Genomic DNA, 461,373 nt, shown 5'->3' on the forward strand with positions numbered 1-461,373 from the left:
GGCGAGACGTTCACCGAGCTCGGAGCCGGTTTCGGGGTGTCGACCGCGACCGCGTGGCGGTATGTGGAGGAGACGATCGCGCTGCTGTCGGCCCGCTCGCCTAAGCTCGGCCAAGCGCTGCGCAAGGCCAAGCGGGACGGACTGCACTACCTGGTGCTGGACGGCACGCTGATCCATACTGACCGGATCAAGGCCGACCGGCCGTACTTCTCCGGCAAGCACCGCGTGCATGGCATGAACGTGCAGGTCCTCGCCTCACCGGACGGGACGATCCTGTGGACCTCCGGAGCGTTACCGGGCAAGGCCCACGACCTGAGCGCCGCCCGCATCTGGGGCATCCTGCGCGCCCTCGAGGAGGCGGGCATCATCACCCTGGCCGACAAGGCATATCAAGGAGCTGAGGGCCCGGTCCGCACCCCGTACAAGGGCAAGAACAAGCCCGCCTCTCAGAAACAGGCCAACCGCTTCCACGCCCGCCTTCGCGGGCCCGGCGAACGAGCGAACGCCCAGCTGAAGAGCTGGAAGATACTCCGCAAGCTACGCTGCAGCCCGAGCAAGGGCCACCTCTGCAAGGCCATCGCCGTCCTGCAAAATCACCGCGTTGCCCAAGCCGCCTGGGGATGAAAAGGGGTCAGTGCAGCACGTCGTACGACGGCCGGTCTCCAGCCTCACTGGGTCCCGCTCGTTCTCATTAAAGCTCACTGACCGTGAGCCAGGTGTGGAGCAACCCGAGCGCGTCTTGTTGGCGGGGAGGAACCAAGACGCCTCAGCCTTATGATCCACTCGGATGTACGGTTCTGTATCGATCTAAGTCGTATGGCTTGCCTGCTCGACTAGTACCGGTACGCTGCCCTCGATCGCACCCGTTCATCGATGAGGATGCTTGATGGCCAACCTAGGGCTTGATCTCCAGAAGGGGGCCAGTCTTGCTCGCCAGGAGATGTACGGCGACTGGTACCGCGATCCATGGGGATGGCCCGAGCTTACCGTCGTTGACGCTTCAACTTTGGATGCCGAAAGAGATCTACATCTAAGGAGAGGTGCTGCTGGCGAGTTCCACCTCCAGCACCGCCCTTTCTTTCACCTGATCGAGGTGCCGAAGACCCACTTGGGCGTGCGGCCAGCTGTCATTCAGGACCCCATGAGCCGCTTGGCATACCTCTCGTCCGCGCTAACCGGACTCAGCGGGTTCCATGGAGCCCTTCCGGATTGGGTGTATGGCTGGCGTACCAGGGACTCCAGCGCGATGGCCACCAACTCATCAGAGTGGGCTGCCTATGTCGAGACTCTGCCTCGTTATGAGCAGCAAGGGTTTGGACTGCAGACTGACATCACATCCTTCTTTGCTTCGATCCGCCCGGACCGCCTCGAACAACTCATCTACGACAAACTGGGTAAGGTGGCCGCAGCCTCTGTCATTATGGATGTCATCAGGGCGCACGATTCACTGTCGACCCGCAGCGGACTTCCGCAAAGAAGCTTCGCCTCCGCAATTCTCGCCCATGTTGTGCTTCAGCCGATCGACGACGCGCTAGCGGCTGGTGCGATGGACGAAGGTATCACCGCCGTGCGGAGGTGGATGGACGATATCAGTGCCGAAGGGGATGAGGATGCACTTTTCTCACTCCTCTTCGATCTTCAGGAGCGTGCTCGGGAAATAGGGCTTGAGTTGAATGCGTCAAAGACGCGTCTCGCTCCTGTGGGTGAGACGGCCCTGAATCTCCAACTCGAGCATCTGAAGGAGATAGAACTACCCCTGGCAGTGGCCCCAGGGCAGGGTTACTCCTCCGAGGATGAGGGCGAGGAGGAATCGGGCTTCGAGCCTGACATGGATACTCTCCTGATGTTGGAACGATCGATTTTGGCTGCTCCTCGGAACGCCCATCGCACCATAGCAAAAGCGGTGCTTGTATCGCTAACAAAGCTAGGCGAGTTCTCTCGCCACACGGAATGGCGCCAGACAGCACCCTCCCTGCCGCATGTCGCCGATTCGCTTGGACGGTACCTGCGACGCGCATCTGAAGACAACGAATCGGTACGGAACGACCTAGGGGATTGGTTCAAGACGTATGAAAGTTCTCCCTGGGGCCGGCTAGCATGGGTGTCATCCCAATACGCCTTGGCGTTCCCCGCAGCCCATGTGCCTCCTGCAGTGCATGAGGTACTTCGAGCCTGGATTACAACAAGCACTAACATTCAGCAGGTTGCCATTGCAGTACAGCGTATCTGCTCCAGCAGTCCCGCGCTCGGCCGGAACCTAATTCGAGCACGAGTAGACCGGACAGCAGATCCTCTACTGCTGCGCATATTTGCCCTTGGCCTACTTATGGCGGGAGAGAGTAGAGGCGCGGTCGAGGCGGTACTCGGCAGAGATCCCCGCAATGAACTTTTGACCACATTTTTGGCCAACCGACGTTGGGAGGAACCTCCGGTGGTCAAGGACTTCGATCTTTCTGTCGACTGGGAAGATGAGCAAGGGGGGCCGGCCTGATGCTTCCTGCGATGGTTAGTCATCGCACCTACCACCTAAGCGCTGATTCGTTGCGTCGATCGTCCTGATTCTGCCCGCCCTCCAGGCACCTGACATAGCGTGTCGATAGGACCTCCACGCTGTCGCCTGCGGCTACTGCGATGGCATTACCCCCCACCCGTGTTTCGGTAAAGGCGTACGGTGGCGGCCGGTCACCACCGACGCCGACGAACATCATCGGATCCCGGACCTGGTGGAGCGGGACTTCACCGCTGAGGCGCCGGGGACCAAGTTCGTCGGGGACATCACCTACATCCCGACGTGGGAGGGATTTCTCTATCTCGCGACGGTCATCGACTGCTGCACCAAGAAGGTGGTCGGCTGGGCGATGGCCGATCATTTCAAGACGCCGCTCATTGAAGCAGCGATGGACATGGCTGCAGTCAATACATCTATCGCAGAGCAGGCCATTTTCCATTCAGACCGCGGTTCGAACTACACCTCGGAGGCGTTCGCCAGGAAACTTGCGAAGATGGGGATGCGGCAATCGGTTGGCCGGACGGGCGTGTGCTGGGACAACGCGATGGCCGAATCATTCTTTTCCGCGCTGAAGAATGAGTGGCTGAGCAGGTTCACGTTCGCCACCCGCGATAAAGCGCGTCGTCAGGTTGTCCGTTACATCGAAGGGTTCTATAATCGTAAGCGCCTGCACTCGGGACTCGGCTATCGGACTCCACAAGAAGTTGAGGACCAGCACCTGACGCTGCAATCCGCAGCGTAGGGCAAGACCGCCAGACGCTGTCCGGAATCTCTGGGGCCCCTCAGATAAGGCGTTGTGATTGGGACACCGTCTCGGCTCGGATGGCTTCAAGAACCTTCTGAAAGAAGCCCGGCGTATTGTCGTCCCCCACGACGAGAACCCTGTCCAAGAGGACATTAGATCGTTCGCATGATGTCTCGGCGACGAGTGAACAACCGTGACAGGCAGCACGATTGAGGCTGTTCATTCCTTGTCCGCGACTTTCCCTACAGAGGGGGTCGGAGGAGCACCATCCAGCCTCCTCTATCGCTGCGACGAGTGTACGCGCGAGCCTGGGCGCCTCCCCTTCGCGTACGAGTCCTCCCAGCGTGCCTTCGGCATCGCCGGAGGCGGTGTAGACCAGAAGCCCCGCTTCAGTACGCGGTGTGGTCTCGGCGTAGACACGTTCTCGCAGAGAAGCGGAGGAGTACCCACATGAGAAGGCGAGTCGACGCATCAACAGATGTGCCAATGTGTGGAGCAGCACTGCCCGGGGTGTCGCCTCGAAGAGACGGGAGCCGATGATGCTGCGGCGGCGTCGTGACTCGAGTACAGCCACTCGAGACTGGACCTCCTCCTGCTGCTCCCAATCGCTCAGAAGCTCCTGGTCAAGTGAGAGAAACACTCCTTCCCCGAAGGACTCGACGGCAGGGAGCCAGCGGCCGCGTCCTCGTCTTCCCAGATTCACGTCGACCAGGTCAGCGTCCCCGGTGTAGCGGCGGAACCCGTGCAGCACTCGGATTTCACGCAGTCGATGAGCCAAGACCACGGCGTCGATGTATTCGCTCAGTTGCGCAGTCACCGGCGAGGTATCGAGGTCTGTCCGCTTAAATGGCGTCGCGCTGATGACGAAGTCCGGGGTTCCGACAGGTCCGTCGGTCGACCCGGTGGCCTCAAGAAAGGCGTCCCACTCATCGCTGAGCAGGCCTCGCCGCGATTCGCGAAGGACCTCGTTCGGCCTGCCATCCAAGGCCTGTCGGACCTGGCCCTCATCTATGCCAAGGTCCTCAGCGATGAGCTCGATGAGGACTGTCGCTCTGGGGCCGTGGGGTGCACTTTGCACGTCCTCAAAGTTGCGGTGTTGGCGAACCTCTGCTGCGATGTCCCGGGCTGTACCCGATGGTTCGGGTATGTCGAGTGCGGTGGTCGTGTCGGCCAGAGTGACGTTGGTTGCCCCACGTTGCAGGACTTCGAGCGGGTCGTCGCAAGGCGGTGTGTTGTGCTGCCACGGTTGTCCGCCGGTGCAGGTTACTCCGATCCGGTGGAGCGCCTTTCTGGATGGGAGGTCACCGAGGTCTCGGGAGGCACCGCAGGTCAGACAGCGTACGACCAGGCCGGATAGCCCTTCGTTCCCCCGGACAGCTGTGGCGAAGTTTAGTATGTGGTCGTGACAACGCCGCTGGGCCTCTGACTCGGGTGCGGAGTGCGCCCATCTATCCCAAGGTATGTCTCGGGCGTGTCCTTTCGTTGCGCAAACTGCAATGAATCGCATCGGCACCAGCTTTCCCCTGCACTGGCCGCACTGGGGAGGCTGACCGGTTTCTTGCTGGGTGCGGTAATGGTGCATTCGGCGGCAGTCCTGACAAAACAGCCAGCGGGGGAAACGCTGATACAGGATCCCCGGGCTGTTGGTCGACGGCTTTGCCGGGACACTCGGCGGCGAGCGCAGTTCCTGGACTCCGAGACGTTCCTCGAGTCTCTTCGATTCCACCCTTACGGTTCGTTCGTATGGCCATTGGCTGATGTCGACGCCCATGAGTGACTCGCCCATGACATCCACGATGGCCCCAACGCCGAACGGAGAGATGGTCTGGCTCAGTCGCACGGTTCTCATCGAGGTCCCTCTCCAACGGCGATGATGCGAACCTGGCGATCAACAGATCGCATGGAATGTGCAGTCGGCCAGCCCTCGCCGCCTGCCCCGAAGTCCTTCAGCAAGGAGGCATGGTCCCTGGACCTGTAGTACAGCCGTTCTCCGCGCCCGGTGATCGCCTGCGCTCGTTCGTGCCACTCGCTGGCGATTCGCCGCAGTTCCCGCTCGCTCGACTCGGCCTCATCAGGATCGGCTCGGCGGGCGGCCTGGATCATGCGGTCAAGAGCGAGTTGCACGAGCGGATCTTCGATGATGAACTCTCCGGCCTGGTCCTTTCGGCGAAGTCCGACCCCATGGCGCACAAGTAGGACGAATGCGGCACGCAGTGATCGCTCGCGCGAAGCCAGTGACCAGGGTGTGACACTCGTGGGCTCGACATGTCGGTATAGGGATTCGTGGTAGGCGCGGAAGGATTCGTAGTGGGATCGGTCGCGTGGCTTGTTGGCCCGAAGAAGTGTGATCACCACACCGGGCACCGCGGATCGACCGACTCGGCTGGTGGCCTGGATGTACTCGGACGTTGTCTTCGGTTGGCCGTTCATGAGCATCACTCCCAGCCTGCCGATGTCGATGCCCACCGAGAGCATGTTGGTGGTGGCCAACACGTCGACGGCATCGCCCTGATCGACTTTTCGCTCGAGACGTCTGATGATCTCGGGCAACCGGTCTGCAGGGACGTTGCTGGTGAGTTCTACGACCCCGTCGCCACGTAGCCCTCGGAAGGTTGCGGCATCGGCTCTACGCGCCTGCAGCATGGCATCGACGTCGTCGCGGACCTGAGTTACGGTTCGTCCCAGCTCGCGCAGACTGTTGTGGTACACGACCAGTGTCCAGTAGGCATCCCGGTCATCGCCTGATAACCCCAGCACGGAAGGGGCCTGCAGTATCGCTACGCTGCTCAGGATCGTGGCCGAAGCTTGGGTGAACGCCTGGGGCATCAGACCGAGATACAGCCGGCCCGGGCTTGTCTGGTCGGTGCGCGCGAAGTAGCTGTCGTCCGCATCGAGTCCGCTGGGTGGGAAAAGCTCTACGGCTGTGCCGTAGAGACCGCGCACCTGCTCGTCTGCTGCACGAATGGTAGCTGTCGATGCGACAATTTTGGGATTGTCCCCGTCCCAGCCCAACAAGGAGTGCACCGCCGCCTCGTACAGCGCGACGGTCGTCCCCAATGGGCCGGACAACAGGTGCAGCTCATCCTGGATCACAAGACTCGGTGCGTCATAAGGCACGGAGCCTCGTCCGAACAGCCGACCCGCCTCCTGGACCCAGGGCAAGCGGGCTAGTTTGTCGACAGTCGCCAATACCAGTGTTGGAGGCTCTGCAAAGATATGGTCGTCGACCACGCTTACCGGTAGAAATTCGTGGAACGCGCAATCCTCATGCGGGCAGAAGAGCTCGAAAGTGTTCTTCGTGGACCTGACGCCGTATGCAGGGCTGGGTTTCCCGTCGGGACCGCTCGGCTGGCGTCGCTCCGGGACGATCAAAGTGCCGCACCACGGGCAGTTCTGAAGCTGAAAAGGGTTCTCCGGTTTCTGCGCGAGGAAAAGATCCTTGGTTCGGTCGAGGGCATCCTTGTAGGTGTTCGGGGTTGTGTCGCCGCCGACCCACAGGCCGATGGTGAAAGGCGGGGAGTCCTGCAGATCAGGATGCTCTTCTCTAAGACGTTCGAGGGCACAGATCAGGGTGGCCGCACGCTGAAACTGCTGACTGGTCAGAAGCCGAAGGGTATAGCGGGTAAGGATCGCGGTTCCGCCGCCGCGTAGGCCGTCCACGAGCCGCCGGCGGATCATTTCGAAGGCAGCGAGCCCAAGATATGCCTCGGTTTTTCCGCCGCCTGTGGGAAACCAGATCAGATCAACAACGCGGCGGTCGGGATGCATTTTGTCGGCAGTCGATGCCAAGCTGAGCAGTTGGAACCCGAGTTGGAAATGCCGCCAGCGAGGCTCGCTGGGCGTGCCCCTCTTGGTCAGCGGTACACCCAACGTGCCGGGGTGATCCTTCATGTGTCGCGTCTGGCAGATCTGTTCGTACATGGCCGCATTGGCGAGGCGGAACGCCAGCATGCATTTAGGATCTCGACGTAGGAGGTTGATTCCTTCGTGCATCCGTTTTGCTGCCCGCCGCATGCGTTCGAGGAGCCGGTGTGCAGCGGATCGGTGGAATTGCTCCAGAGTGCGAGCCTCCTGTTCGCGATCCGCAATCCAGGTTTCGTATTCGTTAACGAATTCTTTGAGCTCTCGGCAGAGAACATCGACGCGCACCGACTCGTCGGCGAGGTGAGCCAGTCGGAGCACATTACCTCCGTCGGCCGGCGGGGCGACACCTAGTACGACGGTGCTGGGCAGCATTTCCGTCCGCACGGTGCGGATTTCCCCGTCCGAATCCTTGACCCAATCGACCGAGCACCCGTGCCCGATGCCGTAGACGCGCCGGTGCCGGTAAAGCAGCCGGAGCTCTTGATCCTCGGGATCGTCGGACAAGTCCGCACTGCTGGGGTACGGAAGGATATGGCCGCCCTGGACATGGCAGGAGAAGGCCGCCTGGAAAAGGCACATCTCAGTCGGTGGAGGGGATTCCGCCTCGTCGTGCTCGGCAAGGTTCTCCAAAGCGACGGTGACGAGCCAGGCCGTGCCTTCTTTGCGCCAGACGCAGAGCAATCTGGCTCGGCCTTCGAAGAGGTCGACCTTGTTTTCGTCCGGAGTGCCATCGGCGTGCAGGACCACCTCATCGCGCCAGTCGCGTCTTACCCATTGGTCACGGTGGCTGTGCGCTTCCTTTCTATGAACCTTCTCATAGGTCCCGACCGTGATCCGGCAGTTCAATTGAGGGGCATCGTGCAGGAAAGAGATGGCCGCCGAAGCCGGGTGCCAATTGTTGGCCATCTCGATGGGCTCATCCAGTTCCTCGTCGTGAGCATCCGCGCCGAGACTGTCGCCGAAGTGCCGCTCTGCCGCCAGACCCTGCGGATAGAGCGTGCCAACAAGGTAGGTGTGTTCTGGCCTGGTACGGATGACCTCTTCTGGCCCAGAGGCCGGGCCCAGGTATTGGCTACCCAGGTAGGTGAGCAGATCGTCGCGTACATCGATCGGATCGCGTTGGCTCATTGCGTGATCCCTTCGCTGTGGCCCTGCTCGATCTGCTGCCAGGCAATAGTGCTGACGGCGAGCCAGAGGCTGATGCGTGGTCGGGTCATGGCCACATAGAGGCGCGCCGACCCGATGGTGTCATTGATGTCTTCGACGTCGACCAGGCAGACGTGAGCTGCTTCTAGCCCTTTGATTTGCGCAGTCGTAACCAGCTGAGCGGTACCGGGCCGCCGTGTTCTCGGATCCGGCTGATCCTTGAGTCTGCCGGAGCGAAATGCTTTGGAGTGAATGGCAGAGCTGTCCTGCGCTCGGTCTCGAAGAGTGATGACGGCCACGTCAGCCAGGTCGACATCTTCTTGCCGTAGCCTGCTGAGATGCGCGTCCAGCAGTCGGGCCGCGTGCAGGTCGTCATCGTAACGCTTGTATTCGACAGCAGGACCAGCCCCTGCCCTGGGAACTCCGAGGTCCGCACCAGTGACAAGCTGGGTCTGCAGAACCACCGGTGCGGTGTTGCGACAGTTGTACGGCAGGTTGATGGACACAGCGGTAGCTGTGAGCTCTCGGAAAGCATCGTGGTCGAACACGCCATCGACATTGGCCTGGTTGTTGGGATCGCAAAAGATTCGCCAGCGTCCGTTCGTCCATCCGCCTTGGACCAGCCCGTCCAGCTGCAGCAGGGAGTCGACGTCCATGAGATCCTGGCCTTCATCGATGATCAGGACGTCGGCCGGTGGTGTCCCGTTCAGATCGGCCAAGGCACCGCAGACGACGCCGCAGTTTGCGAGGGCGTCGGCAAGGACGCCGGCGAGCAGCGCGGAACGGCACGTCAGTATGACCTTGCAGCCGGAGGCCGCGGCGCGACGCGCCGTTTCCACAGCAAGCAGCGTCTTTCCTGACCCCGCACCGCCGTTGCACACGATCCGGTCGTTGCTTTCTAGGCCGATGATCAGGTCGTACTGCCGTTCGGCCAGCTGAACGTACTCCTGCTCGAGCCCGACGACTCGTGCGGCTAGCGTAGGCACCCGGTCGAAGTCCGGTCGCAGCACGTTCAGCAATTGTCTGTAGGCGCCGCCTCGTACTCGACGGCCAACGCGTTGGTGCCAGAAGATGCGGGCACGCCGCAGCGCCTGTTCCAGGCCCTGGACACTCATGGCACGAGGGCCGGCATGTTGGGATGGTTCCCACTCCAGATCCTGAGCGAGTTGCTGGTTCGGAGTGAGCACCAGAAAACCGAAGGCAACATCGAGATTCGGCAAACGGGCTCTGAGCCGGCTCTCCAGAGCGAACATGGCGGAACTTGCTTGCTCAAAAGGGCCTTCGCGCTTCTGGTGGGCCTGCCCGTAGCGATCCGTGAAGGTCCAGAGACCATCTCGGCGATGGATGCGCCCGCCTTTGACTTCGATGACCAGGATTGTGTCGTCCCACACCACAAGGAAGTCCACCTCGGACATCCGCTTGTACTCGTGGACCGGCAATCGCAATGAATACAGACAAGCCGTAGGCACGCCCAGATCCACCTGAGCGAGAAGCTCTGCTACCCGCCGCTCCGCAGCACTATCGACACGGCCGAAGGTCTCGATGGCCGGGATCATCCTCATGCGTGCTGTCCGCCCTGTCGGTCCCAGAGGTAATCAAATTCTCTGTACGCGAGACGTTCGCCGAACTGCCCGAACGTATCGGCCACGTTGACCACCAGACAATGAGATTTGCCGCGGTTGGCAGGGCCGCGCAAGCCGCGCCCGACCATCTGGATGTACGCGTTGGGGCTGAAGGTGGGGCGGGCGATGTACAGCGCTCTGACCCCCGGGACGTCGAAACCTTGGGTCAGGACGTTACAGTTCGTGAGAACCCTGATGTCCTTGCTTCGAAACCCTTCGATGTTCCGGCGCCGCTCGTGGATGCGTGTGGAGCCGCTGATTGAAGCCGCGGAGATTCCCCGCACCCGAAGGAGAGCGGCCAGGACTTGGGCCGACAACACAGAGGCAGCGAATACCAGGACCTGCCAGTCCGATGGCAGGTTCTCGATGTGGTCCAACAGCCGCAACGTTCTGGCCTGGTCACGTCCTAGGTGCTCCAGGACCCGAGACGGCAGCAGCCGTGTGCGTTGGGTGATCTCGGCTTCCTTGGCGTCGAGCGACACGGCTCCACCGTTGAGGATCTGGTGCTCGACTTGGGACAAGACTCCCAGACGCTGCAGCACCCCATAGGGATCCTCGCCGAGAACGTCGATCAGATTGTTGCCGAACCGTCCCGCCAGCCGCCGGTTTTTCTCTTCGCTCGTCCCCTTGAACGGTGTAGCGGTCAACCCGAGCAACGGCCGGCTCATGTGACCATTGTCCAGGCCGAGCCAGGCGAGAAGCTTGGTGTAGTCCTTGCCGGTTGCTTCGTGTGCCTCATCGATCACGACTGCAGTGGGGCGCGCGAGCCACGCGTAGTCCGGATTGTCACGACAGGCAGAGAGTTTCTTATCGGTGGCCACGACCACCATGAGTTCGTTCTCGCCCTCGGCGATCTCGTTGCGATCCCAGAGCCGACAGATCCGAAGTGCACGATCGTCCCCGATGTCACGCCAGACGGCAGACCACGTCTGCACGGCCTGCTCGCACAACTCCTCGCTCTGGGCAACCCACAACAAGTGGCCGACCAAACCGTCCTCGATGAATGCCGTCGCCAGCGCCTGGACAGTCACCCTGGTCTTGCCGGCACCGGTCGGCAGGAACATCATGCCCTGCTCGCGCTCAGTGACAAGGCGTCGAATCCTGTCCGCAAGTTCCTGCTGATAGGGGTGGAGGGGGCCGAGACGGGGTGGACCGAACACAGTCAAGTCGGGTTCGAGGTACGAACCGCGTTCCCCGGCGTACTCGCTAGGAAAGCCGAGTCTACGAACGAAACCCACGGCGGGCGGACTTCCGGCCCAGCGGTCGGGTACCGGGAAACCTGCAGCCTCCAGATCGTGACGACATTCCCTCAGCACGTCGTAACCGTGGACGTCCAGCAACAACCTGGCAATCTGTTGAGGCCCCTTGTTGTCATCGATCTTGCGTACTGTCTCCAGCAGCCCTGTCGGAAGCCTTGCTTCGAGCTTGCCCACGTCGAGGAGATGCAGGAGCTTTCTGGCATGGTCACGTTCAGCCCGGCAAAGCGCGATGCTTCTCTCGACCGCCTCGTCCTGAGCATCGTTGAGGATGCGGCTGACAGAGCTCGAGGTCAGTTCGACGTCGAACTCGTCCGCGAGCCGCAGGAGAAGATCCTCGTCCCTCAGGTCCGAGCGGTGGTAGACCACGTTGCCGTCGCGCAACAGATCCGTTGGTTCCCGATCCACTCCGTCAGGTCCCGTGATCTGCCGGAAGAGCTCGCCGCATTCGATGAGTTCCACTGCGTTGAAAGCCTCGGCCGCCAGCGGACGGAGGCCTCTGTACCGGTCCAGCACGACGACTGGCTCGGCGGGACTCTCCGCCAGCACCTCTACCCGCAGTCGAGAGGAAGCAGGAGTACATCCCCACCTGTCGATCAGTAGTGCGGCGAGTGCCTCGTCGGAGACCGCGATGTAGGGAGGCCGACGTTCGGCCAGAACTCGCCTCTCCTCTTCTGTTCTGGCGATCAGGAGTTCCTCACGCAGAACTCGGCATCCCGAGGAGCCACTGACAGCGGGAACATACTCGGGAACCTGATCCTCGGACAGACTGCGAGCTGCCTCGGCGATCAATGTGCCGAGCGTCCACGGATCTCCGGTCGCAGGCAGACGATCGAGGAACTCTCGCCAGATACTTGGAGCGATTCCCTCAAGAGACTCGGTCAGCGACAGTCTGTCGGTCGCTTGGCACTCGGCGACAGGCAAGAGCGGCGCGTACTCCGAGAGCGACGCGGCCACGCTCAGTGCTGCTGGACGTGGTCCCCACGAAGTGGCCAGCAGGCCGTATTCGCGGGCTGCCCACACAGAGGGGGCGGGCACCTGGATTTGTGGAAGGGACTTGCGGGTGAAGTGCCCGAATAGCCACGTGTCGGGGACGTCCATTCGAAGGAGCGCATGGGTCCAACCTACGCATGCATCGAGGTCGCCGGAATCGCGGAATCTGCGGAGGACGTGCAGAGGACCCACTGGATCGTGGTCGAGGAATCCGAGTTCCTTGTCTGATGGTCGTCCTCGCGCGGGTAGCTTCGCCAGATAGCCCGTCCGGGTCAGCCGGAGATACTCCAAATGCGTCGAGTCTTGAGTCAGAGCACGGCTGACCAGAGGGCGAGCAGCAATACCTATCCGTCGCAGCAGGTCGGCATGCAGGTCGTAATGGAAGTCCTCATTGAGGACCATCACCGGATTTTGCGGCGAGATCTCGCCAGCAATCACCACTTCGTCGGAGTAATGCCACCAGCCGTCTTGGCACTTGACCTTGAGCCGGCTCCCCTTGGCGAGATAGTCCTCCAGATGTTGCTCCGCCACAGATTTAGGAACCTCGGAGACCAGCCGCCAGAACTCGGCCCATTCGCCCCCGGTCCACTTCTTGGTGACCGCACGTGTAAGCTTGGCAAGCTCGTGACCGGGGTCGACGTCCTTGAAGCCGAGGTCACGTAGGAAACGTTCCACATCGGAGTTCGCGAGCAGAGACTGCCGTACCAAGGCTATTTCGGCCTGCCGGGTCAAAACGTTTCCATGGAGGAAGACGTCCTGTGTCGCATTCAGCGGCCACAGGCGACCGCTGTCGTCGGGAAGGATCTTGGCTGAGAGAAAACCGCGGCGGGTGTTCTCGTCTTTTGTGACTGCTACAACCCGGAGCGCAGATGCGCATTCCTCATCGGTCGCGTTCCCGATGATCTGTTGCAGCCAGTCTGCAGCCCCCAATTCAACATCCGACGCACGCGCGTCGTCCGCTCGGATAAGACTACGCAGACGCGCCTGTCGATTCGGGTTGCGGAAGCATTGGACGTGGGGCACTGAGCGAGGGCATCCGGGTGACGAATACCAGGTACGGAGCAAAGCGGGATCGAGGCGTACCTGCTCTTGATGTGGAAAGCACAACGCATCGATGCGGCGGAGCACTCCGTCACGGTCAGGAATGCAGGCTTCTGCCGAGACCAAGCCTGGCACGCGTTCAGCGAGGAACCTGTCGGCGAAATTTGGCGCCTCACGACCTCGCGCGGGCAGGTAGTCGAAGTGGCGAGCAGGATCTGTCGCGCTACTGAGGGTAGGTAGACCCTCCGCCGCCAGGAGGGCGATCCGCTCGAGGATCTCCTGATTGAACCGCCCGCGGAGGAGGCTCGTACGGTCGTCGTTGACCTGCCAAGGGGCATTCAGAATCCCCCGCAGCGATGTTGTCTCGGTCAGCGGGTAGTAAGCCCAGAACCGCCCCAGCGGCGAGACGTCGCCAGTCAACGGCGCCGCCCAGGTCACGGTGATACTCGTGCGCCTGATCGCCTCCCCGACCTCTTGGAGGGCCTGAGGAGACGGGCTGTGCAAGGCGTGCCACACACGCCAGTCCGACGGCTCACGATCTCTAGTCTGCAGCCGGCGTACTCCGTCGGAGAGCGCAATACACTCATGTTCCAGCTCGACTCGTTCGGATCCAGGGCGGTCGACCACGATCCGCAGCACCGACACCCTGGGCACGAACAGCAAGAACTCCACAGGAAACTTTTTGAGTTCCTCCTCCAAACGAGTGGCATCTCCCGACAGGGGCAAACGGACGACTGTGGTAGCCCAAACCATCAGTTCGGCGAGCACTGCGTCGCGGCTGATTTCCTCCATCACGTCGAGGTGGGCAGGCATACGGAGGACGGGAAACCGCGTGGCGTCGGGATCAAGAGATCGCAATTCCTGCGCCGCTCGTTCAGCGTCGAAGGCGAAGCTGATCGACCGGCTGAATACGGCTGGTGCCTTGGTGATGCCCAAGACGGACTTGAAGCCGAGGCCGAACCGGCCGATCGCTTCGTCTCGCTTGTCGCTGAGGAAAGCGTGGCAGATGGCCTCAAGGCCCTCACGAGAGAAGGCCTTGCCCTCGTTCGCGCAGTAAAGGGAGCCGTTGACCAGGCGTACCTCGACTTGCCCGCGATGGTCGTCGTACTGCGCATCGGCGGCATTTTGGACTAATTCGAGAATCTGTCGCCGCGAGTAGCCGCCAGTCCTGTAGCTGTCCTCTTGGTTGGCGTGCTCTCCGAGCAGAAGCCTATCCGCTTCGTATGCCTTGTACGTGTTCGCGCGGTGCTGCTCGAGCCAGTGAACCAGATCCGGGTCTTCCTGACCCCAGCTGCCGTCGGCGGTCACCAATACCTCCGTGCCGTGTTCACCATGGTCGTCACTCTACGAACGTGTTTGGATCGGGTTTGGAGTCCTTCGGAGGTGTCCCCATGCCGCTGAGGCCTAAGCCGTGCAGACGATAGATCATTACAGGATCCGCGGGACTGCCGTCCAGTCCACCGGAAGCGCAATGTACAGCCAGATATTGCGGGCGTACAGGCTATCGCGTGTCAGACTATGCCCATGCGTTCGGACGACGAACTACGCTCTGCAATCGCTAGCGCGCGTGATGCCTTGGAGGTTGCCGTCGGCCATCTGGACAAAATAGCCAAAGCCGACATAGTGATGGAGGATGACTGGCAGGACGTCAGCGCTGCTGTGGGGCTCAGTATGGCGCTTCATCGTGAACATATGGCGAGGGTAGGCGTTCTCTTAGGGTTGGGCGGGGCTCAGCAGCGTCTCCTTCGGTTTCTGCTGAGACACGTAGGCCAGGTCGTCTCCGGTCCGGAGTTGGCCGGCGTCGCCGGGATCGCTGAGTGGGCGCGGCGAGTCAGAGAGCTACGCGTGGAGCATGGCTGGCCTATCGAGAGTGGGGTGCAGTCGCCTGATCTTCGCTCCGACCAGTACATCCTTCTCCGACCGGAACCGGATGAAGATCTGGCGAGGAAATGGCGACTGGCCGCCGATATCCGGAGGCATGGTGGCGCCGTCCGCGACCGTATCCTCGCCTACCTGAAGGCCATCAGTCCTGAGGCGGCTGATCGGGAGGATCTTGACTACGTCACCAAGACCGGCACCTGGAAATCGTCGATCGATGACCTAAGGGCCGATGGCTGGGATATCCAATCTTCCGATGAGGATCCGCAACTTGCTCCGGGCAGCTACCGCCTGCTGCTATGACTCATGCAAGTCGCAGCTTCCTACCGGCGATGGCGCCCATCCACATCCCCCAGTAAGAGACACTGCCATGCGAGCAGGACGATTTTCTTGGGATCGCGAACGTCCCCTGTTGTCGGTTCGAAGTGCACTGAAAGGCACTGGGAGATCATCGGTGTTACGTCCGACGGACGTCAGGCGTATTCCACGTCGGCCTCAGCCGCAATGTCGAAGGTTTCTGGCTCTGAAGCTTCTTCGGATCTCCATGTCTTGAGAGTCTTCAACAGATCTTTATCTGGCTTGCCCCGGCCGAATGCAGCACAAAGGACGTGCATGGCCAATCGAGGGGGGACAGCATTTCCGATCTGCTGACCCACATCGCGCCCTGACCACGGATAGTCGCTAGGAAAGGTCTGAAGGCAGCCTGCTTCTGCGAGGGAAAAGCGTTCCAGTTCGGCGCCGTCCAGTGAGACGATGCGATTACGGGAGATCTTTCCGGTTACCGTTGCGGACGGTTCCCAGGAGCCGCGACGACCCCGAGCTTTGGGGTCCCCGCCGGTGCCGTAATTCGAGATGACGCGGAACGGTGACGGTCGATCAAGTACGTCTGCCATCGTCGTCCATGGCTCACGTGCCTGGTCCCCGACCTCGCGTGGGACGCCCTTCCGGTAAGGCCGATGCGTGGGCTCGGGCAGGGCCACGTCTTCAATGCTCCTACGGGCGATGAGCACTGCCCTTTTGCGGGTCTGCGGGACGCCGTATTCCTCTGTGCGTAGAATACCGCATTTTGCGGAATAGCCCTCATCACGCAGAGCCGCTGCGTAAGCGTCCCATACCGGGAGCACTGCCGGGACCTGCTCAAGAATGATCGCCCGATAAGGAGTGTTGTTCTCGTTGTCGATCGCTTCAAGGGCCCAGCGGAGAGGCTCCAGCACCAGCCCGGTTCGCTCGTCCTCCAGCTTGGACAGATCCCGGTCGATCTCATCTCGGTCTTCTCGGGCGACCATACGCTTGACGAAGCGCAGTACCTCATCGAGTGCCCTGCGGCCGGCCCCGCTGCCAGCGACCGTAAAGGTCTGACACGGCGGTCCCCCCGCCAGGACATCCGCGTCAGGGAAGTCGGAAGGGCCGTAGCTTCGTACATCCCCCTCCACCGTGGCCAGGCCAGCAGCCCGGCGCGTCTCACAAGCTGAGGCATCCCATTCCACACCCACCGTCGCGATGCCGAGCTTTTCCGCTGCCACGTCGAGCCCGCCGGGACCGGCGAACAAGTCAACAATCTTGACGGGGTGCACTTGATCTCCAGGGGTGTGTCATTCGGGACGATGCTGCCACAGTTTCTGTGGTCGGGAGTCCCAGAGGCAGCAAGCTGGTGGACGAGCACACAGGCTACTGGGGGCCACTGACAGTATCAGGGGTCACGGATGGCACGTTGAGCACATGTTTGAGGTTGAAGTATCTGCTTCCGGCCGAGGTGGGATACGACCGGTAGTGGAGGTTCTTCTGCCAGTGCAAGCGTGACGGTGGGAGGCCGGACCAGATGTGGGAGATCCATCCATCCGCTTACTGCAGCAAGAGATCCGGCTCCTGGTCCGGGTGAAGCAGTTCGTCCTTCGGTGAGCTGCCCATCAGAGCGTGCCTTCCTCCATGGCAGCTGTAGCAGAGGGTAACGAGGTTGCGCTCGTCATTGTCACCGCCTTGGTGCACGGGCAGGACATGGTGAACCTGGAGGGCAACGCCTTGACCGGGTACGGCGCCGCAGTCCTGGCAAGTCTTGTTGTCCCGCTCGAGGATCGTGTGGCGAAGCTTGATGGCCTGGCGTACACGAGGCGGACGCTGGGTCAGAGTGGGGAGCCGATATGAACCTGGTGGCAGGCTCGGATCGTCGACATTCGAGACGATCTGCCAGCCCTCTTCCTCCAGTTCACGCATCCGACGAGGCCATTCTTGGATGTTCGCGACATAACCCAGCTGTTCCTTGTCGGCGGGGCGAGGCGAGATCTCCTTGAGATAGTGAAGGAGTCTGTCCTTCCCGGACGTCTTCCCGTCTCCTGGCTTCTTAAGATTGCGTGCGGCCTTGGCGATTCGCCAGCGTTCTGCGAGGTCGGTGTCAGGCTTGTCCGCGGCGAGTCTGTAGTGGTCGTGAGGTAAGTCGTCGCGGTTGGTGCCCGACTCGATCGGCCAACCGGACTCGACCCGAAGCTCGCGTACTCGCCGTGCCCACTCAGATATTCCTGCGACGCCGCCCAGGGCATCGGCCGCTACGGGTGTGCCGACGTGGTTCCGCAGGTACCGCAGGATGGCGTCCTGACCGGACCTGATCCCGAGCGCCCGATTCACTCGTGAGACAGCGTCCCGCATGTCGGCCGACAAGCAGCCGAGCTGTGCGGCAGATTCCAACCATGAGTCATGACTGAGCGATGCAGCCTGAACTCGGTCGATGGCGTCCAGGTAATTCTGCACGGTGGTCTTCAGGCTCGACAGAGCCTGCTCAGGTAACTCGCCCGTCTTCTTCGCCACAGTGCCCTCCCGCGACACCACATGATCGTGTGGGTAAGTTTAGCCCGGTATATCCTGACGATCGGTCGTAGCGGCGGGATGGCCAACCTTGTTCATCTGGCCGGGCCGGCGGTTTCAGGACTTCGAACGGACAGCGAGGGGAGCGCAACACAGGGGGGTGGCCGAGTTCTCCGTGTCGGTCCCTGTTGATGCAAGTGGACCCCTGCCTGGAACGTGTTTCCCATCGGGAGTGCAGTTCAGAGAGCCGCCGTGAATCGGCCACTCGGAGCAATCGTTTGCGTCAGGCGTTGTAGACGGGATATACCGTCTTTCTGTGGCCACCATGCCTTTCCCCAGTTCGGCCGGCGTGTCGGTGCGGATGAGCAAGCAGCGACGCAGGGACACCGCGCCTGAGATCTCCGTACGAAAACTCCTGCACGCCCGTGGCCTGCGGTACCGGGTCGCGTGGCCGATACCCGGCATGAAGCGCCGGACGGTCGACGTAGCCTTCACGCGAGCGAAGGTTGCGGTCTTCATAGACGGGTGCTTCTGGCACTCCTGCCCCGAGCACGCCACACGCCCTGCCGCGAACGACGCATGGTGGTCCGAGAAGCTGGCGAAGAACATCGCCCGGGACGTTGCCACCAACGAGCACCTACATCAGGCAGGGTGGCGGGTCATCCGTATCTGGGAGCACGAGGATCCGTCCGATGCAGTCGATCGCATCGTCGACGAGGTCACGCGATTGCGGGCAGAGCACTGACGCGTCTGCACCAATGTTCGACCACTGGCTGACGGTGGTCGGGCTGAGGTGCTCCTGATCTTGCGGAAGTGGAGCCAAGTTGGGTGCTGAAATTCTTCAATAGGTGCAGATACTTGCGTACGGTCATGCGGAGTGCGGGTGATGTAGGCGCTGGCCTGGGTCAGCGCCAGCAGTAGATTCCCCAGCCGGTCGGCCAGCTCATCCAGGGCCTTGGCGTCGGCACCCCCCGGTAGATCAGGTTCGCCAGCAGCGCGATCGAGGCGTCCCAGTCACCCACATCCAGCCGGGTGGACGTGGTGCCGATGCCCCTGCCGATGTCATGCTGGGCGTTGATCAGCACATGGCCGTGGGCCAGCGGGGCGGAGTGCAACTGGACGTCGTCGGCCTCCTTGGTGGTGGCCTGTTGGGCGGCCACCAAATTGGTTCCCGCAGTCAGCGTTATCGGCCTGGAGGCGATTGCTGATGTGGATCTACGACTTCTCGGGCCAGTTCTCCCGAGGCGCCACGAACGTTCCACGCCCCTGAATCGTGACGACCCAGCCCTCCTCTCGCAGGAACTCCATGGCACGCCGGACCGAACCGCGGGCAATGCCGTGCTCCTGCTGCAGCGAGCTCTCGGAAGGCACCAGCTGCCGCTCCGCCAAGTCGCCGGCCTTGATTTTCTCCCTGATGATCCCCGCCAGCTGCTCATAGATCGGCGTCGGGTCAAGCTGGTCGACTGTCACGGACAACACGTTAGAGACGAGTAGTCATGGTACTTACGCCCGGTACGGGCTAGACGTACTAGACGGAATGTACGAGTAGCACGTACGCTGCGGAGAAACAACGAGCCCGCCCAAGCGATGCAAGCGCCGAGGCGGGCCCTTGATCGGACACGGGAGGTCCGACCCATGGGTAACCCAACCACGGATGAGCGATTCGCACCTCACCTGATGTCGGAGGTTCGGGCCGTGCTGGAGAAGCACGGCTATCGGCTGCCGTCGGGAAGCGACTACGTCCACGAACTCGTCATGGCCCGCGTCGATATCGCGCTCAGGAACCTCGTCGAGGTCTTCGAGGGGAGGACCGCGTGACATGACGGAGATCCCTGACTTCCATGGACCGCATTTCGCGCCTCCGCAGGCCAACTTCGTCAGGCTGATCTGGTTCGAACCGACCCGTCGGGCGCGATGCATCCGCGTGGTCTCGCATTCGTGCGAGTGCAGCAGGACGTTGTACGAACTGTGCGCCGCTGGCGGCCAAGGGTTCGTACGCCGGACGGAGCGCGCCGAGGGCACCACCCACGAAACCGAGTGGATGTTGACCGCAGCCGCGAGAAGTCTCTTCGAACGGATCCTGCGCGGCGAAGTGCGATGAGAGCGCCGCGGCGAACGGTGCCGGTGCCCTGCGACGCCCTCGACCTCTAGACCAGTACCATCCGTCTCGACCCCGGCCATGGCCGGGGCCATCCTTGTGAGTGTTTGCCTCACTCAGCTGTGGTCGGCCAGCCGACGTCGGCGAAGGCCAACTCCGCCCAATGCCTCACCAAAGGCAAATCGGCTAGGTGTGGGTCGTTGAGGATGGACTTCCTTAGGAGATCCAGCGTCCTGGCCCGGAACTCGGGAGTGACTCGTTCGCGGTCAGCGGCGAGTTGCCGCAGGAGGCGGGCCAGGTAGTCGTCGCGGCTCACCGTGTCCTCGACCGCGCGGCCCTGCTCGATGACCGCGAGGCAGTGCTCGTACGCCTGCTGAAGGTCGTCGCCTCCGGTCGGGCGGCTGGAGGCGAGCCAAACCCTGGTGATGGCGTTTGTGACGGAGAGTGCCTGGTCTGTGGAAAGGGTGGCGAACGCGGTCGTAGCCTCCCCCTCATCAGGGCCCTCTCTATCTTCATCGTCCATTTCGCGAATGATCGGTGTGAGACCGTGCCAGGCGATGTCCTCCGCCAGATCGCAGGTCAAGTAGCTTTCCCTGAGGAGATGTTCGGTGTGGACTATGCGCCAGCCTCCCCACTTTCTCCTGGGGTCGTCCGGCGACATCTGGAAGATCCAGAAGGCGTCGAGGTCGGGAGCGGTCCAGGGCACGTCCGTCATGGTGATCGAGATTTCCCGATCGCCTTTGTGCCAGATCCGCTCAAGGCGCAGGCTCACGGCGAGGTTCCGCCACGCTTCGGCAGTGAACTGCGATCTCCAGAGCAGCGCGTGGCGTCGCCACGCGGCCGCTGGAAAGGCTGCGTAGGGGAACAGTTCGCGGCCGCTGACAGGGCTGCCCATTAGAGCGATCACAAGGACCAGATTCGCGGAGTAGGCAGCATGGCGGGCGGGGGCGTTCAGGCTGGCGGGGCGGTAGGTGTCGTAGCCGGTGTCTCTGTGCGGTTCGAGGGCTCCGCTGAAGGCGGTCAGCAGCAGTTCGCGAATCAGCCGGCGCTGGTCGCCGGAGAGCTGCCTGGTGAGCGTGGTCAGGAACTCGATGATCTGGCCGCGGGTTGTCAGGGGTGCGAAGGACAGCAGGGCTCGTACGAAACCGTCGTTGGTCGTGTGCCTGCTGCGGGTCGCCGCCACGGCGGCCAGGTCGATGAGTTCGCGCAGGATCAGCCGAGCGACGAGAAACTCGCCGAACGTCGCGTGCAAGAACTCGCAAGTGGTGAGACTGGCATCCTTGCGCAGGGCCTGGGCCTGGTGGATGAAGAAGAACCGGCCGATGACTCGCTGCGCGGGCGTCGGTGGGGCGTGGAAGTCCGATATGCGTTGTTCGATGACCGGGGAGCCGAGTAGCGCGATCAGGTCCGCGGAGAGCTCGTCGTCGGTGGCCCACTGGCGGCCCCGGTTGAACATGGCGAATCCCGCGATCGACAGCCTCAGCATTTCATCCTCAACCGCTGATTCCAGCGGTCCGCCAGCCAGCTCTGGCTGGGTTTTGTGAATCTCGCGCTCGGTGAAGCGCCGCAGGATTCGCTCGTACAGGTCGGCTTGGCCGATCTCTTTGCCGCGCTGTTGAAGGGCGTTGTCCGCGGCGTCGTACAGGGCCAGCATCAGAAGGAGCAGCGGTTGCATGGCCAGGTCAGGATGTCGCAGCGCTGTCTCTGCACTCAGCGGTTGCAGCCCTTGCCCAGTCAGGTATCCGATGTTGTGCTCGTTCCAGGTCGTCAGCCACTGCTGGACCTGCTGGTCGGTGAACGGCTCCAGTCTGATGGCGACTGCGCCGCCGGGTGGGATTCGAGCCCGGTCGGCGACCGCGATGCGGCTTGTGACCAGAACGGCGGCGGGCCTTCCTTGGTCGGCTTCACGTTCCTGGAAGCGTACGACCTGCTCCAGATAGTCGGTCTGGCCGATGCCTGTCGCCTGGAGCAGTTCGTCGAATCCGTCGAGCAGGATGACGGGCAGTGCGCCGGTGGCGGTTCTGGCCAGCACTGTCCAGGTCAGGCTCTCGCCCGTGGCATCCCTGATCGCGTACTCGATCTGAGATTGCAGATCGGTGTCGGAGGGGACGTCGCGTAGCGCAACCCGCACTGTCAGGAAGTCGCGGGCGGGCAGACGGGCGGCGAGCACCTGGGTGAGCACCGACTTTCCCGAGCCGGGCTGGCCCAAGACGATGAGAGGGCTCCGAGTAGCCTCCATCGAGGTCAGGTAGCCGATGAGGAACTCCTGGAAGTCGTCCCTGACCGGGTATTCCGCCCACCACGATTCCTGATCGAGTGGCGCGGACCGGGTGACTCCGGCGGCACGGAATCGGGGGTTTACGTACGCATCCGCCAGTGACGGGATGGTCAGCCCTTCGGGGGCACCCCCGGTCGGCACGATGGGTCTGTCCAGGCTGCGTCGGTAGCGCCTGGCTAGCGCTTGCCGCCGCTCGTCCGCAAGCGCCGCACCGGAGGCGATCCCGTCGAGGACCCGTCCTAGGCCCTCCAGCCCGGTGTGCAGCCGCAGCAGGCGTTCATGGGTGGCGACGTGGTCGAGCCGGTTCGCCCAGAACGCCACTTCAGGGAACTCGCCGGCCAGGCGGCGTAAGTGCTCCTCATAGCGGCGCACCGCGGCTTCGGGGACCTCATCGGTCAGCACCCGCTCGACATCCATTGCGGAGTCGATCCGATCCCAGGCGGCCGCCTCACGCAGATAGGCAATCAGCCGCTCGCTCAACGAGGCGTAGAACAACCCCAGCGCTTCACGCATGGTGGCGTCGTCGAGCTGTACGGGTTCCCCGGGGATGCCGCTGTCATTAAGCACGCCGGTGAGTGCGCGGAGCCGGTCGGAAGGTACATGCTCACCGGTGGCCAGGGTGACCTGCGCTGATTTGCCGAGCTGGAGTTCCTTGATCTCAAAAGGCCACGTCACAGCATTCAACGACTCGAAGAATCCAGTGAGCACGATCACCTTGTGGGCGGCGGTGAGCCGTTCTGTCCTGTCGAAGCGGCCCAGGCCACGAAGCCGGTCTCCCAGGCCGCTGACCAGCGCACCACTGAGCTGGGCTAACTCGGCCTTGGCGTCGAAGAGGCTGAGCGCGAACTCCACGCCGCCACCGGTCCCTGCGAGCAGTACGCCGCCGGTTAACCTGTCCAGCGCGGTCACGAGTGCGCTGCCGGAGCCGCCCAACAGCTTCACCGCGTCGGCGTAGCAGAGCTTGTTCGGCACCGGAGTCTCCCTCGCGCTTGGGCGTCTCTTCATGCTGGCGGATATGGGTGAGCACGTACAGTCTTGCCTCGGCCGGACAGTGGGGTTGTTCTACGGAATCGGGTCCATGCTGGTTGTTGTCGCGCTCACCACGTGCCGTGTTTTAAGCATAAACTCGCTATGTTGCTTTGGGGGTGCAGTGATGTATTTTGCCGTAGCGCGTGCGGGCGACACGAAGCAGCTCGACCGAATCTGTGACCATGTTCCGCCCCTTCGCAGCCTCGGAAAAGTCGATGCCCATCCAGGGACGCTCATCGCCGCATCGGAACAGCATGAAGGCGACGTGCGGACTTGTTATAGGAAGGTCGTGTGTGTATGCGATCAAGCCTTTCCCGAGATCGGCTGGTAGCTCGGCTAGCTGATGGCTGCCGAAGTTCTCGCGGGCGAGCTTAAGGGCCTCGTCTCCTCCGCTGGTGGACCAGTTGAGGGAGAAGCGGATGTACTCGTTTTTGAGTATGCATCCCCCATGGGTAGTGGGGACGCCGTCGATGCTCTCCTCTAGCGGTATTGTTAGCCCGCTGATTTTGCGTATCGCCTGCTGCGGGAAGATCTTGCACCAATATGGGCTGGTGTCAGTGATGGGGCTGGTGTCGGCGATGACCTTCGGTGTTGGTTGTGTAGGGCTACTGCTTGGGTTGGCGCAGCCGGAACTTAGCGACAGTAGGAGCAGCGTGCCTAGGATGGCAGCGGGGACGCGTGTGGGCATGTCAGTAGTTCCGGTCGATGCCTAGATTGTCATGGACGGCTACGCCTGCGCTGTTGTCCATGGCCTCCTGGATGGTCTGGGTATTGCTTTCGGTCTTGGTGTGAAAGCGTGCCCACTTGATGAATTGGTCGAAGGCGGCCGGGTCGTTGACGATATCGTCGAGCGGTTTGAGGGCGGGCGGGTGACCGTCTGTGGCGAATAGCTTGCCCTTAAGGTCCTTGTGCGCCTGAGCGTTCCATTCGCCGTGCGCGATTCTTGTGCCGAGGATCATCTGGCGGACCATCCACATGGTCATCTCGCGGTCGTTGCTCGCCTGCTGCAAGGCTGAGTCCGTGGTCAGGCCGACGCCCAGCAGTCGGTCGGCCAGGACTGCCGACAGCTTTTCGAACCCCATCGGCGTGAGCTTCTCGTGTGCTTTGTCACCCCAGAACCCGAACCGCGTGGCGAGCTTGCCCACAGGCCCTGTCAGCTCACTGAGCATGTCATTGATCAGGCTCTTCATTTCCGCCTTCGCCTGTTCATCGCCCTTGGCCTGCGCCATTAGAACCAGCCGGCGGGGTTCGAGTAGGTGCCCCATGAAGCGCGCCTCCGGAATGAGCACCTCCTCCATGTTCTCCCCATCAGCCCGCTTGTAGGACTCCTGGGTCTTGTTGAGCATCCTCTGGGTCTCCGCTCCCAGCAGCGCCTTTACCGCGCCCTCGTGGCGGCCCACGAAGGTCAGCACCCGATCCATCTCGGCCCGGTCGATGTTCTTCAGCGCAGGGTCCTGGCCCTCGAAGACACTGAAAATCTCGTCGATGTGCGCGGCCATGACCGTCCCGATTGGGCCATCCAGGAAGGACAACCGCTCCAGCTTCGCTGGATTGACGATCGTGAGTTTCCCGTCGTCCCCTCGCTTGAAGACACCGTCGAGTTCATTCTTGAGGAGGACGAGCGCGTCGTTGGTGAACTTGAGCGATTCCTTGTCCTTGCCGCTCAACGCCGTCTGCAGAAGGCCGGCGAAAGGAGCGTAGTTCCGTGTGTGGTTGAAGCCGTCCAGCCGATCCGTGAGCAAGTACTCCATGATGCTCTTGTTCCAGCCCTGTGGGGTGTGGAAGAGCAGGGCCTGTGCCGCCTCCGGCGTGTGTCTCGCGGCCTGGGACAGATCGTCGATGACGCTGGCCTTTATCGGCTTACCCGGTTCCCCCATGTAGGGCCCGCCGGGCTGCATCGAATCGCTGAGCCCGAGCACGGTGGCCAAGTCCATGGCGTTGGCATAAGGCGGTCCGGCGTCCGACAGCTCCTTTTGATGGACGATCGCGTCCCGGCCCACCACTTCCATGAATCGCTTGGAGAACGGCGGCTTGCCGTCGCTCGCCCGCCAGATCAGGGCCTGTGCCTGATACCCGACGTAAGCCACCTCGTTGGCCCTGTGCTGCGCCCGCCCTTCCTTCACCAGCTGGGAGAGCAACGCATCCCCCATGAAGGCCGGGTCTTTAGGGTCAGTGCCCTTGGCCAGCGCGGTGGCGAGCAGCTTCATGCCCTCCTTGACTTGCTGGGACACCTGGTCGCCCTTGGCGGTCCGCATCATGACATTGGCCCGCATCTGAAGAGCCAGCGATGCCGGAAGCTCGGTGATGCCCTTGGCCCCCAGTTTGGCCAGGAAGGCCTTGACGAATTCCGGGTCAGAGGCCTTGCCCGCGAACCCTCGCAGTTGCGCCAGCGCTGTGGCGTCCCCGCGGCCCGCGGCCACTGCGGCGTTCGCGGCCAGCGTTCCGTTCAGTAATCCCTCGGCGGCTGCCAGTGAATCGGGGACGGGGACCATGGTCCCGGCCGGCGTGTGCGTGCCGAAAGTTACCTTCAGTCGTTCCATATCCCTGATCAGTCGCTGCCGCCGTCGCAGGTCCTCGACCTCCGCCCCGACCTCCTTGGCCATGTCGCGGATGCGCAGCGCCGGCCCGGTGTCCAGCCCCGCGGCCGTGAGCTCGCCGTACAGTGCCGCGGCCAGTTCCTCGAGTTGCTGGGCCGCCGTGCTATGCCTGGAGACCAGACTGTCGAACTCGGGTTGCTTGACCCCGGTGAAGCTCACCTCGTACCTGCCAGTTTGTCGCTGGCGTCGGCGACAGCCCGGGCGAGCACCGCGCGCAGCTCCCGCTCGCGGCCGTGTACGGTCTGGCCGAAGTGGCCGCCGGTCGGTCCCACCCATGCTCCGGCATCCATGAGCTGGCAGGAAGGATGAAGGGTCCACCAGTGGTCGTCGGACAGCTTCTGGATGCGTTGCGCCGCTGCCCGCATCGCCTCGCGATCAAGATCAGGCATGCCGATCTCCTCGTACGACTCCCAAGCCCCCTGGCAACGATAGCTTCATCCGGGTCGATTGCCTTGGTATCAAACAAACTCGGAATTTTTCCTGACAATTCGAGCCAAATAGCTCGTCCGTGCGTACACCTTTGAAGCGACGCGCCGGATCCGATGGACATCCACTTTCTCTCGGTCACGCGTGGTTCGCGCGCTTTGTTCTGCTTGCTGGCACGCCCATGACGGATACCCGCAGTTGATCTAATCTTGACGAAACGTCACAGTGGGCGCTGGTCCGCCGACGGACTGACCCGCGCCTGCCCATCTGGCAAGTACGGAGGGCTGATCGCGGTGGCCGGTGGTCGTAGTGAGTGGGAAAGGCAACAGGCGGCTCAGCGCAAAGAAGCCGAACGACGGGCACGCGAGGCTGCCAGACAGGCCAAGGAGAAAGAGCAGGAACGCCAGCGGCAGCATCTGGAAAAGCAGCAGGCAGCGACCGAGCAAAAGAGTGCGAAGGTTGCGAAACGCATCGAGGAACTGGATCAAGTACTCCTCGCCGCCCTTCACGTGCGTCCCCTCGCCTTCGACCAGATGAAAGTCGTCGCCTCTACACAGCCGTTCGACGCCGGACGCCTGGGCGTCCCCGAGCCGGCTCCCGACTGGGCGGCGTACGCGCCGTCTCCACCATCCGCCCTCAGCAAACTCTTCAGCGGCCAGTCTCGCTATGATCGCCGGCTGCAAGAGGCGCGCGGCCGGTTCGACAGTGCGGTGGCTCAGCAGCAGAAACGTGAGAAGCAGCGTCTTCGCGAGTTGAGCGCGGCTCGGACCGCTCACGATCGTCAGACGGCCGCGGTCACCAGCCAAGTCGCGGCGGACAATGCCAAGTTGGATCGCCTGCGCGAGGAGTTCGACGATGGCCAGCCAGAAGCCGTGGAGTGGTTCGCCGCCAGGGTTCTGGAGAGATCGACCTACCCGAAGGGCTTCCCTCGTCTCTACCAGGTTGCCTACCGGCCGGAGAACCATGACCTCGTTGTCGAATTCGAGTTGCCGCCGCAGAGCGTCATCCCCGACGTACGCGCCTACAAATACGTCAAGGCGCGAGACGCCATAGACCCGGTGCCGCGACCGCAGACAGAGGTCAAGCAGCGATATGCAAAGCTCCTCGCATGCGTGGCCCTGCGTACGCTGCACGAGATCTTCACCGCCACTCCAGGCCGGATCGTTGAGGCGATCGTGTTCAACGGGCGCCTCAACACCACAGATCAGGCAACCGGCAAAAAGGTACGCCCCCACCTGCTGAGCGTGGAGGCCGAGCGCGCCGCGTTCGAGGAGCTCGTCCTTGCCGACGTCAACCCTGTGGCCTGTTTGAAGCGCCTCAACGCTCTCGTTTCCCCCAACCCTTACGACCTGGAGGCTATTGAGCCGTTCATCACCTTCGATCTCAAGCGGTTTCGGTTCTCCGAGGACATGGATGTCGTTGTCGGGCTGGATTCGCGGCGGAATCTCCTCAAGCTGACACCCACCGAGTTCGAGCACTTGATAAGGGAGCTGTTCGTGGCCATGGGCGCCGAAGCCTGGACCACTGTCCCTTCCAAGGACGGTGGTGTGGACGCCGTGGCTACCAGCAAGAACCTCTTCTTCGGCGGCGTCTGCCTCATCCAGGCCAAGCGATGGAAGGGCCTGGTCGGTCTGGATGCCGTCCACGCGCTCACCGGTGTCATGGCCGACCACAACGCCACCACCGGTGTCCTGGTGACTCCATCGTGGTTCGGGCGTGCCAGCGAGCAGTTCGCTCAGCGGAACAGGATCACGTTGATCAACGGCGCTGAGCTCAAACACCTCATCAAGCAGTACCTGAACATCGATGTGATCCCTGGGACAGCGCCTCCACGAAATGCTCGGGCATCAGATAACTCTCAATCTGGGCGTCCCGGTCCCAGCATCTGACTGAACGTGAACATTGAAGCGCTCCGACTCGTTCCTTTGAGAGGATCGAGTCATGGCAGCCAAGTCCCCCTATTCGGCGGAGCTGCGTAAGCGCGCGGTGCGGATGGTCGCTGAGGTCCGCCCGGACTACCCGACCGAGTGGGCCGCGATCAACGCGGTCGCCGCCAAGCTCAGCATCGGCACGGCCGAGACACTGCGCAAATGGGTCCGTCAAGCCCAGATCGACGAAGGACAGCGGCCGGGCACCACCACCGATGAGGCCGAAGAGTTGAAGCGGCTGCGGCGGGAGAACGCCGAGCTGCGCCGGGCCAACGAGATCCTGAAGGCCGCCTCGGCTTTCTTCGCGGCCGAGCTCGACCGGCCACACATGCACTCGTGACCTTCATTGACGAACACCGCGACCTGTTCGGTGTCGAGCCGATCTGCCATGTGCTGACCGAGCATGGCCTCGGCATCTCGCCCAGCACCTACTACGCCGCCAAGAACAGGCCGCCGTCGGCTAGAGCGATTCGCGACGCCGCGTTGGACGACCACATCAGGCGCATCCACACGACCAACTATGGCGTCTACGGCGCCCGCAAAGTCTGGCGGCAGCTGCTGCGTGGGGGCCACCAGGTGGCCCGGTGCACGGTCGAGCGGCGGATGCGCGCTCTGTGCCACGCAAGGACTTCAAATGGTCCACGAGCCGCACCACCCTCGACCGGATTACGATCAGGGCCAAGCGCTGCCTCCCGGGCACGATCGTGTGCAACAACACCAAGACCTACACGCTCTACCCCTGATCTGAGGCGTGGCAGTCGGGTCGCCAATGGTTGTCAGTTTCGGCGAGAGATGGCCGAGAGCCTTCGGAGTTATCGGGCCGCGCGTACCTTCGTGCAGCCGAGTCGCCGCCGCGACCGCCGCAGTAAATACCGGATTTACTGCGGCAGCCGCCCGCGCCTCCACGCTTTGAGGGGATTGACACCGCGACGGTTCTCATCGAGTGCCGGTCGGGACGAGGGCAACGAGCGGCTCATGGATGGCACGACGGTGGAACGGCGCAGCCGAGGTGTCGTACCGGATGGTCCGCGACAACGTCGGCAAGCGCCGCCGCGCCGCGGGACCACGCTGTCTCGGCTTCCTGGCTGGGCTGCTGATGGCCGAATGCGATTATCGCGCCCGCAAGGGCTCATCACGGCCGGTTGTTCTTGCCGTCCAGCCACAATGTGTCGTTCTCATCGCGGTGGGAACCCGCACTGCCGACGTGTTTGGCGTCGATCTTCGAGCCCTTCTTGATCACGTGCACCAACGCCATCGCGTGTCCACGTCCAAGGTCGAAGTCCCGCTTCAGCCAGTCGATGATCGCTCCGGCTTTCGTGGACGGGTCGTCAAAGCCGCGCTCTTTCGCCAAGGCGATGAACTCGCGCGGTGTCAGTCCGGTCTTGCCCTCGATGTTGTCGAGGTACGCCTGGAACGACATGTGTCTCTCCGTTCTGCGGGGATCGGCCGGGTGGCCGCCGACTCTGCGGCCGGCGAGCAGCAAGCTTGTCTTTTGCAAGTATGGTTTGTCAACTGAAGTTTGAGCTAAGATCTGCACCATGGCGTCCCGAGAGTACGGACAGTTCTGTGGCCTGGCCCGCGCGATGGAGATGATCGGCGAACGGTGGAGCATGCTGATCATTCGCAACCTGTTCGCTGGACCCCAGCGCTTCACAGACCTGCGAAAAGGCTTGCCCGCCATCCCGACCAACATCCTGTCGGCCCGCCTCAAGCAGCTCGAAGGGGCAGGCCTGGCCACCCGCCGCGCGCTGCCGCATCCCGACCGCGCAGTCGTCTACGAGCTCACCAGCTACGGACGCGATCTGGAACCGGCGCTCATCGCGCTGGGCCGGTGGGGCGCACGAACGATGACCGAACCCCGCCCCGGCGAAGTCGTCACCGCCGAATCAATCGCCATGTCCTTCCGCACCGCCTACCGGCCGGAAGCAGCCCAGGAAGTCACCGTCGGTTACGAGGTCCGCATGGGCGACTTCACGCTCGGCTTGCAGATCACCGATGGGGTGCTGATGGTCGGCCTCGGCCCGCACCCCGCACCCGACCTCGTCATCGAACGGCTGACCGGCCACCCGATCCGCGAACTCATGAGTGGCAGCAAGACCCCAGACGAAGTACTCCACGACGGCAGCATGCGCATGGAAGGTGATCCCGCGCTTCTCAGCCGGTTCGCCGAGATGTTCCGTTTCTGATCAACAGACAAGGCACTAAATGACACTCGATCGTCTCTTGGTGCTGCTACTTCGTATCGACATTCCGGGCCCGACAAGCGCCCGGCGCTGCCCAAACTGACCGGCAAACGCTGCTGCTTCTCACCAACAAAATCGCAGAGGGTCGGCGACGGAGGCAGTCCTCGTACGCCTGCTGGAGGTCATCGCCGGCGGGCGTCACATGTTGCAGAGCTGAACAGTCAGCTGGCCTGTCCCTCTGCCGCGTCGGCGCTCCTGCAAGCCACGCAGAAGAGATAGAGGTCAACCCAAGCGATTTGGCCACCCGAGTAAACTTTTCAGCAGTAGGCGAGCCACTTCCCGGTGGCCTCGTAAATGGCACCCGCAGCCGTGCATTTCAGGCACGCATTGGGGCTGTCATAGCTGGAATGGTATTGGTAACTGTTGCTGGGCGGCCAACCACCTCCGCATGTGACTGTGAACGACGGACTGGAAGCAGCCGTCGGCTGCTGCGCAAGTACGGGACAGCGTCCAATGCCCGGATACGGTTCCCTTTTGCGGTAGAGCTGATCGAGCTGTGGATCGTCCTGATGCAGGTTCCGACCGACTACCCGTGCCCTCCTTATTCCTCTAGTTCGCCGTGCGGCACGACACGCATGCCCACTTCAGGGGTGGGTTCGGCCCGCTGATCGCCGTCGCGGCGCTGATCGCCATTGGCGAGCGTGCCTACTATCCGGCCTCAGGCAGCTACATCTCCGTGCTGGCGGAGGGCGCGGCCCGGGACCAGTTGTACATGCTCATGGCGACCACCCGGAACGCCGCCCTCGGCCTGGGCGGGCTGCTGCCGGCGGGTGCCGTGTCGCTGGCCGGCGAGACCGGATTCGCCGTCATCGCGTTCACGAACGCGGCCAGCTTCGCCGTGGCGGCCGGTTGCCTGGTCCTGCCGAGGCAGCAGACGGCGGCCGCGCTGGGCATCCGGCAGCCGGGCGGGTACCGGCAGGTGTTCGCGGACCGGCCGTTCATCGGGCTGGTGGCGGCGGAGCAGGCCTTCACCCTGATCCATCTGGTCCTGCCGGTAGCCATACCGGTTTACGCGGTCCGGTTCTTCGCCCGGCACCTCGGCCGAACGGTCACGGAGGGCGACACGCTTGCCTGGCGGGCCAGCGCTTGATCAACCCGATCCCTCGGGAGGAAACCGCCCCGCGAAAGGACCCGAGATCGCGGTGCTACCAGTCGTCGGGGTTGGCTCGTACCTGGCTCATGTCGCCTGCCCGAAGTGCTTTGGCCGGGGCGACAAACCGCAAAATGCCCCCGTCGCCCCATTCCCACATGTCGGTGCCGGCCAGAGTGAGCAGGTGAGCATAAGGCTCCTCCTGCGACAGCTCCTGCAACAGGTCAACGCCATAGCTGCGGATCGGCGGCCAGCCGAACGCCTGATTGCGTATGCCACCCCACTCGATACCTTGCTCGTCCTCGCAGTACCTCGGCCAGGCGTCCTCGCCGAACTTGTCGACCACCAGCCAGCCGGGATCCACGCGGTAAAGCGATGACCGCTCGATCTCGTCTCCGTAATCGAGGGTGCTGAGCACCGGATCGCAGTCGTAGGACGAAGCCGAGGGCAAAGTGACGGCAGGGTTGGCGTGCATTCGAACGCGGTCGAACCTCGGGGCCGGATCCGGTGCCGGGACTTCGACCGCGTGTTGCGGGTCAGCAGGTACGACCCGGCATACCCGCGGATCGTCATGGCTTCCGGCATCTTTCGGAACCTTCTTGGATCCGGTCCATGGATCCAAGAAGAAGAAATTGAGCAGCGCGGACCCGGTCGACGGGATCTGATCACCGAGCCACGGGCCGAGCGCGCCGACATCGAGCACGGCATACAGGCTGAGCGGCACTCCCGCGTACTCAGGCCACCGTGTGCCCGGCTCCAGCAGCGCCGGGCCGCCCCACCGGCACAGCCCGGTCGCCTCGGCGTCATCATCCGCAGGCTTTAGATCGAACCCGGGCCGCGCCAACGCCGCCAGTTGGCCCCCCACGTGTTCCCCCAGATGTTCAACGCACAGCTCACGCACGCCGGACAGCGCCTCTTCGTACCTCACCCGACCATGAAAGCAGCACAATGCCCCTGACGATCACCAGTTCCGAACGTTTCAGATCAGGGGAAGGCCAAGCCGTCGGCATGCTGGATCTAGTGGCTCGTCTCGCTTCGTTGACCGAGTAATCGACGTGCCGCCCGGCGGCCAGCAGACTATCTCGCCGAGCCGAAGAAGCTCCGCTACCGGCTGCTGCCTGCAGCCGCTCGCATCACCCGGGGCGGTCGCCGCTTCCATCTGCGCATCTCCGCAACCTGGCCCTGGCGAAACGAGCTGACCAGCGCATTCGTAGGCCTCACGGCCCTGCCGCGGCCAGCCACCTGAAGCATGACAGCGCCCCTGCCCGCCCACCACCCGAAGAACCCTGGAGAACCCGACCCGCGCGTCGGGCCACGGCCATGCCTGCCGACGAAAAGCAACCGAACCACCACTGCACACCAGCTCAGACCGGCTCAGCCACTCGAAGCGAAACAGGGAGGCTAGGCGGATTGTTCGCCCGGCACCTTAGCGAGTTGCACACCACGCAGGCTGAGCAGCACCAACCCAGCGCACCCGCAGACGAGCGCGATGTCGGCGACGTTACCCACGAACGGGCCGTAGTCGATGAAGTCCACAACATGCCCGCGGCCCAGGCCGGGCTCGCGGAAGAGTCGGTCGCCCAGGTGGGATACCGCACCGCCGAGCAGCACGCCCAGCACGAGCGCCCAGCCCGCCGAGGCCAGTCGGCGTGCGGTGTAGAGAATGCCGACCACTGCCGCTGCCGTTGCCAGGGTGAACACCCATGTCGCCTCGATGCCTATGGAGAACGCGGCGCCAGGGTTGTACAGCAGCCGGAAGTAGATCAGAGGCGGGATCACGGCGACGCGCTCGCTGTCGGACAGCGCGGAGACCGCCCACAGTTTGGTGAGCTGGTCCGCGAGCAGGACTACCGCCGCCAGTATGAGCATCACGCCGTACAGTCGGCTTGAACCCCGCGCCAACCGCATCATCATGGCCTCCGTGCGTAGCGATATCCGAACCAAGATTCCCTGAGACTATCGGCCCCTTCGCCGTGGCAAGGTGCACGTTGCCGCCGTGGGGCAATCGGCTGAGCTCGTGGCTTGTCAGGCAGCCTTGGCCGGGTATTCGGTCCACTGACGGATCGATGACTCGGGCGCGAAGCGGGTCTTCGGCTCGGCCCGGCTGTTCCGCCAGCGGATGTAGGCGGCGATGGCGGCGTTCTGCTCGTCGTGGGTGCGATGATCGGTGCCGTTCAGCGCGAAGTAGCGCAGGGCTGCGAACTCGGATTCGATCCAGTTCAGCCAGGATCCGTAGGTCGGCAGGAAGACCAGCTCGACGTCATTGTCGGCGGCCCAGGCGCGTACCTCGGCGTGCCGGTGCGGGGAGAAGTTGTCGAGCACGATGTAGAGCTTCTCCCCAGGCCAGCGCTCTCGCAGGGCCTTGAGCAGGCCGAGGAACTCGCGCCACCGTTTGCGCTTGCGGATCCGGTAGTAGATCTTGCCGGTGGCCAGGTCGAGGGCGGCGAGCATGTGCATCACCCCGCCGTAACGGTTGTAGGTCGCCCGCAGGCGGCGGGGCCTGCCGGCCGGGCGCCAGGCCTTGCCTTTGCGCGGCTGGAGGTTCAGCGGGCCGAACTCATCGACGGACATCACCCGGCAGTCGGTGGGCGGGGTGTCGTATAAGGCCAGGATCCGGTTCATCTTGGCGATGAAGTCCGGGTCGGTGGAGGCTTTCCAGGTGGTCGTGGTCTGCCAGGAGACCTTGCCCTCGCGCAGGATCCGCCGGAGCGTTTCACGGCTGATGCGGGGGACCACGAGCCGTTCGGTCAGGTGGTCGGCGAGCTTGGCCAGGCTCCAGGTGGCGAAGCCGGTGATGCCCCAGTCGGCGGGGGACGTCCGGGCGATCAGACGGATGTGCTCACGCACCCGCTCACTGATCCCCTTCGGGCGTCCCCCGCTCCATTTTGGGTCCAGGGCGTCGAACCCCCGCTCGTTGAACGCGTGGATCACGTCGCGGACGTAGTCCTCGCTGACCTGCATCAGCGAGGTGATGTCCTTGGCCGTCTGGCCCTGGGCGGACATCAGCACCACGATCGCCCGCCGCAGCCGCACCGGATCCTTCGACGTCCGGCTGACCCGCTGCAGCCTGCGGCCCTCCTCCATGCTGACCGGCCGGCCGAACACACTCGGTCGACGCCCCACGACCACCTCCAAGATCGATCACTGGAGACAGTCTGCTGGCCGCCGGGCGGCACGTCGATTACTCGGTCAACGATGCGAGACGAGCCACTAGCACCGGGCCTTTCGGTCGCCCTCTCAGAAGCCAGAGAAACGAGAGAAAGCAGAGAAGAAGGCCAGGCCGATGACGACCGCGATAAGCCCGATGACGATTCCGCTGTAGCCGCCGCCGCCGACGTCGTCCGCGGGCATGGCGCTGGTCGGGTCCTGCGGGTCGTAGAGCACCTCGGTCTCGTTGCCGATGCCAAGGTCGGAGGTGGTCACTGCCTCGGTGGTGATTTCCCGCCCCTCCACGGTCGTGAAGGTCAGAACTGGCCGCTGCATCGCCCTCAAATGCTCCCCCCGACCCACGAACGTGGTCCGGACGTCGCTGACCACGCCTGGCACCCGCTGCGCCTGCCGGACGAACTGCTTGCCGTCGATGATTCCCTTGATCGACCTTAGAATGATCAATGCCCCAAACGCCACGAACAGCAGCGGGAAGTACGGGAACAGATCTTCCAACGTGGATCTCCTTGGGTCGCCTGCCTCGTAGAACGTCCTAGAGGACCGAAGGTTCCCGTCGTCAGCCGATGAGGAACTCGGCGTCGGCGTAGCGGCGGCTCTAGGTGGTGCGGTCACCCGCACTGACAAGGTCGGCACCCAGCACGGTCACCTGCTGTGCCCGCCCTCTTCACGGACGACAGGGCGAAATGGTGTCATCTCATCCACGAATCGGCACGTCAAACGCCTCGGCGGAAAACTCCAGTCCTTCCGGCACACTTTTGACCCTGGTTAGCTTCACGTCGAAGGGCAGATCCCCCTTGAACGGGATCGGGTAGGAGATCAGCTGTGCGATCTGGTCAGGCACGGGCACGCCCTGGATCTTGTCGGCCTGGAGCCTGATCCTCCCGTCGGCGACCTCGACGCGCATCTCGGCGTTGAACTTCACCTTGTCCGCCCCGATCGTTATCTCCCCCGAGGCCGTGAGCCGTCCCCCGTTGCCGCCGATCTTCACGCCACTCGGCGCGTATTCGTCGATCGTCGCCCTGGTGAGGGTGCCGCTGATGCTCACGCGACCTGCCTGGACATGGGCTTGGTTCTGCAGGACATCAGCGAGGGACGCCGTTACGTCGTACGCGGCGCCCCGCAGGTTCCTGACCGGCACGCCGCCGTAGCTGAAAGTGCCGAGATCGAACCGCACCTCTGGATAGCGCCCCGACACGGCCTGCGTGAGAAACGGGATGCCCTCGATTGACACAGCCGGTGTGCCGGAAAGGCCGGGAGCGGCGGCGATTCTGTTCGCAAGGTCGCGCTCGACGTTCGCTACGGCGACTCGGTCGATGATGAGGAGGACGACGAGCGCGATCAGGAAAACAATCACCTTGCGCATGGGGGACTCGGCATGCGCTGGCGGCCGCGGAAGGTCTTGGCTGCCGTTCCAGCATCACTCATCCGTCGATGACCCGCTTAACGCCGGCGTCCTAGAACGGAAGGCGGCGACCAGAAACCCGGCCGACCCCAGCCCCAACAGCGCGACCCCCCACAACCCAACCATCATGAGCTGGGGGAACATCGCCAGCATGACCGGCGAGAGCATCACCACGCTCCTACGCCCTACCGGAGACTGTGCGGCCACTCCGCAGACCACCGCACACAGCCCGAGCAGGAGCAGTTCGGGCGGCACTCCGACCTCCCGCAGGGCAGCCTCCAGCTGCCACGTCCCGACGACCACCGTCAGAGCCGCCCCGGACCACGCTAGGATCCGCCCGCGCCCCACCAGCGACAGCCCTTGACGCGGCTGCGCCACCCCCGTCAGCACCGCCGCCACAAGCGCGAAAGAGCCAACGATGCCGCCGAGTGCCACCCCCATATCCAAGGAGAAGCCTGTGGCCGACAACATCGCCGCGGCGGCCATGCCCGCGCTGAACAGGAGTGCCCAGATCCACGCGACCGCCGCAGCAGGCCAGCGGCGATTGGTCCAGGCCAGGAAGACGGTCAGGATGCCTATCAGAAGCAGCTCACCGCTGATGCGCAACTGCATCTGGTAGATGAGCAACACTATGGGACCGACCACCGCGACGACACGCATCGCATCCCGCCACTGCGCCATGGACTCCGGCCCGAACGCCCAGCGCGCGCGGATCGCGGCGGCCCCCTTGACGAGGTCGAGGGTGTCACGCGGCTCCGGACGACTCTGCCCTGGCCGCGCCGACTCCATCAGCACACTGAGCATCTCCTCCTCGTGCCGCTCGCGGTGCTCGCGCGGGTACCAGCGGAGAAGGCTGCGGTAACGCCGTTCGAGGTCGCTCACGCGACACCTCCGGCGGGGCGCGTGTGCAGCCGGGCGGCGGCGGTCCTGGCGTTGCGCCGCAGCCGTTCGACCTCGGCGGCCAGACGGGCGCTGCCCTCGTCGGTGAGCCGGTAGTAGCGCCGCAACCGCCCGCCGACGATCTCCTCCCGGTCCTCCGCGATCAGGCCTTCGGACTGGAGCCGGTCCAGGGCGGCGTACAGAGTGCCGGCCCGCAACCGGACCTCACTCTCGGAGATGCGCTCCACATCGCTGATGATGCCGTAGCCGTGCTGGGGCTCGGTGGCCAGCGCGGTGAGTATGAGGAACGAAGGCTCCTGCAAAGGGCGTAACTTGGACACAGGATCTTTATATACCGATAGTCGGTATATTGGAAGGGCCTAGAAGTCGACTCCGTCGTCGACCACGCGGGGCTGCGCACTGCCGCCGATGACCTGCACGCGCCATGCGGAGAGGCCGGTGCGCGAGTCGGGTGCGAGGGCCGGGGTCTGGAGGGTGCGGTCCCGGGATGGTCGGCCCTGATAAAGAGCACTCTTCGGTCTGGCGATGGGCGGACGCAGGAGGCTGGGGCCGACGAAAGGCGCGGATTTGCCGGGCGGGGCAGGATGTGTGCTGTGAAAGTCGAGCGAGCCGGTGCGGGTCGGTTTCGCGATCCCGGTGTCCGTCTGTGGCATTTCGCCAGGGAGATTCTGGTTCGGTGTCCGCGGTGTGATGAGCGTGCGTTGGTGGCTGTACATCCTGATCATCGCGATGGCCACGCGTACGCGATGGGCTGGTTGACGGCGCCACATCGGCTGACCTGTCTCGGGCGTGGTCATGTCGCCGAATGGGTGCCGGGGCGGGTGTTGTGGGCGTACAACGTGCCGCATTTGGAGCTGCTGGAGGAGTATGTGGCGGCGGCGCAGCGGGAGCGGCCCAGGCCGGCGGGGTCGCAGACGTTGCTGGAGCGGGTGCCCGTGTGAATGAAGGCGGCTGGTAACCGGGCCGAGGTGCTCGCCGCGATCCGAGCGCTGCGTGACGGGGCGTAGGCGCGCTCTCGTCCAAGTCGGGGGAGCAAGGATCGGCCCTGCCGCTGGCTATAGCAGGCGGTATCTGCTCAACCCACAGGCTGGTTCCAGAGTGTTGACCAACGACACTGGTATGCGCTGCGCGCCCTTCATATGAAGCTGAAAAGCACGTTCGGGAGAAGACGTCCGTCAGGGGCGGCCGAGGCCGGCGTCGCGGGCGCGGATGATGGCTTCGGCGCGGTCGGCCACCTGGAGCTTGGTGAAGATGCTGGAGATGTGGTTGGCGACCGTTTTCGGAGCGATGACCAGGTGGCGGGCGATCTGGCCATTGGGACGGCCGGCGGCGATGAGATCGAGGATCTCCCGCTCGCGGCCGGTGAGCTCCGGAAAGGGGTCCTGGACGGCCGGCGGGGCGGCGAAGAAGCCCAGTACCCGGCGGGCCACGCCGGGGCCGAAGATGGCCTGGCCGGCGGCGACGGCGTGGATGGCGCGGGCGATCTCGTCCTGCTGGGCGCCCTTGAGCAGATAGCCGCGGGCACCGGCACGCATCGCGGAGAACACCGAGTCGTCGTCCTCGTACATGGTGAGCATGAGCACCGCGACCTCGGGCGCCGCGCGGGCGATCTGGCGGGTGGCCTCGATGCCGTCCAGACGTGGCATCTGGATGTCCATGACCAGGACGTCGGGCTTGTGCGTCACCGCCTCGCGTACGGCGGCGTGGCCGTCGGCCGCCTCCGCCACGACGGTCAGGCCGCTGATGGAGTCCAGTAGCGCGCGCAGGCCGCTGCGCACCACTGGGTGGTCGTCGGCCAGCACAATTCTGATCATGTCGCCGCCAAGGGTAGCGTGGCCGTCACCCGGCCGCCGGTGGGCTCGGGGCCCGCGCTGCAGGTGCCGCCCAGTTCGGCGGCGCGCTCGCGCATCGATCGCATGCCGACTCCCGGCCGCCACGCGCCGGATCCACCTCCGTCGTCGGCCACCTCAACGTGCAGGTGATGGGCGGCCGGCTGTCCGTCAGCGTGGATCCGTATACGTACTCGGCCGGCGCTGGAGTGCCGGACCGCGTTGGTGAGGGCCTCCACCGCGATCCGGTACGCCGCCGCCTCCACAGCCGCGGGCAGGGCGGGAAGGCCGGTGGCCTCGACGCCTACCGTCAAGCCGGGGCGTTCGAGCTGGGCGGCGCGTTGCCGGATCGCGCCGGCCAGGCCGAGGTCGTCCAGGGCCGGCGGCCGGAGGTCGTAGACGAGCCGCCGGATGTCGTCAATGGCCTGAGCGGTTTCGGCGCGAAGTTCGGTCAGGAGCGCCTGGGCGCGGCCGGGGTCGGTGGCCAGGAGGTTGCTCGCGGCGTCGGCCTTGAACGTCACGCCGGTCAGCACCGGGCCCAGGCCGTCGTGCAGATCGCGGCGCAGGCGCCGCCGTTCCTCCTCGCGGGCCACCACCAGGGCCTCGCGGGAACGCTGCAGCTGCTCGGAGAGGGCGACCGCGTGCACCGCCACCGACAGCGGCGCCGCCAGCAGTTCCAGGACCGCCCGGTCCGGGCCGCCGAGGCGTTTCTCACCGGCACGCAGGCCGATGACCACCTCACCCACCCGTACCCCGCCGTAGGTGAGCGGGATCGTGTGCAGCAGTTCAGGCGGTGCGCCGCAGGCCGCCACCTCGGTGTCATCGGTGCGGAGGGCGGCGAACGGCAGGCGCAGCGCCTCCCGTACGGCCTCCAGCACTCCGGGAAGACCGGTGTCCAGCCGCGCCCCGACCCGTGACACCGCCCGTACGGGATCGGCGCGGTCCCCGTACACGATCCGGTCCACGATGCGCTGGAGGCGTACGCGCACCGGGTTGAACCCCACGGCGATCAGCACGGTGACCGCCGCCGAGCTGCCCAGCCCGGCCTCACGCCGCATCACGCTGTCGAGCAGAGCCACCAGGCCGACGTACGAGGCGACGACGACGGCCGTGAGCAGCGCGTACAGCACCGTTCTCGAGAGCACCAGCCGGATGTCGAGCAGCTGGTGGCGCAGGATCGCCACGGTCATCGCGGCGGGAATGAGCGGGATCGCGAGCAGGACGTAGACCGGCGCGTTCTGCAGAACCCCCCACGGCACCAGCACGATCAGGACGAGCAGTACCGCCTGCATCAGCCACAGCAGCTGACGGCGCCGCCGCTCGTCTCCGCGCCGGTAGCGCACCACCAGCGCCACCAGGCCTACCGCTATGGCGGCCAGGCCGCGCACCTCTACCACCGTCCACAGCGGGTCAAGGTCAGCGTGGATGATCAGGTAACCGGGAATTCCGGCGACGACGGGATCCGGGCTGGTACCCATCTCCAGTACGAACAGCGGTGAGGTCACCACGGTGGCCCACATCAGCCGCCGAAAGACGGGACGGCCATCGGGGAAGAGCTGCAGGATCAGCGGCAGGCACAACCCGATCGACCACGGCCACGCCCACGCCGCGACGGTGACGAGCGTGCGAATCAGCCCGCCGGGCCAGCCGTCGCGCACACCGGCCTCGGCCAAAGGGACGATCGCGGCCGTCGTCGCATGCCCGATCCCGGCGGCCAGCAACAGCCAGCCGACCGGGTTGCGAGGCCGGTGCCAGGCCACCAGGACACCGCCGATCGGAAACGACAGGCCCATCGCCGCGTTGGTCACGACGAAGTGGTCCCACGCCTCGATCCAGGTCATCCCGGCCACCGCACTGCCGATCACGGCGACGGCGACCTCGGCAACGGCGATGCCGAAGAGCCCGGCGGCCAGTACGGCCGGCCACCGTGCCTGCGCCGGCGAGGCGGCGGAATCACCCGGTGTCATGAGCACATGATGAGGTGCACAGGCCTGTCTGTCGTGGGTGTGTGCTCCTGGTACGGCCGGGAAATCCTCCGGGCCTCTCGGCGGCCCTGGCCCATGCGCCTGGGAACGGCGAAGGCGGACGCTTCTGGCATCTGTCCTCCACCCCTACGATCTCGGAGGCTCTTGCATGACCACCGCCATGCCCACGACCACGCGCGAGGCCGTCCCGCCGCTGCGTGCCGCGCTCGCGCTGCTCATCCCGGTCGGCCCGCTGGCCGTCGCGATCTTGCGGGCCATCCTGCCGTACTCTACGACCGACGACTCAGCCGGGCTCGTCGGCAAGGTCGCCGCCCACCAGGACGCCCAGAGCGTGGTGCTGTGGCTCGCCTTCGCCGCCACCCTGACGCTGGTGCCGGGGACGATCGCGATCGGCCTGCTCGCGGTCCGGCGCGCCCCCCGGCTGGGGACGGCCGGGATGGTGCTGTCCGTCGCCGGCTTCTCCTCGCTGTACGCCGTTGGGGTCAGCGACCACGTCGCGCTGTCAGCGGTCCGCGATGGTCTCGACCTCGGTTCGACCGCCCGGCTCCTCGACGACGTGCAAGCTCTGCCCGCCGTCTCAGCGGCCACCATGGTGTTCGTTCTCGGCCACATCCTCGGCGTGGTGCTGCTCGGGGCCGCGCTGTGGCGAGGCGGAATTGTTCCCGCCTGGGCCGGGATGGCGTTGATCGTCTCCCAGCCCTTGCACGTTGTGTTCGCCGCCGTCGTACCGAACGCCGCGCTCGACGGGCTGGCCTGGGGGCTGACCGCGATGGGCTTCGCGGCCGCGGCGTTCGCCTTCGCTACAGGCCGCTGCCAGCCCTGGGCAGGGCCGCGACCGTAAGGAATTTGCGTCGACCGGCGGCGGCGATTCTCAGTCCTCGTCGAACACGCGGGGCGCACTGCCGCCGATGATCTGCACGCGCCATGCGGGGACACCGGTTCGCGAGTCGGACGGCAGCCACTGCTCGAGTAGACGCGCGGTCGTTGTGAGCAGGTGTTCCTCGATGGCCATGTTCGGTACTTTCTGGTCGGTCCATGGCATTTCGCAGGAGGGCGATCACCCTAGCGATCAAGCAGCGGGGCAGGATGTGTGCTGTGGAAGTCGAGGGAGCCGGTGCGGGTCGGTTTCGGGATCCCGGTGTCCGTCTGTGGCATTTCGCCAAGGAGATTCTGGTTCGGTGTCCGGGGTGTGACGGGCGTGCGTTGGTGGCCGTGCATCCTGATCATCGTGATGGGCACGCGTACGCGGTGGGCTGGTTGACGGCGCCGCATCGGCTGACCTGTCTTGGCTGTGGGCACGTCGCCGAGTGGGTGCCGCGGCGGTGGAGTAGTGGTGCTGGGGATGCGTACTTCAGCGGTCGTGGCACGCTCGTGGTGCCGATGTTCGGCGGGCCGGATGACCCGTACTTCGGGCTGCCGTTGTGGTTGCGGCGGGCTTGTTGCGGGCGGGTGTTGTGGGCGTACAACGTGCCGCATTTGGAGCTGCTGGAGGAGTACGTGGCTGCGTTTCAGCGGGAGCGGCCCAGGCCTGCGGGGTCGCAGACGTTGCTGGAGCGGTTGCCCGAGTGGATGAAGGCGGCCGGTAACCGGGCCGAGGTGCTCGCCGCGATCCGAGCGCTGCGTGACGGGGCGTAGCCGCAGGGCCGCTCGGTGTCTCTCGCCGCTACCGGGTGTCGGTGAGGCGGAAGACGCCCAGCATGTCGGAGTAGCGCGGATCGCTGCCCGAAGGGTAGAAGGACGCCTCGGCGCCCACCCAGCCGTGGAAGCCGCCGTCGTCGTCGACGATCTGTAGCAGCGGCTTGACGTGGGAGTTGCCGGTGTAGCAGAACTCGCCGCGCTCCCTGGCCAGGCACGTGCACCAGTGCCAGAGCGTGTCGCGCCGGTCGTTGCTGGAGACCTTGACCAGGTAGTACTGGATCGAGCTGTCATTGGTGGCCGTGCCGCCGCCGTAGTTGGGGCAGCCGCCGCTCGCCTGGCACGCGGTCGCCGACGACGGCTGGGCGTACGTCAGGCACCAGGTCGTCGTCGTGCACGTGCGATAGGCCGTGTTGTTGAACACCTGCCCGGTCGAGGTGGTCACGTTCTCCTTCGTCCAGGACGCGAGATCCTGCTTGAGCGTCCCGGGGAAGGCTTGCACGGTGCTCATCGCCCGGCGCGTGGACAGCGCCGCGTTGCTGCCGTAGCCGTAGGCGTGGGTGGCGAGGGTGTTGTACTTGCTTTCCAGCGTGCCGTCGCTGTTGGGTCGCAGGTACCACTGTTCGGACCAGGTCTGGGCGATGTTCCACGTGATGTTCAGGACGTCGTCGGCGACGCTGAAGGTCCCGGTGCGCGATTCGGGCGGGGAGTCCATGAACCCGCCCGCCGTCAGTACCTCGCAGTGGCGGGCGCGGGAGTGGCCGACCGCGCCGCTGACGGTCGAGCAGCTATCGAGGTCGGGTGTGGTGCCTGTGCCCTCGCGGGCGGCGGGCGTGGTCTGCCACCACAGGTACGTGCGCGCCGTGACGGTGCCGTCGGTCGCGAACTGGTACGTGCCCAGACGCACCCATACCGAGCTGCCCGGTGGCGGCAACGCGATTACCTAGCGTGATTGGCGTCCAAGGTAGACGCGCGCGTAGCCGCCGTTCGGCGCTCATCCTCTGGCCTTCATGATGCCCTCGCGGAGTGTTCGAGATCGGACATTATGGGCGGGTGCTGCGCTATGTACTGTTGCGCGACGCCCTTCGGAACCTCAGTCCTGAGCCCTCGGCAGGATGTCGTGCGGTGAATCATCTGGGCCTCACGGGATCGGATCCGCTGCAAGGATGACGGCCGTGCGCCGCTACGAGACGAGTATGTACGACAGCAACCGCTGGGACGGCTTCGAGCTCCGCCCCGGCGACATCATCATCAGCACCCCGCCAAAATGCGGGACGACGTGGACGCAGATGATCTGCGCCCTGCTCATACTGCAGGAACCGGAGCTCCCGCTCCCGTTGGACACGCTCTCGCCGTGGATCGACATGGTGACTCGCGCCCGCACAGACGTGTTCGCGGACCTGGAAGCCCAGACGCACCGCCGGTTCATCAAGACCCACACGCCGCTCGACGGGATACCCAACGATCCGACGGTCACGTACGTCTGCGTCGGGCGGGACCCGCGCGACGTGGGGCTGTCGATCGACCACCATATCGACAACACCGACATCGGCGCGTTCCTCCGCCAACGCAAACGGGCGGCCGCGATCGACGGTATCGAGCTCGGACCATTGCGGCCACCGCGGCCGCGCCCCGACGGCGAGCGGGACCGCTTCTGGCAGTGGGTCGACGACGAGACGCCATCGACGCAGGTCGGGTCGTCGCTGCGGCGCACTGTAGAGCACCTGCAGACGTTCCGGGACGCCGCCGACGATCTCGACGTCATGTACTTGCACTACGACGACCTAAAGGCCGACCTGGAGGGGCAGATGCGGCAGATGGCCGCGCGCCTCGGCATCGACGTCGACGAGCACCGATGGCCCCGCCTGGTCCAGGCGGCGACGTTCGAGTCGATGCGCAGCAGGGCCGACACGACCGTCCCCGCCGGCGGTCCGGAGCACTGGATCGATCCCGCCGCGTTCTTCAGCCGCGGCACGAGCGGCCAGTGGCGCGACCTCCTCGACGACGCCGACCTCGCCCGGTACGCCGCGCGCGTGCGGGCGCTCGCGTCCGACGATCTCGTCGAGTGGGTGCATCGCGAGCCGATCGACTGAGATCCCCGTCCGGCGGTATACCCGCACTACCCAAAGCTGATCGTCAGCGCCGCCCGCCGCCCATAACTGCCGATCCGCGCTCGGGACCAACATCAGGGGTCTGCGCCTCAACCGACGCCGGATTCGGCGATCGGGGCAGTGTGGCAGCGCGTCGGCTAGCGAATCTGGTCACACTCTGTGATGGTCATAGCGCCTTCTTCCTTGCCGCCGGCGGCCAGATCCGGATGGCCGCCGACACTGCGCCGCCGCCCCGCCCCTCCTCGGTGCGAATGACCTCGGGCCGGTGAGTGCGGTCAGCTCTCACGAACAACGGACCCGACTCCAGGCCCAAGATCGCGGTCGAAACTGGCGAGCAAACGCGGTCCGTTGTCGCGAACATAATCAGCCAGACGATGACGTCGACGGCGCCGCCCTTGCGCCGCACCCGGGCGCGGCGGTTGCGCAGGTCGAGGTCGGTGACGTCGAGGGCCAGGACCTCCTCGACGCGGGCGGCCGTCTCATACAGCATCCGGAACAGGGTGCGCTCGCGCAGGGCCAGGTTCTGCCGGGTCAGCACGGCTTCGATCTGGGCGCGGTCGAGGGCCCTGGTGCGGTCCGGGGTGCGGGCGCGGCGGATGCGGCGCAGTGGGTCGCCGGTCAGCCAGTCCTGGTCGTGCCACCAGTCGCGCGCGGAGCCGAGCGCGTCGCGGCGGGCGTTGAAGGTGGCCGCGGCCGCCGTCCCCCAGCGGGCGGTGAACCAGGCGGCGAAGCGGTCGGCGCCGGCCTCGCCCTCCAGGTCCGTCAGCGGCGCGTCAGCGCCGTGCTCGGCGGCCAGGGCGCGCAGGGCGATCGCGTACGCCTTGGCGGTGTTGCGGTTGGCGATAGTGGCCAGGAACGCCTCGATGGCCGCGCCGAGCTCCGGCGTCTCCGGTCGCGGACTCAGCCGGCGGACCGTCCCCATCGCACCCCTCCGAACCGCTGTCGCAGATAAGCACCCCGAGTCGCCCGCTCCGGCGCGCGAGTGTGCCGGGCGGCGCCCGAGGTCGGCCGCGCCTCTGCCAGCGGCCGGAAGCGCGCTATCGCAGATAAGGGCTCACTATCTGCGATAACCCGTCATGTCCCGTGATCATGGCCCTATGGCTGTATGCGGGCGGCCTAGCAGCAAGCACCTGTTGCGCTACTCCGCCCCCAAGCTCGCGTTATGCGTCGTTTTCGGGTGTGGCGAGTGTCTGGAACTGGTCCCACAGAACCCGGGGCCGGGCCAGGCCGCGGCGCTTCAGGTAGCGGGCCGTGGAGCGGCGGGCGGCGCGCAGGGTGCGGAACGCGTCGCTGATGCGGCCGGATCCGGCCGGTTCGACCACTTTCCGCGGGACCATCGTCCAGCGGTCGCCGTCGGCGCGAAGTTCGCCGCGGATCAGTGCGTTGTGCATGGCGTTGAGCTGGTCGTCGTGCCGGTGTACGAGCAGGCTGGCCTCGCCTGGCACGATGCCGTCGGTGGCCTCCATCGCGATGGCGAAGCCGTCGGTGGTGGCCCGTGGCCGGGTGCGTACCAGCAGTGGGGCTCCGGAGGCGTCCCGGGCGCCGAGGACCGCGCTCGGGAAGCGGGCGATCAGGTCAGCGCCGGGCAGGTCGGTGGCGGCTGGTGTCGCGGGCGCGGGCTGTTCGGCGGCGGTCAACTTGGCGAGTGGTGGCCGTACCTCGACTTGGGTGGGTGTCACGGTGATGAAGAGCCGCAGGTAGTACCAGTCCATGAGCCACCGGCCGGGGGCGCGGAGGTAGTTTCGGCTGTGCGGCTGCCGTTCGAAGAGCATGCGCCAGTAATCCGCCGCCTCGTCCGGCCCGGTCCTGATCTCATCGGGACAGGTCGCGGTCCCGCTGACGAAGACCTGTGGCGTGTCGATGCGGCCGCTGCCGGTGGGGTCGGAGAAGAGCAGTGCGACGCGCCCGTCCCGGCGGACGTTGAGCGCCTTCTGCGCGAAGGCCAGGCTGGTGGTGACGAGCAGCGTTCCATCTGGCTGGCGCCAGGCCGCAGTGGGCCAGGTCAGCGGAGTGCCGTCAGCCCCGAGAGTGACGAACTCGCAGGTCCGGTAGGCATCGATGATGGCGCCGATCTCGAGGTCGATCGGTGTCGTGGTCACAGAGCAGCTCCTGATGGGAGGTGGTGGCGTAAGCGCATGGGCATGATCACTTCGTCATACGGCAAGGGACAATGGGGAAAGGGTTTCATCGATGGCGTGGTGCTGAAGTTCCGCGCGGAGTCGCCGGTCGGTACGGCGTGGACAAGCCGCGGCATGAGGGCGGCCTCCCGGCGGAACACCCGATGGACGATGACCATCTCGTGGGTGTAGGGGCGGTCGACCGCGACCGACGGCATGGTGGTGCTCCCGGTGTTATCGGCGCTGGGGCAACTGGTCTCTCCGTGGTTGGGGGCGTGAGCTGTTCCCTGGCCGCAAGACAGGCCAAGGAGAAAGAGCAAATACGCGAGCGGCAGCATCTGGAAAAGCAGCAGGCGGCGACGCTGTCAGAGCCCTACTGCTCCATCGATCTGTTCCCGAAGCAAGTCCGCGTGGCCATTGTGCCGCGCGTACTCCTCCACCATGTGCATGAGCACCCAGCGCAGTGACACAGGTCCTTCTCCGGGTTCATCCCCGGCGAGTTCGAGGTCCGGCGCCGCGTCGACGAAACGGTCCGCGAACGCGATCTCCGCCTGCCACGCTTGCCACGCCTCGGCAACCATCTGCGCGTCCGCGTTCGCCACAGTGAATGCACCGTGGGGGGCGAACAGGGGTGGGAGCTCCTGTCCAGCCATCACCCGGCGGAACCAGAAGCGCTCGGACTCGGCCGCGTGCCGCACGAGGCCCAGGAGCGACAGCGCGGATCGGCCTACCGCCCGCTCCGCGAGCCGCTTCGGCTCCAGGCCGGCGCACTTGTGTGCCAGGGTTTCCCGATGCCAGCGCAGGAATGCCACCAACGTCGTACGCTCATCCGCTTGCGATGGCCGTTTGGCGCGGGAATTGCCGTCACTCTGGACGAACGGAGGGCTCGACATCCCGTCATCATTCACCACCGCAGGCTCACGTGCTGCCTACCCGGCGGTCCAGGCTAGGAGAACGGGGCGAGCACGAGCCCTCTTTCCAGCGCACTTCCGACCCCTGCCTGGCACAGCCCCTTTTCCTGCTGAGTAGCCTCCTCCGACACTTAGAACCACCTTCGGTCTGACGAAGCCTGTAATAAGGTCCTGGATCATGCCCGAGCCTCTTTATCCGGATGACCCACCCGCAATCGGCCCATATCGGCTGATTGGCCGCCTGGGAGCCGGCGGACAGGGTGTCGTTTATCTGGGCCAGGCCGGGGACGGGCGGTACGTGGCGGTCAAGGTGCTGCATGAAGCGGTCTCCGACCAGGTACTCGAGCGGTTCGCCAAGGAGGTGGCCGCCGCCCGGCGGGTCGAGCCGTTCTGCGTCGCCCAAGTGCTCGACGCTTCCTTTGAGGGCCGGCGGCCGTACATCGTCACCGAGTTCGTCGAAGGGCTCTCGCTGCAGCAGGCCGGCGTACACCACGGCCCCGCGCTCCACCGGATGGCGGTGTCCACCGCGACGGCGCTCGCCGCCGTTCACCGGGCCGGAATCGTGCACCGCGACTTCAAACCGGCCAACGTGCTGCTCGCCAAGGACGGGCCCCGCGTCATCGATTTCGGCATCGCCCGCGACACCGAGGCATCCCTCACCGTCACCAGCAGCATCGTCGGCACGCCCTCCTACATGGCGCCGGAACAACTCGGCGGCCACTACACCGGACCCGCCACCGACGTGTTCGCCTGGGGTTCGGTGATGGTCTACGCCGCCACCGGCCGCCCGCCCTTCGGCGTCGACCACCTGCCCGCCGTCATCTCCCGCATCCTGTACGCCGCCCCCGACCTCGGTGACATGGCCGAACCCCTGCGCTCCATCGTCACCAGCTGCCTGGCGAAGGAACCGTCCCGCCGCCCCACTATGCAGGACGTGCTGCTCCAGCTGCTGGGGCAGCAGCGCGTACGGCCGATCGCCCCCTCCGACCTGGTCATGGACACCAGACCCACGGTCCGTTCCACGCCGCTGCGCACCGGTTTGCTCGTCGGCGGCACCGCCGTCGTCGTCACCTCCGTCACCGTCACCGTGACACTGCTGCTCGGTCTTCCGGGGGGAGGCCCGAACCAAGCCGCGGACGGCGCCACGAGCTCACCGGTCGCCGAAGCCTCCGAGTCCCAGGGGAAACACAGACAGGCACAGGACCCCTCGACGAGTTCTCCCACGAAGTCTGCGCCTACAAGGTCCCCCACCGAGTCGCCGCCGCCGGCCATTTCGACGCCGGAGGCCATCGTGTTCGGCAGCCTGGTCGCGCAGGGCAGCAAGAACGGAACCTGCTACGAGAGCGGCGTCCGCGTCCGGTTTCGAGGGAGGATCCTCGACGACGCCGAACCGATAGGGCACCGCTGGGTGCTCGACGGCCGTGAGAGCGGCGTGACCACCAGCTTCAGTCCCAAGGGGCCGTTCGAGGCCATCACCCGGGAAGGTTTCTCCGAGCCCGGCACCCACACGGCGACCTTCTGGCTTCTCAGGCCGGGCACGCGTCGCTCCAGGACCATATCGATCAAGGTCTGCTGACGGGCGAACGGCAGGTTCATGGGGGACTTGTCGCGTTGCCCAACCCTGCCAGCCCCGTGTTGATGAGCCGGGCCGCGCTGTGCACGTCGGCGGTGACGGCGTGGCGGACCTGTTCGGGCGTGTGTTCGCCGTTGAGGCTCCGGCGCAACGCCATGAACTGGACACGCCAGAGCCCAAGCAGAGCGGTGGCCGCGATCTGGCACAGCGGATCGTCACTGCCGTGCCCGGTTCGGGCGGCCAGCGCCTCCGCCGCGACCGTGACAAGTTGCTCGGTCATTTCCCGGTGGTACGCGCGCAGTGAAGGCGTGGAAAGGATCAGCGCGTTGAAGTCCTGGATCCTCGTGCTGGCCTGAGCCAGGTCTGGTTGCCCGCCCAGCCAGGACACCAGGGCGTCCAGTTCGCCGGCCAGGATGTCCAGCACCGCGTCGGTGGGGGTTCGGTCGGCTCGTGCCAGCCCGGTGCGCAGCGCGGCCATCGTCGCTTCGGGGAGGTCGAGGATCAGCGCCTCCTTGCTGGGGAAGTAGTTGAAGACGGTCTTCTCGGACACCCCGCACGCCGCGGCGATCTCGGCGACGCGCACCGCGTCGAATCCGCGCTCCAGGAACATCGCGGTGGCGGTGTCGGTCAGCTGCTGGCGCATGAGGCGCTTCTTGCGCTCCCGCAGCCCCTCCACCACGCCGGACCTGTCGGGCGCCTGCCAGTCCACGGTGGGTGCGCTCATGCCCGAACTTTAGTTACTGCGACTGCAATCTTCCAGTCGCCGAAAGTAGCGTCGGCTATGCTCTTGCGGGGATAAGTTCAGTCGCCGTAATCTTTCAGTGCCAGTAGATATTGCGACTGAAGACTTCGGAGTTTTCTCGTGAGTGAACCCCTCGTCCTGATCAACCTCTTCTCGATGCCCGCCGAGATGGTCGACGACTTCGTCGGCGGGTGGGAGGCCAGCATCGCCGCGGCGAAGAACGCCCCAGGCTTCCGCGGCACCCGCCTGCACCGGTCCCTCGACCCCGACGCCCCATATCCCGTGGTCAACATCGCCCGGTGGGACAGCGTCGAGGACTGGCAGGCCGCGTTCGACAAGTACTTCTCCGGCCCGGGCCAGCGCGACGACGCCGGGCAGACGGACGGCGGCTGGGGCGCGGTATCCGCGCACCCGGCGCTGTATTCGGTCGCGCATGTGACGCCGGATCCGATGGCCTCTCCGGATGCGCACTCGTGACGGCGTCGGACGAACTGTTCGCGGAGACTGTGGCGGAGTGGGAACGACTGGCCCCGGACAGCTGCCGCGTCGAACCGCTCACCTCTGACGGTGCGGCATGAGCGATGGCGTGGTGCAGTACGTCGGCCTGTTCCTGCTCGGCGTTCTCGCGGGCGAGGAGCTGATCGTCCGCTACGGCATCCATCCCGTACTGTCCAGCCTGGACGACCGTGCGCATCTGCTTGCGCGGCAAGCCCTCATACGCCGCCTGCGGGTGATGGTGCCGATCGTGATGCTCCCGGCAGCGGCGCTTGCCCTGGTCGGACTGGCCACCGTCACCGGTCCCGGTCTGGCCCTGCGGTGGGCGACCCTGATCGCGATGGTGGTGTTCCTGCTGTTGTCGTTCCTGGGTACGGTGCCGATCAACATCAAGGTCAATGACTGGCGGGTGGATGCTCCACCGGCCGACTGGAAGGCCGTGGTCCACCGTTGGGCGTGGATCGACGTGCTTCGATCGACCGCGGCGACCGCCGCGTTCCTGTTCGCGGTACTCGCCGTCGCGTACGGTACAGCGAGCTGACCGGCCGGGGCGCCGATCGCGGGCCATGCCTGCTCTCCCTCGCCGATGAGCCCGAGGGGCCGGCCCCGCCTGAGGGCTGGCTTCAGGTCGACACCGTCGAGAGCAGAGCGCGCGTCTCTGCGACGACGCGGTCTTGAAACCGCGGATCGCGCACCTGCGTCGAGCCGAGCATTGGCCGGCCCCGCTCGTCGTAGTAGACGCCGGTCTCTCGCGACTCGTTCAGCAGGGCGTTCGTGGTGACCTTCGCGGCCCGCGCCGGAGTGCTCCAGTACTTGATGAACGGGGCGAGCGACCCCAGGACGTACTTCCCGAGCAAGCGCAGGAAGACGTTCGCGTCGCGCGAGAGGCCCGTGGCCGGACTGAAGCCCGGTTCGACGGCGTTGAAACGCAGCCGCGGAGTCTCGCGCGCGAACGCCATCACCGTCGCCAGGTTGCTCTGCTTCGACGTCGCGTAGGCGTCGCTGCCGGGAAGGGTGGAACCACCGGGCTTCCACTCGCCCCGCGCGCTCGCCTCGGCGGAGATGTAGCGACCACCTCGGAACCCGGCGATCACGGCGGGTCTCCGCTCGGGATCTTCGACGCCGGAGCAGAGGAACACCACGTTCGCGCCGTCGGGGAGATGCGGCATGAGCGCCTCGGTCAACACGAACGGGCCGAGGTGGTTCGTGGCGAACGTCGTGTCCCAGCCTTGAGCGTTCTTCGTGGCGCGCATCTCGTGGATGCCCGCGTTGTTGACCAGGCCCGCGAGTGGAAGATCGAGTGCGATGATCTCCGCGGCCGCGCGCCGTACGCTCGTGAGATCCGACAGGTCGCACACGACCGCCACCGCGTGCCGGCCCGCGCGCTCGATCGTCTCCCGCACCTTGTCGAGCTTTCCTTGGTCGCGGCCCACCAGGACGACCGTGCCGTGCTTCGCCAGCTCGAGAGCCGTGTGGTGACCGATGCCCGAGGTCGGGCCGGTGATGATGTACGCCTGGCGCTCGCCTGCACCTGTCTTCGCCATGTACCCTCCTTAATTGTCTGTCTAGTCAGTCATTCGTCTTCAAAAAAAATCAGCAGCCCAACATCCGACATAGGGCGTCGAACCCGACCCTGCGGTGTTCGTCGGCGTTGTCGGGGTCGTTGACCATGAAGTCCATCGTCGCTTCGGCCAGCGAGTTCATGATCGCGCCGGCGAAATCCATCGACGCGTCCCGCATTGGCCCGTGGGCGCGCATCCGTTCGAGAATTCCCGCGACTTCTGCCATCGCCTGTTGAGAGGCGGCACGGGTCTCCTGAGTGATGTCGTCGGAGACGCCCAGCAGGGCGAGAGCCCGCCTCTCGTCGGGGTTCGACGTCGCCCAGCGCGTCCAGTTTGACCACATGCGAGAAAACTGCTCGCGCGGCGGGGCCTCCACCGAAAATCCTTCCAGCGAGGCGTTGGCCATCCCGGTTTTCAGCTCAAGGTAGAGATGGTTGAAGAGCTCGGCCTTTGTCGAGAAGTAGGTGAAAAGCGAGCCGTTCGAGATGCCTGCTTCCCGCGCGATGACCGCCGTCGGCGCGCTGAGGCCCTGCGCGACAATGACGCGAGTCGCCGCTGCCATCAGCGCGTCCCTCTTGTCTTTGCTCTTTGGCCGGGCCATGGCTGAAGCCTATAAATGAGTGGCCAGTCAGTCAAGGGATAGCTGATTGAGCCTAGGCCGCAGGATCGAGGGCGGGATCGGTTCAGGCGTTGGATCACTTGGCGCTCTTGAACCTACGAAGCGGGGGTGTGGGCCCGGTGTGGCGGCACCCGCTCCTCTGCGTCGGCCAGCCAGAAGAAGACCGGCGGCAGGCCGAGCTCGATCACCGCCAGCGCGATCTGGAACCACTGCGGCCAGCCGTACACGGCGAGTGAGAGCAGCCGGCCCAGGCCGCCGAGCAGGAAAACGCCGGCCAGCCACCGCACCGCCCGAGCTGGGATCGGACGCTGTCGCGCGGCCCAGAGCCAGGCCAGCCCGTAGCCGGCGAAGCCGGCCCCCATGAAGCGGCCCCAGCTGTCGATCGTCGGGCCGGCGGAACCGGCGCCGGGGATCGCCGTGTTGCCGAGTGCCACGTGGAACAGGCCGATCGCGACGCAGGCCCAGCCCATCAACTGCGTGAGTATGCGGAGAACTCTGGCCATGATCCCTCCAAGCTTAGTTGACATACGTCTACTAGATTGAGCGCGCTAGTAGACGTATGTCAACTAAGCTTCTTGTGTGCCTCCCCGCCAGCGACTCACCCCAGCCGACCGCCGCGCCCAACTCCTCGCCGTCGGCGCCCGGCTCTTCGCCGCGCACCCGTACGCCGACGTGCTGATGGAGGAGGTCGCCGAAGAGGCCGGCGTCTCCCGGGCCTTGCTCTACCGTCACTTCCCCAGCAAGCACGCCCTCTTCGCGGCCATCTACCAGCAGGCGGCGGATCAATTGCTCGCCGAGACGCGCCTCGACCCCGCCGACTCCCTGGTGGAGCAGCTCATCCAGGGCATGGACGTCCATCTCGACTACTTCGTGGCGAATCGCCACGCCGTTCTCGCCGCGAACCGGGTCCTCGCGGGCGACCCGGTGATCCAGACGATCATGACGAACGAGCTGGACGCGCTCCGTGCGCGGCTGCTGGCCGTACTCCCGCTCGCGGACGAGAGCGCCCGCGAGGCTGTGTCCGGTGTCCTGAAGAGCTGGCTGGTTTTCGTCCAGGTCCTCTGCGTCGACTGGCTCACCCATGAGACCTGTACGCGCACCCAGCTGCGCGATGTCTGTGTCGGCGCGGTTCTCGGCGCCCTCCGGCCGCTGCTCGCCGAGGACCCCGCCCCCGACTGGCCGCGACAAGGGCCCGCCGCGAGTGCCTAGGGCTGGGTGCGTCAATTCGGGTGGGTCGACTTTGTGCCAATTTACGAGTGCAAGTCCCATCAAAGTCCCGCGCGGGCCATGATCGAGGCTGGCCGCACGCTCGTTAAACGGGGGGCGTGCAGGCCGTCCACGATTGGAGCAACGTGCGAAGAAAGACGACTCTGCTCGCTACGGCGCTTTTAGCACTGGCGGCGCTTCTGCCTGTTCCTGCGGCCGGCGCGGCGACCGAGCCGGAAGCCGTAGGACAGAGCAGCATCACCTGGGCACCCTGTGAGGAGGAACCCAGTGCCGAGTGCGGCAAGCTGACCGTCCCCATCGACTGGTCCAAGCCGAACGGCGAGACCATCGACCTGGCCATCGCCCGGCGCAAGGCCACCGACCCGACGGCTCGGGTCGGCTCGCTGGTGATCAATCCCGGCGGGCCGGGCGGGTCGGGCGTGGAGGCCGTGTACGGCGCTCCCGACTCCTACACCGAGGAGCTGCAGAAGCGCTTCGACATCGTCGGCTTCGACCCCCGGGGCGTCGGCCGCAGTCACCCGGTGATCTGCTCGGCCTCGGTGTACAACCAGATGCCGCACACCGTCATGTCGAGCCAGGCCGACTTCAACGCCTGGGACGCCTTCACCAAGAAGCTGCACCAGGACTGCCGGGCACGCACCGGCCCCCTGTACGACCACGTCGACTCGCGCAACGTCGCGCGCGACATGGACGCCCTCCGCGCCGCCCTCGGCGAGGAGAAACTGACCTACTACGGCATCTCGTACGGGACGCTGATCGGTCAGATGTACGCCGAGATGTTCCCGAACCGGATCCGGGCCCTCGCGCTCGACAGCAACATGGACCACAGTCTCGGCGTCGCGGGCTTCCTCAGCACCGAGGCGATCGCCATCGAGGACGCCTTCGACCAGTTCGTGGGCTGGTGCGAGGCCGACACCAGCTGCGTTCTGCACGGGCGTGACGTCCGAAAGATGTGGAGTGATCTGCGGGCCAAGGCCCGGCGCGGCGAGCTGTACTACCCGACCGCCCCGGACCGCCCGATGACCGAGCTGCAGGTCATCTACAACGCGGCGCTCGGCACCGAGGGGCCTGACTGGCGCCTGCTAAGTGAGGTCATCAACTGGCTGAGCGGCGGCCCCGAGCCGTCGTGGGTGCCGCCGCTGCCGGGCCGGGGGCCCGTGGAGGGCGACACCGCCGAGCTGCCCACCCGGATCCTCTGCCAGGACTACAACCTCCGGGTGCGGAACTACGCCGAGTACGCCTTCTACATGGGCGTTTCCAAGCGGTTGGCGCCCGACGTGCGGTATCACCCGTACCCGATCGACGACCTGCCCATCTGCCTCAACTCCACGCCGACCAACCCGCCGCACCGGCTGAAGTACACGGGCGACGCGCCGATTCTGCTGGGGAACTCGCTGCATGATCCCGCGACGCCGTACATGTGGTCCGCCAACGCGGCGCGGCAACTCGGCCCGAAGGCCGTGCTGCTCACCTATGAAGGCTGGGGTCATCGCATCTATGGCAAGGACAAGTGTCAGACGGACATCATCGACCAGTACCTGATCGCTCTGACCGTGCCTCCGCCCGGCACCCGCTGCGCCGTGGGCACGCCTGAGGAGAGCATGCGCAAGCAGCAGCAGTTGCCGCAGAAGACGTGGCCAACGGACAAACAGCACTGGTAGGTAAACACAGAGCCGCCGGACCACGGCACACGCCGTGGTCCGGCGGCGTTCTCATGCGGGGGGTGGGACCTCGTCACCTTCCCTGGCGGGCGGCCTTGCCACCGGCACCGAAGAACAAGACGGTCGCGGCCAGACCCAGCACGGCGACGAGCACGTCGGCGACCAGCGTGAGGGCGGGCAGGGTGATGAACAGGCCCACCACCTTGAACAGGACGGAGACGATGACGATGATGGTGGCGAAGATCCGGACGGCGCCGCCGCCGCGCAGCGCCAGCCAGGCGAGCAGTATGAGCACGAGCGACCAGAAGATCGTGCTGTAGGCGAGCCCCGAGTAGATCATCTGGAGCGACTCGAACCGGTCGCTGTGGATGTCGACCTCGTCGAGGCTCACGGGGGCAGAGCCTCCGTCCGAATTCGCGGCGATCTGTTCTTTGATCGCCTCTGCGCCGGAGACGAGGAGTCCGATGGCGCTGATCACGTTGAGCGCCGCGGCGCCGATGGCCGCGTACACCGCTCGGGTTAAGTTCGCCGGCCTCTCGGGGGCCTTGGCGGCGCGCCGGTCTTCGAAGTTGGCGGGTGCCTGGCGTTCGTACATGGCCATGCGGACCTCTTTCAGGAACGTTGTGCGTCTCGACGATGCGGTGATTGCCGACCTGTGTCAGGCACTCCGCGATCGTCAATGCCGCGCGCATTTCGAACGGCCCTGAGAGGTATAGCAGATTCGCCCGGTATCTGAGAGTGACGGCGAATCATGGAACCGCTCGCGATAGCAATCCGCTCCGTTCGATCGGCGGCGGAAAGCGGCTTTTCAGGTGGCTATCGCATCGCTCACCTGCGACGGAAGGCAGGAGGAAGAAAAACGGAAGAGCGGTACTTTAATGTCCTGCGACGTCAGCCGGGCGCACATCGCCGACCGCGATAATCACGTACTGTCAAACAGAACGTGAGGGGTCGAATTTGTGCGGCATCTCCGCTGAGCCGAGCTCGCGGAAGAATGGGTTAATTTGCGCTGCCTGAGGCCAGGCGGCGAACCTCTGTGGCGACCTCGTCCCAGACGGGTTCGGGGAGTTCGTGGCCGACGCCCGGCAGGGGGACAAACCGCGCGCCGGGGATGCGGGCCGCGATGCGACGTCCGGCGTTCGGCTTGATGAGCGGATCGGCGGTGCCGTGCAGGACGAGCGTCGGTGCCGTGATGGAGCTGATCGGTGGGCCGTGCCACTGCGCGCCGATCTGGCGGCTCTGGGATCGCCGGTCATGGACGCCGGTGTCGGCGAGTTGTTCGATCAGCTCGCGGGTGGCCTGTTCATCGAGGGGGTAGGCGGGCGAGGCGAGGATGCGGGCCACCGCGACGCCCGCCTCGATGCCGCCCTCCGGTGTCTTGGGGAACTTCAGGCGGCCGAACCTGGCCAGCGTCCCGGGCCGGATGTAGCGCAGGGTCCCCAGGCCCGCGGTGTCCCCGGGGACAGCGGAGACCGTCGTCAGGGTCCTGACGCGGCCCGGATGCCGTATCGCGATGCGCTGTGCGACGGCGCCGCCGAGCGACTGTCCGAACAGATGCGCAGACTCCCACCCGAGAGCGTCCAGGACGGTGGCGGCGTCGTCGGTCATGTCCTCGGCGGTGTACGCCTCGCCGCGCTTGCGGAACAGCGCGGTGATGGGGCTGCCCGTGGCTGCCGACTCCAGGCGCGTGGACTCTCCCGCGTCGCGCTGGTCGTAGCGGCCCACGGTGAAGCCGTGCGCCGCCAGCGCCCGGCACAGGCCGTCGGGCCACCAGCGGCGAGCGACGCCGAGCCCCGCGACCAGCAGGAGCGGCTCTCCCTCGCGGCCGTGAGCCAGCCGGTCGTAGGCCAGCCGGACCGTCCCGTTCTCGGCCCAGCGGACCGGGGTCCACAGGTCGGTCGGTGCTGCGCTCATCGCCCCTCCAAAAAACTGCAATCAGTGATCGCAGTATTAGCATAGGCGAAGAATCACAAGAGACAGGACAGGTATGGCCGACGAAACGACAGTGGTGTGGGAGCGTCCCGAACGCGGCGCGCGCGGTCCCGCGCCCGAGCGCAGCCGCGCTCAGATCACCACGGTCGCGGTCGAACTGGCCGATGCGGGTGGGCTGGCCGCTCTGTCGGTCCGGGCGGTCGCCAAACAGCTGGGGACCGGCTCCGCGTCCCTGTACCGCTACGTCTCAAGCCGCGACGACCTTCTTGATCTGATGGCCGACGCCGTCACCGCCGAGGTCGACCTCGGCGCGCCACTCAGTGGCGATCCAGTCGACGACATGGTCGCGCTCGCTGCCCAGATCAAGGCCCTGCACCTGCGCCACCCTTGGCTGAACGACATCCCGCCCGAGCCACTGCGGCTGGGCCCGAACGGGCTCGGCTACCTGGACCGGGCGTTGCAGGCCTTTGCTCCCGCGCCGGTGACCGACCGGGCCAAGCTGGAAGCCGTCGCTGTCATGAACGCGCTGGCGACCCTGTTCGCGCGAGCCGAACTGCAGGCCCGGCGCGCGCCGACAGGAAGGCAGGCCGCCCAGGCCGCCTACCTCGCCAGGGCCGCCGCTGAAGGTAGGCACAGATGGGTGATGGCGGCTGTCGCCGACGGCACCACCAGCGTCCCCTTCCATGATCCCGAGGCCCTGTTCGCACGGATCGCACGACAGGCTCTCACCAGCCTCATCGGCTGACCACCCGTCCACGTGGCTTATCGGGAGAAAGCGATGGCCGTTCAGTTCAATGCGCGGCCGAACCCGGGGTGCTTCCCTTCCCCCGTACGGCCCCTCCCTACTGACGCCTGGTCACAGGCGGGCGGTCCACTCGTGGCTCGTGAGGACGTCAGCACCCCTGGCCGGGAAGACGCGGTTGATCAGGAAGTCGTGCACGTCCGGTTCCCCGTCGGCGCAGGCGTCGCTGAGCACGGTCAGGCGGTAGTCGCGGTCGGCGGCGTCGAAGAGCGTAGCGGCGACCATCGCCCCGGTCGCGACGCCGGTCAGCACGATCGAGTCGATGCCCTGGGCGCGCAGGAGCAGGTCGAGGTCGGTCGCCGCGAACGCGCTGGCGCGGCGCTTGAGGACGACGGCCTCGCCCGGCAACGGCTCGATGCGCGGGTGCACGAGCGTCTCGGGGGACTCTTCGTGGAACAGCGTCCCCGCCCCGTGCAGGGCGCTGATCAGCGGGTTTCCCGCTGCCACATCAAGTCCTGAGGCCCGGAGCCCGAAACGTATGAAGATCACGGGGATTCCGGCGGCTCTGGCCGCGGGGAGAACCCTTTCCATGACGGGAAGCACGTCGGCGGCGAAGGGGTAATTGTCCACGATGCCCGCCTGCAGGTCGCCGACGATGAGCGCGGTGGTGGTCATTCGGTTTCCTTGTCTGTACGGCCGTATCCATGGCGTTGTTGCCGAATCCAGGGGACGTCGACCTCGACTCCGACGTGCTCCGTGACGGTCCGGAGGTGAAGGAGAAGAGAAACGGAAGCCTTGGCTGCGAGGCTCGATCAAATCCCCAATGATTGGAGCACTGTGCGAAGGCACATCGCACTCCTGATTTCCTTACTTGCGCTCACCGTCTCAGTCGCGCCCATGGCGTTGGCCGAGGCCAGCACGAGCACGAGCACGAGCACGACCCCGATCTCGTGGCAGCCGTGTACGGAGGATCCAGCGGTCGATTGCGGAACGCTGAGCGTACCCCTTGACTGGGCCAACCCCGGTGGCGAGCAGATCCAGCTGGCGCTGGCGCGGCGCAAGGCCACCAACCCCTCGGCCAGGATCGGCTCGCTGGTCGTCAATCCGGGCGGACCCGGCGGCTCGGGCAAGCAAATAGTGCTGCGTGACCGGCTCCCCTTCTCCTCCGAGATCACCAGCCGGTTCGACATCGTGGGCTTCGACCCGCGCGGGGTGGCCGGCAGCCATCCCATCCTGTGTTCGCAGGAACTGGCGTCGCAGGCGCCTGATCCGTTCCTGAAGAGCCAGGCCGACTTCGAGCGGCTGCTGGCCTTCAACGAACGGTACAAGCAGGACTGCCGAGCCCGCACCGGCCCGCTGTTCGACCATGTGGACACCGTCAGCGTCGCGCGTGACCTGGACACCATGCGGGAGGCTCTCGGCGACGACAAACTCTCCTTCTACGCCATCTCGTACGGCACGCTGATCGGCCAGATCTATGCCGAGCGTTTCCCCGGCCGGGTCCGCGCCCTGGCGCTCGACAGCAACATGGACCACAGTCTGGGTACCAGGGGTTTCCTGGACACCCAGGCATGGACGACCCAGGATTCCTTCAACGAGTTCGTGAAATGGTGCGACAAGACCGCGTCGTGCGCCCTGCACGGCAAGAACATCCGCACCTTCTGGGCCAACCTGCTGACGCGCGCCGATCGCGGCGAACTGCACTACCCGGGCCAGCCGGACACGCCCCTCACCAAGCTGCTGCTCATCTATGAGGCGACGGGCGGGTTCTTCGGTCCCGACTGGGCCGGCCTGGCCGAATTCCTGGTGGCGGCCGACAGCGGCGAAGGCCAGGTGAAATCGCTGCTCACACCTCTGCCCGACCAGGAGGTGGTCAACGACGCGACCCAGGTCTTCTGCCAGGATTACCTGCTGCCGGTTCGCGACTATCCCGAGTACGCGGCGCACCTGGCGAGTTCCCGCCGCATCGCTCCCGACATGCAGGCCGGTCCTGAGGCGCTGGCCACGATGGCCGCGTGCCTGGGACAGCGGGCCCCGATCCCCAATCCTCAACACCGCCTGCGCGTCTCCAGCCCCACGATCCTGGTGGCCAACGCCCTGCATGACCCCGCCACCGGCTACAACTGGGCGGTCAGCACGGCTCAGCAGCTTGGCCGCGCGGGAAGGCTGTTCACCTACGAAGGCTGGGGCCACCGCATCTACGACCATGGAGAGTGCGCCGTCAACGGCATCGACCGCTACCTGGTCTCCCTCGAACTGCCGGCCGCGGGCGCAAGATGCCCCGCCATCCCGCCCACCTCATCCAAGGTTTCCGGGTACAAGCCACTCCCCGGCCCCGTTCCCGGCCTTCCCGGCTGGGTGAAGTCGTGACCTCATAGCTCAAGCAGCGGCAACTGCCGCAGAAGACGTGGCCAACGGACAAACAGCACTGGTAGGTAACCAGAGCCGCCGGACCACGGCACCCGCCACGGTCCAGTAGGTAAGCAGAGTTGCCGGGCCACGGCACACGCCGTGGTCCGGCTCCGTTTCGGTCAGCGGCTTCCCGCTCGGGCCAGTGCGTCCTCAGCCTGCGCGGCGATGGCTCCGACAAGGTCGGCTGCGGAGGGCAGGTCGTTGATGAGATCGATGGCCTCCCCGGCCCACATCGGCAGTGCGGGGATCTCGCCTCGTGCCACGCCATCCTGGTACGCCTGCTTGGCCTGGACATTTGTGGAGAGTTCGGCTTCTCGGCCCCGCCACTGATCCAGGAAGGGGTGGCCGAGGGTGCGCGCGGTGTATTTCGACGGCCACTGGGAGCCTCGGGCGATGTCAAGTACGCTGCTGCGCTCGGTGTCCTCCCCGCGTCCCTCGACGATCGCCTTGGCGGTCGAGGGGGCCACCAGAGCCTCGGTCGTGGCCTGGAAGCGGGTGCCGATGAGCGCCCCGGCGGCCCCCAGGGCCAGCACGGCGGCCAGGCCGCGGCCATCGGCGATTCCGCCGGCCGCCAGCACCGGCACCGGTGCCGCCAGGTCCACCACAACCGGCACGAACGGCAACGTGGAGCGCCCGTGCCGAGCGCCATGCCCACCGCTTTCGACCCCCTGCGCCACGATGACATCGGCGCCCAAGTCCACCGCCCGCCTGGCCTCCTCCAGATCGGTGACCTGAATGATCAGTGCCGTGCCTGCCCGGCGAATGCGTTCGGCGAACGGGCTCGGGTCTCCGAAGGACAGCATCACCGCCCGGGGGGCGTACTCCAGGGCACGCTCGACCGCCCCAACATCGATCTGCCAGGTCAGGAAACCGATGCCCCATGGCCTTCCGCCGGAGCCCTCGGCAACGATCGGCACCTCGCGGGCCAGCCAGTCCGGATCGCCGTTGCCGCTGCCCAGCAGTCCGAGCCCGCCACCGCGAGAGACGGCCGCCGTCAGCGCACCACCGGCCGACCCGCCCATCGGCGCCAGGGCAAGGGGGTGCTGCACGCCGAACAACTTCGTGAATGCTGTCGAAAGCGCCATAACTACAATGATCACCCCTTACTGGCTGTACGCGGCGACCGTCCTGCGCATCCCGCGCAGGACGAGGAGACGATCGCCGCGGTGCCAGCGCCGGCGAAGAATTGATTCACCTGACCAAGTACATGCTCAGCCAGGAGAAAGGGCTTATGTGGGCTGCATCGCTCATGGTGACGTCGGCTCCGGGAGCCGACCGAGGATCCAGGTGCAGAGTTCTTCGGTGATCTGGGTGTGCGCCTCGTTGTCGGACGCGCACAGGAACTCGTCCAGCTCGCTTTGCGACGGGCGCAGGCTGCCGATGTCGGCGTACACATCGTCCTGGTTCTCGAGGTCGCGGATCGCCACAGCGCTGACCGCGGGGACAAAACAGATGGAGCGGTAGTACACCTCGGCCTGACCGTGCTTGTTCAGGGCGTCGGCCAGAATGCCGAAGGACTCCAGCGTCCCGCCCGGTGCGCCGTCCAACTCGGGCAGTCCGCTGGTACGGATGTCCTTGTGGGCGCCGAGGATGCTTCTGAGCACGGCCACCTGCTGGTCATCCCCGGCGGACTGGGTGTAGAGCACGGTGCCGTTGAACACCAGGCCGGTGCACTTGAGCGCTTCGACGCCGGCCGGAACCCCATTGCCGGTGCCGTTTCCCACACCGTTGGCGACCCCTATCTTTCTCGGGACGCTGGGCCACGAGCCGACCGCGCGGAGCTGGTCGAGGAAATCGGTACGCAGCGTGTCCTGCTGGGGATCGCTGCCGACCTCGGAGATGTGACGGAACAGCAACTGGCGCGCGGCCGGGCTGTTGATCTGGCGGGAGAAGACGGGGTTGGCCGGCCTGAGGAAGTGCGCGAACGCCTGCAGGGAGATCGGGATCCACGCGCCCCGATGCGGACTGTCGTAGGAGACGTAGAGAGCCGTCTGATGGTCGAGGCCGTCATGCTCCATCTTGGCCAGGGCGTAGCGGGTGACCAGGCCGCCCATGCTGAATCCGCCGACGGTGAGCGGCGTGTTCCCGTACCGTTCGGCGAGCGTCTGGGTGATGGCGGCGATGGCGGTCTGCGCGTTGTCCAGGATCGACGCGCTGCGCTCGGCGAAGCCGAGGATGACGAGGTCGCGGCCACGGCGGCGCAGCTCGCTGATGAGGGGGTAGTCACCCCGCTCCAGGAAATGCCAGGACTCGTGCAGGTTGGACGGACCTGTGTTGAAGCCGTCGGCGAGGATGACCGGATTGACCAGGGTCTGGTGGCCTTCTCCGTAGTACACCCAAGCGGTGCCGCCGGGAAGCTCCCACATCCTGTCCGGTGTGGGTGCCGGTGCGGAGACCTCCAGTGGCGCGATCAGCCTGATCGGCCCGATGGCCTGCTCTGCCTTTACTGCCTGCTCTTCGCTCATCCGTTTCCCTCTCCGGTGCGCACAGGTGATCCGGCTGCCTTGCCGGACTACTGCGATGATTACGGACCGCAATAGGGCGAACGCTGATCGACATGACGGAGAAGGGTAAGGATTGACCATCCGGCATAGATCAATTACATGGTTCGCGTTCCTGGATGTCGGCCCACATACGGGTGCGACTGCGGTCAAGAGCCCGACCGGGCGGTGAACGTCACAATTTCGACTTCGGCATCGGAGGGTAGGCCGGGATAGTGGCCCTGGAGGCCCGTCTTGAGCTGGTCGATGCTCGTGCCACCATCGAGCCGAGCCTGTGCGGCGGTGAGGCGATCGAGCCGGTGACGTTCGACGCCGGTGACGGTGCCGTTCAACGTGCGGTGGGCTTCGTCGTCCTCGAAGAGGAAGATTGCGGGACCCAGCGCGATCGGATCGTCGTAGCGGACGGTGGAGGTCTTCCGTGCGGTGGCGATGGCCTCTTAGTAGCGCTTGTTGAACCGAACAATTCGACGCGCATCCGCATCGGGGAAGAAGTAAGTGTCCGGCAGAAGCTTCCGAATCGGGCGCAGTGTCGGCCCGTCGGCGGTCGGTACGGCGACGAAGACGTCGGGATGGAGGTCGAGAAGCGCTTGGCGGCAGCGGCCGCACGGCGGGATGAGGCCGCGACCCTGATCTCCCGCGGCGGCGATTGTGGCGAGCGGACCGGCTCCCGCTGCTGCGGCGGCACCGAGTACGACGAGCTCGGCGCACGGTCCGCCGGTGAAGTGGTAGACGTTGACCGCCTCATGGATCCTGCCAGCCGTGTCCATCGCCGCTGCGGCTACGGTGTGGTTCGGGTCGCTCCCGAGGGCAGCAGCGAGCTGTTCCGCAGCCTCGATGACGCGGCGCTCGGAGTCGAAGAGCTTCATGGAGACCATGGCGCCGACTCTAGATCGGCCCAGCCGGACTCCTCGACACAATTGTTCTCATGGGCCTCACCCTCAGCGTGGTTGGTGGCTTGACATCGAGACCCGCATATTAGAGGCGTGCCCACAGGCAAGGTGCGCTACGACAACCTCAAGCCCGCGGTGGCCCGGGTGCTGGGCTTCTCCCGCCGCCGGGTGGAGTCGGAGCGGTGGGTGGCCTTCCGCAGCTGGGCCGGTATCGACGCCTGCTACTGCCGGCCGGGACTGGCCGGCGCGCACGAGAAGGGCGGAGTGGAGGGCCAGATCGGTTGGTTCCGCCGAAACCATCTCGTGCGAGGACGAACGATCTTGACGCGGGACGAGCCGCGGCGATCATCGCAGCTTCGAGGAAGAGCACAAGACAACCAGTCACCCCGGAACGCCGTCGCTGACCTCGTCGTGCGCCGCGGGCGCCGCGCCCTTCCACTGGCCGGCGGGCCTGGCGTTGCGCAGGCCGAAGGCGGAGACCGCAGCCCCCAGCAGCACCATGACCACCGGGACGACGAGCGCGGTGCGGTAGGCGTCCAGCACCGCGCCCGGTGAGCCATCGGCGCCGACCGCGGCGATTCCGTACACCGCGGTCACCGCGGAGATCCCGACCGCCGAGCCGAACTGGGTGAAGGTGTACAGCAGGCCGCCGGCCAGGCCCTGCTCCTCCTCCGCCACGCTGTTGGTTGCCGCGATGGTGAGCGGACCGTAGGCGAGGGCGAAGGCGGTGCCCGCGATGATCAGGGTCGGGAACATCGCCGCGTATGACCAGTCCATCTCGACCGTCAGGAAGAGCCCGTAGGCCACGATCGCCAGCAGGAAGCCACCGAAGATCACCCGGGTGTGGCCGTAGCGGTTCACCAGGCGGGGGGTGAGGATGGGAGCCAGCACGGCGTCGCAGCCCATGACGATCAGCGCAATCGCGGTCTGCAGGGAGGACCAGCCGCGCAGCTCCTGCAGGTAGAGCGTGACGATGAACTGGAAGCCGAAGAACGCGCCCAGAAAGAGCAGCGCGGCGAGGTCGGCCCGGACCATGGCGGCCTTGCGGAAGATCCCCAGCCGAACGAGCGGCGCTTTGGCGCGCCGTTCGATCACGATGAACGCCCCCACCAGCGCCAGCCCTGCGGCGAACGCGCCGAGGGTCAGCCCGAGCCCTTCGCCGCGGTGCTCGAGTCGGACGATGCCGAAGGCGAGCAGCAGCATCGCGGCGGCGGCGCTGGCCGCGCCGGCCAGGTCGTAGCCGCGATGCGTGGGCTGAGGGCGGGCCTCGGCGGGCAGCAGCCTGAGCGCCGCGAGCAGGATGGCGCCGGCCAAGACCACCGGGGCGAAGAACACCCAGCGCCAGCCGAGTTCGGTCAGCAGCCCGCCGATGACGAGGCCCAGCGAGAAGCCGCCGGCGCCGACGCCGGCGAAGACCAGCAGGGCCTTGTTGCGCTGCGGCCCCTCCGGATACGAGGTCGTGATGATCGACATGGCGGCGGGGGTCATGAAGGCCGCCGCCACGCCGGTGACGAACCGGGCCACGACCAGCATCCACCCGTCGGTCGCGAAGCCGCCCAGCATGGAGAAGACCAGGAAGACGCCCAGCCAGGTGAGGAACATCCGTCGCCTGCCCAGCAGATCGGCGGCGCGGCCGCCGAGCAGGGTGAAACCGGCGTAGCCGAGCACGTAGCCGCTCATCACCCACGCCGCGGTGCCGGTGGTCAGGCCGAGGTCGGCGCGGATGGTGGGGATGGCAACGGCCAGCATGGCGACGTCGCTGCCCTCGAGGAAGATGGTGCCGCACAGGACGAGCAGCAGGACCCAGGCTCGTCCGCTCATGCGGGCCGCGGGAACGGTGGACATGGATGCGCTCTCACCCGTTGAGTCGGTTGGTCACATCCGGTTCATCAGCAACGGACGCTGTCCGTCGCGCAAGCTGCACGAGCCCGGCCACATCGCCCATGCCCGCACGTCGAACCATCCATCGCAAAGCCTCCACGATCGCCATGGCCGCGACCGTACCAAGCAGCCAGCGACCCAGACCACACCTTTTATCTGTACCCGTTATCTGTACCCGCAGGTTCGCGCGGATGGCCGGCACAGAGAGATGAAGAACAAGCTTGACGCGCTGGCCCCCTTCCGGCGCCAGCCATCCCCACGCCCCTATCGGTAATCACAGAAACACGTTAGGTGAGTAGCCGGGTCTCTGAGTGCTGCTAATTCTCGCCGACATTCCAGACCCGATCAGCCCCGAGCGCTGTCCAAACTCACCGACAAAACGCTGCTGCTACTCATCAGCAAAATCAGGGCGGGGAAAGTCATCGGGCCGACCTCGCGAGGATGGCAACTCCAGGAAGGGGGACGGCATCTAAACGACGTAGTCGATCAGTGATGACGGGGTGGTGAGATGGTGTCGGCGTCGGCCCTGCTTCCTGGTGACCCTCTTCGGCTGGGGGATTTCTGGCTGGCCGGGCGGCTCGGGGCCGGCGGGCAGGGGGTGGTGTACGAGGCGTACGACTCCCAGGGCGCCCGGGTGGCGATCAAGGTGCTGCACGGGAACGCCGCCGGTGACCGGGGTCTGCGGGCCCGGTTCGGCAAGGAGGCCGCCGCCGCTCAGCGGGTGGCCTCGTTCTGTACCGCTCGGGTGCTGGCGGTTGATCTGGACGCGCCTAAGCCGTACCTGGTCAGCGAGTACGTCGAGGGGCCCAGCCTGCGCCAGGCCGTCGACGGCGGGCGGCGTTTCAGCGGCGACGAGCTGCACCGCCTGGCGACCGCGGTGGCCACGGCGCTGACCGCCATCCACGACGCCGGGGTCATTCACCGCGATCTCAAACCCGACAACGTGCTGCTGGGGCCCGACGGGCCGCGCGTCATCGACTTCGGCGTGGCGCGGACCCCGGAGATGTCGCTCACCGCGACCGGCCAGGTCACCGGCACCCCGACGTACATGGCTCCGGAGGTGTTCACCGGGCAGCGCGCCGACACTCCCGCCGACGTGTTCGCCTGGGGCGCCATCATGGTCTACGCGGCGACCGGTGACGATCCTTTCCGGGCGGAGAGTCTGGGCGCGGTCATGCACCGCGTCCTGTCGGCCGAGCCGGATCTGACGGTGCTGCCGCGGTCGGTGCGGCCCCTGGTCTCGGCGGCCCTCGCCAAAGACCCCCTCGCCAGGCCGGCCGCGAGCGAGCTGCTGCTCGGCCTGGTCAGCGGCGGCCTAGTCAGTGGCGGCCTGGTCAGTGGTGGTCAGGGCAGTCGGGCCGACCTGCTCACCGTCGGCAGCGTCGAGGCCGGGTTGCTCGACCGTGGAGCCCCGGCCGACCCCACTCTCGGCACCCTGGCCGACGACGCCTACGAATTCCTCGAACCCGCCGAACGTGATCTCGTCCCCGATCTGTTCCTGCGCCTGGTGAACGTCACCGACACCGGCGAGGTGACCGTACGGGCGGCGTCGCGGGAGGAGTTATCGGAGGCCAGGACGCCGCGGGAGCGGGCCGCGCTGGAGCGGGTCCTTGAGGTCTTCGCGTACCTGGTGACCACACGGGGCGATGACATCACCCTGGCCCGGCCGGCGCTGGTACGGGCCTGGCCGCGGCTGCGCACCTGGGTCGGCGACGAGCGCGACGGACTGCCCACGCACGACATGATCCACACCGGCGCGCGCCACTGGAACGCCCATGGACGTCGTGACGGCGACGTCTTCCAGGGCAGCCGCCTGGAGACGGCACTGCGCTGGGCCGCCACCGGCCGCCGCCACCTCACCCTGAGCAAGCTCGAACGCGACTTCCTCGACGCCTGCAACGCCGCCACCCGCCACCGGGTCCGGCGCCGCCGCCTCCTCACGGTCGCCCTGGCCGTCCTGCTCGTCCTCGCTCTGGCGGGCGGCGGCCTCGCCCTGCGGCAGAGCCGCCTGGTCTCGGAGCAGAGCAGGATCGTCGCGGCACAACGGGACGAGGCGGTCGCGGGCAAGGTGGCGGCGCAGGCTGACACCATGCGGGCCACCGACCCGGTCCGGGCGATGCAGCTCAGCGTCGCCGCCTGGCGGCTGGCTCCCATCTCCGCGACGCGGGCGACGTTGCAGAACGCGTGGGCACAGCGGGAGCGCGCGGTGTTCACCGACCCCGACACCGGCGCCGAGACCGTCCGGCAGATGACCGCGGACGGGCGTACGTTCGTCAGCGTGTCCCCGCAGGGCGTGCAGCTCTACGACGTGCGTACGGGCAAGAGGATCGGCGGCTGGAACGACCTGAAGATGGGCGCGGACAGGTTCCTCGGAGCCGACCTCAGCCCCAGCGGCCGGCTGCTGGCCGTGGCCGCGGGTCATGCCGTCACCATCTGGGACACGAGCACCGGCAGGCGGACGGGAGCCAGGCGCAAGATCGATGTGCCGGGATTCTTCGGCGGCCTCCAGTTCCTGACCGGAGACCGGTACGTGAACGTCGTGGGGTCCCAAGGCGGCGACCTGTGGGACATACGGACCGGCGCGACCGTCTCCACCAGGGCCGGCATGCTGCGGCCGGCCGTCACTCCGGCCAACGACCTGGTCGTGAACGCCGACCTCGAAGGGCGTTTCCAGCTGCTCAGCCTGCCGGGCGGGAAGCCGGTGGCGAGGTGGCATGACGGCGAGACCTGCGTCAAAGACGGGCAGGTGGCGGCCATCAGCCCCGACGGTCATACGGTCGCGTGCGGCACCGGCTCGGACATCTCGTTCGTGGACCTGCGCACCCGGCGTACGCTTCCCCAACGGATGTCCACGGGCGGCGGCCGGATCTGGTTCAGCCCCGATGGCCGCTACCTCGTGGCCGACGGCAACGACCGCTTCGAGCTCATCCGCGTCTCCGACGGGAACACCCTGCTCGACTACCGGGTCGCCCCGCAGAACGTGGCCTTCGACGGTACGACCCTGCGCTACCTGGCCGACGAGAGCGTGGTGAGCCTCGACATCTCCGATCTGCTCCACCCCATGCGACTGCCCGGCCACGCCCCGGAGACCGCGGTGTTCAGTCCCGACGGCCGGTTCCTGGCCACGCAGCAGAAGGCCGAGTCGCGGGAGTTGGTGCTCTGGGACGTGGCGCGCCGCCGCCCGCTGGGCGCCCCGCTGAAGGTCACCATCGGAGACAGCCAGATGGCCCTCGCCTTCAGCGCCGACGGGCGGCTGCTGGCGTCCATCGGCGGCCTGGGACAGCGGCTGGAGACGCGGGACACCTCACAGCCGACGCACGTGTCCGCGGCCCGGTTGCCGGACCCCTGGACGGCGTCCACCGTGGCGGTGAACGAGAACGGAACGCTCGTCGCGGTCGGCGCCAGCGACACCAACGACGACCTCGAAGGTACGGGGCACAGCCGGGTGTTCGTCTGGGACGTACCGCACCACACGTGGATGCGGTCCGTCGAAACCGGGAACCTGTCGGGGGTCGTGTTCCGGCCGGGCAGCCCGATGATGGTCCCGGTGACCAACTCGGCGAACCGCCTGATCGATCTGTCCACCGGGCAGCCGGTGGGTCCCGGATTCGGCCCGGGAGGTCTCAACGGCGCGCTGCGGACAATGGCCTTCAGCCCTGACGGAGCGGTTCTCGCCACTGGCGACGAGTCGGGCAGGCTCGTGTTCTGGGACGTGGCCACGGGCGGCAAGCGCGGCCCGACATTCCGGGCGAACCCCAACGACGGCGTCGGGATCACCCAGATCGTCTTCTCCCCGAAGGGGGATGTGGCGGCGTCCATCGGCGCGGGGGAGGTCCAGTTGTGGGACGTCGCCACTCCGCGCAAGCTCGGGCCATCGATGGCGGCGGAGGGGGACTCCGTGTCAGCCGCCTTCGGATCCGATGGGGCGGTACTGCACACCCTCGACGACAAAGGCGTGCTGCGCGACATGTCCGTCGGGCCCGAGGCGACGGCCGCCACGATCTGCGCCCGCGCCGGGCGGGGGCTGACGCGGGCCGACTGGCAGCGATATCTGCCCGGCGTGCCGTACCGGGAGGTCTGCCCGTGATCGTTGGGCCGGCCCGTTCCCGGTCGAGCGGGGACGGGCCGGTCGTACGTCTGGCCGAGGTCAGCTCAGGAAGCTGCCGTACGGACCGGACAAGATCTGGTTCTTCTGGCTCTGGTTGAAATGCGTGTTCGGGTAGTCGTAGAACGACGCGGACATCGGTGTCCCGTCGGTGGACGACGAGTCGGGCAGGCCGAAGGCGTGGCCGAGTTCGTGGACCATACCGCCGTACCAGCGGTTCATCGGGCCGTTGACGCCCGCGGCGCCATCGGCGTCGTGCTGGTTCAGGATCACCCAGCCACCTCCGCCGCCGCCGCCCGCGCCGTTGCCTTCCGCGCTGATCTCACCCACGTTGATCCAGCGCGGGTCGGGTGCCCTCAGGTTCAGCTTCCTGAGGAGTTCTTGCTGCATGTTGAAGACGGTCCACCAGTACGGGTCGCTCCCGTTGGGGGTGGTCTCGTACCAGTTCTTCACGTGGTCGCCGTTGACGACCTCCACCACGGGGTTGTTGAGGGTGAAGGTCTTGCCCAGCTCCTGCTTGTAGTAGCGCTGCGCCTCCCGCAGGACATTGGCGATGCCGTCCGGCCACCGCTGGTCGTAGGCCACATCGGATGGCTTCAGCCAGTACACCCGGATGGTCTTCTCCGGGGGTGTGGTGGGGTTGCCGCCACCGCTGGTGTAGTTCGGCAGCCGCCATGTCCGTGAGGACACCGCGTCGCAGGACAGCTGTACGAGCCCGGTGTTGGCGGCCGACGAGCCGCCCGCGGGGACGACGCACTTGCTGGAGTGCACGGCCTGGAGCCTGAAGGTCTTGTCGGTGCCGCTGACCGTCACCGGGACCAGGCGGAACTTCTGGTTGTTGGCGTTGGAGCAGTTCCACTGGATGACCGTGGCGTTGTCGGCGGTGGACGCGCCGTAGACGTCCACGCATCTGCCGCTGGTCGAGGTGCCGACGGTGTACTGGTCGGTGGTGCCGCTCACCGGGGTGAAGGTGAAGTTCTGGCTGCCGCCACCGTTACAGGACGCCTGCGTGAGCTGGACGCCGTTGGTGGTGGAGCTGTTGGGGAGGGTCAGGCAGTTGGCGCCGTTCTGGTTGACGGCTGTCGAGGTGAATGTCGTGGCGGCGTTGGCCGGTGAGGCGCCGACCATCGTGATCACAAAGACCAGGGCGGTGGTCAGCGAGGTAAGGGCGGCGGCTAATCGTTTCATCGATGCGCGTCCTCCGAGTCCTGGGAGCGAGGGCAGGCCTGTGGATACGATGACGCGCGAAAAGGTTTTCGGCAAGATCTTGTGAACGTTACATGGAGTGCGGCGAGGACAGCAGGTCATGGGGGTGGCGGTACTACGTACGATCAGTGCGACTTGCGAAATGCTTTTCGGGAAATACCGCGAGATCGGCCTGGCCGGGGCGGGCGCTGCTGCTGGTTCAGCGGTCATTGGCGCTCTGTGCGGCCGCGAGGCTCGCGAACATGCCGCCGTCGACGACGATCTCCGCTCCCGTGATGTAGCCGGCGCCCGATGAGGCGAGGAAGGCGACCGTACGGGCGATGTCGTCGTCGGATCCGATGCGGCCCAGAGGTACACGGGACGCCATATCCGCCCGGAAGTCGGCGAGCGCGGTGGCGGGGAGGCCCTGCTTGTTCAGGGCGGGCGTGTCGATGGGGCCGGGGCTCACGGTGTTGACCCGGATGCCGCGGGGTGCGAGCTCGATGGCCAGCGCCCGTGCCATCGAGAGCAGCGCCCCCTTGGTGGCGGCGTACACCGACCAGTTGGAAAATGCGCGTGTGGCGAGCCGCGAGCTGCTGAAGATCACTGAGCTGCCCTCGGCGAGCATGGGCAGGACGCGCTGGAGCGTGAACAGCTGTCCCTTGACGTTGATCCTGAAATGCTCGTCGTAGAACGCCTCGTCGACGGCCTCCAGCGGGGCGAACCGCGCCACCGCCGCGTTGAGGAACACCAGGTCCAGCCGCCCGAATCGCTCGCGTACCTCGGTGGCGAGGGCATCGGCGTCGGTCAGGACGCCCGCGTCGGCGCGAAAGACCGTGATGTCGTCGGGCAACGTACGCCTGGCTGCGGCGAGGGTGTCGGGGTTCTGTCCGGTGACGAGTACGGCGAACCCTTCGGCGTGCAGGATCCGGGCTGTGGCCAGACCGATTCCGGTAGTGCCTCCGGTGATGAGTGCGACCTGGGTCATGTCATTTCTCCTTTCAGGCGCTTACGGCCAGGCCGCCGTCCACGGCGAGGTTCACCCCTGTGATGAAGGCGGCCGCGGGGGAGGCCAGGAAGGCGACCGTGCGGGCCACCTCCTCGTCGGATCCCATCCGGCCCAGCGGGATCCGGGAGGAGAGGGCGGTCCGGAAGCCGTCGCGCACGTGCGACGGCAGGCCGAGTTTGGTCAAGGCCGGCGTGTCGACAGGTCCCGGACTCACGGAGTTGACGCGGATCCCGCGTGGGGCGAGCTCGACGGCCAGCGTACGAACCAGGGACATCACCGCGCCCTTGGTGGCGCTGTAGACCGACCAGTCGGCCTGGCCCAGCTCCGCCCCCAGGGCGCTGTTGAAGATCACTGAGCTGCCTTCGGCCAGCATGGGCAGGACGCGCTGGAGCGTGAACAGCTGTCCCTTGACGTTGATGTCGAAGTGCTCGTCGTAGAAAGCCTCGTCCACGGCCTCCAACGGCGCGAACCGGCCGACTCCGGCATTGAGGAACACCACGTCCAGGCCCCCGAACCGCTCCTTGACCTCGGTGGCGACAGCCTGGGCATCGGCGGGGACACGGGCGTCGGCGCGGAGGACCGTGACGTCGTCGGGCAACGTGCGTCTGGCCGCGGCGAGGGTGTCGGGGTTCTGTCCGGTGACGAGTACGGCGAACCCTTCGGCATGCAGTACCCGGGCCGTGGCCAGGCCTATTCCGGTAGTGCCGCCGGTGATCAGCGCGGCGGGACGAGAAGCGGATGTGGACACGTCAGTGCTCCTTGGCTTCTGTGGGGAACTGGACGGATTGGTCCAATGTAGCTTCAGTGGACTGATCCGTCCAGTACGGACTAAGCTCCAGATCATGGCTCACCAACCGACCACCGACCGCGGGCGGCGCAGCCGAGCCCGAATCGTCGAAGCGGCCTCCGCTCTGATGAGCGACCACGGCGTCAGCGGCACGGGCGTCGACCGGATCCTCGCCCGGGCCGGGGCGAGCAAGAGCCAGCTCTACCACTTCTTCGACGACAAGGATGACCTGGTCCGCGCCGTGATAGCCGCCCGCTTCGAAGCCGTGCTGGACGAGCAGATGTCCCTGCTGACCAAGCTGGACAGCTGGGCTGGGATCCGCCGCTGGCTCGACACGTTCGTCGACACGAACGAAGCGTTCGGCCTGCCCGGCTGCCCCATCGGCACCATGGCCAACGAGCTCGCCGGCCGCGACGAAGCCGCACGAGCCGACCTGGCGACCTGCTTCACCAGATGGGAGCAATACCTGAGCGAAGGCCTGGAACGCATGCGGGCCACCGGTCGGCTCGCTCCGGACGCGAAACCGAAGGAGCTCGCCATCGTGGTGTTCGCCGGCATTCAGGGCGGACTGCTGCTCGCCAAGACCCAGAAGGACGTGGCACCACTGCGGATCGCGTTGGACGCCGCCTACGCCTACCTACGCTCGTTCAAGATCTCGCCCGAGGCGCGTGGTGGCAGCTGCGCGGAGGCTCAGTAGGTGTGGTCGGACCAGTGTGGGTCGTCCCAGCGGGCCATGGCCATCGACCAGAGCGGAGGCGAGCGAGGGCAGGATGCGGCGCAGCACCGCCGCGTGGTCGTCCCAGTCGGTCGCCTCATAGCTACGCCGTAGCAGATCGGGGTCCAGCGCCACGTCCGGCGTCTTCAGACGGGCGAGATCTTGGGCGCTGCCCCAGTGGCACGTGCAGTTGATCTCGTCGGGGTCGGCGGTCATCCCGCGAAAGGTGGTGGCCAGGCCGTCCAGGGCGGCATTCAGGCGAAGCCGTACGGGGGTGGTGGCGTCGGGATTGGTCATGGGCGTCCGCCTCGGGGGACTCCGGTAGCTTGAGCCAGCCGAAGATCGCTACGTTACCGGTCCCGGGCTGGATCTGGAAGTTGTGCTCCGTTTCATGACGGTTGGAAGCAGCTCCGCTCGGTTTGCCCAATGGCTGGAAGAGGTGCGTGCGGCCCAACAGGGTCGCACGCACTTGGCCGGTCTCGATCCGCCTAGAGCATGAGCCCGTACTCGATGGCCGTGGCGGCGGAGGCCGCGGCCTGTACGGCTGCGACGGTGACCAGCGCTACTGCGAGCATGATCACGAATTTGATGGCAGTACGCATGCGAGTTCCCTTCAGGCGGTTTCCCTCTCTTCGACCTCTTCGACGCGGGGCGGAGCCTGGATGGCCCGGTCAGGCCGTTCGCAATCGGGAAATTGGACCCGTCGTACCAAGAGCAAAGATCGTTAGGAGACGATCCCGAGGACCTCAAGGATGCGGTAGACGTCGGTAGAGGGATCGCGTAGGAGGATGTCGCAGTTGGGAGCGTGGCCAGGTGCACCGGGCTCTGGCGCGGGAGCGCAGCGCCCGCTCGGGCAGTCGGCCACGAGATGCTGGGCCAGTTTGACCGCCGTTGCCTGGCGGCCTTCCTTGATCAGCTCCTCGAAGTGGTGCGGCTCGACCAGCTTCTCGAAGTCTGCGAATTCCCTGGTCCCCCGAAGCTTCGCAGGGATCGTCGTACGGTCTCCGCTGAGCCGGCCGGGTGTGCCCGACGCGAAGTGGAGCCAGAGCCAGAGCTCGAAGTGTGGGTGGGAGAAAGCGATATTGATCCCGTTCTGGCGGGCCAGGCGAAACGCCTCGTAGATGTCCTCGTTCTCATCACGGTCGAAGATCGCCCAGAACACCGTGTTCTTGATCCCCTTCGTGGACTTCTTGAGCCGGATCGCCTCTCGTACCGCTGGGACAGGCTTGTAGCCGTTGAACTGTTGCCCCTCGGTGACCTTGCGCGGGGTGAGCTGGATCTGGAAGTTGTGCTCCGCTCCATAACGGTGGTTGAGATGGTGGAAGTAGCTCCGCTCGGTCTGGCCCTCGCAGACTAGGAAAAGGACGTTGTTCTTTCTGCGGCTGCCCAGGCCAGGACGCGGAAGCGTGGTTCCACCGGGTGCCCCGCGTTTGGCCATCAGGTCGGCACCTCCGTTGTCGGCTCCGCGAGTGGGCCGGCGAGCGTCTCTGCGATCTCGCCGACGGTCAGCCTCGGTACGCCGCCGTACGTACCGGCCAGGTAGTTGCGGTCGAGGGCTTCGGACTTGCGGGGGCGGGCGTCGGTCAGCGGATAGATCTCGGAGGCGCCATCCCGGTTCTTGACGGTGATGCGCACCTGGTCCCGCTCCAGCGGCTGGAAGAGGTGCGTGCGGCCCAGCAGGGTCGCGTCGTGGACCGTGCACACCAATTGCGCGTTGTTGGGGTTGGCCGCGGGATCCTGGAAGAGCCGGAGGACTTCGGCGGCGAAGAGAGGATGCAGGCTGGTGTCGAGTTCGTCGACAAGGAGGGCCGCCCCGTGGTCCAGGGTGGTGAGGAGGGGGCCCAGGAAGGCGAACCAGGATCGGGTGCCCATCGATTCCTGGCGTTCGTAGCTCAGTGCGACAGGGCTGTGGGGCCCTTGGTGCACGAGTCGGAGCTCGCCGGTCAGGCTGTCGATCTCGGTTCCCACGACCCCCAGGTCCGCGACCTTGAGAAGCGCGATGATGCGATCCCGCTGCCGTGGGTCGTCGAGCATCTTGCGCGTGAAGCTCTGCCGATCTTCGAAGTCGCGGCCTGGGCTGATCCACCAGAGGTTGTGCCGGAACCAGTCGTGGACCGGCTTGAGATAGGGCTGGTTGAAGGCTGCGGCGACGGTCAGGAACAGCGCGTCGGGCCGAGTCTGGGAGACAAGGCTTTCCTTCGGCCCCTTCAGCCCTTCGCCGGGAAAGGTGAAGGGCTCGTCGGTGTCGGCGTCGCGTTCGAACCAGACCTGCCGACGGGCCTGTCCGCCGGGGTATGTGTGCAGCCATTCGGTCTCGACTCGTTGGTCGGAGACCTCGAAGCCATAGATGTACCGGTCGCCGCCGAGGACGATGTCGACCTCGAAGAGGGAAGCGTCCGTACGGGCGGCCGGGTCGAGTTCGTACGGCTCGCGCGGGATGCCGTCAAGGGTGGACCAGCCGTGGACGGAGTTGAGGACCGCCTGCCGCATCCAGCGGATGGCATGCAGGACGTTCGACTTGCCGGACGCGTTCGAGCCGTAGATCGCGGTCGCCGGTAGATAGGCCAAGTCGGGGTCTTCGGCGAGACCGGCCGGGCGGCTTGCCCCCTGGTTGAACTTGCTCGCCGCCAGCCAGACCTCGAACTCGTCACGGAACGATCTATGGTTGGCGCCTCTGAATCTAAGCAGCACTGAACACCCTCTAATCCATGCTCAGGATCGATTCTAGGCCAATGCATGCAGATTATCTACGCAGCACGCCTGCCGATCAGCCCAGTGATGCGCTCGCCGCACGCAACTCGTCCAGGGCCGCCAGCGTGTACCCGGCGAGCTCGTCCTTGGCGTCGCGGTCGCCCTCGGACCATTGGGCGTACCCCCGTTTGAAGGCGAGGACGCCGAGCTCGCCCGCGAGAGCCGCGGCCGGATCGGGTACGCCGCGGGCGACCAGAGCGGTGGTCATCGCGGTCGCGAGGCTGACGCTTTTGAGGGCGTCACGCTCTTGAAGTTCGGCGCTGGCGGCGACGGCTGCCTTCAGGCGAGGGGCGAGCTCGCGATTCATGGGGCCCATCGCGCTCGACGCGCGCTCGAGACCGGCGGCGACCGCCTCGAGCGGGCTGGCGTCACCGGGCGCCTCGGCGATCCCCTCGGCCAGCAGCCGGCTCAGCGTCTCCTGTCCGGCCACCAGCAGCTCGCGTTTATCGGGGAAGTGCCGGAAGAAGGTGCTTTTGGTGACCCCGGCGCGCTCGGCGATCTGCGCGACCGTCGTGGCGTCGTACCCCTGCTCGGCGAACAGGTCGACGGCAGCCACGACGAGGCGTTCGCGCGCCCCTGGTTCCCAGCGACCCATGGGTCCATCCTAGCGTGATGGGACTCTTGTCCCGTCACCCTGCTAATGTGATGGGACAAGAGTCCCATCACTTGCGGGAGAGTTCCATGCGCGTCTTTGTCACCGGTGGCACTGGTCTGATCGGTTCCGCCGTCGTCACCGAACTGCTCGGCAACGGCCACACCGTCCTCGCCCTCGCCCGCTCCGACGCGTCCGCGCTGGTCGCCGAGGCGGCCGGCGCCGAGCCGCTCCGGGGAGGTCTCGCCGATCTGGACATCCTTCGCGCCGGCGTCGCTCAGACCGATGGGGTGATCCACCTGGCATTCGGTAACGACTTCAGCAGCCCCGACGCCCTCGCGAAGTCGGTCGTCGAGGAAAGTGCCGCCCTCGCGACCCTCGGTGAGGAACTCGTCGGCAGCGACCGCCCCTTCGTCACCGTCTCGGGTACGCCCTATGTGCCGGGCCGCCTCTCCACCGAGGCCGACCCGCTGCCGACCGATGGGCCGGTCGGCGGTCGCGGTCGCGCGGTCACGGCGGTCCTGGGCCTGGCCTCGCGCGGGGTCCGGAGCACGGCCGTACGCCTGCCGCGCACGGTTCACAACCAGGGCGCGGGCGGGTTCGCCGGTTTGCTGACCGACATCGCCCGCCGGACCGGATTGTCCGGCTACCCGGGCGACGGCGCACAGCGTTGGCCGGCCGTGCACGCGCTCGACGCGGCAGTCCTCTTCCGGCTCGCCCTGGAGTCGGCGTCGGCCGGTAGCTCATGGCACGCCGTGGACGATGAGGGAGACAAGGTGCGTGACATCGCCGCGGTCATCGGCCGACGGCTGGGCCTGCCGGTCGAGTCGGTGCCATCGGAGACCTACGGCCCGCTCGGCCCGATCTTCGCGAGCGACCAGCCCTCCTCAAGCACCTACACGCGGCGGGCGCTCGGCTGGGAGCCGAAGCACCCGCGCCTTCTGGAGGACCTGGAGAACATCCAGCCCTGACCTGAAACGCTTTTACGAAGCCAGGTGGTACGTGCATAGAGGGGTGAAGCAGCACAACTCGCGGGTGACCATTTGCGTCTAATCCGCCGTGGAATCGCTCAGCGGGGGAGATCCGCAGCACATCGGGGGCTACTGGCTGGCCGGGCGGCTCGGCTCCGGGGGGCAGGGAGTCGTCTACGAGGCGTACGACGCGGATGGGCGGCGGGTGGCGCTCAAGATGTTGCACGCGGCCGGCCACGACGGCAGCCGGGATCGGTTCGCCAAGGAGGCCACCGCCGCGGGTCGGGTGGCCTCGTTCTGTACGGCCAGGGTGCTGACCGCGGAGCTGGAGGGGCCCAGGCCGTACATCGTCTCCGAGTACGTGGCGGGGCCGAGTCTGCGGCAGGCCGTGCGCGAGGGGCGCAGGTTCACCGGTGACGACCTGCACCGGCTGGCCACGGCGGTCGCGACGGCGTTGACGGCGATCCACGAGGCGGGGGTCATCCATCGCGATCTGAAACCCGACAATGTGCTGCTCGGTCCCGATGGGCCGCGGGTGATCGACTTTGGCATCGCGCGGACGCTGGACATGTCGCTCACCAAGACCGGAGAGGTGTCGGGCACGCCCAGCTACATGGCGCCCGAGGTGTTCACCGGGCAGCGGGCGGGGGCTCGGGCGGACGTGTTCGCCTGGGGGGCGATCATGGTGTACGCCGCCACCGGGCAGGAACCGTTCGACGCCGACAACCTCGGCGGCGTGATGCACCGGGTGCTGTCGTACCAGCCCGATCTGAGCGCGTTGCCGCCTCGGGTGGCCGCGTTGGTCTCGGCCGCGATGAGCAAGGACCCCGCTGCCAGGCCGACCTCCCACGAGCTGTTGCTCGCGCTGGTCAGCGGCAACGGTGCCGACACCTCAGAGCTGCTGGCGGAAGGGAGCCGGGCCGCCCAGGGGGTGCGGGGGGAGGGTGGGGCCGATCCGGCGTTGGGCGCCATCGCGGAGGACGCCTATGGCGCGCTCGGGCCGGAGGAGCGTGAGCTGGCCGCCGAGGTGTTCCTGCGGTTGGTCGCCGTGGACGAGGACGGTCGGGAGAGCGGCCGGACGATCTCCCAGGACGAGCTGTTCGGCGGGCGTCCCGAGCACGAGGCCGCCGCCATCCGGCGCATTCTGCGGACCTTCTCGTACGTCGTCGCCGCCGATGACGAGTCGGTCGCGCTGTCGCGTCCCGGATTGTTGCGGGCCTGGCCCAGGCTGCGCATGTGGGTGGACGCGGACCGTGAGGGTCTCGCCGTACTGAGCCAGATCACCAGCGCGGCGCGGCACTGGACCGGCAACGGCAGGCGCGACGCCGACCTGCTCCAGGGCAGCCGCCTGGAGCAGGCGCTGAGCTGGGCGGCCACCGGGCGCCGCCACGTGACGCTCACTCCCCGCGAGCGCGACTTCCTCCAGGCGGGCACCGCGCTGACAAAGAAGCGCGCCAGGCGCAGGACCCTGACCACCACCGGGTTGGCCGGGCTGCTGGTGGTCTCGCTCGTGGCGAGCGGCCTGGCGCTGTGGCAGCGCCAGCAGGCGTCCGACCAGCGTGACGTGGTCACGGCCAAGCAGGTGGCGGCCGAGGCGGACCGGCTGCGTACCACCGACCCGGTCCTGGCGATGCTGCTCAGCGTGGCGGCCTGGCGCGTCTCCCCGCAGGTCGAGGCCCACTCCGCGCTGATGGCCTCGGCCCAGCAGCAGGAGACTGCCGTCTTCCACGATCCGCAGGTCAAGGGGCTGGCCACGCGGACGCTCAGCGGCGATGGCCGCACGTTGGTCAGCGTCAGCGAGGGCGGCGGTGTGAATGTGTACGACGTCCGCACGCACAAGCGGACGGGTGGTTGGAAAGGGCTGGGGCTGAAAGGTCAGGAGCTCTCCGATCCGGTGCTGAGCAGGACCGGACGGCTGCTGGCGGTGTACACCCACGATGAGCTCGGTGTCTGGAGCCTCGCCGACGGCAAGCGGCTGTTCAAGGAGAGCTTCCCGTCGGGCGACATGACGATCCAGATCGACATCGGCGAGGACGAGGCCACCCTCGCCGTCAGTTTCGACAACGATCTCGACCACCTGGTGGACCTGCGTACCGGCAGGAAGTTCGGTAAGAAGGCCGCCTTGCACAGGTTCGGTAAGAAGGCCGCCTTGCACTGGTGGGGTCCGGTGATCGACCCGACAGGCAGGCACCTGCTGCTCACCGGCGACAGCTTCGCCGAGCGCGCCCTGCCCGGCTGGGCCCCCGAGCACCGCTACCCCGGCTGCCGCGGGGCGCACTCGGTCGCCGCGTTCTCGTCCGACGGTGCCACTCTGGCCTGTGCGGGCAGCGACGTGGTGCTTCTGGACGCCGCCACCGGGCGCCGCCGGGACAAGCGCGACTGGACCTGTGACATTTGCGGCGGCTTCTTCCCGCGGCTGCGCTTCAGTCCCGACGGCCGCTACCTCGCCGCGTTCAAGGGCCGGAAGCTCCGGGTATGGGAGGTCGCCGACCACGACATCGAGCTGCTCACGTACCAGGCCGAGGGCGACCTGTCCGGCGTCGGTTTCGACGGATCCACGCTGCGCTACCTGATGGACGACTCGGTGATCAGCGTGGACCTGTCCCCGCGCGCCACCTCGATCAAGGCGGGGGGCAACGCTGTCCTCAGCCCCGGCAGCCAGTGGGCCGCGGTCCGCGCCGATGACAGCGAGTACGTCCGGCTCTGGAACGTGCACGAACGCAAGGACGTCGCCCGCTTCCCCGTCGAAGAGGGCTTGTCGGCTTTGTCAGCGTTCGACCAGCCGGCCAGACGACTCTTCATCGCGTCGAATTCCGGCCGGGTCGAGCTGGTCGATGTCGCTACCCGCAAACGGATCTGGTCGATCCGGTCCCAGCATCCCGGCGACGGCTTCCCAGCGTTACAGGCCGCCTTCAGCCCAGACGGCAGGACGATCGCGCTCGTCCTCGGCCCGTACGGGCAGACGCTGGAGTACTGGCTGACCGTGCTCGACGCCGCCACCGGCCGGGTCCTGCACGACAGCTTCACCACCAGCGTCGGCGGCCCGTACCTGCCCGACGGCAAGAGACTGGCCACCGGCTCCGGCAGGTTCATGGACGTCGCGACCGGCAAACCGGTCGGGGAGGCCTACGACACGTCCTACGACGGCGGGGCGGGCGTGGCCTTGAGCAGCCGTGGCCTCATGGCCATCTCCTACGACGAGACAGGACGTGTCGCGCTCTGGGACCCATCCGGGCCGACGGCGCTGCGGCCCATGCTGCCGAAGGCAGCGGGCCCCGTGGACGCCCTGGCGTTCTCTCCGAGAGGAGACGTGCTCGCGACGGCCAGTGGTGGCCTCGTTCAGCTCTGGGACCCCGCCAACAGGCGGCGGCTCGGGGGCGCCTTTGACGCCCGGACGATCCAGGGTGTCGACTCGCTGACCTTCAGCGCAGACGGCGGCACGCTGTACTTCTCGGCCGCCGGTGACATCCTGGAGATTCCCGTGGGGACCGAGCGGGTCGCCGCGCTGGTGTGCGGGCGCGCGGGCCGCCGGCTCACCGAGGCGGAGTGGAGCCGGTACCTGGGTGACGTCGCGTACCGGGAGACCTGCCCGGAGGCCCCCGGCCAGTGAGCCTCACACCGGCCGGACGCGAGCCGGTGAGGCGCACGTCCGACCGGCGGTCAGAGCGGAATGAACAGGGCCTCGAACGGTGGTTCGCCGACGCCGGTGGTGATGTGTCCCAGCCCCGTCGTGTCGGCGGCGAGCACCAGGTCGCCCGCGCCGAAGCGGCGTCGGGTGCCGTCCGTGACCGTCACCTCGATCGTGCCGCGCAGCATCATCACCCACTGCTCGCGCGGCGCCGGATGAGCGGCGCTGTCGAACGCGGCGCTGCGGACGAACTGCACGCCACCCTTCGACGGCAGCCCGCCGACCGCCATGGCCGGCACCCCTTCGGCGACCTGCCGGTGAGCGAGCGTGATCTCGCCGTCCTCGAACGCCGATCCGCCGTCCTCCGTGCGGGCGATCCTGGTGAAGCGCATCAGCTCGCTCCGATGAACTGGTGGTCGGTACGCAGCCGGCCATCGCCGTCCAGAGCCAGGATGTCCAGGCCGCCGCCGACGGCCTCGCCCGTCCGGGTCGACACCATCGACCACCGGATGGCGAGCACGTTGGGCATGAGGGAGTACGGCTCCTCGGCGGCCTCGAAGACGTGCTCGCCCGGCTCGACGAACATCTCGTAGGCACGGCTCACCCTGGCGTCCAAGGCGTCGTGACCCCGGACCTCCAGGGGCGGCACGGGAAAGGCGAGCGCCGTGGCGGCGTCGCGGATCTCCTGGGGCGGGTCGACCAGTACCTGGATCCCGTCGGGCGCCCACAGTTCGCGGATGAGGGCGCTCCGCGTCGCCGGGTCGGGCTCGTTCCACTGGGCGATATAACGGTCGGCCCACTGCTTCACATCGAGTTCGTTGCTCATGCGTAGCAGTGTCCAGCGCGGCCTGCGACTTTACGATTCCCTACAGGGAATCGTGCCGCTGCCACGTAGTCGCAAGCCCTGATGGGCCTACCGGAGCCGGGCTATACTCCGACGGGTCTAAAAGCCCCAAGAGTTGGTACAGCGCTTTCCATCCATGCATAAGAGGCAGGCTGTTCGCCGTGGCCATCCCCACTTGTGACCCTAAGGTCGGGCTCCAGGAACCACCGGCCAGGGCGGGGGAGTTGACTAGGACAGAAAGCTTGTCGGGCGACAACTCGGGCCCACCGAAGACGACCAGATTTGCCCTTGTATGGGCTGGTTCGACCATTTCCACGGTAGGTACGCGGACACTCGGTGTCGCCTACCCGCTCCTCGCTCTCGCGCAGACCAAATCGCCCGCCGCCGCCGGTTGGGCGGGGTTCGCTTTGACCATCCCCATCCTCGTCTTCTATATCCCCGGTGGGCTTCTGGTCGACAGGATGTCCAATCGCTCGATCATGCTCTGGGCGGAGTTCGGCCGCTGGGTGACCGTGGCGAGTGTGGCGTTCGCGATGCTCTTCGGGGGCCCCTCGCTTTTCCATCTCATCGCGGCGGCGTTGCTTGAGGGCACGTTCTGGGTCATGTGCAACCTGGCGGAGACGGCGTTGCTCCCGTCGCTGGTTCAGCCGGTCATGATGCGGCGCGCGCTGGCCAAGAGCGAGGGGGCCAGCCATCTGGCCTCACTCGCCGGTCGGCCGCTCGGTGGATATCTGTTTGGAGTGGGAGCGTTTATCCCTTTTGTGCTTAACGCCGTACTATTCGCCGTTTCATTGGTTTTGTTCTGGAAGGGGAGCCCTGGCTCTGGGCGGCGGCCCACCCATTCGTTGCAGCTGAGCGATCTGTCCGTGGGGTTCCACGTGCTCATGAAGCAGGACTTTCTGCGGGGCGCGATCATGCTGGTCACCATCACCAATCTGATGGTCAACACGCTCATCATGATTTTCGTCGCGGGGTCCGACGGGGTGCCGTCGCTGACGATCGGGCTCGTACTGGCGGCCGGCGGAGTGGGCGGAGCGCTGGGCGCCACCATGACCTTCTTCCAGCGGCCGCTGCGCTTCACCCTGCTGATCCACACGGGGATCTGGCTGCTGGCCATGCTCCTCGCGGTGCTGGGGTCGGTGCTCCGGTCGCAGCCGCTCTTCTTCGCCATGGCCTTCTTCACCACCGGAATCGGCGGGTCGATGACCAATGTGGCGATCAGGGCCGTGGAGGTCGCCAGAATCGACCCGGGAACACTGGCCCGCGTGGTCGGCGTCTCCCGGCTGTCGGCCTACGGCGCGCTCTCCCTCGCCGCGCCGCTCGGCGCCTTCCTGGTCACCTGGCACGGCGTGACGGGCGGCTCGATGCTGCTGCTCGGCGCGATGGTGCTCCTGGCACTGTCGGTTGTGATCGTGCCCCGGTTGCGCAAATGGCTGACTCCGCCGCTACCTGACTTCGTCGGCGAGCCCCACATGGCCTGACGTCACCGCGCGCCGACCAACCGGTGAGCGTCCTGCTTCATGTGCTCGGGCAGCGCGGGCCGCTGCGCGGAGATCGCCGCCTTGGCCAGGTCCACCGCTGAGGTGGTCTTGCCCGCCAGTTCCTCCACCCGAGCCGCGTAAAGCAGCAGCGGCCCATCGTCCACGGCCTCCGCCAGCGCCTCCATCATCTCCTGCTGGGCCTCCTCCAGGCTGTCGGTCTGGGCGAGTGCCAGCGCGTGCGCGATCTTGGCGAACGGCCACCGCAGCGGCCGGGCCCGGTCCAGGTCGCGCAGCGCGGCGCGGGCCCGGCCCATGCCGGCCAGCATCTGGCCCCGGCCGAGCAGGGCGTCGGCGTTGTTGCCCTCACGGTCGAGTACGTCGTTGAGCACGCCCACCGCCGCGTCCGGATGCCCGCCGTGCCACAGCGCCCACGCCAGCTCGGTCTGGATCGTGAGATCGGCGGGCACACGCACCATCGCGGCCCGCAGGTGGCGTACGGCCTCGTTGGGGGATCCCTGCGTGAGCCGTAGCCGTCCGATGGCCGTGAGCATGGGGCCGACGGCGGCCACCTCGCCGGCCGTCTCGAAGCTCTTGGCGGCCGCGCTGTAGCGGGAGACGGCGTCACTCAGCTCGCCCCGCTTCAGCGCGATGTTGCCCAGGAGCGACTCGATCTGCGCTCGCACCCGATGGTCGTCCTGCTCGGAACGGGCCAGGCCCTCCTTGCCGTGCTGCTCCGCCAGCACGAGATCGCCTTCGCGCAGGGCGCTCTCGGCCGCGCGGAGATGGTCCTCGGTCGGCAGCCGGTCCGGGTAGGCGCGGGGCCGGTAGTCCTCCTGCGCGGGCGCCTGTAGGAGGCGGTCGTACGCCAGCTCGTACGAGCTCTCGCCCATGTGCTGGTCGGCCCGGAGGAGATGCCGGGTCACCAGCAGGGCGACGGTGGCCCTGCTGATCCCGGCCAGCCGGATCGCGCTCTGACGGACGGGCTGCCGGCTCCCCGACCGGTCGGCGAACGCCAGCCGTAACCACGTCCGCAGCCGGTGCTCGTCACCGTTGAGCCGCTCGGCCGCGATCTCCCCGATCACCCGGTGGTAGTGCTCGGAGAGCGTCTTGTCGGCGTACAGACTGGCCTCGGTGGCGGTGATCTTCGTGGCCTCGGCGGGCAGCGCGTTCCACAGCGCCTCGCACACCACCTGGAGATGGACCGGGTCCACGCCCTCTGCCTGCTGCGCGGGGTTCGAGCGCCCCCTGATCTGGATGAGGTCTCGGACGATCTGCTCGGCCACCCCAGGGGCGAACACGTGCCCGGTGCCCTCGATCGGCCTGGTCACCGCCTCCAGCGCGCCCGCCTGGTCCAGTGCCTCCAGCGGGAAGCGTTCCCGGTCGGAGCCGGCCAGCTCCCGCTCGTACGGCAGCAGGTCCCGCAACCGGTCCGCGCGGATCGACAGCAGCAGCCGGAGGCCGGGATCCGCGTGGAGCGCCTCCCCGAGCTGCCCGAAGAACCAGTCCCGGTAGGGGTGGCGCCGGCGGCCGGTGGCGAAAAGCTCTTCGACCTGGTCGATGGCCACCATGGTGAGGGTCGGATCGCCGTAGGTGTCGCGTTTGACCGGCCGGGCCCGCAGGAACGCGGGGATCGTCATGCTCGCCAGCCGGGTGGGCGTGGCCATGGGGGACCACGACATCAGCAGGGCGAGGACGTACGGATCGTGGGCGGGAAGCGCGGCCTGCGGAAAGCACGACCCGTAGGACACTCGGCCGAGAGGGAGGACGTCGGTCCGGTTCGGGCTGAGGAGCGGGATCACACCTGCCTGGATGAGGGAGGTCTTCCCGCTCCCCGAGGCGCCGTACAGGACAGTCAGCCGTTTGCTCTGCCAAAGCTGGCAAATAACGCGAGACTCCGCGTCGCGTCCGAAGAATCCATGCCGATCTTCACCGCGAAAGACGCGTAACCCCCTGTATGGTCCCGGCGCTGCGTCCATACCGGAAGTGCCCATGTCGTTCCTATCCGCAGCCGCGTTTCACCGCACATTTCCTCCGTGACGGTCAAGGTGGGCGAATTCTTCGCATGCGCGCGCGGGCGCGCGCCCATCCGGCTGGATGAGGCACTCTTCGGGCGTACCTTGCACGCCCGATTTCCGCCTTGCTGCTGAGAAATGCGGAGTATGTCTTAAATTGAGTTTGAGAAGCCCGCTCCCGGCTCCTTCTTGTCGCTCTGGCAGGATGCCACCGCTGCTCGCAGGGCGGCGCTCTCCATTTCCGGCACGTGCCGCAGGGAAGCGGTGGTGTCGTCGATCAGGAGGCGGGATCTGTACTGCCCATCACGCATGTGCACTCCCCGTCCATTTCGGGCCATCCGAATGTCAAATGATGTACAGGCGCTTATGAGCGTGAGTGTGTCAGCCCGGCCGAGGCCGGTCCGACTTCTTCCTTATTTCCATTCTGTTATAAAGGGTTGGACTAATCAAGCTCTAGGATGAGACATATGATTACCGGCGTCTGGGGCGGAGGTTGACGTGACGGAAAATTCACACTCCATGGTGCCGCAGGGGCCGAAGATCTGGGAAAGGGTCCCCAAGCGTAATCCGAACTTCACCGGCCGCGCGGACCTGCTCAGCGTGCTCAGGAAGAGCATCAACACGGTCACCGCCGTCGTGGCGCAGCCCCAGGCCCTCCAGGGGCTCGGCGGCGTCGGCAAGACGCAGCTGGCCATCGAGTACGCCTGGCAGTACCGCGCCCATTACGACCTGGTCTGGTGGATCTCCGCGGACCAGCCGGTGCTGGTCCCATCGTCGCTGGCCGCGATGGGCCAGGTGCTCGGACTCCCGCCCGCGACCGGTGCGGAGCAGGCCACCCAGGCGGTGCTGCGTACGCTGCAGAGCGGCGTCCCGTACCGGAGCTGGCTGGTGATCTTCGACAACGCCGAAGAGCCCGACTACATCAAGGACTTCATCCCCAGGGGACCCGGCCACGTCCTCATCACCTCGCGCAACTCGCGCTGGAGCGACCATGAGCCCACCATTCAGGTGGACGTCTTCAGGCGCGAGGAGAGCGTGGAGTTCCTCCGCAAGCGCCTCGGCGGGGCGGTGAGCGAGGCCGGGGCCGCCCTGCTGGCCGAGAAGCTCGGCGACCTCCCGCTGGCGCTGGAGCAGGCCGCCGCCCTGCTGGCCCGCACCCTGATGCCGGTGGACGAGTACGTCTCGCTGCTGGAGGAGCAGACTGGCCGGCTGCTCAGCCTGGAGAAGGCGCCGACCTACCCGCAGTCCATGACCGCCGCGTGGCAGCTGTCGGTCTCACAGCTCGAAGACCGGGTCCCCGAGGCGGTCGAGCTCCTGCGCTGCTGCGCCTTCTTCGGCCCCGAGCCCATCCCGCGCGACGTGTTCCGCCGCGGCAACCGGCTGGTCGGGCCGCGGCTGGCGCCCATCCTGTCCGACGCCATCCTGCTGACCAACGCGCTGAGTAATTTGGAACGTTACGCGCTGGTCAAGGTCGAGCCCGCCGCCCGCACCCTCCAGGTCCACCGGCTCAACCAGGCCCTGCTCCGCGACGAGACGCCGGAGAAGGACCGCGGCGAGCTCCGCCACGAGGTGCACCTGCTCTTGGCCGGCAGCGCGCCGAGCGACCCGGACGACGAGACCAAATGGCCCAGTTTCGAGGAGCTGGCCGCCCACCTGGAGCCGTCGGGGCTGATCAACTGCGTCGAGCCGAACGTCCGTAAGTTCGCGATCGACCTCGTGCGTTATCTCTACGTACGTGGTAGCTACAAACAGGCGCAGGCACTGCTCGGCGAATACATCGAGAAGTGGACAGAGCAAAGCGGCGCGCGGCACCAGGACGTGCTGGTGGCCCAGATCCACCTGGGCAACATCAAGCTGGCGCTGACCCTCTATCCCGAGGCGTACGAGATCGACACGAGGGCCTTGGAGCTGATGCGGGAAGCCCTGGGCCACGAGCAACCGGAAACGCTGTGGGCGATGAACGGCTACGCCACCTCGCTCCGTGGCCGCGGCGACTTCCTGCGGGCGCGCGACGTCGACGCGGAGGTCCGCGAGGCGTACGAGCGACTGTACGGCGACAACGACATCCGGACGCTGCGCGCCCGTAACAACCTGGCCCTCGACTACGCCCTGACCAGCGAATACGGCGAGGCGCAGAAGATCCTCCAGTCCGCCTACCTCTACATGAGCGGCGCGGAGGGCAGCGGCAGGCGCCTCCTGCTGCAGACCTGGAGCAACCTGAGCCGGGCGGTGCGGCTGAACGGCCAGTTCCACGTGGGGACCGACATGGCCGAGGAGGCCTACCGGTACGGCGTGGCGCAGCTGGGCGAAGACCACCCCGCCACCCTGCTCGCGGCCAAGGACCTCGCCATCAGTCAGCGCCGGACCGGTCGGCTGGGCGAAGCCCTGGAGCTGATGCGGGACACCTACACGCGGCTGCGGCGACTGTACGGAGACGTGCACGCCGACACGATGGCCGCCGCCCTCGGCCTGTCCAACGCCCTGCGCGCCTTCGGTGAGCTCGATGAGGCCCAGGCGATGGTGGATCGCGCGCTGGAGTACTACCCCCAGGTGTTCGGGGAGGACCACCCGTTCACCCAGGCGAGCAGGATCAATCTGGCGCTGCTGGCGCGTCTCGGCGGCGACGCCGCCAAGGCGCGGGAGTTCGATCAGAACGCCCTGGACGGTCTCACCGAGCGGCTCGGCCGCGATCACGACTACACGGTGACCTGCGGCATCAACCTGCAGAACGACCTGGCCGCGCTCGGCGAGTTCGACCAGGCCCGGCGGCTCGGCGAGGAGAACTACCAGCGGATCCAGACGCACTTCACCCCCGACCACTACCTCAGCCTCGTCTGCGCCGCCAATCTGAGCCTGGACCTGCGGGCGACGGGCGCGGAGGACGAAGCCGCGCGGCTGCACGAGGAGACGATGAGGCGCTTCGACCTGATCGTGGGACGTGACCATCCCGATACGCTCGCGGCGCTCGCCGGTGAGCGGCTCAACTGCGACTTCGACCCGCCACCCATCTAATTCGGCCGGGTCAGCCCGCTCCGCGGAGCCGCGCCATGTCGCGGGCGCACCGCTCGGCGATGTACGTGATCAGCCGGTACAGGTCAGGGCAGTAGACGGAGGGAGTCGCGAAGCCGGTGTCCTGGCTGTAGCGGTGCGCGTAGAGCCCGCCCCCGCAGGTGGAGACGATCTCGCAGCTGCGGCAGGCAGGGGACAGCGCCAGCTCGCCGATCTGCCGCGCGACGATCGACGGGTGCAGCAGCGCCCGGTCGAGCGGGTCTCTGAGCACGTGCAGCGAGGTTTGGGGGGCGCCGGGGTAGGCGCTCTTCAAGATGTCCGACTGCTGGATGCGGCCGTCGGTCTCGATCACCACCATGCGCACCGGGGACAGCCCCACCGTCTCCGCCCGCGAAGGACTGCCGAGCAGCAGGCGCAGGATCTCCTGGAACATCCGGATCTCGGTCTGCAGCACCGGGCTCTCGTACCACCGGTCGAAGATCTGGATCAGCCAGTCGGCGTACGGCGTCGCCGCCGAGTCCGGGTCGCGGAAGGGCGGCGGGGCCGGCCAGTTGCCGTGGGGCAGCAGGAAGTCGATCGCCGGTGGGTCGAACTCCAGCAGCGCCTCATAGGTGCGCACCGGGTCGTTCCGCACGTCCACCGTGCACAGGAGCCCGCTGAACAGGCGGTGGTACGGCCCCTCGGTCAGCCGGCGCAGCGACGCGCTGACCAGGGCATGGCTGCCCCGGCCGTCGGCGAACCGGCGGTGCCGGTCGTGGCTCTCCTCGTCGCCGTCGACGCTCACGCCGACGCGGATCTCCAGCGATTCGAACAGCCGCAGGAACGATTCGTCGAGCCGTACGCCGTTGGTCTGGATGTTGACGTTGACCCGGGTGCCGGTGTCGACGGCGCCACGGATGCCGCGTACCAGGCGGGAGATGAGCTCGGGGCCGGCCAGCAGCGGCTCGCCGCCGTGCAGGATGATGTCCACCTCGGGCAGGTTGTGGCGGCCGGCATGCTCGGCGATGCGCTCGATCGTGCGGTCGGCGACGGCGTCGGACATCCTGCGGGGCTGATCGCGCCAGCTCTGGTCCGCCATCTCGTACACGTAGCAATGGCGGCAGGAAAGATCACAGCGGCTGTGAATCTTCAGGATGAACTGCTGGAAGGCGAACGGCTTCCATCCGTCGGCCAGCAGCGCGTCGACGTCGAGAAATTCCGGGAACCCCTGGGTGAGCAGCGGTTCCGAATCAGGGCTTCCTAACAACGGCTACCTCTTAAGTGTCGTGTGCCCCAGCACACTCGCCGTTCGGGTTTCGCGAAACGCTACAGCTGGTCCCTATTTCTCATGGCTTCGAGGGATAGTCAAGATTTACCCAGATTTGAGCGTATTTCCTCTTGGTGGTGGAGCAGTTTTTCGAAGAACAGATACAGCTCGTCGATTTCCGCGACGAGGGGGAGCCAGTCGTAGGTGCCGAGCCCGTCTTGTTCCAGGGGAGAAAGCAGGCGGGCGGTGGCGCGGAGCTCGTTGGAGGGGATCTCGATCGGCACGATCTCGGTCATACCGTCGCGGTAGGCGCGGGCCAGCGGATGTCGCGATCCGCGTACCCCGAGGGCCGCCAGGGCCGCTTCGGCGGGATGCTTGGAGACCGCGCCGTCGGCCAGCTCAAGTGAGCCTGGATTGGCGATCGCCACCAGCACCCGCAGCTCGGGCGGCAGGTCGCGGAGCACGCGCGGTGGCCGGTCCGACTCGGCGCGCCGCTGCCCGCGGGCCAGGAGCAGCAGCACCTCGGGGATCCGTTCACGGAGCCCGCGCTGGACCTCCGCCACGCAGTCGGCGGGCGAGCGCTCGGAGACGGCCAGCCGCCGCCCTATGGTCTGTCGTACGAGCGCCAGCGGCTCCACCAGCATGGCCTCCGTCAGCACCTGGTATCCGCTGTCGGGGTCCTCGCTGAGCGCGTAGGCGTAGCGGCCGACGGGGTCGGCGGAGTGCGGATCGGCGGATCCACGCAGCTCACGGGCGAGCTGGTCGAGGTCGCGCCGGGAGCCGAGCGGCGCGTTCGCCCGGCGTACGTCGGAGGCGGCGAACCTCCGCCACAGGAACCAGGCGGCGGTCGCCGCGACGGCGGTGCCCGCGAACAGGGTCACCGTGAGCTGGATCGGCACGAGGGAGACGGTGGCGAGCGCCGCAGCCGTCGTGACGACTGCCGCGGCGACGGCGACGGCCAGCATCCTGAGCCGTGACGTACGTTCGCGGACCACCTCCGCCCGGGCCTGGCGGAACTCCGCCCAGTCGGCGGCGGTCCGCGCGGCCCTGGCCTCGGCGATGCGTCCTGCCAGCTCCGCGCGCTTGGGCGGCCACTCTTTCGGCGCCTGGCGGTCGAGCCGCTCGCTCTCGGCGGTGAGGTTCTGGTGTTCGAGCCGGTCACTCACGGCGGTGAGGTTGCGGTTGAGGATCATCATCTCGGCGCGGCGCTCGGAGTTCAGCTCTTCCAGGTGCTCCACGATCGCGCGCATGGCGTCGTCGAAGGCGGCCGGCTCCTCGTCCTTGAGTGGCATGGCGGCGATGCGCTCGACCAGTTCGTCCAGCTGTCCCGGGAAGCCGGGGGAGCCGTCGGCCACCAGCACCACGTGCACCGCGCCGCGCAGGCCGGCCAGCACCGGAGGGCTGACGTAGCCCGTGGCGAGCAGCGCGGTGAAGACCGGCTGGCCGCCGGCCCGCAGGTGTCTGGTCTGGGTGACCGTCTGGACGGCGTTGGCGACCTCGTCGTCGAAGAAGACGGCCTCGGACAGCTTGACCAGGGCACGCGGCTCACGCCGATCAGGCAGGTGGAAGGAGACGCCACCGTCACCCGTCTCCGTTCGCTCGATGGTGAGCCCGGCGGCGAGCAGGCGGGTCTCGACGAGCATGGCCAGCTCGGCGAGGCCGGGGGAGTGACTGTGGCGGGCGGACGCGCTCGTGACCAGCTCGGCGTCGATGACCGACAGCGGCCCCGCGACTTCGAAGCTCGCCCAGCTGAGCTGGAGCAGCAGGCGGAGGTTGCCGCCGCTGTGGCGCAGGAGTTCGAGCATCGCGCTCTCGGTGAAGGGCCAGATGGTCGCGTCGTCGTACCCCGGGCGGGCGGCGCCGATGTACGCGCCGAGCACCAGCCGGGCCTCGTCGGGGGTGAGCGGCAGCATGTGGCAGGCGCCGGTGCCGATGCGCTGGCGCAGATCGGGCGGTACGCGCTCCCACGCCGCGTCGTTGGACACCAGGAGCAGCAGCCCGGCAGCCTGCGGGATCACCTCGACCAGGCTCTGCAGCAACCCGATGTTCGCGGTCAACGAACTCCGGCCCTCCGGCAGGAACTTCTCGCACTGGTCGAGCACCAGCACGAACGGCCGCCCGCCCCTGGTCACCAGCCTGGTCAGCAGTTGCAGGCCGTACCGGCAGGTCAGGGGGTCGTCGATCTGGCCGCTGACGCCGAGCGCGCGGGAGGCGTCGGGGCTGATCGGACGGCCGCACAGCCAGTCGTAGGCCACGCCGGAGAACTCGGGGCGCAGCAGGAACGACAGCGCCCGCTGGAACTCGGGCCCGCTGCCCGCCACGGCGGCGATCTCCTTGGCCTGCTCCTCCAGCACCTCGCCGGCCTCGACCTGATGCGTGCCGAACAGGTCGTACACCCGGCCGGGATCGTCCCCGACCACGGACAGGACCGCGCCCCTGCTGGCCGGGCCGTCGGCGTGTCCGGCCCGGTCACCCGCGAGCGCGCCCAGGTAGCGCAGGCTCAGGTCCGTGAGCAGGTCCTGGGGCAGCTGGGAGACCAGGCGGCGGTACTCGGCGACGAAGTCGTCCTCCTGGAAGCGCAGGTAGAGCTGGACCGCCCGAGGGTCGGCGTCGTTGACGAAGGCCATCATGTGACGGGCCGCGTGCGTCTTGCCCACCCCGTGGGCGCCGTACAGGCAGGCGAGGCCGCCGTCGTGCGCCCGGTCGTCCCCGAACCCGCGCAGGTAGTCCGTGGCCCAGCGCTGGGCCTCGCGCACGCCGGGCAGGATCGCGGTGGGGGTGCGCCGGGCCCAGTCGCGCAGGAACTCGGCGAGGGAGGTCTCCTCGGCGCTGGAGATGCCGCGGGCCGGAAAGGGATTGCGCGCGGGGTATTCAGCCATGGAAGCCTCTCAGCCTGTTCCATCTGTCGCGCTGCCATATCTTGAGCCGCACCCAGCGCTCATGAATGCGCAGGTCTTCGGCGGCCGGCCATGGCACGTCGCTCTCGTACTCGCTGAGCCGCAGGTCGAGGAGTACTTCGAGGTGCTGGATGGCCTGCCCGATCGTGTACGGGCGCTTGCTGAAGACGTTCTTCACGCCCTGCTCGTCGAAGGGCGCGGGCGGGTGGCCCTTCCACCGGAATTCCGCCAGTGCCGCGATCTGCTCCGGAGTCAGCGTGTCGAGGTCGAAGACGTGCCCGCGCTCCGCGAACGCCTGCCGGTCCGCCTCGGTGATCTGGACGGTGTTCGCGTGCTGGTAACTGTCGATGACGAAGACCACGACGGTGCTCGTGTTCTCGAACACCTTCTGGGCCTGGGTGATGAGCTCCTTGGCGGGCACGCCCTCGTACCGGATGCCGAAGCCGGCGTTGCGGCCGGCGAACGTCGTCGCGGTGAATTCCGCGATCTCCTGCAGGTCGTACTCGTTCATGGGGTTGGCCGCGCCCCTTTCGCTCAACGTGCTGAAATGGGCGCGCAGCGCGGGCGGGATGTCGATGCCTTGGGCGTTCATCTTGTTGCGCAACGAGAGCAGGGTCGAGCACAGAACCGCGTACGCGTCGTGCGTCATGTCACCGCGCTCCGCGCGATGCGTCACGAAGGTGAAACCGGGCGGCAGGAGCGATGCGGCGGCCTGCTGGTACAGGTACATCGCATGGTTGGCCAGCGACGTCCGCCCGCTGTTGCCCACTCCCGTGATCAGGAAGTAGGCCGGTCTCCCTTTGCTGATCGCCTCTTTGACCGCCGCCTCGATGACCTCGAGCCGGATGAAACCGGCCAGTTCGAGGACGAGTTCGCGATCGGCCGGCAGCGCGAGGGGATCCAGCGGGCGGGCGGCGTAGGGGTTTCCGGCGGGCAGTCCGTACAAGTCGTAGCGCAGGTCGTCGGACATGTCTCACCCGCCGATCATCGTCAGGTAGACGGGCAGGTCGTCCGCCGCGGCCTCGAAGGCGGAGTCGGCGAAGATCGGCGCCAGGAAGTCGTGCTTGCCGCGAAAGGTCAGGGTCAGCTTCTGCAGCGCCTCGGCCCGCGTCTTGAACCGCGTCTGGAAACCCTGGAGTACGTCGGCCGCCAGCTTGTCCTGGTGGACGAGCTCCAGCGCCACCAGCAACGCCGGCTGCCGGAGCACGCTCGCGAACAGCTCCGGGCTCTGCACCCGCAGCACCACCAGGCGGACGACCAGGTCGGTACGCAGGGCGGCGAGGCCGGGGGTGCCCTCGATGATGGCCTCCGTCACCCGCAGCAGGTTGAGCACGCGTTTGATCTTCCGGGGATTGGGCGTGAGGATCCGCTCCAGCGTGCCGACGTGCTTCCTGGCCAGCTCGCCCGGACGCGATTCGCGGATGAACCGGCCCACCTCCGCGGGGCCGAGCGGGTAGAGGTGCAGCGGGAGCTGGATCATCTTGTCCAGGTAGTCGTCGCCGATGGCCGCCTGGTCGGCGAAGCCGAACGGCTGGTACTTCACCAGGACCCCGCGGTCGACCACGTCCTTGGCCAGGGCGATCACCACGAAGACGTGCTTCAGGTCGAGGAAGAGCTTGATCGACTCCAGTACGTCGATGATCTGGTCGGGCTCGCACCTGTCGAGGTCGTCGACGAAGAAGACGATCTTCTTGCCCTGCGCGGCCAGGCGGTCGGCCTCCTGCTGCAGCAGCCCGCGCAGCCGGCCGGTCTGGCTGTCGACCTGGCCGCGCATCGCGGCGTACTGCTGGGCCAGCTTGTCGATCTTCTCCACGCTCACGGAGCTCAGGGTGAGCCTTTTCAGCATCTCGTCGGCGGCCAGCTGCGCCATGATCGTGCCCAACCGGCGGACCGTGCCGGCGAAGCGGTGCTCGGGGTCCTGGTCGAGCTCGGCGTGGAGCGCGTTCAGCAGGGGAAGCAGCATCTCCGGCTCGCGGCGGTGCACCCAGGGGTTGAAACGCACCCGGACGATCTCCTCGCCATGCCGATCGAGTAAGCGCCTGTCGACCATTTGGAGCAGGGTCGATTTCCCACTTCCCCACGCGCCGTAAATGCCGATCGTGAAAGGCGTCTCGGTGTCGGGATTGGTGATGATCGAAACGAGGGGGTCGACGTAGCGGCGAAACTGGAGTAGATCTCCGCGCCAATTGGCCGGGGCATCCGAGAGCATCGCGATATCGGGCATAGTCCCTCCAAAGAGAGGATGCATCCTTGGTGGTGCCTGATACTTCAGGTTATCGAAATGTGACGTCCCTCTGTCCCTTGTGTCCCTTTGGTCGGTCCTTTGGGCAAACAGCCGCGGCGAGGTCAAATGACGGTTGTGAGGTCTTCTCGGAATGGAGGACGGATGGACACACCGGCCGCGGACATCCTGGCGAACGTCGACTTGTTCGCCGACGACCAGCGCGAACACCTGCTCGACGCGCTGGCCATCGCACGCAGGGAATGCCCGGTCGTGCACACGCGCACCGACGGCGGCTACTACATGGTCACCCGCTACGAGGACGTCCGCATGGTGTGCCTGCGACCGGCGATCTTCAGTTCGGCGCAGCCGGGCGTGCGTGGCGTGCCGGTCCGGCTCATTCCGCTGGACGTCGACCCGCCGGACCACCGTCGATACCGCAAGTTCCTCGAGGCGTACTTCTCCCGCTCGTTCCTGCTCCGGTACGCCGAGCAGATGCGGGAGATCGCCCGGGACGCCATCGCGGGGTTCATCGACAAGGGCCGCGTGGAGATGGTCCGTGACTACTCCGTGCCCTTCAGCGCCGGGTCGCTGGCCCGTGTCGTCTTCGCCACCGACAACATGGAGCTGATGCGCCGGGGGGTGGCGGCGGTCAAGCGGTGCGCCATAGAGAGCACGCCCGAGACGTTCGAAGCGGTCGCCCTGCTCGCGATGGAGGCGATAGCCGAGGCCGGCGACCGGCCGGCCTCGGAGCACGAGAACGTCCTCAGCGCCCTGGCCAGGGCGAGCGTCGACGGGCGGCCCCTGACGGCAGAGGAGCAGGTGGCGATCGTCACCACGCTGCTGCTCGGCGGCCTGGACACCACGCGCGGCGTGATCGTCAACATCGCCTACCATCTGGCCACGCGCACGGACATCGAGCCGATCCTGCGCAGCCCGGACTGGTGGCGCGGTCCGATGGACGAGTTCCTGCGCTTCGAGACGACCGTGGCGTTCATGGCCCGTACGGTGACTCAGGACACCGAGCTGGCCGGCACCCCGTTGAAGGCGGGGGACCGGGTCGTCCTGCAGTTCTACTCGGCCAACCGCGATGCCGAGCGCTTCGACCGGCCCGACGAGCTGGTCTTCGACCGGCGGATCAACCCGCACCTGGCGTTCGGCGCCGGGGTGCACCGCTGCATCGGCCAGAACTTCGCCCGGATCCAGCTCGCGATCGCCTTCGAGGAGTTGCTCAAGCAGGCGACGAACTTCCGCCTCGAAGCGGGCGCCGACATCCCGCGCCAGGCCGGCGAGCCCTTCGGCAGCCCTTCCGAGCTGTACCTGACCTTCGACCGCCGGGATGGTTAGCTCGGACCGATTGGGGCAGGGCCTGCATTGTGTCCGGTAAGGGGTGGTTCTCCCGGTGGCCGGTGATCCGGCAGCTCAGGGGAGAGGACGGTCGGAGCGACGCCGTGCGCTCCGCCCGTACGGACGCGCTTGCCCCGCGCACCGAGGAGGCCGATACGGTCGCGCGGTCGATCTGCCCCTACTGCGCGGTCGGCTGCGGCCAGCTCGTCTACGTCAAGGACGGCCGGGTCACGCAGATCGAGGGTGACCCGGACTCGCCCATCTCGCGTGGGCGGCTGTGTCCCAAGGGCTCGGCGAGCAAGCAGCTCGTCACCCATCCCGGCCGCCAGACCCAGGTGCTGTACCGGAGACCGCACGGCACCGAATGGGAGCGGCTCGACCTCGACGCCGCGATGGAGATGATCGCCGACCGGGTCGTACGGACCCGGCGGGAGACCTGGCAGCAGACCTATGAGGGCAAGGTCGTGCGCCGCACCATGGGCATCGCCGGACTGGGCGGGGCGACGCTCGACGACGAAGAGAACTACCTGATGAAGAAGCTGTACACCGCCCTCGGCGCGATCCAGGTCGAGAACCAGGCCCGTATTTGACACTCCTCCACCGTCCCCGGTCTGGGGACCAGCTTCGGACGCGGTGGCGCGACCACCTTCCAGCAGGATCTGGCGGGTGCGGACTGCATCGTCATCCAGGGCTCCAACATGGCCGAATGCCACCCGGTGGGCTTCCAGTGGGTGGTCGAGGCCAAGGCGCGGGGCGCGAAGGTGTTCCACGTGGATCCGCGCTTCACCCGGACCAGCGCGCTGGCCGACCGGCACCTGCCGATCCGCGCGGGTAGCGACATCGTGCTGCTCGGGGCGCTGATCAACCACGTGCTGGCCAATGAGCTGGACTTCCGTGAGTACGTGCTGGCCTACACCAACGCCGCCGTGATCGTGTCGGCGGACTTCCGGGACACCGAGGACCTTGACGGGCTGTTCTCCGGCTTCGACGCGGAGACGGGTACGTACGATCCGCGGAGCTGGGCGTACGAGGGGCCGGGCGAAGGGCCGGGCGAGGAGACGCCGGGCGCGCAGGCACCGGGCGCGGACCTGGAGGGTGGTAGGCAGCACGCCGAGGCCGCGGGGGCGGACACTTACGGCTCCGGGGGCGCCGAGGCGCATCCCACCCCGGCGACGGATCCGACGCTGCGCCACCCGCGCTGCGTCTACCAGATCCTTCGGCGGCACTTCGCCCGCTACACCCCGGAGCTGGTCGAGCAGCTGTGCGGCATCTCGCGGGCGCACTTCGCCGAGCTCGCCGACGCGATCACCGCCAACTCCGGCCGGGAGCGCACCACCGCCTGGGTGTACTCCGTCGGCTGGACCCAGCACACCGTCGGCGCGCAGTACATCCGCACCGCCTCGATCCTCCAGTTGCTGCTGGGCAACATGGGCCGGCCCGGGGGCGGCATCCTGGCGCTGCGTGGGCACGCGAGCATCCAGGGGTCCACCGACATCCCGACGCTGTTCAGCCTCCTGCCCGGTTACCTGACCATGCCACACGCCCACCGGCACGAGGGGCTGGAGGACTATCTCGCCCGTGAGGGCGGCGACGTCGGCTTCTGGGGCCACCGGCGCGCCTACCTGGTCAGCCTGCTCAAGGCGTGGTGGGGGAACGCGGCCACCGAACAGAACGACTTCTGCTTCGACCACCTGCCGCGCCTGACCGGCGACCACAGCCACTACACCACCGTGATGGGCCAGATCGACGGCACGGTGAAGGGCTACTTCGTGGCGGGCGAGAACCCCGCGGTCGGCTCCTCTGGCGGCCGGGCGCAGCGCCTCGGCCTGGCCAACCTCGACTGGCTGGTGGTACGCGACCTGACGCTGGTGGAGACGGCCACCTTCTGGAAGGACGGCCCGGAGCTGGAGACCGGGGAGATGCGTACCGAGGACATCGCCACCGAGGTGTTCTTCCTGCCCGCCGCGAGCCATGTGGAGAAGGAGGGTACGTTCACCAACACCCAGCGGCTCCTGCAGTGGCGGGAGAAGGCGCTCGACCCGCCGGGCGACTGCCGCAGCGACCTGTGGTTCTACTACCACCTGGGCAAGCTGGTCAGGCAACGGCTGACCGACGACGAGATCGACCGGCCGCTGCGCGAGCTGACCTGGGACTACCCCGAGCTGGGAGAGCACCGGGACCCGTCGGCGTCGGCCGTACTCCGCGAGATCAACGGGGTCGGCCCGGACGGGCGGGCGCTGTCGGCCTACACCCAGCTCAAGCCGGACGGGTCCACCAGCTGCGGCTGCTGGATCTACTGCGGCGTGTACGCGGACGAGGTCAACCAGGCGGCCCGGCGTCGGCCGGGGCAGGAACAGTCGCCCGTGGCGCCCGAATGGGGCTGGGCCTGGCCGGCGAACAGGCGCATCCTCTACAACCGGGCCTCCGCCGACCCCGAGGGCCGCCCATGGAGCGAGCGCAAGGCGTACGTCTGGTGGGACGCGGAGCAGGGGAAATGGACCGGGCAGGACGTGCCCGACTTCGAGCCGAACAAGCCGCCGGACTACCTGCCACCCGAAGGCGCCCACGCCGAGGACGCGCTCGCCGGGACCGACGCGTTCATCATGCAGTCCGACGGGAAGGGCTGGCTGTACGTGCCCGCCGGCCTGGCCGACGGCCCGCTGCCCGCGCACTACGAGCCGCATGAGTCGCCGGTCGGCAACCCGTTGTACGCCCAGCAGGCCAACCCCGCGCGCAAGATCTACCCGCGACCGGAGAGTCCCTACAACCCGCCGGAGTCGCCGCGCTACCCGTACGTGCTGACCACGTACCGGCTCACCGAGCACCACACGGCGGGTGGCATGAGCCGGCCGCTGGCCTACCTCGCCGAGCTGCAGCCGGAGCTGTTCTGCGAGGTGTCGCCGCAGCTGGCCGCCGAGGTGGGGCTGGTCAACGGCGGTTGGGCCACGATCGTGACCAGTCGCACCGTGATCGAGGCTCGGGTGCTGGTCACCGGCCGGGTCCGGCCGCTGCGGATCCAGGGCAGGGTGATCCATCAGATCGGCCTGCCGTACCACTGGGGGTGGGGCGGCGGCGGCCTGGTGACCGGCGACGTCGCCAACGACCTGCTTCCGCTGGTGCTCGACCCGAATGTCTACATTCAGGAGAGCAAGGCCGTGACCTGCGACGTACGGGCGGGTAGACGGCCGAGGGGGCAGGCGATGCTCGACCTGCTGGAGGTGTACCGCGATGGCTGAGCGGATGGGCTTCTTCACCGACACGAGCGTCTGCATCGGCTGCAAGGCGTGCCAGGTGGCGTGCAAGGAGTGGAACCAGCTGCCCGACGACGGCTTCGTGTTCGAGGCGAACTCCTACGACAACACCGGGGCGCTCGGGGCGAACACCTGGCGGCACGTGGCCTTCATCGAACAGTCCCGCCCGGTGCCGCTGCCTTCGGACGACTCCGCTGACGAGGGTGTGGAGCGGTGGCTGATGTCGTCGGACGTGTGCAAGCACTGCACTCACGCCGCCTGCCTGGACGTCTGCCCGACCGGAGCGCTGTTCCGTACCGAGTTCGGCACGGTGGTGATCCAGGAGGACATCTGCAACGGCTGCGGCTACTGCGTGTCCGCCTGCCCGTACGGCGTGATCGAGCGGCGCGAGGACGACGGGCGGGCGTGGAAGTGCACGATGTGCTACGACCGGCAACGCGGCGGCCTCGAACCGGCGTGCGCCAAGGCGTGCCCGACCGACTCGATCCAGTTCGGCCCGCTGGATGAGCTCCGGGAGCGGGCCGAGGAGCGGGTGGCGCGGCTGCACGCCGACGGGCAGGCCGAGGCCCGCCTGTACGGCGAGAGCCCGGACGATGGGGTGGGCGGCGCGGGGGCGTTCTTCCTGCTGCTGGACGAGCCCGAGGTGTACGGGCTGCCGCCGGATCCCGTGGTGACCACTCGTGACCTGCCGTCCATGTGGCGCTGGGCGGGGGCGGCGGCGCTGTCCGTGGCTGGGGCGGTGGTGGCGGCATTCGCGGGCTCGGGCGCCTTCACCGGTTCACGGAAGGGGAGGCGGCGGTGACGCGGGAGCGGTCGACGGTGCCGAAGGGGGAGCGGTCGATGGTGCCGGAGGCGGAGTTCCGGTCCTACTACGGGCGGCCAGTGATCAAGGCCCCCGTCTGGCACGAACCCCATATGCCGACATATCTCTACGCGGGGGGTCTGTCGGGGGCTTCGTCGGTGATGGCGGTCATGGCCGGGTTCACCGGGTACGACCGGCTGGAGCGTACCGCCCGGGTCGCGGCGGCGATCGGCGCCGCCGCCGGCACCGGGTTCCTCATCGCCGAACTGGGCAGGCCCGAACGCTTCCTCAACATGTTCCGCGTGTTCAAGCCCACATCGCCGATGAGCATGGGCTCCTGGCTCCTGGCCGCACAGGGCGGGCTGTCGGCGGTCGCCGCCTCGACCGAGCTGACCGGGATCCTGCCCGCCGTGGGAGACGCGGCGGCCCTCGCCACGGGCCTGACCGGCCCGCTGACCGCCACCTACACCGCCGTCGTGGTCGCCGACACCGCTGTGCCCGCCTGGCACGAGGCCTACCGGGAATTGCCGTTCCTGTTCGCCGGGAGCGCGCTGGCCAGCGCCGGGGCGGTGGGCATGCTGGCGACCCCACGGGCGCAGGCGGGGCCGGCCCGCGTCGTGGCGATGTTGGGGGCCGCTGTGGAGAGCGTCGCCGGCGTGGTGATGGAACGGCGGCTCGGCCTGGTGGGCGAGCCGTACCGGCTGGGGAGGGCGGGGCGCCTGATGCTCTCGGCCCGCGTACTGACGGCCGGTGGCGGGCTGCTCGCGTCGATCGCCGGGCGCAGCCGTACCCTCACCGCCCTGTCCGGTCTCGCCCTTACGGCGGGCGCTTTGTGCACCCGGTTCGGCGTCCTGGAGGCGGGCAGGGCCTCGGCCGCCGACCCGAAGTACACGATCGTCCCCCAGCGGCAGCGCCAGGCGTCAGCCTCTTGAGGCCTCTTGCAGGGCTGCGTCAAGAATCGTGTCCAGTACCTTCTGCGAACTCTGGAGCTGAGCGATCATCTCGGCGATGTGGGCACGTTCGCGCCGCAAGTCCTCGATGAAGGCCGGGCAGCCGGAAGACACCATCAGCTCGCCATCGTCGTGCACGCAGTGCAGGACCCGGGCGATGACTGTGGTGGAAAGCCCGGCGGCGAGCAGGGCGCGGATATGGCGGACCGTTGGAATGTCCGCCTCGGTGTACTCGCGGTAGCCGTTCCCCAGGCGGACCGGCTTAAGGAGCCCCTGTTCCTCGTAGTAGCGCAACAGCCGCTTGTTCACCCCGGTCTCGTGGGCCAGGTCACCGATCCGCATCTTGACCTTCACATAGATGAGAAGCCTTAGCGTCCCAATTATTGCCGATCAAGAAGAGCGAGGAGATGTCCATGTCAGGCGCAGTGATCGTTGGTGCGGGTCCGGGGATCGGACAGGCGGTGGCTCGTCGGTTCGCCAGGGAAGGCCTGCCGATCACGCTGATCGCCCGCGGTAAGCAGACGCTACGCGCCGCGGCCGAGGCGGTCGCTCCCAGCGGTGTCCCGATTGTCACGTTGGCAGCTGACAGCACCGACCAGGCCGGATTGAACGCCGCACTCGACCAGGCTGTCAGCGAGCATGGCGTGCCGGACGTCGTCGTGTACAACGCCGCGATCATCCAGGCGGACGCGCCGGGCGAGCTGTCCGTACGCGGCCACATGGAGGCATGGGCGGTGAACGTGGTCGGCGCGATCAACGCCGCGGCCCACATCGCGCCCGCCATGGCGGAACGTGGCAGCGGAACGTTCCTGATCACGGGCGGTATGCCCGAGCCCAAGCCGCAGTACGTGAGCCTCTCCCTGGGCAAGGCAGGCGTCCGAGCCCTGGTTACGCTGCTCGACGAGGAGTATGGACCTTCCGGAGTACACGTGGCGAGCGTCACCGTGGCCGGTCCGGTGGCCCCCGGTACCGACTTCGATCCGGACGACATCGCCGAGCGCTATTGGCAACTGCACACGCAGCCGCGACACCGGTGGCAGCAGGAAGTACTGCACGCCGGCCCAACACCGCCGGGAAATTCTCTTGGCATGCCAGGATAGTAATGATCGACTTCGGATTACGCGACGAGAACGACCGCGTCGCCAGCCCAGATTCACCGTTCACCTTGGCGCCTTCAAAGCCGCGGCATCGCGAACCGCTCGGCGAATGCGGCGCGGTTCGCCGAGTCCGGCATCCGATCCCATACGGCGAACACCACTCGCTCGAACACCGCCGCGAAGGCTCCATCCTCGACCAGATGGGCGTGAAAGGCCCCGGCGACCTCGCGCGGATCGTTGCGGAACACGCCGCAGCCCCACGCCCCGAGTACCAGCGTGCGAGCACCGTGATGCGCGGCCACGGCCAGGACACGCCCCGCCCGCTGGTGGAGCGCCTGCCGGATCCGCCCGCCCGCTCCCGGGTCGCGGCGCAGCATCTGCCCAGCGTTGGGCGCCGGTGAGGTGAGGAAGGAGACGAGGTACGGCTCGGCCAGCAGTTGGCCGTCCTCGCCGCGGTGCACCGGCACGCCGGGCGACCAGATGACGCGGTGGCTGTAGAGCAGGTCGGACGAGGCCCGGTGCGCGGCGTAGTAGTCGGGTGCCTGAAGGAGGCACGGATAAAGCAGGGCCTGGCGGCACAGGTCCTCCTCCTGCGCCTTGGCGCCGCCGAGATAGCCGCCTCCCGGGCTGCGGGCAGAGGCGAAGTTCAGCACGGCGATCCCGGTCGCCCCGTCAAGGTGCAGCCGCCGCGCTGCCCGCAGGCTGCGCTCGCCGGTGACCTCGAAGACCGTCCGGTACGTACCGGCTCTCGGCCATTCGATGGGGCCGTCTGGTGGGTGGCTCACGGTTGCGGCCACCGCGGCCCGCAGCGCAGGACCCACATCCACGACCGCGCCGTCGGCGGCCGAGTACCAACCCTCGGCGGCGATGCGCTCGTTGTCGATCGCGACCTGGCGCAATCTTCCGCTCACGCGCCCCATCGTAAATCGCGAACCTGCTTAGCGGCGTGGGGGCTTGTCCATGAAGTCCCTCCCGTCGACTCGCGTCCGGGGGTCCGTCAGTCTGCGGTCTGGTGATACGACAATTCGTGGAGATGTCCGCCCTTGATCAGCACCGACACTTCGACCGGCCGCTCACTGTCGCTGTAGACAACACGGAACTGCCGAAACACCGGCACGTCAGGTGGGAGATCCAGGCCTTGCACCTCCGTCTCGGTGGGTTGCCGAACGGAGATGCGATCCGTGAAGTGGCGCTGCGGAAACCCGAGGTCGGCCAACGCCTGTGGTGCGCCACCGCGGATTCTTCCCTTGGCGGCCAGAGGGCTTCCTGCCGCAATGCTCACCGGGTAGTAAGACCATGACAACTCAACGGGAGCGCCGTCATGCAACAGCAGCCGGTGGCGCAGGACGACCAGATCGTCACCGCTGATGGCGAATGCCGCGGCGACATCGCTGGGAGGTGCTACCTCCCCGACTTTCAGAAGCTCATAGCTGTATTCGCGAGGCCCTGGGGTCTTATACGTGCTGGCGTTGACGACGAGCGGCCGTCTGTCGCGGACGAACACGCCCTTTCCCGCGTGGCCGCGTACGAATCCTTCGTCTTTGAGTGCCTGCAGGGCCCGCTGGATCGTCGCGTTCGCCGCGTTGAAACGTGCCACCAGGTGTGCCGTGGAAGGGAGTTGCTCGCCCGCCTTCAGGTCACCAGACATGATCTCCGCACGCAATTCGGCTGCGATCTGCTGATGGCGCGGACGAGAATCCAGCCGCCTACCCACGATTGCCGATCCCCTCACTTGATGATCATCTGATAGCGCAACTCGCGACCGTGGGCCACCATCGTCATCACGCTGACCTCGATCGGCGTTCCGTCGTCGGTTCGAACGATGCGGGTCAGGAGCAGAACCCAGTCCTCTGGTCGAAGGTCGAGAGCCTGTCGCTCTGTATCGGTCGCGGGGCGGGCTTGGACGGCTTCTTCCGCGCTGTGTGGGTGATAGCCGAGCTGGGCGAGAAGGGTGGGAGCCCCGCCAGGGATCTTCCGCATCTCGGCAAGCCGAGTGCCACGGGCGATCGTCGCCGGGTAGTAGGAATCGGCGAGCTCCGTTGGCTGGCCGTCCGCGAGCACGAGACGGCGGCGGACGAAGGCGGTCTGACCCGCCGCCAGCCCGAAGGCTCGCACGACTTCCTTCGGCGGATGGACCTCTTCCACTGCTTGAAGGCGATGCGTCCCAACTTTGCCGTGCTGGGCGGCTTCCTCCGCCCATGCATCAGGCTCTCCGGGACGCCGCGGCCGCACGTAGGGCGCCGAAACGCTGACCCAGCCCGCGTCTTCCATGCGCTCCTCCTTCGGTCACGAAAGGCCGGTCAGGAGCCACCGTACCGGGTCGGCGGCATCCCAGACCGATCAAGGGAACCTGTGGATGGCGGATGCCGTAATCCTTGCTACCTTTCGCGAATCACAGTAAGGTTTTGGCAAGTCGATCGAGTCTGGGATCGGCGGCCCTCGAAGAGGCCGAAGGGATGGGGAATGCATGCTTCTCAAGCCGTCGGTAATCGCGTTCAGTCCTGCTCAGAGCGCACATGCCCTTCGGGATGCCCTGGCTGATCAGGGCATCGCCTCTGACATTCACGTCGGCTACGGGCTTGCTCTGGTGTCGGTGTGGATCAGCCTCGTTGTGTGGTGCGACGGCAACTGGTTCTGGTGGCGGGTGGGCTGGAACGACCAGCGCAAGCGAGTCTTGTACGCCCGGCATCCAGCGGACGAACCCGTTAGAGCCGCTCGGCGGGTGGCTTTCCGGTACGAAGAGGTCTATCGGCACCATCCGCACTCGGAGCTGATCGCCGATGTCGTCTCCTCCACCTGACCGGCAGGGAGATGGCGTCCGGTGAGTATGCCTTGGTCAAGCTTCGGCTGCCGGGCGATGATCGTGGACTTGATGCACAGTCCCGCGTCTACTCGGGGGTTCGCCTCGCTGCTGATCGGGCGGCAGGGCATCGTGGTGAGCATCCTGCGCGACGGCACGCTGGCCTTGATCGCGCTCGAGGGTGAGCTCGGCGAGTTGCCCGGCGGGGTGCGGCGATGGTCCGTCCACTGGGACGACCTGCAGATCGACTGGGGGCAAAGTAAGCCTGAAAAGGGGCAACAGGCTGGCGAATGAGTCATCACTGCCTGAGGTGTTACGGCCTGTCCGAGGACAGGAACGGCAGCACGTGGGGGAGTACGTCGGCGGATCTGTCCCAGCCGCCCTTGTGGTCGGCGTCCGGCAGGGAGAAGAAGCCCGCGCCGGTGCGCTCGGCGAAAGTCCGCATCGGGTCGTGCCAGGGATCAGCCGTGCCCGCGTACATCAGGATCGGCACGCCGCAGGCCGCCAGTTCGGTGGCCAGGCCGGGCTCGCGTGAGAACGCGTCGTAGTTGGCGCGGAAGGCGCCCAGGTCCCCGGCGCTGATCAGGGCGGCCTGGTACGGGTCAGCCGAGGCCCCCTGCTTGACGATCTCATAGGCGTCGATGTCGGCAGGCAGGCCGAGTTCCCGAATCGCTTGGTCGACCGCGGAGCGGAAACCGTTGATGGGATCGTAGGCGCCGGTGATCAAGCGGGTCAGGCGTTCGGGCGCGTGCGCCGCGACCGCATACCCAGTCATGGCTCCCAGCGAGTAGCCCCAGAACGCGGCTCGGTCGGCGCCGACGTCGTCGAGGACGGCCGTGACGTAGTCGACCCGGCGCCGCAAGCCATAGGCCTCGATCTCACGCGGGTGGTCGCTGGCGCCCAGTCCCAGCGGATCGATGGCGATCACTGTGTGGGCAGGGGCCAGGGCCTGGGTGTATCCGCTGTGGGCCCAGTGCGCGCCGTCTTGGAACATGCCCGGGTGCAGCACGAGCGGCGGGCCGTCCCCCAACACCTCGTACGAGATCTTGAAACCGTTGCTGCGTGCGACGGGCACGTGTCACTCCTTGTCGGCTTGGCGAGTTTCGTTGGACAAGCGGCCGAAGATGGCGTTGGCCAGGAACGTTACGACTTGTAACGGGCTTTATCCTCCAGCATCATTGAACGGTCCGAAAGGAGGCACTTTCTTGTCACAACGGAACACCGTGGTAACGGACCAGCTCACAGCGCTCGCCGATGCGCCCCCGCCCGAGGATTGCCCGCTGCCTGAGGTCCTGGCTTTGATCGGTGACAAGTGGAGCGCCCAGGTGCTGGTCGAACTGGGTGACGGCCCGCACCGGTTCACCCAGCTGGAACGGGCGATCGAGGGCATCAGCCGGCGGATGCTGACAGTGAGCCTGCGCAACCTGGAACGCAACGGGCTCATCACCCGGACGGTGTACCCCGACGCCCCGCCTCGGGTGGAATACGCCACCACGGGTCTGGTTGAGGAAATACGCGCTCCCCTGGAGGCGCTGGCGGCATGGGCCCGCCACGCCGGACCCGTCATCGCCGCAGCTCGGCATGCCTACGACAACGGCCGCTGACCCGCACGCCCGCAAGCCTCGCGCCTACTCGGTGACATCCGCTGACGACCGAGCGGCTTGGTGAGGGAGGCGAAACCCGTCCCCAGGGTTATCCCTCGAGGAAAATACGGATCTTGGACAGCCTGATCGAGGCGGGCCGGTTCGTCACGCGCCAGCCCCAGCAACAGCCGCACGTTGACCAGCCGCTGCTGGGCGCCGTCATGCAGGTCCCGCTCGATCCGGCGCCTGGCCTCATCGCCCGCGTCGAGGAGCCCGGCCATCCGTCGCGCTGCCTCCCTGCGTCCGAGCACGACACGATAGGCCAGTGGCCAAACGATGAAGCCCAGCACGACCAGGCTGTCCAGCAACTCGCCGGTGAAGTAGACCGCGAGTCCGCCGGCCTGCGCCAGGTTTTCCGCCTCGAGTGCCAGCACCAGCAGCATGACCAACAGCCCGGAGAACGTGACGGCCGCATCGCGTTCCGGTCGCGGCAGCCGAGCCCAGCGCAGGAACACCGCCGCCGACAGCCCGACCACGTACGCACCGGCGATCGCCACCCCGAAAAGGGCCAGCGCCGTCCGTCCTGTTTCCCGGCCGAACGCCTGAGCCAGACAGAGGCACCCCCCGCCGGGCAGCTCTCCTTACACCATCGACATCGCGGCGGAGAGGAGTGGCACCGCGTAGCCGAGCGCCACGACCCCTCGACGGACCGGCGTGTCCGCGCGGCCGTGTGGGGAGCACGACCATCACGTGTCCGAGCAGTCCGTGCTGGAGGGCCGCCGCCACCGCGCCCAACGCGAGAGCCGCGGGCACGCCCGTGTAGCTGACCCCGGTGGCCAGCCACATCACCCCGCTCCAGGCCAGCAACGATCCCACCGGACTGTCCGGCCACCGTAGCCTCGCCCACAGGCCGCCCGTCACCGCGGCGGACCCCGCCGCATATCCCATGAGCAGCAGCGGGACCTTCGTCACCACGAACTCCGCACCGATGATGGCCACTGTTCCCAAGGCGGCGAGCACGACCGCGAGCAGGGTGATCAGCCTGTGCACCCGACCATTGTGAAGCCTGGCCCGTCCCCCTGCGCCCTTGGAGCCTCGCCGTCGCGCGAGCGACAGTATGTCCATGGTTGTTACCACGGGATACGGTCAGCGGAGCCGCAGGTGGGGGCCGTCCAAGGGGACCAGCTCGCCGATGACCGGCGCGCCGGGGATCTCGCCGGCCACCAGCAGGCCGCCGGAGGTCTGGGCGTCGGCGAGTAGTAGCAGGTCGTCCTCGCCGTAGCCGCCGGGATCGAGCCAGGGGCGGACCCAGTCGAGGTTGCGGCGGGTGCCGCCGCTGACGTAGCCGTCGCGTACCGCCTCCCGGGCCCCTTCCAGGTACGGTACGGCCGCCACGTTCACCACGGCCGTGACGCCGCTCGCTCGGGCCAGTTTGTAGAGGTGGCCCAGCAGGCCGAACCCGGTCACGTCCGTCGCGCATCTCGCTCCGGCGGCCAGCGCGGTCCGGGAGGCGCCGCGGTTCAGGGTGGTCATCGCCGCGACCGCCTGCGGGGACACCTCGCCGGTCGCCTTGTGCCGGGTGTTGAGCACGCCGATGCCGAGCGGTTTGGTGAGGGAGATCGGCAGTCCGGGTCGGCCGTCGTCGATGCGCAGCAGCCGGGCGGGGTCGGCCAGGCCGGTGACGGCCATGCCGTACTTCGGCTCCGGGTCGTCGACGCTGTGGCCGCCCGCGACGTGGCAGGCCGCCGCCCGGGCCACGTCCAGGCCGCCGCGCAAAACCTCCTTGGCCAGCTCCATGGGCAGCTTCTCCCTTGGCCAGCCGAGCAGGTTGACCGCCACCAGCGGCTCCCCGCCGACCGCGTAGACGTCCGACAGGGCGTTGGCCGCCGCGATACGGCCCCAGTCGTAGGGGTCGTCCACCACGGGCGTGAAGAAGTCGGCGGTGGCCACGATCGCCCGGTCGCCGTCGATGCGGACCACGGCGGCGTCGTCCCCGTCGTCCAGCCCGATGATCAGCTCCCCGACAGCGCCATGTCCGTTCGCGGTGTCATGCTCGCCGACAGCGCCGTGCCTTCCTGCCGCGTCACGCTCGCCTGCGGCGCCGCCGTCACGTGTGCGGAGGGCCGCCACCACCGCCTCCAGTTCGCCTGGCGGGATCTTGCAGGCGCAGCCGCCTCCGTGGGCGTACTGCGTCAGTCGGACCGTCTCGGTGGTGCGTGTCATGGCGCCCTCGGATGGCTCGCGACGGGTGTGGCGTTTGAGGTCATACCCGATGTGACGGGTAGGTTCTGCGTTGGAGGCGTCTGGGCGCCTGGTGGCCCCCGCGGTCTTCAAAACCGACGAGGCCGAGGTCCTCGGCCTGGCGGGTTCGATTCCCGTCCGCCTCCGTTCTATTTTCGAAGGGTGGACCCACGCAGGCACGTACCCCGTACGGATGCCGTACTCGCTGATCCGCGGCTGGTCGCGGCGGGTGGGCGGCTGGGCCGGTCGGTCGTCAAGGACGCGGTGGCGCGGGCGCAGCAGCGGGCGCGGAGCGGTGAGATCGGTCCCGAGGAGGTCGCCGACGCGGCGGTGGCGGCGCTTCCGCCGCGGGCCGCGAGCCTGCGTGCGGTGATCAACGCGACCGGCGTGCTGGTCCACACCAACCTGGGCCGGGCGCCCCTGTCGTCCGCCGCGATCGAGGCGATGGTCGCCGCGGCCGGTGCCGCCGACGTGGAGTTCGACCTGAAGACCGGCGCTCGGGCCCGGCGTGGGCGGGGGGCGCTGGACGCGCTCGCCCGTGCCGTGCCGGCCGCCGAGGACGTGCACGTCGTCAACAACAACGCCGCCGCGCTCGTCCTGGTGGCGACCGTACTCGCCGCCGGCCGGGAGATCGTGATCAGCCGGGGCGAACTCGTGGAGATCGGCGACGGGTTCCGCATCCCCGACCTGCTCGTCTCCACCGGGGCGCGGCTGCGCGAGGTCGGTACGACCAACCGCACCTCCTACCGCGACTACGCGGCGGCCGTGGGGCCGGAGACCGGATGCGTGCTCAAGGTGCACCCGTCGAACTTCCGGATCGAGGGCTTCACCGGCTCCGTCGAGGTACGCGAGCTGACCGGGCTCGGTGTGCCCGTTGTCGCCGACATCGGCTCGGGGCTGCTGGCGCGCGAGCCGCTGCTGCCCGAGGAGCCGGACGCGGCGACCGTACTGGCGGCCGGGGCGGACCTGGTGACGGCCAGCGGTGACAAGCTGCTCGGCGGACCCCAGGCGGGTCTCCTTCTCGGCCGCCATGACCTGGTCGAACGCTGCAGGCGGCACCCGCTCGCCCGCGCCCTGCGGGTCGACAAGCTGACGCTGGCCGCGCTGGAGGCTACGATCCGCGGTCCTGTCACGCCCGTCCGGCTGGCGCTGCACGCCGATCCGGCGGCGCTCGGCGACCGTGCCGCGGCCCTCGCCGGGCGGCTCGCCGAGGCGGGAGTCGACGCTCGGGCGGTGCCGAGCCAGGCCGCCGTCGGGGGTGGCGGGGCGCCCGGGGTGAGGCTGCCGAGTGCCGCCGTCAGCTTGCCCGAACGGCTCGCCGCACCGCTGCGCGCCGGTGATCCGCCGGTGGTCGGCCGGATCGAGGGCGGGCTGCTGCTGCTGGACCTGCGCACCGTTCCCGGCGACCGCGACGATGATGTGGCCCGCGCGATCCTCGGGGCGAGTGGCCTCGGGGTGAGTGGCTTCGAGGCGGGCGGCTGATGTACGTCGTGGCCACGGCGGGTCACGTCGATCACGGTAAGTCCACGCTGGTACGGGCTCTCACCGGGATGGAGCCCGATCGGCTGGAGGAGGAGCGGCGGCGGGGGCTGACGATCGAACTGGGGTACGCGTGGACCACGCTGCCTTCGGGGCGGCGCCTCGCCTTCGTGGACGTACCGGGGCATGAGCGGTTTCTCAGCACAATGCTGGCGGGGGTCGGTCCGGTGCCGGCGGTGCTGTTCGTGGTGGCGGCGGACGAGGGCTGGATGCCGCAGTCCGAGGAGCATGTGGTGGCGCTGGAGGCGCTCGGCGTACGGCACTGCCTGCTCGCGGTGACCCGAGCCGACCTCGCCGACCCGGCTCCGGCCCTCGACCAGGCACGCACTCGCCTGACCTCGGCCGGGTTGGGTGGGGCGCGTCCGGATGCGGCCGGGTTGGGCGGAGAGCGCCCGGATGTGACCCGACTGGGCTGTGGTGGTGGCCGTGGTGCGGTTGAGGCGGTGGCGGTGAGTGGGCGGACCGGGCAGGGGCTCGATGAGCTGCGGGAGGCGCTGGATCGGCTGGTTGCCGCGCTGCCTGCGCCCGATCCGGAGGCGCCGGTTCGGTTGTGGATCGACCGGGCGTTCAGTGTGCCGGGCAGCGGGACGGTCGTGACCGGGACCCTGCCCGAGGGCGCCATCTCGGTGGGTGACGAGCTGGCGCTGGACGGCGAGCCTGTACGGGTGCGGGCGCTGGAGTCCATGAAGGAGCCGTCGTCCTCGGTGACCGGCGTCGCCAGGGTGGCGGTCAACCTGCGCGGCCACAGGCTGCCGGAGCGCGGTCATGGTCTGCCCGAGCGGGGCCGGGCGCTGGTCACACCCGGCAAGTGGACGTACACGGACCTGGTCGACGTCCGGATCACCCCAGTCGGGACCCTCCGGGACACCGGCTCCGGTCCCGAAGCGGCTGACGGTCCGGGAGGAAGCGGCGGTGACGTTCTGGTGAGTGGCCGGGGAAGGGGGGAGGAGTGGCGGCTACCCCGGTGCCTGACCGCGCACATCGGGTCGGTGGCGGTGACGTGCGAGGTGCGTACGCTTGGCGGGCGCGTCGTACGGCTGCGCCTGGCCCGCCCGCTCCCGCTCCACCTCGGAGACGTGCTGCTGCTGCGTGACCCTGGCCGCGACCGGGCCGAGGTGCGGGTGCTGGCGGGGGCGAGCGTGCTCGACGTGCGCCCGCCCGCGCTCGGCCGCCGGGGCGCGGCGCGGGCGCACGCCGCCCGGCTGGAATCGGCCGTCCCGGACGCCGCCTCGGCCCTGCGCATCCACCGGCTGCTGCGCGCGGCCGACCTGACCGCCATGATCGGCACGTCCAGTGACCTGGGCGAGGGACCGGTGTGCGGGGACTGGTACGCCGATCCCGAGTACTGGGCCGAGCTGGGCGAGCGGCTGGCCGACACGGCACGGCGGTACGCCATCGAGCACCCCCTGGAGCCTGGCATGCCGATCGAGGCGGCCCGCCATGCGCTCGGGTTGCCCGACCGGCAGTTGGTCGCCGCGCTGGTGCGGGCGCCGTTCACGCTTGCCGAGGGGCGGATCGTGACTCGGCCTGCCGGGCTGCCCGAGCCGGTGGCGCGGGCGGTTGAGCGGCTGAGGGGAGAGTTGGCGGCACACCCCTTCCAGGCGCCGGAGGCTGGGCGGTTGGCTGAGCTGGGGCTGGGGTCGCGGGAGGTGGCGGCGGCCGTACGGGCTGGGCGTCTGTTGCGCGTGGCCGAGGGGATCGTGCTCCTGCCTGGCGCGGACGTACGGGCGGCAGAGTTGCTGCGCCGCCTGCCGCAGCCCTTCACGGTCAGTCAGGCCAGGCGGGCCCTCGACACCAGTCGGCGGGTCGCGGTGCCGCTGCTCGAACATCTCGACCGGAGTGGGCTGACACAACGAGTGGACGAGGTTCATCGCCGCTGTCTCTGATCACCCCCGACAGCCACCCCAGCACCACTCCAACAGCCACCCCGCCAACCACCCTGACCTGGGTCTCTGCTGGACGGCGGGTATATATTCGAGTTTGGGGATAAACCATCGTCATCGGGGGGTTGCGATGGTTGGAGACCTGCCGCGACGTCTTGTCGCGGAAGCCATCGGAACGATGTTGCTGGTTCTCTTCGGTGCCGGGTCCGTGGTGGCCGCGCTGGTCATGCAGAACGGCCGACTCGACTACGCCGCGCTGGGCATCATCTCGTTCTCGTTCGCCGTGGTGGTCGCGCTCGTCATCTACGCCTTCGGCAGTACGTCCGGCGCGCACATCAACCCGGCGGTCACCATCGCCCTCGCCGCGGGACGCAGGTTCCCGTGGTCGGAAGTGCCGTTCTACATCGTTGCCCAGCTCGTCGGCGCCTTTGCCGGCGGGCTGTTGATCGTGGGCGGGTTCGGCCGGCGGGCGGTGGACAACGGCGTCGGGCTCACCGCGCTCGGCCAGGGCGTGAGCTATGGGCAGGGCATCCTGTTGGAGGGACTGGGGACGTTCCTGCTGCTGCTCACGATCATGGCGCTGGCGGTCGACCGGCGGGCGCCGAGCGGCTGGGCCGGTTGGATGATCGGACTGGCCGTGGCGTGCGAGATCTTCGTGCTCGGCCCGCTGACGGGTGGTTCCGTCAACCCGGCCCGTACGTTCGGGCCGTACCTGACGACCACGGTGTTCGGCGGTAGCGCGCCATGGTGGCAGTACGGCGTCTACATTGCCGGCCCGATCATCGGTGCGGTGCTGGCCGTCGTGGTGTACGACCTGGTGGCCCGCCCGATGCGCGAGCTGCCCGTGACGGCCGAGCAGGGCACCGCCGGAGAGATCATCGGCGCGCGGGGACAGGATCTGCCCGAGGCCGCTCAGGGCACCGCGAGTGACATCCCGACGGCCCGGCGCCCGCACGACGACCGGATCCGTGACCGAGTGGGGCACATCGGCCGCCGCCGCTGGCGCCCCGGCCATGGGGGGTGATCCGTGACCACGTGAGCGAACGAACATCCGCCACCTATCGGGCAAGGGGGAATCATGCCCGGCAACAGGGGAGTTTCGTACGAGGGGCCAGGCAACGTCCAGGTACGCGAGACCGACTATCCCGAATTCGAGCTCAAGGACGGCCCAGGGGTAAACCCGGCCAACGTAGGGCGCAAACTACCGCACGCCGCCATCCTCAAAACGGTGGCGACGAACATCTGCGGCAGCGACCAGCACATGGTCCGCGGCCGCACCACGGCCCCGCCGGGCCTCATCCTCGGCCACGAGATCACCGGTGAGGTGATCGAAACCGGTTCCGATGTGGAGTTCACCAAGGTCGGCGACCTCGTGTCCGTACCGTTCAACATCGCCTGCGGCCGCTGCCGCAACTGCAAGGAGGGCAAGACAGGCGTCTGCGAGAACGTCAACCCCGACCGGCCCGGCTCGGCGTACGGCTACGTCGACATGGGCGGCTGGGTAGGCGGGCAGGCCGACTACGTCCTGGTGCCGTACGCCGACTGGAACCTGCTCAAGTTCCCCGACAAGGAACGGGCCATGGAGAAGATCCTCGACCTGGCCATGCTCGCGGACATCTTCCCGACGGGGTTCCACGGCTGTGTGAGCGCGGGGGTGAAGCCGGGATCGACCGTCTACATCGCCGGCGCCGGCCCGGTCGGCCTGGCCGCGGCGACCTCGGCGTTCCTGCTCGGAGCCGCCGTGGTCATCGTCGCCGACCTGAACAAGGAGCGGCTGGACCAGGCCCACACCTTCGGCTGCGAGACGATCAACGTGGCCTTGGGCGAGCCGAAGGACCAGATCGAGCACATCCTGGGCGAGCCGGTCGTGGACTGCGCCGTCGACGCCGTCGGCTTCGAGGCCCGCGGCCACGGCGGAGAGTCGGACGTGGAGCGTCCCGCCACCGTGCTCAACACGCTGATGGACATCACCCGGGCGGGTGGCGCGCTCGGCATTCCCGGCCTGTACGTCACCGGTGACCCCGGTGCGCAGGACGAGGCGGCCAAGCACGGTTCGCTGTCCATCCGGTTCGGCCTCGGCTGGGCCAAGTCGCACTCCTTCGTCACCGGCCAGTGCCCGGTCATGAGGTACAACCGCCAGCTCATGATGGCGATCCTCAACGACCGGGTGCAGATCGCGAAGAACGTCAACGCGACGCCCATCTCGCTGGACGACGCGCCGCGGGGCTACCACGAGTTCGACGAGGGGGCCGCGCGCAAGTACGTGCTCGACCCGCACGGCATGCTCGCCAAGACCTGACGACGCGATCTCTACTGCGAGCGGCGCGCCGCGCGACGCGCCGCTCGCAGCACATTCAGGGACCGCCCCCTGCTCGTCCGGTCGATCACGATGAGGCCGTGGCCCGGCCGAACAGCCGGCCGGCGAGGTCGACGCCCACGACCGTGCCGTTGTCGTCGCGGCTGAAGTAGCCGCGCTGCCCCTTCAGCCCGCCCTCGGTGATGATGTACTCGTCACCGTCGCCGGGCAGGAACCCGAAGGCGGCCGGCGCGTAGTCCGGCGGCATGTCGGCATCCGATGCCTGGCGGATCTCCGGCTTGATCCCGACCTCAAGGGTGAGCTGAAGCCCGTCCGTGGCGATGTCGAGGTTCATGGCGTCGATCTCGTAGCGGCCGACGACCTGCCGCGCCCGAGCCTCGTCGTAGGGGATCGGCTCGGGGTCCCGGTCGACCACGCCGAGGTAGTTCTCCAGTGCCCAGCGGACGACAGCCTGGTTGAAGGGGTAGCCGTCAGGGCCGCCGTTGGCCAGGGAGACGACGGCGAAGTCGTGTTCGGGCACGATGATCAGCTCGGCGAACTGACCGTTGCCCGATCCGCCGTGCCCGAAGGTACGGACTCCGTCCACCTCACGCAGGAACCAGCAGATGCCGAAGGCGTCGCCGAGCGTGCTGGCCCGCAGCTCGACGGTCGGCTCCTGCATGCGCCGCAGCGCCTCGGCGGGCAGCACGCCGTCACCGGTGCCGAGGTGGAACCGGGCCCAGCGCAGTAGGTCGCTCACCGACGACACGCTGCCGCCGCCGGGGTAGTTGGCCTGCGAGCCGGCCCGCCACGACGTCCAGGGCCGCGCGGCGCGCATGGTGCCGTCCTCGCCGCGGTTGTAGCCCACGGCGAACCGCCGGATCATGACGTCATCGTGATCGAAGAAGGTGTTCGACAGCCCCACCGGCTCCAGGACCAGCGCGGCCACGGCCTTCTCGAAAGGCAGGCCGGTGACCTTCTCGATGACCCGCCCGGCCAGGTTGTAGCCGGCCTGGCTGTAGGAGGCCCGGGCGCCGGGCGGCGCGATCAACGTCAGCTCGTCCAGCTTCGCCACGAACGCGGCCAGGGAACCGGCGCCCTCATCGGTGTCGATCAGGTTCCAGTCCAGCCCGGCGGTGTGGTTGAGCAGGTTCAGCACGGTGATCTGCGCGGCGGCGGCCTCGTCGGCGAGCCTGAGCTCGGGTACGTAACGTCGTACCGGCGCGTCCAACTCCACCTTGCCTTCCGCGACCAGGCGCATCAGCGCGGTCGCGGTGAAGGACTTGGTCACCGAGGCCAAGGGGAACAGCGTCTTGTCATCGACCGGCAGCGGGTTCTCGAGGCTCGTCACCCCGTGAGAGGCGACGAGCTCCTGGCCGCCGGTCAGCACCCCCACGGCAACACCGGGAATGCCGAACTCCTTGGCCGTCGCCTCGACGAACTCGGTCAGCTTCTCCTGCGACATCGTGTGTCTCCTCTTCTCCCGACCGTTCCCGGCGAGATCTCGTACGTTCTGGCGTGCAGGTAGGACGATGGCCGCCGTCGCTGATACGGGCCTGACAGCGCCGTGATACGCGCTCTCAGTCTTGAGATAGTTGACACGACATATATGTCGTGTAATGTAATCCCCATGAGACACGAGATGATCAACCCGATCAAGCAGGTATCCGTGGTCAGCACCGGGACTGTGTCGATCCACCCGGAGCACGTGGCCGCCACCCGCAAACCGATGTACTGGTGGCTGTTCACCTCGCGCCAGTGGACGCCTCCGCTGCCGATCAACGTCTATGTGATCGAGCACGAGCGTGGGCTGGTGCTGTTCGACGCGGGCCAGGATCGGGCGTCGGTGACCAACGTCGGCTACTTCCCCGGCGGCATCACGGGAGTGATGTACGACCGGCTGGCCCGTTTCGACATCGGCCCCGGCGACACCCTCACCGCCCAGCTGGCCGCCGCCGGCTACGACATCGCGGACGTGCACACGGTGGTGATCTCCCACCTGCATCAGGACCACATCGGGGGACTGCGGGAGCTCACCGGCGCCGAGATCGTGGTCAGCGGCACGGAATGGCGAACGCTCGATGGAGCCCTGCCCGAGCTGCGAGGGCTGCTGCGGTCCCACATCGACATCCCCGGGCTGCGCTGGCGGCACATCGAGTTCGGCGACATCCAGGATCCCGGGCTCGCGCCCTTCGCGACCGGCCACGACCTGTTCGGCGACGGCAGTCTCGTGCTGCTGCCCACCCCCGGCCACACCCCCGGATCACTGTCACTGCTGGTCCGTGGCTCCGGGCACCCGCCGCTGCTCATGGTCGGCGACCTGACCTACGACGCCCATCTGCTGCACGAGGGCCATGTGCCCGGGGTAGGGGACAGGCGGCAACTGGACGACACCACCAAGGCGATCAACACGCTGCGGGAGAAGAACCCGGGCCTGGTGATCCTGCCGGCCCACGATCCGGGAGCGGCCGCCCGACTGGCGTCCGTGATGGCAGCACTTGCCAAGAGGCGACAGGCTTACTCACATGCGACCCGCTGAAGAACTCCGCTACCTGATCCTGGCCGCGCAGCGCGAAGGCAACCGGCTGCTCGGCCAGGCACTCAAGCCGCTCGGAGTCACGCCCTCCCAGGCCGAGGTGCTCCGCATCCTCGCCGATCGTCAGCCCCTCACGCTCAACGGGCTCGGCGAACTGCTGGTCTGCGAGAGCGGCAACAGCCCCAGCCGCCTGGTCGACCGGCTTACCACGATGGGCCTCATCGACCGGCAGGTGTCCGCGCACGATCGCCGCCACATCGAGCTGTCCCTCACCGAAGAGGGCAGGCGTCTCGCCCGGCAGATCGCCACGATCGAAGATGATCTCTACCGATCCATCGACGCCGCCGCCGAGGGGCGCGACCTCGAACAGATCACCGCTTTCCTCCGAGCGTTCGTCGCCGATCTGCCGGCAGGCCGGGCCCTGGCTCGCCGAATCACCAGCTCGCCGGTCAAATCGAGCGGCATCTAACCTTTTGCCCGCTTTGGTGGTCAATGCGATGATCGGAGGCGTCGACTGCCGAGCGGATGGATGTAAGCATGTCGGGTGATCATCGTCGGAAGGCGCTGGTGGTACGGGGCGGCTGGGAAGGGCACGCCCCGGTCGCGGCCACCGAGCTCTTTATCCCCTACCTGGAGAAGCAGGGGTTCGAGGTGAGCCGGGCGGACTCCCCGGCGCCGTACGCGGACTCCGCGTTCATGGCCGGGATCGATCTCATCGTGCAGTGCTACACGATGGGTACGATCGAGCCGGCCGAGCTCAACGGCCTGCGGGCCGCCATCGAGTCGGGCACGGGGATGGCGGGCTGGCACGGTGGCATCGCCGACTCCTACCGCAACTCCTCCGACTATCTGCACCTGATCGGCGGGCAGTTCGCCTGCCATCCGGGCAAGGAGCCGGCCGAGCGGCAGGGCACGGCGGCGGACAACTTCGTCCCGTACACCGTGAACATGCTGCCCGAAGCGGCCGATCACCCCATCACGGAGGGCATCGCGGACTTCGGCCTCGTGACCGAGCAGTACTGGGTGCTGACGGACGACTACATCGACGTGCTCGCCACGACGACGCAGCAGGTCCGCCCGTGGGACCCCTGGCATCGGGAGGTCACCTCGCCGGCGATCTGGACCCGGCGGTGGGGGAGCGGGCGGATCTTCGTCGCGACCCCGGGGCACAGCCTCGACGTCCTGGAGGACGAGAACGTACGCACCATCATTGAGAGGGGCATGCTGTGGGCCAGCCGGTGAACGTGGGCGTCGTGGGGTGCGGCGCCATCTCGGCGCAGTATTTCCAGACCATCGACCGGCTGCCGGAGCTGCGGCTCGTCGCGGTGGCCGATCTGGACCTTGACCGGGCGCGGGAGGCGGTGCGGCCCTATGCGGGCGTCGACGTGCTGAGCGTGGCGGAGCTGCTGGCCGACTCGCGCATCGACATCGTGCTCAACCTCACCATTCCGGCCGCCCACGCCGAGATCGCGCTCCAGGCCATAGCGGCGGGCAAGGACGTCTATTGCGAGAAGCCCCTTGCCGCGACCGCCGAGCAGGCCGCCGGGATGCTGCGGGCGGCGGGCGCCGCTCAGGTGCGGGTGGGGTGTGCGCCGGACACCGTGTTGGGCACGGGTACGCAGACTGCGCGCAAGGCGATCGACGACGGCCTGATCGGCAGGCCCATCGCGGCGACCGCGACGATGATGACGCCCGGTCACGAACGCTGGCACCCGAACCCCGACTTCTACTACGTCCCCGGCGGCGGCCCGCTCCTGGACATGGGCCCCTATTACGTGACCAGCCTGGTGACGCTGCTCGGCCCGGTGGCGTCGGTCGTCGGCGCGGCCAGCCGTACGCGGGCCAAGCGCACGATCGGCTCCGGACCCCGCCAGGGCGAGGAGATCCCGGTGACGGTGGACACGCACGTCACCGGAGTGCTCGTCCACACCTCGGGAGCGCTGTCCACGCTGGTGATGAGCTTCGACGGGGCGGCGACCAAGGCGCCCAACATCGAAGTACACGGCGAGACGGGCTCGCTCGTCGTGCCCGACCCGAACTACTTCGACGGATCCGTCCTGGTCTCAGGGGTTGGTGAGGGCGACTGGCGGACTCTCCCCGTGGCGGCCGGCTACGTCGAGGGCGGGCGCGGGGTGGGCCTGGCCGACTTCGCCGCGACCCCGGCGGGCGAGGAGCCTCGTACGAGCGGCTCGCTGGCCTTCCACGTGCTCGACGTCATGGAGTCGCTGCTGGCCTCGGCGCACTCCGGCGCGGCGGTGACCATCACGAGCACCTGCGAACGCCCTTCGCCGGTGAATCTGACTCAGCCCACCGACTAGAGGTAAATGTCCGTTTTGCTCGAACTTCTTGGGGGAAATTAAGCAAGATCTGCTTCTGCATTGCCCGGGATTTCGCTTCATCGTTAGACCGTCAGGTGAACCTTGCCATGACCATTTACCCCCCGGGCAAGAGAAGCAGGTCCTCATGGTCAGACGATCCCTCGCCACGTTAGCCGCCGTCGTCACCTCCCTGATCGCCGTCCTCGCGTTCGCCCTACCGGCCCACGCTGTGACTCTGGAGCAGAAACTCGCCGCGCTCTCCGGATTCAGCCAGCCCACCGCCGCCAGCGCCGCCTCCTGGCGCGCCGCCTGGCAGAACCAGGCGGCCTGGGCCGACTACGCCTTCGACTGGTCCACCGACCTGTGCTCCAGCAGCCCCGACCAGCCCCTCGGTTTCGATTTCCGGATGCCGTGCCGCCGACACGATTTCGGCTACCGAAACTACAAGGCCGTAAGCCAATTCCCGGCCAACAAGGACCGTATCGACAGCGCCTTCTATTTCGATATGAAGCAGGTGTGCGCCGGATACTCGGGAGTCTCCAAGGCCACCTGTGACGGCCTCGCCTGGACGTACTACCAGGCGGTCCGGCAGCTGGGTGACCTCGTCGTCACCGACGACCAGATCCAGCGGGTCAAGCGGGACGCCGAACGGAACGCCCAGAACGCCGACGCCTAAAACCGGTGGAGACGGAGGATGTCGTCGGCTCAGTCGCCGAACGTCACATCCTTCGTCTCCACCACCGCGGCGGTGCGGCCGGGCGCCGTGTGGTAGCGCCAATAGAGGTTGGTGTGCGCGATGACCTTGTCCGGCGGCGGGGCGCCCCACGCGCTCTGGTCCTCCGTCGTGTGCGCGTCACCGACGAGCGTCACGTCGTAGCCACGCACGAAGGCCCCATGGATCGTGGACCGGATGCATTCGTCGGTCTGCGCGCCGGTCACGACCAGGCGTCCGATTCCGGCCCCGGCCAGCACCTCCTCCAGGTCGGTGTCCTCGAAGGAGTCGGCGAACGTCTTGTGCACCAACGGCTCCGCCTCCCGGCGGACCAGCTCCGGGACGTATTGCCAGGCGTCGCTCCCCTTCGCCAACTGCTCGCTCGAGTGCTGGACCCAGACGATCGGGACGCCCTCCTCGCGAGCCCGGCCGACGAGCGTGCCGATGTTGGCGACGACCACGTCACGCTGGTGCGTGTCCGCCACGATGCCGTTCTGGACGTCGATCACCAGCAACGCGGTGTTGGGTCGATCTGACAGCGTGGTCACGACGATCTCCTCATGATGATCTCCTCTGTCGGCCGGACATCCACGCATGCCACACTAGGCCGCGCCACCGACAAACCTTCAGCGTGGCGAGGCTTCCCGGATCGTCAGGAGCCAGGTCTCGAAGTCCGAGACCGCGTCGTCCATCGTCCGCTGAACCACCTCTTTGACCGCGGTCCTGGCCAGCCTGTGCCGTAGCGCGGCGTCGTCGAGCAGCCGGACGACGCCCTCGGCCAGCGCCTCCGGATCTCGCGGCGGGCAGAGCAGCGCCGTGCGGTCGTGCTCCGCGTAGCTCTCCATGCCGTGGTTCCGCGTCGTGACCAGCGCGGCCCCACAGGCCATGGCCTCGGCGCCGGGAAAGCCGAATCCCTCGTACTCCGACGGCACGGCGAACACGGCCGACCGGTTGTACAGGCCGCGCAGCCGGGCGTCGCTCGGCCCCGGATGGTGCTCGATCCAGAAGGGCAGCCGGTCGGCGTCGTACGCGCCAAAGCACCACGCCCGCACCACCCCGGGGCGCGCCTCCCGCGCCAGCTCCAACGCGGTGATCGCGTCGCCGGTCCGTTTCGACCATTCGCGGCGCGCCGGAAAGCCGACCAGGACCCGTTCCGCCGAGTCGATCGGGGTCCGCAGGAAGAAGGTCGAGCTGTCGACGGCGCATTCCACCAGAGCGCACGGCGCGCCGGAAACGTTCTCGACGATGGATCGCAGCCGCCGCGCGCCCACGGCGATGGGCCAGCCGGTACGCATGGCCGCTTCCATCGCCTCCCGCGCCGCTCCGTCGGGCCGCAAATAGCTTTCGTAGTCCTGCAAGAACAATGCCTTAAGGCCCAGATACGCGGGAAGCGCGGCCACAAGCGGCACGACCTGCCAGGTCGTCGCCAGTACGACGTCGAAGGGATCGTGCGGTCCGGAAAGCGTATGGAGAAAGTCGGCCGGGTCGGATACCAAAACGCTGCGGGTCCGCGGCCCGGCGGAGAACCACGGGTGCGGATGGGCGTCCGCCGGCATTATCGGCGCGGCAGCCCTGGTCGGCGGCCCGAGAGGGTGGCGTACGGGCCGCCGCGGGTGGACGAGCAGAATGTCATGACCCCTTTCCCCCAAGCGGGAGGCATAGGAGTAGACCGTCTTGAGCGCGCCGATAGGCGCGGATGATGCCCTGGCCATGATGAATGCCACGCGCACGGTCATCGCCTCCCAGTAAGCGATTCCATAGACGAGTTTCTTGCGCGGGCGGGTATTCGGGAACCCCCTGCCGCGAGAGCACCTTCTTCACTAGATACGAAGCCTGACAGGAAATCAATGACGCCTGTTGGCCTTTTCTGGTGAAATATCCCAATGGAACGGACGCGGCAGCTGGTAGGCGAGATGCTCGTCTACTGTTTCGTGATGGTCGTGCTCACCGGCGGCTTCCTGGTCCTCTTCCACGTGCCCGACAGCTTCTACTCGCTCGGCGGCCAGTCGGCGGTCTACAGCGGCAGCTACGCACCGCTACGAGGCGTCATGATGAGCAGCGCCTACGCCTCCACTCTGGAGCTCACCCTCGAGGTGCGTGGCAGTGCGCTCCTACGGCAACTGCACCACGAGTCCTCGATCCTGCTCATCCTGGGCACCGCCGTCTGGATCCTGCTCGGCCGGCTCCGATACTCGCTCGCGCTGCTGGGCCTCGGCCTGGTCCTGCTCGGCGCCCTCTCCGGTTACGGATCCGCCGACGACCGGCCGGCCGATACCGTCCTGGGCGGTATCCCCGCCCCCTTGTGGTACGGCCTTCACCTGCTGACGGCCCTGATCATGGGCGCCACGCTGGCGCTCTCCCCGTACCGGCGGGCCGTGCGCGAACGGTAGGAAACCATCGTGTTACTGCTTGCCGACTTGTGTTGTTTGGAGATCACCCGGCATATGTGATGGGATCACTGCGCACTTCACGATCTCCTCACCCAAGGGGTCAAATGGCAACGAACCTCCCCTCCTTCCCTGTCGTGGACGAGAACCCGCTCGACACCTGCATCCGGTTCCGGGAGATCGCTCCCGTGGTGGAGGTGGAATTCCCAGGAGGCGTGCCCGCCTACCTGGCCCTGACCCACAAGGCCGTACGGGAGATCCTCGCCGGGGACAACAAGACCTTCCTCAGAGACCCCAAGCACTGGCCCGCCCTCCACGACGGATCGATCCCCGAGGACTGGCCGCTGCGCGCCATCATCCAGGGCGGTCACCTGTCCACCATGGACGGCGGCGACCACCGGCGGCTGCGCGGGCTGATCATGAGCGCCTTCACGCCGGCCCGGGTGCAGGCCATGGAGGGGCGGATCCAGCAGATGGTCGATGAGTTACTCGATGAGGTGGCGGCCGCCGGTGACGGTGTGGACCTGGTCCCCGCCTTCACCGAGGCGCTGCCTATGTGGGTGATCTGCGAGCTGTTCGGCGTGGCGCCCGAGGACCGGCTGCGGCTGCGGAACTGGACCTCCACGCTGCTCGCGCACACCACTCCGCCGGAGGTGGCGTTCGCGACCCAGAACGACCTTTGGGCGTTCCTGCACGCCCTGGTGGAGCGCAAGCGGCGCGAGCCGGGTGACGACCTCACCTCCGGCCTGGTCCAGACCCACGACGAGGATGACAGGCTCACCACCGACGAACTGGTCGGCGTGCTGTGGATCATGCTCGTGGCCGGCCACGAGACCACCGTGCACCTGCTCGGGTACGCCATCGTGGCGCTGGCCCAGAACCCCGACCAACTCGCCTTGGCCAAGGCCGAGGACCGGTGGGCCGACGTGGTCGAGGAGACCGTGCGCTACCGCCACTCGGTGATGATGACCAGCTTCCGCTTCACGGCGGAGGACGTGACCATCGCCGGGGTGCCCATCCCCAAGGGCAACGCGGTGGGCGTGGTCTTCCAGGCCACCGGCATCGACCCGTCGGAGCACGGCCCGAGCGCGAACCAGTTCGACATCACCCGCGAGTCGAGCGGGAACCTCGGCTTCGGCCACGGCCCGCGCTACTGCATCGGGGCGGGGCTGGCCCGGCTGGAGAGCCGGGTGGCGCTCGAGACGCTGTACCGGAGATTCCCGGATCTCAGCCTCGCGATCGACCCCGACGAGATCCCCTACTCCCCGTCGTTCTTCACGATCGGCCCGCTGTTCCTGCCGGCCAACCTCGGTGTGGCCCGGCCCTGACGTACCGGTGTCCGGCCCGGCAGCCCACGGTTGCCGGGCCGCTCATCACGGGCCTGGGCCGACAAACGTAGATCATGTAGGGTGAGCCCGGCGTATCCTCCGACGGCCTGGAGCCCGCTGTGCCGCACATGTCTCGTCGCCAGGTTCTCTCCCTGCTCCCCGCCGCCGGTCTGCTTGCCGCAGTCTCCCCTTCGTACGCCGCAGCGGGGGTCGATCACGCGCGGCTGCTCGCCAACACCGTGGCGATGTTCGCGGGGACCCCGGAGGTCAACGCCCGGCCCGAGGTGGCCGCCAAGCTCGCGTCGATCCTCAACACCGCCAAGCAACGGCTGACGGCCATGGACAAGGCGGCCGACGGCGAGTTGTTCGCCGGTCTGAGCCTCGGCACCGACGACGCCAACCTGCGGCTGGCCTTCCAATACCTGTACGAGATCGCGCTGGCGACCCGCACGCCCGGCGGCGGGCTCAACGAGGACGCCGCCGCCCAGCGGCGGGTCATCGACGGTCTGCGGTGGTTGCACGAGCGCTACTACGGCGACCAGTCGAAGGGCTACTACGGCAACTGGTTCAACTGGGAGATCGGGATCTCCACCCAGGTGAGCAGGACGCTGGCCCTGCTGGCCGACCGGGTGCGGGAGGAACGGCCCGACTTGACGGCGACCTACATCGCCTCGATGGACGCCTATCTGCGCAACGGCAAGAACGGCGACGTCGACCTCGACTCCCGCTTCCACACCGGGGCGAACCTGGCCGACATCACCGCCAACCGCATTCTGCAGGGCGCGCTCACCGGCGACGACGCCCGTGTCGGCAAGGCCATCACCGACCTGGCCACCGTCTTCGCCACGGTCGACCCCTACAACCTCCAGCACGGGGTCACCGATGGCTACTACCGCGACGGGTCCTTCATCCAGCACGACTCGGTCGCCTACACCGGCTCGTACGGGCGCAGCCTGCTGACCCGGGTCGTACAGACCCTCAAGACGCTTGAGGGCGCGGCGAGCGCCGGCGTCCCCGACCTGCCCGGCGTGGTGTACCGCTGGGTCAACGACGGCTTCGCCCCGCTGATCTTCGAGGGGTGGTTGATGGAGATCGTCAAGGGGCGGGCGGTCTCGCGCACCGGCACCGGCTACGCCGACGTCGGGGTCATCGTGGAGGCCATCGCCGACCTGGCCGACCACGTCACCGCCGCCGAGGCGCTCGCGCTGAAGAAGTACGTCAAGTTCCTGCCGGCCGCCGACACGGCCGCCTTCGCCTCCCCGGTCAGCATCGCCCGTTACGCGGCCATCCGCGCCGACGCCGCCATCCCGGCCGCCGACCTGAACGCGCCCGAGCGCTGCGTGGCGTTCAACGCCATGGACAGGACCGTCCACCGGCGCCCCGGCTACGCCTTCGCCCTGGCCCGCAGCTCCGACCGGATCAGCAAGTACGAGTACATGAGCGGCGAGAACCTCATGCCCTGGTTCCAGGGCGATGGCGCGCACTACCTCTACCTCGCGGGCGAAGATCAGCGCGAGGCCTTCGGCGTCGACTACTACACGGCCGTCTCGCCGTACCGGCTGGCCGGGATCACCGCGCCGGTGGAGGACCGGCGGACGGTGCCCGAGTTGTACGGCCGACTCTGGTACGAGAACCCTGGCCACCCGCTGAACTTCACCTCCTCCTCGGAGTCCCAGAACACCTACGTGTACTTCCCGCGCGCCGAGAACGCCTTCTCCGGCGGCGCGACACTCGGCGCGTACGGCGTGTCCGGCATGGTCCAGTCCGACGACGCCGCGTACACCGCCAAGCAGGCGGGCATCCTGCCCGACGACTTCGTCGCCTACCAGAACGCCCGCGCCACCAAGTCCTGGTTCCTGCTCGACGACGAGATCGTGGTGCTGGCCGCGGGCATCTCCGGTCAGGGCGGCCGCGCGGCGGTGACCACCGTGGACAGCCGCATCGCCGCTCCCGGCGACGCGGTCGCGCTCACCGGCGAGAGCTGGACCGGCCGGCCCTGGCAGACGGGCGACACCACGCCGCCGCGCTGGCTGCGCTACGCCAACGGCACTCGTCGTACGGCGATCGGCTACGCCTTCCTCACCCGGCAGCCCGTCGCGGCCGGGCTGGAGACGGTGACCCGCAGCCGCAGGGTCGTGCGCACGAGCAACCCCGACACCAACGTGACCAAGAACGTCTTCACCGCCTCGGTCACCCACCCCGCCACCGGCGGCGTCACCGCCCTCGCCTACGCCCTGGTCCCGAACGCGACGGAGGCCCGCCTGCGCGGCTACGCGAACGGCCCGCTGACCGTCCTGGCCAACGACCGGCACGTGCAGGCGATCAAGCACAAGACCCTGGGCCTCGTCGCCGCCAACGTCTTCACCGACGGGCCACGGCATGCCGAGCGCCTGCTCATCGACGGCCCCGCCTCGGTCATCGTCCGGTCCGGCAAGCGCACGGTCGTCGCCCTGTCCGACCCGACGATGAAACGCGACCGCGTCACGGTCGTCCTGGCCGGCGCGCCCCTCAGGCTCGACACGGCCGACGAAGGGGTGACGGTACGCCGGGTGCCGGGCGGCACCCTGATCCAGGCGTCGACCCGCCACGCCCACGGCCGCTCTTTCACCGCCACCCTGCGCTAGCCGTTCCCCGGACTCACTTGAGCAACGGTTCCAGCCGGTCGGCGCAGGGGGTGTGGCCGATCGTGCGGCACAGCCGGAGAGCCTGCTCGGCCGCCCGCCCGGCCTCGGCGCGGTCGCCCCGGTCGCTGTAGAGAGTGGCGAGTTCGGTCAGGGCGGCGAGCTCGGGCAGGCGGTAGCGGTTGAGGTGCGCGGTGTCGCGAGCGAGCAGGGCGACCCGGATGGCGCCCGCCAAGTCGCCTTGGGCGGCGATGAGGCGAGCGCGGGCGACCGCGGCGTAGCTCTGGTGCCACCGCAGGCTCGCGGCGGCGTTGAACTCGTCGGCCAGGTCCAGGTTCTCGGCCGCCTCGGTGAGCAGGCCGAGTCGGATCTCGGTGTCGGCCAGCGCGATCAGGGCCGCCGCCTCGATGAGCCTGTCTCCCTGGTCGCGGGAGAGACCGAGGGCGTGGCGCGCCGCCGTGCGGCCGGCCGACCACTGCCCGGTTTCCCAGTACAACCGGCTGAGCCAGGTGTACGCGTGGGCCGCGCCGAACGCGCCCAAGGCGCCGAACAGGTTCACCGCCTCCGTCAGGGTGGATTCGGCCTCGTCGTAGCGGCCCTGGTCCACCAGGACGGCGCCGAGATCGCGCAGGTCGTTCGCCTCCGCGTAGGCCAGTCCGTGCTCGCGGCTCAGACTGAGCGCCTCTCGCCGACAGCGCTCCGCGCTCTCCAACTGGCCCATGTGGTGATACTGCATGCCGAGCCTGTTGAGGGTACGGGTGCGGCCGACGACCGAGCCGAGCTCGGTGAAGAGCTGAGCCGCTCGGCGGTTGTGGACGATCGCCTGCTCAAGGTGGCCCGTCCATTCCAGGGCGAAGCTCAGGCTGGCCCAGGACTCGGCCTCACCTTCCCGCCAGCCGCACGCGGTGGCGATACTGGCGGCCTGTTCGAGATGCCGCACGGCCTCCTCACGGCGAACCGCACGGAACAGGCTCTTGCCTATCCCGTAATGCAACATGGCTTGCATGGCAGGCATATCAGTCTGCTCGGCGGCGGCGAGCAGGGTCGGTGCGATCTCCAGCCATTCGCCGTGGCGACCGGTGCTGTTGCAGATGATCCACACCTGCTCGGCCAGCCGCCACGTCCCGGGATCGGGATCGCGGCGGGCCGCCTGCGCGAGCGCGGCCACCAGGTTGGAGATCTCTTCGGCGCTGGGCGGGACCGGCGAACCGGCCACCGGTGAGGCGTGCCCCGGCAGCCGGATCTCGTCAGGGGCGCACCAGGCGGCGATGGCGTCGCCAAGACGCAGATAGTGGTCGAACAACCGGCTCCAAGCGGCGTCGCGATCCGGATCGCCGCCGACCTCCACGCCTGCGTAGAGCCGTACCAGGTCATGGAGCCTGAACCGGTCGGCGCGATGGTGCTCGACGAGGTGGGCCGCGGCCAGGACCTTGACCGCCGTACGCGCCTCGGCGAGCGGGACGCCGGCGGCCGACGCCACCGCCTCGACGGTGAAGTCCGGCCCCGGTACGAGCCCCAGCACGCGGAAGACCCGCTGGTCGGCCGCCGAGAGCGCGCGGTAGGACACGGAGAAGGCGAGGGTGACGGGGTTGTGGTCGGTTCCGTCGACGGTGAGGCCGGTCAGCGGGTCTCCCGAGGTCAGCTCGTTCACCACGGCCGCGGTCCCGCTCCACGGGGTGGCGGCGTTGGCCGCGGCGATGCGCAGCGCGAGCGGCAGGCCGCCGCAGAGCCGGACGAGGTCGGCGCGGGCCGCCGCTTCCGACGGGCTGTCAGCGGGGCCCAGCATGCCGCCGACCAGGGCGAGGGCGTCCCGTTCGGGAAGAGCGCCGAGCGAGCGCTGCTCGGCCCCCGCCTGCGCCACCAGTTCGCCCAGGTGCTGACGGCTGGTCACCAGCGCCGCTCCCGACGGCGGCAGCAGCGGGTCGATCTGCTCCGCCGAGCGGGCGTTGTCCAGGACCAGCAGCACCGTACGCTCGGCGAGCAGCGAACGGTAGAGGCCGAGCTGCGCGTCGAAGCCGCCGGGCGCCTGCGAGGGATCGACGCCGAGGGAGAGCAGGAGCCGGGCCAGGGCCGCGGCCGTGGTCAGGGGTTCGTGTTCGGCGTCGTAGCCGCGCAGGTCGACATAGAGCTGGCCGGAGGGGAAACGGCTCTTCGCGCGGTGGGCCCAGTGCAGGGCCAGCGCGGTCTTGCCCGTACCGGCCGTTCCCGTGAGTACGCACACCGCGCCGCTGGCGTCCAACGCGTCGTCCAGCCACGCCAGCTCGCGCTCGCGCCCGGCGAAGCCACGGATGTCGCGGGGCAGCTCGGCGGGACGCGCGGGACGTACGGTCTGGATCGTCTGCCCTGCTTCGTCCTGTCCTGCCTGGTCGGTCAGGAGCTGCTGGTGCAGCTCCCGCAGCGTCTGACCCGGCTCGATGCCCAGCTCGTCGACCAGCCGATTGCGGGTGTCCCTGAAGACCGCCAGCGCCTCGGATCGGCGTTCGCACCGGTGCAGCGCCAGCATGAGCTGCCCCTGCAGGCGTTCGCGCAGGGGGTGCTCGGCCGCCGCCGTACGGAGTTCGGCCACGATCTCGCTGTGGCGGCCCAACGCCAGCTCGGCCTCGAACAGCTCCTCCAGTGCGCCGACCCGGCGATCTTCCAGCCCGGGGCGTTCCTGCTCGATCAGCAGCTCGCCGGCGCCGCCGAGCGCGGACCCGCGCCACAGCGCCACCGCCGCACGCAACCGCCGCGCCGCGGCCTCGGGGCGACCGCCGGCCAGATCCTCCCAGGCGGCAGCCCTGAGCTGCTCGAACACCTCCAGGTCGACCTCGCCGCCGCCGGTGTGGATGCGGTAACCGGTGCCGACGCGGCTGATCAGCCCCCTGCCCAGCAGCGCCCGCAACTCGTGGACATAGACCTGTAATCGGCCGACGGCGGTGCGCGGGGCGTGTTCCCCCCACACCAGGAACATCAGCCGGTCGTCCGACACCGTGCGGTTCGCGTTCAACAACAGCGCGGCCAGCACGGTGCGCTGCTTCGGCGAGCCCAACTCGATCGGACCGCCGGGCCCGTCTACCGAGACCGGCCCCAGTATCCGATAGTGCTGCACTCCTGCCCCCTGTGCCCCCCATGTTACGCCTAGCGATCTCCGCAGTCCGTCAGCTTCGGAATCAGAACGGAAGAAAAGCGGAAGAGCTGCCTCGTATGGTCCTCCGACTGAACAACGTGCATTGCGGTTGAGCGTCTCGGCGCAGGCCCTGGACCGTCCGGCGGGGGCGCCGGTCAGGGAGTGCCGCGCCGAGACGCTCGGATGGCTTTTTTCAGAGAGAGCGGCCGTCACCGAAGTGACAGGCCGGCGCGGAACGGGGGCAGAGCGGGTGACGGAAGCGGAGCGGCCCAGCGCGATCGGGCAGGCGCTGCTGGCGATCAGCGATCAGTGGAACTTGCTGATCCTTCAGCGGGCCTTCCTCCTGCGCATCCGGCGCTTCGCCGACTGGCGGGACGAACTGGGGATGTCCGAGTCGGTGCTGGCGAGCCGGCTGAAGGAACTGGTCGCGGGGGAGTTGCTGCGTCCGGCCCCTTACCGGGAGCAAGGTCGTACCCGCACCGAATACCGGCTGACCGAGCGCGCGATCGAGCTGTGGCCGATGCTGGTGGAGATCTGGTCATGGGAGCGCAGGTGGGTGCCGGACCGCCAAGGGCTGTCGGAGCTGACGCACGACGTCTGCGGCAACCGTACCGACGTGGAGCTGGGCTGCGCGGGCTGCGGCCAGGCGCCGGTCGCCGCCCATGACGCCGAGATCGTGCGGGGCGTGGCCACCTTCGCCCAGGTGGCGGTGCCGCGCCATCACCGCAGGACCCTGCGCGGCAAGGCCGCCGCTGACCCGCTGTCGTACTTCCCCGAGACCTTCGACCTGCTGGGCGATCGCTGGAGCACGGTGATACTCGCGGCCGCCTTCCTCGGCACCCGGCGCTTCGCCGACTTCCGGGCGGAGCTCGACGTGGCCCCGTCGGTGCTGTCCAACCGGCTGCGTCGGTTCAGGGAGCTGGGCGTGCTCGTGGTGGAAGAGCCCGGGTATCAGCTGACCGACAAGGGCCTGGACTTCTTCGGCATCTTCGCCTACGTCGTCGACTGGGCGCAGCGGTGGTACACCGGCCCGCCGGACACCGACCTGCGCGTCACCCATCGCGCGTGCGGTCAGCCGTACCGCCCGTGCCCGCGGTGCCGCTCGTGCGGTGAGGAGCTCAGCCGTACCGAGGTGCACTTCGCCGTCCCTGAGGGACGGTTTCCGTCGCCCCGGACGCGGATCACAGTTTCAGCTCCCGCTTGAGGATCTTGCCGACGGGGTTGCGCGGCAGCGCCTCGACGATCTCCAGCCGCTCGGGGAGCTTGTAGGAAGCGATGCCCTGGTCCCTGAGGAAACCGACGACCGACTCGAGGTCGATCTCGCCCTTGGGCACCACGACCGCGCAGACCTTCTCGCCGAGCACGTCGTCGGGGTAGCCGGCGACCGCCGCCTCGGCGACCGAAGGGTGTCCGGCGAGCAGGGCTTCCAACTCGGCGGGGGCGATGTTCATGCCTCCCCGGATGATGATGTCCTTCGCGCGGTCGACATAGCGCAGGTACTGCCCCCGGTCGCCGGCGATCTCGAAGAGGTCTCCCGTCTTGAGGTAGCCGTCCTCGTCGAACGGGTCCACCGAGGCCGTGCCCCGCAGGTAGCCCGCGAAGACCGTGGGACCGCTCAGGTACAGCTCGCCGGGGACTCCCGGCTCGGTGATCTCCTTCCCGTCCGGCGCGACCAGCCTGGTACGCACGCGATCGAGCAGCTCAGGCGCCCCCGGCGCGCCCGGCCGCGGGAAGAAACGGGCGCGGACCTCCGGGTCGGGCATGTGGGCGGGGTCCGACAGCAGGGCGATGCCCTCGTTCGAGCCGAAGAAGTTGATGATCGCGATGCCGTGCTCGTCCTGCCAGCCGCGCACCATCGGCGGCGGCAACGGGGCGGCGCCCGAGCCGATCCGGGTGAGCGAGGAGATGTCGGCCTTGGCGAGGATCGCCTTCTCGCGCAGCAGGAGGGTGAGCAGCGCGGGCGGAGCCAGGGTGTAGGTGACCCGCTCGGCCGCGATCTGGGCCAGGTAAGTGGGCAGATCGAAGGGGTGGTGCTGGACGAGCAGCGCGCCGACCCGCAGCCATGGCAGGAAGACGCCGCCGATGCCGGCCATGTTCACCATCGGGAATGGGTTGAGGATCACGTCCTGGCCGGTGAGCGCGGGCGCGGCCGTACAGATCGCCTCGACCGCGAGCCAGTCGTAGTGGCACCTCGGCACGCCCTTGGGAGTGGCCTCGGTGCCGGAGGTCCAGCAGATCGTCACCCGCTCGGCGGGGTCGGCCGCCCGCCGCGGCACCTCGTCGCCGGTCACGCCTTCCAGGTCGTCCGGCCACGACAGTGTCGGGGTGCCCGCTGGCGCTCTGGACTCCCGGCCGGTGACCAGTAGCCCGGCGCCGGACAGCGGCAGCAGCTGGGCCAGCTCGTACGCGCGGTACTGCACCGGGAACGGCGTGACAGTGGCGCCGAGCCGGACCGTCGCGAGGAAACTCACCGCCAGCTCGACGCTGTTGGGCAGCTGAACGGCCACCACGTCGCCGGGACCGACCCCGTGTGCGCGCAGTACGCCGGCCACCCGGTCGACCTCCGCGCCGAGCTGTCCCCAGGTCAGCCGTTTCACCGGACCCTCAAGCATTTTGTTCAGCGGGTCCACGATCGCCGTGTCGTCGGGCCGGGCCGCCACCTGCGTCCTGAGGAGCTGGTCAATCGTGTCACCGGTCCACCAGCCCTTGGCGGTGTAGCGGGCGATCTGTTCGGCGGAATGCGTCATCACGACTCCCGTCCGTGGGGTGGTGGCCGCAACACTAGAAAGCGGAAATGAGGCCGTCAACGCCCGGATATTGACGCCTGAATTTGCTTTTCATAGCTTCCAAGGCATGGCCGACATTGTCGTAATGGCGGATGAATCGGGCGAGCCAAACCCGTACCTGCTGGGCGTCTACGCCCCGGTCCAGGACGAGATCACCGCGGACGAGCTCACGGTGATCGGGCGGATTCCCGCGGACCTCAACGGCGTCTACCTCCGCAACGGTCCCAACGCCCGCTTTCCGGTGACGGGCCGATACCACTGGTTCGACGGCGACGGCATGGTGCATGCCGTGCACTTCGAGAACGGCCGGGCCCGCTACCGCAACCGCTGGGTGCGTACCAGGGCCTTCGAGGCGGAGTCGGCCGCCGGCCGCTCGCTCTGGACCGGCGTGATGGAGAACCCGAAGGGCAACCCGTTCGGCAACGCGCGCGGCCTGCCCTTCAAGGACACGGCCAACACCGATGTGATCTTCCATCGGGGCAGGGTGCTGGCCTCGTGGTATCTGTGCGGCGCGCCGTACAGCCTGGACCCGCTCTCGCTGGAGACCCTCGGCGTCGACACCTTCCTCGACACGCTCAACGGTGACTTCATGGCGCATCCCAAGGTGGACGAGCGCACCGGAGAGCTGTTCTGGTTCGACTACGGCCCGCGCCCGCCGTACCTGCGCTATGGCGTGGTCGGGCCCGGCGGCGGCGTCGAGCACAGCGTGGAACTGGACCTGCCGGGGGCGCGGCTGCCGCACGACATGGCGATCACGCGGAACCACGCGATCCTCATGGACCTGCCGCTCTACCAGGACCTCGACGCCGCCCGGCAGGGCCGCTACAAGCTGACCTTCGACCGGGAGCTGCCCGCCCGCTTCGGGGTGCTCCCACGACGCGGTCAGGCGGACGAGATCCGCTGGTTCGAGGCGAAGCCGTGCTACATCTACCACGTCGTCAACGCCTGGGAGGAGGGCGACGAGATCGTCCTGGACGTCTGCCGGGTCTCACGCCCGGCGCCGTCCAGCACCGGCTCGCCGCTGGCGCGGATGATCTCCTATCTGAAGCTCGACGCGCGGATGTACCGCTACCGCTTCGACCTGCGGACCGGCCGCACCTCGGAGGAGTACGTGGACGCCGACCACAACACCGAGTTCCCCTCGATCGACACGCGCTCCACCGGCCACCCCACGCGGTACGCCTACAACGTCACCGTGGCCGACGCCGAGACCAACCTCTTCGACGGCCTGGTCCGCTACGACAACGTCACCGGCGCCAAGGAGACCTACTCCTACGGCCCCGGCCGGTACGGCAGCGAGGCGCCCTTCGCCCCCCGCGACGGCTCGACCGGCGAGGACGACGGTTACCTTGTCAGCTTCGTCACCGACGAGCGGGAGGGCCGCTCCGAGGTGCAGATCCTGCACGCCGCCCGGATCTCCGAGGGCCCGATCGCCCGCGTGCTGCTGCCGCAGCGGGTCCCGCTCGGCTTCCACGCCACCTGGGTACGGGCAGAGCAGCTGGCGTGAATCCTTCGCTGACGGTCTCCCTCGGGCTGTGGCAGGATCGGCCCGCGCAAGAGGCTCTGCTGACGGCCCGCGCCGCCGACGAGCTCGGCTATCCGTCGCTCTGGATCGGCGAGATGGCCACCTATGACGCCTTCGCCCTGGCCACCGCCGTCGGGTTGGCCACCTCGCGGATCGGTCTCACCATCGGCCCGCTGGCGGTGTCCGTACGCGATCCGATGATGATCGCCATGGGGGCGGCCTCGGTCGCCGCGCTGACCGGACGGCAGGTGGACGTCGCCGTGGGCACCTCCAGCCCGCTCGTCGTGGAGGGCTGGCACGGACGTTCGCGCGCCCGCTCCGCGACCGCGCTGCGGGAAGCCGTCGAGGCCCTCCGGCCGCTGCTGGCCGGCGAGCGCTCCGACTTCACCGGAACGAGCGTGTCGAGCAACGGCTATCGCCTCCGGCTGCCCGCCCCGCGCTCGCGACTGTTGGTCGCGGCCTTCGGGCCGTCGGCCGTCCGGACCGCCGCCCTGGCCGACCGCATGGTGCTCAACCTGATCACGCCTGCCTCGGCCGGACGGCTGGTCGCCCAGTTGCGCGCCGTCAATCCGGCCACGTCCGTGGCCGCCTGGGTCACTGCCGCCGTGGACCCCGACCGCGAGGCCATCGATCGCATCCGGCGGGCGGTGGTCGGGTACTTACCCGCTCCCGGGTACGGCGAGATGTTCGCCGAGGCGGGCTTCGCCGACGTCGTCGCCTTCGCACGCACCCGGCCGCATCCCCGGGAGCTGTTCGCCGCTGTGCCTGACGAGCTGGTCGCCTCGGTTTCGCTGCTCGGCGACGTGGACGCGGTCGCTGCGCGGTTGTCGGCCTATGCGGCGGCCGGGGTGGAGGAGGTCGCCTTGGTGCCGGTGAGCACGGACCGCGACCCCGGCGGCGCGGCCACGCTCAAGGCTCTGGCGTCTACCTATTGAGCGTCAGGGCAAGGAGGCCGGCCGTCCGGCCGTGCCGTCGAGAGGCTCAAGCCCCATGCGGTGTACAGCCTGGACGGCACCGGGGCTATGCAGCCCGCCTTTTCGAAGTCGCCCCTATAACGCCAGGCATCGCCGCCATGTTTGCTCCAGAAGTGGATCCTGTCGGCCATGGCGATCGCATAGTAATCGTCCTCGGCTTCGCTCTGCCCGTATACGGCACCGAAATATACGCTCCCACTCAGCGCGGCCCGCGCACCCGCGTTTTGCGTGACGTCGACGAGGCTCTGGCGGGTCTCCCCGTCGAGCGACAGCGACCATGCTGTCCCGGGAGCTACCCGTTCCCCGTCTTCCTCGTCCTCTTCGGTGACCTGCTGGGAGGCGGCGGGTGCCGATGGGACGGTCCTGCCAGCCGGCGCTGACAGGACGAGCACTACAGCGGAAATCGCGACCGCGACCGCGACGATCACCATTCCCGCGACTGCCATGGCCGAGGTCCGCATGATCATTCACTGTATGCGAGAAAGAATTGTCAGTACATCTTGGTGGTGCTGCGCTGAATGGCGGCGGGGGAAAGTCGGACGCCATTGGCCGTGACCCGGTGGCCGCGGGTGTCGGTGACCCGCACGGAGAAGGGGCCCTGGCCCGCGCCGGACTCGGCGATCCAGTAGTTGAAGTTGGCGCGGGCGAGCTTGCGCCAGGCGCCGCCGGTGGACTTCACCTCGACCGAGGTGAGCGGGTTGCCGTGGTCGATGACCAGCAGCGCCAGCCACCACTGCGACGATCCCTCCTTGACGCGGAAGGAGAGCGGCTGGCCGACTTTCGGGTTGGCGACCGGGCGGTAGGTGACGCCCACCAGGCCCTTGGCGGGGTCCGCGACGCGGGCGAAGGCCGTACGGCTCAGGTCGATGTGTCCCGCCTGGCACTCCGGGCACTGGTCGACGACCTTGACCCGGACTGTCCCCTTCGGTCCGGTGACGTCCAGGTAGCCGCCGCAGGCAGCGGCGGCGGCGTACTCACCGGGGGAGAGCGCGACATAGAGGTCGCCGGCGGGACGTGACGGATACGAGCAGTTGCCGCCTCCCGATTGGAGCTCATATAAGGTCGCCTGCCCCTTGGTCGCCTGCGCTGGTTGCGCGAGGGCGAGGGCGGGGGCGGGGGCGGAAAGGAGCGAGGTCGCGGCGAGCGCGGCGGTGAGAACGGCGGGTAAGCGTCGCATCCGTGGTGTTCCTCTCGTAAGGGACGGATGTGACAGTAGCGAAAAGAGTGGATCTCAGTACGATAAAGCGCCATATATCGTCGGAGGCTGTCACGTGAACAGCTGGCCGCCGTTGACGTCGATGGTCGCGCCCGTGATGGCCTTGGCGCGGTCGGAGGCCAGGTAGATGACGGCGCGGGCCACGTCCTCCTCCGTGGCGATGCGGCGCAGCGCCATCGCCGAGACGTCGCGCGCGAGGATCTCCTCGAACGTGACGCCTTCCGCCGCCGCCCGGGTGCGCATCCAGTCATCAAGCAGCTCGCTGGCGATCCAGCCGGGCGCGACGCAGTTCACCCGTACGCCATGCGGCCCGAGCTCGTCGGCCAGGCAGTGTGACAGCAGGTGCGCGGCGGCCTTGCCCGCGGCGTAGTCGCTGCGCCCCGCGTAGCCCGTACGGGACGACATGGAGGTGATGTTGACGATCGACCCGGAGCCCTGGGCCACCATGTGCGGCGCGATGAACCGGCAGGCCAGCAGCGTGCCGTAACCGCCCGTCTCCACGGCCCCGCGCCAGCTCTCCAGGTCGTCGACGGACATGTCGAGTACGTTCCTGCGGTGCGAGCCGGGGAAGGCGGCGTTGACCAGCACGTCCACCCGGCCGAACCGCTCGATCACCGTGTCGGCCAGCCGCCGTACGTCGTCGATCCGGGTCACGTCGGCGGGTACGGCCAGCACGCCCGGCACCTCGTCGGCCGTCTTCGCCACGGTCGCGGCGGTACGGGCGGCCACGACGATCCTGGCGCCCTCCTCGCTCAACAGCCCGGCCAGCGTCCGCCCTAACCCAGGGCCCGCCCCAGTGACGACCGCGACCTTGCCCTCCAGCAGCACGGGTCGACTCTACCAAGCGTTTGCTCGTTACTCGCCGTATTTACACCATGGACAACATTTCGTCAGCCGGTTAAGTTCGCTGCGAGATGACAACGATGTCAGTCCCGGTCCCTCCAGTAAGGAGCAGCGATCGCTGATGGTGTCACGACGTACTTTCCTGTGGGCGAATGGCGTGGTCCTCGCGGCCGGCGGCCTCGGAATCACACTCCCCAGCCCGGCCGCCGCCTCAACTCGAGTCCCCCTTCTGCCGAACTTCGGCCGTCCCACCCGGCTCGATTTCGCCGACGTCAGCACGCTTCACGGAAACGACCAGTTGCTGCTGACCACCCTCCAGGGAATCGTCAACCGGCGGCAGCCGCGTCTCTACTTCAACTACGACAGTGCCAATTACGACCTGCGCTGGCTGGCCGGCACCGGCACCACGGTAACGCGCCATGACCGGCCGCTCGACCTCGTCGCCCGCTACAAGAACGAGGTGCGCGGAGCGATCGTGCACGACCCCGCCGTGCCCGATTCCGTGAATGTCGCCACCACGCTGGCCGGGCTGGAGAACGCCGTCGCCGCCACCGCCGAGCAGGCGAGCCAGTACGGCCTCAGAATCATCACCGACCTGCGTGGGCGTTTCAAAGCCGACGACATTCTGGGGACGTACCGATGGCAGCTCGACCACCTTTTTCCCCGCTGCACGCACGCGCTGCTCACCGGACTCCCGCCGACCAGGACGGTACGCGTGGACGGCGTTCAGTGGCGCGAGATCGCCCGCGAGAGCGAGCGCGTCCGTGACTCCTCCAACAGGGCGGTCCGCACCTTCGACCTGAGCCAGGAGCTTTCCGGCCAGGACGGCGTGTATCTGCGTTTCCAGGATTCCCTCGGCGACGACGGCTGGGGCGCCTCGGTCGGCTCGGTGAAGGTGCAGGCCGACGGCAAGGAGATCGTGTCCTTCATCCCGGGTACGGAGGCCGAGGCCCCGTACCTGTTCGACGGCCTCAATTCTTCCATCGGCGGGGACGCCAACCGTTTCTCCGACGGCGGCGGCTACTTCATCTACCGATTCACCGCACCGGCCGGGACCCAGCAGCTCCTGGTCGAGGTAGACCTGTGGAACCAATTCCTGGTCACGGCCGCCACCACCGCGCCCACCCGGGTGGAGTCCTTCCCGTATTTCCGGGACTACGCGGCGGCGATGCGCGCGATGGTGTTCTGGCTGCCGCCCTCGGGGGAGACGGGCAAGTTACTCGACGAGATTCTCAGCAAGGTGAAGCCCACCACCCCTTATGCGGGCTGGTTCTCCAACGACGTGGCGGGTGAATGGGGCGGCGTGGACCGCGCCTCACAGCACGCGGTCGAAGTGGTGCCCGCCGACTACTACATGAACGCCACCGTGCACGCGGGCGTCGCCGCGAAGGTCTCCAATCGCGTACGACCGAGACCGGCGGCCACGTTACGCAACCGCGTCTACCTCACCCTCACTTTCGGCGAGGGCGACAACATCCAGTACTGCCAGCGCAGAATGCGCGAACTCTGGGACGACCCGAAACGCGGCGCCGTGGCGGTGAACTGGACCGTCAGCCCCCTGCTGGCCGACATCGGCCCCGCGCTCCTGGCGTACTACCAGCGCACGGCCACCGCCAACGACCTGCTGATCTCGGGCCCCTCCGGCGCCGGCTACACCTACCCGGGATCCTGGCCGGCCAAGGACCTGGACGCCTACACCGAACTCAGCGGCCGCTTCCTGCGCGACACCGGCATGGACCTGGTCTACGCCTACAACTATCGCAACCCGGAGAACACCGGCTGGGTGGCGTTCGACGAGCGCATCGCCGGCTCGTACCGAAAGAACACCCCGGTGCGCGGCATCATCCAATCCTGGGAAAGCGGCGACCTGCGGACCCGCCTGGCCGGCATCCCGCTGATCGGCAATTACTCCCCTCAGGGAAAGGCCCGGGAATATCGCGACACGCTGCTGAAGCACATCGAGGGCTGGGACGGGAAATCACCGCTGTTCATCGCGGGCGCGATCAACGCCTGGAACTGGACACCGGCCGACGTCGCCGAGCTCGGCACCCTGCTCACCGACCCCTTTGAGATCGTCCGCGGCGACACCTTCTTCAAACTGCTGAACGACGACTTCGAACGACGCGGCGCCGCCTCGTTGGGGACCGTTTAGGATACGACTGTATCCATTCGGAAGATGAGGTCACCATGCGCATGCCTGACCGGCCATCCGCCTTTACCAGCGACTCTGCCCGCGACAAGTACTACGCCACTTATGACCGATTGCTCGGCGAGCTGTGGCCGGTGCCGGTAAACGCCATCGATGTGGAGACCCGTGCTGGCAGCGTGCGGATCCACCGGACCGGGCCCGCCACGGGAAACCCCATCGTCCTCGTGGCCGGCTCCGGCGGGAACGCACTGGCCTGGTACCGCTACATAGAACCGCTGGCACGCATGCGTCCGGTCTTTGCCGTAGACCCGCTCGGCGAGCCCGGCCGCTCGGTCCAGAGGCAGCCGCTCGCGACCGGTGCCGAGGTCGGTGGCTGGCTCACCGACGTCCTGGTCGCGACCGGTGCTGAGCGCGCACATGTGGTGGGTGCCTCTTACGGCGGCTGGATCGCGGTGGAACAGCAGCTCGGCGGGGGCGGCCGGGTCGCGGCGCTGACCCTGGTGGACCCGGCTGGCTTCGCGCCGATGACCGGGCGGTTTCTCCGGTGGCTCATCGTCGGCGGTATGGCCGCCCTGTTTCCTCGTGCGCTGCGACACCGTGTCGCTGACGCAGTGGGCAACGGCACGTTACGCGAGGACGTGCTGATGAAGCTGGTGGCGGCCGGCCGGTCCTTCCGCCGGCGCCTGCCCATCCCGCCCGTCTACACCGACGAGCAGGTGCGCGAGCTGTCCGTGCCCATACAGGTGCTGCTGGGCGCCCGCAGCGCGATGCACGACGCGCAGGCGGTGGCCGCGCGGCTGGCCGAGATCGCGCCGTCGTGGCGGGTGGAGATCGTGCCCGGCACCGGACACGCGCTGCCCGTCGAAGCCCCGGACCTGGTCGTCGAGCGGATTCTTGCCTTTCCCGGCCAGGCACGGCTCGGCATCGCAACGTCGAAGCACAGCTAGGAAATCGGCATGCCCAAACAGGTGGACCATGATGCGCGGCGGCGCCAGTTGACCGAGGCGCTGCTGCGCATCGCCGGCACCCGCGGCCTGCGGGCCGTGTCGATGCGTGAGATCGCCACCGAGGCCGGGGTCTCGCTGCGCGTCGTCCAGTACTACTTCAAGAACAAGCAGGCCCTGCTCGACTCCGGCCTCGCCGAGCTGGGCGCCCGCATGGATCGCCGGGTCAAGCAGCGGGCTGCCGCTGCGGCGGCGGGGCTGTCCACGCGAGACGTTTTCGCCGCCGTCCTCGGCGTGATCATTCCCTCCGACGAGCAGAGCCGCCTGGACTCGCTGGCTTGGACCGCCTACTACACCGCCGCCCTCACCGACCCGGCGCTCGCCGCGGCCGGGCTTACCCTGCCCAATACACTGGAGAACTTTCTCACCGTACGGATGACCGCCGCGCAGCAGGCAGGGGAGATCGACCCCGATCGTGACCCGCGTATCGAAGTCGCCGGCCTGCTGGCTCTCGTCAACGGCCTGACCTCCAGCGTCCTCAGCGGGCAGCGCAGCCGCGAGGCCGCCATCAAGATCATCGACTACCACTTGGACCGCCTGTTCGGGCCGGCAGCGGCTTGACCTAGCGGATCCCCCTTTTACGCATACGCTGGGTGCCGCAGTTTCCGAAGCTCGTCGAACCGCCGAAGGCCTGGACGCTGGAAGCCGAAGAATTCTCGTTGGCGCGTAGGTTGGTGACAAGCCCATTGAAGGCGACACAGACGTCCTTGGCCTGCGCTTTCACCGGACCCGCGTAGTACTTGTAGGCTCCCTGGTCCTCGAACTTGTCGGCGTCGTTTCGGCCGGCGACCTTGACGAAGAGGGTCGCCCTGGTCAGGGTGGGCTGCCCCACGAAACTCGACTTGATGGTGACGACGCAGTTCTCCCCGGTACGCGCGTTGTAGAGCAGGTAGACATAGCCCCGGACGATGCGCCTCTCGTCGGTCACCGTCCGGGTGCCGCCTGCCACCTTCCCGAAGCCGCTGCCGCACACCTGCTCGGGGGTGTACCCGCTCGCCGCGGTGGAGGCGGAGGCCGGTAACGCGCTGAGGGCGGTCGCGAGCAGGGCTGCTGCGGCGAATCGTGCCGTGAGCCTGCTCATCCGCTCGTTGTCGCTGAAGCTCATGCTCAGAACCTCCTTGGGTACGGTTGGCCGGAATCTTTGGTAAAAGGCCCGGTACTTCGGAGGCTGACGGGCGCGGCGGTTGTCCGGAACCGGTTCGGCATGAAATCGCTGGTTAAGTCCGGACAATGAGTTGTCCGCGGACAACCGTTCTGTTCAACTGATCATCAGAGAGAGGGGAGCGGGAGGGAGGCGACCGCGATGAGCAGCCGGGTAGGCAGGCCCCAGGGCAGGCCGAGAGGGAGCACGGAGCAGGCGAACGCGCTGGCGGAGTTCCTGCTGACGCTGACCAGCGGGATGACCGTCCGCGAGCTCGCCGGGCGCTACCACGTGGGCAAGACGCTCTGGGGCGAGTACCGCTCCGGCCAGAAGATCATCCCGCTGGAACTGCTGCGCCGGCTGGTACGGGACCGCACGCCGGACGAACGCACCCGCCAGGTACGCATGGAGACGGCCGCGCGGCTGCACCAGGCGGCCCTGGAGGGACCACTCCAGACGCCCGCCCCAGCGGCCTCGCCGTCAATCACCGGACCCTCGGCAGCGCTAGAGCCCGCAAAGGCCCCGGAGCCCATAAAGGCCCCAGAGCGCCCACCGAGTCTGGAGCCTGCGCCGACAGCGGGACCGGTACTGGCCGCGAGAGCGGCATCGGCTGGGAGAGCGGCATCGGCCGGGAGCCAGCGCCCACGCCCCCTGACGCGCAACATGCTCAACAGCGGTGGAGCCGGAATCGTGATCCTCGCGGTGCTCATGCTGCTGCTCGGATTAGGCCCGGCCAGCAGCATGGACACCGCCGCGAGCGCGCCGGGCACCCCCGAGGTCGGCGATGCCCCGACGGCCGCGCCGCTCACGGGCACCAGCGTGTTCGCCATCGGACCAGGCGGCCGTGGCATCTTCCAATGGGACGCGACCCGGTGGACCAGGATCGGCGCCGCCGCGAGGCAGCTCTGGTGCGGACCTGCGGGCCTGTTCGCGACCGGGATGGACAACCTGCTCTACGCGTACGGAGGGCGTCCCGGTTACTGGTTCCCCATCGGCGAACCGGGCGGCGACCTTGCGGTCAGCGGCACACATGTCTACCGGCTGGCCGCGGACCGTCAGGCCGTACACATCTGGGACGGACACGGCACGTCATGGACTCAGATAGGCGGCCCGGCAGCGCGGTTGTACGGCGGTGAGCCGGGCCTGTTCGCGACCGACCCGAACGACGGCCGGATCTTCACCTACCTGGGCCGCCCTGGCCAATGGGATTTCGTCGGGACGGCGGGCGCCTCGTTCGCCCTCACCGACCGGCACCTGTACGGCCTCACCCCGGAACGGACCACGGTCAACCGCTGGCTCGCGGGAGCGCGACCACCCTGGGTCTACGCGGCCGGCCCGGCCGACGACCTGTACGGAGGCGCCGCCGGCCTCTTCTCCACCGACCCGTCGCGCGAGCGGCTGCGCGTGCTCACGGAGCCGGGGACCGACGCCAAGAACCAGAACTGGCAGGACATCGGCCCAGCGGGCGCGGAGGTGCGGGTCGGCCGACGAGAGGTATACGTCCTGACTCAAGACCGCTCGCAGATCCTCCGCTGGTCCCGCGACACCGGCACCTGGCGCCGCATCGGCGGACCCGCCCGAACTCTGACGGTGTGGGCAGCACAGGATGACCCGGGCGCGGGGAGAGCGGGCAACCCGTAACGGTGTGTGGGATGCGCTGCTGTCAGAGCTCGCCACCGCCGTCACGCCGCGTGCATCGGCCGGTCCCCGTGCTCGCCGGCGCCGTCCGCGCGGGCCGGGAGGAGCAGAGCGGTGACGATCACGGCCACGGACAGCAACGCGCCGATGATGAAGGCCAGCCGCATGCCGTTGAGAGTGGCGAGCACCTGCGTGACTCCCTCGGATCTCAGGGTTTCGGCTCGCGCGCTCATCACGGTGACCACGAGCGCCGTGCCGATGGCCGCGGAGACCTGCTGCAACGTGCTCAGGATCGAGCTGGCGTGGGAGTAGAGCGGCGGCGGAACCGCGCCGAGCCCGATGGTGAACACCGGGGTGAAGGTCGCGGCCAGACCCACCATCAGCAGCGCGTGCAGACCGAGGAGCTGCCAGAACGGCATGGTCATCGTGATCTGGGTGAAGCCGGCGAGCGCGAGCGTGATGCCGATCGCGCCGGGGACGACCAGCACCCGGCCGCCGTACTTGTCGAACAGGCGGCCGACGATCGGACCGAGCAGCCCCATCGCGAGGCCGCCCGGCATCACGAGGAGTCCGGTCTGCAGGGGGGTGAGCAAGCGGATGTTCTGCAGGTACAGCGGCAGCAGGATCATCGAGCCGAGCATCGCCATGAAGGCCACCGACATCATGATCAGCGCGACCGTGTAGGTGCGGTGGCGCAGGGTACGCAGGTCCAGCAGCGGCGTGCCGCGCTTCTGCAACGACAACTGCCGCACCACGAAGACGGCGATGGCGAGCAGACCGGCCGCCACGATCGCGGCGGCGACGCCGACATCACCACCTTCGAACCGACTGAGCCCAAAGACCAAGCCGCCGAAGCCGGCCGCCGCAGTCACGACGCTCAACCAGTCGATGGTGCTGAACTCGGTCTCTCCGACGTTCTTGAGCTGCTTCAGGCCACCCCAGGTGATCAAGGCGGCGATGGGCAGTACCACGGCGAACAGCAGCCGCCACGACCCGAATTGCAGGATCACCCCCGAGACCGCCGGACCCATCGCGGGCGCGACCGAGATGGCCAGGGTGACGTTCCCCATGACCCGGCCCCGCTCCTCCTCGGGCACCACCTGCATCAGCGTGGTCATCAGCAGCGGCATCATCACCGCCGTCCCCGACGCCTGAATGATGCGGGCGCCGAGCAGCACCTCGAACGACGGCGCGATGGCGGCCAACGCCGTGCCGGCCAGGAACAGCCCCATAGCGGTGGTGTACGCACTGCGAGTGGACACCCGCTGCAGGAACCATCCGGTGATCGGGATCACCGCGGCCATGGTCAGCATGAAGGCGGTCGAGAGCCATTGCGCGGTCTGCTCGGTGATGTGCAGCGCTTCGATCAACCGAGGGATCGCATTGATCATGATCGTCTCGTTGAGGATCACCACGAACGTGGCGAGCACCAGCAGCCGGATCACGGCCGGGGTGCGACCCGAAACGGCGGTCGCGGTTTTGGCGGGTGAGTCGAGCTCTGGGCTGAACACGGCACCTCTATCTGGGTTGTCGGACATGATGTGGTCATCGGGCTCACACGATGTTGTGGTCACGCAAAGACTGACCGGCACCACCGACAAAACTCATCGCCCCCGCCCCAGCATTCCGGTGAGTGATGCGAAATGTCACCCGGTTTTCACTGGCGGCCGATGACGATCTCCAGCTCGTGGTCAGGGTGACGTCAAGCCGCTCAGCCGCTGACGTCGGGTCCCTGGGCGCTCACCGCTCCGGGGCCGACCGGCCGTAGAGCATCGCGGTCCAGGCATTGGTGAGGACGTCGATGAGAACCTCCTCGTTGTCGAAGGGCGGCACCCCGGCCGCGGCGAGGTAGTAGAGACGTTCTCCCAGCCAGGTCAGTGAGGCGGCCACGGCGCGTACATCGACGTCGCCGAGCTGTCGGAGCGCCTCCGGGTCGGATCGGATGCGGACTGCGGCGGCCTCGGTGAACAGGTCCATCTGTTCAAGCCACAGGGCCCGCAGGCCCTCGTCGGAGCCCCAGCTCTCCACGATCGCCATGAGGACGCCCGCGTTGGCGCGCCACAGCCGGGCGCCGTCGCTCACCCCGGCCCGGAGCGCGGCCGCCGGGTCCTGCTGCCCGTCGATCCAGGGCTGCGCCGCCTGCTGCCCCTGCGTCACGGCTGCGCGCACCAGCTCGCCGAGTACGGCCTGCTTGCTCGGGAAGTAGAAGTAGAAGCTGGCCCGGGAGACCTCGGCGGCGGTCAGGATGTCGGCCACGCTCAGGGCGTCGAAGCGCCGCTCATCCAGCAGCTCGCGCGTCGCCGACATGATGCGCTCCCGAAGCTCTGCGGCGGCCGGCGCGGCTCCAGATCGGCGGGCGGAGTGTGCGGTGCGCTTGGCGGACATGCGACCCAGCATATGACCGCCTTGTACGGACGATGCGTCTGGACGATATGTCCATACATTGTGTATGGTCACGGTTTATGGCACACATAGCAATCCACCTGGTCGTCACCGACCCCGACCATGCCGCAGCCTGGTACGCCGAGGCTCTGGGCGCGCGCGAGACCAACCGCATCACTCTTCCCGGCGGCCGCACGCTGACCGTCGACCTCCTGATCGGCGACACCGTCCTCGCGGTAGCCGCGGAGATGCCGGCGCTGGGAATGCGTTCCCCGGCCGCCCTCGGTGGCACCTCCGCCGCCTTTCACCTTCCTGTCTCGGATGTCGACGCGGCCTGGGCACGAGCGCTGAAGGCGGGAGCCACGGTCTTCGAGCCGGTGCACGACGCCTTCTGGGGTGAGCGCACCGGCCAGGTGCTCGACCCGTTCGGGCATCGCTGGGCACTGGACCAGCACATCCGGGACGTGCCGCACGACGAGATCGCCTCCCGTGCCGCGGAGCTGTTCAGCGGATCGGCGACGGCGTGAGGTACCGCACGCTGGGCGCGAGCGGTCTGCGGGTCTCCGAGCTGATCCTGGGCGCCATGACCTTCGGCGAGCAGGGAGGCGTCGGCGCGCCTTTGCCGGAGTGCCGGCGAATGCTCGACCTGTACGCCGAAGCCGGCGGCAACATGATCGACACCGCCGTCAACTACCGCGACGGGGCGAGCGAGCAGATACTCGGCGAGCTGCTGGAGGGCCGGCGCGAGTCGTTCGTGCTCGGTACGAAGTACACCGTCTCACGCGACCGCACCGACCCCAACGCGGCCGGGAACCATCGCAAGAACCTGCGGGCGTCGCTGGAGACCAGCCTGCGCCGGCTGCGCACGGACTACGTGGACGTCTACTGGGTGCACATGTGGGACCGCGCCACGCCGATCGAGGAGACCATGCGTGCGCTGGACGACGCGGTCCGGGCGGGCAAAGTGCTGTACGTGGGGATCTCCGACGCCCCCGCCTGGATCGTGTCCCGGGCGAACACGCTGGCGCACTGGCACGGCTGGAGTCCGTTCATCGGTCTCCAGGTGCCGTACAGCCTGCTCCAGCGTGACATCGAACGCGAGCTGCTGCCCATGGCCGAGTCGCTCGGGCTGGGCGTCACCGCGTGGAGCCCGCTGGGCGGCGGCGTGCTGTCCGGCAAGTACACCCGCGCCGGTGGACCCGCGACCGGTGGCCGGCTCAGCGCCGAATCGCTCTCGGCTCGTGACCACGCCGTCGCCCGAGTGGTACAGGACGTCGCCGACGACCTCGGTGCCACGCCCTCGCAGGTGGCCATCGCCTGGACGGCGAGCCGCTCCCATGCCGTCCACCCCATCGTCGGGGCGCGCAGCACCGACCAACTCCGCGACAACCTCGCCGCCGCCGACCTCACCCTGCCGCCCGAAAGCATCGACAGTCTGGAACAGGCCACCGGCTTCGCGCTGGGATTCCCGGGAGACTTCATCAACCAGACGTCTTCGTGGGTCTTCGGCTCGGCGCTCGTCGGCCCGCGCTGACAAGCGCGCTCGCGGTTCTGGAGCCTGCGGGCGCCATGAGCCGCCAGGGGGTGAGCTGGGCCTTTGTCCGCATGACGGCGCCACTCTGGCCGGTAGGTTGAACGACCATTACCCTGTGCGGTGATGAGCGTTGAAGGGCTGCTCGCAGGCGACCCGAAGCACGTCGGACGTTACGCGTTGACGGGGCGGCTCGGGGCCGGCGGCCAAGGCATCGTCTATCTGGCCAACGCGCCGGACGGCGCCCAGGTGGCGTTGAAGGTGATCAACGCCGAGGTGGGTTCCGATGCCCGCCGCCTGTTCGAGCGCGAGTTCGCCATTCTGCGGCGCGTCTCCAGCTTCTGTACGGCGCAGGTCCTCGACGCCGATGTGACGGCCGACCCGCCGTACATCGTCAGCGAGTACGTCGCCGGTCAATCCCTCCATGCCTTCGTCGCCGAACACGGGCCTCTCACTGGAGCCGAGCTCGACCGGCTCGCGGTGGCGACGGCCACGGCCCTCATCGCGATTCACCGGGCGGGCATCGTCCATCGCGACTTCAAACCGCAGAACGTCCTCCTGGGGCGCGACGGCCCACGCGTCATCGACTTCGGCATCGCCCGCGTACTCCAAGACGGCGCCGCCCTCGCCAGCGCCCAAGTGGGCACTCCCCGCTACATGGCCCCCGAGCAGATCCGGGGTGAGGAGTTCGGCCCGGCCGCCGACATCTTCGCCTGGGGCGCCACCATGGTGTACGCCGCCACCGGCCGCTCCCCGTTCGAGGCCGGCTCGCTGCCCGCCGTCCTGTATCGCGTGCTCAACGAGCCGCCTGACCTCGGCTCCCTGCCGGGTCATCTCCGCCTCCTGGTCGGGCGCTGCCTCTCCAAGGATCCCGCCGACCGTCCCACGGCAGCCGAGCTCCCGCTGTCCATCATGGATCTCGGCGTCGGCCTCCCAACCGAGCCGCGTCCTGCCGTACGAAAACCAACAAGATGGGCGCGGCGCACGATATTAGTGTCGAGCGCGATCGCCACGGCCCTCATCCTGGCGGGCGGCGCGCTCTGGTGGGCGAGAACAAACGAGACAACGACGACGGTCACGGAGCCCGCGACGACCAACGAACCTCCGGGATACTCCCAAGCCGCGGCAGGGGCGGCACGGACGGCCTTCGAGGCCTGGTACAGCCTCGACTACACCGACTACGACGCCGGCGAGCGGCGTACGCTGACACTGCTCTCCGGGACAGCGGCGCAGGACTACCAGCATCTGGTCGCCAATTCCAAGAACGCGGTGGTAGCCGCGAAGGCGAAGCAGACCGCGCGGGCGACCGCCGTGGGCATCGTGTGGGCGTCGCCGCAGCGGGTGTCGGTCATCGTCACCGGACTCAGCGCCATCACCCGCAACGGAACCCCGACGAAGTCGGAGGACCCGCTGCTGTTCGCCGAGATGGTGCCCGCAGGCGCGGGCTGGAAGATGGACTACGCGCGAACCACACCGTCCGGCTCCCCGGCTCCGGCCGACGCCGCGTGGCCCACCGCGCAGGTACGGCAGATGGTCGCCGACGCCGCCCACTGCCAGACCGAGGCGTTCATCAACGGGCCGCGCCTGGAAGAGCGTCCGGACTTCTTCGATCGCTGCACCACGGGACGGGCCGAACAGTGGTGGCGAGAGTTGGCCGCCGTCCCCGACGCTCAGGTTCCCACCTGGTGGACCTGGCAATACCGGGAGATCGGTACGGCCTTCGAACGGTTCGACGGGCCCGACGTAGCGACCTTGATCCACCTCGGCGACTCGGCCAAGGCCCCTGACCACGAGGTCGTGGCGTACCGGCTGTATCTGCGTCGGGTCGACGGGCGTTGGAAGCTGGAGGACGTCACTTCGCCGAAGGACAATCGATCCATGTTCGAGCGGCGTACCAAATGAGCCTGCTCCTCCGTCCGGGTGATCCGGAACGGATCGGCCGCTACCGGGTGCTCGGCCGACTCGGCGCGGGCGGCCAGGGCGTCGTCTTCCTCGCCACCGGGAACGACGGACGGCAGGTCGCCGTGAAAGCGCTCCCCCGGATCTCCGACGAGGCCGCCCGGCATCGCATGGCGGCCGAACTGGACCTGCTGCGCAGGGTCTCCGGGTTCTGTACGGCCCAGGTGCTCGACGCCGATCTGACCGCCGACCCGCCCCACATCGTCACCGAGTACGTCCCCGGCCCATCTCTGGCCGAACTCGTCCGGCGCGAGGGTCCCCTGCGCGACGGGGCACTGGAACGGCTGGCCGTCGCCACCGCCACGGCGCTGACCGCGATCCATCGCGCGGGCGTCGCCCACCTCGACTTGTCCCCCCGCAACGTGATCATCGGCCCGGACGGCCCCCGCGTCGTCGACTTCGGCCTCGCCCACGCCGTCGGCGGCCCCACCACGAACGCCCTCATCACCGGCACGCCCGCCTTCATCGCACCCGAGCAACTGGCCGGACATCCACCGGCTCCCGGCGCCGACGTCTTCTCATGGGCCGCGACGCTCGCCTACGCCGCGACCGGCCGTCCTCCATTCGGTGACGACGCGGTGCCGACCGTCGTCTACCGCGTACTCCATCAGGAACCCGACCTGGGCCCGGACACCGAACTGGACGGCTTCCTACGCGCGATCCTCCAGACCTGCCTGGCCAAGGATCCAGCCCTCCGCCCGTCCGCCCAGGACCTCCTCTATCACCTTGTCGACCGCACCCCGCTGAAACCTGCCGAGGTACCGGCACCGACGCCGGCGCGCGGCTTGTGGTGGGGATGGATCATCGCGGTGGCGGCGGTTGTCGTACTACTCGCGGGCGGACTCGGTGCGGCGATGTGGAAAGGGTCGTCCGGCGACCAGGGCAGACCGGCAAGCGCGGAGACCAGGAGCCTGGGTGTCCTCGCGCCGTCACCGCTCTACGCCCTGGAAGCCGGGGCAACGGCCCGAACCGCCTACACGATCATCAACAGCTTCGACTACAAGACGCTCGACAAGGACCTCCGGGCAGTGGATGACGCGACCACCGGACGTGCGGGCGTGGAGTACACCGGCCACCTCCAGGACCAGGCGCGGCAGATCCGCGACGAGAAGATCGTGCAGCGTGCGGTGGCATCCGAGAGCGGAATCATCGCGGCACGGGCTGATCGGGTCGTCGTGCTGGTCTGGGGCCAGATCAACACGACCAAGGGTTCCACCTCCGACTACCATCTCGGCGGCGTGGTCATGGAGATGCGCAGCGTCGGAACCTTGTGGAAACTGGACCACGTCTGGCCACCGAACCCGCAGCCGGATTCGGCCGAGATGACGACAGGGGAGTGGCCGTCCGGCCGGACGACGACGCTGCTGTCGGCCGCGTCGGGCAACGGTACGCGCGCCATCGCCCTGGAGGCACTCACCGCGACGGGCGCCCGGGTGTTCCGCCTCGACACGGACGGGACTGTGAGCAGGCTCAACCTGGTCCCCGACGGCAGCTCTTTCCGGGTCGAGAGCAGCCGGGAGCTTGGCGCGTCCTGAGCCGGCATGTTACGCCGAGGCTTTATCGGGACTTCTGCACGTGGGTGGTCTCCGTGCCGAGGAGGGTGCCGTCGGCGCTGGTCGGCGCGATTTCCGGCACCGGGGTGCCGTGCTGGTCGACAAGGGTGGAGTGGGTCTCGCCGGGGGCGAAGGCGTGGCGTTCTCCCCACTGCCTCAGGGTGAGGATGACCGGGAAGAGGTCGCGGCCGACGTCGGTGAGCACGTATTCCTGGCGGCGCCCCGATGGCGCGGTGCGTTGGGCGAGGAGCCCGTGAGCGATGAGCTTGCGGAGGCGGTCGGTGAGGATATTGCGGGCGATGCCGGTCCGTCGCTGGAATTCGGTGAACGATCGTGCCCCGTCCATCGCGTCGCGGATGACGAGCAGGCTCCACTTGTCACCGACGAGGTCGAGCGTGCGGGCGACGGGGCACTCGGGGTCGGTCCAGTCCGTGCTCGGCACGGCACCTCCCAATCAGTTGCGAATTGAAACCATTATGCCGTACGGTCAAATTGGTTGCAATCTGCTACTGATTGGGTTTGGAGTGCGATGGACGTGTGGCGGCGATTGCTGCTCGCGGTGGTGTGTGGTGTCGCGGTGGCGAGCATCTATGCCGCGCAGCCGGTTCTGGAGCCGATGGGACGCGATCTCGGTGTGTCGGCGGAACTCACCGGGTGGATCGTCGCGACCGGCCAGTTCGGCTATCTGGCAGGGCTGGTGCTGCTGGTGCCGCTTGGCGATGTGGTCGACAGGCGCCGACTCATCGCCATGCACCTGGCGCTCACCGCAGTGGGCGTGATCCTGACGGCTTCGGCGTCAGCCGCATGGGTGGCGTTCGTGGGGCTCGCGATGGCTGGGGTGTTCGCGGTCGTGGTGCAGACCACGGTGGCCTACGCCGCGTCGGTCTCGCCGCCCGCCGAACGCGGACGGAACATCGGCGTCGTGACCTCGGGCGTTGTGGTCGGCATCCTGGGCGCGCGGGTCGTCACCGGCACGCTCGCCGAGGTGTGGGGCTGGCGGAGCGTCTATGCCGTGCTCGCGGTGCTGTCACTCGGGCTGGCGGCCCTCGTCCTCTTGGTGCTGCCGTCAGAGGTCCGCCCCAACCGACCTAGGGGGTACGTCTCACTCGGCGGGCTGTTCGGGCAGCGCGTCTTCCTGACGCGCGGGCTCATCGCGTTCTTCTTGTTCGCATCGTTCGGAACCCTGTGGAGCGGACTGTCCCTGCCGCTGGCGGACACGCCGTGGCAGCTGAGCGAGAGCCAGATCGGACTGTTCGGCATCGCCGGACTCGCCGGCGCACTCGGTGCGGCACGCGCGGGACGGTGGGCGGACGCAGGACGGGCGGTCCCGGTCACCGGTCTCGCGCTCACCCTGCTCATCCTCTCGTGGGCAGCGATCGCGCAACTGCCGTGGTCGCTGTGGCTCCTCATCGTCGGAATCGTGGTCCTCGACTTCGCGGTCCAGGTCGTACATGTGAGCAACCAGCACCTGCTCGCCGCCGCGCATCCGGAGCGCACCAGCAGTGTCATCGGCGGCTACATGGTCTTCTACTCGCTCGGCTCCGCCCTCGGTGCCGCCGCGACCACCGCCATCTTCACCGCGTACGGCTGGGCGGGCTCCAGTCTCCTCGGGGCCGGATTCGCGGCCTGCGCGCTGGCCGTCTGGGCGACCGACAGGCGGGTACGCCTCAAACGAACAGTGGCTACGACATCAGCCACGTGGTGAGGGCGACGGCGGCCTCGCGTAGGTCGTCGTCGCGGCGCTTCTCGCTCAGCTGGTCGACGGTCAGCCGGAACTGCGGGGCCGTGACCACGAACGCCTGGTTGTACAGGGAGCGGTTGCCAAGGGCGATCTCGGTGCCGCCGGACTGCGCTTCGACGCCGAGCGTGGCCAGTTCGGGGACCTGGACCTGAGGGAAGTCCTTGTACTTGGGCGGCGCCGACGGAAGGGCGATCGTCACCGAGGTCGCGGGAATCTTCTTCCCCCACGAGCAGGTCAGCGCGCCGCTGGCGTCGTACCGCTTGCTGAACTTCTTCCCTTTTATCAACGCGCCCATGGCCGCGACCATCCGGGGATCGTCACAGCTCTTCGGCAGAGCGAACGGCCGCGCGAGTGCGGTCGTCGCGGTCAATGTGCTTGGTGCGCTTGATCCGGCCGTTGTGGCGGGTGCGGGTGAGCTGGACGCGGTCGGGCTGCCACCACTGCAGCCTGTGAGCAGGCCGCCGAGGACAGTCACCCCTAATAAGACCTTGGAAATCATGGACATGCGCCAAGTATCCAAGATCGCCGGGTGTCCAACCAGGACCGTTTCTCAGGGAGTTCTAAGGCGGGATTTATAGCTCTTTCGACTTATTTTTATGAATATGGGGTGATGGAGCGCGGGCCGCAGGAGGCTGATGCGGCCGAGGCTCGGGGAGCCGTGGCCGGGAGGGCTCGGCGGTTCGCCGTCTGGGGCGGCGCGCTCGTCGTCGTGGCGCTGCTCGCGTACTGGCTGGGAAACAGCGGTGGGAACGGCGAAGCGGCCGCGCCCCGCCCGACGCCGACGCCGACGCCCAGCGCGACGCTCACGGCATCCGAGGTCTTCAAGAGGGTCGGGCCGTCGGTGGCGGTCATCCAGACCGGGAAATCGCTCGGAACCGGGGTGATCGCGGCCGAGGACGGGACGATTCTGACGGCGTACCACGTCGTCAAAGGCAGTAATAAGGACAACGTCACCGTGACATTCGCCGACGGCACCAAGACGAAGGCCACCATCGCGTCGTCGAACCCCAAGCGCGACGTCGCGACCCTCAAACCCGCGAAACTGCCGGAGATCGTCGTCCCGGCGACGCTCGGCGGCGCCGTGGCCGTGGGCGCGCCCGTCACGGCGATCGGCAATCCGCTGGGCCTGACCTACAGCGTCTCCACCGGCGTCGTGTCGGGCCTGAACCGGAGCGCCGAAGACGGCGACCTGAGCGGGCTCATCCAGTTCGACGCCTCCGTGAACCCGGGCAGTTCCGGCGGCCCTCTCCTCAACGCTCGTGGCCTGGTCATCGGGATCGTGGTCTCGATGGCCGACCCGGGAGGCGACGAGGCGTTCGCCGGGATCGCGTTCGCGGTGCCGATCGGCGTGGCCCTGGGCACCGAAGGCGACGGCCCGCCGGGCGGGCCACAGATCTAGAAGGAAGACCATGACCTCGACCAAGTCCCCCGAGTCGGCCCATCCGCTCGAACAGGTGCTGTTCGAGGTCAAACGTACGATCGTCGGGCAGGACGTCCTGCTGGAGCGCATGGCCGTCGCGCTGATCGCCGACGGACACCTGCTCGTCGAGGGCGTGCCGGGCCTGGCCAAGACGCTCGCGGTACGGTCGCTGGCCGCCGCGATCGCCGGGAGTTTCCAGCGCGTCCAGTTCACCCCCGACCTGGTGCCCGCCGACCTCGTGGGTACGCGGGTCTACCACCAGCACTCTGGGGAGTTCCGTACCGAACTCGGCCCGGTGTTCGCGAACCTGCTGCTGGCCGACGAGATCAACCGCGCCCCCGCCAAGGTGCAGAGCGCCCTGCTGGAGGTGATGCAGGAGCATCAGGTGACGATCGGCCGTGAGACGTTCCAGGTGCCGGAGCCGTTCCTGGTCATGGCGACGGAGAACCCGATCGAGTCGGAGGGCACCTACCCGCTGCCCGAAGCGCAGGTCGACCGTTTCATGATGAAAGTGGTCGTCGACTATCCGACGCAGGCCGAAGAGCAGGCGATTGTCGCACGGGCGCTGCGTCCGCCGGAGCCGCCACAGCCGATGGTGACGGCCGAGGACCTGGTCGCGATGCGGGCTCGCGCTCAGGAGGTGTACGTCGATCCGGCGATCGTCGACTACGCGGTACGGCTGGTCTCCGTGACACGCTCCCCTGCAATGGCCGGACTCGGCGAGCTGGAACGGTACGTCACCTACGGGGCGAGCCCACGGGCGTCCATCGCGCTCGTCACGGGCGCTCGGGCGCTGGCGTTCCTGCGCGGTCGCGAGTACGTCCTGCCGCACGACTTGTCCGAACTCGCGCTCGACGTGCTGCGTCACCGCCTCGTGCTGTCGTACGAGGCCCTCGCGGACGATGTCGACGCCGACACGATCATCACCAGGGTGCTCGGGGCTGTTCGGGCGCCCGACGTCGTCCTGCAGAAGCGCTGAACCATGGCCACCGCCCCCGAGAAGCTCCTGCTCCGCCTGGAGTGGAAGGTCGTCCGCCGGCTGGACGGCCGGCTCCAGGGCGCCCACCGCACCGCACACCGTGGCTCCGGGATCGACTTCACCGGGTTGCGTGCCTACAGCGACGGCGATGATGCCCGGCACATCGACTGGAATGTCACTGCCCGGCTGGACGAGCCGCACCTGCGCGTGTTCACCGAGGACCGGGAGCTGACGGTGTGGCTCATGCTCGACCGGTCGGCGTCGATGGCGGCCGGTCGACCGGGGCGCGGCAAGCACGACGTGCTCGCCGAGCTCGCGCTCGTTCTGGCTCGGCTGTTCGGCCGGGGTGGTAACCGCGTTGGCGCTCTGCTGTACGACACCGAGATGCTGCGTGTCGTGCCACCCGGCACCTCCCGGCGGCACGCGCTGCGGATCGGCGCCGAGCTGGAACGCACCGCCGAACGTACCGCTGGATCGAGCGGCGGCAAGCTGGAACGAACCGCTGGGGTGCGCGGTGGCAAGCTGAAACGCACCTCCAAGGCGCGTCCCGGCGTCACCACCGACCTGGCGGAGATGCTCGATGCCGCCGGACGGCTCGCGCGCCGCCGCGCCCTCATCGTCGTCCTGTCGGACTTCATCGGCGACGGCGACTGGGAGCGCTCGCTCCAGCGCCTGGCCCGGCGGCACGAGGTGGTGGCGCTGCGCATCGTGGACACCGCCGACGACGTACTGCCCGAGGCCGGGCTGATCGTGGTCGAGGACGCCGAGACCGGCGAACAACTCGTCGTCGACTCCACCGATCCACTGCTGCGGGTCCGCTTCCGCGCCGCCGTCGACGCCCGCGACGCCCGGCTCACGGCGGGCATGCGCCGGGCCGGGGTGCCCGTCCACCGCATCGACACCGACCGCGATCTGGCCGAGGCGCTCGTCGAGGTCGTCGCCCGAACCCGGGACCGGTCATCATGACCGAGCCCATCAAAGGCGAAGGCGGACTCATGACCCTGTCCTCCCCGCTGCTGCTGGCCGTCGGACTGCTCGTCACAGCGGCGCTCGCCTGGGCGGCCGTCGTCTCGGCGCGCCGCCGGACGGCCGCGCTCGCCGCGGCCGGCGTCGCTGTGCCGGGCGGACGCCGGGCGTACCTCGGCATCGGCCTGACGATCGCCGGCGTCGCCGTACTCGCGATCGCCACCGCCGGACCCGCGGCCATGGTGCCGGTCTCGCGCACTGCGGGCACCGTCATCCTCGCCATCGACGTCTCCAACAGCATGGGTGCCGACGACGTCGCGCCCACCCGGCTGGCGGCCGCGCAGCGGGCGGCACGCGCGTTCGTGGCGGCGCAGCCCGACAGCGTCGACATCGGAGTCGTCGCGTTCGAGAGTGGCGCGCTCACCACCGCACGGCCCGCCGCCGACCACTCCAGCGCGCTCAAGGCCATCGACCGGCTGAAGATAACCGGCGGCACCTCGCTGGCGACGGCCATCACGGCCTCGCTGACGGCGATCACCGGCAAGCAGGTGGCCATCGGCCGTGACGGCACCGCCCCCGACATCGGCTACTGGCCGTCGGCGACGATCGTGATGTTCTCGGACGGCCAGAACCAGGGCACGGACCTCGAACAGGCCGCCACCGTGGCCCAAAAGGCAGGCGTACACATCCAAACAGTCGGGGTCGGCACCACCGCCGGGGCGACGGTGCAGGTAGACGGCTACCACCTGCAGACCTCGCTCGAAGAGGACACCCTCACCTTGATCGCGCAGACCACCGGCGGCGCCTACCGCCCCGCCTCCGACGCCGCCCGGCTCGACGGGATCGCCGACACGATCGATCTGCGGCTCACCATCTCCGACGAGCCGCTGCCCCTCGCCGGCGGGCTGATCGGGCTCGCCCTCGCACTGCTCGCCGCAGGAGCGGCGCTCACCGTGCTCCGGTCTGGACGGGTGATCTGAATGTCGTTCTCATGGCCGTGGGCGCTGCTGTCGGTACTGGTCATCCCGCTGATCTTCGCCATCCGCGAGTGGGCGCGCCGCCGCCGCCGACGGTCCGTCGTGAGTGTCACCTCGATCGCGCTCGTACGGACTGCCCTGCCCGGTCGTACGCGCTGGACGCGGAAGATCCCCGCGGCACTGTTCATTGCCGGACTCGCGCTGCTCGTGGTCGGAGCCGCGCGACCGCAGGCGTCGGTGCCGGTGCCGATGAAGTCGGCGACGATCCTGCTCGCGTTCGACACCTCCGGCTCCATGTGTTCCACGGACGTCGACCCCAACCGCATCACAGCCGCGAAGAAGGCCGCCGTGGAGTTCATCGAGTCGCAGCGGGGCGGGCCGCGCATCGGCCTGGTCACCTTCGCGGGCACCGCGGGGCTGCTCGTCCCGCCCACCGACGACACCGACTCGCTGATCAAGGCGCTGGACAACCTCACCGTGTCCAGAGGCACCGCGATCGGGCAGGCCATGCTCACCTCGATCGACGCGATCGCGGAGGTCGACCCGTCGGTCGCCGCCACCGGGGCGAAACCCGTGGACGGCGGGACGGGCTATGCCGGTGCCGCGATCGTCGTGCTCACCGACGGCGCCAACACCCAGGGCGTCGACCCGGAGATCGCCGCGCAGGAGGCGGCCGTGCGCCGCGTCCGGGTCTTCCCCATCGGCTTCGGCACCACGAACCCGACCCCGATGGTGTGCGACAACACACAGTTCGACGGCGGTTTCGGCGGCTGGGGTGGCGGCTTCGGTGGCCGCGGCGGATTCGACAGAGGCCGCAACCCCCGCACCATCGACGAGCCCGCACTCAAGCAGATAGCCCAGACCACCGGTGGCTCCTACCACCGCGCCGAGAACGCCGACCAGCTCCAAAGCGCTCTCGCCGCCCTGCCCGGCAGCTTCACCGTCATCCAGCAACGAGTCGACACAGCCGCCGCCTTTGCCGCAGGCGGTGGCATCCTCATCGCCGCGGCCCTGTCCCTCTCCCTCTGGTGGAACCGCCCCCGGCCGCCGACCCGCTGACGGTACGTGGAGTCGCAACCAGAGGCCGTATTCGGGGTAGGGCCGACGAGCGGAACGACTGGCCGAGCTGGAGTACCGCTCCACCACGGTGCGAGCTGGCTTCAACTTGAGTTATCAGGGGCTCCCTCCCCAGGCGCAGCGGCTGTTCCAACTGCTAGGGCTGCTGCGGGTACGCACTTTCGCCGCCTGGCTGGCCGTTCACGGGGCCGCGCCCGCTGCCCTCGGGCGCCGGCCTCACGGCCATCCTGAGCTCTGCGGTGGCCTGTGAGCCAGCTCACTACCCGCCTGTCACCCGGACCAGAACTGTATCTTCAGCAGAGTGAAGCTGATGAGCTTCGCAGTGAACTCTTCGTGGCTAAGAGACTTGCGATGGATTCTGACCTGCCAAACGCTGTCCTGCTTGCCGAGGTCGAATTCCGCGCCGTAAGACGAATCGCCAGAATAATCGCTTACGGTGAACACTTTTCCGGAATGAAGGCGTACGCTTCCGGACCAGGTCCTGTCCCAGGAGTGGAGAGGAGGAGGTGGGCCATCCCAAAGTTCGTATTTGACCAAACACCTTTTACTGTCAAGCCCTTTAATCAGGATCCCGTTGTCGCCGGTTCCGATCCAGCCTTCCACGTCGGTGTCTATTTCATAGAGATCCCACTCCGCCTCGACGTCTGCGATGCCGGTCAGATATTCCAATATCTCGCGCCGGTCAAGGAGTTCGGTGATGACGTTGGCCATGAGTTTCCTGACATTCCTAATGTTGCGAGCGACAGGCGGGTCTGTCTGGCCCGCCGGTTGGGCGGTCCAGACAGACCCTGAGTGAGCGGATTACTGGATGTCCACCCAGAACTGATCGTAGTTCAGGATCCGATTGTTCCGGTACCACGCCTTCAGTACGCGTCCGTGTGCCGTATTCTCGCCTATTTCTATACGCGCAACCGAGAAGTTGTGCGGAGGATTGGCGCGCGCCGCTCCTTGGAGAGTCGACGCGAACGGAAACTCGTCGCAGGACCCAGCCTCTGCCTCTTCTTCGTCTACTCCGAGTTCATTCTTGCAGACGATGCCTGCGGCAGAGCGGTTCCCCACTCCGATGGGGTCGTATCCATGACGTGTAAGCGTGCTTTGCCAGCTCCCGCCAGGGATATTCTTTGGTCGCGTCTCGTCTGGGTAGGACTTTCCTCCTGGTATAGGGTATGTCTTCGACCCGGGAGTGAGCGCGCGTTTGATGTGGTCATACATGTTCGGGAACTTGACGCCCTTGTCATTGATGTCGTTCCTGGTCATCGTGAACGATGGGACGCCCGCCATGTGTACGCAGCCGCCACCCCGCTTGTTGTGCCATCCTCGTTGTTGAGGCGACTTGTCGCAGCGGAACGTGCCCTCGGCATAAATTGGGGTGCTGCTCTCCTTGTCGTTGTCCGGGTGCTTGGAGACGACGGAATAGTTGATCGTACAGTCACTCTTCAGGTGGTATCCCGATCCCGGGCCTGACGTGTAGGCCTCTGTTATATGCCATTGGTCTCCGGCATGTTGCTTCCACTGGTCCACCGTGTATGTGCCGGTCATCCCGGTCGAGGTTCCCGCGACGCAGCCCTGACTGTTGGAACCGATCTTGCTGGCGAAGCGGAGGCCGGAGGGCATGTCCCCGTCGGTCTTGTCGATATAGATGTGCTTGCTGACCGTGAATTCGCGCTTGTCTAAGGTCCCCTGAATGTATGTGAGTTGGTGCCCGTCGATAGTTGCGATCTTGTCGGGTATCACATCAAGGAAAAACCTCCAGACGTTTACCTGCCAGCCGGAATAGCGACAGTGCGCAAAGCGGTTCGGTGTGATCGCGTACGGCTCGTGGCCGGTCGTTGTCGCGTTGTGGCATTGCTGGTAGGTCGCGCTAGGCGTGGAGGTGGCCTTCCCGCTTGGCAGGACTCGTTTGATGTCGTCCGGTGTCGGGTCGGAGATCGCTGTTGCGGCAGTGGTTCTGGACGCCGCCTTGGAAGTGTCAATAGTGAGGTCCTGCCAGCCTGTCCATGCGCCTGTGCTCCCGGGTCCGGTGACGCGGGCTCGCCATCTCATTTCCTCGCCGTCCCGCAGTCTGCCCTGGGGCATCTGCAGCGTCACCCGGGAATCGCCGGACTTGGCGGTGGCCTGGCCTGACCAGATTAACTGTCTACCCTTGCCCGTCTTGTCGGGCTTGTGGGCAACTTCCATTTCCACCTTCGCCTCGTTATCGCGCCCGGCGGAAAGCCAGGTGGTCAGGTGGGGGGTGAGGGCGGAAACGACGGTGACGCCGTCCACAGTGCGACTGCCGTTCACCATCAGCTTCTCGATCGCGGGGTCCGCAGCGGCGCTTGTACGCGCTGTCCCATTCGGTGCCGTGGCGGCGCCGATTGGGGTGGTCATGTCGGTTTGGATTTGGGTTGCGGTCTGGGCGCGGTTGTAGACGCGTACCTCGTCGATCAGGCCGCTGAAGAACTCACCCCAGACACCGTTGCCGCCGATCCGCAGCGCTCCGCCGTCGTCGGCAAGCTCGCCGGTGAATGCGGACTGCGCGACCTGGGTGCCGTTGACGTACAGTCTGGCCATGCTGCCGTCGTAGGTGACCGCCAGATGACTCCACTGATTCAGCGGTAACAGGCTGTTACCTGCTACCCCGCCTTCATCGTCGGCGGTTTGCAACCAGCCCGCCGGCCCGGTGCCATTGGAGGCGTACAGGCCATAGGCGCCGCCTTCGTCCAGCTCCTTCATGAGCACGCTGCGCCAGACGGTGCCCAGTGCCGAAGGCCGCACCCACGCCGAGAGTGTCAGCGCGGTCGTTGAGCGCAGCGACGCGGCATGCTCGACGGTGACCCAGCTGGAGGAGCCGTTGAACGACAACGCCTTGCCGTGCTTGCCTGCCGCCCAGCTGGTGTCCCGGGCCGCTCCAGTGTTGTTCTGGCCGGAGGAGTCGGCCACGGTCGTGCCGGTGCCCTCTTCCATGCCGTAGGCCGCCACCAGGCCTGGAACCGGAGTCGGGGGAGTCGGGGTGGGGGTCGGGGTAGGGCTAGGGATGGGTCCCGGCGTAGTGGAGCCCACGGGGGTGGTCATGTCGGTTTGGATTTGGGTTGCGGTCTGGGCGCGGTTGTAGACGCGTACCTCGTCGATCAGGCCGCTGAAGAACTCACCCCAAACGCCGTTGCCGCCGATCCGCAGCGGGCTGCCGTCGTCGTAGAGGCTGCCGCTCAGAGCAGTCTGGGCGACCTGCTGGCCGTTGACGAACAACCGCAGAGCGGCGCCGTCGTAGGTGAGCGCCAGGTGGCTCCAGGTGCTCACCGGCAACGGCGAGATGCCATTGGCAGTCGAAGGGTCCGCAGGAGAGGTCTGTACCCAGCCGGACGGAACCGAACTGCCGTTGGCGGCATACAGGCTGTAGGAAGCCCCGTTGGTGTCCAATTCCTTGGTCACCACGCTGCTCCAGTCAGCCACCGTGGTCGGGTTGACCCAGGCCGAGAGCGTCATCCCGGTCGTCAGACGAAGCGACGCGGCATCTTCGACGGTCACCCAACTGGAGGAACCGTCGAACGACAACGCCTTACCGAACTTGCCGTTGGCCCAGGTGGTGCTGCTGCTAGTGCCGGTGTTGTTCTGCCCTGAAGAGTCGGCAACGCTCGTACCCGCGCCCTCGTTCATGCCGTAGGCAGCCACGAGCCCCGGGATCGGCTGCGGCGCCGCCGCAGTCGTGGTGAACGACCAGGTGTAGGGCGCCATGAGATTACCCGAGGGGTCCTTGGCGCCGCTGACCTCGACCCGGTACGCAGTCTGGGCGGCGAGCGGGGATGTCGGCGTGAAAGTCCATACGGTGTTGCCGTTGCCGTTGCCGCCCGCCAGCGTTCCCTGCACGGCCACGTCCGACTGGTCCTTGACCGTGATCTGCGCCTCGGACACTACCTCGTTGAACGTCACCTTCACTGTGGTGCTTTGCGGCACGTTGGTGGCGTCCCGGCCAGGCTCGATCGCGGTCACGGTCGGTGCGTCGGTGTCCGGGCCGCCCGTGGTGAACGACCACGAGTGAGCCGCCGCCATCGGATTTCCGGCGTAGTCTTTTGCCTCGCTGATTTTGGCGGTGTAAGCGGTCCCGGGAGTCAGGGGCGCGCCCGGAATAAAGGTGAGTGTGGTCTCCGCGGAGTCCATGGCCGCATTCCCAGCCACCTCGGCGCCTAGCGCATCCTTCACCACGATCTGGGCACCGGTCACTGGTTCGTTGAACACTGCCTTGATTGAACTGCCGACCGAGATACCGGTCTGCCCGTTTGAGGGAGTGGTACTCGAAACATCCGGCGGTGTGGTGTCCTCCACGGGCAAGGGATTGGGGTCGGGCGGCACCTCGTCCGGAGGAGGATCCTCCTCGGACGTCATGCTGTCCACCAACTCCTGATCGGTGAGATCGTCCGGATAGTAGGCGTCAAGGAAGCGGGTCTTGGCCGATCTGCCGTCCGCCTTAGCCTCGGCCATCGCCTCTTCTGGCGTCAGGGCCTTTGCAGGAGGAAGCTCGCCGTTGTAGACGTTGCCCGCGTCTATCCACGCCTTGTCCTCCTCCCAGGTGGTCTGGGGCGGGGTTGCGCCTTCATAGCCGCGGGGCACTACGACGTACGTCGCGGGCTCGTAGCCAATGATGAGTTTGGGGCCGTGGGAGCCGTCGCTGTTGCTCCCCCATTCCTTCGAGCGGTAGGCGCGCCAGTTGGTGCTCTCGGATTCGTTTCCAGAGGTGAGCTGGAATCCGTAGTTGGGCTGGCCGTCGGCCCAGTCCTGGACGATGCCGTTCACGGAGTGGATCAGGTCATGTTCATAGTCCATGTAGCCGCGGGTGCATGTCGGCTTGTAGGCGCCCTTTTCGGTGTTGGCATCCTCACTGGTCACCGTCGGCTGGTTGCTCCACGTGAGCGTGGAGACGTCCCACCGCTGGGTGACCCGGCGGGCGGTGATGCCGGAGCCGACTGGTAGGCCGCAGTCGTTGGAGTCGAAGTTCCACAGAACGAGGTCGGCGTTGGTCACCCGGCCGCCACGCAGCGGGGAGTCCGCGGGGATGTCCTCGAAGCGGATGTAGGTGCGCCAGCGGACCGTTCCGCTGTTGGTCATGCCGGCTTGCAGGTGGTAGGCGCCGCTGTTGGCGTAGCCGTTCTGGTAGGAGGAGTTGTTGATGAACGTGTCGTTGGCGTTCGGCAGTTGGGTCCAGATGATGTCGTCGGCTACGACGAGGGTGACCGGGTAGGTGACGTCCGGATCGGCCAGGAAGTTGGCGTCGGGTTTGTAGGTGAGCGTCTGACCTGCCGCGGTTTTCTCTACCGCAGTGGTCACCTTGCCGACTTGCCCTTCCTCGCCGACGCTGAGGTTCGCGCCGGCGTCCGTCAGCAGCGGGGCCGGGATTTCGGTCGTGCGGCGCTTGCCCTTGGCAGAGCTGTCGCGCAGAGATAGCTTCCCTGAGGAGGTCTCGTTGAAGGAGAGACCGGCGGGTAGTTGGACGGGTACTGCGAGTTTCAGCGGGCTAGCAGGTCGTTGCCTGATGATCGCTTCTTGCCGGAATCCCGTCGGCGTCGCGGTGATCGCGAGGTCGATGCCCGGACCGTAGGCGTTCGCATATTCCGCTCTGTTGCCCGACAGCTTCGGAGCGGCCAGCTTCTGGGGAGCGGAGATCTTGATCGCCGACCCGTCGCGCCCGCTCTTCACGGTGAGCAGGTCGGTGCTGCCGCCGGGCGAGATCGCGAGGCCGGCCTTGGTGGCGCGCGGCTTGATGGTGCCGTTGTCTGCCACCAGTGTGGTGTCGACGGGTTGCCAGGCGTCGCCCAGTTTGAAGCGGATGGGGTCGGTATAGAACTCGGTGCTGAGGGTCTTGCCGTCGCTGTTGGCATAGGTGGTCGAGGCTTCGGTGTGCAGGCTGGGGATCTCCACCTCACGGCCAGCCTCTTTCGCCTCTGCCTTGGCCGAGTCAACCGGAGAGAGGAGTGCGGTGTCCTTAGCGGAGGGCGTCGGTGTGGGAGATGGCTGGGCGGCGGCTTGCTCTGCGGGAAGAAGTGACGCGGTCACAGAGAGCGTCATAACTGCGATGAGTAATCGTGAATGAGCACGTCGTGATCGTCTTGGTGCGTTCAAGTTCACCTCGATCGGTGCGGAGAGAAGGGCAAGTTGATCTTTACATTCCTCTTATATCGAACGCAAGATCGAAAGGGGTAATGTCCAATTCCCGATCCGTTGCGATCCCGAGCCTCTCCTACTTGTCGTACCTTCCGGACAGTCGCTCCTGCGGGTGCGCGGGAGCTGCGGCTGGCACCTCACCTCGAGTTGCGCCATGAGCCAACCCTCTATCGAAACGACCCATTTTTGTTTCTGATAGAGCGATGGAGCCGACGCCCGCCGCGGAGGGAGGCACCGGCGTTCGGCGGGCTCGTCCATCCCCCGCTCCGGGGGCAGAGCTGTTGTATGCGGCCGTCGTGGAGCCGTCGCGTGAAGTGAGCTAGAAGGCGCTCACCATGCCCACCGTCGCCGCCCGCACTCTTTCGAGCACGGCAACTCTGTACCGGCAGTGGGGCGGCAAGTCGGGTCTGGTGCTCGCGGCGGAGCCCGCCCCCAGAGCCCATCTCCTGAGCCCTGCCGGACGGGCGGCGCCGTGCGTCAGTGCTTCGCGGCGCAGTCGTAGAGGGTGGTGCCGCCTCCTGTCATTGGACTGCTCGGTGTGGAGGCGGTGGGACTTCCCCCATACGCGGCGGCGGGGACTTCGGTGCAGTTCTCTTTCAGCCATTGCGAGCGGTGCGTGCTCGCCCCGCCCATCATGGCGCCGAAGCCGCCCCGACCGGATCCCAGGACGAAGCGTAGTTGCCCCGAACTCGTCCAGTCCTTCAACTGCTGGACGGTCGGGGCGTCGTCGATGCCGATGAAGCCGCCCATGCCGATGACGGTGGCGTCACTGTTCAGGATGAAAGAGGAGGCGAACATGGCGCCGCCCTCGGTGGCGAGTTTGATCCGGGCGGAGCCGGACTGCTTGACGGCATAGTCCAGGACCTTGCGCTGGTCGGGGGCGAGCTCGGCGCCGCCTCCCAAGAGCCCGGGTGGCATGCCACCGTTCCCGCCAGGAAATCCCCCAGGAAATCCTTCGGGGAGCTGCATCCCTTCCGGGAGTTCCATGCCTGGTGGGAGTTGCATGCCTTCTGGGAGTTCGAAGCCGCCCGGAGCTGGGCCGCCTCCGCCTGCCCCGCGGCCGAACGGCATGGTGGGTGGCCCTGCGGTGGGGTTGGCGCCGCCCATCGCCGACGTGGCGCTGGGGACGCTGATCGCCCAGGCCGCAGGCGCCGAAAGCACCGCCAGGACCGCGATGCCGAAGGCGGCGGGCAGCCGTCGTCGACCGGCGGGCAGCCGTCCTCGCCGACCCGCGCACAGAAGGAGCAGGACGACCGCCGCCACTCCGGCCGCACCCACAAGCCACGCCACCCAGCCGTTCCAGGACGGGACCCGAGCGATCACGACATAGGCCAAGGCCGTGGTCACCGCGACGGCCCCGGCTCCCAGCGGGAGCGCCCAGCGAGCCCCCGCCCGGTGGGCACGGGCCAACGTCGTGGCGAAGCCGGCGGTGACGGCGGCGACCGCCGGGGCCAGCTGAGTCGTGTAGTACGGGTGAAAGGTCCCCTTCTGGGTGGCGAACACCAGGCCGCAGACCACCAGCCATGTTCCCCACAGCACCCATCCGGCAGCGGCGAGCGGCTCACCGGGCATCGTGACCCCACGCCAGCGCAGTACGGCGCCAGCCACGGCCAGCACCAGCGCCACTCCGCACAACGGCAGCAGCCAGCTGATCTGCCCGCCGACCTGGTCGTTGAAGAGCCGGCCCAGGCCGGCCGCTCCGCCGAAGGAGATGCTGAAGCCGCCTGGGCCGTCACCGCCGAGGATCCGGCCGAGGCCGTTGTAGCCGACGACCAGGTCCCAGGCGCTGCCGTCAGTACTGCCCCCGATGTACGGACGGTTCCCCGGCCAGAGCGCAACCACGGCGACCCACCACAGAGAGGACACCACAAGCACGACGCCCCCGATCAGCAGCTTGCCGAGCCGCCCGAGCCAGGGCCCGCGCGCCCCGACCAACCAGGCCGCCGCGAACGCCGGGATCACCATCCAGGCGGCCAGCATCTTGGTCATGAAGCCAAGGCCGATCAGGAACCCGGCCGCGCACAACCACCTCAGTCCGGAGGTTGTCCGCATGGCGCGGGTCAGCGCGTACGCCGCCGCCACCAGCGTCAGCACCAGCAGCGTGTCAGGGTTGTTGTCGCGGTTGATCGCCACCGTGATCGGGGTCAGCGTCAGAACCAGCGCGGCCAGCAGCCCGGCCGCCTCACCTGCCCACAGGCGTACGGTCCGGTGCAGGAGGAACACCGTGGCGATGCCCTCCAGCACCTGAGGCAGGATCATCGCCCAGCCGTGCAGACCGAAGATCTTGGTACTGAGCACCTGCGGCCACAGCGCCGCCGGCGGCTTGTCGACGGTGATCACGCCCGCTGGGTCGTACGCGCCGAACAGGAAGTTCGTCCAGCTCTGGCCCATCGACTTCACAGCGGCGGAGTAGTAGCTGTTGCCCCAGCCGAGGGAGCCCAGAGCCCAGCCGTACAGTCCGGCGGCCAGGAGCAGGATCACCGCGAGCGCCACCCGTCTGGGGAGCGGGCGGGGGGTGGATGGCGGAGTCATCTCGTACGTCACTCTCTGGAAAGGATCAGGGGGTGCTGCGGCGGAAGACGGCCAGCCGCAGCACCAGGAAGCGGACAACGGTGACCAGCACGGACGAGGCGGTGAGCACCAGCGTCTCGGCCGCGGCCGACGCCTCGGGCTGTACCTCGCGGAACAGCAGCACGGCGGCGGAGGTGATGACGTACCCGAGCAGGAACAAGGCACCGGCTCCCAGGTGCGCCCGGCCAGCCCCCGTACCGGACCAGCGGAAGGTGAGACGGCGGTTGGCCTCCGTGTTGAGCACGGTGAGGACCAGCAGCGACACCAGGTTCGCGAGCGCAGGCGGCCACCAGGCGCGCAGCAGCCAATAGAGCAGGGCCTGACCGGCCGTCGAGAGCACGCCGATCGCCACGAAACAGCCGACCTCCCAGGTGATCCGGGAGCGTGCCCTGCTGGGAGCCAGTACGGCGTCGGGGTGCTCGGCGGCTGGGGCGGGGCGACTCGGCAACGGAGCCCGCGCGGCGCCCGACGCCTTCATGCGGGCCACCCGCCACAGCCCGCGCAGATCGTCCGTGGCGGTGCTGACGACATCGACCCGGGTGTCCACATCCTCGACCCAGTCGACCGGGACCTCGTGGATGCGCAGCCCGTTGTGTTCGGCGAGCAGCAGCAGCTCGGTGTCGAAGAACCAGGCGTCGTCCTGCGTCCGTTCGAGGAGCGGGCCGAGCACGTCCGTACGCGCGGCCTTGAAGCCGCACTGCGCGTCACTGAACCGGGCTCCGTGAGTGAGCCGGATGATCGCGTTGTAGCAGCGGGAGATCAGCTCGCGGCGCGGTCCGCGCACAGTACGCGCCCCGGGAGCCAGCCGACTGCCGATGGCGAGGTCGGAGTGGCCGCTGGCGAGCGGGGCGATCAGCGGCATCAGCGCGTCCAGGCGTGTGGACAGGTCGACGTCCATGTAGACGACGATGTCGGCCTCGCTCGCGCCCCACACCGTACGCAGCGCGAGCCCGCGCCCTTTCCTGTCGAGGTGGACCACGTTCGTGCCGGGCAGCTCGGCGGCCAGTTCCCGGGCCACCTCCAGCGTCCGGTCAACGCTCGCGTTGTCCGCCACGGTGAGCCGCCAGGGGAACGGCATCCACTGACTGAGGTGTGCGTGAAGGGTACGCAGACATCCTGGGAGCGCCCGCTCCTCGTTGTAGACGGGGATGACGATCTCGACCGTGGGATGCGGAAGCTTCGAGGGCTGGAAGTCCCGGAGGACGCTCCGGCCGCGGGTCGTGTTGGTCATCGATGTCCTCCGGAAACAACTGCCGGCTCCCCGGGGGTCTCGGCAATGGGTGGTACGGCAGATCGCGGCGCGCGTCTGGCCCGGATCTTCTCCTTCCGGCTTTCGACCATGGTGTACAGGGTTGGGACCAGGATCAGCGTGAGCAACGTCGAACTGATCAGCCCGCCGATGACCACGATCGCGAGCGGCTTGGAGATGAACCCGCCGCCACCGGTGATGCCCAGAGCCATCGGCAGCAGCGCGAAGATCGTGGCCAGCGCGGTCATCAGGATGGGCCGGAGCCTGTTGCGCCCGCCTTCCACGACGGCCTCATGCAGCGGCATCCCCTGACCGCGGTACTGGTTGATCAGGTCCAGCAGCACGATGGCGTTGGTGACCACGATGCCGACCAGCATCAGCAGCCCGATCATCGCCGCCAGCCCGAGCGACGTACCGGTGATGAGCAGCAGCCCGATCGCCCCCGTGGCGGCGAACGGGATCGACACCAGGAGCAGCAGCGGCTGAATGAGGCTGCGGAAGGTGGCGACCATGACGAAGAACACCAGCGCGATGGCCGCCACCAGGGCCAGCCCGAGGCTGCCGAAGGCTTCGTCCTGGTCGGCGCTGGCACCGCCAACGGAGTAGGTGGCGCCGGCGGGCAGTGTCAGCTTGGCGAGCCGGCTGTCCAGGTCCGCGCTGATGGCGCCGAGGTCGGCACCGGTGCTCTTGCCGGAGACGGTGACGGTACGCTCCCCGTCGACACGGCTGACCGAAACGGGCCCGTTGACCTGCTTGACCTCGGCCACGTCGGCGAGCTCCCCCTTCCCGGGCAGGTCGAGCTTGCGCAGCTCGCCGAGCGAGACGGGCGCGTCGCCGGTGTCCACGACGACGTCGGCGGTGGTGCCGTCGAAGGTCAGCTGCGTCACGGTGCTGCCACGGAACGCCTGGGAGACCAGCTGGCCGACAGCGGCCTCCGTGAGGCCGCGCTCCGCGGCCTCCTTGCGATCGACGGTGACGTCGATGCGGGGCGCGGTCTCGGCCAGACCGCTGGTCACCTCGGTGACGCCGGGGATGGCCGACATGGTCTGCTGTACGACTCGCGCCGCGTCGCTCAACGTGTCCTGTTCACTGGCGTGTACCAGGACTTCGAGCCCGTCGCCGCCGAAGCCGCCCGTCTCGCCGATGCTGATCTCTCCGGCGTCGGGCAGCTTGCCCAGCTGGTCGCGCAGGATGTTCTCGACGGCCGCGGTGTCACTGTTCTCGCGCAGGGTGAGCGAGTAGCTGGCGCGGGCCGTACCCCCGCCGCCTCCGTTCGGACCTGCGCCCGCGAACCCGACGCCGCTCGCGCCGCCTACGGTGACCTGGTACGACTTGACCGCGTCGAGGCCGGTCAGGACCTTCTCGACCTCCTTGGCCTTCGTGTCGGCCGCAGCCAGGGAGGTGCCGACGGGCAGGTTCTGGGTGATGTTGACCGTGTCCTGCCCCGCGTTGTCGATGAAGCTGGTCTCCAGCCGGGGGACCAGGGCGAGCGTGCCAATGAGGATCGCCAGAGCACCGGCGACCGTCGTGAGCCGGTGCCGGGTGGCGAAGCGGATCACCGGGACGTAGGCGCGCTGGAGCAGACTGCGGCGCTCCTTCTCCTCCGCCTTGTGCCGGTCACCGTTCTTGGGCGGCTTGAGGAACCAGTAGCTCAGCACCGGTACGACGGTCAGCGACACCAGCAGAGACGCTAGCAGGGCCACCGTGACGGTGATGGAGAACGGGCCGAACAGCTCGCCGACGAAACCACCGACAAAGGCGATCGGCAGGAACACCGCCACGGTGGTGAGGGTGGAGGCGGTCACCGCGCCCGCGACCTCGCGTACACCGTTCTCGATCGCCTGCCGTTTCTGCTCGCCGTAAGAGAGATGGCGTTTGATGTTCTCCAAGACCACGATCGAGTCGTCCACGACGCGGCCGATGGCGATGGTGAGCGCGCCGAGAGTGAGCATATTGAGCGAGTAGTCCCAGGCCCATAGCGCGATCAACGCGATCAGCACCGACAGGGGGATGGAGACTGCGGTGACCAGCGTGGAGCGCAGCGAGAACAGGAAGACCAGGATGATCAGCACGGCCATGGCCAGGCCCAGCAGTCCCTCGGTGGTCAGGCTCTCGATCGACTTCTCCACCTCCGGCGCCTGGTCGTAGACGATGGTGAGGGCGGCGTCCGTGCCTAGGGCGGAGGCTAGGGCGGGCAGCTTGGCGCGTACGTCCTCGGAGATCGACACGGCGTTGCCACCGGGCTTCATGGTGATCGAGACACCCAGGCTGGGCTTGCCGTCGGTGCGGGTGAGCGTGGTCGATTCGGCGAGTCCCAGCTTCACGGTGGCCACGTCGCCGAGCCGTACGGGCTTCGGCTTGTCGGCCTTCTCGGTTTTTGCGGCATTTGCGGCGGTCGGGGTGGCCTGCGGCGAGCCTGGCCGCTGATCCTGGCCTGCGGGTTGGGCCTGGGCCTGAGGCTGGGATGCCTGCGCGGCGGGGGCGAGGTAGAGGTCCTTGAGGTCCTTGATCGACTCGAACCTGCCGCCGACCTGGACGCTCAGCGTCGTGTCCGCATGGGTCAGGGATCCGGCGGGAATCGGCTGGCCAGCACCCTGGATGGCGGTGGAGATCGCGCTGGTGTCCAGCCCCTTCTTCTTCAGCTCATCGGCGTCGGGGGTGATGGTGATGACCTGATCACGGGTACCCGTGACGGAGGCCTCCTTGACCCCCTCGATGCCGGTGAGCGTCGGGACCACATGGGTGGTCAACTGCTCGGCGAGCCGCTGCTGCGACTTGTCGGAAGCAGCGGCGAGCTGGATGACCGGCAGGTCGTCGGTACTCCCCACGACCACCTTCGGCTCAACCCTGTCCGGCAGCCGGTCGGCCAGCCCGCTGACCACCTGCTGGATCTTGCTCTGCGCGTCGTCGATGTCGGTCCCGAAGTCGAAAGCCACCTGAACCGTCGCGCTGGACTCCCGCGAAGTCGAGTTCACCCCGGTGACGCCGGTGACCCCGCGTACCCCCTCCTCCAGCGGCACTGTGACCCGGTCCTCGACGATCTCCGGAGCGGCGCCGGCGTATGACGCCACGACCGATACCTGGGGGAACGACAGGGAGGGCAGGAGTTGCTGCTGCAGCGCCGGGGTGACGTAAACGCCGAACGCGAGCACCACGACCGTGATGAGCGCGATGAGCCCCCGTTGGGCAAGGCTCAATCTAGCCAGAAACGACATCTTTCCACTTCTCTTCGCATGGGGTCAGATCGCACGGTGCGCGGGAACGGGCGAGCCGGAGGGGACGCACTTGGGGCGCTACTTCAAGCCTCAGGGCCTGGCTTTGGGTGGACGTCCGCCTGGGGGAGGGTTCTGGACTGCGGCGATCGCAGTAGACGCGGGCGTGGGCTACTGCGTCCGCGGTTCTTGGGCGATCAGCTAGCCCGCGCGCGTGGTTCCCGGGCGGTCAGTTGGCCCGCAGTTCTCGGGCGATCGGCGGGCGCAGTGGCCTCCGCCTGCGGTTCGCGGGCGATCAGGGGGCGCGGTGGCCCGCGCCTGTGGCCTTTGGGGGCGATCAGCGGGCTTGAGGACGGACCAGACCGGTCTCGTACGCGATGATTACCAGCTGGGCGCGGTCGTGGGCCTTCAGCTTGGTCATGGCTCGGTTGACGTGCGTCTTGGCGGTCACCCGGCTGATCCCCAGCAGATCGGCGATCTCGTCGTTGGTACGCCCGTGGGCCACGAGGATCATCACCTCGCGCTCGCGCTCGGTGAGCACAGCCAGGTCTTCGGGCACGTGCTGGGCCGAGACCCCGCGCCCGTCCAGGAAGCGGGTGATCAGACGTCGAGTCGCCAACGGTGACAGCAGCGCCTCGCCCCTGGCCACCACCCTGATCGCCTCTTGCAACTCGCCGGCCTCCACACTCTTGCCGAGGAACCCGCTGGCACCCGCCTGCAGCGCGGCGAAGACGTACTCGTCGATCTCGAACGTGGTCAGGACCAGCACCCGGACCCCGGCCGTGGCCTCATCGCGGGTGATCTCCCTCGTAGCGGCCAGACCATCCATTCCGGGCATGCGAACGTCCATCAGCACCACGTCGGCCATAGTCTCCCGCGCGAGCCGTACGGCGTCATGACCGTTGGCAGCCTCGCCGACCACCGTCAGGTCGGGCGCCGAGTCGATCAGCACCCGGAACCCGGCCCGGACCAGCGCTTGGTCGTCTGCCAGCAGCACTTTGACGGTCATGGCCTGTACTCCCTCAAGACGGTCGTCACCTGTTCTTCCTCGAGGTGGGGAGCACGGCATGCACCCGAAACCCGCTGCCGTCCACGGGCCCAGCGAGGAAGGTCCCATCGACCGAAAGGGCCCGCTCCCGCATACCGATCAGCCCGTGACCGGTCCCGGAAGAGACCCCACCCGCATCACTCTGACCCTGACCGTCGTCGGCGACGTCGACGATCACCTCGTCGGACGCATAGTCGATCCGCACAGTCGCGGTCGCCTGCGGCGCGTGCTTGCTCACGTTGGTCAGCGCCTCCTGAACAATCCGGAACGCGGCGAGATCCACAGGAGCGGGCAACGGTCTCGGATCGCCGTAGATGAGCCAACCCAGCTCCAGCCCGGCCGCAGTGAAGGAGTCGACCAGCTCAGGCAGCCGATCCAGCCCCGGCGCGGGCTCGGTCAGCAGCTCCTCGCGGCTACCCGGCCGCCGCAGCAGCCCCACTGTCGTCCGCAACTCATCCAACGCCTCCTTGCCCGCTTCGCGAACATGACCCAGCGCTGTACGGGCCTGCTCGGGTTCAGTCGCCAGCAAATGCGCAGCTACCTGCGCCTGTACGTTGATCAGCGCGATGTGATGGGCGAGAACATCGTGCAACTCCCGCGCGATGTACAGCCGTTCCTCCATCACCCGCCGTTCGGCCTCCTCCTCACGCGTCTCCTCGGCCCTGCGCGCCCGCTCCTCGATGGCGGCCACATAGGCCCGGCGGCTGCGCAGCGAGTCCCCGACCGCGGTGGCCATACCAATCGACGCGATCGGCGCCAGCATCTCGGGCGTCAACAACGCACTTCCACCGAACACCACCCTGGCCACGGTGATGACGAGCGCGGCAAGCCCTCCGTAGGCCCACGCGTGCCGGCGCGGGACTCGCGAGGCCACCGTGTACATCGCGATCGCCGACCCCAGGTTCAGCAGGCTCCGCCCGCCGTCGATCACGGCGTAGACAACGAACCCGGCGACGGTGACGGCGAGAACGGCACGGGGCCACCGCCGACGAAAGACCAGAGCACCGCAGACAACCGAAGCCAGCGCGATGTCGTAAGCAGTGAGAGGCTGCATTTGACCGCGCCACTCCGCCCCAGCCGGCTGGGGCGGGCCGGGCGCCAGCAGTGTCATCGCATACACGCACACGGCCAGGATCGTGTCGGCCACATAGGGCCGGGAAAGGAGCTCCCGCCGCAGCCAGGTCACGGTACGCACCCCTAAACAGTAGGTCTGACCTGGGCGAATTCCCTCATGCTGTGGTACCCATCGGCTCTACTGCGACCGTAGTATGGCCGGGTCGGGGTCCGACGAAGGTACACATTCGGGCCTGCACCCAAGGTCACGGAGGCGAACTGGCCTGGCGGAGCCAGCGCGCCCCTTCCCAGCAGCCGCAGCTATGGCCCCCTTCACCGGGCAGGCTTGAGGGGCCGCTCAGGATGGTCACGGTGTCGGGGAGAACCGCGGCCGAAACATCGATGACGGGCGGACCACGGCCGGGACGTCGACGCCGGGCGGGGCACTGCGGTACGACTGCGCCAGATCGGGTGGGAGCCGGTGAGGGTGGAACAGGCATCCACACACCGCGCGGGGGATACTTCATCATGCTGTTCGGTAGCGGCGTCGCCTCGGCCTGGCGGCTCGGCGGGCCGGCGCAGTCAGCGACTGCGGCGGCGCTTTCGGGTGGCAGAAGTACCTGCACCCGCTGAATTACCTGATCGGCGCTACCGTCCTGGATCGCCCGGTCGACGGCTTCGGCCTGTCCGACGGGCTGATGCTGGCCGAGCCGGGCTGCTTCGCGTTGCCCTTACCCCTCGCCGATCACGCGCCCAGCCTGCTGTACTCCTACCTCACCGTCGACATTGACGGCGAGTCCGCCCGCCGATCGAGTCCATCCGCGCCGCCTTCGGTCCTCAGCCCGCAGGCTCTCTCCTGGAGAGCCTGTCCAATCGCTACGAGCGGACTCTGAAGCCCTGTTCGACACCGTGTGGCAGGTCCAAATTTGGCAAGAGCGCATCGCTTGGCTCGCCCGCACGACGAGTCGTGAATTTGGCGAGGTTACGGCCACACCTGTGAGTTTCCTTGCGAGACAACGGCCAAGGCGTAGTTGGCACGACGCCCTCTTGGCGTGGGTCGCTTGTTCGACGCCGAACGATCCCGTGAGTGGCTGTTGCTGCACGGGCATCGGCGTGCGCCACATCGACTCGCCCTCCATCGCGCATAAACTGCTCGCATCCTCCCCAATTGGAGTCATCGGACGTCCATGAGCGTTTCGCTGACGACCATAGCCCGCCAGAGTTCTTGGACCGAGCGGCATAGTAGTCGCAGCCGCTGAAGGTCCTTGGCCCTCAGCCAATCGGAAAGAATCCGGATAGTGATTGCCTGGTTCATCGTAAACCGCGGATCCAGGGTAGCGAGGGCATCTATCGCAGTATGAACGCGCTGCCGAGATTCATCTGAAGTGTGCGTGAAGTAGTTGCGGGCTTCTCTAAGGACCTTGTACTGCAGAGCTACTTCGTTAGGCACGGAATCCAGCTCTGCTTGAGCGTCTGGTTGGAGCCAGCCATCATTCAGGCGCGGATCTCCTGCTCCCAAACCGTCAATGTACTTGTCCGTCAGGACGTCCGCCGGTGAACCTTCTGCCAGCGCGAGGCGCTGCTTTTTAGACAGAGAATCCCCTTCCAGAATGCGTCTGACCGCATCAGCGTCGGCGGCTACCACCGCGCGTAGCCAGGTCCTTCGCCGGAACTCGAACTCCTCCACATAGGAGCGCAGAAAGTTCCTGACGACGGCCGACGCCCTGGCTTGCGGGGTGGCGTCAAGCTCCTCTACGAAGCGCTTCCATTCGTTCTGTGCATCGTGGAGGGCACGAGTGCTGTGCGGTATCCGGTTTACCTTTGAAGCCCTCTGTTCATGGGGAGGCCTGTCAGCGGCCCAACGGACGTTGCTCCAAGTCTTGTAGCGGAGACGGACGGCTCCCCAAGATGGTCTGTCATACCCGGCGCGGTCCTCGAAATCGACCCACCGCTGGTATCCCTCGATGCTCGGCACGTGGTCGTGGGTCTTCGAGTAGTCGAAGTAGTCGGAGATCGCTGATGCGTAGTCCTCCTCCTGATACTTTAAGGGACCACGGGGGCGGCCCTTCGAGCTCGTATTGAGACCGATATTGCGCAAGGCGTCCGCCCAGTATCCGTCGCCGAGTCGCTTCATGACCGTGAGGCCTGTTGGCGGCCAGAGAAAGGGTTTTCCGGCTACAGGCAAAATCCACTCGCTGATGACTTGGAGACGCAACTCGTCGTAGCGTTTCCTCGTGATCGTTGCGTCGGGGCTATCGCGGCAGAAGGCACGTGTGGTCGCGATGAGGCACAGCGTCGAGGCAATGTCGGGGCGGGGTACACCCTGCTTCCCGAGTGCTGCCGAGACCTCCCGCGTCTCCTCGAAGTCATCTGCTATCAGTGCGGCCTTGGGGTCGCTGGCCAGGTCGAGGCTGCGTCCCAGCAGGTACCAGACTGCGGCCTCGGTGACCTTCACCGAGAAGAGTGCGGCGTCTCGGGCGTGCCAGTGTCCGAAGACAGCATCACTGGCGCAGATGCCCTTGCCAACGATGGTGATGTCGACGTCAGGCAGAATCAGCTGGAAGCGGGCGATGACCTCGGCGCGGGACGTGCCGGAAGCCGCGAGCGTCGCGATGGTCCCTTTGTACTCGGACACAAAGGACGCGACGGCTTCCGTCAGGTGTTCGACGGGAGGTCTGCGATCGCGTGGCCTTGAGGCCGCGCCCACCTGCTGCAGGATCTGATGAACGCGTGGACCGGTCAGGCCGTACAGTTCGCCGATCTCCCGCTGGCTCATTCCTTGCTCGGACAGCCGTTTGATCTGAATGTCGCGCATGTCCTGCATCGGCTGCAGCACAACCCCTCCACGGGTACAACAGAAGCTGACCGAGTCAGTCTCTAGGCTTTCCCCTTACAGAGATCTACTATCTGCGCTCCTCGATCGGTTGTCGGCGAGTTAGCCGATTAGGGCGATGGACCAGCGCAGGATGCAGACCGCCGAAAAGATCAAGGTTTAGCCGACGGGCAGCACGGAGGTGGTGACTGCGCGTTCACGACCGGCTGCGGTGAACCTGTCCACCCCGACATTGTGAGTTGGCTCCTCCCTACCTTGATCAGAGGTGGCAAGTGCCAGTCTGCGCAGGTGGTTGACCTGGGTAGATAGCCCAAGCAGGACATGGGTTATGCAAGATCATCCCGCGCACTTCCCCGGGCCTAGGCAGAGGGAACCACGTCATCCGATGGCATGGTGAACGTCGAGTAGGGAGATGTCCCGTTAGGTCTTGGTGGTTGAGGGTCGGATCGGTCTGGGGGCGGTGAGCACTCTGTGACTGCGCCTGCTGTGCCGAGTTGGCTACGTTCCCCAAGCCCTCGATCAGGTCTCGTCCGGATCGGGGCTGAGCAGACGACCGCAGGCTGCCGCCCGTGGTGAATGGAGTAGTCCAGGGACGGGACGTCTTCCGCCACAAAGTCTGCCACCGAGGCCAGATAACGGGAGCTCGCGGTTATCCAGCCTGACTGGCCTCTTTTTCCAGTATCTCACTGATCCGTAATTTGTACAGTGATGCTAAGCAAGTTGCGGGGGTGTGTTCGGCTATTATTGTTTCTTCCATCCGCGATAGCCAACGTCTCGGGATTTGTGCTGGCTGTCCACATGCCAATAAGGACATCGCACAAGTAGCTTCCGAGTGGGATTGCAACGTGTCGGATGTCTCTGTAGCGGGCTGTGAAAGTCCCTGCCTTGGGGGCGCTGCGGCCATTGCGTAGTGCTAGAAGCATCTTGGCGGGGACTACGTAAACATTTCCTACTTGGGCAATCAGCCAATAAACGGCGGTTGCGCTACAATGAAGCAAATCTTCGAGCTGTGCAATATCGATGCGCCAGGAATCGGCGCGAGCGCTAGAAACTTGGCCCGAACCATGTAGCAACTGCGTCTTTTTGACTTGAATAAGATCGCCAAATCGAATCTCGGCATGCGAGGGCAACGTAATGTTGACGACAATGCCAAGGTCGGCACCTAGTCCATTCTCTTCATTTTTCGGCACAGTTCGGCGCTCTACCTCGATCCTAGGTCTAGAACCGGCAGGCGCGGCCAGGTGGAGCGCGCGATCGACCGACTTCATGTTCGTTACCAGCAGCGATAGAAGGTTTTGAGTAAGGCCCTCCTCTTCGGCGGCACCTTCTGCTTCTACCACGTCGGCGAACTCTTCCAATGCTCGACACGAGGCGCCGCGCAGCATGCTCTCAACGTCCAGGTCGCTGAGCCAAGTTGCTGAGGGTGCTTCCAAAGGCCGCGGGAATTGATGGCGACGTCGGTCCAGCAGCGTCGCTGCGGCATCTAGCAGCCATTCCTGCCCTCTGGCAGGGTCCGTGCCAGCCGCGATCGCCTTGATCCCTTGAGCCCGAAGTGTCATTCGGCTCGGCGAGGCATTCGCAACATTTTGCAGAGAATCGATGATCTCTGGATGCAAATCCATCAACTTCAATGTCATGGCAACGTCGAGGTGATCCAGAAAGGGGCCGACTGTCAAAATCCAGCCCAAGGATAGGATCCAACCATCAGGATGCTCGTTGATGCTTTCATCTAGGCGGCGAAGCCATTCTGCACGCTCTACCTCATAATCGCGTGGAAGAACCGCCAGGACGCCCAGAATATGCCAAAGAGTGGCGATCTGATAGCCCTTTTGTGTCAATCCAGAAATATACAGATCGTGGGGATTCCAGCCGTGTGGCAAGCCCCACGAAGAGAGCTTTAGCTCGCGCCGAGTGCGCTCAGCTCGTATCAGTCCTTGAGCAATGCCAAGCACAACAGAATGCGACTCCAAATCCGAGGCGGGCCAGAGGCGATTAATTACTACCGCCCTTTGAACCAGGTCTGGCAGGTACTCCATTGTGAGAACCTGCTCTGGCAACTCCTGCAGTAGGAACGCCTCAAACTGGGTGGGGTCTCCATGAATGTAGGCTGCCAATGACTTTACGGAAATCTCGTCGACTTCCAAATTTGACGGATCGCGAGAAGACCAACAGATATTATCCAAAGAGCGTTTGACTTGATGCCAGTCCATCAATTCCTCCTTGTCATGGAACTGCCACGAACGGGCTTCGTCGGATCTTTCCACAGGGGTGGAGGCTGACCGGGCGCGTCCACGGCGCCGGGATCTTCAAGAGCTGATCGGAAGACTGCGAGCGCGGGCGCGAGCCGGCGACGATCGCGGGGCGCGACTTCACCCGCGGCTGCGATGTCCGATTAGGTGGCCTTTGCGAAGGGGGCTCCCAAGGCAATCGCTACTCCGAGTCCTCATCGCGTCGGGCAAGCACCTTGAGCGCAAGCTGCCAAAGCGAACCTTCCCCGGGCACTACCCAGCGGGATGGGCCTTGAACCGCAACCGGCCGTGTCTCTGGATCCCAGCCTGCACGGTTCCAGATCTCCGTTACGAGGCCCGTTGGGGAGTACCTCTGGCCGTCGACCGACCAGAGGAGAGGCTTGGATCGGTCGTTAACCCATGCGGCTTTGCTCCGGCGGGAATCCTCCGCGAGCCAGGCGGCCACCGCCTCCTGTTCTGGCCTGGTCGCGTGGACGAATTCGAGAATGGTTCCCTCTGCGAGTCGCCCCGCGTCGACGAGTGTGGGAACAGCGTTAGGCCGACGCACGCGAGGTTTCCTGGGGGCTGGACGATACTCGGCCGGCAGGTCTGGTGTGGAGTCGTTGCCACTGATGGCCAAGAGCACTCGTGCGGTCAAAGTGCGACAGCGTTCAGGATTCGCGAACGTGCTGCTCACAAAGGACGTCGGGCCGAACTCTACATCCGTGTAGTGGATCAGCCAGGTCAATGCTTCGTGGACGAGTTCCGGCACGCGGTTCAGAGCCGCGCTGACGTCGAACTCCGGGCTGTCGATGTCGCTCGATTCGAGCTGTTGGAATACGACGTGGGTAATCAAGAGATCGGCGTGTTCCGCTATAGCCTGCGCGCGTCCCTCGCGGTCGCCTTTACTCTCCTGAAGTGCGCTGCCAACGGCTCTCATCACGAGGACGGAGTGCCAGATCTGGTGGGCACCTGGGGCAGGTTGAAAAAGCAAGGTGTACGCGCCCGTCGGCCCGGTCTCCCATAGGAGATCAGTGTTCCTCCTTGCTCGGACCGCAAGATCAGGATTGCGGTGAGCGCACGCTAGGGCAGTCGCGGCGTGAACGACAGAGCAACCCATTGCCGGGAGAGGATCTAGCTCGCCTCGCCGGAAGGTATAGTTCTTGTCCAGCGTCAGTGCAAAGTCCTCACGGATGGCAGCTTGCGCAGGATCAAGGGCGACCACGATATCCCTGCGCTCGACGCGGTTCTGAGTATTCGTCGCACGGGTGACCGTCAATCCAAAGCCCTCGGGGCAGTCCTTCGTGGTGATGACCTTGACCCCCACGAAGGCATTCCCCGCCGCCCCGGGATCGCTACGCATGGCTTCGGCGATGGCGGTGACGGTCTGAGCGCCATTGACAACACTCGCACCATGCATGTCCAACGCGACAGGGCCTTGACTGGCGAGGCTCCACGCATGGCGTTCTGCCAGGTCACACAGGACGGTGATCCCATTGTTCAGGTACCAGAAGTCCTGCGGTGTCTTGATGAGGGTCTCTACGAGCCCGTGGTTGACATCGGTGAGGCCTAGCGATTGCCGGATGTTCTGCGAGAACAGTCGATCGCCATGATCCTCGTGCCACTTGGCGATCTCTGCTACGGCGACTCTTCCCTGATATGCCTCGTAGGGCTCCCCTAGGGGCATCCACTTGTCCATGCGGGCCACGAGGCTGATCGGCGGCTCAGCAAGATCGTCGCGAACGGCTTCCCAGACCTGCTGTGCTGACCATACGTCGTAGTCGAGCTTCTTGTCGTAGTCGGTGTTGAACTCACCCTGCACATCTTGGAAGCAGTCCACAACCTCGCGGGAGAGCATGCCCGGTCCCATGAGCACGGTGACTAGGGTGATCTTTCCGCGCGGATCCTTCAGAACGGCCTTCACCTGTTCCGCATGGCGCTGGAATCGCTCATTGAACCGCTCGAACTTCTGTTGATCAATGAGTCGCAGTCCCTGCACGAACTTGAGCGCCTCGGCGACCCCGAAGCCGGCCGTGCCCTTGTCACTCCACTTGCTTTGGATGAGATGGAGATGCAGCCCCCCGTCAGTGAACGCGATCCCATCGATGCCCAGATCCCCGCGTCCATCGATGAGGGTGTCGGCTGCCGCGGAGCTGTCGCAGCGAACTAGCTTGCGGGCTACCAGCGCTGCGAGGGCACGACTGAGGAACTTCCTCTCGTACTCGTCCTTGCTCATCTTCTCGGCATCGTCCATGCCGATCAGTTGGACGAACTCCTTGCGCAAGGCTTCAGCGACTTGGAGAACCTGCACCGGCATGCCGTTCTGCTTGCCCACGCATCCACCCTTCGGCAACGGTTCAACCTTGAGATAGTGCCAGCGGCGATGGGCCTTCGCCATGGACTCTGCGGTCACGTTCTGAACACTTCCGAGGAGTCGCTCGGGATACCGACGACCTCGACGATCACCCCGTGGTCTCGCCGGAGTGTATCGGCGAGTGCGACGAGCGCGACCTGGGCAAACGGGTAGAGCGAGTCCGGTGTCAGCTCCTTATCCTTGAGGAGGATGGCCAGCACGACCTTGCTCGGGACGAAGTCTTCCGGCACGGTGAGCAGTCCGCCGCTCAGCTCTGCTACCTTCGCGCTGAACTTCGCCCGAGCATCTGGCTCGCTGTACAACGTCCGGGTCGAGATCAGCGCCTGGGCGAACTGGTGGCTGAGGGGCTCCGAGCTGTGAGCCGCTTTGACATGCACAAGCGTGTGCCGGTCGGTCAACCCGTCGCACGCCTCGTAACCCTTGCCCCGGCGCTGCTGCCGGGTCCGGCTGAACTGGCGATCAAGGCACAGGTACCGGCCTCGTCCGAACGTGTTCTGCATGCGCACGTTGTAGTCCTCCTCGGACTCACCAGCCCGCCACGGCAACATGGTCACCTCCGACTCGGGCACGATGAGCTCCTGCAGGCGGCGCCGCATCGACTCGACGTAGCCGGCACCGCACTCGTACCATTCCCCGTCGCTGAGCTGGTAGATGCGTGACCCAATCGCCGCCACGGCCTCGAACCAGCGGATGGCCCGGGCCCTGCCGATCGGCTCCTTTCCTTCACGGTCGGCACACATCTCGACGGTCCCGTCGCGGAGCGCGGCGGAGGGGCTGGTGCAGTACTGCACCTTGCACCGCCGGCGGAGGTCGTCAAGGTCGAGCTCCTCCCGGACGATCGCGACGCTACCGACCTTGATGCGGTATGAGCGAGCCTCGTGGCGCAGGTCGACCAGGGCGGCCGGGACTGCCACACGCAGCCGGGCGTCGCCCTTCCCGCGGAGTGCCTCATCCAGCAGCGCGTCCAGCTTGTCGCGGAGCGGCTCGGAGCCCACCGGCCGGATGGCTTCCAGCCGTTCGAAGTCGGGTGGCACCTCGCGCTCGCTGATCTCGTTCAACCGGTGCAGCAGGGCTCGAAACGCCGTCGGCTCCAGCGGGATGGGCAAGCGCAACCCGTCCGCACCTTCGACAGAGACGCTTTCCCGGTGGCTGAGACCGAGGTCGGCGGCCTTGATCAGGCCGCCGAGCTTCTTGACCAGCTCGGCGTAGTCTCGGATGCCGACGCCACCGATGGGGATGCCGTCCGGGACGTAGGTGGAGTCGTGCCGTGGCAGGCCGCCGAGCGCCCGTCGGTCCACGTCGCGCACCCGTGCCGGGTCGACCGCACGCAACGCGCAGCGCAGACCGAAGCCCGGCTCACGGGAGTCAGTGACCGCGAGGTACCCCTGACCGAAACCGATCGCATAGACGTATGGCTCCGCCGCCACGATCAGTACCGCCTCGCAGTCCTGCCTGATCAGCGGAAGCGATATGCCTGTGAGCGCGGAGAGGCCAGGAGTCCACCCGGCCTTGGATGGTGGGTGCTGGCGGAAGTAGAGAACCGCTGGCGAACCGTCGATGTCGAGCTCCATGACATCGACGCCCGGAGCCGCGAGGCGGCCGGTGGAGGTGGCTTCGAACATCGCGTCCGCAGTGGGTGCGATGCCGGCGAGTCGGTAAACGGTGGCGGGCAGGGTCGCGGGTGCCATGGCATGCTCCAAGGGGAAGAGAGTGAGAGGAGAACCGCTTGCACCGAGTATGACTGAAAGCGCTGTTAAAAAGTTCCCGCTTGGCTAAGACTGCTTTTCACGGTTACCATCACGGCAGTCGCCAAGGGAACGAGGAGACCATGTCGCAGCAGCCGGTGTACGTGACCGCCGCCGAGATCTCCCGGCTGGCGGGGGTCACCAGAGCCACCGTCAGCAACTGGCGGCGGCGTCACGCGGACTTTCCCGCTCCCGCCGCTGGAGCCGACACCAGTCCGCTCTACGACTTGGATGCCGTGCGGGTCTGGTTGGCAGTTCACGGGCAGACGAAATCGGGTTCTGCTCTGGCTGAGCTCCGTACGCTGCTACGGCTCCGGCAGGGAACCGCGATCGCGCACCAGCTTCTGCCCTTCGTGCTCACTGCTGTGCAAGCCGAGCGCGACCTGACCGCCCTGCCGGACAAGGCGCTCGCCGAAACGGCCAACCAGGCCGTGGCCAGTCTCGCTGACCTCCCGGGAAGCTCCACGCTGACCTATGAGACCGACGATGCACCGGTGCTCCGAGCCATCGTGAGCAGCGTGCGCGACGAGGGCGGTCCTGCTGTCGTTGACGTTTTGGCCGAACGAGAGCTCGCCGACAGCAACTCCCCTGGCGCCTTCACCACCCCACGCCAGCTCGCTGACCTCATGGCAGCCCTGCTGCGGACCGATGACCACTACCCCGAGACGGTGTTCGACCCTGCCTGCGGCGGCGGGTCACTCCTCGATGCTGCCGGCAGCCGAGGAGCGACCGAGCTGCTCGGGCAGGATCGGCTGGAGGTGCAGGCGCTGCGCAGCACTATCCGCCTGACACTGTCCCGCCCGGAGGCCTTGACGCTGGTGCGTGCCGGCGACAGTCTGCGCGTCGATGCCTTCCATGGGCTGAAAGCAGACGCGGTTCTGTGCAACCCACCGTTCGGGGACCGCGAGTGGGGCCACGACCAACTGGCTTACGACCCTCGCTGGACGTACGGCACGCCGGCCCGCGGTGAAAGCGAGCTGGCATGGGTACAGCACGCACTCGCCCACCTTGCCCCTGGTGGCCACGCGGTGCTCCTGCTACCGCCGTCCACGGCCACGCGCACGCCGAGCCGGAAGATTCGCACCGAGCTACTCAAAGCAGGTGCCATCCGAGCCGTGATCGCCCTGCCACCCGGCCTCGCAGTCCCGCTGCACGTCGGCCTTCACCTGTGGGTGTTGCGCAATCCCCCTCCGAGTGCGGCTGCCGAACCGATCCTGATGCTCGACCTGTCCGAAGGAAGCGGCGACGAAACGCCCGCTTGGGAGACCCTCACGGGCACCACCCTCGCCACCTGGCGGGCCTTCCTCAACGACCCGGCCGAATTCGAACCGGTGCCCGGCAGAGCAAGAGCGGTCCCCGTGGTCGAACTCTTCGGCGACAACGTCGATCTCACACCGATCCGACACCTGCACCGTGCGCAACTTGACCCGGCAGAGGTTTCTCGGCAGGCCGCTCTCCTGCTCAGCGAGCTCTCCCAGAGCCATGCCGATCTGGACACGGCGATCTCGTCTCAACGATGGGCTGCGTCAGACCAGCCGAGGACGTGGCGCACCGCCTTGATCAGCGATCTCGTCCGGGGCGGCCTGCTCGCCGTTCTCCGGCCTGAACCGGCCACGCCGGTCATCGTGGCGGCGGGCGACGTTCTCCTTCCGAAGGGGATCGCCTCGCGAGAGCGAGCGAGGTTCCGGGTGGCTGATGATCGCCACGCGGGAGCCATGCTGGGCGCCGACCTGGTCGCCCTCCGGGTCGACCCGTCCCGGCTGGACCCGTGGTTCCTGGCCGGCTTCTCGCTCACGGAGGAGAATCTCGCAGCCGCATCCGGTCTGCGTTCCTACATCCCCATCGATCCGCTGCGGTTCAAGGTGCCACTTCTCCCACTGGAGGAGCAGGTCCGGTACGGCTCCGCCTTCCGTGAGCTGCACCGGTTGGAGGAGGCAGCCCGGCACATGCACGAACTGGCCGCCGAAACCGCCAGGACCGTCTCCTCAGCCCTGACCGGCGGTGGGCTGACACCTCCGCAACATTGAGTTTTCCGCTGGATCAGCCCTCCCACTCTTCGCATTCCCCTCACACTTGAGGACACTGTCCTCCCGGTCGCCACGAGAGAAGGACCCCCGTTGGACCTCGGTAAGCACTCCCAACTGTCCAACCACGCCTGGGCCGTCGCCGACCTGCTGCGCGGTGACTATCGCAGGCATGACTACGGCAAGGTGATCCTGCCGTTCACAGTGCTGCGCCGCCTAGAGTGCGTTCTGGGCTCCACCCGCGACGCAGTCGCCGACGCCGCCGACAAGGGCGAGGAGCGCGAGTTCTTCCTGCGCCGGGCGGCCGGGCATAACTTCTACAACATCAGCCGCTACACGCTGAAGAAGATCGCGGGTGACCCGAAGCACGCCGCCTCGCTGATGAACCAGTACGTGGCGGCCTTCTCCGACAACGCCCGCGAAGTGCTGGAGAAGTACGACTTCGCCCAGCAGATCAAGAAGCTGGACGAGGCCGATCTGCTCTACCAGGTCATCGGCAAGTTCACCGACCTCGACCTAGACCCGCGGGTGGTCTCCAACCAGGCGATGGGCTACATCTTCGAGGACCTGATCCGGCGCTTCGCCGAGGCTTCGAACGAGACCGCGGGTGAGCACTTCACCCCGCGTGAGGTCATCGAGCTGATGGTCAACCTGCTCATCGCACCCGATGCCGACCTGCTGCGCGACAGCGGTGTCGTACGCACCGTGCTCGACCCCGCGTGCGGCACCGGCGGCATGCTCAGCGCCGCCGAGGAGCACATCAAGACGTTCAACCCCGGCGCGACCGTCAAGGCGTTCGGCCAGGAGCTCAACCCCGAGTCCTGGGCGATTTGCCGCTCGGACCTCATGATCAAAGGCCAGGACCCGGACCACATCGCCTTCGGCAACTCCTTCACCGACGACGGCCACCTGCGGGAGCGGTTCGACTACCTGCTGGCCAACCCGCCGTTCGGCGTCGAGTGGAAGAAGATCAAGACCCAGATCGAGGACGAGGCGGCACGCGAACCGGAGGGCAAATTCCAGGCCGGTCTGCCCCGGATCAACGACGGCTCGCTGCTCTTCCTCCAGCACATGATCTCCAAGATGAAGACGCCCGCGCTGGGCGGCAGCCGCATCGCGATCGTCTTCAACGGCTCCCCGCTGTTCACCGGTGCTGCCGGTTCGGGCGAGTCGAACATCCGCCGCTGGATCCTGGAGAACGACTGGCTGGAGGCGATCGTCGCCCTGCCCGACCAGCTCTTCTACAACACCGGGATCTCCACCTACTTCTGGATCCTCAGCAACCGCAAGTCCCCCGATCACCAGGGGAAGGTCATCCTGCTGGACGCGCGGGAGTATTGGCAGAAGATGCGCAAGTCTCTCGGTGACAAGCGCAAGGCGATCGGCGAGGACCAGGTCAGAGAGATCACCAGACTGTACGGTGAAGCGCTCAGCGTGGCCGACGACCCTGAGCACCCGTTGCACGGCAAGGCCAAGATCTTCCGCAATGAGGATTTCGGCTACCGCCGCATCACCGTCGAGCGGCCGCTCAAGCTCCGGTTCGAGCTCACCGAAGAGACTCTCGCTAAGGTACGGACCTCCCTGACGGTCTACAATCCGATCGCCGCCGGCAGCGACATCGGTGTCAGCGACCAGCTTGAGGCGATCCGCCCACTGCTCGGCTCCACATGGTGGACGAAGGCCGAGGCCTTCTCCGCTCTGCACGCGGCGGTGGCCGCTGCCGGGAGGCCGTGGCCGTCGAAGGCGCCGTTCCTTAAGTCGCTTCGCGACGCCATCGGCGTGAAGGACCCGAAGGGCGAGGTGCAGCGCAAGAAAAAAAGCGACCCAAACCTAGAACCCGACCCGGACCTGCGTGACTTTGAGAATGTTCCGTTGGACGAGGACGTCGAGGAGTACCTGAAACGCGAAGTTCTCCCGCACGTTCCCGACGCCTGGATTGACCACGAGAAAACTAAGATCGGCTACGAGATCCCATTCACTCGCCACTTCTACGTATACACGCCACCCCGTCCGCTGACCGAGATCGACGCTGATTTAAAGTCTCTCGAAGCCGAGATCCGAGCCCTCCTTAGCGAGGTAGCCGAATGAATCTCCCCAGCAGTTGGGCAACACGTCGTTCCCGCTTCTGCTTTTCGCTGTCTGACGTGCGTGGAGTCGAGGCTCCACTAGCCTCTGCAACGAAGGATGGCGTTCTCCTTCGCGACGACCTGGAGTTCTCCGTCTGGAATCCCCTTTCAGAGACAAGCAACTATAAGCTGGTAGAACCCGGCGACTTCGTAATTGGCCTTCGGTCCTTCCAACATGGGATCTCCCATTCGGAAATTCGAGGAAATGTTAGTCCGGCATATACCGTACTACAGCCAGGTTCCGAAATTACCCCGGAGTTCTTTAAGTACTACTTCAGGTCAGGGTTTTTTATATCGCAACTAGCCAGCATCACGCAGGGAATTCGCCAAGGACAAGCCATTGACATTGAAGCTTTTCGCAACCTGTCCTTTCCAGTGCCAGAACTGCATGAGCAACGACGGATCGCGGGCTTCCTCGACGCCGAGACTGCTCGTATCGACCGCCTCTCGATGCTCCGTTCCCATCAGATCCAGCTGATCTTGTCGCGCACGATTAGCGCCCTCTCCGAGACCTATGAGGTCTGCGTCGTCAAATACGGTGCGATTCGCCTGCGGTACACCCTGATGAGCATCGAGCAAGGCTGGTCGCCACAGTGCGATGATCGGCTAGCAGAAGACGGTGAGTGGGCAGTAGTAAAGGCAGGATGCGTTAACACTGGCATATTCGACCCTCTTCAGCACAAGGCACTTCCACCAGAGACCGCCCCACGACAGGAGTATCGCCTTTATCCGGGCGATCTTTTGATGTCAAGGGCAAGCGGATCGCGGGACCTGATCGGCAGCGTCGGAATAGTGGGGGACTACGAAGGCAACCTCCTCCTATGCGACAAGGTCTATCGAATTCGCCTCAACGAGACCCGAATGAGACCCGCTTTCGTAGCGAATATGTTGCGCAGCCATCGTGTTCGCGAACACATCAAAAACGGCATCTCTGGAGCCGATGGCATGGCCAACAACCTACCGACCAGCGTCGTCAAGGATTGCGAGCTTCCGAATATCCCTGTCAATCAGCAGGATGAGATTGCTCTGGGCCTTGAAAGAGCCGCAGAGGAGAGCCGGCGAGCGCGGTCCATGCTTGAGCGGTCGAGAGGACTACTAGCAGAACATCGACAGGCACTGATCACGGCGGCAGTGACCGGGCAGTTCGATGTGTCATCGGCGAGCGGACGTGGAGTGGAGTAGTGATGGCTGCGAACCACAACGAGGAAGCCTTTCGGAGCGCGATCCTCGCCGAAATGCAGCAGCGTGGCTGGGAGGTGGGCCATCACTCGGACTATCGAGTCGATCTTGGCCTGGCCACCGCTGAACTGTTCACCTTCATCGGCGCGACCCAAATCGACGAGTGGAACCAGCTCATCACCCTCTACGGCAACGAGCCCGATGCCGCCCAACAGGGTTTCGCCAAACGGCTGAACCAGGAGATCGCCACCGAAGGCGTCCTCAACGTGCTGCGGAACGGCGTGAAGGATCGCGGCGTCCGTATCAGGCTGGCCTACTTCAAGCCGAACCTGGTCGAATCCGACGACGTGCTGACCAACTACCGGGCTAACCGGCTGACGGCCATCCGGGAGATCGCCTACGCCACCAAAGCGGCGGACCAGGGCCACCGCCTGGACCTGGTGCTGCTCGTCAACGGCATCCCGGTCGCCACCGCCGAGCTGAAGAACCCGCTCACCGGGCAGGGCGTGGAGCAGGCCAAGGAGCAGTACAGGGAAAAGCGCGACCACACCGAGCCGATCTTCGCCCAGAAGTCGGTGGCGAACTTCGCCGTCGACCCTGACCAGGTCTTCGTCGCCCCGAGACTGCGCGGCAAGAACACGCCGTTCCTTCCCTTCAACACGGGGTCGGAAGGCCCTGGCGAATCCGGCGGCACCGGAAACCCGACGCCGACCGTACCGGGAAAGTATCCGACCTCCTACCTGTGGGAGCAGGTGTGGGAGCGTGACAACTGGCTGGACCTGCTGGAGCGCTTCGTCCACCAGCCCAAGGACAAGAAGGGCAGCGGACGCTCGGCGATCGTCCCCAGGTTCCACCAGTGGGACGCCGTCAAGAAGCTCACGGCGCATGCCGTACGGCATGGAGCCGGCCACAACTACCTGGTGATGCACTCGGCCGGCTCCGGCAAGTCGAACACGATCGCCTGGCTGGCGCACCGCCTGAGTGCGCTGCACACGGCGACCGATGCCCGCGAGCTCGATCCCGCAGCGGTGGCCAAAGGGCTCAAGCCCGGCGTTCCGGTATTCGACAAGACGATCATCATCACCGACCGGCGCAACCTGGATGCCCAGCTCCGCGAGACGGTCGGCAGCTTCGAGCAGACCGCCGGGCTCGTCATCAAGATCGACGAGCGGCAGGGGGCGAAGTCAGCGCAGCTGGCAACCGCGCTCTCCAAGGAGAGCGGGAAGATCATCACGGTGACCCTAGCCACCTTCCCGGTGCTGGTGGAGTACCTCAAGGACAACCCGACCGAGATCAAGGGCCGAACGTTCGCGATCGTCGTGGACGAGGCGCACTCCTCCCAGTCCGGCGAGGCCGCCAAGGCGGTCCGCGCCGCGCTGCGTGATCTCGGCCTGGACGCCGAGGACGAAGCCCAGGGCGCCACCAGTGTGGACGCCATGCTGAAGCAGAGCGCCGCCGAGCGTAGCATGGCCTCCAACATCTCCTACTTCGCCTTCACGGCCACGCCGAAGGCCAAGACCCTGGAGCTGTTCGGCAAGCTGGCGAAGGTCGACGGCGAGGAGAAGTACAAGCCGTTCCATACCTACGCGATGCGGCAGGCGATCGAGGAGGGCTTCATCCTCGATCCGCTCCGCGCCTACGTCACCTACGACACCTTCTGGAAGCTGGTCAGCAACAACCCCGACGACCGGGAGGTGGACAAGTCGAAGGCCAGTCCACAGCTGGCCCGGTACGCCCTTACCCATGATGCGACCGTCGCGCAGCAGGCGGTCGTCATCGTCGAGCACTTCCTGGCCCACACCCGAGGCAGGATGGGCGGACGGGCCAAGGCGATGGTCGTCACTCCATACCGGGTCAGCGCGTTGCAGATGTCACGTGCCATCAAGGAGGAGCTGGAGATCCGCGGCAGCGACATCGGAGTGCTGGTCGCCTTCTCCGGTAGCCTCGACCACGACGGCGACAAGGACATCACCGAGGTCAAGGAGAACGGCGGCCTCGGCGAGGACGCCCTGCCCAAGGCGTTCGCCTACACCCGCGCGGACGACAAGGTCGTGAAGGCCGGCGGCAGGGGCCGCGCCGAGTATCGGATCCTGGTCGTGGCCGACAAGTATCAGACCGGCTTCGACGAGCCGCTGCTGACCACGATGTACGTCAACAAGAAGCTGGCGGGCATCGCCGCCGTGCAGACCCTGTCGCGGTTGAACCGGACCGCTGAGCGCAAGTCACAGGCGGACCTGGCCGTCATCGACTTCGTCAACGACGCCGAGCAGATCAGGGACTCCTTCCGCCCTTACTTCGAGGAGGCGGAGACGCTCCCCTCGGACCCAAACCTGCTGTACACGGCGTTGAGCAAGGTCATGGGTCACCAAGTGCTCTACAAGCAGGAGATGCTCGCCTTCGCCGCAGCGCTCTTCGCGGCCGATGAGGCCCGGGTCTCTCGCGAGAAGCTGCACGCTGAGCTCTACCGGCTGCTCGCGCCGGCGGTCAGCCGGTTCAAGGACCTGCTGGACAGCGAGGATGAGGACGACCAGGAGAAGGCCGAGGACTTCCGGTCCGACCTGGACGCCTATGTCAGCAAGTACGGATTCCTCTCCCAGGTCATCCCCTACCAGGACGAGGACCTGGAACTGCTCTACGTCTACGGCCGTTACCTGCTGGCCCGGCTCCCCCACGGCGCCAGGGGTGACGTGGACCTGGGCGAGATCGACCTCACGCATGTCAAGACCGAGAAGACCGGCGAGCACGACCTCGGCCTCACCCCGGAAGGCGCTTCCATTCTCAAGGGCTTCGGCGACGGTTCCGGCCGGTCCAAGGAGGAGGAGAAGTCGCTGCTGTCGGAGCTGATCGAGAAGTTCAACGAGAAGTTCGGCACCAGCTTCACCGAGCAGGACATGATCGTCCCGTTCAACGAGACCGTCGCCGACCACGAGGTACGGCAGGCCGCCGTCGCCAACGTGGACCCGGACAACTTCGGGCACGTCTTCAACAAGGTCTTCGAGGAGAAGGTCGCCGACCACGTCGACAACCTGAAGACGCTCGGGGACAGGTTCTTCGACAAGGACCCCACGTTCAAGGTCGCGCTCACCAAGACCGCCCGCCGGGCGGCCTGGCGGCTCATCCGCGAGCAGGAGGGTCTCGACGACGTGGCTTGATGGCTTCTGTTGGACAGTCGAGCTCTTCCATGGTCACACTGATCACCAAACGTGCTGAGGACGACTCGTGGAGACAACGTGTCGATTGAACCCGTCGCCGGGCGATACGAGCTGACCGAGAAGATCAGTACCGGCGGCATGGGCACGGTCTGGCGCGGCTACGACGCCGTGCTCGACCGCGAGGTCGCGGTGAAGGCAATCCGCACAGACGTGGTCACGTCCATACGAGATGCCAAGGAGCTCGCCGACCGTTTCCGTCGTGAGGCCCGTATCACCGCGCGCATTCGCCACCATGGCGTGCCCCAGGTCTACGACGCTGTTCTCGAAGAGCCCTATGACCAGCTCTACCTGGTCATGGAGTACATTCATGGCACCAGCCTGCGCTCCTATATCAGTCCTGGTGCTCTCCTGCCGATCCCCTGGGCGGCGGCGATGGCCGCACAGATCGCCACTGTCCTCTCCCACGCCCACGCCATTCCCGTCGTCCACCGCGACCTCAAGCCCGACAACGTGCTGGTCAGCGCGGACGGCACGGTCAAGGTGCTCGACTTCGGTATCGCCGCGATCCTCCGCCCCGATGTCCCGCAACTGACCAGACTCGGCATCCCGATGGGGACCTTCCAGTACATGTCGCCCGAGCAGACCCGAGCCCGTCAGGTCACCCCGCAGAGTGACCTCTACGCCCTTGGCTGTCTCCTCCACGAGCTGCTCACCGGCCATCCGGCCTTCGACGGCCCCACAGAGGACGAATTCGTCGAGCAGCATCGTCATTCCGGACCAACGCCGGTTCGCGTGCTACGCCCCGAAATCCCAGAGGATTTGGAGAAGCTTGTCCTCGAACTGCTGGCCAAGAAGCCCGAGCAGCGCCCGTCGGATGCCTACGCGGCCTACGTCAGCCTTCTGCCGTTCTTACCTCCACAGGGATCACCCGCGCCGCGGGGTGGCCCTCAGCTCGCCGGTTGTCCGGATCCCACCCAGATGTATCGTCGCCCGAACGCCCCGCGTCCGCCGGAGGCCGCCCCCAGCGTCCCCGAGCCGGCACCTGCTCTTTCTCCAGGCGGACTGGCCGATACTAACTTCAAGGCCGCCGTCGCCGACGCCAACCGTAAGGTCGACGAGCTCCTTAACGACGAACGCTACGTGCAAGCGGCAGACGCCCTCCAGGACGTAATCGACTCAGGTTCAACCGCCCTCGGAGCCCGCCACCCAAGGATCCTTGCCCTACGCAAGAGGAGAGCAGCGATTCTATTCGTCGGAGGCGATTATCGCCGATCACTCCCGGAGTTCGACGACCTCACCCGGGCTTATGAAGTCGCCGAGGGACCGACAGGCAACAACGTCATCGACTGCCGTCGCCACGCGGCCGACTGCCGCGCCGAACTTGGCCACGTCACCAGTGCGCTTCGGCAGTACCAGGACGTTCTGCGCCTGGTTCGCGCGAAGGAGAGCGACATCTCCCAAACCGCCATCGAGGTCCGGCGCAGCATCGGGACACTTCTCGCCAGCGAGGGTGATGTCACGGCGGCACACGAGATACTAACCCCGCTGTTCGACGACCTCCGCATCCTCTACGGACCAGACCACGAAGAAACACGAGAAGTAGCAGAGATGCTTGGATACCTTGCGGAGGGGTAACAACACGAACCTGCCTACGTACGATCTTCCGGGCCTGGCCAGCGGAGTCCACCGAGGAACATCGGCTGACATCGACGCCAGCCAATGCGGTACAGAACCTTCCGCCTTCTCAGTGCGATGATTGGCATCAAGATAGAAGCCTCTTGAGGGCAGGCACGGCAACTTCTAGCGCTGACTCACCAAATGCCTTCTCCTTTATTCGAAACCTATGGAGTAGGCCATTCGTGGCAGCATAAGCGGGAGGAACCGGAAGGGTGCCGTCAGTGCGACGATCTGGATCAGCATCCACTTCTAACAACCCGAACCATTGCAGAACCTGATGAGACTGATACGCGTCGCGCCCCAACCCATAGCTTTGCAGTCGTTCCCGGCTCTCAATCTTTACCCACCCCTCGTCTTCGGGAAAAGCATATAAATCGCGATGGTGTGCTAAAGAAAGAAGCAAGAGGAGCTCGGTGTCTTCTAGGATATGTATCCACCCATTTTCAAACAGGCCGTACGGAACGCCAAATTGATCTGCTTCTCCTGGTCTTGGCACGGCATACCGCACCGGGTCACCAGTCGATCGCGCTCCGCCTTCGTCCAGTAACTGAAACTCCTCATATCTGCCAGATCTCTCGCGTCTACGAGGCAGATATACGAGCTGATTCTTATCGCTTGCCAAGCTGGCCAGGGCCGATATCACACGTCGATATTTTTTGTCTGCGACCATAGGGGTCGTTTCTCTCCTAGGCTTCGGCAAGGCCAGGAGATCAATCCACCCGGTACTTGATCCCCCATCCCGCAGCGGCAGCCGATTGGCCGGACGCGTCCCGGCGCCAGAGCCGAGCTGGGCGACGCAGAGGGCAATTAAATACAGCCGCAAAGCCATACCGTTCGGTGATACAACGCGCGCAGCGGGGGGCCGAGCGGCCTCAGGTGGAAGTACGCGAGCCGAAGATATGCGATATCGAATTAAGTTTTCCTTGTATGCAAATCGTGACCTAATGGCAACGTTTCGTAGCGGGCGGCGCTGTTGCTGCCTCAGCTTCACCCGGGCAGCTTCCACCGACTCGACCATCCGCTGAAGACGCTCGACTCGTCGCTCCAGCTTCTCCTGATCCCTCTGTCTCACCTGATCTCCTTGCAGGCACGTTCTCTGAGCGACTTACGGCTCTTTCGGAAGTTGTTTTGACGCCTTGATCCGCCCCTTTTCTGTGGAGGGGTCCACCACGAGGTTCTCCATGTTCAGGGGCCTCTAACTGGCGGGTCAAGACGTCGGGCAAGTCGAGTCGCGAAGAGACATCCCAAAGGGCACCATGTGATTCAGCAGAAATGCGTGTGACCCCCGGGGTACCGCCCGGGGGTCACAGATCCAGCGCATCCACCCAAGTGCACCAGGAGGAGACGCCGCATGCCCAGGGTACGACCTAACCCTCATCCCAAACACCCGCCGCCTCTGCCGCAACGCTGGTTCCTGATACTTGCTGTTGCAACGGCCATCTCGGCTCTCGTGGGCCAGGCCGAAGGACCCACAGCAGCCGTGATCGTCGGTCTGATGGCCGTAGGGGCTCTTCATAAGATGCTCGACTAAAGTCGGCTCGCCCCACAGCTCACCGCGGGGCGACGGTGGAGGCGGAGGGCAAGGGAGCGCGGTGGCGCGCCTGGCCCCCGCTTCCTCTCCGTCAAGATGGCCAATCCGGTGTGTTCGGCGCGACCTTCTGAGTCGTCACGGAGGACTCTGGCAGAGATTGCTCTTTACGTGGTCTGCCCGTAGATGACGATGCTCTTGTCTCGGCTGATGGCGTTCATGTGGGGAGTCTGCGTGTGGGTGGTGTTGGCCGCGACCGGCCGAAGAGCCGCAGCGCGGCCAGCGCCCGCCCACGCGCGGCAGGTCGCCGCAGGCGGGCTGCCCTTGAAAAAACCGTGGAGAAAGTTCTCATCCAGTCAATCATCGATCTTGTCCTGTCCCCCGTTGCCCTGTTCCAGGACATGCACGTCAGGCGTTCGCTGGCAGGCAAAGGGGGTGCATCGTAGCCTGAGGATGTCACCTTCCGGGAGGCAGGCTGTGGACGACGACACCAACGATTCCAGTGCACCGGTACGCACTATCGGCCAGCGCATTCAACACCTGCGTGAGCGTCGGGGCATGACCCGTGAAGTCCTCGCCGGCCTGGTCGGTAAGTCCGAGAGTTGGTTGAAGGCCGTCGAGCACGGCCGCCGTCAGCAGAATCCCCGGCTGCCGATCCTGCTGCAACTCGCTGAGGCCTTGCGCGTTCGCGACCTAAGCGAGCTCACTGGCGATCAGTCCATACCTGTGCGGATGTTCACCGGTTCCGGCCATCCGGCACTGAGCGCAGTCCGAGAGGCCGTCAACGCCGTACCGATCCAGCCGCGCGGCACCGTGCAGCCGCTCACCAGCCTTCGGGCACGACTCGATGCGGCGTGGCGGATCAGGCATGCCTCTCCCGATCATCGCACTGCCCTCGGTGATCTGCTCCCCGACCTGATTCGCGACGCCCAGCTGGCCGCCTGGATGTACCGAGGCGAGCACCGGCGCACCGCCCAGGCGCTGCTCGCGGAGACCTATGGCCTGACTCAGATGTTCGTCGCTTACCAGCCCGCGCCGGACCTGCTGTGGCGGGTGGCCGATCGGGCGCTGGCCGCCGCGCGGGAGTCAGAGGATCCGCTGGCGTTGTCGTGTGCGGTGTGGTTCCTAGTTCAGGTGCATCGGGAAGCTGCCGACTTCGACGCCGCGCATGAGATCAACAGGCAGGGGATGGCAGCCATCGAGTCGCACATGGACGACCCGGGTACGGACCTGCTCGCCATGTGGGGGGCGTTGTTGTTCGAGCTGGCGTTCACCGCAGCACGTACCGGCGACATCGGTGATGCGTGGCGGCATTGGGATGAGGCGGCGCGGGTCGCGGATCGGCTCCCTGACGGTTATTACCAGCCGTGGACCTCGTTCTCGCGGGTAATTATGCGCCCGCACGCCGTCACCATCGCGGTTGAGCTCCATCAGGGTGGGGAGTCCGCGCGGCAGAGCGACCACGCTGAGTCCGTACCTATTCCGTCCCGTCCGCGACGCGGCCGGCATCTGATCGAGGTTGCTCGTGCCCACTTGCTGCAGCGAGACCACGCGGCGGTCCTCGGTACGCTGCAGCTCGCGCACCAAGCTGCACCGGAGACCATCCGCTACAACGGCTACGCGCGCCGGATGACCCTTGACCTGTGCGAGACGGGCCCGGCCGCTCTACGGCCGCAGGCACGGGAACTCGCGGACCATATCGGCCTGATGATCTGACAGGAGCGAAGGGATACAGAGTGTGTCCCTTCGCTTACGCTACGGCTTCTACGGTCGTCGCATGTCACCTGAACAGGGTTCTCACGAGCGCTACGACCTTGACGTTCTTCGTGCGGCGTTCCCGGCTTGGTCGCTGTTCTGTAGCGATGCGGGTGTGTTCTACGCGACCTTGCGTGGTGTCCGTCTCAGGGATGCCGATATCGACAGGGGTTTGCGGCAGACGGTGAGTGCGGACGATGCGGAGGCTTTCGTGTCGTTGCTGCAGGATCAGACTCGGATGGCGGTGAGGTCATGAGCTGTCTGCCTCCGCAGTTTGACTATCACGGTCCGCATGTGGCGGCTCCGCAGGCAGGGGCCGTCGAAGTGGAGTGGACGCCGGTCCGGCCCCGCGCTGATCGCTTGCGGGTTCGCGGTCATACGTGCGCGTGTAGGTACCCGATGTTCGAGCTCTGCACGGCCGGCGGCCTGTGGCTCGTACGGCATTACCCGTTCGATGAGCCTGCGGACATCCTTGAAAGTGCGTGGATGTCCGCTTACGCTGCGCGGACACTGTGGATGCAGATCCTTACCGGTCAGGCACGGTGACTACGGGGTGGCCGTGCGCTGTTTGAAGAGGGTGCTGACAGTTTGCTCGGCGATCTCATGCGGAGCGGCCTGATCCGTGTGGCAGAGGCAGAAAGACAGGTCCTCGTCATTGGCACGGCGCTGCTGGCCTGCGACGACGGCCAGTGCCTTCATCACGTCATCGGTGACGACCTTCTCCGCGCGCTCGACCGAGAGCTCGTGCACGATCCTGAACTGCTCCTCGGCTTCTTTGAGCCGGTTGCTCGCGAACAGCACCCGGCCAAGCACGTAGCGGGCCCGCAGTTCGCTGTCGGCGTCGCTGATGCGCTTGGTGGTGGTCAGCACGCCCCGCCTGCCCTGGTCGAACTCGCGGGTGTGGCTGCCCGCGTCGGCGACGCTGCTGCCGATTATCGAGATCAACCGCAAGCCATGTTGACGAACTCAACAGTTCAGCCGATGCCGCACGAAATCCGAATGAGCGTCGCCGACGTCGATGCCGTTCTCGTCGAGATTGTTGACGATTTGGAAGCGACCGCTATCGAAGACAAACTCCACGGCAACGGTGCCGTCCGCCAGGTCGAGGCCTGAAGGTCGCCACTCGAGCAGAGCGACCTGGGACAGTTCCTGACCGACGAACGGCTCTAGTCGTTCGTCGGCGCACGACCACTCAGGCGTGAACTCCAGCGACTCCCAGCCTGTGATCGCCGTCGTGATGTCTATGGCGTTCCAGCCGATCGACAACTCGTCAAGTTTCCAGTGGCAGATCTCTATCTGCATGCCGTCGAAGTCCAGGACGACCGGGCAGTCGGCGAACCAATCCCCATCCTCGGCGAAACGTACGAGCGCAAACCCGGTCAGACGACGCCCGGCAAGCGCAGCCAGCCGCGATCCGTGCTCTTCGCGGATCGCGGCAACCCCGACCAGGAAGATCGGCTCGAAGCCGGAGATGCCCATCCTCACGACAGCCGATTCTCCCGATGTCTCGGTCTACTGGCCACCCGAAACTCGTCGGAGACTCCATGCAGCTGCTGGGCGGGGGTCGACCACGTAGTGTGTGCGCCTGCCGCGCCCCGACGCTTCGGGGAAGGCGGCTGACCCCATCGGTCACGCTTGGTAGAGCCAGATCCAGTTGCCGCTGGGGTCACGGATCGCCGAGCAGCGGGGGATTCCTTCGGCGTCGTGCGGGGCAACGGCCTCGGTTGCGCCGGCGTTGATGGCGCGGGCGTGGTAGGTGTCGATGTCCTCGGTCAGCAGCCCGAACGTCGACGTGCCTGGCTGGTCCATACGCTCCTGGCCGGCGATGAGGTGTACCAGGAAGAAGTCGTCCTGACCGTATGTGCCGAACAGGAACGCGGAGTAGTCCGCTTCCTGGGTGCGCCGGGCCACGTCGTAGCGGAAGTCGAACGCCTTGACGTAGAACGCGACCGCGGTGTCGAGGTCGTCAACGGCGATCTTGAGCTGGATGGGTCGGCAACCGGCCTGGAGTACGGGCATCGTGATTCCTTCCTGCAGGAAGCGGATGGTGTCGCCGATCCTGGCGGTCAGCAGGTCTTGCTGACGTTGCAGGCGGCGCTGGTGCCGGGCCAGGACTTGGCGGGTCGTGGCTCCGGTTTGGTCGTCGATGACCTGGCGGATGTCCTCGATCGGTAGGTCGTCCCATCGCAGCATGCGGATCTGCCGGGCCCGCTCGGCTTGCGCCATGCGGTACCGGCGGTACCCGGTGGCGGGGTCCACTGATGCCGGCGACAGCAGGCCGACCTCGTCGTAGTGTCGCAGCGTGCCGACCGACAACCCGGTCAGCCGGGCGAACCGGCCGATTGTCATCAACTCGTCGTCGTCCACCACACCACCATCGGACCTCCGGTGACCCGAGAGTCAACCCAATCCCTGGGCGATTCGTGATCGCGGGCCGACCTCGGCGGGATCCCTTCCTGGTGCTGGGTCACCGACGTGGGAAACGAGCCCCTCGTATCGGGTGATCATGTCCTCGGTAGTGAGTGTCTGCTCGGTCGCGTGGTCGCGACCGTCGCGGTCGAACTCGCTGGACGCGGGCCCAACGCGATGGTTACGCCGTGATGGCCAGGCTCGCGGCGGCCAGTTCGGTCAGGACGTCTTTGGGGCTGGTGATGTTCCCGCCTCCCAGTCCGAAGACAAGGCATGAGATGTACGCGGTGTCCGGGCAGGCCCTGGCCGTGGAGGTCGACCGGCTCGGCTGACAGGAATACCGTTTTTGTCCGGCGACATGACGCCGGGAATGATGGCATGGCAAAGTGAATCGGAGCGAATTTGAGACTTGAGGGGCACGGTTTGCGTACCACTTCGGTGGGAGGTCTTCATGGCTACTCGTGCCGAGTTGATGAACGCGCTGCGCCGCGCGCAGGAAATTTCGGACCAGCACTGGCATTCCCTGGACCGGCCGCTGCTGCAAATGTCGAGCGGACGCACGTGGACAGGGCCGGTCGCCGACAGATTCGGCGGTGACCTGACGCATCAGCGTGCGGAGCTGTGGCGGGGGCTTCGCGGGGTCATCGACCATCTCGACGAAACGATCTCCAATCTGACCGTGATGGGGCCGAGAGACGAATGACTTTCTCCTCGATCGACCCCAAAGAAATGCATCAGCTCGGATCCGGCGTACAAAATGTGGGAAAAGGCCTGACCGAATGTGCCGCGCAGCTTCGGGCGATTCTGAACGAGGTCGAACTCACGCACCCCGGAGTGGCGGCGATCGGCCGGATAGGGCAGTGGCTGACCGAGCAGGCGCCCGACCTCTACCGGCGGCGCGATCTCGCGTACGAGGCCGAGAAGGTCGACGTGGACGTGTTCGGCAATCCGCTCCCCGGGGCGGTCGTCGCTCCCGGGCTGACCCGGATCGACGAGTCGAGAATGATCCCGGCCAAGGTACGTGCCGAGGCGGCGCTGGCGGCTCCACTGTTCGCCGCCGCCGCACGCGGGGACGCGAACGCGCTGCAGAAGCTCGCCGCTTACAAGGGGCGGCTGTCTGACCCGCAGTTTGCCACCGCCCTCATCGAGCAACTCGGCCCGCGGGGTCTCCTCACGATCCCCGCCGCCATGGGGACCCGGGTGCGCAAGGCACTCGATGCCGATCGCGATTCGGCGGAGGCCATCCGGCGGCAGAACCGTGACGTCCTGTCCATGCTGAGCAAGGCGCTCGCCACAGCCACCGACGTGACCAAGGATGTGCATGTCGGCCGAAAATTTGCAGAGGAGTTGAAGCAGCAGGGGCGCGCGGAGATCGCGGCTCCTGACATGGGCGGGCTAACGAACTCCGGATATTGGTCACTCGGCCAGATCCTCGCGGCGGCGCCGAAACAGGCCTACAGCGAGTGGTTCATGAAGACCATCGGCCAGGACATGATCCGCTGGGACCGCGACTACCTGAAAGAGCATGGCGCAAGGTTCCTGCCCAAGGACACCGACGTCTACAACCTGCCCGCTCCCATCGACACGCAGCCGCTCCAGGACTCCGAGGCCATCGGCGCCGCGGACCCGATCGCCGCGTTGATGACGGTCGCGAGCACGTCGCGAGAGCGCGCCCAGGCACTGCTCGACGACAAGGACCTGCTGAAGTACCTGATGAGCGACCGGCGCCCGCAGTGGGAGATGGGCGATCGCGGTGAATCGCTGGGTGAGGCCATGGAAGCCGCTATGAAGGGCGCCGACGCCGATTCCAAGCGACTGGCCGCCAAGGCTGCCCAAATACTCGCCGACGATGTGAAGCCGCAGGTGTCGTTCAACGACGCCGGGGTGGTTGAGATCAAGAACCCGTCGGAACTCGATCGGCTCTCCGGCATCCGCGACAACATGGGCCGCATCCTGTCCGAGCACGCCGACAACGTCGTGTTCTCCTACTTCTGGAACCAGCAGCGGGCAGCCGACGACGAGCTCACGGGAAATGTCGACGGGAAGAACACAGCGCGCTTCAGCCCGACCGACCTCGATCTCGTCATGCTCGATGTGGCTGGCGACGACCAGGGTTACCAGGGCCTGCTTCGCGGAGAGATCGCGGACATGCGAGGCAAGATCGATCAGGCGTTGGCGACGGGTGACAAGAGAGGGCTGAACAATGTGATCGCGCTCAACTCCACAGCCCTGGGGCACCTGGTGGAGGCACGCAGGATGGCGCTCGTCGGTCGAGGCAAGGAGGCAGACGCGGCGGACGCGGAGTTGCGGAAGATGATCCAGGACGGAATCGGCCTCGTTCCGATCCCCTTCGCCGAGAAAGCTGGCAAGGTGGGACTCAAGGCGGTCGGCAGTATCTACGAGACATTCATCAAGGACGGCTACACGAAGGCCGGGGACTGGCTCGTGGAGCAGAGCGGCCACGCCGGCGGAAAAACGGACAAGGCATTCGGCGATGCCGCCTCGAATGACATAGCAGCTCAAGAGCTGGTGAAACAGATGCTCGCATCGTCTGCGGTGGCTCATGGAACTTATGATCGTAAGAATCTCGTGGGGCCATTTTTGATCGGTGACCCACCGAGGGTGAAGGATCCGCGCGACATGAATAAAGACGAATACGAAAGCTTCATGCGCTGGATATCTAATAAGACTACGGTTCCGGCCGATTTCAAGGAAGCGCAGCAAAGCGCCTCCGTAGGGGCCAAGGAAATCGGCGACAACCTCAAGGCCGCAACCAAATGAGCAGGCTCCCAGGATGGCTCTGCGGGGCCGCGACGGTCATGATGATCGTCGGATGCACGGCGGACAAGCCCGTGGCCGATCCGACGCATGGCCCCAGCCCCGTGCGGGGTTCCGTCGCCGACCGGCCGCCCTACCTCTGCTATTTCATCCCCCAGGCGGTGGTGGCTGAACTGACGGGCTACACCGGTCCCTACAAGGCTGGTGACGATGAACGCAATCCTGTCAGATATGACTGCGTCATCTCGAACGAAGAGCAGAGCCTATTCATCACAAGTTACGAGGTCTCAGGCTCCCGGAGAACCATCGAGCAATACCTCGAATGGGCGCAGAAGAGCAATCCGGCTGAACTGCCTAGAGAACTGGGCAAGGGATTGATTGCTGACTTCGAGGTCCGGCTCAATCCATACCGGACGGTGGAAACCTGGTTCCGCTGTGGATCCAACAACTCGCTCATCGCTATCACGGTCAAGCAGAATTCCGCACGAGATCAGGACTACGACCTTATTCAGCTCATGAAAATCGCTCAGGGGCGGTTCGCTGAGATGTTCAAGTGCAAACCAGACGGTCCGCCATCCGGCAAATGACTCAGTCCGATGCCAGGCGCCTGACGTACACGTAAGGAGAGCGACGGCCTACTGCTGGCGCGGCGGTCGCTCTCCAGGTCGTCCATCCAACGGATGCTGGCGCTGATAGGTCATTCGCAGAAGGAAGAAGAGTGCCCCGGCGGGCTTCGAACCCAATGGTTGGCCCGGCTTACGTCGCTAATGATCGGATCACCGGTCGGTGTCCACGAAGCGGAGCCTCTGGCACAGAGCCTGCACGTCAGTTGGCGGGCCGTGTAGCTTCCAGAAGACCGTGAGCAGGTGCTTGGCCCGAGCGCTAAGCTTGTCCGACTGGGCGGGAGAGATCGTGCGGTAGCCATGGGCTAGCACCGAGTCGTTCCGGACCGCGGCGAGGTCGCGCAGGCTCTTGACCGATGACGGCGTGTGCAACCCCGCCTGGCTTATGAAGTCGTCGCCGAGAGCATACAAGAGCAGCACGGCTGTCCTCAGGTCAACATCGGCGGGCAGCTCCGCGCTGCCTTGGGCGCCGGTGTCGGACATCGCCCTGCGGTAGGCGCGGGTGAGGTCGTCGACATCGCCGATCAACCGGTAGTCGGCCTTCTTACAGCTGAAGCCGGGAAAACGCAGCTCCAGGCGGCGAGCCAAGCAGCCTTCGACGGTTCGATAGAACAACAGAGCTGCGAAGTCGTGCCGCCCGATGGCCTGGTAGTGCATACCTAGGACATAGAAGCAGACCAGCAGTCTGTTGAGGTCGGGTGGCTCTGTGGTGAGTGAGCGAAGAAATGCCAGTTGCTCAGTGATCCGGTCGCAGGTCTCCGACGTGAGGTCCCGATAGGCGGCGAGCGCGCCTTCGACCGTCGCGATGCAGTCGGGCAGGGCCGACAGGTCCAGATCGCACCATGTTCGGTACAGCTCGCTGAGTGCACGCATGAAGCGGGCGCGTACAGGCTCGGCGATCTGCTCGCATAGCTCTTGGTATTGGGCGTGCGCGCTGCCGAAGGCCCCGTTCCTGAAGGTCTCCAGAGCTGCCGCCATCTCCTGCTCCCCGAACAGAGCCGTTGGGTTGTCGAGGAGAAGCGGTCGCTCGTCCCCGGGAACGACGCGGCGGAACTCCTGATCGTACTCACCGTCGAGGTAGCAGATGCCAAGGTTCAGCTGCCAAGCCGCCAGCGCGGCTGCGGCGCTCATCACCTTCTTGCCGCCAGTGATGTCTATTACCGCGGACAACCGCCTGCTGTTCGGCATCGCGGAGCGGTCTAGCTCTGCTTTGACCTCTCGGTAGACGCCCTGTGGATCGGTGGGCTCGACGGAGCGGTGTGAGAAGTCCTGGAAGCGAAGCCGCCCGGGCCCAATGACTCGGCCCGCGATGAAATCCACGCTCGCGTTCGCCTGCTCCGAGTAGATGACGAGTAAACGCCGGGGACGGATTAGCTCGTAGGCGAGGATCGTGGTGAGCGGTGAGAAGCCGCTCATGCTGATCAGCAGATCGACCGGGCGGCGCAGGGCGCTGTTGCGCTGGCGGACCCGCGTCACCATGTCGTCCAGCATCGTGTCGAGGAAGAAGGCCGTGGCCTGATCCGAGGGTGAGCCCGCACCCCAGGTGTCCTCGCCGCGGAGGATCTCGCGAATCTTGATGTCGGCCTTGGTGGAATCCATGTCTTTCCTATTCGCCGTTGGAGGGATCGGCTCCGCCGACCGGATGATCGGGCGGAGAATCGTCCACGTCGCATCGATGGCACGGCCGCTCAGCGCGGGCGCCCTCGTTTCCGCATCTCCCGCAGTTCGGGCAGATGTAGAAGGTGAACTGGCCGGCTCGCTGACAGGAGGTCGCGAGGATGCCGTGGCCTGACGCCTCGACCGGGCCGGGATCGCTGCTGAGCTGGGTTCTGCGCAGCTGAACTGTGGGGAATGGGGCCTTGCACCATCTGCAAGTCTGTGTCCCCCAGTCGTTCCTACACCGAGCGCAGGCGATCCGGAACGTGCCCTTTCTCAACGTGAACTGATGCTCCGCTTCCGCTTTCTTCCCGCACACGGGACATATGCTGAGCCGGTCCAATACGCCGAGGGCGGCTTCGAGCTCCTTATGGAACATCGCCGCCGCGCTGTCCCGCTCCCGTCGTCTGGCCAGCGCGCCCCGCTCGCCGGACCACGCCCTCATCAGCCCGGTGACGTGCTCCAGCTCGGCCTGAGCCGGCGGCCTGAGTACCATCAGCTGGTCGAGCTCACCGGCGCCGAGCCAGGTGCCGCGCCCGGCCAAGATCTTCTCACCCATTTCCGCCGGGCACCGGACCGCGGGAGGATAGGCGGCTGCGTCGGGCGCGACCAGCGCCCACTGCACCGCCCGTATCATTCGCTCCACGCTGTCGATCTCGGTTGGGGCCACCGGGAGGATGCCAGCGGCGGTGCCTTCGCGTACGTCGTTGCCGACCGTGTCGATTCGGCTGAGGAGGCGTGGCGGCAGCGTCCGTTGCTCTTCGCGCGTGCCGGGATAGACGATGATGCGAGCAGGGCCCCCTTCAGGCTGAGCCGTCGCGCCGGGGTCGTCGAGGAACGCGTGGAGGGCCGCTCTGGAAGGCTCGGCGGCAAGCGGATGTGGCAGCGGCACGATGATCAGTACGCGGGCACCGTCGCGGAACAGCTCGAAAGTGCCGTCCGGCTGGTTGCGCAGGACGACCACATCGCCGGACGGCCGTGCGTAGACGACGTCCTGGCTTCCGGGGACTGGTGGTCGCTCACTGGTCGCCCGATATCCCAGCGCGCCGAGCGAACGAGCGATGAGCAAGCCGACGAAGCGATCGAAGCCATCGCAGAACTCCCGCAACGAGAACGAGGCGTCGATGTCCGCCTCCCTGCTCGCGCGCGCCCAGGCCCGCCAGAGAGCGCCAACCCGCCGGTATTCCTGATGGTGTGTGAACAGGTTGGTCTGGCGCAGGTCGGAAGGGAGTTCGCCGTGGCGCCGCAGGCGCCTGTTCTGGCAGAGGCGCGAGGCGCGCAGCCGCTCCAGTCTCGCCCGGCGCTCGCGGGTCCGCCGCAGCAGGTCACTCGCGCTGGAGCGGAGATTGTCGGAATCGGAGAGCTGTCCTAGCGATGAGACGAGCTCTCCCAGCAACGAGGCCAGCCGCCAGGTGGTCCACCAATGACGGTCGTTGAGTTGCCCGGTGAGCTCCTGCAGGTCGTCCAGATCTTTGAGCATGTCGAGCGCGGCTTGGAGGCTGCTGCGGCGCCATTCGAGAAACGCGAGCAGGTGATCGACGAGCCGGACGGCCACCTGGTTCTCGTACAGATCGACGTCGGGTTCGTTGTGCACGCTCAGCAGGCGCTTGGGGTACACGCCGCGAATCGTGCGTCTCTCCCAGTCCTCGGTATGGGCGGCCAGATGGGAGAGCGCGCGGGGTGCGGTGCGCTGGGCACGTGACAGGGGGTCCACTTGCTCGACGCGTGACAGCCGCGCCTCGGGACGCAGGCAGACTTGTTCGAGGTGGCCGAGGTTCGCATCCATCTCGCGTTCCAGCGCGGCGATCGGATCACGGCCGTGGGTAGTCTGCAGACGCGTGATCAGGTCGGTGGCCACGGGGAGCACTGCGGCCCACCGGTCGTACCCTGTGCCGGGGGACTGTTCCATGGAGGAGTCGGTGGCGGCGTCCAGCTCAGCGGCAATCGAGATGGTCCGAGTGGCTATTACGTACTCCGGCATCGCATCTTGACCGAGTGAGCCTTCCGCCACGCAGCCCTCGGCGGCGGCCGACCATTTCGCCGCCAGGTCAGGCAGGATGTGCGCGTATGCCGCCGTCGCGCGTCCGTTGACGAGTCCGGGACCGGCGAGCTGGTAACGGCCGAGCAGCGGTCGGCTCGGCAGCCGCTGCAGCCGCCTTCCGGTCACCCGGTCCCAGAATCCTTCGCCCATGTGCGCTCACTCCTGCGTCATGAGCTCGTCGAGCAGGGCCCGGGTCGCGATCGGCTCACCGGCTCTGCTCTTGTCGAGCTTGGGCCAGCGCTCGTCGGCCAGTTCGCGCAGCTCCTGGAGTTTTTCCGGGCGCAGGTTGTAGCGGCCGCGGAGCTTGCGCAGGATGCGGGTGGCCAGTATGTGGTCGGCAGCCTCCCCGTAGGAGCCACCGGCCGCGACCACGATCGGGGCGAAGTCTCGGATCTGCTGGTCGAGCCGGGGTCCCCAGCTGAGCTTGAAGTCGGCAAGCACCTGGGCGAAGTTCTCTCTGAAGAAGGTCACCACCAGGTTCTGATCGGCGCGCTGCGCGGTCCAGGCCTCGGCGAAGCCCTTCATCAGGGCCTTGCGCGACAGCGGTGCTCGCGCGGGACATTCGGCGATCTCCAGGTCGGGCGGCGCCACGGGGAGCTCGATAATGTGGGACCTGTCATAGGTCTTGTCTGCGAACTGCACCGTCGTCTCGTCGTGGTTGGCGGTGCCGAAGAACCACACGTTGTCGGGGACAGGCAGTTGCACTCCTCTCTCGATGATGAGCAGGTCGGCTAGAGGGGTAACGGGATGCGAGGTGAGCTGCAGCCGCAGCGGGGTGCCCTCGTTCTCCAGGCCTGACAGGATGTCGGCGAAGTACTGCTCGGGGTGAGCGAGGTTCATCTCGTCCAGGATGACGAAGAAGGGGCGCTGGAGATGGGCTGCGCAGCCAGCGCGGTAGATCGCTTTGGTGAAGCGCGTCTCGTAGTAGCGGCGTTCGAACGCGTTGAGGTGGCCGATGAGGTCCTGCCGGTCGCGCCATCCCGCCTGTACTTCGATCACTTCATAGTCGGCGCCGATGGCCTGGGCGAACGCCTTGGGGAACGTCGTCTTGCCGATGCCGCTCATCCCTTGCAGGATGTGTAGCCTGGTCGTCGCGAGACCGGCGAGCAGGCATCTGATGTCCCTGCCGGAGTAGGCCAGCGGGGTCTCGCCGCGCCGGTGTTTCCTGTCCGCGAGGATCCGCTGCTGGATGTAGCCGACGAGTTCCTCCAGCTTGGGCGGTCTGTTCTCGACCGGCGCTGGCGTTTGTAGGGCGGCAGTCTCGTCGAGTTCCTTCATACCTGGGAAGGGCGACGCCGCCTCGGCGCTGCTGAGCGCGTCGTCTAGATCCGAACGGGCGTCCGCCAGCAGCTGCTTGTGCACTTTTACCGAGTGCTGCAGCATGTCACGGTGCTCGCGAAGCTGTTCCAGTTCGGTGACTGCAATGGTGTAGGAGCTCAGGTCGTTGCGCAGCCGGGCGTTCTCTAGTTCGAGCCGGCCTTTCATCACCTGGCACTGGCCGTGTTCCGCTTTTAGACGATCCAGCTCCTCCACGTCGAGCCTGCTGGGAAGTGCGCTGAGCCGTTGCTGCAGTGCGGCGTTATCCGTGGTGAGCTGTTGCACCCGCCTGCTGAGCGCCTCGGGTGCTTCGTGCCCCGCACGGCGCAGTTCCTCGTTGTGCTGCTCGACCTGCACTTCGAGACTGCGCGCGTGCTCGACCGCTGTCTCGTACTGCACTGTCCGCTGGCGAAGCAGCAGCTCCAGCTTTTCCAGCCGGGCGGCCACGGCCAGTTCGGCTTGCTGATGCAGATGTTCGCGATCTTCCTCCTGAATCTCGTCCGCCGCCTGCAGTCGTCGCTCCCAAATACGTAGACGCCCTTCCTGCGCTGCCAGCTCTGCGCGTTCGCGATCGAGTTCCGTCCGCGCCCGCTCCTGGGCCTGGCGGAGCTCGTCTCGATCCTGCTTGAGCTCTTCGTTCAGTTTCTTGCTGCGCTGCCGGAACTCCTCGCGAAAGTGTTCGCGGTCGTGCTCGATATCCTCCAGCAGCTTCTCCCGCTGTTCTGCGAGCCGATGCAGAGCCACCCGTTCCTGCTCGAGAAAGCCCGCCTCCGCGTCGATCCTGGCGGTTTCGATCTCGTAGGCCCGCTGGTTGAGCTCGCGTTCACGCCGGTCCAGGTGAGCCCGTCGCTCCGCGGACTCTCGCCCGGCCTGGAGCTGGCGCCGTCCCTCCTCCTCCAGCTCGCGTCTGGAATCAGCCAGGGACTGTCGCTCTGCCTTGATGCCGAGGGCGTCCGCGCGCAGGGTGCTCTCCTGCTCGGCGACCCGATTCGCCTCCTTTTCGAGCTCCCGCTCCCGTCGCTCGAGTTCGGAATTCGCGTTGTGGTACTTGTCTCTAGCCTTGCGGTAGAGGTCGGCCAGCTCCTGCGCCTGCTTCCACGCTTCCTGCGCGTCGGTCAGCGCGACGTCGTCCGGCACCGCGGACACCGGATCGGCTTCGACATCCTCCTTCTTCGCGACGTTCTTCGCTGGCCCCTCCGCCTTTTTGAGATCACGCTTGAGGAGCTCCACTGCGGGGTTCTTACGCACCGGTATCTGCGAGCTGTTGCGGGATCGGGGCATCGAGGGTTCTTTTCCTTGTGGTTGATGGTGAGAGGAGAGCTGAAACGGTCCAGTAGACCAATTCGAGGACGTCCGTTGCCCTTGGCTGTGTGGGCTCCAAGTCCTTCTGGTGGGCACCGTCGTTGCGCAACTGCGCCACGCCGTCAAGGAGATCGCAGAGGTAAGGGACCTGCTCCAGGGCCGACCGGAGCGGGTGGCCGGGGTGCTCAGCGGCCGCGAGTAGGGCTGTCACCAGGCCGGCACGGAGCGACGGCAGGTATCCGGCCGCCGCCCTGGCCACCTGATCGCTGCTCTGGCGCGTGAGGCCCATGGGCAGCGGCGATTCGGCGGCGAGGATCCGCACAGCGTCGCCGAGGCGTTCCGCCAGAATCTCCGGTCCGAGCTCGCCGCCAAGCATGCTGCGGTAAGCCTTGTTCAGCGGATAGGTCTCGTACACCTGCGCAAAAACGTGCTCCAGCAGCTTTCCCGCGTCGTTGACCGCGGCCTGTCTGCGCCTGCCGCCGAACCCGCCTAGGGCTTCGGCTTCGGCGAGGCCGGCCTCGATCTCGGTTAGCAGCCCGAAGACCTTCGCGTGCTGCGGGTCGCTGATCCACGGCCCCGACCGGCTCTCCACGCGATGGGCGGCCTGGGCGCGTTCCCGGCGATACTCCTCCTGGCGGAGCGCGGCGTCGGCCGGATCCAGCTCCCCTTCCAGTTCGGCGATCAGTGCGGCCAGCCCCGCGTCGTCCGCCGCCCTGGTACGCATGCGGTCCTTGAGCCAGGCACTGGGCCGGTGGGTGAAGGGATCGAGGACCTCCCAGTCACCGCCGGACAAGGCGTCCTCCGGCAGGCGCAGGCCGGCGATCAGCAAGACGGCCTCGGGCCTGTCCTCGATGAACGAGACCCGGCCGACGTGTGCGGAGGGGACCCGGTCCCGGACGGTGCCCTCATGCTCGGTCTGAGCCCTGAGGGATTGCCGCGACGCCGCCAGGATAGCCTCCGGGCTCGGGCGCCGTGGTCGTGAGAGGTCCCGGACGTAGGGGACAAGGGGCAAGACCGATGGCGAGTCCCGTCGGAGTTTCGCACGAAGTTGCGGTTTGCCGCCGGATCCGTAGTCCACGTTCGCGTACGCGAGCTCCTCCCGCACCGCAGGCCACAATCCCTGCCCTGCTGCATCGCCGAAGGGGTCTTGAAAGACGTGAACGACCTTGGACATGGAGATGTCCCAGGCTTCTCCCTTGAGCGCGGCGGTGCCCTGCTCGGTGAGCCTGCCCTGTCTGTCGACGAGCCGTCTCTGGTGGAGCATGAGCAGCACCTGATTGCAGAGGTCGGGATGGAGTTGGGTGAGCTCGGCGAGCTTCTTGGAGTCTGTGACGCCTGCCTGGCAGAGCCGGGCGACGACCCGCTCGAAAGCGTTCAGTCGCCGTGCCGCCAAGTCGGGGGCGAGGACTCGCCAACACCAGGCAGGCCATAGCAGCCAGCGGCAGCCGGGCGGCGCGGCACGCAGCCCGCCGAAGTCCAGGATCAGGCTGTCAGACGCGAAGGACACGGCCGTGCTCTCCCTCGCACAGAGTCTTGAACTCGACGAGTCCCCGCACCTCTCCACCCGTTTTCTCTGGACTGAACATCGCGGCGTCACCGGCCACGATGAGCAGCCGTTTCTGCCGACTCATGGCCACGCAGAGGCGGTTGGTGAGAAGAAGGTGCCCGTATTTGGCACGATTCGCGCGCGGCTGCCCTCCCGGCAGATCGTTACTCCGGGTCACGGACAGCAGGACCACGTCGAACTCGCGCCCTTGAAAGGCGTCCACCGTGCCGACGTGGAGTCGTCCCACAAGCTTCTCCACTGGCTGGTACTCGCCGGAGGGCATCTGGGTTGCCAGGCCGACACCGTGCAACGCCGCCCAGATGAGGTTGACCTGGGCCCGGTAGAACGTGATCACCCCGAATTCGACATCGGGCGACGTCTCTGTCACCAGCCGCTTCAGCTCGTCGGCGATCCAGTCGGCCTCGGCCGCACGAGATTTACTGCGCCCGCTGATCTCTGGTCCTGAGCGCTCTCTGCTGATGTCGGCCCAGACCGCGACCGCATCGCCGTAGCGTTCGATGCCGTGTCTCAAATTCTCCGTGTCCGGACCATTGTCTATTGCAGTGTCGTCGGAGTAGAAGGCGTCGCTGACGAAGGAGCCGAGAACCGGATGCATCCGGAACTGCTGGTCGAGGGTGATCTCCCGCCGGGAGAGCCCGCTGTCGGCTCGTGCGGTACGTAGATAGTGGAAGAGCCGCTCGAACATGCTCTGCCGGAGCGCCTCCAGGGTTTCGGCCTCCGCCGAGGATTCCAGATCCTTCTCGATGTCTGGCTCCAGGAGGTGCGGGAGCTGCCGGTGGTCGCCGACCAGGATGATGCGCCGTCTCGACAAGCAGAGCGGGATCATCAGATCGAGGGGATTGGCACGGGCGGCCTCGTCGACGATGACGGTGTCGAACATGATCCCGTCACCCGTGTCGCGGATCTCGTCGGCCATGGCCTTCGAACTCGACTGTTGGCAGGTCGCAGCGAGCACGGCCGTGAAATCTCGGATTGCGCCTGCGATCGCCTCGGTGTCGTATTCGAGCTCCTCGAGGAAATGCTCGATCGCGGCCGCGGCCCCTTCACCAGACGTAGAGAGAACGTGGCGTAACGTCCGCACCACGTCATCGAGCAACTCCATCAGCTCGTCGTCGATGGTCGTTGGAATAGGCGCGGCCATCGGCGCGGTCAGGTCGAGCAGCCGATCCCTGAGCACGACGAGCCGGTCCAAAAACGGCGGCACGCTGTCGCCCTCCCAGTCGGCTGCCGCCTCCAGCAGCCTGACCTCAGCGGCGGACAGGTGACCGTAGGCGGTCAACCGAAGCAGCGCCTTTCGTGCCATGTGCGGTCCGTCATCGGTGAAGGCGGCCGGATGCACACGGAGGCCGGAGATCGCGCGCCGAAGCGGCTCGAGATTCTCCGCGTCGGGCCGGGATACCTGGGGCTCCGTCATCAGGTTGTCCCGAGCGGCTACGAGCCGCGAGCGCAGAACGATTGGCAGCCGATCGCCCACCAGCCGGTCGATCTGTTCGAGCATTTCCCGGGTACGGGGCGGTGAGGGCGGCTGTTTGCCGTAGCCGATCACCAGCGACTCGACCTGCCTGACCGCTTGCATCAGCTCGCCCGTCGGCGACCGGTCCGCGCGCAGGGCCGTGGTCATCCGCTCACACCATTCCCGAACCTGGCGGTCGTCCTCCTTGCGCCGCCGTGAGCTGACTTTCACGGCGGGCAGTCCGAGCACCTGGGTTCGTCGGGCTACCTCGTCAACCGCTTCGTGCTGGAAGCTCGTGAGCAGCACGCTGTGCCCGACGTCTCCGGCCTTCTTGCCCAGCTCCACGAGGCATTCCTCGATCGCCGTGATGACGCTGGTCTTACCGGTGCCTGGTGGCCCCTGGATGAGGGCGATGTCCGGCGTGTTCAACGCAATTCGCACAGCCTCTTCCTGCTTGTCCGTGAATCTGCCTGCGTACTGGGCGAACGCGGCCAGCTCTCTCGGCCGGATCTCCCTGCTCCCGCGGCGGGGCGCCTGTACGGGGCGGCCCTCTAGCAGCGGGCCGAGATGCGGCATCGGCGTACGCATCCCGACGATGCGCTCACGTGCCCGTACCTGCCGCTTCAGCCGCTGCCTGTCGCCTAGAAGACTGAGGAAGATCGAGCCTTGCTCGGCCGGTGGGGAAGGGTCCTCGTGCCATTCGGGAGCACGCAGCTCGACGGTGTGCGCGGCGGGGTTGATACGCACGATGGTCCCGGTGAACCCGACATCCGGTCCGCGCCCTTGGATCTCCAGTGCGCCGCGCAACAAGTCCTCGGGTGGTTCGGCGGCCGCCTCGAGTTCGATGCGCCCCTCGCCGAGTCGGCCAAAGAAGTCGATGCCGTCCTGGGGTTCGAGATGGAAGCGGTACGTCGACTTGTCGATCTTCTTGATCTTGGTGTAGCGGGCGAACCCAAGACCCAGCGCACGGGAGAGGATTTGCTCGCGCTCGCGCTTGCTGTAATCGTCCCAGTAGTTGAGATATTGCCGCCCGCTGCTGAGCAGTTCCTGGAAGGCCGCGCTGTGCTCCGTGCGGAACGTGGTGGTGAATCGGGCGTCGTCGAAGGCAACCTCGGCTTCGACCACCGTCAGCGCTACATTGTGCGAACTTTTCGCAGCGGCGCGCCGGACGGTCTTCACCCGGAAGCGATCACCCTGCTTGTCGATATGGGCGATGGTGGATTTCCCGTAGAGGGAGAAGCCGCCACCTCCTGCCGCCACCGCGTGGGAGGGCCCGGCGGAGGCAAAGAGCCGCCGCGACGAGCGGTCGGCGTGGGGCAGCAAGAATTCCGCCTCCAGCCAGGCCAGCGCGCGTTTCATGGTCATCTTCCCTGAGCGCGCCCTCGTGAGGGACCGCAGGCTCTCGTCGTCTACTTCGATGATGAGCTTGTCGTCCCAGCTCACCGCCTGCGCGAACCGATGAACTCGAACGGTGAGCGGACTACCCTTGGCGGCGTTTGTGACCCAGGCGATCCTGGGCAGGTTCGTGTCCATGACCAGGTCGAGAGCATCCTGGTGGGCTGGCTCGGCGCCGGCCACGCGCCAGGCGGACTCGCCAGCGCGGAGCATGACCACTCCTGATTGCGCCGACGTCAGCAAGGTGATCTCGTCACCCACTACCGCTCCGGTGGAGAAACCATCATCAGGGCTGGTCAAGTCGATCGTCGTGATCGCGCCATAGGGGAGTTGGGACAGCTTCACGACGGTCCTCCGGGGTTCACCATGAAACAGAGCCACCTGTCGGGCCGGTCTTTCCTGGCGACGCGCACGCTCCACATGGCGCGGTCCACCACGGCCGGGAGCTTGCCGACCGCTCCGTCGGCGAGCGGCTGGGAGCGCACGGCGTCCGGTGACACGATGTTGACGACCTGACCGGAGTAGTTGGCGATCAGCAGATAGCCCTCGCTCCAGCAGAGCTGGAACATCGGGCGGCCGGGATTCGGCACCTCGCCGAGCACCGTTCCCCGGGTGAGGAGGATTTCCTGGTTCTCCACGGCGAGCACGGTTGCGCGCTCGATGGGCCGGAGGCTGTTGTCCGTTTCGCCGACGGTGGGAGTTGGCATGGAAGCCAGGTCGAGAAAGACCCACACGCCCAGGGTGGCGGGCCGGGGCGCATCATCGCACCATGGGCATCTGTCCTGGGAGGTGTAGTAGTAGTAGGTCATGCCGCAGGCCGTACACGGCACGGTGGAGGACAGCGCCGCCCGGAAGGCTGTGGCCCACCGACCGATGCCCGGCCGGTGTTCGCGCTGGCGGAGTCCGTCCACAAAGGTGAGTTGGAACAGGCTCTTCAGCTCGGGTCCGAGCACCAGATCACGGGGCTGTACGCCGCGGGTCGACCGGTTCGACGCGTCGTTTGGGTGGTCGATCCAGGGATGAGCGCCGTTGAGAGCGTTGAGCTCATCGTCCTCCAGGCCCTCGTACAGCTCGTCGCCGACGAAGGGATGGTCGAGGGTAAGTAACTCGTACGCCACCACGGCGAAGGCAAAGGAGTCGCTGAGAGTGTTGGCCGACCATCCGGAAGAGCCGAGCTCCGGTGCGGAGTATCGAGGGGTGTAAACGGTATGGCCAGACGCCCCGGTAAAGGTCAGGTTGTCGGTGTCGATTAGCCAGATGTCGGAGCGCTGGACGTCTTCCGACACGAAGATGTTGGCTGGCGACGGATCCTGGTAGATCAGCCCCCGAGCGTGCAGCGAAGCGAGCGCGTCAGCCACGCCGGCCAGAATGGCCAGCCTGCGGCGGAGCCCGCCGGTGTCCCGGTAGTGCTCGGCTGCGTGTTCGCCCGGCCGGACCTTTGCTACCCGACTGCGGGGCGCCATGCCAGAGACCAGCTCCATGACGTAGCCCGTCAGCGGCGGGGCGAGAACGTCGATGGGGCGGGCCAGTGGCAGCCCGTCGACCGGCAACCGTCGGAGGTCGCGCAGCCTGATCGCCCAGTCGCGCGTGGACCCCGCCCCGGTCTCCTTCAGCAGCTTGACCGCATGGCGGCCACCGGCGACCTCGTACACGGCTCCCTGGCCGCCGCTTCCCAACTCGCGCACGAGCTCCAAGGTGGTGCCGCTGGCCGTGCGCACCTTGCGGGGCAGCTCTACAAGCACGTCACACCGTCCTGTCCCCGCCAGTGCAGCGCCAGGGTCTTGTCGTCGTAGTGGCCGGCCGTGGGCCAGTCGCGTAAGGCCGCGCAGAGCCGCCGATGGCGCTCACCTGGGGGGAACGGCCCGAAATCCCGATCGAGCTCCGCGATGAACCCGCTGAGCGCCCGCGGATGGAGATCGTCGGAGACGCCGTCGGTCGCCAGAAGTATGCGCGAGCTGGCAGGCAAGGAGGGCAGGAGACGACTGTGCCAGACCGGGGCAAGGTGGGGCATGCCGAGACCGCTGGTCTCGTTGCCGAAGGTGTTGTCCTCCGGGCCCAACACATCGGCCGTCGTATCGCCGCCGACGACGATCAAACCATCACCAATCTGTCCCAGAAGCGTCGCGCCGGACGGATGGATGAGCGAGAACAGAACGGTTGTGCTGCACTCACCCGGATCGCGTGGCGCGATTTCGTCCAGCCATGTCCGCTCGAGCAGCCGGAACAGCGACTCAGGCTGAGGGAGATTCGGTGCCCCGAGTTCGCGGACGGCACGATATGCGGCCCGGCAGGCCGCCAAAGCTCCCTCGCGACCGTACGCGCGCGAGCCCAGGCCGTCTGCCACTACGACGAGTGAGCCGAACCGGCCACGGAATCCCTTCCACGCATCCTGCTTGGGCACACCTGCCCGTCGATGAGCGGGCCCGCAGACCGATGCCCCGAACCATGGCCGGTTGACTGAAGTCACGGTCATTTCATTCGACGACCACGTCGGCGGCGCGACCGGTGAGCGGCGGCGGCTGGAAATCGGCCTGTCCGCTGACAGCCTGCTGACTGATGCTCATCGTCAGCCAACTGAAGAACTCAACGATCCGGTGCGCATTCTCAGCCCTGATGACACCCTCCGCCCCGTCCTTAGCGAAGCGCTCGAGCACATGCATGGCCTGCTCGTCGATATCGTTGCCGATAGCTACAGAGAATCTTGTCGCCCGGCCGGCTCGTGGCGACAGGAGCAGCCGCTGCAGCGGCTCTTCCCACTCGTCAGTCGGGATGCCGTCGGACGCGAGGACTACGACCGGCTTACCGGATCGGCTCGGGACCTGGGCGCGGTCTTCGAGCACATCATGCGCGAGAGTCAGGGCGTGGCCGAGTGGCGTCCTCCCCTCTGCGGGCATATCGCGCCATTCATAGCCAGCCACCGGGGCCAATGGATGGTGCAGCCGCGCCTCGAAGCCACCGAAAGTGACGACGCCCACCGTGATCTCGTAGTCGGTCTCCACAAGTTCCTTGAAGGAACGGAGCATTTCACTGATACTGCGATTGAGCGTTTCGATCTTTGATTCATGTATCATGCTCCCGCTTACGTCCGCGAGAATGAGAACCGGGAGCTGGCGTGGTGTTGCGACTACGAAGTCCTTCAACGGCATATGGGTTCCAAGCCTGCAGTCGAGATCCGTTTCCCGGTGTTGACGCTGATAAATGCGTCGGTCTCGGGTCTTTGCGTGCTGCGGCATGTTTATATCAGATGGCATAGGGTGATGCATGGCGTAAGCCGTAAACTATCTCATATTACGATTATGTCCTGGTTTGGCGTGCAAAGTCCGCTTAACCTCTTGGGCGATCTCATCGCGAGCCCGTGCCAGCTGGCCATCCGGCCCTCTGGACGTCGTGGCCAGCCCGACCCGGCCGTTCAAGCTCGCGCCCTTCAGTTTCGCGCCGCTCAGGTTTGCTCCGGTCGGGCTGGCGCTGATCAGCTGAGCATCGCTCGGATCGGCAACATCAAGCAGGAGCAGGCCATCAAACCGCCGTGCACCAAGGACGTCAACTGCTACGGGACCCAGCCGCGCCTGTACCTGTGGGTGCAGAACCCCAGCACCGAGGGCGCGGTGGAGCGCCGCGGCAAGATCGACGGCCAGGTGGTGCGGGAACCGAAGAGCAGCGGCCCGTACGGCGTGTGCCAGGTGATGGCCGATAAGCCCTGACCCACTTGGTAGCAACCGGCGGACAGAGCCCCGCTACGCCGATGCCGCCTCCATGTAACAAGCAGTGAACCCGCGAGGGTCTCCTAAAGATCAGATGTCGAACTCGCCGTGAGCCGCTCCGTGCAGGAACGCCGTCCACTCATCGCGCGTGAAGATCAAGGCGGGTCCAGCTGGGTTCTTGCTGTCGCGCACGGCTACGACGTTCGGGAGATTGGTAGCTACCTCGACACACTGGCCGGTATCGCCGCTGGCGGTTGCCTTGCGCCACTCCGCTTGCTCTAGGTTCATTTCGACCATTTTCTTATCGCATCCCCTATTGCTCGTTGTGACACTGTTTGCGAGTTAGCGTCTGCTCTGATGGTGTCATATCTCACCTTGAGTGTCGCTACCGCGTCGTGATCTCCGGTGACGTGGCCGGACAGGATCGAGTCTGCCGACACTACCTCGGTTCCATCGCGGAGACGTGCCAGGGCGAAAGCGCTCACCATGCCAACCACACAGCCTGCCGCGGTCGGTACCAATTGGATGGTTATCCGCGGGTGCTGCGTCAGTTCGTGCAGGAAACGGAGCTGGTTCAGGAGGACTGCCGGCCCTCCGATGGGGCGGTCGAGCACACTCTCGTCGACCAGGGCCAAGAACGTCGGAGGCGTCGGCCCCTCGAAGATCTGCATGCGTCGCGTTCGGGCTTGGACCCGCTCCTCCGCCCGCTCGGGAGGGAACGTCGTGGAGAAGATCGCTCGGGCGTACTCCGGAGTCTGGAGCAGCCCTGGAACCAGGAGCGGGTCCCACGACTGAAGGATGACCGCCTGCGGTTCTATCTCCTCCACCCAGCGGGCAAACCAGCCGAGGGCGGGTGAATGGGTGATTTGCCGATATAGCTTTTCGAAATGGCCGTCAAGCGCGAAAGCCTGATCGGCCGCCTCGGCGAACTCCAGTGTCGGCGTCCGGCGCCCTCTTTCGACATGGCTGATGAGGGAGGTGTGGCACCGCATCCGGGCGCTTAGTGATATTTGAGAAAGTTTCCTCTTCTTCCGGTAGTGCTCCAGGTCGGAGGCGAAGCGTGCCCGCGGTGACATCTGATCGATGTTTTCGGTGTTCACGCTGCCCTCCGTCGTCGTGTCCTACCTGAAATATCCCTGGCCGCAGTCGTTGAGCGACAGATGTGTGACAGATAATACAGGCTTTGTGTCTTCTTTTGTCGTCCAGTTTCGCGAGGTGGGGGCACTTGTGATCGCCGATATTGCTCATGCTTGGGTTCCACGCAGCGACGAAAGACAGTGCTTTCGTCGCGTGCGGTAAATGGATCTCCAGAGCCTTGTGGAGGTGGTCAGCGAGGTGGACGCACATTGCTCAGCTCGTGGAGAGGTTGCTCGGCTCGTACATCCGGAGCTTGATCTGCAGGCGGAAGGCGGTGCGGGGCATGGACGGGACATGCGGGCATCCCTGGCCTCAGCAGGTGCAGATTCACGGGGCTGTCTTCAAGGTCGCGATATGAACGGTACAGCGAAGAAGGGCGCTAATCGACACAACTGCATTGATCTACCAGCTTTTCCGGTATCTGTGTCGATTGTGCGCAGGTATGTCGCACAGGTGCTGGAGGGGTGGGGTTGCGAGGAGTTGATCGACGGCGCCCGGCTCATCAGCAGCGAGCTCGTGACCAACGGCATAAAAGCGGTCGAGGCGCACGAAAGTGCTCGTGAAGCAGAAATCGAGACGTTCGGGATGCTCGCCGGGTGCGATCGACATGTGTGGATCGGCCTCTACCGGACAGTCCATGACGTGGTCATAGAGGTGTGGGATCCCAGTCATAAGCCGCCGAGAATCGGCCATCCCAGCGCATCGGAGGTTGGCGGACGAGGGCTACAGGTGGTCGACAAGATAGCCACAGAGTGGGGTTATCGATGGCCGAGCACCGGCGGGAAGATTGTCTGGGCCTTGCTCAAGATCACGCAGGAACCTGGAGCGCTGGATGAGGCGCGTTGAGGCCATGACGGACGCGAAGCGAGCGGCTGACGTCCTGGCCTCACCCACATGCCTGGTGACGACGGCATGGCCCTGCCCTGGATTCGCTCCGCACCCACCCCACCGGACAGACGGCCCGAAGACTCTCCTGGAGTGGACCACGGACAATCCGTCCCGCTGTCGGATCCTCGAATACACCTGCTCGTGCACCACGATCGTTTACGAGCTCCTGGCCTGCGGCGGCAACTATCGAATCCGCCGCACGAAGCAGGCACCGTCTCCTCGTGAGTCATACGCTGGCCCGTGGCGCCGCCAGATGGCCGAACGTATGTGGGCGTTGATCCTCTCGGGCGAGGCCAGCTTATGTTCGCATCACACCTCGGCTGTCCCGTGACATCGAACCCTGAGGTGTGACAGTAAGGCGTGAGTGGTCAGCACGCTGTCTGCGGCGCATCACCTGCGCAGCAGATCCTGCACCTCCGCCAGCAGGTCGACCTGCGCCCGCCAGTTGCCCCCCGATATCCCGATAACCGCGTGACTCGCCCCGGCCTCGCGATAGGCGTTCAGTTTCTCGGCGGCCTCCTTGGGTTGGCCGGTGAGCGGGATTTCCATGACGTCGTCGAGCGTGCGGCCATATGCGCCGCTGATGTTGGCCGCGAGGCGCTCTCGGGATGGAACACCCGGCCCGGTGCCCAGAGCGGCAGTGCCGCCAATCGCGATGACCGGAACGGCCCGCCCGTATCTCGCGGCCAGCTCCGCCAACCGCTCCCTGCCCTCAGCGACCTCCTGAGACGAGATCAGGGAGGGAAACCACCCGTCGCCCAGCCGTGCGGCCCGCCGGATGGCCACCTCTGACGCGTTGCCGACCCACACGGGCGGCATGTCGACGGCAGGTGCCAGCGTGACCGTCGGCTGTCCCGGCTCGTCCTGCAGGTGAACCTCCTCTCCCGCCAGCAGCTTGGGGAGCAGTTCCAGCGCGGTGTCCGTACGGCTGCCGCGCTTCCCGTACATCATCCCGGCAGCCGCCCACTGCCCCGGTCCACCTCCCGAACCAATGCCCAATACCAACCTGTTGCCGGACACGTACTGCAGGGTCGCAATCTGTTTGGCCGCCCAGGCCACGGGCCGGATCGCCGGAATGAACACGCTGGTGCCGATCTTGATCGCCGAGGTGGCCGCAGCGGCGGTGGCCAGGGCGGTCGGTGCGTCCAGCGTCGGCCCGCCGATGGCCAAATGATCGCCGTGCCAGACTCCGTCCAGCCCCGCGTCCTCCGCGTGGCGAGCAGCCTCCCGCAGGTCAACGCCCTGCTCGCGCTGCACGGTAACCCCGGGCAGGATGACGCCGATCTCAAAGCTCTTCATGAACTCGACTATGCAACCTCACGTTAGATTGAGGTCAATTCCATGGGTCCACGAATCGGCTCAAACTTCGATGACACACAATCAACGTTCGCTGTCGCAGGAGGATCATGGCTGAGAGATCCGACCACTTCGATCGCCGGCTGAGCACGTGTCAGTACAAATTGCGGTGGTACGTCAGATACTGCGGATCGATGTCGTGACCGGGAACAGTGCGTAAGAGGCCCCTCGACTCGCCGGTGAGCCGGTTGATCACCGTGAGGTCGTCCTTGACGATGATTGCGCCCTGGTCGAAGAGCACATGGTCATTGGGGCAGAGGCAGAGGAGATTGCCGATCACGTCGTGGCCGTCGTGCGGGCTGCCGAGCGGGCGGATATGCGCTCCCTCGGCGTACGGACCGTTAGGGAGCAGCAGCCGGACCCCGCACATCTGGCAGGTGTGATCGTGCAGGGTCTTGATCAGCCGTGAGAGTGCGCTGTCCCGGACGATCCGCTTGACCGTGGTCGGGCGGCGTTCCGGTGTACGGACATCGTCCTGCGGCGGGAGCGGCTCATTGCCGAGGTCACTCAAACCGACGCGCATGAGCAGCGCGTTCTGATCCACATCCGAGAAGTACGTGCTCAAGAGGTACGCGCTCGCCTGAGACCGTACCGCCTGGTCCTCCGTCACCAGGTCGTACACCCACTCGCGCAGACCGGAGACCGGCTGGTTTCGGCTCATCCACGCTAGGGGTGGGCTGCCGCTGGGGCGAGGCGGCTCCGGGTGGTCGGGCAGCGTCCATAACCCGAAGTGCGTGAGCTTCAAGACCGGGTATTCAGGAGTGGGGCGGTCGCCCGGCAGGCCGAACTCTCTGATGAGTGCGCTGATCTCGGCCCGTGTGACATTCCAAGGAACAAGGCGTTCCGCTCGGTGTGCGGCGCGGCCGAGGGCCCACAGCAAGGTGAGCGGCTGGTGCCGTTTGGGGCGGCCGTTCGAGACGGCGGTGTCGAGATTTCTGAGCATTTCGAGGAATGCCACGGCAGGCGACGCGTCTTCGCGCGAAGCGATGAGGAACCCAAGATGGCCAAGGACCCTGCCGACCGTTGCGGCCCCTCCGGAGAACTCCGAAGCGCGAAGCGGATGCCCGTCGACACCGCGGTGTGCCACGCCGGCGATGGCCTTGGAGTCGTAGCGGCGGCCGTTGCGGATGATGAAGTAGTCGCGTGCTTCTCGGTAGCCGTACCGCTGCAGGAAGACGTCGCGACCCAGTTGGTCGTACTCCTCGATAGCCGCCAGGACCATCTCGCGATCGAGATCGGATAAAGCCATTGGATCACGATATGTCTGGGGACCGGTAGCCGCGTGGATGCTGGGCTTCCCTCGGGCCCTCGAGTACGGGCTGGACTGGCGTGCCACCGGACGCAGCGTCAATTAGCCGGTCCAGGCTTGTACCCGGTTAATCAAAGGGCATCGAACAGAGCGATCACTAACGTGGCGCCGCCCGTGAGGGGCCGCCGCAAGAGGCACGCAGGAGTCCCGCCGCGAGGGCGAGCGCGGCGGGACTCACAGCTGCTGGTGGACGCGGTGGCAGGCGCCCAGTGGGGCAGGCTTTCCCGGCGGTCAGACTTCGACCGGCTCCAGCACGAACACCGGGATCTCCCGATCCGTCTTCTTCTGGTAGTCGGCATACGGCGGATACGCCGCCACCGCACGCTCCCACCACTCGGCCTTCTCCGTGCCAGTCACTTCACGGGCCCTCATGTCCTGCTTGACCGGGCCGTCCTGAAGCTCCACACGGGGCTCGGCCTTGAGGTTGAAGTACCAGACGGGGTGCTTGGGAGCGCCGCCCTGCGAGGCGACCACGGCGTATCGACCTTCATGTTCCACACGCATCAGTGGCGTCTTGCGGATCTTGCCGGTCTCGGCGCCCAGGTTGGTCAGCACAACGACGGGCAATCCCGTGTCCATCAAGGTCGTGCCCTTGGTACCGCCGGAGCTCTCGTACAGCTCCACTTGCTCACGCACCCACTGCGCGGTGCTGGGTTCGTACTCACCTTCAAGAGGCATGTCATCCGTCCCTAAATCGGCCGACTCGCGTGCGAAGGGTTCAACGCCCGCACCGTGCGGGTTTCATCCATGCCTGGTCTCGGTCGCTTGCGGTGACGGCGCCGGCAGCCTTCCGGGGTGGGCCGCAGTGGCGCCGACGCGCTCGGTGATGATCCGGGAGACGGCCACTATGCGTTCGTGGCCCTCGTGCCGCAGTCGGACCTCGTCACCGCCCCGGACGGCGTGCGAGGGTCTGACGCGTACTCCGTTGACCCGGACGTGTCGACCCCGGCAGGCGTCGGACGCGATCGAACGAGTGATGCGCGCCCTGCCCCTCCAGGCAGGCCGCGGATCACACACGCCCAGCTCACGGTCTTTCAACATGAGAACGCTTCGGCCTTGCCCGTGCGGACGACGTGAATGCTTACCCGAAGTGCTGTGGCCCCTTATTAATCCTTGTGGACGGCCTGATAGCGGCCTTGGCCGGCATCAGGCCATCGCCGTCCGACGGCGTTGCCATCATGTGCGCCGTCGCAATTCAGCTGCCGGGGAAGTGATAAATATAGCCCCCGAGCCATCTCAAGGTGGCAATCCGAGTACTATTCCTGAGATCGCATCGCCCCGTATCAGAGTAACTATCGACAAGTGAAGATCGAAGTCGGACGACCGATATTCTATTTAGGGTGGTGTCACATGGTCATCTATAACAGGACTCTCGATTGCCCTTTCTGCGTCCTGTCGGCGGAGGGGCGTTCGCCCGTTTGGGAGCATTTCTTTCACGCCGAAAATGGCGATGAGGTCATCTTCCGAAGCGCATCGTTCTCAGTCGTTCTCGACACCGCGCCGCTCGCGGAAGGGCACCTGCTCATCATCACCGATCGCCATATGCCCTCACTTGCGGGCCTCTCGAAAGCCGAACGCGACGAACTCCAAGCGGTCAAACGTGACGCTGAATCGAAACTCAGGGGCGTGTACGGTCCGATCACCTACTTCGAGCATGGCGCGGAGAGTTTCGCGCGGCATGCGGGAGCGTGCATCGACCACGCCCACCTGCACTTGGTCCCGGGGGACGTCGACATCTTCCCACTCGTCGCTCACGACTACCCGAATGTCGAGTCGTTCACTTCATATGAGGACGCGCTCGAAAGCCTGGCCGGCCGTGCCTACCTCATGTTCGGCCGGGATGCGGGTCCTGCTTATGGAGTGCACGCCCCCGCCTGCGTCACGCAATACCTCCGACGTTTGGTCTCCCAAGTGGCCGGGTCCAAGGCTGTATGGAACTGGCGTGATTCCGTTCGTTGGGCCGATGCCCTCTCGGTCCGGGACCAATTGCTCAATGCCAGGAAAAAACTACGTTCTTAGCCTTGCGAGCGGCGTGCGAAGCCTTGCACGACGCTGGCGCGATGATTGTAGATGAGCTCGTCGCGTAGCATAAGGCTGTCAATCGTGAAGCTCTCCTCGGCAAGGACGCGCCGGGTGTATTCTTCACTGAAGAAATGCCTGACCTGGCCTTCGCTCCGGAAAAGGTCAGGGCCGAGCTCATCGCCTTCGCCGTAGAGCGGGTCGTCGGTAGACCTGCAGGTGAACAGAATTCTTCCGGTCGGGCGTAGCACACGATGTATCTCGCGGAAGATGTCCCGGGTGACCGTGTCAGAGAAATAATGCAAGGAAAGTCGTGCGTAGACCGCGTCAAAAGCGCTGTCCGGAAAAGCCAGGGGCGCTCGCAGGTCTTGGACGAAAAAGCTGACTCCGGACGCTCCCTGAAAGCGTATGTTCTCCTCGATGGCGAACTCTGAGAAGTCTGTCGCGGTGACCGTGTGCCCCTGTTCCTGCAGGAAGATGGCATCTTTCCCGCTGCCACACCCCAGTTCGAGAATCCGGTGGCCGCGGCCAAGGCTGTCGGCGAGGAGGCGGGCGAGCGGAGCCGGGCTCATTCGTTCATCGTTGTTCCAGTATTTACGGTGGTGCCCATTCCACAGTTGCAACTGATCGACATCGCCGACCGATGAGACTGGTGCCCCATTCGAGGCGATGATGTCGTCGATGCCCCGAATGCCTGCCGCTTGGTCCTTGATCAGGTAGGCCATAGCTGACCATATCAAGGCAAGCCAAGTCCAAGCGAGGCTGGGTGTTGATTTTCTGTTCCGCTTTACACATACCGGTCGGTTGCTACACTCAAGGCTGAATGTGCCGCAGGCTGGTCGTGAGGCGTGAAGGCTGAGGGCGACGCATGTCTAGCGAACCAACGGCGATGTGGAGTCCCGTTGAGCATGAGTGGCTGTTTCGCGTGCCAGGCCGCCGCAATCTGGAGCCGCAGGCCGATATCCGCCCCCATGCCGACTTAAATGCCAAATGTCCATTCTGCCCCAGCGGGGAAGACATGGCAATGGCGAGCGGTGCCCGCCTGGTGCCGAGCAAGCATCCCATGATTGCCCTGGAAGAGCCGCATTCCCCTGAGCCGGAGCAGTTGCATTGGGTGCTCGTGTACGGCAACTCCCATTCCCAGAGGCTGGGCGATCTCCCGGCCGAGGTCACCCGGGAGTTCCTGGAGCTGATCTCCATCAAGACCTCGCGGCTTTTTGACCGTTCTTCGGTGAAGGCGGTCTTCGCTTTCGAGTCCGTGGGGGACCACTTCGGTCCGACGGTCGCTCATCCGCACGGTCAGCTCATCGGACTCCCCTTCGTTCCGAGGCGCCTGACTCTCGCGCCGGCCGCTGATTCGTGTGCCGTGTGCGACTCCGTCATTAGGCGAGACCTGACGGTGATGATCAGGAACCATGCACTCGTTCAAGTGCCTCCATGGTCGCGGCTGCCCTTCGAGATGATCATTATGCCGAGGGTGCACCGGCCGGATCTTGCGTCGCTGTCTGTCGAGGAGATCACGTCGATGGCCGACTGCCTGCACACCGGCCTGCAACTGTGTCGGTTGACCCACGATGGCGAGATGCCGCCTTATCTGATCAACGTGATGCAGGCCCCCAAGGGCGACACCTCACACCACCTGCGGGTGGAGCTCGTCCCGCTGCACAAGGACGAGAGAACGCTCAAGCGGCCGGGTGGCATGGAGTTGGGCCTGGGAATCTACCTCAACCCGCTGCTTCCGGAGGTCGCTGCCGGGATTCTCCGCGAGGTCTTGCCGGACGTACGGAGGTGCTCGATATGAGGCGCGTCCAGATCGTCGGGACCCAGCGCTCCGGATCCAACCTGCTTCGCCTGCTGTTGGGGTCACTCCCGGGCGTCTTCGCGCCGCCTTCGGCGCACAAGCTGAGGGACTTCCAAAGCCTGACCAGCCGGTACGGCTCGTTGCACGTGCCCTCGAACCAGGGACGCCTGGCAGAGGACATGGGCCGGCTTGTCGATATGAATGCTCTCGCGTGGCCACGTATACCGGATCGGAGGCGGGCGGTTTTAGCAGAGATGGGCGGATCTACGCTGGCTCACGCAGTTTTAGCCTTTTACGATGCGCACGCCCGATACTTCGGCAAGCAGGTGTGGGTCAGCAAGTGTCTGGAGAATGTCCACTTCATTGATCAGCTCATCGACTCCGGCCTGCCCATTCTTTATCTGCACCTCGTAAGAGATCCACGCGACGTGGCCGCCTCGTTTTCCCGGGCCCCGATAGGTCCGAAGGAGCCAAAAGCGATCGCTTTGCGCTGGTTGGAGGACCAGGAAGCGGCTATGGCAGCACGCGAGATGGTCGGCGAAGACCGTTGGCTTACCTTGCGTTACGAAGATCTGGTCACGGATCCGGAGGCTGCTCTGGCGCCGCTGTGCGATCGCACAGAATTGAGGTGGTCGGCTTCCGCTCTCGAGTTTCACCGTCGAGAAGAGGCTCGATCGGCTGCGTCGATATCCGAGCTGTGGAACAATCTCGACCGACCGATTCGGCGCGATCGCGTGGCCGCGTACAAGAGATCGGCGAATATCGAGCTGGTGACGGCTGTCGAGGGCATCACGTGTGATCTGATGTCCGCATTTGACTATGCCGCTGAATATATATCTGTGCCGACCGGAATCAGTGCCGGCGAGAACGAGGACATTCTGAATCGTGATCGTGAGATGCGTGCAGAATTGGCGGCCGCCCGCGATCCGGAGGCAGAGGCCGTGCACCTCAGGAGAGTGAGTTTCCTGGAGGACCTCAAGGCCACGAGGCCACCCATGGGTTTTGCGGAGGATCTTATGTATGTGCAGTTCGCACAGAAAGCCGTGATCGAGTGGCAGGGAAGACTGCTTCTGATCAGGAAGGGTCAGGATGACCCGCACCAGCCAGGGAGATGGGAGTTGCCGGGCGGACGCATGAAGCCTGATGAATCGCCGGATGACGCGCTTGTTCGCGAGGTACGCGAGGAGGTGGGGTTGGATGTGTCGCCTGGGCGTCCGCTGGCTCTGTGGTCATGGCGGCTGGGCAACGAACAGGACGCCCCGACGGTCATCGCCGTGGCCCGGCTCTGTGAGACGAGTACTGGGGATGTGGACATGAGCCGGAACGACGAGGATGATTTCATCGAGAAGTACGGCTGGTTCGAGAGAGACGAGGTCCTCGATCTAGATCTCATTCCAAGCGCCAGAGGCCCCATCGAGACGGTTCTCGCAAACCTCTAGCAATTCTGTTCAAACGGATGAGGCGCCTACGGGCGTGTGTGAATCAAGGACGAGTTAGTTGCTGACGCGCCAGATCCTGAGGGACGCTCAGTTAGAGATCGAGCGGCGGATCGAGTTGCGTCTACAAGTCGAGGCCGGGCGGCTGCCGGACTGCGCCCTGGCTTCGGGGCAGTATCTCGACCATCCTCGCTACGAACAGCGCGGGCTCTACGGCACTGCGGCCACGATCCACATTCTCGCCCGTCGGGCCACAACGGATCCCGCCGTCAAGGAGCAGGTGGCGAGGTTGATCTATTACGTCGTCAACCGCAGCCAGGTGGAAAGGGCCTCGGTAAGCTCTGCCGTGTACCGGGACCTCGTTGCACGCAGAATCCGGCTGCAGAAGTCGGACATTTTTCGGATGGCCGATATCGGGTTCGCCCTCTCCTACGTGAGCCCCGCCATCGCGCTGAAGTCCGAGGCGTTGACGCTGGTGCAGGGGGCTTTCGAGGGCGCGCGGGCCAACCCGGCGGGATATGCGGTTGGTAGCGAAGGCGGAGAGCCGGATCCGCTGGCCACGGCGCATGTCGTGCGCTGTCTGGCGGCGAATAATCTGCCCATCAGGCCGGAGGACTGGCGCTATCTTCGCGAGTACCTGAGCAGCGGTGACAACGACTTCGTTCGCTGCTTCGTGCTTCTCGTGCTCACTGCCTATGACCCCCAGATGGAGCGGAGGCAGCTGCAGGTCTCCTGGAAGGATCTCTTCTCGGCGCTTTCAGCCGCGTTCGGCGGCCAGTCGGAGGCGAACCATGAGTACACCCGGTACGGCGCGCAGGACTATGTCCGGATACCCTGGCAGATCTACCTGGTCCAATCGTGCGCCAAGCTGTTCCCTCTGACGAGATTCAACGGGTTCACGATCCAGCGGAAGATGCTGGATGTGGTCCAGCAGATCTGCGCTCCGACCGGGTTCAGGTACGAAGCCTCAGGTAGCTATCTCTCCACTCGCACGTATGCGTGCGTTTGGCAGGCGATGGAGGAGATTTTAGCCTTCAACTTCAGGCAGCCTATTCCACGCGTCGTCGTCCGCACGGTGACCGGGGCTACGCGTCTGCTGTCCAGTCGGCTCGTCGGGGTACTCACGTATCTGCTGCTCGTCACCGTTGCGGCCGGATCGCTGGTCGAGTGGCTCAACAGCCCTCACCGCTTCATCGGTGACCTGGCGCCCAATCTGCTGGCAGAGGTCATGCTCATCATCGCTGCGAGGCTCGAGCTCCAGGTGAGGCGGGCGAAGTATCGTCGCTGAGCCGTCGAGCGGGGCTCGCAGTCGGCCTAGCCTGTGTGCCCAGGTCAGCGGGAAACCCGGGCCACACTCTTCGGTGGCGGTCTCAGTCAGCCACTGGGCGTGGGGATGCTGATCGGACAGCTGTCGCCCGAGATGGCAGATGGGCCCTGCTCGGGAAGGCGCGGTTTCGCCGCAAAAGGTGAGCCGGACACTCGTTTCATCTATTGCCGATCCCACGCCGGGCGACGAGTCCGATGATCTGGCCGGTTACGAGCTGCATCGCACGTGTCCGTCGGGTTGCCAGACCGGCGGTGGGTTCACCGCCGGCTACGACACGCTGATCACCACGCTCCCGCTGGATGTCACCTCGTACGTGGACACGGCCAGCGGCGGCGAGCCGGACGCGGTGGCCGACCCCTCCTACATTCACCAGGCGACGTACTGGGTCGAGGCGGTGCTGAAGAACGGTCAGCGCTCCCCGTCGCAGGAGATGACGGTGACCCTGCCCCGGCCGGGTCAGATCGCCAAGACCCTGTACGGGACGGTGGACACCACGCTCGCCTCCGGCGAGCCGTCGACCGGCCACGACCAGGTGGGCGGGCAGAAGCGGCTGCAGGTCGGCAACACCGCCACCACGCTCGGCAACACCCGCGCGGTGGTCACCTTCGGCGATTTCGCCGCCGAGATCCCGGCCGATGCCCAGATCAGCGAGTCGACGCTGTCGCTGTGGGGAGCCACCTCCACCGGGACGGGCGCGAGCTTCACCGCGCACAAGCTCACGGCCGGCTTCGACGAAGCAGCGACGTGGAACAGCCCATGGAGCAGCGCGGGCGGGGACTTCGACGCGGCCGCGCTCGGGTCGGTGACAGGCGTGACGACGACACCCGGCTGGCGCGCCTGGACGGTCACCGACGCGGCCAAGGCGTGGGTCGCCGATCCGGCCACCAACAAGGGGCTGCTGGTCAAGGTCGCCAATGAGGCGGGCACCGCCAAGCAGTCGGCCTCGTTCCTGGCCTCGGAGACCGATGAGCCGGTGCTGCGCCCGCGCCTGCGGGTGACGTACACGGAGAAGAGCACAGGCGCGTCCGCCTTCTACGTGCCTGGCACCCCCGAGCGGCTGGACTCCGGCGCCACCCGGCAGATCACGGTGGTGGTCACCAACACCACCACCGAGACCTGGCCCGCCACCTCGACCGCGGTGAGCTACCACTGGAAACTGCCCGACGGCACCGACATCTCCACCCCGGACAACCAGCTCAAGACGCCGCTGCCGAACCAGCTCGCGCCCGGCGAGAGCGTGGCCGTCGAGGCGAACGTCAAAGCACCGACGGTGAGCGGCGGCGGCACCAACCTGGCCGAGGGCCTGCAACTGGTGTGGGACGTCCAGGACACGCTCACCAACAACTGGAAGTCGGCCTCGCATCAGTTGCCGCAGCTGCCGCAGCAGATCCGCATCGACTCGCCGACGTCCGACCTGCTCGGGTTGGAGAAGTTCTACCAGTTCACCGGCAAGAACACCGGCGCCGGCGCGACCGCGCTGGTCAACCCGTACGCCGGAAACGTGGTGTGGAACTACAACGCCTTATCCAACCCCTCCCGTGGTTCGCAGACGTTCGTCCGCATGACGTACAACAGCCTCGACACGAGCAGCGCATCGCTCGGCTACGGCTGGTCGCTGCAGACCTCCACGCTGGGCAAACTCGGTTCGTCGCTGCAGTTCCACCCGCCTGGCCAGGAGTGGGCCGACCAGGTCCGGCTGACCGACGGCGACGGCACCACACACGTGTGGACGCTGGACACCCACGGCCTGGACCGGCGCGACTGCGACTACACCACCTGCGACTACACCCATCCCCGCGGCGTACACCTGTACCTGCAGCGCGTCGACCCGAACTCCTTCCCGCAGGAGCAGCGGGAGCTGGCCGAGCAGCGGCGCTGGGTGTTCACCAAGCCGGACCGCACCCAGTTCTTCTTCGACGAAGAGGGCTTCCAATCGGCGATCGTCGACAAGAACGGCAACACCATGTCGTTCACCTACGAACGGCGCCGTTCCAACAACAAGCCGACCAAGTTCCTGCAGCACATCACCGACGCGGCCGGCCGTAAGACGCTCGCCCTGACCTACTACCAGAAGGGCCAGGACTACACCTACGTCAACGACGCGGGCCAAGACGTCGACGACACCAAGCTGACCAACCCGCACATCATCGACAACGTCGAGTCGATCACCGACATCGCCGGCCGCAAGGTGACCTTCACCTACACCGACAAGGGCCTGATGGCCAAGATGGTCGACGGTGCGGGTGACGACGGCGCGAAGACGTTCCGGTTCACCTACGACGCCACCCAGGGCACCAAGAACGTCAAGCTCGTCAACGTCAAGGATCCGCGCGGCAACACCACCTCGCTGAAGTACTACGAGGCGCCGGTCGACCCGAAGGACAAGTGGAAGGTCGAGACCCTCACCGACCGGCTCGACGGCGTCACCAAGTTCGACTACGTCGACCCGGACGGGCCACAGGGCGGCATGATCCACGCCACCGTCACCGACCCGCTGCAGCACGCCACCAAGTACGTGCTCGACGCCTACGGTCGCACCGAATCGATCACCAACGCCAAGAACGAGACCACGGCGCTGGAGTGGGATCCCGACCACAACGTCACTAAGCTGACCGAGGACAACGGCGCGTACGCGACCTGGAGCTTCGACCAGAAAACCGGCTACCCGCTGGAGCTGCGTGACGCCGAGGCCAACGTCAACGACACCAACCCGACCACCCTGGCCTACCAGTCGTTCCTGAACGGCTACGTCGCCGACCTGACCGAGAAGACCTCACCCGAGGGCCGAAAGTGGCAGTTCTGCTACGACGCCAACGGCAACCTCAAGACGGTCACCGACCCCCTCGGTGTCGAGTCCGCGACGGCCGGCGACTACACCACCTCGTATGAGTACGACCCGCTTGGACAGCTGACCAAGAGCACGGACGCCAACGGCAACCTCACCAGCTTCAGCGACTACCACCCCTCCGGCTACCCGGAGAAGATCACCGACGCGTACGACAAGGTCACCGCCACCACCTACGACGTGCGCGGCAACGTCCTGACGGTCACCGACGCGCTGGGCAAGCAGGCCACGCAGACGTACGACGTCTTCAAACGGCCGCTGGAGTCGAAGGTCCCCAAGGACCAGGACGACGCGAAGTTCATCACCGCCCCGGCGCCGATCTACGACCCCAACGACAACATCACCAAGACGACCGCTCCCAACGGCGCCGTCGCCACCGCGGTCTACGACAAGGCCGACCAACTCCTCGAATCCAACCTGCCGAAGGACACCCCGACCGGTGAGGAGCGCAAGGCGTCCTTCACCTGGGACCTGGCCGGCAACCTGAAGACCCAGACCGAGCCGAAGGGCAACCTCACCCCGGCTGACCCCGCCGACTACACCACCACCTACGTTTACGACCCGATCTACCAGCTGACCGACGTCCTGAACGCCGAACAGCACAAGATCACCTACAGCTACGACAACGTCGGCAACACCACCAAGGTGGTCGACCCGCGCAAGAACGCCACCGCCGACAGCGCCGACTACGCCGCGATCTACACCTATGACCTCAACCACCAGGTCAAACGCGTCAAGGACGCGGCGGGCTACGAAACGGCCGTCGACTACGACCTCGACGGGCTGGTGGTCGGTGCGACCGACCAAGAGGGCAACAAGTCCCTCACCGGCTACAACAAACGCGGCGACGTCATCGAAACGCGCGTCCCGCACTCCGAAACCGACGGCGTCATCAAGTACGTCACCACCCAGTTCACCTACGACCAGGTCGGCAACAAGACCAAGACCATCACCCCGCGCGGCGTGGAGCGCGGCGGCGACCTGGGCGACTTCGTCGCCGAGACCAAGTACGACAAGCTGAACCGGCCCGCCGAGGAGATCTACCCGTTCGACCGGCAGGACCCGGTCTACAACAAGCCCGACAGCGTCCTGTACGCCTACGACGCGGTCTCCCGGCTGAAGGAGATCTCCGCCCCACCCTCACACGGTCAGACCGTCCGCAACATCACCACGATGACCTACTGGGACAACGGCTGGTCCAAGACCACCAACGACCCGTGGGACATCAAGACCACCTACGACTACAACGACCTGGGCCTGCAGACCAACCGCACCGTCACGTCCGCGGGTGGCTCGTCACAGCGCGCCCTGGACTGGTCGTACTACCCCGACGGCAAGCTCAAGACCCACTCCGACGACGGCGTCCCGCTCGGCCTGGACGTCGTCATGGAGGACAACTCCGACACCGGCCAGGTCACCGCCACCGGCACCTGGACCCTCGGTACGGGCGGCACATCCGCTTCCAACATCGTCGGTCCGCAAGCCGCAGTCGAAGGCTTCGTCGGCTACGACTACGCCACCGCCCCCTCGGGCACCGGCCAGTCCTCCTTCACCTGGAACCTGACCACCCCGTCCGACGGCACCTACAAGGTGCAGGTCCAATATCCCTCCGGCGCGACGGCCACCAACGCCAAGTACACGGTCAAGCACCAGGGCAGCCAGGACACCGTCACGCTCGACCAGACCAAGGACAGCGGCACCTGGGTCGACCTGGGCACCTACACCTTCACCGCCGGCACCGTTCACTCGGTCACGTTGACCGATGACGCCAACGGCACCGTCGCCGCCGACGCCGTCAAACTGGTACGCGACAACACCGGCGACACCGACACCGAGAAAAAGGACTTCAGCTACACCTACGACCCCAACGCCAACCTCACCCTGCTCGAGGACAAGTCCCCGACCGCCAAAATCGACCGGTGGGAGATCGGCTACACCGGGCTCAACCAGATCGACCAGATCGCCGAGTCGTTCAAGGGCGCGGTCAAGAACACCACTAGCTACCGCTACAACGAAAACAGCGCGGTGGTGGAGCGCACCCACGACAAGACGCTGGCCACCTACGGCTACGACATCCGTGACCTGGTCGAGGAGGTCGTCAACAAGAAGTCGGCCACCGACACCGCGCCGAAGACCACTCGCTACACCTACACCCCCCGCGCCGAACGCCTGAAGGAAACCAAGGCCAACGGCAACACCGTCGACTACGACTACTTCCTGTCCGGCGTCTTGCGCCACTCCCTCGAAAAGAAGCCCAACGCCACCCTCGTCGCCGAACACACCCTCGGCTACCAGGGCAACCTGCAACGCGCCCGCGACACCGCCAAAATCCAGAACGCCGACAGCCCTGGCGCCTACCTCGAGAACGACTACACCTACACCTACGACCCCCGCGACCGCATCGCCAAAACCGTCAAAACCCCGACCGGCGGCGGCGCGGCCGAAACCGAAACCTACTCCCACGACCCCAACAGCAACGTCTGGGAAGAAGAGGTCCTCGGCAAGAAGACCACCTTCACCTACGACCGCAACCGCCTCCTGACCTCGATCACCGGCGGCCAGACGTCGACGTACACCTACGACCCGTACGGGCGACTGCGCACCATCCAAGGCGGCGGCAAGACCTGGGAGAAGTACACCTACGACGGCTTCGACCACGTCACCAAGCACGAAAAGCTCGGCACCGACGGCACCACCAACACCGTCACCACCTACACCTACGACCCGCTCGACCGCACCACCACCAAGACCGAGAAGGAAGGCACCGCCAACGCCAAAACCACCACCTACTCCTACCTCGGCCTCTCCGGCGAGGTCCTGGACGAAGAGGTGGCCGGCAAACTCACCAAGTCCTTCCAATACAGCCCGTGGGGCGAACGCCTCTCCCAGGTGAAGGTCGCCGACGACGGCCGCGAGGAATCCTCCTACTACGGCTACAACCCGCACACCGACGTCGAACAGATCACCAGCGAGACCGGCGACACCCGCGCCACCTACGGCTACACCGCCTACGGCAAGAACGACGACAAACTCTTCACCGGCATCGACAAGCCGGATCCGGTCGACCCCACGGCCAAGGAGGAGTACAACCCCTACCGCTTCAACAGCAAGCGCTGGGACAACTCCACCGGCATGTACGACATGGGGTTCCGTAACTACAACCCCGGCCTCAACCGCTTCCTCAACCTCGACAGCTACAACGGCGCCCTCGACGACCTCTCCCTCGGCACCGACCCCTGGACCAGCAACCGCTACGCCTTCACCGGCGGCAACCCCATCACCGGCGTTGAAGTCGACGGCCATGAACCACGCCCTGGCCACTGCCAAAGCACCTGCCCCACATCCCAGGCCGCGATAGACAAGGCGAATGCCGAAAACCGCTCCGGGCACGAAAGGATGCTTGCAAACTTTGCCAAGCGGGACATGCAGAAGTGGATGGCAGAAAACGGGTACGACCCCAACACCGGGAAGCACACGCGGAAGGGGTACGATCCTTTCACTCCCTTTGCGGTCACTCCTGACTACTACGCTGGCGATGAGCGCGGCGGGAAGCGTGCCCTCTGGGATTTGGCATGGTCGCTGACCGTCGATGACTACGTAGAGTGCTCTCGCGGTGATGTCGCTGCGTGCGCTTGGGCTGCTTCAAACTGGGTGACCCTCGGCTTGTCGAAGGTCTTGAAACCTCTCTTGAAAACAGGGAGAGGCGTCGACGCGTTCCTGCTCGCCGATGCCGGTGACGGTATGCAGTCGATCATGAAGCGTGGCGCAAAGGATCTCAAAGGAATCAGGCTGTCGCGCTCCTATGAAGGGCTGGACTACGCCCATGTCCGAAACAACCACTTCCCCAAGGGGAACGGCGTCACATTGAATAAGGACCTCTGGCCTGAGGATATGACCAATGGGCAACTCGATGCGATCGGGCGCCAAGCGCTGGCCAACAATCCGGAGGTCGTGGGATACGACTCCGTCACGGGAATGATTCAGGGCCGGGCTGTCGTGCAGGGAGTCCGCGTTCAGTTCCAAATTCCCAGAGGAGGGGGAGAGATGCGCTCCATTTACCCTCTCGGTCCTTGGCCTGCCAGGTAGTGTAGAGCGCGTAGCGAAACGCTGACGCGAGGTGTGTGCGTGAGGTTCTGATTCACGCACACACCTGGTATATTCGGCGTGACGTGTGAAAGTCCAGAGAAAGAGGCTTGCTTGTTCGAGCTGATCATGCCAGTCGAAGAACTCGAAGTACGCTCACGAAGCCCGCTTTTCGTCGCAGGGCAGATATGGGCGGTGATCGACGGAGTCGACTTTCCGGGCGCTCGCTGGACTGATTCACCGATCTCGGTACTCGGCTCTCTGGGGACCGCCATTCACGCTGTTCGTCGAGGCGAAGTCGGTGAAGTTTATTTCTTTGACGGGCCATATTATTTGAAGTTCATCCCAGAAAATCGCTTGGACTCCACGTCATTGAAAATCGGCGTGGTGGCCGTATGTGACCGGGATTCCGATGAAGGTGTCGCTCGGATTCGGGGGAAAGTGGCCTTGTCCGAAGTCATGCAGAAGTATCAGCTAACTATTTCTTTCTTGCGCGGATGGGCGGAGAGCCAAGGAGAGGCCGCTGTGCTCGACCTGTTGTCACATATGCCCTCTGTCACTCCGCATTGATTCATGGCCGGCGACCTTGGTCCCGGCGGACCAGAAGGACATGGGGCAAGGTATCCCTGCCGCCTCCGCTAAGTCCTCGACCCGGACGTTGTCGAGGCCGCGCTCCAGCGCGCGCTGGACCGCGGCCTTCGACGGAGCATCCCGGGTCTCCTGTCGCTTGGCCCGGTTATGCCCCCGGTCTACAAATACTCCGCAAGGATCACCGTCCACGAGGCGGCGGGCAACCGCGCCGTCAGCCGGTCACCGTCAGCCTGTACGGCCAGCGGCCCCGGAAGGGCCTCCACCCGGTGCGGGTCGTCCCCGGCGGCGATCACCGAGGCCGGCAGGCGCCCGCCGGTACTGCTGGCCAGAAGCTTGGTGTCGACGCGCGGATTTGCGGTTGATAAGGACCGCCGTTGACGAGCGCGGCCACAGACAGCGGCTATCCCTTGGCGGCGAGCCTCCGCGCAACGTCCTCGCGGGTCGCGGACGGCAGCAGGGGCAGCAGGCGGTCGCGGCAGGAAGGCGGGCAATGCACGAGCAACCCGGCGATCGTGGCGGATGGAAGGCGGCTCAACGCCTGACCAGCCGGGCCCTCCGGCATCGCGGCGACGACGAGACCGGCCTGCCGGGTGTCGATGACAGCCATCGCTTCGAGGGCCGCCGCAGAGTGCCGATCGTGCATGTGACCGAGCATGCGTCCGCGGTGGTGGGGCTCCATCGCCAGTACGACCCCGGCCACCAGGCTCGGGTCTCGTACCTGGTCCAGCAGCCAGCCGACGCGGTGCGGGAGCAACATTTGCAGGATCTTCGCGCTCTTCGTCGCCTGGCGGCACAGCTCCTCCACCGCGGCGGTCGTGAACAGCTGCCACTGCTGGGCGAGGAGGACCGCCGCCTCGGCGGCGGGCAGCGCGAGGACCATCGAGCCTCTCTCCGCGGCGCCGGCACCGGCGAGCGCCCGACGCACTCGTTGTGTCGCCCCGTCACCACCCGTTCCCGCGCCGTTTCCACCTCGGCCGCCGCTCCGTCCGGGAATACCGCCGTTCCGTCCGGGGATGCCGCCGTTCGCTCCGGCTCCGTTCGCTCCGGCTCCGTTTGCTCCGGCTCCGTTCGCTCCAGCGACGTTCGCTCCGGCTCCGTTTGCCCGGTGAGGCGGACGTGGTCGAGTGGCGGAGTCTTGCCGCGTCCGCCGCGGCCCTGTCCCGGGATCACCCCTGGGGACCTGTTGCAGTCGCCGCGCCAGTTCATCGGCCGTCATCCTGTTGGCCGGGCTCTTGACCAACAGGCGGTTGATCGTCGACTTGAGTTCGCCCGCCCGGGTCATGGGGTCCGGGGGGAGAGCGAGGATCGCGAACTTGGTGGCTTCCTCAGTGCTTCGGTGGAAGGGTGGACGTCCCTCCAGGGCCGTGTAGAGGGTGGCGCCGAGCGACCACAGATCGGCCGCTCCGTCTATCGGGATACCTCGTAGCCGCTCAGGGGCTATGAAGTCCGGGGTGCCGATCACGTGACCGAGCGTGGTGATGCGCTCGTGGCCCTCGATGGCGGCGATCCCGAAGTCCACCAGGACGACCTCGCCGGAAGCGGTGATCAGGATGTTGTCCGGCTTCACGTCGCGGTGGAGCACCCCGACCGCATGCGCGGCCGCGAGCGCGGCGAGCGCCTGGGCACCGATCCGCGCCACGTCGCGCTCGGACAGGGGTCTCTTCTCGATCAGCGAGCCGAGCACGGTGCCTGGCACGTAGTCCATCACGATCCATGGGCCGTCAGGGGCGTCGAGCACGTCATGGACCCGGACGATGCCCGGGTGGTCGATCCGGGCCAGCGCCTGTGCCTCCTGTTCTGCCCGCGCCTTCAGCTCTGGCAGGCGCCCGACGTCCGCGCGTACCTGTTTGAGCGCCACCACGCGGTCGAGCTTGCCGTCCCGGCCGCGCCAGACCCGTCCCATGCCGCCGCTGCCCAGTCGCGCCTCGATGACGAACCGACCGGCGACGCGCTCACCAATCATCGTTCAGTCCGGCGTACTCGGTCCGCTGGCCGTCGTCTGCCCGAGAGGCGCGGTTGTCTCGGAGGTTGCGAAGCGCCTCGTCCTCGAAGCTCCTGTCCTCAGGGTGCTCCGCCGGCGGGGGTGAATACGGGACGCCGGGTTCGTAGAAGACTCCGGTACGAGGTTCGTCCGCGACGTACGGCCGGGTCGTGCCGTCCCGCCAAGAAGCGCGACGTGGCCGGTCTGCCTCGTAGATCTGGTCGATGGCCACGTTGACCTCCCGCTTCTCCAACGCGGCCAGGATCATGTCGTAATTACCAGGCCGCTGCATCAGCTTGACGAGGACCGGCAGACACTCGATGAGCAGGATGAACAGGAACAGCAAGGTCCGGGCCATGTTGAGGGTCGCGTTGTCCCGCGACACCCTGCCGAGCGCCTCCAGTCGCAGCATCAGGCCGTCGGATCCCCGGATCTCGGCGGCGAAGCCGTCCCTGAGCCCTCCCTGCTGCTTGGTCAGTTTGCCCAGCTCCGTCTGTACGCCGCGCAGATCCTGCTCCGCCTGGGCCAGCCTGCTCGCCTTGCCGGCCTCCTGGCCATCGCCGAGTTGTCTCCTGCGCAGCGCCATCTGCCGGTCGATGTCCTTCACCCGGTCGTCGGCGGTTCTGTACGCCTTCTCCGCCGCCTTCGCAAGAGGCCCGGACCCCTTCTTCGCGCATTTGGGCGGCCCGACGTACAGCTGGCACTGCCATTCCTGGTAGAACGTGTCCCGCTGCTTCACCGCCTGGTCGTGCGACTTACGCAGTTCCCGGATCCGCGGATCGGCCGCCGGATCGAGCGTGACCTCCCCGCGGGAGGCGATCACAGCTTGCAGAGCCGCCGCGGACTTCTGCAGTTCGGCTATGCGCCGACCGGTCTCGCCGCTCTGCTGCGCGCTGGTGAACGCGTCGGCTTTCTCCTGCTGAATGTCGACGATCTCGGCATCGATCTCGGGCTTGAAGATCTGCAGGACCAACGGCGTGGAGATGACGGCGCCCAGCAGCAACGCGAGGAGCACCCGGGGCAGGGCGAGCCACAAGCGCCGTCCACCTTGTGCCGGCAGGGATGTGACGAGCCACCGGTCCAGGCTCAGAATCGCCACACCCCAGACGATGCCGATCAGGACGGCGAGCGGTGCGAACAGCTTGAGCGCCGAGGCGAGCGCGAACGTCATGGAGATGGCGGCGACGCAGGCCGTGGTCAGTATGGCGCCGCCCAGGCCGTGAAACCTGGCGCGCTCTCCCTTGCACCGCTCCAGCACATCCGGACGGGCACCCGACAAAACAATCAGCCATCTACCGACCACGCGCGGCTCCGGGGGGAGGGGACAGGACGCCATACGCCCTACCCCGTGAGTAATCCACTGACTACCATAAACAACCGGCAATCTTGATTTATCACAAGAGGATAGATGTCAACTCGCGGAGGTTACGTCCAACGGCCCGCCACGGACGGCTTTCCCAAGGGCGACCAACGGTTACAAATCACCATAGAACGGACAAAGATTGGCGATCCACTCTTATCGCCATAAGTTCCATTAATGATGCCATAAGGACTCATCGAATAAAGGTTCGAAACGGGCGGGGAAATCTTTGAACCATTTCGCAGAGGGCGGGTTGCGTGGCGATCTCGCCGATCTGATCGTCTCGTTCAGGGAGCGGCTGGCCGTCGTGGAGATCGACGCCGCCGGAATACGGATCTTCGAAGTCCGCGTCGACGAGGTCGGCACGCCGTTCCACACGCGCAGAGCCTCCGCCAAGTGGTCCACCTTGACCGCCTCCGGCGATGAGGTCTTCGACGCGGTGCTCCGGATCGCTGGAGATCTGATCTCCGCCGACGAGGAGGACCCGCTGATGGTGGTGTGTTGCGCCGACGGGCACGAGCAGGAGGCGGCGCTGCGCGCGCTGCGACAGTGGCGCCCATCGGCTCAGGTCGTCGAAGTGCCCGGGGTCAAACTCGGGGAGTTGCTCCCGGAGCTGATCGTCGGTGCGCCCCTGCGTCATGCGTACGACCTGATCGTGGCCCGGGAACGCACGGACGACGGCAGGCTCGAACTGGTGGGACGGCGGCTGTTCGGCTCCGGAGCGAAGCCCGGGGACGACGCCCATGTGACCATTACGTGCACCGACGCGGGCGGCGTGCTGCTCGCGGTCTCCGCCTGGTCAGGCCTGCTCCAGCCTTCGGACCTGGTGTCGGTCGACCACGCGCCGCTCTCTCCCGGACCACATCGGCTGCGGGCGGTGTTGGAGCGGCCCGGCGTCGTCCGCTTCCCCGAGGTCCCCGGTCTTCAGCCGGACACGCGTCCGTGGACGGAAGTGGTGGCCACGCTGCCGGCACTGCTGCCGCCCGTGCCCCGGCCCGCGCACCTGGTGTGCGCCATAGAGACGGCGGGAACGCTGAAGGAGTTCGAGGATCGCTGCCACTGGGCCGGCTACGTCATCGACCTTCTCACCGAGCACCGTCTCGGCCCCCAGCACCTCCAGGTGTCCGTCGCGGGATACGGCACCCACGTGTTCGGCACCAGGCACGCAGACCGAACTCGACCGGCCTTGGCCGTCTGGTCCGGCTCCACGGCGCAAGCACGAGCCGCCCTGGAGTCCCTGCAACCCACCGCGCCGACGTACCCGAACGCCGCCCAGCTCGAGGACCTGCTCGCGGAGGTGAGAGACCGGCTGCTCCCGCAGCCGGGCAACACGCGGACGGCGCTGCTCACCATCGGGGCGCGGCCTCCGCATCCCCCGCGGTCCGGCCTCGACCGCGTACCCGCCTGCCCCGCGCGCCACGACTGGCTGGCGCTGCTGCGCGACATGGAACAGCGCCACGATTTGAGGAGCGCGGCCATCTGCGACAGTCCGCCCGCCTCCCCCTCGTCCCCCTGGCATCGGCTCGGCTCGGCCGCGCTGTTCCAGGTGGACGCGGTGAACGCCGAAGAACTCGTGATCCGGCTCGGCCTGGTGGGATCGTCCGCCGCGCTTTCCCTTCCCTTCGTCTCCCAGAATTTCGTCTCCCAGAATGAGGACATCGGTGGTCGACACTGACTCCGCCCCCGGCGATCCCGAGCGCGATCGCGAGCCCGACATCGCGATGTGGGGGGCTTCGGGCAGCGGCAAGACCGCCTTCCTGGCGGCGCTGAGCATCGCGCTGAACAAGGCCCGCGACGCGGGCTGGAGGCTCATCGGGGAGAACCCGGTGTCCCGGACCGAACTGGCGAAGCTGCGCAACACGCTGCTGCAGGCGCGTACGTTCCCGGCCCCGACCGAGGCACTCACCCACTACAGCTGGTTGATCATCGGCCCGGCGGCGGCGCCGCGCAGACGATGGTGGTGGCCGTGGGCGACGCGCGTGGCGAAGGCGCCGAAGTTCAAGCTCGACTTCCTGGACCTGCGCGGGGACCTGTTCGCCGAGTCCGAGTCCAATATCGACAAAAAAACCCTGGTCGACAGCCTGGTCAAGAGCCGCGGGCTGATTTACATGTTCGACCCCGACCGTGAGGCCCGGGTGGGCGACGCCTTCAAACATCTGGATGCCGCACTGCACGAGGTCGCCGGGCGGATGCTCGTCGGCGACGAGTTCGAAGACGGCAAACTGCCCCACTACATCGCGGTCTGCATCACCAAGTACGACGACCCGAAGGTGTTGCGAATCGCGATGGAAGAGGGGTTCTCGGAACGAGATCCCGGCGATGAGCTGCGAATCCCCCGTGTGCCCGAGGACCGGGTCCCCGATTTCTTCCGGGTGCTGTGCCGGGAGACCCACGACCACAACGCGGAGATGATCCTCGATCTGATAGAGGCGTTCTTCCATCAGGATCGCATCAAGTACTTCGTGACTTCGTCGGTGGGCCTGTTCATCGATGAGGATCTCGGCCGTTTCGACCCGGACGACTTCCTGAACGTCATCGACAACGCGAACGGCGGGCTGACGATCCGGGGGGCCGTCCGCCCCCTGAATGTCATGGAGCCCGTGATCTGGCTCGGCCGCATGATCCGGCCCGGCGCGATGAGGAGCCGGCGATGGGATGGCTGACCGCCCACTGGGCGATCCTCGGTAAGACGCCGGAGAGCCTGGACGACTACGGTGTGATCGGCTGCAGCTCGGGCGCGATCACCAGCGCTGAGTTCGGCATGTGGCTCAAGGCGTTCACCTCCGGCACCATGGAGCCCAAGGCCCTCCCTCGGGTGGCGACCAACTACTTCGCCGTCGGCCCTGACAAAGAGCCCTGGCTGGGGTTGTCCGTGCAGATCGAGCCGGAATCCCAGGACGGCTTCCAACGCCCGTACGCGATGACGTACTACGCCTGCGTACGCTGGGCGGACATCGCCTCCGAGTCGACCAGGCTGTCGTACCGTGCCCTGTACGAGGCGCTGACGAAGGAGAGTTTCTCCGGCGACGCGCCCTTCCAGCTCTCCCCTTCGGGGTACGACGAGCGTCGTCTCGCCGGCGAGGTGCACGGCACGGCACGGCGGGCGGCGGCGCTGCTGCTCACCGGGCGGCCGGTCTGCGTGGTGGGGGCCGGCCACCTGCCTCTGGATCGGCGGCTGGACTTCCTGGACTCCGTGGCAGCGCTCCTTCCGTACGGGTTCCGCCCCTCGCTGGCGGCCTCCACCTGGACCAACAGCGCCTCCCGGCACCGGATCCGCCTCTCCTTCGCCGAGGTGCCGCCCACCCACGGGGTGTGGGAGCTGCCCTGGGAGGACGATGACCCACCAGAGGCGTATCCGCCCCAGGCTCTGTTGTACGAGAAGGAACTGGAGCGCTATCAGGGTGCTGACCTTCACGAGCTGATGAGGTGGCTCACCACCTTGGCAGAACCGCGCGACTTCGACGACGTGTCCCACCGCGCCGCGGCGTTCAGGCTGCTCCGAACCAGTACCTCCGCTCAGCGCCCGGGCCCGGGCGAGCAGCGCACCGCCGTCGCAGGCTCCCCGAAACCCTCGGTGGAGCAGCTGCTGCACCAGTGTCGTGAGAGCATCGCGAACTCCGAGGAGCAGCGGCTCGGTGTCCTCAACACGCAGCTGGCGCAGCGGGCTCGCGAACGTGTGCCGGACAAGGACCGCAAGACCTACCGCGTGTTCATCAGGGCGAACCCCATCCATCCGCCCCAAAGTCTGGCCGGTTCGGTTGTCGTGCAGAACTTCTTTGAGGCCCTGCTACGACTGCTGTACGCATCGCCGATGCACGCGGCCGACGTCGAGGAGATGCTGGTCGATCTGGGTGGCCAGCGCCGGGCGGCGCCCGGCCTCCCGCCGGCGCTGCTCGCTGCGATGAGCCGGCTCCTCCCGCGAAGCTCTCCCTCGGGAAGGTTGCTCATCGCGAGCCTGCAGGGCCCCGAGCACCTTCTCAAGATCCTCGACGGCATGTCGGAGGACGAGTTGTTCCATGTCGCCGTCCAGTCCCGCAACCGCAAGGTGCTGGACATCGTCATATCTGAGGCGGACCGCCGTGCCCTGCCCACCGATCCACGGGCCATGGAGGCCGTCAAATACGCGCTGATGCGACACCGCTACCTCATCGACGCGATCAGCTCCATCTGCGCCGCCGAGGAGAGCGTCCTCTACTACCAGAACGTGCTCCAGGTGAGCCATCGCCGCCAGCTCTCCTCAGCGGACATCGAAGAGATCCTCGTGGACCTGGACCGCCCTCCCCAGACCTTCCTGCTCGCGATCGTGGCCCTGAGCGCGCCCGGAACGGCCTCGACCCTGCTGTACTCCCTGGCAGGCGGCGCGGTGCGCAGATTCGGCCTGACCGGAACGCCCGTCGTCAACAGCATCAAGGCCGGCCTCGACCGGATGACCGCCCCCGAGGATGAGGACCATGGCCGGAGGACGTGGTGGCGCCGAGGTCCCAGCCTGAGAAGGCTGAAACCGGCTTCCACCCTCGGGAAGGTCCTCATCGGCACATCGATCATCATCATCGTCGTCGCGGCCATCGCGCTGCGGCTATGGCTTTGACCCAGTGTCAGCGCAGGTGAGCGGCTGTCCAGCAGTCCACCGTGCCGCGTTGGCGCGCTGACGGTAGGAATCATCGCGTGCCGTAGCGTACGCAGCGCCCTGGAAGTCTTCCCGTTCGCCCAACCGCGCCAAGCAGGACCTTCGGCTGTCCATGATGAGCCTTTGCGATCATCTGGTCACCTTTGCGTCCCAGTCGATCCGGTAGTCGAAGATCCAGGTCATCTTCTCGGGCTTGCCCAGCTTGCCGAAGATCCGGATCGCGTAGGCGTTGATGACGCGGCCGACCGGCCCCGCCGCCTTGCTGGCGTTCTTGCGGGTCGTCTCCTTGATGACCCGCTCGACCCGGGGACGGCGCTCGGCCTCATAGGCGGCGAACGCCTCGGCGTAGGGGAGGTCGCGTAGGCAGCGGGCGAGCTGGATCGCGCTCTCGATCGACAGGGACGCGCCCTGCCCCGAACTGGACGACGGCGCGTGTACCGCGTCGCCGACCAGCACGATCCTGCCCCGGCTCCACGTGACGGTTGTGGGTGGCATGTTCTCCATCGGGCCGACGATCACCACGTCTGATGGGTCGGTCCGGTCGATCAGGTCCCGCGCGGGGGTGCCGTCGGCGGCGAACTTCTCCGCCAGGATCGGCAGCCACTCGGCGGCCGGGGTCGCCTGGACCTCGGCGGCGGTCATCGGCTCGGGGTGCGGGAGGTTCACGAACCAGACGGCGTCGTCGGCGCCGAAGACCTGGTAACCGAAGAAAGCCTTCTTGCCGAAGGTCATCGGCATCTTGCCCTCGGTCGAGGGGATCCCCGGGGCTCGGACGCGGGCGCCGAAGCTGATCAGACCTGCGTACTGCGGTCCCGGGGCCGCCGGGTCGATGAGGGAGCGGACGGTCGAGCGGATGCCGTCGCAGCCGATGAGGATGTCGGCGGTGGCCTGGGTGCCGTCCGCGAAGTGCGCGGTCACCCCGTCGGCGGTCTCCTCGGCCCGGACCAGGCGCTTGCCGTACTCGGTTCTGACACCGCGCCGCGCGGCCTCGTCGTGCAGCACCCGGTAGAGCTCGTCGCGCCAGACGAACTGCATCGGCCGGATCCCGGGCGGGTTGCCGAACTCGGCGAGCGGACGGCCCTTCCAGTCCTGGAGCACGATGCCGGTCATCGGCGCGCCGAGCGGACGGATCAGGTCGGCGCAGTCGATCGCGTCCAGCGCGTCGACCCCGTTGGGGGCCAGGCTCATGCCACCGCCGACCCCGTCGGCGGTCTTCTCGTACGCCTCGTAGACGGCGGCGTCGATGCCCGCCTTCTGCAGGGCCATCGCGGTGACCGGCCCGGCGATCCCGCCGCCGATGACGAGTGCTGTTTTCACGGTGTTCTGCTGCATGATGGGATAGTTGCATTGCAACTAGTAGCTCGTCAACTAGTAGTTTCCGGAGTAGTGTCGGTGACATGGGTACTGCGTTCCGAGGTTCGCCGCTGGCTCTCACCGTCCTGGCGCTGCTGCACTACAAGCCCCTGCATCCGTACGGGATCCAGCGGCTGATCAAGGACTGGGGGAAGGATCTGGTCGTCAACGTCGAGCAGCGGACGAGCCTCTACCGGACGATCGACCGGCTCGCGGAGGCCGGGCTGGTGGCGGTGCTGGACACCGAACGGGACCACGCCTACCCCGAGCGGACCGTCTATGAGGTCACCGACGCGGGCCGCGAGGCCGCCCGTGAATGGCTGGTGGACCTGCTCACGGTTCCGAAACGGGAGTTCCCGCAGTTTCCGGCGGCGCTGTCCCACCTGCTGCTGCTTTCGCCCGAGGAGATCCCCGACCTACTGGAGCGCCGGCGGACGGCCGTCACGGCGTCGGTGGCGGAACTGCAGACCGCGCTGACCGGTCAGGCCGAGGGGGGTCTGCACCGGGCCGGCCTGCTCGAACTCGAATACCTGCACGCGGTGGCCGTCGCCGAGGAGCGCTGGCTGACCGCCCTGATCGACGACTTCCGCTCCGGCCGGCTGACCTGGTCCCGGGCCGACTTCGCCGATCCGCAATAGGTACAGGCTACGCATGCCGAGGCCGCAGGGACGGCTTCTGCGGTGCGGCGTTGCCAGGCGTGTAATCACCTTTGCTGACAGGTCCGCACAGGGTCGTGAAGCTGCTGAGCGACGTGGGCGCGGCTCTGCTCGCGGTGAGCGCCGCAGCAGCGCTGCGCGCCCGGCGCCACGGACTAGGTGCGCCACTAGCGGGGCAGTCCACGATCGTGAACGCCTCTGGATTCCGATTCACATTACTCGTCAGTTCTGGTTGCCGACAAAGAGCGCTTGGGATGTACTTAATTTAAGCAGACATTCATCTTTGATCGTCGCGGGTGGTGCTCATGCGAGCGGTAGATACCGTGTTTTTCCTATTTCTTTTTGTCTTGATTTCGGGAGTATCGGTCTATTGCGTGGTGGTAGTAGTCGACGAGGGGAGGCGCAAGCGACGGGCGAGGCTTCGGCCGTCCCGCAGCGGCAGGGTGCGTGAGCGAGAAATACGCGCCCGGCAGGAAGGGGCTGCGTGGCATGAGTGGGCACGTGAGCAGGCACTACATGAGCGCGCAGCAGAGGCTCGCCATGAACGCCAGGCTAAGGGGGAGGATCTTATCCCACCACCTGCGAATAGCATGGAGCGCCTGCGTCGCCAGGCCAGGTACGAAGATACGGACTAGTACTCCACTGACACTTCGCGATCTTGGGCGTTCAGGTGGCATGAAGACGGCCACCACGTGATCATTCGGAGTTTGTGAAGACATCTGAAGATCGCGTGATTGCCGCGGCCGACACGCTGGGCGTCAGCCCTTCGTTGCTCTCGCGACGTTTCCGTGACGTTCGAGGCGTTACCTCGATCCAATACCTGCGCGGCGTCAGGTTGCAGAAAGCGCGGGAGCTACTGAGCGGGACCGACTTCACCCTGCAGAACATCGTCGAACAGTGCGGGTATCGCAGTGCGTTCTATCTCAGCCGGGTCTTCAAAGCCAGCACTGGTCAATCGCCTTCTGAATACCGGGCGGGGAGCCGCTGTCCTGTGGCACCGAACCTTGAGCTTGTGCCATGGATGGGTGAGCGGTGCAGCGTGACGTCCAGTTGCGGGATGGGGGAGTTGCAGCCGCACCCGGAACGTGGCGCCATCGCCGGGATGGGATGAACCGCAGACATGACCGCCTGGACAATGGTCGCATGGCGATGTTTAAGGGCGCTCGGATCGAGGTCCACGACGAGGTGTGGGGCGAGGATCACGGCGACACTGTGGAGTTTGGTCTCACGGTCGCGGCGTGGGGACGTACCGCCGCTGGACATTGGCTCACCCGCGATGACGCGCGATCCGCGTTGCACGAGGAGGACATTGACGTCCTGATGGAGAACGACGGCTCCGCGTTCATCAGCGAGGAGGGGAAGGAGCAGGTGGTCGATCGGCTTGCGCAGGCGTTTCCGGGTTCCGAGGTCCATTACTACTCCGATGACGAGGAGGACGGAGGAGAGCTCGACGTGGCGGGGAAGGCTCCGATCTTTGAGGTCGAGTTCCGGTGGGAGGGGATAGGGACCGACTGATAGCCCCCAGAGCCGCCCGCACGCGGGGCGAAATGTCACCGCCATTGACGGGCTCCCCTGTCCTGTCGCGCACCGACCCAATTCAGGTCCGCCCCGGCCATACCGAGTCCACGTCCACCATCAGACGTCACGCTGCACCGCTCAACCTTCGATGGCACAAGCTCAAGGTTCGGTGTCACAGGACAACCGAGCGGGGAGCCGCATTTGAGACCGCTGGTTCTACGCGTGAGTTTTGGTGCCAGCGGCGAAGTGCATCGATGCGAGCTTGGCGGGGTCGGCCACGATCGCGATGGCGGCAATCCGGCCGTCGGCGACCGTGAACGAGATGATGGAGAGCGGGGTTCCGTCCTCGCGCCACGAGATGTACCCGGGAAGGCCGTTGACGAGCACCGCTTGATGCCGTGCGACAGCGCCGGAGACCATCTTCGCGCCGGTGGCGACTGCGGTGGCGCCGAGGGTGACGACCAGCCCGTTCGGAGTGTCGACCGTCAGTTTCACGTCCGGGTCGAGCACGCGCAGCAGCGCCTCGAAATCGCCGCCCATCGCGGCCGCGCGGAAGGCGTTGATGACCTGTCGTTGTTCTCGTCGGACGATCGCCGGCCGCTCGGTTGCCTGTACCTTCCTGCGGGCGCGGCTGGCGATCATCTTGGTGGCGTCGGCGGACTTGCCGAGGATCTGACCGATCTCGGCGAACGGCACCGCGAACAGGTCGTGCAGCACGAACGCCAGTCGCTCGCTGGGCCCGAGCGAGTCCAGGACGACGAGCAGCGCGAGCCCGACCGAGTCGGCGAGCGCCACGGTTTCCTCGGGCTCAGCGCTGTCGTCGGCCGTGAGCACGAGCTCGGACAACCCGTCTCCGTAGGACGCCTCGCGGCGGGACCGCAGGACGTCCAGGCTGATCCGGCCGACCACCGTGGTCAGCCAGCCCGCCAGGTTCTCGATGGCCGCGGCGTCCTGGCGGGCGAGCCGCATCCAGGACTCCTGGACCACGTCCTCGGCATCGGCGTGCGATCCGAGCACGCGGTAGGCGACCGCGCTCAGCCGGTCGCGCTGGGCCTCGAACGCCTCGGCCAGCAGGTCCGTCCGGCTGGTGTCAGTCATCGGGTGGTTTTCCTCGGATCATGGGTTATGACGGGTCTGGATCGTCGCGTGGTCTACGGTCGGTCAGCCATCGGCGCGGTTTGGGCGGCGCGGCTGGCGGAGCGAGATCTGGTTGCCGTCCGGATCCACCGCCTCGATGCGAACGCCGAACGGGTAGTCCTCCGGTTCGGGCCGATCGAATGTTACGCCTCGCTGGCGAAACACCTCGAAATCCTTCCTCAGGTCGTCCGACTCGAGGATGAGCGGGCCGGGGGCGACACCCGGCCGGTTCTCGACCGGCTGTCCCGCATGCGACCAGAGGATGATCTCGACCGGACTGTCACCAACGCCCACGGTGAGGAAGCGTCCTTCCGGCCCCGGGTAGTCGATGCGCTTCTCCAGACCGAGCCCTTCGGTGTAGAACTTCAGCGCGCGGTCCTGATCGGTGACATTGACCGTTACATACATGATGTTCGTCAGCACCTTGGTCTCCAATCTCGTTGATGGTCCGACGACCGTGGGTCGTACATGGCCGTCGCTCCTATGACGGGCGCGGGCGCCAGAAGGTAACGAGCGGACCGAGCCCTGCGCAGGAGGGCGTCACGGGTATTCGCGCGGATCCGGTGGAGGAGGAACCGCCATCGCGTCCTTTAGGCGGTCGCTGATTGCTTCTCGCCAGCGTGGCGTTCGACGAGCTCGCTACCGCGCCTACCTATTGGATGCGGTATGCCCGTTCAATCCGGGTCGGGCCCGGTGCCCCGCCCCTCCGCCGTCGGGCGTCCGAGCAGCTTGTCGATGCTGCGGCGTTCGCGTTTGGTGGGACGGCCCGCGCCCCGAGCTCGTACGGCCACTGTGACGATCTCTTCGCGCGGAGGAGGCGGAGGGCTCTTGTCGACGTAGCACTCGGCGGCCACAGGGGCGCCGACGCGCTTGGTGATGAGCCGGGAGACGACCACTATGCGTTCGTGGCCCTCGTGCCGCAGCCGGACCTCGTCACCCACCCGGACGACGTGCGCGGGCTTGACCCGCACTCCGTTGACTCGGACGTGACCGCCGCGGCAGGCGTCGGACGCGATCGAACGAGTTCTGGTCAGCCGCACCGACCAGATCCAACTGTCCACCCGAGCACTCAGCTGCTCACCTGCCACTCCCACACTGTACTGAGACCGTCGCGTCGCCAGCATCCAAGCTTCGCAGTTCTCATTCCCCGGCTCTTTGCCAGGGAATTGCCAGAAATGACTGTCACGCTGCCGCGCGTGATCGCATCGAAGCCGGCCACAGCCACCGTTCCCGTCACATCCGCACACTCTCCCGCCGCTGCTGCGACGCCGCCGATCACGCCCGAGTGGGCCTGCCGACGGAGCTGTTCATCGGGCTGACCATGCCCTACCTGCGGTTGCCGCAGCGCCCGCACGGTGCCATCACTTCTGCTCACCAGGCTCAGGGAGCTTCGCTATCGCGAGAAGGGATCGAAGGCTTGTCACAGGAGAAAACGGAATTGAGGACCGAAAAACCGCGCGCGGCGGCGGAATGGTTGCGATACGGGGAAGGAGGGCGGGCCCCCTCGCGGAGCGGTGGTCAGGCCGCCTCGGCCCACTACGACGGAGACCGCTAAGTCGTGGCCTCATCTCTCGGTTTTCACATACTCGGCCCGCTTGAGGTCATCGCGAACAACGCCCGCTTCACCATCACCGGGCTCCGCCAGCGGACCGTCCTGGCCGTGCTGCTGCTCACTCCCGACCGGGTTGTCTCGGTCGATCGGCTCGTCGAGGCCGTGTGGAGTGGTACGCCGCCGACCACGTGCCGCAACCAGATCGCCATCTGCGTCGCCGGCCTCCGCAAGGTCTTCCAGGAGGCGGGCTGCCACGAGGACGTGATCGTGACCGCGGCTCCCGGCTACATGCTCGTGTCCGGCGACCACCGCATCGACACGGTCGAGTTCACGGCCCGGGTGGAGTCGGCCCGGCAACTCGCCCAGGACCACCGGCAACTCGCCCAAGGCCAGCGACAACAGGGGGAGCGGCACCTCGCCCGGGACCAGCGGACGGCCCAGGCGGCCTCTCTGCTCAGGGAGGCGCTCAGTCTGCGGCGGGGGACACCGTTCGCTGACACCTCCAGCTCGCGGCTTCAGGAGGAGGCGAACTTGCTGGAGCAGCAGTGGCTCAACGCATACGAGCAGTACGCCGAACTCCAGCTGGAGTTGGAGAGGTACAGCGAGATCGTGTCCGAGCTGTCCGGGCTCGTCCAGGAACAGCCGCTACGCGAGCACGCCCGAGCGATCCTGATGCTCGCCAACTACCGGCTTGGCCGCCGCTCCGAGGCCCTGGGCCTGTTCCGCCAGGCCCGCCAGAACTCCGTCGACGAGCTGGGGCTGGAACCGGGCAAGGAGCTCCAGGAGCTGCACGCCGCCATGCTGCGCGAGGATCCCTCGCTCCTGTCGACCTCCACAGCGTCGGCCTCCACAGCGTCGACCTCCACGGCATCGGCCTCCCTTAACGCCGACCTTCCCGGCGGCTCCGGCGAGGCGCGGCTGCCTGCGGATGTGCCGTCGTTCGTCTCCCGGGAGGAGGAGCTTGCGAGCCTCGATGCTCTGCTGGAGGGTGGCCCCGACGTAGGGTCGGCCGCCGTCGGGCTCATCACCGGGGGACCGGGGGTAGGCAAGAGCGCCTTGGCGGTTCGCTGGGCCCACCGAGTGGCGCAGTCGTTCCCCGACGGACGGTTCTTCGCCGACCTCACCCGGCCAGGAGACGGCGAGGAGTCTGTGTCGGTCATGCTCGCCCGGTTCCTGCGCGCTCTGAAGACCCCGGAGAACGAGATTCCGGTGGACCCGCGAGGGCGGGCTGAGCTGTTTCAGCGGTCGGTCGCCGGACGGCGGGTGCTGGTCGTGCTCAGGGGAGTGCGGGACCTGCGCCGCGTTCAGAGCCTGATCCCCGCGTCCGAGACCTGCTGCGTCCTCGCGACCAGCCCGCACAACCACGCGGACAACCACCCGGGCCCCGTCCAGGTACGCCTGCGGCTGGACGCGCTGGACACCCGCTCGGCCGTCGAACTCCTCGACGCGCTCGTCGCCGATCATCGCGTACGGTGGGAGCCCGCCGCCGCCAGGAAAGTGGTCAGGTACTGCGACAACCTGCCCCTGGCCGTGTCCGCGGCCGCGGCGCGGCTCACCGCGAAGGCGCACTGGAGCGTCTCCCATCTGCTGGCCAGGCTGCGCGACCCGCTGCACCGGCTCGACGAGCTGAGCCACGGCGGGCCGCCCGGGATCCGCGACAGCTTCGACCGCGGCTACAGCGGCCTGGGACCGGATGCCGCCGCCCTGTATCGCCGGCTCTCGCTCTGGGACACCCCGGAGCTGGACGTCTGGAGTGGCGCGGCGCTCATGAACATCGACCTGTCGAGCGCGGAGAACCTCATGGAGCAGCTCGCGGACGCCGCGCTGCTCGAGACGTGGGGGCGGCGGCCGGACGGCCTGTTCCGCTATCGCCTGCCCAGCCTGCTCGCCCTGCACGCTCGGGAGTACGCCGATTTCCATGACCTGTCGGCGGCGGGGTTGAAGCTGCCTTATCCGTCCGCGATCTAGGCGCCCAACGTCATTTGTTCTGCCGATTATCGCCGGAAATTTCCCTGCGATAACGAGATGAAATGCCGTTCGCCTAGGGTGGCTGCGCCGGGTCGGTTAATGCGACCGCGGCGGCGCCCATGGCCAGGGCGCGGCAGGAAGGAAATCTATTGATCGGATCGTCTGCCGAACTAGCAAAACAGTTCGGCGGAGGCGGAAGCATGCCCAAATTCATCACCGAAGCACGCCCGCAAAAAACAAATCCAAGAGATGAGGGATCACGATGGGTCAAATCCATATAACAGGCCGGCGACTCGCCGCGGGTCTGGCTTCCATGGCGATCATGGCCACCGGCCTCACCGCTGTCATGGCCGCCCCGGCCTTCGCGGTGAGCAGGTCCGCGATCGTCTCCGCCGCCCAGGACGAGCTGAACAACAGCAGCCGAGATCATGAGAGTCCCATGGGCAGCGGGTGCAACTACTACACCGGTGTCTTCCGTACGTGGAAGGACTCCGCCGGCTGCCCCAGCAGCGATGGCGTGCAGTGGCGCGACAGCAACTGGTGCGCGGACTTCGCCAAGTACGTCTGGCGCAAGGCCGGTGTCCCCCACGCCGACGTCCCCGAGTTAGAGGGTGGCGTGCTCACCGGATGGGCCAGCTCGTTCAAGGACTACGGGACCAAGTACGGGACCTGGCACACCAGAGGCAGCGGCTACACCCCGCAGCCGGGCGACGCCGTCGTCTTCGACTGGGAGCAGAACGGTGACATCGACCACGTCGGCATCGTGAAGAGCGTCGACGGGAGCACCATCTACACGATCGAGGGCAACAGCGGCGACCGGACCAAGGCCAACTCGCACTCCCGGTCGAGCAGCGACATCGTCGGTTACAGCGCGCCGGTCGAAGCCGGCAACGGTCCTTCGAACCAAGACGGCGGGGATTTCAACGCCGATGGGGTGGGGGATATCTTCTCGGCCGCTACCGGGACGTTGACCGTCTGGAGTGGTAAGGGGTCGAACAATTTCGGGTCGGCCACCGAGATCGGTCCTGGCTGGGGCGCTTTCAGTAAGCCCATTGCTGGTGACTTCAACGACGACGGTATTAGTGACCTGGCGGCGGTCCGGGATGGCAGCAAGCTGACCATCTGGAATGGCAAGGGCGATAACCACTTCTCCAATGCGATCGAGATCGGTCCCGGTTGGGAGCCGTACGACAGCACCCTGATGTCGCTGGGCGACGTGAACGGTGATGGTCATGCCGACATCGGCGCCGTCCGTGAGGGCACCGGCACTCTCTACCTCTGGAACGGCAAGGGCAGCAACAACTTCTCGAGTGCCATCGAGATCGGCCCTGGCTGGACCGCTTACAGCAAGCCCATCGGCGGTGACTTCAACGGCGACGGCATCGGCGACCTGGCGGCGGTCAGGGACGGCAGCAAGCTGACCATCTGGAACGGCAAGGGCGACAACAACTTCTCCAGCGCGATCGAGATCGGTCCTGGCTGGGAGCCCTTCGACAGCACCCTGATGACGCTGGGCGATGTCAACAAGGACGGAAACACCGACATCGCTTCCGTCCGTGAAGGCACCGGCACTCTCTACCTCTGGAACGGCAAGGGCGCCAACAACTTCTCGAGTGCCATCGAGATGGGTCCCGGCTGGACCCCGTACTTCTAACCACTCCACCCCGCCGGGACGACCCCCGGCGGGGGCATTCCCACGATTTGGAGCGTCAGACAGTGTCGAGAACATTCGCCCGCCACACGACGACGGCAGCGCTGGCCATCTTCGCGATCGTCGCCTTATCCCCCTCGGGGTACGCCCAGGACGATCCGGCCGGACCACCTACCGGCCGAGTGACCGCCTCCTACGCCACCGCCGCATGCGACTCCAACGGCACGACCAGCACGGACGCGGCCCTGGCCACACAGCTGAACGGCGTCTTGACCGCCACGATGAAGGGCTACATGACGGCGTACCGGGTTTCGTGCGCCCGCATGATCGTCAAGGCCGTCCACGACCGCGGCATGGATCCCAGAGCGGCGGTCATCGCAGTCACCACCGCGATCGTGGAGTCGACCATCCAGAACGTCAGCGAGACGGTCGACCACGACAGTCTCGGTCTGTTCCAGCAGCGTGCGTCGTGGGGCAGCGTCCAGGAGCGACTCAATCCGATCTGGGCCACCAATGCCTTCCTCGACAAAATGGTCAGGGAGTACCCGAACAACTCCTGGATGACAGCGCCGATCGGCGAGGTCTGCCAGGCGGTACAGGTCTCGGCCTACCCGTCCCGCTACCAGCCCCAGGCCGGAGACGCACAGAAGATCGTCGATGCCCTCTGGCAGCCGCGGAGTTCGTATGGCGGGGATTTCAACGCCGATGGGGTGGGGGATATCTTCTCGGCCGCTACCGGAACGCTGACCGTCTGGAACGGTAAGGGCTCGAACAACTTCAACTCCGCCACCGAGATCGGTCCTGGCTGGGGCGCTTTCAGTAAGCCCATTGCTGGTGACTTCAACGACGACGGTATTAGTGACCTGGCGGCGGTCCGGGATGGCAGCAAGCTGACCATCTGGAATGGCAAGGGCGATAACCACTTCTCCAGCGCCATCGAGATCGGTCCCGGTTGGGAGCCGTACGACAGCACCCTGATGTCGCTGGGCGACGTGAACGGTGATGGTCATGCCGACATCGGCGCCGTCCGTGAGGGCACCGGCACTCTCTACCTCTGGAACGGCAAGGGCAGCAACAACTTCTCGAGTGCCATCGAGATCGGCCCTGGCTGGACCGCCTACAGCAAGCCCATCGGCGGTGACTTCAACGGCGACGGCATCGGCGACCTGGCGGCGGTCAGGGACGGCAGCAAGCTGACCATCTGGAACGGCAAGGGCGACAACAACTTCTCCAGCGCGATCGAGATCGGTCCTGGCTGGGAGCCCTTCGACAGCACCCTGATGACGCTGGGCGACGTCAACAAGGACGGAAACACCGACATCGCTTCCGTCCGTGAAGGCACCGGCACTCTCTACCTCTGGAACGGCAAGGGCAGCAACAACTTCTCGAGTGCCATCGAGATGGGCCCCGGCTGGACCCCGTACTTCTAACCACCCCACCCCGCCGGGACGACCCCGGCGGGGCAACATCTGTAGTCTGCGGCGGTGACCGCGTACCGGATCCTGGCTGTGGACGACGATCAGGCCATCCTGCGTTCGCTGCGGCGCGGGTTGCGGCTGGAGGGCTTTGTCGTGGACACCGCCGAGTCGGGGCGGCAGGCGTTGGAGCGGGCGGCCGGGCAGCCCGATGCCATTGTCCTGGACGTGTCCATGCCGGGAATGTCGGGCATCGAGGTGTGCGGTCGATTACGGGAGGCCGGGTCGCAGGTGCCGGTGCTGATGTTGTCGGCGATGGACGAGGTGGCCGACCGCAAGGCCGGGCTGGCGGCGGGTGCCGACGATTACGTGATCAAGCCGTTCGACCTGGGTGAGCTGGTGTTGCGCCTGCGCGCCCTACTCCGCCGTGCCGGGCGCGCCACGGGCACGACGGTACGCATCGGGCCGCTGGTCATCGAGCCGGACGCCCGTGTGGTCACGTTGCGCGGCCGCCCGGTCGAGATGACGCGGCGCGAGTTCGACCTGCTGGAGGTGCTGGCGCGGAACGCCGGGATCGTGCTGACCCGTGCTGTGCTGCTGGAGCGGGTTTGGGGCTACGACTTCGAGGTGAGCGACAACGCGGTGGACACGTTCGTCGGCTACTTGCGGCGCAAGCTGGAGGCGGGCGGTGAGCCGCGCATGCTGCACACCGTACGCGGCGTCGGGTTCGTGCTACGAGAGCCATGAAGCTGTCCACGCGCTTCGCGCTCTGCCTGGCCGTTGCCGTCCCGCTGCTGGTGGCGCTGGCCGGGCTGGTCGTGCTGATGCTCGTCTCACAGGATTTGCGTACCCAGCGAGATGATCAGCTCGCGGCGCGGCTGCGGACACTGGCCCCGATGGCGAGAACGTACGCGTGGCGAACCGATGTGCTGCGTGCCGTGCCGCCCGACTTCCTGCAGCGGCGACTGCTGGCCGCGGCCACCGGCCAGGGCGGGGCGACGGTGGTGGTGGGTGACGAGAAACCGCTGGTCATCGGGGACGTGCCCGGCACGCTTCCGGCCGGTGCCGGTCCCGGCGACTACGTCGAGGGGGATCGGCAGTGGCGATTCGTCGCCGCCGAGCTGGGGCCGCGGGGGAGGGCGCGACTGATCCTGTTCGAGCCGGATGAGCGCCTCGCCGGCCAGATCGCCGCCCTGCGTAACCGGCTGGGCTCGGTCACGTTGGTCGCGGTCGGTGTGGGCGTGGTCGCGGGGCTCGTACTCGGCAGGTTCGCGGTGCGTCCGCTGTCGAGGCTGGGCGGGCAGGCACGGGCGATCGACGCGCCCTCCTCTTCCGGTACGCGACTGGCGACCACGGCCGGCGTCACCGAGATCGACGAGCTGGCCCGCCTCCTGAACGACCTCCTCGACCGGCGCGACGCTGCCGTGGCCCGTACCGGCGAGGCTTTGGAGACCGCGCGCGCGTTCGCGGCCACCGCCGCGCACGAGCTGCGTACCCCGCTCACCAGCATGGGCACCAACCTCACCCTGCTGGACCACCCCGGGCTGGATCCGGCGGATCGCGCCGAGACCGTCGCCGACCTGGCCGCCGAACACGGCCGCCTCCAGCGGCTCATCACGATGCTGCGCCGGCTCGCGCGCGGCGAGCTGCTCGACGCCTCCGCCTTCGCCGAGACCGACCTGGCCGGCATCGTCAACGACGCGATCGAGGACGCCCGGCGCCGACACCCGCATGCCACGATCACCGCTCGCGTGCCGGACGCCGTACGGGTGCGCGGCTGGGCGGAGGGCTTGCGCCTGGTCGCCGACAACCTCCTAGACAATGCCGCCGTGCATGGTACGGACGCGTCCGGTCGCAGCGCTATCACGGTCACTCTGGAGCGTGGGGATGAGATCGTCCTCGCCGTCCAGGACACGGGTCCGGGGATCGAGCCCGAGTGCCACGAGGCGGTGTTCGTCCGCTTCCACCGACGCCCTGGCAGCCCCGGGTCGGGGCTCGGTCTCACGTTGGTACGGCAGCAGGCGGCCCTGCACGGTGGCACCGCCTGGTTGGGCGCCTCCCTTGAGGGTGCTGGTACGCGAGCCGAGGTGCGCCTGCCCCTGACCGAGCGGGAAGTCCCGCGATCCGGGCGGTCCTGGCTGGAATAGCTCGGCCCTTGCCAGAGAAATGCCAGAAAAGCACGTCACCATCCCTCCGAACTCATCCTTCGGAGGAGATGACATGCGCATCATCCATTACGCGGTCGCGGTCGCGGCTGCGGTCACGCTGTTCATGCCGGCCGCGGCCTTGGCCGAGACCACTGATGTCATGCAGCCATCGGCGCACCCGGTCAAGCTGCGTACCGCCCTCAGAGAACTCTCGGTGACCTACACCTACCAGGGCGAAGAGCGCACCTTGGACGACTTCCTCACCCGTACGAAAACCAACGGCTTCCTCGCCCTGGACGGCCAGGACGTCGTCGCGGAGCGCTACACCGGCGCGAACCGTGACACCCGCTTCCAGTCCTGGTCGATGGCCAAGTCGTTCACCGCGACCGCCGTCGGCATCGCGCTCAAAGAGAAGCACATCGGATCGATCGACGACTCCGTGGACAAATATCTGCCCGAGCTGAAGGACTCCGGCTATGCCGGGGTGTCCATTCGCGACCTGCTGCACATGTCGTCCGGCATCGACTGGAACGAGGCCACCGACGCGCCACGCCTGATGGCCGCGGCCAACAAGGGCTACTCGATCAGCAAGATGGCCGCCCTCCAGAAGCGCGGCTGGGAGCCGGGCAGCCGGTTCGAGTACACCAGCATGAACTCCTTCGTCCTGGCCCGGCTTGTCACCAAGACCACTGGAATGCCGTATTACGACTACGTCGAGCGCAAGATCTGGCAGCCCGCCAGCATGGAGTCCACGGCGACCGTCGGCAACGACTCGCACGGCGACAGCCTGGGCTACTGCTGCTACTACGCCACCGACCGCGACTTCGCCCGCTTCGGCCTGCTCTACCTGCACGGCGGCAAGGCGAAGGGCCACCAGGTCGTACCGGCCTCCTGGGTGAAGGCGTCCACCAAACCGTCCTCGGTCAACCCGAACTATGGCCTGCACTGGTGGCTCGGCGGCGACGGCGGAGATTTCATGGCGGTCGGGCTCGGCGGCCAGTACATCTACGTCTCACCCGAGCAGGGCGTCGTCATCGTCAAGTCGTCCATCGCGGGAAGCGCTGTTGACCAGGAAGAGGCCATCGTCGCGTTCCGCGCCGTGGCGGCCGAGGTGGCCAGGACCCGAGGATGACTCGAATGGGCTTGGTGCAAAGCCGACAGCCGGTCATAGGGGCTTTCGAGTGTGACTGGAGGGCCGCGTGAGTCTCCGGCTTCTGCGGTTTGTCGTCGCCGCGGGTGTGCTGACGCTCGCGATCGGGCTGGGCAACCTCGTGGACGGTGACGTACGGGCGGGACTTCCGCTGTTCGTCGTCGGACTCGTTTTCGCCGGAGTGCCGGCGGGCCTGCTGGTCCGTCATGTGATCGCGAACTGGACGTCAACAGATTTCCGGCGCTCACCGGCGATGGCGGATCCCGCGATACGGCGCAATTTCCGCAGCGTCGCCGTGCTCGTTATGGCCTACAGCGTGCTGTGGTTCCTCGCGGCCGTCGCGATCCTCGTCTTCGCCTATCGGATCCCGCACGACAACGGCAGCAGCGGCGGATCGATCGCCACCGTGATGGTCATCGGCTGCTTCCTCGCCGGGATACCTACGCTGCTCGGCATCCAGTTTCTCCGGTGCGGGCAGCTGGTGCGGCACGGAGGCATTGAGGGCATCGCGGCCGGGCTGCGGCTCGGCTGGATCGTCGTCGTCATCGGCGGGCTCGCCACCGTGGGCTCGCTGACTCATGACCGCCCCGGCTACGGCACGATCGGGCTCGTCGCCGGCTGCCTGGTCGCCTTCACGCTGGTCAACAACCTCCGATTGAGCATGCTCAGCACCCGGGTCGTCGCGTACGAGCGGCAGGCTTCGGGGCAACCGTAAAGGAAGATCATGACCGATATTCGTGTGCATACCTACAGCGCCGCCGAGACGGGCATCTTCGTCAACAGCTACCTGATCGAGACGGCCGAGGGAGTCGTCCTGGTGGATGCGAGCCTGCTGGTCTCTGACGCCAAGGCGCTGGCCGCCCGGCTGGCCGCGTTGCACAAGCCCTTACTGGCGGCGTTGGTGACGCATCCCCATCCCGACCATTTCAACGGGCTGCCGTACGTGGTGCCCGATGACGTGCCCGTCTTCGCCACCGGGCCGGTGGCGAAGGTGATCCAGGAAAGCGCCGTGGCGAAGCGCGAGCAGTGGCAACCGATGTACGGCGATGAATGGCCGGACCGATTCCGCGTCCCCGACCAACTGCCGGCGAGCGGTGACGCGATGGAGATCGGCGGAGTGCGGCTGACGGTGACCGACATCGGCCCCGCCGAGAGCCACGCCGACTCCTACATCGTCGCCGAGGCCGGCGGAAAGCGCATCGCGTTCATCGGCGACGTGGCCTTCGCCGGGACGCATTCGTACCTGACCGACGGTCACACCGGGACATGGCTGGCCGCGCTGGACCGGCTCGCCGGCGAACTGGCAGGGGTACGGCTGTATCCCGGGCACGGCCCCGCGGGCGGGGTCGAGCTGTTCGACGACCAGCGCAAGTACCTGCTGATGTACCGGGAGGCCGTTGCTCGCCTGGCCGCCGGGGACACCTCCCTCGACGAGGAACGGAAGCGCGAACTGACCAGCCTCATGGTCCGCTACGCACCGGACGCGCCGCTGGATTGGCTGGTAAGCCTCGGCGCCGACCCGGTCGCCGCGGAGCTGGCCGCCTAGCCTTTCATCGAGGGGAGGGTCACGACGAACTCGCAGCCCGTGCCATGGGCGGGGCTGCGTAGCTTGCCGGCGATGGATGACCGTCGGCAGTGCCCGTACCACCGGGCTGCTTGAAACCTTCTCGCAGATCCGCCGGCCGCCGTTCATCGAAGAGGGCGTCCCCGCGCTGCCGTTCGCGGTGTTCACCACCCGCAACCCGCAGATCGCCGAACCGTGGCTCGTCGACGAACATGACACCCATGGACAGCCGCTCGCCCCCGGCGCCATCGCCGCAGGCTGGGACGCCAAACCCAACTTCAGATGGAAGCCCGATGGCACGGCCGTGCTGTTCTGGCAGCAACAGGTGCGCGGCACACAGACCAGGGTCGTCGTGGCCCACCTCCCGGAACGTCCGGCCGCCCGCCGCGGCGCCATCCGCTCGACGCCGTCCCCGTCCTGGGCGTCACCGATCGCCGGCTACGTGCCGCCCGACCCTCGCCCGGTGACCCACCACGCCGGGAAGATCTCCGGGAGCATCGACATCACGCGCCGGCCCTCGCCGACACCGCGATTCGAGTATCTGCTGGAGGTGACCTACACCAATTACTCCGACGAGCCGGGATTCGTGATCAATGGCGTCGAGCGCAGCGACCACGGAAAGCCCGGTCTGTACGGGACGACTTCCCGCTACAGCGCCGACCTGGCGGTGTCCGGACGACACAGCGGATACCTCAAGGCGGACAACGTACTGATCCAGCCCCATGCCATGACCGGCACGATCGAATCCCAGCTTGACGGCCGACACCTCACCCTCGGCCCTCTCCCAGAAGGGGCAAGCCATCCTTCGTCTTCGTACTCACGATGTCGCCGGGCATGAACGGCGCGATCGACTCAGCCACACTCAAGATCATGTACACGGCTGTGGCCAGCGTGGTGGCGCTCATCGACTCGCGAGTGGTCGGTGCTTGTCATTCCCAGAGACAGTTGGGCCGTGTTCGGCCGTCGGAAGCAAGTACGTATTGTCGGGAAGTCCCGTGCATTGGCTCGCCCATTCGGCGAGTTGGGTAGCCAGGCAGTCCGAGAGGTGGGCCAAGTAGCCATCTGGATTCGAAGCGCGACTTGCCGCCGCCTGCTCCAGATCCTTGAGCAGCACTCTCTGGTTGCCCTGTAGGAACTCCTTGTAGTTCAGCTTGGTCAGACTAGGCATGAGGGCGTGGATAAGTTTGCCCACGCAGCCTTTCACCCGCTCGTCGGGGTCGTAGCGCCAGATGCCGAACAGGCGTACTGCCACCGCCCTTAGGGAGCTCTCATTCCTCGGGCTGCCGCGCGTCATGTTCACCAGAGCCTGCACGATGAGCAGCTTGGTTCTGGGACTGAAGTCTGGAACCCAGCAACCCTCCACCGCACTCGGCCAGTCGAGGGACTGACAGGGGTTGAGCCGTTCCGCGTTGCGACACAGTATTTCGGCCGCGACCAGCTGTGCGTTGCGAGATTCTGATCTCAACGCGGCGTCGATCACTAGTACCGCGGTCTCCTTGGAGATCTTGTCTTTGCCATCAGACCACAGGTCCACCAGGAGCGCCACGGCCAGCTCGGAGTGATCCAGCTTGGTAAGTGCAAGGAGTCCCGCAGCCGTGGCGGCAGGGACACTTGAAGTTGAGTCGGTAGGTGAGAACAACTGCCCGGCACGCATAGCGGCATCGAGCTTAAGCCGATCGTGCTGGTCACGGCCTTCCCGCTCAAGCCTGCGTTCGGTCTGGCGGCTTACCACCAGGCCTACGAGCGACACCGACGCGGTGACCAGCACCCCGATGAAGGTCAGGATCGCCGTCAGCCGTGCGGTGTCTCCCATTCCGAGATTGAAGGGGCCAAGGAGCAATGTGGCCGGCAAGGCCGCCATGAGGGCTAGAACAGCGATCGAGGCGAAGAACAGCTTCTTGTCCTGTCCGCTCATTGCGGCTCCTGTTTCGGCTTGACCGGTCGTCACACATCATGCTCGCTTGAGGCCAAGGATGTCCGCTGCCTTGCCGTATTCGTTCTTCGCCGCAGTTCCCTCAGTGAGGCTTTCCATCCTCTAGCGGAAGAGTGCTTGCCACAGTCTGTCCGTTGCATAGACTGCCCAAATGACATCTCAGCAGTGACAATGTCGGAGGCACGTCGGCGTGGCGGGATCGCGCTTAGATTTTCGCGGATGGTATTGGTGGACATTTGTCGCCACACTCGTCCTCTTGCCGTTATGCGGCATCGCCGCGACTGTGTTCCTCATTTCCGAGGGCCGGGAGAACGCTGATCAGTGGGCCAGCATTCTGGGTGGTTCCGTTAGCGCCCTCGCCGCTGCCGTGGCGCTAACCGGCTGGTTGCGGCAACGGGCCAAAAGAGAAGGCGATCTCGGTGACCTGGACACGGCCGAGCCGGAGGCGGCCGTCGTTGCAGCGCGTGTCGAACAACTGGCCAACAAGGTGCGAAGGGTTTGGGAGGCGCAGGAGTTGCGGCAGCGCCTGCTCGACCCCGAGCCGCTCCCAGTCTCTTGGCGTACGGTCGGCCCGCCAGTCAGCGATCACTGGCGGGTCATCGGCGGTGAAGATAGCCCCATCGATCTCGACGGCAGCTTAGACGACCTGTATTGGACCGTGCGCACCAAGCTCCCCAGGACCCGCCTGGTCGCGCTCGGGGAGCCAGGGTCGGGCAAGACGTCCCTGGTTGTGCGTTTCACTCTGGCCTGCCTGGCCGCCCGGGAACAGGCGGGTCTCGCCGCGAGCCCGATTCCCGTGATCCTGCGCTTGTCGACCTGGAGGCCGTCCGAACAGACGCTCCAGACTTGGATCAACACCAGGCTGCGCGAGGACTACGACTTCGACGAACCATTGGACATGGAGCATCTACTTCTCATCCTCGATGGTCTCGACGAGATGCCGTGCCCGGCTCGCGAAGAGGCGTTGACCAGAATTAACGCCGCTTTCAGCGCAAGATTTCCGATCGTTCTGACCAGCCGTACCGAGGAGTACGTGGCGACCATCGAATCCCGTCGGTCAGACGTCCTCACTGCTGCGGCCGCCATAGAACTGCAGCCTCTCAACGCCGCCGCGGTCCGCGACTATTTGACCATCACCACCAAACCCGCACGCCTGTCGGAGTGGACGAATGTCTTCGCCGAACTCACCGCCAACCCCGACGGAGAACTTGCCCGTGGCCTGTCGACGCCCCTGGCCATTTCCCTGGCTCGCGTCGCATACGCCGAACGGGCAGCTGACCCGGACCATCTGCTCAGCTTCCGCACCAGCCGGCAGGTGGAAGCCCACCTTCTCGCTCAGCTGGTGCCCGCACTCTACGGCGACACGTCCACAGCCACCAGAGTCGGCCACCACGTAGACGACGTTCATCGTTGGCTGTCCATTCTGGCGCGCCACTTCATGAGACGAGGCATCTCCTGGCCGGATCTGAGCGATCTTGTCTCCCCATTGGTCCATAGCTTGATCATCGGTTCTGTCACGGGCCTGTCCGTGAGCGCGATACTCGGCCTGGCGACCAGGCCCTTCATCGGCACGCTCGTGGGATTGATGATGATGCTGGCCGTCTGGGCATACACCGTCACCACGGACTCGGCGCCCTCACAACACACACCCACCTGTCGCCGGCTACTGGCATTTTGTATTGCCCCTGTGGCACTCTTCGCCGCCCTGCTCTGGAGCCTCACCACGCTCGGCGGCCAGGCCACCAGCCCAGCGTCGGGCATCGCGCTGGCGGCCTCGCTCTGGTGCCTTGTGCTTCTCTCTGGTGGTCTGATCGCCCTCCAACTGGCGGTACTCGACCTCGGCATCGTGATCGCCCTTGTCAACCAGCCGGACGCCTCGCCTCAGGCCCTCGTCTTGGCGGGCCTCGTGGTCACCATCATCGTGTCGACTCTCTCGGCCGCCCAGCCCCGCCTCTTCATCGCCCGCGTCCTGCTGTTCTTCACTGGACACCTGCCCTGGCGCCTGAACGCGTTCTTGGAAGACGGCTACCGGCGCGGCGTGTTTCGCAAGGTTGGCGACCTGTACTACTTCCGCCACGACCTACTGCGTGAACAACTGGCCAATTCCGGCGGCGCAGAGAGTCCTTAGCGCAATGAGGCGAGGCGTCGCTAGGCCCACGATGCGAACACCAGACCGACGTGTGGCACCCACAGACCTCGGACCTGGAGGCGTACGCGCTGGTGTCCGAGGCGGTCGGCCGGGTGGGCGAGCGGCGCTGTTCCCTGACGGAGTGCTGGGGGGCGCGACTGGTAATGGACACCTGGCGTCCGAAGGATCACGATTCCGATACGTTGGGCCGTATGCTCCCCGCTCTCCCTCAAGCCGCTCGTGCCGACGTGCGACAGGTTCCGTCCCGGTTCGCCTGGCTGGACGCGTTGCGCGGCATCGGCGCGCTGGCGGTGGTGGGGGAGCATCTGACCACCTGGGCGATGCCGTGGCTGCGGCCTACCTCGTTCAACCTCGGCGTCTACGGCGTGCTGGTGTTCTTCCTGGTCAGCGGCTACATCATCCCGTCCTCGCTGGAACGGCACGGCGACGTGCGGGCCTTCTGGATCGGCCGGTTCTTCCGCCTCTATCCGCTCTACCTGGCGGTCATCGCCCTGGTCCTCGCTCTGGCCTGGTGGATCCCGGTACGGGCGGAGGTGCCCAGAGAGCTGTCCTCGGTGGCCGCGCACCTGACGATGCTGCTGGACACGGTGGGTACGGCAGGTGTGCTGAACACGATGTGGACGCTGTCGTACGAGATGGTGTTCTATCTGCTGGCCGCGGCCCTGTTCGTGACCGGCGTACGCGATGGACGGAACCTGCTTCCGGCCGTATTAGCGCTGATCGCCGCCGTCGCTGGGCTGGTCCTCACCGGGCCGCCGCTGTCGGGCGGCTGGCTGGCCTGGGTGTCGTCCGGCCTCTTCGTGGTGGGGCTCGGCTGCGTGGTCTCCGGCCGCGGGCGTACGGTCGCGGCCTGCGCGCTGGGTTTGATGGCGCTGGCCTTGGTACTGCTGAGCAGCCGTGTCCCCTGGTTCGGGCTGGCGATCCTGGCGGTGATGTTCGCTGGTACGGCGATCCGTCGCTGGGAACGCGGGCAGGCGCCGCTCTGGCCCGTGGTCGTCACCGCGATGGTCGTGGCCGCGACACCGCTCTGGGCGCTCAACGCCGGCTGGTGGTGGGTGCGACCGGACGTGTGGGGGCTGACCGTCATTCTCGCCGCCCTCACCTTCGCCGGTGGCATGGCCTTACGTGCGCGTCCCCTTCCTGCCGTGCTCACCTGGCTCGGCACGATCAGCTACTCCCTCTACCTGGTCCACCTGCCATTGCTGCTGATCGTCATGGAGTTGGCCGGTGAGATGCGCTGGTCGCCGCTGCCGCTGCAGATCGGGATCAGCGTGGTCTTCCTGAGCCTGCTCATGCCGGCCAGCTGGCTCAGCCACCGCTTCATCGAAGGCCCCATGCAGCGCCTCGGCCGTCGGGTCATTTCCCAGCAGGTCAGTCTTCGGCGAGGACGATGACCAGGTCGCGGGGGCCGAGCGTGACCGGGTCGGATTTGCCGGGGTTGAGCACCACGCCGTAGTTGGGCGGGGCGGTGGACTCGACCGCCAGCCGGTAGCCGATGGCGGTCTCGCCGCGGGTTCGGGCGGCGGCGATGACGGTGGCGAAGCTGACCGTCATCCCAGGGCGGACGTAGTCGGTCGCGGGCTTGAGGTAGATCTCCGAGCCGTCGGCGTCGAAGAGGTAGCGGAACACCGCGCCCAGGTGCGGGTTCTCCGACAACTGGGTCATCAGCAGGCTGATCAGCTTGGTGCCGACCACGAAGTCGTCGGCCTTGGTGACCTGGGCCAGGCGGCGGTTGCGGTCGTCGTTCATCTCGCTGACGATCGGGAACCGCTGCCCGGTACGGGATGCCAGGTCACGCAGGTGCAGCAGCGTCACCAGCGTACGTGAATCCGCGTACTGCGACTCCAGCCGGTCGTCGGCCAGCACGATGATGTGGTCGAACATGCCCGGCTCCAGCGACTCCAGCGTGATCCGGTCGGTGGTGTCGCACTCCTTGACGTTCAGGGCCAGGTTGGTGAGCTCGAACGCGAACTCGGATTCGTCGACGGCGGCGGCCACGTTCAGGATCGAGCCGGGGGCCACGTACTGGTCGAGCTCGGCGACGATTTTCGGGGCGCGGCTGTTCCAGCCGAGCATCAGTGTGCTTTCCGGAGGTGCGGCCTCGCGGGCGGGAAGGGTGATCGCCTGCTGTACGACGGGCGGGAAGCTGCGGACGAGCCGGACGGTGGAGTCGTCCTCGGCGATCACGATCATCTGGTCGCCCTCCATGACCTGGGTGTCCATGGGCGGGTTCAGGACCACCGAGCCGTCGCCGCGCCGGATCCCGATCAGCGAGGCGGTCTCGTACGCGAACAGCGCCTCCCCATACGGGAAGCCGGTCAGCTTCGGTTCCGTCCGCATGTAGATCTCGTCGCCGCCGAAGTCCAGCAGATCGGTGACCACCACCGACAGGCCCGACTGGCGGCAGGTCTGCACGATGAGCCGGGAAGCGATGTCGTCGGTGTCGACCACCTGCGCGTGCCCGTTGGCGGCCAGTTCGGCCGCGACGCGGTTGCTGGAGTCGGCCACCGAGGCGATGATCGGCGGGCGGCGGCGGCGCCAGTTGCGGTTGGTCAGGCCGAGGAGCGTCTTGACGACGTGCGCGTCCGGATCCTCACCCGCCGGGGAGAGGACGATGATGGACCGGGCGGTGTCCGGGCTGAGCAGGTCGAGATCGGTCGGTTCTATGGTGCTGCCACTGCGTACGACGACGCGGGTCTTGCCGGTGTCGCCGACGCGCGTGCGCAGTTCCTCCTCCATCTCCAGCTTGTCGCCGTCGCCGAGGATGGCGATGCAGGACTTGGCTTCGCTGGCGTTGGCCTCGACCAGCTCGGGGATGATCGTGAAAACCTGGTCCGACCAGCCGACCAGCACCGTGTGGCCGGACTCGACGATGCGGGACCGGCCCTTGCGCAGCTCGGTCAGCTTGTTGTCCAGGCCGGTGGTGAGCACGCCGACGAGGCTGGAGACGATCAGCAGGCCGCCGATCGTGATGGCGAACCCGAGGATCGTGAAGATCGTGCTGCCCTCGTTGTCGCCCGCGACGGTGCCCGGGTCCATGGCGCGCATGAGACTGCCCCAGAGGGCGTCGTACCAGCTGTCGTGGACGTCCTTGTCGGCGAAGAGTATGGACAGGCCCGCGAAGATCACGACCATCACGACGGTGACGAGTGCGAGCCAGCCGATCAGGGCGGGTGTGCCCTTCGACATGCTGTTGTCGAACCGGTAACGCAGACGTTCTCGTCGTGTGGCCATGACCTAACCCATCGTTTTGGGCATCCTCTCGCCAGTGGCGGTAGGGGATGTGCGAAAAGTACCAATAGCCACAATTTTCCCCTTACTTCTATCCCGCCGCTTGCATCTCGCTAACAAAGGAGCGAAGTCGCGCCGCTAGGTCTTCGCCTTGGCGGGCACGCATGACGAGTCCAGCGTGTCCAACCGGTCGGACTGCTGGGCGGGCTGGCGTGGTGACCGCGTGGTTGTGGGGGTGCTGCTGGTCGTACTGGTAGGGGATGGGGTGGCGACCCTGCCGGCGCGGGCGATGGCGATCTTCACCGCCCTGCGGATGCGCGGGTAATCGGGATAAGCCGGGTTGTACGTGGGTGGTACGAAGTTCACCTTGGCCACCTTGGCGCCCTTGACCTGCTGAGCGAGCGGCACCAGGTCCTGCAGCAGATCGCGCGGGATGTCGGTGAGAAAGGTCTGCTTGGCGGCCTTGGCCAACGCGTTGAACTTCAACAGCACGTTGCCCGGGTTGAGCTGCTTGAGCATGGCGCTCATCACGCACTGCTGGCGGAGCATGCGGGTGTGGTTGTCGGCGCCGGCGCAGGTGCTGCCCGGATGGTCGCGGGCCCTGCCGTACCACAGGGCCTCGTTGCCGTCGAGGGTACGGGTGCCGGCCTTGACCACGCCGCCGTCGGAGCGGCCCACGCCGTAGCAGACGTCCCGCTCGACGTTGATGGTGACGCCGCCGAGAGCGTCGATCAGGTGTGCCACGCCCCACATGTTGACGAGCATGTAGTAGTCGATCTTGAGGCCCAGGATCTGGCCGAGCGTGCCCTTGACGGCCTCCGGGGCGCGGTCGGCGGAGCGGCCGACGACCTCGGGATGCATGTCGGCGTACGCCCAGACCCCGTTGAGCAGGTCGGCCGAGCCGCGGCCCTGGCCCGGCGGCAACGAGAAGTTCTTCGGCGGCGGGAACCGCTTGGCCAGCGCGGATCCCGGCGGGAACGGCGCGTTCTCCAACTCGCGCGGCAGCGCCAGGACCACGGAGTTGCCGGTGTGGACATCGATGCTGACCACGTTGATGCTGTCGGTACGGATGCTCACGCCCTTGCGGGAGGCGGCGCCGTCCCCGCCCAGCAGGGCGATGTTGAGCCGATCGCGTCCCCGCCACGGATCCTTGTGATCGATCGGCTTGGACGGTGAGGACTTGAAGACGCTGCCGATCGCGTCGTCAGAGGTACGGGCGGTCGTGGCGGCCAGCCCGAAAGGCAGCGCCACGCTCACCGACAGCACGCCCGCGACCGTGGCCGTACCGAGCTGTCCCCACTTGCCGAGCCTGGCGGGTCGCAGCACGATGTACGAGCTGATCACGACCCCGGCCCAGGCCAGCCCGCCGACCACGCACAGGACGGTGATCACGGCCAGCCAGGTCGGATCGAGCAACAGGCCGGCCAGCGCGTTGCGGTTGATCAGCGCGATCACGGCACCGATCAGCAGCACGCCGAAGGTCCCCATCATGATCATGCCGGTACGCTTACGGCCCGCCAGAAAGTGCGCGACGCCCGGAACGACGACCGACGCGAGCGTCCAGCCGATCACGGATGGAGCAGTCCACCTGCGCATCCAACCTCCCCCATAGGCAACATATGCCTCATTGCGTAGGGAATTTAGCAACTCACCACGCTTGGGGTGACCTAGACGGAGGTTCCCTGGGCTCCCAGGCAAGCGAACGGCCACGGGCACAACCCGTGGCCGGGACGCTCTATCTTCCGCGTTTGCCGTACAGGCCGACTGTCAGAGAGACGCCCAGCGCGGCCAGGGCGACCTGTATGCCGAGCTCGATCCAGTCGATGCCGCGGGTGTCGGCCACGCCGAGCGCGGCGGCGAAGGCGGTGCCGACGAGCGCCGCGACGACGCCGATCACGATGGTCAGCCAGATGGGGATGCGCTGGCGTCCGGGGACGACGAGCCGTCCCAGAGCGCCGATGACGATGCCGATGATGAGGCCGGAGATGATGCCGGTGACTTCCATGCTGAGACTCCCGATTGGTCGGCAACCTATCCGGGCAACGAACCACCTCCTGGAGAGGTTCCTCACCCTGGTGATCGTCGGCTGAATTCACTTTCGCACATTAAATGGCCGGAACATGCCCGCACATTGTCCTTTGTCCGGCGTTATTGAAGGGTGCAGAATTCGGTTGAGTCCGATGGTCGGGCGAGGAAGGAAAGCGAAATGAGAAAAGTCTCGAAACTGGCCGCGATCGCGACCACCATGGCGGGCGTGCTGATCGCCACCCCGGCCGGGGCGACGGCGAAAACCGATCCCGCCAGCCCGGCCGGTCCGTTATCGAGCCTGGTGGGCTGTCCGCTCGGAAACACGTACGTGATCAGTGGGAACTGGGACGGCATCGGTGGCGACGGCATCGGCACTGTGACCAAGACTGCCGATGGTTTGTCCTGGCACCTGCGCAATGGAGTCCTCGGCGGGTCCGAGACCACGTTCAACTTCGGGCTCCCGACGGACATCCCCGTCGTGGGCAACTGGGACGGCATCGGTGGCGACGGCATCGGCGTCGTCCGCGTGACCTCCGACAACCAATGGGATTGGTACGTCCGCCAAGGCGCGAACGGTGGAGTGGCCGAATATCACTTCGTCTACGGATCCGGTAACGACTACCCCGTGACGGGTAACTGGGACGGCCAAGGCGGTGATGGCGTGGGAGTCGTTTCACCGGGGGGCGGCTGGCATCTGCGCAATGGAGCGAACGCGGGAAACGCGGACTACAACTTCGCTTATACCGGTAATTTCACCGCCAGGCTCCCGGCCGCCGGCAACTGGGACGGTATCGGCGGTGACGGCCCGGTGGCTCTGGGAGCCAATTCCAACGGCGACTATCTCTGGGCATTGCGCAACGACATGCTCGGCGGGAGCCCGCAAACCACGTTCCCCTATGGCAAGGCTTTTCCCTCCGGGTGCGCCGTCGTGGGCAACTGGGATGGTATCGGCGGCGACGGCATAGGCGACGTGTACTCGGACGGGGCCAGGCTCCAGTGGCATCTGCGCGACGCGCCCAACTCGGGTAACGCGAACTACCAGCCGTTCTTCGGCAATCCCTAGGCGTTCCGCCGGCCTGGACGGCAAGATCCATGCCTGGATTGTGCTGCACCTTAAGAGAGTCGTAAGTCGGCTCTGCGAGGCTTCAGGCACATCGAGAACCGGTCCTTACCAGGAGGAACATCATGAGGACGATCGCCGCAAGCCTCTTCATCTCCCTCGACGGCGTTGTCGAGGAGCCGGCGGAGTGGCATTTCCCGTACTTCAACGACGAGATGGGTGCGGCTGTGGGCGGCCAGATGGCCGACACGCTGCTCCTGGGCCGCAAGACCTATGACAGCTTCGCTGGGGCGTGGCCGGAGCGGGAGGCGGAGGGTGGCGAAGACGCCGGTTTCGCCAAGACGCTGGGCGAGGCGCGGAAGATCGTGGTGTCGCGCCAGCCTTTGGAGTTCACCTGGCGTAACTCCGAGCTGCTTCAGGGCGATCTGGTGGAGGCCGTGACGGCGCTGAAGAACGAGCCGGGCGGTCGGATCGCGGTGAGTGGTTCGGTCTCGGTGGTCCGCCAGTTGTTGCAGGCGGGGCTGCTGGATGAGCTGCATCTGCTGGTGCACCCGATCGCGGTCCGCAAGGGCGAGCGGCTGTTCGACGAGGGAGACACGACCGTCCCGCTGGAGTTGATCAAGTCCGAGACGTTCACGACTGGGGTGCTGTATCTGGTCTACCGGCCTGCCCAGGCCGCCGCCGATGCTTCCTACGACGACGCCAAGACGCACCTGTCCCAGGACGAGCAGTAGAAGCCGACAACGGGCAGCTCGGCATGTCGCCGCCGTGTCACGGGGTCCGGAGGGGACCCCGTGACGTCGCGGGTTGGCATTCATCAAGCGGCGTCGAGGGCTTCGGTGATCTTGCGGGCCATCTCGGTCATGGTGGGGCTGGGCTGGCCCTTGTGGGGTCGGGTGGCGGCGTCGATGGCGACGATGACGGTACGGCGGAAGTTGTCGGCCTCGGCCGGGTTCTGCTGGTTGAGCAGGCTCATGGATGCGGTCAGGGCGGGCAGTACCTGGTCGGCGAGTGCGGCGACGGTCCTGCCGTACTTCACGCCCTTGGGCGCCTTGGCCAGCACGTGCCCGACCAGGCCGGTCGCGGAGGTCAAGGCGATGGAGCCTTCGGTGGCGGCCTTGTGCGCCGAGCCGGCGGCGCCGGCGGCGGACATCAGCGAGACGGCGCCCCAGCCGGCGGTGCGCAGGGTGAGCTTGTCCTGGTCGGTAAGGGTGATCGACATGGTGTTGCGCTCCTTCAAACTCTTACGAGGTTCGACCGAACGGACAGACGTTGAACCGTTCATGGGCTCCACCATCCCCGATCGTTCTGATACCGGGCCGATGCCGTCCTGACGCGGACACTGACACGACAAAGGCTGGTCGACCGCAACGCGGCTGCGAGTACTGAGCGGCGCCTGGCCTATCCCGTCCCGGGTTATCTTCTGTCGGGGCGAAAGAATGGGAAGCGTCATGCTGATTCGACTGCTCGGCCCGGTGGAAGTGGAGCGGTCAGGCCAGCGATGGCCGGTGCGACCTCCGCAGGCCGCTCTCGTGCTCGCCGTGCTCGCGCTGGAGGCCGGGCACGCGGTCCCGGTCGACGCGCTTCTTGCCCGGGTGTGGGGGGAGCAGGTTCCACCAGGTGCGCGGCGTACCCTGCACACGATCATCACGCGCATCCGGCACGAGGTGGTGGCCGATCATGGCGCGCTCGTCCACCGGTCCGGCGGCTACGTGCTCGATGTCGAGGAGTCGGCGGTCGACGTATCCCGGTTCCGCGCTCTCGTCGACGATGCGGCGAACGCGCCGGATCCGGCACCGCCACTGGGCGAGGCCTTGACGCTCTGGTATGGCGACCCTCTCGCCGGGCTGCGCGGCGAATGGGCCGAACGGACCCGCCAGCGCCTGCGCGACGAGCGAAAGGAGGCCTCGCTGGCGTGGGCCCGGGCGGTGACCGGACACGACGCGGCCGGCGCGGTCGCGGTGTTGTCGGCGCTGGCCGAGGAGCACCCGCTGGACGAGCTGGTGGCGGCCGCGCTGATCGAGGCGCTGCACGCCTGGGGGCGGACGGCCGAGGCGCTGATGCACTTCGCGCAGGTACGCCGGACGCTCGCCGACGAGCTGGGTGTGGAACCGGGCACGGCGCTGCAGCGGTTGCACCTGCGGCTGCTCAGTCCTGAGGCCGTCGTGACCGTCCGGCCCGTCCCGGCGCAGCTGCCCGTCGATCTGCCGTGTTTCATCGGACGGGCGGCGGAGCTGGGCCGTTTGACCGCGATCGCGGCCGGCGCAAGCACGGCCGCTCCGGTCTGTGCGGTCTCCGGGCCGCCGGGAGTGGGCAAGTCGTCGCTCGCGCTGCGGTGGGCCCACCTGCATCGCCGGCGTTTCCCCGACGGTCAGCTGTACGCGGATCTGCAGACGGCCGGCCCCGTCGACGCGACTGTGGTGCTGACGCGCTTCCTGAGAGCGCTCGGAGTCCGGGAAGCGCACATACCGGCGGAGGCGGAGCTGCAGATCGGGCTCTTCCGCAGCATGCTGGCCACGCGCCGGATCCTCGTCGTGCTCGACGACGCCCGCAGCGCCGAGCAGGTTCGGCCACTGCTGGCCACCGCCCCGCAGTGCTTCACGCTCATCACCAGCCGGGCCGAACTGTCCGGGCTCGCCATCACCGCCGGAGCGCACATGCTCCAGCTCGACGTTCTGGGGGACGACGACGCCCACGAGCTGCTGGCGGCCAGGCTGGGCGAGCGCAGGCTGGCTGCCGAGCCCGAGGCCAACAGGCAGATCATCCGACTGTGCGGCCGGTTGCCGTTGGCGCTGGCGATCGTCGCGGCCAGGCTGGCGCAGCACATGGACCTGCCGCTGGCGCATGTCGCCACCGACCTGTCCCGGGTGGACGCGGACCTGGAACCGTTCGCCCACAACGATCCAGCGACCGACTTACGCACCGTGTTCGAGCGCTCGTACCGGGACCTGCCGGAACCGGCGGCCCGGCTGTTCCGGCGCCTGGGGCAGTATCCCGGGCCGCACGTGCCGATGTCGGCGGTTGCGAGCCTGGGTGCTCTGCCCCTGGACAGCGCACGGAGGCTGTCGGCGCACCTCGATCGCACCAATCTGGTCGACATCCGCGCCACCGACCGGTTGCGTCTGCACGACCTGCTGCGCGTGTACGCGGCCGCGCAGGCTCGCGACATCGACAGCCGGACGGCGCGCCGGGCGGCGACGCGGCGCCTGCTGGACTACTACCTCCACTCCGCATGCGCCGCCAGCGGCGTCTGTTACCCGCAGCGGGAGACCGTGCGGCTGGGCCGACCGGCGCGAGGCGTGACAGTGGAACGATTCGACGGACCCGCGTCGGCGCTGCGCTGGTTCGCGGAGGAGTCGGTGGTGCTGACGGCGCTGCTGACGGAGGCGAGCGAACTCGGGCTGCATCAGCACTGCTGGCAGCTGACGTGGGCATTCGCGGAGTTCATGCAGCGCCGCGGACTGTGGGAGCAGATCATGCGTGCTCAGACGGTGGCCCTGGCGGCGGCCGGCCGACTTGACGACCGCTTGGCCCAAGCGCTCTGCCACAACAGCCTGGCGCGCGCCCACGCCAAGCTCGGTCGCGATCACGTGGCCGTCGAGCACTTCGAGCGGGCGCTGGAGCTGCACCGCGGCCTGGACAAGCCGGGCCTGCACGCGCACGTCCATCTGGGACTGACCGTCTCACTGAGCCGGGCCCGGCCCGGCCGCGAACTGCACCACTCCCTTCGCGCACTGGAGCTGTTCCAGCAGGCGGGCGATGCCATAGGGGAGGCCCGGGCGTTGAACAACGCGAGCTGGTGGCGTGCCCAGCGCGGACATTACGACGAGGCTCTGGCCGACTGCCGCCGGGCACAGCGGCTCCTGGCCGATCAGGGCTATGCCCAGGGCGAGGGCCACGCCTGGGACAGCATCGCCTACATCCTCGCCTGTAAGGACGACTTCACGCAGGCGGCGGCGTGTTACGAGCGTGCGGTCGAACTGCTGCACGGCTGCGACGACCTGCATCCCGCCGCCGAGACGCTGATCCGCCTCGGTGAGATGCACCTGCGGGCGGGGAACGTCACGGCCGCGCTGAACGCGTGGAAACGGGCGGCGGAGTTCTACGACGCCCTCGGCGACACGCAGGGCGAGGCGGTCCGCGCGCGCATGACCTCTCTCGAGCGTCCCTGACCGTGTCCCGCCCTGCGCTGAGCTGGGACGTTGAGAATTCGTTCAGAGCCCCGTTGCAGGCTTCGCTTGACTGAGTGCGCATGCGGTAAAGGAGGTCATGCGACGGTGAGAGGAAGAAGCCCGGAGGGAATTCAGGTCAGACTCCTGGGTCGGTTCGCGTGCACCATCGGTCGCCGGGAGGTGCCCATCTCCCCGAAGGCTCAGCGGCTGATCGCCTGCCTGGCCCTGCGCGGGCCGACGCCGAGACCGGTGGTCGAGACCCTGCTGTGGCCGCAAGCGAGGCAGACGCAGGCGGCTAAAGGACTGCGACAGTCTCTGTGGAAGATCCGTAAGGTGACAGGGGACGCCCTGCTCGGTGCCCACGGCGAACAACTCGAGCTCCGAGCCGGCGTCACGCTCGACATCACGCCCGCGAGCAGGCTCGCGGAGCGGCTGGCCCGAAGGGCGGCGACCCTGGAGGAATCCATCGGGCCGACCGCCGCCGGCCTCGCGGGACCGGCGGAACAGGGCATGACCGAACAGAGTCGATGGCCCTGCCTGGATCTGGAGCTCCTTCCGAGCTGGGACGGCGAGGAGATCGAACGGGCACGGGAGCGATGGGACACGATGCGACTGGCGGCGCTGCAGCGGCTGGGTGAGTCATGCCTGGCCGAGCGGGACCTGCTGGCATCCCTGGACTACGGTCGGCGCGCCGCCGCGGTGGATCCGTTCAACGAACGCTCTCAGATGATCACGGCGAGCGCCCTGGTGGGCCTCGGCGACATGCGGGGCGCATGGCGGCTCTACACGGCCTACTCGGATCTGGTGGGAGCGGAGCTGGGTGTCGACCCGAGCCCCGGGTTCCTTCGCATCGTCACCGGCGTCGTGCCGGAGGACGTCCTGCTGAGGCGATGACTTCACTCGGGCAGCGTGCCGAGCATGAAGAAACCGCGCCGTGGGGAGACCAGCGATTCCAAATTCAGGGAACGGTTGCCGGTCGGGGAATTAATGAGGATGGGCGAGCTGCTTTCTTTCGACGCGATGCCGCGCCGGCGAGCGCTATTTGGTCTGGCCGGGGGCGCAGATGGGAATGGTGGTCCCACAGCCGTTGCGGCACGGCGAGGTGCCGTTGACCATCTCCTTGGTCGGCTCGTCCCAGGTGATGTCGGTGACGTCATCGGCGATGAGGTCAACCAGCCCAGCCAGAGACGTGGCGCTCCCTTTTCGTGAGTCCGTTTCTGAACGCCTCCCAACTTAAATGGTAGTCGTCTGCTTTTCGTCTTCCCGGTGATTCTGCGGCGTCTCCGCCGCGTCTGCGCGATGTCTGCGAGCCGGCCATTGAATTACTCTTGACGAAACAGCGGTCGAGTGGCTTTATTGGGTGGTGTCCCACTGCGAATATCTCTCGAAAGGAATGAGAAATGAACACTGGAATCGCTGAGCTTTACGCTGGCTTCAGTTATGACGGCCAGGGCGTCGTGGACCTCGCCTCCGGGGTGTCGCAGGTCAAGACCACCACCGTCATGAGCGCCGCACAGCGTTGACCGACCTCGCCCAGCCGCCGGGGCGCACGGGCGCATTGCCCGGCGCTCCCGGTGTGGCGGACAGCGCGAGACACGATGGAACGGGCGGTGACTACCTCCCGTTGTACGCGCGCCCCCTCGCCCAGGCTCTGAAGCGGCTCCGTAAGGCCCTGGCGACGTCGCCTGCCCTGCCCGGACCTGTCGATGTCACACGCTGCGTCGCAGCCGTCAGCTCCTCGTTGCGCCTGCAGCTCGATCAGGCGGTCCTGCCCGTCGTGGTCGAGGAGCTGGGGTGGGCCGCCGTCCGCGGCGGCCTGCGCGGCGGCACGCCGCAGGAACGGTACCGGTCCTTCTGGGAGGACGGACAACTGTCAGCCGAGCGGCTCGCCCGCGATTACCCCGTGGTCTCGGCCGCACTCGACGTCATCGCCGACTCCACCGCCAGCAGTGTCGCGCTCGCCGTGCGCCGTCTGGCGGCCGACCTGCCGGCGCTACGGGCCGCCATGCCGGCGTTGACAGGCCCCGCGGTGGGCATCGCCCTGGTGGGCGGGGACCGGCACGCGGGCGGCGGGCAGGTCCTGCGCTTTGAGCTGCGCGATGGCGGGCGCGTCTATTACAAACCCGTCCCGCAGGGCTCGTCGGCGCTGTTCCACGACTTTCTGGGCCTGCTCGGCGTACCGAAGGAGATGCGGCCGTCGCGTCCCCGGATGGTCGAGGGGTCTGCACACGGGTGGATGCAGGAGGTCGCGTTCGCCCCTTGCGCGACGGCCGCCGAAGTGCGCCGCTACTGGACCAGATGCGGAGTGCTCCTGGCCGCCTGCTGCCTGCTGAACTTCACCGACGGGCACTTCGAGAACCTCATCGCGGCCGGGGAGCATCCCGTCCTCGTCGACACCGAGACCATGCTGCAGAACTACTCCTGGCGCAATCCCACCGGCACGCTGGAGTCCGTCGTGGACACCGGCCTCGTACAGCCTTCGGATCCGCGGACGCCTGGCCGCGGCAGCTTCTCGGCGTACCAGGTGATGGGCTCCGACCGGCTCTCCACGCTGACTCCGTTCGCCGTAAATCGGGGCAGCGACGCGATGGAGGTCGGTTTCCGGCGGATCACCCACTCCCCGCCGCTCAACCTGCCCGTCCTCGACGGGCGCTTCCAGACCGCCGACTGCTACTTGCGGGAACTCGTGAAGGGCTTCGACACGGTGTTCGCCCTCTGCCGGGCCCGTCGCGCGCATGTGCTGGCCGCCACGGAGTTCTGGGATCGGGTGGCCGCGCACCAGGGACGGCAGATCATCCGCGAGACCGCCTACTACGCACGGCTGCTGCGGCTCATCCAGCAGCCGGCGGCCGCCCGTTCCTGGCCGGCCGCCGACGCCGAACTGAGCCGCCATCTGCGCGTCGGAACCGTCAGCAGATACGACCGCCTGGTGCCCGGCGAGATGGCCGCCCTGCGGGACCAGGACATCCCCTACTTCACCCACCTGGCCTCCGCCACCCACCTGAAGGGCGGCCCGGCCACGCACACCCGGTTCTTCCGCACCTCAGCACTGGCTCAGGTCCGCCGGAACATCGCCGACAGGGGGCCGGCGTTCGTCGCGGCCCAGGTCGCGTTCCTGCACGACCACCTGAGCACCCCGCCGCCGGATCCCTCGCTGACCCTCACCGATCAGTACCTTCTTCGCGCTCAGAGCGCCGCGCATCCAGGAAGCCACCACCATGAACCTGCCGATGATCTCCCTTGAAGCTCCGCCGGCGCCGGACGCGGCCTTCGCCCTGTCCGGCTGGACGTGCTCGTCCCTGACTCCGCAGGTCGTCTGGAACGCAGGGCTGCGTGTCATCCAAGCGCAGCTCGACGGCAGGGTGACCAGGCGCGCATGGGTCCTCGTCGACGGCGAACCCGACCCGGCGCCGGAGCTGATGCCCCGCACGGACGGCAGCGAGGACTTCCGCCGGTGGTTCTCCCGCGTCCGCGCCTCGCGCTCGCCGGACACCCCGATCCTGCTCTACGTACGGGACATCGTCTCCTGCGACCGGTCCTTCTACGAGATCGTCCTGTCGGCGGTTCGCGGCCTGCCCGGCGCGGACCTCCTGCCCCGCCATGGCTCTGACGTCGAGTTCTTCTGCGGCGACTACCAGCGCACTCCGGGCGGCATCCACCGGGAGTACTGCTCCAACCGGCATCTCGTCCTGGCCGGCGCCAAGTCCATGCACTTCTGGACGGGGCAGGCGTGGATCCCCGAGGACGCCGGGCGGATGGTCAACGACGGCCCCTTCCAGGGCACCGAGGAGGAATACCTCAGCTCGCTGGGCGGCCAGGAGGAGGATGTACGAGCCTCCCTCACCGCGGCGGCGGGACAGGCGTTCCTGTGGGACAACGGGGTCTGGCACGTCGGCGAGACCCACGGCCTGGCCTTCGCCGTCAACATCTCGAGCTTCATGTCCTCCTACGACGCCGCCGAGCGCGCTTTCCCACTGGAGGTCTCCCCGGCGGGTGAGGTGTCGCCCGCGTGGCTGGCCGCCTTCTCGGCGTACCTGGGCAGGCGGACGGACCGGGACACCGCACTCGCCGTCGCCTCCGCGCACGGAATCACCGGCGCCGAACCCGTACGGTCCGCCGCCACGCCCTCCTCCAGGGTGCGCTCGGCCACGCACGCGCGTATCTTGTGGTGCCGCGACGGCCACGAGGTGATCGTCGCAACCCATGGCAAGGCCATCCGCTTTCCCGCCACGGTCGGTGAGTGGCTGCGGGAGGCGGCGTCCCTGCCCGCCGGAGCGGCCTGCGACGTGCCGGACGAGGAGGAGATCGGGCGGCTGGCCGCGTGGCTGGTCGGCAATTCCGCCTTCTGCCCGGCATGAGCGCAGGCCCGCACAAGGGTTTTGCGCTGTTGTTCACATCGCAGACGATCTCGGCCATGAGCGACTTCATGGGGCCTGCGGCTCTGACGCTGGCCATCGTAGGCCACGATGGCCAGTCCACCGCTCTCGGCCTCGTGCTCGGCTGCGGGCTGCTGGCCAAGATCCTGGTCCTGCCCGGCGGCGGCGTCCTGGCCGATCGCCTCGATCCCAAGCGGGTCGCCGTCGCCGCCGACCTCCTGCGCGTGGGGACGCAGGCCGGCATCGGCGCCACGCTGCTGAGCGGATCGCCCCAATTCCCGCTGATCGCTGTCCTGCAGTTCATCGCGGGCGGGGCGGCAGGCTGTGCGCTGCCCGCCGGCTGGCCTCTGATGGTCCAGCTGGTGCCGAAGGAGCGGCGGCAGCGGGCCAACGCCCTGCTGGGCACCGCCAGAAGCGTGGCTCTGCTGTCAGGCCCCGGCCTGGCGGGAATCCTGACGCTGACGCTCGGTCCGTCGGCGGTGTTCGCCCTCGACGCCGTGGGATTCGCCGTCAGTGCGGTTCTGCTCGCCATGGTGCGAGCCAGGCCGGCACGGGTGCCCAGCAGGATGGGCCGGCCGGAGTTGAGGGAGGGATGGACGGAGGCACGGGAGGGATGGGCGGAAGTGCGGGCGCGCCGGTGGTACTGGACCACCCTGGTAGCCCACGCGGCCTGGAACTTCGCCTCGGGCGTGCTGCTCACTGTCGGCCCTGTCGTCGTCGCCGGCTCGCTGGGCGGTCAGGGCGTCTGGATCGTCCTGGTTCAGGCGGGAGGCGCTGGTCTGCTGCTCGGGTCGCTGCTGGCCGGACGGGTGAGCGTACGCAGGCCGATCCTGATGGGCAACCTCGGGCTGGCCTGTTACGCCGTACCGCTCATCCTGCTGGCCGCGCGGGCGTCGGCGCCGTTGGTGATCGTCGCCTACGCGTCGGCGCTAACCCTGCTCGGCCTGATGGACCCGATCTGGGACAACGCGGTGCAGGCCCTGGTGCCGGCACGCGCCCTTGCCCGTATCACCGCCTACGAGCTCGTGCTGTCCCTGTCGGCGCAGCCCGTGGGGCTGATGCTGGGGCCTGCCGTGGCCGCGGCCGCCGGCACGGCGCTGCCGCTGTTCGCCGCGTCGGTGGTGGTGAGCGTGACATGTGTGGTGGCGGCCCTGATCCCGGAGAACCGGCGCGTGGTGCTGCCCTGACCCGGCGACGGGGCGGATGCCGCTTCGCGAGTCCCCCTTCATACGGGGTGATTCGATGGCTCAGGTCTGTCGGGGGGAGCGGATCAGCAGGGTGGCCAGCACCTCGTCTGGGCCGACGGCGCAGTAGATGTGTGGGACATCGGCCTGCCAGGAGATGTGCTCACCCGGGGCGGCCAGCAGGGGGACGTCGGCCGGGCCGGCGCGCAGCACGCCCGCGTAGACCGTTACGTGTTCGGTCACGCCGGGGGCGTGGGGTGGCGAGTGCTGTACGACGCCGGGGCGGACGCGCATGCGCAGCAACTCGAACGTCGCGCTCGGCTCCTCGAAGACCTCCAGCAGCGTGGCCGTTACGGCGGCGCCGGGTACGTGGACGGCCTCCGCGGGCGGTGCGCCGGGCTCCAGAACCAGGGCCGTCAGCGGTACGCCCAAGGCTCCCGCCACCGCGTAGAGCGTCTCCAGCGTCGGGTTGCGGGTGCCCAGTTCCAGACCGGACAGGGTGGCCTTGCCGATGCCGGCGCTGCGGGCCAGTGCCGACAGGGAGATGCCGCGGGCCTCCCGCAATCGCCGCAACCGGCTCCCGATTTCCGTGTCACGGCCGTCCACCCGGCAATCCTTGCATTCCTCTGCCGGACTTGTCCCGCTCGGGCCACGTGGCTATGGTTCGTTCCGTAAACGGAACGATGGAGCGGGGGATGGGCGTGCGGGTGCAGGCCGTCATGGCGGGACTGGTCAGTGCGGTGGTGGGCTACGCCAGTTCGTTCACCGTCGTGCTCGCCGGACTGCGTGCCGTCGGGGCGACGCCGGGGCAGGCCGCGTCCGGGCTGCTCGCTCTATGCTGCGGCATCGGGGCGGTGGCGGTCGTCCTCGGGCTGCGGTACCGCATGCCGATCAGCATCGCCTGGTCCACCCCCGGCGCGGCGCTGCTGGTGGCGACCGGTCCCGTGCCCGGCGGCTTCCCGGCCGCGGTCGGCGCGTTCATCGTCTGCGCCGGGCTCATCGTCCTCGCCGGCCTGTCGCCCTGGCTGGCCCGGGCGATCGCCGCCATCCCGCGTCCGATCGCCGGTGCCATGCTGGCGGGCGTCATCCTCAGCCTGTGCACCGCGCCAGTCCGCGCCATCGTCGACATCCCGCTGCTGGCCGTGCCCGTCGTCCTGGCCTGGGCGGTGTTACTGCGGTACCTGCGGCAGTGGGCCGTTCCGGGCGCGCTCGTCGTTGCGGTCATCGCCATCGCGGTGCACGGGCCCGGCAACGGCCTGTCCGGCGCGTCCCTGCGGCCCGTGGTCGAGCTGACTGCCCCGACGCTGAACCTGTCCGTAGTGGTGAGCATCGCCATCCCGCTGTTTCTCGTCACCATGGCCGCGCAGAACGTCCCCGGTATGGCGGTCATGGCGACATACGGGTACGAGCCGCCCCTGCGCCCGGTCCTCGTCGCGACCGGCCTGGCGAGCGCGGCGGCGGCGCCGTTCGGCGGTCACGCCATCAACCTGGCCGCGATCACCGCGGCGCTGACCGCCGGCCCGGACACCCACCCTGACCCCGGCCGCCGGTGGATCGCAACGGTGGCCCTCGGCGCCGGGCAGCTGACGCTCGGCCTCGGCGCCGGCCTGGCCATGGCCCTGGTGCTGCTGTCCCCACCCGTGCTGGTCATCGCGGTGGCCGGCCTCGCGTTGCTGCCGGCGCTCGGCTCGTCGCTGGCCGGCGCGGTGACCGAGCCGGAGGGACGGGAGGCCGCGGTGGTCACTTTCGTGGTCACCGCATCGGGGATGACGATCCTGGGCATCGGCGCGGCGTTCTGGGGTTTGGTCGCGGGCGGCCTGACCGCACTTCTGCTGCACAGGCGACCACCGTCGCCATCCACCGCGGAACGTCCCGTGGGCCGGGTGGTTGGTATGTCGGCCGATCAGCCGTCGTAGGGGAACGCTTTCGACGTGTGGTGATCCGTCCTCGCCCCTCAGAACCACATCATGGGCCCGTCAGCTGACGGATCCAGTCCGGTGAGCGATTCGGCCAGCCTGCCGGTCAGGTCGGCGATCACCAGCTCGGTCAGGGTGCCGGGGAAGGTGTGCCGGTCGAATTCGACGTCCCAGACCATCGTCCACCGGTCGGGGTCTGGATCGCTGGTGTCCCACCAGACGGTGTCGCGGCCTTCGGTGTTCGCGCACCACAGCAGCCCTGCTGGCGCGGGATGCACGGGCATCGCCTCGTCTTCCTCCCAGCTGAGATATTCGACTTGCTCTTCGTGCTGCTGCTGGAGGTCCTCCGGCTGCCCGATCGTGATGCCGTTAATGCCGATCGTCCCGTACGCCTCGAACAACCGCTTGTAGTCGCTCGGCAGCCGCAACCCGAGCGACCGCTCGATCGCCGGCCAGTCGTAGGTGTGGCCGCCGGTCCGCGGGTCCCCGATGATCGTCGCCAACTGCGCCAGCGCGTCTCGCGGTCCTTCCTCTACGGACGTGGCGGGGTCGACGCCCGGCGGGAACAGTACGCGCGGACGCGGCACCGCCGACAGCGACAGCACGGGCAGGTCCAGCCGCCCGTCCAGCCACCGGTCGAGAAACCCCGAGACGCCGTACGGTAGCCGCTGCCATCCCAGGCCGTCGGCGTCCAGCAGCACCACCGGCCACTCGTCCGGCTCGCCGCTGACCGGAAGCCACCAGCACGTCTCACCTCCGTCGAACACTCCCCACAATCGCAACCCGGCCGGCTCGGGCGCGATCGGTGACGGGACCACCCGCTTGCCCGCGGCCCGCCGCGAGCGCAACCGCTCGCTCACCACGGCCTCCTCCGCATCCACGTCGAAGCCCTCCGGCGCCCCGGGACCGAGCAGCCGCAGCACGCCGGCCAGCCTCCCCACGCCGTACTCGCCGACAAGCGCGGCATAGTCCTCGGGCACGCCCGTGGCCGCCTGGACCCTCGCCGCCGGCCCAGCGACCTCGAGAGCGAGCGGCACCCCCGGGAAGGAGGCACTCTCCGGCACGTCCTCAAGCACGAGCGGGGCGAATTTCCAGGCGTACGGAGGCGACACCGCGGGCAGGGCCTCTCCCAGATCCAGACTGCCGCTCACTCGCGCGGCGAGCACCTCCGTCATGGGTGCGTCCACCAGCCGCCACGTCTCATTCGGCCAATGCTGGGTGAAGACCCTGGTCGGCCAGTCGTTCGGATCGGTGGAGACCGAGGTGTCCCAGAAGTAGTACTCGCTTCCGCGCGACTCACCCCACACCAGGAGCCCGCCCGGTTCGGGATGAAAGGCGTACGGGTGCGACGGCGGGTCGGCGGCACGGATGGCGCGTTGCAGCCCTTGCCGCTGGTCGAGTTGCCGGTAAGAGCCGCCGCGGTCGGAGTGATGGGGCACCACGACCCAGATCCACTCCCCGACCAGCACGGGCCCGTACCTGTCCGCGAACTGTTTGTAGTCGTCGGGAAGCCGGAGACCGAGCCACTGTTCAACGCCGGGCCAGTCGACGGGAAAGGCGGCAGGGGGCGGCGGGCCGATGACGGCGGCCAGGGCGGCAAGATCCATGCCTGGATTGTGCTGCATTGCACCTGGCCGCTGTTTCGCTGAGATCGCCTTACCAGGCCCTGCGGGCTCGTGGCCCGGCCACCCCCGTGGACATCCTCGGCCTGCGCGCTTGGGCGGTCACCCCCGCTGCGGCAGGCGTGTGAGCACGGGGAATGGGTGATGGGCGTGCTGGGCGGGTCATCGGCGGCCGGCCCAGCGGCCCGAACGACGGCCAGTGCGGCGCCGGTCAGTGATCAGGTTGTAGACGAGCAGCAGGACTGCCGCGCCGACGATGGCGCAGACCCAGGTGGACAGGTTGAAGAAGCCCTGGATGCCCGAGACGTGGAACACCTTGGTGGCCACGAAACCGCCGAGCAGCGCGCCGGCGACGCCGAGTACGAGGGTGATGATCAAGCCTTGCTGGTCTTTGCCGGGGACCAGCATTCTGGCCAGCAATCCGGCGACCAGTCCGAGGATGATCCAAGCGATGATGCCCATGACCGAACTCCCTGTGGTGGTGCGTCGATGTCTGCGCGGGATCGGTCTTCCGGACCGGTCGAAGCAGGTGGCCGGTCACCGCATGATTGGCGGCACCGATCGTCGAACTTGTTCACTTCCAGCCAACACCCTGCGTAAGGGACAGAAACCGGCGATCTGTGAAGGATTCATCTCCAGGACCGATCACCAGGGAGAAAAGGATGGTGCGGCGCGACCAGCGTTGAGCCCGGCGCGTCACAACAGATCATCGCTGCGGCGGCTGGTGGCTGCCGGAGCACCTTCGCCGGACGCCGGCTCGGCGGCCAGGGCGACGGGCTCCAGCCAGTCGAGCCGTTCGGCCAGCCCCCGGGCGATGTCGATGACGGTGGCGATATACGGAGAAGGGTTGGCGTCGTGCCACAGCAGGGACCAGGGGTAGTGCGTCGCGGGGTCGGCCAGAGGCCGCCAGGTGGTGCCCGGCCGGTTGGAGGAGCGGAACGAGGAAGGGACACAGTGCACGCAGCGATGCTGGAGTACGAGGTCGGCGGCGGCCCGGGAGCTTTCGACGGTGCCCTCGTAAAGGGTGGGCGTCAACCCGGCCGAGCGGCACAGCGCGAGGACGAACTGATTGAGCTCCGGCGTCTGCGATTCCTCGCCGAGCAGTAGCAGCTCGTCGGCGAGGGCGGCGACGGGCACGCCGTCGAGGTCGGCGAAGCGGTGGTCGTCGGGTACCAGCACGCCGAGCGGATCGAGCCTGATGAGCTTGGAGGTCACCTCGGCCGGGGTCTGGGAGCCGTGTCCGATGGCGATGTCCAGGCGGCCGTCGGCCAGTTGCCGGTACTGCTCTGGGGTGCCTGCCTCGACCTGGTGGATCGTGATGCCGGGATGGTTGCGCTGGAGCTCGCGCAGGATCTGCGGCATGGTGTCGTAGCCGGCGTCGATGATGCCGACGCGCAGCGTGGGCGCCGAGGCGGCGGCGGTGCGCGCGACCTGCGTGGCTCGGCTGACGTGATCGAGAATCTGGCGCGCTTCGACGAGGAAGGCGGCGCCAGCCGGGGTCAGGTCGACGTGGTGGGTGCTGCGGTCCAGCAGTCGCACGTCCAGCTCACGTTCGAGCCGCTGGATCTGCTGACTCAGTGCCGACTGCACGATGTGCTCGCGGGCGGCCGCGCGGCCGAAATGCAGCTCTTCGGCCAGCGTCACGAAATAGCGCAACTGCCGTAATTCCATGCCCGCCACCCTCTCTGCTCAGGCGGCGCCGATGCGGACTGTCGTCTCCCACTCTAGGTTCCTCGTGGGCGGGTGAACTTCTGGAGGTGAGCCGGGCCCTACTTGCTGGGCTGAGGTGTTTGGCAGGCGATCTGCGGCTTCATGCCGAAGTAGTTGAGGGGGCCGGCCAGGATCGTCACCGCGATAGTGGCCACCTGATTGCAGTTCTCCACCGGCCCCGTGTAGTAGTTGCGCTGGCCTGCGGCGACGGCACCGACGATCAGCCAAAGGATCAGCGCTCCTGATGCTACGCGCATCGGTTCTACCTCCATCTTCGTGCTTGCACGGGGGCGGACGGGGTCATCGCGGAGCTCGCCGGCGTCCGACCTCGACTCCGTAGCCGCCGAGCGGTTGTCGAAGCGGAGGGTCAGCGTTTGAAGGCGTCCCAGATCTTTCCGCCCGCCTGCTTCAGATTGCCTGCGACCTGATCGCTCTTGCCCGCGATCTGCTGGCGCCGGTCGCCGGTGAGGCGGCCGAAGAGTTGCCTGACCCAGCCCTTGAGGACCTGGACCTTGTTGCTGATTTCCCAACGCAGACTCATCGTGATCTTCCTTCACTGCTGTGCCGTGGTCAGGCGGCTTGGAGTCCCAGTGTCCGTCCCGGCCTGATGGGGGGAAACGAGCAATGGCGGCGCCGGTTATCACCGGAACCGATGAGCGCTGGGCGTATCCGGGATCGTGGTCGTGGCCAGAACGGTGAGGATCACGGTAAGGGAGAGCCACACGAGGATCCGCGGCAGCGGAATTGACGGGGAATCGGTCAGTCCCCGGCCGGTGAGAGCGGGCCGGTACGGCGGTGCCGGAGGCGTTCGGGGTCGGGCCAGTGCACGTCGCTTGCCCAGCCCAGCCGCTCGAACAGGCGGATCACCCCGCTGGACAGGTCGATCTGGCCCCGGTCGAGACCGTGACGGGCGCAGGTCGGCTCGCTGTGATGGCCGTTGTGCCAGCTCTCGCCGAACGACAGCAGGGCCAGCGGCCACAGGTTCGTCGCCCGGTCGTGGTTGCGGGTCTTGAACGGCCGGCTGCCGATGAGGTGGCACAGCGAGTTGACGCTCCAGGTGACGTGCTGCAGCAACGCGATGCGGATCAGCCCGGCCCACAGGAAGGCGGTCAGGCCGCCGTACAGGGTGCCGGTGATCGCCCAACCCGCCAGGAACGGCAGTGCCAGCGACACCACGCACAGCGCGGGGAAGGCGCGGGCCACCCGGGTCATGGCAGGATCGGCCAGCAGGTCCGGGGCGTAACGCTCGGCCGGAGTCTGATCGTCGGCGAACAGCCAGCCCAGATGGGCGTGGGCAAGCCCCCGAAGCTGCCCGCGCAGGCCGGTCCCGTACCGGTAGGGCGAATGGGGATCGCCCGGTCGGTCGGTGAAGGCGTGATGGCGGCGGTGCACCGCCACCCAGTCGATCACGTTGCCCTGGAAGCCCATCGACCCGGCGACCGCCAGCGTCACGCGCAGCCATGGCCGGGCGGCGAACGAGCCATGGGTGAGCAGCCGGTGGAAGCCGACCGTCACCCCGAGCCCGGTCACCACGTAGAAGCCCGCGGCCAGAATCAGGTCGGTGAGCGCGACCCCCTGCCCCCACGCCAGGTAGATCACCGCGCCGAGCGCGGCGAACGGCGCGATCACGATCGACGCGGTCAGCGCCGTCTGCGCCCGCCCGGCCGGCACGTGCTCTCCGGCCCCGGGGAACGGCGAGGTGCCGTCGTAGTCCTGCCGACGTTTCACCGGTCGTTCAGAAACCGCTCGTTCGGAAACCGGTCGTTCGGCAACCGGTCGTTCGGAAACAGTCATGAAGTAGCTTTCTCCTCATCTATACCGTCCGCCGGTGCACGTAGCACCAGCGCCAGGTCGACCTGGGCCCCAGAGTGGCGGCCACCGGATGGTCGGTCTCCCGGTAGTGGGCCTTGGCGTGACCGCCCTGCGAATCGTCGGAACAGGCCACCCAGCCGCAGGTCAGGCACACCAGCAGGCGTGTCCAGGTCTGGCCGAGGGCCAGGCATTCCTTGCATTCGGGCGGTCCATACCGCACGGTGGGAAGCTGGTCGATGTGATCGCAGCGGGGCGCCTGACCGTTCAGGCCTGCACGGTCGGTCGCGTCCATGCCCTGTGCGTCCAGGGTCATCGCGACCCCCTCACGGTGACAGCGACGCAAGGTGCGCCAGCTGGTCACTTACCAGTCAAGGTGCTCAGCCGTCCGGCGGAAACACGCAATCCCAGCTCGCCTCATCAGCTGCGGCGATAGCCACCTGCGAGCACGTCGGCCGCGCCATGTCCGCCCTGCCAGGGGCGGAGAGATCTTTCCAGAGGCCACCGGATCGGCTTGACCTGCCGGATCGCGACTTCGAGGCCCGCCGGACAGCGAAATCGGCCGGAGAATTCAGCGGCGCGAAACCTCCTGCCATCTTATGCCGAGAGTGGAATTCGCTCAGTTGTGCGAAATTTCCCTTGCTATTTATTGCAAATGGGTATTGAATGAGGAATGCAAGCCAAAGAAAAGGGAGGCTCTTATGAGCTTCGTACAGATTCTAGAATTCGATACCAAGCGTGCCGGCGAAGTCGAGTCGCTCATGAACGAGTGGCGGACGCAGGCCAAGGGCAAGCACTATGTAAAGCGCGAGGTCGTGGCGAAGCGCCGCGATCGACCCGATCACTACGTGGCCATCGTGGAGTTCTCCTCCTACGAGGAGGCCCAGAACAACAGCAAGCTGCCGGAAACCGACCGGTTCAACGCGCACATGGCCAAACTGTGCGAGGGCCCGATCGAGTTCTCCAACTACGATGTGATTCGCGACAAGAGCTGATCATCAACTGAACATCGCGGAAAGCTCAGCCTGTGCTGTGGCGTGCGAGAATATTCTCGCGTCATGGCGCGGGCATTTTTTATGCCGGCCTTCAAATATCGAGCGGGCGGCAAAGGAGCTGCCGGCGTCCCGGGCACCCGGGATTCACATCCCGCATGACCGAAGGCCCGGAACGGGGCCTGGCGGCGTTGACCGCCTGGCCGGCCGCTCTGGTGAGCGCCCGCTTGGCGTGCCGGGTGAGTGACGTAGATTCGAGGTATCCGGAAACGACGACATCCCGCCGCATTAGAGGTGCCTGCCAGGCCGGCTCACCGAAAGGGTTGTCATGGACATCCTGCACCGCTTCCGCACCAGATCCGGGCCATCTGCTGAGACGGCTGAAGCCGATGTGCCTCAAGGCGAGAGCTTACCGGCGCCGGACGAGCGCCCCGCGGGCCCGGGCTCAAGCGCCGAGAACTCCAGGCCGGTGCCCGTCACCCGTACCAGCGTGGCCTGGGCGGGTGTGTGGGTCGCCACGCTCGTGTCCGTCGCCTTCATCGTGTTCATGCTGCAGAACACCACCGCCACGCAGGTGTCCTTCCTCGGCCTGCACGGCACGCTGCCGCTCGCGGTCGCGATGCTGATCGCCATGCTCAGCGGGATCCTGCTCACTCTTGTGCTCGGCACCGCTCGCATCACCCAACTCCGGCGTCTGGCCAGCCGGCGACGCCGTCAGAACCGCTGACCGGCGAACACTTTCCCCGCCCCGGCGACCACGCCTCCTGATCACACGTCTTGGCGGGACACTGCCCGAGCGCTACGGGTTCCTCCTGGCGAGCGCCTGCTCGGCCGCGGCGCTCAGCAATCGGGCGGCGGCGGCCACCTCGGCGAGCCGACCAGGCGTCATCGTCTCCAGACAGGCGGCCAGCCGCTGCCGGTCACCACGACAGGCCATGCGCGTCGCGTGCTGAAAGGCGAGGGCGCGCGAAGCGGTATCGATCGCCATCAAGACGTCGGTCAGAGCCTGGTCCACGCCGTCGTTCTGATCCGGCGGCAGCGGAGGTTTAGCAGTCAACGCCATTCACCATGCCGTCCTTGAGCTCCGACCGCGATCCGCCCCGATGATCACGGCTGATGATAAGCCTTGTGCGGATTGCCGCTTTCCACCTGGTCGAGCCCGCCAGATGATCAGACCATCGCACCAGACGGCTCCGCTCACGCCGCCCCTCCGCAACGTGTTCATGACCGCCTCACACCCGCGGCCACCTTATCCCGCACTCCCCGCCCGTAGGAGCCAGCATGAACACCGCGGACACACTCGGCGCACGCACCCCTGACACGCTCGCCGATCGGCTCTTGCGCATCACGCCGCTGGTCGATCCCGTGGGCCTGCGGATCGAAGGTGAGCTCGACCACGCCACCCTACCGGCCCTGACCGGGGCACTGGCCGCGTTGGCGGGCGGCGGCGGCTTCTGCGTCGACCTGGGCGGCCTGGTGTTCTGCGACGTCGGCGGACTGCGCGCCCTGGTCGCCGCCGCCGCCGGTATGCGCGACGGCCATGCTCTGACGTTGCGCTCGCCCTCCCCGCAGCTGCGACGCCTGTTCCAGCTCACCGGCTGGCACCAGACGGCCGGTCTTCGCCTACAGGATCGGAGCACCTCATGACGGCCCTCCATCCCCGCATCGGGACAGGTCTGTGGCTCGTCCCCGCCACCGCCACCGTCGTCCGCCTGTGCGACGAGTTGGACATCGTCCTCGGCCTGGCCGCCCCCCGCCCGCACCTGGCCAGAGTGCTGCGCCTCACCGGCCTGGACCACAGCTTCCCGATGTACGGCACCCCGGGCCGAGGCAGGGCCGGGTTCAGCCGCGCGGCAGCACGCTGAGACGTCGTCGCCACATGTCTGTTCTCGCCGCCGCTGCCACCAGGACGACCGCCGGGCCACGCCCTTGCCTTCCCGTTGAGGCGACGGCCGAGCGCCGCCGCGATCTCCCAGGCGGTCTACCTCATCTCGCCCCTCTACCAGCCAGGCAGCCTCAACCTCCACCTCCACGGCAGGCCAGGCGCCGACGTCTCCCTGGGGTGGAGCCTGCGGATCCTGGGCCAGGTGCTGGCCGGGTTGCAGGCCGCCGCCCTGAGCGACATCATCCACCTCGACATCAAGCCGCAGAACATCGTCCTGGACGGCCCCGCCACCATCAAGATCATCGACTGGGGAGTGTCACAACTGCACCAGGCCGGCAAAAGCGTGTCGACGGCCCTGCCCGGCGGCACCAAATGGTTCGCCAGCCCCGAGCAACTCGGCGTCACCGACGCCGCCCCCAGCAGTCTGTCCGATCTGTACGGCGTCGGTGCCCTGGCCTACTGGCTGCTGACCGGCCTGGCCCCGCTGCGACGCGAAACCGACGCCGGCACCGATCCGCTGCAGGTGCACCACCTGATGCGGGCCGGAACCCGGCCCGAACCCGTTGACCGCTACAACCCGCTCGTACCCGAGTGCCTGAGCCGGCTCATCGACCAGTGGCTCAGCTACACGCCCGCAGACCGCATCCCCCCAACGATGGCGGCCTCCGCCGCGCTCAGTTGGGCATGCACGGCCCTGAGTCGGCAGACGTGCGACCTCTCCTGATCAGCGGAGGTGAAAGCCGATACAGTGCTGGCGAGCAGTCCGGTCATCAAGACGCGAAGGTTCTTGTTGGTAGTTTTGGGAGCCATCCGGGGCTGCTCAGGGATCGGCGGGCGGTCATCTGCCGCTGTCGTACTCCAGAGTTCGCGAAGGCAGCAGCGTGGCCAGTGCCCAGCGTCCGGGCCCGAAGACGGCGATGATCAGGAACGACCAGCAGAAGAGGGCGGCCTGTTCGCCGCCGTTCTGGATCGGGAACAGCGCCTGGGGCTGGTGGACCACGAAGTAGGCGTACGCCATGGTGCCGGAGCAGACGATGGCGGCGATACGGGTGCCCAGCCCGAGCAGGACGAAGATCCCGCCGGCCAGTTCGATGACCGCGGCCCACCACCCGGGCCACTGCCCGAAGCCGGGTGCCGGGCCATGCGGCCCGCCCAGCACGTTGAAGAGGGTCGCGGCGCCGTGGCAGGCGAACAGCAGACCCACCACGAACCGGTACAGGGCCAGGACCAGCCCCTGATTCTTGGCCAGAAGCTCCATGGCGCATCCCTTCAGAAAGAGATCGAGAAGCGGGTTCATGGCATGTCGGCAGCCGGCCCGGCGGAGGGGCGGCCGCGATGCCGTGTCACGACATGGCCCGCTAGAAGGACATTGGGAGCGCTCCCAACGAGTTTCTGGAAGCCAGCCTGAGCTGTCAATCTCGGTCACCGGAAAAAGGCGCCCCCAACGGTCGGCAAACGCCTCATGTGGTCGGATACCCGCACTGACTCGGCCGGTCAGTGAAATTTTCACCCCTGTATGACTGGGTTGGGACCAGGGCGACCTGTTCCGCCGCGCCTGGCGGGCCCAGATGATGGCCGCTCGCAGCCGAAGCCGGGCATGTGACTTCTGGAGAAATTTCGGGTAATCGCAGCGATTCGAGCGGAGGGTCGCCTTTGCTGTTATAGGTTCACTAGTACGGGCCGATCTTGAAGCGGCCGTGCCCGTTACATCTGTGTTGCAGCTTGACCTCTCTTACCCGCCACAGACGCTTGCCGGAAAATACTTCTCTACATGACCAGCCGGGAGCAGATCTTCGACGACTTCGCCAAAGCCGTCTTCGCAAAGGTGCTTCGCCGCAGGAAGTGGCGGAGCCGCCTGCTCATAAGAATTCATGAGGGAACTGCGGGCGGTTCGGCCACTTTGCTCATCGATGCCCTGACAAACCGGCTGCGACTCGGCAAGACGCCGCTGGTGCCGCACGCGGTGGTGGATGAGCGGGCCCGTGTGGCGCGGCAGATCGCGACAGGGCTGACAGCCCCGAGGGGGTGGGGCACGCTTCGCTTCCCCCAATACAACGTCTTCAGGGCGCTCGAGTCGGATGCCTTCGCCGGAATGGATCCGCAGGATTGTGCCTTCAGAAAGCTCCATCCTTTCCTGTGCCGATTCATTCAACTTCCGGGCGCGCCTGATCCGGTTCTTTGGTGGATCCGGTTGGTCGGCTTCGTCATCGTGTTCGCGGGCTGGTTCGAACAGCTGCGGTTCGGCGGGGCATGGCGTCGTCGCATGCGCCGCAACTGGTTCGCGAAATTCGCCGGGGGAAGCCACGAGGATTTTTTCGAGCAGGCCGCGACCATCATGCGCGGCAGCGACGAGCAGAAGAAGGAAGGCGTGCTTCTCCGCGCGCTCCTGTGCGATCTGGACGCGGCGTTCACCCCGCGTCTGTCTCCCTGGCGGCGACGCCGGCAGAGCGGATTCATGCTGTTCATCAAGAACGGCGACGAGCTCGCTGACCTCATTCGGCAGGCGATAGAGGACACCAAAGCGCGACACATCACCGTGATTTTCGCTCGATCCGGTCAGGCCGCGGGTGCGCCGAATCTCGCCGAGGCCACGCTCCGTCTCATCCTGCACGGAGACACCGAGCTTCAGGTGACGACGAGGGACATAGCGGCGGGTGCCACCGCGGAGCAGCTCGCCGGCGCGTACAAGATTCCGGTGCGGCTGAGAAGCTCCGCCCTGGTTGTCGTCGTCGCTGTCCTGCAGATCGTGATCCCCACCGTCGGTGGCTATTTCGGCGCCGCGCGGCTTTTCCAGTTCTGGCCCTGGTCCAGGGATGAGACCTGTCTCGGCGAGACCGCTGGAGATGCGGCGACGGCGGCCACGCCGGTCGGCCTGCTCTCCTCTCAGGAGGCGACCCGTCTCTACAACGCCGACAAGCAGGCGATCGACGACGAGAACACCCGAGTCAGGGGCCTGGCCAGTAAGAACCCCGACATGAGATACACGATCAAGAGGATCGTCTACCTGGGCTCCGGTGTCGCGGGCGCCTTCGACGCCGGAGTCGCCTACAACGGCGTGATCCCCGAACTGCACGGCATCCGACTGGCGCAACGGAAGATGAACGAACTCGCCGAGGGCAATCCGCGAACGAAGGATCAGCTCTCGGGCAACGTCTTCGCCATCGTCGACATCCGGGAGGCCGGCAAAGACTATGCCCAAGCGCCTCAGATCGCTCAGCAGGTGGTGCGGCAGTCAACCGAGACCGTCCTCGGTGTCATCGGGCTTGGCGAGAGCAGACAGCAGACACTCGAGGCTCTGAAGACCCTCGGCGACGGCGGGCTGCCCATCCTCGGCATGGGCGCCACCTCCGAAGATATGCAGGCCCATCCGCTTTACCATCAGATCTCCTTCGACAACCCGTACCAGGCGCGCATGTTCGCGGCGTTCGCTCGGCAGGCCAACATCATCCGGGCAGGCGAATCCGGCCGCTGTGTCCCTGCTGACAAAGCACTGGTCATCGGCGACCCCACTGACAACTACAGCCTCCGGCTCGGAGAGGACCTCGTGACCGAGTTCCCCGTAGACAATGCGCACGTCATCTGGTTCCCACCGCCGGGATCGGCGACGTCCGTCCATCCCGCGGGCACGTTCGTGACCAGCGACTCGGAGTTGCTCGAAAAGGCGTGCGCGCGACTGACTCAAAGCGCCGACGACCGCACCGTGGTCTTCTGGTCCGGCAGGGCGGAGCGCCTGCGGGACTTTCTCGTCGCGGCCAAGGACAGCGCCGCCTGCCCCGCGTCGTTCACTGTGGTCAGCGGTGGCGACCTCTCGACCACGGCCGTCCTCAAGGAGCGATTTCCCACCGACTTCGCCGGCGTGACGCTCTTCTACTCCGCGCACGCGCTGCCGAGCAGCCCGCCCAACAGCGCCGGGGATGACTACGCCCACCGTTACCTGGACCTGTACAAGACCACCAATGATCCCTGGTACGACAACTGGCGGGGACCGATCGCCTATGACGGCCTCGTCACCATGGTGTCGGGAATCAACACCGTGTGCCGGGAGAACGGGCCGGCCGGCTGCGGGAGGGGATCGGTGGCCAGCCATTTCCGCTACCGCATCGGAGGAGAGTCCGGGCTTCGGGGCGCGACAGGGATCATCCGTTTCGCCAAGGATCCGTGGGCGACCGCGGCTCCCGCGCCTCTCCAGAAGCGGTTTCTGATGCTCCGCGCGACTCCTACGGGACCATCCGTCGTCATGGAGTGCGGGCAGCGCGACACCAACGACCTCAGGACCACCTGGGGGCCCAAGGGCGCGTTCGACTGCCCGAGCACATAAAGATCGGTAGTGCCAGCCGGACACGGCGCATCATTTCCGCCCGGATCGGAATCACTTTTGGGCTTGACGCGCAACACGTATCACGGCGGCCGGAACTTTTCTTTCTGGTGTTCCTGTCGGAACGGAAGTTAGCATGCGGTGACTCTAGCCATTCATTCGGTAAGGACAGATATGGCGTTGGAATCGGAGAACGGGTCCGTTCGGCGCTTCGACGACATCGCTCGCGCCATTGTCGCCGAGGCCGCCCCCAAAGAGGCGGAATACTTTCCGGCGATCGCCCGGGCCACCCGGAGAAACCCTCGGCGAGCCTTCCGCGGCGGCGGTGACGACCTTCTCGGGTTCTCGCTCGCGGACGCCGTGACACTCCTGACGCCCATCGTCCTGACCGTCCTGACCGGCGCGGCGACCAACACGCTCACGCAGGCCGTCGAACGTACCTCGAAACAGGTCTCCAAGAGCGTGTGGAACAAGCTCTTCCCTTCGCGCCCCGCGCCGATCGCCGGCTCTGAGGCCGTCGTTCCCGTTCTCGACCCCGCTCAAGTGAAGGAGACCGCGCAGGCGGTCGAGGAGATCGCACTCGCGCTGGGCGTGGACAAGGCGACCGCCCTCCGCCTGCGACAGGCGACCTTCGGCCACTTGTCGGGCGAGAGGTGACCGCGGCGGGCGAGATGGTGTCAGGCCGCAGGCTTAACCCCTTCACGCTGCCGTCGTCGACGACGTCCCGGTTCCTCATCCTGATCACCGCGACGATCGCCTGCTCTCTCTACCTTGCCCTGTTCCTGTTCGAGCTCCGGCTGCGCGTCGCCTATCTGCCCGAGCACGTACGGCACGCGGAGTGCCTGTCATCGCTGCGTTCCGGCGCACGCTCGGTCGAACCGACCCTGCTCGTGGACCGGTACGGCGAGTGCACCGCGGGAGTGACGGCGGCCGAGGCGCTCCTGCCGATCGGGTCGCTCGTCGTGCCCGCGCTGTGCGCCCTGCTGCTCTACGCGTTTCACCCGCTGTGGGCCTTCCGCCGCGGACTCATGGCCCTCGCGGAGGTGAGTAGCGGCGAAGCCCACGCGGACCTGGTACGCAGGTTCACCTCCATCGCCGAGGAGGAGGCTCCCGGCAGGAACGTCCGGTTGCTGGTGGATCCGGGAAGGGGAGAAGTCACCGGGCGCGCGCTCGGCCTGCCGCGACGCCACATGGTGGTGCTGAGCATGGGGCTGGTCCTCGCGCACGCGACGACGCCCGCCATTACCGAGGCGGTCCTGCGGCACGAACTGGCGCATATTCGCAACCGCGACGTCGGTATCGCGCACTTCACGGTGGCGATCTGGTGGTCGTTCCTGTTGACGGCCTGCGTGCCCGCGCTGGTCGCCACGGCGATCTGGGTTCCCGGCGACCTGCTTACGCAGTGCGCCAGGCTGACGGTGATGACCCTGGTGCTGTGGCTGGCCAGGACCGCGGTGCTTCGCGCCCGCGAGCACCACGCGGACGTCAGGGCGGGCGACACCGCCGAACGGCAGGAGACGATGGCCGCGGCGATCGAGACCGCCTCGTCGAACCGCCGCTACCCGGGGCCGCTGCGCTTCTTCAGCAGCCATCCCGCCCGGCGGTATCGCCTGGACGTACTGAACGAGCCGGGCAGGCTCCTGCGCCTGGACCAGTGGGAGATGTTCAGCGCGGGGTCGCTGGCGGGCCTGGGTTTCGCACCCGTCTACCACTCCTATTCCCAGCTCGACACCGAGGGGGTGATCGACGCCCGCTACTTCATGCCCGGGCTCATGTTCGGGCTGCTCATCTCAGGCGTCCTTGTCGTGGCCGTCTGGAGGGCGAGCACCGGGCGGTTCGCGGGACACGGTTCGCGGATGAGTCTGTGGTGGGCCTCGGCCGGCTTCACGGTGGGCGTCATCGCCGGCCAGTACGCGGCCATGATCCGCGCGGAGGTGTGGATCTGGACCCTCGCCTTCGTGAACCCGCTGATCGGACTCACCTACTGTCTCGTGCTCCTGCTGATCATCCGGGCCTTCCTCTCCTGGGCCAAGGCCTGCTCCTCGGCCTGGCTGGCCGGCTCCACCCACCCCCGGACGATCACCCTGGCGGCCGTGGCGGTGTCGGCGGTGGTGATCGGCCCGTGGCTGGGTTTCTGGTTCTATGGCATCGCCACCGTCGTACAGGCCGGTGTCACGTGGGACCTGCTGGTGGTGACGCTGGTGACGATGGTCAGATACACCCCACTGGTGCTCACCATCGCGCTGGCCTGCGCCTACCTTGTGGCGGCCGGGACGCGAGCGCGGCCGGCACCGGGGAGCGGTCTGCGGCTCCATCTCGACGACGCCGCGCCGGTCCCGCTCCAGCGCCTGCCCGCCCACCTCGTACGGGCATCCCTGCCGTTCGCCGTGGCCTGCTGCCTCATGGCGGTCGGCGGTTTCGCGCTGCAGCCCATGCTCATCGCGGCCAGCAGGCAGAGGGGTACGGGACAGTTCCTCGAGGCCGTCTACGTGACCATGGGCGTGGCCGTGGGCCTGCTGGCGCTGGCCGCGCTGGCGGCCGGGATCCTGGTCGGCGGCCGCGGCTCGGGAACGTGGGCCGTGGCTCACGCGGGGATCATGCTCCTGACGGCGGCCGTTCCGATGGCCCTGGTGATCCTCGGCCATGTCGCCGTGGCCGAATGCGGGTGGGAGCGGGCGGGCGCCTGCTTCGCGCAGGGCGCGCCGCTCCAGGTGACGATCGGAAACTACGCCACGCTCACGTACATGTACGCGATCTACCCCGGTCTTCTGCTCGCCGGGTGCGGCAGCCTCATCAGAGCCCGGAGGCGACCGCCCGTCCCCGAACCGCGTCGGAGCGTCAACCGCCCGGTCGTGGCGAGCGCGACGATCGTGATCACGTTCGCCCTGGCGGTCGGCGTCTACGGCGCCCTGCTGAACTGGCGGCTGACCGTCGGGGCCATCCCCGCGGCGCGCATGACCTGGCAGCGGGCGGTCATGGAGGCGGCCGACCAGCCGATCAAGCCAGGCTCGGTTCCGCAGCTCGACGCCTGCCGCAACGCATTACGCATGTTCGCCAGCCCGGGAGTGCGCGACGCGCTCAACACCGACCAGCGCTACTACGTGCTGGCGGCCGGGCTCATCAACCATGTCGCCTCGTCCGACGACCCCGCCCTGCGAGCGATGGCCCAGGCCGGATACGTCTGGCTGGACAGGGGTCGCGCGGACATGGTCACCAAAGTAGTCACCAAAGTGCTGCACTACTGCGTGCTCGTCGGGGGCGAGCACCAGGTCGATCTGCAGGCGAGCGTCGCTCCGCGGACAAGCGTCGTTCCGCGGACAAGCTAGGCCAGGCACGCCCTGACGCCGTACCGGACGCCGGTGTTGAAGGCGTTGATCCGTTCGGTGGCGCTGCCGTGATCGCGCGGGTTCGTCCACGGCGTGTCACCCGACAGCCCCCGCAGCGTCGCCGCGATCTCTCGGTTGTCGCCCCGCTCCCACGTGAGTGTGCCGTCCCTCGACGCCCCCGCGAGTGCCGCCCCTCCCATGCAGTCCGCCTGCAGTTCGATCTGCGGCACCAGATATCTGGGCGGCATACGATTCTGGATGGAGTGGCTCCATTCATGTGAGATGACCTGGTACACCAGCCCGTCGCCGTAGCTGTAGCTCATCCTCATCAGGTTGATGTCCCAGGCGATGAAATGCTGGGTCGTGCAGTAGGAGGCGTTGTAGGGCAGCATCTTGTATCCCGAGCACGCGGGCCGGTTCGGGCTGCGCCCGTCGTAGGAGCCCAGGACGCGGGGCGGCGAATATCTGCCGGGTAAGTAATCCGACCAGTGATCTGACCAGAATCGATTGACCGCGTAGACGGCCGTCGCGATGTCCTCCTGGAGGCCGTCGACTTTCACCCCCGCCTCGGCTCCGTTCGCGCCTCCTCCGCCGATCCATGTGACGGCGAGAATGGTCACCACGGCCAGTCGTAAACGCGCCGACATGGAGCCCCCAGTTTGTTGGTTCGCTTTCGCCAGGCTCCGAACGATAAACGCGCGCATACGCTGCGAATAGGCTCGGTTACCGAAATATCACCGTTGTCTTAGGAGACGCCATGCAGAGGGGCGACGGCTTGGATCACGAGGGCGTCGTACCCCGGCTGAGGGTCCGTAGCGTTTCGGCCTGGCGGACGCGTTCGGCCAGGGTGTGGTCCAAGGATGGCACCGTACGGGCTGGGCAGGGCTCGTCCCGCAGTTCGGCGGCGAGGATGCGTTCGAGGCGGAAGCCCCGCCCGGCTCGGCGGCTGCGGCACCAGCCGATCAGATACCACGAGCCCGAGGCGGTGAGCAGGCCGCCCGGCTCCACCTCGCGCTCGCTTTCCCGCCCCGCCGAGTCGGCGTATCGGATCCAGACAACCCGCCGGCGGGCCACCGCCAGCGCCTCCGCGGCGGTGAGGTTGATCGGCGGCAGAGCGGTGTCGCGGTCGATGAACCAGCCCCCGCGCGGCCCGGCCTCCGCACGCACCGGCACCCTGGCCTCCATCAGCGCCTGTAGATCGCGCTGGATGGTGCGCCGTGACACCCCGAACCGGTCCGCCAGCCAGCCCACGGTGCGTGGCCGGGGCGCGGTCGCGCGCAGCTCGTCTACCAGGGCATAGAGGCGTTCGGTACGGTTCATCGCGTCATCGGGTCACAGGCACGGACGCGTACCAGGTTAGGCCAGACATCTGCGTAGGAACTCCTCCTGGGCCGCCAACTCCCGCTGGGCCAGGGTCGTGGGATGCAAGGTGAACCCGTGCCAGCCCTCCTCCGCCACCACCAGCTCGGCCACGTTGCCGGCGGCCGCCCAGCGGGCCGCCATGAACAGCGTGTCGTCGAGCAGGGGATCGGCCGTTCCTACCGTGAACCGCGCGAGCGGCAGACCACGCAGGTTGCCATAGAGGGGTGAGATGTCAGGATCGAGTCGTTTGTCGGGCGACAGCCCCGGAAACTGCTTGCTCCAGAACCATTCCTGGATCGGCCTGTTGATCAGCCGGTTTCGATCGCCCGACGCGCGGCCGCTGGGTGTGCCGTGGCCCACGTCGTAGCCGCCGAAGGAGAGCTGTGCGGCCAGGAACGCCTCGGCGGGTGCCACGGCGTGCCGGTCACGCAGCCGCAGAAGCGTGGTGACGGCCAGCCGCGCGCCGCCCGACTCGCCGCCGATGAGCAGTCGTCGCGTGCCGAACTCGGCGGCGGCGTTCGCCACCAGCCAGAGCGCCGCCTGCTCGGCGTCGTCGTTGCCCGCGGGGTAAGGGTGCTCCGGGGCCAGCCGGTACTCGACGCTGAGCACCGCCACACCGCAGTTGGCGGCCACATCGCGAAGGCGTGGATCCTGCCCGTCCGCCGAGCCGATCACCCCGCCGCCGCCGTGGAAGTGCAGGAACACGCCCTCCGGTGCACGCCCGTCCGGAGGGAGAAAGGCCCGGAGCCGGAGCCGGCCGCCGTCGGAGGTGGTCACGGTCCGCCAACTCGCCTCGGGAACCGTCGCGAGGGTGGGGAACCCGCCTCCGCCCGCGCGCTGAAACTCACGAGCCGCCACGGGATCGTCCTGGACATGCAGCGGCACCTGGCCGTCGAGCAGTTTCTCCATGCGGTCATTGACGGCACGGGTCTCAGCCAGCTCGTCGAGATCCAGGCCGAGCAGATGAATGGTGGGTACGTTCATGCAGCCAACCGTGCCGCCACGCCGCGACACCCTTATGTCACGGTCAACGCGTGATGTCGCTCACAGCCTTCTTCGAGGGGCGCTCGTCGAGGGTGGTGCGCAGGGCGGTGATGAAGGCGGTGGTGGCGGGCGGGTCGGGTGGCTCGCCGAACGCCGCCAGGTGGATCCGGCGCCGCGCGGCGGTCAGCTCGGTGGCCTTGACTCCGTCCGCGTGGTGGGTGCGCAGGGCCAGTCCCGGCATGGTGGTGACGCCCAGCCCGGCGGCGACGAAGGCCTGCTGGACGAGGATGTCGTCGCTGCTGTAGGCGATGCGCGGGGTGAACCCGGCGTCCTCGCAGGTTCGGACGAGGTCGCCGCGGCAGTTCGGGCACCCGGCGATCCAGGCCGAGTCCCGGTGGTCGGTGAGGGTCTGCCCGGACTCGCGGCTGAGCAGGTACACCGGGTCGTCGAGCAGGTAGGAGTAGCGGATGCCGTCGTCCGGCATCGTGTCCTCGTACGAGAACATGATGGCCAGGTCAGCCGATCCCTCGCGCAGCATCCGGCGGGCGGCCGTGGGATGGGCGTCGCCGAGGTGCAGCTCGATGTTCGGGTACGACTCGCGCAGGGCCACGGCCGCCGGGGGGACCAAGACGCTCAGGGCGGAGCTGAAGGCGACGAGCCGGACCCGGCCGGTCCGCAGCCCGAGCTGGGCGGCCAGTTCGGCGTCGGCGGCGTCGACCCGGCCGACGATCTCCGTGGCGCGGCGGGCGAGCAGTTCCCCTTCGGGGGTGAGCCGGATGCCGCGCCCCACGCGCTGGATGAGCCTGGCGCCGGTCGCCGCCTCCAGCCGAGCCAGGTGGTGGCTGATCGAGGGCTGCGAGTAGTGCAGGGCCTTGGCGGCTTCGGTGACCGAGCCGTGGGCCGCGACCGCGGCCAGGACGCGCAGCCGGACGATATCGAGCATTCATCAAGGGTATCTATGGATTTTCGCCAATAGTGGCATTAGACGCATGTGGCACCTCATGGGCAGACTCGGCGGTGAGATCACCTGGGGGTCGCCGATATGTACACGTACCGGGAACTGTTCCGAATGCCCGAGTTCACGCCGCTGTTCACGGCCTCGTGCGCGCAGGTCGCCTCGACCACGCTGAACGGGCTGGCGCTCGCCACGCTGGTGTACGCCCGTACGGACTCGGCGCTGCTGGCGGCGCTGGGCATGTTCGGACCGTCGTTCGCCGAGTTGGTCGGCGCCACCCTGCTGCTGTCGGTGGCCGATCGGGTGCGGCCGCGTACGGCGCTGACGCTGACCGCGCTCGCCGGCGGCGCGGCCAGTGCGGCGCTGGCCGCGCCGGGCATGCCGTTGTGGGCGATGTTCGCGGTCATCCTCGCGCTGGGCCTGGTCAACTCGATCGGCAGCGGCGTCCGGTACGGGCTGCTCAGCGACATCGTGCCGCCGGACGGGTACGTGCTCGGCCGCTCGGTGCTCAACATCTCGGTCGGCGCGATGCAGATCGCCGGGTTCGCGGTCGGTGGCGTCCTGCTGGCGGTGGTGTCGCCGCGCATGACGTTGGCCATCGGTGCGGCGCTGGCCTTCGTCGCCGCGCTGGTGCTGCGGTGCGGGCTCGGCGCCCGGCCGGCGCGGTCGGTCGGGCGTCCGTCCGTCGCGGCCACCTGGCGGGTCAATCGTCACCTGCTGTCCACGCGTGCCCGCCGGGCCGTCTATCTGTCGATGTGGGTGCCCAACGGGCTGGTGGTGGGCTGCGAGGCGCTGTTCGTGCCGTACGCGCCTGGGGCGGCCGCCGTATTGTTCGTGGCGGCGGCGCTGGGGATGCTGTTCGGCGATCTGGCGGCCGGGCGGTTCGTGCCGCCGGGGGTGCGCGGGCGGTTCGTCACCCCGTTGCGGTTCCTGCTCGCGGCTCCGTACCTGCTGTTCGCGCTGCCGCTCGGCACGCCGGTCTTGGCCGGCGCCGCGGCGGTGGCCTCGGTCGGCTTCGCCTCCACGCTGCTGCTGCAGGAGCGCCTGATCGCGCTGACCGGCGAGGACGTCCGCGGCCAGGCGCTGGGCCTGCACGTCAGCGGCATGAAGGCGATGCAGGCGATCGGCGCCACGCTGGCCGGCCTGATCGCGCAGTACGTACCCGCGGGCGCGGCGATGGGCCTGATGGCCGTGGCGGCGCTCGCCGTCACCGCGGCCCTCAGTCCAGGCCTTCGGCTGTCGGATCCGGTTCAGCCGCTCCGTCGGGCCAGCCGGCAACTGTCCTCGTACCGCGCCGCCTCGCCGACGAGTTCGGCGCCGTGAAGTGCGCTGTCCACCATGAAAACGACAATGAGAGGGATGACCGTGCAACCGTACGAGATCACCGAGATTCTGAACCGGCCGATCAGTCAAGAACTGCTGGCCCGCGACGTGACCCGCTTGGCCTACGTCGCCAAGGACGGCACACCCCGCAACATCCCGATCATCTTTGCCTGGAACGGCTCGGAGATCGTCATGTGCACTCCGAAGAACGCTCCGAAGCTCCATGCCTTGAGCGAGAACCCGATGGTCGCCCTGACGATCGACACCGAGGTGCACCCGCCCAGGATCTTGCTCATCCGGGGCCGGGCCGAGCTGGACTACGTCGATGGGATCCCCGACGAGTACCTCCAGACGACCAGCACCTATGAGATGACGCCCGAGCAACGGGTCGAGTGGGAGACGGAGGTGCGTTCCCTCTACCACGACGGCATGGTCCGGATCGTCGTGACCCCGACCTGGGCGAAGCTGATCGACTTCGAGACGACTCTGCCGAGCGCGGTCGAGGAGCTGCTCCGACAGCGGGAGGAGCGTCAGCGCGGCTGAGCGGCGCGAGGTCGCTCGACTCGCGCAGCACCGGGGTCAGAATGTGGCGATCGGGTTGACTGGGCTGCCGGACGTACCGGCGAAGCGGACCGGCGCGACCGCGAGGTGGAAGTCCCACTGGCCGAGCTCGGCAGCCGTCGTCGCGCACGCCTCCAGGTCGCAGTTGTCGAGCAGCCACAGACCCATCGCGACGAGGCTCACGGCGTGAACCGGCATCAGCACGTCTTCGTACCCGGACGGCTGAACGTCCTGGGGGGTGTCAGCGCCGATCAGCGCCACTCCCCGTTCATGCAGCCACGGCAGGCAGGACGCGTGCCAGCCGGCCTGCGTGAAGCCGCCGGCCGCACCGGCCTCGTGCCGGACGCGGCCATAGCCGGTCCGCAGGAGTACCGCATCGCCGGCTCGCACCCGCACACCCTGGCGACGCTCGGCCTCCTCGAGATCGTCGGGATACACACCCTGCCCCGGTTCCAGCCACGGCACATCGCGGACCCTCGCGATGTCCAGCAGGACGCCACGCGTGATGATCCCGTTCGCCGCCGCAGTGACGGCCGCCCACGCCGATCCCGTCGCGGCGTCGACCAACGAGTGCGACCGCCCGTTGTACATCGCGCCGTCCCAGAAGATGTGGCACGGCGAGTCGATGTGGGTGACGGTGTTGCCGTGGAACATGATGCCGAGCCGCTCGTTCGAATAACCCCAGTGTCGGTCGTTGCGGAATCCGGGCAGCGGCATGTTCTCGGCACCTGGCATGTCGGCGGCGCACGGGCACGTCGTCGTCGACCGCTCCATCTCCTCCGGCACGGCAACCTCCCACGCGCACGACACACTCCTGCCGTGGCGCACGGCCCGCGCCGCCGCCAGCCGGACGTCGTCGGTGATGTGGTTCAGAGTGCCGAGCTCGTCGTCGTCGCCCCACCGTCCCCAGTTCGACAGCGTGTCGAAGTACCCGAGCACGTCGTCCTGTGTGGGCATCGGTCGCTCTGCCGTCATCTCAGCATCAACCCCTCCGGTCACATGGTTCGAGGCAGCGCAGGAGCCGCCCGACACGCGAGTTTTGCGGCGCTTCAGGATGCGGAAGATATTCTCACAGCGCGTTTGGTGCGGCGGGAGGTCTGCTGGTGAGCGTGGTGGCCGAGGACGTGAGATTCGGCGTTCTCGGGCCGCTCCGGGCCGAGGTCGGCGGTCGCCCGGCAGGGCTTGGCGGACCTCGCCAGCGGGCCGTGCTGGCGCTGCTGCTGATCGCGCGGGGCAGGAGCGTCTCGGCGGAGCGGATCCTGACCGAAGTGTGGGAGGGCTCGCGACCTCCCTCCCTGACGACACTCCATGGATACGTCGCCGATCTGCGCAGGACGCTGGAGCCGGAAAGAGCGCCCGGCGCGCCGGCCCGGTTGCTGGTACGCGAGGGGCCCGGATACGCCCTTCGGGCGGTACCCGCCGCGGTTGACGCCGAGCGCTTCACCGATCTGGCCGCTCGTGGCCGGCGCGCGTTGGACGGCGGCGAACCGAGACTCGCCGCGGACCTGCTCGGACAGGCGCTCGCGCTGTGGCGGGGCCCGGCCTATGCCGACTTCGGCGGAGCCGCCTTCGCGGTGCCCGACGCGACCAGGCTGGAGGATCTGCGGGCCACCATCCGCGAGGACCGGCTTGCGGCCGTCATCGCGTCGGGGGAGCACGCCGCTGCCGTAGGCGAGCTGGAAGCGATGATCGCCGAGCAACCGCTGCGTGAGCGCGGCTGGGAGTTGCTCGTCCTCGCCTTATACCGGTCAGGACGGCAGGCCGACGCGCTCGCCACCCTTCGAGCGGTACGCAGAAGGCTGGCCGACGAGCTGGGCATCGACCCGGGACGCGGCCTGCGCGACCTGGAGGCGGCCGTACTCGCCCAGGACCCGCGGCTCGCGCCGGTGCCGGCTGAGCCCACTCGCATGTCATACCCTCCGGCCGCGGCTCCGGCGCAGCCCTCGGGCAATCTGCCGTTCGCGCTGTCCAGCTTCGTCGGCCGCGGCGGTGACCTCACGGCCGTCGCGTCCCTGCTGGACGGGCACCGGCTGGTCACGCTCACCGGCCCGGGCGGGGTCGGCAAGACCCGCCTGGCCTTGGAGGTCGCACGCGCCCGTACCGACGCCGACGGGCCCTGGCTCGTGGAACTGGCAGGTCTGCACGCACCCGAACTGCTCACCGGGACCATGGCCGCCGCCCTGGGGCTGCCCACCGCGGCGTCCCCCGATCAGCTGGCCGGGATGATCGCCGACCGTGACATGCTGATCGTCCTGGACAACTGCGAGCATCTGCTGGTCCCCGCCGCCATGCTGGTCCACACCCTGCTGACCCGCTGCGGCACCGTACGGATGCTGTGCACCAGCCGCGAACCCCTGGGCATCTCGGGGGAAATGGTGTACGAAGTACCGCCCCTGGATGCCGCCACGGAGGCCGCGGACCTGTTCCTGCGCCGTGCGGCAGCCGTCTCGCCCGGCTGGGCGGCCGAGCCGGGCGACAGGGAAAGGATCGCCGCCCTGTGCGTACGGCTCGACGGCATCCCGCTGGCCATCGAACTCGCCGCCGCGCAGAGCCGGGCGCTGTCCGTGGCCCAGATAGCCGATGCCGTAGCGGACCGCTTCACCTTGCTGGTGGACGGATCAGCCGGACGGCCGGACCGTCATCGCACGCTACTGGACACGGTCGCCTGGAGCGATCAACTGCTGCGGCCGGCCGAACGCCGGCTCTTCCACCGGCTCGGCGTGTTCGAAGCCGGCTTCGACCTGGAGGCGGCCGCCGCAGTGGGAGGAGTCGATCCCGTCCTGGCGCCGCTGCTGGCGTTGGTCCGCAAATCGCTGGTCACCGCGGAAACCGGCACGGCACCACGCCGCTACCGGATGCTGGAGACCTTGCGCCAGTACGCCCTGGCCTCGCTCTCCACCGACGAGCTGGCCCGGGCGCGGGAACGCCACCGCGCCTGGGCCCTGGCCCGGGCCGAGAACGCCGAACGTCATCTCCGCGGCCCGCAGGGAGCGGCGTTGCTGAACGGGCTGAGCCGCGATCAGGCGGAGTTCCGGGCCGCGTTCGCCTCGTCACTGGCGGCAGGTGACGGCGAGTACGCGCTACGGCTGGGCGGCGCGCTGTTCTGGTTCTGGTTCCGCATGGGTCATGTCGCGGAGGGTCTGGCCTGGCTGTCCGAGGCGTTCGCGGCGGCCCCGCGAGCCGGCGCGGATGTCCGGGCGCGTGCCCGGTTCGCGGTCGTGGGACTGCACTACCTGGCCGGACAGCCGCCACAGGCGTACCAGGCGGCCCGTTCGGCGATGGAGGAGGCCCATCAGGCAGGCGACCCGGTGACGGAGGCGCTCGCGACCGCGTACGCCGCCTACCTGGGGCTGCTGACCGGGGCGGCGCTCGACGCCGAGACTCTCGCCCGCGAGGCCGTCGAGGTGGCCCGGCGCAGCGCCCTGGACTGGCTGGAAGCGGAAACGCTCATGATCCAGGGCATGGTCCTGCGGCTGCTGGGCGATCTGCCGGGCGCCGACAGCGTCTTCCAGGAGGCCATCGGAGCCGCTCGCGCCAGTGGCCACGACTGGGCGGCGGACGGGGCGGCCTGGTGCGAGATGAAGACGGCCTCGGACCGCGGGGACGGTGCTCGGGCGCTGGCCATCGCGGCGGACATCCTGGCCACGATGGACCGGTACGGAGACATCTCCTTCTGGCTGGTGACGGTGCACAGCGCGGCCCGCGCCCTCGCGCTGACCGGGCAGGCCGAGCACGCGGCCGTGCTCATGGGGGCCGTGGAGGCCATCGGCAAGCGAGCCGGAGTCTCCCCGGAGCTGATGGACCCGTTGGACGGGCCGCGCGAGGCCGCCGCCGTACGCGGGGCACTTCCGCCGGAGGAGTACGAACGTCATGCGGCCCACGGGCGCGCGATGTCCCGGCGGGACGCGAGCGCCCTGCTCACCTCGTTGATCCGCTGATCGGGCCTTCCACGCCTTGAGGCTTGGAAGCCTTGGAAGTCGCTGGGAAAGCCGGTTCCCACCGGCCTCGAAGCGGGCCGGCCCACTCTCGTTGTTGTGAACGCGGCGCCGCCTGGTCCGGGCGGCCGGACAACGAGGTGAATCATGATCAAGCGGATGAGCATCGGACACCCGCCCACCGGACACGCCGTCGTCGCGGGAGCGGGGATCGGCGGGCTCCTGGCGGCCCGGGTGCTGCGCGAGACGTTCGACCGGGTCACGGTGATCGACCGCGACGCATTGCCCGCCCAGGGTGTCCCCCGGCGGGGTGTGCCGCAGGGGCATCACGCGCACGGGCTGCTGTCCCGGGGCTGCGAGATCCTCGAGGAGCTGTTCCCCCGGCTGACGGCGGACCTGGTCGCCGCCGGCGCCACCACCTGCGACATCCAGGACGACGTCCGCTGGTACAACGACGGCCGGCTGCTGCACCCAGCGCCTTCGCGGCTGCGCGGCCTGACGGTGAGCCGGCCGGAACTCGAACGGTACCTGCGGTACCGCGTCGCGGATCTTCCCGGCGTGGTGATCCACGAACGCTGCGAGGTGGTCGAGCCGATCACCGGCAGGGACGGCGCGGTCACCGGAGTACGCCTGCAGCGTTCGGGGCACCAGCCCGAGGACATGGCGGCCGATCTCGTGGTGAACGCCGTGGGCCGGGGAAACCGGGGCGCGGAGTGGCTGCGCCGGCTGGGATACGAGCCCGCGCCGGAGGAGCGTGTCGACTCCGGGCTGCAGTACGTCTCCCGTGAGTACCGCAGGCGGCCGGGCGACGCCGACTTCGTCGCCATGGTGGTGGGGCACAGCGCGTCGGTCCCCAGGGGCGGCGTCGCACTCAGCGGCGAGGGAGACCGCTGGCTCGTCACCCTGTTCGGCATGGGCGACGATGTCCCACCCGTCGACCCGGACGGGTACCACGGGTTCGCCGCCCGGCTTCCGGTCCCGGACCTGCACCGCCTCCTGGAGCGCCTGGAACCGCTGGGGGAGCCGCGGCGGATGCGCATTCCCGTGAGCATCCGGCGCCGCTACGAACGGATGGGCCGTTTCCCCGAGGGCTATGTGGTGTTCGGCGACGCCCTGTGCCAGTTCAATCCCAGCTACGGGCAGGGCATGACGGTGGCCGCCTGCGAGGCCGTCGCCCTGCGTGAGTGCTTGGCGGACGGCCGGCGCGACGGCCTGGCCCGCCGCTTCTTCGAGCGGGCGGCGCGGATCATCGACGTGCCCTGGGACCTGTCGGTCGGTGGTGATCTGCGGTTCCCGTCCGTCGAGGCGCCACGCCCGCTGCGCGTGAAGCTGCTCAACCGCTACATCGCCCGCCTCCATGTGGCCGCGGAAGCGGACCCGGTGGTCGGGCAGGCCTTCCTGAGCGTCGCCAACCTGCAGGCCCCTCCACAGCTCCTGTTGTCGCCCGGCGTCCTGGCCCGTGTGCTCCGGCCGCGTCCCGGCGGCGGCCCGGCCCACCTCCGACTTCCGGCCCGGGAGCAGATCCCGGCCGGTCAATGACGTCGCGGCTCATCCCGAGCCTCGGCATCCGAAACCCGAAACCGTCCCCCAAGGGATGGAGAGAAAGGACATCATCATGTTCAAGAACATCACCGCGGGCATCATCCTGGCGACCGCCGTGGCCGGTGGGCTGACGGCCATCGCGGCTCCGGCCTCGGCGGCGACGGCCGGCGCGGGCAACGCGGTCTGGGTCGAGCCCGGCGCCACCAAATCCTTCCTGGTCATGTGCCCTTCGTACGCCCCCACGATGCTGACCGGCACGATCAAGATCACCGCCGCCACTGGGGTGTCGGTCTCGACCAGCCTGGACACGGACTCCGACGCCTTCAGCCGCGACATGCTCACGGTGACGGCCACGAACGGCGGCGCCGTCCGCCGGTACGTCTCGGTCACGGCCACCTGCTCGAGCTGACCCTCTCCACAGCCGCACCAGGCACCCGTTCCCGCCCCTTCCTGGGCCGCAACCCTTCGGTTACTCTCGCAGGAGATCTTCATAAAGTGCGAGAGGGAGGCCGATGGGTGGGGTCGCTCTCGATATTGTGCGGTTCGGGGTGCTCGGTCCTCTCCGGGCCGAGCTGGCGGGACGGGCGGTCGGCCTGGGGGGTCTGCGGCAGCGGGCGATCCTTGCGGTCCTGCTGATCGCCGGGGGCAGGATGGTCTCCGCCGAGCGGATCACATCCCAGGTGTGGGAAGGCTCGCCGCCCTCCTCACCGACGACCCTCCACGCGTACATCTCCCAGCTGCGCCGGGCCCTGGAGCCGGAACGCCCGGCCGGCGCTCCGGCCCGGCTGCTGGTCCGTGAGGGGACGGGATACGCGCTGCGGACGGATCCATCCGCCATAGACGCCGAGCGCTTCGCCGACCTCGCCGCGGCGGGGCGGCGGGCCTTGGACGGCGGCAGACCGGGCCCCGCCGTGGAAGTGCTCACCGAGGCACTGGAGCTGTGGCGTGGTCCCGCCTACGCGGACTTCGACGGGGCCGGTTTCGCCTTCACGGAAGCGGCCCGGCTGGAGGACCTGCGTGCGGCCGCGTACGAGGACCGGCTGGCCGCCACCATCAACCTGGGCAGGCACGCCGCGGCGGTCGGCGAGCTGGAGGCCCTGGTGGCCGAGCAACCGCTGCGCGAACGCGGCTGGGAACTTCTCGTCCTCGCCCTGTACCGGTCCGGGCGGCAAGCTGATGCGATGGCGGCGCTGCGCACGGCACGGCGACGGCTCGCGGACGAGCTGGGCATCGACCCCGGACCCGCGTTATGCGACCTGGAGTCCGCGGTGCTCGCCCAGGACCCCCGGCTCGACCCGCCGCCCGCCCGCTCCGCCGGCGCTCACGTCGGCGGCGCCACTCCCGTCGTTTCTGACAACCGTCCGGCGACGGCGCCCGTCGGTAACCTGCCGATCGCTTTGACCAGCCTGCTCGGACGTACGGACGACATCGCCGCCGTGGAGCGTCTGCTGACCGAGTACCGGCTGGTCACCCTCACCGGCCCAGGCGGAGTGGGCAAGACCCGCCTCGCGCTGGAGACGGCCAGAGCCCGTACCGACAGCACCGACGGGCCGTGGCTGGTCGAACTGGCCGGCCTCACCTCACCCGAGCTGCTGCCCGCCACGATCGGGACCGCCGTCGGCATCCCCGGGGCATCCTCGGCCGAAGACCTGTCGGCCGTGCTCGCCGGACGGCGACTGCTGCTGGTCCTCGACAACTGCGAACACCTTCTGGACGCGGTCACCACCCTGACCGGTGTGCTGCTGAGCCGCTGCGGCGGCCTGCGGGTGCTGGCCACCAGCCGCGAAGCGCTGGGCGTCGAGGGCGAGGCGGTCTATGAGGTACGGCCGCTCGACCCTGACGGCGATGGCGCCGAACTCTTCCGGGAACGGGCTGCCGCGCTGTCCACATGGTCCCCCGACATGGACGACCTCGACCGGATCCCCGGGCTCTGCGCCGGCCTCGACGGCATTCCGCTCGCCATCGAACTGGCCGCCGCTCAATGCCGGATGCTCTCCGTCGGCCAGATCGCCGACGCCTTGGAAAACCGCTTCGGCATCCTGGTCGGCGGCCCTGTCGACCTGCCCGCCCGGCATCGTGCGCTGGAGTCCACGATCGCCTGGAGCCACCGGCTGCTCGAACCCGAGGAACGGCGGCTCTTCCACCGGCTGAGCGTGTTCGCCGCCGGGTTCGACCTCGATGCCGCGGGCGTGGTGGGAGGCCAGACTCCCGTGCTGCCTCCCTTGTCGGCCCTGGTCCGCAAGTCGCTGGTCGGTGTCGAGCCCGGGACCGCTCCACGCCGCTACCGGCTGCTGGAGACGCTGCGTCAGTACGCGCTGCGCGAACTCGACCTTGACGACCTCGCGCGGACCCAGCAACGGCACCGCGCCTGGGTCCTGGCCCAGGCGGAGAGCGCCGAGCGCGGGCTCCACGGCCCTCAGGCGGCCGTGCTGCTGGGCCGGCTGACCCGGGAGCAGCCGGAGTTCCGCGCCGCCTTCGCCTCCGCGCTGGCCGCCGGTGATGGCGACTACGCGCTGCGATTGGGCGGAGCCCTGTACTGGTTCTGGTACCGCATGGGCCACATCGCCGAAGGCCTGTCCTGGATGTCGAAGGCTTTCGCCGCGGCGCCGCACGCCGAGCCGGCGGTCCGGGGGAGGGCCCGGCTCGCCGTCAGCGGGCTCAGCTACCTGGCCGGGAATCCGGCGCAGGCGTACGAGTCCGTCGTGCTGGCGGAGCAGGAGGCACGGGAGGCCGGTGACCTGGTGGTCGAGGCTTCCGCGCGGGTCTACCAGTCGCACTTCGGCGTATTCGCCGGAATGCCCGTTGACGCTCCGGCGCTCGCCCGCAGCGCGGTCGAACTCGCCCGGCGGGCCGGCGAGGACTGGCTGGTGGCCGAGGCGCTGATGGTTCAGGGCACGCTCGCCCGCGTTCTAGGAGATCTTCCGACCGCTGCCGCGATCCTGGCCGAAGCCATCACGACCGCTGACTCCTGCGGCCACGACTGGGCGGCCGGCTCCGCCGCGTGGGCCGCCATGAAGACCGCGTGCGATCGTGGCGACGGTCGGCGCGCCCTGGAGATCGCCGCCGGCATCCTGAACGCGCTCGACCGCCACCAGGACGTCACCTCCAGGCTCGTGCTCATCCACACCGCCGCCCACGCCCTCGTACTGACCGGCCAGGCTGAGCAGGCAGCCGTGCTGATGGGCGGCGTGGAGGCGGTCGGCCGCCGGGTGGGCTTCTCCCCCGAGCTGATGGACCCGAGGGATGGCCCCCGCGAGGCCGCCGCCGTACGCGAAGCCCTCCCGCAGGACGAGTACGAACGCCTGACGGCACGGGGACGCGAACTGTCCCTGGCGAAACTGACCACCCTCCTGGTGAGCCTGCTCACGATCCGCTCATAGGTGGGCCGGCGGCATATCCAGCCGCCGCGGGACTGAGAGCTGAGAGCCACCCCGCGGGTCAGGGCAACTGCGCCGGCAGGCCGCGCGGGTTGACCTTCGCGATGATCAGCGCCGGGGCCCTGGATGTCTTCACGGTGGCGAGCGCCTGGTCGAGCTCCGCCGCAGTGTCGACGGAGTGGGTGGACCGGACGCCGAGGCCGTTGGCCAGCTTGACGAAGTCCCATTGGTTGAGCAGGACGTAGGGCTTCGGCGGCACGCTGGGATCGCTGAAGTAGTGCGCGTCGATGAGGTACTGCTCCAGGCCATAGATGCCGTTGTCGATGACCACGACGACGGGGTTGCGGCCGTAGCGCGCGAACGTGGACAGTGCCTGGGCGGTCATGTGGAAGCCGCCGTCCCCGCAGATGACCAGAGGGCGCCGGCTCGACCCGAAGGACGCGCCGACCGCGGCGGCCACGGAATGGCCGATGGAGGCCCACACAGCGCCGCACAGGAACCCGTCGCGGCCCTTGACCGGCAGGTTCGCGGCTGAGGCGCCGCCGAGGAAGGTGTCGGGGATCACGAGCCATGAGGTGTCCAGGGCGGCGCCGATGCGGTCGAACACCTGGCCATAGGTCAGCGGGCCCGAGGCGGCGGGCAGGGCCGGGTCAACGGCCACGGGCAGGGGCTCTGGCGCCTCCTTGGCCGCCTCGGCCACGAGTGCGCTCACCAGGGCGGTGATCTCCGCGTTCTGCTTGCTCCCGTTTTTGATCTTCACCTTGCCGTCGTAGGCGATGACGATGCGGTTGGTGCCGTCGCGGACGAACGAGGCGTAGCTGCTGGGGAAGACGCAGCCGAGCATCACGATGAGGTCGGCCTCCTGGACGGCGGCGGGCTGGGAGTTCGGCGGGGCGAAGACCCCGGCCCAGCCGTCTTCCTGTTCGGAAAGCACCGACTTGGCCGGCACCTGGGTCACCCACAAGACACCGAGCTTGGCGATCAGCTCGGCCACCTTGTCGGCCAGCCCGTAGCGCTGGATCTCGGTGCCCACCATGAGCACCGGCTTCGCGGCGGCGCGGACGAGGCCGACGATCGTGGTGGCGAGCTGCTGCTCGGTGCCCGCCGCCGGGTTGGTGACGGACAGTGTCCCGGCGGGGGGCGTACAGGGCGCCGTCCAGATAGTCCGGTCGATCTCGATGTAGACGGGCCGCTTCCTCCTGATCGCCGTCGAGATCGCGTGGTCGACCAGCGCGGGCACGTCGGTGGCCCGCTCGGCGCGGGCCGCACTCGCGGTGACCAGCCGATAGGCGTTGAGGTCCCCGTCCGGCTGGCCGGTCGAGTGTGAGAACAGGACGTCGAAGTCCTTCAGGTTGGCCAGGTTGGCGGCGTTCGGGCCGCCGTTCAGGACGACGACCGGACTGCGCTCAACGTACGCGCCGGCGATGGCGTTGATCATGCTGAGCATGCCGACACCGTTGGCCACCGCGACGGCGCCGAGCCCCCTCGTACGCGCGTAGCCGTCGGCCGCGTAACCCGCTTCGAGGTCGGTGGCGGTCACGACCGGCTTGATGTTGTGCGCGCCTACGGCGTCGAACAGCGGCGCACAGCACGTGGCGGGCACGCCGAACAGAGTGTCGACCTGCTGCTGGCTAAGCCGCTTGAGGATGTAGTCGGCAACGGTGAAGGGCACGATGACGCTCCTGGAAACGCCCGCCGTACGGCAGCTCAGTCGGATGGGGACAGGCGCGGATCGTCCGGCCGCTTGGGATGCTTACCCAGAGTAGTGGAGCGAACACGCGGGTAGGCATACCGCGCAGGGCAGTACTCATCGGAGGTCGGAAATGCTGCTGGACGAGCGTGGTGTGAGCACACTCCCTAACCTGCCCACCCCGGATTTCACCTTCGATCCTCATCAACCGGGCGCGTGCGTCGCAGGTCTGAGGCCCTACCGCAAAGGGTCCTACCGGCTCGACAAGGAGGTGCTGGGAGACAAGTTCGTCGTCCACAACTATGGCCATGGCGGCGGAGGCATCACGTTGAGCTGGGGCTGTGCCGCCAAGGTGCGCGACATGGTGCTCCGGCGCCAGACCGAGACCGGGACGGTCGAAAGGGAGGTCGCGGTGCTCGGCGCCGGCGTCATGGGGATGACCGCCGCCACGCTGCTGCTCGACCTCGGCCTCAACGTCACCATCTACTCCGACCGCAAGCCGGTCGACACCACGTCGTACAAGGCCGGCGGCCAATGGGCCGTGTCCATCTTGGAGTATTCCAAGGAATTCACGAAGGTCCAGGAGCTCCAATACATCATCAGAACCGCCTACACGATGTTCAAGGCCTGCATCGGCAAGGGCTTCGGCGTCTCCGAGTGTGACAACTACAGCGTCAACGCCACCTCAGGTATCGAGGTGGTGCACGACCTCGTGCCAGGGCTGTTGCCGCAGCGCGAATACCTGCAGCGTCTGCCGTTCGAGGGGCACAACACATCCGGATACAGGTACCGGACGTTGCTCGTCGAACCGCCCATCTTCATACCCAGGCTGGAACGCGACCTGAGGGCGCGCGGCGTCACGTTCGTGAATCGGAGATTCATCAACAGCGCGGACGTGCTCACGTCCTTGACGCAGAAGGTGATCATCAACTGCACCGGGCTCGGCGCGAAGGAGCTGTGGAACGACTCCGAAATGCTCTCACTCAGAGGACAGCTCGCGATGTTGCGGCCGCAGGTCAACCTTGAATACCTGTATGGCCAGAACGGGTACCTGTTCCCGCGCAACGACCACGTCGTCATCGGGGGCACCGTCGAGGATACCGATGAAGAGGTGTTCGATCCGGAGAGGTGCAGGGGACTGGTGCGGTATATGGCTGGAGCGTTCGGCCAGCTACCGGCGGTGCCGATGCCGGACTTCCACATCCACCACCCGCGCAACGAGCGCCTGGTCGATCCGAGGTTGTCGATCTCCACCTGACCCAGAGCGGTGGACGTGGTCGGGGTGGACTGTCACCGTCGCCGGCGTGTCCGCACCTGCGGGATCAGGTCCTGCTTCGACGGTTCCGGGCGTTCGACGCGGGTGGGGTCGCCGCGTACGAGCTCATCGTGGATACGCCACCGGGCGGCGGTGACGGCGCGCTCCGCCGCCTCGTCGCCATGCTCTAGGCGCTCCCGCAGCAGCCGCATGGCGATCCGGCGATTGAGACTGAACTGTCGCTCGGTGTCGACCACGACGACGATCCCCGTGGGCCGGTGGGTCGCTCGTACGGCCGTGCTGGCCTTGTTGCGATGTTGACCGCCGGGGCCGCCGGTGCGGCAGGCGACGATGTCGACGTCTTCTTCCGCGAACGTCGTGCGCGGGGCGTCGACCTGGCACGGTTGGGAGATGACGTACCAGTTCCTCCGGCCGGTGTTTACCCGGTACGGGCTGGGCGCCTGCCAGCACAGAGTTCCGGACCATGAGGCGGCGAACGCCTCGGCGTCGTCTCCTGCGATCCGGATGAGGACCGATCGGTAGGTGCCGGGCCGGTCACCGGGAGCGATATGGGCCCGGTGAGTCTCCAGATTCTGCTGGGTGGCGTCGGCTTCCAGGCGGTGCAGCAGCTGGGCAAGGGCCCAGGCACACTCCTGCGGGCCGCGCCCGGCCGACAGGAGCAGGTGGACGCTCTCGGCCGGGTGGACGCTCACGGCCGCCCCCGCTTGCGGCGCTGGTCCCGGTGGTCCCTCCGGGACGCCGGCCCGAGATCAGGCGTCTTGTAGGTGACCAGCGGGATCGTGGTGGCCACGGGCGTGGCCAGGTCGTGCTCGACGAGGTCGGCGATCACCTGCTCGATGCGCTTGTACGCTGTCGGCGCCTCCTCGAAGAGCAACTGGCGGTCGCCGCACACCACCAGAGATCCCATCGGTGTGCGGCGCAGTTCTTCGACCGTGTGCTTGGCCCGCCCGCGCCGCAGGGCGTCGGCACGGGACATCTTGCGACCCGCGCCGTGCGCCACGGAATGGCCGGCGTCCGGCCCGGCGTGGGCGGCCACAAGATAGGAAGGGGTGCCGCGCGTACCGGCGATGAGCACGTCGCGGCCGTCACCCGGCGCCGCTCCCTTGCGGTGCAGGTAGATCCCGTCGCGGATTTCGACCAGGTTGTGGCACTGGTCGATGATCGGCTCGGTGGGCTCGGTCCCCAGGGCATGGGCGACCCGGGCGGCCAGCAGCCGCCGGTTGAGCGATCCCCAGCGTACGGCGTCGTCATGCATTGCCAGGTAGGCATCGGGATCAGGGGCGGGGCCCGCGCCGTGGACCTCGGTGTGAGCGCGCAGGATCCGTTCGCCCAGCCCTCGGGAACCGCTGTGGACGATGAGGACCAGGTCATCGGTGGCGAGTCCGAGTCGGCTCGCGTGGTCCGGCTCGAAGACGGTCCCGATTCGCGCCAGCTCGACGAAGTGGTTACCTCGGCCGACCGTCCCGAGACCCTCGACGTGACCGGCCGGAATATCGCCCTTTAGAACAGCCCAGGCCGGGTCGTCGGCGGTTTGCTCAGCGTCGAGCGCGCGATCGAGGTCGGGGAACCGGGCGGCGAGCTTCTCGGGTACGGCGCGCTTGAGCTTGACGGGGAACACGGCGATGCCACAACCGATGTCGGAGCCCACCAGGAACGGGTACAAGATGGTCGACGCCATGGCGGCGCCGATGGGGGCGCCCTTGCCGGGGTGCAGGTCTGGCATGGCGGCGACGTGCATCATGCCGTCGAGGGCGGCCACCTGATGGCATTGCGCGACGGCATCGGACTCGATCCAGCTGGTGGGGGAGGCGAACACGGTGACGCTGGCCGACCCCGTGGCCGGGGTGGACGGCAGCTGGGAGTGTTGCTGAGACAAAGACGCTCTCTTCGCTGAACAGGGGGATGGGCGGGCGGCATCACGGCGCGAGCCGGCGCCGTGGCATCTCGGATTAGTGGGGTGCTGTCCGTCAGAGCCTCATGGACACCACATTCCCCTGAGCCCGCCAAGCGGGGCAAACGGTTTTCGGCCGTACGGGCTCACGTGTCTGCACGCACCCTTTGGAAGACGATGTCGCTGAGGAGTGGAAGCGCTGGGGGCTTGCGGTAGAGAGCGCCAGCGTGCTTCAGACCGTTTCGAGCGCATGGTCGAGGAGTGCGGTGGCCGCAGGGAGCGGGTCGGCCGGGAAGGCCAGCAGGATAGTGCGCACGGAGGGCGGTTCGAGAGGGATGGTGTGAACGCCAGGGTGGTGAGCGGGTAGGGAGAGCTCGGGCAGGATGCTCACGCCGAGCCCTTCGGCGACCATGGCGAGGATGCTGTTGGTGTCGCGGACTCGATAGTGGCAGCGCAGGCTCGTGCCTGCTTCCCGCGCGAGCGCCGTGATAAGCGGCTCGCATCCGCCCGTCGACATGATGAACGGCTGCCGGGCCAGGTCCGCGACCGGCACGCTGTGGCGTACGGCCAGGTCGTGGCCGCTGGGTAGGGCGGCCAGCATCTGGTCGGTGACCAGCGGGCGCATGACCAGATCGGGCACGCTGGCGGAGACGGCCCCGGCCGTCAGGGTGCCGATGTCGGCGGCCCCGGTCTGCAGCCAGTCGAGTACCTCCCCGTCCGACCCCTCGATCACGGTGAGCCGCACGTGCGGATGCGCTTCGCCGAACGTCCGCAGGATCTGCGGCAGCAGGCGGGCGTTGGCACTGGGGATGGCGCCGACGCGCAGGCTGCCGCGACCGTCCCCGCGCGCCGCGGCCGCCTCCTGCTCCAGGGCTTCGAGCTGGGTGAGGATGAGCGCGGCGCGGCGGCAGACGGCCCGCCCGGCCGCGGTCAGGCTCACCCCGTGGCCGCCCCTGCTGAGGAGGGCCAGCCCAAGCTCCCTCTCCAGGCCCCGCACGGCGTGGCTGACCGCAGACTGCGTGGTGCTCAGCTCCTCGGCCGCGCGGGTCATGTTGCCCGTACGCGCGACCGCCTGGAGGATCCTGAGCTGCGTGAACGTCATAGCGCCGCGCGCAGCAGTCCCACGACCAGCGGGTGCGGGCGCCCGGGCCACGAGCTCGTCTGCGGCACGAACAGTGTGGCCAGATAGTACGGGTGGCCGGAAATCTCCAGCACCCGGGCCTCGCCGGTGTCGTCCACGCCCGTCACCCGTAGTCCGCCCACGTGCAGGGCGCTCTGGTAAGCGGGATTGAGGCCGAAGTTGCAGTAGTACTGCTCCTTGGCCTCCTCGCGCCCGTACACGTCGGCCACCAGGGAGCCGGGCGTGAGCGTGACGGGCATGGTCCGGCCGGCGAGCGAGCAGGCCAACTCGGTGACGAACAGGCTGGAGGCGTAGGGGTCGTACTCGGCGTGCTGCGCGTCCTCGAACCCGAGCACGTGGCGGGCGTACTCGAGAATGATGTGCTGGCATCCGCCGCACGTCCCCAGGGTGGGGACGCCGTGCTCGCGGCCGTGCCGGAGCGCGGCCAGTGCGCCGCGCAGGCTGCGGTACGGGCTCCCAGGAGCGCACCACAGCACGTCCGCGGCGCGGACGGCGGACAGGTCCGCTTCGAGCGGCTCGGTGGCCAGCCAGCGGACCTCGATCTCGATCCCGAGGTGGTCGGCGGCGTGGCGCAGCGCATCGTCGGTAGCCACGTGCGGGGTGTATGTCTTGTCGTAGTCGCCGATGACCGCGACCTGCAAGGAAGGCGTCATGCGCCCACTATGCGGGGACGGCGGCATGAGCTCCAATACCTGATTGCGCAGACGTCATGAGCTCACGCTCATGACGTCGTCGGTCTCAATGTCCATATGGAAACGGGGCGCGTCGTGGACCGACTGCACGACCACGAGCGGGCCAGGCTCGGGCAAGGCGCTGTGCCAGGTAGAGGCAAGACCGCCGGCGCCGGTTGTCACCGAGCGCGTTTCTCGCCACGTTCCGCCGAACCGTCGGCCGCTACCTCTGTAGGGACGGCGGAACGAGCCCATGGAACGGTATGGCACCCCGGTGGAACGCCTATGAGGGTGTCGGCAAATCAGGTTCAAGGAGTGATGAAGGAGACGTTCGTGTCATCCGTATTCAGGAGAGCGCGTGCTGCCGTCCTGGCCGCCGCACTGCTCTGCGTCCCAGCTCTCGCCCCGTCCCCGGCCGCTGCGGACCCGGTGTTGCCACCCTCCGGCGGCGTGCTCTACGTCACCAACGCGGTCTCCGGTGATGTCTCGTCCCTGGCGATCGGCCCGGGGGGCACCCTGTCGCCACTGGGCACGCCCGTGTCCACCGGCGGTTGCACCCTGGAGGGCACAGGCCCCGGCTGCACCCCGCGGGGCATAGCCCTCACCCCGAATGGGGCCACCGCGTACGTCGTCAACAGCGACTCGAGCACGCTGGCGGTGTTCCGAGTGGGAGTGCGGGGCGCGCTCCAGCCGCATCCGCTGCTCGTCGAGACCGGGAAGGAGCCGTGGGGGGCGACGGTCGCGCCCAACGGCCGCACCCTGTACGTCACTGACACCGCCGACCGGACCATTTCGGCGTACCGCATCGGAGCCGATGGCACGCCCAGCCGGTTCGCCGTATTCCGCACCACCTCGGACCACCCGAAGCAGACGGTGCTGTCCCCCGACGGGCGCTTCCTCTACCTCTCGTACGCGGACGCGGCCGAGACCGAAGACAGCCCGGCGCGGCCCATCACCAGATACGCCGTGCTGCCGGACGGCTCGCTCGGACCCCCGCAGGACGTGGCGAAGGCCGGGCCGGCCAACTACGGGATCACGATGAGCCCGGACGGCGGCCTGTTGTACGTGACCTCGAACGTCGCGCAGAACGTGCAGGGGTTCCGGGTCGGTAAGGATGGCTCGCTGAAACCCGTGCCCGGGTTGCCGGTCTCCGTGCCGTTCCCGGTCGGTCTCAAGGTCACGCCCGATGGGCAGCACCTGTACGTCTGCGCCAACCTCGACACCGGCTCGCCCCCCGGCGGTCTGCTCGGCTTCACGATCCACGCGGACGGCTCGCTCACGCCGACCGCCGACTCGCCCGCCCCCACTCCTGGCACCGCGGCGGTCGCGATCACACCGGACGGCCGGGACGTCTTCGCCAACATCCAGGACACGAGCCAGGTGGTCGCGTTCGCGATCGGATCCGGCGGCACGCTGAAGCAGGCTCCCGGATCGCCGTTCAGCACCGGTGGGAAGCGCCCGCTGAGCCAGTCGCTCGCCGTACGCCCGGTTCCCGCAGCCACTCCGCAGTAGGGGTCGGCCCGACCGTGATGCGCGGTTTGCCGCTACCGACGATCTGTGCATCACGGTCGGCACCCACCAAGACCAGCTCCTACCGCATGGCTCAGACCCGCGTCCGGACACAGGCAGGAGAATCGGCCTGATCATTACAGCTCACTATGGGCCCACGACCTGATCACGTTCCTTGTCAGGCGGTCGACCGCGTTCCGGCAGGGGACAACTCTCTCGAACCTATGATCGAACTATGGTGATCCGGCTAGCATGGCGTGCCATGGCGATCACTGAGGAGTTGGTCACGAGGCTGCGGGCCGCGGCGACTGCGGGGGATCCGGACGCCGCTCGCGAGCTAGGCCGCCTGCTGTGCATGCTCAGGACCGACTCTCGGGAAGACGCCCTGGACGGGGAGTTCCTCGCTACTTGGCCGGAGGAGCCGTGGCTCCGCGCCGCCTTGCGCGCCCGCCCCGACGATCAGCTCGCCGCTGTCATGCTCGCCGGGCGGCTCGTCCAGCAGATCGCCTATTGGCAGATCGATGATGACCACGCGATCGCGCAGGGTGAGGACGATCACACCCTCGCTCGCAGGCGGGACGAAGCACACGCCCTCTACGTGCGAGTGCTGGAAGCGGATCCCGGCAATCCCGCCGCGCGCGCCGGAGTCGCCACCCTGAACGCCTTGACCGGCGACACCGGCGGCATCGACGTACTGGAGACGAAGCCTCCCTTCTCGTACTACGAGCTCCATCTGGAGGCGGCGGGGTCAGGCTCGTTCCTCCATTCCGAGTGCGTTGTCACCACTCATCCGGACGAGGTGCGCTGGGCCTGCTCATGGCTCATGGCTCCGGTGGTGGCGGAGGTGGAGGAACCTCCCTTCGGCGTAGACCTTTGCCTCTTCACCTATTCGGACGGGCGGTTCGCCGGCTCGATCAACCTCGGCGAGCATTTCACCGCCGACGGCCTGCTCGACTGGGACGTGGTCGAGATACCGCCGCTCACCGGCGAGCCGCTCCCCGTGGGCCACCCGGTGGGGACGAGCCACTACGGCTACTCCTGCGACTGGGGATGAGTCCGATCCTGCCTTTCAACTGCGGGACTAAACCAATCAGCGGTGGGATGGGTCGGCCGAGGAGCTGTCGCGGTCGAAGACGACGAGGGACTGCATGGTCTGAACGATCGGCTCAGCTACACCATGGAGACCAATAAATCCCTGAGTAGCCTGGGAAAACACCCCCAAGATCATCCCGTATATGTCCCGTGATCATGGTCCTACGGCTGATGCGGGTGCCCTTGGTGACCTACCAGGGCCAGGCAAGCCAGAAACCTGTGGCCGAGAAACCACAGGTCAACGCACGAAAAGCCTAGTGGAGAAGAATGGCAAGTGGACCCGCACCGCAGGGCCGCCAAGGCCCGAGGAGCGGACGCCACGCGGCAGAGCCCTTACGCCAGCGGTCACAGTCGCGCGCGCTTAAGCTGGCGGATCGTCACATGTCAGGCCGCACATAGATCAACACCGATTGAGCACACAGACAGGAAGTGGGACGTGAGACTGGATATTCTTCTCCTCGAACGAATGTCGCTCACGAGCTTGTATTGGGTTTAACCCACCCAATCAGCTGTTCAAGCCGTCGAATTTCGACCTCATCGTGAGCCGCTGTCAAAGCATCTTTAAGGATCTTGTAAACAATATTTGCCGCATTCACACTCAGAAGCCTTTCGGCTGCCCGCCAACGTATATCAAGACCGTGGGAATAATCCGCGCAAACCTTGCACCAGAGCTCGATTGCTCCTTTGACCTGTCCAACCTCCTCAAAGAGATCCGCTAGCTCCATCCGTTCATCGCCGGAAAGGGAACACACGGCCTCCGTGAGAGCGATAACTTCCGGAAGAGCATCACCTCCCGCGGCCGAAATCCATGATCGTATGGCAACCTTGAGCTCCTCAAGGGTACGTCCGGCATCATACATGGCCAACCGACAGAGTTTGACAACTGCATCTACCTGCCGATGTTTCGCAAGAATAGGTGTCAACTCGGCCGAGAGGGGAGCGCAACCCGCGGGCCGCAAACGCAGCATGTCCATTATATGATCCAGCGCTTCGCCTCCATTTTCCTCCAACAGAATATCTGCTGCCTCGATGAATGATTCCCTTGGGCTGCCTGGATCACTAATTATCCTAGAGGCAAACATAGAGGCGGCCTGGCCGAGTCCCTGATCTACCAAATGGCGCATTGCCCAATGGAGCTCAAAAGGTCCATGATCAGCTTCACGCAACCAGGAGATTATCTCATCTGTTGCAGACGCGCCATATACCGAGACCAACACTCTTATCGGATCCAAAAACTCGACCCCGCCATGACTGCTAGGATTTTGGAGAATCGCTCGAGCGAGGTTTACTGCATCGTCAGAGTATCCAAGCTCAAGGAGCTGACGGGCAATAAGTGGCCGAACATCGGAGTTCCAGCAAGAATGAGTACTGGCTATTTTTACGATGGTTGTGGCCCCAGCTGCGCCACATGACTCAACCCAGGATTGCACAACGCTTTGAATACCCTCCTCATCAGTGCCAGTCAGAAGAACTTCCCGTGCGTGAGGTTCAGCGAGTTCGCGCGATCCGAGTCGGAAGTAGATATTTGCGATTCCAGCATGCGCCCACTCATTGCTGTGCTGCCGTTTCTTGATCGCTGCATCGATGGCATCGAGCGCTGATGATCCTTCTACAAATTCCCAAACCTCGGCTGCAAATTCCAAGAGATCTCCATTTTGGTCAGGGCCGCTGAGAACTGCACTAGCAAGATCTGCGACTCCTGTAGTCCTCCCCAGGTCTGCCAATTCTGAGCATGCCCAGACCTTGCGCCAGGTGCCACCGAGAACAAGCAATCGCTCCAGCAGTTGAATCCTGACTCCTGTTGCTGAGGCATCCAGTTCAGAAAGATGGGTGATTAGATTGGCCAATCCATCGGGATCTTCCATATCAGTGAGCTCATACAGGAGATCTAGGCTGCCAGAGACATTGCTAACCCGAGCATAGGCCGCAGCGGCAACAACTCGAATAGACGGATTGAGTTCCCGAGTCCGTGCAAGTGTGCTCAGACGCCTTGCGAGTCTTTCATTGCCTCGGAGTTCGCTCAATTCGTCAAACAGCGCGCGTTCATCACTGGAGCGAAGGTGGTTCGTCTCTACGATGGAGCCCAGCAGGCGATCGATAGCAGCATCCTCTAGTTCCAGGCCAAGAGGAACGCCTGCAGTAACCAGCCGCAGCGCCATTATCTTGTGCTGAAGATCTTGAGCGAGCAAGAGCCTTACTATTGTGGCAATCTTATTGTTCGATTTTCGCGCCCAATGCGCTAATGCGAAGAAGGCAAAGTTTCTCGTGGCCTCACTTCTAATGCGCCCAGTCCATTCGGCTAGATCAGAAAACTCGGATGGAAGCGCAGCTGCAGCAGCCCTCGCAGCGATAAATTCCGCAAATGAACGATGAAGAAATGAGAGCTTACCATCGAAGATCAGAATGCTAGTTGCACCTAGCAGGCGACCCAGATCATCTTCAATTCCCTCGGGCATCCTTAGCTCCGCGGGAAGATGTGCACGCGTCCAATTGGAGGCAGCGGCAAGCAGCGATTCCTTGCCTAGAAGTTTAAGTTCGCTCTCCGCCAGGTGGAGTATTAATGACTCCTGATTGGCAAATATCCACTCCGCGATATCCGCGCATCCGACTTCTTCCCATCTCTCCCGTATCCGTGATCGAAGATCTGAGCGGTGACCACGCACTGCCGAGAGTTCGTCCAAAAATCGTTCATAAAGATCGATACGACCCCTTGGTAGCGACTTTGTTGGATGTCTCGAAAAGAATGTTGCAGCTATTGTGGCAAGGAGGGGGACTCGCATTAGTTCGCTCAATCCGGCAACTCGGGCCTGCTGAAGAAATGCCTGTGCAAGGCCATCTGTCTCGGGCGCACCCTGAGCAGCGAACCACCGTTCAGCGAAAGTCTGTTGTTGTTCTTCATCGAATCCACGCAGAGCGTAGAAACCGATCGCGCGCCCTTGAAAGGGGCTCAACTCGTCTTGGGGAAGCGGCCGCGAAGTAATGATGAGGCGGTACGGCGTCCCATGTTCGATGCGCATTGAAAGGACATTTAACACTCTTGCCCGGTCTCTGGGTGAGGGTATCTCGTCCAAGCCATCGACCACGACAAGCCAGCGAACCCCGTAGGTTGTTTGGGCGAATATCTGCGGCTCGAATGGCACCGTCAAGGCGCTTGCGTACGAGGCATTCGCCAATACCTGCCCCCAACTGCCTGTCAGGACTTCAGCGGCAGTAATACTGATAGCAATGACCGGCTCGGGACACCACGGCGTTTCCTCAAACGGACCCTCTATCCAAGTCCGTGCGATCTGGCGAACCAACAGTCTGGCTAGCGTTGTTTTTCCGGTGCCTGGACCACCTGTGATAAACAAGTGATCGTGCTTCGCAAGTGCATAAGGGAATGGAATATCCCGTTGATTGTACTTTGGTGGGCGTTCGACTTGAGTCGATGTTTCGTGTATTTCAGCCAAAGGTATGGGATGGACTCCCTGCTCAACATAGACGTCGGCAAGTGGGGGGCGATTGACGTCTAGAAGGTCATAGGGGAAGCGATCAACTGCATCCCCTTGGCTGAGGAAGAACTCTCTTAGTCGCGCGTCGAGGGGTGGGAGATCCTGCCAGGTTGCGATATGCAACTTTTCGGATGTTGGCTTTAGATCCATCGCTCTCTTCGCCCTCGTCCACATTGGCTCAGCCACCTCCGCCGTTTGACCAAGTGCACGTGCCATGAGGCAGGTCAGCTTCCAGTCGAGGAGGCGCTCACCCCGGAGGAACTCGTAGACCGGATTCACCTGAATCGGCAGGCCCTGTCTTTGTACGGACAGGATGAATGACCGGACTGAGTGGTTCTTGGCGCGGAGGAGCTGCTTGAACCAACTGGTGAGCTCGCCGAGCTCGGGATGCACCTCACGCTGACTCTGCTGTGGTCTCCCTCCAGGCACCGAGCCTCCCTCAGAGACGAGTTTCTCAGGCGTTTCCTCAGCCTAGAAGGAAACTGATGCCGACGAACATCATTGCCTCAATCCGTTACGCCGAACCAAGGAGCAACCGATGCGAAGTATCGAGACCCTAGCCCTCAGTCCGGAAGGTATGTTGTTGATCGGCACCGTCTATGCGTTTGCCAGGCAACTGCTCCGCTATCTGACCACAGTTCGAAGGGACGATGGTCACACGCGCAGAGTGGAGGCGGCGATACGCGACACCAGGTCCGAGCATCGCGTGGCGGTGGTGCGAGCATGCATGGTGCTCCGGGGCATGGGCCAGGACGACTCTGCCCCGAAGGGATAGCTAGCGCGGCTTGGGTTACCCCTGGGCCATCGCGTGGGCGGCGCTCGCCGCGACCGGCCGAAGAGCCGCAGCGCGGTGAGCGACCGCCCGACGCGGCGGGCCGTCGGGGGCGGACCGCCTTGAAGCCGTAGAGAAAGTTCTCATCCATTCGACCTTGATAGTCTGTCCTGTTCCGGTTGATGCTTGACACCTGAGCTTCGGTTGATGCTTTACACCCCTTCGGCTGACCTGCGTTCCTGGGTGATCGGTTGCGATCGTTTGGGAGGCCGGGTTGGCGCTGGTGGAGTTGAGCGTCGTGGAGCAGCGGTATCGCGCTGTGCTGGAAGTAGAGGCGGGCTGTGCGGTGGTCGAGGTCGCCGAGCGGCATGGGGTGTCGCGGCAGTCGGTGCATGCGTGGGTGCGCCGGTATCGGGCCGGCGGTCTGGCGGGGTTGGCTGATCGGTCGCATCGACCGGCGGGGTGTCCGCATCAGACGGCGGCCTCGGTGGAGGCTCTGGTGTGTGAGCTGCGCCGATCGCATCCGCGGTGGGGTCCGCAGCGGCTGGCCTATGAGCTGGAGCGGCGCGATGTGACGCGGGTGCCGTCGCTGGTGACCTTGTATCGGATTCTGGTGCGTAACGGGCTGGTGGTGCCGGGGCAGCGGCGTCGGCCGCGCTCGTCGTATAAGCGCTGGCAGCGTGAGCGGGCGATGGAGTTATGGCAGCTGGACATCATGGGCGGGGTGATGCTGATCGACGGGCGGGAGTTGAAGCTGATCTCGGGCATCGACGACCATTCCCGGTTCATCGTGATCGCGCAGTTGGTGAAGCGGGCGTCGGCGCGGGCGGTGTGCCGGGCCTTCGCCGGGGCGCTGCGGAGGTTCGGGGTGCCGGAGGAGGTGCTGAGCGACAACGGCAAGCAGTTCACCGGCCGGTTCACTCGGCCGCGGCCGAGTGAGGTGCTGTTCGAGCGGATCTGCCGGGAGAACGGCATCACCACGCGCACCACCAAGCCACGCTCGCCGACCACCACCGGCAAGGTGGAGCGCTGGCATCGCACGGTGCGGGAGGAGTTCCTGGACGTTCACGGGCCGTTCGACAGCCCGGAACAGGCGCAACTCGCACTCGATGCCTGGATCGAGGACTACAACACGGTGCGACCGCATCAGGCGCTGGACATGGCCACCCCGGCCACCCACTTCACCGGCCCGGCAGCACAAGCCGACAAGCGCAGCGATGAGGAGCCGGCGCTGCGGCTTCCGGCCGACCTGGCGGCACTGCCCAGCGCACCGTCAACGCCTGGCCGCTCCGCGGCGGCGCCGAAAGCGCCTGCCGATCGCGGCGTGCCGGCGGCCGCGGTGCCGGTGGCGGTGGAGTTCGAGCGCACGGTGCCGCCGAGCGGCAACCTGGGCGCGTGCGGGCGTCAGATCTGGCTCGGCCGGGCGCGCTCAGGACAGCAGGTGACGATCTGGGCCAGCAGCACCACCATGCACGTCTTTGCTGGCGATGAGCGGCTTAAGACGCATCCGGTGACGCTCACCAGGGCCGATCTGGGCCGGTTGATGGCCGACGGCGGGCGGGCGGGGCGGCCGTCTCCGGCCACAGCGCTGTCTGCCGGGCCGTTGCCGGCCGATGTGGTGGTGGAGGTCGACCGGCAGGTCAACAACGCCGGATGCGTCGGCCTGGCGGGCGAACTGCTCAGCGTCGGCCTGCCGCTGGCCGGCAAACGGGTGACACTGCGGATCGACGCGCGCACCGTCCAGGTGATCGCCGACGGAGTGCTGGTGCGCACCAAGCCGAGCCCGCTGGCTCCGGCCCAGCGGGGCCGGCTGCACGGCGTCCGCTTAGCGAGCAAACCCCCCGCCGCCGCCGATGCCTTTCCGCAGGTGCAGCGGGTGGTGTCCAGCAACGGCAGCCTCAAGGTGGCCGGCTGCAAGGTCCAGGTCGGCCAGGTGCACCGGGGCAAGGTCGTCACCGTCGTCCTCGAACAGAGCCAGCTGCGGGTGCTGTTCGAGGGCGAACTGCTGTCAGTGCATCCGCGCACCATCGTCAAGGAGGTCAACCGGCTGCGAGCAAGCGGCCACATCGACTACGAGATCTAGGCACGGTGTAAAGCATCAGCCGATGCCAAACCGTCAAACATCAACTGAAGGTTGACATCGACCTTGATAGTCTCTGACCTGGTCTTTTGTGACGATGCAGTCCGGACTCAGTATCGGATGATGCTTGCTTGACGTTGGCGCTCGGAGTGGGTGTGGTGGCCTTGTACTTCAGCCGATGTACGGTTCGTCCCCGTTGAGGTAGTGGTTCGATCCGCAGGCGCATTGACCGGTCCATGCGGTACCGCGCTGCTTCGCCTCTCGGCACCCATCGGACCTCGCGTGACTCCTGGCTGGGTGTCGGTTCGCCATTGATGGCTCGGGCCGTCAGGACGATGGAGAACTCTTGCCGAACCTTGCCATCACGCGTGTAGAGGATGACGTGCTTGGGATCGCTGTACGTACCGACGAATCCTGTGATCTCGCAGCTGACTCCGGTCTTTTCCAGCGTTTCCCTGATGGCAGAGGCTGGGATCGACTCGCCGAGGTCGATGGCTCTGCCGGGTAGAGCCCAGCTGCCGTTGTCGGGGCGGCTAATCAACAGGACGTCGCCGGAGACATTGGTGACCACGACGTTGACCGAGGGCGCGAGGCTGTTTGCGCCTGGTGCGTGGGGGCCGTCGTAGAAGTCGCTCCTGCCGGCCACGAGCGCGGGCTTGGCCCTGGTAGGAGCTCAGGAGTCCGTGGAGTCGGTGGGGCTGACGAAGCTGCCGAGGTTGGGCACGGTGTAGAGCAGGCCTTCTTGGCGGAGTTGGTGGATGGCTTTGCGGATGGTCTCGCGGGCTACGCCGAACTCCTGGACGAGCCGGACCTCGGACACCAGGTGCTTGGTCGGGTATTCGCCGCTGGTGATGCGCGTGCGGAGCACATCGGCGATCTGCTGCCAGCGGGGCCGGTCTGGCTCGAAGTCCATCACGTATCTAAGGGTAGAAAGGGGGCTCCACCCCCCTTCACTCGCCTCTCGGGATCTATTGAGACCCATCGCCGTCCCCTTGGATCTAATGGGATCCCTAGGGGTAGACAGGCTCGCGGTCGCGCTTCTAGCCTGAAGCCATGTCGACGCCCACCTATGACCTCGACGCGCTTCGCGTCACGTTCCCTGACTGGTCGTTCTTCCGCAGCGACGCGGGCGTGTTCTACGCGACCAGGCGTGGGGTGGGGCTGCGTAACGCGGAGATTGACGCGGGCCTCCAGCAGACAGTGAGCGCCGATGATATGGCGACGTTCGTAGCGCTGCTGCAAGAGCAGCGGGCCCGGGGGTGATGTCGTGGCGGCCTCGAAACTCGTGACGGCCTATCACGCCTGCACACTGCTGCTCCGCAAACGGAGGCTGAGCCGGTTGAGTGGGAGCAGAGCCAGCCACGTGCCTCGCGAGTGCGGATCCGGGAGCACACCTGTATCTGTCGGCGTCCTGTCTTCGAGCTGTGTACCGCGGGCGGGTTGTGGTTCGTCCGGCGGATCTCTGGTGGACGAACCTCAGAGATCGTCGAAAGTACGTGGATGACCGCCAAGGCCGCCCAAGACCTGTGGTTGCGGATCTTGATTGGTCAGGCGGTATGACTCGGTGCCGGCACTTGCCAGGCAAAGAAACCGCTGGCAATGCGCCGTGCCGCCTCCTCGGGTGTCGTCTGGTCGGTGCGGATGCGCAGCGGGAGATGTCGCCGTCGTGGGCCTGGAGGTCGGACAGCGTTTCGTCCCAGGCTCGCAGGCGTTCGCCCGTGTTGTGGTCGCCTCGTTGGTGGGACCGTTGTTCGCAGATCTCGCGAGGTATCCACAGCAGGGTGACCCACCACGGGTGGGATTCCATGAGGCGCCGGATGTCGGGGACGTTGCCTATGTGAACGATGGGCACCTGTCCGGCCTGGCTCAGTTCCTCGACCCTGTGGGGGTCGTCGGCATAGGTGTTGCGGTAGCGGTGGGTCTCGACCAGCAGCGGCGTCCTGCGCGGGAGCCTGCTCTATCCGCTGAACCTTTCTCGGAAGCGTTCCGTGACCCGCTCCGCTTCGGCCTCGCTGAGCTCGACCAATTCGACGCTGGATTCGCCTCGTCGCCAGTCCCCGATGACGCTGCTGTCATGCCATTGCAGGTCTCGCCGGAAGGTCTCCTCGACGATCCCTCCATCCGGGAGGATACGTCGCCTCGCTAGCCCGCCTGGGTTTTCCCGTGAGTCGCCCGAAAGCAGCAACCCGTAGTACGTGACCTGCTCTTCCACGGTCAGTTCTCCTTGTTCACGTGGGGGATGTCGCGGACTCCTTGCGGCTCTGGCACGGCCTCGAAGATCTGTGCCTCGTACTTCTCCAAGCGTGCCTTGTCCTGAGCTGGCAAGTTGTTCTTGTACTCATATATCTCGTGGGTAACCTCCTTGGCCCAGAGGCTCGACGGCGTATGCATCTACACCTCGAACAGCTGCCCATCAGGCCCGCGCCACCGTGTGTTGATGCCCTTGTACTTCGATGAGTCACTCCAGGACGGCTTCTGCACGACCAGCTCGAACCCTTTCCCCTCCAACGCCGCCTTGGCGTTCGCGACACCCTTGACGTAGCGATCGTCGGTGAAGGTAAACGTGTAGCGGATCCCATCGTGCATGCCCGTACGGATGAGTTCCTCGGCGGTGCGGTCGGGGAAGTCCGCCATCAGCTTGGCCAGCTTCTCCTTGAAGCGGTCGGGGCCTTTGAGGACGTGGTCCGGGAAACCGGCCATGTCCGCGCGGCCGTCTTGCGCCGCTGCCCGAACGCCCTGCGATATTTGTGGCTCGACAGCTCGCACTCGAGTCAGAGCTTGGTCCGCTGTGACGTTGTCCGCAGGTCCAAGGTCGAGTCCCTTCCACTGCCAGGTACCGTCCGGCGTGATGCGCGCGGGAGCGACCTGTGGCCCGGCCTTCGCTTTGGCCAGCTTGAGCAGGTCTGCGATCTTGTCAAGTGCCCGTGTGGCCTTGCTCGCCCCGGAGGCCGCGCTGCTGCCGCCCGCGGTTGCGGCGGCGATCAGGATGTCTGGGGTGAGGCGGCCGAACGCGCGGTCGGGGTTGCTGATCCAGGTGTCCCAGTCCGTGATGGCCTTAAGAAGCTCGGCAGGGTGTTTCACCCCGTAGATGAGCCCCGTGGCGCCGTCTTGGAGCTGCCGGTCCCAGCCATCGCGGTCGACGAGCTTACGCACTTCGGAGGTTTCCCACACCATGCCCGCCAGGCCGGCCGTACCTTCCCAGGCGCCCTTGGCCATCTCGGCTGCGGGGTTGCCCGAGTTCTGGTCCAAGTCGAAGGCAGATTGCACCTGTTGGCCGAGCCGGTCCCAGAAGTCGCCGACCGTCGGGAGCGGCTTGCCGGGTGCGAATAGTTCGGAGTTGAGGAACACCGGCGCGCCGGGCTGTACCGCCGGGTCGTGCGCCACGAGACGTTCCAGCAGCACCACGCGCTGGTGAATGTCCGGGATATGCTGCCCGGCCCAACCGGCGATCCTCCGGATGGTGTCGGCATGAGTCGTGGCAAGACCCGCGTCATGTAGCAGGCCCCATAACTCGTTCCCGGCGGAGTCCAGTGTGGACTCCGCCTTGCGTAACTCGTCCTGCAAGGCTCGAACCCCGTCGGGGACCATGCCATCGATGTCCACCGGCTACCTCGGTGTCCGGGCGAGTAGGGCACGTAGGTCGTCGACAGCCGACGTACAGGCACTGATCAGGACCTGCCTTTGTGCAGCCAGCTCGGCGCCGAAACGGTCGGCCGCCGGCCCTGTCCAGACGCGCTGGCCCATCAAGCCCACCGCACGGTCCAGACCACCTCTGATCTGGCCGGTCAGCTCCTCCGCCCGTTGTAACGCCTGCTCTATCTGTTGCCTGGTCATCGGCGTACTTCCCGTAGACGTGCGAGTGCGACTGCTCTGGCCGGCAGCTGGAAGGCTTCGATCGACGCTGGGTAGGCGTAGATCTCATTCTGCGTTGCCATCATCCGCGGATCCTCTGGCTATTAAGGTCAGTTATCCCTGAGGTCAACGTGACGATAGGAGGACAGGAGGAACCCGTCTAGGAGAACTGGTGAACGGGCATAGAGCTCATCAATGGGGCGAGCTAGAAGTACTTTGTTAGGTCCTTTTGGCGTAGAGGCTTCGAGGCGATGCGGGTAGTTTCATGCTGCGGTGACCCTTGACGAGCTTCAAGGTCTGCTGCTCGACGGACGGCGCAAATCGATGCAGCCGATGGCGGGCCGCCTGGGGATGGACCACCAAGGGATGCAGCAGTTCGTGACGTCCTCGACCTGGGACATGCGCGCGGTGCGGGCCAGGCTGGCCCGGCGGGCGGTGGAGGGCGGTGCGGCCAGCGGCGTGGGTGATCGACGATACCGGCTTCCCCAAGGAAGGGAAGGGCTCGCCGTGCGTGGCGCGGCAGTACTCCGGCACGCTCGGCAAGGTGGCCAACTGCCAGATCGGGGTCAGCGTGCACGCCGTCACCGACACCGCCTCCTGCCCGCTGGATTGGGCCCTGTTCGTGCCGCCGTCGTGGGACGAGCAGGCCGCCGAGGCCGAGTTGCGCGCGCATGTGTCGGCGCGGCGCGACCGGTGCGGCATCCCGGACGGGGAGCGTCATCGCTCGAAGTGGAAGATGGCCGTGGAGATGCTCGATGTGCTCGCTGAGCAGGGGTTACGGCCGCCACTGCTGGTCGCCGATGCCGGCTACGGCGACAGCAGCCCGTTACGCGGTGCGCTGGACGAGCGCGGCATCGGCTATGTCGTGCAGGTCAAAGGTGATGCCCTGGCCCATTTGCCGGACGCGCGGCCGGTGCCGCGGACCTGGTCCAGGCGGGGCCGGTCACCGAGACGGACCGAGCCCCGCTATCTCGCCACCGCCATCAGCCTGGCCGCGCACATCCAGGCCGTCGGCCCCGCCGCCGCGGTCCCGATCACGTGGCGCGAAGGCTCCAAAGGGGCGATGACGTCGGCGTTCGTCTTCCTGCGGGTACGTCCGGCCGGGCACCGCATCACCCGCCAGGCGGACGGCACCCTGCCGGAAAGGTGGCTGATCGCGCAATGGCCTGCAGGTGAGCCTGAGCCGGTCAGGTACTGGCTGTCCAGCCTGCCCGCCACCACCGGCCTGGCCGACCTGGTCCGCTACGCCAAGATCCGATGGCGGATCGAACACGACTACCGCGAGCTGAAGACCGGCCTCGGCCTGGACCACTTCGAAGGCCGCTCCTGGACCGGCTGGCACCGCCACGTCACCCTCGTCACCGCCGCACACCTGTTCTTGACCACGCTGCGAGGCGACCCAAAAGCGGCTGCGCCGGTCTGACCCTCTACAAGGTCGTCCACGAGCTGCAGTTGCTGCTCGCCACCTGGACCGGCGCATGCCCGACCTGCCATCAACGATTACAACCGCTACACCGCAATCGTCACCTGCAGACCTAACAAAGCACTACTAGGCGCTGTCGGCCAGCTTGTTCATCAGCGCCTCCACATCGGTCCAGCCCCAATGAGTGTCCGGCGTTCGGCGGCGCCCGGCATCTGCGTGTGCGTAGCCTCGGCCTTTGGCTGTCCGTTCGTCGCATCGGGCCAGCATCCGCTCGACCTTTGCGAACTCGTCGTGCAGCTCGTTCTCCGCGCCGTGATCGGAGAGAAAGCTCAGGAGCTCAGTAATCCAGCCGCTCTGGTATGGCTTGGTCTCGTCGCGGGTGCACAGCTCTTGCAGGGTGCTCAGCCCTACGTCAACCAGTCGCTCGATCACGCCGGCAACTGCTGAGGCAGTGAGAAGACTCTCCGCGAGTTGGAACGTCTCGTACGCTCGAGGCCAGTGCTCGCCTTCGAGCAATTCCTCGATCTCGAACAGGAGCACCTCAGCCGTCGCCTCCGCGAACGCCTCGAAATAGGCCTCGGGAATCATGGGGCTCCCCCGCATGTCGCGCGCCAGATTGACGAGATGTGAGGGCCACGATGAGTGGAGCTGATTGTCTGCCCGCTTCATCATGTAATCGGCAAGCGGAGGATACTCGAGGTCTTCGGCCGTTTCGAGGATCCAGCTGAGGTGCTGCGCCATGCTGTAGTCCTCGTCTGAGGGCGAGTCGTATACGGTCTCCATCGTGGTGGTTATGGCGTCGGCGACGGCGCCTGGGCAGGCCTTGAGCCGGTTGAGCAGCGCTTCGGCGTCGTGGCCAGTGGCGACGCTCATGATCTGGATGATCTGGGTGGCGTCCCCGATGCTCGCCAGGAGTTCCGGCAGGCGTGCGCGGCCCAGGTTCATGTGATGGCGCAGGTAGTCGGCGACGGACGGATTGTGAAAGGCGACTTGGTGCTCATCGATGGCGACCATTGTCCCGGCCAGCACCTTCAACGCCCGGCGGAAGAGCCGTCCCTCGTCGGGAAACTCCAGTGCGCGCCGGTACCACATCCAGCACTCTTCCAGTGAGGACAGCTCTGCCTGGCGCTCGAAAGTGAACAGCACCTCCAGAATGTGCACGGCTTCGGCGCTAAGCTCGTTCTCGATAATGTGCTCCCAGATGCGGCGGGGGTCTTCGAGGTTGGCCAGGATGGCGGCCGCAATGTCGTGACCTGCGTACTTGCGCAGCGCGAGGGTGCGATCGATGATCCGCGGATTGAAATGGCGATGCTGGATGATCGGCATCCATACCTGGGGGGCTGCGAAGCGGCGCTTCTCCGCGGCCGGTATAGCGGCGTAGTAGACGTGGTGGTAGAGGATCAGTGCGCGGACGTCGGGTGTCAGGTTGTCGAGGTGCACCACGCTCGTGATGCCGGTGATCTCCTCCTCCGCGAGCCTGCCGTGACGCTGCCGGGCATGCTCCAGGATGTAATCGCGGGTGGTCATGATGAACGCCTTGTCATGCCTGCTTTCGATCTCGCGGAGCAGCGACAAGAGCCGGTTGTCCTCGTTCTTGTTGAAGCTGGGCTCCAGCGTCGTCTGACCGAGGAAGTCGTCATAGAGGAAGAGTTGCGGGACGTCGTCCCGCCATACCTGGTCGATCTCGCCGACATCTTGTGAGATCTCGTAGACCTCGTAGCCGTCCGCGATGAGACCGGCTGCGAGCATGCAGGCGACCGTGGTCTTGCCGACGCCTGGCAGTCCTGTGATGATGCAGGCGTTTCGCTGGTCGAGGGTGCGTCGGGCCTGCTCGAAGCCTTGGTGAGGGACGAAAGTCTCGGCTACGTGGGAGAGCCGCGCCCGCAGCCGCGAGGACCGCACGAACGTGTCTTGGTGGAGCAGCGTCTGCATGACGGCGGTGCTGCTCAGCCAGAGCCGGAAATGCCGCTGCACGATCTCGGGCCTGAGCCGTAACTCCTCGACGATCTGATCGGGCCCGTAGATGTCGCCGGTGGTGCGGACGAACGGAGCCAGTTTCTCCTGTATGGCGTCCTTGCCGTACGTGTTCACGGGGACACTGGTCGCCACGACATAACGGGACGGCTTCAGTATCCGGACCTTGGGCAGTTCCTCCTTCTCCAGCTGGCGGATGAGCTTGGCCTGGGTGCTGCTCGGCCAGTGCTTGCACTGGACCACCACGGTACGGCCATCGGCCGTCGTGTGACGCAGGTCGATGCCTTGGTCGATCCCTCGGGGAAAGATCTCCAAGGGAACGCCGAGTATCTGCGTGAACAGGTCGCGGCATACCGTCTCGAAATCGTGGTCGGTCAGCCGCCCGAGGTCGAAGGAGTCCACTCGTCACCCATCGCTCAAGATCGAACCGTTCGCTGTAAGGCTACTGCGGCGTGGCGGAGTCGCTCAGTCGAAACGTACCCCCGTAGGGGCGGGGCGTCATTCTGTGTAGGGGAGCGTGGTCCTGAGCGGAGTCTTGTACATCGTGTAGAGCCGTAAAGTACCCGGGACCTGGGAAAGCACCGTCAAGATCATCCCGACCATATCCCGGGATCATGGTCCTACGGCCGCATGCGGGTGCTCCCAGTGACCTACCGAGAGCGCTGGAAAGCAAAGACTTGCGGTCAAGAAACTGCAGGTCAGGGGCCAAAAAGCCTGGCGGAGAAGAGTGCCCCCGGCAGGATTCGAACCTGCGGCACCCGCTTTAGGAGTCAGGAGAACAAGAAGCGAGTCTTCGCAGGCCAAGTGGGCAATGCCTCGTTGCTACGGGTCGAGTTGCGCACGTATTCGGCATGATCAAGCTTGCGACGAAGCAACTTAGCCTGTCTGTTGAGGGCGCCAATATAACAGGAGGCGGACGCAAACCGGAGAGAGCATCCCCGCACGCGCGGGGAGCACAGTCGCCCGTTCCAGGCCGGGCAGCAGGCGCGGGGACCGTCCCCGCACGCGCAGGGAGCACGTCACGATGGGAACGGCCCTGAAATGGCCGTAGGGACCATCCCCGCACGCGCGAGGAGCACAGGAACAGGCGTCTGCCGTCAGGATCGAGCTCGGGACCATCCCCGCATGCGCGGGGAGCACACCGGCATCGAGGACGTCACGATGCAGGACCTGGGAACATCCCCGCACGCGCGGGGAGCACGGGATCGTCCACGGCGGCAACCAACTGGCCGTGGGACCATCCCCGTACGCGCGGGGAGCACACCGAGGCGCAGATCCGGTCGGCGCAGGCCTGGGGACCATCCCCGCACGCGCGGGGAGCACGTGTCGGGCTGCAGGGCGGTAGTGGTCATCGGGGGACCATCCCCGCACGCGCGGGGAGCACCGCGTCCCGGGTCGCAGCGATCAGACGGGGGGGGACCATCCCCGCACGTGCGGGGAGCACGCCAAAACGAGCTCCTACACATCAGGAGCGGAGGGACCATCCCCGCACGCGCGGGGAGCACCTCAGCCCGGACAGCTGTCGGCTCCGTTCGCCGGGACCATCCCCGCACGCGCGGGGAGCACTCTTCGGGAGTGCGTCGGCACACCTCGCATCTGGGACCATCCCCGCACGCGCGGGGAGCACAACGCCTTCTACGCCCTGCAAGTGCTGCGGGTGGGACCATCCCCGCACGCGCGGGGAGCACTAGCCGTAGGTAGATGCAAAATCGTTGATCATGGGACCATCCCCGCACGCGCGGGGAGCACTCTGTGTGACCTGCGAGGTTGTCTGCGGCTCGACCCGAAATGGAGCACTTTCTTGGAAGCGGACATATCGGTCATATTTGGTTTTATCAAGTTGGCGACCTAGTCGTCTCAGGCTGCAGCATCGGCGGCCCTCGGGCAACTTGGCTCTGCTGGAGGGCACGCACGACCGTACGTAGTGCACTCCAGTTCTATTACTCAAATGTTGAGATCCCAACCCGGACTATGCCCTTTAATGGCCCCATGCTCGATGAGGGGGCGACTCATGCTCAATTTATTGAGGGTCTGTCGGCTGTAGCTTGCACTGTTTGGGCGAAGCATGATCGGGATACCGATGGATGGCTGCCGTTGTGGCGCCACCTTGCCGATAGTGGCGCAGTGGCTGGCCTGCTATGGGATCGATGGTTGCCACTGCAGGTGAAACGAGTGATCGCTGAGGGACTTCCGGCGGGATTGAAGGACGGTCGTCGGCTGGCGGTGTGGCTTGCAGCCACTCACGACATAGGAAAGGCCAGCCCAGCCTTCGCTTGCCAGGTGGAGTCATTGGCGGATGCGATGCGAGCGGCCGGGCTCGATATGCCGCCGCACAAGGAACTCCTTGACCGGAAGCTTGGCCCGCACGGCCTGGTGGGGCAGATCCTCATGCAGGAGTGGCTGGTCGAGCGATATGGCTGGTCACGACTGGACACGTTGCAGGTGGGTATCGTGGCGGGCGGTCATCACGGGGTCCCGCCGACGTCCTCCGATATCGCAGCGTTGACGGCCCATCCGGACCTGATGCGGACCCCGGGCTCTGCCTCGTTGTGGCGGGACGTGCAGTGGGAGCTTCTTGGTCACTGCGCGCGGGCATGCGGAGTTAGTGATGCCCTGGCCGGCTGGCGGAAGATTCGACTTTCTCAGCCTGCTCAGGCGCTGCTGACCGGCTTGGTCATCGTGGCGGACTGGATCGCGAGCAATCCAGACCTGTTTCCGTATTTCCCCGACGCCGAGCATGTCAGCGACCGGGACCGGGTTGAGTCGGCGTGGCGTGGCCTCGATCTCCCGGAGCCGTGGCAGGCGTCCGAGCCCGTTGGCTCGCCGGAGGGGCTGTTCTCGTCGCGGTTCCGTCTCCCCGTCGGGAGCCGCATTCGTCCGGTGCAAGAGCGAGCGGTGCAGGTGGCACGCGGTATGTCGATTCCTGGACTGCTGGTGATCGAAGCACCGATGGGGGAGGGCAAGACCGAGGCTGCGCTGGCTGTGGCGGAGATCTTCGCCGCTCGGTCGGGGGCGGGTGGCTGTTTCGTTGCGTTGCCGACCATGGCGACGGGCAACGCGATGTTCCCGCGGATGCTGCAGTGGCTGAAGAAGGTTCCTGACGTACGGCTGGAGCCGGGCCGTCGTTCCGTGTTGCTGGCGCACTCGAAGGCTGCGTTGAACGACGACTACGTGGCGCTGATGCGCGCGGGCAGACGTGACGTCCGCGGCGTCGAGATGGACGGCGGCGCTGGTGAGTGGCGGCCAGGTCGTGACCGGTCAGTGGCTTCGGCCGAGCTGGTGGCGCATCAGTGGCTGCGCGGTCGTAAGAAGGGGATGTTGTCGTCGTTCGTGGTGGGGACGATCGACCAGTTGCTGTTCATGGGGTTGAAGAGCCGCCATCTGGCGTTGCGTCACCTGGCGGTAGCGGGCAAGGTCGTGGTCATCGACGAGGCGCACGCCTACGACACCTACATGAACTCCTACTTGGATCGGGTGCTGTCATGGTTGGGCGCTTACCGGGTGCCGGTCGTGGTGTTGTCGGCGACGCTTCCCGCCGCGCGCCGTCGCGAGCTTGCCGAGGCATATGCCGGGAAGACTGCCGCTGGTGTTGATCTCACTGCTGTGGAGGAGGCACGGAGATATCCGCTGCTGACGACGGTGGAGCCTGGCAGCACGGTGGTCGTACCTAAGGCTGTTGCAGCGTCAGGGCGCAAGATTTGCGTCCATGTAGAGCGGTTGCCAGATGATCTGGCCGCATTGGGAAAGCAGCTCGCCCTGGAGTTGGAGGGTGGGGGATGCGTGCTGGTCGTCCGGAACACCGTGGGTCGCGTGCTAGAAACGGCCGCGTATCTGCGCGGACTATTTGGCAACGAGAGCGTCAGTGTCGCACATGCTCGTTTCGTAGATATTGACCGAGCGGACAAAGACGATGACCTGCTGAGACGCTTTGGCCCACCGGAGAAAAGCCACGAATACCGCCCTGTCGGTCGACACATTGTCGTGGCGAGCTCCGTAGCAGAGCAGTCCCTGGACATCGATTTCGACTTGCTGGTTTCTGATCTTTGTCCGGTGGACCTGCTGCTGCAACGGATGGGACGGCTGCACAGGCACGTACGTGGTCAAGAGCAAAGCGATCGTCCCGAACGGCTACGGACGGCGCGATGCTTGCTGACTGGGGCGGACTGGGATGCGGTCCCTGCCAAGCCGGTACGTGGCTCCACGTCGATCTACCGTAATCACGCACTGCTGCGGTCGGCGGCTGTGCTTGAGCCGTACCTGTCCGGGACTGCCGAGAGTGGGCACGTGGTGCGGTTACCTGAGGACATCAGCCCACTCGTCCAAGTCGCTTATGGCATCGACCCAGTGGGCCCCGAGGAGTGGCAGGAGGCTATGGCTCGGGCAGCGGCGAGTGATCAACTGCACCAGGCCAGGCAGGAAGAGGCCGCGCAGGACTTCCAGATCAACGATGTCGGCCGAGCAGGACGCCCTCTGCTCGGTTGGATCGATGCTGGCGTGGGTGATGCCGACGACACCCGCCGTGGCCGTGCTCAGGTGCGCGACAGTCCCGAGACATTGGAGGTACTGGTAGTTCAGCAGCGTTTCGACGGTGTCTGGGTGACGTTGCCGGACCTGTCGAAGAACCGTGGGGGGTTGGAACTGCCTACCGACGCAGTGCCTCAGCCCAGCCTGGCTCGGATCGTCGCGGGGTGCGGGTTGCGCCTGCCTTACCACTTCTCCGACCCCGCTGTTCTGGAGCGAGCGATCGACGAGCTGGAGGCCAACTATGTGCCGGCCTGGCAGATCAAGGAGAGCTACTGGCTGGCCGGTGAACTGATCCTCGTTCTCGACGAAAACTGTCGGGCCCGGCTGGCAGGCTACGACCTGCGCTACACGTCCACCGATGGTCTGGAGGTGACTCGTGCCGAATGAGCCCGCCGCAGGATCGTTTGATCTGACGCGGCAACGGTGGCTGCCAGTGCAGCGCCGTGACGGCAGCGAGGATGAGCTATCGCTTCGCGAGGTGTTCGCGCAGGCAGACGACTTGCGACGACTGGTCGGGGATGTACCGACGCAGGAGTTCGCGCTGCTGCGGCTGCTGCTGGCGATTCTGCACGACGCCATTAAGGGACCGGCCGACATCATCGAGTGGCAGGAGTTGTGGGAAGACGGTCTGCCTGTCGATCGCCTCATGGGCTACCTGGACGAGCATCGCGAACGCCTCGACCTGCTCCATCCTGACCAGCCCTTCTACCAAACGGCGGGGCTACACACGGCCAAGGGCGAGGTGAACGCGCTGGACCGTATCGTTGCCGATGTGCCGAACGGCGTACCGTTCTTCACCATGCGCGGCCGGGGAGTTGAGCGCCTTACGTTCGCGGAGGCCGCCCGGTGGCTGGTGCACGCGCATGCCTTCGACACCTCTGGGATCAAGACGGGCGTGGTCGACGACCCCCGGGTCAAGGGCGGTCGCGCGTATCCACAAGGCGTGGCATGGGCTGGGACTCTGGGCGGTGTCTTCGTCGAAGGAGAGAACCTGAGGCAGACCCTGCTGCTCAACCTAATCGCATTCGATACCGACAACCTGCGCGTCAAGCCTGACCAGGATCGGCCAGCCTGGCGGCGGGCACCCGATAAGCCGGGTCAGGCAGACCCCTTGGAGCTGAGCCGCCGTCCCGCTGGAGTGCGGGACCTCTACACCTGGCAATCCCGCCGTGTCCGGCTCGTCCACGCTGGGCAGGTGGTGACTGGGGTGATCCTCACCTACGGCGACCCGCTCACCCCGCGCAACAAGCACCAGCATGAGCCGATGACTGCCTGGCGGCGTAGCCCTGCACAGGAGAAGAAGCTCAGTCTTGCCCAGGTCTACCTACCACGCGAACATGACCCCAGCCGCAGTGCCTGGCGAGGCCTGGGGGCTCTGGTCGCTGGCAGGGCAGCCGGTGCCGAGCAGCGTGGTGAGGCCGCGGCCGTGGTTCGTCCCCGGATTCTCGACTGGGTCGCCCGCCTGACCGTCGAAAGCGACCTGCCGCCGGCGTACCTCATCCGTGCGCGCCTGATCGGCGCCCTGTACGGCACGCAACAATCGGTCATCGACGAGATCATCGACGATGCGGTCACCATGCCTGTGGTGCTGCTTCATGCTCTCGACCGCCGTCTTGGTCAGGTTGCGATCGACGCGGTCGCCGATGCGGAAGACGCTGTCACCACTCTCGGTGATTTGGCAGGGGATCTGGCCCGCGCCGCAGGTAGCGATATGGACTCGCAGAAGGAGGTCGCACGGCATCAGGGCTTCGCCTTGCTAGATGGAGCGTTCCGCACATGGCTAGCCAAAATCTCTCCGGATGACGACGCCCACGAGCGCCGAGCGGCATGGCAGAGGCAAGCACACGAGATTATCAGCCGTGTCGGCAACGATCTGCTCCGTGCGGCGGGGGACGCTGCTTGGGAAGGCCGGGTCATCCAGACGAAAAAAGGTCAGAGCTTGTGGTTGACGGCCTCACATGCTGACCTGGTCTTCCGCGCCCGGCTGCGCTCCGCCCTTCCAGCAGCGGCATCAGAAGGCCGTCGGCCCGTTTCGCCGGACACCTCCGAACTTCCCGAAACCGCGGAGACCACATCATGACCTCACCCTCCCTCGAGGCGGTGACTGCGCGGCGTCCGGTCGCTGACCTCGTCCGCGACATCGCCTCTGCCTATATCGGCGAGCTACAAGACGGCTACCTGCGCGATCGCAGTGCCTCCGTCGCCGCACTGGCACAATTGCGACGCGGTGCCGGCAAGCTTCCTGACGAGGTACCTGAGCTGTGGGGCATGGCCGGGACTGAGCGGCTCTACAGCGAACAGGGCCTTTCTGAAAAGGAAGCCCTTAAAGCCGAATTCGCGCTGTTTTCAGCCATCACTTTGTACTCACTGCACCAGCAGTCCAAGTCCGGCCAGCCGATGCACCGGCCCCAGGCAGAATTGGGCGCGGCTGTGCGCCGCCTCATGCCTGGCGGCGTACTGGATGAACCGATCCGTCGCCGCTTCGTTCGCCTCGGCACCGCTTCCACACCGCAGGCGCTCGCGTACCGGCTGCGCGAAATCGTCATTCTGCTGCGCGGCCAGTCGATCCCGCTCGGTTACGGGATCTTGGCTCAGCAGCTGTACCAGGCGCAAGATCCCGATGGGCTGCGCCACGTCCGGCAGCGCTGGGGGCGCAGTTTCCACTCCTACCGTCCCCCCACCCCGCGCACCGACGCCGACACCATCGCTTCCCCCGACAAGGACACCTGATGACTCGGACCATCCTCGAAGTCCACGCGCTGCAGACCGTCCCGCCAAGCTGCTTGAACCGTGACGACACTGGTACGCCCAAAACGGCGGTGTACGGAGGAGTCCTCCGTGCCAGGGTCTCCAGCCAGGCGTGGAAGCGGGCGACCCGGCGGGGCTTTCACGACCTCTTGGATCCGAGCGAACTCGGCGTACGCACCCGGCGGGTGGCGGAGCTGCTGGCCGAGCGCATCCGAAAGCTAGACGGATCGATCACGCAAGCTGACGCTTGGGCGCTGGCTGCGGAGACGATCCAGACTGCCACCGGCTCCAAAATCGAAATTCCTAAGCGGAGGTCGGACGCTGCCCGAGGCGAGGCGGGGCCGGCTCCCGCTCCGGAGTCGAAGTATCTGATGTTCCTGAGCGCTCATCAGCTGGACGGTCTGGCCGAGCTCGCCGTCAAGGCTCATGGCGCCGGCAAGGACTACTTCAAGGACAAAGCCATCAGAGATCAGGCCAAGCGAACGGCCAACAGCCGTCACTCTGTCGACATCGCGCTGTTCGGCCGCATGATCGCCGATGGTGCTGACATCAATGTGGACGCTGCGGCGCAGGTGGCGCACGCCATTAGCGTTCACCGCGTGGACAACGAGTCCGATTACTACACGGCGGTCGACGACTACAAGGAACGCGAAGACGATGACCTGGGTGCCGGCATGATCGGCACCGTGGAGTTCAACTCCGCCACTCTCTACCGCTACGCCGCCGTCGATGTCGACCTGCTACGCCGCAACCTCGGCGCGGGCTTGCGCACCGACGAGCCGGTCACAGAACCCGTCCGCAGGGCGGTTGAGGTGTTCGTTCAGTGCTTCCTCACATCGCTGCCCACAGGCAAGATCAATACCTTTGGCAATCACACCCTGCCTGACGCCGTAGTGGTGAAGGTCCGTGATTCACGGCCCATCAATCTGGTGGCGGCGTTCGAAGAGCCCTGCCGGGCTGATGAGGCGACCGGCGGCCACATGCGCCATGCCTCAGAGGCCCTGGTCTCCTATTTCACTGACATCGAGCATAACTACGGCACCGGAGATGGCGCCCCCACCTGGGTCTTGCAGGTCGGCAGAAACACCGAGGCGCTGACCCGGCTCGGCACCAGCCAGCCGTTGTCGGAACTGATCACCGCAGTCGGCGCGGAAGTCGCACGGAGGCAGGACCAGGCATGAGCGTCCTGCTGATGCAACTGGCAGGGCCGCTTCAATCCTGGGGATCGACCTCGCGCTTCGCCCGGCGATCCACCGAAGCGGCGCCGACCAAAAGCGGCGTGATCGGCCTGCTGGCGGCGGCCTCGGGACATGAGCGCTCGGATGACCTCAGCGATATGGCCGCCCTGCGTTTCGGCGTTCGCGTGGACCAGCCCGGCACGTTGCTGCGCGATTTTCACACGGCACACCACTTCGAGACCGGCGAAGCCGCGCCTGTGTCGGAACGGTTCTACCTGGCCGACGCGGTCTTCGTGGCAGCGGTGGAAGGTGATGACCAGCTCATCGACAAGCTCCATCAGGCACTGCGCGCGCCGGTCTTCCTGCCGTACCTAGGACGCCGCTCCTGCCCGCCGTCCCGGCCCGTGAACCTGTGCATCCGCCAGGGACTCTCCCTCCTGGAGGCGCTGAAGAAGGAACCGTGGCAGGCTGCACGCTGGTACCAGCTACGACGACGCAATGAACATCGAGTAGACCTCGAAATGCTCATCGAGGCCACCGCCGAAGACGGTCCTGTCGATAGCCTGCGAGATCAGCCCGTGAGCTTCGACCCGCTGCACCGTCAATACCGGCTGCGCGGCGTCCATCGACCGCCGCCGGTGAGCGTCGTCAACCCCGCCGCCCGTCCCGTCCACGACCCCATTGCCGCTCTTGGGAGCGCATGATGTTCCTGACCCGGTTTCGCTTCAACACGGCCCGGCTTGGTGCCCGGCGTCTGCTGTCATCACCGCAGCGCCTGCACGCCGCGATCATGTTCGCTTTCGCTGAGCCCTTGCCAGATCAGAACGACGGCCCCAGAGTTCTCTGGCGGATCGACCGCAATAGCCGTGCGGAAACCTATCTCTACATCGTCAGCCCTGCCAGGCCTGACCTCACGCATCTCGTTGAAGAAGCCGGATGGCCAGAGACTGGGCGCTGGCAGACCCACGATTACGAACCTCTGCTGTCACGGCTGGCCAAGGGAGATACCTGGGCGTTCCGGCTGACCGCCAACCCCGTTCATAGCATTCGCCGGACTGCTGACGAGCCCACAAAGGTCACCGCGCACGTCGGCCGTAGCCACCAGGCGGACTGGCTCCTCAAGCGCCAGGAGAAGGCTGGATTCGTGGTTATCAGTAAGCCGCCGGAGCAGCGCCTACACAGCGAACTCGACCAGCACGAGCTGGTGATACACGACCGGAGGCAGCTCGACTTCACGAAGGCCGGCCAGCGGCAGCCCGTGACCCTGGTCACCGTCACCTTCGACGGCCGGTTGCAAGTGACAGACCCCGATGCGCTACGCCATACCCTCACTCGCGGACTGGGCAAAGCGAAGGCGTACGGCTGCGGCCTGATGACCCTTGCTGAGGGATGAACCGTGGCCACCGTTGGACAGCGTGGCCAGTCCTCGCCGCGCGAGCTCACCCGAATGGGAGACCGCATCTCCTTTATTTACCTGGAACGATGCGTTCTACACCGCGAACACAATGCCATCACGGCTGAAGATGCCCAGGGCGTCACCTACATTCCCGCTGCCACAATAGGCACCCTGCTGCTCGGCCCCGGAACCCGCGTCACCCACCAGGCGATGACCCTGCTGGGCGACAGCGGAGCAGGCGTGGTGTGGATTGGCGAGCAAGGGGTGCGCTTCTACTCCGGCGGCAGGTCGCTCAATCGCTCGGCCTCCCTCGTCGAGGCGCAAGCGACTAAATGGGCTAACCGCCGTACCCGGCTTGATGTGGCCCGTGAGATGTACCGCATGCGCTTTCCAGAGGAAGACCCGGCTGGTCTCACCAGACATGAACTTCTCGGCAGGGAAGGGCGCAGGGTCAAAGAGTGCTACCGCCGTCAAGCTGAGAGAACGGGCCTACCTTGGAACGGCAGGATCTATATTCCTGGTGATTTCAGCGCAGGCGATCCCGTGAACCAGGCGGTCACCGCAGCTGCCCAATGCATGTATGGAATCGCTCAGACCACGGTTGCCGCACTAGGTTGCGCGCCCGGTCTCGGTTTCATCCACTCTGGGCATGAACTGGCCTTCGTGCTGGATGTCGCTGACCTCTACAAGACGGAGATCGCTATTCCGATCGCTTTCGATGTGGCTGCTGATAGCCCTGAAGATGTCGGCTCTCGCACACGCAGAGCGATCCGCGACCACGTCAACAAGCTCAGTCTGCTGAAGCGGTGTGTGCATGACATCAAGCACCTGGTGCTGCTGGACGACGCTCAAGCTGACCCTGATAGCACCGACATCGACCGTGTCACGCTTCAGAGCGACCACGGAGCAGAACTGGAGTCAGGCCGCAACTATGCTGAGGATGACATCCATGAGGTCCCCTGGTGACCGTCATCGTTCTCACCCGATGCCCTACAGGACTTCGTGGCTTCCTCACTCGATGGCTAATGGAGATCTCGCCTGGTGTATTCATCGGAGGTCCTTCTGCACGGATCCGAGAAGCGTTGTGGCTTGAGGTCCAGAAGTACGCCGACACGGGACGAGCGCTTCTCGCCTACACCACCGATAACGAACAAGGCTTCACCTTCGAAACCCACGACCACAAGTGGCATCCCATCGACCACGAAGGCCTCATCCTGCTACGTCGGCCGAAGAAACAGCCCGAATCTAGTGCAGCCGCCACCCCCCGGAACTGGAGCAAAGCCGCCAAACGGCGCAGATACGGCCAACGGTGATCGGTAAGAGCAAACACGGTCTCGTTCCGCGTCATGCTCCACCCGCGAGAGCGGGTTACTCCTGACGGGTTCCCCTAATGTCCGTTTCTGCGGAAGTACTCGAAAATGGCCTCTGCGGTTCCTAACTACGCAGGTCACAGAGGGTGCTCCCCGCGCACGCGGGGATGGTCGCCGGGAATGACGTGCTCGCGGGCACGGCGCAGAGTGCTCCCCGCGCACGCGGGGATGGTCGCTGGGGCACCGTCGTACGTGCCGGGTCGGATGAGTGCTCCCCGCGCACGCGGGGATGGTCGAAGTCCTGATGGGGCTCGGGTCGTGGAAGCTGTGCTCCCCGCGCACGCGGGGATGGTCCCGACAACATCGACTGGACCGAAGAACCCGACTTGTGCTCCCCGCGCACGCGGGGATGGTCCCTCGTCCGCACCCCCGACGAAGCCCCCGACCTGGTGCTCCCCGCGCACGCGGGGATGGTCCCGCGACCTGGCCAGGGCCCGAGCCCACGCCGAGGTGCTCCCCGCGCACGCGGGGATGGTCCCGCGACCTGGCCAGGGCCCGAGCCCACGCCGAGGTGCTCCCCGCGCACGCGGGGATGGTCCCGGTCCGAGCAAGACATCGCCGAGGAGGACTGAGTGCTCCCCGCGCACGCGGGGATGGTCCCAGAGGAGTTCCAGCATGGCACACAAGCCGTGGGTGCTCCCCGCGCACGCGGGGATGGTCCCGATGCCGAGCATAAGGTCATGACCGCGCAGAAGTGCTCCCCGCGCACGCGGGGATGGTCCCGCCGGCGGGCTCACCGGAGCGGCGGGCCGGCGGTGCTCCCCGCGCACGCGGGGATGGTCCCACGTGCAGAGGCTCTCATCCACCTCTATCGCGGTGCTCCCCGCGCGCGGGGATGGTCCCACGGTGAATTTCGCGACGGTGGCGGCGTTGTTGTGCTCCCCGCGCACGCGGGGATGGTCCCATGCTCCGCGCCCTGGAGCGCTGCCAGCCCTCGTGCTCCCCGCGCACGCGGGGATGGTCCCCGGGATCTGGGCCAGGAGCTGGCCGTCGCCCGGTGCTCCCCGCGCACGCGGGGATGGTCCTCACGTAGCACCGGCCCCGCGTTGTGAGGGTCAGTGCTCCCCGCGCACGCGGGGATGGTCTCTTTCCGGTTCGGGCGCCTGAATTCGCATGAGGGTGCTCCCCGCGTACGCGGGGATGGTCCCCAGACTTCGTCACCCGCCTCCAGATGGACTCGGTGCTCCCCGCGCACGCGGGGATGGTCCCCAGGGTTACGGCGACGAACGCCACCAGTCCCAGTGCTCCCCGCGCACGCGGGGATGGTCCCTGCGCGCGGTACTCCGTGGCGCCGCCCGACTCGTGCTCCCCGCGCACGCGGGGATGGTCCACCCACCCCGAGCGGGGGCAGTGGACGAGTCCGTGCTCCCCGCCGCACGCGGGGATGGTCCCAGGAACGGCAGGGCGAACCTCAGATAGAGGCTGTGCTCCCCGTGCGGGGATGGTCCCTAATCGGAATTCATGGGGAAGAATGGCACGAGGTGCTCCCCGCGCACGCGGGGATGGTCCCGGCAAAGCGAAGACCTTCAAGCTAAAGGCAGTGTGCTCCCCGCGCACGCGGGGATGGTCCCACCGTGTGGCCCGCAAGCGGGCCATACGCGGGGTGCTCCCCGCGCGCGGGGATGGTCCCGGCTCGATGTGCAGCAGGTCGCCCAGGGTCAGGTGCTCCCCGCGTACGCGGGGATGGTCCCTCGAAAACGAGCGGCGGCCGAGTCGAGCGGCAGTGCTCCCCGCGCAAGCGGGGATGGTCCAGCCGGCAGGGCCCCAGCACGGACCATGCGGGGGTGCTCCCCGCGCACGCGGGGATGATCCCAACCCGATCAATCCCATGTACCGGGTCGGCCTGAGACCCCCTTCGGGGGCATTTTTGGCCGGGGTCGTCGCCAGCATCTGCTGACTCTGCCTTGCTCGTTGTCTGAGATGTCAGGCCGTTTGTCATCTTTCTGCACCCCAAACGAGGGCTGTCCGGTCGGCCGGCAGGATGCGGTTGCCCTTGTGCGGCTGGCTGAGGACGAATACCGGAACCCCCTCGGGGATGTCCAGCTCCCTTCGCTCGTCTGGGGAGGGCATGCGAGCGGTGACCTCTGCTGGCCCCTCCACGATCACCCGTTCGACGGGGGCCTGTGGACGTACGTAGGAGCCTTCACGCTTCACGGTGACGATCAGTCCCTCGCTGCGCAGAACCCCGAGTGCCTGCCGTACGGCAACGCGGCCGAGCTCGTACTCCTGCATCAGCCGGCCCTCTGACGGGAGTGCCTGGCCAGGTGTGAGCCGTCCCGCTGCGATGTCCGCGCGGATGATGTCGGCGAGCTGCCGGTGCACAGGTCGATCGGAACCGAAGTCGATCACAACACGTCATCATCACAACCCCACTACCTCATAAGAGCTTGTAGGCATATGCTCATAAGGAATGAGCAGCAGGAACGTTGCCACATCAAGGTAGGGGAGGTTGCCGCTATGCCTGAGCTTCTCGGTCTAGAGGCAGATGCCTGGCCTTGTCCAAGACTCTCCGCCCACCCGCCAGGCCGCAGCACCGCCGCCACCACGACGCACATCGACTGGACCAAGGAGGAACCGGTCCGCCAGCGGATAGTGGACTACACCTGCTCCTGCCGCGCACTCGTCTATGAGCTGCTGAGCTGCGGCGGCCACTACATGATCCGTCGCACGCACCAGACCGCGTCTCCCAAGGTCTTCTACGCCGGGCCATGGCCACGGGCCGTGGCAGAGCGCGTTTGGATGATGATCCTCACGGGTGAGGCTTGCTGATGGCACCGGTCCGTTGGTCGCTCCATGGCGGAGCCTGGGCGCAACCAAATCGAGAGCGGCAGGTAGGGCCGCCTCGCCCCATGCCGGGCCGCAGCACGGAGGTGAAGCACGGATCCTCGACGAGGCCGTGGTCATCCCTGCTGATGCTCTGTCGTCTTAGCCTTGAGTCCGTCGTTGCTCGGCAAGGGAGCCTCATGACTCAAGGCAAAGCTCAGCCCGCCTACGCCACGCTGGCAAGCGACCTCCGCCAGCGGATCACGACAGGGGAGTACCCGCCTGGCGGGATGACAGCAGCGGGATAACGACGCCCACGGCCGCGCCCGCTACTCCTGACAGGCCCCGTCCAGCCCCTGCTCCACGGTCGCCCGCTACGGATCGAACGGCTCCTTACGGGCGTCCTCCCAGTTCACCTCGGCGGCCTCCGCGCCGATGAAGACCGTGTCGCGGTGGGCGTCGAAGTTCCAGGCAAGAACGGCCATTGCCCCTTCCGATGCGACCCGGCTCACTGGGCAGGCCGTGGACGGAATCCACAACCCGACCGTAGGTCGCCGTGGCCAGATCGAGGAAGAGCGTTGTCACCGCCGTCACCGCCGTCGCGGGCGCTAGGAAGCATCGTCTTTACGGGGACGCGCTCGCCGAGCCATCCGCCAGCCTGTCGCCACTTCTGACCGATAAGCGTGTCCGAGCCGTATTCACCCCAGCTCTCCCCGCAAACCGTGTAGAGGTCGTCGTAGCCGATGATCTCACTGTGCGACACCCAGGGCGTCGTACCTGGACCCGCCCTGTTAGCGACCAGCCTTTACCGCAGCGCCCACCCGCGAACTGTAGGGACCATCCCCGCGTGCGCGGGGAGCACGTGCGGTGGCGCCACATCATGCGGTCCTGGTCGGGACCATCCCCGCGTGCGCGGGGAGCACCACAAGGGCGAACTCGTTGACTACCCGCTCGAGGGACCATCCCCGCGTGCGCGGGAAGCACGCGAGCGTGACCGTGCCGCGGCGGCCTCCACGGGGACCATCCCCGCGTGCGCGGGGAGCACAGGTCCAACAATGTGCACCCAGTTCAGCACAGGGGACCATCCCCGCGTGCGCGGGGAACACAGCCCCTTGTACGGCTGCCAGCGCGGCGCCAGGGGACCATCCCCGCGTGCGCGGGGAACACTGACGGTGGCGGTGGGAAAGCATGGAAGGCAGGGGACCATCCCCGCGTGCGCGGGGAACACTTGTACGGGCTGATCAGCATGGAGACCGTGGAGGGACCATCCCCGCGTGCGCGGGGAACACACTCCACGACCTGCGTAGTTAGCGGCCGCAGGAGCCATTTTCGAGCACTTTCACTGAATCGGACATTATGGGCATCGCTGTTATGTACTGGCTTTCGAAGGTAGGGCATAGGCGCGGGACACGGAGGCCCGCTGGATATTGTCGGGCATCACGAATCGGTTGATGAAGGGCGCTAAGCGGGCGTGTGGTGCGTGCCCGCGGGTCCGCTCATACCGTGGGTCTTGCCGACGGCGCTACGGAAGGCCCCCGGCTGTCGCCTAAGGACGTTGGCCCAGCCGATTGCCGGATCCCAGGCGGGGGCGTCCGACGGCTGATGTCCCAAAGTCGATGACAGCAGCCAGTCTCCCGCCGTCGATTGCTGGCCGAAGCCTTCCTCCATGCGGCTATACCGTTTCGCAATAGCGTCACTCCTCCTTTATGGCAAGCCTCAAGCCAGATCTCTTGCGGAATGCCATAAAATCGGTCTAACGTACTAAGTCGGTATTTCTCGGATGACGCCCGGGAGATCTTCGTGGCTGAGGTCATGGTCCCCAACCCGCGACACGTACGCCTGAAGCAGTTGCTCGCCCAGGCCGAGGATGAGGCCCGCCAGCTACGCCAGGCGTATCTTCCGGCCATCCACGCCATGTCCTCCGGCACGGTATGGACCGGCCCTACTGCCCGTAAGTGGTCCGCCGACCTGCAGGAACGCCAGCATCAGCTACTCCGCATCGCGCAACGAGTGACCAGCGCTGTCGAAGAGGAGCTGCGCCATCACCCGCCCATGGTCACCGAGACCATGGCGAACGCCATCCGCCACGGGCTGGCCGGGCGCTCGTAATGACAAGCTCTGCCAACGAATTCTGCGGCATCGATCCCGACGCGATGGATGGAATGTCACGTTCTTTGCAGAACGCGACAAACCGCCTAGGCGACTTCTACCATGAATTCGATCAGCTTTTCCGCGCAAACGGTATCAGCACCGGACCTCTGCGGGAGATTCTCGATGTCTCCAAGTGGAGCGAAAGCCAGATCTCCATGCTCGCCTACCGCAGCCAGACGATCCGCGAGCTGGGCAAGGGGGCCGGCGCGGCCTTCCTGATGCTCCCCGACCAACTCGCCGCCTTCGATGACGCTCGCGGGCTGGCCAACATGTACAGCCAGGGCATCGTGGGCAACGGCTCCGCCGACCTCCAGGCGCAACTGATCCACGAACACGCCGATGAGATAGCCAAACTGGCGGACAACCCGCAGGCCGCCGCCGCTTTCTTCGCCATGCTCTCTCCGGCCGTACGCGACGCCCTGCCGAGCCTGATCGTCGCCACAGGCAGCAAGACCGCCAAACAAGACCTCGCCGCCTTCAGCAAGGCCCTCGGCGCCGCACTACGCGCCCCGGCGAGCGTGCCGGCCTTCGAGCGGTTCAAGAGCGACTTTCTCAAGCCCACCACCAAGAACGCCGCCTGGAACCGATTAGCCCTCCTCAAGGGCGCCAACGCCCCCACCGCGTACCGCACCGCAGCAGCCCGTGCCCTGGTCTTGGACGCCTTCGTGGCTAATCCGCAGCAAAGCCTCCGCGCTGGGAGCAATACACAGACCCAGGCCCTGGGCATCCCGTCGGACCTCGTAGCACTCGGATTGGAAGTACTGGATGGCGACGGTGCGGCCGTCCGGGCCACCTTCGCCGCAATGGGTACTCCGCAGTCCAAGCTCACCCAGCCCGAGAAGATGCAGCTGTTCATCAACTACGCCAAGGGCCCCGGCATCGAGGAAGAGGTCGCCGACGCCTTCGGTAGAGTTCTTGCGTCCGGCGCGGAGGTGAAGGCAGAGCAACCCGGTAAACACTCCGCTGACGCCGCCGCCTTCGCTCTCGACGCGATCAAAGCGACCAGCGCGTACCGAGAGAAGCTACCCGGTGCCGCTCGGGACTCGATGAGCCTGATCGCCCAGTCCTACATCCACGAACTGACCACAGGCGGCCGCTTCGACAAGGCCATCGATCGGTCATCAGGAATGGGACATCCACCGGAGTGGATCGATATCCCCGGCGTCACCCCCGGTTTCTACCTCAGCCCAAAAGACACCTTCAATTTCCTGCGCACCTTTACCGGCGACGAACGCCTCACCAAGGAGTTCGACTCGGCCATGGCACGGTTCTACCACGACACGCTCGTGACGACAGCGGGCCTCGACGGGAAGAACGCGACTACCCACTTCGACGATGCTGCCAAGATGTTCGGCGATTTTGCCGGGATCGAGTTCCAAGCGGCGTCCAAGGTACGCGGGCAGGCCGACGCCATCGACGCCCTCGTCCTCGACATGGTCAAGAACACCGCCGCCCTGGGCATCGACAAAATTCCGGTAGCCAGCCAGGCAGTCGACATGGGATGGACCGTGGCCAAGACCTATGCCGTCAGCAGGTTGCTCGACGGATGGGTAGCCAGCTTCGAGACTCGGGTCGAGAAACTCGATGCGGAGCGTGTCGATTACGTCGTACGCCAGAGGTACGACATGTCACGTCTCCTTCACGAGGGCGGCTTCCCCTCCACGCCCCCTCCTGACGAGCTGGTCAGCAAGGAGACCGGCCATCTCAAGACTTACGACGAGATCCTCAAAGAGGCCAAGCGGGACGCGGCAGGCGGCGACGTGGAGAAGGTCCTGAGAGACAAGCTCTCGGTCTTTGAGCACTGGACGGACGCCAACCAGAAGTTGGACGGGAAGATGGAAGACGCCTCAAGATTCACCACAAGTACCCTGACCAAAGAGTTGATCGAGAAATGGAGCTGACACCTCCGACTCAACGCGCGAGGCAACGAGATTCGGCCCGCAATCGCCAGGTCGGCGGCTCCTCATGGACCTCCACTGTCACGGTGATGCCGAGCGCCTCCTTCGTTCCGTGGATGGTCCGGCCTGTAAGTTGGTCCACTTGTGCGGGGTCGAACGTCACGTCATAGCCGAAGCGAGGCAGCCGCAGAGTATCCTCCATCAGGCGCTGAGCTCGGTCCAGATAATTATCAACTGGTTCGTTGGCGCGCGTGTAGTCCGCCGTTGCCTCTAGTACTCGTTTGAAGTGCCCGTCTCCGCAAGAGATATCGGTGTCCGGCCTTGCGATGATGTGCAGCTTCTTGAGCGGGTTCTTGAAAACGTCGTCTGTCTCCAGAGCATGGGTGTCCTTCTGCAACTCGGTCGCCGCATCATCAAGGGATGGCGCTGACGAGCAGGAGACCAAGGAGAGCACGCCCAGAAGGAAGATCGCTAAGAGGCAATATGCCGCGCGCATGCAGTACCTCCATTGGCGCCCAGACGGTGCATCAATCCTGACCCGAAGTCGGCGGGGCGGCTACCGCTTCTGGAAAGCTGCGACGCCCCCTGTAGGCCATTCTTAACGGCTACCGCGTCGCGTCGGCCTCCGAGCGGGCTCGGGCGAGCCGAGTCTCGGCGAAGGTCTGAAAATCCCACACCAGCGGATCGTTGCCGTATCGCGCGAGCTGGTTGACGAACTCCCGGACGTAGCGCTGGATGCGTGCCGATCGCAGGTCGCCACCGTGGTGACCACCTCGCGCGCTATCGCGCTGCCCTGTTCCAGGTCGCCGCAGGCCACGTGACTGGAGGCCAGGATGATCTGTACGAAGGACAAGCTGCGTACGTACAGGGCCTCCGACAACTCCACGTTCTCCAGCACCCACCCGATGGTGATGTCCGAGGTCGCGGATGCAGTGCGCGAACTCCGCCGCCAGCTCGGCCTCGTCGAAGTACTTCAGCCACACTGGATCGTCCTCAGGCATACGCCGCTCGAACCTGCGCGCGTAGGGGACCACATCCCCGCGTGCGCGGGGACCACGGGGCATTCGCGTCGTACGGCATGGGGCTGCTGGGACCATCCCCGCGTGCGCGGGGAGCAGACCTCCTCTGCTAGTGGCTCCCACTGCAAGTAGGGACCATCCCCGCGTGCGCGGAGAGCACCCCGCGATCTTGTTCTGCTGGGCCTCATCCACGGGACCGTCCCTGCGTGCGCGGGGAGCACTGGCTGGGCGACTCCGACGACAAGGGCGAGGTGGGACCATCCCCGCGTGCACGGGGAGCACCCGCAGCTCGCCATCAACCTCGCCCACGAGTCGGGACCATCCCCGCGTGCACGGGGAGCACGTCGGGGTGGCGGGCTGGGCGGAGTCGAACCGGGGACCATCCCCGCGTGCACGGGGAGCACCTGTACGTCGAGGTCCTCGCCGACGCCAGCAAGGGACCATCCCCGCGTGCACGGGGAGCACCTCCACAAGCGCCTTGCTTCCTCCAGGGCTAAAGGGACCATCCCCGCGTGCACGGGGAGCACTTGAGGTGCACCGGCATGGCCACGGTCCAGTAGGGACCATCCCCGCGTGCACGGGGAGCACCTGCGACCAGGTGTCTTGGACCATTGACCCGGAGGACCATCCCCGCGTGCACGGGGAGCACGTCTTCGAACTCGTCGAGGCGCAGCTTGACAGGGGGACCATCCCCGCGTGCACGGGGAGCACTCGAACTCCAGCTTCGGCGCGTCTGGGCTCTGCGGACCATCCCCGCGTGCACGGGGAGCACCCGGACGGCACCGCCCAGGGGCGCTTCCCTGGGGGACCATCCCCGCGTGCACGGGGAGCACCCTGAATGACCTGCGCACTTAGCGGCGCCGGAGGCCATTTTCGAGCACTTTCACCGAAACGGGCACTTCGGACATATTGCCGTCGACTTCCTAGGTAGGGCATTTGAAGGTGGAAGATCTTCTGGCGCGGTCGGTCATGGCGATGCGGGTCGATACAGGGCTGAGGAAGAGTGAAGCACTGTGCGCACGCATTTGGCACGATCAATCGCTAACGATCAGTTACAGCGGGACGGTACGGATACGCAAAGAACCCCCAGACTATGGAGTCGTTCCAGGCATCCAAGAACAGCCGCACGCCAGGACCTCGCCCGGGCGCTTACCGCTTCCGAGGCGCTGGAGTAACGATGAGGTCGGCGTTGGAGGGTGTCTTCCTACCCTCGGGAGGGACACCGACCCGGGCGGGCCATCCCCGCGTGCGCGGGGAGCACATCGGCATCGCGACCACGCTCCAGGAGTCCGAGGGACCATCCCCGCCTGCGCGGGGAGCACCCCGCACCTGCGAGCAGTGCGGCGCCGCATATGGGACCGTCCCCGCGTGCGCGGGGAGCACTCGGACAGCGGGTCATCCGCCGACGGCTGGTCTGGACCATCTCCGCGTGCGCGGGGAGCACACCCACCAGCTCGGCAAGGTGTCGGGCGGCACGGGGCCATCCCCGAGTGCGCGGGAAGCACACGTCAGGGTCGACGCTCTCGCGCGAGCCGCTGGGACCATCCCCGCGTGCGCGGGGAGCACTGCTCCCAGCAGGCCGGCCGTGACGTGTGGCAGGGACCATCCCCGCGTGCGCAGAGAGCACACTTCAATACGAACCTTTCGATCCTTAATGCTGGGACCATCCCCGCGTGCGCGGGGAGTACTGATCCGGTGTAGCTCCCAGGGACTTCCACTGGGGACCATCCCCGCATGCGCAGGGAGCACTACCGCCTCATGTGGCTCCTAGAGGCCGGTATGGGACCATCCCCGCGTGCGCGGGGAGCACATTTTGAGACCATAGCGATAGCCGAACATTCCGGGACCATCCCCCGCGTGCGCGGGGAGCACGGCCGCGGCCATGCGGCGGTGGACGCTGCCTGGGGACCATCCCCGCGTGCGCGGGGAGCACACCAATTGGCTCATAACGGTCGTCTCGTAGAGGGGGCCATCCCCGCGTGCGCGGGGAGCACGCTGACTCCGACGCCCTGCTTGACAGCAGGTCGGGACCATCCCCGCGTGCCCGGGGAGCACCTCGGCCTGGAGCCTGGCGTGGACCTGCTGACGGGACCATTCCCGCGTGCGCGGGGAGCACCGGGCGATCATCTGCCCGAGCACGGGGGACTCGGGACCATCCCCGCGTGCGCGGGGAGCACAGCGAGTAGGACGCGATGAACAGGACCATCCGGGGACCATCCCCGCGTGCGCGGGGAGCACGGCGACAGCGAGATCCGGTCCGCCCCCGCCGCGGGACCATCCCCGCGTGCGCGGGGAGCACCCGACGACGACTTGCATCGTGGACAGGAAGCCGGGACCATCCCCGCGTGCGCGGGGAGCACAAGTTCGCCCCCTACGTCGAGGGGCTGGGGTCGGGACCATCCCCGCGTGCGCGGGGAGCACTCGGAGGCCGCATCCCAGCGGTAGGCCGGGGAGGGACCATCCCCGCGTGCGCGGGGAGCACAAGCCCTTGATGGTCCGGGCCAGCATCATCCGGTGGACCATCCCCGCGTGCGCGGGGAGCACGGGTAACACCCTGGCGCCCCCGGGACCGCAGCGGGACCATCCCCGCGTGCGCGGGGAGCACACTGGGGGGACCCCCACGAAAGCGTGAGGCGGGGGACCATCCCCGCGTGCGCGGGGAGCACAGTGAGCGAAGCGGGTTGACGTTGCCGTCGTAGGGACCATCCCCGCGTGCGCGGGGAGCACATGCAGCGCCAGACGGCGGCTTCCCGCTCCGGGGGACCATCCCCGCGTGCGCGGGGAGCACCGGGCCGACGCCGCTGAACGGAAGTTCGCCGAGGGACCATCCCCGCGTGCGCGGGGAGCACCCTGAATGACCTGCGCACTTAGCGGCGCCGGAGGCCATTTTCGAGCACTTTCGCCGAAACGGGCACTTCGGACATATTGCTATCGACTTCCAAAGGGGCATTTGAAGGTGTGACGGTCTTCTGCGTGGTCGGTCATGGCGACGCGGGTCGATGCAGGGCTGAGGAAGAGTGAAGCACTGTGCGCACGTATTTGGCACGATCAACCGCTAACGATCAGCTACAGCCGGACGGCACCGGACGCACAAGGAAGCCCCTGACTGGCGTTACCGCTGGTCAAGGGGCTTCTATGGCTGGTCAGGTCTGGTGCCCCCGGCAGGATTCGAACCTGCGGCACCCGCTTTAGGAGAGCGGTGCTCTATCCCCTGAGCTACGGAGGCGGACCCCGTAAGCCTAGCGAAACTACGGCAGTGTGTGGGACGCAGGGCGGTCGTGAGTTTGGCTGGGCGGGTCATGGGTGCTCTGAGCTGCAGTAAAGGCATGGCAAGCGATCAGATTGTTGCGCATCCCGCGTCGATAGCGTCGGGTCTGTGACCAGAAGGCGACGTAGTCAGGTGCGTAGGCGGCCTGTCGTGTTGATTGCGGCTGTGTTGGCGCCGGGGATCCTTGCTGGCGGGTTGTTGGCGGGGGAGCTCACCGGCTATGAGAGGGCGGCGGCGCAGCGGGGGATGCGGGCTGGGGTTGGGGGGTGGGTGGGGTTTGAGCCGGTTTTGATGCCTGCGCCTGCTCGGCCTGAGCGGTGGTACGAGGGGGTGGTGCCGGCGGCTGTGCGCGATGCCGCGCCGAAGCCGAAGTCGCAGGAGGACGAGGCAGAGGTGGTGATGCCCTCTCCTGCGCCTGTCGTCGTGGAGCGAGGTACGGCTGAGCCTGTGCGTACGGAGCGGGCGTGTGCGGGGGAGTGGGTGGATACGTGGCTTTGGAAGTCTTGTCGGGAGCATGGGCGGCGGCCCAAGCGGGGGGTGACCGGACTCAAGCGGGAGGCGGCCGGCCCCAAGGGAGAGGTGACCGAGCCCAAGCGGGAGGCGGCCGGGCTTAATCGGGAAGTGACCGAGCCCAAGCGAGAGGTGACCGAAGGGGGAAGTGATGGAGGGAGCGAAGGCGGAAGCGAGGGAGGGGAGGTGGATGTTTTGGAGTGGTGGTGGCCTGCTTGATGCGTTCGCTGAAGATGGTGCCGTTCCGACTGTGCTGGCCTCGTCTGAGTGTGTATGGCTCCGCTTGCCTGTGAAACCGAGTACGCGTTGATCCGACCGTGAGGGGTGCGGCAGTTGCCTGCCCTGCCACCCACCCCAATGGATGCCCCACATGACCGCCGCGCCACCCCCAGTGCCATCACATGCCCCACTGAGCCATATGCCCGTGAGGATGCACCAGCCGCACAGGTGGGCTGATCTGTCCGTGATGTACCCGTCCTACCTGCGACGACAAGCCCATGAAGGCAGCCGCGAAGGCAGTTGGGCGTACAAAGTGGTTCTTTCGCGGTCATAACAGCTCTTCAGAGTTCGGTCCGGGCACTCGGAGGGCTGTAGTAACGTGCGTGCCGGACCCTGGTAACAGAGTTGCAAACGGAGGAGTCGACGGTGCCATCCCCTCGGTCAGCGGGTCTGATCGCGGTTGCCATGGCCATGACTTCCCTGGTCATCCTGCCTGCGGCTACGCCTGCCCACGCCGAACGGCGGGATCCGGCGACCCTTACCGAGCTTCGCAAGGAGGCCGAGAAGTCGGCCAAGGAGCTTGAGGACGCGACCAAGGCGCTGGAGAAGCGTCGTAGCGACATTGCCGCCTCTGAGAAGAAGCTGACAGCGACGCTCACCACGCTGCAGGAGGCGGAGAGGAAGCTTGCCGTGATTCGGCAGCCGGTGGCGCAGATGGCGGAGTTGTTGTACGAGCAGCCTGTCGGTGGTGATGGGGTTGCGCCGTTCCTGTCCGGTGATGCTGACGCCGGGACGTTGCGGGCCATGACCAATACCGCTCATATCGTGGCTAATCGGCAGCAGGTGGTTGAGCAGACCAGCACGCTCTACAAGGAGACGGAGCGGCTGGCCGGCGAGGCGCAGGAGTTGCGGGCGTCTAATCTGCTGGCCGAGGCGCAGATGGCGGTGGAGATCGACACGCTCAGGCAGCGGTCGGACAAGATCGTGAAGTCGTTGACCGCGGCGCTGGTGAAGATGGGCATCAAGGTCGACAAGGTCGGGCGGGCGGCGCTGGGGTGCAATCCGTTGCGGGCGGCGACGGCCAACTCCTATCCCAATGGGTTGATCCCGAAGGCGATGTTGTGTCCGTTGCAGCAGAAGGGGCAGAGCCTCAGGGCTGATGCGACGATCGCCTTCGTCAGCTTGAATGAGGCTTATCGGAAGCGGTTCGGTAAGCAGATGTGTGTGACCGACGCGTACCGCAGCCTGGCTGAGCAGCAGTCGGTTTACTATCGGCGGCCGGGGTTCGCGGCGGTGCCGGGGCGGAGCAACCACGGTCTCGGGCTGGCCGTTGACCTCTGTGGTGGGGTGGAGCGGTTCCGGTCGGTGGAGTTCGTCTGGATGGAGAACAACTCCAAGAAGTATGGGTGGTTCCATCCGTCCTGGGCCTATAGCAGCCCGTTCGAGCCGTGGCATTGGGAGTACGACCCCAAGAAGGATTCCGTTCTCTAGGCAAGGTCTGTCTCGGCACAGCCGGTTACGGTTGCTACGGGTGGGGCTTGATGGTGATGGACAGGCGGCCGCCTGCCTGGGCGGCGGCCAGTTGGCTTGCCTGTGATGGGCTGGTGGCCAGCACGATCAAGGCGCCGTGGTCGTCCTCGGCCTTGGGGATGGTTACGACGGTGACGTCGTCGGCGATCAGTTGGGCCGGCTGGCCCTCCCAAGCCGCCAGGACGCCGATCGTCGAGCCCGGGGTGATCAGCTGGGCCGTGTCGGCGTCGGCGATGCGCACCGGCGCGGCCACGGTGCCGGATGGCAGTGGGAGCGAGTGGAGCAGCCGTACGTCGGTGAGGGGCTCGCCGCGGCGCATGGCCCCGGCCAGCATGCGGCCGACGGCGCCCGAGCGGATGGCGCCGTACGGGGGTGGGTTGAGGGCGGCCGGGCGGAGGTCGCCCGGTTTGAGGATGCCGGGGGAGAGGTCATGGGTTGCCACCAGTACGGAGGGGGCGTGAGTAGGGCGTAGGGCGATATATGCGGAAAGGACGCCGATGCCAGCCGCCATCGCAGCAACAAGCCGCCGCCGACGACGCCCAACCCGCCCAACCCGCCCAAGGCGCCCGAGCCCTCCGAGCCGTTCAGCCCGCCCCGCCGAACCGGGGCGGGCGAGCCCCGGCCAGCCGCCCGCAGGGCTCCCACTCACGGCAGTTCGAACGGCAGCTTGATGCCGTCCAACGCCGACCCACACGGGCACGACCGCTCACTCGGCAGCCCCTGCACGGCCTCCGCCACCAGCCCCCGCATGCGTGTCACATTCCGGGCGAAGAACTCCAGCACCTCCTCATGCGTCACGCCTTCGCCGGCCTCGACCCCGGCGTCGTGGTCGGTCACCAGCGACAGCGACGTGTAGCAGAGCGCCAACTCCCGAGCCAGGATCGCCTCAGGGAAGCCGGTCATGCCGACGATCGTCCACCCGTTGCCCGCAAACCAGCGCGACTCCGCCCGGGTCGAGAAGCGCGGGCCCTCGATCACCACCAGGGTGCCGCCGTCTACCGTGGCCCAGCCGCCCGCCCGAGCGGCCGTCACGGCCACGGAGCGGCCCGAAGGGCAGTAGGGGTCGGCGAAGGACACGTGGACCGCGCCGTCGATGTCGTAGAAGGTCTGGACCCGTCCAGACGTACGGTCGATGAGCTGATCGGGGATCACGATCGCGCCCGGCCCGTGCTCGACCTGGAGCGAGCCCACGGCGCTGGGCGCGAGCACCTGGCGGACGCCGAGTGAGCGCAGGGCCCAGAGGTTGGCCCGGTAGGGGATGCGATGGGGTGGAAAGCGGTGATCCCGCCCGTGTCGGGGGATGAACGCCACGGGGCGCGAGCCGATGCGCCCGACCGTGACCACGTCGCTGGGCGGCCCGTAGGGGGTGGCGACCTCTATCTCTTCCGCGTCGTCGAGCAGGGAGTAAAAGCCCGAGCCGCCGATGACGCCGATGTCTGCACGAGTGAGCATGGCGCCGAGATTAGCGGCATTGGTGGAGGGGGAGCAGGGGCTGAATGGCGTTCTGTGGATAACTTACTTCACTGCGTTAGCACACAAGTGCGAAGAGTAGTATCTTCGCATGCGGCAAAAGGGCCTCGTCCTCATCATCGTCGCGCTCATGCTCGGTCTGCTCCTCGCGGCGCTCGACCAGACGATCGTGTCGACCGCCCTGCCGACGATCGTGAGCGACCTCGGCGGCCTGGAGCAGCTGTCGTGGGTGGTGACGGCCTACCTGCTCGCCTCGACGGTCTCCACGCCGCTGTGGGGCAAGCTGGGCGACCAATACGGCCGTAAGAGGCTGTTCGTCGCGGCCATCGTCATCTTTCTCATCGGCTCGGCGCTCTGCGGCCTGAGCCAGAACATGAGCGAGCTCATCTTCTTCCGCTCGATCCAGGGCCTGGGCGGCGGCGGGCTCATGGTGCTGGCCCAGGCGATCGTCGGCGACGTCGTGTCGCCCCGCGACAGGGGGAAATACCAGGGGTTCTTCGGCGGGGTCTTCGCGGTGTCCAGCATCGTGGGGCCGCTGCTCGGCGGTCTGTTCGTCGATCATCTCAGCTGGCACTGGGTGTTCTACATCAACCTGCCCATCGGCGCGGTCGCGCTGTTCGTGATCGCCACGGCGCTGCCGGGGGATCAGACGCGGACCAAACACAAGATCGACTATGTGGGTGTCGTCCTGCTCGGCGGTGCCACGTCGTGTCTGGTTCTGATCGCCACCGGGGGTGCCGCCGTGAGCCCGATGATCATCGGGCTCACGGTGGCGGCCGTCGCCCTGCTCGTTGGGTGGGTGCTCGCCGAGCGGCGGGCGGCGGAGCCGGTTCTGCCGCTCGGCCTGTTCAGGAACAGGGCGTTCTCGATGACGGCGTTCGTCGGGTTCGTGGTGGGGTTCGGGATGTTCGGCGCGCTCGCGTACCTTCCGCTCTATCTGCAGGTGGTTCACGGGGTCAGCGCGACGCTGTCCGGGGTCTATCTGCTGCCGATGATGGCGGGGATGTTCACGATGTCCATCTTGAGCGGTCAGATCATCGCCAGGACCGGCAAATACCGCTTCCTGCCCATCGCGGGCACGGGGGTGGCGACGGCCGGGATGTTCCTGCTGTCCATGGTGACCGAGCACACGAGCCTGTCGGCGCTGGGCCTCTACCTGCTGGTCCTGGGTGTGGGGCTGGGGATGACCATGCAGGTGCTGGTGATCATCGTGCAGAACGCGGTCGACTTCAAGGACCTCGGTGTGGCCACGTCGGGGGCGACGTTCTTCCGGATGATCGGCGGCTCGTTCGGCGTCGCCACGCTCGGCGCGGTCTTCACCGCCCGGCTCGACGCCGATCTGCGCGAGTTGCTGACCAGGACCAGGCTGCCGCCGGCCTTCGATCCGGCGCGGGTCCAGCAGGATCCCACCACCATTCAGCGGCTGCCGGGCCACCTCGTGGCTGCGTTTCTGCACGTGTACGCCGACGCGATCGCCGCCGTCTTTCGGGTGGCGGCGCCGGTGATGTTCGTCGCTTTCCTGCTCAGCTGGCTGATTCCGCAGCAGCGCCTCAGAGAGACGACCAAGGCGACCGACCTGGGCGAGGGGCTGGGCGCCACGTCGGCGGAGCGGTCGTCGCTGGCCGAGGTCGAGCGAGGTCTCGTACGCCTGGCGGACGCCAACCTGCGCAGGGGCTTCTACGAACGGGTGGGCGACTTGGCCGGTTTGACCGGCGTACCACCGCAGGGCGTCTGGATCGTGGCCAGGCTCGGCGGCGAGGGCTGGGTCAAGGCCGCGGACCTGGCGGCGCGGGCGAACGTCAGCCGTGAACAAGGCCGTCCCTATGCCAACCAGCTGATAACGGACGGCCTTGTCGAACGGTCACCGGACGGCGACTCGCTGCGGCTCACAGAAGACGGCCAGCGGGCCGCGCTGAGGCTGCTGCGCTGCTCGAGCGAGGGATTGAGCAGACTCGTCGCGGACTGGGGCGCGCACCCCCAGCTGGAGCAACTCGTCGAACGAGTTGCCCCGGCCCTGCTCGGCGTCAACGCCGATTGCCCACGCCAGCAGCGTAAAGGGCGCTAGGAGGTGGCGGAAGCGGCCGCGGGGGCCGGAGTCGTGGTGGACTTCGACTCGGCCGGCTTGGACTCAGCGGGCTTGCTCTCGCTCGACTTCCCGTTGGACGAGGACGAAGAGGAGGTGGTGGACGAACCAGTCGAACTGGCCCGGTTATCCGTACGGTAGAAGCCCGATCCCTTGAACACGATCCCGACGGCGGAGAACACCTTGCGCAGGTTCCCCTCGCAGGCCGGGCAGACCGTCAGCGCATCGTCGGTAAACTTCTGAACGACTTCGAGCTGCTCACCGCAGTCGTTGCAGGCGTACTGGTAGGTCGGCACGCGCTCCTCCTTCAAGTTCTGGCACTCGAGCGATGCGACTGCTAATGGTAACCGATTAGGTCAAACGTCTATTCCGAACCGCGTTCTCCGTACCATCCGGCCAGCTTGCCCCGGCGGCTGACGGCGCGCATGCGGCTCTCGACCTCGTCGCGGCAGGCCGCGGTGGCGACCACGAGCAGCTGGTCGTCCGCCCGGACCCGGGTGGTGGCCGAGGGGACGAACGATTTGCCGTCGCGGACGATGAGCGTGACGGCGGCCCCGGCCGGCAGGCGCAGCTCGAAGATCTCGACGCCGTGCAGCTGGGAGCCGGGCGGCACCTTGATCTGCAGCAGGTCGGCCTTCAGCTCCTCCAGCGGCGCCGACTCCACCTCCAGATCGTGCGCCTCTCCGGGGGCGGCCACGCCGAGGATCCTGGCCACGAACGGCAGCGTCGGCCCCTGCAGCAGCGTGAACACCATCACGATCACGAAGACCTCGTTGAAGATGTCCTTCGAGCCCGCGACACCGGCCGCCCAGGGGATGGTCGCCAAGACGATGGGGACGGCTCCGCGCAGGCCGGCCCATGACAGGAACGCCTGTTCGCGCCAGTTCGTCCGCCCGAGGCGCAGCAGCCGGGCCGCCAGCGCGCTGACCATCACGGACAGTGGCCTGGCCAGGAGCACCAGGACCGTTCCCGCGATGAGGCCCTGCACGATCGCCGACGGCATCTCCTTCGGGTCGGCCAGCAGCCCGAGCATCACGAACAGCCCGATCTGCGCCAACCAGGCGGCCCCTTCCGCGAACCCCCTGGTCGCCGCCCGGTGCGGCAGCCGCGAGTTGCCCAGGATCAGCGCCGTCAGGTAGACGGCCAGGAAGCCCGAGCCGTGCAGCAGCACCGCGCCGCCGTACGAGACGAAGGTCAGCGCCAGGACAGCGATCGGATACAGGCCTGATGCGGGCAGGGCGACGCGGCGCAGGGTGTACGCGCCGGCGGGCCCGATGGCGAGGCCGACCGCCGCGCCGATGACCAACTCGGTCCCGGTTTGCAACAGGAACGAGCCGAGCGACGGCGGCGAGTGAGTGGCGGCGCTCAGCAGCACCACCGCGATCACCGTGGGCGCGTCGTTGAAGCCCGACTCCGCCTCCAGCACGCCGGCCAGGCGCGGCGGCAGCGGCAGCCGACGCAGCACCGAGAACACGGCGGCCGCGTCGGTTGAGGCCAGCACCGCGCCGAGGATCAGCGCGGAGTTCAGGCCGAACCCCAGCAGCCCCTGTACGGCCACCGCCACCACCAGGATGCTGACCGCCACCCCGAGGGTGGCCAGGATCAGGGCCAGCGGCACCGAGCGGCGCACGTGGCTCCAGTTCGTGGTCAGACCACCCTCGGCCAGGATCACCGCCAGCGCGCTCAGGCCGATCTGCTGGGCCAGCTCCGGATTGTCGAACGGGATGCCGAACCCGGCCTCGCCCAGGACCAGACCCAGGCCGAGGAAGAGCAGGAGGCTGGGCAGGCCGCTGCGATGCGCGATGCGGACCGAGGCGATGGCCGCGATGACGATCGCGGCACCAAGGAGAAGCCAGACATCTAGCGTCATCTGGCCCCCTCCTGTGTGTTTCCTTCACATAAGCCTAGTGAGTCCGCTGGGTGTGATCGCCCAGCGGACCTGCTGATCGTGTGGTTCGGCCGGTACGTCGTCGATCAGCTCACCGTCATGGAGAAGGGCGACAGTCGGGACGTTCGGCCCCACTCTGGACAGAGCGCGGTCGTACGAGCCACCGCCACGGCCGAGCCGTACCCCCGAGTGCCTGTCCACGGCGAGAGCGGGGACGATCACGAGGGCGGCCGTGCGGACCGCGTCGACGCCGCGCCGGGTGTCGACCGGCTCCATGATCCCGAAGCGGCCGGGCGCCAGCGTGTCAGGACCGTCATAAACCGCCCAGTCGAGGTCGTCGTCCTCCCGCAGCACGGGCAGCATCACGGTCGCGCCGTGCTTCCACAGCGCGAAAACCAGCCCGTGCGTCCCCGGCTCCGAGCCGACGGACCAGTAGCAGGCCACCAGCCCGGCCATCTGTACCCACGGCTGATCGAGCAGTGTTTCGCGGACCTTCGAGGCGTTTATCCGCAACTGCTCCGGGGAGAGGAAGCTACGCGCTGAGAGCAGCTCGCGGCGCAGTTTCATCTTGTCCACAGATACCTCCACTAGGGTCTACTCATGGCTGACTTCGACCCTGTGACGAAAGCCGTCGTGCCCGCCGCAGGTCTGGGCACCCGATTCCTACCAGCGACGAAGGCGACACCCAAGGAGATGTTGCCCATCGTCGACAAGCCCGCGATCCAGTATGTCGTTGAGGAGGCGGCCTCCGCCGGGCTCCTCGATCTCCTCATGGTCACCGGCAAGAACAAGCGGTCAATCGAGGACCACTTCGACCGGGCGTTCGAGCTGGAGGAGGTGCTGGAGGCCAAGGGCGACGAGCATCGGTTGTCCCAGGTCCGCGAGCCGGCCTCCCTGGCGACCCTGCACTACGTACGGCAGGGCGAGCCGAAGGGGCTCGGGCACGCGGTCCTCTGCGCCAAGCAGCACGTCGGCGACAACCCGTTCGCCTGCCTGCTCGGTGACGACCTCATCGACCACCGCGACAAGCTGCTCGACCGCATGATCCAGGTGCGCAACACCTACGGCGGCAGCGTGATCGCGCTGATGGAGGTGCCCAAGGAGCAGGTCTCGCTGTACGGCGTGGCCACGATCGAGGCCACTTCCGAGTCCGACGTCGTACGCGTGACCGACCTCGTCGAGAAGCCGCCGGTGGACGAGGCGCCCTCAAACTGGGCGATCATCGGGCGTTACGTGATAGACCCGGCGGTCTTCGAGGTGCTCGAGAACACCCCGCCGGGCCGCGGCAACGAGATCCAGCTCACCGACGCGCTCCGTACGCTGGCCGCGCGCGGCACCGAGGAGGGCGGGCCGGTCCACGGCGTGCTGTTCCGCGGCCGTCGCTACGACACCGGCGACAAACTCGACTATCTCCGTACGGTCGTGAAGTTCGCGGCCGACCGGCCCGACCTGGCGCCCGAGTTCGTGCCGTGGTTGCGGGAGTTCCTCGATGAAATCAGTTGACGCCCATCTGGCCGAGATCCTGGCCACCGTGCGTCCGCTGGCCCCACTCGAACTCGACCTGGAGCAGGCCCTCGGCGCGACGCTGGCCGAGGAGGTCGCCTCGCCGGTGCCGCTGCCGCCGTTCGACAACTCGGCCATGGATGGCTACGCGGTACGTGCGCAGGATGTCGCGGATGTCCCGGTCACCCTTCCGGTGATCGACGATGTGGCCGCCGGGTCGAGCGAGCTGCGGGCGGTCGGTCCCGGGCATGCCGTCCGCATCATGACGGGGGCGCCCCTGCCCGCCGGCGCCGACGCCGTCGTGCCGGTGGAATGGACGGACGGCGGTACGGTCTCCGTCACGATCGACCGCGCTCCCACGGTCGGCAACGCCATCCGCCGGGCGGGCGAGGACGTACAAGCCGGTGAAGTCGTCCTCAAACCGGGCACGGTGATCGGGCCCGCGCAGCTCGGCATCATCGCCGGGGTGGGCCGCCGCCGCGTCATGGTACGGCCGCGCCCTCGCGTCGTGGTCCTGTCGACCGGCGCCGAACTGGTCGAACCCGGCATGCCCCTCGGCCCCGGCCAGATCTGGGACTCCAACAGCGTGACCCTGACCGCCGCCGTACGCGAGTCCGGCGCCGAGGGCTTCCGCGCGACCACCGTCGGCGACGACCCCGCCGCCTTCCTCGACCAGCTCGACGCACAGCTCATTCGCGCCGACGCGATCGTGACCAGCGGCGGCGTCTCGATGGGCGCGTACGAACCGGTCAAAGAGGCGCTCACCCCGCTCGGCACGGTCAACTTCGAGAAGGTCGCGATGCAGCCCGGCATGCCGCAGGGCTTCGGCGTCGTGGGCGAGGACCAGGTGCCGATCTTCGCGTTGCCCGGCAATCCGGTCTCGTCGTTCGTCTCTTTCCTGCTCTTCGTACGGCCGGCGCTGCAGAAGATGCGCGGCCTGCCCGTGGACCCGCCGGAGACGGTGTCCGCACGGGTCACCGGGCCGTTGCGGTCACCGTCGGGGCGGCGGTCGTACCTGCGCGGTGTGCTGTCGTCCGACGGCACCGTCTCGCCCGTGCGCGGGCAGGGCTCGCACCAGCTGGCCGCGCTGGCCTCGGCCAACGCGCTGATCGTCGTACCCGAGGACGTGACCGAGGTGCCCGCCGGGGCTGTCGTGGAGGTGACCCGGTTTTGACGGAATTCACCCATCTCGATGAGACGGGCGCCGCGCGCATGGTCGACGTGTCCGGCAAGGAGGTCGGGGCGCGTTCGGCCACGGCCACCGGGCGGGTGCTGCTGTCGGCCGCGGTGGTGGAGCTGCTGCGGTCGGGTGAGGTGCCCAAGGGCGACGCGCTCGGCGTGGCGAGGATCGCCGGCATCATGGGCGCCAAGCGGACGCCCGACCTGATCCCGCTCTGCCATCCGATCGCGCTGCACGGGGTCAAGGTGTCGCTCGACGTCGAGGATTGGGGGGTCGCCATCACCTGCCGGGTGAAGACGGCCGACCGTACCGGTGTCGAGATGGAGGCGCTGACGGCGGTGTCCGTGGCGGCGCTCGCGTTGATCGACATGGTCAAGGCGGTCGATCCGGCCGCGGTGATCACCGATGTGCGGGTGGAGGAGAAGGTGGGCGGGAAGACCGGGCTGTGGACACGGTGATCCGGGCGCTCGTGGTGACTGTGTCGAATCGCGCATCAGCCGGGATTTACGCCGATAAATCGGGACCGCTCCTGGTTTCGTTGCTTTCGGAAGCCGGGTGTTCCGTGGAGGGGCCCGTCGTGGTGCCCGATGGGGAGCCGGTCGAGGCCGCACTCCGCGATGGCGTTTCGGCAGGGTACGCGGTGATCGTGACGACCGGCGGGACCGGTCTGACACCGACCGATCTGACGCCGGAGATGACGGCTCGGGTGATCACCCGCGAGATTCCCGGGATAGCGGAGGCCATCCGCCAGGCGAACCGCGACAAAGTGCCGACCTCGATCCTTTCCCGTGGTCTCGCGGGCCAGGCGGGCGACACGTTGATCGTCAATCTGCCTGGATCCTCCGGCGGCGTACGGGATGGTGTGGCCGTACTCGCTCCCGTCCTTCAGCATGCGGTCGATCAGATTCGTGGCGGTGACCACCCTCGCCCGTAGCGTGCGGAGAGTCACCGCTGCTGATCCGTGGCGACATCGTGCCCGATAGGGGGATGATGAGAGATGTGGATCGACTTCGTGGCTGGCCGGCGGTTCTCAACGAAGGCCCGGTGGGCCTGCGACCGCTGCGACTGGCCGACGTACGTGTGTGGCGAGAGACACGGCTGCGCAACGCCGAGTGGCTGCGTCCCTGGGAGCCCAGCAATCCGGAGACGCCGCTGTTCCGAACGGGTCTCGGCCCGTACATTTCCATGGTCGGCACCCTGCGTCGCGAGGCCAGGCAGGGCCTCGCGCTGCCGTGGGTCGTCACGCATGGTGGCCGGTTCGCGGGACAGCTGACCATCGGCGCCATCGTCTGGGGCTCGGCCCGCTCCGCACAGGTGGGCTACTGGATCGACGGCGCGCTGGCCGGTCAGGGCATCACCCCGACCGCGCTCGCGATGGCCGTCGACCACTGCTTCTTCACCACCGGCCTGCACCGGCTGGAGGCGAACATCCGCCCCGAGAACCAAGCCAGCCGCAGGGTGGTTGAGAAGCTGGGATTCAGGGAAGAAGGCATACGGCGTCGCCAACTTCACATCGATGGAGCCTGGCGCGATCACATTTGTTACGCGTTGACCGTCGAGGACGTACCCGGGGGCTTGCTCGTACAGTGGCGTCGCGCGCGTGAGTCAGCCGCTCACGGTGGGTCTCCAGTAGAAGAGGTTTGACGATCTCGCGACACACCGCACCGAATGCTCGTCAATTAGTGACACGCGGTCTTACGGTGCGTGACGTGAGCACATCGAAGACGCCGCCAGCAGCCAGGCGTCTTTGTGCTGCCCGGAGGTGGCTGTGAGCATCCTCCTCTACCTGGCCATCGTCGTTATGTGGCTGTGTGTCCTAGTTCCGATGTGGTTGCGCAGGGACAAGACCAACCTCGCCGAGCTGGTGGAGCTCGAGGAGTACTACACCGGCGAACACCAGCTACCGGACCTGTCCCAGCAGCCCGACGATCTGGTGGAGCAGCCCGAGGACTACACGGGCGAGTTCGAACGAGTCGACCCACGGCAGTTCCGGGCCAGGCGCCGCGCGATCATCGTGGCCCGGCGCCGGCGCCTGCTCTTCTTCACCGCCCTGCTCGTGATCGCCTCTGTCGTCACCGCCGCGGTCAAGGTGATCCCCTGGTGGAGCGTCGCGCCCGCCGGGGTCATCATGCTGGCGTACATGGCCTTCCTCCGGATCGCGGTCCAGGTGGACCGCGAACGGCGCGATCGTGCGGCTCAGGCCCGTACGGCCCGCGCCCGCCGGCTGCGCGAGCAGCAGCGGGCGGCGGAGCTGGCGGCCGAACAGGCACAGGCCGAGATCATCGACCTGGCGGCTCGACAGGGGGATGTACTGTTCGATCAGTACGCGGAGCCGCCTCGGCGGGCGGTGGGGGACTGAATGTGTGGCGCGAGGAGTGCTGGGGGTTTGCTAATCTGGTCAAGTCCATGGGGATGTAGCGCAGTCCGGTAGCGCACTTCGTTCGCATCGAAGGGGTCAGGGGTTCGAATCCCCTCATCTCCACCAGGGGCCGTTCTTGAAACGGCCGGACTGAAGTTGACGGGATCCCGTCTGATCATCGTGATCGGGCGGGATCTTGTCGTTTCAGGGGTTTCCGAATCGGGTTCGTCCTGGTTTGGGAGCCGCGGAGCAGGTGTCCGGGGAGGCCCGGGTGGTGTCAGGGCGCTGGTGGAGGTCGGAGTTCGCGTCGCTGGGCATGGCGATGCCGGCTCCGGGCTGGGTGCTGCGACAAGGTGATCTGAAGTGCCGGTTATGGGACCGGTGGTGGTCTGCTCCGGCCTGTGAGTGGCGAGCGGTCGAGGCGCTCTGCTGGGGTCTCGAAGATGTCGGCGGGTGTGTCGGGCTCGTCTGGGGGCTGGTGGGTGTGGCGCCACTGGTCGAGGAAGTGGTCGTTGGCGACGGCGACGAGCAATGCGACCAGGATGGTCTGGGCGACGCGGCCGTGGGCGAGCCGGTTCTTCGGATCAGCCAGGTCGACGTCGTGGCCCTTGAGACGGCCGTTCAGCCCCTCGGTCATCGCCCTGGCAGCGGAGTACGTCCCTCGCCACGAAGGGCTGAGGTAGGGCAGATCCTGACGGAACTTGTCGAGGTGGCCGAGGTCGTCCTTGCTGACGGTGATGGTGTGCTGTTGGCAGATCTTCGGCAGTTCGGCGGTCTTGTGTTCGGGCTGTGGGGGAAGAATGCGAGGTTTGGCCGCGGGGTGGGCGGCGCGTTGCCGGGTGTCGGTGAGGTCGACAGCGGTGGGCCGGTTGGGTCCGCGCTGGTGGAGGCGGTCGTAGCGGGGGCAGGTCAGCGATGGGGAGGTGCCTGCTGCCGGGCACTGGAAACGGACAGTGCCGTCGGTGTTCGGGCTCTGCTTGAGGCGCAGCAAGTACGGCTCTCGCGCGCTGATGAGCGCGGTGAGTTCGTCCGAGGGAGTGCGGATGGCGGCGTCGTCCAGACCGGTGGTCGCCTGGGCGAGCCGGTCGGGCATCAGGGGGCAGGCCAGGGAGCCGTCGATGAGCAGCGCGCCGTGGGCGCTGCCCTGCACTCCGCGTTGGTCGACTTTGTAGTCGAGTGCGAGTCGGTAGCCGAGTTCGCGTGCGGGTTGGGCGAAGTGGCCGGGTTGCTGGTCGGTGTAGGCGCGGTCGGCGACGGCGAAGCCGGTGGGAAAGCCGAGCGTGGCCAGGGGTTTGAGAGTGGTGATGGCGTTGGCGCCGATGCGTTTGTGCGGGGTGTCGAGGACCAGGCCGAGCGTCAGTTGAGGGAAGGAGCCGAGTGCCGGGCGGGTGCGGGCGGCGACGGTGAGGGTGGCGCTGTAGCCGTACTCGGGTGGGCCGTTTCCGGCCGAGTGGTGCCAGCCCGCAGTGATCTCGGTGGAGGCGATCAATTCCCCGGTGGAGCGGCGGGCCCGGGGTGGGCGGGCGAAGACCGGGGCGGCGGTGGTGTCGATGCCGACGTCGCCGCGGAAGTGACGGAGGTAGCCCCGGCCTTTGGCCCAGCGCACTGGGGTGAGCACCAGCGCGGTGACGATGTCCTGCAGCAGTTGCCGCTTTCGCGAGTGTGCTGGGTCGTCATGCTCCCAGGCGGCGGCCAGCGCGTCGGCCTGATGCTGGGGCAGGCGGGCGCGCCGATCGTGGCGGACTGGATCCAGCACGGTGGTCAGCCGGTCGAAGGCCCGGTAGAAGCGGCGGGAAGAGGCGAGCACCTGGTGGACATCTGCGGGGTTGATGTCGGGCAGGCCGAGCCGGTGGCGTGCGGCGCCGCTCAGGCAGAACGCGGCGATCCGCCAGGCCTCGACGAGAGTGGCCTTGCCGGTGTGGTTGATGGACAGCAGCAGGCAGGTCAGCACCGCGGCGATGGGCAGACCGGGCGGGCCGGGCCTGGTGCCGAGTTCGGCGTCGATCAGCGGCATGATGCCGGAGTCGTTCAGCAGCCGGGCATAGTGACCAACGACGGCATCGGGGATCTGTGCCGTCTGCTTGGCAGGTGGCCGGGGCCGGGTGGCTCGGGCTCGGGTGGTGCGCGGCGGCCAGGCGCGTGGCTTCGCCGTACTCAATGGGCCCGTTCGTCGGGCCTGCCGCGCAGCAGCGCGACCGCGGTGGACTCGTCCAGGACGGGGACGAAATGTTGGTAGCGGACCAGCGCGGAGGTGCTCATCCCGGCCGCGGCGGCCACCACCCCCAGATCGATCCGCGCGCTCAGCAACTCGACGATCCACGAGGAGCGCAGCCGGCGCACCGACAGCGCGGGCAGGCCACCGGTCGGGGTGTGGCGGGCTGTCCAGGAGCTGAACAGGTTCTTGGCGTGCCGGGCGGTGCGCCCGGGCCGGAACACGAACCGGTCGCCCGGCTGGTCGGCAGCATAGGCCAGGACGTCCTCCCAGGCAGCGCGGCAGACGATCAGCCGCTCGGTGCCGGCGACGGTGACCACGACCGCGCCGCAGTCCAGGCGGCGCAGATGCCCGGTCCGGACGGCGGCCACTTCTCCAGAGGTCAGGCCGCAACCGAAGGCGAGCGCCATCAACGCCAGAGCGTCGCCTCTGGCCTGGCCGGGCAGGCGTTCGGCCCAGCCGCGCAGGCGGCCGAGCTGTGCCGGCGAGTACGGCGGGCTGACCTTCTTGGGGGCTGTCATCGGTGGCGGCGCCTGTTCGCCGCGTTCCAGCCAGGCCAGCGTGGCGCGCATGTGCCGCAGCCAGCTGCGGTAGGTCTGCGCCGAGCTCGGGGCCAGGTCGGTGCAGCCGGTCAGGACGAACGCGTCGATCGTCTCGTGCCGCAGCCACACTTCCGGGTCATCCGGCAGGCCGGAGCGGTGACACCACGCGGCCAGTCGGCTGGTCGCGGTGAGCAGCCGTTCCACCCGGTAGGGGGAGCGGTCGGCGCTGGCGGCGACCAGCATCCGCACGTGCCCGGCAATCTGTTCCCATTCCGGCGGGACCTGCTGCGGCCGGTAGCCGGTGATCTTCGCCGAGGTTTCCGCGTCGAGGGTCACACCCCATCCATAGCGACAGGACAACCTGCCGTTACGGAGGGCGACGACATCTACCGAAAGGAGCCGTTTGTCATGGTCGGAGGACGCGGGCGTTCCCGCTCTCCCCGGGAGTTGGCCGACGACCCGGAGAACTGGCCCCACGCGAATCTGTCCGGCCATCCGGCCGCCGTCGTCGTCCAGGCCATCGCCGCGGCTCTGCAAGAAGTGATGACCGAGCGAGGGCTGAGTTTTCGCCGACTGGCCGAGGTCAGTGGGGTGAACCGGCAGACCGTCAACGACGTGGTCGTCGGGCGTTGCTGGCCGGATGTGGCCACCATCGCCCAACTGGAGGCCGGCCTGACCGTCCGGCTGTGGCCTGCTTCGCCCGCCGGGGCGGGCGGAAGCTGATCCGCGCCGGACTCCTCGCCCTGGTGAGGGCATCGTCGATCCTTCCCGCGCCTGCCCTGCCGATCGCAGGGCAGGCGAAATCCAGGCTCGACGCCTCCCCAAGAGACCCCATTCGAGTTACTCTCGGGAGTGCGCGAGGCACTATCAGTTAGAACCTGGAGGGTGCTCACGCAACCTCGGGTGCCGCCGAGGGCCTAATCTCGGCGGCACCCTGCTCGTCCGGCCCGGCGCCCACGATCGTCGTTGAGCGCCTGACCTGCGATGTGTCGCTTGCTCTATGCCTCGTCGTTGGTGACTCCCCCCAGCGCGTGGCCATTGATGCCCGCGGCGATGGAGAACAGGCCAGGTTCGTGCTGGGCCAGCCAGCCCAGCGCCGTCAGCCGCTTGAGCCGTGCCCGGGTGGTCTCCACCCGCCCCCGCACGTCGGGCTCGCCCAGCGCTTGAGCCACTTCCTTGGCACGCATCGTCCGCCCGGAACTCGCCATGATCACAACGACCTGCTGGTCGAGCCCGGTGACCGGTTTCGGTGCCGGCGCGGCTTTCTCTGACGAGGTGTGCGTCGGGGCATCAGGCGTTCCATCAGAAGGCGCTTGCTCGGGCCGACAGCGTCCAGCCAGCATCGGCGCGACTACCCTTCGGGCGGTAGCCAGGTCGTCCAGTCGCTCTTCCAGGGTGGCCACCTGCTCACGCAACGACTCAAGTTGCCCGCGGACAGACTCCTCGTCCGCATCCAGCTGCTCCAGCAGCGATGCTTCGCCCAACGTCATGCCCGACCTCCACGTACTGGCGCCGTGCTTAACCCACAAGAGTTTGCGGCTGCACAGAGTCACACAGTGCCTGCAAATCGTAACTGTAGATGGCTTTGCGGCCCGCGTGAAGAGACACCTCTGCAATCGGTCCTACCTCCACCCAGCACAACTGTCCCTGTGCGACTACAGACCCACCGGATGGCTCGACAACCACTCCCTGTGCGCCGCCTTGAGGCGATCCCTTGCTGCAGAGTCTGGGAAAGCGCAGTCCGCTCCGCCGTCGTAGGGGTGGTAGATGTGGCTCATGCGCAAGTCGGCGATCAAGACGCCGGCGATGACGTCATCAGCCGCTGCTCTCAGCAGGGAGTCGAGGGCTCCGCGCCGCCAGGTCTGGTGTGTCACCAGCATGTGGGAGTAGCTGGGAAATTCCTCGCCCTCGTCATCCTCAGTGACGGTCATCCACAGGCGTGCCCCAGGGTTCAACGACAGCGGTTCTGGATACTCCAGGGGCGTGGTGAACTCGCTCTCTCCCGTGTAGGCGACGGTGACGACGAATACCTCCTGGCCGTCGAACAGCTCAGACAACACGGTGTTGTGCCGACGCAACAGGATCTCGTACTCGGCAGGTGTATCCGCATACCGCTTGGACTCGGGAAGGCTGTGGAAGCGAACCCAGCGTGAGCTGTAGAACCGCTGCAGCTCATGGCCGACAGGCGGACAATCCGGCCAGTTCGCCTGCCACCGCTCGCTCAGTTCAGGCCGCTCATCCAGCACGTTATGCCATGTCATGAGGTCAGCGTAGAGAGATCGCCAACCTGGCCGCGAAAGCATTTCGCGGCCACGTGTCAGCGTGCGGGCTCAATTGCCGAGCCACGTACAGGTAAACGTGCAGAGAGGATCAGTGCGGCGGTGGTCATACAGAATGGGGACATGCGGCGGGTGTTGGTCCTCGGCGGAGGCGGTGTCACGGGAATCGCCTGGGAACTAGGCATGCTTGCCGGTCTGGCCGAGCACGAAGTCGATCTCTCCTCCGCCGACGTGGTGATCGGCACCTCGGCGGGCGCGGTCGTCGGTGCGCAGCTGGCGTGCGGGCTCGATTTACGGCAACGCTATGAGGCCCAGCTCGTGCCCGTCGCGGGCGAGACAGCTCCCCAAGGCGTCGCGAAAGCCCTGTTCAAGCTCGCCTGGGCGTCGGTACGCGCGGGTACGGACGCGCGAGCGTTCAGAGAGCGCATGGGCCGGATGGCGCTGAAGGCCAAGACCTCTTCGGAGGAGGAGCGGCTGCTCACTGTGGCGGAATGGCTCGGCGGGGCGACGGAGTGGCCAACTCGCGAACTGCTGATCACCGCCGTGGACGCCGCTTCCGGCGAGTTCACGGTGTTCGATGCTGCCTCGGGGACCGACCTGGTCAGGGCGGTCGCGGCCAGTTGCTCCAGCCCTGGCGTGCGCCCGCCGATCACCATTGGTGAGTGCCGCTACACGGATGGCGGGATACGTTCACCGTTGAACCTGGACCTGGCCAAGGGCTGCAGCCATGTGGTGGCTCTGGCACCGGTTACGCGTGCCGGCGGCCCGGTGGAGACAGTCGAGCAGCAGCGCTCCAAGCTCGGTGCCGCTCAAGTGGTGGTCATCACACCGGACGAGGTCACCAGAAAGGCGTTCCGTACCGGCCTGCTGAACCCCTCTCGCCGCGCACCCGCCGCCCGCGCAGGTCACGCTCAGGCCGCCGCCGTCGCGGACTTGGCGCGCAGTGTCTGGCAGTCGCCAATGTAGCCGCAGTACTGAGAATCGGTCTCTGCGCGTTTACTCGTACGCACCTTTGCACTTCAAGACGTACGCCGACACCACGGGTCGGGCAGCCTCACGAGCTCAAGCCGCCCGACGACTCATGATGAGGTCTGCAGGAATGCGAACCGGCAGGCACAAGGTTTGACCGTGCTGTTTGAACAGGTCGTCCCGGGAGTCGAAATAGCCCAGATCGGCCAGGACGTGACCTGACAGGTCACATGAGGAGCAGGTGCTGCCGTCCCAGTCCACGGCAGTGTGCGCAATCGCGTCGAAGAGTGTTACGCCCCCTGTGTTAGTGAATTGGCCGCCCGCTCGTAGCGTGCCCAGATCACCATAGAGTTCGGACACGGTCACCCACTGACCATTGAAAAGGAACTCCGGCCAGGCCAGCACCACGTGCCGGGGGATCAACGCACGCAGCTGCGGGAACCGCGGATGCCAAAAACGCCCATCGAGCAGCAAGCCCCTGACGCGAGTGGCGATCCCGCAGCTGCGTGCCACGGCCTCAAGCAGCGCCAATCTCTGGCTGCACGAACCGCGTCCCAGGCCCAGGGTGGTAGAGACGGGCTGCCTTTCGTTCATGGCGTATACCGGCCGCACGCGGGCTGCGATGAGTCGGTGGGCCGTGATCAGGAATGCTCGCTCTGCCTCAGGACCAACGTCCCGGGTCTCGGTCAACAACGCCAGCACCCGAGGATGCCGCCAGTCGAGGATCGGTGTGGCTGCCGAACTTCCTGCGACTGCTGACTGTGGAGAAACGGCCGCACCGCCGCCCCATGATCGTAAGCACGCCAGCTTCACTCAATGATCATATCTTCGTCCGGGAAACGATCAGAGATAACTTGGGAAGCGATCTTTCAGGCCCCTACTGCATCCCAGGTCACACCCACTCGTGAACTCCCCACCAGGGGCCGTTCTTGAGACGGCTGGACTGAAGTTGACGGGATCCCGTCTGATCTTGGTGATCGGGCGGGATCTTGTCGTTTCAGGAGTTTCCGAATCGAGTTCGTCCTGGTTTGGGAACCGCGGAGCAGGTGTCCGGGAAGGCCCGGGTGGTGTCAGGCCGCTGGTGGAGGACCGACATTCGGCCGTTGGGCATGGCGAAGCCGACGGTGGGCTGGGTGCTGCGGTGGGGTGGCGGGTTTTGCGGCTTATGGGGCGGGTGGTGGCCTGCTCTGGCCTGCGGGTGGTGCGCCGTCGAAGGTCCCGGCTGGTGTCAGCGAGTGTGATGGGCTCGTCTTGGGGCTCGTGGGTGTGGCGCCACTGATCGAGGAAGTGGTCGTTGGCGACCGCGACGAGCAGCGCGACCAGGATGGTCTGGGCGACGCGTCCGTGGGCGAGCCGGTTTTTGGGGTCGCCGAGGTCGAGGTCGTGTCCCTTGAGTCTGCCGTTGATGCCTTCGGTGTTGGCGCGAACAGGCTTGTAGGTCCCGATCCAGGCGGGACTCAGGTAGGCCAGGTCCTGGCGGAACTTGTCGAGGTGGCCGAGATCGCCGGGGTGCAGGGTGATGGTGTGCTGGCGGCAGATCTTCGGCAGTTGGTCGGTCTTCAGGTCAGGCCGCGGTGGCAGGACGCGGGGTTTGGCCGCGGGGTGAGCGCCTCGTTGTCGGGTGTTGGTGAGGTCGACTGCGGCGGGCCGGTTGGGTCCGCGCTGGTGGAGGCGGTCGAAGCGGGGGCAGGTGACCGACGGGGAGGTGCCTGCTGCCGGGCATTGCAAGCGGATGGCGCCGTCCGCGTTCGTGTTTTGTTTGAGGCGCAGCAAGTACGGCGCTCGCGCGCTGATGAGCGCGGTGAGCTCTTCCTATGGGCTGCGGATGGCGGCGTCGTCCAGACCGGTGGTGACCTGGGCGAGCCGGTCGGGCATCAGCGGGCAGGCCAGGGAGCCGTCGATGAGCAGGGCGCCGTGGACGCTGCCCTGCACCCCTCGTTGATCCACTTTGTAATCGAGGGCGAGCCTGTGGCCGAGTTCGCGTGCGGGATGGGCGAAGTGGCCGGGCTGCTGGTCGGTGTAGGCGCGATCGACGACAGCGAATGCTGCGGGCAAGCCGAGTGTGGCCAGGGGTTTGAGGGTGGTGATGGCGTTGGCGCCGATGCGTTTGTGTGGGGTGTCGAGGACCAGGCCGAGCGCCAGCTGCGGGAAGGAACCGCGAACCGGGCGGGTGCGGGCGGCGACGGTGAGGGTGGCGCTGTAGCCGTACTCGGGTGGGCCGTTTCCGGTCGAGTGGTGCCAGCCCGCGGTGATCTCGGTGGAGGCGATCAGTTCGCCGGTGGAGCGACGGGCGCGGGGTGGGCGGGCGAAGACCGGGGTGGCGGTGGTGTCGATGCCGACATCGCCGCGGAAGTGACGGAGGTATCCCCGGCCTTTGGCCCAGCGCACCGAGGTGAGCACCAGCGCGGTGACGATGTCCTGCAGCAGTTCCCGCTTATGCGAGTGTGCTGGGTCGTCATCCTCCCAGGCGGTGGCCAGCGCGTCGGCCTGCTGCTGGGGCAGGCGGGCGCGCCGATCGTGGCGGGCCGGATCCAGCACGGTGGTCAGCTGTTCTAGAGGGACGCATCTGGACGCGATCGTCAATGAGGACGCCTTCGTCGAATAGCGCCCAAAGTCCATGATCAACCCTCGGGGAGAGTTGGGCTGACGCTGGGAAACGATCGCTGCCGGGTCTGGGAAGCGATCTTCTCAACCCCTTCTACATCCCAGGCCAGCTGTACTCGTGAACACCCCACCCAGGTCAAAGGCCACTTCCAGCCATCGGAAGTGGCCTTTTTGATCTTCTGAGTGACATGCTGGCGGGCTACACGTCCGCGATGCCGTCGAAGATACGATCCATGGCCCGTGCGCCGGTTTGGAGCACGGGGCGGATCTGGGGTCGATAGACGGTCTCGGTCACGGTTGTGCTGGCGTGTCCGCATGGCTTTGCGATCTCGTCCATGGAAAGGCCCGCCATCGTCGGAGAGCAGCGACACGAAGCTGTGTCGTAGCTCACGTGGTGTCCATGCGTCGGCATAGACGCCCTTGATGCCTCTGATGGGCGTGGCAGGGTTCTGGCCGGCAGGTGCAGCGGGTCTTGTCGGTGCAGGTGTGGGTGCGAACGTGCCGGGTGTGGACGGCGCCGAAGGCGGGGGCGGTTGAGGGTTTCCGTACTAGGTCCTCTCGGGATGCCTTGGCCGACGACCGAGCCGCTGGAACGGGACCTGTCGGCCGTACGCGCCGCCGACGCCGTGGGGCGGCGGGTGCCCGGGTGAGACGGCCGGTCCAGCATGGCGATCAGGGCGGCCCCTGGCGCAGGGTCAAGCCGGAGGGCCGGGGATCGTGGCGCAGGCGATGATCGAAGAGGTCAGATCGCGCAGCGGGGTCAGCAGACGCGGATAGTCGGCCGCGTTGAGCGCGTACAGGCGTTGTGCGCCGTTGCGGCGCACGGTGAGTAGCCCCGCGTCACGCAGGATCTTCAGATGGTGCGACACGGCGGGCTGGGACAGGCCCAGGTGGTCGGCGATGTCGCTCACGCTGCGCGAAGCGCCGGATTCGAGCAGGAACACGATGATCTCCTGCCTGCGTTCGTCGCCCAGCGCGGTGAACAGCGGCCGGGTCGTGGCGAACAGCGCCAGGACGTCCTGCGCCTCGGCATGGCCGGTCATGCGGACGCCTCGGCACGCAGCTGCGTGAGGTGTGTGACGGGCAGGCCACGGGCCGCGCCTTCGGCGATCCAGCCGTCCAGCATCAGGCGCGTCTGCGCGCTCACCTTGGTGAAGTGCGTTTCAAGATAGCGCGGCAGGTCGAAGGGTACGAGCAGTGGCAGCGCGCGTAGGGCCACGGACACGGCCCAGGCCGGGATCGCGAGTGGGGCCCGCCTTCCGTGCACTGCCGCGGCGATCGCGACAGCCTCCCGGCTGGCTCGTGCCGCGTGCGCGTATCGGGTGGCCGCGATCGACCAGCCCGCGTTCTCCAGCGCGGCGATGTAGGGCATCATCCGGGCGGCGGTGATGTCGGCCGCCCCCGCTTGCCGTGTGCGTCTGGCGCGCGCGCCGCCTGCCCTGAGCGCGGCGATCACCTGCCGGGCGCGCGGTTCCGCCCCGAAGACGCCGAGCGCTGCCCCGGGCGGCGCCCAGTAGGCGATGCCGGGCTCGCACACCTCGCCGGGCATCGGCGCCTGGTAGGCGAGCAGGGCCGGTACCACCTGGATGATCTGCTCCGCCGGCCAGGTCCGGGTGAGGACCGCGTGGTCCTGTGGTGCTTGGCTGATGGTGACCACGGTCGCGCCGCCGGTCGCGGCGTGCAGGTCTCCCGTCCAGGAGCCGGGCAGAGCGGTGGAGTCCACGCACAACCACACCATGTCCCACTCTCCGGCCACCGGCTCAGTGACCACCTGGTACGGCGTCAGTCGCTGCTCGACGGGCCGTCCTGGCCGGCGCAGCCGGTACAGCAGCGCGCCATCACCGTCCGCCCAGTGCTCCCTGCCGGGCTTGACCAGGTAGCTGACCTGGGCGCCGCCGGCCGCCAGCCACATCCCGAAGACCTGCCCAAGTGCTCCCGCCCCCACCACCAGCACCTTCATCCGGTCTCCATCCTTAGGAATATTTAAATCTTTCGATGGATAGAGTATCTCGGGATTGGCGCTGGTTGGACAATCCAACGGGTGGCGCCGCCGCCATCACCGAGGCGGTGCCGGTCTGGGCGAGCGCCGCGATTGTCGCTGGAACCGTTCTGGTCGGATCGGCCGTAGCCGTATTCGGGTGGGTCGCTGCCGGCCGAGTGGTGCTAGCCCGCGGTGATCTCGGTGGAGGCGAACAGTTCGCCGGTGGAGCGGCGAGTTCGGGGTGGGCGGGCGAAGACCGGGGCGGCCGTGGTGTCGATGCCGACGTTGCCGCGGAATCCTGCCAGGTAGCCGCGGCCTTTGCCCCAGCGGGCCGGGGTGAGCACAAGCGCGGTGACGATGTCTTGCAGCAAGTTCCGCTTGCGGGTGTGGTCGGGATCGTGGTCTTGCCAGGCGGTGGCGAGCAGGTCGGCCTCGTGCTGGGGCAGGCGGGTGCGGTGGTCGTGCCGGGCCGGATCGAGAAGGCTGGTGAGCCGGTCGAAGGCGCGGTAGAAACGCCAGTTGTCGGCCAGGCAGGCGTGCGGATCGTCGGCAGGTGGCCGGTCGGCGTCCAGTCCCAGATGCTCACGGGTAGTCGGGGACAGGCAGAAGGCGGCCAGCCGCCAGGCTTCGGCCTCCAAAGCCGGGACGAACTGTTGGTAGCGGGCTAGCGCGGAGACGCTCATCCCGGCCGCGGCGGCCACCACGCCCAAGTCGATCCTCGCGCTCAGCAGCTCGACGATCCACGAGGAGCGCAGCCGGCGCACCGACAAGGCGGGCAGGCCGCCGGTCGGGGTGTGGCGGGCCGTCCAGGAGCTTCAGGCCATGCATCGTCAATGGTGGAACAGTCGAAGGCCGGTACGGGCGAGCGCGATCTGGTGCTCCCGGCAGGCGTCCTGCACCTCCGCGGACCGGATCGAACCACCCGGCTCGGCGATATAGCGGACGCCGTGGCGGGAGGCGTGGTCGACGTTGTCGCGGAAGGGCAGGGCGCCGTCGGAGACGAACGCCACCTCGCCCAGGGCCGCGAGCCACGATGTGCGCTGCTCGTTCGTCAGCTCAGGCATCGGCGAGGAGAGCGCTCCCGACAGGCGCAGCTTCTCCTCTGCGGTTAGGTCACCCTCGATGAAGCGGATCTGCCAGTTGATCCGATCCTGAAGCCGGACGTCCGACCGGAACGCGAGCGCGCGCACCATCGGATGGCGCCGCAGCCACCAGGTATCGACCTTCGCGCCGGCCAAGCGGGTGCAATCCACACGCGATTGCTGACCGGCACCGATACCCAACGTGGCGCCGCCACGCAGATAACACACGGAGTTGGACTGGGTGTAGCGCAGAACAATCAAGCCCAACAGCAGATCCTCGGCCGCGTTGGCCGGTAGCGTCCCGCACACGACGTCGTCCAGAAGCGCGGTCGAGAGCACAACCTCATCGCGCTCCTGGGTCAGCCGCAATCCGAATACCTCCCGCGCCTCCTGCCGCGGCGGGACGTAGGCCGGGTCCGCTTCCATGACCAGGAACCGGCCACCCCTCTTCTGGCTGAGCGCCGCCACGGTGCCCGGAGCGTACCCGGGAGCGATGACGCCGTCGCAGACCAGCCGGGTCAGCAACTCGGCGAGTTCGGCATCGACAGGCTGCGAGACCGCGATGAAGTCGCCGTAGGAGGATTTGGGATCAGCGTCGCGGGCTCGCAGGTAGGCGCTCGTGAGCGCTCCGACAGCGGCGCGGTCGACGCCGTTGAGTTCGGCGGTGACCTCGTCCACGGGCCCGGCAACTGCCGCTCCGGCGGGCGATACGTGCTTGAAGGACGCCGCTGCCGGTCTGTCCAGCGCGTTACTCGCCTCGCTCACCAATTGCCAACTGTTGAGCGCGTCGAGCATGTTGATGTAGGAGGGGCTGCTATGCAGCACCCTGACCGGCCAACGGCCAGGACCCACCGGTGTGGCAATAGCCGATCGCTGCTGCGGATTCATTCCGTAGCGCAGGTCCACGTCACGACCTCCTGTGTCAGTTGAACATCACTGACGCAGGCGCCCAGGCGGTCGACGCTCACGCGAGAATGCGGCCGCTCCCCGGTGGTTGTCCACCTTCGCCAGTCGCGGCCATACACAATCCTAATCACACACGTTCGGACCAATTTGAGCCACTAGAGCAAACACGGCCGCGCCACAGTCGGCCATCCGCTCGGCCACACTCGCGTGCATGGCGATAGCGGACAGCTCGACCGGGGTGGCGGTGGTGTCGATGCCGATATCGCCGCGGAAGTGGCGGAGGTAGCCCCGGCCTTTGGCCCAGCGCACCGGGGTGAGCACCAGCGCGGTGACGATGTCTTGCAGCAGTTCCCGCTTATGCGAGCGTGCTGGGGTCGTCATCCTCCCAGGCGGTGGCCAGTGTGTCGGCCTGATGATGGGGCAGGCGGGCGCGCCGATCGTGGCGGGCCGGATCCAGCACGGTGGTCAGCCGGTCAAAAGCCGGGTAGAAGCGGCGGGAGGAGGCGAGCACCTGATGGATATCTTTGGGCAGGCCGAGCCGCGTGCGGCGGCGGTCAGACAGAACGCGGCGATCCGCCAGGCCTCGACGAGAGTGGCCTTGCCGGTGTGGTTGATGGACAGCAGCAGGCAGGTCAGCACCGCGGTGATGGGCAATCCGGGCGGGCCGGGCCTCGGGCCGAGTTCGGCGTCGATCAGCGGCAGGACGCCGGAGTCGTCCAGCAAGTGCGGCTGGAGTGATCACTTCGCGGGGCAGAACAGCGATTTGAGGGCATTGGTGATGCGCGACGGCACGGTGCCGCGCTCGGCATCGTCCATGGCCAGGGTGAGGGACACGGCGAACTGCAGGCGGCCGTCGGATGAGGTGAGGGTCGCGGCGGTGAAGCCGGGGGCGCTGCCTCCACCCCCGGCGGCGAACTCGGGATTGCCGGAGCACGCGCCGCCCGCAGGTGGCGACGGCTGGCCGGGCGGCGGATCGGTGATCACTTTAGTCAGGGACGCGGGCAGCAGCTTGCCCTGGCGGAAGGCGCGCTGGAAGACACTCATCTCGCGCGCGGTGGAGATCACGCCGCCGGCGCCGAGCATGGTGGTGGCGTTGATCTTGTCGGCATCGCGCATCGTGCCCGTCTCGTCCGGGGCGTAGCCGTGCCCGTGCGGGCCCTTGATGCCCTCGGCCGCCTTGGTGGGCAGGTAGGTATCGCGCATGCCGAGCGGGGCGAAGAGCCTCCGGTTGAGTTCGGCCGCCAGTGGCCTTCCGGACAGTTTCTCGATGATCATGCCGAGTAGGATGTAGTTGGTGTTGGAGTAGTTGAAGGTCCCGATTTCCACGGGCCGGGCGTTATTGCGTGAGGCCGCCAGCAGGTCGGTCGGGCGGTAGTCGCGCGTGGGGTCGGAGGTGTCCGGGCCGATGTAGTCGGGGATGCCCGAGGTGAGCTGGATCAGATTGCGGACCGTGATCTCGTCGGCCCGCTCCACTAGGTCCTTTTCCGCCACCTTGGGCAGGACCTCGCTGAGTTCGTCGTCCAGGCTCAGCTTGCCTTCCTTGACCAGTTGCAGCACCGCGGTGGCGGTCATGGTCTTGGTCTGCGAGCCGATCCGGTAGCGGGCGGTCGACGGGATCGCGCCGCCCTTGCGTCGAGCAGGCGGGACCCGGCTGATCCCTTTCCGACACGCTTGCCGTCCACGTACACCTCGCCGATGGCTCCCACCACGTGGCCCGTCTTCACCAAGTCTTCCATCGCCTTTTGCACATTCCCGAGCTTGACGGGGGCGGCAGCTGTCGAGGCGGTGGCGGGCGGGGCCGCGCTCAAGACCAGCGCCGCGCACGCCAGCGAGGCTGCGCCAGTGAACGTCGCTCGACGCAGAATCATGAAGTCTCCCTCTTCCAGGTCCGAATACTCGGCTGTCGAGCCACAAGTTCTAACGAGGGCGGTGTTTCCTCGGCGTTACCGTGCAGGCCAGGTGGCTCTGCACGGAGCCCAGAGCACAGGCGCGAACCTTGGCCCTCCCCTCCCGCACTCTGGGAAACGATCAGCGCTACGCCGGGACGCGATCTTCTCGACCGTTCTTCCGGCCCAGGTCGGGGCTATTCGTGAATACCCCACCAGGGGCCGTTCTTGAGACGGCTGGACTGAAGTTGACGGGATCCCGTCTGATCATCGCGATCGGGCGGGATCTTGTTTTGCAGGGGTTTCCGAATCGGGTTCGTCCTGGTTTGGGAGCCGCGGAGCAGGTAGCCGGGGAGGCCCGGGTGATGTCAGGCCGCTGGTGAAGATCCACGTTCGCGTCGGTGGGCATGCCGACACCGGCTCCGAGCTGGTGCTGCGACAAGGTGATCTGAATTGCAGGTCATGGGACGGGTAGTGGCCTGCTCCGGCCGGTGAGCGGCGTGCGGTCCATGTGCTCTGCGGGCATCTCGAGGATGTCGACGGGTGCGTCGGGCTCGTCTGGGGGCTGGCGGGCATGGCGCCACTGGTCGAGGAAGTGATCGTTGGCGACGGTGACGAGCAGCGCGACCATGATGGTCTGGGCGCGACGCGGCCGTGGGCGAGCCGGTTCTTCGGGTCACTCAGGTCGAGGTCGTGGCCCTTGAGACGGCCGTTCAGCCCCTCTGTCATGGCCCTGACGGTGGAGCGCGCTGGTGGAGGCGGTCGAAGCGGGGGCAGGTGACCGATGGGGAGGTGCCTGCCGCCGGACGCTGGAAGCGGACGTGAACACCCCCGAGGGATGGGAAGTCACGCTCATTCAGACGTTGCCGCCGCACCCGCAGTTGGCAAATGCCACGGCAGCGCGACCGGCTGAGCTGGAAGATCCCCTGGCAGCAGGAGATCCATCAGCGCGGCCAGGCCCGCCGGAACGACCAGCTCGGCTGCCGACCTGAGCTGCGAAACCGTCCACCACTCGAAACGGTCAGTCACCCGCCGTTCCTCATCGTCCATGCCGGAGGTATCCACCTCCAGCCCGCCGACACGATGAAAGAAGTAGGAATCCACTGAGCTGAACGTCTCACCGCCTAGTGACCATGTTCCCGAACTGGTCGCGACGACCGGTCCAAGAGTCGAAGGGGCGATGACATAGCCCAGTTCCTCTCGAAGCTCGCGAGCGGCGGTTTGATGCAGGTTTTCACCAGGATCAACGGCGCCCCCCGGCGTGAACCAGGCGTAGAAAGGCTCCTCAACCTGAAGCAGCAGCCCGCGGTAGACCAGGAGCCGATCGACGGCATCTACCAGCAGCACGCGAGCGGTTGACCGGAAGATCGTTTCGCTCATGAGCGAGATCATAAGGCGGTCCCAGCGACCATGGGCGCTGGGAAGCGATCTTCTCTTAGCGCATCTCTACGCCGTCAACCAGTGCACGGGGACACTTGGCGCAGGTGGACGAGCACGTCGAACGCATCGGGCAGGGAGGCGACGGCGAGGTGTTCGGTCGCGTCCCTGGAGGGGTGGTAAGCGCCGCTGATGACGCGTGCTTTCATCGGCCCGTCCCATCCGCCGAGGTGTGGCCGTAGCCGACGAAGCCGGCCGCCTTGTCGTTCCGCCGGGCGATCATGGCCGGGGCGCTGACCCTGTTCGCCCGCGACGGCTACACGCGCGCCGGGCTGGACGCGATCGCTGTCGAGGCGGGGGTGTCCAACCGCACCATCTACAACCACTCGTGAGGTCGCCGCGCTCGCGCGCTCCGAGAGATGGTCACCGCAGGGGTTTTGACCTTCCTGTACGGCTATGCGGAACGGGCCGCGCACGGCTCGTGATGCGGTCATCGGGCCGCTTGGGCTTCACGATTCACCTGCCGAGGTCCGGCGGACTGAGGCAGTGCTCGATCCGTCAGCGGTCGGGGCCGGGCCGCGGCGACCTGGGCGGCGCCTCGGTGAGGAGGCGCAGTTCGTCGTGCACGATCCGACGAATGGCTTGAGGCGTGAAGTGGTGGGGGAAGGTCGTTGTCTGGAGCGTCAGGCCGTCCACGAACACGTGAAGGCGCGTGGCCTGGCCTTCCAGCCGGGTTTCGGCGAGCTCCTGTCCCACGCGATCGGGGAGCGGCAGGCCGTGGCAAGAGGCGATCGCCAGGCGGCAGATGTGGCGTTCCCCCGGCCAACTCGCGTCACGCAGCTCCGCCAGGGACTCATCCACATGCGAGCGCACCAGACATGCCAGCCATACGTCCACCTCGACGCGGCGGTTGTCATCGAGGGGAAGGAGCTCTTCGAGGATGAGCTGGGCGCGCTGCATGCCTGGCAGGTCCGCATCGAGGTGGGCGGTGATGCGCTTGGTGACGCTTCTGGCGACCGCCTGCGCTGCGAAGCTGAGCAGGCCGCGCTGATTGTCGAAATAGTGGCGCAACCCACCGACTGAGACGCCTGCCGCCTCGGCGACCTTGCGGACGGTGGCCCCTTCGATCCCATCCCGGCTGATGATGCCCCACACGATCCGGGTGAGTTCCTCGCGCCGCTGCTCGTGGTCCACGATCTTCGGCATGCCCCTATTACAGCACATCTGTACGGTCTCCTATATAGTACAGGCGTGCGAAATAAAGCATGGCAACCAACGCTGGGCCTGAGCATCCTGGTGGCCGGCCTGGCCCTGATCGCCGGAGCGGCACTATGGCTGGCGCTGAACGGCAACACCGGCATCCGCTACTCGGCGGACCACGCCGACACCGTGCCCATGTGGCACCGCTGGATCCCGGCCCTCACCGGACTGGTCCTCATACGGCTGCTGCCCCCGAAGACGACTCCCGTCGGCGCCGCGCCGGCACGCGGCGGCCTTCACCTCCAGGCCATCCTCCTCTTGGTTTCAGCCACACTTTTCGCCGCGGGGTTATGGTTGTCGGGCGGCGGTGAACCTGCCCACACGCTGCTGAAGCTCATCCTGCTGCTCGCCGTACCCGCACTGCTGTTCTGGCTGTCACGGCGCGATTCCACGGATCGCGGCCAGATCCATGAGCGGCCCGCGGCCTGGCGTGACTACGGCCCCATCGCACCGGTGACCGCCTGGCTCGTTCTCACCTACACAGGTCCGCTGGCCGTGCCGTCCAGCGACTACGCGGCGAGAGTCGACCCTGTCACACTGGTGCTCACCATCGTCGTGGTGTTCAGCGTCAACAGCCTGCTCGAAGAGGTCTTCTACCGGCGCTGGCTGCAGACCCGATGGGAGCACGTCATCGGCCGCTGGCCCGCCATCGTGCTGACTTCCCTGCTCTGGGCGGCCTGGCATGTCGGCATCCAAGGCACGGGACACCTTCCCACAGACCTCTCCTCGGTCTTCGTCAATCAAGGAGTGCAGGGGTTGTTCCTCGGCTATCTGTGGAGCCGATACCGACTGATGTGGCCCATCCTCGTTGTCCACGGTGCCATGAACGCCGGCCCCGTACTTCTGGGCATGCTGTAATGCCTGTCGCTCGCATGGCCTGCAACGTCGGGTGCCGGTACGACTTGCGGGATTTGACCCTAACGTTGCGTCAGGCTCCACGATGAGCGCATGACCGAATACTACGAGGCATTCGATATCAGCCCTGTCCCTCCGCCCGGGCCCGACGCGACGCCACCTGAGATTTACCGGGGCATCTACGGCATGCCGATGTTCGTCACCGTGCCGACGCCGGACCTGGCCGCGTCCGTGAATTTCTGGACCCGCGGGCTCGGTTTCATCGACCTGTTCACGGTCCCGGGCCAGGTCACGCACCTTCGACGGTGGGCGTTCCAAGACACTCTGCTCGTCCCGACCGACGTCCTGCCGGCCACTTCAACGGTGAGCATCGGCTTCAGTTGCGTGCTGAGCCAGGTCGACGAGATCGCGCAGGCGTGCACCGCGCTGGTGCCCGGATGCACGACGGGACCGAGACAGACTCCGTGGAACACCGTAGAACTGGAAGTCATCACGCCGGAGAACGCTCGCGTGATCATGACCGCGGCCCGTCCCCTCGACCCCGACAGCGCCGAGGCACGCTACCTCGAAGCAAACGGCTTCACCCTCCCCAAAGGGTGAAACCGCCGCGCATGTCAGACTCGACGGCGTGACCAACGCCGCGATGGACGATGCCGCGGGACCCGGCGGGCTGACCGTCGGGGCCGCGGCAGCGCACGTGAAAGTCACCGTCCGCACCCTCCATCATTGGGACGCGATCGGGCTCGTCCGCCCGTCCGGGCGAACCACCGGCGGTTACCGGCTCTACTCCGCGGCCGACGTCGCACGCATCCACCGGGTGCTCATCTACCGCGAGCTCGGTCTGTCGCTCGACGACATCGGTGAACTTCTCGATGCTCCGACGGTCGATATGACCGTGCCGCTGAGACAGCAGCGCACCCAACTCCTCGATCGCATCTCCCGCTTGCAGGCAATGGTCGACGCGGTCGATCGCATGATCGAAGCCGCGCGCGCCGGCATCCTGCTCTCCGCGGAGGAACAAGTCGCGATCTTCGGGCAGCGCTGGAAGCCGTCATTGGTCGCGGACGCACGTGACCGATGGGGCGACACAGTTCAATGGGCACAGTACGCCGAGCGCGCCGCGGGCATGACCCCCGAGGACTGGCAGCAGATCGCCGACAACATCGCAACGCTCGAGCACGACCTGGCGGAAGCCAAGCGCGCCGGCGTCAGGCCAGGCAGCGCCGAAGCCAACGCCCTGGCGGAACGACACAGGGCCTCCATTGACGCGTACTTCGACTGCACCCTTTCGATGCATGTTTGCCTGGGAAGGAAGTACGCCGCCGATCCCGACTTCACGGCCTACCACGACGCGATCGAGCCAGGCCTGACCATCTGGCTCCGTGACATCATCGACGCCAACGCCCGCGATCGAGGCATCGACCCGGAATCGGCGACTTGGACCTGACGCACCATGCAGGACACACCGTGATCACGGCGAGACCTCCCTCTGCGAAGATCAGCGCTTCGGCCCATGTCGGCGAAAGTACGGGCCCATCGTGAGGAGAACCCGATGAGGCGATGGATGACGGTCGTGGTCCTCGCCCTGGCCGGACCGGCCCTCGTTGGCGCGCCCGCTTCCGATGCGGCCACGACCGATGACCCGGCCGCGGCGATCCAGCGTCAACTGGTCAAAGGGCACGGGGTGCGGATCGCTCGATACAGCACATTCAACTCGGGCTCGGGCTGGGAGCGCTTCAAGCCTACGAAGGGCGTCGTTGGATTCGGCGACGGCAAGGTGGTCGCGACCGACCTGTGGGACTTCCAGGTGCGGAAGGCGGGCGTCCGCGATATCTGCATCGGCAAGCGCGCCTGGGAGTACGACCCGAAGGAGAAGCGGCCGAACGGCAAGAAATGGGCCACCTTCAAATGGCCCTGCGCCTTGCGGCTGGAGACGGGACTTCTGCGGTTGGACAGGCCGGCCGTGCTGACAGCCGTGCTCGCGACCACGGCGACCACAAAAGCCTCAGGCACCTACGACGGCTCACCTACGACCCTTCGTCAAGGGTCGATCACCTTTCGTCAACTGTGGGACGTCGCGCCCGATCTGCGCGAGGGCGTTAAAGACGATCATGGTGAGTGGAAGATCGACTGGCGGCTGTGGATCGGCAAAGACGGTCTCGTACGCCGGGCCTGGTCCAAGTGGCGTCAGCCCGAAGGAGACAAGCTGAAGGGCGCAACCGGCGGGCAGGGATGGTTCGGCTTCGTCGAAGATGTCCGCTACTCGGACTGGGGAATGAAGCTCACGGTCAATCCTCCGCCCGCCGCTCAGACCATCGACCACGCCAAGGTGAAGCGCTGAATGCCCTAGGTACTAAGCATCGAGCGCCTGGCGAGGACCATCGGATACGGGAAACGATCACTCCGGTCCCGGGAGGCGATCTTCCGAGGGCCTCCTTCGCGGTTGGCTCTGGCGCGGGTGGTGCGTGGTGGCGTCCACTCTCCTGCAGGTGATCCGGGCGATACGGTAGGGCGTCATGAGATCGGTCCACGTCATGATCGCGGCGTCCCTCGTAGCCGTCCTCGCGGGATGTGGCGGTGCGGCGGACGGATCGGCGGCACCGGAGCGGCCGGCCCGGGTCATCGCTCCGAGTGCCACCCAGACGCCCTCTCCGGAGGCGGGAGCCATGGGGGTGCCTGCGCCTGATGTCCGCATTCCCAACGACGCCGTCAAGCTGGCCGATGCTCTGATGAAGACGACCGCCGCGCTGAACGAGGCGATCGACAGCTGGACCAAGGGGTCGCAGGAGCGGCCGCCGCAGGACGTCGTGTTGCTCTCTCTTCATCAGCAGCGCATCTACCGGGCGATGGCCCGCAGTACGACGCTGACCCAGGGGGTCGTCAGGCGTCTGCCCAAGGGGCTGGCCGCTGAGGCGCGCGACAACGCCACGGCCATCGGGAAGCTGCTGTCCCTGGCTCGTCCGATCAGCGCGGCGCAGCGCAAGCGGATGCGTCTGGTGGAGCCGCAGCCCGCCGAGCGTTTGCGTGGCTACATGGTGCGGGCCGAGAAGCGGTTCGGCGTCGAGTGGGAGGTTCTCGCGGCGATCATGCTCGTCGAGACGAAGTTCGGACGGGTCAGGTCGGCGAGCTCCACCGGGGCGCAGGGGCCCATGCAGTTCATGCCGGGTACGTGGCGGCAGTACGGGCTGGGCGGGGACGTCCAGGACGCGCGTGACGCGGTGCTTGCCGCGGCCAACTACCTCAAGGCGTCGGGGGCGCCGCGAGATTACCGGCGTGCGGTGTTCGCCTACAACCACGATGCCCGGTACGTGGATGCCGTCCTCGCGCACGCACGCCAGATCAAGCGCGACTCGCGTAGCTTCTACGCGTACTACAACTGGCAGGTCTTCGTCCTGTCCGCGCAGGGCGACGTCCGCCTCACCGGCCCCCGCTGACCTGACCCAGTCTCGAAGACCGAGACCCGAGCCGGTGAGCATGGCGAAGGGACGGAAACGTCCAGGAAACGACCTTCTTGCTTGCATCTCTCACAGATCGTTTCCTGTGAGAGGAGTCTCCATGGTGTTGTCGCGTCCCCTGGCCGGACACGACCCTTCACGCCGCTCAGCCCTCGGGCTCTTGGGCGCGGTCCCGCTGGCCGCCGGTGGTCTACTGGCCGCGTCGGGAACCGCCGAGGCGAACACCGGTGCCTCGGCATGCCCCGGCCGGATTCCAAAGGACCTGCCTGGACAGCCATCGTCCTGAGGCCACGTCACCGTAGACCTCGGCCGCGAAGTGAGCCTTACCGACGACGTCGGTCGACGGCGTCCCCCACCCCGGCGGACGCCAGGGATAGGGCCGCCTCGTGGGTCCGCTCCTGGGCCGGTCAGCACCGTACGTAGCGCCGGAACATGGTTCCTGAGGCGAAGGAACGGTGCTCGACCAGACGCAGCCGCAGTTTTTCCCCCACGGGCAGGTACGGCTTGCCGCCCCCGACGATCACGGGGAGGGCGTACACCCAGAACTCGTCGATCAGGTCCAGCAGGGAGACGGCCAGCTCGGGGCCGCCGAGTTGGAGAGTGCCGTCGATCTCCTGCTTGAGGCGCGTCACCGCGGACACGGCGTCCTTGCGACGGACGATCGTGACCCCTTCGGGGACGGTCTGGAGGGTGTCGGAGAAGACGTACCGCGGCGTCTCCTTGTAGAACTGGGCGAACTCCCGCTCGAGGGCCGGGGCGCCTTCCTTGCCGAGGTCCTGCGTCCAGGGCTTTTCCATCGCCTCATACAGCCGCCTCCCGAACAGGAACGCCGCGATCCGGCGGACGTGGTCGTTCGCCGCCTGGCGAAAGTCCTCGTCCGGGTCCATGAAGTCCATGCCGCCCTCGGGATCCTCGATGTAGCCGTCGATCGAGGTGTTCATCCAGTAGATGACCTTGCCCATGAAACTTCTCCTTGGTCGTAGAGGTCGTGTGGAGTGGAGACCCGATGGAGCGCCGGAACTCATCGCAGGCCGGGCCAGCAGCAGGCCCGATGACTCACATCAGGTGGAGGCGTAGGTGGCCAGGGCGGGCTCCAGCAAGTCGAAGGCTTGGCCGGCTTCGGCGGCGATGGTGTGGGCGATCTGATCGTTGGGGTGTCCGGCGAGGGTGAGGGCCTGGATCCGGTGAAACAGTACGCGGTGGACGGTGCCCAGCAGGGCGGCGGCGGTCTGCACGGTGATGTCGCCGGGCTGAGCGGCGGTGACGTGGGCGAGCACCTGGGCGAGGTGGTGTTCGCGCTGGTCGTGCAGGCCGCGCAGGCAGACGGTCAGGGTGGGGCTGTCGGCGATCATGCGGGCGAACTCCTGGCCGGAGAATCCGGCGACCGGGTCCTGGACGGCCACGGCGTCGGCGAACGCGCGGCGCAGCGCGGCCAGCGCTGATTCCCCTGGGCGTCGTGCGGTGACGGCGTGGGCCAGGGAGGCGGCAAACTCCTCCTGATGGTCCAGGGCCAGGTCTTCCTTGCGCGGGAAGTAGTTAGTGACGGTCTTCTTGGCGACGCGGGCGACGGCGGCGATCTCGGCGATGGTCGTCTGCTCGAAGCCCTGAGCGATGAACAGCCGGGTCGCGTGGTCGGAGATGAGCTGCCGGGTCTCGTGCTTCTTGGTCTCGCGCAGCCCGGCGGCCGGGGCGGGAGTCTGGGTAGCCATGACGCAATCTTACCCTCGTAGCATCTTTATGTTGACACTCTTGGACGTCTTGGGTTAAGTTTACCTCCGTCGTAAGTTTATGACGATGGAACGCCTAATCCGAAGGGGGACGCCCATGCGCAAGCACACCCACGAGTTCGCTCGTATACCCCGGTCGCAGCAGCCCGAGCGGGCCCCGCTGCACGGCGCCGAACTGCGTCGTCCACCGTCCGACCACAGCATCCGTGCGTCGCAGCAAGTCCGGGGCATGCGCATCGTCCCGCGGCGCCGTAGCTACTGACCCCACCCCACCAGAGGAGATCCCGTGCAGTTCATCGCTTCCACCGTCTCGCTGACCGTCGACGACGTCGCCGCCTCCCAGGCGTTCTTCACCACCTACCTGGGCTACACCGTCCAGCAGGCCGCCGACGGCTTCGCCTCCCTGTCGCGCGACGACGCGGTCGACATCGTCCTGCTCGCCCGCGGCATCGAGGTGCTGCCGCCCGAGCAGCGCGACCAGCGGGCCAGCGGTCTGATCATCGCCTTCACCCTCGCCGGTGGCCTGGCCGAGCAGGAAAAGCGGCTGCGCGACGCCGGGGCGCAGATCACCATGCCGCTGCGCCAGGAGCCCTGGGGCGAAGCCTTGTTCCAGGTCACCGACCCCAACGGCGTGATCGTCCAGTTCATCGAATGGGTCGCCCCCGAACACCTCTGACCCGCCCCCACCTGCTGACCGCCACCTCAGGAAGGAGCTTCCCCTTGACGCCCGACCCGATGACCGTGGACCCACTACCCGCCCACGAGCGAGTGGTCTTCCTCAAACCTCCGGCACCCGCTTCCTGATGGCCGGCGCCGACCACCCGACGATGGGTGGTCCACCTTCCCTGTTCATCATGTTCGGCGGCGAGTGGACCGAACGCACCCTGGTCGGCGCCATTCGTGAACATTCCAGCAAGAGTGTTCTTGAAAATGCGGCATCACGCTGAGTCGCTTGACCACTTGAGCTCCCGGGATGTCTTTCAGATGCGGGCGGGTTCCATGGGGCCGAACCACCGCTGCAAGGCCGCCCGGAGCGTTTCCATCTCCGCGGAATCTGGTTGGGGTGATTCGGATGCCCAGGCCACGTAGCAGTCCGGTCGAAGGAGCAGGGCGGTGGGCGCGTGGGGCTGGGGGCGTGCGGTGACGATGTCGACCTGGTCGTGTCGTAGGGCAGGTGCCTGCGCCAGCGATGCTCCTTCGGTCAGGTCGAGCAGCAGAGGGCGTGCGGTTCTGGCCAGCTCGGCCAGCCGGACCGGCCCGGTCGGGGTGTACAGTTCCAGGTCCGGGACGAAGTGGCCAACCAGCGGGTGCGGCTTGGGTCCGCCCATGTCTTCGCCTATGTCTTCGCCCACGTCTTCGCTCATGTCGTAGCGGACGTCGGCGCCCGCGGTGAGTTCGGCCAGGCGCCGTACGGTGTTCGGGTCGCGGAGCAGCTCGCTGAACACTTCGCGCAGTCCGGTGACGTCACTGCCGGGGGCGATCAGCGCCGACTGCGCCTGGGCGTTCAACACCATGCGGTGCGCGGCCGATCGCCGCTCTGTCTCGTACGTGTTCAGCAGTCCGGGCGGGGCGCTTCCTCGGATCTCGGCGGCGAGTTTCCAGCCGAGATTGATCGCGTCCTGCAGTCCGAGGTTGAGCCCGGGGCCGCCCCCGGTGGCGGCGTACACGTGGGCGGCGTCACCGATCAGGAACACCCGGCCGTGGGCGAACCGTTCGGCGACCCGGGTGTTGCCGCCGGTCAGCCGGCGCAAGGCGTGCGGCCCTTCGCCGTTGGGCGGTCCGAGTGGTACGTCGACGCCGAGCACGCGACGGATGCTCGCCCGCAACTCCTCCAGGCTCATCGGGGCGTCAGTCGCGGGCTGGTCCCACTCGGTAGTGGTGACCAGCGGTGGATGGCCGGGCATCGGCGCGTACGAGAACCCGCCCTGCTCGGTGCGGTGGGGCAGGAACGGCATGACGGCGCCGTAGCCGGGCACGTTCAGCGCGCCGTTGGCGGGGTCGACCCAGTCCGCGGGGACGGTCGCGTGCGCCGAGCGGACGGTCATCCGGTCGTGGGTGACGCCAGGGAATCCGATGCCGGAGAGCTTGCGCGTGGCGCTGTGGGCGCCGTCGGCGCCGATCAGGTATCGGGCCTGTAGGTGGTACTCCCCGTCCGGGCTCGTGATGTCGACGGTGACGGCGTCGTCGCCCTGTGACAGGCCCACGACCTCGTGTCCCCGCCGGATTTCCACCCCCAGCTCGATCGCTCGATCCTCCAGGACCTGCACTATGCGTCGCTGCGGCACTGGCAGGGCGTAGACGGGGCTGTCCGCCAGCAGGCTCAGGTCAAGGCCCATCGCGCCGAACATGAAGTACGCGGAGTTCGGCCGTGGCGGTTCGGGGCTGCCGCTGAGACGTTCGTGCAACCCGCGGTGGTCGAGCATCTTGACGACCTGGCCCAGCAATCCGTTCGCTTTCGGCTCCTGGCTGGGCTCAGGTAGCCGCTCCAGCACGAGCGGCCGGACTCCTGCGAGGCGTAGTTCGCAGGCCAGCATCAGCCCGTTCGGGCCGCCGCCGGCGATGACGACATCTGTGATCATGTTGCTCCTTCGCTCGAATGGGACTCGCATGGGACTCGCATGGGACTTGCATGCGACTCGCATAGGGATGGGACGCGAGGCTAGGCAAAAAAGTGCGTGCACGCAAATTTGCGCGTACGCAATCAAGCTGGAATGCTGAGATGGTGACGACAAGACGAACCGGGTTGCGCGAGCAGAAGAAGCAGGCCACCCGGGAGGCGTTGAGCGCGGCGGCATTGCGGCTGGCCCTTGAGCGTGGACCGGACCACGTGCGCGTCGACGACATCGCCGAGGCCGTCGGCGTCTCAGTCCGGACCTACAACAACTACTTCTCCAGCCGCGAACAGGCGATCGTCGCCGCCATCAACAGCGAACGGGAAGCGTGGGTCGCGGCGGCAGTGGCTGACCAGCCCGACGACGTCGGCCTCGCCGCCGCGATCATCGAGGCGATCGTGGATCAGTACACGGATCCGGGCGTACCCAGCCGCGAGGCGCTGCTGATGATCACCACCCGTCCCGCGCTGCGCGAGGCATTCTTCGATACCACCAGCGCGCTCGAACATCCCCTCACCGACGCGATCACCAGACGCCTCGGCGATATCGACCCGCACACCGCCCGCGTGCTCGCGGCCAGCGTGGCCGCCGCGGTCCGCGTCGCGATCGAACAGTGGCTGCACGCCACTGCCGCGTCCGTCACGGCCGGCGGACTCGTCGTACCGTCCGGCTCGCTAGCGGACCTGCTGCGCAGCACGCTCGCACCACTCACGCCCGCACTCGACGCCGCGGAGCAACGGGCACGCCGCCCAGCTGCTTCCTAGTTATGGGAGCGTTGCCGGGTGGCTACGCCGGATGGGAGCGAGTGATGCGGACCCGACGAGGTGCCCGGATTGTGCTGCTGGACCAGGACGATCGGATTCTGATGATCCGGCACAGGTACGACGGCGTCATCGTCGTCCCTGGGTCTCCGGTCCAGGAGTTTTTCTGGGTGCCCCCAGGCGGAGGATTGACGGAGGACGAAGACTTCCTTCAGGCCGCTAGCAGGGAGCTGCTGGAGGAGACGGGACTGACGGAGGTCGAGTGGGGGCCGTGCCTGTGGACTCTGGATGCGGACGTCCGGTGGGGCGGCGAACCCGTACACATGCACGAGCGGTACTTTCTGGCGCGGGCGCGTGGTGCGCAGACCATCACCCGCGCCTACCTGGAGCCGGAGGAACAGCAGGGCATCATTGACCACCGATGGTGGTCCTTGGCCGAGCTTGTCGCGACCACAGAGACTCTGCGGCCTGTGGGACTCTCTGAGCTGTTGGCAGACGTGCTGGCCGTAGGGGGACGTCCGTCAAGCGAGCCGCGTGCCCTGCGTACGTAAGGGTCCTGTCCCCTCACTTCCGTGCTTCAGCGGCTCAGTCAGGGAGCTCGGGCCTACAGCGCCTGGTGGAACGTCAACAGCCACAATCGGCTGAGCTTCGCAGCCGGAGGCGAGCTCATCTTGGCGATCGGCCCGGCTCCCGCGTCTCGCGGTCATCGATCAGACCACAGGAGCAAGGCTGACCAGCGAGTGGCTGGAACGGGCACATCCGTACGTAACGGCCCGCATGCCCGGGCGGGATCCCGTCTGATCTGTTCGCGTTTCCTGCCCTGCCGCAGCGAAGGCTGAGCATTGTCAGGCAGAGGTCTTTCTTCTCGTCTGTCGTTCCGGCCGGGGCAATTCAGCCTGTCGACGGCGATGGCCGGGGAGTGCTATGACCTTTTGATGCGCATTCGACCAGCTGAACTCGCTGACAGCGAGGCGATCGCTGTTGCCCACGTGCGATCCTGGCAAGCGGCCTACCAGGGCTTGGTCCCCCAGCAATATCTTGACGGGATGACTTCCTCCCAACGGCAACCCATCTGGGAGCGTCTGCTGGCCGAAACGTCGTGGCCCTGGAAAGGAATCCTGGTAGCCGAATTCGACGGCTCCGTTGCGGGCTTCACCGGGTTTGGCCCCACACGAGATCGGGATGAGAATTCCGCGACCGTCGCAGAGATCACCACGATCTATCTGGCACCCGAGTTCTGGGGTGCCGGCGTCGGCAGGCAACTCATGACGACGGCGCTGGAAACCATGGCTCAGGCCGGTTATGAGAAGGCCACCTTGTGGGTGCTGGAGGCCAACGTACGCGCTCGGCGCTTCTATGAAAGCAACGGCTGGCACAGTGACGGTTCCGTCAAACAGGACGAGACACGCGGCTTCCTGCTCACTGAAATTCGGTACCGCCGTGTAGTCAACTGACCGTGCGGGGTGCGTACGGTGACTCCGTGCCGACTATGTCGTTGATCGTTAGCCACGATGCTTTCCTACCGCACAAATCACGCTGTCCGCGGAACGATCAAACCTACGTCAGGGTTCTTCGATCGGATGCGGTCGGCGAGGCGACTCCCGACGTCAAGGAGGAGGCATAGTGATCGAGGAACAGCCGGGCGATCAGGTCGCCGCGTGAACCGGTGCCCGACTTCGCGAAGATTGACTTCAGGTGGTCCTGCACGGTGTACGACGACACATTCAGCCGGCCGGCGATCTGCTTGGTGGACAAGCCCTTGGCCACCAGTTCGGTGACCCGGCGCTCGCTGTCGGTGAAGCCGTAGGCATCGACCATCAGGGGTGCCATCTCGGCGGGGCGAGCGACTTCCAGCATCACCGCGACCTGCGGTTCCGGACCGTCGTTCAGCAGCGAGCCTCGGACGATCAGCCACTGACCGGCCCGGGTGCGCGCTCGGGCCCTGGCCGGCCGGAGATCGGTCGGCGCAGGTGCCGTACTTGTCGCCGGGCCGCAGAGGGAACGGGCCTGGCGAGCGACAGCGGAGATCACCAGCGGCAGCCGGGCGCCCGCTCTGTCACCGGTGCCCAGTTCGTCCAGCCAACGATCCGCTGCCTTGTTGGACATGCGTACGCCGTCATCGGCGTCGAGGATCAGCAGACCGACGTCGTCGTCACCGGCCTGTGCGTCACCGAGTAACAGGCCGCGCCGTAGTCCATCGGTGATCAGGGGGGCGATCGACGATACGAACTCCACCTCGGCCAAGGAGAAGTACGGGCGCTTCGCCTCCCGGAACACGGTCAGCTGCCCCCATGTCCCGGTGCTGCCGGCGAGCACCACCCGCAACTCATCGGAGAATCCCCCCGGGCGACGGATCTCCCGCTGGCGCAGGCTACGGTCGAGATCACCGGCGGTGGCTTCGCTCAGGCTGCCGGCTGGGCGGCCGGCATGGGCGAGCTGTACCCACGTGTTGAAGTCCGGCTCACGCACCTCGATCTCCACGAGCCGGAGCAGTTCTGCCGCAGGCAGGCCGTTTTCCACGAACTCGGCGGTCGGGAGCATGGTCGCCGGGTCGGTCGTCATCAGGCAGGTGCCTTCGGCGGGCACGGCCCGGGTCAAGGCGTCGCCGACGGCCCGCGCGAAGTCCGGCACGGGCAACCCTCGGTGAACCAGCCTGACGATTTCGTCGCGGACGCGCGCATGCGCCGCCGATGCGTTGACCACGATCGGAAGCTTATGGCGATCGACGGCGTCATCCCAGAAATCTGGGATACAACCCGGCTCCACGATCTCGCATGCTGGTCGCACAGATCAGTATCCGCCCGGGCAGGCCGGGCCACGCAGAGGGAGCACCCGTACGCCATGATCACCGTCGATACCACCCTCGCCGCCGGCACCTGGGTCGGCGATCCCGTTCATTCCGACATCTCGTTCAAGGTCCGCCACATGGGCGTCGGCAAGGTCAGGGGAACGTTCGCGCTCGCCTCGGCAGCGCTGAGCGTCGGCGAGGGCGGCGGCCGGGTGACCGCCCTCATCGACCCCGCCTCGGTGCACACCGGCAACGAACAGCGCGACCAGCACATCCGGTCGGCCGACTTCCTGGACGTGGAGAAGTACCCGCAGATCGAGTTCACCTCGACCGAGGTCCGCGGCTTCGACGGCGAGACCTTCATTCTGGTGGGCGAGTTGACCCTGCATGGTGTCACCAGGACCGTCGAGATGGAGGCCGAGTTCCTCGGCGTCGTCGACGACCCGTCCGGCGCGGTGCGGACCGGGTTCTCGGCGACCACCACCATCAGCCGCGCCGCGTTCGGCGTCGACATCCAGCTCGGCTTCGGCGCCGGCAACGTCGTGGTCGCCGACACCATTGAGATCGCCATCGAGATCGAGTTCACGACCACCGAATCGGACCCGCGATGACTCTCCTGGCATTCCGTTGGACGTACTGAAAGGACCGGAAACGTGAGTAAGACCGTGCTGTACATGTCGATGTCGGTGGACGGGTTCATCGCCGGGCCGAACGTGGCGCCGGGCAACGGGCTCGGTGACAAAGGGCATCGGCTGCATGAGTGGTTTCTGCCGGATGCCGACGCCGGTCACAGGAAAGACCTCGACCACCTGGCGGGCGCGAACCGTGAGGTCACGGACGAGGTCATGGCCACCGGGGCGGTCGTCGTCGGCCGGCGGACGTTCGAGCTCGCCGACGGCTGGGGCGGCGACCACCACGATGGCGTGCCGATCTTCGTACTGAGCCGCCGTCAGCCCGATCCCGAGCCGCAATGGCCCGGGGTCACCTATGTGAGCGACGTAACGGCCGCGATGAACATGGCCAAGGAGGCGGCCGGCGACAAGGACGTACTGGTCCACGGAGCCCGCACCGCTCGGCTGGCACTTGCCGCAGGCGTCCTCGACGAGCTGCAGATTCACCTGGTCCCGGTCCTGATCGGACAGGGTGAACCGCTGTTCGGGGACATGCCGCCCGACCACATCGAGCTCGAACTGCTCCGCGCCGCGGACGGGCCGGGCGTGACGCACCTGCGCTACCGCGTAAGAACGGCGGGCTGAGGCGATGGCGCTCATCCGGCTGTACATGACCATGTCCCTGGACGGTTACGTCACCGGGCCGCGGGACAGCCCGGACACCCCGCTGGGAATCGGCGGGTTCCGGCTTTTCAACTGGCTCGACCGGCGCAACGCCCCCGGGCCCAGCCGGCAGGTGTACGCCGAGGCGCTGGCCAGCCGCGCCCTCATCGCCGGCCGCCGCACCTACGAACACGCCGACCGCTGGCAGGGCGACCATCACGACGGCGTCCCCATCTTCGTCCTGACCCACAATGTCCCGGACGAGCCGCCGCCGGGCAGCGTCCGCTACGTCACCGACGTAAACGAGTGCGCCGCACAGGCCCGCGCGGCGGCCGGGGACGGCGACGTGATGGTGCACGGTGCCGGGGCGGCGCAGGCGCTGCTGCGGGCAGGCCAGCTCGACGAGCTGGAACTACACGTCGTACCGGTCCTGCTCGGGCAGGGACGCCGGCTGTTCGACGACCTGCCGGCCGAGCACATCGAACTCGACCCGGTCCGCCGGTTGACCACGCCGCAGGCCGAGGAACCCACACAGCACGTCATGCACCTGCGCTACCGCATCCGCCGCCCGTGACCCGCGAAGTCTCTCCCCATCGGAGCGCGGCCGCCGACCGACAACCGCTGTCCGTTGTCAGCTACGGAACCACTGTCAGGACTCGGAGGTCCACCTGCGTGTTCGTCGGGCAAGCCAGTGCACCGTCCAGGAGGCTCTCGTGACGTGCGGCGTCAGCGTGTGAGCTCGTTGCGTAGATCGGCGAGCGCGATTCGGTCGTCCTCGCTGCCGGTGTGCGGTGCCTGGAACCAGCGTGCGTACTCTCTGATCTCGGTCAGCCGCCACTCCAGTTCGAACAGCTCGATCATCTCGGGCTCGCCGCCGAGGGCTCGTCGGTCGTGTTCGGGCAGGTCGAGAAGGTCCCGCTCGTGCGGGGCGAGCGCGAACGACTCCCAGTCCACCAGCACGAGCCCGGAATCGGTGAGCATCTGGTTGGCGTGGTGCGGCTCGCCGTGGGTCGGCACCCAGCGGTCAAAGGCGGCCAGCGCCTTCTCGGCGAGCTCGGCGTACCGTGACGCCCAGCCGGCGATCGATTCGGCGGACTCGACGATCAGACGACGAGCGTCCTCTCCGAACGGGCCCGCATTCCACAATCCTGTGGCGGCATGAGGCAGTTGGTCGGAGAAGTCCGGTGTGATCCGCGGTTCCCAGTGCGGCAGCGAAACCGGCGCGGGAGCGCTGTGCAGCTCGGCGAGCAGCCGTCTCGTCTTGGCGGTATGGTCGGGCCGTGCGGCCTCTGCCTCGTCGGGCGTGCGCCCCGTCGCCCAGGAAGTGACGCTGAGAATCCCCTCGGCCAGGGGGATCGTGAAGCTCCCGTTCGTGGATCGGACCGGTGCGAGCACCCCGAGAAAGCCTGTCGCCGCGAGCTCGGACGCCGCCGCGTATGCTCCCTCGAACGAGTCGGGGGTTCGATGCCCGCCCGGTACGTCGAGCGTCGCGAAGAGCACGGGCACGCCATCCTGGTCGATCCGCCAGTGGTGCGCCCCGAATCCCACCGGCAGATAGGCGGCGCGCCCCGCAACCGGAAGCCAGCCATCCCGCACCGCCGAAAGCACATCATGATCGGTCGGCGACAGAGGCGGAGTGAACATGTCTTGATCGTCCCACCTGGTCGCCGCGCCGACCGCCAGGGCACTTGCCGGCACAACGGTTCGGCGTCCAGAGAACAGACTGACAGCCCCCCAGATACAGGGGAGACGAGCGAGTTGGTCTCGCCCGTCTCCCCGGAGACGTCACGGCAGCAGTGCGGTGGCCTTGACCTTGTGCAGGTGGATCAGGATGTCGAAGGACTGGCCGAGGGCGGCCTTGGTGGCCTGGTCGAAGGCGAAGTCGGTGAAGGTCTGCGACAAGGCGCGGTCGTGCAGGCCACCCTGGGGCGAGGTGGAGGCGAGGGGTTTGGCCGCAGCGTTGAGCCCGGCCACGACGGCGCCCCGGGCCGTCGGCGGTCGCGGCGGGGCCGATGGCGGTGGTGAGCGCGAGGCCGAGGACGAGCGCGCCGCCTCAGGTCTTGGTGTGCATATGGTGTCCCGTCGCATGAGTGCGTGTTGTTGACGGGTGTAAGCCTCGGCGGGAGCGCTGACAGTACAGCGACAGTCTGCTGACGATGCCCGAGGGACACCGGCACAAAAATACGGCTGTCTATTTCACCGCAGATTCACCGGGAGAGCGGTCAGCCGGCTCCCCTGTATGCCGCCGAAGTCGACCTGCTGGAGCTCGGAGATCGGCACTGCGAGGTGTGCGTCGGGGAAGTCGGCCCGTACGACCGCTACGACCGCGCTCAGCTCGAGTTGAGCCAATTGCGCACCAGTGCAGTAGTGGGGACCGGCGCCGAAGGTGAGGTCCGGCCCGATCGACCGGCCGGGATGGGTGTTGATGCCCTGGATGTCGATGAGCACGGGGGCGTGGGCAGGGAGCCGTACCCCGGCGAGATCGATGGCGGCGGAGGTGAACCGCCAGAGGCTGAAGGGTGCGGGCGCGTGCAGGCGCAGCGTCTCCTTGACGAACTCCTCGACCGTGTTCTCCTGCGCTGAAGAGCCGTCGGAGTCGAAGACGTGGGCGAGCAGGAACCCCAGCGATGGGTCGGTGGTCAGCTGCCCGGCGTAGATCAGTGTGAAGATCAGGTAGTGCAGTTGTTCCTCGGTGAGCTCGTCGGGGACCCGTTCGCGTAGCTCGGTGGCCAGGCCGGGCCGGCCGTCGCTGAGCGCGGCGGCGGCCAGCTGTCCGAAGGCGGCCATCGCCGCCTCCACCTCCTGGGGATCGGCGCTGTGCATGCCCCGGCAGGCCGTGATGGCCTGGTCGATCCGGTCGAGTGGTACGCCGATCACGTCGCAGACCACGGTGAGGGGGAACCGAGTGGTGAAGTCGGCCATCAGGTCGACCGTTTCACCTGTCGCGGCGAGCACGGTGAGCTGATCGCGGGCGAACCCCGTGATCCGTTCGGCATAGTCCTGCATCCGCCGGGCGGTGAAGAGCGGGGCGTGCGCTCGGCGCAGCCGCGTGTGCGCCGGGCCGTCGAAGGTGGTCAGCGACGGCTGCGCGGCGGCAGTCGGTTCCAGACCTGCGATACGCGGGTCCCAGTGCGCCGGTGCGTAGGCGGGGTCTTTCACGATGTGAGGGTGTACGAGGGCCTCACGGGCGAGGGCGTCGTCGGTGATGATCCATACCGGGCCGCCGGCTGGGGCATCGGCCTGGACGATGGGACCGGTGGCGCGCAGGGCGGCGCGGACGGGATGGGGTTCGCCGATCCCGCGAACGGTGACGGCGAACGGGTCGACGGTGGCACGGGGCGCGTCGGTCATCGAGTCTCCATGGGGTGGTCCGAATCGGATGGTGAGGCAGACGTCCTGGCCGATCGCTGGCGGAACGACGACGGCCGTGCGCCTGAACGGAGTCGATCTATGAGGCGATGAGATAGAATGACTGCGTAGCACAGTAACTGCGCCACGCAGTGAATCTACCACAGACTTCGCTGCGCGACGCAGTGAAATGGAAGGGATGGGTGTCGCGATGGCGGAGCCGGCGGCGGGCAGGGAAGCGCTACTTGCCGAGGTCACCACGGACGTGGTGCCCAGCTGGGCGATCTTGGTCGTCCAGCTCAACAGCCTTGTCGCCGAGCGGCTGGGCGTCACCGACACCGACGTGCAATGCCTGTTCGTGCTGGGCCGGCACGGTCCGACAACACCCGGCGTCCTGGCCAAGCACGTGAACCTCACCACCGGATCGGCCTCGCGCATGATCGACCGGCTCGTCGCCGCAGGCTGCGTCCGACGGGTGGCCGACCCCCACGACCGCAGGCGAGTGCTCATCGAACCCACCCAGGAAGGCCTCGACCGGGTCAGCGCCGCCTACTCGGGACTGATCGCCCGTACGCGAGACGACCTCGGCGACTTCGACGACGCGGAGCTCAACACCATCGTTCGCTTCATGAAAACGGCCGAGCGCAGCACCGCCGCCGAGATCCACCGACTCCAAGCCACGCTCCAGGGCCGAACATGATCGTGCTTGGCTAGGGTGGAGGTATGTTTTGACGCTTGCCCGGAAGTCGGGCACCCCCATGGCCTCCTTCGTATCCCGAACAACCTACGAAGGAGACACCTGACATGAGCACGTTCATCCCTGACGCGTTCGCCGCGTCGTACGGCGACAACAGCCCGACCGCCCGTGCCTGGATCGCCGAGCTGCCCCGGCTGGCCGCGGACTTCCTCGACCGCTGGACGCTGCGGCCGGACGGCCCCGCGGCACACGGCATGGCCTCGCTCGTGCTGCCGGTGATCCAGGCAGATGGCGCTCCCGCGGTGCTGAAATTCCAGCAAGCAAGCGAGGACAACGCCGGCGCCGCCCTCGGCCTGCGGGTATGGAACGGCAACGGCATCGTGCACCTGCTCGACCACGACCCCGACACCGGCACCATGTTGCTGGAGCGGCTGGACGCGGCCCGGCCGCTGTCATCGGTGGTTGACGACGATGTCGCCATGCAGATCCTCGCCGAGCTGATGGCGCGCCTGGTCGCGGTGCCCGCCCCACCCGGTCTGCGGCATCTGTCCGACATCGCCGCCGCCATGCTGGATCAGGTTCCACGCGCTGTACTGGCATTGCGCGACCCGGCCGAGCAGCAGCTGGTACGCACCTGCGCGTCCGCCGTGGCCGAATTGATCGGCGAACCTGGCGACCGCCTGCTGCATTGGGACCTGCACTACGACAACATCCTCGCCGGGCAACGGGAACCATGGCTGGCCATCGACCCCGAACCGCTGGCCGGCGACCCCGGGTTCGACCTGTGGCCGGCGCTGGACAGTCGATGGGAGGAGGCGGTGGTGGCGACCGGCGACGTGACCCGTACGGTCCTGCGCCGTTTCGACCTCCTTACCGAGGTGCTCGGCCTGGACCGGCAGCGGGCGACCGGGTGGACACTTGGCCGCATCCTGCAGAACGCCTTGTGGGACATCGAGGACGGCAAGCCCACGCTGGAACCGGCCCAGGTCGTCCTTGGCACGATTCTGCTACGCCGGTGATGTCGCGCCACGCGCCTGCCCGCAAGCCGAACGGAAGTACGGATGATCTACGCAAAGACGCCCCTTACCCTTGAGATCCGCGAAGCCGCGGCCCTGACCTGGGGTGTCACGGGGGACGGCGAGCGGTTGCACGGCGGGGAGGACTCCGCCGCCTACCGCCTCGACGGGCACGTCATCCGCGTCGGCCCGGTGTGGCGCGCCGCCGCCGAGTCGGAGTGGTGTCACGCGATCGCCCGGCACGCCGCCGGCGGCCTCCCCGAGGCGGTCGCCCCGCTGCCGACCGCCGAAGGGGCGACGGTCATCGTCGTGGGCGGCCGCCCGATCTCCTGCTGGCCGTATGTCGAGGGTGCCTGGCCGGACTCCGACATCCCGGCCCAACGCGCAGCCGGTGCCCGTCTGCTGGCCAGGCTGCACAGATCCCTGGCCGGCTTCCGCCCCGGTCCCCGCCCGGTGCCCGCCTTCCAGGAGTCCGGCCTGTACGGCGATCCGCCCCAGGACGCCGCCGAGCTGGCCGACCCCGACCTGGACCGCTGGCTGGCCGCCTTCCACGCCGAGCACCCCGTGCGCCACCCCCTGCACGGCGACTACTACACCGGCAACACCCTGGCCAGGGACGGCCGGATAGTGGCGGTTCTCGATTGGGACGAGACCTTCGTCGGCGCCCCTGAGCTGGAGCTGGCCGCCGCCGCCCTGGAATGGGGCGACGACCTGGCCGGGCCGAGTGAGGAGTTCGTGGCCGCGTACCACGAGGCGGGCGGCACGGCAGCCCGCCTGGACGAGGAGTCGCTCGCTCAGCTCGTCAGGCACAAGCTCCGCAGGGAGTACGCCTACTTCCACAAGGGGGTGACGCATGACGAGGAGGACATCGAATACCACCGCGCCCGGGTAGAGCTGTTCCACCGGCTGCGCCCCTGACAGCCGTACCGGCGTCCCTATCGCTGGATGGTGGCCTGCGCCTGGCGGATGCGGTCGTTGAGGGTGCGTCGCACGCTGTCGACGTCGGTGGTGGAGTTCTCGGACAGAGTGTTCATCAGTTCCGCGCAGGCTTGGGCGGCGGCCTCCGACCGGGGCAGCATGATCTTCTCGTAGGCGGCAGCGGCCTGGTCGAGGTCGGGGTGGGTGGCGATGGCGGTGGCCAGGTCGCTGCCGTCGATCAGGGCGAGGTTGGCGCCGATGCCGAAGGGCGGCATGAGGTGGGCCGCGTCGCCGAGCAGGGTGATGCCGGGGACGTGGTCCCAGGTGTGCCCGGCGGGCAGGACGTGCAGGGGCCGGCTGACGAACCCGCTGTCGTTGTCGCGGAACAGGTCGAGGAGCCGGGGGTGCCAGCCGCTGAACAAGGCGCGGAGGTGATCGCACACCGCCGCGGTGTCGTCGAGGTCGAGGCCGGCGGTGGCGTACCAGTTCGCCGGTGCGTCGAAGCCGGCGTACAGGCGGATGTGGGCGCCGCTGTTGCGCTGGGCCGAGATCATCTTCCCGTCGGCTCGCGCCGCCAGCGTGCCTGGCCCCACCCAGCGGGCCAGGTCGGGGTGGCGTACGTCGACATCATCCAGGTACGCCTCGACGATCGTGGCGCCCGTGTAGCGAGGCACAGCAGCCGAGACGGCGGGGCGGACCCGGGACCAGGCGCCGTCGGCGCCGATCACGAGGTCGAAGTCCGCGGTGGTGCCGTCGGTGAAGCACAGGCGAGCGCCGCCGCCGTCCAGCGGTACGACCCCGTCCACCGGGCGCCCCCAGCGCACAGTGCCGGGGACGAGGGAGTCCAGCAGCAGCCCCCGCAACTGGCCCCGGTCGATCTCCGGGGCGTAGCTCTCGTCGCGGCTGTCGGTGGGCCGCTCGTGGTGTACCAAGGCGGCGGTGAAGGGATCCAGCCCGCGCAACTCCTGCCCCTGCGCCCGAGCCAGCTCGGTGAACCGCTCGAACAGGCCGACCGCCCGTAGCGCGGCCTGACCGGTCGGCACATGCAGATCCAGCATGCCTCCCTGCCAGCGGGCATCGCGGGAGGCCTCCCGCTCGAACACGGCTGCCTGGATGCCGTACGTCTGCAGGCCGCGGGCGCAGGCGAGGCCGCCCACGCCGGCGCCCACGATCGCGATTTGGGGGTTCATGGCACATACCTCCGGGTAGCGGCTCCGAGGTGGCCAGAAAATCATAGTTACTCCGAATTCGCAACAGCTCCGATTTCGCACTCGATCCGAGTTGCCGTACGCTGAGCGAGTGAGCGAAGGAGTCGGGCGCCGCGAGCGCAGGAAGGCCCAGACCCGCAAGGCGCTGGCCGACGCGGCGCTGCGGCTGTTTCTGGAACGCGGTTACGACCAGGTGGGCGTCAAGGACGTGGCCGAGGCCGCCGACGTGGCGGTGTCCACGCTGTTCGCGTACTTCCCGAGCAAGGAGGCCCTGGTCTTCGACCTCGACGACGACCTCGAGGCCGAGGTCGTCGCCGCGGTGCGCGATCGTGACCCCGGCCAGTCCATCCCGTACGCCCTGCGCGAGCACATCCTCAGGCGAGCGATCGAAGTCGCGGCCTTCCCTCACACCGCGGCCCTCACCCGCATGGTGGAGAGCACCCCGGCCCTTCGCGACTACGCCCGCCACATGTGGCTACGCCACGAAGCCGCCCTCGCCCGCGCCCTCGCCGACGAGACCGGCGCCCCTCAGGACGACATCACCTGCGCCGCCTTCGCCAGGTTCGTCCTCGAAGCCGCCCACGTCATCCACGGCCACCCGGCCCCCGAACAGGCCGCCACCGCAATCTTCAACCTGCTCGAACACGGCTGGACCACCGCCCATCCCGGCACCTGAGCACCGGCGGCAGGATGCGGGGCTAATTGAAGGCGCCAGGCACCTGGTAGGGCACCTTGCCCTCGAGCTGCTCCTGGTCGAGCACCTCGCCTCTCAGCGGCAGCAGAACGGTGACCTCCCGTCCCCAACCGGAGTAGCGGGTGTCCGACTCGACACGGAGCAGGGAACCCTTCCAGTGGTGCAGGACGCCCCTGGCCGTAACCCGCTCCACCAGTCCGGCCGCACTCAGCCGGAGGGTGTAGGAGATGGTGCTGACGGGCTTGCTGATGGAGTAGCCACGGAAGCGAGAGGCGAAGGAACGGGATACCTTAACCAGCTTGTCGGCCTTGATCGTGCCCTTCACCAACCCGTCCCGCCAGGACGTGCGGTGGGCCAGCAGTGCCTTGAGCGTGGCGGGCTCCAAGACCTCCAGCGGCGGGTTGCTGGCAGGCTGATCGGTGGCGGAGTAGCGCACCCAGTTCGTGCCCTGTGGCAGCGCGTCGGCGAACTGGGGGCCTGAGACGTAGTCGTCGTAGCCTGACGAGATCACCCTTAGGGGCGTCTCTTCCAGGGCGGCGTCCTCCGCCATGCCGAGTTTCTTCAGGCCGCTCATCATCGTCTTGCTGAACCGCAAACGCTGGGACGTATCAGCGGCGGTCTCGCCTTGCGGTCCGAACCCGACCGTGCCGTCCACATCCACGGTGTAGTAGAAGCCGCGACCCTGATCAACCTTTACGGTGGACACGATGTTGACGCCCTTACCGCGAGTCAATGCGGCTTGGAGCGCTTTTACCGGGTCGACCCTGGGCGCTGCTTGCGCGGGGGTGGCGACGAGCTGTGCCAGTCCCGCGATCAGGATTGCACCCACGACGGTCCGCTTCATCACGATCCCCTGGAAATTGGTCGGAGGGACGATCAATCTCGTGCATACGAGATCAACTGTCAAACCGAACCGCGATCGTGAGATGGCCTCGATGGGCATGCCGGAATCGGAGAGCTGTGCCGCCTGTGGCTTGTGGGGCCGCCGTTAACAATTGAGAGTGGCGGTGGTCTGGGGTCGGCCCGAGTCGGGATCCAAGGCCACAGGGAACGTCCGCCCGTCGGCCACCCGGATCTCAACCGAACTCGGCCCCGTCCACTTGACCGAGTCGAAGGTGTCGTCGGGGACGTCGTCGTTGAAGCAGCCGAGATCCCACTCCCTGCTGAGCAGCCCGCCGTCATTGCGGACGCTGAGCGACATCACCATGTCCGGCCCGAGACCCGCCATCGACCGCTGGAGCCGGATCCTGTACGGGGGCGGTCCGTCGACGAAGCCGACCTCCTCGGCAGAGGAGAACCCAATGGCGAGCAACCCCCCGAACAGCGCGACACTCGCGCCCAGTCCGGCAAGGAGGACGATCACGACGCGTAGCCACATCCACCGCAGCCCGACGGCGGCCAACGCCATCAGGAGGCAGGCCAGCACGCCGAGTGCGAACGGATGGTTCAGATGTTCCCGTAAGAGCACGAAGTCAGAGTCGTGGAAGTACACCAGAGCTGCGAGACCGCCCACGCAGAGCGAGGCGGCCAGCAGCGCGAGTGAGCGAGACATGTAAATCCCATCGGTGGGGGCCACCGAGATCATGACAGCACCGCGGTGCCGTAACCGCAATTGCGCGGAATCTCCATAAAACCCGCATATCGCGGCCGGGTGAGGTTCTTCTCAGGTCCCGAAATCACGAACCCGAAGCGGGCTGGTTCCGTAGTCCGGACCGCTGAGGCTCTCGTGAGCCCTTGCCCACGCTTGGTCGAAAGCGTCGAGGGTCAGCGGCTCGGGGTTGTGACCTTCCCACTCATGGACGGGTTGCTCGGCTATTCGGTCGTAGACAGCTCCGTATCGTGCGACTTCTCCGCTCTCGAAAGCCGTCTGCCATTCGGCCAGGGAGGCGGCGGCGAAAGGTTGTTCGTCGGGGCCGCGGAATTCGATCTGCCGGGTCACCCAGCCTTCGTCGTCGGCCTCGATGTAGAACCAGGTGTCCTCGTCGGCCCAGTGGCTGCGGAACCAGTGCGTCATCGTGGCATTCCTCCTGGGGCGAGTGGGAGGGCTTGGAGCTTCCCGATGTCGGGTGGGTGGGGCGAAGTCGCTCGTTCTCGAGGCCGAGCATGCTGACGGCTCGGGAAGCACGGCTTTCATTTCCGGGATCATCGAACGCCAAACCCGTCGCAGCGATCTTTGGATTCGCCTATTTCGCCAGGTCATCCCCTCTCCTGAACATCCCACTCATTGCCGTTCTTGAGACGGCGGGGCTCCATCTACACTGTAGACATGAACTACAGTGTAGATGTGGTGGAAGCGTCCGGAGCGCGGTTGCATGTCGAGCGGACCGGCGACGGACCCCCGCTCCTACTGATCTCCGGAGGCGGCGGCGACGCCGGTATGTACGCGGACGTGATCCCGCTCCTGGCCCGGAGCTTCACCGTGATCGCCTACGACCGGCGCGGCAACTCGCGCAGCCCCTTCACCGATCCCGGTGGCTCGATCACGGTTGCCCGGCAGGCTGGCGACGCGGTCGCCGTCCTCGACCACTACGGCATGGAACGCGCCTATGTCTTCGGCAACAGCGGGGGCGCGATCATCGCCCTGGAGATGGTGATCGGACACTCGGACCGACTCCTGGGCGCGGTGGTGCACGAGCCGCCGCTGGTACAACTCCTCGCTCCCGACAGCCCCGAACGGCGCGAGATCGAACACATCGGCCGCCTTGCCCGAGACGGTCACCTGATGCGGGCTTACGCCGCTTTCGGCGCGATGACGCTACCGGACCCGCCGCGCGTGTTCCTGTCGCCATCCGGCCAAGCCACGATCGCCGCCGCCACTCACCTCATGCTCGCCGCCGACGGCCTGGTACGAAAGATCACCCGACGTACGCCGGACGTGATGACCCGCCAGCTCCGCAACGCGGAGCTGACCCTGCGCCGCGAACTGCCCGCGTTCTGCTTCGAGTACCAGCCGGACCTGACCGCGCTGGCCGCCACCACAGCGCCCTGGTGCCTGGCCACCGGCCGCGACAGTGTCGGCAAGCCGTACCACGCGCCCGCGCACCTGTTGTCTGAGCGCCTTGGCGTACCCTGCCAGGAGTTCCCCGGCGGCCACGTCCCGTTCATGCAGCACCCGCACGAGTTCACCCCGACGCTCACGAAGATCCTGGAGGGCTTCCAGCCATGACGGCCGACCCCAGCCCACCGGTCAGATTGCCAGAGCCGCCCACCCGGCCCACCCTCACCCGCGAATACCTCGCCGCCGCCGCGCTCGCCCTGATCGACGCCCATGGTCTGCGTAAATTCTCCATGCGCAAGCTCGGCACCGCCGTCGGCTTCGACCCGATGGCCGTCTACCGTCACTACGACGACCAGGAGGACCTCTTCGACGGCGTCGCCGAGACGCTGTTCACCGAGGTCAACGTCGACACTCTGCCCTGGGACGGCCCCTGGCGGGAACTGGCCCAGAACTACTGCCTGCGCCTGCGCGACACACTCCTGCGCCACCCCCAGGCTGTGCCACTGTTCGCCACCCGCCCGGTACGTTCACCAGCCTCCATCGACACCGGCGTGAAGATGCTCACCAAGCTCAGCGACGCCGGCATCCCTCCGGCGCAGGGCTTGCGCATCATCCGCTGCCTGCGAGAGTTCACCATCGGCCACACCCTCGCCATCGCCGTGACCAAGCTCGGCGCCGACCAGCGCAGTCGCAAACCCGAGCCCGGCAGCCCCGACTACAACCTGCTCGCCGAAGCCGCCGACGCCACCACCCTCGACGACCACTTCGAGACGGGGCTCACCGCGATCCTGAGTGGCTTCGAACAGTCCGCCCGCATGCGCTGAGGCGTCTCGTCAGCGGCATCGATTGCGGCCCGGGAACCTGCTCCTCGCCGCCGTCTTCCTCTTGGTGCCGGCGCTGCGCGTCTCGTACGCCATGGCGCTGCCGGCGGTCGCGGCCTGCGGCGTGTTCTCCTTCACTGTCACGACGCCGCAGCAGCACCTGATCATGGGGTACGCCCCGGCGGGCACGCAGCCGATGGTCGCCTCGCTGAATCAGTCAGCGCTGTATCTGGCGGTCTCGTTGTCCGGCGCGGCCGGCGGGATCGTGCTCGACGCCGCCGGCGCCGTGCTTCTCGCGCCGCTGGCGGCCGTGTTCGTCGTGGTCGCGGTCGGCCTCACCTGGTGGTACGGCCGAATGGACGCACGCGGGTGGGCTCCGGCAGTGAGGCGCCGTTGACATTATGCAGGCAAATACCTGCATAATGGAGACGTGAGCCTCGAAGCGAGAGCGATGGACTCGGTCTTCAAAGCGCTGGCCGACCCCACCCGACGACTCCTGCTCGACCGTCTGCGCGAGCACAACGGCCAGACGCTGAGCGAGCTGTGCGACCGCCTGAACATGGCGCGCCAGTCAGCGACACAGCATCTCGACATCCTCGAGCGGGCCAACCTCGTCACCGTCGTACGACGCGGACGGGAGCGGCTGCACTACCTCAACCCGACACCGATCCATGAGATCGAGGAGCGCTGGATCTCGGGGTTCGACAAGCCGCGCCTGCAAGCGATCAGTGCCATCAAGAACCAGGCAGAGGAGTACGCCATGACCGAAGTACCCACCTATGTCTATGTCACCTACATCCGCGCGAGCGCCGAGCAGGTGTGGCGAGCCCTGACGGACGCGGACCTGACGGCGCAATACTGGGGCCACGCCAACGTTTCGGACTGGCAGCCGGGCTCGACCTGGGAGCACCGGCGCGCCGACGGATCAGGCGTCATCGATGTCGTCGGCCGAGTGATCAAGGCCGAACCCCCGACGCGCCTGGTCATCACCTTCGACGACGCCCCTGACACCGAAGCGCCGGGAGAGCCGTCGGTCGTCACCTTTCTCGTCGAACCCCACCAGGAGATCGTCCGCCTCACCGTGACCCACGAGAATCTCCCCAACCAGGAGATGCTCACCGGCATCTCGGACGGCTGGCCGGCCGTGCTGGCGAACCTCAAGTCGCTGCTGGAGACCGGCGAGGTCCTTCCGCAGGCGCCATGGGACATGAACAGCGCGCACGCCTGAGAGGGTGCACTCAGGCCGAAGGCGCAAGGTGATCTTTCGATGCGCGGCAGCAGGGTCGTTGCGGCGTTGGTTAAGTCCGAAACATGCCAGTGCCCGCTACCTCATGACTGCTTGGGTGAGGTGTCCCAGTCCACGTGCACCTGCCTGAACGGGAACCATGTCAACCACCACCCTGGCCCCGCCACGCCCGCCTCTCATCAGCTGGCTCGCGGTCACCTCACTCATGCTGGGCATCTTCGCCATCGTCACCAGCGAAATCCTGCCCATCGGCCTGCTGACCGCCATCGGCGCCGACTTCGGCATCTCCGACGGCACCACAGGGCTGACCATGACCCTGCCCGGCGTCGTCGCCGCGGTCGCCGCACCCGTTGTCACGCTGACCACCGCGCGCCTGGACCGCCGGGTGATGCTGTGCGTCTTCATGGCGGTGCTCGCCGTGGCCGACGTGCTGGCCGCCGTGGCGACCTCCTACTGGGTGATGCTGATCTCCAGAGTGCTCGTCGGCCTCACCATCGGCGGCTTCTGGTCCATCGGGGCGGGGCTGGCCGGCCGTCTGGTGCCGCCGCACGCCGTCGGCTCCGCCACCGCGGTGATCTTCTCCGCCGTTCCGCTGGGCTCCGTGCTCGGCGTACCGGCCGGAACCTTCATCGGCGACCTCGCCGGCTGGCGAACCGCGTTCCTGGTCCTGGCCGCGCTGGCCATCCTGGTCCTGGTCGCCCTGGTGATGCTGCTGCCGCCGCTGCCCGCCCACCAGGTCACCAGCCCGCGCGTCCTGCTCGACCTGCTACGCGCCCGGGGCGCCGGAATCGCCCTGCTGGCCACCTTCCTTATTGTCTTGGCCCACTTCGGCACCTACACCTACGTCACGCCGCTCCTCCAGAACGTCACCGGCTTGTCTCCCGTGGCGGTCAGCGCCGTCCTGCTGGCGTACGGCATCGCCGGAATCGCCGGTAATTTCCTGGCCGGCAAGGCCACCGCCACACATCTGCGAGCCGCCTTCGTGACCTGCGGCTGCCTGATCGCGGCCACCACCCTGCTGCTGCCCTCGGTCGGCGGCACAACCGTGGGCGCCGTGGTGCTGCTCGTGGTCTGGGGACTGGCCTATGGAGGCGTGCCCGTCTGCTCGCAGGCCTCGTTCATCGCCGCCGCCCCGCACACGCCCGAAGCCGCCACGGTCGTCTTCACCTCCTCCTTCCAGGCGACGTTCGCCCTCGGCGCGTTCGTCGGCGGCCGCGTCGTCGACGCCTTCTCTGTCTCCACCGCGATGATCTGTGGCGGGCTGACCGCTCTCCTGATGGCGGTATTCCTATACTCCAAAACCCCCTGAGTGTGGCGGCCGCGTGGAGATACGGGGCAGGTAGCGTGCAAACGGGCGTATGGGTGAGGTCCCGCGCCTACCGTCGCAGGTATGCAGGCCGTCGATGTACTGGTCGTGGGTGCGGGTCTGGCCGGGCTGCGCACAGCCCGTTCGCTCGCCCGGCGGGAACTGAAGGTGCTGGTGGTCGACCGCCGCGGGTCGCTGTCAGCGGGCATCCGTACGACGGGGATCTTCGTACGGCGTACCCTCGACGACTTCGACCTGCCGGACCAGCTGCTCGGGCCCGGTATCCGGGACGTGCTGCTGTATCCGCCGTCGCGGCGAGCGCCGATCCGGCTCACCAGTGACCGCGACGAGTACCGCGTGGCCGACATGGCGGCCGTCTACGAGCACGCGCGCCGCGCCGCGGAGTCGGCCGGGGCGCGGGTCCTGCTGGGCGTACGGTATGTCGGCGCGTCGAGGGGTTTGGTGCGGTTCGCAGATGCGGACCCGGTGACGGCCCGGTTCATCGTCGGCGCGGACGGCGCCCGCTCCCGGGTGGCCCGTGATCTCGGCCTCGATGTCAACCGGCGCTCCCTGCTCGGTGCCGAGATCGTCCACCCGATCGCGCCTGGCACGGCCACCCCGGCGTTCCGCTGTGTGCTGGACCCCCGGGTCGCTCCGGGGTACCTGGGGTGGGTCATCGACGACGGCCGGCACGCGCATGTCGGCGTCGCGGGATATCCGGCCGCGATGCGCACGGGCATCCGCCACCTGCTGGACGCGTTCGCCGCGGACGCGCCCGGCCGTGCGGCGCCGACCGGTCCGGTCGAGCGTCGAGGCGGTCCGATCCCGGTCGGTGGTGTGCTGCGACGGCTGGCGTGCCCCGCCGGGCTGCTCGTCGGAGACGCGGCGGGCGCGGTGTCGCCGCTGACGGCGGGTGGATTGGACCCCTGTTTACGCATGTCCGAGTGGGCCGCGGCGGTCGCCGCCGGGTACCTGCGTACCGGCGATCAAAGCGTCTTGAGCCGGTACGACGGGGACGCGTTGCGGGCCCGGTTCCGAGGTCGCCTGTTGCTGCGCCGTGTGTTCGCCGGTATCCGGTCTCCCGCCGCGGCAGAGGCGGTGGTGACGCTGCTACGTAGTCGTGCCGGTCGGGCTTTGGCGGCGCGCGTACTGTTCGGAGACGGCTCGTTTCCCGATGTCAGCTCACGGCTCGCGGATCCGGCGATCGACCATCTGGGTGGCAGCCGAGAGCCCGGAGTCCGTTGATCGCCTCCTGCTCTCGGCCGTGCCCCGTTTGTGATCCGACTCCGGCATCATCACTGACCATGAAGAAGATGATCACTGCTCTGGCGGCCGGCGCCGCCCTATCGGCCGCCTTATCGGCGGTTGCCGCCCCCGCTCAGGCGGCCACCAAGGACCCCGTCAGCGCGCTGAAGGCCCAGCTCGTACCCGGGCACGGCGTGCGCTTCACCGAAACGGTCGCCTGGTCGAACGGCACGGAGGAGAGCGAGATCCAGGACCGCAAGGGCGTCTTCCAGTTCGACAAGAAGGGCGTCGCCGCGTTCGACATCAACATCCACTGGGACGACGACACCTACGGGCGGCAAAGGGCCGTCGGCGTCGGCGACATCACGTACCACACCGGCGGGGTCATGCCCATGGTGCTCCCGGAGGGCAAGACCTGGTACAAGGTCAAGAGTTACGGAGTGCCCGACTCCTACGGTCAGATTCTCAACCCGGCCGAGCCCAAGACCTTGGCCGCACTGATCAAGCACGGCAAGTCGACGAAGAACTCCATCACCGGCACGATCACCTTCAAGGACCTCAAGCAGGCCTCGGCCTGGTGGGCGGGCGCGAAGGCGCCCAGTTCGTTCGACAGCACGAAGGTCTCCTACACCCTCACGCTCACCTCGGGGGGCCTGGTGAGCAGGGTGCAGAGCAAGTTCACGGCTACGGAGGCCGGGCGACAGGCCATGATCGCCGTGGACAGCCGCTACAGCGGGTGGGGTGCGAAGGTGTCGGTCAAGGCGCCGGATCCCGCCAAGGTGACCACCGACTTCCGCTGACCCCACTCCCTCGCTAACTCAGCGTCCTGGGAACCCGGCGTAGTGCTCGGCGATCTCGTCGCTGGTCGTCAGCCATACGTCGGGGCGATTGGCGATGTACTCAAGCGCCTGATCGAGGTACTTCGCCCGGAACGCCTGGCCGATGACGAACAGGTGCAGCGCCAGCGCCATGACGCGCCTGCTCTCCGTGGATTCGGCACAGAGCTGGTCGACCTGGTCCTTGACCATCTGTACGAAGTCGGCGCCGCTCCTGCCGTGCATGGTGAAGATGCCCAGGTCGTTGAGTTCGAGTGAGTACGGCACGCTCAGCATTCCCGGGACGTTCAGCCGGTACGGCTGGTCGTCGTTGGTCCAGTCCAGCACGTAGCTCAGGCCGAGCTCGGCGAGCAGGGACGGCGTCTGGAACGTCTCGGTGAGCGCGGGACTCAGCCAGCCGCGTGGCCGCCGTCCCGTGGCCTTCTCGATGGTGTCGACGACCTCGGTCAGGTAGGCGCGCTCGTCGTCGACGTCGGCCTGGAGGGTGGAGTTGTTCTTGCCGTGGGCGAGCCACGCCCAGCCGTGGGCGTTGCCCGCCTCGACGATCTGGGGGTAGTGCTCGCACACGTCGGCGTTGAGCAGCACACTCGCCCGGATGGCGTGCCGGTCGAGTACCTCCATGACGCGCCAGATCGCCACCCGCGGTCCGTAGTCGCGCCAGCCGTAGTTGAGCGGATCCGGTACGAGAGTCGCGGTCGCCTCGTTGATGCTGGTGGAGGGGCGGTCGATCATGAAGTGCTCGACGTTCAGGCCCACGTAGAAGGCGAGGCCGTCGCTTCACCGCCATCGCCGACCCGGCCGACCGGCTCACGGTCACCCGTCACGATGGCGGGGTGACCGTCGCTTGGGAGGGTCCGTACCGCGACTACCCCGAATACGCGATGATCGCGGAGTTCGTGCCGTACATGCTGGCCGGCTCAGGGGCCGGTCGGCGGCTCACGCCGGTGTGGGTGGGGCTGCCGCGCCGCCCGCCGACCGCGCCCAAACGCCTGGCCGCGCTGTACGACACCAGGCGCGTCGAGTACGAGGCCGCCCACCCGTCGATCACGTTCGCCGAGGCCGACATCGACGCGCCCCTGCCACGCGCCGACCCCGCCCTCGCCGCGATCCTGGACAACCACGCGCAGCTGTCCACCGCGGCCGCCCGTCCGGTGCGGGGCTGGCTCGACCGTTTCCACGCCGCGCTCGAGTCCGCGGTCGCCGACGGCCCGCCGGGCCTTGACCAAGTGGCCCGGCGACTGGCCATGAGCCCCCGTACGCTCCAGCGCCGCCTGCGCGACGAGGGCAGCAGTTGGCGAGAGGAGCTGGAGAAGCTGCGCCAGCGACGGGTGGACCGCCTGCTGCGGGAAACCACGCTCAGCGTGGAGTCCATCGCCACGCGGGTCGGCTTCACCGACCCCCGGGCCCTGCGGCGAGCCATCCACCGCTGGTACGGCCACGGACCGGCCGCCATCCGCGCGAGTGGCCCAATGTGAGCGCCGGTCCGGCGCGGCGGCGGCTGACGGGTGGCCGGCGAGGAAGGCGGTCTTCGACCTCAAGCCCCAGGTAGCCCACGACGATCCCTTCTGCCGGTGATGAGGAAGACCGCCAGCGCGGCCAGGCAGAGGAAGGCGGCGGCCGACAGGCTCGCCACGGTGAACCCGTGCACGGTCGCCTCGGCGACGGCGGTGGGATGGGCCGCCAGGTAGCCGGCCGTGGCCGTACCGGCGATGGTGCTGAGCAGCGCGGTTCCAAGAGAGGCGCCCATCTGCTGGGCGGTCATGACGGCGGCGCCGGCGACGGAGGTGTCGGCGCCCGCGTTGAGGGTGGCGGTGCTGTTGGCGGTGATCAGCACCCAGCCGGTGCCCAGGCCGACCAGGAAGAGCACCGGCAGGACATGAAGCCAATAGCCGCTGTCCTGCCGCAGCAGGCCGAGCAGGCCCAGCGCGAGCGCCAGGGTCAGCAGCCCGGGGGTCAGCAGTGCGCGCAGCGGGGCACGGGGCACCAGCCGGCCGACCGTCCGCGCGCCGAGCATTAGGCCCGCAGTGAGGGGGAGGAAGGCCAGTCCGGCGCGTACGGGCGGGTAGCCGAGCACGTTCTGCAGGTAGAAGGTGAGGAAGAACAGCGCGGCGAACATCCCCACCGCCAGGCTGAGCACGGCCAGGTAGGAGCCGCCGCGGTGGCGGTCGAGGATCACGCGCAGCGGCAGCAGCGGATGGTTGACCCGGTGCTGGACCCACGCGAAGACGGCCAGCAGCAGAACTCCCGTGATCAGCGGGCCGAAGGTGAGGGCCGCGCCCCAGCCGTCGGTCTCGGCCCGCGAGAAGCCGTACACCAGCGCCATCAGGCCGCCGGTGGCCAGCAGGGCGCCCACCACGTCCACTCGGGGTCTGGATCCGGCCGGCGTGGAGCGGACCGCGTAGAGCACGCCCGTGCCGGCCGCCAGAGCGATGGGGATGTTCACGTACATGCACCAGCGCCAGTCCAGGTACTCGGTCAGAACCCCGCCCAGGAGTACGCCCAGGCCGGAAGAACTGCCCATCACCGTCCCGTACACGCCGAAGGCCCTGCCCCGCTCGGCGGGCAGCGGGAAGGAGACGGCCATGGTGCCGAGGACGGCAGGCGTCAGCAGGGCACCGAAGGCGCCTTGCAGGCCCCGGGCGGCCAGCAGCGTCGCCGGCCCGGTGGCCGCGCCGCCCAGGGCGGAGGCCAGGGCGAAGCCGGCCAGCCCGATCAGCAGGCTGCGGCGGCGGCCGAACAGGTCCGACAGCCGGCCGCCCAGGAGCAGCAGGCCGCCGTAGCACAGGGCGTAGACGGTGATCACCCACTGGCGGGTGGGGTCGGACATGGACAGTGATCGCTGCGCGGAGGGCAGCGCGATGTTCACGATCATCAGGTCGATCCCGACCATGAGCTGGGCCGTGGCGACCGTGGCCAGTGCCCACCAGCGGCGCGGGTCGGGAAGCGGGGGATCGGAGGGGTGCCGGGCGGAGCCGACTGTCGTGGTCATGGCATACCTCGAAACTAGTTGGCCAACCCAACGTTGGCCCGGCCAACGGTAGCACCATAATCGTGGGGCGAGCCAACGGTAGACTCGGTCCATGGAGTCGGCACCCGCCCGCCTGCGCGGCAAGCCCAGCTGGTTGATCAGTAAGACCTCGCTGCACGCGCAGCGACTCATCGGCGAGGTGCTGACGCCCGTCGACGCCCGTGGCTACCACTTCGCGATCCTGGCCGCCCTGGAGGAGTTCGGACCCGCCAGCCAGATCGCCCTCGGCCAGCGCTGCGGCATCGACCGCAGCGACACCCACGCCACCGTGAACGAGCTCGCGGACCAGGGGCTGGTCGAGCGCGCGCCCGACCAGGCCGACCGGCGCCGCAACATCATCACCCTGACCTCGGCCGGGCGGCGGCGGCTGGAGGAGCTCGACTCGATCCTGGCCGGGGTTCAGGAAGAGCTGCTGCGGCCGCTGTCAGAAGCCGAGCGCACGCAGCTGCTGGAGCTGCTGAGACGGGTATTCGATCACGTGGTCAGACGGTAGCCGGGAGACATGACCGCGTCAGCCGTCGACAAGTACCGGGTTGCGAGGCGGGCCGTCGGCGAGAAGGGTGGCCAGCAGGTGCGGTAGCCCGGCGGGTCGCAGGAGGTCGGTGGTCTCGGTCAGTTCTTGCGCCGTCCACCAGCGGTGGCCGGTGATGCTCGTCCTTTCGAAGTCCTCCATCCGGGTGGTGTCGATCTCGAAGACTGGGACGCGGGCCAGGTAGTAGCGCTGCCGTACCTCGTAGGTGACGCCGTCTCGATCGACGGTCCAGGGGCGTCCTCTCCACACCTCTGGGCCCAGGGTCGCGCCCGTCAGCCCGGTCTCCTCGTACAGCTCGCGCAGTGCCGCGTCTTGATAGGTCTCGCCGGGTTGGAGCCCGCCGCCGGGGGTGTACCAGCGAAGGGTGCCGTCGAGCCGGTTGCGGCTGGAGAACAGCAGGAGCCGATCGGCGGCGTCGATGAGCACGACTCGGGCACTGGGACGCGCGATCAAGCGGCCCGCCCCATCCTCCGTACGAGCGCAGGGTGCAACCTGCTCTCCTTCGGGTCTCGGGCGGAGGCGGTCAGCCGAAGCCATTGGGGCAGAGGAAGGCTCTGATGGCACTCGGCGCGCTCTTGAGGAGCGCCGACTCGTTCTCCAGCGAGCAGAAGTCACTGCCGATCTCGGCGTTGACGAATCGGGTCGCGTTCCGCTTCGCGATCAGGTCGATGCCGCCGACGCTCGGGGAGTCGAGTTCGGCCGCCACCCAGTAGCCCACGCATCGCTTGCGGGCGACCCTGGCGTCCTGCGGCAGGCCGCCGTTCAGCGTGGCGGCCTGCCGGAGGATCGAGCTCGCGGACGCGCACGGCACGGCGGTGGCCGAGCGGCGTGTGGTGGGGGACGCGCTCGCCTTCTCCGTTGTGGCGGGCGTTTCCTCAGGGGTCTCCGTCTCCTCAGGGGTCTCCCTCGTGCTGGTCGTCTCCTCGGGAGTCGGGGTCGGGGTCTCCGTCGTCTCCTCGGGGGTCGGGGTCGCGCTCGTGTCCGGCGTCAGGTTCTCCGCGGGCGTGGACGAGGGAGGGTCGCTCAGGCTCCGGAGTGCCGCCGGTATCCCCTCCGAGCCCACCCAGACCAGCGCGCCGATGGCCACGACCGTCGCCAGGACGGCGGCGGCCGGCCACAACGGCACGCGATTGGCAGGCGGTGATACCGGCGGCGGCATGACGACCGTGCCCGACCTGGGTGGGGGTGGCATGGGGGTCGTGCCCGACCTGGGTGGGGGCGGCATGGGGATCGTGCCCGCCGTGAGTGGGGTCGTGCCCGATTTTAGTGCGGTGACCTGGGCGAGCAGCTCGTCCGCGGTGGGCCGGGCCGTCCTGTCCTTGGCGAGCGCGCTTCGTACCAGGTCCCGAACCTGTGTGGGTACCCCGGACAGGTCGGGATCGACGCTCATGACGCGGTAGGCGAGGACGTCGGGGGCTCCGGTGCCGAACGGCGGGCGCCCCGTCGAGGCGTACGCCATCAGCGCGCCCCAGGCGAAGACGTCGGCGGCGGCGTCCGCCTCGTCGCCCCGGTACTGCTCAGGGCTGATCCAGCCGGGCGTACCGATCAGCGCGCCGGTGCCCGTGAGGCCGCTCTCGTCGAGGGCTCGGGCGATGCCGAAGTCGAGGACCTTCGCGCCGGAGTCGGAGAGGATCACGTTCCCGGGTTTGAGGTCGCGGTGCACGATGCCGGCACCGTGGATGTCGGTGAGCGCCTCGGCGATGTCCACGCCGAACGAGAGCAGTTCGTCCGGCGGCAGTGGCGCGTTGTCCTGTACGTACGTACTGATCGTCGGGCCGGGGACGAACTCGGTGGCCAGCCAGGGAGGCATCGCGGCGGTGTCGGAGGCCATCACCGAGACCGTGCAGCGCCCGCGCACCCGGGACAGGAGATCGACCTCGCGGACGAAGCGGGCGAGGAACTGCGGATCAGCGGCTAATCCCGGATGGATGACCTTGACCGCGACCCGGGCGCCGTCGTCCGCGACGCCCGCATAGACCACGCCCATGCCGCCGGCGCCCATCCGGCCCACGATCCGGTACGGACCGATCGCCTCGCGCTCGTCCTTCACCAGAGGGCCGAAGCCGCCGGGGTCACTCATCGAGGCTCCGCTCGCCGGATCATCGCAACGGCAATGATCCTAATGACAGGTGCCCGGGTGTGTGCGCTCGCCCTCGGAGCGTGATCGTCGGCAGGGTGACCGCGAGCGGAGTCGGCATCCGTCTAGATCAATTCCGGGTAATGTGCCGGACATGCGGCGATTGATCACATCCCGCGGGCTATGGCTCGCGCTTTTGGCGGCCATTGCGGCAGCGACGATCGTGGTGATCGCGCGCTCTCGACGGCGCCCGGTCCAGCGGGAGGAGGTGGCTTCCGATTCCTTTTCGATTCCGACCCGTAGTTCGATTCCGACCCGGAGCGAGAAAGCGCAGTGGCCGCCGGCTCCGATCCTCGGCACTCCCACCGCTGAGGATCTCCAGCGCTATGGCGCCGAAAAGCCGTCCCTCTTCGACCGCCCCGAGTTCACCAAGTTCTTCGAACGCGGCGAGCCAAGGGAGCCGCTGGACGATGCCACCCGCCGCCGCCTGACTCGTTGGGCCGTTGCCGGACTCGCGATTCTCATGCTGGCTCTCGGTACTCAAGTCCTTGAATCCGCGGTCTTCTCCGAGCCCTCATCTGATGTGCGGTGGGGGCCATGCCTTGAGAACACCTCGGACAGCGGTACGGCCTGCACGTTCGCCGGAAACGAGGAGGAGTACGGTCCGGACGCTGATTACGTGTCCCAGCAGTCGGCGGAGAGTGAGGAAACGCAGGCCCGTCCCGACGCGGACTGCCGGCCCGTGGGCACCGAACCGCGCGTACGGAAAATCGACGCGAAGGTTGAGCGGGCGGTGGACCGGCAGTGGCAGCGCATCGAGGACTGGCTGAAGACCAACGCTCCCCGGAGTTATCGCACACTCGGCAAGAGCGGAGACGCGAAAACCATCGCGGCCGCGGAGGCGTATATGGGAATACGTTTCCCAGACGATCTGCGGGCCTCACTCCTGCGGCATGACGGGGCCGTCTACCTCAAGGACACCTGGGCCTTCGGCTTCCTGGGCAACTCGTACTCGAGCGTCCAGGAAATGCGTGTCACGTGGCGACGGTTGTGCGACATCGACGGTGAGGAGGAAAGTGACGGGGAATTCTCCGATCCACGATCGGAATGGTGGGACGGACGAATGATCCCCGTCGGCGCCGACGGAATGGGCGACCACCTGGTGATCGACTCGGCGCGGAAGGACATCGGCGAAACCGATCATGAGGGCTCCATGCGCTTCACGCCGGGAGGCGTCCGGATCCGCTCCTTCTACGCCCTGCTGAAGACCACCGCCGACGCCATGGAGAAGGGCGGCTCCATCGGCTACTGGAAGCCGAAGGTGGTCGACGGTGAGCTCGACTGGGACGTCCTCTGAGCGCCTGAGGCGAGCAATGCGCCCGGTGCGGGCATGATCGGTAGAGTCGCGCACTATGGGTGTTCTCGTCGATTACTTCACGGTGGACTCCGAGCAGTCCGCCCGGCTGGCCCTGTCCGGTGGGCCGGCGGCGTTGAATCTGCCGTACGTCGACTGCAAAGGCTGGCTCGACGACCTCGACACGCTGGCCGCCGAGCTGAGCGGACGTGACCTCAGCGAGTTCGGCGACAGCAAGGCCGTCATCGACGACGGTGAGTCGGCGGGCGTTGAACTGGCGGCGCCCGAGACCACCGCCGCGCTCGCCGCCGTGGACGACGCGCGGCTGCGCGAGTACGCCGAGGAGGAACTGCTCGACGAGTTCGAGGTCGAACGCGTCACCGGCCTGCGGGACCTGGCTCGCGAGGCGGTACGGCTCAACCAGGGGATATATCGCTGGTCGTGCCTCTGAGCGCCTCGAACAACTCCTCGCGGAGCGCGGGCGGCAGTTTCCGGCCCAGCTCCGAAGGGCTCACCAGCCGGTGGTCGTCGTTGTACTCGAGAGCCCTCTCCGCGAGGAACTCCAAGCTGAAGCGGGCCTTCTCCCGGTGACGTGGGTCCGGCCAGCGCTCCACCACAGGCAGCGCCGCCTCCACCCGCGCGCTGACCCGGTCGAGGAGCGCGTAGCCGGGCAGGCCGGGAAAGCGCTGGGCCCGCAGGTCGATGTGCCGGAAGGCGACACCGTCGAGCTCCGCGCCGGTGAAGTCGTTGCCGGTGAAGTCATTGCGGTCCCTGCCCAGCGCCGCCTGGTCGTGGGTCGGACGGCCCCAGAAGTTGACATCCCGCACGCGGCCGAGAAAGACGCAGTCGACGAATTCGGCTTCGGACGTGGACGTCTGGTCCCTCAGCCGGGACCCGTCGAACACGCATCTCTCGAACCGGACGTTACCGAAGAAGGTGAGCGGCGCGAATCGGGTGCGGCGGAACACACAGTCGCGGAAGACCGACTGCGGCCAACTGACGCGGCGGTTCCACGACCCGCGCACGCCGGTGGCCCCCATCGACAGGTCTTCGAAGGTGGTGCCGGAGAAGTCGCAGCTTTCGAACCGGCTGCCGTGGGCGCTGAAGGAGACGAAGTGAATCCCGGAGAAGTCCACGCCCACCATCAGCGCCTTGTCGAAGGTCACACTGGACACTCCGGCAGGAAGGTCGAAACGCCGCTCGCGAAGTGTTCCGCGGGCGAGCCACGCGGGCTGCCACTTGTCCGGGCTCGGCTGGAGGCTGAACCGCTCGGACGCGCTCATGTCGGCCGCCGGCGTTCTGGGAGCTCGTGATCACGCATGCGCGGAGTCTCGCAGCCCGATCCGACAAAACAGCCTGCGGAGCCGGTACAAAGGGACGACACACCGAGTCGGAATATTTCCGCAAACGGCCAGGCTGACCGGGGCATGATTCTTGTGACCGGTGCCACCGGCAACGTCGGACGGCAGGTTATCGCCCAGCTTGTGTCCTCCGGCGTCCCTGTGCGGGCGCTTGTGAGAGATGGTCAGCAGTCTCGGCTCCCTGAGGGGGTTGAGGCGGTCGAAGGTGACCTGTCCAGGCCGGGCACCCTGAAGAGGGCGCTGGTGGAGGTCGAGACGGTGTTCCTGATCTGGCCCTTCCTCGCCACGGACGGGGCCTCCGCCGTGCTCGACGTGGTCGAAGGCCATGCCCGCCGCGTCGTCTACCTCTCCTCGTCAGGGGTGAACGACGAGGCCGAGCGGCAGAGCGACCCGATCAACCAGCTCCACGCCGACATGGAGCGCCTGATCGAGGAGTCCGGCCCGCAGTGGACGATCCTGCGGGCGAACACCATCGCTTCCAACACTCGTGGGTGGGCCGAGCAGATCCGTGGCGCGGGTGTCGTGCGTGGTCCTGACATCGCCGCCACCGCGGTGATCGATCCGCGCGACATCGCCGCCGTGGCGGTACGTGTGCTGGTCGAGGACGGCCATGCCGGCATGACGTACGTGCTGACCGGCCCGCAGGTGGTGAGCAGGACCGAGCAGGTACACGCCATCGGGGAGGCGATCGGCCGCCCGTTGCGTTTCGAGAAGGTGCCCGTAGAACTCGCCCGGCAGCAGATGCTCGCGGACGGCAGGCCGCCGGCCCTGGTAGAGGCCCTGCTGGCCAGCGCCGAAACGCGACCTCACTCAGCATTGATCACCTCCACCGTGGAAGAGGTCACCGGAACTCCGGCACGTACGTTCCGAGACTGGGCCTTCGACCACGCCGACGACTTTCGCTGAGCGAGCGAGCGGGCTGGGCTGGGCTGCCGTCCGGACCATAGGGACGCCTTAAGGATTCCGTAAACGGGTCGCGCCACGCTGAAGGCAGATGAAGACGGCGGGACCGGACGGACCCGCCCAGCCCTCAAAGGAGTGAGACAAATGGCGAGCAGGCTGGTCGTTTCGACGTTCGTGTCGTTGGACGGTGTCATGCAGGGCCCCGGCGGTGCCGGCGAGGACGATTCTCACGGCTTCCAGCACGGCGGATGGCTGCCCCCGCACGTGGACGAGGGGTTCGGCCGCATCATGAACGACCAGCTCGAGCGGGCGGACGGGATGCTGCTGGGCCGCAGGTCGTATGAGATCCTCGCCTCGTACTGGCCCAACGTGCCGGACGAGGAGGGCGGCGCCAAGATCAACAGCATGCCCAAGTACGTCACCACCAGGGCACCGATGACCGCCGAGTGGCGCAACACCCAGGTCTTGGTGGGCGAGGCCGCCCAGACGGTCGCCGAGCTCAAGCGGAGCACCGACGGCGAGATCCTCGTGCAGGGCAGCAGCGACCTGATGCGTACGCTGCAGGAGGCCGAACTGGTCGACGAGTATCGGCTGCTGATCTTCCCCGTCGTCCTCGGCCAGGGCAAGCGGCTCTTCGCCGAAGGCACCGCGCCCGCTGGGCTGAAGGTCACCGGGTCGACCACCACCGACGCCGGCGTCATCTACGTCACCTACGAGTGGGCGGGCAAGCCCTCCTACGGATCGGTCGCATAGCAGAAGTCAAATCTCCCTCGTCACATGCTGTGCTGTGATTTTTCCGGAAAGTATCCTTTTCGCGCCCGCGTGGTGATACAAAACCCCCAATTTGGTCTTCCACGTGGGCGCCGGGATGCGACCGCTCTCACAGAAGCAGCGGACCGAGAGAGAGGTCGTGCATCACCTTGATGCCTGGCGCGTGGCCCCCATCGACCCCTGAACCACTGGCGTCGGTATCCGTAGAACCGCTGCTCACCAGGGACTACGACGCGGATCCCACGCTCGTCCATGACCGCCTGCGCGCCAAGTACGGGCCGGTCGCGCCGGTGGACCTGCTCGGGGTGCCGGTGTGGCTGGTCCTCGGGTACGCCGAAGTGCTGCGGGTCATGAAGAACGAGGGCGACATCTGGAGCAAGCACCTGGACAACTGGCGGGCGAGGGCGGAAGGCGCGTTGCCACCGGACTGGCCCGTGCTTCCCGCGTTCGAGCTCAACAGCGTGGCCTTCCAGGACGGGATGACGCTGCACCGGCTCCGCGACACGTGGACCTCGGCGCTCGCCCCCTTCCAGGACCGCGGTCACCCTCAGGCGCAGCTGCTGGAAGACGCGATCAGGCGATATGCCGACGACCTCATCAGTTTGCTGGCCGAAGGCGAATCCCGTACCGGATGGGCGGATCTGTCCGCACAGTACGCGCGACCGCTCCCGTTGATGGTCGCCAACCGGCTCTTCGGCTTCGAGACCGCGCGTGGCGATGACGTGGTCATGGACACCTGGCGGGTGCTGGACGCCGGTCCCGAGGCGGCCGCGGCCTCGCAGCGGTTGTTCGCCGCGATGATGGAGCTGTCCAGCGCCAAGATGAGCCGCCCCGGGAAGGACCTGCCTTCCTACATGCTCGCGGCCAATCCCGACTTCACCGTCGAAGGGCTGTCCCGGGAGCTCCTCATGCTGCCGGGGGTCGTCGGCGACATGACCGGGGGCCTGATCTGCAACACGATCCTCGAGGTGATGACCAATCCGGAGGTGCGGTCGGGCCTGTCCGCGGGGACGATCGAGGAGACCGTGAACCGGGTCGCGCTGGCCAACCCGCCGATGGCCAACCTCACGTTCCGGTTCCCGACGGCGGATGTGTGGCTGGGGCGCTTCGCCATCTCCGCGGGCGATCCCGTCATGTTGTCCGTCGCCGGAGCTCACAGCGATCCGTTGTTCGGCAGCGCGATCGACCGGGAGGCCATCCGCAGCACCCGCGCCCACCTGGCATGGGGCGCGGGGCCGCATGCCTGCCTTGCGCGACTGCTGGCCACCCGCATCACCACGATCGCCGTGGAGCGGCTGTTCGATCGCCTCGACAGGCTGCGGCTCGCGCTGCCCGCCGACCAGCTCCCGTGGCGCTCCTCTCCCTTCATGCGGGCGCTGCGGTCCCTGCCGGTCGATTACGAACTCGCCCAGGCTCCGGCGAACACCGAACCGCCAGTGGCGGCAGACGCGGTCACCGTGGAAGCGGAGTCGCCCCGCTCCGCGCTGTGGCGTTTCCTGCGCGGGCTGCGTGGATCACGGAAATAGTCCCCATTAGGGTAGGCGGCGCACTCCCGTAGTCGATCATGTGGCGTAGGAAGGCGGCCCATGCCCCGGTGGCGTTACCTGCGATGGTGGCTGGCGGCGCTGGCGGCCTGCGTCTTGAGCTTCCTGACCCTGTGGCTGCCGATGTTCTTCAAGGCCGACGCGGCGATCGGCTGTACCAGCTACGGCCCTCTTCCGCTCGGCCTGGCGGAGGTGTGGTCCGAGCTCGAATCAATGTGGCTCCATCTCCGTGAGCCCGTGGCGTACTCGTTCGGGGGGAGTCTGGCCCTGAACGGTCTGCCGACGCTCAGCGTCCTGCTGGCGACCGTGGCCTCCGCGTGGGCGGGGCGGCGGCTCGGCGCGGTAGTGGGTGTGCTGGCCGCCCTGGTCGTGGCGGTGGTCGCGCTGGACTGGGCGTTCATGGCGATCTCGTACGTCATGATGCTCGGCTGCGCGGGCTGGGCGGGGAGGCTGCCGTGGTTGGTCTGGCGCCTGCTGCCGATGCTCGGATACGGGAGCGCGGTCGTCATGCTGGTCGCGGGCATGCGGGTCCGGCGGCGCGCGGAGCGGGTTCTCTAGCCGCACGGGAAGCGTGCAAATCGCTGTAAAAAGCGAACTATTGACTATATCTGTACGAAGTGCATATGGCGCTCCTTGTGCGGCCCCTGCGGGCCTCTGGCACCTGATTCACCTCGTATGTCCGTTTTCTCCGATCATGTGTTTGTTTGTCTTTTTTGTGGGGCAGGTGGAGACCGGTTGTTCCAGGCGAGCGGGAGGGCAAGGAGCGCTGGTCATGAAAGACAAAGTTCAGATAGGGCTGGCCATCGCCGCGGGCTACTACCTCGGCCGACGCCACAAGCTGCGTTGGGCGACCACGTTGGCCCTGGCCGGGGTGCTCAGCCGGCTGCGCGGCCAGGGCGGCCTGCTGTCGCAGGGGATCAAGATGCTCGGTTCGTCGCCCGAGATGGACAAGCTCACCGGCCGCCTGCGTGGCGAGCTGATGGACGTCGGCAAGGCGGCGGCCGTGGCCATGACGAGCAGGCAGCTCGAATCGCTGACATCCAGGCTGCACGAGCGGGCCGAGGGTCTGCGCCATCCGGGCACGCCTGAGGAAACGGCCGAGGACGAGGAGGACTACGAAGAGGGCTACGAGGAGGAAGAGGAAGAGGCGCCTGAGGAGAAACCGCCCAAGCCGGCACCACGGAGAAGGAATCCCAAGGCCGAGCCCGCACGCGCTACGCGGCCGGTCACCAGGACACGGAGGCGAGCTTGATGGCTCAGGTATCGAAGACTCAGCCCATCAAGAAGGTCACTGAGGCCCTGCCGGCAGACGTCAAGAAGGTCGCGGAGGCCCTGCCGACAGAAGCGCTCACCCAAGAGCTCAAAAACCTCGCACAGGCCTTCATCGAGCGAGCGCTGCAGTCCGTGAGTGACAAGGTCGAGGACGTGGCGGGCCGGCTCGCCGATCCCGCGGCAGGCGGCGGAGTTTCCGGCCTGTTCAGCGCGCTCACCGGATCGGATAAATCTGGCGGCAAGTCCGTCAAAGGTTCGATGCTGGGTGGCGCGGCCAAGGGGGCACTCAAGGGCCTGTTCGGAGGCATGGGCAAGGGGACCAAGAAGCTACGGTTCGTCAACATCGCCGAAACGCTCGACATCGGCGCTCCCGTACGGGTCGTCTACAACCAGTGGACGCAGTTCCAGGATTTCCCGACCTTCATGAAGAAGGTGGAGCATGTAGAGAACGAGAGCGACGAGAAGCTGTCGTGGAAGACACAGGTCTTCTTGTCCCATCGCAACTGGGAGTCGGACATCGTCGAGCAGGTGCCCGACGAGCGGATCATCTGGCGCTCCAAGGGCCCCAAGGGCTACGTCGACGGCGCTGTGAGTTTCCACGCGCTAACCCCCAACCTGACCCGGGTCCTGCTCGTACTCGAATATCACCCGCGCGGGGTGGTGGAGCACGTCGGCAATGTCTGGCGTGCGCCGGGCAGGCGGGTACGGCTGGAGTTCAAGCACTTCAAGCGGCATGTCATGACGCAGATCATGCTGCACCCCGAGGAGATCGCCTCCGGCGGGTGGCGCGGCGTGATCCACGACGGTGAAGTCGTCAAGGACCACGAGACCGCGGTCCAGGAGGAGCAGGCCGCGCAGGAGGAGGAAGAGGAACGGCCGGAAGAGGAACGGCCGGAAGAGGAACGGCCGGAAGAGGAACGGCCGGAAGAGGAGCCGGAGGAAGAAGAGGAAGAGGAACTGCCGGAGGACGAGTACGAGGAGGAGGAAGAGCCCGAAGAGGAAGAGGAAGAAGAGGAGGAGCCGGAGGAAGAAGAAGAGGAAGAGGAGGAGGAAGAAGAGCCGCCTCGCGCGGCCTCTCGGAGACGGGGGCGCGCCAAGGAGCCACCGGCGCGGCCGGTTCGTCGCAGAGCCGGTACCCGGACGACGTAACACGGGACGGCGTCCGCGAAGACCGGCGGGGCAGCGTCGCCAGAGACCGGCGGGGCAGCGTCCCCGAAGAGCGGCGGGCGGCGTCCGCGAATACCGAGGGAGAAGTAATGACCGTGCAACCCGCGACAGGCGGAATAGCCGACCGTCCGTCTCCGTCGGGCCTGGCCGACGTCATCGACACGATCCTCGACAAAGGGCTGGTCATCGACGCCTACGTCCGAGTCTCACTCGTCGGCATCGAACTGCTGACGATCGACGCGCGCATCGTCGTGGCCAGCGTGGACACCTACTTGCGCTACGCCGAGGCCGTGAACCGGCTGGACCTCGAGGAGTCCGGGGGAGAAGGGCTGCCCGAGATCATGCAGAACATGACGCAGGGCAAGGGCAAGAACGTCACCCAAGGAGTCCTGGAAGCGGCAGGGGAGAAGCTGAGCGACTTCGTCGGCGAGCTCGGCGAGAAACAAGAGACGCGCAGTCGGCGGCAAGAGCGAGAGGAGCGGTGAAATGGCGCAATCCGCGGAAGCCGCGAAGGCCGCCGGCTCTGAGCAGGCCACCCAGGCGGATGTTCCCGAGCAGGTCACCAAGAAGACCGGCGTCTACATCTATGGTCTCGTACCCGAGGACGTCGAGGTGTCCAGCGACGCGCAGGGCGTAGGGGATGAAGCTGCGGAGATCAGGCTGATCCGGCACGGCGAGATCGCCGCCCTGGTGAGCGACATCGCGCTCGACCGCCCGCTCGGCACCCCCGACGACCTGTTCCGGCATGGGGCCCTGCTCGATGCCACCGCCGCCGAGGTGCCCGTCATCCCGATCCGCTTCGGCTCGGTGATGACGAATGAGAAAGCCGTCGTCGAGGAGCTGCTGACGCCCCATCACGACGAGTTCCGCAGCGCGCTGGACGAGCTGGAGGGACGGGCCGAGTACGTCATCAAAGGACGCTACGTCGATCAGACGCTGTTCCGTGAGGTGCTGAGTGAGGTCCCGGAGGCCGAGCAGCTGCGAGAGCAGATCCAGGGGCAACCGGAGGATCTGACGCGGAACGCGCGGATCCGGCTCGGGGAGCTGATCAACCAGTCGGTCGTGGCCAAACGCGAAGCCGACACGCAGACGCTGACCGAGGAGGTGGGCCCGCTCGCCGTCCTCACCGTCATCCGGGAGCCCTCTCACGAACAGGACGCCGTTCACGTGGCCGTGCTCATGGAGACGGACCGGCAGGAGGAGCTGGAGCGGGTGGTGAACGAGTTCGCCGATCGCTGGTCCGGACGGGTTGAGATGCGCATATTGGGCCCGCTGGCACCGTACGACTTCATCACCGCGCGGACTCAGGAGTGATGACGGATGGGACTGATCGGCCTGATCTTCGGCTGGCCGCTCGCGCCGGTCAAAGGGGTGATCCGGCTCGGCGAGCTGATACAGGAGCAGGTGGAGCGGCAGACGCATGACCCGGCGATGGTCAGGCGCCGGCTGGAGGAGATCGAGCAGTCCAGGGCCGCCGGCCTGATCTCCGAGGAGGAAGAGGCGCTGGAGATGAAGCAGACGCTCGAATCGATGATCGGCAAGCCCGGCCAGGCTGTCGCGCCGACAGGTGAGGAAGAGGAAGAGGAGGGGTGATCGCATGCCTGTCAGGCGCAGTGTCCGCGAAGAGCGGCCGGCCGGCAGCCAGGCACCAAGGTGCTCAGGGGAGGAACCCGACGAGAGACGGACGGAGCCACGTCAGAAACGCCGCCCACGCGGCCTGTCAGTGGCGGACGTCGGCGAAGCCGGTTTGGCCCACATCGCCGATCTGGTCGCGGGCGAGCCGGAAGGCATCACGATGGTGAAGCCGATCGAGCGCGGCTGGGTGGTGAACGTGGAGGTCCTGGAAGATCACCGCATTCCCTCCTCCGGTGACATTCTCGCGCTCTACGAGGCCGAGTTGGACCCGGAGGGAAACCTGCTGTCCTACCGGCGGATCCAGCGGTACCGGCGGGGCAGCGGCACCACCGGGGAGGGCGATTCGCGATGACCGAGCCGGGCTCCGTGGTGCGCCAGAACAGCGTCCCCGCCGGGCGGCTCTCCAACCACGAGCCGGCGAACCTCGGCGACATCCTGGAACGGGTTCTCGACCGAGGCATCGTGATCGCGGGAGACATCCGCGTGAACCTCCTGGACATCGAGCTGCTGACCATCAAGCTCCGGCTGATCATCGCCTCGGTCGACACCGCCAGGGAGATGGGGATCGACTGGTGGGAGCACGATCCGTGGCTCAAAGGGCAGGACCGGGAGCTGCGCGAGGAGAACCGCAGGCTCCGGCGACGGCTCGCCGCGGCGGAGGAGGGCGCCGCACTTCCGCGCGGTCCGACCGCGGAGGTCGAGTACGTCGATGAGCGAGCACCCGAAGTGGACGAGCGTGATGAATGACGAGTGTGATGAATAACGCGGGCACTTACCTGTACGCGGTCACCCGCGACGAAGGAGTCACCCTTCCCGAAGACTTGAAGGGTGTGGCCGGCGAAGGGGTGCGCGCCATCACGCATGCCGGTCTCGTCGCGTACGTGAGCACGGTCCCGCTGGACCGGTTCGGCGAAGAGCCACTGCGGCGGTCCATGGAAGACCTGGACTGGCTGGGCGAGACCGCTCGGGCGCACCATCGCGTGGTGGAGGCGGTGGCCCGGACGACGCCGACGGCCCCGGTCCGTCTGGTCACGGTCTACAGCGGCGAGGACCAGATCAGGGAGCTCCTGGACCGGCGGCATGACGATTTCGCCGAGACGCTCGGGCGGATCGCCGACCGCCAGGAGTGGGGGGTGAAAGCGTACGTCGATCCGGCCGCGCCGCCGCCCGCCGAAACGGGGGCGGAGAGCGCGACCAGCCCGGGCCTGGCGTACCTCAAGAAACGGCAGGCGAGTCTGCGCAGTCGTGAGGAGACCTGGCGCCAGGCCGCCGCGCGTGGGGAGCACATCCATGACGTCCTCAAGTCCGTGGCGGTCGCCAGCCAGCGGCATCGCCCCCAGGACCCGCAGCTGTCCGGTCGCGCGGAGTGGATGATCCTCAACGGCGCCTACCTGGTCGATCTCGACCGCGGCGCGGAGTTCGCGCGGGTCGTCGACGGGCTGCGGGGCGAGGGAATCGACGTGGAGCTCACCGGTCCATGGGCGCCGTACTCCTTCGCCGCCTTCGCCGAGACACCGGAGAGGCCGGGAGGGGGGACCGGCGATGACGCTTGATCAGCCCCGCGGCGCCGTGCTCGCCCGGGAGGACCGGCTGCCGCCCGAACGCGTGGCGCTGGTGGACCTCCTCGACCGGCTGCTGGCGGGTGGGGTCGTGGTGAGCGGGGACCTCGTCCTGTCCATCGCGGACATCGACCTGGTGCGCATCTCCGTACGCGCGCTGATCATGTCGGTCCGGAGTACCGATGAGGAATGACCTGGAAAAGTCGTCATCGGTGCGGAAGGTGCCGTCGAGACGGCTGCGCATCGAGACCGACGCCGAGGCGGTGGAGCGCGACCTGTCGCGCCTGGTGCTCACCCTGGTCGAGCTCGTACGCCAACTCGTGGAGCGTCAGTGTGTGCGCCGGATGGAGCAAGGGGACCTGTCGGACGAACAGATCGAGGCATTGGGCGTGACCTTGATGCGCCTGGAAGAGGCGATGACCGAAATGTGCGACAAGTTCGGTCTGTCGCCCTCCGACCTCAATATCGACCTCGGACCGCTCGGGACGCTGCTTCCCCGGGACTAGCTGTCGGCGAGGACCTGCGCCAGCGCATGGGATGCCTGGCGGATCATGCCGGGGTTGGTCTCCCAGTAGTACGGCAGCGCTATCACCGCCTGAGCGAGCGCCCAGCCGCGGCCGCGCACCCAGGAGGCGTCGTCGACGCCGAGTTCGCGCCGGAATCGGCGTCGACTCTCACCAGCGAACACGTTCCACGCGGGCTGGAGGTCGCAGGCGGGGTCACCCACGTTGAGGCCGCCGAAGTCGATGACCGCCGACAGACGGCCGTCGACGACGAGCAGGTTGCCCGGCAGCAGATCGCCGTGCACCCAGACCTCCGGGCTGTCCCAGGCCGGGGCGTCGAGCGACTCCTGCCACGAGCGGAGCGCGGCGTCGCCGTCGATCCGGTCGCCGAGCTGGGCGATCGACTGACGAACAGACGCGTCGCTCTCCGCGAGCGGTCCGCCTCGGCTGTGCGGGGAGCGCGGGGGCGCGCCGGTCGTACTGATCTGACGGAGCGCGGTCACGAACGCCGCGAGGTCGACGGCTGCCTGGTCCAGGTCGTCGATCGTGCCGTTGGCGTTCGCGCCGGGCAGCCACTCGTACACCGACCAGTCGTAGGGATAGCCCCCGCCCGGCCGGCCCATGGCCAGTTGCACCGGAAGCGCGAGGGGCAGGTGCGGCGCGAGCTTCGGCAGCCACTCCGCCTCCTTCGCCGCCTGCTTGGTGGCCCACCCGATGCGCGGGAGCCGAGCGACCAAGTGGTCACCGAGCCGGTAGATGTCGTGATCGGTTCCGTACGAGTCGACCGGCGCGATCGGCAGCTCGGCCCAGCGCGGGAACTGCTCGGCGAGCAGGCGGCGCACGAGGGCGACGTCGGTCTCGATCTCGTCGGTGTGCATCTTGGTCGCTCTCATCGCCGTCATTCTTGGTGAACCGCCTTGACCGTCGCAACGGAGTTTCGCCGACAACGGCCGGGACCGGCCCGGCCGTTGTCGGCGAAAGTCAGGATGTTTTCGGAAAAGTCAGGCTGGTTTCGGGAAAGTCAGGCTGAGGTGAGTACAGCCGGGTCCTGAGCGGTGGTGGCGGTGGTGTCCCGTTCGGGCCGGCGCAGCACCGTCAGCGCCACGATGAAGGCGGCCACGAGCAGCGCGGCGGAGATGGTGAAGGCCACGTGATAGCCACCGGTCAGCGCGACCGCCTGACTCTGCCCGGCGGACAGCAGATCCCCGGTACGGGAGGCGGCCAGCGTGGACAGCACCGCGACGCCGATCGCCATGCCGACCTGCTGGGTGGTGTTGAACAGCCCGGAGGCCAGGCCCGCGTCGTCGGCCTTGGCGCCGGACATGCCGAGCGTCGTCAGCGCCGGCAGGACCAGGCCGCCACCCGCGATGAGCAGCATGACCGGGAGCAGATCGGTGACGTAGTTGGCGGTCACCGGGACGCGGGTGAGCCAGCCCATCGCCGCGAACAGGAGCGCCAGGCCGAACAGCAGGACGCGGCGGGCACCGAAGCGGGTGTTGAGCCGGGCGGAGACGAACAGCGACACGGCACCGATGGCCACCGCCGCGGGCAGCATCGCCAAGCCGGTGCCGAGCGCGCTGTAGCCGAGGACCTTCTGCATGAAGAGCGCGACGATGATCTGGAAGGCGAACATGGCCGACAGCGCCAGCATCTGGACCAGGTTGGCGCCCGAGACGGTACGCGAACGGAAGATCCGCAGCGGCATCAGCGGGGTTCTGGCGGTCGCCTGACGGATGACGAAGGCGGCCAGCAGAGCGAGGGATACCGCGCCGAGGCCGAGGGTGTGCGCGGCGAGCCAGCCGTACTCCTCGATCTTGACCACCGTGTAGATGCCCAGCATCAGACCGCTGGTGACCAGGACGGCGCCGATGACGTCGGCCCCGGCGGCGAGTCCGGCCCCGCGGTCGCCCGGCAGTGCCCGGATCGCCAGCGCGATGGTGGCCAGGCCGATCGGCAGGTTGATGAAAAAGATCCAGTGCCAGCTGAGCGCATCGGTGATGACTCCGCCCAGAACCTGGCCGATCGAGGCGCCGGCGGCGCCGGTGAAGCTGAAGATGCCGATCGCCTTGGCGCGTTCGGCGGGCTCGGTGAACAGCGTCACCAGGATCCCGAGAACGACCGCGGAGGCCATCGCGCTGCCCACGCCCTGTAGGAACCGGGCGGCGATCAGCAGGCCGGGCCCGGTCGCCGCGCCGGCCAGCAGCGAAGCGGCGGTGAAGACCGCGTTTCCGGCCAGGAACATGCTCTTACGGCCGATGAGGTCACCCAGCCGACCGGCCAGGAGCAGCAATCCGCCGAAAGCGATTCCGTACGCGTTGACGATCCAGCTGAGCCCGGCGGGCGAGAAGCCCAGATCCCGCTGCATGGCCGGCATCGCGACGGTCACGATGCTGCCGTCCAGGACCGTCATCAGCATCGCGGCGGACAACACCATGAGCGCCAGCCAGCGCGATGGTTGGGGGGAAGGTGCGGTATATGACATGGCCATCTCCTGCTCAAAAGGCGAACAAGAGGAACCATAACAGATAGTTCCGTTGCAGACTATATGTCTCGGACCTTTTAGCCCTTCTGTCGGGCCCTTCGCACCCCTTGCGGCGCCTCAGCGGGAGTAGCCAGATGCCCCGTGGCCAGGCGATTCATGGCCCGTAGCAGCACCTCGGCCTCGTCCTCGGGCAGCGAGGCGAGGGCCGCCCGGTGTACGCCATCGACAATGGTCTGGCTCTGCTTGGCGACCTCCGCGCCCTTCTCGGTGACGGCGATGATCCGGGCCCGCCGGTCCGTGCTGGACGGGCGGCGCTCGGCGAGGCCCGCCTTCTCCAGGGCGTCGACGGTGACCACCATCGTGGTCTTGTCCATGTCGCCGAGCTCGGCGAGCTGGATCTGCGTGCGCTCCTCTTCCAGAGCGTGCACGAGCACGCAGTGCATCCGCGCCGTCAGCCCGATCTCCGCCAGAGCCGCCGCCATCCGGGTCCTCAGGATGTGGCCGGTGTGGTCCAGCAGGTACGACAGGTCCGGCGCGGTGCGGGAAGGGGCCATGGCAGTCATGTCGTCCAGTTTAGCAATTAGTTCCGTTATGGATTATCCCGATGCTTCGCGTCGCCCTTCCTGGCGGCTTCGGCCACGCGGCGGACGGCGCTCTTGTCGGCCTCGCCTGGTGCTCCGGACGGCGCGAATCCCGGCGAATCATCGAGGGCGGGGTCCTGGCTGAGGATCCGCTGATGGAGGCGCTCGATGTCCGCCCCCGGATCGGCTCCGAGCTCGTCGGCCAGCCGCTTCCGCAGGGCGGCGAACGCGCCCAGCGCTTCGGCCGGTCGGCCGGCGCGGTGGCAGGCCAGCATGAGCAGGCCGGTCAGCTGCTCGTCGGGCGGCCCGGCGGTGGCCAGGTCCAGGATCTCGGGGACGAGCAGCGCGTGGTGCCCGAGCCGCAGCTCGGCCTCCAGGCAGTCGATCACCGCGGCTCGGTGCTCCGCCAGCAGCTTGGCGCGGGCGTTCGCCGCGGACTGGCCGGTCAGGCCGCTGAGCGGCTCGCCGGGCCGCAGGCCGCGGGTGCCCCACTGCCGAAGGGCGTCACGCAGGATCGGTACGGCCTGCGCGTCGTCACGCCCGATCAGCGGCCGCGCCTCGTTCACCAGATCGCGGAAGCGGTAGACGTCGACCTCGTTCCGGTCGGCCAGCAGCCGGTAGCCGCCCTGGTATTTAGGCAGCATGTCGCCCAATTTCGGTCCGCTGGAATGTCCCAGATGAGCACGCAGGTCACTCGCATAATGCTGGATGACCTTGCGCGCGCTGTTTATCGGCTCCGCGCCCCAGATCTTGTCGATCAGCTCCTCCATGGTGACCGGCCGGGCCCCGGCGAGCAGGAGCAAAGCCAGCATCAAACGTTGTTTTCGGTCACCGACATAAACCCGCACACCGTCCCGGTAAGCCTCCACGCCGTTCAACAATCGAAACTGCATCGGTCCACTCCTTCGTACTACGTGTATTGGATATGACTAACGGCGTTCATAGAATTCCTATGGCTGACCGACGGCGCGGCACCGAGCCGATACCCAGGCCGACCAGACAGCGGGCGGCACAAGGCTCCCCGGACGAACAGGAGAGAAATAATGGGTACTGCCAAGGAAGGCCGGTCGCGGCGCGCCGAATGGTTCAAGGCGACGTTCAGTGACAACGGCGGCGGCTGCGTAGAGGTCGCGCTGGGCGAGAACGTGGTCGCGGTGCGCGACTCCAAGGACCCCGAGGGGCCCGTTCTCTATTTCAGCGGTGAGGAGTGGGGCGCGTTCCTCGCCGGGGTGTACGCGGGCGAGTTCGACCTGAGGTGATCCGGGTCCATGTCCGGGGAGCGCGGGTCGCGACCTCCCGGACGGCCTCGGGGAGTGCGCGAGGTGCCCGCTCCCCGGGGATGGGCGGACGGCCGTGCGCAAGGCGGGGTCACCGATCCGCGGCGCGGACGTCGGCGCTGATCGTGGCGAGGAAGTCCCGCGCCTCGTCGCCGAAGACCGCCATCTGGCTCAGCAGGGACCACTGCCGCTGATAGACCGCGATGTCGTCGGCGTGGCCGGCGCTCAGCCTCACGTGCGCGACTTCTATCTCCACAAAAGTGTCCGCCGCGCTGCCGTCGCTCTCGTAGAGGGTGAAACCGTGCGGGGGGCAGACAAGCGCTTCTGTGTTGTGCGGTATCAAGCCGATGGAGACGTTCTCCAGGGTGCTCAGCGAGGCTATCCGGTCCAATTGGGCGAGCAGGAGTTTGGCCGGTCCAGGACGGCACCGCAGTGCCGCCTCGGTAATGAGGAATTCGAAACGCCGGCTTTCCTCATACAGGGCGAGCTGCCGCTGCAAACGAGCCGCGACGGCCATGGACAGATTGCCCTCGGTGTACGGCGGGTCGAACAACGCGAAGATGCGCCGGGCATACTCGGCGGTCTGCAACAGCCCCGGAATGACGGTGGGCTGGAATCCCCGCACCAGCTGCGCCTGGTCCTCCTGCTCCCGGATCTCGTCCTGCAGGTGCGCCTGCCGCTGGAGCGCGGCCCGCCAGCTGTGCATCTCGGTGAAGGCCGCCTCGGTCAGGTCGGTCAGCCATTCCCGGGTCTGACTCGACGCCTCCACCGCCTCGCCCCACGCCGTCACCTCCGGCAGTGAGGGGATCACGGTCCCTGACTCGATGCGGGAGACCTTGGACTGGCTGATGCCGACCCGGTGGGCCAGGTCGCGACCGGAGATCCCGGCCAGGTCGCGCAGGCGCCGCAGCTCTGTGGCCAGACGCTCACGCTTGGTGCGCTGTTCCGCGCCGTCACCGTTCATCCGCTCCGCACCCTCGACAGCATCCGGCGCACCATTCTCTACGAACCAGTTTGATGCCAATTGATGATGCACTAAATCAGCTAATGTCGCACACGTCAAACCGGTGGGCGGTGCCCGGTCCTGCGCTGGTCTAGAGAGAGATGGCTGGTCCACGCGCGGGGGCGCTCACATCGGCGGGGAGGCGGCGTGATTCACAGTGATTCAGAGGGTGCGAGCTCGGCTTCGGTGGGAGCGAGATGGCGGCGCGCGGCGGGCTCGGAGCCCGGCCACCGCGTTCTGCGCGCCGCGGTGGCCGGGCAGCCAGAGATACGCGCGCGGGCGACAACCGGTTCATGCCCAGTAGAGCGCGCTCAATGACAACTGACCAGACCTCAACTCATGCGGTGCAGCTCCCACGGGTCGTGGGCGGAGAACACCTCCACCCCGTGCACGTTCGCCAGCTCGCGCAGCCGGTCCCGGCTCGTCAGCCGCGACCCCTCGTCCACCTGCGAGTCGAGCTGCACGATGTCCAGCAGCGGATGCGATTGCGGGTCGTCGGCCGACAGCTCGCGGTGGTAGAAGTAGGCGTCCCCGGCGTGCAGCAGCCACCGGTCGCCGTCCCTGACCGCCACACCCGCATGGCCCACTGTGTGCCCGGCGAGCGGCACCATCAGGAAGTCCGGCGAGAACGTCGAAGGCCGCACCCCCTCGACCCCGTTCCAGGTGTCTCCGGTGCCGGGATAGGTGACCCAGCGCGGGCCGTGCGCCCAGTGGCCGGGGCGGTAGCGGCGGTTCGGCGCCTCGGTCAGCGCCGCCTGCAGCTCGGCCGCCATGACGTGCACCTCGGCCTGCGGGAAGTCGGGCAGCCCGCCGCTGTGGTCGACGTCCAGGTGGGTCAGCAGGATGTGCCGTACGTCCGCCGGGTCGTAGCCGAGGGCGGCGACCTGCTGGACGGCGGTCTCCGCCGGCCGGAGCTCGGGCCCGACCAGCTCGACCCACTCGGCTTCGAGCAGTTCGCCGGGCCGGGTCACGTCGTCCAGCCCCAGTCCCGCCTCCACCAGGACGAGCCCCGAGTCGGGGGTCTCGACCAGCAGGGCGTGGCAGACGGCGGGCGCGGAGGGCAGGGACTCGGTCGAATCGATCTCGCGCATCGAGCCGAGATTCAGGTGATGGATTGTCATGTGCCCTAGACTGCGACTTGAAGCGCGGTTCAAGTCAAGTCAAGGAGCGGGCTGTGGACGAGATGTTGCTCGACATCGGCGAGGTGGCGCGGCGGTCCGGGCTGGCGCCGTCGGCGCTGCGGTTCTACGAGCGCAAGGGGCTCATCACGGCCGACGGGCGCAACGGCCTGCGCCGCACGTACCTGCCGGAGATGCTCGAACGCCTGGCACTGGTCACCTGCGCGCGTGACGCCGGGTTCACGCTCACCGAGATCGCCGCGTTCCTGCGCGCCGGGCCGTCCGACGCCGTGTTGCGCGAGCGGATGGCCGCCAAGGAGCGCGAGGTGGACGAGCGGATCGCGCAACTCACCCGGCTGCGCGACAGCCTGCGCCACGCGGCGGTGTGCGACCACGACCCGTTCGTGGAGTGTCCGGACTTCAAGCGGGCCATCCGCCGCGTCAGCGTCCCGTAGGAGCCCAGGGAGGTCCGTCACACGACCGTCTCGGCCCCTGCGATGGTCCGTGGTGGTTGGGGTTCCTGGGAGGGAAGCCCCCTTCGGGGGAGAGGAGGGTCGGGGTCCGTGGGGGTCAGCCTGCGCTCACGTACTGCCTCGGTCTCAGGGCGTGGGCGCGGAGGGCGGCCAGGGCGGCGAGTTGGCCGGAGCGGGTCACCCGTACGGCGAGGTCGTCGGCGAAGGCCAGGCCGAGCGCCTTGAGCTGGGCGACCAGGTCGGTGACCGGCGTGGCGACGTCCTCAAGGCTCGTCGCGGGATGCCAGCCCTCGCCGCCGACCACCTCGGCCACCCGCTCGCGCAGCTCGGCAGGCGACATCAGGGCGCCGTCGGCGAGCAGCATGAGCGCGGCCTCGCGCGCCGAGAGCTCGAACTCGTGCTCGCCCCTGGCCAGGAGCAGCTTGGTGACCGCGTCCCACATGGCCTCGGGGGAGTCGAGCAGCTGTCGGCCGTAGTCGGTGATCGACAGCCGGACGCCGGAGCGGCTGATCGCGCCCAGCTCGCGCTCGGCCAGCTCACGCAGCCGGAGTGCCTCCGGTGAGGGGGCCAGGCGCATGGGGAGGCTGCCTTCCGAGGCGGCCAGCGACAGCAGGCCGTGCAGCGCGGGCAGCTGCTGGACCGAGACGGGAGCGTGCAGTCGCACCTCGAACGGCTGGGCCAGCTCGCGCCGGGCCGGGCCGCGGCCGAGCACCCAGCGGTTGAGCCGTTCGCCGTGTACGCGGTGCAGCCAGCTGTCGCCGCCCAGCTCGGTCCGGGGCGCGGTGAGCCAGCGCCTGGTCAGCGCGCCGGGATCGACGTCGTCGCCCGAGACGATCGCCAGCTCCAGCGCCGCGGAGCAGGCGACGTGCGCGCCCAGCTCCTCGGGGCCCATGATCATGCTCCATTGGAGGTCGGGCACGTCGGGCGGGAGCACGCCGGTGGCCTCGAGCGCCACCTGGTAGGCGCTGGTGCCCGCGTCCTCGCCCTCACGGGCGTAGGTGCGCAGGATCTTGGTCGTGAGGGCCGACTCACACAACCCGGCATAGCGCTCCAGCCCGCCGACCTGCAGCAGCCGCCCGAGCGCGCGGGCCAGCCGCTCATGGTCGCCACCGACCTTGAGCGGCAGTGTGTACCAGAGGAACTCGCAGACGTCGAGCTGCGTAACCGTCTCCAGCGGCTCCCCGCCCGTCAACCACTCCACAGCGGTCCTGGCCTCTTCGGCCAGGTCCGGCTCGGAGCGCTCCAACTCGGCGAGCAGGGCGGTGACGTCTGGTGCACTCATGCCTCGAAGTTTGCCGTATCGACCCCGGGCCTGACGATGACCGAAACCGGTGCGTATTGGGTCTTGCACTGCGACTACCCTATGAAATTAGTAAATATGGAACTGTGACCGGGTCAAATCCACCGCTTGTCGAAGAGCATCCGTGCCTTCCACTCGGTGTAGGGGATCAGCTCGGCGGACAAAACCGGATGCAGCCACCAGAAGTTGATCAGTGCCAGTAGTGCGAACGCGCCGACGGCCGCAGCCCCGAGCGTACGCCTCAACGGTACAGCCCCACCCGGTGTCTTCGCTGAGGGGCCTATCAGCAAACCCGCGCACAGGGTGATGGCCAGCACCATGAACGGCACCATCGGCACCGCGTAGAACAGGAACATCGTGCGGTTCTCGGTGATCGCGAAGTAGAACCAGGGCAGCCAGCCCATCGCGTAGGCCAGCAGCACCGCGCCCGCCCGCCAGTCTCGCGTGGCGACGTACCAGGCGATCAGGGCGATCAGCGCGGCCAGCGCGCCGAACCAGATCACGGGGGTGCCCACGCCGAGCACGGCCTCGGCGCAGTCCTTCGCGCCGCAGGCGCCGCCCTTGTTGCCCTCGTAGTAGAAGGCGACCGGGCGCAGCAGCAGCGGCCACTGCCACGGATCCGACATGTAGGGGTGTGAGGTCGCCAGCCCGCTGTGGAAGGAGAAGACCTGCCACTGGTACTGCACCCACGACCGCATCGAGTCGATGACGAAGTAGATCGGCCCCGACGAGGTGGCCTGGTCCCAGTTGCGGCCGTAGCCGGCCGCGCTGACGAACCAGCCGGTCCAAGTGGTCATGTACGTCACGAACGGGACCAGCGCGAAGGCGACCAGACCGGTCGGCACGTCCTTGGCGAAGGCGCCGGAGTAGGGATTGCGCAGCCCGACGGCCCGCCGCGCGCCGAAGTCCCAGAGCAGGCTCATGACCGCGAAGGCGGCCAGGAAGAACACCCCTGACCACTTGACCCCCATGGCGGCACCGAGGCAGAGGCCCGCGGCGATCCGCCACGGCCGCAGCCCCAGCCAGGGGCCCTGCGGCGACAGCGGCGACGTCTCGTACCAGTCGACCAGCCGTTCCCGCGCCCGGTCGCGGTCGACCACCAGGCAGGCGAACCCGGCCAGCACCCAGAACATCAGGAAGATGTCCAGCAGCGCCGTACGCGACAGCACGAAGTGCAGCCCGTCGAGGGCGAGCAGGAGCCCGGCGAAGCAGCCGAGCAGGGTCGAGCGGGTCATCCGGCGGGCCACGCGGGCCAGGACGAGGATCGACAGCGTCCCGATCACGGCCGCGGCGAACCGCCAGCCGTAGGGGTTCATGCCGAACAGCCACTCGCCCACGCCGATCATCCACTTGCCCAGGGGCGGGTGGACCACGTAGGAGGCGCACTTGTCGAGCGTCGCCTCCGTGCACTTCTGAAAGATGTCGGTGTTGCCGGCGATGAGCGCCTTGTCGGCATCCTTGATCGTGACCCGTTCCACGAGCCACGTGATCAGCGAATAGCCGTCCTTGGCGTAATAGGTCTCGTCGAAGACGACGGCCTTGGGGTGGCCGAGCCCCATGAAGCGCAGCACCCCGCCGAAGACGGTGATGAACAGCGGCCCCAACCAGCCCCACAACACGCTGCCACGCATCGGCGGGACCATCCGATCTCGGATGGATCGCGTCCCGGGACTGCTCTCGTCCGCCGCCGGTTGGCCACTTGACTGGCCAAAGGTTTCGTACGGGAAATCGGTCACCGCCATTCGGACATCGTACGGGCCTCAAGCCAGTGCTTACCCAGGAAACAGGGTCTTATCGGGATGCCCTGCCACAATGGCCGGGTGACAGTAAAGGGCAGGTTGGTGCTGGCAGGGGCCCCCATCGGGCAGGCGGGCGACGTTTCGCCGCGGCTGCGCGAGGTGCTCGAGAACGCCGACGTGGTGGCGGCCGAGGACACCAGGCGCCTGCGCAGGCTGGCCAACGACCTCGGTGTGGAGATCCGGGGGCGGGTGGTCTCCTACTACGACGCCAACGAGGCCGGACGTGCGGCGGAGCTGGTCGAGACGCTCAAGCAGGGGCAGACGGTGGTGGTCATCACCGACGCGGGCATGCCGGGTGTGTCCGACCCCGGCTACCGCCTGACGCACCTCGCGGTCGAGGAGGGCATCACGGTCACCGCCCTGCCGGGCCCGAGCGCCGTCACCACCGCGCTGGCCGTCTCCGGCCTGGCCAGCGACCGCTTCTGCTTCGAGGGCTTCCCTCCGCGCAAGCCTGGAGAGCGCGCTCGCCGCTTTTCGGCGCTGGCGAAGGAGGAGCGCACGATGGTGTTCTTCGAGGCGCCCCACCGGCTCCAGAGCGCGCTGGAGGCGATGGCGGAGGCCTTCGGTCAGGAACGGAAGGCCGCCGTCTGCCGCGAGCTCACGAAGACCTACGAAGAGGTACGGCGCGGCGGCCTGGGCGAGCTGGCCGCGTGGGCGGCGGCGGGCGTCAAGGGTGAGATCACCGTCGTGGTCGCCGGTCACGTCGCGGCCGACACCGAGCCCGATATCGAGTCACTGGTCGCCGAGGTGGACCGCCGCGTGGCCGACGGGGAGCAGCGCAAGGCGGCCGTCGCCGACGTGGCGAAAGAGGCGGGCCTGCCCAAGCGGGAGCTCTACGACGCGGTTCACAGGAGATCGTCCACGCCATAGGGTGCGCATCGTGAAGAAATGGGGGATTTCCGCACAGCGGCTGGTCCCGCCCATGCAAGGGGGCGCCCTCTGGGGGTGGCTGGGGCCGATCGCGGTCGCCCTCTTCGGCGGAATACTGAGATTCGTCAGATTAAGCGAGCCGAGGGCCATCGTCTTCGACGAGACGTACTACCTCAAGGACGCCTACTCGCTGCTCAGGTTCGGCGTCGAGCGGGTCACGCTCGGTGACTCCAAGAACCCGGAGGCCGACCACCGGCTGATGGCCGGCAACCTCGACATCTTCAAGCACTGCCCGAACACCACCGACTGTGCCTCGTTCGTCGCCCACCCGCCGCTGGGCAAGTGGATGATCGGGCTGGGGGAGTGGCTGTTCGGCGTGAACCCGTTCGGCTGGCGGTTCGCCGCGGCCGTGGTCGGGACGCTGTCGATCCTCATCCTGGCCCGGCTGGCGCGGCGGATGACCCGCTCGACGATGCTGGGCTGCCTGGGCGGGCTACTGCTCTCGCTGGACGGCCTGCACCTGGTGCTGTCGCGTACGGCGCTGCTGGACATCTTCCTGATGTTCTGGGTGCTGGCCGGGTTCGCCTGCCTGGTGGTCGACCGCGACTGGTCACGGCAACGGCTGGCCGACTGGTACGACAGCTCGCCGCTCACCCCGACCGGGCCGCCGCTCGGCCTGCGGCCATGGCGGATCGCCGCGGGCCTCTGCCTGGGGGCGGCCTGCGCGGTGAAATGGTCAGGGATCTTCTTCTTGATCGCGTTCGCGGTCATGAGCCTGCTGTGGGACATGGGGGCCAGGCGGGCCGTCGGGCTGCGCAGTCCCTACTCCGGCGCCTTCGCCAAGGACGTGCCGTCGGGGCTGGCCGCGCTCGGGCTGGTGCCCGCGCTGACCTTCGTGGCCTCGTGGACGGGCTGGTTCGTCACCGCGGGCGGCTACGGGCGCAACTGGGACCAGGCGACGTCGTCGGGGCCGCTGTTCTTCGTCGTCGACTCGGTGCGATCGTGGCTGAAGTACCAGGTGCAGGTGCTCGGCTACCACACCGGGCTGCACGACTATCACCCGTACATGTCAGACCCGTGGACCTGGCCGGCCCTGTTCCGGCCGGTCTCCTTCTTCTACCCGACGAACCTGCCGCCGTCGGCGTGCGGGGCGGACAAGTGCTCGCAGGCCGTGCTCGGGGTGGGCACGCCCGCCCTCTGGTACGCCGCCATGCTCGCCCTGCTGGGACTCATCGCCTGGTACGTCGCCACGCGCGACTGGCGGGCCGGGGCGGTGCTGCTGACCTTCGCCGCCGGGTGGCTGCCGTGGTTCTACTACGCCATCGCCGACCAGCGGACGATGTACCTCTTCTACATGATCCCCGTGGTGCCGTTCATGGTGCTGGCGCTCGTCCTGGTCGCGGGGCTGGTGATCGGGAAGGAGAGCGCCACACCCGCGCGCCGGGCGGTGGGTGCCGCGGTCGTGGGGGCGTTCACGCTGATCGTCCTGATCAACTTCTGGTGGCTCTACCCGGTGCTGGTGGCCGAGACGCTCACGCAGGCACAGTGGTGGGCTCGGATGCTGACGCGGGCTTGGGTCGTACCCGCGCCAAAGTGACGCCGCGGCGCAGCGTGATCGCCGCGGCGATGCAGGCCAGGGGGACCGCCGGCAGGACATAGCGGTAGTCGAACTCCGCCGTCGCGGCGGGCGCCAGCAGCAGGCCGAACGCCCCGAGCCAGGGCAGGATCACCGGCCCGCCGAACCGGCGCCAGCGGACCACCGTGCCGTACAGACCGATCAGCATCACGCCGCCCAGCACGATGCCGGGCAGGTAGACCACCTGCTGGTAGCCGCTCATGATCTGCGCGAAGGGCGCGACGATCTTCGTCTCCGGCGGGCCCTGCTCGTAGGTGTAGGCGTCGGTGTCCGTACGGCCCTGGTAGGAGGGCCACTGGGGCAGTCGCTTGGGGTTGCCGCTGTCATCCAGCTCGTAGAACGGGATGAAGCGATACATGTTGTACGTCTTCTCGTCCGGGAAGCGCGGCCTGCCCCAGTTGAAGGCACGGAAGAAGTCACGCGCCACCACCGCCAGGTAGTCGCCGGGCTGCGAGGTGATCGCCCGCGTGGCGAACGCGCTGGCGGCCTCGTTGGTGATGCCGGTGAACTTCTTGCCCGCGCCCCAGCGGTGCAGCACCTCACCCGTGCCCTGGCTACCGCCGCTGCCCTGGCCCCAGAGGTACCACTGCGCGTACTCCTTGCGCTGATCGACCGGATCGGTGATGCACAGGAGGAGCATCTGGAGCTCCCGATATTTGTCGATGTGCATCTTGTTGCAGTCGGCGAAGATCGCCGTGCGCATGTAAAGGATGAGCCCGTCGCTGTTGGTCATCGCGAATTTACCGAAATTTGTCGAGAACCACCCCATGTAGGCGAGGACCGGGGCCGCGCAGGCCATGATCACGGCCACGATCGTCTTCCACCCGGTCCGCTTGATGAGCAGGTACGCGACGACCAGGGCGAGGATCGGCAGGCCGATCGAGCGGGTGAGCGCGGTGAGCGCGAGCAGCAGCCCGACGACCACGCCCAACTTCCACGACATCCGCCGGTTCCACAGGACGATCGTGATCACACCCACGACCAGCAGCGTGAACAGCGTGTCGGACATGATGAGCTGTTCGAGCTGGATCTGGTAGCCGTCGAACAGCACCGGGACGGCCGCCAGCGTCGCCCCCCACTTCGGCAGGCTGAATTTCCGGCGCAGCAACGCGTAGATGAGCGCGCCCGTGGCCAGGCCCATCAGATGCTGGGAGAGAGTTACCAAAGAGAAACTGTGGAACGGCTTGAGCAGCAGCAGCCAGAACCCGTAACCGTCCGGCCTGATGGGGTGTGGCCTGGGGTGCAGCGCGACGGAGACGTACTCGTAGGAGTCGTTGAACCACATCGCCGGGCCGTACCCGAGCATGGTGATGAGCCGCAGCACCCCGCCCAAGGCGAATGCGGCGGCGAACACCCGATGGCGGCCCAGGAACGCCAGCGCGCGTGCCAACCGGCCAGGGGCGGAGGGGTCCACAGGGGTCATCTCCGCAGCGCTCACCATGCTGTAAAGAATGCCAGTCGTTTTTAGGACTTGACCCGACCATCCACGGGCACAGGGCATGATGGTGGGCTGGAAGAGCCTTAACTGAAGGGTTGAGACGTGGAACTGACGGTGGTCATGCCCTGCCTCAACGAGGCGGAGACCGTGGAAGTCTGTGTGCGCAAGGCGCTGGCGTGCATGGAAGAGCACGGCATCGAGGGCGAGGTCCTGATCGCCGACAACGGCAGCACGGACGGCTCGCAGCAGCTCGCCCGCGACGCCGGTGCGCGTGTCGTCCACATCGATGAGAAGGGTTACGGCAACGCCCTCATGGGCGGCATCCGTGCCGCGCGCGGCAAATACGTCATCATGGGCGATGCCGACGACTCCTACGACTTCACCTCGTTGCTCCCATTCGTCGAACAACTGCGCGACGGTGCCGATCTCGTGATGGGCAACCGGTTCAAGGGGGGCATCGCCCCCGGCGCCATGCCTCCGCTCCATCGCTACCTGGGCAACCCGGTGCTGTCGTTCGTCGGCCGGTTGTTCTTCCCGTCGGCCATCGGCGACTTCCACTGCGGCCTGCGCGGGTTCAGGCGTGACTCGATCCTGCGGCTCCATCTGCAGACGGGCGGCATGGAGTTCGCCTCCGAGATGGTGGTCCGCTCCACGCTGTCCGGCCTCGACGTGCGCGAGGTGCCCACGACGCTGTCGCCCGACGGCCGCTCCCGGCCGCCGCACCTGCGTTCCTGGCGTGACGGTTGGCGCCACCTGCGCTTCCTGCTGCTGTACAGCCCCAAGTGGCTGTTCTTCTATCCCGGCATCCTGCTGATGATCATCGGGCTGGTCGCGGGCACGGCGCTGACGTTCGGCCCCGTCGAGATCGGCGAGCTGGCCTTCGACGTCGACACCTTGGTCGGCGCGTCGGCGGCGGTGGTGATCGGCTTCCAGGCGGCGTTGTTCGCCCTGTTCACCAAGGTCTACGCGGCCGAGGAGGGCTTCCTGCCCGAGTCGCCACGCGTCCGCCGCCTCATCGACATCGTCACCCTGGAGAAGGGCCTGGTGGTCGGCGGGTTGCTGGCCCTGGCCGGTCTCGTCGGCCTGGTGATGTCGCTGGTGCACTGGCAGGTCCGCAGCTTCGGCTCGCTCGACCCGCGCGAGTCGCTGCGCATCGTCGTGCCCTCCGCGACGGCGCTCATCATGAGTTTCCAGACCATCTTCGCGGCGCTGTTCATCAGCATCCTGGGCATCCGCCGCACCCGCGAGAGCTCGATCGACGCCGCCGCCAAGGTGGCCGAGGAGGCGGCCGAGGCCGTGTCCCGCGAGGAGTCCACGACGCGCTGATCATCCGCCTCGTGCCGGTATTCGGTACGAGGCGACCGTGGTCGCACCGTAGGCTTGGCCTATGTCCCAGCACATCTTGACCGCCGTAGCGTGGCCGTACGCTAACGGCCCTCGCCACATCGGGCACGTATCCGGATTCGGCGTGCCGTCCGACGTCTTCAGCCGCTACCAGCGGATGGCGGGCAACAAGGTGCTGATGGTGTCCGGCACCGACGAGCACGGCACGCCCATCCAGGTGCAGGCCGACAAGGAGGGCGTGACCGCCCGCGAGCTCGCCGACCGCTACAACCGGGTGATCGCCGAAGACCTGACCGGCCTGGGGCTGTCCTACGACCTGTTCACCCGCACGACGACGAAGAACCACTACGCCGTCACGCAGGCGATCTTCAAGGGCCTCTACGACAACGGCTACATCTTCCCCAAGACCACGATGGGCGCGATCTCCCCGTCCACCGGACGCACCCTGCCCGACCGTTACATCGAGGGCACCTGCCCCATCTGCGGCTACGACGGTGCCCGCGGCGACCAGTGCGACAACTGCGGCAACCAGCTCGACCCGATCCAGCTCATCAACCCCAAGAGCCGGATCAACGGCGAGACGCCGATCTTCGTGGAGACCGAGCACTTCATGCTCGATCTGCCCGCCTTCGCCGAGGTGCTCGGCTCCTACCTGCAGTCCAAGCAGGGCGAGTGGCGGCCCAACGTGCTCAAGTTCGCCCTCAACCTGCTCGGTGACCTGCAGCCGCGGGCGATCAGCCGCGACCTCGACTGGGGCGTGCCGATCCCGCTCGACGGCTGGCGCGACCAGCCCAACAAGCGGCTCTACGTCTGGTTCGACGCCGTCATCGGCTACCTGTCCGCCTCCATCGAGTGGGCCAAGCGCTCCGGCGACCCCGACGCGTGGCGCCAGTGGTGGCAGAATCCCGACGCCCGTGGCTACTACTTCATGGGCAAGGACAACATCGTCTTCCACGCCGAGATCTGGCCCGCGATGCTGTTCGGCTACAGCGGCCAGGGTGTCAGGGGCGGCTCGCCGGGGGCGTTGGGCGCGCTCAACGTGCCGTCCGAGGTGGTCTCCAGCGAGTTCCTGACCATGGAGGGCAAGAAGTTCTCCTCCTCGCGGCAGGTCGTCATCTACGTCCGCGACTTCCTGGCCCGCTACGACGCCGACGCGCTGCGCTACTACATCGCCGTGGCCGGTCCGGAAAACCAGGACACCGACTTCACCTGGCAGGAGTTCGTCAACCGCAACAACGGCGAGCTCGTCGCCGCATGGGGCAACCTGGTCAATCGGTCGATCTCGATGGCGGCCAAGAACTTCGGCGCGATCCCCGAGGCCGGTGAGCTGACCGACGCCGACCGGGCGCTGCTGGAGCGCTCGCGCAACGCCTTCGGGCCCGTCGGGGCGGAGCTCGGCCGCTCGCGGTTCAAGAACGCCATCACCGAGGCGTTCGACGTGGTCCGCGACGCCAACCGCTACCTGGCCGAGCAGGAGCCGTGGAAGCTCAAGGACGACGCGGAGCGGCAGAAGTCGATCCTGCACGTCGCCCTCCAGGTGGTCGACGACGCCAAGACGATGCTCACGCCGTTCCTGCCCGGTTCGTCCAACAAGGTCCACGCGATGCTCGGCGGCGAGGGCGTCTGGTCCGGCATGCCGGAGATGCACGACGTCGACGAGGACGGCGGCACCCCCTACCCGGTGATCACCGGCGACTACAACGGTGCTGCCCAGTGGGAGCACCGGCAGATCAAGCCGGGCACGCCGCTCGCGCCGCCCGTGCCGCTGTTCAAGAAGCTCGACCCGAAGGTCGTGGACGAGGAGCTGGCCCGGCTGGCCGACTGAGGTCATAGTCCTTGAGCGTGATGGCGCTGGCCGTCTTCCGTGCGGTCCGCGCCATCAGCCCGGTAAAGGGCAGATAGGGCATCAGCTTGTAGTTCTGGTTCATGAACCACCGCATGAACCTGGTCTCCGGCACCATGAACTTGCTGACCCCCTCGCCGGACTTCTGGCAGGTGAGCACGTAGTCGCGCATGGCCGCCTCGTACCCGGCGAAGGCGGCCCGGTGGTCGCGGGCTGCCGCCAGCTCACCCGCGAGCACGTACGCGCCCACCATGGCGAGCCCGGTGCCCATGCCCGACAGCGGCGAGGGGCACCAGGCGGCGTCGCCGAGCAGCACGATTCGGCCGTTTGACCAGCGGTCCATGCGCACCTGGGCGATGGCGTCGAAGTAGAAGTCGTCGGCCCGCCGCATGTCCCGCAGCAGCCGGGGAGCCTCCCAGCCGACGCCCGCCATCGCCTGTTCCAGCAGATCCTGCTGCCGGCGGGTGTCGTGGCGGTCATAGGTCAGCTCCGGCGAGCCGAACCAGAACATGGCCTTGGCCTCGGTGTTCTGCCTGGAGCTGTAGAGGGCGACCATCTTGCCCGGTGTGTTGTAGGCGTGGCCGCTGTGGTCGAGGCCGAGGTAGTTCTCCGTCGTGAAGACCGCGCAGTACAGGCCCAGGTACGAGATGAACTCCCGTTCGGGGCCGAAGGCCAGCTCACGTACCTTCGAGTGCAGGCCGTCGGCGCCGACCACCAGGTCGAAGCGCCTGCTCGGACCCCGCTCGAACGTGACCGTGACCCCCTCGGCGTCCTCGTCGAGCGCGGCGATGGAGTCGTGGAAGACGTACTCGGTGTGGTCCCTGGTGAGGTCGTAAAGGATCTTGGCCAGGTCGCCGCGCAGGATCTCGACGTCGCCGGCGAACAGGTCGGCCGGCAGGGCGCTCAGCTTCTTGCCCGCCTCGTTGACATTCCACATGGCGCCCATGTTGGTCTGCTGCCGCTGGATTTCGCCGAGTATGCCCATCTTGCGGAGCACGGTCAGGTGGGCGTCCCCGCGGAAGTCGACGGAGTAGCCGCCCTCACGCAGGGCGGGCGCCCGTTCGACGATCGTGGTGGAGTGTCCGGAGCGGTTCAGCCAGTAGGCCAGGGCGGGGCCGGCGACGCTGGCGCCGGAGATCAGGATGTCCATGCCGACGAGCTTCGCCGGGCGCGCTCACCGCGGGCTCACCCCGAGCTCACCGGGCAGAGCGGTGATCAGTCGCAACGGTGAGGCGGCGATCGCCGCCTCGGACACACCCGCCAGGAGGGCCGCTTGGGAGTGGGTGAGCGTCGCGCCCTCGGTCCAGGCCCGCTCGTACGCCTCCGCGCCCAGGACGGCCCGCGCCCGGGCGGAGACGTCCGCCGAGACGGGGGTCTCGGGATGGGTCCCGCCCAGCATCACGGTGGCGGCCCCCAGCAGCTTGGCGGCCAGCCACGCGCCGCCGGTGGCCGTTCGCGAGTCGCCGGGGCCGGGCTGCCCATTGCCTGCGCCGAGGTCGGGCCGCCTGTCGCCCGTGCTGGAGCCGGGCCGCCCGTCGCCCGCGCCGAGGTCGGTGAGCGCGAGCCGGGCGAGCGACTCGAACGCGCCGGCGCTCTCCGGCGCCGGGCCCGTCGCGACCGCGACCTCCACGGCCTGCCGGTATGAGGCCCTGGCCGCGTCGCGGTCGCCGTTGGCCTCCGCGAGGCGGCCCAGCCCGAGCAGGATCCGTACCCTGTTGCCGGTGCTCCTGAGCCACCCGGGATCCGAGCGCCGCAGCGCCCCCTCGTAGAGCTCCCGGGCCCTGACCAGGTCGCCCTCCTCCAGCGCCAGGTCGCCGAGCCCGCGCAGCGCGGAGGCAACATTCGTCGGCACGCCCACGCGCCGGGCCAGCTCGGCGGCCCGCTCGTAGTCGGCCCTGGCGGCGGCCGGCCCGACGCGCAGGTTGAGGTCGCCCCGGTTGCACAGCAGATCGGCCAGGTCCTCGGTCGCGCCCAGCTCCTCGGCCAGCGCGATCGCCTCGTCGGTGTGGGCCAGCGCGGCCTCCCGGCTGCCGTGCATGCCCGCCAGCATGGCCAGCGCGTCGAGCGAGAGCATCGAGCCCCACCGGTCGCCGAGCGCCCGCAGGTCGTCGAGCGCCGAGACCAGATCGGCCTGCGCCTGGGCGTGCTCACCCCTGGCCATCAGCGAATAGGCCCACATGAACCGGGACATCGCGCGTTCCCACGGGTCGGGGCTGTGCGCGGCCCTGGAGATCACCGTGAGCGTCGCCTCGGGGGCGTGCATGGCAGACGTGATCATCGGCCATAGGAACGTGAGAATGGGAAACTCGCGTGCCCCCTCGCCCCTCGACACGATCACGTCGGCCACGGCGGAATGGCGGGTCCACAGCTCGCCGGCCGCCTCGTCGCCGGCCGTGGTCAGCAGGCAGAGCACGTACGCGTCGCCGAGGTCCGGATCCGGCTCCACCTTGTTGAGCAATTCAATGGCCGGAGCCGTGGCCGTGCCGCGCATCCCGCGCATCCACAGGTAGGTGGACTGCGCCGCCAGCAGCCGCATGCCGAGCCGCACATCGCCCGCCTCGGCCGCCCAGCTCAGGGCCGTCCGGAGGTTGTCGTGCTCGGCGGACAGCGACTCCAGCCAGTCGAGCTGCTCGGCCGCGCGCAGGTGCGGGTCGGCCCGCTCGGCGAGGGCGAGGAAGTAGCTCGCGTGCGCACGCCGTACGGAAGGTTCGCCGGTCAGTTCTTCCGCGCAGAAGGCGCGGATGGTCTCCAGCATGCCGTAGCGGCCGTCCGTGACGGTCACCAGTGACTTGTCGGCGAGCGAGTCGAGCAGGTCCTCGGCGTCGGGCAGGCCGCACACCGCGGCGGCGGCCCCAGCCGTCGCGCCGCCCGCGAACACCGTGAGCCGCGCGGCCATCGCACGTTCTCCCTCGGTGAGCAGCTCCCAGCTCCACGCGACGACCGCGCGCAGCGTCTGGTGCCGGGCGTCGGCGGTGCGGCTGCCGCGCGACAGCAGCTTGAAACGGTCGGTGCCGAGGCGTTGGGCCAGCTCGCGGGCCTCATGCGTGCGTACGCGGGCGGCGGCCAGCTCGATGGCCAGCGGCAGGCCGTCGACCGCCGCGCAGATCTCGCCGACCGCCTCGTCAGCCACGAAATCCGGTCGAACCGCCTTCGCCCGGTCGGTGAACAGCCGTACGGCGTCCGCCTCGGCCAGCGGGCGGACCGGCCAGAGGTGCTCGGCCGTGATGCCCAGCGGCTCGCGGCTGGTCGCCAGGACGCGCAGTTGGGGACAGGCTTCGAGCAGCCGTTCGGCGAGGGCGGCGGTGTCCGCGATCAGGTGCTCGCAGTTGTCCAGGACCAGCAGCAACGGCCGGTCGGCCAGCACGGTGACCAGCCGGGCGAAGAAGCCGTCGGAGGCGGTGGACCGGGGGCCGAGCAGCCCGCCTTCGCGGATGCCCAGCGCGGCGAGCAGCGCGCGCGGGAGGTCGGCGCCCTCGGTGAGGGCCGCCAGCTCGGCGAGGCAGGCGTCGGGGCGCTGCCCGGCGACCTCGACCGCCAGCCGCGTCTTGCCCGCGCCGCCCGGCCCCAGCAGCGTCACCAGGCGGGCCGAGTCGAGCAGTGTGTCGACCGCGGCCAGGTCGTAGGCCCGGCCGACCAACGTGGTGAGCCGGGCCGGTATCCCCGACCTGCCGTCTTGCTCGGTCGGCCCCTGTCCGGTCGACCCCTGTCCGGCCGACCCCTGTTCGGCTGGCCTCTGTATGGTCGGCCTCTGCTCGGCTGGTCGGGTGGTGGTCTGTGCGGTGGGTGGCGTCAGGTGGGTGAGTTCGCCGCGTAGCAGGCGCTGGTGCAGGCCGGACAGCTCGGGCGAGGGGTCGGTGCCCAGTTCGTCGGCCAGCAGCCGCCTGGCCTGCTCGAAGGCGACCAGCGCCTCGGCCGGCCGGCCGTCCGCGCTGAGCGCCCGCATGAGCTGGCCGCGTAGCCGCTCGCGCAGCGGGTGGCGGTCGATCAGCTCGCCGAGCTCTGGGATCGCCGCCCGCTGCGCGCCGCGCCGTAGGTCGGCCTCGATCCGGTCCTCCTGGGCGGCCAGGTGCCGCTCTTCGAGGGGTACGGCGTGCGTCGCGTCGAGGTCGGCGAGCGCGGGGCCGCGCCACAGGGACAGCGCCTCGCCCAGCAACGCGGCGGCCCGGTCGGGATCGGTGTCGAGCGCCCGCCGCCCCTCCTCGGCCAGCCGCAGGAACCGGTGCGCGTCGACGTCGCCGGGATCGACGGCCAGCCGGTAGCCCGTGGCCGCCCGCTCGACCATGATGCCGTCGCCGCGCAGCCTCGACACCTGGGAATGCAGGGCGTGCTGGGCGTTCTTGGGCGGCTGCTCGCCGTACAGGACGTCGATGAGCCGGTCATGGGGGACGACCTCGCCGGGCCGGATGAGCAGCAGGGCCAGCAGCGCTCGCCGGGACCGGCCGCCAAGCGGCACCTCGGCGCCGTCCGCGCGCCAGGCACGGGTGCTGCCGAGAATGCCGAAGCGCATGGACGTTACTTTAGAGGGCGTGAGCAAGATTCCCAGCCCGCCCGATCCGCTGTCCGCACCGGTGTTCGACAGCCACTGCCACCTCGACATCATGGTCGGCAACCGGCAGGCGTCCTCGGGCGATCCCGTGGCACAGGCGGCGCAGGCGGCTGCGGCGAGCGTACGGAGCATCCTCGACGACTCGCGTGCCGTCGGCGTGACCCGGCTCGTCACGATCGGCTACGACCTGCCCTCCTCCCGGTGGAACGCCGAGGCGGCGGCCGAGCACGAGGGGATCTACGCCGGCGTCGCCATCCACCCCAACGAGGCGCACGCGGCCACGCCCGAGACGCTGGCCGAGATCGAGGCGCTGGCCGGGCGTGACGAGGTGCGGGCGGTGGGGGAGACCGGGCTCGACTACTACCGCGACTGGGCGACCAAAGAGGACCAGCACGCGAGCTTCCGTGCGCACATCGAGATCGCCAAGCGCACCGGTAAGGCGCTGGTCATCCATGACCGTGACGCGCACGACGACGTGCTGAAGGTGCTGGCCGAGGTGGGCGCGCCGCCGGTGGTGGTGTTCCACAGCTTCTCGGGCGACCCCGAGATGGCGAAAAAGTGCGCCGAAGCCGGATATTTCATGTCTTTTTCGGGGCCGGTTACCTACAAGAACGCCTCCTATCTGCGTGAGGCGGCACGGGTGGCGCCGATGGAGCTCATGCTGGTCGAGACCGACGCCCCCTACCTGCCGCCGGTGCCCTATCGGGGCAAGCCCAACGCGCCCTACCTCATACCCCTCACTCTGCGTTGTCTCGCGGAGGTCAAGGGGGTCCATCCGGATGAGCTGTGCGAGGCCATCAGTGTCAATGGAGTCACGGTCTTCGGAGAGTGGTGACCATCTTTCCGTGAACCGGTAGAGGCGGCGGCGCGGGCGCCACTAGCGTCGTGCCGCCCGAAGCCACTACCGGAGGTAGTCCGTGCGCGGAAAGAGGCGCGCCCCGCGCCCTCGTATTGCCTGGCGATCACCGTGGACACCGGTGATCTGCCTGCTCGCGGTCGTGGCCGTGGGCGGCATCGGGACCGTCGCGGCGCTGGTCAAGAGCGTGGTGCTGGTCGTCGACGGCAAGCCGATGGCGCTGCGCAGCTTCGCCGGCTCGGTGCAGGAGCTCCTCGGCGAAGCCGGGGTTTCTGTAGGGTTCGGTGACTCCGTACGCCCGGCCGGGCAGGAGGAGATCGCCGACGGGACGCGGATCGTGGTACGCCACGCCCGCCCGATCACGCTGACCCTCGACGGGCGCACCACCCGCCACCTGGTGACCGCCACGAACGTGGGCGACGCACTGGCCGAGCTCGACATCAGCCCGGCGGGCGGCCGGCTGTCGGCCCCGCCGACCAAGCATGTGCCGCTGTCCGGGATGTCGCTCTCGGTGTACACGCGGCGTGAGGTGTACATCGAGGCGGGCGGTCTCCGGATGGCGACCACGACCACCGGCCGGACCATCCGCGAGGTGCTCAGGCAACGCCGCATCCCGGTGCGACCCGGCTACCGCGTGCGCCCGCCGCTCGACAGCTTCCCGGCGCAGGGGACCGTCATCAGGGTCAGCCCGCCCGCGCCGCCGCACACCGTGGTCGTGCCGGCGGCCGTGGCGGCGCTCGACTGGGCGGCGCTGGCCCAGTGCATGTCGAACGGCGACCCGCTGGCGGTCAATCCCGCCGGGCCCTATTACGGGATGTACGGGTTCAGCCAGGCCATGTGGACGGCCGTCGGCGGCACCGGGCTACCGCACACCTGGCCGCCGGAGGAGCAGACCTATCGGGCACAGCTCCTTTACCAGCTGGTCGGCGGGCGGTGGCAGGGGCAGTGGCGGGAGTGCGGGGCCCGGCTGTTCGGCTGACCACTTCCCCAGGCCCCGGCTGGTTTCGGCCGGTCGGCCGTTCGGGACGCTGGGGAAGTCGGCTGGATCAACCGGCGATCGATGTGCCGAAGTCGGCTCCCTTGGGCGGTTGGAGCGGCCGCAGCTCATCGGAGTTGCGGGCCAGCACCATGACCTTGCCGGTCGAGACGGCGTCGGGCTGGCCGATGTAGAGCTTGTTGCCGCTGTAGGCCAGCGACCAGCCGAACAGGCCGTCCGATGTCGGGAGCCTCTTGTCCTCGGCCTCGTTCTTGAGCGACAGCACCCGTACAGCTCCCTCGTAGGGCGAGCCGACGGCCACCCGGCCCTCTGCCGAGGCGGCCAGCGAGAAGCCGAACCCGGCGCCCTGCCCCACCCGCCTCGTCGGGCGCATGGCCTGGTCGTAGAGCTGGACGTAGCCACGGCCCGGCGCGGTCACCGCGAACCCGGCCCCCTCGGCGTACGCCACCGCGTAGCCGTACCTGTCTCCGGCCTCCTTGGTGGGCGAGTCGACCTTGATCCCCGAGAGCCTCGGCGCCAGCGCGTTGTCGATGCGGACCGCGGCCCCCGAGTCGGACTTGCCCTGGTCGACCTGGCGGCCGGCGCCGTCGTCGTTCTCGTACGGGACACCGACGAGCAGGCTGTTGCCCGGCCCGACCGCCACCGACCAGCCGAACTGATCGCCCACTTCGCCGTTACCCGGCACCTCCACCGAGTCCTGATTTATCCGGATAAGCCGACCCGGGCCCTGGCGTACGTAGACGGAGCCCGCGTCGGCGATCTGGGCCTGGTCTTCGTACGGCGCGCCGATCGCCACCACGTCGCCCCTTGCGGCCAAAGACCAGCCGAAGTGGGCGTTGCGCTGCGGCTCGGGAGCCGTCAGGCGTTCCGGTCCCTTGCTGTTCCCGCCGTACACGACATAGACCGCACCCGCGTCCCTGACACCGTCCACATCGGCGTAGGGCGCGCCCACCACCAGGTCGGCGCAGGGATTGCCGGGGTCGATCTTGGCCAGCGTCACCGACCAGCCGAGCGCGTCGCCCTCGATGGCGGGCACCGGCACGGGGATCACCTTGTCCCCGGAGAGGATGTACACCGCGCCCTTGCCGTCGTTGGCGAACGGATCGCCGACCGCCACGTCCTCCACGCCGTCGCCGTCGAAGTCGCTCGTACCCGAGCACGCGGCCTTCTCGGCGGCGGCCGTCGCCGCGGTGCTCATGCCGCCTATGAGGACGGCCAGCGCCAGAAGCGCCGAACCGATCATCTTCACAACCGGACCTCGATCTGGTTACCGTTCTTGAGCCTGGTCGCGATGAGTTGTACCGGTTTGCGGTACAGCGGCAGGTCGAACACGAACGCGTTGTCGATGCGGTCACCCGCGGTGATCGCCGCCGGGAACGCGGGCTCCACCGGGTCGTGACGCCCGCCCTTGTCGTCGAGCAGCGAGACGATCGGGTCGCCGATCTCCTGGCGCTCGCCGCCGGGGTTCAGCATCGTCCAGCGGACCACGCACAGCTGGCCCAGGCTCTGCGTCTTGCCCTCGTACTCCTTCAGACCGCATTGCGGGGCAGCCGCGACGATGAGCTGCGGGTCGTCGAAGGACTTGCCGAGGGCGAACCGGTGACCGAGGTCGTTGGGCCGCGCCGAGGCGGAGGCCGTCTGGGTCTGCGACTGGACGGGCAGCGTGGTGTTGCGGCTGGAGGTCACGATGAGGACGGCGAAGGTGACGGCGATGGCCGCCACGGCCGCGGCTGCCGCGATGAGCCAGCGGGTGCTCAGGGACCGTCCGGGGGCCGGGGCCTGGGTGTCGTCCGAGGACAGCGCCTCTGCCTGGAGCCCCGGATTCGTCTGGCTACCCTGTACGTTCAGCTCCTCCTGACGGACCTGAGCCTGGGCCTGGACCTGAGCCTGGTCCGGCTGCCGCGTCTGCTCGGGTAAGCGGGCCTGCTCCTTCTTGGCGCTCGGCTTCTTGAGCAGCGCTTTCTTGGCGGTCGGCTGCTGAGGGGCGGGCACCTCCCAGCGCGCCAGCTCCTCGCGAGCCGCCTGCTCCTCCCGGCGAGCCAACTCCTGCAGATCGGGCTGCTCCTGCCCTGGCGACGACTGTGCCTGGAACGCCTGATGCCTCTGCGCCCCCGCCTGTGACCCAGGCTGTGAGCCCGGTTGTGACCCCGGTTGTGACCCCGGCGTCGCCTCCGGCCGAGATGGGGGCTGGGACGGGTCGGTCGCCACGGCCGGCCCCTTGGCTGTGGTGTCGCTGGGCGGCGGCGTGGCGAACGTGGCCGTGATGTCGGGCTCGTTCACCACGTTCTGCGGCGGCTCCCAGTCGTCGAGCAGCCCGGGAGCCACCAGAGTCGGCGGATCGACCGCCGGTGCCGCCGATGTCGCCGCAGGGGCGGGCGCAGCGCCTCCGACCAGGGCGATCAGCAGGTCCTGGGCGCTGGGCCGCTGAGCCGGATCCATGTCGGTAGCCCGCCGGACCAGCTCATCGAGCGGCGCGGGCAGAGCGCCCAGGTCCGGCGGCGCGTTCAGTACGCGCGTCGCGAGCGTGATGGGGTCGCCGCGCCCGAACGGGTGGCGCCCATTACCGGCGTACGCGATCAGGCAGCCCCAGGCGAAGATGTCGACGGCGGGAGTGACCGTTTCCCCCCGTACCTGCTCGGGCGCCCACCAGCCGGGGCTGCCCAGCAGCTCACCGGACATGGTGAACCCGGTCTCCCTGTCGAGCGCCCTGGCGATGCCGAAGTCGATCACTCGCGGCCCGGACAGCGACAATATGACATTGGCCGGCTTGAGATCCCTGTGCACCAGCCCGGCGACGTGGATCGCCGCCAGCGCCGCCGCGACTCCCAGCGCGACGCCGTGCAGCGGCCCCGGGTCCAGCGCGCCGTACTTGGCGATCTGGTCCGACAACGGGGTGCCGCCGATGTATTCGGTCACCATGTACGGGCGGCTGTCGCCAGTGTTGCCGTTGTCCAGCACCTGGGCCGTACAGAACGATGCCACCCGTCGCGCGTTCTCCACCTCGGCGTGAAAGCGGTCCGCGAACCCCTGCTGGTTGGCGAACTCGGCCTTCACCACCTTGACCGCGACAAACCGCCCCGTCGGTGCCCTGGCCAGGAACACCGTACCCATGCCGCCCTCGCCGAGTCGGCCGAGCAGCCGGTACGGGCCGATTTCCCGCAGATCCGTCGGGCGGAGCGGCGCGGCGCCCGTTGGCTCCATCAAGGACGTCCCTTCCTGTTCCACGCCCATCCTCCCCTGTGGTGCCCCCATCCGCCATCGCAGGTTCTTCGATGCGGGAGACTGGTTGGATGATGAGCCTGTTGGGCCCTGCAGAAATACGTATTTTGGCGGATAAGCTAAATCTTCGTCCGACGAAAAAGCTAGGCCAAAACTTCGTGATCGACGCGGGAACCGTGCGGCGCATCGTCAGAGTGGCCTCACTGGCCCCAGACGACGTGATCATAGAGGTGGGCCCCGGCCTCGGCTCTCTCACCCTCGCACTGCTCCCCGAGGCCCAGCATGTGGTGGCCGTCGAGATCGACCCCGTACTCGCGGGCCAGCTCCCGCTGACTGTGGCGGGCCGCGGTCTCGGCGACAAGCTCACGGTCGTGGAGGCCGACGCCATGCGCATCACCTCCGCCGACCTGCTGGGCCACACGCCCACCGCCCTGGTCGCGAACCTTCCGTACAACGTCGCGGTCCCGGTGGTCCTGCACCTGCTGCAAGTGCTGCCGTCACTGCGCAAGGGCCTCGTGATGGTCCAGTCGGAAGTGGCCGACCGCCTCGCGGCCGGCCCCGGGTCGAAGGTGTACGGGGTGCCGTCGGTGAAGGCCGCCTGGTACGCGGATGTACGGCGAGCAGGCCCGGTGGGGCGGACGGTTTTCTGGCCCGCACCGAACGTGGATTCCGGCCTCGTCTCCATGGCCCGCCGGGACCCGCCCGAGACCTCAGCCTCGCGCGAGGAGGTGTTCGCGGTGATCGACGCCGCATTCGCACAGCGCCGCAAAACGCTGCGGGCCGCCCTCGCATCCTGGGCCGGCAGTCCGGCGGAGGCCGAAATCGCCTTGCGGGCGGCCGGGGTGGACCCGTCCGCGCGGGGGGAGCAGCTCGACGTGACTGCCTTCGCCCGAATCGCCGAGGCCAAGTCCTCGTAGAGCGGGCGGGTACGGCTCGCAAGCCTCGGGCGATCGGCGCGCTTGAGAGGGTCCGCCCCCGTGGAGATCCGCGCCCGAGGGGGGACAGGTGCCCGAGGGGACTGGTGCCCGGGGGGACTGGTGTCCGAGGGCCCGCGTGCTTAGTGCTCCGACCGCATAGGTTCGCCGTGGTGGCGGTTGTGGCGGTTGGATGTGCGATGACGTCCATTCAACCGCTGGAGGCGCGGTGGCTGAGCCTGTCCGTGTGCGCAGACTGACCGACCAGGAGGGGCAGAAGCTGCAGCAGATTGTGCGGCGGGGCAGCGCGAGTTCGGTGCGCTATCGGCATGCGATGATGCTGCTGGCCTCGGCCGGCGGGAACCGTGTTCCGGTGATCGCCCAGCTGGTGCAGGCTGACGAGGACACGGTGCGGGATGTGATCCACCGGTTCAACAAGATCGGTCTGGCCTGTC

General features: G+C 67.1%; 399 protein-coding genes, 3 tRNA genes, 6 pseudogenes, 5 CRISPR repeat arrays and 1 riboswitch (1 of these 414 only partly in view). Of the genes and pseudogenes, 210 read left to right on the forward strand and 198 right to left on the reverse strand.

The features are described from left to right. The 3 genes from AB0C30_RS13935 to AB0C30_RS13945 all read left to right on the forward strand — a co-directional run. A partial coding sequence (locus AB0C30_RS13935) for a transposase family protein (RefSeq protein ID WP_357943132.1) occupies positions 1-624 on the forward strand: 624 nt, incomplete at its 5' end. A gap of 262 nt (positions 625-886) precedes the next feature. Continuing rightward, the gene (locus tag AB0C30_RS13940) at positions 887-2,491 is read left to right on the forward strand and encodes an RNA-directed DNA polymerase (protein WP_357943134.1); all 1,605 of its coding nucleotides are present in this window, start codon (positions 887-889) and stop codon (positions 2,489-2,491) included. 145 nt (positions 2,492-2,636) lie between these two features. Beyond that, positions 2,637-3,251 (forward strand): IS3 family transposase, encoded by a 615-nt coding sequence (locus tag AB0C30_RS13945; RefSeq protein WP_357944558.1) that lies wholly within the window; start codon positions 2,637-2,639, stop codon positions 3,249-3,251. A gap of 40 nt (positions 3,252-3,291) precedes the next feature. On the opposite strand, the gene AB0C30_RS13950 is transcribed toward AB0C30_RS13945, so the two are convergent. From AB0C30_RS13950 to AB0C30_RS13965, 4 genes are read right to left on the reverse strand one after another with little or no spacing between them, the layout of a single operon-like run. Continuing rightward, a complete protein-coding gene (locus tag AB0C30_RS13950) occupies positions 3,292-5,103 on the reverse strand; it encodes a DUF1998 domain-containing protein (RefSeq protein WP_357943136.1) in 1,812 nt (603 codons plus the stop codon). Next, positions 5,100-8,246 (reverse strand): helicase-related protein, encoded by a 3,147-nt coding sequence (locus AB0C30_RS13955; RefSeq protein ID WP_357943138.1) that lies wholly within the window; start codon positions 8,244-8,246, stop codon positions 5,100-5,102. The genes AB0C30_RS13950 and AB0C30_RS13955 overlap by 4 nt, the downstream gene beginning before the upstream one ends. After that, positions 8,243-9,826, reverse strand: coding sequence for an NERD domain-containing protein (locus AB0C30_RS13960; protein WP_357943140.1), 1,584 nt, complete (start codon positions 9,824-9,826; stop codon positions 8,243-8,245). Before AB0C30_RS13960 ends, AB0C30_RS13955 begins: the two co-directional genes overlap by 4 nt. Continuing rightward, entirely contained in the window at positions 9,823-14,484 is a 4,662-nt protein-coding gene (locus AB0C30_RS13965) for a DEAD/DEAH box helicase family protein (RefSeq protein ID WP_357943142.1), read from the reverse strand. Before AB0C30_RS13965 ends, AB0C30_RS13960 begins: the two co-directional genes overlap by 4 nt. 216 nt (positions 14,485-14,700) lie before the next feature. On the opposite strand from AB0C30_RS13965, the gene AB0C30_RS13970 reads away from it, so the two are divergent. Then, positions 14,701-15,357, forward strand: coding sequence for a hypothetical protein (locus tag AB0C30_RS13970; RefSeq protein ID WP_357943144.1), 657 nt, complete (start codon positions 14,701-14,703; stop codon positions 15,355-15,357). A gap of 170 nt (positions 15,358-15,527) precedes the next feature. Here the strand turns inward: AB0C30_RS13970 and AB0C30_RS13975 are convergent, their stop codons facing one another. Further along, positions 15,528-16,628 (reverse strand): DNA cytosine methyltransferase, encoded by a 1,101-nt coding sequence (locus tag AB0C30_RS13975; RefSeq protein ID WP_357943146.1) that lies wholly within the window; start codon positions 16,626-16,628, stop codon positions 15,528-15,530. 268 nt (positions 16,629-16,896) lie between these two features. After that, positions 16,897-17,853, reverse strand: a complete 957-nt coding sequence (locus AB0C30_RS13980; protein WP_357943148.1) for an HNH endonuclease signature motif containing protein — start codon at positions 17,851-17,853, stop codon at positions 16,897-16,899. Between the two features lie 322 nt (positions 17,854-18,175). Here AB0C30_RS13980 and AB0C30_RS13985 point away from each other — a divergent pair, with 322 nt between their 5' ends. Continuing rightward, a complete protein-coding gene (locus tag AB0C30_RS13985; RefSeq protein WP_357944560.1) occupies positions 18,176-18,595 on the forward strand; it encodes a very short patch repair endonuclease in 420 nt (139 codons plus the stop codon). Positions 18,596-18,755: 160 nt separating this feature from the next. Here the strand turns inward: AB0C30_RS13985 and AB0C30_RS13990 are convergent, their stop codons facing one another. Both AB0C30_RS13990 and AB0C30_RS13995 read right to left on the reverse strand, forming a co-directional pair. Further along, positions 18,756-19,010 (reverse strand): hypothetical protein, encoded by a 255-nt coding sequence (locus AB0C30_RS13990; protein WP_357943150.1) that lies wholly within the window; start codon positions 19,008-19,010, stop codon positions 18,756-18,758. 55 nt (positions 19,011-19,065) lie between these two features. Beyond that, entirely contained in the window at positions 19,066-19,320 is a 255-nt protein-coding gene (locus AB0C30_RS13995) for a GntR family transcriptional regulator (protein WP_357943152.1), read from the reverse strand. Positions 19,321-19,527: 207 nt separating this feature from the next. On the opposite strand from AB0C30_RS13995, the gene AB0C30_RS14000 reads away from it, so the two are divergent. Next, positions 19,528-19,668, forward strand: a complete 141-nt coding sequence (locus AB0C30_RS14000; RefSeq protein WP_357943154.1) for a hypothetical protein — start codon at positions 19,528-19,530, stop codon at positions 19,666-19,668. Between the two features lie 392 nt (positions 19,669-20,060). On the opposite strand, the gene AB0C30_RS14005 is transcribed toward AB0C30_RS14000, so the two are convergent. The 4 genes from AB0C30_RS14005 to AB0C30_RS14020 all read right to left on the reverse strand — a co-directional run bounded on the left by AB0C30_RS14005 (position 20,061) and on the right by AB0C30_RS14020 (position 26,241). Next, complete coding sequence (locus tag AB0C30_RS14005) at positions 20,061-23,198, reverse strand: hypothetical protein (protein WP_357943156.1); 3,138 nt, start codon at positions 23,196-23,198, stop codon at positions 20,061-20,063. A 157-nt stretch (positions 23,199-23,355) separates the two neighbouring features. Further along, positions 23,356-23,943: a hypothetical protein gene (locus AB0C30_RS14010; protein WP_357943158.1), complete on the reverse strand. Its 588-nt coding sequence runs from the start codon at positions 23,941-23,943 to the stop codon at positions 23,356-23,358. Between the two features lies 1 nt (position 23,944). Then, positions 23,945-26,011, reverse strand: a complete 2,067-nt coding sequence (locus tag AB0C30_RS14015) for a hypothetical protein (protein ID WP_357943160.1) — start codon at positions 26,009-26,011, stop codon at positions 23,945-23,947. Then, a complete protein-coding gene (locus tag AB0C30_RS14020) occupies positions 26,008-26,241 on the reverse strand; it encodes a hypothetical protein (RefSeq protein ID WP_357943162.1) in 234 nt (77 codons plus the stop codon). The genes AB0C30_RS14015 and AB0C30_RS14020 overlap by 4 nt, the downstream gene beginning before the upstream one ends. A gap of 246 nt (positions 26,242-26,487) precedes the next feature. Between AB0C30_RS14020 and AB0C30_RS14025 the strand changes: the two genes are divergently transcribed. From AB0C30_RS14025 to AB0C30_RS14035, 3 genes and pseudogenes are all read left to right on the forward strand, one after another. Further along, positions 26,488-28,167: a restriction endonuclease gene (locus AB0C30_RS14025; protein ID WP_357943164.1), complete on the forward strand. Its 1,680-nt coding sequence runs from the start codon at positions 26,488-26,490 to the stop codon at positions 28,165-28,167. Positions 28,168-28,219: 52 nt separating this feature from the next. Then, a pseudogene (locus AB0C30_RS14030) lies at positions 28,220-28,812 on the forward strand (IS3 family transposase); the annotation flags it as partial. A gap of 8 nt (positions 28,813-28,820) precedes the next feature. After that, positions 28,821-28,949 (forward strand): hypothetical protein, encoded by a 129-nt coding sequence (locus AB0C30_RS14035; protein WP_357944625.1) that lies wholly within the window; start codon positions 28,821-28,823, stop codon positions 28,947-28,949. Positions 28,950-29,338: 389 nt separating this feature from the next. Here the strand turns inward: AB0C30_RS14035 and AB0C30_RS14040 are convergent, their stop codons facing one another. Further along, on the reverse strand, positions 29,339-29,626 hold the full coding sequence (locus AB0C30_RS14040; protein WP_357944562.1) for a DUF4287 domain-containing protein: 288 nt from the start codon (positions 29,624-29,626) through the stop codon (positions 29,339-29,341). A gap of 163 nt (positions 29,627-29,789) precedes the next feature. Here AB0C30_RS14040 and AB0C30_RS14045 point away from each other — a divergent pair, with 163 nt between their 5' ends. Both AB0C30_RS14045 and AB0C30_RS14050 read left to right on the forward strand, forming a co-directional pair. Next, positions 29,790-30,392, forward strand: coding sequence for a winged helix-turn-helix transcriptional regulator (locus tag AB0C30_RS14045; protein WP_357943166.1), 603 nt, complete (start codon positions 29,790-29,792; stop codon positions 30,390-30,392). 616 nt (positions 30,393-31,008) lie between these two features. Next, positions 31,009-31,539, forward strand: coding sequence for a hypothetical protein (locus AB0C30_RS14050; protein ID WP_357943168.1), 531 nt, complete (start codon positions 31,009-31,011; stop codon positions 31,537-31,539). A 55-nt stretch (positions 31,540-31,594) separates the two neighbouring features. Here the strand turns inward: AB0C30_RS14050 and AB0C30_RS14055 are convergent, their stop codons facing one another. After that, positions 31,595-32,467: a DUF1963 domain-containing protein gene (locus AB0C30_RS14055; protein ID WP_357943170.1), complete on the reverse strand. Its 873-nt coding sequence runs from the start codon at positions 32,465-32,467 to the stop codon at positions 31,595-31,597. A gap of 156 nt (positions 32,468-32,623) precedes the next feature. On the opposite strand from AB0C30_RS14055, the pseudogene AB0C30_RS14060 reads away from it, so the two are divergent. After that, positions 32,624-32,785 (forward strand): annotated as a pseudogene (locus AB0C30_RS14060) (IS1380 family transposase); the annotation flags it as partial. A 155-nt stretch (positions 32,786-32,940) separates the two neighbouring features. Here AB0C30_RS14060 and AB0C30_RS14065 read toward each other — a convergent pair. The 7 genes from AB0C30_RS14065 to AB0C30_RS14095 form a co-directional block, all read right to left on the reverse strand. Then, positions 32,941-33,408, reverse strand: coding sequence for a signal peptidase II (locus AB0C30_RS14065; RefSeq protein ID WP_357944564.1), 468 nt, complete (start codon positions 33,406-33,408; stop codon positions 32,941-32,943). A 156-nt stretch (positions 33,409-33,564) separates the two neighbouring features. Continuing rightward, positions 33,565-34,662: an IS630 family transposase gene (locus AB0C30_RS14070; protein WP_357943172.1), complete on the reverse strand. Its 1,098-nt coding sequence runs from the start codon at positions 34,660-34,662 to the stop codon at positions 33,565-33,567. Between the two features lie 114 nt (positions 34,663-34,776). Then, positions 34,777-35,202: a DUF3592 domain-containing protein gene (locus AB0C30_RS14075; RefSeq protein WP_357943174.1), complete on the reverse strand. Its 426-nt coding sequence runs from the start codon at positions 35,200-35,202 to the stop codon at positions 34,777-34,779. Positions 35,203-35,401: 199 nt separating this feature from the next. Continuing rightward, on the reverse strand, positions 35,402-36,070 hold the full coding sequence (locus AB0C30_RS14080; RefSeq protein ID WP_357943176.1) for a DUF2993 domain-containing protein: 669 nt from the start codon (positions 36,068-36,070) through the stop codon (positions 35,402-35,404). Positions 36,071-36,124: 54 nt separating this feature from the next. Next, the gene (locus tag AB0C30_RS14085; protein ID WP_357943178.1) at positions 36,125-36,991 is read right to left on the reverse strand and encodes a hypothetical protein; all 867 of its coding nucleotides are present in this window, start codon (positions 36,989-36,991) and stop codon (positions 36,125-36,127) included. Next, the gene (locus AB0C30_RS14090; protein ID WP_357943180.1) at positions 36,988-37,329 is read right to left on the reverse strand and encodes a helix-turn-helix transcriptional regulator; all 342 of its coding nucleotides are present in this window, start codon (positions 37,327-37,329) and stop codon (positions 36,988-36,990) included. The genes AB0C30_RS14085 and AB0C30_RS14090 overlap by 4 nt, the downstream gene beginning before the upstream one ends. A 39-nt stretch (positions 37,330-37,368) precedes the next feature. Continuing rightward, the gene (locus AB0C30_RS14095; protein WP_357943182.1) at positions 37,369-37,746 is read right to left on the reverse strand and encodes a hypothetical protein; all 378 of its coding nucleotides are present in this window, start codon (positions 37,744-37,746) and stop codon (positions 37,369-37,371) included. 9 nt (positions 37,747-37,755) lie between these two features. Here AB0C30_RS14095 and AB0C30_RS14100 point away from each other — a divergent pair, with 9 nt between their 5' ends. Beyond that, the gene (locus AB0C30_RS14100; RefSeq protein ID WP_357943184.1) at positions 37,756-37,950 is read left to right on the forward strand and encodes a hypothetical protein; all 195 of its coding nucleotides are present in this window, start codon (positions 37,756-37,758) and stop codon (positions 37,948-37,950) included. 234 nt (positions 37,951-38,184) lie between these two features. Here the strand turns inward: AB0C30_RS14100 and AB0C30_RS14105 are convergent, their stop codons facing one another. Beyond that, positions 38,185-38,823, reverse strand: a complete 639-nt coding sequence (locus tag AB0C30_RS14105) for a response regulator transcription factor (protein ID WP_357943186.1) — start codon at positions 38,821-38,823, stop codon at positions 38,185-38,187. Continuing rightward, a complete protein-coding gene (locus AB0C30_RS14110) occupies positions 38,820-40,805 on the reverse strand; it encodes a histidine kinase (RefSeq protein WP_357943188.1) in 1,986 nt (661 codons plus the stop codon). The genes AB0C30_RS14105 and AB0C30_RS14110 overlap by 4 nt, the downstream gene beginning before the upstream one ends. A gap of 166 nt (positions 40,806-40,971) precedes the next feature. Between AB0C30_RS14110 and AB0C30_RS14115 the strand changes: the two genes are divergently transcribed. Next, entirely contained in the window at positions 40,972-41,664 is a 693-nt protein-coding gene (locus AB0C30_RS14115; protein ID WP_357943190.1) for a hypothetical protein, read from the forward strand. A gap of 30 nt (positions 41,665-41,694) precedes the next feature. Here the strand turns inward: AB0C30_RS14115 and AB0C30_RS14120 are convergent, their stop codons facing one another. Next, positions 41,695-41,835, reverse strand: a complete 141-nt coding sequence (locus AB0C30_RS14120) for a hypothetical protein (RefSeq protein ID WP_357943192.1) — start codon at positions 41,833-41,835, stop codon at positions 41,695-41,697. Positions 41,836-42,035: 200 nt separating this feature from the next. On the opposite strand from AB0C30_RS14120, the gene AB0C30_RS14125 reads away from it, so the two are divergent. Continuing rightward, positions 42,036-42,458 carry a hypothetical protein gene (locus AB0C30_RS14125; protein ID WP_357943194.1) on the forward strand — a complete coding sequence of 141 codons (423 nt, stop codon included), beginning with the start codon at positions 42,036-42,038 and terminating at the stop codon, positions 42,456-42,458. 28 nt (positions 42,459-42,486) lie between these two features. Here the strand turns inward: AB0C30_RS14125 and AB0C30_RS14130 are convergent, their stop codons facing one another. Beyond that, positions 42,487-43,365 carry a hypothetical protein gene (locus AB0C30_RS14130; protein WP_357943196.1) on the reverse strand — a complete coding sequence of 293 codons (879 nt, stop codon included), beginning with the start codon at positions 43,363-43,365 and terminating at the stop codon, positions 42,487-42,489. Positions 43,366-43,633: 268 nt separating this feature from the next. Between AB0C30_RS14130 and AB0C30_RS14135 the strand changes: the two genes are divergently transcribed. Continuing rightward, complete coding sequence (locus tag AB0C30_RS14135; protein WP_357943198.1) at positions 43,634-44,551, forward strand: sulfotransferase domain-containing protein; 918 nt, start codon at positions 43,634-43,636, stop codon at positions 44,549-44,551. A gap of 184 nt (positions 44,552-44,735) precedes the next feature. Here the strand turns inward: AB0C30_RS14135 and AB0C30_RS14140 are convergent, their stop codons facing one another. After that, entirely contained in the window at positions 44,736-45,491 is a 756-nt protein-coding gene (locus AB0C30_RS14140) for a tyrosine-type recombinase/integrase (protein WP_357943200.1), read from the reverse strand. A gap of 238 nt (positions 45,492-45,729) precedes the next feature. Beyond that, positions 45,730-46,668, reverse strand: coding sequence for a pyridoxamine 5'-phosphate oxidase family protein (locus AB0C30_RS14145; protein ID WP_357943202.1), 939 nt, complete (start codon positions 46,666-46,668; stop codon positions 45,730-45,732). A gap of 42 nt (positions 46,669-46,710) precedes the next feature. Between AB0C30_RS14145 and AB0C30_RS14150 the strand changes: the two genes are divergently transcribed. Then, a complete protein-coding gene (locus AB0C30_RS14150) occupies positions 46,711-46,878 on the forward strand; it encodes a hypothetical protein (RefSeq protein WP_357943204.1) in 168 nt (55 codons plus the stop codon). A gap of 173 nt (positions 46,879-47,051) precedes the next feature. Here AB0C30_RS14150 and AB0C30_RS14155 read toward each other — a convergent pair whose 3' ends face one another. Further along, a complete protein-coding gene (locus AB0C30_RS14155) occupies positions 47,052-47,594 on the reverse strand; it encodes a DinB family protein (RefSeq protein ID WP_357943206.1) in 543 nt (180 codons plus the stop codon). A 181-nt stretch (positions 47,595-47,775) separates the two neighbouring features. Here AB0C30_RS14155 and AB0C30_RS14160 point away from each other — a divergent pair, with 181 nt between their 5' ends. Continuing rightward, the gene (locus AB0C30_RS14160) at positions 47,776-49,173 is read left to right on the forward strand and encodes a serine/threonine-protein kinase (protein ID WP_357943208.1); all 1,398 of its coding nucleotides are present in this window, start codon (positions 47,776-47,778) and stop codon (positions 49,171-49,173) included. Positions 49,174-49,189: 16 nt separating this feature from the next. On the opposite strand, the gene AB0C30_RS14165 is transcribed toward AB0C30_RS14160, so the two are convergent. After that, entirely contained in the window at positions 49,190-49,894 is a 705-nt protein-coding gene (locus AB0C30_RS14165) for a TetR family transcriptional regulator (protein WP_357943210.1), read from the reverse strand. 138 nt (positions 49,895-50,032) lie between these two features. Here AB0C30_RS14165 and AB0C30_RS14170 point away from each other — a divergent pair, with 138 nt between their 5' ends. Then, the gene (locus tag AB0C30_RS14170; RefSeq protein ID WP_357943212.1) at positions 50,033-50,389 is read left to right on the forward strand and encodes an antibiotic biosynthesis monooxygenase family protein; all 357 of its coding nucleotides are present in this window, start codon (positions 50,033-50,035) and stop codon (positions 50,387-50,389) included. Positions 50,390-50,486: 97 nt separating this feature from the next. Further along, complete coding sequence (locus tag AB0C30_RS14175) at positions 50,487-50,948, forward strand: hypothetical protein (RefSeq protein WP_357943214.1); 462 nt, start codon at positions 50,487-50,489, stop codon at positions 50,946-50,948. Positions 50,949-51,030: 82 nt separating this feature from the next. Here AB0C30_RS14175 and AB0C30_RS14180 read toward each other — a convergent pair whose 3' ends face one another. The 3 genes from AB0C30_RS14180 to AB0C30_RS14190 form a co-directional block, all read right to left on the reverse strand. Next, on the reverse strand, positions 51,031-51,951 hold the full coding sequence (locus AB0C30_RS14180) for an SDR family NAD(P)-dependent oxidoreductase (protein WP_357943216.1): 921 nt from the start codon (positions 51,949-51,951) through the stop codon (positions 51,031-51,033). 49 nt (positions 51,952-52,000) lie between these two features. Continuing rightward, positions 52,001-52,570, reverse strand: a complete 570-nt coding sequence (locus tag AB0C30_RS14185) for a TetR/AcrR family transcriptional regulator (RefSeq protein WP_357943218.1) — start codon at positions 52,568-52,570, stop codon at positions 52,001-52,003. 113 nt (positions 52,571-52,683) lie between these two features. Beyond that, on the reverse strand, positions 52,684-53,091 hold the full coding sequence (locus AB0C30_RS14190; protein ID WP_357943220.1) for a DUF4345 domain-containing protein: 408 nt from the start codon (positions 53,089-53,091) through the stop codon (positions 52,684-52,686). Positions 53,092-53,167: 76 nt separating this feature from the next. Between AB0C30_RS14190 and AB0C30_RS14195 the strand changes: the two genes are divergently transcribed. Beyond that, positions 53,168-53,797 carry a helix-turn-helix domain-containing protein gene (locus tag AB0C30_RS14195; protein WP_357943222.1) on the forward strand — a complete coding sequence of 210 codons (630 nt, stop codon included), beginning with the start codon at positions 53,168-53,170 and terminating at the stop codon, positions 53,795-53,797. A 143-nt stretch (positions 53,798-53,940) separates the two neighbouring features. Further along, positions 53,941-55,476, forward strand: coding sequence for an alpha/beta fold hydrolase (locus AB0C30_RS14200; protein WP_357943224.1), 1,536 nt, complete (start codon positions 53,941-53,943; stop codon positions 55,474-55,476). 73 nt (positions 55,477-55,549) lie between these two features. On the opposite strand, the gene AB0C30_RS14205 is transcribed toward AB0C30_RS14200, so the two are convergent. Both AB0C30_RS14205 and AB0C30_RS14210 read right to left on the reverse strand, forming a co-directional pair. Further along, the gene (locus AB0C30_RS14205; RefSeq protein WP_357943226.1) at positions 55,550-56,077 is read right to left on the reverse strand and encodes a hypothetical protein; all 528 of its coding nucleotides are present in this window, start codon (positions 56,075-56,077) and stop codon (positions 55,550-55,552) included. 398 nt (positions 56,078-56,475) lie between these two features. Continuing rightward, positions 56,476-57,390, reverse strand: coding sequence for an alpha/beta hydrolase (locus tag AB0C30_RS14210; RefSeq protein WP_357943228.1), 915 nt, complete (start codon positions 57,388-57,390; stop codon positions 56,476-56,478). Between the two features lie 73 nt (positions 57,391-57,463). Between AB0C30_RS14210 and AB0C30_RS14215 the strand changes: the two genes are divergently transcribed. Then, complete coding sequence (locus AB0C30_RS14215) at positions 57,464-58,153, forward strand: helix-turn-helix domain-containing protein (RefSeq protein ID WP_357943230.1); 690 nt, start codon at positions 57,464-57,466, stop codon at positions 58,151-58,153. Between the two features lie 111 nt (positions 58,154-58,264). Here the strand turns inward: AB0C30_RS14215 and AB0C30_RS14220 are convergent, their stop codons facing one another. Next, entirely contained in the window at positions 58,265-58,825 is a 561-nt protein-coding gene (locus tag AB0C30_RS14220) for a cysteine hydrolase (RefSeq protein WP_357943232.1), read from the reverse strand. Positions 58,826-59,047: 222 nt separating this feature from the next. Between AB0C30_RS14220 and AB0C30_RS14225 the strand changes: the two genes are divergently transcribed. Continuing rightward, entirely contained in the window at positions 59,048-60,520 is a 1,473-nt protein-coding gene (locus AB0C30_RS14225; RefSeq protein WP_357943234.1) for an alpha/beta fold hydrolase, read from the forward strand. Between the two features lie 161 nt (positions 60,521-60,681). On the opposite strand, the gene AB0C30_RS14230 is transcribed toward AB0C30_RS14225, so the two are convergent. The 4 genes from AB0C30_RS14230 to AB0C30_RS14245 all read right to left on the reverse strand — a co-directional run bounded on the left by AB0C30_RS14230 (position 60,682) and on the right by AB0C30_RS14245 (position 63,938). Further along, positions 60,682-61,647, reverse strand: a complete 966-nt coding sequence (locus AB0C30_RS14230; protein WP_357943236.1) for a nitronate monooxygenase — start codon at positions 61,645-61,647, stop codon at positions 60,682-60,684. A gap of 162 nt (positions 61,648-61,809) precedes the next feature. Continuing rightward, positions 61,810-63,027 carry a hypothetical protein gene (locus AB0C30_RS14235; protein WP_357943238.1) on the reverse strand — a complete coding sequence of 406 codons (1,218 nt, stop codon included), beginning with the start codon at positions 63,025-63,027 and terminating at the stop codon, positions 61,810-61,812. Positions 63,028-63,212: 185 nt separating this feature from the next. After that, positions 63,213-63,494, reverse strand: coding sequence for an ASCH domain-containing protein (locus AB0C30_RS14240; RefSeq protein WP_357944566.1), 282 nt, complete (start codon positions 63,492-63,494; stop codon positions 63,213-63,215). A gap of 6 nt (positions 63,495-63,500) precedes the next feature. Next, positions 63,501-63,938 (reverse strand): hypothetical protein, encoded by a 438-nt coding sequence (locus tag AB0C30_RS14245; RefSeq protein WP_357943240.1) that lies wholly within the window; start codon positions 63,936-63,938, stop codon positions 63,501-63,503. A gap of 99 nt (positions 63,939-64,037) precedes the next feature. On the opposite strand from AB0C30_RS14245, the pseudogene AB0C30_RS14250 reads away from it, so the two are divergent. Next, positions 64,038-64,256: pseudogene (locus AB0C30_RS14250) on the forward strand (IS21 family transposase); the annotation flags it as partial. Positions 64,257-64,334: 78 nt separating this feature from the next. On the opposite strand, the gene AB0C30_RS14255 reads toward AB0C30_RS14250, so the two are convergent. Then, the gene (locus AB0C30_RS14255; RefSeq protein WP_357943242.1) at positions 64,335-65,798 is read right to left on the reverse strand and encodes an MFS transporter; all 1,464 of its coding nucleotides are present in this window, start codon (positions 65,796-65,798) and stop codon (positions 64,335-64,337) included. Positions 65,799-65,808: 10 nt separating this feature from the next. Continuing rightward, on the reverse strand, positions 65,809-65,943 hold the full coding sequence (locus tag AB0C30_RS14260; RefSeq protein WP_357943244.1) for a hypothetical protein: 135 nt from the start codon (positions 65,941-65,943) through the stop codon (positions 65,809-65,811). 399 nt (positions 65,944-66,342) lie between these two features. On the opposite strand from AB0C30_RS14260, the gene AB0C30_RS14265 reads away from it, so the two are divergent. Next, complete coding sequence (locus tag AB0C30_RS14265; RefSeq protein ID WP_357943246.1) at positions 66,343-69,921, forward strand: protein kinase; 3,579 nt, start codon at positions 66,343-66,345, stop codon at positions 69,919-69,921. A 60-nt stretch (positions 69,922-69,981) separates the two neighbouring features. Here the strand turns inward: AB0C30_RS14265 and AB0C30_RS14270 are convergent, their stop codons facing one another. The 3 genes from AB0C30_RS14270 to AB0C30_RS14280 all read right to left on the reverse strand — a co-directional run bounded on the left by AB0C30_RS14270 (position 69,982) and on the right by AB0C30_RS14280 (position 72,881). Next, positions 69,982-71,127, reverse strand: a complete 1,146-nt coding sequence (locus AB0C30_RS14270; RefSeq protein ID WP_357943248.1) for an RICIN domain-containing protein — start codon at positions 71,125-71,127, stop codon at positions 69,982-69,984. Between the two features lie 217 nt (positions 71,128-71,344). Continuing rightward, the gene (locus tag AB0C30_RS14275; protein ID WP_357943250.1) at positions 71,345-72,112 is read right to left on the reverse strand and encodes an SDR family oxidoreductase; all 768 of its coding nucleotides are present in this window, start codon (positions 72,110-72,112) and stop codon (positions 71,345-71,347) included. A gap of 13 nt (positions 72,113-72,125) precedes the next feature. After that, positions 72,126-72,881 carry an SDR family oxidoreductase gene (locus AB0C30_RS14280; protein WP_357943252.1) on the reverse strand — a complete coding sequence of 252 codons (756 nt, stop codon included), beginning with the start codon at positions 72,879-72,881 and terminating at the stop codon, positions 72,126-72,128. A 94-nt stretch (positions 72,882-72,975) separates the two neighbouring features. Between AB0C30_RS14280 and AB0C30_RS14285 the strand changes: the two genes are divergently transcribed. Further along, a complete protein-coding gene (locus AB0C30_RS14285) occupies positions 72,976-73,617 on the forward strand; it encodes a TetR family transcriptional regulator C-terminal domain-containing protein (RefSeq protein ID WP_357943254.1) in 642 nt (213 codons plus the stop codon). On the opposite strand, the gene AB0C30_RS14290 is transcribed toward AB0C30_RS14285, so the two are convergent. The 4 genes from AB0C30_RS14290 to AB0C30_RS14305 form a co-directional block, all read right to left on the reverse strand. Continuing rightward, the gene (locus tag AB0C30_RS14290) at positions 73,558-73,932 is read right to left on the reverse strand and encodes a hypothetical protein (protein WP_357943256.1); all 375 of its coding nucleotides are present in this window, start codon (positions 73,930-73,932) and stop codon (positions 73,558-73,560) included. The two genes, AB0C30_RS14285 and AB0C30_RS14290, sit on opposite strands and share 60 nt — an antisense overlap. 427 nt (positions 73,933-74,359) lie before the next feature. After that, positions 74,360-75,073 (reverse strand): RloB family protein, encoded by a 714-nt coding sequence (locus AB0C30_RS14295; RefSeq protein WP_357943258.1) that lies wholly within the window; start codon positions 75,071-75,073, stop codon positions 74,360-74,362. Next, the gene (locus tag AB0C30_RS14300; RefSeq protein WP_357943260.1) at positions 75,073-76,326 is read right to left on the reverse strand and encodes an ATP-binding protein; all 1,254 of its coding nucleotides are present in this window, start codon (positions 76,324-76,326) and stop codon (positions 75,073-75,075) included. The genes AB0C30_RS14295 and AB0C30_RS14300 overlap by 1 nt, the downstream gene beginning before the upstream one ends. Positions 76,327-76,402: 76 nt before the next feature. After that, complete coding sequence (locus AB0C30_RS14305) at positions 76,403-76,981, reverse strand: helix-turn-helix domain-containing protein (protein ID WP_357943262.1); 579 nt, start codon at positions 76,979-76,981, stop codon at positions 76,403-76,405. Between the two features lie 86 nt (positions 76,982-77,067). On the opposite strand from AB0C30_RS14305, the gene AB0C30_RS14310 reads away from it, so the two are divergent. Together AB0C30_RS14310 and AB0C30_RS14315 are read left to right on the forward strand one after the other, a co-directional pair. Then, complete coding sequence (locus AB0C30_RS14310; protein ID WP_357943264.1) at positions 77,068-77,949, forward strand: SDR family oxidoreductase; 882 nt, start codon at positions 77,068-77,070, stop codon at positions 77,947-77,949. Positions 77,950-78,037: 88 nt separating this feature from the next. After that, positions 78,038-81,559: a WD40 repeat domain-containing serine/threonine protein kinase gene (locus tag AB0C30_RS14315; RefSeq protein ID WP_357943266.1), complete on the forward strand. Its 3,522-nt coding sequence runs from the start codon at positions 78,038-78,040 to the stop codon at positions 81,557-81,559. 50 nt (positions 81,560-81,609) lie between these two features. Here the strand turns inward: AB0C30_RS14315 and AB0C30_RS14320 are convergent, their stop codons facing one another. Then, positions 81,610-81,969, reverse strand: a complete 360-nt coding sequence (locus AB0C30_RS14320; protein ID WP_357943268.1) for a hypothetical protein — start codon at positions 81,967-81,969, stop codon at positions 81,610-81,612. Further along, on the reverse strand, positions 81,969-82,403 hold the full coding sequence (locus tag AB0C30_RS14325; RefSeq protein WP_357943270.1) for a hypothetical protein: 435 nt from the start codon (positions 82,401-82,403) through the stop codon (positions 81,969-81,971). Before AB0C30_RS14325 ends, AB0C30_RS14320 begins: the two co-directional genes overlap by 1 nt. A gap of 179 nt (positions 82,404-82,582) precedes the next feature. Here AB0C30_RS14325 and AB0C30_RS14330 point away from each other — a divergent pair, with 179 nt between their 5' ends. Further along, positions 82,583-83,902, forward strand: coding sequence for an MFS transporter (locus AB0C30_RS14330; protein WP_357943272.1), 1,320 nt, complete (start codon positions 82,583-82,585; stop codon positions 83,900-83,902). Positions 83,903-83,904: 2 nt separating this feature from the next. Here the strand turns inward: AB0C30_RS14330 and AB0C30_RS14335 are convergent, their stop codons facing one another. Beyond that, entirely contained in the window at positions 83,905-85,893 is a 1,989-nt protein-coding gene (locus AB0C30_RS14335; RefSeq protein ID WP_357943274.1) for a hypothetical protein, read from the reverse strand. 519 nt (positions 85,894-86,412) lie between these two features. Between AB0C30_RS14335 and fxsT the strand changes: the two genes are divergently transcribed. Then, a complete protein-coding gene (fxsT, locus tag AB0C30_RS14340; RefSeq protein WP_357943276.1) occupies positions 86,413-88,926 on the forward strand; it encodes an FxSxx-COOH system tetratricopeptide repeat protein in 2,514 nt (837 codons plus the stop codon). 10 nt (positions 88,927-88,936) lie between these two features. Here fxsT and AB0C30_RS14345 read toward each other — a convergent pair whose 3' ends face one another. The 4 genes from AB0C30_RS14345 to AB0C30_RS14360 form a co-directional block, all read right to left on the reverse strand. Then, positions 88,937-90,169 (reverse strand): FxsB family cyclophane-forming radical SAM/SPASM peptide maturase, encoded by a 1,233-nt coding sequence (locus AB0C30_RS14345; RefSeq protein ID WP_357943278.1) that lies wholly within the window; start codon positions 90,167-90,169, stop codon positions 88,937-88,939. Between the two features lie 98 nt (positions 90,170-90,267). Further along, a complete protein-coding gene (locus AB0C30_RS14350; protein ID WP_357943280.1) occupies positions 90,268-93,048 on the reverse strand; it encodes an AAA family ATPase in 2,781 nt (926 codons plus the stop codon). Next, complete coding sequence (locus AB0C30_RS14355) at positions 93,041-94,036, reverse strand: hypothetical protein (protein ID WP_357943282.1); 996 nt, start codon at positions 94,034-94,036, stop codon at positions 93,041-93,043. The genes AB0C30_RS14350 and AB0C30_RS14355 overlap by 8 nt, the downstream gene beginning before the upstream one ends. Positions 94,037-94,039: 3 nt before the next feature. Continuing rightward, positions 94,040-95,314: a P-loop NTPase fold protein gene (locus AB0C30_RS14360; protein ID WP_357943284.1), complete on the reverse strand. Its 1,275-nt coding sequence runs from the start codon at positions 95,312-95,314 to the stop codon at positions 94,040-94,042. A 138-nt stretch (positions 95,315-95,452) separates the two neighbouring features. Here AB0C30_RS14360 and AB0C30_RS14365 point away from each other — a divergent pair, with 138 nt between their 5' ends. From AB0C30_RS14365 to nrfD, 4 genes are read left to right on the forward strand one after another with little or no spacing between them, the layout of a single operon-like run. After that, positions 95,453-96,634 carry a cytochrome P450 gene (locus AB0C30_RS14365; RefSeq protein WP_357943286.1) on the forward strand — a complete coding sequence of 394 codons (1,182 nt, stop codon included), beginning with the start codon at positions 95,453-95,455 and terminating at the stop codon, positions 96,632-96,634. 29 nt (positions 96,635-96,663) lie between these two features. Then, on the forward strand, positions 96,664-99,870 hold the full coding sequence (gene fdh, locus AB0C30_RS14370) for a formate dehydrogenase (protein WP_357943288.1): 3,207 nt from the start codon (positions 96,664-96,666) through the stop codon (positions 99,868-99,870). Beyond that, positions 99,863-100,687: a 4Fe-4S dicluster domain-containing protein gene (locus tag AB0C30_RS14375; protein ID WP_357943290.1), complete on the forward strand. Its 825-nt coding sequence runs from the start codon at positions 99,863-99,865 to the stop codon at positions 100,685-100,687. Before fdh ends, AB0C30_RS14375 begins: the two co-directional genes overlap by 8 nt. After that, complete coding sequence (gene nrfD / locus AB0C30_RS14380; protein WP_357943292.1) at positions 100,684-101,619, forward strand: NrfD/PsrC family molybdoenzyme membrane anchor subunit; 936 nt, start codon at positions 100,684-100,686, stop codon at positions 101,617-101,619. Before AB0C30_RS14375 ends, nrfD begins: the two co-directional genes overlap by 4 nt. Here nrfD and AB0C30_RS14385 read toward each other — a convergent pair. Continuing rightward, a complete protein-coding gene (locus AB0C30_RS14385; RefSeq protein ID WP_357943294.1) occupies positions 101,608-101,991 on the reverse strand; it encodes a MerR family transcriptional regulator in 384 nt (127 codons plus the stop codon). The two genes, nrfD and AB0C30_RS14385, sit on opposite strands and share 12 nt — an antisense overlap. Positions 101,992-102,050: 59 nt before the next feature. Between AB0C30_RS14385 and AB0C30_RS14390 the strand changes: the two genes are divergently transcribed. After that, positions 102,051-102,737: an SDR family NAD(P)-dependent oxidoreductase gene (locus AB0C30_RS14390; RefSeq protein ID WP_357943296.1), complete on the forward strand. Its 687-nt coding sequence runs from the start codon at positions 102,051-102,053 to the stop codon at positions 102,735-102,737. A gap of 74 nt (positions 102,738-102,811) precedes the next feature. Here AB0C30_RS14390 and AB0C30_RS14395 read toward each other — a convergent pair whose 3' ends face one another. The 3 genes from AB0C30_RS14395 to AB0C30_RS14405 form a co-directional block, all read right to left on the reverse strand. After that, a complete protein-coding gene (locus tag AB0C30_RS14395) occupies positions 102,812-103,645 on the reverse strand; it encodes a TIGR02452 family protein (protein ID WP_357943298.1) in 834 nt (277 codons plus the stop codon). A gap of 86 nt (positions 103,646-103,731) precedes the next feature. After that, positions 103,732-104,448 (reverse strand): GntR family transcriptional regulator, encoded by a 717-nt coding sequence (locus AB0C30_RS14400; RefSeq protein WP_357943300.1) that lies wholly within the window; start codon positions 104,446-104,448, stop codon positions 103,732-103,734. 14 nt (positions 104,449-104,462) lie between these two features. After that, positions 104,463-105,005 carry a UTRA domain-containing protein gene (locus tag AB0C30_RS14405; RefSeq protein ID WP_357943302.1) on the reverse strand — a complete coding sequence of 181 codons (543 nt, stop codon included), beginning with the start codon at positions 105,003-105,005 and terminating at the stop codon, positions 104,463-104,465. Between the two features lie 196 nt (positions 105,006-105,201). On the opposite strand from AB0C30_RS14405, the gene AB0C30_RS14410 reads away from it, so the two are divergent. Both AB0C30_RS14410 and AB0C30_RS14415 read left to right on the forward strand, forming a co-directional pair. Then, positions 105,202-105,534, forward strand: coding sequence for a hypothetical protein (locus AB0C30_RS14410; protein ID WP_357943304.1), 333 nt, complete (start codon positions 105,202-105,204; stop codon positions 105,532-105,534). 72 nt (positions 105,535-105,606) lie between these two features. Beyond that, complete coding sequence (locus AB0C30_RS14415) at positions 105,607-105,828, forward strand: hypothetical protein (protein WP_357943306.1); 222 nt, start codon at positions 105,607-105,609, stop codon at positions 105,826-105,828. 19 nt (positions 105,829-105,847) lie between these two features. On the opposite strand, the gene AB0C30_RS14420 is transcribed toward AB0C30_RS14415, so the two are convergent. Then, entirely contained in the window at positions 105,848-106,609 is a 762-nt protein-coding gene (locus tag AB0C30_RS14420) for an alpha/beta hydrolase (protein WP_357943308.1), read from the reverse strand. A 130-nt stretch (positions 106,610-106,739) separates the two neighbouring features. Here AB0C30_RS14420 and AB0C30_RS14425 point away from each other — a divergent pair, with 130 nt between their 5' ends. Continuing rightward, positions 106,740-107,138 (forward strand): helix-turn-helix domain-containing protein, encoded by a 399-nt coding sequence (locus tag AB0C30_RS14425; protein ID WP_357943310.1) that lies wholly within the window; start codon positions 106,740-106,742, stop codon positions 107,136-107,138. Between the two features lie 125 nt (positions 107,139-107,263). Here AB0C30_RS14425 and AB0C30_RS14430 read toward each other — a convergent pair. Next, a pseudogene (locus AB0C30_RS14430) lies at positions 107,264-107,395 on the reverse strand (histidine kinase); the annotation flags it as partial. A gap of 554 nt (positions 107,396-107,949) precedes the next feature. On the opposite strand from AB0C30_RS14430, the gene AB0C30_RS14435 reads away from it, so the two are divergent. Further along, positions 107,950-108,180 (forward strand): hypothetical protein, encoded by a 231-nt coding sequence (locus AB0C30_RS14435; RefSeq protein WP_357943312.1) that lies wholly within the window; start codon positions 107,950-107,952, stop codon positions 108,178-108,180. Positions 108,181-108,263: 83 nt separating this feature from the next. On the opposite strand, the gene selD is transcribed toward AB0C30_RS14435, so the two are convergent. Further along, positions 108,264-109,340 (reverse strand): selenide, water dikinase SelD, encoded by a 1,077-nt coding sequence (gene selD, locus AB0C30_RS14440; RefSeq protein WP_357943314.1) that lies wholly within the window; start codon positions 109,338-109,340, stop codon positions 108,264-108,266. A gap of 72 nt (positions 109,341-109,412) precedes the next feature. Here selD and AB0C30_RS14445 point away from each other — a divergent pair. The 5 genes from AB0C30_RS14445 to fdhA all read left to right on the forward strand — a co-directional run bounded on the left by AB0C30_RS14445 (position 109,413) and on the right by fdhA (position 115,079). Beyond that, positions 109,413-109,505: transfer RNA gene (locus AB0C30_RS14445), tRNA-Sec, on the forward strand. A 15-nt stretch (positions 109,506-109,520) separates the two neighbouring features. Beyond that, positions 109,521-110,840, forward strand: coding sequence for an L-seryl-tRNA(Sec) selenium transferase (selA, locus tag AB0C30_RS14450; protein WP_357943316.1), 1,320 nt, complete (start codon positions 109,521-109,523; stop codon positions 110,838-110,840). After that, positions 110,840-112,783: a SelB C-terminal domain-containing protein gene (locus tag AB0C30_RS14455; RefSeq protein ID WP_357943318.1), complete on the forward strand. Its 1,944-nt coding sequence runs from the start codon at positions 110,840-110,842 to the stop codon at positions 112,781-112,783. The genes selA and AB0C30_RS14455 overlap by 1 nt, the downstream gene beginning before the upstream one ends. A 127-nt stretch (positions 112,784-112,910) precedes the next feature. Continuing rightward, the gene (locus AB0C30_RS14460; RefSeq protein ID WP_357943320.1) at positions 112,911-113,804 is read left to right on the forward strand and encodes an MIP/aquaporin family protein; all 894 of its coding nucleotides are present in this window, start codon (positions 112,911-112,913) and stop codon (positions 113,802-113,804) included. A gap of 54 nt (positions 113,805-113,858) precedes the next feature. Continuing rightward, on the forward strand, positions 113,859-115,079 hold the full coding sequence (fdhA, locus tag AB0C30_RS14465) for a formaldehyde dehydrogenase, glutathione-independent (protein ID WP_357943322.1): 1,221 nt from the start codon (positions 113,859-113,861) through the stop codon (positions 115,077-115,079). Between the two features lie 85 nt (positions 115,080-115,164). On the opposite strand, the gene AB0C30_RS14470 is transcribed toward fdhA, so the two are convergent. Further along, positions 115,165-116,541, reverse strand: coding sequence for a serine hydrolase domain-containing protein (locus AB0C30_RS14470; protein WP_357943323.1), 1,377 nt, complete (start codon positions 116,539-116,541; stop codon positions 115,165-115,167). 165 nt (positions 116,542-116,706) lie between these two features. Between AB0C30_RS14470 and AB0C30_RS14475 the strand changes: the two genes are divergently transcribed. The 5 genes from AB0C30_RS14475 to AB0C30_RS14495 all read left to right on the forward strand — a co-directional run bounded on the left by AB0C30_RS14475 (position 116,707) and on the right by AB0C30_RS14495 (position 120,606). Further along, entirely contained in the window at positions 116,707-117,615 is a 909-nt protein-coding gene (locus tag AB0C30_RS14475; protein WP_357943325.1) for an N-acyl homoserine lactonase family protein, read from the forward strand. Further along, a complete protein-coding gene (locus AB0C30_RS14480) occupies positions 117,602-118,081 on the forward strand; it encodes a winged helix DNA-binding protein (protein WP_357943327.1) in 480 nt (159 codons plus the stop codon). Before AB0C30_RS14475 ends, AB0C30_RS14480 begins: the two co-directional genes overlap by 14 nt. A 68-nt stretch (positions 118,082-118,149) precedes the next feature. Further along, positions 118,150-118,854 carry a ThuA domain-containing protein gene (locus AB0C30_RS14485; protein ID WP_357943329.1) on the forward strand — a complete coding sequence of 235 codons (705 nt, stop codon included), beginning with the start codon at positions 118,150-118,152 and terminating at the stop codon, positions 118,852-118,854. Next, the gene (locus AB0C30_RS14490) at positions 118,839-119,930 is read left to right on the forward strand and encodes a Gfo/Idh/MocA family oxidoreductase (RefSeq protein ID WP_357943331.1); all 1,092 of its coding nucleotides are present in this window, start codon (positions 118,839-118,841) and stop codon (positions 119,928-119,930) included. Before AB0C30_RS14485 ends, AB0C30_RS14490 begins: the two co-directional genes overlap by 16 nt. A gap of 145 nt (positions 119,931-120,075) precedes the next feature. Beyond that, positions 120,076-120,606, forward strand: a complete 531-nt coding sequence (locus AB0C30_RS14495; RefSeq protein ID WP_357943333.1) for a phospholipase — start codon at positions 120,076-120,078, stop codon at positions 120,604-120,606. Between the two features lie 29 nt (positions 120,607-120,635). Here the strand turns inward: AB0C30_RS14495 and AB0C30_RS14500 are convergent, their stop codons facing one another. Beyond that, on the reverse strand, positions 120,636-121,190 hold the full coding sequence (locus tag AB0C30_RS14500) for a cysteine hydrolase family protein (RefSeq protein ID WP_357943335.1): 555 nt from the start codon (positions 121,188-121,190) through the stop codon (positions 120,636-120,638). Between the two features lie 78 nt (positions 121,191-121,268). Next, entirely contained in the window at positions 121,269-122,378 is a 1,110-nt protein-coding gene (locus AB0C30_RS14505) for a glycosyltransferase family 4 protein (RefSeq protein WP_357943337.1), read from the reverse strand. Between the two features lie 147 nt (positions 122,379-122,525). Here AB0C30_RS14505 and AB0C30_RS14510 point away from each other — a divergent pair, with 147 nt between their 5' ends. The 3 genes from AB0C30_RS14510 to AB0C30_RS14520 all read left to right on the forward strand — a co-directional run bounded on the left by AB0C30_RS14510 (position 122,526) and on the right by AB0C30_RS14520 (position 126,981). Then, complete coding sequence (locus tag AB0C30_RS14510; protein WP_357943339.1) at positions 122,526-123,032, forward strand: hypothetical protein; 507 nt, start codon at positions 122,526-122,528, stop codon at positions 123,030-123,032. A gap of 104 nt (positions 123,033-123,136) precedes the next feature. Continuing rightward, a complete protein-coding gene (locus AB0C30_RS14515; RefSeq protein WP_357943341.1) occupies positions 123,137-124,357 on the forward strand; it encodes a cytochrome P450 in 1,221 nt (406 codons plus the stop codon). Positions 124,358-124,485: 128 nt separating this feature from the next. Further along, complete coding sequence (locus tag AB0C30_RS14520; protein WP_357943343.1) at positions 124,486-126,981, forward strand: polysaccharide lyase family 8 super-sandwich domain-containing protein; 2,496 nt, start codon at positions 124,486-124,488, stop codon at positions 126,979-126,981. Between the two features lie 13 nt (positions 126,982-126,994). Here the strand turns inward: AB0C30_RS14520 and AB0C30_RS14525 are convergent, their stop codons facing one another. Further along, a complete protein-coding gene (locus AB0C30_RS14525; protein ID WP_357943345.1) occupies positions 126,995-130,066 on the reverse strand; it encodes a BTAD domain-containing putative transcriptional regulator in 3,072 nt (1,023 codons plus the stop codon). Positions 130,067-130,334: 268 nt separating this feature from the next. Between AB0C30_RS14525 and AB0C30_RS14530 the strand changes: the two genes are divergently transcribed. Then, positions 130,335-131,288 carry a helix-turn-helix domain-containing protein gene (locus AB0C30_RS14530; RefSeq protein WP_357943347.1) on the forward strand — a complete coding sequence of 318 codons (954 nt, stop codon included), beginning with the start codon at positions 130,335-130,337 and terminating at the stop codon, positions 131,286-131,288. Here AB0C30_RS14530 and AB0C30_RS14535 read toward each other — a convergent pair. Further along, positions 131,266-132,831, reverse strand: coding sequence for a class I adenylate-forming enzyme family protein (locus AB0C30_RS14535; RefSeq protein WP_357943348.1), 1,566 nt, complete (start codon positions 132,829-132,831; stop codon positions 131,266-131,268). The genes AB0C30_RS14530 and AB0C30_RS14535 overlap by 23 nt on opposite strands. Before the next feature lie 106 nt (positions 132,832-132,937). On the opposite strand from AB0C30_RS14535, the gene AB0C30_RS14540 reads away from it, so the two are divergent. After that, positions 132,938-134,377, forward strand: coding sequence for a carotenoid oxygenase family protein (locus tag AB0C30_RS14540; RefSeq protein WP_357943350.1), 1,440 nt, complete (start codon positions 132,938-132,940; stop codon positions 134,375-134,377). Next, a complete protein-coding gene (locus tag AB0C30_RS14545; protein ID WP_357943352.1) occupies positions 134,374-135,330 on the forward strand; it encodes an LLM class F420-dependent oxidoreductase in 957 nt (318 codons plus the stop codon). Before AB0C30_RS14540 ends, AB0C30_RS14545 begins: the two co-directional genes overlap by 4 nt. Here the strand turns inward: AB0C30_RS14545 and AB0C30_RS14550 are convergent. The 3 genes from AB0C30_RS14550 to AB0C30_RS14560 form a co-directional block, all read right to left on the reverse strand. Continuing rightward, positions 135,324-135,836 carry a hypothetical protein gene (locus tag AB0C30_RS14550; protein ID WP_357943354.1) on the reverse strand — a complete coding sequence of 171 codons (513 nt, stop codon included), beginning with the start codon at positions 135,834-135,836 and terminating at the stop codon, positions 135,324-135,326. The genes AB0C30_RS14545 and AB0C30_RS14550 overlap by 7 nt on opposite strands. A 23-nt stretch (positions 135,837-135,859) precedes the next feature. Beyond that, entirely contained in the window at positions 135,860-136,546 is a 687-nt protein-coding gene (locus AB0C30_RS14555; RefSeq protein ID WP_357943356.1) for an expansin EXLX1 family cellulose-binding protein, read from the reverse strand. Between the two features lie 90 nt (positions 136,547-136,636). Next, positions 136,637-137,413: an SDR family oxidoreductase gene (locus AB0C30_RS14560; protein WP_357943358.1), complete on the reverse strand. Its 777-nt coding sequence runs from the start codon at positions 137,411-137,413 to the stop codon at positions 136,637-136,639. 136 nt (positions 137,414-137,549) lie between these two features. On the opposite strand from AB0C30_RS14560, the gene AB0C30_RS14565 reads away from it, so the two are divergent. From AB0C30_RS14565 to AB0C30_RS14575, 3 genes are read left to right on the forward strand one after another with little or no spacing between them, the layout of a single operon-like run. Then, positions 137,550-139,580, forward strand: a complete 2,031-nt coding sequence (locus AB0C30_RS14565) for a GxGYxYP domain-containing protein (protein WP_357943360.1) — start codon at positions 137,550-137,552, stop codon at positions 139,578-139,580. A gap of 35 nt (positions 139,581-139,615) precedes the next feature. Then, entirely contained in the window at positions 139,616-140,524 is a 909-nt protein-coding gene (locus AB0C30_RS14570) for an alpha/beta fold hydrolase (RefSeq protein WP_357943362.1), read from the forward strand. Between the two features lie 9 nt (positions 140,525-140,533). Then, positions 140,534-141,142: a TetR/AcrR family transcriptional regulator gene (locus tag AB0C30_RS14575; protein WP_357943364.1), complete on the forward strand. Its 609-nt coding sequence runs from the start codon at positions 140,534-140,536 to the stop codon at positions 141,140-141,142. Position 141,143: 1 nt separating this feature from the next. On the opposite strand, the gene AB0C30_RS14580 is transcribed toward AB0C30_RS14575, so the two are convergent. Continuing rightward, a complete protein-coding gene (locus AB0C30_RS14580) occupies positions 141,144-141,686 on the reverse strand; it encodes a hypothetical protein (protein WP_357943366.1) in 543 nt (180 codons plus the stop codon). 198 nt (positions 141,687-141,884) lie between these two features. Here AB0C30_RS14580 and AB0C30_RS14585 point away from each other — a divergent pair, with 198 nt between their 5' ends. Continuing rightward, the gene (locus AB0C30_RS14585) at positions 141,885-143,363 is read left to right on the forward strand and encodes a hypothetical protein (protein WP_357943368.1); all 1,479 of its coding nucleotides are present in this window, start codon (positions 141,885-141,887) and stop codon (positions 143,361-143,363) included. A gap of 41 nt (positions 143,364-143,404) precedes the next feature. Here the strand turns inward: AB0C30_RS14585 and AB0C30_RS14590 are convergent, their stop codons facing one another. Continuing rightward, entirely contained in the window at positions 143,405-144,871 is a 1,467-nt protein-coding gene (locus tag AB0C30_RS14590; RefSeq protein ID WP_357943370.1) for an MDR family MFS transporter, read from the reverse strand. A gap of 229 nt (positions 144,872-145,100) precedes the next feature. Next, positions 145,101-145,745, reverse strand: coding sequence for a helix-turn-helix domain-containing protein (locus AB0C30_RS14595; protein WP_357943372.1), 645 nt, complete (start codon positions 145,743-145,745; stop codon positions 145,101-145,103). A 77-nt stretch (positions 145,746-145,822) separates the two neighbouring features. Between AB0C30_RS14595 and AB0C30_RS14600 the strand changes: the two genes are divergently transcribed. The 4 genes from AB0C30_RS14600 to AB0C30_RS14615 all read left to right on the forward strand — a co-directional run bounded on the left by AB0C30_RS14600 (position 145,823) and on the right by AB0C30_RS14615 (position 150,767). After that, positions 145,823-146,269 (forward strand): VOC family protein, encoded by a 447-nt coding sequence (locus tag AB0C30_RS14600; protein ID WP_357943374.1) that lies wholly within the window; start codon positions 145,823-145,825, stop codon positions 146,267-146,269. Continuing rightward, positions 146,266-147,276 carry an aldo/keto reductase gene (locus tag AB0C30_RS14605; RefSeq protein WP_357943376.1) on the forward strand — a complete coding sequence of 337 codons (1,011 nt, stop codon included), beginning with the start codon at positions 146,266-146,268 and terminating at the stop codon, positions 147,274-147,276. Before AB0C30_RS14600 ends, AB0C30_RS14605 begins: the two co-directional genes overlap by 4 nt. Positions 147,277-147,399: 123 nt before the next feature. Next, positions 147,400-149,175, forward strand: coding sequence for a serine/threonine-protein kinase (locus AB0C30_RS14610; protein WP_357943378.1), 1,776 nt, complete (start codon positions 147,400-147,402; stop codon positions 149,173-149,175). Beyond that, positions 149,172-150,767 (forward strand): serine/threonine-protein kinase, encoded by a 1,596-nt coding sequence (locus tag AB0C30_RS14615; protein ID WP_357943380.1) that lies wholly within the window; start codon positions 149,172-149,174, stop codon positions 150,765-150,767. Before AB0C30_RS14610 ends, AB0C30_RS14615 begins: the two co-directional genes overlap by 4 nt. Positions 150,768-150,789: 22 nt before the next feature. Here AB0C30_RS14615 and AB0C30_RS14620 read toward each other — a convergent pair whose 3' ends face one another. After that, a complete protein-coding gene (locus tag AB0C30_RS14620) occupies positions 150,790-151,227 on the reverse strand; it encodes a helix-turn-helix domain-containing protein (protein WP_357943382.1) in 438 nt (145 codons plus the stop codon). Positions 151,228-151,314: 87 nt separating this feature from the next. On the opposite strand from AB0C30_RS14620, the gene AB0C30_RS14625 reads away from it, so the two are divergent. Further along, positions 151,315-152,490 (forward strand): MFS transporter, encoded by a 1,176-nt coding sequence (locus tag AB0C30_RS14625; RefSeq protein WP_357943384.1) that lies wholly within the window; start codon positions 151,315-151,317, stop codon positions 152,488-152,490. On the opposite strand, the gene AB0C30_RS14630 is transcribed toward AB0C30_RS14625, so the two are convergent. Beyond that, positions 152,468-153,031, reverse strand: coding sequence for a hypothetical protein (locus AB0C30_RS14630; RefSeq protein ID WP_357943386.1), 564 nt, complete (start codon positions 153,029-153,031; stop codon positions 152,468-152,470). The two genes, AB0C30_RS14625 and AB0C30_RS14630, sit on opposite strands and share 23 nt — an antisense overlap. 105 nt (positions 153,032-153,136) lie before the next feature. On the opposite strand from AB0C30_RS14630, the gene AB0C30_RS14635 reads away from it, so the two are divergent. From AB0C30_RS14635 to AB0C30_RS14655, 5 genes are read left to right on the forward strand one after another with little or no spacing between them, the layout of a single operon-like run. After that, on the forward strand, positions 153,137-153,925 hold the full coding sequence (locus tag AB0C30_RS14635) for a trypsin-like peptidase domain-containing protein (RefSeq protein ID WP_357943388.1): 789 nt from the start codon (positions 153,137-153,139) through the stop codon (positions 153,923-153,925). Positions 153,926-153,935: 10 nt separating this feature from the next. Then, on the forward strand, positions 153,936-154,925 hold the full coding sequence (locus tag AB0C30_RS14640; protein WP_357943390.1) for a MoxR family ATPase: 990 nt from the start codon (positions 153,936-153,938) through the stop codon (positions 154,923-154,925). A 3-nt stretch (positions 154,926-154,928) separates the two neighbouring features. Beyond that, entirely contained in the window at positions 154,929-155,891 is a 963-nt protein-coding gene (locus tag AB0C30_RS14645; RefSeq protein ID WP_357943392.1) for a DUF58 domain-containing protein, read from the forward strand. Positions 155,892-155,920: 29 nt separating this feature from the next. Further along, positions 155,921-156,871 carry a VWA domain-containing protein gene (locus AB0C30_RS14650; protein ID WP_357943394.1) on the forward strand — a complete coding sequence of 317 codons (951 nt, stop codon included), beginning with the start codon at positions 155,921-155,923 and terminating at the stop codon, positions 156,869-156,871. Beyond that, positions 156,872-157,927 (forward strand): VWA domain-containing protein, encoded by a 1,056-nt coding sequence (locus tag AB0C30_RS14655; protein WP_357943396.1) that lies wholly within the window; start codon positions 156,872-156,874, stop codon positions 157,925-157,927. It abuts the gene before it with no gap. Between the two features lie 288 nt (positions 157,928-158,215). Here AB0C30_RS14655 and AB0C30_RS14660 read toward each other — a convergent pair whose 3' ends face one another. The 11 genes from AB0C30_RS14660 to AB0C30_RS14710 form a co-directional block, all read right to left on the reverse strand. Next, the gene (locus AB0C30_RS14660; protein ID WP_357943398.1) at positions 158,216-158,656 is read right to left on the reverse strand and encodes a hypothetical protein; all 441 of its coding nucleotides are present in this window, start codon (positions 158,654-158,656) and stop codon (positions 158,216-158,218) included. Between the two features lie 90 nt (positions 158,657-158,746). Next, positions 158,747-163,972: a LamG-like jellyroll fold domain-containing protein gene (locus AB0C30_RS14665; RefSeq protein ID WP_357943400.1), complete on the reverse strand. Its 5,226-nt coding sequence runs from the start codon at positions 163,970-163,972 to the stop codon at positions 158,747-158,749. 585 nt (positions 163,973-164,557) lie between these two features. Then, on the reverse strand, positions 164,558-166,612 hold the full coding sequence (locus AB0C30_RS14670; protein ID WP_357943402.1) for a glycosyltransferase family 39 protein: 2,055 nt from the start codon (positions 166,610-166,612) through the stop codon (positions 164,558-164,560). A gap of 25 nt (positions 166,613-166,637) precedes the next feature. After that, a complete protein-coding gene (locus AB0C30_RS14675; RefSeq protein ID WP_357943404.1) occupies positions 166,638-167,882 on the reverse strand; it encodes a bifunctional glycosyltransferase family 2/GtrA family protein in 1,245 nt (414 codons plus the stop codon). After that, positions 167,879-171,115 (reverse strand): efflux RND transporter permease subunit, encoded by a 3,237-nt coding sequence (locus AB0C30_RS14680; RefSeq protein WP_357943406.1) that lies wholly within the window; start codon positions 171,113-171,115, stop codon positions 167,879-167,881. The genes AB0C30_RS14675 and AB0C30_RS14680 overlap by 4 nt, the downstream gene beginning before the upstream one ends. A 334-nt stretch (positions 171,116-171,449) precedes the next feature. Beyond that, positions 171,450-172,121 (reverse strand): response regulator transcription factor, encoded by a 672-nt coding sequence (locus tag AB0C30_RS14685; protein ID WP_357943408.1) that lies wholly within the window; start codon positions 172,119-172,121, stop codon positions 171,450-171,452. A 25-nt stretch (positions 172,122-172,146) separates the two neighbouring features. Beyond that, positions 172,147-173,307 carry a sensor histidine kinase gene (locus AB0C30_RS14690; RefSeq protein ID WP_357943410.1) on the reverse strand — a complete coding sequence of 387 codons (1,161 nt, stop codon included), beginning with the start codon at positions 173,305-173,307 and terminating at the stop codon, positions 172,147-172,149. A 1,080-nt stretch (positions 173,308-174,387) separates the two neighbouring features. Further along, entirely contained in the window at positions 174,388-176,049 is a 1,662-nt protein-coding gene (locus AB0C30_RS14695) for a hypothetical protein (RefSeq protein WP_357943412.1), read from the reverse strand. A gap of 680 nt (positions 176,050-176,729) precedes the next feature. Next, positions 176,730-178,310: a hypothetical protein gene (locus tag AB0C30_RS14700; protein ID WP_357943414.1), complete on the reverse strand. Its 1,581-nt coding sequence runs from the start codon at positions 178,308-178,310 to the stop codon at positions 176,730-176,732. Between the two features lie 166 nt (positions 178,311-178,476). Further along, a complete protein-coding gene (locus AB0C30_RS14705; protein ID WP_357943416.1) occupies positions 178,477-180,687 on the reverse strand; it encodes an AIPR family protein in 2,211 nt (736 codons plus the stop codon). Next, positions 180,684-182,336 (reverse strand): DUF6119 family protein, encoded by a 1,653-nt coding sequence (locus AB0C30_RS14710; protein ID WP_357943418.1) that lies wholly within the window; start codon positions 182,334-182,336, stop codon positions 180,684-180,686. Before AB0C30_RS14710 ends, AB0C30_RS14705 begins: the two co-directional genes overlap by 4 nt. Positions 182,337-182,476: 140 nt before the next feature. Between AB0C30_RS14710 and AB0C30_RS14715 the strand changes: the two genes are divergently transcribed. The 5 genes from AB0C30_RS14715 (at position 182,477) to AB0C30_RS14735 (ending at position 192,509) form a co-directional block, all read left to right on the forward strand. Further along, entirely contained in the window at positions 182,477-184,420 is a 1,944-nt protein-coding gene (locus tag AB0C30_RS14715) for an N-6 DNA methylase (RefSeq protein ID WP_357943420.1), read from the forward strand. A 90-nt stretch (positions 184,421-184,510) separates the two neighbouring features. Next, positions 184,511-186,505 (forward strand): class I SAM-dependent DNA methyltransferase, encoded by a 1,995-nt coding sequence (locus tag AB0C30_RS14720; RefSeq protein ID WP_357943422.1) that lies wholly within the window; start codon positions 184,511-184,513, stop codon positions 186,503-186,505. Continuing rightward, a complete protein-coding gene (locus AB0C30_RS14725) occupies positions 186,502-187,725 on the forward strand; it encodes a hypothetical protein (protein WP_357943424.1) in 1,224 nt (407 codons plus the stop codon). Before AB0C30_RS14720 ends, AB0C30_RS14725 begins: the two co-directional genes overlap by 4 nt. Positions 187,726-187,727: 2 nt before the next feature. Further along, positions 187,728-190,874: a type I restriction endonuclease gene (locus tag AB0C30_RS14730; RefSeq protein ID WP_357943426.1), complete on the forward strand. Its 3,147-nt coding sequence runs from the start codon at positions 187,728-187,730 to the stop codon at positions 190,872-190,874. A gap of 78 nt (positions 190,875-190,952) precedes the next feature. Then, complete coding sequence (locus AB0C30_RS14735) at positions 190,953-192,509, forward strand: protein kinase (RefSeq protein WP_357943428.1); 1,557 nt, start codon at positions 190,953-190,955, stop codon at positions 192,507-192,509. 127 nt (positions 192,510-192,636) lie between these two features. On the opposite strand, the gene AB0C30_RS14740 is transcribed toward AB0C30_RS14735, so the two are convergent. Further along, entirely contained in the window at positions 192,637-193,221 is a 585-nt protein-coding gene (locus AB0C30_RS14740; RefSeq protein WP_357943430.1) for a hypothetical protein, read from the reverse strand. 1,335 nt (positions 193,222-194,556) lie between these two features. Between AB0C30_RS14740 and AB0C30_RS14745 the strand changes: the two genes are divergently transcribed. Further along, a complete protein-coding gene (locus AB0C30_RS14745; protein WP_357943432.1) occupies positions 194,557-195,795 on the forward strand; it encodes a helix-turn-helix domain-containing protein in 1,239 nt (412 codons plus the stop codon). Between the two features lie 61 nt (positions 195,796-195,856). After that, positions 195,857-196,090 carry a hypothetical protein gene (locus AB0C30_RS14750; protein ID WP_357943434.1) on the forward strand — a complete coding sequence of 78 codons (234 nt, stop codon included), beginning with the start codon at positions 195,857-195,859 and terminating at the stop codon, positions 196,088-196,090. Positions 196,091-196,380: 290 nt separating this feature from the next. Here the strand turns inward: AB0C30_RS14750 and AB0C30_RS14755 are convergent, their stop codons facing one another. The 3 genes from AB0C30_RS14755 to AB0C30_RS14765 form a co-directional block, all read right to left on the reverse strand. After that, complete coding sequence (locus tag AB0C30_RS14755) at positions 196,381-196,785, reverse strand: hypothetical protein (protein ID WP_357943435.1); 405 nt, start codon at positions 196,783-196,785, stop codon at positions 196,381-196,383. 15 nt (positions 196,786-196,800) lie between these two features. Continuing rightward, positions 196,801-197,319, reverse strand: a complete 519-nt coding sequence (locus AB0C30_RS14760) for a hypothetical protein (RefSeq protein ID WP_357943437.1) — start codon at positions 197,317-197,319, stop codon at positions 196,801-196,803. 144 nt (positions 197,320-197,463) lie between these two features. Beyond that, positions 197,464-198,201, reverse strand: coding sequence for a MerR family transcriptional regulator (locus AB0C30_RS14765; protein WP_357943439.1), 738 nt, complete (start codon positions 198,199-198,201; stop codon positions 197,464-197,466). A 230-nt stretch (positions 198,202-198,431) separates the two neighbouring features. Between AB0C30_RS14765 and AB0C30_RS14770 the strand changes: the two genes are divergently transcribed. The 4 genes from AB0C30_RS14770 to AB0C30_RS14785 all read left to right on the forward strand — a co-directional run bounded on the left by AB0C30_RS14770 (position 198,432) and on the right by AB0C30_RS14785 (position 201,608). Next, a complete protein-coding gene (locus tag AB0C30_RS14770; RefSeq protein ID WP_357943441.1) occupies positions 198,432-198,575 on the forward strand; it encodes a hypothetical protein in 144 nt (47 codons plus the stop codon). Between the two features lie 119 nt (positions 198,576-198,694). Further along, positions 198,695-198,946 (forward strand): hypothetical protein, encoded by a 252-nt coding sequence (locus tag AB0C30_RS14775; protein ID WP_357943443.1) that lies wholly within the window; start codon positions 198,695-198,697, stop codon positions 198,944-198,946. Continuing rightward, positions 198,943-201,024 carry a hypothetical protein gene (locus AB0C30_RS14780; RefSeq protein ID WP_357943445.1) on the forward strand — a complete coding sequence of 694 codons (2,082 nt, stop codon included), beginning with the start codon at positions 198,943-198,945 and terminating at the stop codon, positions 201,022-201,024. The genes AB0C30_RS14775 and AB0C30_RS14780 overlap by 4 nt, the downstream gene beginning before the upstream one ends. Before the next feature lie 38 nt (positions 201,025-201,062). Beyond that, positions 201,063-201,608, forward strand: a complete 546-nt coding sequence (locus AB0C30_RS14785) for a hypothetical protein (protein ID WP_357943446.1) — start codon at positions 201,063-201,065, stop codon at positions 201,606-201,608. A 189-nt stretch (positions 201,609-201,797) separates the two neighbouring features. On the opposite strand, the gene AB0C30_RS14790 is transcribed toward AB0C30_RS14785, so the two are convergent. The 8 genes from AB0C30_RS14790 to AB0C30_RS14825 all read right to left on the reverse strand — a co-directional run bounded on the left by AB0C30_RS14790 (position 201,798) and on the right by AB0C30_RS14825 (position 215,608). Continuing rightward, a complete protein-coding gene (locus tag AB0C30_RS14790) occupies positions 201,798-203,243 on the reverse strand; it encodes a TIGR02710 family CRISPR-associated CARF protein (protein ID WP_357943448.1) in 1,446 nt (481 codons plus the stop codon). A gap of 7 nt (positions 203,244-203,250) precedes the next feature. After that, positions 203,251-205,158 (reverse strand): hypothetical protein, encoded by a 1,908-nt coding sequence (locus tag AB0C30_RS14795; protein ID WP_357943450.1) that lies wholly within the window; start codon positions 205,156-205,158, stop codon positions 203,251-203,253. Positions 205,159-205,497: 339 nt separating this feature from the next. Then, on the reverse strand, positions 205,498-207,888 hold the full coding sequence (locus tag AB0C30_RS14800) for an AAA family ATPase (protein WP_357943452.1): 2,391 nt from the start codon (positions 207,886-207,888) through the stop codon (positions 205,498-205,500). A gap of 10 nt (positions 207,889-207,898) precedes the next feature. Beyond that, a complete protein-coding gene (locus AB0C30_RS14805) occupies positions 207,899-209,353 on the reverse strand; it encodes a hypothetical protein (RefSeq protein ID WP_357943454.1) in 1,455 nt (484 codons plus the stop codon). Between the two features lie 97 nt (positions 209,354-209,450). Further along, positions 209,451-212,720 (reverse strand): AAA domain-containing protein, encoded by a 3,270-nt coding sequence (locus AB0C30_RS14810; RefSeq protein WP_357943456.1) that lies wholly within the window; start codon positions 212,718-212,720, stop codon positions 209,451-209,453. Continuing rightward, positions 212,717-214,117, reverse strand: coding sequence for a protein kinase (locus AB0C30_RS14815; RefSeq protein ID WP_357943458.1), 1,401 nt, complete (start codon positions 214,115-214,117; stop codon positions 212,717-212,719). The genes AB0C30_RS14810 and AB0C30_RS14815 overlap by 4 nt, the downstream gene beginning before the upstream one ends. Beyond that, positions 214,108-214,848, reverse strand: coding sequence for a PP2C family serine/threonine-protein phosphatase (locus AB0C30_RS14820; protein WP_357943460.1), 741 nt, complete (start codon positions 214,846-214,848; stop codon positions 214,108-214,110). The genes AB0C30_RS14815 and AB0C30_RS14820 overlap by 10 nt, the downstream gene beginning before the upstream one ends. 1 nt (position 214,849) lies before the next feature. Next, positions 214,850-215,608, reverse strand: a complete 759-nt coding sequence (locus AB0C30_RS14825) for a VWA domain-containing protein (RefSeq protein WP_357943461.1) — start codon at positions 215,606-215,608, stop codon at positions 214,850-214,852. Positions 215,609-215,671: 63 nt separating this feature from the next. On the opposite strand from AB0C30_RS14825, the gene AB0C30_RS14830 reads away from it, so the two are divergent. Continuing rightward, positions 215,672-216,076: a hypothetical protein gene (locus tag AB0C30_RS14830; RefSeq protein ID WP_357943463.1), complete on the forward strand. Its 405-nt coding sequence runs from the start codon at positions 215,672-215,674 to the stop codon at positions 216,074-216,076. A gap of 90 nt (positions 216,077-216,166) precedes the next feature. Here AB0C30_RS14830 and AB0C30_RS14835 read toward each other — a convergent pair whose 3' ends face one another. Then, on the reverse strand, positions 216,167-216,364 hold the full coding sequence (locus AB0C30_RS14835; protein ID WP_357943465.1) for a DUF397 domain-containing protein: 198 nt from the start codon (positions 216,362-216,364) through the stop codon (positions 216,167-216,169). Continuing rightward, entirely contained in the window at positions 216,361-217,176 is an 816-nt protein-coding gene (locus AB0C30_RS14840; RefSeq protein ID WP_357943467.1) for a helix-turn-helix transcriptional regulator, read from the reverse strand. The genes AB0C30_RS14835 and AB0C30_RS14840 overlap by 4 nt, the downstream gene beginning before the upstream one ends. 391 nt (positions 217,177-217,567) lie before the next feature. Here AB0C30_RS14840 and AB0C30_RS14845 point away from each other — a divergent pair, with 391 nt between their 5' ends. After that, positions 217,568-218,059, forward strand: coding sequence for an ATP-binding protein (locus AB0C30_RS14845; RefSeq protein ID WP_357943469.1), 492 nt, complete (start codon positions 217,568-217,570; stop codon positions 218,057-218,059). 432 nt (positions 218,060-218,491) lie between these two features. Here the strand turns inward: AB0C30_RS14845 and AB0C30_RS14850 are convergent, their stop codons facing one another. The 4 genes from AB0C30_RS14850 to AB0C30_RS14865 form a co-directional block, all read right to left on the reverse strand. Further along, entirely contained in the window at positions 218,492-219,400 is a 909-nt protein-coding gene (locus AB0C30_RS14850) for an LLM class flavin-dependent oxidoreductase (RefSeq protein ID WP_357943471.1), read from the reverse strand. A gap of 151 nt (positions 219,401-219,551) precedes the next feature. Then, positions 219,552-220,808, reverse strand: a complete 1,257-nt coding sequence (locus AB0C30_RS14855; protein WP_357943473.1) for an HNH endonuclease — start codon at positions 220,806-220,808, stop codon at positions 219,552-219,554. Positions 220,809-220,997: 189 nt separating this feature from the next. Next, positions 220,998-221,444: a nitroreductase family deazaflavin-dependent oxidoreductase gene (locus AB0C30_RS14860; RefSeq protein WP_357943475.1), complete on the reverse strand. Its 447-nt coding sequence runs from the start codon at positions 221,442-221,444 to the stop codon at positions 220,998-221,000. Positions 221,445-221,507: 63 nt separating this feature from the next. Then, on the reverse strand, positions 221,508-221,807 hold the full coding sequence (locus AB0C30_RS14865) for a S4 domain-containing protein (protein ID WP_357943477.1): 300 nt from the start codon (positions 221,805-221,807) through the stop codon (positions 221,508-221,510). A 309-nt stretch (positions 221,808-222,116) separates the two neighbouring features. Here AB0C30_RS14865 and AB0C30_RS14870 point away from each other — a divergent pair, with 309 nt between their 5' ends. Then, entirely contained in the window at positions 222,117-222,785 is a 669-nt protein-coding gene (locus tag AB0C30_RS14870; protein ID WP_357943479.1) for an HIT family protein, read from the forward strand. Here AB0C30_RS14870 and AB0C30_RS14875 read toward each other — a convergent pair. Continuing rightward, positions 222,782-223,510: a class I SAM-dependent methyltransferase gene (locus AB0C30_RS14875; RefSeq protein ID WP_357943481.1), complete on the reverse strand. Its 729-nt coding sequence runs from the start codon at positions 223,508-223,510 to the stop codon at positions 222,782-222,784. The genes AB0C30_RS14870 and AB0C30_RS14875 overlap by 4 nt on opposite strands. A 143-nt stretch (positions 223,511-223,653) precedes the next feature. On the opposite strand from AB0C30_RS14875, the gene AB0C30_RS14880 reads away from it, so the two are divergent. The 5 genes from AB0C30_RS14880 to AB0C30_RS14900 all read left to right on the forward strand — a co-directional run bounded on the left by AB0C30_RS14880 (position 223,654) and on the right by AB0C30_RS14900 (position 234,847). After that, the gene (locus AB0C30_RS14880) at positions 223,654-224,586 is read left to right on the forward strand and encodes a hypothetical protein (RefSeq protein WP_357943483.1); all 933 of its coding nucleotides are present in this window, start codon (positions 223,654-223,656) and stop codon (positions 224,584-224,586) included. After that, entirely contained in the window at positions 224,583-226,025 is a 1,443-nt protein-coding gene (locus AB0C30_RS14885) for a sulfotransferase (protein ID WP_357943485.1), read from the forward strand. Before AB0C30_RS14880 ends, AB0C30_RS14885 begins: the two co-directional genes overlap by 4 nt. 58 nt (positions 226,026-226,083) lie before the next feature. Then, positions 226,084-227,310: a hypothetical protein gene (locus tag AB0C30_RS14890; RefSeq protein ID WP_357943487.1), complete on the forward strand. Its 1,227-nt coding sequence runs from the start codon at positions 226,084-226,086 to the stop codon at positions 227,308-227,310. Between the two features lie 178 nt (positions 227,311-227,488). Then, positions 227,489-234,280: a DNRLRE domain-containing protein gene (locus AB0C30_RS14895; protein ID WP_357943489.1), complete on the forward strand. Its 6,792-nt coding sequence runs from the start codon at positions 227,489-227,491 to the stop codon at positions 234,278-234,280. Between the two features lie 111 nt (positions 234,281-234,391). After that, positions 234,392-234,847: a hypothetical protein gene (locus tag AB0C30_RS14900; protein WP_357943491.1), complete on the forward strand. Its 456-nt coding sequence runs from the start codon at positions 234,392-234,394 to the stop codon at positions 234,845-234,847. A 179-nt stretch (positions 234,848-235,026) separates the two neighbouring features. Here the strand turns inward: AB0C30_RS14900 and AB0C30_RS14905 are convergent, their stop codons facing one another. The 3 genes from AB0C30_RS14905 to AB0C30_RS14915 all read right to left on the reverse strand — a co-directional run bounded on the left by AB0C30_RS14905 (position 235,027) and on the right by AB0C30_RS14915 (position 238,152). After that, positions 235,027-235,161: a hypothetical protein gene (locus AB0C30_RS14905; RefSeq protein WP_357943493.1), complete on the reverse strand. Its 135-nt coding sequence runs from the start codon at positions 235,159-235,161 to the stop codon at positions 235,027-235,029. A gap of 107 nt (positions 235,162-235,268) precedes the next feature. Continuing rightward, a complete protein-coding gene (locus AB0C30_RS14910) occupies positions 235,269-236,831 on the reverse strand; it encodes a serine/threonine-protein kinase (RefSeq protein ID WP_357943495.1) in 1,563 nt (520 codons plus the stop codon). Beyond that, positions 236,821-238,152 (reverse strand): DUF4407 domain-containing protein, encoded by a 1,332-nt coding sequence (locus AB0C30_RS14915; protein ID WP_357943497.1) that lies wholly within the window; start codon positions 238,150-238,152, stop codon positions 236,821-236,823. Before AB0C30_RS14915 ends, AB0C30_RS14910 begins: the two co-directional genes overlap by 11 nt. Positions 238,153-238,438: 286 nt before the next feature. Here AB0C30_RS14915 and AB0C30_RS14920 point away from each other — a divergent pair, with 286 nt between their 5' ends. Genes AB0C30_RS14920 through AB0C30_RS14930 form a run of 3 tightly spaced genes read left to right on the forward strand, consistent with a single transcriptional unit; the run spans position 238,439 to position 242,797 of the window. Further along, complete coding sequence (locus tag AB0C30_RS14920) at positions 238,439-239,884, forward strand: hypothetical protein (protein WP_357943499.1); 1,446 nt, start codon at positions 238,439-238,441, stop codon at positions 239,882-239,884. Continuing rightward, positions 239,871-240,872: a hypothetical protein gene (locus AB0C30_RS14925; RefSeq protein ID WP_357943501.1), complete on the forward strand. Its 1,002-nt coding sequence runs from the start codon at positions 239,871-239,873 to the stop codon at positions 240,870-240,872. Before AB0C30_RS14920 ends, AB0C30_RS14925 begins: the two co-directional genes overlap by 14 nt. Next, positions 240,860-242,797 (forward strand): hypothetical protein, encoded by a 1,938-nt coding sequence (locus AB0C30_RS14930; protein WP_357943502.1) that lies wholly within the window; start codon positions 240,860-240,862, stop codon positions 242,795-242,797. Before AB0C30_RS14925 ends, AB0C30_RS14930 begins: the two co-directional genes overlap by 13 nt. Positions 242,798-242,965: 168 nt before the next feature. On the opposite strand, the gene AB0C30_RS14935 is transcribed toward AB0C30_RS14930, so the two are convergent. Beyond that, complete coding sequence (locus tag AB0C30_RS14935) at positions 242,966-244,168, reverse strand: NAD(P)/FAD-dependent oxidoreductase (protein ID WP_357943504.1); 1,203 nt, start codon at positions 244,166-244,168, stop codon at positions 242,966-242,968. Positions 244,169-244,233: 65 nt separating this feature from the next. On the opposite strand from AB0C30_RS14935, the gene AB0C30_RS14940 reads away from it, so the two are divergent. From AB0C30_RS14940 to AB0C30_RS14950, 3 genes are all read left to right on the forward strand, one after another. Next, positions 244,234-244,827 carry a PadR family transcriptional regulator gene (locus AB0C30_RS14940; protein WP_357943506.1) on the forward strand — a complete coding sequence of 198 codons (594 nt, stop codon included), beginning with the start codon at positions 244,234-244,236 and terminating at the stop codon, positions 244,825-244,827. 727 nt (positions 244,828-245,554) lie between these two features. Then, complete coding sequence (locus AB0C30_RS14945; RefSeq protein WP_357943508.1) at positions 245,555-245,956, forward strand: helix-turn-helix transcriptional regulator; 402 nt, start codon at positions 245,555-245,557, stop codon at positions 245,954-245,956. A gap of 32 nt (positions 245,957-245,988) precedes the next feature. After that, entirely contained in the window at positions 245,989-246,360 is a 372-nt protein-coding gene (locus tag AB0C30_RS14950) for a hypothetical protein (RefSeq protein WP_357943510.1), read from the forward strand. A gap of 219 nt (positions 246,361-246,579) precedes the next feature. On the opposite strand, the gene AB0C30_RS14955 is transcribed toward AB0C30_RS14950, so the two are convergent. The 3 genes from AB0C30_RS14955 to AB0C30_RS14965 form a co-directional block, all read right to left on the reverse strand. After that, positions 246,580-247,461: a sigma-70 family RNA polymerase sigma factor gene (locus AB0C30_RS14955; protein WP_357943512.1), complete on the reverse strand. Its 882-nt coding sequence runs from the start codon at positions 247,459-247,461 to the stop codon at positions 246,580-246,582. Positions 247,462-247,524: 63 nt separating this feature from the next. Beyond that, positions 247,525-247,935 (reverse strand): VOC family protein, encoded by a 411-nt coding sequence (locus AB0C30_RS14960; RefSeq protein WP_357943514.1) that lies wholly within the window; start codon positions 247,933-247,935, stop codon positions 247,525-247,527. A gap of 239 nt (positions 247,936-248,174) precedes the next feature. Next, complete coding sequence (locus AB0C30_RS14965; RefSeq protein ID WP_357943516.1) at positions 248,175-248,588, reverse strand: RNA-binding S4 domain-containing protein; 414 nt, start codon at positions 248,586-248,588, stop codon at positions 248,175-248,177. Positions 248,589-249,058: 470 nt separating this feature from the next. Here AB0C30_RS14965 and AB0C30_RS14970 point away from each other — a divergent pair, with 470 nt between their 5' ends. The 9 genes from AB0C30_RS14970 to AB0C30_RS15010 all read left to right on the forward strand — a co-directional run bounded on the left by AB0C30_RS14970 (position 249,059) and on the right by AB0C30_RS15010 (position 259,785). Further along, entirely contained in the window at positions 249,059-251,020 is a 1,962-nt protein-coding gene (locus AB0C30_RS14970) for a BTAD domain-containing putative transcriptional regulator (protein WP_357943518.1), read from the forward strand. A gap of 322 nt (positions 251,021-251,342) precedes the next feature. Further along, positions 251,343-252,674, forward strand: a complete 1,332-nt coding sequence (locus AB0C30_RS14975) for an FG-GAP-like repeat-containing protein (protein WP_357943520.1) — start codon at positions 251,343-251,345, stop codon at positions 252,672-252,674. Positions 252,675-252,736: 62 nt separating this feature from the next. Further along, a complete protein-coding gene (locus tag AB0C30_RS14980; RefSeq protein WP_357943521.1) occupies positions 252,737-254,101 on the forward strand; it encodes a VCBS repeat-containing protein in 1,365 nt (454 codons plus the stop codon). Positions 254,102-254,155: 54 nt separating this feature from the next. After that, positions 254,156-254,833, forward strand: a complete 678-nt coding sequence (locus AB0C30_RS14985; protein ID WP_357943523.1) for a response regulator transcription factor — start codon at positions 254,156-254,158, stop codon at positions 254,831-254,833. Further along, positions 254,830-256,233: a HAMP domain-containing sensor histidine kinase gene (locus AB0C30_RS14990; protein ID WP_357943525.1), complete on the forward strand. Its 1,404-nt coding sequence runs from the start codon at positions 254,830-254,832 to the stop codon at positions 256,231-256,233. The genes AB0C30_RS14985 and AB0C30_RS14990 overlap by 4 nt, the downstream gene beginning before the upstream one ends. Positions 256,234-256,306: 73 nt before the next feature. Beyond that, the gene (locus AB0C30_RS14995; RefSeq protein WP_357943527.1) at positions 256,307-257,365 is read left to right on the forward strand and encodes a serine hydrolase; all 1,059 of its coding nucleotides are present in this window, start codon (positions 256,307-256,309) and stop codon (positions 257,363-257,365) included. A 67-nt stretch (positions 257,366-257,432) separates the two neighbouring features. After that, complete coding sequence (locus AB0C30_RS15000) at positions 257,433-258,098, forward strand: hypothetical protein (RefSeq protein ID WP_357943529.1); 666 nt, start codon at positions 257,433-257,435, stop codon at positions 258,096-258,098. A gap of 9 nt (positions 258,099-258,107) precedes the next feature. After that, the gene (locus AB0C30_RS15005; RefSeq protein WP_357943531.1) at positions 258,108-258,929 is read left to right on the forward strand and encodes an MBL fold metallo-hydrolase; all 822 of its coding nucleotides are present in this window, start codon (positions 258,108-258,110) and stop codon (positions 258,927-258,929) included. A gap of 76 nt (positions 258,930-259,005) precedes the next feature. Further along, positions 259,006-259,785, forward strand: a complete 780-nt coding sequence (locus tag AB0C30_RS15010; protein WP_357943533.1) for a hypothetical protein — start codon at positions 259,006-259,008, stop codon at positions 259,783-259,785. 63 nt (positions 259,786-259,848) lie between these two features. On the opposite strand, the gene AB0C30_RS15015 is transcribed toward AB0C30_RS15010, so the two are convergent. Beyond that, complete coding sequence (locus tag AB0C30_RS15015; protein ID WP_357943535.1) at positions 259,849-260,862, reverse strand: hypothetical protein; 1,014 nt, start codon at positions 260,860-260,862, stop codon at positions 259,849-259,851. A gap of 301 nt (positions 260,863-261,163) precedes the next feature. On the opposite strand from AB0C30_RS15015, the gene AB0C30_RS15020 reads away from it, so the two are divergent. Both AB0C30_RS15020 and AB0C30_RS15025 read left to right on the forward strand, forming a co-directional pair. Further along, positions 261,164-263,008: an NACHT domain-containing protein gene (locus AB0C30_RS15020; protein ID WP_357943537.1), complete on the forward strand. Its 1,845-nt coding sequence runs from the start codon at positions 261,164-261,166 to the stop codon at positions 263,006-263,008. A gap of 248 nt (positions 263,009-263,256) precedes the next feature. Then, entirely contained in the window at positions 263,257-264,423 is a 1,167-nt protein-coding gene (locus AB0C30_RS15025) for an acyltransferase (protein WP_357943538.1), read from the forward strand. Here AB0C30_RS15025 and AB0C30_RS15030 read toward each other — a convergent pair. The 3 genes from AB0C30_RS15030 to AB0C30_RS15040 form a co-directional block, all read right to left on the reverse strand. Beyond that, positions 264,401-266,263, reverse strand: coding sequence for a potassium transporter TrkA (locus tag AB0C30_RS15030; RefSeq protein WP_357943540.1), 1,863 nt, complete (start codon positions 266,261-266,263; stop codon positions 264,401-264,403). The two genes, AB0C30_RS15025 and AB0C30_RS15030, sit on opposite strands and share 23 nt — an antisense overlap. 135 nt (positions 266,264-266,398) lie before the next feature. Next, positions 266,399-267,856 carry an LCP family protein gene (locus AB0C30_RS15035; RefSeq protein WP_357943542.1) on the reverse strand — a complete coding sequence of 486 codons (1,458 nt, stop codon included), beginning with the start codon at positions 267,854-267,856 and terminating at the stop codon, positions 266,399-266,401. Between the two features lie 139 nt (positions 267,857-267,995). Continuing rightward, the gene (locus tag AB0C30_RS15040) at positions 267,996-268,265 is read right to left on the reverse strand and encodes a GlsB/YeaQ/YmgE family stress response membrane protein (protein ID WP_357943544.1); all 270 of its coding nucleotides are present in this window, start codon (positions 268,263-268,265) and stop codon (positions 267,996-267,998) included. A 201-nt stretch (positions 268,266-268,466) separates the two neighbouring features. Between AB0C30_RS15040 and AB0C30_RS15045 the strand changes: the two genes are divergently transcribed. After that, complete coding sequence (locus AB0C30_RS15045) at positions 268,467-269,351, forward strand: hypothetical protein (RefSeq protein WP_357943546.1); 885 nt, start codon at positions 268,467-268,469, stop codon at positions 269,349-269,351. A gap of 122 nt (positions 269,352-269,473) precedes the next feature. Beyond that, positions 269,474-270,082: a dihydrofolate reductase family protein gene (locus AB0C30_RS15050; protein ID WP_357943548.1), complete on the forward strand. Its 609-nt coding sequence runs from the start codon at positions 269,474-269,476 to the stop codon at positions 270,080-270,082. An 83-nt stretch (positions 270,083-270,165) separates the two neighbouring features. On the opposite strand, the gene AB0C30_RS15055 is transcribed toward AB0C30_RS15050, so the two are convergent. Beyond that, on the reverse strand, positions 270,166-270,570 hold the full coding sequence (locus AB0C30_RS15055; RefSeq protein WP_357943550.1) for a hypothetical protein: 405 nt from the start codon (positions 270,568-270,570) through the stop codon (positions 270,166-270,168). Positions 270,571-270,799: 229 nt separating this feature from the next. On the opposite strand from AB0C30_RS15055, the gene AB0C30_RS15060 reads away from it, so the two are divergent. From AB0C30_RS15060 to AB0C30_RS15085, 6 genes are all read left to right on the forward strand, one after another. Next, positions 270,800-273,520, forward strand: a complete 2,721-nt coding sequence (locus AB0C30_RS15060; protein ID WP_357943552.1) for a BTAD domain-containing putative transcriptional regulator — start codon at positions 270,800-270,802, stop codon at positions 273,518-273,520. A 180-nt stretch (positions 273,521-273,700) separates the two neighbouring features. Further along, positions 273,701-274,414 (forward strand): BTAD domain-containing putative transcriptional regulator, encoded by a 714-nt coding sequence (locus AB0C30_RS15065; RefSeq protein ID WP_357943554.1) that lies wholly within the window; start codon positions 273,701-273,703, stop codon positions 274,412-274,414. A 506-nt stretch (positions 274,415-274,920) separates the two neighbouring features. Next, a complete protein-coding gene (locus AB0C30_RS15070; protein WP_357943556.1) occupies positions 274,921-275,043 on the forward strand; it encodes a hypothetical protein in 123 nt (40 codons plus the stop codon). A gap of 218 nt (positions 275,044-275,261) precedes the next feature. Further along, the gene (locus AB0C30_RS15075; RefSeq protein WP_357943558.1) at positions 275,262-276,764 is read left to right on the forward strand and encodes a DUF4135 domain-containing protein; all 1,503 of its coding nucleotides are present in this window, start codon (positions 275,262-275,264) and stop codon (positions 276,762-276,764) included. Then, complete coding sequence (locus AB0C30_RS15080) at positions 276,751-277,878, forward strand: hypothetical protein (protein WP_357943560.1); 1,128 nt, start codon at positions 276,751-276,753, stop codon at positions 277,876-277,878. The genes AB0C30_RS15075 and AB0C30_RS15080 overlap by 14 nt, the downstream gene beginning before the upstream one ends. Beyond that, on the forward strand, positions 277,875-279,083 hold the full coding sequence (locus AB0C30_RS15085) for an MFS transporter (protein ID WP_357943562.1): 1,209 nt from the start codon (positions 277,875-277,877) through the stop codon (positions 279,081-279,083). The genes AB0C30_RS15080 and AB0C30_RS15085 overlap by 4 nt, the downstream gene beginning before the upstream one ends. A gap of 60 nt (positions 279,084-279,143) precedes the next feature. On the opposite strand, the gene AB0C30_RS15090 is transcribed toward AB0C30_RS15085, so the two are convergent. Continuing rightward, positions 279,144-279,686: an XRE family transcriptional regulator gene (locus AB0C30_RS15090; RefSeq protein WP_357943563.1), complete on the reverse strand. Its 543-nt coding sequence runs from the start codon at positions 279,684-279,686 to the stop codon at positions 279,144-279,146. An 89-nt stretch (positions 279,687-279,775) separates the two neighbouring features. Between AB0C30_RS15090 and AB0C30_RS15095 the strand changes: the two genes are divergently transcribed. Further along, positions 279,776-280,996 carry a benzoate/H(+) symporter BenE family transporter gene (locus AB0C30_RS15095; protein WP_357943565.1) on the forward strand — a complete coding sequence of 407 codons (1,221 nt, stop codon included), beginning with the start codon at positions 279,776-279,778 and terminating at the stop codon, positions 280,994-280,996. A 38-nt stretch (positions 280,997-281,034) separates the two neighbouring features. Here the strand turns inward: AB0C30_RS15095 and AB0C30_RS15100 are convergent, their stop codons facing one another. The 7 genes from AB0C30_RS15100 to AB0C30_RS15130 form a co-directional block, all read right to left on the reverse strand. Then, positions 281,035-282,603: an SMI1/KNR4 family protein gene (locus tag AB0C30_RS15100; RefSeq protein WP_357943567.1), complete on the reverse strand. Its 1,569-nt coding sequence runs from the start codon at positions 282,601-282,603 to the stop codon at positions 281,035-281,037. A gap of 177 nt (positions 282,604-282,780) precedes the next feature. Beyond that, on the reverse strand, positions 282,781-283,080 hold the full coding sequence (locus tag AB0C30_RS15105) for a GlsB/YeaQ/YmgE family stress response membrane protein (RefSeq protein ID WP_357943569.1): 300 nt from the start codon (positions 283,078-283,080) through the stop codon (positions 282,781-282,783). Between the two features lie 234 nt (positions 283,081-283,314). Next, positions 283,315-284,289, reverse strand: coding sequence for a LysR substrate-binding domain-containing protein (locus tag AB0C30_RS15110; protein WP_357943571.1), 975 nt, complete (start codon positions 284,287-284,289; stop codon positions 283,315-283,317). 98 nt (positions 284,290-284,387) lie between these two features. Then, positions 284,388-284,585 (reverse strand): hypothetical protein, encoded by a 198-nt coding sequence (locus AB0C30_RS15115; RefSeq protein WP_357943573.1) that lies wholly within the window; start codon positions 284,583-284,585, stop codon positions 284,388-284,390. Between the two features lie 110 nt (positions 284,586-284,695). Continuing rightward, positions 284,696-284,869 carry a CsbD family protein gene (locus tag AB0C30_RS15120; protein ID WP_225301276.1) on the reverse strand — a complete coding sequence of 58 codons (174 nt, stop codon included), beginning with the start codon at positions 284,867-284,869 and terminating at the stop codon, positions 284,696-284,698. 218 nt (positions 284,870-285,087) lie between these two features. Then, positions 285,088-286,056, reverse strand: a complete 969-nt coding sequence (locus AB0C30_RS15125) for an acyl-CoA desaturase (protein WP_357943575.1) — start codon at positions 286,054-286,056, stop codon at positions 285,088-285,090. A gap of 85 nt (positions 286,057-286,141) precedes the next feature. Continuing rightward, positions 286,142-286,453 (reverse strand): UBP-type zinc finger domain-containing protein, encoded by a 312-nt coding sequence (locus AB0C30_RS15130; RefSeq protein WP_357943577.1) that lies wholly within the window; start codon positions 286,451-286,453, stop codon positions 286,142-286,144. A 385-nt stretch (positions 286,454-286,838) separates the two neighbouring features. Here AB0C30_RS15130 and AB0C30_RS15135 point away from each other — a divergent pair, with 385 nt between their 5' ends. Both AB0C30_RS15135 and AB0C30_RS15140 read left to right on the forward strand, forming a co-directional pair. Beyond that, positions 286,839-287,132 carry a hypothetical protein gene (locus AB0C30_RS15135; RefSeq protein WP_357943579.1) on the forward strand — a complete coding sequence of 98 codons (294 nt, stop codon included), beginning with the start codon at positions 286,839-286,841 and terminating at the stop codon, positions 287,130-287,132. 466 nt (positions 287,133-287,598) lie between these two features. After that, positions 287,599-287,856, forward strand: a complete 258-nt coding sequence (locus AB0C30_RS15140) for a lipopolysaccharide assembly protein LapA domain-containing protein (RefSeq protein ID WP_225301272.1) — start codon at positions 287,599-287,601, stop codon at positions 287,854-287,856. 72 nt (positions 287,857-287,928) lie between these two features. Here the strand turns inward: AB0C30_RS15140 and AB0C30_RS15145 are convergent, their stop codons facing one another. Continuing rightward, on the reverse strand, positions 287,929-288,186 hold the full coding sequence (locus tag AB0C30_RS15145; RefSeq protein ID WP_357943581.1) for a hypothetical protein: 258 nt from the start codon (positions 288,184-288,186) through the stop codon (positions 287,929-287,931). Between the two features lie 224 nt (positions 288,187-288,410). Between AB0C30_RS15145 and AB0C30_RS15150 the strand changes: the two genes are divergently transcribed. The 3 genes from AB0C30_RS15150 (at position 288,411) to AB0C30_RS15160 (ending at position 289,738) form a co-directional block, all read left to right on the forward strand. Next, on the forward strand, positions 288,411-288,776 hold the full coding sequence (locus AB0C30_RS15150) for an STAS domain-containing protein (protein ID WP_357943583.1): 366 nt from the start codon (positions 288,411-288,413) through the stop codon (positions 288,774-288,776). After that, a complete protein-coding gene (locus AB0C30_RS15155) occupies positions 288,773-288,994 on the forward strand; it encodes a hypothetical protein (protein ID WP_357943585.1) in 222 nt (73 codons plus the stop codon). Before AB0C30_RS15150 ends, AB0C30_RS15155 begins: the two co-directional genes overlap by 4 nt. A 75-nt stretch (positions 288,995-289,069) precedes the next feature. Further along, the gene (locus AB0C30_RS15160; protein ID WP_357943587.1) at positions 289,070-289,738 is read left to right on the forward strand and encodes a protein kinase; all 669 of its coding nucleotides are present in this window, start codon (positions 289,070-289,072) and stop codon (positions 289,736-289,738) included. A 114-nt stretch (positions 289,739-289,852) separates the two neighbouring features. On the opposite strand, the gene AB0C30_RS15165 is transcribed toward AB0C30_RS15160, so the two are convergent. Then, positions 289,853-290,272 carry a DoxX family protein gene (locus AB0C30_RS15165; RefSeq protein ID WP_357943589.1) on the reverse strand — a complete coding sequence of 140 codons (420 nt, stop codon included), beginning with the start codon at positions 290,270-290,272 and terminating at the stop codon, positions 289,853-289,855. 513 nt (positions 290,273-290,785) lie between these two features. Here AB0C30_RS15165 and AB0C30_RS15170 point away from each other — a divergent pair. From AB0C30_RS15170 to AB0C30_RS15180, 3 genes are all read left to right on the forward strand, one after another. Further along, entirely contained in the window at positions 290,786-293,332 is a 2,547-nt protein-coding gene (locus AB0C30_RS15170; RefSeq protein WP_357943591.1) for a hypothetical protein, read from the forward strand. Between the two features lie 171 nt (positions 293,333-293,503). Next, entirely contained in the window at positions 293,504-293,986 is a 483-nt protein-coding gene (locus tag AB0C30_RS15175; protein ID WP_357943593.1) for a hypothetical protein, read from the forward strand. After that, positions 293,983-296,655 carry a M48 family metalloprotease gene (locus tag AB0C30_RS15180; protein WP_357943595.1) on the forward strand — a complete coding sequence of 891 codons (2,673 nt, stop codon included), beginning with the start codon at positions 293,983-293,985 and terminating at the stop codon, positions 296,653-296,655. Before AB0C30_RS15175 ends, AB0C30_RS15180 begins: the two co-directional genes overlap by 4 nt. On the opposite strand, the gene AB0C30_RS15185 is transcribed toward AB0C30_RS15180, so the two are convergent. From AB0C30_RS15185 to AB0C30_RS15200, 4 genes are all read right to left on the reverse strand, one after another. After that, on the reverse strand, positions 296,652-297,302 hold the full coding sequence (locus AB0C30_RS15185; RefSeq protein ID WP_357943597.1) for a hypothetical protein: 651 nt from the start codon (positions 297,300-297,302) through the stop codon (positions 296,652-296,654). The genes AB0C30_RS15180 and AB0C30_RS15185 overlap by 4 nt on opposite strands. A gap of 133 nt (positions 297,303-297,435) precedes the next feature. Next, positions 297,436-297,975, reverse strand: coding sequence for a WYL domain-containing protein (locus tag AB0C30_RS15190; RefSeq protein ID WP_357943599.1), 540 nt, complete (start codon positions 297,973-297,975; stop codon positions 297,436-297,438). Positions 297,976-298,011: 36 nt separating this feature from the next. Continuing rightward, positions 298,012-299,001 carry an alpha/beta hydrolase gene (locus tag AB0C30_RS15195; protein WP_357943601.1) on the reverse strand — a complete coding sequence of 330 codons (990 nt, stop codon included), beginning with the start codon at positions 298,999-299,001 and terminating at the stop codon, positions 298,012-298,014. Positions 299,002-299,044: 43 nt separating this feature from the next. Continuing rightward, positions 299,045-299,944 carry a LysR family transcriptional regulator gene (locus AB0C30_RS15200; protein ID WP_357943603.1) on the reverse strand — a complete coding sequence of 300 codons (900 nt, stop codon included), beginning with the start codon at positions 299,942-299,944 and terminating at the stop codon, positions 299,045-299,047. A gap of 126 nt (positions 299,945-300,070) precedes the next feature. Between AB0C30_RS15200 and AB0C30_RS15205 the strand changes: the two genes are divergently transcribed. Both AB0C30_RS15205 and AB0C30_RS15210 read left to right on the forward strand, forming a co-directional pair. Beyond that, entirely contained in the window at positions 300,071-301,279 is a 1,209-nt protein-coding gene (locus tag AB0C30_RS15205) for an MFS transporter (protein WP_357943605.1), read from the forward strand. Positions 301,280-301,315: 36 nt separating this feature from the next. Continuing rightward, positions 301,316-301,822, forward strand: coding sequence for a pyridoxamine 5'-phosphate oxidase family protein (locus AB0C30_RS15210; protein ID WP_357943607.1), 507 nt, complete (start codon positions 301,316-301,318; stop codon positions 301,820-301,822). A gap of 36 nt (positions 301,823-301,858) precedes the next feature. On the opposite strand, the gene AB0C30_RS15215 is transcribed toward AB0C30_RS15210, so the two are convergent. Next, positions 301,859-302,797, reverse strand: a complete 939-nt coding sequence (locus AB0C30_RS15215) for a cyclase family protein (RefSeq protein ID WP_357943609.1) — start codon at positions 302,795-302,797, stop codon at positions 301,859-301,861. Positions 302,798-302,943: 146 nt separating this feature from the next. Between AB0C30_RS15215 and AB0C30_RS15220 the strand changes: the two genes are divergently transcribed. The 4 genes from AB0C30_RS15220 (at position 302,944) to AB0C30_RS15235 (ending at position 310,697) form a co-directional block, all read left to right on the forward strand. Further along, positions 302,944-305,778, forward strand: a complete 2,835-nt coding sequence (locus AB0C30_RS15220) for a BTAD domain-containing putative transcriptional regulator (protein ID WP_357943611.1) — start codon at positions 302,944-302,946, stop codon at positions 305,776-305,778. A 156-nt stretch (positions 305,779-305,934) separates the two neighbouring features. Beyond that, complete coding sequence (locus AB0C30_RS15225; protein WP_357943613.1) at positions 305,935-307,314, forward strand: FAD-binding monooxygenase; 1,380 nt, start codon at positions 305,935-305,937, stop codon at positions 307,312-307,314. A 76-nt stretch (positions 307,315-307,390) separates the two neighbouring features. Continuing rightward, a complete protein-coding gene (locus tag AB0C30_RS15230; protein WP_357943615.1) occupies positions 307,391-307,726 on the forward strand; it encodes a hypothetical protein in 336 nt (111 codons plus the stop codon). Positions 307,727-307,865: 139 nt separating this feature from the next. After that, positions 307,866-310,697: a BTAD domain-containing putative transcriptional regulator gene (locus AB0C30_RS15235; protein WP_357943617.1), complete on the forward strand. Its 2,832-nt coding sequence runs from the start codon at positions 307,866-307,868 to the stop codon at positions 310,695-310,697. Positions 310,698-310,755: 58 nt separating this feature from the next. Here the strand turns inward: AB0C30_RS15235 and AB0C30_RS15240 are convergent, their stop codons facing one another. Next, the gene (locus AB0C30_RS15240) at positions 310,756-312,366 is read right to left on the reverse strand and encodes a thiamine pyrophosphate-dependent enzyme (RefSeq protein WP_357943619.1); all 1,611 of its coding nucleotides are present in this window, start codon (positions 312,364-312,366) and stop codon (positions 310,756-310,758) included. Between the two features lie 151 nt (positions 312,367-312,517). Here AB0C30_RS15240 and AB0C30_RS15245 point away from each other — a divergent pair, with 151 nt between their 5' ends. After that, positions 312,518-313,642: an FAD-dependent oxidoreductase gene (locus AB0C30_RS15245; protein ID WP_357943621.1), complete on the forward strand. Its 1,125-nt coding sequence runs from the start codon at positions 312,518-312,520 to the stop codon at positions 313,640-313,642. A gap of 32 nt (positions 313,643-313,674) precedes the next feature. Here AB0C30_RS15245 and prfH read toward each other — a convergent pair whose 3' ends face one another. The 4 genes from prfH to AB0C30_RS15265 all read right to left on the reverse strand — a co-directional run bounded on the left by prfH (position 313,675) and on the right by AB0C30_RS15265 (position 317,345). Then, the gene (gene prfH, locus AB0C30_RS15250) at positions 313,675-314,352 is read right to left on the reverse strand and encodes a peptide chain release factor H (protein ID WP_357943623.1); all 678 of its coding nucleotides are present in this window, start codon (positions 314,350-314,352) and stop codon (positions 313,675-313,677) included. Beyond that, positions 314,349-315,536: an RNA ligase RtcB family protein gene (locus tag AB0C30_RS15255; protein ID WP_357943625.1), complete on the reverse strand. Its 1,188-nt coding sequence runs from the start codon at positions 315,534-315,536 to the stop codon at positions 314,349-314,351. The genes prfH and AB0C30_RS15255 overlap by 4 nt, the downstream gene beginning before the upstream one ends. Positions 315,537-315,783: 247 nt before the next feature. Next, a complete protein-coding gene (locus AB0C30_RS15260; protein ID WP_357943627.1) occupies positions 315,784-316,653 on the reverse strand; it encodes a LysR family transcriptional regulator in 870 nt (289 codons plus the stop codon). Next, positions 316,650-317,345 carry a hypothetical protein gene (locus AB0C30_RS15265; protein ID WP_357943629.1) on the reverse strand — a complete coding sequence of 232 codons (696 nt, stop codon included), beginning with the start codon at positions 317,343-317,345 and terminating at the stop codon, positions 316,650-316,652. The genes AB0C30_RS15260 and AB0C30_RS15265 overlap by 4 nt, the downstream gene beginning before the upstream one ends. Before the next feature lie 351 nt (positions 317,346-317,696). Between AB0C30_RS15265 and AB0C30_RS15270 the strand changes: the two genes are divergently transcribed. Beyond that, complete coding sequence (locus AB0C30_RS15270) at positions 317,697-318,875, forward strand: beta-propeller fold lactonase family protein (protein ID WP_357943631.1); 1,179 nt, start codon at positions 317,697-317,699, stop codon at positions 318,873-318,875. Between the two features lie 259 nt (positions 318,876-319,134). Next, positions 319,135-319,926 (forward strand): hypothetical protein, encoded by a 792-nt coding sequence (locus AB0C30_RS15275; protein WP_357943633.1) that lies wholly within the window; start codon positions 319,135-319,137, stop codon positions 319,924-319,926. A 511-nt stretch (positions 319,927-320,437) separates the two neighbouring features. Here AB0C30_RS15275 and AB0C30_RS15280 read toward each other — a convergent pair. Next, entirely contained in the window at positions 320,438-323,848 is a 3,411-nt protein-coding gene (locus AB0C30_RS15280; protein ID WP_357943635.1) for an NACHT domain-containing protein, read from the reverse strand. A gap of 668 nt (positions 323,849-324,516) precedes the next feature. Here AB0C30_RS15280 and AB0C30_RS15285 point away from each other — a divergent pair. Then, positions 324,517-326,310, forward strand: coding sequence for an IS481 family transposase (locus AB0C30_RS15285; RefSeq protein WP_357944569.1), 1,794 nt, complete (start codon positions 324,517-324,519; stop codon positions 326,308-326,310). A 168-nt stretch (positions 326,311-326,478) separates the two neighbouring features. Here AB0C30_RS15285 and AB0C30_RS15290 read toward each other — a convergent pair. Together AB0C30_RS15290 and AB0C30_RS15295 are read right to left on the reverse strand one after the other, a co-directional pair. Beyond that, a pseudogene (locus AB0C30_RS15290) lies at positions 326,479-326,953 on the reverse strand (NUDIX domain-containing protein). 27 nt (positions 326,954-326,980) lie between these two features. After that, positions 326,981-327,220, reverse strand: a complete 240-nt coding sequence (locus tag AB0C30_RS15295; protein WP_357943637.1) for a winged helix-turn-helix domain-containing protein — start codon at positions 327,218-327,220, stop codon at positions 326,981-326,983. A gap of 140 nt (positions 327,221-327,360) precedes the next feature. Here AB0C30_RS15295 and AB0C30_RS15300 point away from each other — a divergent pair, with 140 nt between their 5' ends. Beyond that, positions 327,361-327,570: a hypothetical protein gene (locus tag AB0C30_RS15300; RefSeq protein ID WP_357943639.1), complete on the forward strand. Its 210-nt coding sequence runs from the start codon at positions 327,361-327,363 to the stop codon at positions 327,568-327,570. Between the two features lie 694 nt (positions 327,571-328,264). Here the strand turns inward: AB0C30_RS15300 and AB0C30_RS15305 are convergent. Continuing rightward, on the reverse strand, positions 328,265-328,519 hold the full coding sequence (locus tag AB0C30_RS15305; RefSeq protein ID WP_357943641.1) for a hypothetical protein: 255 nt from the start codon (positions 328,517-328,519) through the stop codon (positions 328,265-328,267). 179 nt (positions 328,520-328,698) lie between these two features. Further along, a complete protein-coding gene (locus AB0C30_RS15310; RefSeq protein WP_357943643.1) occupies positions 328,699-329,910 on the reverse strand; it encodes a hypothetical protein in 1,212 nt (403 codons plus the stop codon). A 522-nt stretch (positions 329,911-330,432) separates the two neighbouring features. Between AB0C30_RS15310 and AB0C30_RS15315 the strand changes: the two are divergent. Then, positions 330,433-330,585, forward strand: a pseudogene (locus AB0C30_RS15315) (transposase); the annotation flags it as partial. 19 nt (positions 330,586-330,604) lie between these two features. Beyond that, positions 330,605-331,582, forward strand: a complete 978-nt coding sequence (locus AB0C30_RS15320) for an IS701 family transposase (protein ID WP_357943645.1) — start codon at positions 330,605-330,607, stop codon at positions 331,580-331,582. 126 nt (positions 331,583-331,708) lie between these two features. Here the strand turns inward: AB0C30_RS15320 and AB0C30_RS15325 are convergent, their stop codons facing one another. Then, complete coding sequence (locus AB0C30_RS15325; protein WP_357943647.1) at positions 331,709-333,958, reverse strand: restriction endonuclease; 2,250 nt, start codon at positions 333,956-333,958, stop codon at positions 331,709-331,711. 526 nt (positions 333,959-334,484) lie between these two features. Further along, a CRISPR array of direct repeats spans positions 334,485-335,305; the repeat unit is 29 nt; unit sequence GGGACCATCCCCGCACGCGCGGGGAGCAC. 240 nt (positions 335,306-335,545) lie between these two features. Between AB0C30_RS15325 and cas3 the strand changes: the two genes are divergently transcribed. From cas3 to cas2e, 8 genes are read left to right on the forward strand one after another with little or no spacing between them, the layout of a single operon-like run. Next, entirely contained in the window at positions 335,546-338,467 is a 2,922-nt protein-coding gene (cas3, locus tag AB0C30_RS15330) for a CRISPR-associated helicase Cas3' (RefSeq protein WP_357943649.1), read from the forward strand. Continuing rightward, positions 338,457-340,160 carry a type I-E CRISPR-associated protein Cse1/CasA gene (gene casA, locus AB0C30_RS15335; RefSeq protein ID WP_357943651.1) on the forward strand — a complete coding sequence of 568 codons (1,704 nt, stop codon included), beginning with the start codon at positions 338,457-338,459 and terminating at the stop codon, positions 340,158-340,160. The genes cas3 and casA overlap by 11 nt, the downstream gene beginning before the upstream one ends. Continuing rightward, positions 340,157-340,810: a type I-E CRISPR-associated protein Cse2/CasB gene (casB, locus tag AB0C30_RS15340; RefSeq protein ID WP_357943653.1), complete on the forward strand. Its 654-nt coding sequence runs from the start codon at positions 340,157-340,159 to the stop codon at positions 340,808-340,810. Before casA ends, casB begins: the two co-directional genes overlap by 4 nt. Next, a complete protein-coding gene (gene cas7e / locus AB0C30_RS15345; RefSeq protein WP_357943655.1) occupies positions 340,810-342,009 on the forward strand; it encodes a type I-E CRISPR-associated protein Cas7/Cse4/CasC in 1,200 nt (399 codons plus the stop codon). Before casB ends, cas7e begins: the two co-directional genes overlap by 1 nt. After that, entirely contained in the window at positions 342,006-342,710 is a 705-nt protein-coding gene (cas5e, locus tag AB0C30_RS15350; protein ID WP_357943657.1) for a type I-E CRISPR-associated protein Cas5/CasD, read from the forward strand. The genes cas7e and cas5e overlap by 4 nt, the downstream gene beginning before the upstream one ends. Further along, positions 342,710-343,399 (forward strand): type I-E CRISPR-associated protein Cas6/Cse3/CasE, encoded by a 690-nt coding sequence (gene cas6e / locus AB0C30_RS15355; RefSeq protein ID WP_357944571.1) that lies wholly within the window; start codon positions 342,710-342,712, stop codon positions 343,397-343,399. Before cas5e ends, cas6e begins: the two co-directional genes overlap by 1 nt. Before the next feature lie 3 nt (positions 343,400-343,402). Continuing rightward, positions 343,403-344,368 carry a type I-E CRISPR-associated endonuclease Cas1e gene (gene cas1e / locus AB0C30_RS15360; RefSeq protein WP_357943659.1) on the forward strand — a complete coding sequence of 322 codons (966 nt, stop codon included), beginning with the start codon at positions 343,403-343,405 and terminating at the stop codon, positions 344,366-344,368. Continuing rightward, on the forward strand, positions 344,365-344,715 hold the full coding sequence (gene cas2e / locus AB0C30_RS15365) for a type I-E CRISPR-associated endoribonuclease Cas2e (RefSeq protein ID WP_357943661.1): 351 nt from the start codon (positions 344,365-344,367) through the stop codon (positions 344,713-344,715). The genes cas1e and cas2e overlap by 4 nt, the downstream gene beginning before the upstream one ends. A 143-nt stretch (positions 344,716-344,858) precedes the next feature. Beyond that, positions 344,859-346,163: a CRISPR direct-repeat array (repeat unit 29 nt; unit sequence GTGCTCCCCGCGCACGCGGGGATGGTCCC). A gap of 544 nt (positions 346,164-346,707) precedes the next feature. Here cas2e and AB0C30_RS15370 read toward each other — a convergent pair. Beyond that, positions 346,708-347,121: a GntR family transcriptional regulator gene (locus AB0C30_RS15370; RefSeq protein ID WP_357943663.1), complete on the reverse strand. Its 414-nt coding sequence runs from the start codon at positions 347,119-347,121 to the stop codon at positions 346,708-346,710. Positions 347,122-348,368: 1,247 nt separating this feature from the next. Further along, positions 348,369-348,824: direct repeats of the CRISPR family, unit length 25 nt; unit sequence GGGACCATCCCCGCGTGCGCGGGGA. A 511-nt stretch (positions 348,825-349,335) separates the two neighbouring features. Between AB0C30_RS15370 and AB0C30_RS15375 the strand changes: the two genes are divergently transcribed. Further along, on the forward strand, positions 349,336-349,644 hold the full coding sequence (locus AB0C30_RS15375) for a hypothetical protein (RefSeq protein ID WP_357943665.1): 309 nt from the start codon (positions 349,336-349,338) through the stop codon (positions 349,642-349,644). Continuing rightward, a complete protein-coding gene (locus AB0C30_RS15380; RefSeq protein ID WP_357943667.1) occupies positions 349,644-351,587 on the forward strand; it encodes a hypothetical protein in 1,944 nt (647 codons plus the stop codon). The genes AB0C30_RS15375 and AB0C30_RS15380 overlap by 1 nt, the downstream gene beginning before the upstream one ends. Positions 351,588-351,597: 10 nt before the next feature. Here the strand turns inward: AB0C30_RS15380 and AB0C30_RS15385 are convergent, their stop codons facing one another. Then, on the reverse strand, positions 351,598-352,080 hold the full coding sequence (locus AB0C30_RS15385) for a hypothetical protein (RefSeq protein ID WP_357943669.1): 483 nt from the start codon (positions 352,078-352,080) through the stop codon (positions 351,598-351,600). Positions 352,081-352,612: 532 nt separating this feature from the next. Further along, positions 352,613-353,436: a CRISPR direct-repeat array (repeat unit 28 nt; unit sequence GGACCATCCCCGCGTGCACGGGGAGCAC). A gap of 400 nt (positions 353,437-353,836) precedes the next feature. Then, a CRISPR array of direct repeats spans positions 353,837-355,452; the repeat unit is 28 nt; unit sequence GGACCATCCCCGCGTGCGCGGGGAGCAC. A gap of 301 nt (positions 355,453-355,753) precedes the next feature. Beyond that, positions 355,754-355,829: transfer RNA gene (locus AB0C30_RS15390), tRNA-Arg, on the reverse strand. A gap of 1,236 nt (positions 355,830-357,065) precedes the next feature. Between AB0C30_RS15390 and AB0C30_RS15395 the strand changes: the two genes are divergently transcribed. Next, on the forward strand, positions 357,066-358,091 hold the full coding sequence (locus AB0C30_RS15395) for a D-alanyl-D-alanine carboxypeptidase family protein (protein ID WP_357943671.1): 1,026 nt from the start codon (positions 357,066-357,068) through the stop codon (positions 358,089-358,091). 34 nt (positions 358,092-358,125) lie between these two features. On the opposite strand, the gene AB0C30_RS15400 is transcribed toward AB0C30_RS15395, so the two are convergent. Both AB0C30_RS15400 and AB0C30_RS15405 read right to left on the reverse strand, forming a co-directional pair. Then, the gene (locus AB0C30_RS15400; RefSeq protein WP_357943673.1) at positions 358,126-358,572 is read right to left on the reverse strand and encodes an SAF domain-containing protein; all 447 of its coding nucleotides are present in this window, start codon (positions 358,570-358,572) and stop codon (positions 358,126-358,128) included. A 203-nt stretch (positions 358,573-358,775) separates the two neighbouring features. Next, complete coding sequence (locus AB0C30_RS15405; protein ID WP_357943675.1) at positions 358,776-359,582, reverse strand: S-methyl-5'-thioadenosine phosphorylase; 807 nt, start codon at positions 359,580-359,582, stop codon at positions 358,776-358,778. Positions 359,583-359,691: 109 nt separating this feature from the next. Between AB0C30_RS15405 and AB0C30_RS15410 the strand changes: the two genes are divergently transcribed. Further along, the gene (locus AB0C30_RS15410; protein ID WP_357943677.1) at positions 359,692-361,665 is read left to right on the forward strand and encodes a DHA2 family efflux MFS transporter permease subunit; all 1,974 of its coding nucleotides are present in this window, start codon (positions 359,692-359,694) and stop codon (positions 361,663-361,665) included. Here AB0C30_RS15410 and AB0C30_RS15415 read toward each other — a convergent pair. From AB0C30_RS15415 to AB0C30_RS15425, 3 genes are all read right to left on the reverse strand, one after another. Beyond that, entirely contained in the window at positions 361,662-361,979 is a 318-nt protein-coding gene (locus AB0C30_RS15415) for an FmdB family zinc ribbon protein (RefSeq protein ID WP_357943679.1), read from the reverse strand. The two genes, AB0C30_RS15410 and AB0C30_RS15415, sit on opposite strands and share 4 nt — an antisense overlap. A gap of 68 nt (positions 361,980-362,047) precedes the next feature. Continuing rightward, on the reverse strand, positions 362,048-363,553 hold the full coding sequence (locus AB0C30_RS15420; RefSeq protein ID WP_357943681.1) for a potassium/proton antiporter: 1,506 nt from the start codon (positions 363,551-363,553) through the stop codon (positions 362,048-362,050). Positions 363,554-363,577: 24 nt separating this feature from the next. Continuing rightward, positions 363,578-364,138: a 5-formyltetrahydrofolate cyclo-ligase gene (locus tag AB0C30_RS15425; RefSeq protein ID WP_357944574.1), complete on the reverse strand. Its 561-nt coding sequence runs from the start codon at positions 364,136-364,138 to the stop codon at positions 363,578-363,580. 33 nt (positions 364,139-364,171) lie between these two features. Between AB0C30_RS15425 and galU the strand changes: the two genes are divergently transcribed. From galU to AB0C30_RS15460, 7 genes are all read left to right on the forward strand, one after another. Further along, complete coding sequence (gene galU / locus AB0C30_RS15430; protein ID WP_357943683.1) at positions 364,172-365,074, forward strand: UTP--glucose-1-phosphate uridylyltransferase GalU; 903 nt, start codon at positions 364,172-364,174, stop codon at positions 365,072-365,074. Continuing rightward, a complete protein-coding gene (gene glp / locus AB0C30_RS15435) occupies positions 365,061-366,248 on the forward strand; it encodes a gephyrin-like molybdotransferase Glp (protein ID WP_357943685.1) in 1,188 nt (395 codons plus the stop codon). Before galU ends, glp begins: the two co-directional genes overlap by 14 nt. Beyond that, complete coding sequence (gene moaC / locus AB0C30_RS15440; protein WP_225296114.1) at positions 366,245-366,712, forward strand: cyclic pyranopterin monophosphate synthase MoaC; 468 nt, start codon at positions 366,245-366,247, stop codon at positions 366,710-366,712. The genes glp and moaC overlap by 4 nt, the downstream gene beginning before the upstream one ends. After that, complete coding sequence (locus AB0C30_RS15445) at positions 366,709-367,188, forward strand: MogA/MoaB family molybdenum cofactor biosynthesis protein (protein ID WP_357944577.1); 480 nt, start codon at positions 366,709-366,711, stop codon at positions 367,186-367,188. Before moaC ends, AB0C30_RS15445 begins: the two co-directional genes overlap by 4 nt. 56 nt (positions 367,189-367,244) lie before the next feature. Further along, complete coding sequence (locus AB0C30_RS15450; RefSeq protein ID WP_357944580.1) at positions 367,245-367,898, forward strand: GNAT family protein; 654 nt, start codon at positions 367,245-367,247, stop codon at positions 367,896-367,898. A gap of 181 nt (positions 367,899-368,079) precedes the next feature. Beyond that, positions 368,080-368,613, forward strand: coding sequence for a hypothetical protein (locus AB0C30_RS15455; RefSeq protein WP_357943687.1), 534 nt, complete (start codon positions 368,080-368,082; stop codon positions 368,611-368,613). A gap of 49 nt (positions 368,614-368,662) precedes the next feature. Continuing rightward, positions 368,663-368,739: transfer RNA gene (locus tag AB0C30_RS15460), tRNA-Ala, on the forward strand. A 244-nt stretch (positions 368,740-368,983) separates the two neighbouring features. Here AB0C30_RS15460 and AB0C30_RS15465 read toward each other — a convergent pair. Beyond that, on the reverse strand, positions 368,984-370,771 hold the full coding sequence (locus tag AB0C30_RS15465) for a hypothetical protein (protein ID WP_357943689.1): 1,788 nt from the start codon (positions 370,769-370,771) through the stop codon (positions 368,984-368,986). Continuing rightward, complete coding sequence (locus AB0C30_RS15470; protein ID WP_357943691.1) at positions 370,768-371,703, reverse strand: hypothetical protein; 936 nt, start codon at positions 371,701-371,703, stop codon at positions 370,768-370,770. Before AB0C30_RS15470 ends, AB0C30_RS15465 begins: the two co-directional genes overlap by 4 nt. 72 nt (positions 371,704-371,775) lie before the next feature. Between AB0C30_RS15470 and AB0C30_RS15475 the strand changes: the two genes are divergently transcribed. After that, positions 371,776-372,090 carry a helix-turn-helix transcriptional regulator gene (locus AB0C30_RS15475; protein WP_357943693.1) on the forward strand — a complete coding sequence of 105 codons (315 nt, stop codon included), beginning with the start codon at positions 371,776-371,778 and terminating at the stop codon, positions 372,088-372,090. Positions 372,091-372,365: 275 nt separating this feature from the next. Here the strand turns inward: AB0C30_RS15475 and AB0C30_RS15480 are convergent, their stop codons facing one another. Both AB0C30_RS15480 and AB0C30_RS15485 read right to left on the reverse strand, forming a co-directional pair. Further along, positions 372,366-372,857 (reverse strand): hypothetical protein, encoded by a 492-nt coding sequence (locus tag AB0C30_RS15480; protein WP_357943695.1) that lies wholly within the window; start codon positions 372,855-372,857, stop codon positions 372,366-372,368. A 165-nt stretch (positions 372,858-373,022) separates the two neighbouring features. Beyond that, positions 373,023-373,628 (reverse strand): hypothetical protein, encoded by a 606-nt coding sequence (locus tag AB0C30_RS15485; protein WP_357943697.1) that lies wholly within the window; start codon positions 373,626-373,628, stop codon positions 373,023-373,025. A gap of 141 nt (positions 373,629-373,769) precedes the next feature. Here AB0C30_RS15485 and AB0C30_RS15490 point away from each other — a divergent pair, with 141 nt between their 5' ends. Beyond that, on the forward strand, positions 373,770-374,612 hold the full coding sequence (locus AB0C30_RS15490) for a patatin-like phospholipase family protein (RefSeq protein WP_357943699.1): 843 nt from the start codon (positions 373,770-373,772) through the stop codon (positions 374,610-374,612). 96 nt (positions 374,613-374,708) lie between these two features. On the opposite strand, the gene AB0C30_RS15495 is transcribed toward AB0C30_RS15490, so the two are convergent. The 13 genes from AB0C30_RS15495 to AB0C30_RS15555 form a co-directional block, all read right to left on the reverse strand. Next, positions 374,709-375,317 (reverse strand): transglutaminase domain-containing protein, encoded by a 609-nt coding sequence (locus AB0C30_RS15495; protein WP_357943701.1) that lies wholly within the window; start codon positions 375,315-375,317, stop codon positions 374,709-374,711. 141 nt (positions 375,318-375,458) lie between these two features. Next, the gene (locus tag AB0C30_RS15500) at positions 375,459-376,388 is read right to left on the reverse strand and encodes a hypothetical protein (protein WP_357943703.1); all 930 of its coding nucleotides are present in this window, start codon (positions 376,386-376,388) and stop codon (positions 375,459-375,461) included. A 39-nt stretch (positions 376,389-376,427) separates the two neighbouring features. Then, positions 376,428-377,198 (reverse strand): hypothetical protein, encoded by a 771-nt coding sequence (locus AB0C30_RS15505; RefSeq protein WP_357943705.1) that lies wholly within the window; start codon positions 377,196-377,198, stop codon positions 376,428-376,430. 716 nt (positions 377,199-377,914) lie between these two features. After that, a complete protein-coding gene (locus AB0C30_RS15510) occupies positions 377,915-378,262 on the reverse strand; it encodes a metalloregulator ArsR/SmtB family transcription factor (protein ID WP_225296158.1) in 348 nt (115 codons plus the stop codon). Then, positions 378,259-379,179 carry a 2-dehydropantoate 2-reductase N-terminal domain-containing protein gene (locus tag AB0C30_RS15515; RefSeq protein ID WP_357943707.1) on the reverse strand — a complete coding sequence of 307 codons (921 nt, stop codon included), beginning with the start codon at positions 379,177-379,179 and terminating at the stop codon, positions 378,259-378,261. The genes AB0C30_RS15510 and AB0C30_RS15515 overlap by 4 nt, the downstream gene beginning before the upstream one ends. A gap of 203 nt (positions 379,180-379,382) precedes the next feature. Next, complete coding sequence (locus tag AB0C30_RS15520) at positions 379,383-379,970, reverse strand: hypothetical protein (RefSeq protein WP_357943709.1); 588 nt, start codon at positions 379,968-379,970, stop codon at positions 379,383-379,385. A gap of 60 nt (positions 379,971-380,030) precedes the next feature. After that, positions 380,031-381,188 (reverse strand): phosphoribosylaminoimidazolecarboxamide formyltransferase, encoded by a 1,158-nt coding sequence (locus AB0C30_RS15525; protein ID WP_357943711.1) that lies wholly within the window; start codon positions 381,186-381,188, stop codon positions 380,031-380,033. A 34-nt stretch (positions 381,189-381,222) separates the two neighbouring features. Then, positions 381,223-381,307, reverse strand: a riboswitch (ZMP/ZTP riboswitch). A 4-nt stretch (positions 381,308-381,311) separates the two neighbouring features. Continuing rightward, entirely contained in the window at positions 381,312-381,569 is a 258-nt protein-coding gene (locus AB0C30_RS15530; RefSeq protein ID WP_357943713.1) for a hypothetical protein, read from the reverse strand. Positions 381,570-381,653: 84 nt separating this feature from the next. After that, positions 381,654-381,911 carry a hypothetical protein gene (locus AB0C30_RS15535; protein WP_357943715.1) on the reverse strand — a complete coding sequence of 86 codons (258 nt, stop codon included), beginning with the start codon at positions 381,909-381,911 and terminating at the stop codon, positions 381,654-381,656. Positions 381,912-381,926: 15 nt separating this feature from the next. Continuing rightward, complete coding sequence (locus AB0C30_RS15540) at positions 381,927-383,012, reverse strand: serine hydrolase domain-containing protein (RefSeq protein ID WP_357943716.1); 1,086 nt, start codon at positions 383,010-383,012, stop codon at positions 381,927-381,929. A 522-nt stretch (positions 383,013-383,534) separates the two neighbouring features. Further along, positions 383,535-383,705 (reverse strand): hypothetical protein, encoded by a 171-nt coding sequence (locus AB0C30_RS15545; protein WP_357943717.1) that lies wholly within the window; start codon positions 383,703-383,705, stop codon positions 383,535-383,537. Between the two features lie 221 nt (positions 383,706-383,926). Next, positions 383,927-384,454, reverse strand: a complete 528-nt coding sequence (locus tag AB0C30_RS15550) for an NUDIX domain-containing protein (RefSeq protein ID WP_357943718.1) — start codon at positions 384,452-384,454, stop codon at positions 383,927-383,929. A 74-nt stretch (positions 384,455-384,528) separates the two neighbouring features. Then, the gene (locus AB0C30_RS15555; RefSeq protein WP_357943719.1) at positions 384,529-384,660 is read right to left on the reverse strand and encodes a hypothetical protein; all 132 of its coding nucleotides are present in this window, start codon (positions 384,658-384,660) and stop codon (positions 384,529-384,531) included. A 51-nt stretch (positions 384,661-384,711) separates the two neighbouring features. On the opposite strand from AB0C30_RS15555, the gene AB0C30_RS15560 reads away from it, so the two are divergent. Next, complete coding sequence (locus tag AB0C30_RS15560) at positions 384,712-384,843, forward strand: helix-turn-helix domain-containing protein (RefSeq protein WP_357943721.1); 132 nt, start codon at positions 384,712-384,714, stop codon at positions 384,841-384,843. 166 nt (positions 384,844-385,009) lie between these two features. On the opposite strand, the gene AB0C30_RS15565 is transcribed toward AB0C30_RS15560, so the two are convergent. Next, positions 385,010-385,657 (reverse strand): TetR family transcriptional regulator C-terminal domain-containing protein, encoded by a 648-nt coding sequence (locus AB0C30_RS15565; RefSeq protein ID WP_357943723.1) that lies wholly within the window; start codon positions 385,655-385,657, stop codon positions 385,010-385,012. Positions 385,658-385,702: 45 nt separating this feature from the next. On the opposite strand from AB0C30_RS15565, the gene AB0C30_RS15570 reads away from it, so the two are divergent. The 5 genes from AB0C30_RS15570 (at position 385,703) to AB0C30_RS15590 (ending at position 390,000) form a co-directional block, all read left to right on the forward strand. Beyond that, a complete protein-coding gene (locus tag AB0C30_RS15570) occupies positions 385,703-386,569 on the forward strand; it encodes a type II CAAX endopeptidase family protein (RefSeq protein WP_357943725.1) in 867 nt (288 codons plus the stop codon). A gap of 90 nt (positions 386,570-386,659) precedes the next feature. After that, a complete protein-coding gene (locus AB0C30_RS15575; RefSeq protein WP_357943727.1) occupies positions 386,660-387,166 on the forward strand; it encodes a VOC family protein in 507 nt (168 codons plus the stop codon). A gap of 28 nt (positions 387,167-387,194) precedes the next feature. Further along, positions 387,195-388,013 (forward strand): MerR family transcriptional regulator, encoded by an 819-nt coding sequence (locus tag AB0C30_RS15580; protein ID WP_357943729.1) that lies wholly within the window; start codon positions 387,195-387,197, stop codon positions 388,011-388,013. A 117-nt stretch (positions 388,014-388,130) separates the two neighbouring features. Next, the gene (locus tag AB0C30_RS15585) at positions 388,131-388,907 is read left to right on the forward strand and encodes a hypothetical protein (RefSeq protein ID WP_357943731.1); all 777 of its coding nucleotides are present in this window, start codon (positions 388,131-388,133) and stop codon (positions 388,905-388,907) included. 175 nt (positions 388,908-389,082) lie between these two features. Beyond that, the gene (locus tag AB0C30_RS15590; protein ID WP_357943733.1) at positions 389,083-390,000 is read left to right on the forward strand and encodes a lytic transglycosylase domain-containing protein; all 918 of its coding nucleotides are present in this window, start codon (positions 389,083-389,085) and stop codon (positions 389,998-390,000) included. 428 nt (positions 390,001-390,428) lie between these two features. Here AB0C30_RS15590 and AB0C30_RS15595 read toward each other — a convergent pair whose 3' ends face one another. Both AB0C30_RS15595 and AB0C30_RS15600 read right to left on the reverse strand, forming a co-directional pair. Next, on the reverse strand, positions 390,429-390,983 hold the full coding sequence (locus AB0C30_RS15595; RefSeq protein WP_357943735.1) for a dihydrofolate reductase family protein: 555 nt from the start codon (positions 390,981-390,983) through the stop codon (positions 390,429-390,431). 99 nt (positions 390,984-391,082) lie between these two features. After that, a complete protein-coding gene (locus tag AB0C30_RS15600; protein WP_357943737.1) occupies positions 391,083-391,730 on the reverse strand; it encodes a TetR/AcrR family transcriptional regulator in 648 nt (215 codons plus the stop codon). 304 nt (positions 391,731-392,034) lie between these two features. Between AB0C30_RS15600 and AB0C30_RS15605 the strand changes: the two genes are divergently transcribed. Both AB0C30_RS15605 and AB0C30_RS15610 read left to right on the forward strand, forming a co-directional pair. Continuing rightward, positions 392,035-392,424: a VOC family protein gene (locus AB0C30_RS15605; RefSeq protein WP_357943739.1), complete on the forward strand. Its 390-nt coding sequence runs from the start codon at positions 392,035-392,037 to the stop codon at positions 392,422-392,424. 127 nt (positions 392,425-392,551) lie between these two features. Then, positions 392,552-392,695, forward strand: a complete 144-nt coding sequence (locus AB0C30_RS15610) for a hypothetical protein (RefSeq protein ID WP_357943741.1) — start codon at positions 392,552-392,554, stop codon at positions 392,693-392,695. Positions 392,696-392,728: 33 nt separating this feature from the next. Here AB0C30_RS15610 and AB0C30_RS15615 read toward each other — a convergent pair whose 3' ends face one another. Then, positions 392,729-394,327 (reverse strand): FAD-dependent oxidoreductase, encoded by a 1,599-nt coding sequence (locus AB0C30_RS15615; protein ID WP_357943743.1) that lies wholly within the window; start codon positions 394,325-394,327, stop codon positions 392,729-392,731. Between the two features lie 140 nt (positions 394,328-394,467). Between AB0C30_RS15615 and AB0C30_RS15620 the strand changes: the two genes are divergently transcribed. The 3 genes from AB0C30_RS15620 to AB0C30_RS15630 all read left to right on the forward strand — a co-directional run bounded on the left by AB0C30_RS15620 (position 394,468) and on the right by AB0C30_RS15630 (position 396,575). After that, entirely contained in the window at positions 394,468-395,124 is a 657-nt protein-coding gene (locus AB0C30_RS15620) for a TetR/AcrR family transcriptional regulator (RefSeq protein ID WP_357943745.1), read from the forward strand. Between the two features lie 44 nt (positions 395,125-395,168). Further along, entirely contained in the window at positions 395,169-395,672 is a 504-nt protein-coding gene (locus AB0C30_RS15625) for an NUDIX domain-containing protein (protein ID WP_357943747.1), read from the forward strand. Between the two features lie 384 nt (positions 395,673-396,056). Beyond that, entirely contained in the window at positions 396,057-396,575 is a 519-nt protein-coding gene (locus AB0C30_RS15630) for a GNAT family N-acetyltransferase (RefSeq protein WP_357943749.1), read from the forward strand. Positions 396,576-396,678: 103 nt separating this feature from the next. On the opposite strand, the gene AB0C30_RS15635 is transcribed toward AB0C30_RS15630, so the two are convergent. Further along, on the reverse strand, positions 396,679-397,887 hold the full coding sequence (locus tag AB0C30_RS15635) for a helix-turn-helix transcriptional regulator (RefSeq protein WP_357943751.1): 1,209 nt from the start codon (positions 397,885-397,887) through the stop codon (positions 396,679-396,681). Between the two features lie 75 nt (positions 397,888-397,962). On the opposite strand from AB0C30_RS15635, the gene AB0C30_RS15640 reads away from it, so the two are divergent. Genes AB0C30_RS15640 through AB0C30_RS15650 form a run of 3 tightly spaced genes read left to right on the forward strand, consistent with a single transcriptional unit; the run spans position 397,963 to position 399,757 of the window. Then, positions 397,963-398,520 (forward strand): YceI family protein, encoded by a 558-nt coding sequence (locus AB0C30_RS15640; RefSeq protein WP_357943753.1) that lies wholly within the window; start codon positions 397,963-397,965, stop codon positions 398,518-398,520. A gap of 42 nt (positions 398,521-398,562) precedes the next feature. Then, the gene (locus AB0C30_RS15645; protein WP_357943756.1) at positions 398,563-399,165 is read left to right on the forward strand and encodes a dihydrofolate reductase family protein; all 603 of its coding nucleotides are present in this window, start codon (positions 398,563-398,565) and stop codon (positions 399,163-399,165) included. A 25-nt stretch (positions 399,166-399,190) separates the two neighbouring features. Then, positions 399,191-399,757: a dihydrofolate reductase family protein gene (locus tag AB0C30_RS15650; RefSeq protein WP_357943758.1), complete on the forward strand. Its 567-nt coding sequence runs from the start codon at positions 399,191-399,193 to the stop codon at positions 399,755-399,757. A gap of 152 nt (positions 399,758-399,909) precedes the next feature. Here AB0C30_RS15650 and AB0C30_RS15655 read toward each other — a convergent pair whose 3' ends face one another. The 3 genes from AB0C30_RS15655 to AB0C30_RS15665 all read right to left on the reverse strand — a co-directional run bounded on the left by AB0C30_RS15655 (position 399,910) and on the right by AB0C30_RS15665 (position 402,534). After that, a complete protein-coding gene (locus AB0C30_RS15655; protein WP_357943760.1) occupies positions 399,910-400,827 on the reverse strand; it encodes a phosphotransferase in 918 nt (305 codons plus the stop codon). Positions 400,828-400,968: 141 nt separating this feature from the next. Continuing rightward, entirely contained in the window at positions 400,969-401,157 is a 189-nt protein-coding gene (locus AB0C30_RS15660; RefSeq protein ID WP_357943762.1) for a hypothetical protein, read from the reverse strand. Positions 401,158-401,379: 222 nt separating this feature from the next. After that, positions 401,380-402,534 carry a cytochrome P450 gene (locus tag AB0C30_RS15665; protein ID WP_357943764.1) on the reverse strand — a complete coding sequence of 385 codons (1,155 nt, stop codon included), beginning with the start codon at positions 402,532-402,534 and terminating at the stop codon, positions 401,380-401,382. A 196-nt stretch (positions 402,535-402,730) separates the two neighbouring features. On the opposite strand from AB0C30_RS15665, the gene AB0C30_RS15670 reads away from it, so the two are divergent. The 3 genes from AB0C30_RS15670 to AB0C30_RS15680 all read left to right on the forward strand — a co-directional run bounded on the left by AB0C30_RS15670 (position 402,731) and on the right by AB0C30_RS15680 (position 405,162). Beyond that, positions 402,731-403,231 (forward strand): MarR family transcriptional regulator, encoded by a 501-nt coding sequence (locus AB0C30_RS15670; RefSeq protein ID WP_357943766.1) that lies wholly within the window; start codon positions 402,731-402,733, stop codon positions 403,229-403,231. Between the two features lie 104 nt (positions 403,232-403,335). Then, on the forward strand, positions 403,336-404,247 hold the full coding sequence (locus AB0C30_RS15675) for an aminoglycoside phosphotransferase family protein (protein WP_357943768.1): 912 nt from the start codon (positions 403,336-403,338) through the stop codon (positions 404,245-404,247). A gap of 42 nt (positions 404,248-404,289) precedes the next feature. Further along, a complete protein-coding gene (locus AB0C30_RS15680) occupies positions 404,290-405,162 on the forward strand; it encodes a phosphotransferase (RefSeq protein WP_357943770.1) in 873 nt (290 codons plus the stop codon). Positions 405,163-405,179: 17 nt separating this feature from the next. Here the strand turns inward: AB0C30_RS15680 and AB0C30_RS15685 are convergent, their stop codons facing one another. Then, the gene (locus tag AB0C30_RS15685) at positions 405,180-406,352 is read right to left on the reverse strand and encodes an NAD(P)/FAD-dependent oxidoreductase (RefSeq protein ID WP_357943772.1); all 1,173 of its coding nucleotides are present in this window, start codon (positions 406,350-406,352) and stop codon (positions 405,180-405,182) included. Positions 406,353-406,461: 109 nt separating this feature from the next. Here AB0C30_RS15685 and AB0C30_RS15690 point away from each other — a divergent pair, with 109 nt between their 5' ends. Then, positions 406,462-407,046 carry a helix-turn-helix domain-containing protein gene (locus AB0C30_RS15690; protein ID WP_357943774.1) on the forward strand — a complete coding sequence of 195 codons (585 nt, stop codon included), beginning with the start codon at positions 406,462-406,464 and terminating at the stop codon, positions 407,044-407,046. A gap of 22 nt (positions 407,047-407,068) precedes the next feature. Here AB0C30_RS15690 and AB0C30_RS15695 read toward each other — a convergent pair whose 3' ends face one another. The 3 genes from AB0C30_RS15695 to AB0C30_RS15705 form a co-directional block, all read right to left on the reverse strand. Next, positions 407,069-408,007, reverse strand: a complete 939-nt coding sequence (locus AB0C30_RS15695; protein ID WP_357943776.1) for a hypothetical protein — start codon at positions 408,005-408,007, stop codon at positions 407,069-407,071. Between the two features lie 45 nt (positions 408,008-408,052). Next, positions 408,053-408,616 (reverse strand): hypothetical protein, encoded by a 564-nt coding sequence (locus tag AB0C30_RS15700; protein WP_357943778.1) that lies wholly within the window; start codon positions 408,614-408,616, stop codon positions 408,053-408,055. 111 nt (positions 408,617-408,727) lie between these two features. After that, positions 408,728-409,078: a hypothetical protein gene (locus tag AB0C30_RS15705; RefSeq protein ID WP_357943780.1), complete on the reverse strand. Its 351-nt coding sequence runs from the start codon at positions 409,076-409,078 to the stop codon at positions 408,728-408,730. Positions 409,079-409,330: 252 nt separating this feature from the next. On the opposite strand from AB0C30_RS15705, the gene AB0C30_RS15710 reads away from it, so the two are divergent. The 7 genes from AB0C30_RS15710 to AB0C30_RS15740 all read left to right on the forward strand — a co-directional run bounded on the left by AB0C30_RS15710 (position 409,331) and on the right by AB0C30_RS15740 (position 415,480). After that, the gene (locus AB0C30_RS15710; protein ID WP_357943782.1) at positions 409,331-410,230 is read left to right on the forward strand and encodes an alpha/beta hydrolase; all 900 of its coding nucleotides are present in this window, start codon (positions 409,331-409,333) and stop codon (positions 410,228-410,230) included. Further along, entirely contained in the window at positions 410,227-410,886 is a 660-nt protein-coding gene (locus AB0C30_RS15715) for a TetR/AcrR family transcriptional regulator (protein ID WP_357943784.1), read from the forward strand. Before AB0C30_RS15710 ends, AB0C30_RS15715 begins: the two co-directional genes overlap by 4 nt. Positions 410,887-410,908: 22 nt before the next feature. Further along, a complete protein-coding gene (locus AB0C30_RS15720; protein ID WP_357943786.1) occupies positions 410,909-411,280 on the forward strand; it encodes a hypothetical protein in 372 nt (123 codons plus the stop codon). A 33-nt stretch (positions 411,281-411,313) separates the two neighbouring features. Continuing rightward, positions 411,314-412,111, forward strand: coding sequence for a metalloregulator ArsR/SmtB family transcription factor (locus AB0C30_RS15725; protein ID WP_357943788.1), 798 nt, complete (start codon positions 411,314-411,316; stop codon positions 412,109-412,111). 157 nt (positions 412,112-412,268) lie between these two features. Beyond that, on the forward strand, positions 412,269-413,438 hold the full coding sequence (locus AB0C30_RS15730; protein WP_357943790.1) for an MFS transporter: 1,170 nt from the start codon (positions 412,269-412,271) through the stop codon (positions 413,436-413,438). An 81-nt stretch (positions 413,439-413,519) separates the two neighbouring features. Beyond that, positions 413,520-414,680 (forward strand): NAD(P)/FAD-dependent oxidoreductase, encoded by a 1,161-nt coding sequence (locus AB0C30_RS15735; RefSeq protein WP_357943792.1) that lies wholly within the window; start codon positions 413,520-413,522, stop codon positions 414,678-414,680. A 59-nt stretch (positions 414,681-414,739) separates the two neighbouring features. Continuing rightward, on the forward strand, positions 414,740-415,480 hold the full coding sequence (locus AB0C30_RS15740; RefSeq protein WP_357943794.1) for a hypothetical protein: 741 nt from the start codon (positions 414,740-414,742) through the stop codon (positions 415,478-415,480). Positions 415,481-415,498: 18 nt separating this feature from the next. Here the strand turns inward: AB0C30_RS15740 and AB0C30_RS15745 are convergent, their stop codons facing one another. Further along, positions 415,499-416,248 (reverse strand): polysaccharide deacetylase family protein, encoded by a 750-nt coding sequence (locus AB0C30_RS15745; RefSeq protein WP_357943796.1) that lies wholly within the window; start codon positions 416,246-416,248, stop codon positions 415,499-415,501. A gap of 101 nt (positions 416,249-416,349) precedes the next feature. Between AB0C30_RS15745 and AB0C30_RS15750 the strand changes: the two genes are divergently transcribed. Beyond that, entirely contained in the window at positions 416,350-416,991 is a 642-nt protein-coding gene (locus tag AB0C30_RS15750; protein WP_357943798.1) for a helix-turn-helix transcriptional regulator, read from the forward strand. A gap of 59 nt (positions 416,992-417,050) precedes the next feature. On the opposite strand, the gene AB0C30_RS15755 is transcribed toward AB0C30_RS15750, so the two are convergent. Beyond that, a complete protein-coding gene (locus AB0C30_RS15755) occupies positions 417,051-418,505 on the reverse strand; it encodes an MFS transporter (RefSeq protein ID WP_357943800.1) in 1,455 nt (484 codons plus the stop codon). A gap of 91 nt (positions 418,506-418,596) precedes the next feature. Here AB0C30_RS15755 and AB0C30_RS15760 point away from each other — a divergent pair, with 91 nt between their 5' ends. Beyond that, positions 418,597-419,037: a MarR family winged helix-turn-helix transcriptional regulator gene (locus tag AB0C30_RS15760; RefSeq protein ID WP_357943802.1), complete on the forward strand. Its 441-nt coding sequence runs from the start codon at positions 418,597-418,599 to the stop codon at positions 419,035-419,037. A gap of 18 nt (positions 419,038-419,055) precedes the next feature. On the opposite strand, the gene AB0C30_RS15765 is transcribed toward AB0C30_RS15760, so the two are convergent. Together AB0C30_RS15765 and AB0C30_RS15770 are read right to left on the reverse strand one after the other, a co-directional pair. Next, positions 419,056-419,529, reverse strand: coding sequence for an NUDIX domain-containing protein (locus AB0C30_RS15765; protein WP_357943804.1), 474 nt, complete (start codon positions 419,527-419,529; stop codon positions 419,056-419,058). Positions 419,530-419,599: 70 nt separating this feature from the next. Then, entirely contained in the window at positions 419,600-421,156 is a 1,557-nt protein-coding gene (locus AB0C30_RS15770; RefSeq protein ID WP_357943806.1) for a serine/threonine-protein kinase, read from the reverse strand. 151 nt (positions 421,157-421,307) lie between these two features. On the opposite strand from AB0C30_RS15770, the gene AB0C30_RS15775 reads away from it, so the two are divergent. After that, positions 421,308-422,510 (forward strand): SMI1/KNR4 family protein, encoded by a 1,203-nt coding sequence (locus AB0C30_RS15775; RefSeq protein WP_357943808.1) that lies wholly within the window; start codon positions 421,308-421,310, stop codon positions 422,508-422,510. Positions 422,511-422,565: 55 nt separating this feature from the next. After that, complete coding sequence (locus tag AB0C30_RS15780) at positions 422,566-422,958, forward strand: hypothetical protein (RefSeq protein WP_357943810.1); 393 nt, start codon at positions 422,566-422,568, stop codon at positions 422,956-422,958. On the opposite strand, the gene AB0C30_RS15785 is transcribed toward AB0C30_RS15780, so the two are convergent. Beyond that, positions 422,924-423,790 carry a hypothetical protein gene (locus AB0C30_RS15785; protein ID WP_357943812.1) on the reverse strand — a complete coding sequence of 289 codons (867 nt, stop codon included), beginning with the start codon at positions 423,788-423,790 and terminating at the stop codon, positions 422,924-422,926. The genes AB0C30_RS15780 and AB0C30_RS15785 overlap by 35 nt on opposite strands. Positions 423,791-423,934: 144 nt before the next feature. On the opposite strand from AB0C30_RS15785, the gene AB0C30_RS15790 reads away from it, so the two are divergent. The 14 genes from AB0C30_RS15790 (at position 423,935) to AB0C30_RS15855 (ending at position 433,225) form a co-directional block, all read left to right on the forward strand. Continuing rightward, positions 423,935-424,774, forward strand: a complete 840-nt coding sequence (locus tag AB0C30_RS15790) for an NAD(P)H-binding protein (RefSeq protein ID WP_357943814.1) — start codon at positions 423,935-423,937, stop codon at positions 424,772-424,774. Between the two features lie 141 nt (positions 424,775-424,915). Further along, the gene (locus tag AB0C30_RS15795; protein WP_357943816.1) at positions 424,916-425,524 is read left to right on the forward strand and encodes a dihydrofolate reductase family protein; all 609 of its coding nucleotides are present in this window, start codon (positions 424,916-424,918) and stop codon (positions 425,522-425,524) included. Between the two features lie 170 nt (positions 425,525-425,694). After that, a complete protein-coding gene (locus AB0C30_RS15800) occupies positions 425,695-427,068 on the forward strand; it encodes a cytochrome (protein ID WP_357943818.1) in 1,374 nt (457 codons plus the stop codon). A gap of 60 nt (positions 427,069-427,128) precedes the next feature. Continuing rightward, positions 427,129-427,644, forward strand: coding sequence for a hypothetical protein (locus AB0C30_RS15805; protein ID WP_357943820.1), 516 nt, complete (start codon positions 427,129-427,131; stop codon positions 427,642-427,644). A gap of 214 nt (positions 427,645-427,858) precedes the next feature. Then, positions 427,859-428,338: a hypothetical protein gene (locus AB0C30_RS15810; RefSeq protein ID WP_357943821.1), complete on the forward strand. Its 480-nt coding sequence runs from the start codon at positions 427,859-427,861 to the stop codon at positions 428,336-428,338. Then, positions 428,338-429,507, forward strand: coding sequence for an SRPBCC family protein (locus tag AB0C30_RS15815; protein ID WP_357943823.1), 1,170 nt, complete (start codon positions 428,338-428,340; stop codon positions 429,505-429,507). Before AB0C30_RS15810 ends, AB0C30_RS15815 begins: the two co-directional genes overlap by 1 nt. 107 nt (positions 429,508-429,614) lie before the next feature. Further along, positions 429,615-430,010 (forward strand): gas vesicle protein GvpJ, encoded by a 396-nt coding sequence (gvpJ, locus tag AB0C30_RS15820; protein WP_357943825.1) that lies wholly within the window; start codon positions 429,615-429,617, stop codon positions 430,008-430,010. Position 430,011: 1 nt separating this feature from the next. Next, positions 430,012-430,839 (forward strand): GvpL/GvpF family gas vesicle protein, encoded by an 828-nt coding sequence (locus tag AB0C30_RS15825; protein WP_357943827.1) that lies wholly within the window; start codon positions 430,012-430,014, stop codon positions 430,837-430,839. Between the two features lie 6 nt (positions 430,840-430,845). Then, the gene (locus AB0C30_RS15830; RefSeq protein WP_357943829.1) at positions 430,846-431,118 is read left to right on the forward strand and encodes a gas vesicle protein GvpG; all 273 of its coding nucleotides are present in this window, start codon (positions 430,846-430,848) and stop codon (positions 431,116-431,118) included. 4 nt (positions 431,119-431,122) lie between these two features. Then, the gene (gene gvpO, locus AB0C30_RS15835) at positions 431,123-431,512 is read left to right on the forward strand and encodes a gas vesicle protein GvpO (RefSeq protein WP_357943831.1); all 390 of its coding nucleotides are present in this window, start codon (positions 431,123-431,125) and stop codon (positions 431,510-431,512) included. Beyond that, positions 431,509-431,907: a gas vesicle protein GvpJ gene (gene gvpJ, locus AB0C30_RS15840; protein WP_357943833.1), complete on the forward strand. Its 399-nt coding sequence runs from the start codon at positions 431,509-431,511 to the stop codon at positions 431,905-431,907. Before gvpO ends, gvpJ (AB0C30_RS15840) begins: the two co-directional genes overlap by 4 nt. Beyond that, positions 431,904-432,713, forward strand: coding sequence for a GvpL/GvpF family gas vesicle protein (locus tag AB0C30_RS15845; RefSeq protein WP_357943835.1), 810 nt, complete (start codon positions 431,904-431,906; stop codon positions 432,711-432,713). Before gvpJ (AB0C30_RS15840) ends, AB0C30_RS15845 begins: the two co-directional genes overlap by 4 nt. Continuing rightward, positions 432,703-432,912 carry a gas vesicle protein gene (locus AB0C30_RS15850; protein WP_357943837.1) on the forward strand — a complete coding sequence of 70 codons (210 nt, stop codon included), beginning with the start codon at positions 432,703-432,705 and terminating at the stop codon, positions 432,910-432,912. Before AB0C30_RS15845 ends, AB0C30_RS15850 begins: the two co-directional genes overlap by 11 nt. Further along, a complete protein-coding gene (locus AB0C30_RS15855) occupies positions 432,902-433,225 on the forward strand; it encodes a gas vesicle protein K (protein ID WP_357943839.1) in 324 nt (107 codons plus the stop codon). Before AB0C30_RS15850 ends, AB0C30_RS15855 begins: the two co-directional genes overlap by 11 nt. Here AB0C30_RS15855 and AB0C30_RS15860 read toward each other — a convergent pair. The 4 genes from AB0C30_RS15860 to AB0C30_RS15875 all read right to left on the reverse strand — a co-directional run bounded on the left by AB0C30_RS15860 (position 433,222) and on the right by AB0C30_RS15875 (position 437,097). Then, on the reverse strand, positions 433,222-434,115 hold the full coding sequence (locus AB0C30_RS15860; RefSeq protein ID WP_357943841.1) for an aminoglycoside phosphotransferase family protein: 894 nt from the start codon (positions 434,113-434,115) through the stop codon (positions 433,222-433,224). The genes AB0C30_RS15855 and AB0C30_RS15860 overlap by 4 nt on opposite strands. Positions 434,116-434,243: 128 nt before the next feature. Continuing rightward, positions 434,244-435,704 (reverse strand): DHA2 family efflux MFS transporter permease subunit, encoded by a 1,461-nt coding sequence (locus AB0C30_RS15865; protein WP_357943843.1) that lies wholly within the window; start codon positions 435,702-435,704, stop codon positions 434,244-434,246. Positions 435,705-435,781: 77 nt separating this feature from the next. After that, entirely contained in the window at positions 435,782-436,267 is a 486-nt protein-coding gene (locus tag AB0C30_RS15870) for a MarR family winged helix-turn-helix transcriptional regulator (RefSeq protein WP_357943845.1), read from the reverse strand. Positions 436,268-436,293: 26 nt separating this feature from the next. Beyond that, positions 436,294-437,097 carry an AfsR/SARP family transcriptional regulator gene (locus AB0C30_RS15875; protein WP_357943847.1) on the reverse strand — a complete coding sequence of 268 codons (804 nt, stop codon included), beginning with the start codon at positions 437,095-437,097 and terminating at the stop codon, positions 436,294-436,296. A gap of 231 nt (positions 437,098-437,328) precedes the next feature. Here AB0C30_RS15875 and AB0C30_RS15880 point away from each other — a divergent pair, with 231 nt between their 5' ends. Beyond that, complete coding sequence (locus tag AB0C30_RS15880; RefSeq protein WP_357943849.1) at positions 437,329-437,544, forward strand: DUF397 domain-containing protein; 216 nt, start codon at positions 437,329-437,331, stop codon at positions 437,542-437,544. Positions 437,545-437,653: 109 nt separating this feature from the next. On the opposite strand, the gene AB0C30_RS15885 is transcribed toward AB0C30_RS15880, so the two are convergent. Next, the gene (locus AB0C30_RS15885; protein WP_357943851.1) at positions 437,654-438,526 is read right to left on the reverse strand and encodes a Scr1 family TA system antitoxin-like transcriptional regulator; all 873 of its coding nucleotides are present in this window, start codon (positions 438,524-438,526) and stop codon (positions 437,654-437,656) included. Positions 438,527-438,897: 371 nt separating this feature from the next. Continuing rightward, positions 438,898-439,686, reverse strand: a complete 789-nt coding sequence (locus AB0C30_RS15890) for an MBL fold metallo-hydrolase (RefSeq protein ID WP_357943853.1) — start codon at positions 439,684-439,686, stop codon at positions 438,898-438,900. A 62-nt stretch (positions 439,687-439,748) separates the two neighbouring features. On the opposite strand from AB0C30_RS15890, the gene AB0C30_RS15895 reads away from it, so the two are divergent. Beyond that, the gene (locus AB0C30_RS15895; RefSeq protein ID WP_357944583.1) at positions 439,749-440,138 is read left to right on the forward strand and encodes a MerR family transcriptional regulator; all 390 of its coding nucleotides are present in this window, start codon (positions 439,749-439,751) and stop codon (positions 440,136-440,138) included. Positions 440,139-440,253: 115 nt separating this feature from the next. Here AB0C30_RS15895 and AB0C30_RS15900 read toward each other — a convergent pair whose 3' ends face one another. Continuing rightward, positions 440,254-441,438 carry a hypothetical protein gene (locus AB0C30_RS15900; RefSeq protein WP_357943855.1) on the reverse strand — a complete coding sequence of 395 codons (1,185 nt, stop codon included), beginning with the start codon at positions 441,436-441,438 and terminating at the stop codon, positions 440,254-440,256. Positions 441,439-441,551: 113 nt separating this feature from the next. Further along, positions 441,552-443,087 carry a phospholipid carrier-dependent glycosyltransferase gene (locus AB0C30_RS15905; protein ID WP_357943857.1) on the reverse strand — a complete coding sequence of 512 codons (1,536 nt, stop codon included), beginning with the start codon at positions 443,085-443,087 and terminating at the stop codon, positions 441,552-441,554. A gap of 189 nt (positions 443,088-443,276) precedes the next feature. Between AB0C30_RS15905 and rsmI the strand changes: the two genes are divergently transcribed. Both rsmI and AB0C30_RS15915 read left to right on the forward strand, forming a co-directional pair. Next, positions 443,277-444,125, forward strand: coding sequence for a 16S rRNA (cytidine(1402)-2'-O)-methyltransferase (gene rsmI / locus AB0C30_RS15910; protein ID WP_357943859.1), 849 nt, complete (start codon positions 443,277-443,279; stop codon positions 444,123-444,125). A gap of 10 nt (positions 444,126-444,135) precedes the next feature. After that, positions 444,136-445,722, forward strand: coding sequence for a phospholipid carrier-dependent glycosyltransferase (locus AB0C30_RS15915; RefSeq protein ID WP_357943861.1), 1,587 nt, complete (start codon positions 444,136-444,138; stop codon positions 445,720-445,722). On the opposite strand, the gene AB0C30_RS15920 is transcribed toward AB0C30_RS15915, so the two are convergent. Further along, positions 445,658-447,202, reverse strand: coding sequence for a hypothetical protein (locus tag AB0C30_RS15920; protein ID WP_357943863.1), 1,545 nt, complete (start codon positions 447,200-447,202; stop codon positions 445,658-445,660). The two genes, AB0C30_RS15915 and AB0C30_RS15920, sit on opposite strands and share 65 nt — an antisense overlap. A 99-nt stretch (positions 447,203-447,301) precedes the next feature. Here AB0C30_RS15920 and AB0C30_RS15925 point away from each other — a divergent pair, with 99 nt between their 5' ends. Both AB0C30_RS15925 and metG read left to right on the forward strand, forming a co-directional pair. Next, on the forward strand, positions 447,302-448,525 hold the full coding sequence (locus AB0C30_RS15925; RefSeq protein ID WP_357943865.1) for a glycosyltransferase family 2 protein: 1,224 nt from the start codon (positions 447,302-447,304) through the stop codon (positions 448,523-448,525). Positions 448,526-448,586: 61 nt separating this feature from the next. Further along, positions 448,587-450,368 carry a methionine--tRNA ligase gene (metG, locus tag AB0C30_RS15930; RefSeq protein ID WP_357943867.1) on the forward strand — a complete coding sequence of 594 codons (1,782 nt, stop codon included), beginning with the start codon at positions 448,587-448,589 and terminating at the stop codon, positions 450,366-450,368. On the opposite strand, the gene AB0C30_RS15935 is transcribed toward metG, so the two are convergent. Together AB0C30_RS15935 and AB0C30_RS15940 are read right to left on the reverse strand one after the other, a co-directional pair. Beyond that, positions 450,313-451,536: an FAD-dependent monooxygenase gene (locus tag AB0C30_RS15935; protein ID WP_357943869.1), complete on the reverse strand. Its 1,224-nt coding sequence runs from the start codon at positions 451,534-451,536 to the stop codon at positions 450,313-450,315. The genes metG and AB0C30_RS15935 overlap by 56 nt on opposite strands. Before the next feature lie 24 nt (positions 451,537-451,560). Beyond that, a complete protein-coding gene (locus AB0C30_RS15940; protein ID WP_357943871.1) occupies positions 451,561-454,893 on the reverse strand; it encodes a BTAD domain-containing putative transcriptional regulator in 3,333 nt (1,110 codons plus the stop codon). On the opposite strand from AB0C30_RS15940, the gene AB0C30_RS15945 reads away from it, so the two are divergent. Then, positions 454,892-455,767 (forward strand): TatD family hydrolase, encoded by an 876-nt coding sequence (locus tag AB0C30_RS15945; RefSeq protein ID WP_357943873.1) that lies wholly within the window; start codon positions 454,892-454,894, stop codon positions 455,765-455,767. The two genes, AB0C30_RS15940 and AB0C30_RS15945, sit on opposite strands and share 2 nt — an antisense overlap. A 142-nt stretch (positions 455,768-455,909) precedes the next feature. Continuing rightward, complete coding sequence (locus tag AB0C30_RS15950; RefSeq protein ID WP_357943875.1) at positions 455,910-456,767, forward strand: ubiquitin-like domain-containing protein; 858 nt, start codon at positions 455,910-455,912, stop codon at positions 456,765-456,767. A 67-nt stretch (positions 456,768-456,834) separates the two neighbouring features. Here the strand turns inward: AB0C30_RS15950 and AB0C30_RS15955 are convergent, their stop codons facing one another. Continuing rightward, a complete protein-coding gene (locus AB0C30_RS15955) occupies positions 456,835-458,028 on the reverse strand; it encodes a hypothetical protein (RefSeq protein ID WP_357944585.1) in 1,194 nt (397 codons plus the stop codon). 2 nt (positions 458,029-458,030) lie between these two features. Beyond that, positions 458,031-459,986: a protein kinase gene (locus AB0C30_RS15960; protein WP_357943877.1), complete on the reverse strand. Its 1,956-nt coding sequence runs from the start codon at positions 459,984-459,986 to the stop codon at positions 458,031-458,033. Positions 459,987-460,057: 71 nt separating this feature from the next. On the opposite strand from AB0C30_RS15960, the gene rsmA reads away from it, so the two are divergent. Both rsmA and AB0C30_RS15970 read left to right on the forward strand, forming a co-directional pair. Then, on the forward strand, positions 460,058-460,921 hold the full coding sequence (gene rsmA / locus AB0C30_RS15965) for a 16S rRNA (adenine(1518)-N(6)/adenine(1519)-N(6))-dimethyltransferase RsmA (RefSeq protein WP_357944588.1): 864 nt from the start codon (positions 460,058-460,060) through the stop codon (positions 460,919-460,921). A 226-nt stretch (positions 460,922-461,147) separates the two neighbouring features. After that, positions 461,148-461,373, forward strand: the 5' portion of a protein-coding gene (locus AB0C30_RS15970) for an IS630 family transposase (RefSeq protein WP_357943879.1). 896 nt of this gene lie beyond the right edge of the window; 226 of the gene's 1,122 nt are visible here — the first part of the coding sequence; it begins with the start codon at positions 461,148-461,150; the stop codon falls past the right edge of the window.

Origin of the sequence: Nonomuraea sp. NPDC048901, assembly GCF_040649695.1 — a bacterium.
GTDB lineage: Bacteria > Actinomycetota > Actinomycetes > Streptosporangiales > Streptosporangiaceae > Nonomuraea.

Bases quoted from the DNA above. Each gene is read 5' to 3' on its own strand.
- AB0C30_RS14540 (WP_357943350.1), top strand. From the start codon at position 132,938: ATGGCCGACATTGTCGTAATGGCGGATGAATCGGGCGAGCCAAACCCG.
- AB0C30_RS14415 (WP_357943306.1), top strand. From the start codon at position 105,607: ATGCACAGTCCCGCGTCTACTCGGGGGTTCGCCTCGCTGCTGATCGGG.
- AB0C30_RS15775 (WP_357943808.1), top strand. From the start codon at position 421,308: ATGCGGCGATTGATCACATCCCGCGGGCTATGGCTCGCGCTTTTGGCG.
- AB0C30_RS14390 (WP_357943296.1), top strand. From the start codon at position 102,051: ATGTCAGGCGCAGTGATCGTTGGTGCGGGTCCGGGGATCGGACAGGCG.
- AB0C30_RS13960 (WP_357943140.1), bottom strand. From the start codon at position 9,826: ATGAGGATGATCCCGGCCATCGAGACCTTCGGCCGTGTCGATAGTGCT.
- AB0C30_RS14585 (WP_357943368.1), top strand. From the start codon at position 141,885: ATGAGCAGCCGGGTAGGCAGGCCCCAGGGCAGGCCGAGAGGGAGCACG.
- AB0C30_RS14850 (WP_357943471.1), bottom strand. From the start codon at position 219,400: ATGAAGAGCTTTGAGATCGGCGTCATCCTGCCCGGGGTTACCGTGCAG.
- AB0C30_RS15575 (WP_357943727.1), top strand. From the start codon at position 386,660: ATGACCGAATACTACGAGGCATTCGATATCAGCCCTGTCCCTCCGCCC.
- AB0C30_RS14455 (WP_357943318.1), top strand. From the start codon at position 110,840: ATGTACGTCGTGGCCACGGCGGGTCACGTCGATCACGGTAAGTCCACG.
- AB0C30_RS15870 (WP_357943845.1), bottom strand. From the start codon at position 436,267: ATGACTGCCATGGCCCCTTCCCGCACCGCGCCGGACCTGTCGTACCTG.
- AB0C30_RS15455 (WP_357943687.1), top strand. From the start codon at position 368,080: ATGTGGTTGCGCAGGGACAAGACCAACCTCGCCGAGCTGGTGGAGCTC.
- AB0C30_RS15215 (WP_357943609.1), bottom strand. From the start codon at position 302,797: ATGCCCACACAGGACGACGTGCTCGGGTACTTCGACACGCTGTCGAAC.
- AB0C30_RS15825 (WP_357943827.1), top strand. From the start codon at position 430,012: ATGGCGCAATCCGCGGAAGCCGCGAAGGCCGCCGGCTCTGAGCAGGCC.
- AB0C30_RS14630 (WP_357943386.1), bottom strand. From the start codon at position 153,031: ATGTCCATGATTTCCAAGGTCTTATTAGGGGTGACTGTCCTCGGCGGC.
- AB0C30_RS14175 (WP_357943214.1), top strand. From the start codon at position 50,487: ATGAGCGATGGCGTGGTGCAGTACGTCGGCCTGTTCCTGCTCGGCGTT.
- AB0C30_RS15490 (WP_357943699.1), top strand. From the start codon at position 373,770: ATGCGGCGGGTGTTGGTCCTCGGCGGAGGCGGTGTCACGGGAATCGCC.
- AB0C30_RS15385 (WP_357943669.1), bottom strand. From the start codon at position 352,080: ATGCGCGCGGCATATTGCCTCTTAGCGATCTTCCTTCTGGGCGTGCTC.
- AB0C30_RS13985 (WP_357944560.1), top strand. From the start codon at position 18,176: ATGCCTTTCCCCAGTTCGGCCGGCGTGTCGGTGCGGATGAGCAAGCAG.
- AB0C30_RS14295 (WP_357943258.1), bottom strand. From the start codon at position 75,073: ATGGCCAAACGCGGGGCACCCGGTGGAACCACGCTTCCGCGTCCTGGC.
- AB0C30_RS14485 (WP_357943329.1), top strand. From the start codon at position 118,150: ATGTCGGGTGATCATCGTCGGAAGGCGCTGGTGGTACGGGGCGGCTGG.
- AB0C30_RS15530 (WP_357943713.1), bottom strand. From the start codon at position 381,569: ATGACGACCCCAGCACGCTCGCATAAGCGGGAACTGCTGCAAGACATC.
- AB0C30_RS15890 (WP_357943853.1), bottom strand. From the start codon at position 439,686: ATGACAATCCATCACCTGAATCTCGGCTCGATGCGCGAGATCGATTCG.
- galU (WP_357943683.1), top strand. From the start codon at position 364,172: ATGGCTGACTTCGACCCTGTGACGAAAGCCGTCGTGCCCGCCGCAGGT.
- AB0C30_RS15225 (WP_357943613.1), top strand. From the start codon at position 305,935: ATGAGCATCGGACACCCGCCCACCGGACACGCCGTCGTCGCGGGAGCG.
- AB0C30_RS15685 (WP_357943772.1), bottom strand. From the start codon at position 406,352: ATGAACCCCCAAATCGCGATCGTGGGCGCCGGCGTGGGCGGCCTCGCC.
- AB0C30_RS15960 (WP_357943877.1), bottom strand. From the start codon at position 459,986: ATGGAGCCAACGGGCGCCGCGCCGCTCCGCCCGACGGATCTGCGGGAA.
- AB0C30_RS14910 (WP_357943495.1), bottom strand. From the start codon at position 236,831: ATGATTGGTGAGCGCGTCGCCGGTCGGTTCGTCATCGAGGCGCGACTG.
- AB0C30_RS14730 (WP_357943426.1), top strand. From the start codon at position 187,728: ATGGCTGCGAACCACAACGAGGAAGCCTTTCGGAGCGCGATCCTCGCC.
- AB0C30_RS14555 (WP_357943356.1), bottom strand. From the start codon at position 136,546: ATGCGACGCTTACCCGCCGTTCTCACCGCCGCGCTCGCCGCGACCTCG.
- AB0C30_RS14405 (WP_357943302.1), bottom strand. From the start codon at position 105,005: ATGGAAGACGCGGGCTGGGTCAGCGTTTCGGCGCCCTACGTGCGGCCG.
- AB0C30_RS14790 (WP_357943448.1), bottom strand. From the start codon at position 203,243: ATGGATTCCACCAAGGCCGACATCAAGATTCGCGAGATCCTCCGCGGC.
- AB0C30_RS15055 (WP_357943550.1), bottom strand. From the start codon at position 270,570: ATGTCGATCACCCTTACCGACCAGGACAAGCTCACCCTGCGCACCGCC.
- AB0C30_RS15110 (WP_357943571.1), bottom strand. From the start codon at position 284,289: ATGGAATTACGGCAGTTGCGCTATTTCGTGACGCTGGCCGAAGAGCTG.
- AB0C30_RS14780 (WP_357943445.1), top strand. From the start codon at position 198,943: ATGACTTTCTCCTCGATCGACCCCAAAGAAATGCATCAGCTCGGATCC.
- AB0C30_RS14670 (WP_357943402.1), bottom strand. From the start codon at position 166,612: ATGACTCCGCCATCCACCCCCCGCCCGCTCCCCAGACGGGTGGCGCTC.
- cas6e (WP_357944571.1), top strand. From the start codon at position 342,710: ATGTTCCTGACCCGGTTTCGCTTCAACACGGCCCGGCTTGGTGCCCGG.
- AB0C30_RS14600 (WP_357943374.1), top strand. From the start codon at position 145,823: ATGGCACACATAGCAATCCACCTGGTCGTCACCGACCCCGACCATGCC.
- AB0C30_RS14520 (WP_357943343.1), top strand. From the start codon at position 124,486: ATGTCTCGTCGCCAGGTTCTCTCCCTGCTCCCCGCCGCCGGTCTGCTT.
- cas7e (WP_357943655.1), top strand. From the start codon at position 340,810: ATGACTCGGACCATCCTCGAAGTCCACGCGCTGCAGACCGTCCCGCCA.
- rsmA (WP_357944588.1), top strand. From the start codon at position 460,058: ATGCGGGAGACTGGTTGGATGATGAGCCTGTTGGGCCCTGCAGAAATA.
- AB0C30_RS14215 (WP_357943230.1), top strand. From the start codon at position 57,464: ATGGCCGACGAAACGACAGTGGTGTGGGAGCGTCCCGAACGCGGCGCG.
- AB0C30_RS14180 (WP_357943216.1), bottom strand. From the start codon at position 51,951: ATGGCGAAGACAGGTGCAGGCGAGCGCCAGGCGTACATCATCACCGGC.
- AB0C30_RS14835 (WP_357943465.1), bottom strand. From the start codon at position 216,364: ATGAACCTAGAGCAAGCGGAGTGGCGCAAGGCAACCGCCAGCGGCGAT.
- AB0C30_RS14650 (WP_357943394.1), top strand. From the start codon at position 155,921: ATGACCCTGTCCTCCCCGCTGCTGCTGGCCGTCGGACTGCTCGTCACA.
- AB0C30_RS15420 (WP_357943681.1), bottom strand. From the start codon at position 363,553: ATGACGCTAGATGTCTGGCTTCTCCTTGGTGCCGCGATCGTCATCGCG.
- AB0C30_RS14580 (WP_357943366.1), bottom strand. From the start codon at position 141,686: ATGAGCTTCAGCGACAACGAGCGGATGAGCAGGCTCACGGCACGATTC.
- AB0C30_RS15680 (WP_357943770.1), top strand. From the start codon at position 404,290: ATGATCTACGCAAAGACGCCCCTTACCCTTGAGATCCGCGAAGCCGCG.
- AB0C30_RS14570 (WP_357943362.1), top strand. From the start codon at position 139,616: ATGCGCATGCCTGACCGGCCATCCGCCTTTACCAGCGACTCTGCCCGC.
- AB0C30_RS14675 (WP_357943404.1), bottom strand. From the start codon at position 167,882: ATGACCAACACGACCCGCGGCCGGAGCGTCCTCCGGGACTTCCAGCCC.
- AB0C30_RS15150 (WP_357943583.1), top strand. From the start codon at position 288,411: ATGAACACCGCGGACACACTCGGCGCACGCACCCCTGACACGCTCGCC.
- AB0C30_RS14120 (WP_357943192.1), bottom strand. From the start codon at position 41,835: ATGGCCATCGAGGAACACCTGCTCACAACGACCGCGCGTCTACTCGAG.
- AB0C30_RS15300 (WP_357943639.1), top strand. From the start codon at position 327,361: ATGTCGACGCCCACCTATGACCTCGACGCGCTTCGCGTCACGTTCCCT.
- AB0C30_RS14100 (WP_357943184.1), top strand. From the start codon at position 37,756: ATGGGCTGGTTGACGGCGCCACATCGGCTGACCTGTCTCGGGCGTGGT.
- AB0C30_RS15060 (WP_357943552.1), top strand. From the start codon at position 270,800: ATGCTGATTCGACTGCTCGGCCCGGTGGAAGTGGAGCGGTCAGGCCAG.
- AB0C30_RS15045 (WP_357943546.1), top strand. From the start codon at position 268,467: ATGAGAAAAGTCTCGAAACTGGCCGCGATCGCGACCACCATGGCGGGC.
- AB0C30_RS15740 (WP_357943794.1), top strand. From the start codon at position 414,740: ATGAAGAAGATGATCACTGCTCTGGCGGCCGGCGCCGCCCTATCGGCC.
- AB0C30_RS15845 (WP_357943835.1), top strand. From the start codon at position 431,904: ATGACGAGTGTGATGAATAACGCGGGCACTTACCTGTACGCGGTCACC.
- AB0C30_RS15565 (WP_357943723.1), bottom strand. From the start codon at position 385,657: ATGCCGAAGATCGTGGACCACGAGCAGCGGCGCGAGGAACTCACCCGG.
- AB0C30_RS15115 (WP_357943573.1), bottom strand. From the start codon at position 284,585: ATGCGCGTAGCATCAGGAGCGCTGATCCTTTGGCTGATCGTCGGTGCC.
- selD (WP_357943314.1), bottom strand. From the start codon at position 109,340: ATGACACGCACCACCGAGACGGTCCGACTGACGCAGTACGCCCACGGA.
- AB0C30_RS14860 (WP_357943475.1), bottom strand. From the start codon at position 221,444: ATGCCTCTTGAAGGTGAGTACGAACCCAGCACCGCGCAGTGGGTGCGT.
- AB0C30_RS15105 (WP_357943569.1), bottom strand. From the start codon at position 283,080: ATGGGCATCATCGCTTGGATCATCCTCGGACTGGTCGCCGGATTGCTG.
- AB0C30_RS14010 (WP_357943158.1), bottom strand. From the start codon at position 23,943: ATGCCCACACGCGTCCCCGCTGCCATCCTAGGCACGCTGCTCCTACTG.
- AB0C30_RS14220 (WP_357943232.1), bottom strand. From the start codon at position 58,825: ATGACCACCACCGCGCTCATCGTCGGCGACCTGCAGGCGGGCATCGTG.
- AB0C30_RS15815 (WP_357943823.1), top strand. From the start codon at position 428,338: ATGGCTCAGGTATCGAAGACTCAGCCCATCAAGAAGGTCACTGAGGCC.
- AB0C30_RS14335 (WP_357943274.1), bottom strand. From the start codon at position 85,893: ATGGGCACTTCCGGTATGGACGCAGCGCCGGGACCATACAGGGGGTTA.
- AB0C30_RS15545 (WP_357943717.1), bottom strand. From the start codon at position 383,705: ATGGTCGCGCTGCTCGTCACCGTCGCCAACGATCACTTCCTCGACCAG.
- AB0C30_RS14045 (WP_357943166.1), top strand. From the start codon at position 29,790: ATGGAGATGATCGGCGAACGGTGGAGCATGCTGATCATTCGCAACCTG.
- AB0C30_RS15945 (WP_357943873.1), top strand. From the start codon at position 454,892: ATGGACGTTACTTTAGAGGGCGTGAGCAAGATTCCCAGCCCGCCCGAT.
- AB0C30_RS15425 (WP_357944574.1), bottom strand. From the start codon at position 364,138: ATGAAACTGCGCCGCGAGCTGCTCTCAGCGCGTAGCTTCCTCTCCCCG.
- AB0C30_RS15395 (WP_357943671.1), top strand. From the start codon at position 357,066: ATGGCCATGACTTCCCTGGTCATCCTGCCTGCGGCTACGCCTGCCCAC.
- AB0C30_RS15715 (WP_357943784.1), top strand. From the start codon at position 410,227: ATGACGGCCGACCCCAGCCCACCGGTCAGATTGCCAGAGCCGCCCACC.
- AB0C30_RS15800 (WP_357943818.1), top strand. From the start codon at position 425,695: ATGCCTGGCGCGTGGCCCCCATCGACCCCTGAACCACTGGCGTCGGTA.
- AB0C30_RS15860 (WP_357943841.1), bottom strand. From the start codon at position 434,115: ATGAGAGCGACCAAGATGCACACCGACGAGATCGAGACCGACGTCGCC.
- AB0C30_RS14825 (WP_357943461.1), bottom strand. From the start codon at position 215,608: ATGCCGCAGCACGCAAAGACCCGAGACCGACGCATTTATCAGCGTCAA.
- AB0C30_RS15165 (WP_357943589.1), bottom strand. From the start codon at position 290,272: ATGGAGCTTCTGGCCAAGAATCAGGGGCTGGTCCTGGCCCTGTACCGG.
- AB0C30_RS14505 (WP_357943337.1), bottom strand. From the start codon at position 122,378: ATGACCGTGCGCGTGGCATTCATCATGGCCAGGGCATCATCCGCGCCT.
- AB0C30_RS14260 (WP_357943244.1), bottom strand. From the start codon at position 65,943: ATGGCGATCGTGGAGGCTTTGCGATGGATGGTTCGACGTGCGGGCATG.
- AB0C30_RS15205 (WP_357943605.1), top strand. From the start codon at position 300,071: ATGCCCGAGTTCACGCCGCTGTTCACGGCCTCGTGCGCGCAGGTCGCC.
- AB0C30_RS14365 (WP_357943286.1), top strand. From the start codon at position 95,453: ATGGACACACCGGCCGCGGACATCCTGGCGAACGTCGACTTGTTCGCC.
- AB0C30_RS14040 (WP_357944562.1), bottom strand. From the start codon at position 29,626: ATGTCGTTCCAGGCGTACCTCGACAACATCGAGGGCAAGACCGGACTG.
- AB0C30_RS14935 (WP_357943504.1), bottom strand. From the start codon at position 244,168: ATGCAGCAGAACACCGTGAAAACAGCACTCGTCATCGGCGGCGGGATC.
- AB0C30_RS14020 (WP_357943162.1), bottom strand. From the start codon at position 26,241: ATGCCTGATCTTGATCGCGAGGCGATGCGGGCAGCGGCGCAACGCATC.
- AB0C30_RS14000 (WP_357943154.1), top strand. From the start codon at position 19,528: ATGTCGGAGGTTCGGGCCGTGCTGGAGAAGCACGGCTATCGGCTGCCG.
- AB0C30_RS15405 (WP_357943675.1), bottom strand. From the start codon at position 359,582: ATGCTCACTCGTGCAGACATCGGCGTCATCGGCGGCTCGGGCTTTTAC.
- AB0C30_RS14595 (WP_357943372.1), bottom strand. From the start codon at position 145,745: ATGTCCGCCAAGCGCACCGCACACTCCGCCCGCCGATCTGGAGCCGCG.
- AB0C30_RS14285 (WP_357943254.1), top strand. From the start codon at position 72,976: ATGGCTCACCAACCGACCACCGACCGCGGGCGGCGCAGCCGAGCCCGA.
- AB0C30_RS14635 (WP_357943388.1), top strand. From the start codon at position 153,137: ATGGAGCGCGGGCCGCAGGAGGCTGATGCGGCCGAGGCTCGGGGAGCC.
- AB0C30_RS14270 (WP_357943248.1), bottom strand. From the start codon at position 71,127: ATGAAACGATTAGCCGCCGCCCTTACCTCGCTGACCACCGCCCTGGTC.
- AB0C30_RS15095 (WP_357943565.1), top strand. From the start codon at position 279,776: ATGGGCGTGCGGGTGCAGGCCGTCATGGCGGGACTGGTCAGTGCGGTG.
- AB0C30_RS14245 (WP_357943240.1), bottom strand. From the start codon at position 63,938: ATGGTCTCCATGAAGCTCTTCGACTCCGAGCGCCGCGTCATCGAGGCT.
- AB0C30_RS14470 (WP_357943323.1), bottom strand. From the start codon at position 116,541: ATGTCGCAGGAGAAGCTGACCGAGTTCGTCGAGGCGACGGCCAAGGAG.
- AB0C30_RS14305 (WP_357943262.1), bottom strand. From the start codon at position 76,981: ATGGGTCGCTGGGAACCAGGGGCGCGCGAACGCCTCGTCGTGGCTGCC.
- AB0C30_RS14160 (WP_357943208.1), top strand. From the start codon at position 47,776: ATGCCCGAGCCTCTTTATCCGGATGACCCACCCGCAATCGGCCCATAT.
- AB0C30_RS15790 (WP_357943814.1), top strand. From the start codon at position 423,935: ATGATTCTTGTGACCGGTGCCACCGGCAACGTCGGACGGCAGGTTATC.
- AB0C30_RS15515 (WP_357943707.1), bottom strand. From the start codon at position 379,179: ATGAAGGTGCTGGTGGTGGGGGCGGGAGCACTTGGGCAGGTCTTCGGG.
- AB0C30_RS14775 (WP_357943443.1), top strand. From the start codon at position 198,695: ATGGCTACTCGTGCCGAGTTGATGAACGCGCTGCGCCGCGCGCAGGAA.
- AB0C30_RS15475 (WP_357943693.1), top strand. From the start codon at position 371,776: ATGGTCGGAGGACGCGGGCGTTCCCGCTCTCCCCGGGAGTTGGCCGAC.
- gvpO (WP_357943831.1), top strand. From the start codon at position 431,123: ATGCCTGTCAGGCGCAGTGTCCGCGAAGAGCGGCCGGCCGGCAGCCAG.
- AB0C30_RS14645 (WP_357943392.1), top strand. From the start codon at position 154,929: ATGGCCACCGCCCCCGAGAAGCTCCTGCTCCGCCTGGAGTGGAAGGTC.
- AB0C30_RS15940 (WP_357943871.1), bottom strand. From the start codon at position 454,893: ATGCGCTTCGGCATTCTCGGCAGCACCCGTGCCTGGCGCGCGGACGGC.
- AB0C30_RS15620 (WP_357943745.1), top strand. From the start codon at position 394,468: ATGGTGACGACAAGACGAACCGGGTTGCGCGAGCAGAAGAAGCAGGCC.
- AB0C30_RS15265 (WP_357943629.1), bottom strand. From the start codon at position 317,345: ATGACGCCTTCCTTGCAGGTCGCGGTCATCGGCGACTACGACAAGACA.
- AB0C30_RS15380 (WP_357943667.1), top strand. From the start codon at position 349,644: ATGACAAGCTCTGCCAACGAATTCTGCGGCATCGATCCCGACGCGATG.
- AB0C30_RS15005 (WP_357943531.1), top strand. From the start codon at position 258,108: ATGACCGATATTCGTGTGCATACCTACAGCGCCGCCGAGACGGGCATC.
- AB0C30_RS14955 (WP_357943512.1), bottom strand. From the start codon at position 247,461: ATGACTGACACCAGCCGGACGGACCTGCTGGCCGAGGCGTTCGAGGCC.
- AB0C30_RS14990 (WP_357943525.1), top strand. From the start codon at position 254,830: ATGAAGCTGTCCACGCGCTTCGCGCTCTGCCTGGCCGTTGCCGTCCCG.
- AB0C30_RS13970 (WP_357943144.1), top strand. From the start codon at position 14,701: ATGCGTTCGGACGACGAACTACGCTCTGCAATCGCTAGCGCGCGTGAT.
- AB0C30_RS14275 (WP_357943250.1), bottom strand. From the start codon at position 72,112: ATGACCCAGGTCGCACTCATCACCGGAGGCACTACCGGAATCGGTCTG.
- AB0C30_RS13940 (WP_357943134.1), top strand. From the start codon at position 887: ATGGCCAACCTAGGGCTTGATCTCCAGAAGGGGGCCAGTCTTGCTCGC.
- AB0C30_RS14230 (WP_357943236.1), bottom strand. From the start codon at position 61,647: ATGGCGCTTTCGACAGCATTCACGAAGTTGTTCGGCGTGCAGCACCCC.
- AB0C30_RS14265 (WP_357943246.1), top strand. From the start codon at position 66,343: ATGGTGTCGGCGTCGGCCCTGCTTCCTGGTGACCCTCTTCGGCTGGGG.
- AB0C30_RS15030 (WP_357943540.1), bottom strand. From the start codon at position 266,263: ATGGCCACACGACGAGAACGTCTGCGTTACCGGTTCGACAACAGCATG.
- AB0C30_RS14460 (WP_357943320.1), top strand. From the start codon at position 112,911: ATGGTTGGAGACCTGCCGCGACGTCTTGTCGCGGAAGCCATCGGAACG.
- AB0C30_RS14660 (WP_357943398.1), bottom strand. From the start codon at position 158,656: ATGGCCAACGTCATCACCGAACTCCTTGACCGGCGCGAGATATTGGAA.
- AB0C30_RS15670 (WP_357943766.1), top strand. From the start codon at position 402,731: ATGGGTGTCGCGATGGCGGAGCCGGCGGCGGGCAGGGAAGCGCTACTT.
- gvpJ (WP_357943825.1), top strand. From the start codon at position 429,615: ATGACCGTGCAACCCGCGACAGGCGGAATAGCCGACCGTCCGTCTCCG.
- AB0C30_RS15920 (WP_357943863.1), bottom strand. From the start codon at position 447,202: ATGGTGAGCGCTGCGGAGATGACCCCTGTGGACCCCTCCGCCCCTGGC.
- AB0C30_RS14480 (WP_357943327.1), top strand. From the start codon at position 117,602: ATGCGACCCGCTGAAGAACTCCGCTACCTGATCCTGGCCGCGCAGCGC.
- AB0C30_RS14715 (WP_357943420.1), top strand. From the start codon at position 182,477: ATGTCGCAGCAGCCGGTGTACGTGACCGCCGCCGAGATCTCCCGGCTG.
- AB0C30_RS15905 (WP_357943857.1), bottom strand. From the start codon at position 443,087: ATGCGTGGCAGCGTGTTGTGGGGCTGGTTGGGGCCGCTGTTCATCACC.
- AB0C30_RS15700 (WP_357943778.1), bottom strand. From the start codon at position 408,616: ATGTCTCGCTCACTCGCGCTGCTGGCCGCCTCGCTCTGCGTGGGCGGT.
- AB0C30_RS14150 (WP_357943204.1), top strand. From the start codon at position 46,711: ATGATCACTTCGTCATACGGCAAGGGACAATGGGGAAAGGGTTTCATC.
- AB0C30_RS14640 (WP_357943390.1), top strand. From the start codon at position 153,936: ATGACCTCGACCAAGTCCCCCGAGTCGGCCCATCCGCTCGAACAGGTG.
- AB0C30_RS15130 (WP_357943577.1), bottom strand. From the start codon at position 286,453: ATGACCCTGGACGCACAGGGCATGGACGCGACCGACCGTGCAGGCCTG.
- AB0C30_RS14475 (WP_357943325.1), top strand. From the start codon at position 116,707: ATGAGACACGAGATGATCAACCCGATCAAGCAGGTATCCGTGGTCAGC.
- AB0C30_RS15880 (WP_357943849.1), top strand. From the start codon at position 437,329: ATGGGTACTGCCAAGGAAGGCCGGTCGCGGCGCGCCGAATGGTTCAAG.
- AB0C30_RS15135 (WP_357943579.1), top strand. From the start codon at position 286,839: ATGAGCTTCGTACAGATTCTAGAATTCGATACCAAGCGTGCCGGCGAA.
- AB0C30_RS14310 (WP_357943264.1), top strand. From the start codon at position 77,068: ATGCGCGTCTTTGTCACCGGTGGCACTGGTCTGATCGGTTCCGCCGTC.
- AB0C30_RS14105 (WP_357943186.1), bottom strand. From the start codon at position 38,823: ATGATCAGAATTGTGCTGGCCGACGACCACCCAGTGGTGCGCAGCGGC.
- AB0C30_RS14845 (WP_357943469.1), top strand. From the start codon at position 217,568: ATGAACGGTACAGCGAAGAAGGGCGCTAATCGACACAACTGCATTGAT.
- AB0C30_RS15200 (WP_357943603.1), bottom strand. From the start codon at position 299,944: ATGCTCGATATCGTCCGGCTGCGCGTCCTGGCCGCGGTCGCGGCCCAC.
- AB0C30_RS14785 (WP_357943446.1), top strand. From the start codon at position 201,063: ATGATGATCGTCGGATGCACGGCGGACAAGCCCGTGGCCGATCCGACG.
- AB0C30_RS14325 (WP_357943270.1), bottom strand. From the start codon at position 82,403: ATGAGCAACGAACTCGATGTGAAGCAGTGGGCCGACCGTTATATCGCC.
- AB0C30_RS15595 (WP_357943735.1), bottom strand. From the start codon at position 390,983: ATGGGCAAGGTCATCTACTGGATGAACACCTCGATCGACGGCTACATC.
- AB0C30_RS15610 (WP_357943741.1), top strand. From the start codon at position 392,552: ATGGCCGGCGCCGACCACCCGACGATGGGTGGTCCACCTTCCCTGTTC.
- AB0C30_RS15275 (WP_357943633.1), top strand. From the start codon at position 319,135: ATGGCGATCACTGAGGAGTTGGTCACGAGGCTGCGGGCCGCGGCGACT.
- AB0C30_RS14190 (WP_357943220.1), bottom strand. From the start codon at position 53,091: ATGGCCAGAGTTCTCCGCATACTCACGCAGTTGATGGGCTGGGCCTGC.
- AB0C30_RS15770 (WP_357943806.1), bottom strand. From the start codon at position 421,156: ATGAGTGACCCCGGCGGCTTCGGCCCTCTGGTGAAGGACGAGCGCGAG.
- AB0C30_RS14375 (WP_357943290.1), top strand. From the start codon at position 99,863: ATGGCTGAGCGGATGGGCTTCTTCACCGACACGAGCGTCTGCATCGGC.
- AB0C30_RS15040 (WP_357943544.1), bottom strand. From the start codon at position 268,265: ATGGAAGTCACCGGCATCATCTCCGGCCTCATCATCGGCATCGTCATC.
- AB0C30_RS14870 (WP_357943479.1), top strand. From the start codon at position 222,117: ATGGTCATCTATAACAGGACTCTCGATTGCCCTTTCTGCGTCCTGTCG.
- AB0C30_RS15195 (WP_357943601.1), bottom strand. From the start codon at position 299,001: ATGAACGTACCCACCATTCATCTGCTCGGCCTGGATCTCGACGAGCTG.
- AB0C30_RS15070 (WP_357943556.1), top strand. From the start codon at position 274,921: ATGAACACTGGAATCGCTGAGCTTTACGCTGGCTTCAGTTATGACGGC.
- metG (WP_357943867.1), top strand. From the start codon at position 448,587: ATGTCCCAGCACATCTTGACCGCCGTAGCGTGGCCGTACGCTAACGGC.
- AB0C30_RS14535 (WP_357943348.1), bottom strand. From the start codon at position 132,831: ATGACGCATTCCGCCGAACAGATCGCCCGCTACACCGCCAAGGGCTGG.
- cas3 (WP_357943649.1), top strand. From the start codon at position 335,546: ATGCTCGATGAGGGGGCGACTCATGCTCAATTTATTGAGGGTCTGTCG.
- AB0C30_RS15175 (WP_357943593.1), top strand. From the start codon at position 293,504: ATGGCGTTGGAATCGGAGAACGGGTCCGTTCGGCGCTTCGACGACATC.
- AB0C30_RS14885 (WP_357943485.1), top strand. From the start codon at position 224,583: ATGAGGCGCGTCCAGATCGTCGGGACCCAGCGCTCCGGATCCAACCTG.
- AB0C30_RS15710 (WP_357943782.1), top strand. From the start codon at position 409,331: ATGAACTACAGTGTAGATGTGGTGGAAGCGTCCGGAGCGCGGTTGCAT.
- AB0C30_RS13955 (WP_357943138.1), bottom strand. From the start codon at position 8,246: ATGAGCCAACGCGATCCGATCGATGTACGCGACGATCTGCTCACCTAC.
- AB0C30_RS15510 (WP_225296158.1), bottom strand. From the start codon at position 378,262: ATGACCGGCCATGCCGAGGCGCAGGACGTCCTGGCGCTGTTCGCCACG.
- AB0C30_RS15185 (WP_357943597.1), bottom strand. From the start codon at position 297,302: ATGTCGGCGCGTTTACGACTGGCCGTGGTGACCATTCTCGCCGTCACA.
- AB0C30_RS15190 (WP_357943599.1), bottom strand. From the start codon at position 297,975: ATGAACCGTACCGAACGCCTCTATGCCCTGGTAGACGAGCTGCGCGCG.
- AB0C30_RS15875 (WP_357943847.1), bottom strand. From the start codon at position 437,097: ATGCTGGCTTTGCTCCTGCTCGCCGGGGCCCGGCCGGTCACCATGGAG.
- casB (WP_357943653.1), top strand. From the start codon at position 340,157: ATGACCTCACCCTCCCTCGAGGCGGTGACTGCGCGGCGTCCGGTCGCT.
- AB0C30_RS15600 (WP_357943737.1), bottom strand. From the start codon at position 391,730: ATGGCTACCCAGACTCCCGCCCCGGCCGCCGGGCTGCGCGAGACCAAG.
- AB0C30_RS15650 (WP_357943758.1), top strand. From the start codon at position 399,191: ATGACCATGTCCCTGGACGGTTACGTCACCGGGCCGCGGGACAGCCCG.
- AB0C30_RS15895 (WP_357944583.1), top strand. From the start codon at position 439,749: ATGTTGCTCGACATCGGCGAGGTGGCGCGGCGGTCCGGGCTGGCGCCG.
- AB0C30_RS15630 (WP_357943749.1), top strand. From the start codon at position 396,057: ATGCGCATTCGACCAGCTGAACTCGCTGACAGCGAGGCGATCGCTGTT.
- AB0C30_RS15810 (WP_357943821.1), top strand. From the start codon at position 427,859: ATGAAAGACAAAGTTCAGATAGGGCTGGCCATCGCCGCGGGCTACTAC.
- AB0C30_RS15695 (WP_357943776.1), bottom strand. From the start codon at position 408,007: ATGCCCATCGAGGCCATCTCACGATCGCGGTTCGGTTTGACAGTTGAT.
- AB0C30_RS14080 (WP_357943176.1), bottom strand. From the start codon at position 36,070: ATGCGCAAGGTGATTGTTTTCCTGATCGCGCTCGTCGTCCTCCTCATC.
- AB0C30_RS15080 (WP_357943560.1), top strand. From the start codon at position 276,751: ATGATCTCCCTTGAAGCTCCGCCGGCGCCGGACGCGGCCTTCGCCCTG.
- AB0C30_RS15170 (WP_357943591.1), top strand. From the start codon at position 290,786: ATGACCAGCCGGGAGCAGATCTTCGACGACTTCGCCAAAGCCGTCTTC.
- AB0C30_RS15745 (WP_357943796.1), bottom strand. From the start codon at position 416,248: ATGATCGACCGCCCCTCCACCAGCATCAACGAGGCGACCGCGACTCTC.
- AB0C30_RS15295 (WP_357943637.1), bottom strand. From the start codon at position 327,220: ATGGACTTCGAGCCAGACCGGCCCCGCTGGCAGCAGATCGCCGATGTG.
- AB0C30_RS15050 (WP_357943548.1), top strand. From the start codon at position 269,474: ATGAGGACGATCGCCGCAAGCCTCTTCATCTCCCTCGACGGCGTTGTC.
- AB0C30_RS15480 (WP_357943695.1), bottom strand. From the start codon at position 372,857: ATGACGTTGGGCGAAGCATCGCTGCTGGAGCAGCTGGATGCGGACGAG.
- AB0C30_RS14350 (WP_357943280.1), bottom strand. From the start codon at position 93,048: ATGGCTGAATACCCCGCGCGCAATCCCTTTCCGGCCCGCGGCATCTCC.
- AB0C30_RS15590 (WP_357943733.1), top strand. From the start codon at position 389,083: ATGAGATCGGTCCACGTCATGATCGCGGCGTCCCTCGTAGCCGTCCTC.
- AB0C30_RS14575 (WP_357943364.1), top strand. From the start codon at position 140,534: ATGCCCAAACAGGTGGACCATGATGCGCGGCGGCGCCAGTTGACCGAG.
- AB0C30_RS15555 (WP_357943719.1), bottom strand. From the start codon at position 384,660: ATGAAAGCACGCGTCATCAGCGGCGCTTACCACCCCTCCAGGGACGCG.
- AB0C30_RS15640 (WP_357943753.1), top strand. From the start codon at position 397,963: ATGATCACCGTCGATACCACCCTCGCCGCCGGCACCTGGGTCGGCGAT.
- AB0C30_RS14515 (WP_357943341.1), top strand. From the start codon at position 123,137: ATGGCAACGAACCTCCCCTCCTTCCCTGTCGTGGACGAGAACCCGCTC.
- AB0C30_RS14975 (WP_357943520.1), top strand. From the start codon at position 251,343: ATGGCCACCGGCCTCACCGCTGTCATGGCCGCCCCGGCCTTCGCGGTG.
- AB0C30_RS14065 (WP_357944564.1), bottom strand. From the start codon at position 33,408: ATGCTCATACTGGCGGCGGTAGTCCTGCTCGCGGACCAGCTCACCAAA.
- AB0C30_RS14685 (WP_357943408.1), bottom strand. From the start codon at position 172,121: ATGACCGTCAAAGTGCTGCTGGCAGACGACCAAGCGCTGGTCCGGGCC.
- AB0C30_RS14655 (WP_357943396.1), top strand. From the start codon at position 156,872: ATGTCGTTCTCATGGCCGTGGGCGCTGCTGTCGGTACTGGTCATCCCG.
- AB0C30_RS15830 (WP_357943829.1), top strand. From the start codon at position 430,846: ATGGGACTGATCGGCCTGATCTTCGGCTGGCCGCTCGCGCCGGTCAAA.
- AB0C30_RS14875 (WP_357943481.1), bottom strand. From the start codon at position 223,510: ATGGCCTACCTGATCAAGGACCAAGCGGCAGGCATTCGGGGCATCGAC.
- AB0C30_RS15100 (WP_357943567.1), bottom strand. From the start codon at position 282,603: ATGGATCTTGCCGCCCTGGCCGCCGTCATCGGCCCGCCGCCCCCTGCC.
- AB0C30_RS14680 (WP_357943406.1), bottom strand. From the start codon at position 171,115: ATGTCGTTTCTGGCTAGATTGAGCCTTGCCCAACGGGGGCTCATCGCG.
- AB0C30_RS15855 (WP_357943839.1), top strand. From the start codon at position 432,902: ATGAGGAATGACCTGGAAAAGTCGTCATCGGTGCGGAAGGTGCCGTCG.
- AB0C30_RS14165 (WP_357943210.1), bottom strand. From the start codon at position 49,894: ATGAGCGCACCCACCGTGGACTGGCAGGCGCCCGACAGGTCCGGCGTG.
- AB0C30_RS15785 (WP_357943812.1), bottom strand. From the start codon at position 423,790: ATGAGCGCGTCCGAGCGGTTCAGCCTCCAGCCGAGCCCGGACAAGTGG.
- AB0C30_RS15730 (WP_357943790.1), top strand. From the start codon at position 412,269: ATGTCAACCACCACCCTGGCCCCGCCACGCCCGCCTCTCATCAGCTGG.
- AB0C30_RS15085 (WP_357943562.1), top strand. From the start codon at position 277,875: ATGAGCGCAGGCCCGCACAAGGGTTTTGCGCTGTTGTTCACATCGCAG.
- AB0C30_RS15015 (WP_357943535.1), bottom strand. From the start codon at position 260,862: ATGAGCGGACAGGACAAGAAGCTGTTCTTCGCCTCGATCGCTGTTCTA.
- AB0C30_RS14320 (WP_357943268.1), bottom strand. From the start codon at position 81,969: ATGCGCTTCACCAGGATCGCCCGCACGGAGGACGGCGGATCGGCGTTC.
- AB0C30_RS14360 (WP_357943284.1), bottom strand. From the start codon at position 95,314: ATGCATCCTCTCTTTGGAGGGACTATGCCCGATATCGCGATGCTCTCG.
- AB0C30_RS14610 (WP_357943378.1), top strand. From the start codon at position 147,400: ATGAGCGTTGAAGGGCTGCTCGCAGGCGACCCGAAGCACGTCGGACGT.
- AB0C30_RS14210 (WP_357943228.1), bottom strand. From the start codon at position 57,390: ATGAGCGCAGCACCGACCGACCTGTGGACCCCGGTCCGCTGGGCCGAG.
- AB0C30_RS15260 (WP_357943627.1), bottom strand. From the start codon at position 316,653: ATGACGTTCACGCAGCTCAGGATCCTCCAGGCGGTCGCGCGTACGGGC.
- AB0C30_RS15230 (WP_357943615.1), top strand. From the start codon at position 307,391: ATGTTCAAGAACATCACCGCGGGCATCATCCTGGCGACCGCCGTGGCC.
- AB0C30_RS14410 (WP_357943304.1), top strand. From the start codon at position 105,202: ATGCTTCTCAAGCCGTCGGTAATCGCGTTCAGTCCTGCTCAGAGCGCA.
- AB0C30_RS14140 (WP_357943200.1), bottom strand. From the start codon at position 45,491: ATGGGGACGGTCCGCCGGCTGAGTCCGCGACCGGAGACGCCGGAGCTC.
- AB0C30_RS14615 (WP_357943380.1), top strand. From the start codon at position 149,172: ATGAGCCTGCTCCTCCGTCCGGGTGATCCGGAACGGATCGGCCGCTAC.
- AB0C30_RS14750 (WP_357943434.1), top strand. From the start codon at position 195,857: ATGTCACCTGAACAGGGTTCTCACGAGCGCTACGACCTTGACGTTCTT.
- AB0C30_RS14235 (WP_357943238.1), bottom strand. From the start codon at position 63,027: ATGAGCGAAGAGCAGGCAGTAAAGGCAGAGCAGGCCATCGGGCCGATC.
- AB0C30_RS15655 (WP_357943760.1), bottom strand. From the start codon at position 400,827: ATGTTCACTCCGCCTCTGTCGCCGACCGATCATGATGTGCTTTCGGCG.
- AB0C30_RS14725 (WP_357943424.1), top strand. From the start codon at position 186,502: ATGAATCTCCCCAGCAGTTGGGCAACACGTCGTTCCCGCTTCTGCTTT.
- AB0C30_RS14205 (WP_357943226.1), bottom strand. From the start codon at position 56,077: ATGGCCATGTACGAACGCCAGGCACCCGCCAACTTCGAAGACCGGCGC.
- AB0C30_RS15850 (WP_357943837.1), top strand. From the start codon at position 432,703: ATGACGCTTGATCAGCCCCGCGGCGCCGTGCTCGCCCGGGAGGACCGG.
- AB0C30_RS15615 (WP_357943743.1), bottom strand. From the start codon at position 394,327: ATGATCACAGATGTCGTCATCGCCGGCGGCGGCCCGAACGGGCTGATG.
- AB0C30_RS15155 (WP_357943585.1), top strand. From the start codon at position 288,773: ATGACGGCCCTCCATCCCCGCATCGGGACAGGTCTGTGGCTCGTCCCC.
- AB0C30_RS15885 (WP_357943851.1), bottom strand. From the start codon at position 438,526: ATGAACGGTGACGGCGCGGAACAGCGCACCAAGCGTGAGCGTCTGGCC.
- AB0C30_RS15675 (WP_357943768.1), top strand. From the start codon at position 403,336: ATGAGCACGTTCATCCCTGACGCGTTCGCCGCGTCGTACGGCGACAAC.
- gvpJ (WP_357943833.1), top strand. From the start codon at position 431,509: ATGACCGAGCCGGGCTCCGTGGTGCGCCAGAACAGCGTCCCCGCCGGG.
- fdhA (WP_357943322.1), top strand. From the start codon at position 113,859: ATGCCCGGCAACAGGGGAGTTTCGTACGAGGGGCCAGGCAACGTCCAG.
- AB0C30_RS14865 (WP_357943477.1), bottom strand. From the start codon at position 221,807: ATGTTGAAAGACCGTGAGCTGGGCGTGTGTGATCCGCGGCCTGCCTGG.
- AB0C30_RS15865 (WP_357943843.1), bottom strand. From the start codon at position 435,704: ATGTCATATACCGCACCTTCCCCCCAACCATCGCGCTGGCTGGCGCTC.
- AB0C30_RS14185 (WP_357943218.1), bottom strand. From the start codon at position 52,570: ATGGCCCGGCCAAAGAGCAAAGACAAGAGGGACGCGCTGATGGCAGCG.
- AB0C30_RS15485 (WP_357943697.1), bottom strand. From the start codon at position 373,628: ATGACATGGCATAACGTGCTGGATGAGCGGCCTGAACTGAGCGAGCGG.
- AB0C30_RS13950 (WP_357943136.1), bottom strand. From the start codon at position 5,103: ATGAGAACCGTGCGACTGAGCCAGACCATCTCTCCGTTCGGCGTTGGG.
- AB0C30_RS15665 (WP_357943764.1), bottom strand. From the start codon at position 402,534: ATGACCGACGCGCCCCGTGCCACCGTCGACCCGTTCGCCGTCACCGTT.
- AB0C30_RS14290 (WP_357943256.1), bottom strand. From the start codon at position 73,932: ATGACCAATCCCGACGCCACCACCCCCGTACGGCTTCGCCTGAATGCC.
- AB0C30_RS15450 (WP_357944580.1), top strand. From the start codon at position 367,245: ATGAGAGATGTGGATCGACTTCGTGGCTGGCCGGCGGTTCTCAACGAA.
- AB0C30_RS14740 (WP_357943430.1), bottom strand. From the start codon at position 193,221: ATGGTCGCAGACAAAAAATATCGACGTGTGATATCGGCCCTGGCCAGC.
- AB0C30_RS14115 (WP_357943190.1), top strand. From the start codon at position 40,972: ATGACCACCGCCATGCCCACGACCACGCGCGAGGCCGTCCCGCCGCTG.
- AB0C30_RS15550 (WP_357943718.1), bottom strand. From the start codon at position 384,454: ATGAGCGAAACGATCTTCCGGTCAACCGCTCGCGTGCTGCTGGTAGAT.
- AB0C30_RS14930 (WP_357943502.1), top strand. From the start codon at position 240,860: ATGGGATGGCTGACCGCCCACTGGGCGATCCTCGGTAAGACGCCGGAG.
- AB0C30_RS14255 (WP_357943242.1), bottom strand. From the start codon at position 65,798: ATGTCCACCGTTCCCGCGGCCCGCATGAGCGGACGAGCCTGGGTCCTG.
- AB0C30_RS14625 (WP_357943384.1), top strand. From the start codon at position 151,315: ATGGACGTGTGGCGGCGATTGCTGCTCGCGGTGGTGTGTGGTGTCGCG.
- AB0C30_RS15955 (WP_357944585.1), bottom strand. From the start codon at position 458,028: ATGATCGGTTCGGCGCTTCTGGCGCTGGCCGTCCTCATAGGCGGCATG.
- AB0C30_RS14830 (WP_357943463.1), top strand. From the start codon at position 215,672: ATGTCCTGGTTTGGCGTGCAAAGTCCGCTTAACCTCTTGGGCGATCTC.
- AB0C30_RS14550 (WP_357943354.1), bottom strand. From the start codon at position 135,836: ATGATCATGCGGACCTCGGCCATGGCAGTCGCGGGAATGGTGATCGTC.
- AB0C30_RS15705 (WP_357943780.1), bottom strand. From the start codon at position 409,078: ATGACGCACTGGTTCCGCAGCCACTGGGCCGACGAGGACACCTGGTTC.
- AB0C30_RS14495 (WP_357943333.1), top strand. From the start codon at position 120,076: ATGGTCAGACGATCCCTCGCCACGTTAGCCGCCGTCGTCACCTCCCTG.
- AB0C30_RS15120 (WP_225301276.1), bottom strand. From the start codon at position 284,869: ATGAGTCTGCGTTGGGAAATCAGCAACAAGGTCCAGGTCCTCAAGGGC.
- AB0C30_RS14940 (WP_357943506.1), top strand. From the start codon at position 244,234: ATGGGTACTGCGTTCCGAGGTTCGCCGCTGGCTCTCACCGTCCTGGCG.
- AB0C30_RS15935 (WP_357943869.1), bottom strand. From the start codon at position 451,536: ATGGACATCCTGATCTCCGGCGCCAGCGTCGCCGGCCCCGCCCTGGCC.
- AB0C30_RS14950 (WP_357943510.1), top strand. From the start codon at position 245,989: ATGGCGATGTTTAAGGGCGCTCGGATCGAGGTCCACGACGAGGTGTGG.
- AB0C30_RS15735 (WP_357943792.1), top strand. From the start codon at position 413,520: ATGCAGGCCGTCGATGTACTGGTCGTGGGTGCGGGTCTGGCCGGGCTG.
- AB0C30_RS15755 (WP_357943800.1), bottom strand. From the start codon at position 418,505: ATGACCACGACAGTCGGCTCCGCCCGGCACCCCTCCGATCCCCCGCTT.
- AB0C30_RS15585 (WP_357943731.1), top strand. From the start codon at position 388,131: ATGACGGTCGTGGTCCTCGCCCTGGCCGGACCGGCCCTCGTTGGCGCG.
- AB0C30_RS15795 (WP_357943816.1), top strand. From the start codon at position 424,916: ATGGCGAGCAGGCTGGTCGTTTCGACGTTCGTGTCGTTGGACGGTGTC.
- AB0C30_RS15010 (WP_357943533.1), top strand. From the start codon at position 259,006: ATGACCGTCGGCAGTGCCCGTACCACCGGGCTGCTTGAAACCTTCTCG.
- AB0C30_RS14820 (WP_357943460.1), bottom strand. From the start codon at position 214,848: ATGACCGTGACTTCAGTCAACCGGCCATGGTTCGGGGCATCGGTCTGC.
- AB0C30_RS15625 (WP_357943747.1), top strand. From the start codon at position 395,169: ATGCGGACCCGACGAGGTGCCCGGATTGTGCTGCTGGACCAGGACGAT.
- AB0C30_RS14110 (WP_357943188.1), bottom strand. From the start codon at position 40,805: ATGACACCGGGTGATTCCGCCGCCTCGCCGGCGCAGGCACGGTGGCCG.
- AB0C30_RS14565 (WP_357943360.1), top strand. From the start codon at position 137,550: ATGGTGTCACGACGTACTTTCCTGTGGGCGAATGGCGTGGTCCTCGCG.
- AB0C30_RS14355 (WP_357943282.1), bottom strand. From the start codon at position 94,036: ATGTCCGACGACCTGCGCTACGACTTGTACGGACTGCCCGCCGGAAAC.
- AB0C30_RS15780 (WP_357943810.1), top strand. From the start codon at position 422,566: ATGGGTGTTCTCGTCGATTACTTCACGGTGGACTCCGAGCAGTCCGCC.
- AB0C30_RS14510 (WP_357943339.1), top strand. From the start codon at position 122,526: ATGGAACGGACGCGGCAGCTGGTAGGCGAGATGCTCGTCTACTGTTTC.
- AB0C30_RS15410 (WP_357943677.1), top strand. From the start codon at position 359,692: ATGCGGCAAAAGGGCCTCGTCCTCATCATCGTCGCGCTCATGCTCGGT.
- AB0C30_RS14225 (WP_357943234.1), top strand. From the start codon at position 59,048: ATGGCGTTGGCCGAGGCCAGCACGAGCACGAGCACGAGCACGACCCCG.
- AB0C30_RS14710 (WP_357943418.1), bottom strand. From the start codon at position 182,336: ATGGCACCCGCGACCCTGCCCGCCACCGTTTACCGACTCGCCGGCATC.
- AB0C30_RS15900 (WP_357943855.1), bottom strand. From the start codon at position 441,438: ATGAGTGCACCAGACGTCACCGCCCTGCTCGCCGAGTTGGAGCGCTCC.
- glp (WP_357943685.1), top strand. From the start codon at position 365,061: ATGAAATCAGTTGACGCCCATCTGGCCGAGATCCTGGCCACCGTGCGT.
- AB0C30_RS15245 (WP_357943621.1), top strand. From the start codon at position 312,518: ATGCTGCTGGACGAGCGTGGTGTGAGCACACTCCCTAACCTGCCCACC.
- AB0C30_RS15805 (WP_357943820.1), top strand. From the start codon at position 427,129: ATGCCCCGGTGGCGTTACCTGCGATGGTGGCTGGCGGCGCTGGCGGCC.
- AB0C30_RS14880 (WP_357943483.1), top strand. From the start codon at position 223,654: ATGTCTAGCGAACCAACGGCGATGTGGAGTCCCGTTGAGCATGAGTGG.
- AB0C30_RS15760 (WP_357943802.1), top strand. From the start codon at position 418,597: ATGGAGTCGGCACCCGCCCGCCTGCGCGGCAAGCCCAGCTGGTTGATC.
- AB0C30_RS15210 (WP_357943607.1), top strand. From the start codon at position 301,316: ATGACCGTGCAACCGTACGAGATCACCGAGATTCTGAACCGGCCGATC.
- AB0C30_RS14995 (WP_357943527.1), top strand. From the start codon at position 256,307: ATGCGCATCATCCATTACGCGGTCGCGGTCGCGGCTGCGGTCACGCTG.
- cas5e (WP_357943657.1), top strand. From the start codon at position 342,006: ATGAGCGTCCTGCTGATGCAACTGGCAGGGCCGCTTCAATCCTGGGGA.
- AB0C30_RS15035 (WP_357943542.1), bottom strand. From the start codon at position 267,856: ATGCGCAGGTGGACTGCTCCATCCGTGATCGGCTGGACGCTCGCGTCG.